This window comes from Treponema sp. B152 (assembly GCF_024181665.1).
GTDB classification, from domain to species: domain Bacteria; phylum Spirochaetota; class Spirochaetia; order Treponematales; family Treponemataceae; genus Treponema_B; species Treponema_B denticola.
The window spans coordinates 1-461373 of sequence record NZ_CP058668.1; the positions used below are offsets into that span (position 1 = coordinate 1).

Genomic DNA, 461373 nt, shown 5'->3' on the forward strand with positions numbered 1-461373 from the left:
ATGAGTGAATGGGATTATAAAATTTTTTGGGATGAAGCTGTTAATCAGTTTAAGGAAGAATTAGCCTTTTCTATATTTTCTATGTGGTTTTTACCGTCCAAATATGAAAAATCGACGGAAAATACCGTGTATCTTAGTGTTCCGTCGAAATTTTTTAGAGATCAGATGATTCATAATTATAAGAACGGTATCGAAAAAAAATTGTTTGAGCTGTCAGGAAAAAAAATATCTATAGATTTTATCATCAAACCGAATACTTCCGAAGACCTTTCTAAAGCAGAAAATGAGGGAGGAAACGATAAAAAAGAAGATGCCGCAAAGCCGACATCTGTGGAATCCAAGAAAAAATCCGTAAAAACCGAGGGAGGAAGGGGTCAACATCCCGATTTGAGACCTGAGTATAATTTTGAGGACTTTGTTGTAGGACCAAATAATAACTTTGGAGTAAATGCCGCTATAGCCGTTTCTACAAATCCGGGAAGCGCGTATAACCCGTTTTTGATTTACGGAGGGGTAGGCTTGGGGAAAACCCATCTTATGCAGGCTATAGGAAATAAAATATGGGATACGACAAAGCTTAAAGTTATTTATGTTACGGCAGAAAACTTTACAAACGAATTTGTAGAATGTGTCCAAAAAAAGATGATGCCTGCTTTTAAAAGTAAGTACCGAAAGGCTGATGTCCTTCTCATAGACGATATTCACTTTTTTCAAGGAAAGGTAGAAACTCAAGAAGAGCTTTTTCATACTTTTAATGAGCTCTACGAAAAAAATAAGCAGATTGTGTTTACATGCGACCGCCCGCCCGCTGAGCTTAAAAATCTTTCACAGCGTTTAAAATCCAGGTTTGAACGCGGCTTAAATGTAGACTTACAGACTCCGGCCTATGAAATACGATATGCAATTCTTTTAAAGAAAATGGAAAAACACAGCACGAAAATTCCGAATGAATTTATTGATATGGTTGCAAAAAATGTTTCTTCAAATGTGCGTGACTTGGAAGCGGCCTTAACAAAACTTATCGCCTATACGGAGCTTACAAAAAAAACAATGGACGAGGCTACGGCAAAAAATCTTTTAAGAGATATTTTCGGTTCAACCCGCCAACGGAATGTTACCATCGACCTCATTCAAAAAACCGTTGCCGATTATTTTAGTATTTCGATTTCGGATATTAAAAGTAAAAAAAGAACCAAGAGCTTTTCGTTCCCGCGCCAAATTGCCATGTTCCTTTGCAGGGAAATGACCGAGTGTTCTACCACCGAGTTGGGTAACGACTTCGGAGGCAGGGACCACACGACCATCTTGCATGGTTGTAACAAGATTGAAGAGCAAATTGCGGCCGACCCAAGTTTAGAAAAAATTATCCATGAACTTAGAAACACGATAAAGGAAAATACGAATAAATAGGTATCTATTGTTGGAATAATGAGCAAAGTTTACCGATAAAGATATCTAAATCACGTAAATTCGCACCTTTTAAAATAGTAGCATTGCCATCTTTACTATTTAGCTTATATCCGAAGTATTTACCTTTTGTAAAAAGCGAATTAATTAACATAGGTTCAATGGCTGTTAATTCATAAAAAAATATAACTTTTTCTTTTTTATATCTTTTTAGAACAATGGCATTTTCAAACAAATCGACTTGTGTCCATAAATCAAACTCCCAAGGCAGTATCAATTTATTTTTTGCCTTTGATATGAAAATATGCTTACCAAGGTCTGTTGCTTTCGACAGTTTTTTATCGGCAAAGGAAATTGCTTTCAACTTATAGTGAGAACCTGAAGGCGGATTAAACATCTTACTAATAAAAAAAACTCCGAATATTACAAGAATACCTAAGTAAATAAATTTATCTATACCCATATTTAATACTCCCCAGTATAATACCATTTTTAAGGTACTTTTTCTACTTTAAATTATCCGGTTTTTATTCCGAATTGGCAGCTTGGGCGTTTTTCTTTATCCAAGTCTTGAAAAAAAGGGCCTTTTGTGGTAGTCTTAAAGCCTTATGGCTGTCGATTTTGTTCATCTTCATGTTCATTCCGATTTTTCTCTTTTAGACGGAGCTGCTTCGGTCAAAGCTCTTGCGGCAAAGGCCGAAAAGCTGGGGCAGACAGCCCTTGCATTGACCGATCACGGCAATATGTTCGGGGCTATAAATTTTTATAATGCCTGTAAAGAAAAAAATATAAAACCCATAATCGGCTGTGAGTTTTATGTGGCTCCCGAAAGCCGGTTTGAAAAAAAAGAAACTCCGGGCGGGAAAAAATACTACCACCTTATCCTCTTGGCAAAGAATGAAACAGGATACCGCAATTTAATGGTGCTTTGCTCTAAGGGATATACTGAGGGTATGTATTATAAGCCGCGTATAGATGATGAGCTTTTGGCACAGTATGCGGAAGGGCTTATATGCTTGTCGGCCTGTCTTGCAGGAGAGCTTCCTGTTCTTTTATTAAACAGCGAAAAAGAAAAGGCCGAAGCCCATGTCCGAAAATACCGTGAAATTTTCGGTGCCGAAAATTATTTTATCGAGCTTCAAGACCATGGACTAAAAGAAGAAAAAAAGGCTTCCAAACTTTTAATCGAGATGGCCCGCAAGGTCGGCGTTCCTCTGGTTTTGACCAACGATATTCATTATGTAGAACAAAAAGATTATGTAGCTCAAGATATTTTAATGTGTATCGGAATGAAAAAACTTAGAACAGATACCAACCGAATGCAGTTTGAGGGAAACGAATTTTATTTTAAGTCGGGAGAAGAAATGGCTCAACTCTTCCCCGAATATCCCGAAGCAATTTTAAACACTGTCCGTATTGCTGAAATGTGCAATTTGGAAATACCTCAACCCGGTCCCATTCTTCCGATATACAAAATCCCTGAAGATTTTAGCTCAAAGGAAGACTATATCAGGCATCTGGCTGAGGAAGGCTTAAAAAAACGTTATCCCGTCATTACCGATGAAATAAAGAACAGACTTAACTATGAGCTCGATATTGTTATAAAGATGGACTTTGTCGGCTATTTTTTAATTGTTTGGGATTTTATAAACTGGGCAAAAAATAACGGAGTTCCCGTAGGCCCGGGGCGCGGTTCAGGAGCCGGTTCAATCCTTGCATACTCTTTGCGGATTACCGACATTGACCCTCTAAAGTACAACCTCCTATTTGAGCGTTTTTTAAATCCTGAACGGGTTTCGATGCCCGACTTCGACGTAGACTTTTGTTTCGAAAGGCGGCAGGAGGTAATAGAGTATGTGCGTCAAAAATACGGGGACGAAAATGTCGGTCAGATTATTACCTTTGGAACCTTAAAGCCTAAGGCTGTCGTAAAAGATGTGGGACGGGTTTTAAATATTCCGCTTGCCGACGTAAACGCCATTACAAAGCTCATACCACCAAAACCCTTAACGGACGGCATAAAAGAGGTTACCTTAAAATACGCTGTTGATGTAGTTCCCGAATTAAAAGAGATGGCTGAAGACCCTCAATACAAAGAGCTTTTTGAAATAAGCATAGCTCTTGAAGGCCGAAACCGTAATTCCAGTCTTCATGCTGCGGGCATCGTTATAGGTAAGACAGCCTTAACCGACTATGTTCCGCTTTACAAGGATTCAAAAACCGGAAAGGTCGCAACTCAATTTACAATGGACTTAATCGAAAACTGCGGTCTTGTAAAGATGGACTTTTTAGGCTTAAAAACCTTAACCCTTATAAAACATACCGAAGACCTAATCCATAAAAGAGGCGGGGAATGGAGAAAACTTTCTATAGGCGATATTGATTATTCGGATGCGGCTACCTTTAAGATGTTGAGTGAAGGATTGGCTGCTGCAGTCTTCCAGTTTGAAAGTCAGGGAATGCAAAATATTTTAAAGCGTGCAAAGCCGTCCAAAATGGAAGACCTGATTGCTCTAAATGCCTTGTATCGTCCGGGGCCTATGGATTATATCAACCAATTTATTGAGTCAAAATTTGATAATTCTAAAATCAAATATCCTGACCCTTGTCTTGAAGATATACTTTCCGAGACCTATGGAGTTATCGTTTATCAGGAACAGGTTATGCAGGTTGCCCAAAGAATAGCGGGCTACTCTTTAGGTCAAGCCGATATACTCCGCCGTGCCATGGGAAAGAAAAAAATCGAGGTTATGAAAACCGAAAAAGAAAAGTTTATTAAGGGCGCGCAAGAAAAGGGATTCAGCAGGGAAGACGCCGATAGAATCTTTGAGATTCTTATCCCCTTTGCAGGCTATGGATTTAACAAGAGTCACGCAGCAGCCTATTCGGTTTTAGCCTTTCAGACCGCCTACCTGAAAGCTCATTTTCCGGCAGAATTTATGGCGGCTAACCTTACCAACGAAATTACCTCTACCGACAAACTTCCAGAATATATTGCAGAAGCCGAAAAGATGGGTCTTAAAATTCTACCGCCCCATGTAAATTTATCCGATCCGTATTTTAGCGTTTCCTCCGATGGAAATATTATTTTCGGCCTTTTGGGAATTAAGGGGGTCGGAATGCAGGCGGCTCACGAACTTGTAGAAGAACGCGAAAAGAACGGCAGGTATAAGTCCTTTATCGACTTTTTGGAAAGGAATGATTTGCATACTCAAAACAAGCGGAACCTTGAAGTTATGATTAAAACCGGCTGTTTTGACGGCTTGGGACAGGAACGTTCTACCCTGATGGTAAACTTGGACGGGGCGGTTGCTTACGCTTCCCAAAAAAAAGAAAACGAAAGTACGGGGCAGGGGAGTCTTTTTGAAGGTTCCGGTATAAAAGAGTTTTCGGACTTTGTCTTTGAAAAAATCGAAGAGTTCCCCAAAAAAGAAAAACTGCGGCTCGAAAAAGAGCTGATGGGCTTTTATATTTCGGGACACCCTTTGGATGAGTACCGAAAGGTTATAGATAATTCCGCTACCTTGGATATTTCGCATCTTGCACGTGCTACCTCAAAAAAAAGATATGTTCTTGTCGGTATGCTTACAGGAGTAAGGCAGCATCAAACAAAAAAAGGTGCGATGATGGGTTTTGGAACCTTTGAAGACTTAAACGGAACATTAGATTTGGTTTTTTTCCCAAAGACTTGGGAAAAACATAGAGCTGTTCTTTTACCTGAAACCGTCTGCGGCTTTGCCGGCTCTATCGATAACAGTGACGGGGAGTCTCATTCCTTTTTGGTAGATGAAGTTTTGGAAATCGATAAATTACAGCAAAAAGCTTTAAGCGAGGTTCATATTGAGCTTGATGAAAATATAACATCGGCAAAAGAGTTGACCGGCTTAAAAGATTTTTTGTATGAACGGTCAGGGAACTGCGAGGTTTATATTCATGTAAAGGATGAGGATAAGGCTTATATAATTAAGGCTTCACCTCAAATTCGAATTCCTTCAACTCCGGAATTTATTGAAGAATTAAATATGCAGTTCGGGGTTGAACAAATTTGGCTTGAATAAAAAAAATGATTAAATTTAAAGTATAGGTAGAGAGGTTTATATGATATCATCACTTTTTAGCACATTGGGTTTTGCAGTAAAGATTTATTCTTATCTTTGTATTATTTATATTTTTCTTTCGTGGCTCGGTTCCAATTCACGAGGCGGGTTTCTTTATGAAATTTGTGAGCCTTACTTGAGTTGGTTTAGAAGGTTTAAATTTACTCAAATCGGAATGGTAGATTTTTCGCCTATTTTGGCTATCGGAATTTTGTCTATCTTTGCCGGTTTACTTTTTCAGATTGCAGAAACAAGAACGTTTTCGCTATTAAGACTTGCATTAACCATTGTGAGTATAGTTTGGTCGTTTTTTTCTTTTTTACTCAATTTCTTTATTATCATATTGATAATCAGGTTGGTTCTTGATTTTTCCGAAAACTACCGCCAAGGTAATTTTGCCGATATGCTCGACAGGTTTTTGTCTCCTGTTTTTGTTAGAGTGCATAAATTATCCGGCGGAAAATTTATGAGTTTGAGAAAACAGATAATCGTATGCTTAATAATCTTAATTCTTATACGCTTTTTATTGGGCGCTTTTATAGGATCCTTGAGTGTAATGTTTACATACTTTAGGTTTATATAGAGCTTATTGAGCTTCGGCCTCAAGTTTTTCCGCTAAGGAGAGGAGGTTTATGCCTGTATGTATTTGTTCTTTTGCGGCAGCGACTTCCTCGCGGAAATGACCATTATTAACGCCGGCTATGAGTGCCCAGTTTGTAATGGTTGCATATGTACTTGTTTTTCCGCCTCCAAGAATTCCCGTTAAAATCATTTCAACCGATTTTAGAGCTTCAATACTTGAAGTTATAAGCTGCTTTGCTTCAGCCTCTATCGTGTGCATCAAGCCCTCAATTTGATTTTTATTTTTTAGAGTTGCGGTCTTTTCTGCACGTATTTTTGCAAAGGTTGAACCGATGTCGCCTGTGGGTGATAAGCGGTTTTCAAACTTTTCAAATTCGCCCTTGCGGTGTTCGAGTACATTGTATGAGGTGGTATACTCGTTTAAATTTTCGTGCCGATAAAAATTGCCTTCTACCAGGATTGTTTTTAGGGTTCCCGATAATTTTTCACTGTAGAAGGAATAAAAAAATGTTTTTAGGAATAAAAAAGGTAGTTCCTTTTTGAACTTGCATTCAACCCATAAATTCCGCCATGGGCAAAACTTCATAGATTCCAAATCTCCTACCTTTAAGAGATTAATCATTTGAACCTTAATATTAAACCTTTTTTGTTCATATGACCAAGTTGACCATTTTTGGTTAAAGCGCTCATACCAAGCCTGCTTAAAGTAAATAAACCAATCTTCGCCGCCTGTCAGTTTATACGGCATCCAATTGATGTCTTTTTTGATGTAGCGGGTAATATCGAGCAGGGGGACTTGTTTTAAAAAGATTCTTATTGCACCGAGGGCTTCAATAGCATCTTTTATAAATTCATCTGCTTCTTTTACCATTCTGTTGTCATCATCTATTATTGTCTCTTGCGCATGCATTAAAAATAAGGCTTGCAGAAGATTATGAGGTATGTTTTTTTTGGAATAAAGTATTGATGAGAGGACTTCCATTTCGGGCTGTATTGTAAGGGCTTGGCAGGTAGCATTTGAATCCGAGATTACATTAAACCTTAGCAGGGTTCTATCCAATGCCAGAGAGCAAAAGGACTTCATCCACTCTATGGCTTGAGCGCATAGGTACATTTCACTTTTTTCGTCATCGGTTAAATTGGAAAAAACCGAATCGATTTTTCTTAAAAAACCAGTCCTTATGTTTGAAGAAACTTCCGAGCCTATCTTAATTGAAAAAGGATTTGTTTCTTTCATAAGCTTTTCATAGGTTGCGGGTGCAACAAAGGAGCTTACCAGCATATAGAAAGAGCCCTTTCCCGAATCATAAGCAGAAAGAAGAGATGTAAAAAATAATTGGGTTTTTCGTAGGTTTTTTAATTCCGTGTAAAATACGCCTGTATAGATATTCTGATTTATATTGATATAAGCTCCGGCCGATCTTTTAAGGTTTTTTGCCATTCTTTTTAAGAGTTCTTCATTATATATTACTTTTAAAGGGATTGAACGCAAGAATGACCGTATGGAAAGCCATAACCGGATCAAAAAAGGTTCACTTGATATGCCTGCCTGCTGGTGTTCTATGATTTTTTCTGAAAGGCTGTCTTTTTCTTCCGGTTGTGCCTCATTTCTGAATTCTTCTATACTGTTCTGAATGCTTTCCAGTAAGCTTTGTGTTTCTTCTTTGGATAGTGATTTTACTAATTGATCAAATGTTGATAGACTTCTTTCCATATCTCTATATATTATCGTAAATTTTGAAAAAGTCTATAGGGTGTCCGATTACTTATTGCGATATTTTTTTACAGACGGGAAAACCGGTCCCTACGGGAATCGAACCCGTCTTTTAAGATTGAGAATCTCATGTCCTAACCGATAGACGAAGGGACCAAAGATGATATAGAAAAATTCCCCAGGGAGGATTCGAACCCCCACAAGCAGAACCAGAATCTGCGGTGCTACCATTACACAACCAGGGAATAACAGGACAAGAATATATCATCAAATTAAAAAAATGTCAATAAGGTTTTTTGGGCTAAATTTTCTAAACCTTAAATTTTCGAACTTCACTTGCCAATACTTCTATACTTTGTTTATTTCTTTGGGTAATCTCATTTACTTCTTGTACTGCATTATTTATTTCTACGGCTCCGACAGCCATTTCATTCATGCTGTCCGTTATAACACGGGTAAGCCCGTCAAGTCTTTCAACTTCTTTTGTAACATTTTGACCGCCTTCAAGCATTTCTTCCGAGCCGGTTGTTACCTCTGTTGTAATCCTATTTATTTCTTGAATTGCGAGGAGGACTTCACGGCTTCCGTTCTCCTGTTCTTTCATCGCTTCCGTTAAGCGTGTGCTCATGTTTTTTACCTGAGTAGATATTTCGAATATCGTATTAAATTTCTCTTCGGCTGTTTTTGCAGAATCGGCGAGCATTTCAATTTCTCCGCTTAAAATTTTAAGTGTTGAAGTGATGTTCTTACCCTGCATACTGGATTCTTCTGCCAGCTTCCTTATTTCGTCTGCAACTACGGCAAATCCCTTTCCTGATTCTCCTGCATGAGCTGCCTCAATAGCGGCATTCATGGCTAAAAGATTTGTTTGGCTTGCAATATGCTGAATAACGCCTGAGGCTTCCATAAGACTTCCCGATTCTTCTGCAACTTTTTTTGTTATCGTATTCGCTCTTTGTATTGTTTCTCTTCCGTCTTCCGTTGCTGAAGCAAGGGTTTTTATGACATCATCGGTTTTTTCCAATGTTTGAGTTATGGATGCTATGTTGGCAACCATTTCTTCAATTGCCGAAGATGATTCTGCAACGCTTGCAGCCTGATTTTCGATGTTTGAATTCAGCTGTCTTATTGTACGTATGATTTCTTCAACCGTGGCTGTCGTTTCATTAACGCTTGCAGCCTGAGTAATTGTTTGCTGTTTTACGCTTGTAATGTTTGCACTTATTTGATGAATTGCACTCGCGGTTTCTCCCATGTTGCTTGCAAGTTCATCTCCTATGTTTTGCATGATGAGGGAGCTGTCGCCTACGGATTTTAATGATGTCCCTATTTTAGATATTGTTTGGTTAAAATATTCCGACAAGTCCGTTATTTCATCGTTTCCCGTAACAGGGAGCTTAACTGTAAGGTCTCCGTCTCCTTGAGCTATCTCTTTTAAAGCTTTAACAACCGCAGCTATAGGTCTTACCAAACCTACGGAGATAAAAAATATAATAGCAAGAGTAGCAAGTAATACGCATATTAGGAGTACATTCATCGTCCGTTTTAATGTTGTTACCTTTCCCATAAATTCTCCGATTGGGGCATTGGTTATAACTCCCCAGCCTGTTCCTTGCATCTTGGCATAACCTGCTACCATCATACCCTCAGTCCATCGGTATTTTGCAAAACCCGGCTCATCTTGATTAATGGATTTTTTTTCGATATCGGCTATATCTTGAAATAGTTTATTTTTTTCGGCTTCTTTAACCGAGTTCCATTCTTCGATAACATATTTTCTGTCATGTGATGCTATGATATTTCCTGTGGGGCCTACAATGTAGCAGTAACCTGTCTGTCCTATCTTAATGTCGTCAATAATATCCGAAAGCCAAAATCCGTCTACATCCGCCAATAAGATTGCTATTACCGATTTGTTTTTATCGAATATGGGAACGGCAAAGGTCATGGCTAAAGTTTTTGTTCCCCGTGAAATTTCAGGCTCCGAAATAAACTTTTTCCCCGTAATCGTATTTTGAAACCATTTACGGTCTAAAACTTTTGCACTTCCTCCAAAAGAGTCAAATACAATTCCGTCGACCGTACATAGTCCAAAAAGATTTATATATTTATTATCCGACATATCGGATGAAAGTATTTCCAGTTTTTGAGTATAAGACAGGGAGTCATCTTTTAACATAGGCATTTTTGCAAGACTTTCTAAGAACACAAAAAAACTATTAATCCGTTCGTCTATAAGAGCGGCTGTATCCTGAGCCTTTTCGGACAGCTGATCGGCGACTTTTTCCGTAACTGCTTTTTCTGCAATTATAATGGCTGTTGAAGATAAAATTGTACCTGCGGCAAGGATTAGAACACCGAAAATAATAACCATTTTGTTGCGTATTGAAAACCTTTTTTTGGTTTTTTTACTGCATTTCTATTCATACATTAACTCCTCCCTATAATATATGGAATTCGAATTATATAATAAAGTAAATATATTATCAATAATAGACTTTTGATTTTACATGATTTTTATAAGACTTAATTAAAATTGGTTTTAAACTCATATAGCATAAATATTTTTTTTGTGTTAAAATAATAATTTAGGAATTAGGGTATCAAACTATGCAAAATTTAAAAAAACTTTTATCGTATGCGAGAGGGCAAAGCCGGCTTTATCTGCTTGCCCTTATTTTTACGCTTTTTTCGCAAGTGATTGTTGCCATGCAGCCCCAGTTAATCCGAATCACAATAGACTCGGTAATAGGCGGAGCTGCCTTGCCGAAAGGTTTAATATCTCGGCTTGTTGCCTTGTTTAAAAATCACTTAACCGGAACAAGCGGTCTTATTGTGATGGCCTCATTGGTGGTTGCCTTTTCACTTGTAAGAGGTCTTCTTACATTCGGCAGAATAAACATAGCCAGTATTGCAACCGAGCGCTCAATAAAGACTCTTAGAAACAGGCTTTACAATCACATTCAACTTCTTCCTTATTCTTATCATTCAAAGGCAGAAACCGGAAACTTGATTCAGCGATGTACTTCTGATGTTGAAACCATCCGCTTGGCTCTGTATTCCCAGATAATGGATACTATAAGCGCCGTGTTTTTAATAATTTATACTATCTACCTGATGGCTCAATTAAACACAAGTCTGATGCTTATCTCCTTTTGCATTATGCCTTTAACATTCTTTTCATCAGCTATATTTTTTAAAAGAATTCAAAGTCAATTTAAAAAGGCAACAGAGTATGAAGCCTCAATGACTACTGCAATACAGGAAAATTTAACCGGCATAAGAGTCGTAAAGGCTTTTACCCGCCATCAATACGAAATAGAAAAATTTATTAAACGGAGCGAAAGATACCGCAATCAGAATTTAAAGATTAACAACAGCTTTGCCGCCTTTTGGGCATTTGCCGATTCTCTTTCGATTGCTCAAGTTTTTGGGATAATCCTTTACGGAAGCCTTCTGGCCTACCGCAATGAGATAACGGCAGGCGATTTGGTAGCCTTTATTTCTTATACGGAAATGTTAATCTGGCCTGTTCGCCGTTTAGGGCGAATAATAAGCAATATCGGTAAATCATTTGTTTCGGCAAACCGTATTGAGACTATTTTAAATGAAACACCTGAAGATATTTTTCCGACAAACGAAAAACCCGAAATTACCGGAAACATAGTTTTTGATTCCGTTTCGTTTTCTTATCCCGAAACGCAAAATCAAAAGATACTTGACAATGTTTCTTTTAGCATTAAAAGCGGACAGACCCTTGCAATCTTAGGGCCTACAGGTTCGGGAAAAAGCTCCCTTGTACATTTACTTGCCCGTCTTTATGAATATGATTCCGGTTCCATCAAAATAGACGGAAAAGAATTAAACACTATAGACAAGGGCTGGATAAGGTCGCAGGTGGGGCTTATTTTGCAGGAGCCCTTTTTATACGCCAGAACAATTATGGAAAACATTAAATTGGCTGTGCCCGATGTTTCGGATTCTTCGGCCCGTCACTTCTCAAAGGTTGCTTTCTTAGATGATGAAATAAGTAAGTTTGAAAAAGGCTATGAAACTTTGGTCGGCGAGCGCGGCGTATCTTTATCAGGGGGTCAAAAACAAAGGCTTGCAATTGCCCGAACCCTCATCAAAGATTCTCCCATTATTATTTTTGATGACTCCCTTTCGGCTGTAGACACCCAAACGGATATAAGCATCCGTTCCGCACTAAAAGAAGAAAAGGGAAACAAAACTATGATTATAATTTCGCATAGAATTTCAACTATTTGCGATGCGGATAATATAATCGTTTTAGAAAACGGAAAGATAAGCCAAGAGGGCACTCATGAGCAGTTGATAGCCCAAGAAGGTTTATACAAGAGAATTTACGATATTCAAAGTGCTGTACAAGCTGGAGTGTAATTTAAGGAAATAAAATTATGGAAGATTTTGATATAGATAAAGATAACGAGAAATTTAAAAGCGGAGTATGGAAAAAGGTTCTAAAAGAATTCGGTTATTTTAAGGAGCTTTTGGTTCCGGGCATTCTTTTGGGCGGTCTGACAGGAGCATTGGATGTTGTCCAGCCTAAGATGACCAAATATGTTCTAGACACCTTTGTAAAGGGGCGGGATTTAAGCAATTTTAATGCTTCAATCATTTTTACGGTAGTGTTCTTGCTGATTACTGCAGCCTCTACTTTTTTCTTTATAAAATTTGTAGGCCATTTGGAAATAAAAATGTGCCACCGCTTGAGAACAAAGTGTTTTACAAAATTGCAGTCACTTTCTCTTTCTTTTTACGATAAAAATGCCGTCGGCTGGCTTATGTCAAGAATGTCCTCCGATATAAATAAATTATCCGGTATTGTCGCATGGGGTGCAACCGACCTATTTTGGGGTTTTTGTATGATGATGGCTGTAATAATTGCTATGCTTGGAGACAGCCCTCGGCTTGCTCTCATAGGCTTACTGACCCTTCCCGTAATTGTGGTTTTCAGTATTTATCTGCGGGGTAAAATCTTAAAAGCACAAAGACGGGTGCGCAAAATAAATTCTCAATTGACAGCCTCCTACAATGAGGATATTCAGGGTGCTAAGACAACTAAGACCTTGGTTCGTGAAGAACTTAATGCAAAAGAATTCTTGTTCAAAACCGAGGAGATGAAAAAGGCATCTATCATTGGTATCTTAATTTCGTCTATTCTTATGCCGACCGTTCAATTAATCGGCGCTGTCGGCACCGCCCTCATGATTGTGTATGGAGGAATTTCGGTTGTTTCGGGGGCTATTACGATGGGCTTGCTGGTTGCCTTTTTTTCTTATGTTACTCAGTTTAATGCTCCTTTAGCTGAAGCCGCCGACCTTTTTGCCGAATTTATTTCGGCTCAGGCAGCCGCCGAGCGAATCTTCGGGCTTCTTGAAGAGGAGTCCGAAATTAAGGACAAGGATGAGGTTATAAAAAAATACGGTACAGCCATTTGTCCCACAGATGAAAAACGGCCGGCTATTAAGGGTAATGTAAAATTTGACGATGTTTCTTTTTGGTACAAGGAGGGAGAACCTGTATTAAGCGGTTTTAGCCTCGATGTTGAAGCGGGACAGACTATAGCCTTGGTCGGGGCTACGGGAGCCGGAAAATCTACCATTGTCAATCTTTTTTGCAGGTTTTATGAGCCCAAAAGCGGGCGCATCCTTGTAGACGGTATAGACTATACGGATATGCCCGAAAGCTGGATTCACGAAAATCTAGGCTATGTGCTTCAGTCCCCACACCTTTTTTCGGGAACGATTGCAGAAAATATCAGGTACGGAAAATTGGATGCAAGCGATGAAGAAATTATCGAAGCTGCAAAGTTGGTAGATGCCCATGATTTTATAGTTAAAATGGAAAAGGGTTATGATACGGAGGTCGGAGAAGGCGGAAGCCTTCTTTCTACAGGACAAAAGCAGCTTGTTTCTTTTGCCCGCACCTTGGTAAGAAACCCGCGCCTTTTTGTTTTGGATGAAGCGACTTCTTCGATAGATACCGAAACCGAACAAAAAATTCAAAGCGCCATTACGACCGTATTGTCGGGACGCACCTCCTTTGTTGTAGCCCATAGATTATCGACAATAAGAAATGCGGATAAGATAATTGTTGTTGAAGGCGGAAAAATGATTGAATGCGGTAATCATGATGAGCTGATGAAGCAAAAAGGCCATTATTATGAGCTTTATACCCATCAATTTATCAGTGAAGAGCAAAGGTCCTTAAACATAAATAGTTAAAATTATCCTCATTGCTGTTGTCTTTTTACAATTATAGGTGTATAATAGAAGGAGGAGGAATTGAAAATGCAAAAACTCTACTCGAAAATATTTATCGCAATTTTATGCACGGCTCTTGTTTTAGGCTGTAAATCGACTCCGAAGCAGGCTTCTGATACACCATCGGGGCCCGGACAGATATCCATTAATTCGGTTACATGGATGATAGAAAGATTGGATATTTCAATATGGAACGGAACGCTTAAAGGCAACGGCGAGATGTTTATAAGTTTTTTTATCAATTATGAAGGATCTTTTAATACAAATTATGTCCAGAAACTTTTAGTTGAATCCCCTGTCGATATGTGGATATTAAATTCTTCTCAGCTTGAAAAGATAACCGAAATTGATGACAAGGCTAAGATTGCATCCGTAAAACGCCTTCAATGCGGGGAAGGATCAGGTTCCGTTGCTCTCGGAAAGTGGAAATTCACTCTTACAGATAGGAACGGCAATAAGTATGAGCAGGTTCTGGATATTACCGGTTTTGAAAAGAAAGCTCAAGATAAAACAGGTGAAGCAAAGGCTGAAGAAGGAAACCTTACTTCTGCTGAAACGGCTCCGGCAAATATCAAAATGATAGTTCCTCAATCTTCGTCAAAGAATGAGATAGCCGCTCTTTCGGTTCCTGTAATCAAATCGGTTTCAAAGGATTCCGATTCGATAGAAATTTTCTTTTCGGTAAATGATGAACGCGTAAAAAACGGATATTTCTGGTTTGATGTGCCGGGAGAAAAATACTATAAAGATTCCGGTTCTATGATAGATGCATCGGGAAAGCCTGTAAACGGATGCAGAGCTTTTTCAAAGGATGGAAAGGAATGCCGCTATATTCTGCGCAAGGATGATTCCAATTCCGATTGGTTTAATAAGATAACCGCCTGTTTCTTTGTTGTATCCGATACAAATAGGGTTTCTTCTCCTTGGGAAGAGAGAAACAGAACCGTAAGTGCCAAGGCTGAAGTCAAATAGATTTACAGGTTTACGAGGAAAAGATGAAAAAGAGATTATGCAAATCATCAAGGGATAAAAAAATTTTAGGAGTTTGTGCAGGCCTTGCCGAGTATCTTGGTGTTGACCCTGTTTTGATAAGACTCCTGTGGATCATATTTGCCTTAGTTGTGGGTTCAGGAATCATTGCTTACATAATAGCGGCTATTATTATGCCCTATGATACGGAAGTTAAGGATGATGATGATGAGTCTTATGAATATGCCCCTCGTGATTGATTGAGTTTATAACTATTAAAGCAAAAAGCTGCCGATAAAGGCAGCTTTTTTATTTTAAATTACGCGAATCATAGCTTGGATAGGCTTCGTGCTCTCTATGTATTTCGGTATAAAGCAAGTCCTTAATATCTTGAAACTTTTCATCATCTATTTGAAAATATTTTAAATTTTCTTTTTTACCCTTTAAAAATGCATCAAACCATAATACTGAAAGACGGGAATAAAGTTTAAATGCTTTTTCATCATACCCTCCGGATAGGGGTGTTTTAAAAATATCCAAGGCTCCATTATGCTTTATATGTTTAAATGAGAGAAAACATGCAGGGGCATCTTTATTTAAGTTTTTAAAAAACTTGTAGGTTTTTTCAGGATAAGCAGATCTATCAATTTCGGAGGTTAAAAATAAAACGGCACTTTTAATTTTCGGGAATTCGTCGCCTAGTTCTTCATTGGAGCTTGCTATGGCTTCAACAAAAGATGAGGCTCCATTATAAGGATGGATTGCGCTTATAGCCTTAACTTCAGGCCTAAGACTCGCATAATAAAAAGATGCAGGCCCGCTCATCGAATGGGTTACAATACCTATATTATTTATATCGATTAAGCCGTATAAATCGTGAGAGGCATCTTCGTTTTTATTCTTTATCAAGTTGTGGACGGCAGTAAAGGTTGGAATCCAATCTTTTGGGATGGCTTTTTTCTTTGAAGTAAAAAGAGCTACGGCATATCCGTATGAGGCAAGATAGTGTCCGATAGGTAACAAACCGTATTTATAATTAGCCCATCCATGGCTTACTAAGATAAGAGGATATTTCCCCTTTTTTTTAGGTATATAGACTGTAACTTCGTCTCTTAAATTTTCTTCATCTGAAAGGCTCTTGTCCTCTTTGTTGTCCTCCAATGTTTTTTTATAAACACGGTTAAATCCTATCATATTTTTGTCATTGTAAGCTCTTATATCGTAGGGGCCTTCAAAGATTTTATGCTCGTCTTGTAAATGAGAGTTCATAATAAACTAAAAGAATTTTTTATGATCTTCTGCAGCTCTTACAAGGCCGTCCACCAGTCCCGGTTCCATGCTGGAGTGTCCTCCGAATAAGACAATGTTCAAATTCGATTTGGGTAATTTTTTATGCAGTTTATAAGCGGAGAAGGGCGGACAGTCCATATCGTACCTTCCTTGCACGATAGTACATGGGAGGTCTTTAATTTTATTGCAGTTGTTTAGGATATAATTATCATCCTTAAAAAAGCACTTGTGCAAAAAATAATGACATTCAGCCTTGGCCATAGCAAGGGCTTCTTCATCACTCATATCATAGACAGCCGGAAAGAGACGCACGAGGGCCGATTCCCAACGGCTCCACTTATGGGCAGCTTCAAGCGAAAGTTTTTTATCTTCTCCAAAAAGGCGTTTTGAATAAGCTCTTACCAAGGAGCTTCTTTCTTCCAGCGGAATAAAATTTTGGTAGGCTTCAAAATCTTCAGGGAAGAATTTGGAAGCTCCGCCTTCTTCGTAAATCCAGTCTATTTCTTCTTGCGTTCCTAAAAAGATTCCTCGTAGGATTATAGATACAACCTTATCGGGGTGAGCTATGGAATAGATTAGAGCTAGGGTACTTCCCCAGCTTCCGCCGAAGACCATCCATTTTTTAATACTTAGATGTTCCCGTAGTTTTTCTATATCTTCAATTAGATTTTCCGATTTGTTTTCTTTCATCTCGCAAGGAGGTAAACTTTTTCCTGCTCCCCTCTGATCGAATAAAACTATTCGGTAAAATTCGGGATCAAAATACTGGCTGGCAACCGGAATGCAGCCGCCTCCGGGGCCTCCGTGCAAAAATACTACGGGCTTTCCATTGGGGTTACCGTATTGGGCATAATAAATACTGTGAATATCCGAGACCTTTAAAAAGCCTTCATCAAAAAGCGGTGTTTTTTCATATAAAATTTTCATAGATTACCTCTTATATTAAAATCCATGATAGCTTTTTTGTTGCGGAATTTCAAGATACCATATGATTATAAGATTTTTTTTCTATAGATCTTTTCTGCCTTGAATAATTAGAAAGCGATAACGATTTTTTTTAATGCCCTTTTAAGATATGGCGAGATTCTTTCAAAGGAGCTTATAGAATACACCAAGGCCATTGTTCATAATCTTATATCCCGCTTCTTTATCGAAAACTGGGAACCGAAAGAATTTATAGAGCACTTTCAAAAACAAATAATGTGGATGAAGAACGGGCTTAAGAGCAGGGAATTAACTTCTTAGTCCTTATACAAATCCAATTCTATAAGCTCGTTGTTTTCCATGATAAAAGGTTTTGCCGTATCTTCGTCTTGGTAATGTTTATATTTTAAAAAGAGGTAATTATAGCAATCTTCTTTTTTGGCAAATTTTACGGCTTGAAAGGGTTCGGAAAAAGAAAGTTTTTCTACAAACAGGAATGTGTCCTTGTTTTGCAGCAATACGCCCGTGTGTCCTATAAAAAGAAAGTCTCCGTCCAAGTTATCATGCAGAACAACCGAAAGCATTTTTGCATTTTTATCGAAACCTATGTTTGCAAAATGTTCTTTCATCTTTTGGGCATGAATGAGAATATCCTTTGTATTTTCGGTTTTTACCCTCGAAAATAATTGTTTAAACCTTTCAGTATCATTATCATTAAATATTTTCCCTACGGAGATAGCTTCATTATCCATAAACAAAAGAGCATCATCGATAGGGGCTTTTTTAATTTCAATATTATCCTTTAAAAGCATAAAGACATTTATCCGGCAATTTGTTCCGATAAAATTGCCTTTTTTAGATTTCCATAATTCGTCTATTTTTTGCTCATCATACTCAGGAGGCTCTTTTTCAAAGCCCTTTGTCAAGCCGGTTTTTTCTATCGTTTCATTATAGTCGATAACTCCCCGTATAAAGGCTTCCGCATTTTTATTTTCCAAATGCGAATTCAAAACAGCTTGAACTTCTTTTATACTTTCATCGTCACTCATGTTCGAAAATAGGGGTTTTTCGTCTTGTACCTCATTTTGAGTTATAAGAGCTTCTTTTGTACCATTATTCTTTTGACATGATACAATGAGCATTACCATAAGCACTGTTAATATTTTTTTCATTATTGTCTCCTGTGTTTCTATAAAATTTCATGTTTATTTGCATTTAATTATTGCGCTAACCGTATTCTATCATAAATTATTATTTTAATAAACTTGGGGCGTCCTTTAAAAATTTAAAAGTTGTATAGACTTTTTTCCTAAACCCGCCTTAAAAATAAGCCGAAAATTTATTGAAGTAACATAGGATCAATGTATAGGAGGTTCATATGCAAGCACTTGATGTTCGTATGCAGGCTTTGCCGGTAAAAGAGCCGGAAAGAGAAGACTCTGGGGACATTAAAAGAGCTGATGCGGAACCTGTAAGAAACGGAGATTCATTCCTGGCAATGATCAAAAAGATGATTGCCGCCGCCAAGGATGGAAGCAAGGAGACTGATGAAGCCCGATTTGAAGATATTAGTCTTAGAGAAGACAAAATTAGGGATTCATCGCTTCAAAAGGAAGCAGGAAGGCAGAATACGGAACTATCATCTGAAGACCATAAGTCTAAGAAAATAGATGCTGAAAATCTGCTTAATTCCAAAGAAGCTTATTTAAAAGAGCCCAAGAATTTGCTAAAAAAGCCTAAGACCGAAACTCAAAAGCCGGACTCAGAACATTTGCAGGCTGAAAAGAGTCAAAAAAATGACCTTGAGCTAAATCTTAAAATTCTTAATGAGGATTTTAAGGAGGAAATTAAGGACTTTTTGCCGCAAGATGTAAAAGAAGAAGAAACTATTTATCTTCTTTCAGATGAAGCTTTAAAAAAATTAGATAAGGCAGACAAGAAAAAGACTCAGTCCCTTGACGAAGAAAAGGCGGTACAAGCCGGAAAGTTGGGGCTTTTATCCAAGACCGATAAAAAGGACTTATCAAAAAAACTTTCTTCGCAAACCGAGGCAGCACAGGAAAATTTAAACAAAAAGCCGGTTTCCAAGTCTAAACCTAAGATTTCCGTAGAAGATTTACGCTCAATGCCTTCTGCCCAAGCGGATGCTGCTATTCATACCACAGCTTCCGAATCTCGGGTTGAAACGGACAATTCCGTCGATATGGTAATCGATTTTAGCGGAAAGGCTCAAAATGCGTCACAGGGCGGAGAGCTGCAAAACACTCAAACCGGAAGCGAAACCCAAAAAACAAGTCAAACTTTTTCTGCTATGTTGGCTCAAGAAATAAGGGATGCTTCAGCAGACTTTGTACAAGCCGGAAAAATCGTTCTCCGCGACAATAATGCAGGAGAAATAAGGCTGCATCTAAGACCTGAAAATCTGGGAGCCGTAAAAATCAATTTGGAGCTGAGCGAGGGAAAACGGGTTACGGGAACAGTAACTGTTGCCTCTAAAGAAGCCTACGACGCCTTTGAAAAAAATTTGGATAATTTGGCCAAAGAATTTAAACAAAACGGTTTTGAATTTGCCGAATTTAATTTAAATTGGTCGGGCTTTTCGGGGCAAGAAGGCTTTGCCGAAAGTTTTGAATCTTTCTCAGATTTTGTTTATAAAAATCAAGAACAAGATTTAAGGCAGCTTGAAAAAACGGCCGATAATTTGAGTACCTACAGTTACGTTTATGGTCCGACTGTAGATATTTTAGCTTAAAGAGGTAGTTTATGCAGGTAAACAATGTTAATAACAGTATGATAACCACCGCTCTTGAACAGACGGAAATGATGAAGGATTTTAAATCCGAGATGAGTCCTGAAGAAAAGGCTCTTTTAGGCCTACAGGTCGACACCTTAAATAAGCAGAATTTTGCAGAAACAAGGGTTCCAAAACAACAGCTTGGAAAAGACGATTTTCTTCAGCTTTTAATTGCCCAGCTCACCCATCAAGATCCCACATCTCCGATGGAAGACACTCAATTTATAGGGCAAATGGCTCAATTTTCATCCCTTGAGCAGATGACCAATATGAACAAAAACTTTGCCGCCTTAAACGAGCTTATGACAGGCTCATCGGCCGTAAACGCCGTCGGCAAAAAAGTTGACTTAGACCTAGGGTCTTCACAGGTTTCCGGTTATATTTCAGCCGCAACACGCGGTATCAATCCGGAAGTTATGGTAAACGGAAACTGGTACAACTGGTCAGCCGTTAAAACGGTTTATGCAGATAACAATTAGGAGGCAATAATTATGATGAGATCATTATTTTCGGGTGTAACCGGAATGCAAAATCACCAAACAAGAATGGACGTTATCGGAAATAACGTAGCTAACGTAAATACAACAGGTTTTAAGAGGGGAAGAGTAAACTTTCAAGACTTAATTTCACAGCAATTAAGTGGTGCAGCCCGTCCTACCGAAGAACTCGGCGGTGTAAACCCCAAAGAAGTCGGCTTGGGTATGATGGTCGCAAGCATTGATACAATCTTTACTCAAGGAGCCTTGCAGACAACAGGAGTCAATACCGATCTTGCAATTCAGGGAAACGGCTTTTTTATTCTTAAAGACGGAGAAAAAACTTTTTACACAAGGGCCGGTGCCTTCGGTATCGATAAAGAAGGAACCTTGGTAAATCCCGCAAACGGAATGAGAGTCCAGGGCTGGATGGCTGAAGAAGCTGACGGATTCAGGATAATCAATACATCGGGCCAGACGGAAGATTTAAATATTCCTATAGGTCAAAAACTTGATGCAAAGGCAACTACAAGTGTAAACTATGCTTGTAACCTTGATAAGAGACTGCCTGAATTGCCCGAAGGAGCAAACCGGGCTCAAATTTTGGAATCTACTTGGTCTACCGAATTTAAGGTCTACGACAGTTTCGGTGAAGCCCACGAGCTTCAAATCGATTTTGCCAGAGTACCCGGGGAAGTAAATGCTTGGCGGGCAACCGTAAATGTTGACCCTACAAATGCAGACGCTACAGCTACCCGTGTAGGAATTGGAACAACCGACGGCGTTCAAAACAGCTTCATAGTCCGTTTTGACAATAACGGACATCTTGCTTCCGTTACCGACACTGCAGGAAACGTAACGTCTCCCGCAGGGCAAGTTTTGGTTCAAATTTCATACAATGTAGTAGGCGCAAACCCTGATGAAGCCGGAGCTCCCACAAGACATACATTTGACGTAAACTTAGGCGAAATCGGAACTTCCAAAAATACAATTACTCAGTTCTCCGATAAGAGCACTACTAAGGCCTATGAACAGGACGGATATACTCTAGGTTATCTTGAAAACTTTAGAATCGACCAAAGCGGAATTATCACCGGCGTTTATTCCAACGGTGTAAGGCAGGAAATAGGTCAGATAGCTATGGCCGGTTTTGCCAATCAGGGCGGTCTTGAAAAAGCGGGACAAAACACCTATGTTCAGTCCAATAACTCGGGTATTGCCAATGTTTCCACATCGGGAACCGTAGGTAAGGGCTACTTTATCGGCGGAACTCTCGAAATGAGTAACGTAGATTTAACCGACCAATTTGTAGACATGATCGTTACTCAAAAAGGCTTTCAGGCAGGTGCTAAAACAATACAAACTTCAGATACAATGCTTGAAACAGTCTTGAACTTGAAACGATAGTATGGTATAATATAGGGTATTATTTATGATACAGGTAACGCGGCTAAACGGAACAAAGTATTGGATTAATCCTCATCAAATTGAAACTATTGAGTGTAATCCGGATGTTACTTTGCAGATGCTTTCAGGAAAGTATTATGTAATTAAGGAAACACCTGAAGAAATTTTGGAAGCTATAGTCGCGTACCGCCGTAAAATCGGTATATTTAAAAATGAGTTGTAGTAGAAGCAAAAAGGGGTAGATATGGATATAGCGTCGTTTATAGGAATATTCGGAGGTATAGCAGTTGTTGCATTCGGTGCCATCCTCGGCGGTTCGGCCGGAGGTCTTATTCACCCGGCTTCAATGTTCATTACAATTGGCGGCTCCTACATGTGTCTTTTTTTAACCTATCCTTTATCCTATACGATAGGAATTTTCAAGGTTGTTGCAAGAGTTTTTAAGGTAACCGATTACGGTGAAAAGGCTCTGGTTCAACGTTTTGTTGCTCTATCCGAAAAAAGCCGCCGCGCAGGTCTTCTTGCATTGGAAGAAGAAATTGAAGACTTTGAAGATCCCTTTATGCGCTCAGGTCTAAGGAACGTAGTTGACGGTATAGATGGAGAGGCTATCCGCTCTCTTATGGAGAACGAGCTTAATCAAATGGAAGAGCGCCATAACACATGGATATCCTTAGTAAATGCTTGGGCAACCCTCGCCCCCGGTTTCGGTATGTTGGGAACGGTTATAGGTCTTATCGGTATGTTGTTAAACTTGGATGATAAAACTGCTCTCGGCCCTAACATGGCTACGGCTCTTGTTACAACCTTTTACGGTTCTCTTATGCAGAACTGGCTCTTGGTTCCTATAGCAACAAAGCTTATGTACCAAAACAATATGGAAGTTAAATCCAAAGAAATGATTATAGAAGGCGTACTTGGAATTCAAGCCGGAGATAACCCTCGAATTTTGGCTCAAAGGCTTATTACGTATTTGACGCCTTCCGATAGAAAAGCAATTGAGGCGGAAGTATTAAAGGATTAAAATGGCAAGGAAAAAGAAACACGGTCCAAGCGCCGCCGGAAGCGGATGGCTTACCACTTATGCAGATATGGTTACTCTCATGCTTTGCTTTTTCGTAATGCTTTTTGAGCCGTCTGAGGTCGATGTAACTCAGCTCATGGCTCTTTCCGCATCAATAAGCGGTGACCCGACCGGAGGCGGTCTTTCTGTTTCTGCAGGCAGACTTTCAGACCTTGGAAACACCATAAGCTCAATGCCTTCAATGGAAAAAGGGAAAATGCTTGCAAGTGCCTTAAAAAAGGCTGTTTCGCTTTTTGCTCCCGAAATCAAAACAAATAAAATTGCAGTTACAAGCGATGAGAGAGGAATAGTAATCAGCTTGGCATCGGATGTTTTCTTTTATCCCGGAAGTGCAGAGCTTAATATTGCCGAATCCAGAGATACGCTTTTAAATCTCGCTCAGTTTTTATCTTCTCAAGATTTGGCTTCCTATAGGTTTAGGGTTGAAGGGCATACCGATTCGGGCGTAACGGATCCGAATGTATGGAAAAGTAATTGGGAGCTTTCATCTGCAAGGGCAATAAATATTTTGCACAGCCTTACGGACTTCGGAGCTCAAGAATCCAGATTTTCCGTAGCAGGCTACGCAGACACTCGCCCTATCTTTTCAAATGATACGGCAGAAGGAAGAGCCTACAATAGGCGGGTTGATATAATTATTCTTGATGATGCACATTTTTAGTAAAAATAAAAATGTGCCGATTATAATAGTAAGGAGAAAATTATGGCTGATAATGACTTAATGGATGACGATGATATTCAGGAAAATATGGCTTCATCAGTAGATACCAAAAAAAGAGGTGCAGGTCTTATACCCATGCTGATAAAATGGGTTGCTATTGTATTGGTTGCTCTAATATTCATTGTTACCGTTGTAGTTATTACAATGAACATAAGAGATAAAAAAGGCTCATCTCATTCAATATCCCCCGTTTCTGAAGAGTACAGGGAAACAAGGGATGTTTTGCAGTGGTATCAGGCAATCGGTATTTTGAAGGTACATACGGCAGATAGAATTCCTGCAACCTTGATAGTAGATGTCGCCTTAGGCTATACTAACAACGATAAGTCGACACCTCAAGAGCTTTCTGCAAGAAAGGTCGAAATAATAGACTTTTTACGCTCTTATTTTAAAGGCAAGACTACTGCTGAATTAAGACAGGAAGAAAAAATAAAGATTGAAATAAAGCACGAAATAAACGATAATGTACTTACAAAAAATAAAATAAAGGATGTTCGATTCACGCAATACGATATTGTTGAACAATAAAGGATAGGAGAGCCATGACAGAAGTTCTTTCGCAGGATGAAATAGATCAGCTTCTCACCGCAATAAGCTCAGGAGATACGGATACAGAAGATTTTCGTGCCGTTAATGACACCCGTAAAATAAAAATTTACGACTTTAAACGTCCCGATAAATTTTCTAAGGAGCAGATGAGGACGGTACAGATGATGCATGAAACCTTTGCCCGTCTTACAACCACTTCTCTTTCCGCTCAGCTGCGAAGCATGGCTCATGTTCACGTAGCAACCGTAGAACAGCTTACGTATGAAGAATTTATAAGATCAATACCTACGCCGACAACCTTGGCGATTATAAACATGGATCCTTTAAGGGCAAGCGCTCTTTTGGAGATAGACCCCTCGGTTACCTTTTCGATTATAGACCGTTTGTTCGGCGGTAAGGGACAGGGTTCAAAAGTTCAGAGGGAATTGACCGAAATAGAAAGCTCCGTCATGGAAGGCGTTATAGTCCGTATCCTTGCAAATATGAGGGAAGCTTGGACTACCGTAGTAGATTTACGTCCCCGTTTGGGAAACATAGATACCAACCCTCAGTTTGTTCAGATTGTAACCCCCTCTGAAATGGTACTTTTGGTAACATTGGAAACTAAGGTTGGAGAAGAAGAAGGAATGATGAATATCTGTCTTCCTTACATTACCCTTGAACCGATTATATCAAAGTTATCGACACAGTTTTGGTTTTCGTCGGTCAGAAGGGCTTCGACGGGACAATATGCGGCAGCAATTAAGGATAAGCTTTCGACCGTTGAGGTTGATATGGTTGCCGAGGTAGGCTCCTTGGATGTTTCAATCAGGGATGTTCTTAACTTGAGAGCCGGAGATGTTGTACGCTTACCCAACGTAAGGGTAGGGGATCCTTTTAAGCTTACAGTAGGAAGCAGGCCTAAATTCTCCTGCCAACCCGGCGTGAAGGGTAAAAAATTAGCAGTTCAGATTTTGGAAAAAATAGAAGATATTAGCGGTGATGAATTCGAAGAATTAACATCGGAAGGAGATGAGTTGTATGAGTGATGGTTCAATTTCTCAAGATGAAATAGATGCTTTGTTATCGGGAGTAGGAGGAGGCGGAATTGCATCGGCTCCTGCTGCAGGTGCAGGCGATGATTTGGCCGGTTTTAAAAAAACAGCCTTACTTCAATTTACAAAAGAAAACATCCCCGGGCTGTCTTCGAACTTGGAGTCCATGACGGGTAAAAGTGTCAGCATTTCCGAGCCGGTTATCGAGTTTTCCGATAGAGAGACATTTTTAAGAAAAGTATCCGAAATGACTGTTGCCACCCTCATTGATTTTTCGGGATCTATGAGCGGTGATCATGCCTTTATGATGAGTCCTGAGCTTGCAAAGAAAATAGTCAGTTTGGTAAATCATGAAGAAAACGTAGAAATAGACGATATGGCCCTTTCGGTTATAAGTGAGACAATCGCTCAATATGTGGGTACGGAACTTAGTTACCTTGAGCGTGCCGGACTTACCGGTGTTGCATCTTCTCCGGCAGAATCTTCACATGTTCCTAAGGCTATGATGAGACTACCTCAGCGTAACTTTGTAAGCATAACTTATAATGTTAAGCTTGATGATTCTGCATATCAACTGTGGGAAATTCTTTCTGAAGATGTTGTCGATAAAATAGCTTCTACGATTGCAGGTCCTGATCCTTCAATGCAGGGTATGGCTGCAATGGGAGGTATGCAGAATATGGGTGCAATGCAAAACAATGGAATGATGGGCGGTATGCAGATGGGAGCTACGCAAACAGGCGGCCCCGCACAGCAAATGTTCGGTTCAGGTATGCCCCAAGGATCGCCTCAGCAAGGAGGAAATATGCAGGCTATGAATAATATGGGCATGATGCCCCAAATGGGAATGGGCGCCAGTGTTCAGCCTGTTCAATTTCCGCCCCTTCAGGGTTTTGTAAGTCAGGAGGAGCAGGGTAATATCGGTCTTATCATGGACGTTTACATGGAAATGACCGTAGAACTAGGACGAACAAAGCGCATGATTAAGGAAATTCTTGGAATGGGCGAGGGTCATATTATTGAGCTTGATAAGCTTGCCGGTGAACCTGTAGATGTTCTTGTAAACCACAAGCCTATAGCCAAGGGTGAAGTTGTAGTTATAGAAGAAAGTTTCGGTGTCCGTATAACCGAAATTTTATCTCCGGCTGAGCGTATTTCGGATATATAAACCTAAAAATCGGGTGGGGGTTTTAATGAGCTTGGGGAAAAAGCTGTTTTTTATTATTTTCTTTTTGTTTTCGGTGACCTTATTTGCAGAAAATGACGGAACTTCTTCGGATGGAGATTCCCTGTCTTCAGAGTCGGGTATTCTATTGGACGCAGGTAAAAAAGGAAATATTGAAAGAAATGAGGGGGATGCATTACCTGCCGGAAATGGAAGTGCTTTTGATTTGAATGTTGCAGAAAGGACTCAATCTCCTATTTCCAGACTTTTACAAGTTCTTGTATCTTTAATTATAGTATGTATTTTGGCCTATGTTGTGCTGAAATTTTTGAAAAAATCTTCACTATCTTTTTCTTCGGATAGTCCTTATCTAAAAAGTGTTGCCTCAATTAACATTGCTCAAGGAAAAAGTATTCATGTTATTACCTTGGGTGAAAAGGCGTACATTGTAGGCGTTACCGATTCTTCAATAAATATGATAGGGGAAGTTGAAGATAAAACCCTTGTCGATACCATGAATTTGGATGCCGAAAGACGCAGCTCCCCTCCCAAACAAGACTTTGCTTCTATGCTGTCATCGGTTTTTAAAGGCTCAAAAAACAATGACGTTGATGTAAATTTTTTTGAAGCACAACGTGAAAGGTTAAACAAGGCTGCTAAGGCTCAAGTACCGGAGGAAAGAGAATGAAAAGAAATCTTTTAATTCTGGTTTTTTTTGGTATGATTCTTTTTATTCCGGTTCAAGTTTTTTCTCAGTCGAGGTTTCCCGAAGGTACTACTGCCGGAAGGACGGATGCCGATCCTAACAGGCAGGCTGGGAGAATTCCTTTTATCGATTTTTCGATAAGAGAACCTTCGACAAATAAAGATGTTGCTTTTTCAGTTCAGCTTTTAATTTTTATCACGCTTATTTCGATAGCTCCAAGTCTTTTGTTATTGATGACGAGCTTTTTGCGTTTAAGTATTGTTCTGGATTTTGTTAAAAGGGCCTTATCTCTTCAACAAGTGCCGCCGACTCAGGTTTTAAACGGAATCGCTTTTTTTCTTACCCTGTTTATAATGTGGCCGACCTTTACCCAAATATACAATAACGCTTATAAACCTATGAGTGAAGGACAGATCGGGATAGAAGAAGCCTATAGGGAGGCTGAAAAACCCATGCGGTATTTTATGTACAAACAAATGCAAAAAAATCCGACCCATATCCGCACATTTATGGCTATGTCTAAACTCCCAAAGCCTGATACTCTTGCAGATGTGCCTACTCATATTTTAATAGCTGCCTTTATATTACATGAGCTTACAATAGCTTTTCAAATCGGAATATTTTTGTACCTGCCCTTTATTATAATAGATATGATTGTAGCCAGTATTCTTATGTCTATGGGTATGATAATGCTTCCGCCCGTCCAAATATCTATGCCGTTTAAATTGATTCTTTTTGTTATGGTTGACGGCTGGGGACTCCTCTTCGGTAAATTATTTGAATCGTTTTTATAAAAAGATCATTTCGTCCAAAACGAATGTCAGCGTTGAAGTGCGGGTGCTAGATGTTTCCATCTATTTTATTGGCTTTTAAAACTGCATGTATCATATCATCATTTTTATACTGCTCGCCTAATTCTTTTATATTCTCAATAAATTTCTTATTATCTTCAATATATTCATAAAAAGAATACACCTCAAGATTTTCTTTTGCATAACAATAAAACATGTCATTATATTTTTTACACAATTTGAAAAATAACTTATAGTTTTTTGTTTTAATTAAATAATATAATAAATGCATTACAGGGTGTATAATAGTATCCATTATCATATACCGCCATAATTCAAATGAAAAACCTGTTGGCAAATCTTTTCTCTGTAAATCCGCTTCTGTATACAATAGCACAATATTTTTATATTTATTCAGTTCAAAGATTAATTTCTTCTGTAATTCTGTAATATGCTTATTCTTATTTTTTATATAATTTTGTTTATTGAATATATCGATATTACTTATTTCTTGAAAATCTTGGTTATATACAATAGCGTTTAGTTTATTTTTTGAAAACATAATCCATTCCAAAAGATGCGCAATGACATCTTTATAATTCCAATCATCATAATTACTGACAAGTTGTTCACTTTTGTAACTACTTATAAAATCAGCAATATCTATTTCTATTTTATTGATTTCTGTTATTATTTCTTTAATTGTCATTTTTCTTTTTTTCTGTATCCATAATTTTTATCAGCTGGTTCTTAAATTCAGGAATAATGTTTTTTGCAACATCCCACACAATTTCATAATCAACGGAAAAATAACCATGAATGAGTTTATCTCTCATACCGGCAATATTTCTCCATGGAACTTCTTTATATTTAATTATTACATCACTTGAAATATTTTTAACGGCTTCTCCGATAATTTCAATACTTCGTGCAAAAGCTCGTTGCGTTTTTTCATCTTTTAAAAATACTTCTTTTGATATGGTCCTTGTTTCAGATTCCAAAAAAACAATTTCATCAAAAATATGCTTAAATAACTCTTCATTTGATCGATACATATTCAACCTCATTGAGTATTCTCTGACCAATATAAGGACTTAAACTTTCTATGGTTAATAAATCTATTTTTGTATTCAAATTATCTTCCAAGTAATAAACTAAATTTATAAAGTTATTATAATTTTTTTTATCAGTATGGAATTCTACTAATATATCAATATCGCTATTTTTATTTTGCTGATTATGTACATAAGAACCAAAAAGACCTATTTTTTTTACGCCATAGGACTGGAGAATGTTTTTATTATATTCTAAGAAATTAAAAATCTCTTTTTTTTCTTTAGGTTTCATACTTCTATTATACCTTTTTTTAATATTAAATCTAGATTTATACCTGAAAAATTCAGCTCGTGCAGTAGCACGAGTCCATCTAACCTACATTATATCTATCTAAATAATACACCGGCAAATTATTTTTTTCAAGGTATCTTAAAAAATACTATTGACTGCTGGAAGAATTATTTAAAATTTGTTATATTGTCAGCCGAGGTTTATATATGAAAGGTAGAAAATTATTTTGGTTGGCAGCACTGGTGCTGCTTTTTTTTGCCTGCAACAGCAATAAGAAAATTGGCGAGCCTAAAACTGTTACGGCTTCATTGGGTGCGGAACCGAGTATTTTGGATGCTGCAAAGGCTTCAGACAGGTACTCTTTTATAATATTGGACTATATAAATGAAAATTTAACCGATATTTTAACTGAAGATAATGGGGAGATAAAAATTCTTCCGGCCCTTGCCGAGTCTTGGACTCATAATGCCGATTATACGGAATGGACTTTTAAATTGCGTGAAGCCTATTGGTCTGACGGTGTAAAGATAAGGGCTGAGGACTTTGTTTACAGTATTCGCCGTATCATCAATGCCGAATCTGCCTCACCTATGGCAATGTATTATGACTATATCAAAAATGCTCAAGATATTTTAAAGGGTAAGCTGGACTACTCCGAAATAGGAATCAAGGCTCTTGATGAAAGAACTCTTCAAATAATAACCGAAAATCCTATAAAAAATCTTCATGAATTTGCCGCAAAAATTCCGCCGCAAAGGGAAGATATTATAAAAGAATTCGGTCTATCCTACGGCAGCGAGGCCGAAAAAATAATTTGCAGCGGAGCTTTTAAAGTAAAAACTTGGGTGCATAACAGCAAGATTGAGCTTGTTAAAAACGAAAAATTTTGGAATGCTGAAAATGTAAAAATAGATGCTCTTACATTTAAAATAATAAATGAAGAAAATGCCGCCCTCGGTGAGCTTTTAAACGGCAGCATCGATATTGCAAATGCTTATTCTATCAGCTGGATAAATAAGCTGAAAAAAGAAAACCGCTTTGCCGAAATAAACGGAGTTGACAGCCGCGTTCAATATATCTTTATGAATCAAAAAGACAAGTTGTTTTCAAACAAAAAAATTCGTCAAGCTATTTCGGCAAGCCTTGACCGCAAAGAAATTTGTACCGACCTGTTTGACGATATTTATAAACCGGCCTACGGTTTTGTTTCGATTGCTACCGAGCTTGAAGGTAAAAATTACCGCAACCTTGCGGGCGAGCCGATTCAAGAATTGATAAAAAAAGTTCCTGATCCTAAGGCTCATTTTATTGAGGGCTTAAAAGAATTGGGACTTGGAGATGACCCTTCAAAGATAACAATTTCGATAATGTTCCCGTCAAATGAAAGCTCGAAATTTGATGAATATTTACAAAACAGGCTTTCAAATGTTTTGGGAGTAAATGTAGAGCTTGATAAAATCGAGGGAACGGTCTTTAAAAAGCGGAATAAGAGCTTGGACTATCAAGTCGGTTTTAAATCATGGGGCGGCGGTATTGATACACCCGCCAGATATTTGGACCTTTTTTTACCCGGAAATAAAATTGTTCCGATAGGCTGGGAAAATAATGAGTACACCGATTTGGTTTTACGGGCAAAAAAAAGCTCCGATTTTAGCGAAAAGCTGGAACTTTTTAAAAAAGCGGAAATGATTTTATTGGCAGAAGAATGCGGTATTGCTCCTTACGCAAACCAAACCTATAATATCTTTATGCAAACAAAATTAAAAGGAGTTAAACAGTTTTATCCGGGAACCTATAATCTAAAATACGCCTTTATTGAGGATTGATGTATATTACTGCTAAAAATAAGGTTAAAAGCTTATTTTTAAAATTCGGCATTTTTTGGTGGACAAAAGCTATAAAATGCGTTAGCATAATAGTATATAATCAACACATGGAGGCTTATGTTGAAGACGAAGTATATTGATTTGCCTACAATGGCAAAGTATCTTAAATCTGTCGGTGCCGAAACGGTTATTAAACGGCTTGTTCCTTATTTGGAAGAAGATTATAAAAGATGGAATGACTTTGACAAGGTTCCAAGGATGGCTCACCACAGTCCCGTAGGGGTTATTGAGCTCATGCCGATAGGAGACTCCAAAACCTATTCGTTTAAGTACGTAAACGGTCATCCTGAAAACCCTAAGCACAATTTTTTAACCGTTATGGCTATAGGAGTTTTAGCTGAAGTTTGTACAGGATTTCCTCTTCTTTTGAGTGAATTGACTTTGACAACGGCGGTTAGAACTGCCGCAACCTCGGTAATGGCTGCAAAGTATCTTGCAAAACCTAACCCTAAAAAGATGGCCTTAATAGGGAACGGCTGTCAAAGCGAATTCCAAGCTCTTGGATTTCATCATATTTTGGGGGTTGAAGAAATTTATTGCTATGATGTTGATCCTGCTGCAACAGATAAACTCATGGATAATCTTAAAGATGTAAAGGGCTTAAAGCTTATCAAATGCAGCAGCACAAAAGAGGCTTGTAAGGGAGTCGATATTATTACGACAATTACGGCCGATAAGAAAAATGCCATTATCATTACCCCCGATATGGTTGAGCCCGGTATGCACATAAACGCTGTTGGCGGCGACTGTCCCGGAAAAACCGAGCTTGATTCAAAGGTTCTTTTTATGGGAGACGTTTATGTAGAATTTGAACCTCAGAGCCGAATCGAGGGCGAAATTCAGCATATGGACGATAACTTTAAAGTTACCGAAATTTGGAATGTAATCAAAACAGGTAAACCTATAAACCGCAAGCCGGATGAAATTACCATTTTTGATTCCGTAGGTTTTGCTCTTGAAGATTTTTCAATTCTTCGCTTGATGTACGATATAGCAAAGGATGAAAATGTCGGTATTCCTCAGGAACTTGTCCCCGTTCTGAAGAACCCGAAAAACTTGTACGGTATGTTAAGATAATCTTTACCACATTATAGTTTCTAACGAAAGGCTTAAAACTTTTATAAGTTTTAAGCCTTTTTCTTATTCGTGCGGAGGGTTTAATACCCCGACGCTTGCGTCGTAACGAAGGGTATTAAAGCCGACTGCAACCACCTTATGAGAACAACATACCCCGACACTTGCGTCGGGGTATGTTGTTTTAATTTAGCCTAAAAACATATTTTTTTATGCCGATATACTGGATATGGATATCATAACTTATTCGGATGCAGTGCATCATAACAATAGATCGTATCATAATAATAGATATAGAAAGCCGAATACCGTAAAAAAGAGCAGACTTAGCTCTAGGGATGAATCTTTGATTGTTTTCGGGCTCTTAGCTATGCTCACGGCAGGATTCCTATTTTTTTATTTCCCGATTTTAAAGCTTAATTGGGGGCTTTCATCAATAAGGTCTATATCATTTTGGGAAGAGCCTTCATCTATAAATGCAATGCGTCAATATACCATGCCTTCTTCTGAGATTGTAAAAGAATATGACCTTCCTCATTCGGAAACTGCAGAAGGTGCCCCTTTTTCTCCTGCTGATGTGCCCGATTTTATTACTGCCGTCGATTTTGAAGAATATATGGTTTCAAAAGGGGATACGGTAAGCGGTATTATTCAAAAATTCGGTCTTAAAAATTTAGGTACACTTCTTTCAGTAAACGGAATAAGCAGCGCAAAGAAGTTAAGGATAGGCCAAAAGCTGATTATTCCTTCGATTGACGGGCTTATTTATACGGCCGTAAAGGGCGATTCCTTGAGCTCTATTGCCGGTAAATTTAACCTGTCTATCAATGCAATCTTGGATGCAAATGACCTTGAGAATCAGACGGTAAGCATAGGACAAAAGCTTTTTATTCCGGGGGCAACGATGAGCTCCTTTGAGCTTAAAAAGGCCTTGGGCGAGCTTTTTATTTATCCTGTGATTGGAAGGCTTACTTCGCCGTTTGGTTACAGAAGAGATCCTTTTACCGGAAGGAAGAGTTTTCACACAGGTATCGATATTGCTTCTCCTATAGGAACTCCTATTAAGCTGACTCTCGACGGTACGGTTTCTTATACAGGCTATTCTGCCGTTTATGGTAATTATGTTATAGTTACTCATTCGGGCGGTTATCAGTCAATGTATGGGCATATGAATTCGATAAAGGTAAGGAGAGGCCAAATTCTAAATCAGGGCAGTATTATCGGAACTGTAGGAAATACGGGAAGATCTACGGGCCCCCATGTTCATTTTTCCGTATATAAAGACGGAAAACTCATTAATCCATTAACCGTATTAAAATAAGAATTACATAAAAAAAAGCAGGACGTGTCCTCACACGTCCTGCAAGATTGTATTTAGGATCAACCTAAATACCAACCGGCTAAGATACATGACTTAGAGCAAGAAGGTTGGTTAGCATTAAGACCATTTTGATAGGTCTGCTTCTTCAATGTCGAATACAAACTCTTCGCCGTCTCCAACCATCAAGCATGGGATGCCGATCTTTCCCTCCTTTTTGAGCTGATCAAATTCAGCTCTCTCGTCCCGATATTTTAACAAAAACTTTAGATAACCTAAATCTTCAGTAATGTCAAAATAGCGGAACTTTACTCCTTTTCTTTCTAAATATTCCTTTGCAGGCCCGCAATCGGGGCATAATTTACTACCGAATAAAAATAATTGTTTTTTCATAGTCTAGTACCCATCCGACATCTGGCGGTTTAAGTCTCTTTGACAAAGCTCTTGATATACCAAGGCCCTATCTTTTAGTTTTGCCTTAATTGGATCGGAAAAGGGCATGTACCTCCAAAATACTTCTCTAACTTCCTTGTCTAATTTTTGAATGCCTTCGCTTTCTTTTATCATCCAAGTTATATAATCCTGAATAAAATATTCTTTTATGTCACCTTTTAGTTTTTGGTTTTGGAACCATTGATAATAATTGCCGGTCAAGCCTTCTTCCATCCAATAGTAGGAAGCTTTTTCCTTTGCAACCTGCCAGCGTAAATCTGCAGTAGCCATTAAGAGGGAAACTTTAAGGCTTTTAGGATACATCGGGATTACTATTCTGCCTCTACTTGTAACCCTGTTATAGCGGTCAAAAGGTTCCCAGCAAAAGCCTATATCTCCATAAGTCGGAACCAATATGACAAAGGGAGGAATCCTGTTTAATTGATTTTTATATTGTCGGCAATAGGCTTGCACGTCTATATCTTCAAGCCATTTCATTTCTCTTAAAATGTTCTCGCGAGTTCCCAATTCTTTTGAAGAGCTTCTAAAATATTCACGGGATAGGATTGGAAAATGATTACCTTTGCGTCCGCAGGTCATTTTTGCCATCTGCTTAACAGTATCGAATTCTCCTTCGGCCCCGGACATATTGGTCGTGATTCCTCCGGAAGCATCAGCCTTCTCCCTCAAGCTGCGTACATCTGCATCGGCTTCTTTATAATCTGAAATACAGTTTTGTAATTCTTTGTCGAAATTGAGCAGTTTTTTCAGCCTTTCGTTTATTTGCATGATTTGCTGTTTTTGCGATTCCGAATAAGGCGATTTTACATTGGAAAAATTTGCCAGCATATCATGAGAGAACATGCTGTCAATTTGCTGTTTTATGGAGTCTTCATAACGGCTGATTTCTTCCGATTTTGCCCTCAGTAAATTATCGGCAGTTTGGAGTTTTCCCTTTGCCTTTTCTAAAAGCTGATTAAATCTTGAATTATCGTCTCTTTTTGAAATTTTAACTTCGTCCGTTGCCGAAGGGTTGATTTTTCCTATTCCGATTTCTCTGAACCACTCATCCAAATAATAGACTGCCTCACAATATTTATTTTCGTCTATTACTTTTGCAAACATATCTTTTTGTTCTGTGGTTAAAAGCGTAGGAAGAACAAGTCCGTATCTTACTGCATATTGTTTTTCTTTTGAAGATTTTCCTGAGGCTATTTTCATGACCATATCGGAAACAAGATTCCAATAGGCCGATTCGACTTGCTGTCTGAATACGGTTCGGTCTTTAGGGTCAGTAGTCGTTAAAAATTTGGTAAGGGAGGTATGAAGACGCTGGGCATTTTCGCCTTCGCCTTTTAGAACAGCCTTGTAAAACTCTGCAGTATCAAATAATGTATGGGGGGTATCGGAAAAAAACTTTTCAACTTTTTCAAAATGCGTTAAGGTAAGATCCGGTTCGCTCGGATCCCGCTTTGCTTCTCCTCTGGCTTCAGGAGCCATGGAAAACATCGTATCTCTGCTTAAACCGCCGGCTTTAATATCGGGGAATGGAGCTCTTTGACCGACATCAAAGTCAAAACCGGAAGAAACCGGAGGCGGCTGTACTGACGTATCACCTGAAGGCATTACTACATCTTTGAGAAGTTCATCAAGATCTATTTCAGTTGTCGAATCCACCGATTAAACCACCTTAATTAAACCAATAAGTCGGAAAACTAATAACTCTAAACATTGGAGATAAGGGGAATTGAACCCCTGACCTCTTGCATGCCATGCAAGCGCTCTACCAATTGAGCTATATCCCCATCAACATGTGCTGATTATATCAATAAAATGAATAGTCTGTCAAGGGTATTTTAAGAATATCTTGTTATTTATCAAAAATAATTATATCGGTTATTTTTTTCTTTAAACCTTCAAGACCCTGTCCCGTTGTAACCGAAATCTCGACGGCTTCGGGATAACGCTCTTTTAAGTTTAGTAATTGAGCCTCATCAAAAATGTCATCCATTTTGTTTATGGCAATTATAGAGGGCTTATCACTGCAAGAAAGCTCGTCTAAGACCTTTTTTGTTACTTCAAGACATTCAGGCATTGCAGGATGGGCTGCATCGCATACTATGATTAAAAAATCTGCAAGGGCGGCTTCTTCCAAGGTCGAGCGGAAGGCATCAATCAGCTGGTGAGGCAGATTACTTACAAAGCCTACGGTATCGGTCAATAAAATTTGAATATTTTTTTCGCCCGTTTGTAAAAAAACTTTTCTGGTTTCGGCATCAAGGGTGGCAAAAAGCTTGTCTTCGGTAAATACTTCCGCTCCCGAAAGTTTTTTTAAAAGGGAAGATTTTCCGGCATTTGTGTAGCCTACGATGGCTCCTATTTTTTTATCCCCGTTTAAGCGGGTTTTACGCTGTTCACTCCTTTGAAGTCTTACCCGCTCCACCTCTTTTTTAAGCTTGGCAATTTCGGTTTTTAAGCGCCTTCTGTCAAGCTCCAGCTTTTTTTCACCCGCACCTCTGGACGCTCCTCTTGTTCCTTTTGCCCCGCCTCTTTGTTGGGCTAGGCTCGTCCATCTTCGGGTAAGGCGGGGCATAGAGTATTCTAAACGGGCGAGTTCAGCCTGCAAGACTGCCTCCCTCGTTTGCGCCCTGTCCGCAAATATTTGGATAATAACCTCGGAGCGGTCTATAACGCAGGTGTTAAAGGCTGCTTCAAGGTTTCGCTGAATGCGGGGGCTTACCGCACTGTTAAAGACAACAAGATCGGCTCTTTCTTCTTCGATAGCTTGAGCAATTTTTTCAAGCTGCCCCGAACCTACAAGAGTTGCAGGGTTTTCTTTTGCTATTCTAAAACGGAGGGAGGATAGGGGCTTTAAAAAGATGGTTTCAACAAGACTTTTCAGCTCCTTTTCTTCTATTTCTTTTAGGGCTTCCGTATTTTTTTCCTGCAAGGAGGAGCGGCTTATATGAGAACTTGAGGCCGGCCCTGAAAATATATCGGTAAAAATAAGTAGAGCCTTTTTTGTTTCGTTATCGGTTATATACATGCGGTAAAGCTCCTTTGTTACTAAATTGGTTTTTCAAGTAAATCTAAAATTTGACGCGGTGTTACAACAAAGGTTTCCATAGGAAAGTGTTTTATATTACCGGTGATCAAATAAGTTTCAAAATTCTGCCTGGCACTCATCGTAACAGCATAAAAAACAATGTCTTTTGGGTCAGGCATAGGATCTAAAACATTTACCCCATCCATTTTTAAGCCTATTTTTTGTATTGCATTAACCGCAATATTGACAGCTTCCTTAGGAAAGCAAAATTTTGGACGGGACAACACAGCAAAATATTCGCTTATAATTTCTTCATTATAAATTGGGATGATTTTGCCTGCATACATATAGTTAATCACAAAACGAGGAATAGAATTTTCTTTTAAAAATGCAGAAACAAGAACATTTGTATCAATTACGGCGTACAGCGGCACTCTATTTTCCTTTTCGTGCTGCATCGATTTCATTATTAATTTCCTCAATGCTCATTTCGGAAACGCCATAAATTGCTGCACTTTTAGACATAGACTGCATTGCTGAAAGAATGTCCAGAGGAATTTCTTTTTTTATTAAAGTTTGTTTTGTATTTTCCAGTTTCATATTAAAAGGAATCCCATTTTCAGCAACACTACGCTTAAAAAATATACGTACGGCTGTGGATAAGTCTAATCCTAACTGCTCATAAACAGCAGTCACATCGTCTTTCAGTTTCTCATCAACCCTAATTTGAACTAATGTACTTGCCATACTTACCCCCTAATAATATTATAATATAAAATAATTTTTTTGCAAGTACAATGTAATGATAAAATACTAAAATTATCCGATAATACTTTCGATGTTTTATAATTTTTGGATCATTATCAGACAAGGATTCCATTCATCCCAGAGTGTGGGAAAAACTTCTAATTTTTTAAATCCTTGTTTTTTATAAAAGGCTATTGTTTGGTCATATTCTTTATAGTGTCCTTCATCTACCGTTTTTACCTGTATATAATCATATTTAGTTGAAGCAAATTTTTTCAGCTCATTAAATAATAATGTGCCGATTCCTTTATTGTGATATATTTTTTTTACTCCCATACAATGCACATCAGCACAATCTGAGCTTGATTCGGTTAATGTTATAAACCCGATAGTTTCATCATTTTCCTTTGCGGCCCATAAATCCAATTCTTTTGAATCATTGATATACTCTTTTGTGCTTTCAGGCAAGCCGAACCATTCAGGTAAATCCGTCAAAACATCTTCGACAATTTTTGCTTTTTCGTCTTTGTTTTCTATTTTTAGAATTTTTATCATAGCAACTCCTATTTTTTACCAGTATATTACCTTAAAGTGCAATTCAAGTCTAGTAAAGGATGGTGAAAAAGTAACAAATTTTTGAAACATCCCCGAAACTAAAAAACGCTGCGGCCATTCAGCGGCTGCCTTTTAACCATTATAAGGCACTATTAAAATAACTAAAATAGTGTTATAATTGTTCCTATAGTTTTGGGATATGAGAACATTAGGATATATTTATGACGGAATACAAGAACAATCATAATTTCAGATATGACAGCCTATTGCCTGAGCAAAAAGCGCGTGTTTATATAGATGCATATCTTGAAGATGCCGGCTGGACGGTAGTCAACCGGGATGAGTTTGTTCCCGAAGCGATAAATGCGCAAGCCGTCCGTGAAAATATCTTAAAAGGCAATAAAGAAGCTGATTACATTCTTTATCTTGACGGAAAAGCTATAGGGGTTCTTGAAGCAAAAAGAAAAGAAAATCATTTAGGCCTTGAAGTTGCAGAACAAGCGCAAAATTACGGAAATATTCTGCCCGATTGGATACGGGCATGGAAAACTCCGCTTCCGTTTATTTTTCTTTCAAACGGCGAGACCTTGCTCTTTAAGGATATGCACGACGAAAAACCGAGTTATAAAGTTCTCAAAAAAATGCTAACCCCGAAAGATATTGTTAATTTGGCCGGCGACGACATTGATTCGGAATATGCAAAACTTCCTTCTATCCCGGCTGTAGGGTCAAAAGGTTTAAGGGAATGTCAATTTGAAGCAATCACGAAGCTGGAACTTTCATTTAAGCAGGGATTCAAAAAGGCTCTTATCGTTTTAGCTACGGGTGCCGGAAAAACATTTACTGCTTGTACCGCAGCGTATCGGCTTTTGAATTATACATCCGCAAAGCGGGTTCTTTTCCTTGTCGACCGTAACAATCTTGGTAAGCAAGCCGAAGGCGAGTTCGGAACATATAAACTTACGGAAACAGGTAATCCTTTTTCCGATGAATACATTGTTCATCGTCTTAAAAGCGTTGAAAAAATAGGAAATGCAAGTGTCGTCATTTCAACTATCCAACGGCTTTTTGCAGTACTCACGGGGCAAGAAATAAACGATGCCGACGATGACGAAGAAACGGATAATGATGAAAACGCACCGGGGAAACGGATTCAGTTTACCGGAAACATACTCTTACCGCCGGATTTCTTTGACGTAATTATAATTGATGAATGTCATCGTTCGATTTACGGAGATTGGCGGCAGGTTCTTACTTATTTCAATAATGCAAAAATCATCGGACTGACGGCAACTCCGACACCTGAAGCTGAAGCGTTTTTTAATAAAAACCGGGTAGTAAATTACACTTTGGAAAAATCCATTGCCGACGGAGTTAATGTTCCTCCGCGTGTGTATAGAATTAAAACCGAAATTTCGGAAACCGGCGGCACCATTAAAGACGGTGAAAAAATCAAAAAAGTTTCCAACTGGAGCGGTAAAAGAAAAACGCAAAAGCAGCATGAAGATCGGCAATTCACCAAAACGGACATAGACAGAAGTGTCGTGATTCCGGCACAAATCGAAACGGTTGTTCAAGCATATAAAGATTCCATCTATGAGTCTCTGTACCCGGACAGAAAAAAAGATTGGACAATGATTCCAAAAACGCTTTTCTTTGCAAAAACAGAAAGCCATGCAGAAGACATATTAGAAGCAATCAAAAAGGTTTTCAAAAACGAATTTCCTAACAGAGAAATCCCCGAGCATTATGCTAAGTTGATTACGTGTAAATCCGGAAATTCAAATCAACTGATAAGCGATTTTAGGAATAATAAAGATTTTCGGATTGCAATTACCGTTACGCTTGTTGCAACAGGCACCGATATCAGGCCTTTGGAAATTCTTGTTTTTATGCGCGATATACATTCCGAAGTTCTCTACACTCAGATGAAAGGACGCGGATGCAGAACGCTCGCCGATGATAAACTAAGAAATGTAACCACAAATGCGGCCTCAAAAGACTTTTATTATCTTGTGGATGCCGTCGGCGTAACGGAACACGAAAAATCAATGCCGACTCCGGGCGGAAGCGGCGATATAAAAAAAGTCTTACCGCTCAAAGACCTTCTTGAACATCTTGCACACGGAGAATTATCCGATAATAATTTGGAACTTTTAGCAGACTATCTTTCAAACGTAAATAAAAAAGCCGAATCGGAAGATATTATCGAACTTAATGACTTACTCGGCGCTATTACCGTAAAACAATTGGCTGTAAATATTTTTGAATCAATCGCACCCGAGTCTTGCAGTTTACCCCCCTACAAAGATATTAACGAGCCGAACACAGAAAGAAAGATTTTGATTTCCCCGCTCATAAACAACGTAAAAGCCCGCAAAAAACTTTTGGAAATCAATGCCGGATTTATTAAAATTGCCCTTGAAAAACAGGATACGTTAATTTATGCAGGATTTTCAAAAGAACAGGCAAAAGAATATATTGCGACATTTGAAACCTATCTTGATGACAATAAAGATGAAATTGAAGCGTTACGGATTCTTTATAATCAGGAAAAAATCGCCATCACGTATACAATGCTTAAAGATTTGGAAAAGAAGCTGATTGCGTATAATAACCAGTTCAAGCCGGAATTCTTATGGACGTGCTATCAAACGCTGGACGGAGAAAGCGGAAAAGTAAAACCTCTAAACAGAGAAACGGAACTGGGCGTTTTTACCAATCTTATTCAACTGGTAAGATACGGATATAAGTTGGATGATGAGCTTGTGTCCCTTAAAAGGCGATTCGGCAGCTATTTCAACCTTTATTGCGGACAGGCTTGGCGTAAATTTACGCCGGAACAAATTGAAATCGTGCGGCAGATTGCAGAATATATCGTTCAAAACGGCTGTATCACGAACATTGAATTAAACAATGCAAAGCATGATTTGTTTGTAAAAGCCGTTCCAATCTTCGGAGCCGACAAACTAAATGCGGAAATGCAGACAATTTCAAAATACTTATTCTACGGAAAGGCAGCATAAAAATGGCAAAAAAAGAAGCAACACAAGCAAAACCGGAACAGGCTCTTACGAAAAAAGTTTGGAACATGGCGGATGTTCTTGCGGCAGCCGGTATCGGATTTACTGATTATATTATTCAGTTGACATATCTCTTATTTCTAAAAATGGATTTTGAAAAAGAATCATACGGTTTAGGCAGTGCACTTCCTGACGGAAGTAAGTGGAAAGATATCGTTCAACTGGATGGGCCAGATCAGCTTGCAAAATATGAAAAGATTCTGGAAGTTTTACAGGCAGCAGACGGACTTATCGGCGCAATTTTTACGGAAGCGCAAAATAAAATTGCAAAACCGGCACTTCTTAAAAAACTGATCGGAATGATTGATGAAGAAAACTGGTTCAGTATGGACGGAGACCTAAAAGGCGCAATTTACGAAAGTATTCTTGAAAAAAACGGACAGGATAAAAAGTCAGGAGCAGGGCAGTACTTTACGCCGCGCCCCTTGATTAATGCTATGGTTGATGTTGTTCAGCCGAAAATTACGGAGACCATTGCCGACCCGGCATGCGGAACCGGAGGATTCTTGCTTTCTGCGTATGACTATATGCGTAAACAAAGCGACGAACAGAGTAAAATGGAGTTCTTACAAACGAAGGCTCTTAGGGGAAATGACATTACGCCTCTTGTCGTAACGTTGGCTTCTATGAATCTTTATCTTCACGATATTGGAGTGGACACCACGCCGATTAAATGTGAAGATAGTTTGGAACACGAACCCGAACATCTTGTAGATGTAATTCTTGCAAATCCGCCTTTCGGTGCTCGGCCTGCAGGAAGCGTCGATATTTCGACCATGCGTTCCGATTTGATTGTAACGACAAGCAACAACCAGTTAAATTTTTTACAGCACATGATGGTCATGTTAAAGGATGGCGGAAGAGCCGGAATAGTTCTTCCCGATAATGTGCTTTTTGCAGATGGTGCTGGAGAGATTCTCCGCAAAAAACTTCTAAAAGATTTTAATCTTCATACGATTCTTCGTTTGCCGACCGGTATTTTCTATGCAAACGGCGTAAAAGCAAATGTACTGTTCTTTGAAAAAGGAAGCCCGACACAAGAGACATGGTATTACGATTACCGGACAGGGATTAAACACACACTTGCAACGAAACCGCTTAAACGTTCCGACCTTGAAGACTTTGTAAGCTGCTACTGTGCAGGACATCTCGAAGACAGAAAAGAAACGTGGTCGCCTGAAAATCCTAACGGCAGATGGCGCAAGTTTCCGGTTGAAGAAATCTTAAAAGATGAAAAGACCAGCCTCGACTTAAAATGGATAAAAGACGATACCGGTGCAGTAGATTGTTCCCTTGCCGAGCTTATGCAGACAATTCAAACCAAAAGCGCAAACATTGCTGCAGCTGTTGCCGAACTTTCCAAACTGATTGAAGGAATTGAAGAATGATAAATCGGAACGAAGAACAAAACTTTAATAAACTTTCAGAAGTTATAAACGAATACAACAAGCTGCAAATTTCTCAGCAGATTGATTATGATAAATTCTATTTATATTCGATTATCACACATTCAACGGCAATAGAAGGTTCTACCATAACGGAAATTGAAAATCAGTTGCTTTTTGACGAAGGGATAAGTGCGAATAAGCCGATTCACGAACAGCTTATGAATCTTGACCTAAAAGCTGCATACGAAAAAAGTTTTGAACTTGCAAAACAGCATACGCAAATCACACCGGAAATCCTTTGTGAACTTTCAGCTCTCGTAATGAAAAATACCGGCACTGTATACAATACAATCGGCGGAACATTTTCTTCTGCAAAAGGAGAACTCAGATTGGTAAATGTCAGTGCAGGACGAGGCGGAAAAAGCTATATGGCGTGGCAGAAGCTTCCGCAAAAATTGGAAGAATTTTGCGGTTGGCTCAATGCGGAACGAAAGACCATTGCAGAAAAAGATATAGAAGCTCAATACACTTTTAGTTTTCTCGCTCATTATAAACTGGTTCACATTCATCCTTGGGCAGATGGAAATGGAAGAATGAGCCGGCTCTTAATGAATTTTATCCAATATGAGGCTGGAATAATTCCTTCGATCATAAAAAAGGAAAATAGGGCAGAATATATTCACAGCCTCGCTTCTTCACAAGACAAAGATGATCCTGCGGAGTTCTTAGATTTTATGTTTTCGCGCCATATACGGAATTTGAGTGAGCAGATAGAAGAATATAAAACCTCGCTTGAAATGAACGGCAGCTGATAATGGCTGTTACAGGGAGATTATAACGTGAACACAAATGCATTACGTCAAAAAATATTAGACCTCGCCATTCACGGAAAGCTTGTAAAGCAAAACCCGGACGATGAGAGCGCAGCCATACTCCTTGAAAAGAGCCGTGCTGAAAAAGAGAAAAAAATAGCTTCCGGTGAACTGAAACGCGGTAAAAATGATTCGTATATTTTTTTCGGTGATGATAACAGGCACTATGAGAAGTTCGCAGACGGCAGAGTAAAGGATATCGAGGACGAAATCCCGTTTGCCGTGCCGGAGGGCTGGGCGTGGTGTAGGTTGGGGGTAGTGGCAGATATTGCGAGAGGCGGCTCACCGCGACCTATTGAAGACTTCATTACTGACAAAAAAAATGGTATAAATTGGATAAAGATAGGTGATACGGTTCCGGAAAGTAAATATATAATTTCTGCAAAAGAAAAAATCAAACCCGAAGGTAAAAAACATTCTCGTTTTGTTCATGCAGGGGACTTCCTACTAACAAATTCTATGAGTTTCGGTCGGCCTTATATTTTAAAAATAGATGGCTGCATACATGACGGCTGGCTTGTTTTTGCTGATATAATAAAGTATCTTCTAAAAGATTTCTTGTATTATGCTCTAAGTTCTAAGTACATTTACAACTCATTTTCTTTGGTTGCTGCAGGTTCAACTGTCAAAAATTTAAAGGCTGATACGGTAAAGCAAGTTTTATTTCCCCTTCCTCCACTCTTAGAGCAGAAGCGTATAATTACAAATATAGAAGCAATCTTTGCACAAATCGACCTGCTGGAACAAAATAAAGCCGACTTACAGACAGCCGTCAAACAGGCAAAGTCAAAAATCCTCGATCTTGCAATCCGCGGGAAACTTGTTCCGCAAGATCCTACCGACGAACCTGCAAGTGTTATGCTGGAAAAACTCCATGCTGAAAAAGAAGCTAAAATCGTTGCCGGAGAGATAAAACGCGGTAAGTATGATTCGTATATTTATAAAAATTCTACTGATAATTGTTATTATGAGAAGTTCTTTGAAAAAAAAGATCTTTGTATTGATAATGAGATTCCTTTTGAACTACCGGAAAACTGGCAGTGGACAAAATTAGGACGAATTTGCGATAAGCTTGTAGATGGAGATCATAATCCACCTAAAGGTATCGAAGAAAAAACAGAATATATAATGGTTTCTTCAAGAAATATTAATCATAACACAGTAGAAGACTTAGAAAATGTCAGATATTTAACGAAAGAGATGTTTGATGCAGAAAATTTGAGGACCAATGCTACAGCGGGTGATATACTTTTCACATCCGTAGGTTCATTAGGAAGAAGTTGCATTTATGACGGCCGAATGAATATCTGCTTTCAACGGAGTGTTTCCATTCTTAACACCAAGGTTTACAACAAGTATGTAAAATTCTTTTTTGATAGTAATTTTTATCAAAATTATGTAGCTGAACATGCTACCGGTACTGCTCAAATGGGATTTTATTTACAAGAAATGGCAGAATCTTTTATTGCTATTCCTCCAATTTCAGAGCAAAAAAGAATCGTTGCTAAAATTGAAGAAATATTTAATGCTTTAGACGATATTCAAAGAAATCTTGTCTAATTTTTTCATTAACTTATTGATAGTTCTACATATTTTGATCTGTTCATTTAACGGTGGAATTGGAATAAGAGTTTCTGCAATAAATTCTTTTCCAATCCTTTGTTGTCCTACAGCACCGGTGAAATTATTGATTCCTTCCTTTATGAAAGTATCTGTTTTTATAAACCAAAATACATATTCATTGAAAATATATTCATTGTTTGTTCGTAATATATGTAATTCTGTTGTTCCTGCCCCATATTTGTTCTTTAAGTTCTTAAAAATCACAGATTTTCTATTTTCAAAACAAGGTGTAATCTTTGCAATTCCAATATCATTATCCGCAAAATGACTAAATCCTGATTTTACAGTTTCCCATCTTTGCAATTCATAGGTAAAATTGTTATTAAACTCGGAATCAATTAAAGTCATTGGCACAAAAGAAATTTCTAAAGTATTATCCAATTTATTCTTAGGATTTATTTCACATATTGAAGAAATTTTTTGCCAGCACCAACCCTCCGGTAAATCAAACGGTATTTCGATCTGTTCTTCTGCCCCCTCGAACTTCTCATAATAACAAGAAATCACATTACAAGTATACTCTCTGGTAAGCGAGAGATCGCTAATCTTGTTTATTGGGAGGTCGTTATGGAAAACGGCACAAGTTTTGAAGAGTATTTGAAGAAAAGCAATCTTTCTCAGAATACTCTTACATCGTATTTATGGACAGTTAAATACTACACAGAACATTATGATTCTGTCAGTAAGGAAAATCTGCTTGCATACAAAGGCTATCTGATTGAGTTTTTTAAACCGAAAACGGTGAATTTAAGGATTCAGGGAATTAACAAGTATTTGCAGTTTATACATAAAGATCAGCTGCAGTTAAAATTTGTAAAAGTTCAGCAGAAGAACTTCCTTGAAAATGTTATCAGTAATGCTGACTATCAATTTTTGAAATCAAGCCTTAAAAGAGATGGAAATCGAGAATGGTATTTTGTCGTGTGGTTCCTCGCAGCGACAGGGGCGCGAGTCAGCGAGCTTATTCAGATAAAAGTTGAGCATGTTAAGTTGGGATATTTTGATCTATATTCAAAGGGCGGAAAACTCAGGCGGCTCTATATTCCAAAAATTTTGAAGGAAGAAGCCATGCAATGGCTGGAATCAATTGGACGTGAGTCCGGCTATCTATTCTTAAATCGCTTTGAAAAGCACATTACTACCCGCGGAATTGCGCAGCAACTAAAGAATTATGCCAGAAAGTACGGGATAAGTGAAAAGGTTGTGTATCCGCATTCATTCCGGCATCGTTATGCAAAGAATTTTCTTGAAAAGTTCAATGATATTTCCCTTCTTGCCGATTTAATGGGACATGAAAGTATTGAAACAACGCGCATTTATTTACGCCGCACCGCAAGCGAACAGCGGGAACTGGTTGATAGCATTGTAACGTGGTAAAAATTGAAACTGTCCAGAAACTTCAGTTTTTGGACGGTTTTCTTACTTTAAACGGCCCATCTTTTGAAAAACCATATCGGCAATTCCAAGTAATAATTCTTATAACAAACTCCTTACTGCAACTGAATTTGCCTCTGTTGCTAGCTTGGAAGCGAATGTTATTCATAGCTAATCTCTTTCAGTTTTTTAATAGTATCTTGATCTTTTCTCCATACATCCATTGAACCAAAACTATTTTGTTAGTGTAGTTGTGATAAAATCAAGCTGAGCAAACAGTTCTTCAATTTTGGCAACGATTCGTTTTTGTTCGGCGAGTGGGGGGAGAGGAATGAGAAAATCATTTATTTGAGCAAGAATAATACGTTTTAACGCAGAACCTTTTGCATCCTTTTTCATTTTGTTTTGTAATAAATCAGATATTAAAATATATGCTAGAAACCAAGATAAAATTTCATTTGAAGGTTTGATAAGAGCAACACTTGATAACATACTAAAAGGATAATTTAAAGTATTAACAGCAACTTCTCCAATAGTTCCGTCTTTAGTTAATAAGACATCATTCAATTCAGGTGAACATCTACTATAAATAGACTCATGTATTTCTTTAGAAATATACGTTGCATCATCTAAACAAATGTCTAGATTTTTTATATTCTTTGCTGTGATATAAAGAAAGTCCCCTGAAGCGCTATTCGATGGTGAATTATGCGTACCATCAGTAATTGGTTTTCTGCATACTTCGGGCAGTCTACACCACATCCATCCTTCCGGTATGGTAAACGGAATTTCATCAGAAATATTTTCCTCGCAGCCATCGGTATATTTTTGATAATAACAATTATGTCATATTCTTTTCGGTACAGGGCTCGTCTTACAAAACCATGCAAAGTGTGCCTGCCGTAATCAGCAGCGCACCGATTATAGATTTCACATTGATATTCTCGTGTAGAAAAATTACCGCTAATATCAATGTAATAACTACGCTTAATTTATCGATAGGAACGACTTTGGATGCTTCACCGGCTTGCAATGCCTTGTAATAACACAGCCAGGAAGCAGCTGTCGCCAGCCCCGAAAGAACCAAAAATACCCAGCTTTTCTTGCTGATATCCATTATTCCGTGTTGTGCATTGGTAATAAAAACCATGCCCCACGCCATTGCTAATACCACGGCCGTTCTTACCGCTGTTGCCAGATTTGAGTTTACTCCTTCAATCCCGACTTTTGCCAAAATAGAAGTAAGGGCCGCAAAAACAGCGGATAAAAATGCAAAAATCACCCACACCATTTTACTGCCTCCAATTCAAAAAGCTGCATAAATAGGATAATATTTTCATTGTCTTATGTCAACAAAAGCATTTTACACCTTTCCCATTTGTTCCGGTGCACTTTAGTTTCAACCGTTGCTTTGAAAGCTGTGTTACTTAACATCAAATGCGGCGAAAGGCTGGGGCTTCATTTGTACTGCTACAGTTTTAAATCGTCTATCGAATTAAGCCATTTTTCACACTCAGGGGTAACCGAAGCGATGCAGCCTTCTTCAAAGGGATTTTTTAGGTTTGCAAGTTTTAAAAGCTCCAAGAAGGGAAGGCTTCCGCCTGCCTTGCAAAGGCGTAAATAATCCTCCCAAGCCTTTTTGCGGTCGGCATTGGCTTTTACCCAGAACTGTAGGGCACAAACTTGAGCCAAGGTGTAATCTATGTAATAGAACGGGGAAGCAAAGATGTGCCCCTGCTTTACCCAAAAGCCGCCTCGGTTCAGGTAGCCGTTATCGGCATAGTCAATTGAAGGATTATATTTTAATTCAATTTTATGCCATTCGGCCTTTCTTTCGGCAGGGCTTGCTTCAGGGTTTTCATAGACCCAGTGCTGGAACTCATCGACTGTCGCTCCGTATGGGAGGAATTCAAAGGCTCCGGAAAGATGGGTAAACTTAAATTTTTCGGTTTGGTGTTTAAAGAACAGCTCCATCCATGGCCATGTAAAAAACTCCATACTCATCGAGTGAATTTCGCAAGCTTCAAGCGTCGGCCATCCGTATTCGAGAAGGCGTGCATTTCTACTCTGATAAGCTTGGAAGGCATGACCCGCTTCGTGGGTCATAACCTCGACATCGTGCTGGGTTTTGTTAAAGTTTGCAAAGATAAAGGGTACCTTGTACAAGGGGAAGCCCGTACAATACCCGCCGCCTGCCTTTCCCTTGGTTGAAAGTAAGTCCATCAGGCCGTAATCGGTCATCATCTTAAAGAATTCGCTTGTTTCGGGCGAGAGCTCATTGTACATCTTCTTTGCCTGTTCTACAATCCAATCAGGCTCGCCTTGTGGAACGGCATTTCCCGTAAGGTATTTAAGCCCGGTGTCATAATAATAAACCTTATCAAGCTTTAACCTCTTGCTTTGGCGTTTTTTTAAACTTTGAGCAATAGGAACAACAAGCTCGTAAATCTGCTTGCGGTATTTGGCGACCATTTCGGCATTGTACTCGGTTCTGCCAAGGCGGTCATAGGCAAGCTGAACAAAGTTTTTGTAGCCCAGTTTTTTTGCTATTTTTGTACGAACCTTTACAAGCTCATCATAGATAGAATCGAATTCGGCTTCATTTTCTTCAAAAAAGCTGTAGTAGGCCTTTGCTGCCGCCTTTCTTACCTCCCTATCCATGTCCTGCATAAAGGGACTTAATTGGGAAAGGGTTCGCTTTTCGCCTTGGAATTCGATCTGGGCAGAAGCTATGAGCTTACTGTATTTACTGGTCAGTTTGTTTTCGGCCATGAGATCGTCCATAATTTCGGGACTGAATACCTTTAAGGATAGATCGGTTAAATCAAAGATCTGATGACCGAATTCCTTTTCGAGCTCGGCTCTGAATTTGGACTTGACCATTTCTGCACCGAATTCGTTTGAAAGCTTACTAAAAAGAGGTCCTGCTTCATCATAAAAGTCATTCTCTTTATCGTAGAATTCATCCCTTGTGTCGATGGTATGCCTGACCGAGGCCAAAGAAGACATTGTGCTGTACTTACGGTTGATAGCCTGCACCATATCGATAGCTTCGATTTGTTCTTTTACCGAAGATGCTGCCTTAAATTTAGATAGGGCATCGGCAAAGCCCTTTTCAATAGCCTTCATATCCGGTCTCGTATAAGGCATTTCCTTAAACGGAACCAGAGGAAGTGTTTTTACTGTAGATGTGTTTGACATAAGTCCTCCCATGAAAAGTTTTACAGAACTAAGTATATAGAAGAATAAGCCTTATGTCAATTGAAAATAATTTTGAATTATAGCTTTATACTCCGCTATTGTTGAGGCTTGTACCAATTCTTGGCGGAGGCGAGAGCTGTCGGGTATGCCCTTGGTGTAGGCGGCAAAGCGTTTACGCATTTCGCGGCAGCCTTTTTCTTCTCCCTTTTCATCGCATAAAAAGACGAGCTCTTTAAAGCCGGTACGGATTTTTTGTTCCGTGCTTATTTCGCCGTATGTTCCATTGGTCAAGAGCTCCCTTGTTTGGGTAAAAATAAAGGGGTTTCCCATAGCACCGCGGGCAAACATTATGCCGGCACAGCCTGTTTCTTCAAGCATTTTTTTTGCATCCTCAGGTGAAAACAAATCTCCCGATCCGAAAATCGGAATTTGATAAGGCTTTGCAAATTGAACCAGCTCAGCAAGGATGTTCCAATCGGCCTTGCCCGAATACACCTGCGAGCGGGTACGGGGATGGAGGGTAAGCATTTTGACCCCGGCATCTATGGCGGCTGAGGCTGCTTCTTTCCAGTTAAGTTTGTCGGCGGTAAAGCCTGAGCGTATTTTAAGGGTTACGGGTATCTTATAAGGGGCCATAGCATCGTTTACGGCCTTTACAATCCTGTACAAAAGAGGAATGTCCGTCATCAGGGCTGATCCGGCCCCGTTTTTGGTAATCTTTGCCATGGGGCAGCCCGAATTTATGTCGATACATTCGGGAGAATATTTTTCGGCGATTATGACGGCTGTTTTTGCCATGTATTCGGGGTTTGAGCCGAAAATCTGTACGGCATAAGCTTTTTCGTTAGGTGCCCTTCCTATGAGGCTTTCGGTTTTATCGGAATCCCTCACAAGGGCTTCCGATGATACCATTTCGGTGTATGTAAAATCTGCTCCGCAGTCTACGCAGATGGAACGGAATGCCTTGTCGGAGTAGCCTGCAACAGGGGCTAAAAAGATGTTCCCCGATAAAAGAAGCCCGCCTATTGAGACGGGCTTGTAAAGCAATTCTTCCATGTCTTATTCAGGCAGCCGGAAGAGCTTACAGCTGTTTTTCCAAAGTTGATCGGCAAGTTCTTCAATATCCATCGAAAGCATCTCAGCCATAAACTTTACGGTTTCGATTGTGTTGGCCGGCATATTCCTTTGGCCTCGGTATACCGATGGGGGCATAAAGGGGCTTTCGGATTCTACAACGATGCGGTCAAGAGGGAGGACCAAGACAGTATCATGCAAATTTCTTGCATTGCGGTAAGTCAAATTTCCCGCAAAAGAGAAGTATAAAGGAAGGTTTAAAGCTTCTTTTGCATAAATATCGTCTTCGGAGTAACAGTGTAAAACGCCTCCTTCTTTGGGAATCCTTTCCTTTAAGATATCAAGAAGATCCTTTCCGGCTTCTCTATTGTGAATAATTACCGGAAAACCTGCCTTTGAGGCAATGTCAAGCTGGGCGATAAAAAGCTCAATCTGGGAGCGTTTATCCCCGTATTTTTTGCAGTAATCAAGGCCTATTTCTCCCACGGCCACTACATTGGGTAATTTTAAGCTTTCTTCTATTGTTTTTTGCCAGTCTTTTCCGGGAGATGTAACTTCAGAAGGAGATACACCTACGGCATGGTATACCGCCGGTGAAAACCTAAGAGTTTCATACACCTTGGAAAAGTCGTGGAGACTGTTACATATACTTACTATTCTCGTTACAGAGCCTTGTCGGGCTTCCTGTACAACGCGTAATTGCTCAATCGGATCGGAATAGATCAACCCGACATGAGCATGAGTATCAAAAATCTGCATATTATTCTTCCATGTAAAATTGATATAATAAATTTTTACCTATTAACTAAGGTAATATTACCGTCCTGTACAGGATAGCATAGAAAAGCTTAATCGTCAACTTAAATTTTAAAAATATCTTGCTTTTTTGATGATTTCGGTATATGATTATTGTATAAGTATATTTTTGGAGGTATATATGTATAATGAATGTTTAGATCCTTTGTGTATCGCAGCTCTTGCCTTGTTTTTAGTTATTTCGATTATTCATTTAATCAAGTGCTTTCAGCAAAGACAAAAATGGGCGGATATGACAAAATTTATGCTGATGCCGGCTCTTCTTTTATTCTTTTTGGCTTTCAGCTTTGTAAGTATTAAAACGTTTTCGGTATTAAATGTTTTAATAATAATTGCCTTGATTTTCAGCTTTTTGGGAGATGTTGCTCTTCTTTTTGATTGGGAAAAACAAAATTTCGCTCTTGGTATATTCTTTTTTGCAATTACGCAAATATCTTATATAGTTTTTGCAATACTCGGTGTTAAGGTCGATAATATTCCCCTTATCCCCGGAATTGTTACAGCTGTGATTTTTTTAATTTCGATTATCTATGCCGTAATGAGAACAAAAAAGTATTTAAAAGGGTTTAAACCTATTGTAATAGTTTACGCTCTTATAATATCATCGATGAGCTGGCTTTTTATAGTTTTTGCCTTTGCAACCCAGTCTTTAGCGCTTATATTGGCTGCTATAGGAAGTGTTTTCTTTGTCATATCGGATACCATGGTTGCAACCAAATACTTTTTGGGAGGCAAGGCCGGAATGCGCTTTCTTATTATGAAAACCTATATTCTTGCCCAACTTTTAATCGTATTAGGCGCAATAGGAATTATAGGAGCCTAAGAGCTTAAAACTTTTGGCTTGGAAAGCGGCAACGGTTAAGATTCTTATCCGCTGCCGCTTATTTTTTTGCAGTTACAACAGTAGGGTATTTTTTTGCAAATCGGTATTGCTATTTGTAAGAATATATGGCATAATTCTATTTTAGAAAAATGCGGAAAGACGCAAAAATCTAAAATGAGGTAAGATGCTTATGAAAATAGCTGAAAGACAAATTTATTTACAAAGATTAATCTCAAAAATGAATAACGGCATGATTAAAATTATTACAGGAGTGAGACGATCAGGTAAATCGTTTTTACTCTTTAATTTATTTTGTAAATATTTGCTAAAACAAGGAATTAAAAAACAAAACATAATAACACTTGCTCTGGATGACGCTGAAAATTCAGAATTTTTGAATCCTGAAAAACTGGCAAGTTTCTTGCAAAACAGAACGAATGATGAAGCTGAGCCGTACTTTATTTTACTGGATGAAGTTCAATTGCTTATTACTCGTGAAGAATTAAAAAACAAAGATTCTTTCGTTAAACTCTATGGAATATTAAACGGTTTATTGCGTAAAAACAATGTTGATGTTTATGTAACAGGGAGCAACTCCAAATTGCTTTCGAGTGATGTGCTGACTGAATTTAGGGGCAGAGGAGATGAGGTACATATAGCTCCGCTTTCTTTTTCAGAATATTATCCGGCTGTTCAAGGTGATATATATGCGGCATGGAATAATTATCTTATGTATGGCGGAATGCCGTATATTTTACGCCTTTCAAATGATGAAGAAAAAGTTCGTTATCTTACGCGTTTAAATCGTGAGATATATTTGAAGGACATCAGTGAGAGATATTCAATCTCCAATAGCTCCGGTATGGAAGAGTTGCAAAAAGTTATTTCCTCATCAATAGGCTCGCTTATAAATCCACAAAAAATAGCTAATACTTTTATTACAGGCGGACAAAAAGGAATTTCAGCACCCACAATAAAAGACTATCTTCAATATCTTCAGGAGGCTTTTTTAATCCAAAAAGCGGAAAGATATAATGTCAAAGGAAGAAAATATATAACGACGCCGGTAAAATACTATTATGCCGATACCGGACTTCGCAATGCAATTTTAGGATTCCGGCAATTTGAAGAAACACATCTCATGGAAAATGTCATATACAATGAGCTTATTTTCCGCGGTTTTTCCGTAGATGTCGGTGTTGTTGAAATAAATTGTAAAGAAAATAAGAGCAATGTACGCAAGCAACTTGAAGTAGATTTTGTTGCAAATCTTGGAAATAGAAGATATTACATTCAATCTGCGTTTGCAATTCCCGATTTGGAAAAAATGCAGCAGGAGCAATCTTCGTTGCTGCATGTACCTGATTCCTTTAAAAAAATAATAGTTGTCGGGATACAAAGCCCTATTTGGAGAAATGAACAAGGCATAACTATTATGAGCATTTATGACTTTTTACTCAATGAAAACAGCCTTGATGTTTGAAAGAGCTGCTTTATGAATAAGTTTTTGACTTCTTTCCCTATTTTTTAAATATGCACTTTTATTTTACCGAAAATATGCTATAATGCTTTTAGGTGGTATAAATGATTAGTGATGGACAGAAGATAAAGGCTTTAAGTAATACTCCTCTTTTTGCAGGATGGGATGAGGTTTACTTAAGAGACATAGCCGATATGGTAGGAATAGACAGCTATCAAAAAGGCGATATTATTTTTAAGCAGGATACACGTGGTGACCGATTTTACATTATTGTAGAAGGAAATGTTATAATTTTATCCCCTGAAGATAATTCCGTTCTAGCCGAATTTGTAAGTGGTGAAATGTTCGGTGAGACAGCTATGCTTACTCAGGAAGAACAAAAAGCCATAGCTTCTGCCAATGAAAATTCCATCATCCTCTCTTTCCCTAAAGACGGAATTCCCATGGAAGATGTTTTTAAGGATAATCCCGTAACTTATGCTCAACTGCTAAAATCGTTTTTGGTCATGGTTTCTCGTAGGACTCGAAAGGCTAACTCTTTAATAAAAGAAAACTCTCCCATTATGCAGGAACTGCAAAAGCAGGTTTATGGAGATAAGCTTACGGGACTTTTAAATAAGGCCTATCTTGAAGAAAATATTGCGGACTTTATGAAAGGCTCTTTTTCTCTTATTATGATGAAGCCCGATAATTTTAAGGCTATTAACGACACCTACGGTCACGAAAAGGGAGATGCCTGTCTTACCTTTATTGGCAATCACCTGAGCCATTTTTTAGATACGGATTCCGTTTTAATCCGTTATCAGGGAAACGAATTTGCCGTTTTAACACCTGATCAGGGTAGGGATGGGGCTGCAAGTTTAGCAGAAAAGATAAAGGCTGCGCTTGAAAACTTAGATATTTCTCCGGTAGTAAACAGTCCTTTTAAGTTGAGTATGAGTTTAGGCGTTTTATTATATCCCGATACGAAGATTGAAAAAACGGAATTTATAAAACAATGCTCCGAAATGCCCCTTATCGGACGAGCCCGCGGAGGCTCCCAAATTCTCTTTGAGGAGGATATAAATGAATAGCTCAAAACAAAGATGGCTTGAAATTTTGCAAAAAGCACGGCTTTTTGCTCATCTTTCGATAAAAGAAATAGAAGTCTTGGCTGAAGCTATGTTTTATTCCGAATTTGAAGCGGGCCAAGCCTTGGTTTATGAAGGTGAATCCGGCAATGAGCTTTTTATCATTGTAAAAGGTGCTATTTCCGTTTCGGTAAAATCCGAAGGGAAAGAAATTGAACTTGTCCGTCTTGGAGCGGGAGATTTTTTCGGTGAAATGGCTATGCTCGAACAAGAGCACCGTTCGGCAACCTGCAAGGCTGTAGAATCCACCTCCTGCCTTGTTTTAAAATCTCAAGATTTTTCTTCCCTTATTATAGACCAACCGAAAATCGCTTCAACGGTTTTGTACAATATGCTTAAAATCACCGGCGGACGTTTAAGTAAGACGGACGGCCTCTTATCGCAGATAATCCGATGGGGTGATGATGCAAAAAGAAGAGCCATTACCGACGAGTTTACGGGACTTTACAATAGAAGATATTTAGATGAATCATTTGAAAGCCTTCTTAAACGCTGTGTCCGTCAGCACATTGGTGTAAGTTTTGCTATGGTGGATATCGATCACTTTGGCCAGCTTAACAGAGACTATGGAGCCGTCTTTTGCGACAAGGTCCTGCTAGCCATTGTCGAAGTTTTTAAACGTAATTTTGATACTGACGATATTTTAATCCGGTACGGAGGGGATGAGTTTTCCTTTATTATCAGAGGAATGTTGGAAAGAGCCGAATATCAGTGCAAAAGAGTATGTACCGAAGTTAATGCTTTAACCTTTCAAGAGCATCCCGAGTTACGAGTATCATGCTCAATCGGCCTTGCCGTATATGACGAAAAGATGACTACACCAGAACTCTTAAAATTTTCCGATACAGCCCTTTATTCCGCTAAAGAGGGCGGCAGGAATAAGGTCTTTGTTTATAAAAAATAGGCACGGTTTAAGATTATTGTTAAAATAGCCGAATCTTCCCCTATTGTAATTTTCCTCAACAAGTGATAAAGTAAGCCAAGTAACATTTTTTTATATTCTTTTTGGAGGCAAAATGAATTATCTTGAATCGAATAACCTCGCAATCATTGCTTGTCCGGGAGGCGAAGAGTTTGCAAATTTAACGATTAAGAATCTGAAGCATATCTATGCCCGTAAGCTGTACCAGCAAAGCGAAAAGTTAGCAAAGAGGTACAACACCTCCTCTGAGGATATGATTCAAAAGTTTAACTTTTATAGCGATTTATTTGCCGGCAGAATGTCGGTAAACAAGGATACAAATAAAATCCACGTACCCAAATTCAAGGTAGATGCCCGTTTTACATATTTTATGAATGGGGAGTTTAAAACCGAGCTCCTCGAAACAGTCCGCGGAAAAGATGTCTATATTTTTCAGGATGTTGAAAACAAGCAGGAAATTACCATCAATGAGGGAAAAAACAAGGAGGTCTTTTCAGTAAACGATCACCTCATGTCCCTCATTGTAACCATAGATGCTGTCCGACATGCAGGAGCAGGGAGAATATCCTTAGTTCTTCCGGTTTATCCTTACAGCCGCCAGCATAAAAAGAAGGGAAGAGAGGGCTTGACTGCCAGTTTGCTTGGGCATATTTACGAAGACCTTGATGTAGAGCAGATTATAACCCTCGATATTCATTCCCGCGAAATTGAAAATTCCTTCCATTCTGCACGCTTACAAAACCTTCATGCAAGTTATCAGATTATTAGGGAGCTTACAAGAATACTCGATTTAAGTGCCGATTCGGAAGAACAATTTGTAGTTGTTTCTCCGGACTCCGGGGCTGTAGATCGAAATAAGTTCTATTCGTCGGGCTTACAAAAACCTCTCGCCATGATTTATAAAGAAAGAGATTATTCCGTTGTTACTCAAAATGCAAAGCAGTCGAATATCATAAGCATTAAGCTTTTGGGTGATGTAGAAGGAAAGAATGCCTTTATTGCAGACGATATGTTGGGAACGGGCGGTACTCTTTTAAAGGCTATGGAATTCTTGAAGAGCAAGGGAGCAAAAAAGGTTATAGCTGCCGTAAGTCTTCCCTTTTTTACCGGAGACGCCATTCAGCAATTTGATGAGGCTTATTCCAAGGGGCTTTTTTATAGGGTTATAGGTACGAATGCCGTTTATCATACCGAGCTAAAACAAAAAGAGTGGTATATTGAAACCGATGTATCGGGCCTCTTTGCTCAAGTTATCACGCGCCTTCACGAGAACCTCTCCCTTTCGAGCCTCCTCGACAACAGGGATATAATCGAAAAATTGCTAAAAAACGCTGCAATGCCTAAAAAATGATTTTTTGTGCAGCCGTCTTTGACATAGGTACGTCTTCCCTGAAGGGCGCTCTTATAGCCGAAGACGGAAAGGTTTATACGCAAGGCCGTTTATTTTTTCCTCAAAACCTTGAAGCCGAAACATGGCTTATTTCTTTTGAAAACCTTTTTAAACAGTTTTCCGACTTTGCAGAACAAAAAAGCATTAAGATTTGCGGCATTTGTATTTCGGGAAACGGCCCCAGCTTGGTTGCCGTATCCGAAGATTCTGCAGAAAGAGATTTTTTACTTTTGTGGAACAAGGCTTCTTCCAAAGCTTCGAATGAGAACTCTAACGAAAATTCGAATGAAAATTCCATGAAAAAAAGTCCTCTTTACGGTAAATCTATCTTTTTACCTCGTTTGGATTTTTTCCGAAATTCTTATCCCAAAATATTTCAATCTGCAAAATATATTTTATCGGGCCCAGAGTATTTAATTTATAAACTTACAAAAACGAAGGTAACGGTTTTGCCCGAAGAACGCTATGAGCCCGCTTATTGGACTGATGAAGAATTAAAAGCCTTATCCATACCGAAAAATAAACTTGCCCCATTTGTTCCGCTGGGAGAAGATTGCGGTCTTTACCGAAACATTCCCGTTTTTGCAGGCCCTCCCGATTTTATAGCTGCCCTCATCGGAACAAACACATTGAAGCCGGGAACTGCCTGCGATAGGGCCGGCTCAAGCGAAGGAATAAATATCTGTGTTAAAGCTCCTCCGGAAAGCTCCAAGTTGAAGGGGTTACGCCTTCTTCCGTCTCCGATTCCGAACCTTTGGAACATATCCTACCTAATAGAAAATTCGGGGAATGTTTTTTATGAGTATATAAAAAAGCATGGAGGCAATTTTATGGACTTTGATGCTTTTGTGCATAATATAAATACTAAAACCGCAAATAAACAAAATGAAGCGGAAGGAAGAGCTATAATGGAAGCCCTTGCTTTTAAGGTAAAAAAGGGTATGGATTTACTTGAAAAGGCCGCAGGCTTCCGTCCCATATATACAATCTCAGGAGGGCAGGCCAATAATAAACTTTGGCGGGACTTAAAAGCCGAAATCACCGGCAGAGAATTCAAGGTGTTGCAAATAGCCGATGCCGAGCTTTTGGGCAATGCCGCGATAACTTTTACTTCTCTTAAAACCTATAGCTCGATAAGCGAGGCGGCCTCTGTAATTGTTTGGTAATTGGGTTAGAATTTTCTCTTTCCTGCTAAAGTGTATACTTCATTTTCTGCTCTTGCTGAAATTACAATTATATACATTTCATTTTTAGTACGAAACAGTTTATAAACAACTCTAATTCCGATTTTTTTATATTTTATTTTTAATAAATTAGTCAAATTATTTTTATTCTTATTTCCTAAAGGTTTCCCATAACCGCCTTCATTTTTAGGAAGAGGATTTTCTGATACTTTAATAATTCCTCTAAGTACAATTTTTTTTACCGAGTCATCTAATTTTTTTAAATCTTTTTCTGCATCAGGATGATACTTTATTTTCCACACAGGCTACTCCAACTCGGCATCAATATCATCCAAATCTTCTTTTGTAAATTCTAATCTTTTCATAAGTTCTTGATGAGAAATAGTCTTCGTTTTTTTGGCAATTCTTTTTTCCGCTTCAGATAAAAGAACGGAGTCTTCATACTCCTCAACCATCTGCTGATAATCTTTAGGACTTATTAAAACACATTCGGGAATATTGTTTTTTACGACAATCCTAACCCCATTTTTTTTTACTTCAGAAAAAATCTTATTTGCTTCGCCCTTGTTAAATCTACTGATGGGAATAATTGAATCCAATAAATCAACAGTTCTTAATGTATTCATATAAAACCTCCGTAACCTTATTATACATGTAAATATAATTATTGTCAAATTTATTAGTAAATTTATTATGTTTTATATGAATGAATTTTCTTTGCACTATAGCCTTGTCATTTGAACTTTGCTTTCCCCTAACTTGAACTGTCCCCTCTAAAAGTGTATAATGGCAGGCTATGCAAGAATCTAAACCGCTTATAATTCAAGGAGACCGCTCCATTCTTTTGGATATTCACGACCCGGAAGCTAACGAGGCTCGTTTTGCCCTCATCCCTTTTGCGGAGCTTGAAAAGTCGCCTGAACATCTTCACACTTACAGGCTGACTCCCCTCTCGCTTTGGAATGCGGCAGGTGTGGGGCTTTCAGCCGATTCTATTATGAAAACTCTCACAGGCTTTTCCCGCTTTAAGGTTCCCGACTCTATCTTGGTTTGGATGAAAGAGACGATGGGCCGCTACGGTAAAATAAAGCTTCTTCCGCTTGAAAAGCCTCAAGAAGAAAAAAATGGAGCTGAGGAGAAGACCGATGTTGAAGGAAGCGGCGAAAATCAAGCTGACGGAATAAAGCACGAAACTCCCTATGCGGAATTTTTGCGCCTTAAGCCTGAAAATGCTCTTATCTTTAAGGAATTAAAAAGCAGCAAGATTCTTTTAAAATATTTAATAGAAGACCCCGATGAGGAAAACTCTTTTTTGATTTCCCTTTTAAATAGGGGAACTGTAAAGCAGGCTCTTTTAAAACAGGGCTGGCCCGTGCAGGATGAGGTTCCTCTCCGCGACGGAGAGCCCTTGGATATTTCCTTAAAAGAAAAAACTTTAAGCGGTACCGAATTTGAAATAAGGGATTATCAACGGGATGCGGCCTCTTCCTTTGTCGGCGATAAGTCGGCAGGAACCGGCTTCGGCACAATTGTTCTTCCCTGCGGATCGGGAAAAACCATAGTCGGAATGCTTACGATGAGTCTTCTTAAAACAAGCACTCTTATTCTAACCCCCAATGTAGCTGCCGTTTATCAGTGGCGGCGGGAGCTTTTGGATAAGACAAACATAAAAGATGAGGATATAGGCTTATATACGGGCGAGGTAAAGGAAATAAGGCCTGTTACGATAGCGACTTATCAGGTGCTTACTTGGAGGCCCAACACCGATGCGGCCTTCCCTCATTTTAAGATTTTTAGAGAGAGGGCTTGGGGGCTTATCATCTATGATGAGGTTCACCTATTACCGGCTCCGGTTTTTAGAATTACGGCAGAGCTTCAAGTTATAAGAAGACTCGGACTTACTGCGACCCTTGTGAGAGAAGACGGCTGTGAGGGTGATGTGTTCAGCCTTGTCGGGCCTAAGCGGTTTGATGTGCCGTGGAAGGACCTTGAGCAAAAGGGCTGGATAGCAAAAGCTTATTGTACCGAAATCAGGGTAAACATTGCTCCTTCAAAAGAGATAGAGTACGCAGTAGGTACCACTCGCGAAAAGCACCGCATTGCAAGCGAAAACCCTGCAAAGCTCGAAATAGTAAAAAAACTTTTGACCAAGCACAAGGAAAATCAAATTCTTATAATCGGGCAATACTTGTCCCAGCTCGAAACGATTGCAAAAGAAATAAATGCTCCTCTGATCACGGGAAAAAATACAAATGCCGAGCGGGAGCTTTTGTATGATTCATTTAGAAAGGGAGAGATAAATGTTTTGGTGGTTTCTAAGGTTGCGAATTTTGCGATTGATCTGCCTGATGCTTCCGTGGCTATTCAGGTTTCGGGCGTTTTCGGAAGCCGGCAAGAAGAGGCTCAGCGTTTGGGCCGAATCTTGAGGCCTAAAGAATGTGATTCCCATTTTTACAGCATTGTAACCCGCCAAACTATAGAAGAAGGCTTCGCCGAAAAGCGTCAAAAGTTTTTAGCCGAGCAGGGCTATGACTACTCGATTCTTACCGAAGCCGAATTGGATAAATAAATGAATATTGTTTTGTTTTCAGATGATGATTGTGCAGCTCCCGATTGTATAAACGATGGCTGTGTTTTTTACAAAAATGATGAACGCATAAACGGCGGCTTTGTCTTTTACAAAAACGATGAACGCTATCTTCACATAAAAAAGATTCTGAACTTAAAAGAAGGCGATGTTTTTAAGGCCGGAATCATAAACGGAAAAATAGGCGAAGCTCTTATCTCTCACCTTTCAGAAGAAAAAATAGTTTTTTCTTTTTGCCCGAATACACCGGATAAAGCTGAGACGAGGCCTCTGCCCCTTCCGCCCATAAAAATAATTCTGGGCTTTCCCCGCCCCATTCAGCTGAGGCGTATCCTGCGGGACGCTGCGAGTTTGGGCTTTGCCGAAATCGTACTATGCGGTACCGACTTGGGAGAGCGTTCCTATTTAAAATCGAACCTTTCAAGCCCCGAAGAAATAAAAAAATATCTTTTAGACGGTATCTCGCAAGCCGGCCAGACCCTGCTGCCAGCCTTTTCTTTTTGCAATTCGGTAAAAGAAGCCTTAAAAAATTTAAAGACCGCCTCGTTCAAGGGCAGCAAGGTGCTCCTCGACATAGGACATTTTCCCTCCCTTTCAACATTTAAGATGAAAAAAGGAGAAGAACTGACTATAGCAATAGGAAGCGAAAGGGGTTGGACTCAAAATGAAAGGGAAGCTTTTTTTTCCGAAGGCTTTATTTCTTATTCTATGGGTAAACGCATTTTACGAACCGAAACCGCCCTTACTTCTGCCCTGTCCGTTCTCCTTGCAAACAACGGTTTTTGGGAATAGATAAGCTGGGATAACCCATGGTAAGTCTATTTTCAAAAAGGGTTGTTTTTATAGAGCTTCTACTTCTTTAATGCTTAAACCTGTGACTTTTGCGATATTTTCTATAGGGAAATTCATTGCAAGCAGGTTTTTTGCCGTTTCGAGTTTGGTTTGGTATGCACCATCGGCAAAACCTTCTTGTCTGCCTTTTGTTTCTCCTTGCAATATTCCTCGTTGATATCCCTCACTTATACATGATGCCCTGTCATGTTCATATTTCATACGGGAGTCATAAAGCCATTTATCTCTAGGACTCATTTCCATTAATTCTATCGTTGTATTTGCCTTTCTCATCATCGGCGATTCTTGTTCTAACATTTCCCGCACCTCCGGATTATCAGTTTCAATAAATTTCAGCCAGTTTAATAAGCGTTTAGCTTTATTATCTTTAAATTGACATTCTTTTGAGAGCTTTGCCTTTTCAAGGTTCAATATATGAATCTCAAGTTTTGAAACTAAAGGCTCTTTTGTGTCTTGTTCAAGAACAAGGTACTTATTGTGCAAACGCTTATTTTTATTAAAGCCTTTTCCTATCAAATTTATTGTAATACACTTTGGCAGTTTTGTATAGTCTTGACCTTGTTTTATGTTTTCGTTGTACATCTTAGACCAATAATATAGGGTTCTTTCAGGAAAATCAAAATGCCAGTTGTTTTGAATTTCTATATCTATAAAAGTTCCATCTTTTAGCCTTAACTTGATGTCCAAAACACCGAGCTTTTCACTTAAAAGTTCCTTATGAAACTCCTTATCCAGAAGTTCCAAACCTGCGATGGTTTCAGGCGGAATGTCTAAGATACATTCCAATAAATCCTGTAGTACATCCTTGTTTTCCTCAACTCCAAATACTCTTTTAAAAGCGTAGTCATTGCGGAGGGTGATTTTAAATAGTTGCTTCATTTTTCAACTCCCATAATTTTTTAAAAGAGAAAAACTTTTCTCCTTTCATAATTATTATAGAGATTGTTTGCAATAGATAGTAAAATTTAGTAGATTCAAATTCACTTAAGGCCATCTTCCGCCCCTATATTTTTTCCTAAAAATATGATATACTCCTAAAATATCGTTCGGAGGGTATCATATGGAATTGAAAGAAAACAAGTTTGAACAAATAAAATATTTATTATCCGAAAAACGGTATATTGAAGTACAGCGGACATTGGCCGAGCTAAACGAAGTCGATATAGCCGAATTCCTTGAAACCGAATCCGCACAAAATGCCATTCTTATGTTCCGAATGCTGCCTAAAAGCATGGCGGCCGAAGTTTTTACTCTTTTACCCACAGAACAGCAAAGCCGTTTTATAGCCGCGGCTACCGATAAGGAGCTGGTTTCAATATTGGATGAAATCTTCTTGGACGATATGGTAGACATTGTTGAAGAAATGCCTGCAAATGTCGTTAAAAAAATCCTAAAAAATACCGGCAGTGAAGAGCGTATGCTCATCAATCAGTTCCTAAAGTATCCTAAAGACTCGGCCGGAAGCCTTATGACTATCGAGTACGTAGACTTAAAAAAAACTATGACCGTAAAGCAGGCCCTTGACTATATCCGCAAGATAGGTTTGGAAAGTGAAACCATTTACACGTGTTATGTTACCGATAAGAATAGAGTCCTTGAAGGTTTTATTTCTCTTAAAGAATTGGTGCTTGCTGATGAGGATAAAAAGATTGAACAGATTTTTAATAGAGAGTATATATGTGTAAACACCCATGATGATCAGGAAAAGGTTGCCTTCACTTTTAAGAAATACGGCTTTTTGGCTCTCCCCGTTGTCGATAACGAAAACCGCCTCATCGGTATTATTACCGTCGACGACATAATGGATGTTATGGAGCAGGAGGCTACCGAAGACTTTCAGAGGATGGCCGCTATGCAGCCTAACGAAGAAACCTACCTTGAAACGGGAATCTTTAAACTTGCAAAACACCGAATAGGCTGGCTTCTTTTACTAATGGTATCCGAAACATTTACCGGAACTATAATCGAACGCTACACCCATTTGCTTGCCTCAATGACTATTTTGACCGCCTTTATTCCTATGTTGATGGACACAGGCGGTAATTCCGGCAGTCAATCTTCAACCTTGATTATCCGAGGCTTGGCTACGGGAGAAATCGACTTAAAGGATTGGAAAAAGGTTTTTTTTAAGGAACTGGGCATTGCCGTGTTGGTGGGCTTTACCTTAGGCCTTTTCAGTTTTTTAAAATCGGTCTTCCTTGGGGGGAGAAATCCTATGATAGCCCTTACTGTGGGTGCAACCCTCGTTGCAACCGTAACTGTAGCAAAGATTACCGGCGGGCTTCTCCCCATTATGGCAAAAAAATTAAAACTCGACCCTGCGATTATGGCTGGCCCCCTGATTACAACTATTGTAGATACCGTAAGTTTGATTATCTATTTTAAGATAGCTTCAGTTTTGTGTGCAGGAATGTTTTAAGCCTATGAGTTTTTTAAGAAATCTGCGGTATAAAAAACTTTCTCAAAATGCAAGGGTCGAAGATTTGATAAAAGAAACCTTCCGCAAAACTATTCATCTTTGTGCAGCCCTTGTTCCTCTCTTTGCAAGATACTTTTTCTATCCCACAGTTATAGCCCTGTCCGCCATAACCTTTTTTTATGTTATCTTTGAAATTTTAAGATTAAAGGGCTACCGAATTTTTATGATTTCAAATATCACCGGCTTTGCTGCACGAGAGAGGGATAAGGGGAAATTTGTGCTGGGGCCTGTAACTCTTTCGATAGGCGTTATAAGCACCCTCCTTATCTTTCCGTTTAAGGAAGCAAGTATAGGGATTATGGCTTTGGCCCTCGGAGACGGGCTTGCAAGCCTTGTCGGAAAATTTTGGGGAAGACAGCATCTGAATATTTCCAAGGATAAAACCATAGCGGGAAGTATAGCCTGTTTTACGGCGGTTTTTATTTCTACCATTGCAATAAGCAGGAGTTTTATAAAAAGTTTTTTTATAGCAGCCATTGCCACGGGAACGGAAGCTCTTCCCTTAAAAGACTTTGACAATATACTGATACCGCTTGTCTGTGCAGGGGCTGCCTTAATATTGGCTGTTTAAGGTAGAGGCTATATAAATGTTAGCCTAAGGCTATTTTTAGGATTTCTTCAGGGCTTGAAATTATTGCGTCGGCTCCGGCTTGTTCCAATTCGGGGCGTTTTCTAAAACCCCATAAAACGCCGATTGTAAAAAGCCCTGCATTTTTTCCGGTTTGAACATCCGTTGCCGTGTCTCCTATATAAAGGCAATCTTTTTTTTCGAGCTTGAGCATTTTTAAAATCTCATAGACACCTGCAGGGTCAGGTTTTAGAGCGACAGAATCCCGGGCACCTAGGATACACGAAAAAGTGTTTTCGCCGAAGATTGTTTTAACAACTTTTTCTGTTGTGGAATGAGGTTTGTTTGAAAGCACATTGACCGAAATCCCGTTTTTTATTAAATCCGCTAAAAGCTTTTTAATTCCCGGATAGGCCTCGCATAGATAAACGGGATCGGCATCATAGGCGGCATTATATTCTGTAAGAATTTTTTCTTCCAAATCTTTATCGTTTTTTCCTGCACGTTCAAGAACTCTTTGCACAAGTTTTCTTGCGCCGTTGCCTGTTAAGATTTTAAATTCTTCCGCATCTACAGGCGGTATACCGTATTTTGCCGTTTCAGCATTTAAAAAATGAGCTATCGAATAAAGGGAGTTGGTTAAGGTCCCGTCCAAATCAAAAATACATGCTTTTTTCATAAGGCCTCTATTCTAACAAAAATCAAAAATCTATTCAAGCTAAAAGATGTTATGCATAAAAATTAATTTTATGATAAAAAGGAATTGACAAATTTCTACTGAATAATAGTTAATTACTCTAATATGGAAGTCATAACTAAATCGTTTCAGCTAAATAAAAATAAAATTTTCCCTAAAAGCTGGAAATTTTTGGAAAACCGGGCTATACTGTAAGTAATGATAGAGAAGTTCTGAAAAAGTCAATAATAGTGCAGACCCTAAAATAATGATTTAAAGGGCGCATTCCCTTTAAAATGAAAAAAACATTAAAACTTTGATAGGAGGATTACTATGAAAACACGTAATTCAAAGGCTAAGGCATTTGCCTTTTTGGGGGCTGCTTTTGTGCTGCTCATCGCACTTATATTTACCGGCTGCCCGAATGCGGCGGGCGGAAGCGGTTCGGGAGGAGGCGGCAGTTCACCTATCGACGGCGTATGGAAAGCTCTTTCCTCAACAGTAAACGGCGGAACACCGGTACCGTATCCGATATCCAATCCTAATCCGGGCGGCGGTACTGGACAGCTGTATTACTGTTTTTCGGAAGGTAAAGCATATCTCGCATTCAAAATAGAGGGAAATTCAAATCCCGGAGGAAACGGTCTTTTTAAAGGCGATCCGTGGGAAGAAGAATATACCTTTGAAAACAATACGCTTAAGTTAGTCGGAGAATCTCTGCCGTTTATCCTAACCGGAAACACGGCAACAATAACCATAATCGAAGGCAGTAATACCATTGTAACAATGCTTGAGCGGGTAAGCTTGCCCACCGTAGCCGAAATTAAAGCGGCAAAGAAACCGTAATAGGTTGGAAAACAGGAGTTATTTATGAAAACATGTAATTCAAAGACAAAGGCATCTGCGCTCGCAACAGCCGCACTTATCGCACTGACGCTCGGCGCAGCACTTATGTTTACCGGCTGTCCGAACAGTGCAGGCGGAGGCGGGGGCGGCTCTACCGTCAACATCACCGTAACAGGCGATGGGCACATAAACCTGCCGGCGGAGCCGGTTGCGGTACGGGCAGGTGCCAAGTGGTCGGAAGTTCAGTCAACGGTTAAAAGCAAGGTCAGCGCCAAGCCGAACTTTTTGATCGACTCGTGGCACTTGGGTGCCGACGAAAGCGCACCGGAACTGAAAGACACGGATACTTTTTACACGAACGCAACCGTGTTCGTCAAATCGCGGCCGGACTTACCCGATCTTTCAAGTATACAGGGCTCGGGCCCTCAGGTAAAAATCACCTTTGCCGTAACGCTTGAAGAAGGAGGTTCCATACTGGGGCCGAACCCGATCAGAGTGAACAAGGGAACCCGTTGGAATTCGGTTCTTAAAGCCTATGCCAAAGCTGCGCTCAAAGTGAAATACGGCTTTCAGTGTAACGGGTGGAAAAAGAACGGCAATACGGTGAACGATACCTTTACCTTCGACGACGACACAACCATCTTTGCCGATATGGAAGACATGCGCATTAACATCACCGTAAAGGGCGACGGCAACGTGAGCGTGCCGGTCAGTACGCCGCTTGTCGTTCTGAGCGGGAGAAAGTGGCAGGACATAAAAGAGCAGGCCGCAAACAGGGTACAGGTCAGCGATCCTAGTAACATTGCCGTAACCGCATGGCATCGGGGAGAAAGCGAAAGCGCTCCCGTGTTGACCGACGAATACGAGTTTAAAAAAGCCGACGGGCAAAACCGCACTGTCTTTGCCAAAACGGGCGACCGGCGCATCACGCTTACCGTTACGTACGGTTCAGGCTCGGGTACACCGGAGACCGCCGGCATTATCACCATATACGACGGCGATGAGTGGCACAACGTACAAAAGCAGGTTGAAAAACTGGTAACCGTTCCCGAAGACCATTCCATACACTGGTATTGGGATAATGCAGGCGGGGTGTTTATAGACTTTTTCTATACGTTTAAAGCGAGCGACGGGAATGCGCGCACGGTGTATGCCAGAATATCGCCGCCCATAGAGCTTACCGTTACATACGGCAGGGTTACGGGGGCAACGGTAACGCTCGGCACCGTAACCGCAAAGCACCGCGGGTTGTGGTACGGCGTACAAGACCGGCTTAAGTATAAGTATCCTCTTCTCAAAAATACGGAGGTGGAATGGCATTGGAATGATAAAAACGGAGAGCTTATAAGCGATTACTATATGTTCGACGCCGGCAACGTGCCGTCGGACACGGTGTATGCGTTTGTCAGACCTCGAATAATTACGTATTACGGCGGACTGAGGTATCTTGCACCGATAGGCTCTGGCGGTTCGTATGAAGATTACAATATGAAAAAGATAGAAGCGGTAACGGACGGCTATGTCGGAGGCGATGCCTACCACTACGTCTACAACGATCCGCATAAGGTCAGTTTAACCGCCTATCGGATAGGCACAACGGAAGTTACGCAAGAGTTGTATGAGCTGGTAATGGCACACAATCCGAGTTACTTTCAGGGCAGCTCACATCCGACTGCATCAGGCGAGAGCCAAGAAAAGCGCCCGGTAGAACAGGTAAGCTGGTTTGATGCGATAGCTTTTTGCAACGAGCTTACGCGCTGTTGTTACTCTTTGGGAGAAGCGCAATGCGTGTATACCTATAACGGGCATACCTACACGGTAGAAGATGCACAGGCACACAATGTGCCCGTCATGGATATGAGCAAAAAAGGCTTCCGCTTGCCGACCCAAGCCGAATGGGAGTGGGCTGCCCAAAGCGGCACTGCATGGCAGAAATGGGCGGGCACTGGCAACCGCGACAAACTTTCATACTACGCGTGGTACGATGCGAACGAATACGGCAGAACGCACCAAGCGGGACGTAAAAAGGCAAACCCGTTCGGTCTTTTTGACATGTCGGGCAACGTAAGCGAATGGTGCTGGGATTGGTGGATCCAGACTACGCCTGAGGGCGGTACCGATCCTGTCGGGCCGCCTTCGGGCACTAATCGCACCACCTGCGGCGGCGGTTATTCTTTCTTCGCCTCTGCGTGTTGTTGTGCGTCTCGCGGCCTTGAAGAGCCCGACAAGAACAAGGATACTACCGGCTTTCGCATAGTGTGCAGGTATGAGTTTTAAGCTTTCCGCCTAAAACATCGCACGCGTGGAACCACCGCACATCCTGTGCGGTTAAGCCAAAAGCGGGCAGGATGTCTGCCTTACGGCAAACATCGCGTGTCGGTATGGGAATTGCACCTCCGTGTGCAATTTTCATACCGAGTTTGTCTTCGCCAAACTCGCAAGACCTATGACGTTTTTTTTGCTGTCCGTGACAGGACTCCGCTAAGGATAGGTTTACCGTGGAGTAATGGATTATTGGATTCATTACTAATTAATAACCGCTACTTCCATAGACCCTGCTTTTTGTGTATGATAAGCCCATGGGTAAAAAATTTGAAAAAGAATTGCCGGTTTGCGGCTTTGAAAGCTGTCTTGCTTTGGCAAAACATCATCCCGAAAAAATCTCCCGTCTGTTTTTTTCGGAAAAAAGAGCAAAGCAGTTCGGCGAGGTTTGTAAGTATTTGGCTTCCAATAAAAGATTATATAGAATAGTTTCCGATGATGAATTGGAAAAGCTCTCGGAATCGGTGCATCATCAGGGTGTAACGGCGATGATCTTTGAGCCTGAAATTCCTGTTTTAGAGCATGAAGAAATAAACCTTTGGGCTCAAAATAAGGAACACGTTTTAATGCTCGATGAAATAGGAAATGCAAACAACTTGGGAGCAATAATAAGAAGTGCCGCTTTTTTCGGTATAGAAAATATAGTTTTAACAAAGGAAGATAAACAGGCCTCGATTACCACCTCGGCTTATAGGGTAGCGCAGGGCGGAATGGAATTTGTAAAAATCTTTAAGGTTTCATCGACGGCTTGGTTTTTGCGCCAGTGCCGAGGACGGCTTACCTGTATAGGCACGGACTTAAGAGCTCACCACGAAATAGCCGACCTTGGAAGATTGATTGAAAAAGATGAGGCTTGTGTGATTGTCTTAGGAAATGAAGAGAGGGGAATCAGCGAAGAAGCTAAAAAGCTTTGTGCCCACCTTGTAAAAATAAAGGGAAGCGGCAATGTGGAAAGCTTAAATGTCGCCCAAGCCGCAACCCTTTTTTGTCATAGTCTTAGTGCAACAAACCCTCGATCTTTTTAATTACGTATTCTTTTAAGGGGAGACCCGCAATCTTAATGTCTTTCGGGTCTTCATAATTCGGAATAAGCTTAAAAAAGTTAATATAAATTTTATTTCCTTTAATATAAAATTCTTCTGCATGGGCAGGAATGAAGATGAGCTCAATTTCATCGAATTTTGTTGAAGCCTTGTACTTTTCCGTAAGCTCTGCAAGGTTTAAGGTTTTAATCGGAGCCATCATATTATGCATGGTCTGTAAGTCTTCCAAAATCCACATATTGTTATTCCAAAAGCGGCTTTCGCTCAAGGTGCGGTTGTTCAGTTTTTCCCTATTGGAAATTGCAGACATAACCCTGCGGACAGAATCTTTCGAAAAGTCGTCATTGTAAACGACTTCCATCTGAGGCTTTTCTGCTATACTCATAAAGTAATCGTCTCCCATCTTATCCTTTGAGGCTACGCTTTCCCAAAAGAAAATCATCATTTCCAAAACGTCAAAATCAATCTTTATATTTTTCATAAAGAAACCTCCATATTTTTTAACCGCTTAGAGTTTACACCTATTACCGTTTTTTTTCAATGAGTAACAGTTAAAAGCTGGTACAAAAGTTATGACCTATAATTTTCCGACTTCTTCTTTAGAAAGCCCTGTTATTTTATAAATATCTTCAAGCGGATAATTCATGTTTTTCATGATTTTTGCTGTTTCAATGGCTTTTTGACGCGAGCCCTCTCTCCTGGCTGCACTGCGTTCATCTTCCACATACATCCGGTATTTTTCATCAGAGAGTTCTATTGCCATTCGCCTCTCTTCATCAGTTACCCTAAAGAGTGTTGCTTCTGCCATTTTTATACCCTCCTCTAATTTACACAATTCTTCCAACATTCCGCTTTTTTTGTCTTCTTCATAGTTGGTCAAAAATCTTATCCAAAAATCTTTTAAGCTATATTCTTCCAATCTCTTTTTCATAGTATAAACTATTAGCTCGTTTAATTCAACATAAAGATATTGAATTATTGAGCTCTCAGACATTCTTACAAGCTCTGCATTTTTAGGAACATCGCAGCCGAAAACGGAAAGACTTATGGCGTACAAAAAATCGTCCTCTTTGGGCTCCGTCTTTAAAAAGCGGGAAGCGAGGCGCATGAGGTACATTTGACTTCTGCGATGATAATTTGTTTTCCAAAACTGCTGCATCTCAAGGTCTATAATAAGGCCGTTGTCGGTTTTAATCAAAAAATCGAGGCGGTAAGTTTCTCCCGAAGGCCTGTCCCGAATAAGCTCGGTGTTTATGATTTCTGCCTTTTTGATTTTACCGTAAGAATCTTCCAAAAAAGCGTTTAGGAAACTTATAAGAGCCTTGTTGCCTTCTTCGCCTTTGGAAAACATCAACTTAAAAACCCAATCGGTTTTGGGGTTTAAAATAGTTTGTTCCTTTGACATAACTTTTCTCCTTAATAATAATTAATCAATGGTTAGGATAAAGCAAAAAATTCTTTTATGCCTTATCATTATTATTGTAGGATTTTATTTCATTTAAGAGTAAAATTTAAAAAAAATTATTTTTTAATTCCTGAAACCCACTTGGTGTTCAATATCAAGATAACTGCAACAAGGCCGGCAGTGATGTTTGAAAAAAGGTTTCCCCAATATATCGAATAGTAGGAGAGATATCTTTCGGTTGCAAGAATGAAAATATAGCGTAAAAGCCAGATACGCAAAACACCCAGCATTAACGGAATTTTCGTTTTGCCGAGACCTATAAAGGCTCCTTGAACTGTCATACAGACGCCGAAACCTATGACCGAGTAGGTATAAATATGCAGGGCTGCAACGGCAATGTCGCCGATTTCGGGTATTTCCGGCTTAAACATCGATACGAGATAGGCGGAAGAAGGCACGATAATGGCAATCAGCACCGCTCCGCTTATAGCACTTGTAATACAGCCTAAAAGACAGGCTCTTTTTGCTTTTTTAGGATTTCCGGAACCTATGTTCATGCTGACCATAGTTGTAACGGCAGCACTAAAACAGCCGGGGATATTAAAACAAATTGTCGAAATATTGCTTGCGATACTTTGTCCGTTTAAAATAACAGCTCCGTATGGCTCCATTTCGTTATTTATAAGAAAAAAGCCGAGAAAAACAAAGGCATAATTAAGCATTGCGGGGAAACCTACGTGTAATAGCTCTTTGAGAGTCGGATAAGAAAACTTAAATTTTTTTAAACTAAGTTTATCGGGGCTCTTTTTTAAAAAGAGATCATAGAACATCCACGCTGCTACTACGAGGTTGGCTAAAAGCGAAGCTAGTACGCAACCGTCTATTTTCATTCTCAAAAGATATAAAAATATAAAGTTTCCGATTATTTTGATTATAAGCATTATAATCATCCTAAAAAAAGGTGCCTCAGGTTTGCCGTTTGCATTTTTTATACCGTTGTATATGGATTCCATGAAGCTGAGAGGCATTACCAAGCAATAAAGAGAAATATACCTAAAAACCAAGGGGGCTATTTCGCTTTTGAGTGTATAGCTTATTATTGTTCCTATTATAAATAGGAGAGGAATTGAAACCAATCCCAACAAAAAAGCAAATACGAAAATCTGTGTTGCCGTTTTTCTACTCTCATCAATATCACCTCGTCCGTTAAGCTGTCCGATAATTGCCGTAGCTCCGACACTCAAGCCCTGTCCAAGGGCTAAGACAATGGATATAATAGGTTGAGAAAAGCTGACTGCACTGGCTGTTACATGGTCAGTAAGCCTGTTTATAAAAAGGCCGTCCGTAAAAGGCATCATAGCTTGCAGCATAGCCATCATTAGAGCCGGTAAAGAAAGAATGATTAGGGTTTTGAGAGGTGAAGCGGTTAAAATAAGCTCGCGCCTTTGTGCTGTGGTTTGTCCTAAAAATTTAAGCTTCATATTCTTTATATTCTACCCTATTATTTAAAAATAGGGAAGATGTATAATTATAAAAAAATATTAAAAATTACTTGATATTATTGACATTTTGTGTGTATATTGTATTGTAGATATATCCATTTTTATCATTTTTTTTAGTTTAATTTAGATATATTAAAGATTTAAGCTGTTTTAGCCGATAATCTATCGGTTAAATTACCGAATCGGTTTAGGAGTATTTGATGAAAAAAATAACAATTTATTTATTGATTATGTTTAGTGCCTTGAGTCTGTTATATGCAGGAGGGGCAAAAGATATAGATAGTGTACAGATGACCAATAAAGAAAGCTGGCAGCAATCTATAGATATATCCGGAAAGAAAAAAGGAAAATACAATGTATTGATAAAGGCTGTTGATATAGCCGGTAATGAGGGCTATGTAGGGCCTTTTAATATGTATATAGACCCTAATTCCGACTTACCGATAGTAAACATAAGTAATCCTAAAAGTGAAGCTGTAGTAGTCGGAAATATAAACGTAATAGGAACATGTGTAGATGATGATGCGGTAGACTATGTAGAGTTACGTATAGACGGCGGAGAAAATATCTACCGAGCCAAGGGTAAAGAATTTTGGTCATATTATATAAACACGGAAAATTTTGAAGAAGGAACGCACACGATAGAAGCTTGGGGTGTAGATATTAACGGCGTAAAGGGAAAGTCCGTAAAACACAGCTTTTACATAAACCGCTTATCGCCAATAACTTCAATAGAAAATAAGAGTGTAGGAGAGCTTGTTTCAGGTAAGATAACAATTGACGGAACAGTAGAAGACGGAAACGGTATAGAAAGGCTGCTGTATTCATTAAATAATGGAGAGAACTTTGAAGAAATAAAATTATCCTATAACAAAAAAACAAAGCAGTCAAAGTTTTCGTTAAAACTAAATACAAAAACAATAGAAGACGGGCCTAAGGTAATTTGGTTTAAAGCAATAGATAAGCAAGGAAAGATCGGCATTTACACATTTTTATTGTTTATAGATAATACGGCTCCTTTAGTAGAGTTTATCTATCCCGAGGGGGATAATCCGACGGAACCTGTATTTTCCGTAGCAGGAAAGGCTACGGATTTAGTTGGTTTATCAAGTTTATCTTGGAAGTGTAACAACGAAAGTGGCGAATTTGAACTTACCCCCGGAAATCATTATTGGATAAAAGAGTTTGATGTTGGTAAGACCGGCGCTAAGACTGCAGTTGTCGAAATAACAGCAAAAGATATAGCCGGAAACATAGTAAGGGAAAAGAAGACATTTTATATAGATCAAAATAAGGGAAAGCCTGTAATCGAAATGTTAAGCCCTGTGCTTGATGGAAAATTTTCAGAAGATGTCTATATCGCAGGAGCAATCTATGACTTATATGGTGCGAATGAGGTAAGGTACAGAATAGACAAGGGTGAAGAAAAGGCGATAGATGCTTTTGGTGCAGGCTTTTCTGTTATAGAACGAGGATTGAGCGAAGGAGCTCATACATTGACTATCTATGCAGTGAATAAAAAAGGTATTAAAGGAGAGCCTTTAACCGTAAAGTTTAATGTAGAAGGAAAGGCTCCTGTAATTTCTTTTGATAACGGAGAAACTATCATACCCGTATATACTGCACAAACAAAGAGCTCGACTTCAGTGAATGTAAAAGCGGCTTCCGGTTTAAAGTATTTAAGTGTAGGTTTTAATGGAGAAGAAGAGTCCGTTTTACCTGTAAAAACAGGTCAAACCGATTATGTGATAAAAACAAATATAAGCGGAAAATCGGCGCCCGGTATATATACTGTTTCTGTTACTGCTACAGATATGAACGATGAGGTCGGTAAGCAGACTTTAGTTATCCGGGTTGTATCGGGAGCAGGCGGTGAAGAAAGCTTTGTATGGTCTAAAGGTAATGTAAATGAGAATAATCAAATAGTCTTGTTAGACGATAAACCATTGACAGGTGTTTATCAGCCTAAGGATGGAATGGTAATAGAAAATGTAGAAGTAATAGGATCTAAGAACATTGAAGCTGAAAGGGAAGGAGAGTTAATAAGATTAAGAGTAAAAGAAGAAGGCTTATATAAGGGAATCGGCGTAAAGATAACGGACAATGAGGGCGGTGTTTTTACAAGTCCTTTAGTAGATATTCTTTTTGATAAGACCGCACCTAAAATCAGTCTTGACATGAATGAAGAAGCATCTTTTGTAACAACTTCTATAAACTTAAAAGGCAAGGCTGAGGACTTGGTTGGAATTACAAAAGTTGAATATAGCTTAGGAAGCGGATCCCCTTATGTGAAATTATCTAATTCATTTAACGAGAAGATAAATATAAGCGGACAGGCAGACGGCCCCATTGTTGTTACAGTAAAGGCAACCGATATAGCCGGAAGGGAAAGCTATGAAAGACGAGTTCTTTATAAGGACAGCGAAGCCCCTGAGGTTGTTATGGTGCTACCTGAGGGCGGAGGAAAAGTAAACGGTTCAATATATGCAGCTTTTAAGGTAAGCGATAGGTTTGCCGGAGTAAAGCCGGAGTATAAGGGAGCAAGTAAGGGTGCTGAATGGCAGAGTTTTGAATACGGTTCCTTACCTAATCTTATAATAGGCAGTGCAAAAGAGCCTTTGAGTAAAAACATGCAGTTTAGATTTACCGACCCTGCAGGGAATTCACGAAGCTTTAACAGTTATAATTTTGATATAGACAATACTGAAGATGCCCCAAGGGTAGATTTATATTTACCGAATGAGAATGAGATTATAACGAGTGACTTTGAAATATCCGGTATGGTCTATGATGACGATGAAGCGGCCAAGCTCTACTACAAAATAGATAAGGGATCTTATAAGTCGATGGATGTAAAAAACAGCTTTTCTATACCCATCTTGTTAAGCGAGCTTACTGATAATGAACATGAAATAACCATGTATGCCGAAGATATTTACGGAGTAACAAGCCAACCCGTAACTAGAAAGATAAGAGTGTCTTTAGGAGAACCTCAGGTTGGAGTGTCTTATCCTCTAATAACAGACACAGTGCAAGGGGTAAGTGTAATATCGGGTAGTGCCTTGGATAAAAATGGAATCAAAAAGGTTGAACTGTCGTTTGATAACGGGCTGACGTATAACCTTGCAGAAGGCGGGGAAAAATGGCAGTACCGTATAAATACCCATATAATAAATGACGGAACTCATATAGTTTTTGTAAAGGCTACGGATAATTATGAGCAAGTATGTTTATATTCTACATCAATTAACGTAGACAATACGCCTCCTTCATTAAAACTGGAATATCCGCTGGCGGGATCCAAATTGGATAACAACCTTTTTGTGTCGGGGCGTATATATGATAATATTTCTCTTGAAGGAGTAATGTTAAAAATAAAGAGCCTTGATGGAAAGGCTGTGCCCCAAAAATTATCCGAGATAAAACTTGAAACAGATATAATCCTTTCAAAAGATATAGATATAAGCTCATTGCCTGAAGGACGGTATAATCTTGAAATAAGCGGAGTAGATAAGGCAAATAATACTAATGAAGTCTCTGTCAATTTTGATGTTTATAGAAAGAAGGATAGAAACAGGTTAGAGTTGCTGTATCCTTTAAACGGCGAGACGGTAAGAGGAGAATTCAATATATATGGAAGGCTGATAGTAGATAATGCTGTAGAAGAAGCCGCTTTATATATAGACGGAAAAGAACTTGAAAGGGTCTCGGTATCTAAAACCGGCTATGTTTGTTTTAAGATAAACAGTGAAAAGCTTGTAAATGGAGAGCATAGTATTGAGTTAAGGGCAAATCGTGCAGGTGTCGGGTCTCTTAATTCTGAAGTACATAAGATAAATTATGAAATAGAAGGTCCTTGGATCACTATTGATAACTTTGCAATGGGCGACTTTGCGATAGAAAGACCTTACCTTAGAGGAAGAGCCGGTTATACGGTATCTGAAGAAGAAAAGGCTCTGGTATCTTCAAAGGACGCTACATCTGAGGATAAAAGAGCATTTAAGGTAAAGCGTGTTAAATATGTAGAAATCAGTTTTGACAACGGAAAAACCTTTTCCCCTGTTAAGTCGACTGCTAATTGGAAGTATAGACTTGAGACAGATGATATGGCTCAAGGAAATCACTTTTTATTGTTAAGAGCCGTTATGGAGAATAAAGAAACAGCGGTTTGCAGGACAATAATAAATATAGATAAGACAGCTCCAAAAGTAACATTGATATCGCCCGGAGAAGGGGGCAGGTACAACGGAACGATAGAGTTTAGCGGCTTATCTTCTGATGACGTAGAGCTGTCGAGTGTAGAAGCTCTTTTAAGGAAGGGAGATAAGGCGAGCTATGGATTACCTAAGTTTATACAAGGTTTGCATTTTGAAACGGCCTTTTGGGGTGCTTCTTTGTGGAATTTAGGTATAGGATTGAGCTTTTTTGATGATAATGTAAAGTTGCAGCTTCATTACGGGCAGTTTTTACAAAGTCAGTTTAAAGCATTATACGGTAATCAGCAAATTAGATACGGAGGGCATATAATATCATTAAAGCTTTTAGCTAACGTATATGAGTTGCCTTTCGGTTACTATTTTGGACCCGATTGGAAATGGTTATATTTGGATGTGGCCTTGGGTGCCCAGTTTTCGCTTTTTACAAACACCCAAAGCGGACGTCCTCAAATCTTGTCGGCTTTGCTTACACAAATTGAATTTCCTCGCGTGAAATTCCATAAGCAAAAATATTTTAGTTCTTTCTCGATATTTACGGAAGGACAGTTATGGTTTATACCTACCGATGTAGATTCAAAGAGTAAAAAATCTGCAATCAAATCGGTTATCCCGCATATATCAGTAGGTATAAGGGTCGATATATTTTAACAAAACTTTTTAGAGGTATTTATGAAGAAGAACAGAATTTTTTTAAGTTTTTTGATTTTAATTTTGTTTACGGTATTTTTAAGCGTTACCTGCAAACAAAACATAGGTTTAGGCGGAACTATCGATATTGAACGCCCGGAGGGAGAAATTACTTATCCTGATGCAGGAGAAACTCCTATTAGGGGTAGTTTTGTGATGAAAGGTTACGCTCGTGATGATGACGGAATAAAATCAATAACTATCTCATTCAAAAATATTGAGACCAAAGAAATTATTGGTCCTCATAGTGTTGGAGGTTTTACTGAAGGAGATGGAAGTGTTTCATGGTCAATCAATATTGATAACGAATCTAAAGGTGTTGAAGCTCCTCCTCACGAGTTGGTAAAAAAATACCCCATCCCCGATGGTGAGTATACCGCCATTCTTACTGTTACCGATAAAGGCGGCAGAACTTATGAAACAACTAAAAACTATAAAATAGACAATACACCTCCGATATTTATCGTACAAAGGCCGTCGACGGTTATAAACGAAAACGCAGAACCTTCGGCATCGGATCAGGCCGACGGTTATGGAGCTGTCTTTTCGGTTGTAGGACAGGCGGGCGAAAAAAATACAGTCGAAAAGCTGAATGTGCATGTTCCGGGAACGCCACCGATCGATATGACCAATATGTTCGTCAGTAACAGTATAAACGCGCAAGTCGCCGTATCGAAAGTTGTTTCAGGCAGTGAAACAGATCCTTTATATGGTTTGCAGGAGTTGGATAAAACGAAGCCTATCAAAGGGGCATTATATCTGTATGATAATGCCCGTGAATATAAGGGCGGCAACGCTTCGGGTGAAGGAAATAAAGCCGATTGGTACTATCAGTGGGATGATATTCACACTTACACTATAGCAAAAGACTACACCCCCGCAGTAATCAGCGATTATTTTGCCGGCAAAAGAGGTTCGGATGCCAACGAGCACGATAAAAAAATAAAGGCCTTGCGCAACGATCTAACCGCTTTGACTAAACTTAAAGAAAAAATGGTAAAAATGAGCGAAAAACGCAGCACCTTTAAATTGGATCCAAGCAAATCGCCTGGGTTTAAGGTTATCGGTGTAACGAATCTTCCTGATACTACTTCTACGCCCTTAAATATTTCTCAAGCGTCATCATTGCTGTTTAAACCCGGAAACGAAACGACATTTTTAGTGGAGCTTATCCGCAACAAAGACAACACTCCGGTGGTAGGAGGTTCCGATCTTGTAGCCTATAAAGCAAGCAATATCGAAATTGTTTTGCTCAAATGGGATGGTACCGGTGATGCAGCTAACTGTTTTAAAACTGATACGCATTTGATTGAAAAATCGCTTGTAAAATTTTCAACCTTGTCGAATACAAACAATATTACAGTAACAGGCGGAAATTTACGCGTAAAATGTAAATTCGATACAACATGGGGTGAAGGATACTATGCCGTAAAGGTAAGAGGTACGGATACTATTGATGAACCCTCGCATAAATTTCAGGAATATGATGATTCCAATACGGCAAGCGGCGGATTTTATATCATAAATTTCCTTACTACCGGCTCAGGTCCGAGAATACGGCCTATCCGACCTCAAGGTGTTAAAAATACAACTTTAGATATAGAGGCCGATGTTAGAGGGATAGATTCAACCGGAGTGGTGTATTACAGTATAGACACACCGGTATCTACCAGTCCTTATCCGACGACAGTGCTTACAAAGGTTAACCCTTCCGACCCGAACGATTTTCGATACAAAGCAGCGAATGTCAATATAAGTGGGCTTGATGACAAAATCCATACAATTTACTTTTTAGCTAAAGCAGGGCCCGGCTCGACCGATTCGGATACGACCGATTTTACTGTCGATAAGACGGCTCCTACAGTTACAATAAGATATCCTGCAGCCGATGATCCTCAGGCAGGAGATATTACAATTTCGGGGGCAATTTCTGATGATCCACCGTCAGGATTGACACCTGAGCCTCCGACTGCCGGCGTAAAGGCATCAAGTACCAAATACATACTGGGTAAAAAAACTTCCGTACCGACTGTAAGTACTCCCGATTATGATGCCGCAACCGCACCACATGGCTGGAAAGCAATGGACTCTTCGACAAAGGGGTCGTGGAATGTCCGCGTCAACTTGGATCAAGTTCCCCCAGCCGAATACGGGGCTGTCGTAGGCGCGTATAGGAAAATCCCTTTGTATATTTTTACGGAAGACGAAATAGGGAATAAGACCGTAAGAGAACTAGAGATTCTCTTTAACCCCGACGGAACAAAACCGGTTGTAAAAATACTTTCTCCACAACCAGATGTAACAGTAGGCGGAACCATACAAATTTTCGGCACGGCAAGCGCCGTTATTGGAGGACCGGGTGCCGTAGGCGAAGTATATATCCAGTTTTCGCACGACGGCAATTTTAATAGTGCAGCTGATGGAACATTCGGTGGGTTCACTCCGCCCGGCGGTACATTTATCCCTTCAAAAGACTGGTATAACGGCGGGAACGGACAGCTTGTCCCTGGTACGAGCCTTCCTGGGGGAGGGGCAGACTGGAGAGTGAGCATCAACTCTGACGGCTCCTTTAACCATGCAACCGCGCAAAATCAGCCTGTCTATTTCAGAGTCCGTGCAAAAAATAAAGATGGTATTACGATGGGGGAATGGACAGAGAAAAGAAAGATAATCGTCGATAAAGATGCTCCGTTAATTACCGATATAAAAATCGATAATGCATCGGGCGCTTCCTCACCGCAAGATTACGAACTGAATATGTGGCTTAAAAGCGGTAAAAAACTTACAGCGAAACTGACCGATCCGTCGGGGATACAGGACGTAAAGATTACCTTTAAAAACGGCACTGTTGAAACAAAGTATCAAAAAAAAGCTGTAGGTACTCCCGATTCGGGCTACACAGCCGTTCCCTCCGGTTGGCTTACGGATTATACTTCAGGCAGCATTTCGGGATATACATTAGATTTGCCGCTTGATATAAGCAGCATGTCCGGTGACAGCTTTTCCGTTACCATAGAGGTTAAGGAAAAAGCTTCTCAGCAATTATCTTCAAACAGTTCGTTCCTGTTCCGTTTCGACACGAAAAATCCGGTAGGAGACTACGGTGTCGACAAACACATGAATATCGGCAATTTTACGTCTTCTTCGATAATGGAGGCACAGCTTGCACAAAAAGTCCGCGACTTGGGAGGTACGGCTTCTTCAGGCGGCGGCTGTAAAATAGTTGCGGGAAATTCCGTGCTTACGGTAACGAAGGTAACGGGCAATACTGTCGAGTTTACCGCTTCGCCTACACTTACCGGCGGAAGTTACAGCTATATCTTATATAAACCGGAACTGCTTATATATGAAGGCAGTAGTGGTGACTGGATTATAAACGGTGTCGCGAATGACAGCGGTTCGGGTGTAAAAGAAGTGAAGGCAAAGGTAGTCGTAAACGGAACTTCTTCGCCCGAAATAACGATGACCGAAACCGATCCGCAAAACAGGATAACCAAGCAGCTTGGTGGAACGGTTACATGGCAAGGAAAAATCGATTTAGCTCCTACCCCTCCTGTCACTGATGGAAAGGGTAAACTGTACTACACTATAACCGATAACAGCGGTAATACATATAGCCATAGTGTAGACGTGCATGTAAAAAATAAGCCTATCATGGTAAGTGCGATAACACTTTCTACCGATATAGGCGGTACACCGAGCTCCTTCGCCGGAGGTTTGTCCGGAGCTTTAAATGCAAACCGCGATTTTATCGGAAAAGTTACAAGTACGGAATTTGCCTTTAAAAACAAAGATAACTCAAAGATAAAGGTTGAGTTTACCGGCGGTCAGGGTACCGTAAAATATCGGCTTAAAAAAGGCGACGATACGACTGAGCTGCAATCCCTTACTACCATTACAAGCGGCAGTGAAATTGATTTAAAAAATCATTTGACTGCAATCGGTAATTCAAATGGTACGCCTATCGAGATAATTCTTGAGTTGTGGGACGAGGCTCATGGGTTTGCAGTGGGAACAGACACCGCTTTTGCAAAAATAACGATTAAAACGCTGTTTGATGCGCTTGATACAAAATCACCTACGGTAGTTGTACAGCCTTTCCACTGGAATAAGGAGGACGATAACTCACTTTACCAAAACAGCCGTGCGAACGGACATGTGGAAATTGATACGTCTTCAGTTTCCGGCAAAGTAACCCTGCGCGGATTTGCGTATGATAATGTTAAAATAGATACGATAACGGCAGTGCTGCCGTTCAGTTCTGCATTGACGGTTACCGCAACGAGAAGCGGTCAAACGTGGAGTTCAGATAAAACAATGACTTCGAATGGGGTAGAATTAAAAGTTATCCATTTGGGTGCGGATTATTTGGGCTATTACGTTAAATGGGAACTCAGCTTTGACAGTTCAAAAATTCCGATGGGAGCAGATAAAGATATTAAAGTAACTGCGAACGATGGCGTAAGAAACTCCGTAGAAAGTGGTGCTCCTATTTCGATGACACTCGAAACGGTTACTCGAGGTGCTGAAAATTCCGCTTCACACAGCAGTTTCACTTCGGCAAATATCGGGCAATTTGTGTTATTCGAAACGGGGCAAAAACGGTATCTTACCCGTATCAGCAGCAAAAACGGCAATATAATAACATTGGACAATTCTATACCGACTGATATGAACCAAGCCGCTGTGTATGACTATTCGGCAAATAAAACAAAGACATCGGTAAAGAGTGTACCGTATATTACTTCGCTTGCTCGTGAGTCAAGGTATAATACCAATCGCTCTACGAGCGGTGCGTATAACCTATTAAGAGGTGATAAGTTTACCGTTACCGGATTTAATCTCGGTGGAACAGGCGCAACCGTAAAAGCCATAATTCCTGATGGAACCACAAATGGTTCAGCGATTACTATTTCCAGTGGCGCCTTTACACTTCCTGCAACGGCAAAATCGGGTAAGATTAAAATTACCGTAAAGCCTTCCGGCTCCGCTACTGAGGTAGAAGCTATTAACAATAATAGTAATAACAACAAGCCTTATAACCGGCAGGAGATTGCAAATCGTCCGGAAACCGCATATTGGACGGACGATCTGACAATTGATGTATGGAAAGACGATGAGGCGTTTGAAGGTAGCGATAATCCTAAGTATCCGAGTATGGCGATGGGGTCTAATGGCGATTTATATGCAGCGTTCAGCAATTATTCCGACGCCAGCGTATTCTATTCTAAAATAGGCACAGGCACATCGAGCCTTCAAAAGGCGTTTCATGCTTATGATCAACCGGAAGAGGCTGCAATAAGCGTAACCGGTACGGATACGGTAAATATTTTATATTCGGCTAACTACCATGGCGGATATCCTGCGAATTGGAAATCTTTATACTCGGGAGCTGGCGGTTTATATTGTTATGATAAAAATGCACATGGTTTTGACTATGATTGGGGTAGAATTACAGGAAAATTTTACAGATTTGAGCTTTTCTATCATAACAAGCAGCTGCAACAATTTAAAAATTTCCGTCTTGCGAGAAAGAGCAACAGAATACATATAGCATATTATGATACACTTGCAAATTCAATTAAATATTCTACGGTTGACGCTTCGTCTGCTGCTAATGGGGATTTACTGAATGATAGGCATGAAATTGCGTGGGTTGATTTGGATGGTGGTAATGATATTGATGTAGAAACAGATATTCAACTAAAAAGAGTCGGTACTGTTGCTAAACTTGTGAACAGTCAATTTGAAAGTCTTACCCGTACCGGCAGTACTGCCGAATACTGCGCTATTGCGTTGGACGGTTCAAACAAACCGGTCGTGGTCTATGCTGATGTCGACACAGGTACGCTACGGCTTGCACGGGCTTCTTCAGCAACTCCCACTGCTGCAAGTGATTGGAAAGTACAAAAGGTACTTCCTACAGGCGACGATAATGAAGGGCTTGCTGAGGATTATTTTGCTGCACAATTCGACTCAGAAGGTTATTTACATATTGTGTTCCGCAACACACGGGGACAGATTTGCTATGTAAAGTCAAAGGAAGCCAACCAAGGCGCTAATGCCTATACTTTCGGAAAAAGCATTGTCATTGCTGAAAACGGTTCATGGGTAGAACTTACAATGGATGGTAAAGTTCCATACATAGCATATTTGCGGAAAACAAATACATATGACGGCATTCAAATTGTGTATTATGACGCGAACTTAGTAAAAACATGGAATTCTGACGGTTCTGAGGGTCAAAAAGGCGCATGGAATATTATGACTGCCGCAATGCGGAACCGTGCCGGCGCTGCACGCGCTTGTATTGCCGTTGCTCCTGCGAGCGTAACAAACTGGAAAGCCGCTGTCGGTTATACACCAGGCGGCGTATACCGTGTTGTAAAATACATAGGTAACTAGTTGCTTTTGTAAGGTGAAATTTTTAATCCCCCTGTCGGATTATCTCGGCGGGGGGATTTTTTATGTGATGTGGAAAACCGAGGAGAACTCTAAGGCTGGTGAAAATTTTAAGTGGACTGCAACACACATTACTATGGGGAGAATATTATGATGAAAATATTCAAATTAAAAAAAGAAACCATATTCTGTGCAGAATATGAAGATCTTACCGAAAATAACGAAATAGAATTCAGCAATAATAAAATTGCTGTAATATATGGCCCAAATGGAACTGGAAAAACAAGTTTATCTTCAATTTTGGAGAAAACTGAAAATTCTGAGTTTGATATTGAATTTAACAACATAAGATATACAAACAATGGAGAACCTTTCGCTCATATAATTCATGACCAAAATGGGAGAAATATAATACAAGGTTCAACTGAAGATTTTATACTTGGGGATAACATAAAAAAAGAATATCAACTGAAAGAACACTTGGATACAGGATTTAGAAATTTATATGACACATTAATAGCTGTATTAAAAGATAGGTTTGGTATTACAACAAAAAACTCCGTGTTTTTATCATTGGTAGAAGATAATAAGTTAAAAGGTTATATTTCTGATTTAGCAAATAATAAGCAAAAAGGAAATAATATTGATAAAAAAGAGTTCTTAGATTATTTTACCGAAAAAAATATTCTTGATATATCATCGTATGATGATGAGAAATTTTGTTTTTTTGTTAATGATAAAAAAAATAAAACTTCATGTTTAAATGCTTTACTACAACTTCAAAAAAATGAATTCTGTAAAGAAGATCAATATATAAAAATTGAGCAAACGAATGACGCTATATCAATATTAAAAAAATATCAAGAGATACATAATTGTATTATATGCGATAATGATATAGATCAAGAAGCTTTATTAATAAAAAAATCAGATGAAAATAAAAATGCTTATAATAATTTATCAGATAAATCAAAAAAAATAATAGATGGAATTATTATGAAAATTCCTGTAAATGATAAATTTGATATAAAAAAATCTTTGGAAGAAGTTTTTGTGACTGGTAATTTGGATGGTTTAGATAACTTGTTAGCAGAAATTGAAAAGTATGAAGTTTTATACAAAAATCTTTTAACGAATGAATTTATAAATATTGTAAAAGACGCGAATCTATTAAATATTTATAATGAATACATGCAAATATTGTCCGAAAAACCTGAATTTGAAGATGAAGATGTTATTTTTATAGAAAACTTTTTAAATAGTTGCCTCGAAAAGAAGATAACATTGTCTCGTGATAAAAACAAAAATATTCGTTTATTATTAGATAATAAAGAATTCTTAAACCAGGAAAGAACAAGCTTAAAGCTTAGTAATGGTGAACAGAATTTTTTGTCATTATCATTTGAACTACTTAAAGCAAAAAAAATTGAGAAACAATTAGTTGTTTTAGATGACCCAATTTCAAGTTTTGATTCTATTTATAAAAATAAAATTGCATATGCTATAATCAAATTTTTAAGTAGTAAATATTCTTTAATTCTTACACATAATACTGACTTAATAAAATTGTTAGAACATCAATTAAATAATTCTTTCACATTATATTACATGAATAATACAGAAGGTGAAACAAACGGTTTTTTAAAAATAAATGATAATGAGAAACAAATATTATTATATATCCCATCGTTGATTAAACTTTTTTGCTCAGAGATTGCTCCTGAAATATTGGATGAAATGGCATTTCTTATATCAATAACGCCATTCCTTCGAGGTTATTGCTATTTAATCCAAAATAATGAAAAAAAAGATGCTTTGACAAAAATAATGCATGGATATGAGACAGCAAACATAAATTTATCTTCATTATATAATGAATTATTTCAAACAAATATTATAAAAAAAGAACACATTATATCGGCTAGTGATATTTTGGCTTATGATATTGATAATTTAAATATTATAAAAAAAGATAAATTCCCATTGCTGGCAAAAACACTGATACATAGTTTTACATATCTTTATCTGCGAATGACCGCTGAAAAAAAACTTGTTGATAAATACGGAATAGATACAACAAATAATTATATGCTAAATCAAATAATAAATAGAGCATTTCCAACTAACAATGAAGACCTGGAAAATACAAAAAATCGGATTTTTTTCTTATCAAAGAAAACCCTATTAAATGAATTTAATCATTTTGAAATGGATATGAATATTTTTCAACCAGCCATAGATATCACAAATAAAGCTCTTGAAAATGAAAAAGAGGAAATATTAAAAAAATTAGATTCTTTATAAAATTCGACTAGTAATGTTTTAAAGCTGATAAACGGGATAGGTCCATTTGCGGTTTGAAACAATATTAAATTAACCTATTTAAAGGCAGGTATACAAAACCAATCCGACATTTTTCGCGTTTCAAAAAATCCTTTGCACTCTTGGCGTGCCTTGCGGTTAATTTTCGAGGTATTTAACCGCGGAGAACGCTGAGGCCGCTAAGGAATTTTTGGGGAATCTTTGTATCTTATTTTTATAAGGTATCGATCTCTTCTTTGGAAAGTCCCGATACTGTGCAAATATCGCTAATCGGATAGTTCATACCTTTCATCAGTTTAGCCGTTTCAAGTTTAGTTTGATAAGAGCCGTCGGCAAAGCCTTCTTGCCTACCTTTTATTTCGCCCTGCAATATTCCCACCTCAATGCCCTGTCTGTACCCCTCATTTATACATGAAGCCCTGTCATGTTCATATTTCATACGCGATTCATATAGCCATTTATCTCTAGGACTCATTTCCATTATTGTAATAGTATCATTTGCCTTTTTCATCATCGTCGATTCTTGTGCTAACATTTTTCTCACCTCCGGATTATCAGTTTCGATAAATTTCAGCCAGTTTAATAAGCGTTTTGTTTTCTTATCTCTAAATTGGGAACCTTCTAACAGTCTCGCTTTTGCAAGGTTTAGTATATGAATCTCAAGTTTTGAAGCTAAAGGCTCTTTTGTATCTTGTTCAAGAACAAGATACTTATTGTGCAAACGCTTATTTTTATTAAAGCCTTTTCCTATCAAGTTTATTGTAATACACTTTGGCAGTTTTGTATAGTCTTGACCTTGTTTTATGTTTTCGTTGTACATTTTAGACCAATAATACAAAGTTCTTTCAGGGAAATCAAAATGCCAACTGTTTTGAATTTCAATGTCGACAAAGGTTCCATCTTTTAGTTTTAACTTGATGTCCAAAACACCGAGTTTTTCACTCAAAAGTTCTTTCTGAAACTCCTTATCGAGAAGTTCCAAGTCTGCGATGGTTTCAGGCGGAATGTCTAGTATACATTCCAGCAAGTCCTGTAAGACATCTTTGTTTTCTTCAACTCCGAATACTCTTTTAAAAGCATAGTCGTTGCGGAGGGTTATTTTGAATAGTTGCTTCATTTTTAACTCCATAAAAATTATTTGAAAAGAAGAAAAATTTTTCCCCTTTCATAATTATTATAGAAATTGTTTGTAATAGATAGTAAAATTTTAATAAAATAGGAATTTTCTCACCTTTTTTTCATATGATTTTGTAATAACTTACGCTTGCATTCCCTTAAAAGCTATTGTATAATAACTCTTATGTTAAACAAGCAAAGAAAGATGACTTGGCGGACTTACCTCGCCTATGGAGCTGCCGATTTATACGGCGGAGGCTGTTTTTTTATCGTTACTACATTTGCAATGTACTATTTGGTAAATGTAATAGGGCTTCATCCTGTTTTGGCCGGGCTTATACCTGCAATCGGAAAGTTTTGGGATGCCGTATCGGATCCTATGATGGGTTACATTGCCGATAATACTCCGCAAAACCGTTTCGGGAAAAGAAGAGTCTGGTTTTTGGTTTCAATTATTCCAATCGCTCTTTCCTTTATCATAATTTGGGTTCCGACCGGAATCGAAAGTCAGGCCGGAAAATTCATCTTTTATACGATAGCCTATATTATATTTTTTACCGTTTCGACCGTTTCCTACATACCCTATGCGGCCCTTTCAGCCGAGATAACTAAGGACTTTACCGAAAGAAATAAACTTAACGGTTCCCGCCTTATGTTTTCTTTTATAGCCACCCTTTTGGGAGGGCTTTTGGCTCAGCCTATTATCGATGCTTTTCATGGCAGCATGATGGGCTACTTTGTGATGAGTATAGTTTTTGCCCTTATCTTCGCCCTTCCATGGATTCCTCTTTATTTTGAAACATGGGAATTGCCTGAAGAAAAGAGTCAAAAAAAATCGGACGCTAAATTTATAAAAAACTTTTTATCCCTTTTTAAAAGTAGGTCTTGTAGAATTCATATTGCTATGTATGTCTGCTCCTACGGAGCTTTGGATATAGTGATGTCTTTGGTCTTGTTCTATATTGTGGATTATTTAAACCGAGGAAGTGTTTTTGTAATAGCCCAAGGTTCACTCTTACTAACCATGATGGCGACCCTTCCCATTCATAACCGCATAATAAACAAGAAAGGGCATAAACCCGTCTATGTTGCTGCCCTAATCATCTTTGCCGTTTCCATAGTCCTTATGTCTTTCCATACGCCTCAAACAAATCCGGCATTTTTGATATTGAACATGGTGCTTATGGGTGTCGGAATTTCGGCTAATAATTTAATCCCTCATCAACTTCTTCCTTTTTTGGCCGACATAGATAAACTTATGAGTGGAGAAAACCGTGCCGGAACCTATTCGGCTGCGATGACTCTTACCCGAAAGTTGTTTTTAGGTTTGGTGATAATGACCACAATAGGCTTTGTTTTAAGCGGTATAGGTTATAAAAACCCCGTACCTTCGGTGTTGACCCAAAAGCAGTTTAAAGAAGCTCAAAACTTGGCTGTAAAAAATAATGAAAACTTTGAAAATATAAATAAGTATTATTCTCTGCGGGAAGACGGGAATTTCCATCTAAAATACATGAGCCGAGATACAGACGAAATTATTACTTCCATGTATAAAAAAGCAAAAAAGAATCAACATGCTAATCCTCTTTTTTCATTCTTTGAAGGAAAAGATAACTTTGCTGAGATTCCTCAAGATGTTTTTGAAAATTTACTTTCTTCTTTCGATAAAAAAGATTTTAATGAAATTGATAAAAAATTCCTGGTGGAATCTTCTTATATAAAATCGGGAGAAGTTTATAAAAAAATCGAACCTCAAGATTTTTATACAAAAGATGACCTTTATGATTTGAAGGAGCTTTTGGATAAGATTGATTTTAAATATTCCGGTATAGGGCAGGTTCAAAAACCGCAGCAAAAGGAGAGTACTTTAAAGGGTGTAAAGATTTCCTTTATAATAATGCCCTTGTTTATGATTCTTTTCGGCATTTTTTTCGGCCTTAAATTTAATGTAAGTCCTGAAAATCATAAAATTATTCTTGATGAATTAAACAGGTTAGAAGCAGGCGGTAAAAAAGAAGATGCGGACGAAAAAACCAAGAAGATTTGCGAGCTTTTAATAGGAGAACCTTACGGCAGAACATAAGAGCCGCATGAAAAAACCTCCGAGTCCTAAGGATTCGGAGGTTTTTTTGTATTTTTATAAAAATTTTATTGACTTTTTACTAAATTTGATATATATTATAGATATACAACCTAGACTAGAATATGAAGGGGTAAAATTTTATAATTCTATATGTATACTAGACTTACAACAACAAAACTTAATAGAATTTTTTTATGTTTCAGTGAAGATATTACTGCTGCGGCTACTGCAAAAATTACCGGAATCAATCGGAACACCGTAAACAGATATTTTGGAATAATTCGGGAAAAAATACTTAAATATAGCATCTTTGAGCAGGCAAAAGAAATTTCGGCCAATGTCAGGCATATTTCCTATTTTAAAAAAGCTAAAATTAGAAGAAAAAAGATACAAGAGTTTATTGCCGCACGTCCTGTATTGGGGCTTTTAAAGAAAGGCAAAAAAATATTTGTCAGCTTGGTGCATGACGATTCCCATGAAAGCCTCCTTTCAATAATAAAGGGCGATTTGGAGAAACTTATTTCTCATCAAAACAAAATTGAACCTTTTAACACTTCGTTGCTAAAGGATTGCGATCAATACAGGGTTTTTTATAATGAAAGTGAAATCAAAAATGAGCACACTGCGGGAATTGAAAATTTTTTAACCTTTGCAAAAAAACGTTTGGCAAAATTTAACGGTTTTTCATCCGGATATTTTTTACTTCATCTAAAAGAATGTGAGTTTAGATATAATCATCGTGATGAAGATTTATGTGCTTTGATCAAAAAAATTTTTAAAAAATTTTAAATTGTTATAAATATTAAAAAGTACTTATCTAAGGAGATTGGAACTTTATGAATAAAACAAAATTGAGCTTTATTATTTTAACAATTGTTTTAGGTGTAACCGTATTTTTTGCTTTTATGCTTCCGAATATAATTATGGATAATGAATTGCGTCATTTTTTTCCTGAAGAGCATGATTCGTATAAACGCTTTAACCGATTAACTGAAGATTTCGGCGATCAATATATAATGGATGTTGTAATAGAAACAAAGGAAGAAACTATCCTTCATAAAGAAACTATTGGGATAATTGCACAAATTACCGAAGACTTGGAAAATCTTGACAATATTGTAAATGTAAAGTCGATAACAAATGTTGATTTTATTACCGATGATCAAGGAACTCTTTCGACAGGAGCTTTAATCCCCGAAGATTTTAACGGAACAAAGAGTGAAATAGATGATCTACAAAAAAGAATTTTAGAATGGCCTAAGGCATATATCGGTACCGTTCTGTCTTCAGATTTTAGAGGCGTACAAATAATTGCAACCTTAAACTCAGACTCAACTCCGCCTGAAGTAAGCCGTATTTACAATGATACCTTAAACATAATTGAAACAAATTTGAGTAAGGATAAAAGTTTAAACTATAAAATTGCAGGAGATCCGGTATTAGGTGAATATGGAAAAATATTTATGTATGCAGATTTAAAAAATCTAATTCCATTAATAACAGTTGTCGTTTTGCTTTGTCTTTTTTTCTCCTTTAAAAATATAGAAGGAACTATTCTCCCACTATTGACGGTTTTAATAAGTACGATTTGGACAGCCGGCATTATGTCAATCATAGAAGAACCTCTTACGATAGTTTCAAGTTGCCTTCCGGTTTTGCTTATCGCTGTAGGTTCCGCTTATGGGATACACATAATAAATTATTATTACCAAAATTTGGAAAAGGAACCTCTTATTACAAATATAAGCCGCCACCATGAACTTATAATGCAGACGCTTAAAAGTGCCCGTCCGCCTGTTTTACTTGCAGGCATCACAACAATTGCAGGATTTGTTTCTACAATAACAAGTCCTATAAAGCCCTTGAAATCTTTTGCGATCTTTAGTGCGGTAGGTATTGTCATCGCTCTTTCCTTAGCTTTTTTATTTATACCCTCTGTTTTAATGCTAAAATCGGTCAAACAAATACAAAAACAGCAAAAAAGAATGAGCCTCCTAAATGTTAAAAAAAATGCCCGCCTTGCAGCCCTTGGTGTAAATAAAAAAGGAGCTGTTCTCGACAGATTTTATTCCTATTTTAATAAAAGACAGGCTGTTTTTATTATAGGTCTTTTAGTCATAATAGGAATTTCAATTTGGGGAATTTTTAATCTTAATATTGAGTCGGCATTTTTGGAATATTTTCCTAAAAATTCAAAGATACGCAGTGATGTAGTTTCTATCGATAATAAATATGTCGGAACTACAGGCTTTAGCTTGGTTGTAACAGGATGTGAAAAAGGAGATATGTGCAATCCTGAAATTTTAAAGAGCATGGATGATCTTGAAAATTTTTTAAAATCAAATCATCCCGAAATAGGCAGCATTGTTTCTTTTACCGAATTTATAAAACGCATGAATCAGGTTATGAATGCTCATCCTATAGAATCTCAAAATATCGCTACGGAAAATTCAGAATCTGTTGAAAGTTTTTTCGATGATGAAGATACTCTTGAAAGCGGTCCATACTCTGAAACCGATGCAATTGCTTCCGGTACAGTTTCGGTATTAAAAGATAACTTAAATCGGGAAGAAACTATAGAGCTATTCGTTTCAGCTTACGCTAAAGCTTATGCTTCTTCTAATTCAAGAGAACTCGGTGTATCCGAATTTATTGAAGCCTTAAAGCGTGAGATTAACTATAGAGGAGCGGCTTATTATGAAATACCCGACGATATCGAAAAATATTCTGTTTCACAAAAAGAAGAATTAAAAAATATTATTTCGCAGTATTTACTTTTATATTCGGGGGCTCTTGATTCTCTTTTAGATGAAACTCTTGAACCTAAGAAAAGTAGAATGCAGATTATAATGCGGACTCATGATACGGGGAAAATTAAAAGCGTTATTCAGGATGCAGAATATTTTGCAAACTCACATTTTCCTCAAGGCTATACTTTAGAAGCTGCCGGTTTGGGAGAATTGGAAACAGCTATGACTTCTATGATAATTTCAAGTCAGGTATCAAGTTTGGTTTTGGCTGTTGTAATAGTATTTTGTATTTTATCTCTCTTTTACCGATCTTTTATTGCGGGTCTAATCGGGGCTATTCCTCTCGGTATTTCCATCTTACTTAATTTTGGCATTATGAGTTTAACGGGAATAAACCTTGATATGGTAACAAGTTTGGTTGCGGCTATTGCAATAGGAATCGGAATAGATTACACGGTTCACTTTATGAATAATTATCATAATGAAAGAATAATAAGTGAAGAGTTAACACAGGTTACATTAAAAACTCTCCGCCATTCAGGAAAAGGAATTGCAGTAAACGCTTTTTCGGTCGGATGCGGTTTTTTGGTAATGTGTTTTTCTAAATTCGTAGTCCTCAGGTTTGTAGGTTTTTTGGTAGCGGTAGTAATGTTTACAAGCTCCGTTGCTGCATTGACCATATTACCTGTCGTATTAAATATTTTTAAACCATCATTTATGGCTAAACCGCATAAAAATATTTTTGCGCAAAAGCCGAAAGGAGAAACAAATGAATAAGTCATTGTTAAAAAAAGCTGTTATACTGTTTGCATTAACGGTATTATGTATCGGATTTACGTTTGCTGAAGACGGCAAAAGTATTGTTCAAAAATCACTCGATGTAAAACGGCCTAAGTTTACTCACTCTGCCTTAAAGATGACTCTTGTCGATTCTAAAGGAAATACTGAAGAACGGATGATAGAACAATGGGCAAAAGATCCCGGAGATAAAACAGGAGCTGCCGTTATCGTTTTTAAAAAGCCTGCTTCAGTTAAAGATACAAGATTTTTGCAGATTGTAAACAAGGATAGGGCCAATGATAAGTGGATTTATCTTCCGGCTCTTAGAACTGTCCGCCGTATTGCGGGAGCCGAAGGTTCAAAACCATTTATGGGAACTGATGCCGATTATGATGATCTTGAAACAAGAAAGATAGATGATGATACTCATACTCTGCTCGGTGAAGAAACTGTCGATTCTTACAATTGCTGGAAAGTCGAATCGGCGGCAGTAGATCCGAAAAGCAGCCGCTATTCAAAAAAAATTACCTACATCGACAAAGCGACTTGTATTCCGGTAATGGCCGAAATGTATGACAAAAAAGGTGCGTTGCTCAAAGTATTGAAGGTAGAGAAACTTGAACAAAAGAACGGATATTGGATTCCTACAAAAGGAAATTTAACGAATGTTCAAACCAAACATTCTACCCATCTTGAAATCCTAAATATAGAAATAGATAAACCGATTAATGATAAAATGTTCACGCAGAATTTTTTAAATACGGGAAGATTATAGGCTGAGTTTTTATAGGAGGAGGGTGTATGAAAAAATACATATTTATTTGTATGATTTTTGCTTTTATAAATTCTGCCCAAGCTCAAGACTCATTTTTTGATGATTCCGATTTCAACGATGAGAGTGCAAACTCGGAAACCGGACAAAGTTTATCGTCGAATTTTGAATTTTCAGGCTTTGCCGCTCTTGGAATAAGATTCTATCCTCACCCTGATTTAAAGCGGGCGGAAGCTGTTCCTAATTTCGGCATAAATTTAAAACACTCTTCTTCAAAAACGGAGATTGACTCTCATTTTAAATTCAATATGAGGACTATTTTAGAATATCCTCTTGATTTTATTGATGAGTGTACAATGAGAGCCTATCTTGGAGATTTTGTACTATCAACAGGAAAGATGAAATTGGTTTGGGGAAGGGGTGATATGCTCCATGTTTTGGATGTATTTAATGCTAACGATTTTACGGATTTTACTATTCCTTCTTACATTGACCGAAGAATAGGAGAGCCGATGATTCATCTAGCCTACAACGCTCCTATAGCCTTGCGGCTCGAAGCTGCATGGACACCTCTTATGACCCCCGACCGGGTTTCCTTAAAAGGACCTTGGGTACCTTCTCAAATTGATGAGGCAAAACAAAAACTCTCCAATACCCTTTTTGACGGTACATTGCTAGATTTATTTCCATCACAAAAAATTGAAAATATAATGTATACAACCATAAAGGATACTTTAACTGCCATAACATCTCCTCCGGCTAATATAACGGTAAATTTTCCTGTATTGTCTGATGAGGAAATAGATCAAATTAGTTCACAATTTAATTCTCTTCAAAAACCTGTAATAAAAGCAATATTAAAATCTTTAAGCGGCAAGCCCATTACTATCGATATTTCAGGAACATTAACCGAAGATAAAATAAATGAAATTGCAGAAAAAGAATCAAAAAAATATGCAAAATTTATTATTGAGGAATTTAAAACTTCTCTGCAAAAAGCCGGCACAATAATCCAAAACTTTGATTTGAATCCTTTTATAAAAATCGGAATGAACTCTTTTCTTCCCGATATGAATCAGATAAAATACGGGCAGTACGGCTTACGGCTTTCAGGTTCTTTGGGGCCGACCGATATGGCTTGCCAATATTATTTTGGGCATTATAAAACTCCATCTATCGATGTTTCTGCAATGGTCGAAAAAGCTATGAGCGGCGGGAATATAAGAGATTGTGTTTATTACGATCCTATTCATATTTTTGGTATGGATTTCGGAGCTGCAATTTTTATGTTTAATTTTAGATCGGAAGCTGCATATTATATGAGCTACGATTTTAAGGGTAATAATCCTGCCGTTCATAATAACAGTATTCAGTGGGTTTTAGGTTTTGATGTAGATATTCCGCTCAATAACATAAACCTAAATATTCAAGATATAGGTTCTTATATTTTAGGTTTTAAAAATGTAAAAGAAAATAATAAAAACGGTTTTATAGACATGGATTGGAATAAAGCAGAAAAAGCTTCAAACAATAAGCTGGTTGTAAATATTTCGGACTCATGGCTCCACGAAAATTTAAGCGATTCTATAACAATAATTTGGGGAATAGAACACCATGATGCAGTTATTATGCCCAAAATAAAATATAGGATAAAAGATGAATTTTATGTGGAGGGAACGGGTGCTTATATTTATGCAAAAGATAAAAAAAGCGAATTTGCTTCATGGAAAAATAATCACTTTGTTCAATTAAGCTTTGAATATCATTTTTAATTAAACAAAAAATCTGGCAGAATAAACAAAACCCCTCCGATCCTTAAAGGATTTGAAGGGGTTTTGCAAAATTATTTTATCACAAGATTGCTTAATTTAGCCGAAAAACAGCGGGACTAAGAACGAGGCAAGCAGGATTATAAATGCTCCTCCCAAGCGGGACGATATTTGAGCAAAGGGCATGAGTTCCATGCGCTTTGAAGCCGTAAGAACGGCAACGTCTCCCGTTCCTCCCATATTTGCCATACAAAGACCTGCGGTGATAGCAGCTTCAATCGGATAAAAGCCTACAAGTTTTCCTATGAGTCCTGCACCGATTACAACCAAGAGTACAAGTACAACATAAGAAATGCTGAATGCTCCGATAATATCGCCGAGATTTGTATATGCAATACCTATACCTACCAAGAGGGCTGCTGTAAAGTTTTTTGCAACAAATTTATACCAAAGAGCGCAAGCATTTTCAAAGTTTTTGGGCAAGATATTTACAGCCTTTACAACAGCAACGCTTATAATCATCCAAGCATAGGTGTGAATATTTACACCGATAAGTTTAAATAGGTTAGAGACTATATTTCCCCATGTAAAGAAGGCTGTTGCAATAACGATAGCAACTCCAAACTCCAGCAAGGAAAAATGTCTTTGGAGTTCCTCATCATTAGGAACTTCAAAGGTTCCGCTTGCGAGAAGTTGTCCGTTTCCTGTCCAAGAAGGTTTAATCTTGCCGAGTTTATTAAGTACACCTCCGGCCACTATTGCAAGAGCATTGCCGAGGGCTACAGCCGGTACAAGCTTAGATAAGATTTGCTCTGTGGGAATTTTCAATGCGGATGAAAATACTTGGGAGATCGGAACAGCTCCGGCACCCATACCTCCGCCCATGATTGGAATACCGATATAAGCTATAGCTTCCGTTGCCTTCATTCCAAAAATAGGAGCTCCTAGTGCAACCAAAACCAATGCTGCTGCAACCGAACCTATAATACACGGGAAGTAGCGTATGGCAGCCTTAATTAAAAGCTTTCTGTCCATTCCCAGGATAGAACCTGTGATAAGGGCTGCGATGTAAAAGTCTAAAAAGCCTCCGCTTTTCATAAAGGTTGAAGTATTTTTTAAAATTCCTTCGGGTAAAATATTATAATAAGCAAGGGCACTGGATGCAAAGATAATTACGATCGGCCCTCCTCCAAAGAATGTTTTTACTATAGGAGTGTTATCTCCGATAATGTTTAGTACTTCACCAAGTACCATCATCAAGAGAAGGGCTCCTATCATTCCGCCGGGCAGCTTATTCCACCATATGGCAGCAATTACAACTGCCGAAATAATGCCGAAAAGTGTGAGCGGCATACCCAAAATCTCATACTTTTTCTTTTCGTTTACCATAAAATAAACTCCTTATTTTGACTCTGTTTCAGTGACAACTATATTGGTTAAATCGGTTAGCTTTAATAGTCGAATATTGTTTTTGCTGTCCTGAACCAATAATCCCTTATCGCCTATCGTTATAGGTGTATAGGGCAAAACTTCCACGGCAGATTTAGCTTGAAGTTCAAGTTTATCATTATAGCGCCCGATGAAGTATTTTCCGTTATTATCAATTACTGCATAATAATCGTTTCCGTTTTTGATCAAAACACTTTCACCTGCAATATTTTCTTGACTTTGTTTAACAATTTCAAGGGATTTTGCGTCGATAAGAACCAAAGCTATAACCGCATTACCGGACTTGGTGCCTGCGATGGCCATAAGGTTTTTTCCTACAATGTGCAGGTTTCTTCCTCTGATTGTATTGATTCCGGAAGTTCTAAGCTCTTCTTCCGTTTTAAGGTCTAAAAGAACAAGTTCCGAAAGCATTTTTGAATCGTCTACAACCTTCAAACCATAGCCGGGAATTGATGAGGCTATTGCTGCATCTCCCTCAGCCTTTTTCTCTGCCTTCTTTTCTTCTATGATTTTTTGTGTATCGGAAGCAATGTCTTTTCTGTCTGTTTGAGCTTCTTCAGTCTTTTTTTCAGCCATCTTTTCTTCTTCTTTTACTTCTTTTTTGGCTTCGTCCGCTTTTTTTTGTTTCTCATCGGCGGCGTCCTTAGCCTTTTTAGCTTCTTCGGTCTTCTTTTCGGTTTCTTTTTGAGACTTTTCAGCTTCTTTTTTCTTTTCTTCAGCTACTTTTTTATCTTCAGGTTTACCTGTTGTTGCTGCCTTTTCTTCAGCTTTTTTAGCCTCTTTTTGCTTTTGCTCTGTTTCTTTCTTTTGCTTTTCAGCGGCTTTTTGCTTTGTATCGGCTTCTTTCTTTTGTTTATCAGCTTCTTTTTGTTTTACATTAGCTTCTTTTTTTGCAACCTCTGCACGTTTGGCGGCTTCCTCGCTTTCTCTTTCTTTTAGGTCAACCATTTCCTTGCGTTTTTCAAGGTCTTTACCCTTATCTTCACGCATTTTTTCGACAACCTTTTTATCCGAGATTGAAGTTGTGTCTACAGAGCTTATAGTGCCGGCATATTTTTGATCTGTCAGCGGAATAACTATTTGGGTTTGTCCCGGCCATTCATCGTAACGCAAAGCTAAACCGGCTTTTTCTTTTGTCAAATTCTTTGTAACAACCTGCTTGTACTTTTGGTTAAAAAAGTCCATGTTTTTGCGATAAACGGCATTATAGATTGTAACAAAGTGTGCAAGAGTTGCCGCATCCCTATCGGAATATCCGTAAGCTGCCTTCAAATATCCTGCAATTATAAGCCTTACGTTATTAATATGATCAACACCGGCATTTTTTCCGATAATGAAAATATCCGCATCAAGGCCTTCTTTTACTGCAGGGTCGACACAGTGAATGACTGAATATCTATTCATATCGCCTGCACGGCCTGCTTTTACGGCTCCTGCAAGATTCGATCCTATTCCCCGAATTGTGTCGGCACTATCTACCGCATCATGAGGTCCCGTGTAGTTAATAAATTCTATAGTCTTATTTTTTACAGAATCAATTTCAGGCTTATCAACTTCAATTGCAAATCCTGAAAAAACTACCATAATCAAAAAAAACGAAAAAACTAATAGCCTTCTCATAAGTAAATCCTCCGTTCTTCCTATTTTACTATATTTTTGATTTTTTGTCTTGCATAATTTTGAATAATATTGGAATAAGGGCCCTTAATAATGTAAAAAAGATTTGAAATTGCAGCAGATGCTGTTTCATTTGAGCCGAATCGCATCAAGGCGGTCAAACAATCGCAGACTGCGGCCATAAGGTTAATATCTCCGTATTTTGCCTTTCCCATTACAAAGCGGATGCCTTCGATTGTCCGGTCATCGGGATCATAGGCAAGATGTTCCAAACCTCTTAAAATTCCGGCAAGTACATCAGGGTCGTCTATTTTGTAGATCCCTTCCAATAAAATATCCCTATATTCATAGGAACCGAGTCTTCCCAAAAGCTCTGCAGCCCTTGATCTATCAAAGGAATTAAAGTCTTGTGAAAAATACGAGGCCTTGCGCTTATTTTCCAAGATAGTTTTTAATTGGAAGGCATAGCGAGGCTCTTTTTCGCCTACGGTTCCGTTTTCTATTTCTTTTTGTATAACATCTAAAAGTTCTGCCGTAGTAGCATATTCAACAAAAAACGGAAAGTCATCCTTGCCTTTGTCATCTTTTTGTATTATGGAATAAAAATTTTCAGGAGCATTTCGTTTTGTCCCTTTTCGCAAAAGCTTTGTTTCCACCCTGTAGGCATTTAAAATTTCGTTTGTTATTCCGACCAAAAGTCCGTTTTCGGTTATTATAGGGAAGAAATTGGTTTCAGGTATCTTTTTTTCCCATTTGATGCGTCCTGCGTCTGTAATAAGGCAGCCGAATCCTTTTGCGGTAATGTTGAATTCGTTACCGATTGCGTAGCAATGCACTCCGCTCGAAAAATTACCCGAAGTTTTTTCTTCCCATATAAGTTCATTTGTTTTTAGATCCTTAAAAACAACTTTACCGCTTTCAAACATATAAAGAACTTTTCCGCCCTTATAAAAAACATTTTTACAGATTTCGGGTTCGGTAGTTTGCCAAAGAGCTTCCGAACCCCCGCCTGTTTTATAGTATGAAATTGAGCCGTCCGTACAAGCAAGTATATATCCTTCAGGAGCCTCTCCTATAGCCGAAACGGTCTTTTTGAGTCTGTACTGCTCTACAATCGAACCGAAGATAGAAACACGCAAGAAATCTCCCGATTTTAAAATCAAAACTATATCTTTGGAACCGGTTTCTGCAGGTTGAAATACGGGGGCGGAAACAAGGGGTAATTCCCACTTTAGTTTGCCTCCCGAGGTGAGGCAAATTATGTTATTATCTTGGATTATAAAAATGCGGCCGTCCCGTGCGGTGTGTACGGGAAAAATCGGTTTTTTCTTTAACGGATAAGTCCAAAGGGGCATTCCTTGAGAAGAAAAGGCTTCGATATTTCCCTTTGCGGTAACCATAAAAACTATTCCGGCTTGAGAAACCGATAAAAACTCGCTTGGGAATTCACCCGTATTTCTTCGCCATAAAAAGGTTCCTTGAGAGGTAATGCAGTTTAAGGCCTTATCGTCTCCTGCCGTATAAATATTTCCGTTCCAAAAAACGGGAACCGTTATATTCTTGCCGGCAAAAACCAATGTCCAATGAGCGTCAAGGGTTTGCGCCGTTGCTTTAAAAGAAAAAAAGGAAAAAATAATTAAAAGAAAACCTAAGCCTTTTTTTTTCATAATTTCGCCCGCATTCCGTTAAAATATAAAAGGAAATACCCTCTTAGGTTTTAAGGCTGCAAATTCTTCAGGAAATTCTTCCCTGTATCTTTTATTTATAGTATAGGCCCTTGGAACAAGGTTGGCACAGGTCCAAAATGCAAACAAAAGGCCTACAAAGCTCCATGATAGGAGGGCAAAGCCGAACCATTCCAATATTTCACCGAAATAATTGGCGCTGGATACATATTTGTACATCCGTTTATGCGGAAAATAGTGTGCCGTGTCTCCCGGCTTTCGTAAGGAACGTATATACTTGTCCGAGTCTATGTTTATGGCCATTCCGAGCAAAAAAACAAGAGCTCCGATTATAAATCGGGGGTCATAAAGCCACGAGATAGGGTACATGGTCTTGGGGGAAAGGTAAAAAAGCCATGCACCTATTAAAAAGGCATTTATCGTATTAAATGTAATTCCCATCAAAACGATGAGAATGGGCATCTTACTTTTTCCTTTGAGTAAAAAAGGAAATATAAAAACTCTCTGAGCATAATGCAGCACAAAAAAAAGGCCTATTATAATTCTCACAAAATTTTCAGGTTTAGCCCATACACACATTAGGACAATCATAGTGATAAGTGTAGGAACTTCCATTAAAAACCATGCAATTTTATTGTTAAAAGAAAAGCCCCATTTTTTATTTATCATCTTACCGTATCCGGCCGGAACAAAAAACAGTACTATAAAACAAATTAAGCCGACACCGAATAAAACAAGTTGAGCAATATTAAAAGTAAATATCAGTTGATCCATAGTTATTAAGTATAGAATATCTGTGTATCAGCGTCAAGAGAGGGAGTATTAAGGCCGGGACAAAGAGTCCGAACAAAATACCTGCCGCAATACCGATACCAAGTTTGGGCAAAAGCCCGATATTTTTTCCCCTTTGCACGTTCTAACAGGTTTAAAACGATTTGTCCATAAGCTTTAAAAAGGCTTCAAAATTTTTCATAGTAGACAAATGAGTTTTCACGCTCAATTGACTAAAATCGCTTTTTTATGTACAATAGTAAATTGAGGATATTATGAGTGAAAGACCCGTACAGAGTAAATTGAATAATGCATTAAACATCCTCAAGCAGGGAGATCTAAGAGGTTCCTATGCCGAGCTTGAAAGGTTATTGAGGGATGACTTGGAAAATGCAGAAATCGACTATACTCTAAAGGGCGTGCGGTTTTGGGAGGATAAGCTTGAAAAAGCAAAAAAAGCTTCGACTCCATTAGAAAGGGCAGAGATGATGATTTCTCAGTGGAAGCCTTTTTTAGCTTATATTCACCGTCAGGGAGAAGAAAAAGAATCTATCATATACTCCTTAAAATGTGCCGTTTTTACGATTGCTTTGGAATTTTACGCAGATCTATTTAATGAAGAATCAGAGCTGCCTGATGCAGAGCCTTACCGTAAAATAGGTCTTTGTTATAAGGTTCTCGGAAACTATGAAAGGGCTCTTGATTTTTTAAGGTATGCCGCCGAGATAGACAAGAATTCGGGATCGGTTTTAGCGGATTTGGCCGATTGTTATGCCCTATATGGGGAAATAAAATTTGCAAAAGCTTTTTTTCGGGAAGCCTTTTTTATAGACCCTGAAGGGATTGAGCTTCAATTTCTTGAGTCTGAAATTATTTGCAGGCTTATTAATAGAGTTTATAATCTTGGCTACAGGGTTGAAGATATTGCTGATTGGTTGCCTATTTACGGTGTTATCGACGGCGTTTTTAATGTAAAGCGTGAGCTCAGGGCCTTTGAAGTAGGGCAATTAAAGCAAAATATCTTTTTGATGGAAGGAGAGGTTCAAAATGCCTCTCAAGAACAAAAACATAAGCTTGTTCCGCGTTTAATAAACCATTATTTTTGGCTGATCGACCATTATGTGAGTGTAAATGAAAGCAAGTCAAAAATAGATGACCTGCTTTTGCGGATAAAAGTATTAGATCAAAATATATATAATTGCTATATGAGATAGCAGATTTTCGGAGGATTTATGGCTGATATACAGAAACAACTGATAGAGATGCTCAATGAAGAAAAATGGACCAGAGCAGCTATAGGCAACTACACAACAAAGAATTTTGAAGATCTATACAAATTAGTATCTACAGCAAAAAAAGAAAATGTTGTGGATGAAATCAAACAAATATGTGATGAACATTTAACACATACAAAAAACAGTATAATAGCTCTTTATATTTCAAGTATAATTTCTCTTTCAAATCAGCTTTTGGATGATTCAAATGTTGTAAGCCTAATCGGAATATTTACCGACAACCACAGAACACAAATAGTTGAATATCTTTGTAAAAAGGTTCTCGAATACGGAGAATCCAAATTTGCCCTCCGTACATTGGCTGAATGCTATAAGGCTGCAGGAAGTGAAGACCTTTATGATATTTGGGAACGCTTGGTTAAGGTTGATTATGATGAAGCCGAGGTTGCCAAACTTTTAGCCGAAAAATATGAAAAAGACGGAAACACGGAAAAATCTATAGAATATTATAAAAAAGCCTTGTACCGCTTTATCAACCGCAAGCAAATAAACGGTGTAAAAGAAATATGGTCAAAACTTGTCACCTTAATCCCCGATGAGATTGACTTCTTCTTCCGTATACAGGCTAAGATTACAGGTGTCATGGATAACAGCCGCAATTCCATATTGATGCAGGATGTTTACCAATATTACAGGGGAAATGAAAACTGGAATATTTGTATCGATATTTTAAAGCTTATTCTTTCTTATGATGAAAAAGATAACTGGGCAAGGGAAGAAATTATCGAATGCTTTAAAAATAAGTACAAAGATCACAGCCAGCTTGCAGAATGTATTAAGGTTTCGGACTTGAGTCAGCCTTGGCGCCCCGTATTTGATGCTATTGCCGACTTTGAAAAACATATTTCCTTTGATACGGGTTCCTTTGTCTTCCACCGCACATGGGGTGTAGGCCGCATTGCTTCAATTAAAGATGATGACCTGGTTATAGACTTTGCAAAAAAACGAGGTCACAGTATGAGTCTCAAAATGGGTATTACCGCCCTCCAAACCTTGGACAGGGAACATATCTGGGTATTAAAATCTACGGTCAGCAAGGAAATTCTTACAAAAAAAATAAAGAGTGATCCCGAATGGGCATTGAAGACTATAATAAAGAGTTTTGACAATAACTGCGACATGAAAAGGATTAAGCAGGAACTTGTTCCGTCACTTTTAACGGCAGGTGAATGGACCAGCTGGAATACGAAGGCTAGAAAGGTCTTAAAAGAGAATCCTATGTTCGGTATCAATCCTGATAATATAGACTTTTACAGCGTAAGAGAGCGTCCCATTGCTGCCGAAGAAAAGCTTTCAAACGAATTTAAGGCTCAAAAGAACTTTTTTGCCAGAATTGAACTTCTTAATGCCTATGATGCCTCGGAGGCTTGCGATGACGAATCCGATACCTTCCGCGAAATGCTTGATTATTTTGAAGGCTTCCTAAAAGCCTTCAGCCAGGTAAATGAGCTGGTTATTTGTGCCTATATTCTTGTTAAAGAATTTATTGCAGACAAGCAACAGATCTCGGCCGTAAAGCAATATAATTTTGCAGAGCTTTACAGCCGTATTGAAGATCCGATGGAGGTATATTCTCAAATAAAGGATAAGGTTTCGATAAAGGGTCAAACCCTTCGTCAGAAATTCTTAAAGTACATAAAAAATCTTATTCCCAATTGGGAAAAAGAATATATCAGACTCTTCCCCACGGTTTTATCTTCCGAAATCTTGGATGCTCTGATAGAAGCCGGCTCTACCGATGATGTAAAGAATTTGGTAAAGGATTGTTTTGAAAACTACCGCATATACAGAAGTGCCGTTATTTGGTTCTTTAAAAATATTCAGGAAGAAGAATGGTTTAAGGAACTCGGTATCAGCGTAGAGCAGCAGCTCATAGTGCTTATTCATATTCTTGATATTACATATCGGGAAATTGCATCGAGAAGAAATACAACCGAAAACCGAAAGATCAATCATCAAGTACATACAATCCTATTCGGAAAGGATGAACTTTTACAAAACTTTATAATGGAAAGCGATGTAGATACAATAACCAGGCTTTATACCCTTATCGATGATATAAAAGATCTTGATCCGGTAATTAAGATGAATATTAGAGCTAAAATTGTTGAAAAGCATAAGGACTTTAAATTCTTTGATATTGAAGAAAAGACTGTTACGGTTCACGGCTTGATCGTTACGGCAAAGATGCTCGATCTTAAAAACAAAGAGCTTATCGAAATCAGGGATGTTAAAATTCCGCAAAATGCAAAGGATATCGGTTTTGCTCTTTCGCTCGGAGACTTGCGGGAAAATGCCGAATATAAGGCTGCAAAAGAAGAACAAACCCGCTTAGGAAATGCCTTAACCCGATTACAGGATGAACTTGATAGAGCTCAGATTTTTGATCCTACAACTGCCACAGCAAAGAAGGTTTACTTCGGCAGTAAGGTAAAAATTCTAAACAATTTGACAAATCAAGAAGAAGAGTATACAATTTTAGGACCGTGGGAATCGGATCCCGCAAACGGAATAATTTCTTATATGTCTCCCTTAGGAAACGGATTGTTTAACCATAAAAAAGGAGAAGAGGTTGAATTTGAAGTAAATGACGAAAAAAGGAGCTATAAGATTATAGATATTTCTATCGCGGATTTGAAATAATTTGATTGAGACTTGCAGATCTTGATTTAGATATGCAAGTCTTCTAACTGCACCCCGAAAGGAGGAAAAAAAATGTTTAAAAGAGTTTCTTTGTGTTTGTTTTTGTTTGTTCTATTTATGCCTATTTTTGCTCAAAACAATGTTAAGACAAATGCTGAAATTGTCATCTTAATGGATACGTCAGGAACTATCCTTCCATACTATGAAGACATTAATAATCGTGTTTTGTCTGAAATTAACGATAAATTTGTAAGGAAGGGCGATACGGTTCATGTTTTATCCTTTAATGCAGATGCACGTTATGAAATGTCGCAAAAAATTAACAGCGAAAAGGATATGTCCAGGGTTGTTTCAAGGTTTTTGCTTCTATACCAGTTGGGAAAAAGCTCGGACTTTTTAACGGGACTTCAATATGCCCGCCAATACGGTTCGAATTTACCCGATACAAAAGAAAAAATACTGATTATAATTTCGGATGGAATTTTCAACCCGCCCGAATCAAGTCCTTATAAAAATTATACTGATGATCAGATAAAAAATGAAATAGGGCTTCTCGCAGGAAGTATCAGAAAAAAAGGCTGGAAGGTCTATTATGTTAAACTGCCTTATCCTGCCGATGCCGTGATACGAGGATTGGACGGCAAAGAATTTTATAATCCCGGTGGCGGATATGCCGGAACAGGCAGCGGTAGTTCGGGCTCTCAAGGGGCCGGCGGCTCAACCGGAGGAGGTTCAACTTCAGGAACTTCCGGCTCTACTTCGAGCGGAGGAGGTTATGCCGGCGGAGGTTCAACCTCAGGAACTTCCGGCTCTACTTCGAGCGGGGGCAGCTCAACCGGCGGAAGCACAACTTCAGGAACTTCCGGCTCTACTTCGAGCGGAGGCAGCTCAACCGGCGGAAGCTCAACCTCAGGAACTTCCGGTTCTACTTCAAGCGGCGGAGGCTATGCCGGTGGAAGCACAACCTCAGGAAATTCCGGTACCGATCAGGGCGGCTCAGGTAATACCGGAACAGGACAGGGCAGTCTGACCGATGTTTCAAAGGATTTTAAAGAGGCCTCGGGAGCCGCAGGCAGTGAGCTTCCTAAGGATGAGAATGGAAAATTTACAATTACGGACAATGCGGAAGACCTGCCTCTAATCAATTTCCCTGACGAAGGACTTGAAGCTCATGGTAATAAACTTGCTTTTTCTTTTGAGGTAACAAATAACTCCGATGAAGATGTAGAGCTTTATTTAACTCATATTGTTATTGATAACGGCGTTAATATCAGCAAAATACCTGTTGATTCACAAAATACAAAGATAAAGGCAAGCGAAAAGGATGTGCCGATCAGAGTTTCGGCCCTTCTTCCTGATGAATATAAAGAAGGTAATTATAATATTATCATGAGGCTTGAATTCGCAGAGGGAAAGAGGGTTTTACCTCAGGTTATGGAGACTTCCTTAGCCGTTTTCCCAACAAGCTTCCAACAACTTAAAAATTCTAATGCTCTTTGGTTTATCCTTCTTGGCCTGATCTTGCTTCTTCTCCTTATATTCTTGATTGTCTTCTTTACGAGGAGGAGAGGTTCAAGCTCGTCTTCCAATCAAGTCCGCTATGCGGCTGCAGGCAGTCAGATCAATTATCAGGAAGAGGATAAGAGGTATCCTCATAAACTCTCGGAGGAAGATGACCATGCAAGCCGTTTAAATGGCTTTAATTCTGCTTCATCTAATACGTCAATCTATTCTGAAACCAAAAACTTTGCGGGTGACGGAGGTTCTATTTATTCTGCAGATAATTTAGATCGGGTTGCCTCACAACGACAGGATGATGAAGTTTTACGCCGCCGTGTCTTAGCTGCTTCTTTTGCCGCAAAGGAGCCGAGAGGGACGTATATGTCTCCCGCCAACTTCTTTGAAACAATAGAAATAAAGCGTAATAAATCCGGCATGACAGAAATTTATGTTTTAAATCAAAATAGAAACATAGGAAGGCGTAATATTCATGTTATGAAACCCGGTACGAGCTTGACTTTGGGCGGAGGCAAAACCGATAACTTCCTAATATTCTTAGTTCCTTTCCCTGCACGTTTGGCTCAAGTTAGATATGACGGGCAAGATTATCATCTGGCTATTCTTAAGCCTAAGTACTTCCCATATGAGAAGTCGAATGTTGTAAATAACTGTATCAGTAAAACCGTTACCATTGTGTCGGATAAGGGATATCATGTTTACTTTACCTTTAGAGAGTATGAAAACCCGACTGAAAAATTGAACAGTATCTTGACGTCGATAAAATACGATAAGTAATGTTTTGATTATAAAAAAAGCCGCGATCTTATTTTAAGATTGCGGCTTTTTGTTTAATTACTTTCTATGATTCTTTTAAATTTTAGAAAGGTTTTTATTCGGTTTTTAAAAGTTCTGCTATTTCGCTTCTATTCCATCTTAGGGCAACTTGATAAGGTGTTTCTCCTGCCGTATTTTTTACATCAAGCTTTATACCGGGCAGAGCCAAGAGGTCCTTTAAGGTTTGTACATCTGCAAATTTGGCGGCGTAATGCAGCATTCCTTCTCCAAGTGTATCGGTCTGTTTTAATGAGAACTCGGCTGCTATAGGAGTGAAGTCAGGATGATGCGTAAAAATCTCCGTTATAGCGGAAACTCCCTTATTGTTGACTATAAAAGGATCCGCTCCTACTGCCAAGAGTGTCCGTGTTATTTCTTTTTGACTGTTTTGAATTGCAAGTAAAAGAGCTGTTTCACCGTTTTTATTTCGCTTATTTACGGGATATTTCTTTTTCATAATTCTTTGGAAATAATCAAGGCTTACTCTTTCCTTTACTGCTATGTGGAGAGGTGTGTCTCCATCAGTGTCAGCTAAAAGGCTGTCATTTCCGAGTACCAGATCTACAGTTCTTATATTTTTATTCAGGGCGAGGCTGAAGGGTGTTTTTCCGTAGGCGTCTTTGGCTAAAGGATTGCCTCCTGCATTACGCACAAGAATGATGCTTTCTTCCGAAATTTCTACAGCTTCATGCAGGGCTGTTCTTCCGTACATATCCTGCTGAACGGGAGAGGCTCCATTTTTTAATAAGAGGTCGATAGCTTGGGTTTGATTTGCAAGTACGGCTTCGGATAAGGGGGAGCGGCCTGTTTCATCGGCTGCATTTACGTCAACCTTGGCTTTTAAAAATATATTGATGAATTTTATTTCGCCTTGTTTAGCCGCTTCATGTAAAACCGTCTTTCCTGCAAGATTTTTTGCATTTATAAGCCTTACATATTCTTCCGTGTCCTTACTTAAAATAAAATCGGCGGCTTTATATGCAGACCATCTTACAGCTGCATGTAAAATCGTATTTCCTAAAAAGTCCCTTGCATCCAAATCGGCTTTTTTTGATACGCCTTCACCTAATAAGGCTTTTACGGCCTCAGGGCTGTCGGTTCTGACTGCGTTAAAAAGAGGTGTTTCATTATTTGCATTTCTTGCATTTATATCCGCTCCCTTATCGATTAAATAAGGTATCATCGGTAAAATCTGCCATTCTGCAGCAAGATGAAGGGGAGTGTTCCCCGCTCCGTCTCCGGCACTTATTGTGTGGGAGTTTATCATCCAATCTTCTCTGCCTTCGCGTAAGGTAAGGGCAAATTTTAAGGGACTGTCGCCGTTTAGATTGGCATAGAATATATCTGCATTGTTTGCTATCAATATTTCTCCTGCTTCGCGGTAGTTTTTTTCGGCAGCTATATGAAGGGGCGTGTTTCCCAATTTATTACGGGTATTTATTAAACTCTTTTTTTCTACCAGATAATAAATAATATCGGAGCTTGCCCTGTGGCTGACTGCCAAATGAAGAGGGGTAGACCCGTTGGAATCCCTTTCTGCGCTGTTTTTTTCGGTAACAACATGCTCTACCATGGGCAGGCCTGCGCTTATGGAACGGACAAAGGCGGATTCGCCCGACTTGTCTTCAGCATGGATATCGGCTCCGTGATTTATCAAAAAATCCACTTGCTGTGTTTGATTTCTGTCGATAGCCAAAATAAGAGGAGTTTGTCCCTTTTTATTTCTTTCATTTATGTCGGCCCCGGCTTTTAACAGCTGGTCAAGGATGTCGTCATTCATTCCGATGCGTGCAGCAACATGAAGAGGTGTTTCTCCGTAGTTATCTTTAAGATTAGGATTGGCTCCTGCAGTAATAAGCTCGTTAAATAATTTTGAGCGTGAGGCTTCCGGCATAACCAAATGGAGGGCTGTGTTTCCGGATGAGTTACGGCTGTTTGGATCGGCTCCGGCTTGTAATAGCAATATAGCGGCTTCAGTATTTCCGTTATAAACGGCTTCCTGCATCGCTGTTGAGCTTGAGATATCCTTTACATCTATCGGAACCTTGTTTTTAATTAAGAATTTTAAAAATCCGGTATAGCCCTTTCTTGCAAAAATATGAAGCAGGGTTTCTCCGTCTGCAAAACGCATTGAGTAGTTGCGGGCAAGGCTTGCCGTTTCAAATTCAGCAAAATCCTTTCCCATCGGCTGTATGCCTGCAAGTAAAAGAATGGATGCAATTTCGGCTGAATCTTCAGCATTATTGTGTTTGTAGGCTATGGCAAGCGGGCTTAAGTTTTCTTTATTGTACACGGTTTCAGGGGGGGCAATAGCCAGAATTTGCTTGGTAAACTGTTTATCCATCGCTTTTACTGCAAGATGCAGGACTGTGTCTTGATTTTCATCTTTTTGTTTTATGGTTTGAGCCGTCAAAATTAAATTGGGAACATTATTTTTACAGGCTGTATCGAAAGGCTTTTCGCCCTCATTATCTTTAGCAAATATATTTGCATTGTATTCAACCAGAACCTTAACGGCATCATAAGCCGAATTGTTTAGAGCTGCTGCAAGGGGTGTTGCTCCCGTGTTATTTTTTGCTTCTATATCGGCATCCATGTTTATCAAAAGGCGCACAATTATAGGATCGTTTTTAACGGCGGCAATATGTAAAAGACTATTTCCCTCTTCATCCTTCATGTTTATGGCAGAGCTGTTAAGTCTTTCTTGTAATTCCTCCGATTTTCCTGCCTTTATAAGATCAATTAAAGTTTCTTCTTTCGCAGGAGCGGTTTTACACGACATAAAGTTTGCCGCGATTAAAATTAAAATAAATGCGAGTCTAAATATTTTTTTTGTTGTGAGAATAATATTCTGCATAAGCGTATAGCCTCCCAGCTTTAATATCGGCTTTAGTTAAAAGCCTCTTTAGAAGGGAATTTTTTAGAAAGGCTCCTTTTAAAAGGGGCTTTTTTTGAGGCTATCGGTTGATTTTGTTGTCGACTGCAGCCTTGATAAAATCCCTAAACAGGGGATGGGGCTTGTTGGGCCTTGAGGCAAATTCCGGATGGAATTGTACGGCGACAAACCAAGGATGGCTTTTTAGCTCAACGATTTCCACTAGGTTGCGTTCAGGGTTTAGCCCCGAAAAAATCATATCCGAATTATCGAATTTTTCTCTGTAAAGGTTGTTGAACTCGTATCTGTGGCGGTGCCTTTCTTGGATTTCGTGGGATTTATAGGCCTTTTCTGCGAGAGAGCCTTCTGCTATCATACATCTGTATAGGCCTAGGCGGAGGGTGCCGCCGATTTTTACATCTTTTTGATCGGGCATTAGGTCTATGACGGGATTTTTAGCATTTTTATCGAATTCGGAAGAATTTGCTTCTTCGATGTGCAGGGCGTTTAAGGCATATTCGATGGCCGAAATCTGCATACCTAAGCAGATTCCGAAATACGGAATTTTATTTTCGCGGGCAAATTGGGCCGTTAAAAGCATTCCGTTGATGCCCCTGTCGCCGAAACCTCCCGGCACTATAATTCCGTCTGCATCCTTTAAAAAGGCAGCAGCATCTTCCTTAGTTTCTATTTTTTTGGAGTCAATCCAAAGAAGTTTGATTGAGGTTTTATGGTAAATACCGGCTGCCGTTAGGGCCTCTGCAACGCTGAGATAGGCATCGGGAAGCTCTACATATTTTCCTACAAGGGCGATGGTTATTTCTTTTTCGGGATTGTAGTAGGTTTGAACCATTTTTTTCCATTCTTCCAGATTAGGCTCTTTATTTTCAATATTGAAAAGCTTACATAAAACCTTTCCAAGGCCTGCTTCTTCCAGCATCAGCGGAACTTCGTAAATAGATTTTGCAGTTAAGTTTTCGATTATTGCATCTTGGGGAATGTTCGAAAAAAGGCTTAGCTTTTCTCGAGTCGATTTTGAAAGACGTTTTTCGCTTCGGCAAATTAGAATGTCCGGCTGGATACCGAAACTTAAAAGCTCTTTTACGCTGTGCTGCATCGGCTTTGTTTTGATTTCGCCGCATTCTTTTAGATAGGGTAAAAGGCCTAAGTGAACAAACATGCAGTTTTCTTTTCCGACAGTGTAGCGGATTTGGCGGATAGCTTCGATAAAGGGGAGGGCTTCTATATCTCCCACGGTGCCGCCTATTTCGGAAATAACAAAGTCAGCTTTTGTTTGTTCGGCCGTTCCTAGAATTCGGGACTGGATTTCGTCGGTAACATGAGGAACAACTTGAACTGTGCCGCCGTTATAGCCTCCGGCTCTTTCTCTGTCTAAAATGGCTAGATAGACTTTCCCGGCCGAGGTACTGTTAAATTTATGCAGGGGAACATCGGTAAATCTTTCGTAGTGGCCCAGATCGAGGTCGGTTTCGCCTCCGTCTTCTGTAACAAAGACTTCACCGTGCTGGTAGGGGTTCATAGTACCCGGATCTACGTTTAAATACGGATCGAATTTTTGATTGACTACGGAATATCCGCGGCTTTTTAAAAGCATTCCTATAGAAGCTGCCGTTAGACCCTTGCCTAAAGATGAAACAACTCCGCCCGTTATAAAGATAAACTTAGATTTCATAATTTTCCCCCGACCAAAAAAAAACGGCTGAGCCGCTTTTAGGCTTCCAACCGTGCTTTAGTATAACTTATTTTTGACTTATCCGCAAGTGGGCGGTTTGAATTTTGCTATCCATTATAAATAATTTCTATAATAATTATGAAAGGGGGGAAATTTTTCTTCTTTATAAAAAAATTATTAACGAGGCTTAATTATGGAAAAATTGTTTAAAATCACTCTCCGCAACGACTATGCTTTTAAACGAGTCTTCGGAGTAGAGGAAAACAAAGATGTTCTACAGGACTTGCTGGAATGTATACTGGACATTCCACCTGAAAACATTGCAGATTTGGAACTTCTGGATAAGGAGTTTCATAAGGAGCTTTTAAGTGAAAAGCTCGGTATCTTGGATATCAAGTTAAGGCTAAACGACGGAACTTTTGTCGATATTGAAATTCAAAACAGTTGGCATTTTGATTTTCCTGAAAGGACCTTATATTATTGGTCCAAGATGTATAATGAAAACATAAAACAAGGCCAAGACTATTGTAAAATCTTTAGCCGAATGCTATTATATAATGGTAATACGCTTTAATATATCAAAAGTTAAGAAGGGGTTTCCAAAGGGAGCACCCTTTGGCAGACGGAAAAGATAGGAGGGGTTATAGGGGAGGAAAGAAAACCTGTTCTGTCGGGTTGTCTTTCCTCCCCTAATTGATTGGGAGGTAAGAAAAATGTTAGAACAAGAATCTCCGACGATGAGAAAGGCAAATGAGACTATTACAATAATGGAAATGAATCCTAGAGATAAATGGCTATATGATTCCCGTATGAAATATGAACATGATAGGGCTTCATGTATAAGCGAGGGTTATCGAAAAGGTATTGAACAAGGATTCGCCTACGGTTCTTACCAAACTAAACTTGAAACGGCAAAGAATTTACTCCAGTTGGGACTGTCGATTGAGAATATAGCAGAAGCTACCGGTCTCAGCGAAGAAGAAGTAAAAAGCATTTGAAACCGGATCCATTTGTGGCGGTTTTGAATAGGCTTTTTTAAAAAGGCGGTATGGTTTGGAACACGGCGGGGTTTTGTCCTATAAAAAGAAGGACGAAGTTTTAATTGATTTTAGTAGTAATATAAATCCTCTAATGGCACCTAAGGGCTTAAAAAAGGCCTTAAGTGCATCTTTTAATAACCTTTTGGTTTATCCCGATATCCGTTACCGTTCGCTAAAAAAGGTAACGGCTCAATATTTAAAATGCGGACCTGAAAATATTGTTTTGGGGAATGGGGCTGTAGAAATAATCGATAATTTTTGTTCAATGTTTAAGAGGGTTGTTTTATGCACGCCCTGTTTTTCGGAATACGGATTAAGGGCTCTTGTTCATAATAAACCGGTTTTAGAGCTTCTTTATCTTCCCGATTTTTTGCACGATATTGCCGGCCTTGAAAAAAAACTGAGGGCGGGCGACCTTCTCATCTTGGGGAATCCGAATAATCCCACAGGCTTAAGAATAGAAAAAACTGCTCTTTTACAAATTTATTCTCTTGTACAAAAAACAGGGGTTTTTTTGCTTTTAGATGAGGCTTTTTACGAGTTTTGCCCGCCTGACTATGACAGCATAGCTCTGTTTAAAAAAGACGGCTATAAAAATATCTGTATAATAAGGGCTGCAACCAAATTTTTTGGTCTTCCGGGGATACGCTTAGGCTATGCCTGTACCTCAACCGATACGGCAGCCGCTCTTTCTAAAATCGAGATGGCTTGGCACATAAACGCCTTTGCAGAAGCTGCCGCTCCTGCAATCTTTTTTGATGAGGACTTTATAGCAAAAAGCAAGGCCTATATTCAAAAAGAAAGAGTTTTTTTGCTCGAAAATATTGAAAAATACGGAACAAGCGGCGAGATAAAATTACAAACTTATAAAAGTCAGTGCAATTTTATTCTTCTTAAAGTTTTAAATGCAAAAGATGAAGATGCTTTAAAGTTTTTTGAAAAAAAGGGAATCTTAATCAGAACCTGCAGCAGTTTTAAAACTCTCGGAGATAATCATATCAGAATTGCCGTACGTTCTCATAAAGATAATTGTAAATTTATTAACGCAATAAGCTCTAAAAGGTCAAAATAAACATCCCGTATCTGTATTGTAAAATTTATAAAAATGTTTTATAATGGCTTCGGGTGGTATAAAGTTTATTATGGAAACATTTGTCGAGGAAGCTTCAACATACGAAAAGTGTATTCAAAAAATTCAAGAAAAGTATGGGCCGAATATAATGATTACCCGCCGCGAGGTAAAAAGAAATGAAGGCTTCCTTAGTCTTTTTAATAAAGAAACGATAAGGTTGAGTTTTAATATTCAAAATGAAGCCTTCGTTCCCAAATTCTCAAACAATGAAGAAGAAGTTAAATCTAAGTCAGCTGTTGCTCCCATAAAACCTTATTCTCCGGCAAATCTTGCAGAAGAGCGTTTAAAAATAATGAAACTGGCTGCGGCTCAATCGGAAGAAATGGCCGAGAAGATGATGCCCTATATCGAAAAGCTTGAAAATCAAAGCTCTTCTCCAATAAAAACAGATATTGAATCTAAGGAATTTAAAAACCTTGCAGAAACCGTCGAGAGGCTGGTAGAAGAAATAAGGCTAAAGAACTCTCCTTCCCAGGAGCATGAAAATATTTCGAAAATTGCAGCTCTTTTGGAAGAAAATGATTTTACCGCTAAATATATCCGCTCCATAAAAGAAAAAATATCTAAAAACTTGAGTTTAGCCGAATTAAACGATTTTGAGCTTGTCCAAAAAAAAGTTCTTGACTGGATAGCTTCTTCCATACAGATAAAACTTGAAGAAACAAACAATGACGATTCCGCTAAAAAGCAAAAACTTATTGCCTTGGTCGGGCCTACAGGTATAGGAAAGACTACAACTCTTGCAAAACTTGCCGCCTACTATATTCTGGCTGTTTCTAAGCTTGAAAAGCGCTCTCTTGATGTGAGGGTAATAACTATCGATCAATACAGAATAGGTGCGGCCTTTCAAATAAAAAAATACTGCGAGCACATGGGCATTCCGCTTATCATAGCAACCGATCCATTAGATTTACACAAATATCTCGATCTATATAAGGATTCTGCCGATATTATATGTATAGATACGACAGGGCGAAGTCCGACCGATCCCGAAAAGATACTTGAGATGCAAAAGTATTTCGATGAGATAGAGCCGGGCCGGATTGAAACCCATCTTGTAGTAAGTGCCGTAACTAAGGCTGCCGACATAATCGAAATAATAAAACAATATTCCGTTTTTAATTTTTCGAGCCTTATAATTACAAAGCTTGATGAAACGGCTCATGTTGGCAGTATTATCAGTGTATTGGATGAATACAAGATTCCTGTCGCCTATATAACCGAAGGCCAAACAGTACCCAAGGATATAGTTAGGGCTTCCAAGCTTGTTTTGTTAAGAAAACTTACAGGGTTCTCTTTGGATTATATCAATGAAAATTTCAATGACGAAATTTCTATAGTATGGAGCTAAGATGACGGATCAGGCAGAAGATTTAAAAACATTAATGAAAAATAAAAACAGCAGTGATAAGGCTGTGCTTTCAGACCTTCCTCCTAAAAGGAAGTCAAGGATTATTGCCGTAACCAGCGGAAAGGGCGGAGTCGGAAAAACAAATATTTCAACAAATATGGCTATTGCTTATGCCAAGATGGGAAAAAACGTTATTGTAATCGATGCGGATCTTGGCCTTGCAAACGTAAATGTTATGATGAACATAATTCCGAAATTCAATCTTTATCATGTAATGAAAAAACAAAAGAAAATGTCGGATATCATAATCGATACGGAGTACGGAATAAAATTTGTTGCCGGAGCTTCAGGTTTTTCAAAGATTGCAAATATGGAAGAAGCCGAAAGGTCCGATTTTATTAAAGAATTATACACCCTTGCAGAGGCGGATATAATAATAATCGACACCAGTGCAGGTGTTTCCAAAAACGTCCTCAGCTTTGTTGCCGCCGCCGATGAGGTTGTTATTGTTACCACTTCGGAACCTACGGCTATAACCGATGCTTACGGAATTATAAAAATAATCGCAACCGAAGTTGAAAACTATGATTTAAACCTAAAAATGGTTGTAAACCGTGTAAATTCAGCCCTTGAAGGGAAAAAAATAGCCGAACGCATGATACAGATAGTAGCCCAGTTTTTAAACCTAAAAGTCGAGTACTTAGGCTTTATTTACAATGATCCTGCGGTTGAACAGGCTGTTTTAAAGCAAAAGCCCTTTTTTATATCTGCTCCAAAAAGTAAAGCGGCGAGTTGTTTGCGTCACATAGTTGCAAAACTTGAAAAAACGGATTATAATGAATATTCAGGCCTTTCCGGCTTTTTACAAAAACTGTTTGGAAGAAAGTGGGAATAGATTTAAGTTTTTTAATTTAAAATTAGGAGGTTACCGGAGTCGTGGCAAAATTTAGAATTCCCCTTATATGTACAATAGCTGCTTTGGCTCTGTCTTTCCTATTAGGACTGATAAGCGGGGTACGCTTTTCTACGATACTCTTGCGTTCACTTATCATCTCTTTGATAAGCGGAGGCTTTGTTTTAGGGGCTCAGATTCTTTTGGATCATTTTGTGCCGGATCTATTTCAGCCCGTTAATGCTGAGAAATCGGCAAAAACAGAAACCGGTAAAAATTTGAATATAAGTATCGATGAACCTGTAGAAATGCCGTTTATAGATGATGAAGAATACGATCCGGAATCGGATATGATAGAGGCTGAACCGGTAGATGAGGATTCGATATCGGATGATGCCACAGAGCTGAGTGACGCTGACTTGATCGATGAAGATTTTGAGAATATAAAGGATGACTCACAAGCTTCTGCATCAAAAAACGGTGTTTCAAGTGGAACCGAAAAAAAACAAGAAAAAAATACTGTAAAAGAATTGGAAGAACTTCCCGACTTGCAGGATTTTATACCTGAAGATGAACCTGAGCAAGATGATCAGATGGACTTTACTCAAAGAGGAACTTCCGCATTTGATGTATCAACGGATCTAGCGGGTTCAGGGATGGATACGAATACTATGGTAAATGCTATTCGTACTGTGCTTAAAAGGGATTCATAAATTAAAAAATAAAAGGTGTGGGTAATGGCAAATACGGATTATGAAAATATACCTGAAGAAGAACTTTGGGATAAATACAAAAAAACCTCAGATCCTAAAATCAGAGAATATTTTATTTTAAAGTATGCTCCATTGGTAAAATACGTCGCCGGAAAAGTCGGTATAGGAATGCCTACAAATGTAGAATTTGACGACTTAGTCGGTTACGGCGTTTTCGGCCTTTTGGATGCTATAGAAAAATATGATCTCGATAAAAACGTTAAATTTAATACCTACGCCGTTAATAGAATAAGGGGAGCTATCTTTGATGAGCTGAGATCTATAGACTGGGTTCCCCGCTCGGTACGTCAAAAAAGCCGCGAAATTGAAGAAACAATTGCCGACTTGGAAGCTCGTCTAGGCCGCTCTGCCTCAAACGAAGAGATAGCCTATGCAATGGGCTTGGATATTGAAGAGTATAACTCTCTACTGCTTAAAATATCTGCAACAAGCGTTATTTCTTTGACCGATTTAAGGTTTTCTAATGATGACTCGGAAGAGTTTTCGGTAGGAGACATAATTGAAGCTCCTTCTTCTTTGAACCCTGATGTGATTGTAGAGCGTGAAGACATAAAGAGGGTAATAGTTGAAGCTATTAAAGAATTACCTGATAGAGAGAAAAAAGTTTTAATTATGTACTATTATGAGGATATGACTCTTAGGGAAATAGGAGAAGTCCTTCATGTAACCGAGTCCAGAGTTTCTCAGATACACACAAGTGCAAATATAAAATTGAGAGCTAAGCTTTCTAATGTTACAAAGGGCATAAAATAGGGGGGATTATGGTTAGGCTTAATCAAATACAGGAAAAAATGTCTGAAATGCACGAACTGGATTCCGGACGTTTTTTTGTTGATATAAGCGGAGAAACCCTTGATGAGGCCCTTGCAAACGCAGCTATACAATTAGGGATGCCCGTTTCATCGATAGACTATGAGATTCTGCAAAAAGGTGCTTCAGGTTTTTTTGCTATAGTTCCAAAAGAATGGAAGATAAGAGCCTACGAAACCGTAAAAGTAAAGAAGCCGCAAAATATCGAAGACGAAAAGGTTGAGACCGAAGATATAATTGAAGATGGAACTGTTATTAATAAAGACGGAATGGGATATGTTTTCTGTGCAGCCGACGGTATTTACTTTAAGGTAACTGCTCCCTCAGGTACGGGCCATGCTTTCGATATAAAGGCTGCCAGAAACAAGTTTAGGGACAGGGCTCTCCCCATTCCGGAGGACGACATTCTTAATCCCATATTGGAGGAGAAAACCGGAGAGTATGTCAGGGTTGCTCCTTATAAACGAATCCCGGGCAATGATGCTGCAATGGTTGTCAACATAAGCGATGACGAAATGAAGGCTTATCTTTATGTTACACCCCCGACAACCGGAGGCGTCGATCTTTCCGCAGATACCATTATCGCATTCTTAAAGAATAACAGGATAATAGTCGGAATAAATGAAGAGAGGGTCAAACAATTCCAAGATTCTCCCGTTTATCGTGAAGATTATCTGGTAGCGGAAGGCATAGCTCCTCAAAACGGAGCCGATGCAAAGATTATTTATAATTTTGAGGTAGATAATACACGGGTCCGCTTGCAGGAAACCCGTTCCGGGCAAATCAATTTTAAGGAATTAAATCTTATTCAAAACGTTGTTGAAGGACAGCCTGTAGCTCAAAAGGTCCCGGCTCAAAGAGGAAAGGCGGGAAAAACCGTTACCGGAAAATACCTTGAGGCCCTTAACGGAAAAGATGTTGCAATGCCCGTGGGCAAAAATACAAAGATTGCTGCGGATGGTTTAACTATAGTTGCAGAAGTAAACGGACAGGTTCTTTTAGTCAAAAATAAGATTACCGTACAAGAAATCTATGTAGTTGAAGGCGATGTTTCAATCAGAACCGGAAATATTACATTCTTGGGTTCGGTCTTTGTAAACGGAAACGTAGATGACGGCTTTGTTATAAAGGCTTCGGGAAATATAGAAGTTAAGGGCTCGGTCGGCAGGGCGGAGCTTGATACCGAAGGCGACATAGTTGTAAGTCAGGGTATCATGGGCAAAGAAGGCGGCGTAATAAGAGCAGGCAAATCTATCTGGTCTAAATTTATTCAAAACACCGATGTTGTTGAAGCCGGAGACATGGTTATTGTTTCGGACGGTATTATAAAATCGAATGTAATGGCTAACCGTAAAATTATATGCCGCGGAAAGAAGGCCGATATAATAAGCGGCAATCTAAGCGCCTCCGAATCTATCTCGGCAAGGAATTTGGGAAGTGTTTCAGGCGGAAACGATCTTATGTTAAGTGTAGGCTTTGACCCGAAAAGCAAGGAGCGCTTAAACTTCTTGCTGCAAAAACAGGAAATGGATCAAAAAAGCTTGGAAGATTTAAAGCTTAATCTAATGAGTCTTGAAGAGCTTAAATCCAAGCGGGGAGAGCTTCCAAAAGATAAAGAAGAAAACTATAACAAGATGAACGAGTATAAATATACTCTTCAAACCGATATTCACGAAGTACAAAAAGAAATTACCCAAATAAAAGAGTATTTAAATACGTTGAAAAATCAAGGCAGGGTTTCCGCTTCCGGACATGTATATCCGGGAGTACGCATAGTTATACGGGATACCACCGAGGATGTAAGAATGGATTGTAAGGCTACTACATTCTATCTTGACAAGGGAATTGTGCGTTACGGAAAGTATCAAGAAGAGAACGAAGAGGATTTTAAGAAGGTTCCAAGTGGCTATTCAACCAATTGATCTGCAAACTCTATATGCTCAAATGGCTAAGGTCGGCAAACAGCAGGGGGCCGAACAGCAGCTTGCTTCTATGGTAAAGGATGCCCAGCAGCAGCAAAATAAAATCGATGCAGAAAAAAGATTGAGTACCGTTCAGCTTGTAGATTCCGACAGTAATAATAATCTTAGAATCAATAAGGATGGCAGGTCTCCCGATGAGGACGATAGGGGAGGAGAACATCCCAAAAAGCAGAACACGGCTCAAACCGAGCAGGAACCGGATAGCGAAGGATATATAAAAGATCCTTCATTGGGACAAAGAGTGGATATTTCAGGATGATGACAGTTATTGCGATTGTTTTATTGGTATTAAATATTTTTTTAATCTTCTTTTTTTATTTTAAGTTTAAAAATCAATTTTCGGATAGGGCTTCAATCAATAATATAAAAAATGAAACTCAAAAACTTGTTGCTCAAATTGCTTTTCAAACCGATCAGTCCGTTACAATAATGGAAGACAAGATTAAGGAAGTGAACAGCCTTGTCCTTGAGCTGGATAAGCGTATATTGCTTGCAGGAAAAGAAGAAGAAAAACGGAGCGCTGCCGAGAGGGTTTACGAAAGCCTTGCCGAGGCGGCTAAAGCTAATGCTTTTTCAGGACTTGATCCGGATGCTTTTGTAAAAACTAAAAAGCCCGTAATTTCAAACGAGAGTGTAAGAGAAACGGAGCGTTCAACAGAAGTGAATAAAAAAGAAAATCCTCCTATCGATAACGAACCTATTAAGATATATACAAAACAAATTCTGGCCCCTAAATCGGGAATTGTCCCCGACCAAACTGCTTCAATGAAGGAACAGATAATTGAAATGGCTAAAAAAGGCCTTTCAATAGAGCTGATAGCCGAAAAAGTCCCTCTTCCTACCGGCGAAATAGAGCTGATTATTTCGATGAATACTTAATTATCTAAAGATTTTTCCTTTATTTTATTGCGTCTTTTTTTGATGATAATTACCGCAACAGCTATAATTATAAGTATAAATATCCAAAGATAAAGGATGCCGATAATTATATCGCTAAAAAGACCTATTCCTTCCTTTACGGCATTGAGGGCCTTGGTAAAGAAGGAAGGCCTTGCTATACTGCTATTGATAATTTGGTACATTGAAATATTTAAGGTGCTGTAATTTACGGATTTTTGTAAATAACGTAAACGGCCTTCAATAGCTTCAATATCGGAGCGTAAATCTTGAATTTGGTTTTGCACTTCTAAAATGTCTTTTACCGTTTTTGCTTGGCTTAGAATTTTTAAATAAGTTTGTTCGGTTTCTTTTTTTACCTTTAACCGGGCAAGTCCGTCTACAAATTCTTCCGTAACATCTTCAACCGTAATGTTTTTATTATCAAGTTTTTTAATGCCTATAGTAAGCTCATTTAAAAGATTATCAAAATTTTCTTTTGGTATTCTAATACTGATTGTCTGCCTAATATTAGACTGAAAATGCTGTTCATCTTCTTGACTTATATAGGCTTGATATTTTGTTACAAGGTTTTCGATTGTTTCCCTTGTTTTTTTTATATCCTCGGTTTCAAATTCTATAAAACCTGTTTTTATAAGTTTTCTTTCGATATTGCCGTTATCTAAACTTTCAGTATTTACTGCATCGGATTCTTTTTTGTCCTCTTTAAAGGCCGAATCGGATGATGAGCTTTTGGATTCGGCCATGTAACTTTCGGCTCGGGCACTTTTGCCTGCTTCATAAGCTGCCTTTTTCCCTCCGCAAGAAAGAAAAAGATTTAGTACCAGACTTAAACATAAAAAAATAAAAGCCTTTTTTTTCATTCTATTTATCCCCCATCGGCAAAAGTTTAACATAATTTATTTTATTTTACAATGGGAGCCGTTAAGGCTTGTCAAATGTTGAGCTTCGCAAAGGATAATTAAGGAATGTCTTAATGATTGGGACTCATCAGAGGTTATAGGGAATGGTAACAACCAACGGTTTTGTATTCGAATTTTTTTTTTCAAATTTTACTATTTATTACAAACAATTTCTATAATAATTATGAAAGGGGAAAAATGTTTCTTCCTTAAAAAAATTATTAACGAGGCTTAATTATGAACAAACTATTTAAAATAACCCTCCGCAACGACTATGCCTTTAAGCGAGTCTTCGGAGTTGAAGAAAACAAAGATGTCTTACAGGACTTGCTGGAATGTATATTAGACATTCCGCCTGAAACCATCGCAGACTTGGAACTTCTCGATAAGGAGTTTCATAAAGAGCTTTTGAGTGAAAAACTCGGTGTTTTGGACATCAAGTTAAGACTAAAAGATGGGACCTTTGTAGACATTGAAATTCAAAACAGTTGGCATTTTGATTTTCCTGAAAGAACCCTGTATTATTGGTCTAAAATGTATAATGAAAACATAAAACAAGGTCAAGACTATACAAAACTGCCAAAGTGTATTACAATAAACTTGATAGGAAAAGGCTTTGATAAAAATAAGCGCTTGCACAACAAATATCTTGTTTTAGAACAAGACACAAAGGAGCCTTTAGTCTCAAAATTTGAGATTCATATACTAAACCTTGAAAAAGCGAGACTCTTAAAGAAATCTCAATACAAGGATAATAAAACAAAACGCTTATTAAATTGGCTGAAATTTATCGAAACTGATAATCCGGAGGTGAGGGAAATGTTAGAACAAGAATCGACGATGATGAAAAAAGCAAATGCCGCTATTTCTGTAATGGAAATGAGTCCTAGAGATAAATGGCTTTATGATTCCCGTATGAAATACGAGCATGATAGAGCTTCATGTATAAATGAGGGGTATAGACAGGGCATTGAGGTGGGAATATTGCAGGGCGAAATAAAAGGAAGAAAGCAAGGTTTTGCCGACGGTTCTTATCAAAAAGCTCTTGAAACGGCAAAGAATTTACTTGGCTTAGGGTTGTCGATTGAAAATATAGCAAAAGCTACCGGTCTTAGCCAAGAAGAAGTGGAAAACATTTGAAACCACCGCCTTTCTGATTCAGTACTGAAATGACTTTTGCAAATAGGCGGAGCAGATACCCGCATATTTGCAAAAGAACCTTGCGTTTTAAGCTTGTTAATGCTATACTTAACCTATGAGTACGGACTTTTTTTTTCAAGAAATGGAATTTCACATTAACGGAGATGTCCGCAAAAAGTGTAATTTAAGGTCGGTTCTTTTTTCTTCATGCGGAAATGTAATATTTGAAAATATTTCCGAAGTTCATAATTTTGTTTTTAATTTTAATTTCCTTGTAAAGGAAGGCCTTTTTGGAGAAGGTCAAGCTCATTTAAAAGCAGGCGAATTAAATGCGATGGGAATTTTAGATGAAGTTCTTCATTATGTCTTAAGGCTTTACCGTCAAGATATTGATGCCGATTTTTTTGTTAAAGGATATGAATTTATCGAAGAAGAATTTAAAAATAAAAGTCTTCACAGCCTTGATTTTTTATTAAAAGAGTTTTGTAAAGATTTTCCCCCAAAGGATGTTTACACGGATAAGCTCTCCTTAGATGAGTGGTTTGAATCAAATGACGGTTCATCAAATGTACCCAATAAATTGCTTGCCTTTGAAGAGTTTATTCTCCTATATCTTGCAAATAGAAATCCTGCAAATGCACAGTTTGAAGTTTTATTTAATAATTCAAATTTAAAAACAATAGATTCCTACGGCATTTTTTGGGACACGGTAAAAAGATGGTCAAAAAAAAATAGGCCCATAGGACGCCGATTAGGAAAAGAACAAAGCGGCCTTGATATTCTTTCTTTTTTGGAAGAACCTATGAACCGCTGTCCCGACAGTATTTTAGGCCAGCTTAATTATGTAAAAGAAAACTGGAGCCGGTTTACACAAAATATTTTACTCAAGGTTTTGGGTGCCGAGGACTTAATAAGGGAAGAAGACAAGGCCGGCTGGGCTCCGCCTCAAGGAGGAAGCTTTGATGTTCCGGTCTACACCTTTGAAAATCTGTTAAAAGAATACGAGGCTTTTACTCCCGATAAAAATTGGATGCCCAACTTGGTTTTAATAGCAAAAAGCACCTTGGTTTGGCTGGATCAGTTAAGTAAAAAATATTCCGCCCCGATTACGCGTCTCGATCAAATCCCCGATGAAGAGCTTAAATTTTTTGCAGATTCGGGAATTACCGGGCTTTGGTTAATCGGTGTTTGGCAGCGTTCCGAGGCGAGCCGCCGTATAAAAGAAATTTGCGGAAATCCTGATGCGGCCGCAAGTGCCTACAGTATCTATGACTATGACATTGCAGAAGAACTAGGCGGCTGGCCGGCTCTGACTAATTTACGAGAAAGAGCTTGGAAATTCGGAATCAGGATGGCCGCCGACATGGTTCCCAATCATACGGGCCTTGATTCCAAATGGATTATGGAAGAGCCGAATCTATTTTTGCAGACAAGGGATAAGCCCTTTCCTTCATATAGTTATGATGGTGAAAATCTTTCCCGGGATGAAAGAACAAGCGTTTATCTTGAAAACGGTTACTATTCAAAGACGGACTGTGCCGTAGTTTTTAAGCGTGTCGATAACTATTCCGGGGATGTACGCTATATTTATCATGGAAATGACGGCACCGGCCTCCCGTGGAACGATACGGCCCAAATAGATTTTTTAAACAGTGAAGCCCGCGAAAAGGTTATTCAAAAAATTCTCCATGTCGCAAGGAATTTTCCTATTATACGCTTTGATGCGGCCATGGTTCTCGCTAAAAAACATATTCGCCGCCTCTGGTATCCGGCTCCAGGTTCAGGCGGAGACATTGCAAGCCGCTCCCGCTATGCCCTCTCTATTGAAGAATTTGAAAGGAGAATCCCCAAAGAATTTTGGAGAGAGGTTGTAGACCGCTGTGCAAAAGAAGCCCCCGACACCCTCTTACTTGCCGAAGCTTTTTGGATGATGGAAGGCTATTTTGTCCGCACCCTCGGAATGCATCGAGTATATAATTCCGCCTTTATGAATATGCTCAAAAAAGAAGAAAACGCAAAATACAGGGAAACCATAAAAAATACCCTCGAATTCGATCCTGAGGTGTTAAGGCGTTATGTCAATTTTATGAATAACCCCGATGAAGAAACTGCTATAGCCCAATTCGGGGACGGAGATAAATACTTCGGTGTTTGCACGATGATGTCGGCTATGCCGGGGCTTCCCATGTTCGGACACGGTCAGCTAGAAGGCTTTACCGAAAAGTACGGCATGGAATATAGAAGAGCTTATAAGGATGAGGCTGTAAACTCCGGCCTGCTTGAAAGACATAAAAAGGAAATTTTTCCTCTTTTAAAAAAACGCTATATTTTTTCTGATGTTGAAAAATTTAGACTATTTGATTTTTGGAATGAAGGAAGCGTAAACGAAAATGTTTTTGTTTGGTCGAATTTTTTTAACGGAGAGCGCTCATTGATTTTTTACAATAATGCCTATGAAAGAGCATCGGGATGGATTAAACTTTCGGCGGCCTTTGCCGTAAAAGATTCGCAAAATGAAAAAGAATTAAGGCAGGAAAATCTTATGGACTCTCTTAATTTAAATTCGGGAGAGGACTATTTTACGGTGTTTTATGAGCAGCGTTCTTCCTTATTCTTTTTAAGAAAAAATTCCGAGCTTGCCGAAAAAGGCTTTTTTGCAGCTTTGGACGGTTATCAATGCCAAGTATTTTTAAACATCCGTGAGATTAAGGATAATGACGGCTATTATAGGGTCCTTTATCAAAAAGCGGAAGGACGGGGTTTTAAAGATATTGAATTTGAAATAAATAAATGTAAGTATGGCGGTCTTTACAATACTATTCAAGATTTATGCGCTAAAGACTTATTCCCTCAAATTTCGGATTATTGTGGTACCTATAAAAAAGAAGCAATTGAAGATGTATCAGAAAAAATTGAAGATATATCAAAAAAACTTTACCCGAGATTATTGAATTTTTTTGATGCTTTTGAAGAAGTGTTTTTTGAAACCTTTCATTACGATGAAGAAAAAGAAAGCTTAAACAGTCTTAAAGAAAAAAATAAGATCCGCGCTTTGTGTTTTAAAAATTCTATAGATTGCTTTTTATATCTTTGTTCGAATGAGCCTTCTTTGATCGATGAAAATGTTAAGGATGAAAGTCTTAAAACCCAAGACATTCTCTTTATAAATGCTCTTAAGACCTTGGTTTTTGACACAAGAGAGAATGTACTTTTGTATACGGCCGGTCTTTTATTGTCGGCTCTGTTTAAATTTTTCCCTAAAGAAAAGATTAAACTGTGCCGTTTTGATCTTGCTTTTGCCGAGCTGCTTTGTTCTTTCGGGCTTCCCGAAGTAAATTCAAAAAGTACCTTATTTTTGTTAAGCCGCTTATTTTGCTTACCTGAAACTGAGAAAAACTTTTTTGAAAATTCGGGTTCAAGCAAGGATTGCGTTAAGGACTTTATGGATTTTTGTGTACATGATGAAGTAATAAAAAACTATTTAGGTTTAAACGAGTGGGATGGGGAAGTTTGGTTTAATAAAGAATCTACTGAAAGGCTGATTTTGGTAAATATTTTGTTTAAACTTGTATGGGAAGAAAGGCCTGAAGATAGTCTATTCAAATGCAATATTTTATTTTTAAACTTTTATGCAGGTATCTATTCGGATATGACCAAGATGTTTTCGGCTGCCGAATATAAATTAAAAAATATTATTGATTTTTCAAGAGAAAAGGCCTAGTCTTTTTCGGCGTTTTCTTCTGCATATTTTTTAAATTCTTCCTCACTCATTTTATCCGAATAAATAGGGTAGAGGGCTTCTACCAGTTCTTCAAGTGTGGGAAATTTAGCTCCATCAAGTTTATATGACATAAAAACTACCTCTCCATATATTCTAGCATATTTTCAATTTCTTTTTTAGATGCCTGTATCTTTTTTATATTTTTTATAGGTTTGTCTAAACCGCTCATGTATTCCGGTTGATTAGGTTTTTCGCCGCAGGCCTCCTCGATTATATCGGCTTCAAAGGCCGGATGATCTTTTGAAATAAGAACAAGGGTTTCCGGGCCCTTATTTTTTAAAATTTTACTTTTGATGGCGGCTCCATAGGCTGCAGCCGTCGAAGTATCTATCATAATTCCATATCGTTGATAGGCCTTTCTTATGAGCTCCTTATAATCCTTCGGATCTACCTGCTTAGGAAAAATCAAGGCCTTCATAATTGCCGGGCTTATTTCAAAAATCTGTTCCAAGCGCTCAATATTTGAGGGACTTACAGGATCTGCTGCACTTCTTTGGCTCAAAGGAATTTCCATTGTTTTGCAAAAGCAGTCTCCGTCCTTGTTTATCGATAGTTCAGGCGTAGAATCGGTAATAAACCCGTTTAAGGAAAGACCGCTCTTCCATGCAAAAAGCCCCGCTGCAAGGTTTCCGTAATTACCGGAGTGGAGGGCGTAATAGATTTCGCCGAAAATGTGTTTTTTAAAGCGGGTAAAAGCATAAAAATAGAAAAATATTTGGGGTAAAAGTCTGCCTATGTTTACAGTATTTGCTAAAGTCAGACCGTATTTTTCTACAAGATTTCTGTCAAGATATACGGACCTTTTTAAGTTTTCGACATCCTTTACATCTCCCTCACATTCTACCGAGTAAATAGAGCCCCCGTTTTCTGCTAAATATTCTTCCGGTATACCGGAGGCATAACCTTTGGGGTGAATTAAAAGAGTCTTTACCCTTTTTTTGTTCCAAAAAGCGGCCGCCATACTTTGACCGTTTTTTTTGGTTCCTGTTCCTAAAACTATGGCTTTTTTATCGGTTATGGTTAAAATATGTTCAAGAACTGAAGCAAACCATAAAAAGCCGAAATCTCTGTGGCAGCCGGTCGGCCCGTGAAAAAGGTCCAGCAAAAAGAGTCTTTCATCCAATTGGCGCACCCTCGGACTGTAATTTCCAAAAGCTGAAACAGCAATACGTTCCGAAACGGCAGGGCTGAATTCCTCTCGCAGGATTGCAGAGGTTAAGGCTCCCGTAATAGATGTAAAACTTGAAGTTTCGTTAAGATGATAGGTCCAATCACTTAAGTCCAAGGCTTCTTTGGGTATATAAAGCCCCCCGTCTGCCGGCATACAGTTTGTTACTGCCTCATAAAAGGATACAATCTTATTATTGTTTCGTGTGCTTACTAAATCCATGTTTTCCTATTGTATCATATTTAAGATAAAATTCTATACTTTTTTATGAATTTTATCGGTTTATATGTCATTTTTGCTTGTCTTAAGCCCTCATCGCCTAAATCCTGCTCTCTGTTTATAAATTCTATGTATTCGGGCAGATAACCTGCAAAGGCATAATTAATGTACTGAAAACTTCCCTTATAAGATGCCAAGGCTTTTTCAAATAAAATAACGGCAGTTTTATTGTTTTGTGTTATTTCTGCAAGGGTCCAAGCCACAGGTTCATCCCAAACATAGAGGATTATGCCCATCATTGAGGTCCTGCTTAAGATTGAAAGGGCTTCCAAAGCTGCTTCATAGTCGGAATTTTCAGGATTTGAGTCCGGTTTTGTACTATTCCATTCTTCAAGAACCTTTTTAGCGTCTTCTACATTTTCAAGGGTGAGAGGTTCGATTTTTATTTTGTCATAAGATTTTTCGAATTTGTTTATATGGGTCTTTTTTTTATGAAAATCCTTACCCTTTAATTCGGCCAAATCTTTTCTTAAATAAACATAATCAAAATTATCCCTGTCCTCTTCAATTTTTAGTTCTTTTAAAAAAGGCAGATTGAATACATTTATGTTATTATCTAAAAAAGATTTTGAAAGAATCATCCATTTTTTATATTTTGCCAATAATTCCTTTGTTATTTCGACATCTACGGTACAGCATGGGGTTATAAAAAAGCTTTCGCCCTTATATTCCCCTATTATTATCAATAATTTTTCGGTTTTTGTTACCTGATATTTATAATTATGTCTAAAAAGGTATAAATTCAAAAAAGTAAGCTCCGAGATTCCGTCAGGAAGCCTTTTTAAGTAAAATTCCATTTCGGACTGCATGTCCAACGAAATGGGTGCAAATTCGGGATACTGTGGTATACTCATGCATATATCCTACTATTTTTAAGCAAAAACGGCAATAGATATAAAAAAAATACTTACATCCGGTTGAAAATATGTTAATAGTGGGCTATACTTATATAAAATATACGATTATGCTTTTAAATAAAATTTTATCTTGGAGGATAATTATGAAAAAAAATATTTTGGGTATTGCAATTTTTAGCTGTATGCTTTCCTTGTCAGCCTTTGATTTTATGAATATTTCCGGTGATGTCGGTATCGGTTATATGAATTATACCATAGTGAATAACTATGATACAGGTAAACTTGCTGATAACTTAAGTGCTGAACTGAAGGCTCTTATAGGACCTGGTAACTTAAAGTTAGGTAGTATAAAAGCAAAAGATTCCTATAACGCATTTATGGTTGGTCTTTCTTTTAAGATGAGCTATATTTATGCAAATATAAATGTAGGCTTTCCTCTTAAAGAAATATCTTCCGGTTTTGATCCCCTTGCCCAAAAACTAAAGGAGAAGGGAATTAGTGATAAAATAAACGGCTCTATTATTTTTGACAGCCAGATAGGTGTAGGTATTACTCTAATGAAAAGTTCTCCACTCAATATCTTTGTCGGAGGCGGATTAGGTATAAACTATATCCGAACTACACGTGATTTACCCGGTAATTTTATTAGCAGTCTTTCTGATGTTACTTCACTAAAGGAAATACGAAGTGTGGGTATGATAGGTCTTGGTGCGGACATAGGTATAAAATACTTTTTTATGCCTAAGATTGGAATCTGCTTAGACCTAAAGGATACGATATATTTTTTACCTCTTGCAAATCAGCGCTATTATAGCGGCAAGCTTAAAAATGGAATACCCTTTACGTATTCTATAAATTCAGAAACAACCACAAATTCAGGCGATATTAAAAAATTAATAAAGTCAACTTGGGCAAATAATTTTTCTGTAAGGCTTGGAGTAGCTTTTAAGCTTTAATAAAATTGTAACAAATTCCGGTTATCCGGAGTTTTGAATATGGTTCTGTTTTATAAACAGAAAAATGTGTTTTATAGGAGGTTTATTATGAAGCACAAGAAGATAGTTTTAGTTTTGATTATTTCGGTTGCATCTGCCGTTTTTGCATTTGCAGATTTTGCGATTTCGTTCGGCCCTGCCTATACGAATTATTTTGTTCACACAAAAAATGAGGGTAATTTTTCTACATTTAGTAATGATGTACAAAATGCATTAAAAAATGCTAAAGATGAAAAGAATAATGCCGCAGGAGTTGCTGTTGATCTTAGAGCAGGTTTTATTTATTTAATGGCTCAAATTGCCTTCCCCGGAAAAAACCATACCGATCTTATGAAGGGAGCAACAGCTGAAAAAGATAAGTTTGTAGTGAAGAATGCTTTTATTCTTGACTCTCAGCTTGGAGTCGGCATAACCTTGTTTAAAAAAACGCCTTTTAACCTCTTTTTGGGCGGCGGACTAGGGTTAAATGCTATGAAGGCTACTCAGACTGTTTCTATAGCTAGTCAGGATATTAGTTACGACAAATTGGATGTCATGTTCGGTGTAGGTGTAAATGTTTTAGCCAGTTTTTACTTTACAGATATGATAGGTATTTATGGCGGTATTGCAGATACGGTTTATTTTGCTCCTTTAAAAGTTAAAAAAACATTTAAAGTTGGAAATCAAGAATATACGGTTTCCAACACTAGCAACAACATAAAAGAGGTTATTGCTAACAGTGTAAACTTAAAGTTAGGCCTTTCTATCAGGTTATAGATTTTAATTGTTTTACACAAAAAGGCAGCCCTTTAAATGGGCTGCCTTTTTTATTGGGTAAATAAAGTTTTATTTTAAGGAGTTTAAAACGTTTGAGAGTCTTGTTTTGTCGTATAGGTCTAATGGCCTTCCTTCAGAAAACCTAACAGCTTCTTCAGTAAAGGTTCCGGCACTCATACATATTCCTGTTCCGCCCTTGACTTCTTTTAGCCGTGCATGCAGCTCTCTAAGAAGCAGCTCCCCTACCGTTCCTTGCGACCTAAAAAATCTAAAAATAACCGTATCCGAAAAACGGGATGTATCTATTTCGGCAACTATATCGGTATAGGCAGCCAATACGGAAATATCCACTATTTTTACCTTAGCTTTCGGATAGAAACGGGCGACAATTTTGCGGCACAGAGCTACGAATTCGCTTTGTCCCGACATTAGGTATATCTGTAAGTTCTTGTTTTTGTTTAACTCCTGATATCTCATTATTAAGGTTGCAGCATCTTTGTATCCGGGGCTTATGGATTGTATTTCTTTTAAAAGATGAAGTGCTTGACCTATTTCTTGAGTCTTTATATAGGCTTGAGCTAGTCTGTATTTTAGCTCGTTAGAAATATCCATCGGTATTCCCGTATGTTTTAAGCCTATTTGGAAGTCTTCGATAGCTCTTTCCAACTGATCGGCCTTCGCTCTTATCATACCTGTGTATAATGAAGCTTGAGGTCCGAAAACAGGATCTACTCTAAGATGGTTTAATATTTTTAAGCATCGGTCGGTTGCTTCCGTTTCATAAAAACATTCGCCCATTGCAAACAAAACTTCCTTATCATCGGGTTTAAAATCCAGGGCTTTTTTTAGAGCCGGGAGGGCCTCGGTGTATTTATGCAAATGCTGTAAAGTATATCCAAGATACTTTGTTGCCAAAAAGCTGTTTGGTTCAAGTATCAAGGTTCTTTTGAAAAACTTAACGGCTTTTTCATAGTCTTTTTCGAGGTAATAGATATAGCCTAAGTTATAGCTTACATCAAGATTTTTAGGATTGATTGTTTCTGCAAGAAGAAAGCCTTTTTTTGCCTCAGGGAGCCTATTTGTTTTTAGGGCACAGATACCGTATCTGATAGCAACATCCAGCTGCTTATTCATTTCGAGCGGCTTCATTCTATCCAGTAAGGCCGAGTATGCCGTATACGCCTTTTCCCAGTCTTGGTCTTGATAATAAATATCTCCCATTATAAATAAACCTTCAATATCATGAGGGTTTTGAGCTAAGCGGCGTGAGGCTTCTTTCATTAAAACGGCTCTGCCTTTAACTTTCTTTCTTCCTCCCGAAGAGGGTGATTTGCTTCGTGTAGCTACAAGGACAAGGATAACAACAGCAATAATAATAATAAAAAAGGAAATAATAATAGTCGATACCATTCTCCTATTATGCGTTTTATTTTAAGATATGTCAATGGAAGGTGAATTGAATTTGTAATAATACTATAAAAATACCCTAGTCAACAGCTCTTGTTTGTGATATAATAAGAAAATATCCTTTCCTTGGAGGAGGTATGAAAAAATTATTTTCTATGTTAATTTCGTTAATGTGTATGACTACAGTCTTTTCTGATCAGGCAAAGGATTTTAGTGAGGATGACCTTCCATTAAAAAGGGTAACTCTATATTCTTCAGGTGTTGCGCATTATGAGCATGAGGGCAGGGTAAGGGGCAACGGAAAAATAGAGATGTTGTTTTTACCTTCCCAGATAAGTGATGTTCTAAAATCTATTTTTGTAAAAGATCCTGCTGCAAAGAATTTGTCGATAAATTATCAATCGGAAGATACCCTTAAAAAAACTATGCAAAGTTTAAAGATAGATTTATCTGAAAATAACTCTATTTTTAAGATTCTTAACTCGCAGAAGGGTGCCGAGATCGAAGTTTACACGCCGAGTAAGATTACAGGTAAAATTTTAAGTGTGGATAAAATTGAAGATTCTAAACCGGATATGATTTTGTCGATTGCTGCGGCAGACGGCGTTAAGATAATATCCTTAAAAGATGTTCAATCCTTTAAATTTACGGATCCCCAAAGGAATGAGGACTTACAAAAGGCCTTAAGTCTTATTTTAGAGGCCTCTGCAAAAGAAAGAAAGCTTATTTCGATTGATATAGAAGCTGCCGGAGAACGTAATATAGGGCTGTCTTATGTTATGGAAGCTCCTATTTGGAAGCCTTCGTATAGGCTTGACATGGGCAATACAAGTGCAGCTTTTCAGGCTTGGGCTATAATCGATAACTCTACGGATCTCGATTGGAAGGATGTAAAACTTACCCTGACAAGCGGCCGTCCCATAGGCTTTAGACAAAATCTATATGAACCCTATTATACCGACCGAGAAACTATTCCGATTCTTGCAGGTCAGACGGCCGATATTGAAACCTTTGATTCCGCTTATGATGATGTGGCTTATGAAGAAGCTATGGCTGCACCGATGATGGAAAGAAAGGCTTATGCAAAGATGACGGCTCCTTCTATGGACGAAGCCAAGGAATCTTCTTATTTTGAAAATCAGACCATTGCGAAGAGTAGTGCGGGGGAAATGTTTGCCTTCAGCCCTGTAAAGCCTGTTAATTTACCGAGACAAAAGAGTACAATGATTCCGCTTAGCCTTGCATCGCTTCCTGCACAAAAATACTCGGTTTTTTCGAGTATACCCTATGGTTCCGATGTCCATCCTAAGTTATGTATCAGTATCGAAAATAATTCCGGTCTAAAGTTTCCTGCGGGACCCATTACGGTTTTTGAAAATGGCGAGTACTCGGGCGACGCTATTTTGGAGTTTTTACCGGAAAATGAAAAACGGCTCATAGCCTTCGGTGATGATATAGATGTGAAGGGTACAAAAACCGAGGACCTTGACAAGCATATTCATAGCCTTAAAATAGTAAAAGGAGTTTTAACAAAAAGATATAAGTCATCTAAAAACTCTGTCTATACTATCAAGAATTCTGCATCAAAAGAACGCTCCATTATAGTTGAACATTTTATAAGCTCAGGCTTTAGTCTTACCGATGAAAAAAAATTGTTGGAAAAAACGTCGAACAAGTACAGGTTTAATATAAAGGTTAAGGCTAACTCTCAAGAAAAACTTGATGTAGTTGAAGAAAGATTTTTTGAAGAAATTGTACAGGTTAATATGATGGATAATAATTCCATGATAGCTATTTATTCCAACGCTAAGATGCCTGAAAAGATAAAAAAAGCCTTCAAAGACGTTTTAAATGAAAAGGTAAAAGTTGATAAGGCTCAAATTGCCTTGGCTAATTTACAAAATGAGCAAAAAACTCTTAATGCAGAACAGGATAGAATCCGCAAAAATATTCAAGCTGTCGGATCTGAAACCCAACAGGGAAAGATGTTTTTAGATAAGCTTCTGGAGATAGAAAATTCTTTGGAGAACTTAAAGAAAAAAATCGGCCAAAGTGAAAAAGAGTATTCTGATCTGCGGTCTGCTTTTTTAGATTATGTTGAAAAAATTAATATAGAATAATTATTTTTTTCTAACCAAATAAGATTCTCAGCTGTTTGTGTAAAGGCTTGATAATTTAGCTTTATTGATGTATAATGTCGCCGTGTGATTTTAAGGAGTGTATGAAATTTGACAGCAATTCAGTTTATTTTATATATAATAGCTATACCTTGTGCGCTATCTGCTTTTTTTGTATATCTGGCTATTCTATTTTCAAAGAAACATAATCTATATGACAAAACAGGCGGGCGAAAGATACATTCCGGTAATATTCCGAGGATAGGAGGAGTAGGTTTCGGCTTTGCTTATATAATTTCAAGTCTCATCTTACATTTCCGCTTTCCTGAATTGAGACTATTGCACTTAAATTTCTTTTATATCGCCTTGGGCTGCTTGCTTATTTTTATAATGGGATTATGGGATGATATAAAAAATTGGAGAGCTATTTTTAAGCTATTGGTTCAATCTTGTGCCGCTATAATAGTCTTATACGGAGGATATACATTTAAAAAAATAAGTTTTGGGCCCATCGGTTTTTTCTGGTATATGGGGCCGGAAACATATGTAATAACTTTTTTGTGGATAATAGGAATAACCAATGCAATAAATCTTGTTGACGGAATTGACGGGCAAGCAGGATGCTTAGGCGTTTCCGTTCTCTTAACATATGCTGCAATTTATTATTCGATTGGGATAAGTCCTATAATCATATTCCGTGTGCTTATACTTGCATTCTCAGTCGTAGGCTTTTTATTTTTCAATTTATCACGGCCCAGTGCAAAGATTTTTATGGGAGACTGCGGCTCACAAATTTTGGGCTTTGTGTTGGCAATTTTACCTCTTATTCCGTCGCCCGAAGGATATGAGGCTGCAGGTATACAATTTGCATCCGTGATATTAATGCTGCCCATATTCGATACGGTTGCGGCGATATGGCGCAGAGTAAGGGAAAAACGTCCTATAGGTGAGGGAGATAAATTTCATCTTCATCATAAACTTATGCTTATAGGTTTTAGCCCTAGAGGGGCATTGAGTGTTTTTATGATATTGCAGCTCATAATAAACCTTTTTGCCGGAATGGCTATAATCTTGCAAGGAGTTCGTGCTCTGGTTGTTTTGATAGGGCTCATACTTGTAGGATTATTATTTTTTACGTTGATTCATTATGAAAAAGAAAAAATTATAAATAAAAAATAGAATGCGGAGTTGTTTCTTTAATTATGGAAAAAAAAATCGGCAGATTGGTTTTACTTTTTTGGCTGTTCCAGTGTTCAGCTGTTTTTGCAATTTATAAGATATTTAATACGGATACCGAGATTTTTAGTGCATTTTTAATACATATAACTCTCTGGCATTCGTTACTTTTGTTTTTTTTGATTCTATACAAAGGAGATTTTATAAATGTTGGGACTAATCTTATGCTTGAGAAAGTTAATCTTGCAAATGGGATTACCCTGCTGCGAATAAGCTCTGTCCCTTTAATAGCCTTTCTTTTAAAGCAGAATTCGATAGAACAGATAAAAATAATCTTGGCTGTTGTTTTAATCTTGGTTTTTTTGACGGACTTTTTTGACGGCTTTATAGCCCGTAAATTTAATCAAGAAACAAGGATCGGGCGTATGCTGGATTCCATGAGTGATTATTCCCTGCTTGCTCTTGTTTCAATTGTATACTATCAACTGGGGCTATTGCCTAATTGGTTTTTCTATTTGATTTTTATAAGATTAATGTTTCAAGCTTTGGGAATGCTTTTTTTTATGTTATTAAAATTTCCGGTCGAAATAAAATCTACAAGGGGCGGTAAAATAACGATAGCGGCGACTATGATTCTTTACAGCCTCAAGATGCTGCAATTTTTTGTTCCTTTCTTTTATAACTTTAAACAATTATTTTTAATAGGAGAATATTCCTGCGGCTTTATTATTTTTGTATTTTTGTTTGAAAAGATATTTATTTTCTATGAGCATTATAAAAAATACCGCAAAAGAGACATAGAAACTTAGATATCAATACTAAAAAAGACTAGAATATAATTTTATAAATTGTTATAATATCGAAGTTATAGTATACAAACACAGTTTTGATAGGAGTTATAAAATGAAAGAAGGTTTGAAGAAATACCTTGAGAGAGAAGGCTCAAATGCAAAGTTAGCTATGGTTGCATATTTGGCCAATTTGGATCAGGTTGCCTCCGTGTACCCTGAAGTTGCATCAAGCATTGTAAAAGAAATAGAAAATCAGCGAAGTCACTTAAAACTTATCGCAAGCGAAAACTATTCTTCATTGGCAGTTCAAGCTGCTATGGGGAACCTGCTTACCGATAAGTATGCAGAAGGTTTCCCCGAACACAGATATTACGGAGGATGCGAAAACGTCGATGCCGTTGAAATGGCTGCTTGCGAAGAAGCATGTAAAATATTTGGAGCCGAACATGCCTATGTTCAGCCTCACTCCGGAGCTGATGCAAATATCGTAGCTTATTGGGCTATCTTAAATGCCAAGGTTGAAGAGCCCTTCTTAAAGAAATTTGAGACGGTTGTAGACGGAAAGGTTAAAAAGATGAACCTTGAAGGTTTGAGCCATGAGGAGTGGGAAGAATTACGCCATGCTCTTGGAAATCAAAAACTTATGGGCTTGGATTACTATTCGGGCGGACACCTTACCCACGGCTATGTTCAAAACGTTTCTTCAAAAATGTTTAGAACATGCTCATATACGGTAAATAAAGAAACCGGTGAGCTTGATTATGCCGAAATCGAAAAAAGAGCAATGGAAGAAAAGCCCTTGATTCTTTTGGCCGGATACAGTGCCTATCCCCGAAAGATTAACTTTAAGAAATTTAGAGAAATTGCGGATAAATGCGGAGCCGTCTTAATGGTTGATATGGCCCACTTTGCCGGTCTTGTTGCAGGAAAGGTTTTTGAGGGCGAATACAACCCTGTTCTTTGGGCTGATGTTGTAACAACTACAACCCACAAAACTCTTCGAGGCCCCCGCGGTGCTATGATTCTTTGTAAAAAAGAATTTGCAGAATTCGTTGATAAGGGATGCCCCCTTGTAATCGGCGGACCTCTTCCTCATGTTATGGCTGCAAAGGCCGTTGCCTTCCGCGAAGCAAGCAGCAAGGAATATCAAGACTATGCCCACAAGGTAAGAGACAATGCTGTCGCCCTCGCTGAAGAATGTATGAAGCTCGGTATGAAGCTCCAGACAAACGGAACAGACAATCACTTAATGCTGATTAATGTAACAAAATACGGCTTAAACGGCCGCCAAGCAGAAACTGCAATGTCTGAGTGCGGTGTAACCCTTAACAGAAACAGCTTGCCCTTTGATCCGAACGGCCCCTGGTGGACAAGCGGTCTACGCGTAGGAACTCCTGCCGTAACAAGTCTTGGAATGGGAAAACCCGAAATGAAGCAGATTGCTTCAATTATAGACAGGGTATTAAAAGCTTCAAAGCCGGGTGTAACAAAGAGCGGAGCTCCCAGCAAGGCTAATGTAGTTGTAGACCCCGCCGTAAAAGCAGAGATACAAAAAGAAGTAGATGCTCTTTTACATAAATTTGTTCTTTATCCCGAATTGGATTTGGACTATTTAAAGAGCGTTTATTGCTAAAAATATCTTTTAATTGAGATAAGGGGCTCCGGAAGGTTTTTGCTTTATATCGGATGCCCCTTTTTTTATTTACTGAAATGATGGAGGATGGATAAACAGTTCGGCATAAATTCAGCTTCACTGTTTATCGTTAGTGTATGGGAGGAAAGTATGAAAATCGGACTTTGTGCATCGGAAAATAAAAACAATGATATTGATTTTAATATATCGCAAATTGAAGGCTTTATAGAAAAAACAAGGTCTGAAAAGCCCGATCTTCTTCTCTTTGGAGAAAGTTTTTTACAGGGCTTTTATTCTCTTTGTTTTGAATATAAAAAAGATATTTTGACGGCTCTTCAAATAAACTCGGAACCCATTGCAAAGATTCGTTCAATTGCCCAAAAAGAAAAAACAGCCATAGGTTTCGGCTTTATCGAAAACGACCATGGTGCTATTTTCAGCTCCTACATGATAGTAGGAAAAAACGGAGAAATGCTTTGCCTTTATAAAAGAGTTTCCCAAGGCTGGCGAATTGAAGGTACCTGTGCCGACTATCGGGAAGGAAAAGAGTTTTTTGAGTTTGATTTTGAGGGTAAGCGCCTTGCCGTTTTTATCTGCGGGGACTTATGGGAAGATAATCTTTTAGAGCCTATTATAAGCCTCAATCCCGATGCCTTTTTATGGCCGGTATTTTGCGGTTATACAAAGGAAGAATGGAAAAACGGTGAAGCCGCTGCCTACGCCGAAAGAACTGCAATCCTCGATAAACCGGTTTTATTTATAAACTCCCTTGTAAATGAAAATGCTAAGGCTATAGGAGGAGGCGCCTTTGTTTGGCATCAGGGTAAACTTATAAAAGAAATACCTATGGGCGAAACAGGCTTTTTGTTATACGAAATTTAACATGACATTGGAAAAATATAAGCCGCTCTTTAATTAGTAATTTGAGCGGCTCTTTAATTAATAATTTGAGCGGCTCTTTACTTAATAATTGGAGCGGCTTTCTACTTAATAATTTGAGCTGGAAGAATGGCTCATGTCTTTTAAGACGACATCGTGAGGGCCTCCTTCAATGATACTTGCCGAAGAAACTAATGTTATTTTTGCGTCACGCTGGAATTCCGGAATGCTTAAAACTCCGCAATTACACATTGTTGAGCGTATCTTATTTAAGGTTACCGCAACATTGTCGTGGAGTTTTCCTGCATAGGGAACGTAGGAGTCTACACCCTCTTCAAAAGAAAGCTTTTTCTCCCCGCCCGAATCGTATCGCTGCCAGTTCCTTGCCCTCGCAGAACCTTCGCCCCAGTATTCTTTCATATAGTTTCCGTTAATCAATACCTTGTTGGTAGGGCTTTCGTCAAAGCGTGCAAAGTAGCGTCCGAGCATACAGAAGTCGCTTCCCATAGCTAGGGCTAGGGTTATGTGGTAATCAAAAACGATTCCGCCGTCGGAGCAGATAGGAATATAAACACCTTTCTTTTTAAAATATTCATCCCGGGCCTTGGCAACCTCTATTAGGGCAGTGGCTTGACCTCTTCCTATCCCCTTTGTCTCACGGGTAATACAGATTGAACCGCCTCCTATTCCGACCTTTATAAAATCGGCTCCCGCATCCGCTAAAAAATTAAAGCCGTCGGCATCTACAACATTGCCGGCTCCTATGGGAATTGAATCCCCGTATTTTTCTTTTACAAATTTAATGGTTTGCTTTTGCCAATCGCTAAAGCCGTCTGATGAATCTATACAAAGTACATCGGCTCCCGCTTCCACAAGGGCGGGAACGCGTTCTTCATAGTCTCTTGTATTTATACCGGCTCCTACCATGTAGCGTTTTTTTTCATCAAGAAGTTCGAGCGGGTTTTCCGTATTGCTTTCATAATCTTTCCTAAAAACAAAGGCAACAAGACAGCCTTTTTTATCAAGAATCGGAAGCGAATTAAGCTTAAATTCCCAGATAATGTCTTGGGCCTTTTTTAAGCTGATTCCTTCTTCGGCAACATGGAGGCGTTCGATAGGCGTCATAAATTCTTTTACCTTTGTATTTAAATCGGTATGGCCTATGCGGTAATCCCTGCCTGTAACTACACCTAAGAGTTTCCCGTGTCCTGTCCCGTCATGGGTTACGGCAACGGTAGTGTGGTCGGTTCTATCCTTTAAGTCTAAAACATCGCTTAAATGATGCTCAGGTGTGAGGTTTGAATCGCTTTCGACAAAACCTGCCCTATAGTTTTTTACTTTTGTGACCATCTTAGCTTCACTTTCAACTGATTGCGAGCCGAAGATAAAGGAAAGGCCTCCTTCCCGTGCAAGCGCAACAGCCATATTATGATCTGAAACAGACTGCATAATCGAAGAAACAAGAGGAATATTTAAACTGATTTTAGGCTTTTTACCTTTTTTATATTTTGTTAAAGGCGTTTTAAGAGAAACCGCCTGAGGAATGTGCTCGACTCCCGAAAGACGCGGGACCAATAAATATTCGCTGAATGTATGCGAAGGTTCATCATAAAAAAAAGCCATAGATCACCTCAAAAATAAATTTCTTAATACTATAATTTTTTTGAAAAAAAATCAAGGACTTTGAATTTTTTAGGTTGTCGGAGGCGTTGTACAATTTAAAAAAAAATAGTATAATTCTTAACTATAATTTTTTATTTTGGAGTTTTTAATGTATAAACCTGTAGACCCTAAGGTTGATTTTGCAAAACAAGAAGAAGATGTCTTAAAATTTTGGGAAAAAAACGATGTATTTAAAAAGTCCGTTTCATCACGTGACGGACGGGATAATTATATTTTTTTTGACGGCCCGCCATTTGCCACAGGGCTGCCTCACTTCGGCCACTTTGTTCCCGGAACAATTAAGGATATTATTCCGCGATATAAAACAATGAAGGGCTTTAGGGTTGAACGCCGCTTCGGGTGGGACTGCCACGGTCTTCCCGTTGAAAATCTAATCGAAAAAGAACTTGGGCTTAATTCAAAAACCGATATAGAAAAATACGGTATAGATAAATTTAACGAAGCCTGCCGTGCAAGCGTTTTGCGTTATGTAAAAGAATGGAAACAAACGATTACACGCTTAGGCCGCTGGGTTGACTTTGAAAACGATTATAAGACCATGGAACCGGCCTTTATGGAATCCATTTGGTGGGTAATGAAAAGTCTTTGGGAAAAAGGTCTATTGTATGAGGGCTACTATATTCTCCCTTATTGTCCGAGGTGTTCTACGGTGCTTTCAAACCATGAGCTTAACTTGGGCGGCTATAAGGATGTCCACGACCCTGCAATAACAGTACGCTTTAAGACTCTTTCGCCTGTAAAAAACTCTCCTGCAGGCAAGGCCTTTGAGGGAAAAAACGATCTTCCTTCCGATACCTATCTTTTGGCATGGACAACCACTCCTTGGACCCTGCCGAGTAACCTCGGTCTTGCTGTGGGTGCGGATATCGACTATGCCTTAATAGAATATGACGGAGCTCACTATATAATGGCCGTGCCTCGGCTTGAAGCCTATTTTGCAAAGAGCGGAAAAGAAGAAGCAAAAGAGTATAAGCTGATTTGGACAAAGAAGGGAGCAGAACTTGAAGGTTTAAGGTATGAGCCCCTCTTTCCTTATTTTAAAAACCTCGCTGCCGATGAAAACGGAAAAAATGCTGAAGCGGGGCAGGGTGCCTTTAGGGTTTTGATAGGCGACTTTGTTACAACCGAGGACGGAACGGGAATTGTTCACACGGCTCCCGGCTTCGGTGAAGACGATAACAGGATATTTAAAGATACGGGAGTTCCGACCGTTTGTCCTGTCGATGCCGAATGTAAATTCACTCACGAAGTTTCCGACTACCAAGGCCTTTTTGTAAAAGATGCAGACAAGCAAATTATGGAAAGGTTAAAAACCGAAGGTAAGCTCTTTAAGAAGGCTCAGATTTTACACTCCTATCCGCATTGCTGGAGATGCTCAAGCCCATTGATATACAGGGCCGTTGCAAGCTGGTTTGTTTCGGTTACAAAGATAAAGGATAAGCTTCTTAATGCTAACTCAAAAATAAATTGGCAGCCCGATCATATAAAAACAGGCCGCTTCGGAAAGTGGCTTGAGGGTGCCCGAGACTGGGCTATCAGCCGAAACCGATATTGGGGAAACCCCATTCCTATTTGGAAATGCCCCGATTGCGGCGAAACAATTTGTGTGGGAAGTAGGGAGGAATTAAAAGAGCTTTCAGGCGTATTCCCTGAAGATATGCACAAGCACTTTGTCGATAAGATAAGTATTCCCTGTAAAAAATGCGGCGGAACGATGAAGCGTGTGCCTGAAGTTTTGGACTGCTGGTTTGAGTCGGGTTCGATGCCCTATGCTCAGCAGCACTATCCTTTTGAAAACAAAGAACACTTTGAAAAAAACTTTCCGGCCGATTTTATTTCAGAAGGCTTGGATCAGACCCGCGGATGGTTTTATACTTTAACGATTTTAGCGGCAGCTCTTTTTGATGAGCCGGCCTTTAAAAACTGTATCGTAAACGGCCTTGTGCTTGCCGAGGACGGTAAGAAGATGTCAAAGTCCTTACGCAACTACACCGATCCCAACGAGGTTATAAAACAATTCGGTGCTGATGCCCTCCGCCTCTTTTTGATGAACTCAAATGTTGTAAAGGCTGACGACTTAAAATATTCGGATGAAGGTGTGCGTGATGTTCTTAAAGGAATCTTAATTCCTTTTTGGAACAGCTACAGTTTCTATATAACCTATGCCAATATCGACGGAGTAAAGCCTCCTCATAATGCAAAGGTTGACGGAAAGGATGAGGGGGTAGAAAGCTTTTTAAGTAAGCTTAATAATCCCTTAGACTTGTGGATTTTATCGGTAACCGAAAAGCTTGTTGCCGATGTAACGGAAGCACTCGACAAATATGATCTATCACAAGCTATCCCGCCGATGGTTGAATATATTGACCTTTTAAACAACTGGTATATCCGCCGTTCCCGCCGCCGCTTTTGGAAAAGCGAAAATGACGGGGACAAGGCTCAAGCCTACGAGACCCTCTACCGTGCCTTAAAGAAATTTTCTCTTGTTGCAGCTCCGGTAGTGCCGTTTATTACGGAAAGCATTTGGCAGAATTTGCGGACCGAAAAAGATGCTCTTTCTATCCATCTTGCAGACTACCCCGAGTACAACGAAAAGATAAGAAACAGTGAACTTGAATTTAAGATGAAGACGGTTCAAAAAGCTGTTTCAATGGGAAGGTCCCTGCGTTATCAGTTTAACTTAAAGATAAGGCAGCCCTTAAAGGCCGTAGAGATAGTAACCCTCAATCCCGAAGAGAAAAGAGTTCTTTTGGAAATGGAAGAAAGTATAATCGAGGAGCTCAATGTTAAAGAGGTTATCTTCCACGAAAAAGAGGATGAGCTTGTAGAATATTCGGCCAAGGCCAATTTTAAAATTCTCGGAAAAGAATTAGGCCCCCTTATGAAAAAGGCTGCTGCCATAATTGAACAGATGAATTCAAGTGAAATCCAAAACATAATGGAGGGTGCTACTTTAAGTATCGACATCGAAGGAAAATCGGTAGAAATAACCGCCGATAAGATTGTGATAAATAGAATCGAAAAGGCTTCTTTAAAAATAGTAAATGAAGGAACCTTAACCGTAGGCCTTAATACCGAGCTGACAGAAGAACTTTTAATGGAAGGTTATATCAGGGACTTGGTAAGGGGTATTCAGACCTTGCGTAAGGAATGCGGGCTTGATGTTACCGATAGAATTAAACTTTATCTTTCAGCCTCTCAAAAAAATGCCGATAATAAAGAGTTGGAAAAAGCTTTTGAGCTTTTTAAGGACTATGTTTGTGATGAAACCTTGACTGTGCAATCTTCTTGGCTTAAAACCGGAGAATTGACAAAGCTCGGTTCCATTAAAACAAGCCTTGTTGAAGCCGGCGATTATGAATGGGAGATTGGAATTGAAAAGAATAATTAGAAATACCCTTGCTGCACTCATTGTTATTTTGGTTTTTGCTTCATGTAAAACCGCACCGCCTCTTCCGGGGATTGTAAGACCCTTCGGCATGATAGGCGATGATGCCGATATGTATATTTATATGCCTATCGAGAAAAATAAAAAAATAGCGGAGCCTATTTTGACTTCCGTCGGCGGAGAGTCCATGAAGCAGGCCTTGAGCCGGACTACAGCCGTATATTCAGGGGTTTTTGTAAAAGACAGGCTTACTGAAATTAGGATTTGCGCTACAGGAAAATATCCTTACGGAATGACGGACAGTATTTTTAAAAAGAAGAACGGATGGGCGCCTAAAAAAACAAAGGAGAAGTATAAGTATTATAAGTCGTCCTATGTTGATATTTCAATTCCGTCTCCTCAAATAGCCTGCCTTGTTATGGGCCCTGATAATAGACAAAATATGGAAGTTTTTTTAGGCAAATTGAGTAAGCCTGAAGAAGCCATGTTTTCTGAACGCTTTGGTACTCTTGTTAATTCAGGTTCGCAGGATATAGGGATATTTGTAACAAACGGAGACTTTTTTTTAGGACAGATAATAGGAGTTCAGCTTGGGCTTCCTGTCGGTGTAATAGAAATGTACTTAAAGAAGAATCCGGAAGTTGAAAATGAATATCTATACGATTTGAGTATCGAAACAAAAAATATAATGACGGCTTCTTTATTGAAATTGTTTTTTAAAAAGCAGCTTAAGGCTGATGTAAGACTTGAAGAAAATAAGCTGATTATAGAAAACAGATCCGTTACCGAATCTAGAATTATTGAAATAATAAAGTCTTTATATAATTACTAATTAGGAGTTTAAAGATGCCAACGTATGAGTATGTCTGCGATTCTTGCGGTCATGATTTTGAGGTTTTTCAGAGAATGAGCGATGAACCCGTATCCGTTTGCCCTGAGTGCGGTAAGCCTGTAAGAAGAGTTATTTCCGGCGGCTTGGGAATTAATTTTAGAGGATCGGGTTTTTATGTAAACGATTCTTCTTCCGCTCCAAAAGCTGCATCAGGCGGCTGTTCAGGTTGTTCTTCATCTTCATGCTCAACATGTAAGCACTAGGATTTTATGGACAAGGTACAAAAAGGGCATTCGCCTAAGTTTTTTTGTGAAAACTGCGGGCAAGAGGTAAAGCGGAACACAAAGGTATGTCCACACTGCGGACGTTTTTTTGCCTCGGTAAGATGCCCTTCTTGTAATTATATGGGGCATACGGATGAATTTATAAACGGATGTCCCTCTTGCGGTTTTGCCGTAAGCTCCGACTCTAACAAGAACACAAAAAAATATCATAGGAATAAACTAAAAGAATACCGCGCAAAATATAAATCCAATAGATATGATGATCCGCTTCCTTGGTGGATTTACAGTCTTGTTATAGGTTCTTTGGCTCTATTGATTATCTATATATTTTATTTTAAGACTTAAAAAACTACTCATCTGCAAGATGGGCCTTAATTGCTTGGATTCTGTCAAGCACTTCAAAAAAGGCTTTTGCTATTTCCGGATCAAATTTCTTTCCGCTCATTTTTTTTAATTCTTTAAGTATGTCTTCTTCGGTCCATGAGTCTTTATAGGAACGCTTTGAAGAAAGGGCGTCGTAGACGTCGGCTATTGCAACAATTCTTGCGCCGAGAGGAATTTCTTCTCCTTTAAGTCCTTGCGGACATCCTGTTTTTTTATCCGTTTTTAGGGCTTCTCCCGTTTCTATATCAATATGTCCCGGGTAGCCTGTCCCGTCCCAGTTTTCGTGATGCCGCAAAGCTATTTCCATTGAGAGTTTATCAAGAGGGGAATCATTTCCACTAAACAAACGGGCTCCCAGCCATGTATGGGTTTTCATAACCGAGAATTCTTCGTCGGTTAATTTTCCGGCCTTTTTTAAAATCAGATCCGAAATTGCAACTTTTCCAATATCATGAAGCATCGATGCAATTTTTAGAGAGTCACGGTATTTTGTTTGTTCGGCCATAGGAATGCCGTTATTAAATGCCCACCTATCATAAATTTCAACGGAATAATTTGCAACCCTGTTTACATGCATTCCTGTTTCTCTCGGATCGCGTAGTTCAGCCGTTTTGATCATACGCATAACCATCGCCCTTGTTACAAAAGCATGTTCAAGAGCAATTCCCGCATTTGAAGCAAAATGGCTTAGATAAATTTCATCATCATGGGAAAAGGTTTTCGGTTTGCCGTATTTATCAAGAGCATTTAAGACTTGAAGGACTCCCAAGAGCATTCCCGACATAGAAAGAATGGGAATGGTTAAATTGGAAACGGTCTTATAGCCTGTTTTTTCATCCGTAGCTTTACCGAACTTAAAAGGCTTATCGGCATCGATATTGTAAACATCCGGAATATTTATAAGTTTTTTTGTATTTGCGGCATATCCGGCTATTGTATAATTATCTATAGGAAAATCAAAAAAGATATAAGGAAGTTTTGTTCCTGCCGGACGTTTTTTTTGCAGGGTGTCGTTCTGGGCGTACCTTATGGCAAGCCTGTCCCCTTCAGCTATATATATTGAACCGGCGTCGGCATTTACAACACTCCGGGCTTCGGTAAGTATTTGCTCTAAAAGAACATCAACGTCTTGAACACTGTGTATCAAAGATTCCGTTTCAAGTATTTTGATTAGAATCTGTTCCTTTGACAGTTCTTTATATTTATTTTTTTCTGTCATACCTTATATTATATTGTATTATAAAGAAAAAGTCTATATTTTTTTTAGAAAAATAAAATTTACTATCTAACTTTGTATCAAGTTATAAAGATTTTCAATATTATATATAAAATGGATATTTTGAAAAAGGCCTAAACAGTTTTTATATACATAAGCATCTTTAAAACTTATGTTTGCGTAGGGTTTTTTAACTGTGAAAATGGGCGAAAGCTTAGTTGTTGCTTTTGATTTATGGTATTCGGCTGCATTTAAGAGTGTCCCTTTTTTTCCTAAAATACAGTCCTGCATAAATTCAAGCTGTTTATATCCGAAATTTTGCAGGGTGCTTGTGCTCTCAACGGAACCCTGAAAAATTCCGCACATTTTAAAACCGTCAAGATCTTCAAAAAGATAGGATAGACCTTCCCCTTCAGCTAGGATTTTTCCGCCGTCTTCAGCAAATTTTTTGATTGCCGTTTTTATTTTAATATTTTGAGAAAGAGCATCCTTGTATTTATTTATTTGGCCGCTTCCGAGATATATAAAGTCGCAGTCAGGCAGCTCCGTATCGTTAAGGGGAGAAAAATAATTTACCTCAGTGCTGTTTTCAAGTAAAAAGATATTTTCGGAATAATATAAATTAAAGGCCTCATCCATTGCGATTGCAGTGCGTGTATTCGTTTTTTTTATTTCAATCTTGGTGTCTGTTTTAAGAGGCTGAAATAAATTTAAAAGTTTTTGAATGTCTATATTTTCTTTTACGATTTTATATAGAACATCTAAAAATTTTTTTTCCTTTAACCGTTCATCTATGTCGAGGCCGAGGCCTGATTCTTCAATTTCGAATTCGGAAACTTTAGGAAAAAAGCCTAAGACTTGCAGTTTAAGATTATCCTCAATCATCTTTTTATAAAGAGGAAAAAGTTTGGGGTTGAGTTTATTAAGTATAATTCCCCTTATTCTGTTTTTTGAAAATTCGATCATTCCTTTAAGTTTTGGAATAAGCGTAAACATTTCGCCCTGCGGTGAGTAAACCAACACAATATCGCCTCCGATTTTTTCTGCCGTATCAAAGGAAGAATTTTCCGAGGTAGTCCCCATTCCGTCGAAGCAGCCCATCACTCCCTCAATAAGGGCATATTCCGAGTTTGAAATATTGAGAGAAAACTCCATTCCATTTTGACCCATCATAAAGGGGTCAAGGTTTCCGGCTCTTTTGCCTGAAATGATTTCCAGTATTTTGCGGTCAACCTGATCGGGGCCTGTCTTAAAAGCGGAAATATCAAAGCCTTCTTTTTTTAAAGAATAAAGGAGAGCTGCTGTAATTACCGTTTTCCCCGAATTGCTGTTCGGTGCAGAAATCATTATGCCTTTCATCTTCTAATTTCCTTTTTGTTTTCGGGCGATGATTAAGGATATATAATCTTCGTCTTCTAAAATTTTTTCTTTTTTATCTTTGGAGAGGATTGATTCATGTTCCATTGTTGCTCTTTTTATATAAACATAGTCAAAACCGTTTTTTTCAAATTCTTTTAATATAAGATTTTTTTGTTTAGATGTTTTTAAAAGAGCTATAGATGAAGATGAATTTAAAATTTCTTCATTTAAATGATCTGTGATTGTAAGCACCTCAGCTTTTTCGGCAAGAGGAATTTGTGCTCTTCCTGCAGCAGCCACTGCAGAAGGAATTCCTGAAATAATTTGCAAATTGATTTCCGGTATTTTAAAATAGGGCATCATGTAAATAAATGTGCTGTATATCATAGGATCGCCTATAGTTAAAATAACGGTATTCGAATCTTCTTTTGTTTTTTTAAGTATTTTTTCGGCTTGAATTTTATAGTCTTCTTCAGATACAAAGCCCATAGGAAAATCAAGAAACAAAACTTCTTTGTTCTTTATAAAATCTTTTACCGTATCTAAGGCCATATTTTTTCCTTTATTGTTGGGAGCAAAAATAAGGTCTGCATTTTCAAGAGTTTTTACTGCCTGTAGTGTAAGATACTCCGGAGAGCCCGGACCTGTTCCTACTGCGAAAATATTTTTCATTTTAACCTCTACGGCAATTGATTGTATTTTCTAAAGAATTATAAAGTATTTCGCGGATCATAGGATATTCGCCCAAGCCTTTTAGATTGGCATTAACCTCGTAGCCCTCATTTTTTAAAATGGTGAACCAGCTGTCTTCTTCATCTCCGGCCATATCGTTGTGGGCATGGTCGCCTGCAACCATCATAAAAGGATAAAGCTCAATTTTTTTTATTTTGCGTTCGGCAAGAATAGGTAAGATATCTTTTAGTTCTACGGAGCCTTCAACTGTTCCTATTAAGACATTTTCAAGGCCTTGAGAATTTAGTTTATTTTGCATGATCTCGTAGAATTTATCTGCCTCATGTGAAGAACCGTGTCCCATAAAAACTATTGCCGTATCATCTTCGGGCTTTTTTAATTCGAGAGCTTTTATAATTTCATCCAAGTCTGCATTTTCATGTAAGAGGGGTTGACCCAAAATCGTATTTTCAAATTGCAACTTTTCATATTCTTCTCCCGGAATTATGTGCGTGGGCTGTATATAAATTTCGGAGAAGCCTTTTTCTTGTAGTTCTTGGATAATCTCCTTGGGAGATGCAACATTGATGGAGTCTCTTTTTTTAAGAATGGCTCTAACCATGTTTGAAGTATAGGCTTTAAAAATTTCATAATCTTTAAACCTGCCGGCTGCTTCTTTTTCGATAGTATCAATAGTTTTTTCTCTTGTTTCGGCATAGCTTGTACCGAAACTTGCAATTACGATGGCCTTTTTCATTTTGTTTCCTTTAGCTGTTTTCAATCAACTATCTAACAAGTATAATGAGAATGGACTTAAAAATCAAGACCGATAAGAATTTTAACTCTTTAACCGGTCTTGATTTTTAATATAAATTTTTACGATTGAGGGAGTGTTCGAATGTTTATTTATTGTCTACATAATCAGGAAGCCTTTTTTCGATGCTTGTTACGGTTTTGTTTAAACGCATGAGAAGACAGCTTATAATCAGCAAGATTCCAGATATAATAAAGATGAGGCCTATACCTCTGCCCTTTTCATTCATAAGAGGTTCAAAAACATAATCGGCAAGGGGGCCTGCACATAGATATGCAATCGGTGTAATTGCCGCTAAAATGGCAGTCATAAGGGCTCCGACTCGTCCTAAAACATTTCTTTCTATCTTAATTTGAAAAATAGACATGAGGAGGGTGTTTACATATGGAACGGGAAACATAAAGATAAAAAAGCCGCCCGTAATGATAATCCGGTTGAGTGTTGTTCCTGAAATTATAGGCCCTATGCTGCACAAGGATAATATTAAAAGAATGCGTTTTATTTTATTTTTAGTATCGGGGATAAGGCTTGAACAAAGTCCTCCTAAAAGCATGGCAAGGCCTATGCCGGCTTGTACATTACCGTAAGCTTGAGAGTTGTAAACACTCATCATAAGCGGTCCTAACAAAATCATTGAAAGGTTTGCAATAAAATTTAAAAAAGCAAAAAAAACTATCAGCTGCATCAAGCCTTCTTTTTGTATAAGATATTTCCATGCGTATTTCAGATCTTTAAGAGCCGCTAAAACTAAAGAGTCCTTTGTTTTTTCAATTAATGGCTGAGGAATTTTTATAAAAGCAATGGAAGCTAAAGCAAAAAAAAATGAAACAAAGTCGATGATAAATAATCCTTTTAATTCTATCAGCGGATATAAAAAGCCTGCGATAACAGGAGCTAATAAATTTTGTATTGCAGATGAAAATTGTAAAAGTCCGTTAGCTCGTGTAAGCTTATCGATAGGTACAAGCATGGGGATAGATGCACCAAAGGCCGGATTTTGAAATGTACCCAATGTTCCTGAAATAAATACCAACGGGTAGACCATCCAGAGTTCAAGTTTGTTAAAGATGAGAAGAGTGACTATTAAAATTTTTAAAAAGGCATCGATACTGTCGGTAAGAAGAATAATAGCCTTACGTTTTTTTCTATCGGCAATTGAGCCTGCAAAAGGGGCAAACAATAAAGCCGGTAAGACTGTGCATACTGCACTCATTGCAAAAGATGCTGCACTCCCCGTTTTTTGAAAAATCCATATTCCGAGTCCGAAGGCGGAAAGAGCCGAACCTAACATCGAAATAAATTGTCCGAACCAAATAACCATAAATGTCTTCATTGTGTTTCTCCTAAAACCCTGTTCCTTCATATTTTTTTATACTTTTTATAAATAATAGATATCCGATTATAAATATAATTATGGAATATATCGGCAAAAGAATAAACTTAATACTAAATGAATATTTGTTTAAACTAAAAGCTGCAGGATAAAATGCTATCATTGAAACGGGAAATACATAGGTTAAAATAAACCGAATAAACGCACTATAAATAGATATGGGATATTGAGCAAAATCAAGCATATCCATTAAGGGTGAAAAAGCTTCTTCTATTTTAGGATATTTTATAGAAAAAGATGAAACTATCAAAAATATGCCGATAATACCGAGAGTTCCTGCACTTAAAAATAAGAATAAAGATAAGATAGTTATTATGCCTAAATTTAGGGTATAAGCCGAATATATAAAGATTAATAAACCGGTAATAATTCCAAAAACTTCGGATAGAGCAAAATTATCAAAGGTAATATATAAAAAAGGATTAACCGGAAGTTTTAATACCAAACTTAATTTACCTTGCAGTATATAAGTATTTGAATACCAAAGTGTCCAAGCAAAAAAGCAATAAAAAACACCGACTGACATTGTATATAAAGAATAAATCAGCAAACACTCTTCTCTATTAAAGCCTTTTATTTCAAGAGTTTTGTTAAAAACAAAAACAAGAACCAATATTCCCATTATGGAATTTAAGACTCTAACAATTAACCATAAAATAGAATCATTTTTAAAAGAAAGCTGTTCTTTTATTTTTAAAACCAAAAGTTTATAACAATAATTCATTTATCCGCCCATTATCTCTATTTTTTTTATTGCCCTTCTATGAAAAATATAGGTAAACACCAAAAGAAAAAATATCCAATATAATTGCCTTGATATTAAATTAAATGATTTTAAATTGCTGTTGTTTAAAACTTCAATAGGAATTTGATACAGTATTCTAAACGGTAAATAATTTAATATTTTTTGTAAAACTTCAGGAAAAAAATCAAAAGGAATCAATGCACCTGAAAAAAATAAAAATAAAATATTTTTAATTTGAATAAAGCCTTCATTATTATTGTAAAAAAATACACATAAACCGATAATATAAGCCGTAAACCAATTAAATAAATATGCACAAAAAATCGAAAAAATAAACAAACATAAATTTACAATACCGTGATAGATATTTATATCAAAAAATAAAATTAAAACTATAAGCAAGGGCAGGGATTTTAATATAAATCTTGTAAGAGCTGCCGCAAAATCTTGTAAAAAGATATTAAGGCCGAAATTAATCGGTCTTAATAAAAGAAAAGAAATAGAACCGGTTTGATAAATCGTTTGAAAATATCTATCCGTATTTACGCTGATAAAAGAACCGACTATAGTTATAATTGCAAAATAAGAAATATAGTCCACATTTCCTATTTGAGACCAAACCGAAGATTTTATTAAAAATAAAAACAACAAGGAAAATATAGAAAAAACAGTCGATATTTTAAAATATAAGTGCTGTTTAATATTTAAAGAAATAATTCCAAATAAATATTTCATTACGATTTTTTATCCTTATAAGTCTTGTAATAATTTAATAAAATTTTAGAGAAATCTTCATTTTCAATTTTTATATCATAAATATTTTCTTTATCATCTAAAGAATTAAAAATTTCTTCCATTGTAATCTGTTTGTCAACTTCAAACGAAATACTGTTCTTTTGGAGATCTTTATCTATAATGTTAAAATTGCTTTGTAGTTTTTCGGTTAAATCAATATGCTTTTTATACAAAAGTGTAACAATTTTAGACTTATTGTAAGATTCTATAAATTCATGTGTTCTTATATCTTCTTGTAATTTTCCGTTGTTTAAAACCAATAATCTTTCCGATAGATTGATTATATCATCGGAATTATGGGAAATTAAAATTAGAATAATATCATTAGATTGTTTATAAGTTTTTATCAGATTATAAAATTGTTCCTTTACTTCAAGATCCAAGCCTATTGTCGGCTCATCTAAAAGAAGGATTTGGGGATTATGAAACAAAACCAAAGCGATTTCGCACTTCATTTTTTGTCCTAAAGACATTTCTCTAATCGGCTTTTTTAAAAGATTTTCAAGTTTAAATAAATCAATAAGAGTGTTAAGTCTTTTAGTCGCTTCATTTTTTTCAATTTTATAGATAAGCCTAAAAAGCTCTAAGGATTCTCTAAAAATCATATTTTGATAGAGCTGGCTTCTTTGACCGAAGATTACGCCGATATTCCGTTTGTATTCTTTTTGATTTTCATAGATGTTTTTGTGATTGAATAAGATTTCTCCGCTCGTAGGCCGTAAAATACCGGAAATAATTTTTATTAAAGTCGATTTTCCCGAACCGTTTTTACCGACTATTGCAATATTTTCATTGTTTCCAATCTTAAAGGAAATATCCGTTAGAGCCTTAACTTCAGAATAATCGGGTTTAAACATATCTTTTACGATACCTAAAAAGCCGAATCTTCTTTCCTGTGTTTTATATGTTTTGTCAATATTTTTAAGTTCTATCATACTTTAGGGTAGATTATGACAAACATTATTAAAAATGTCAAGGTTCCCTCTTGACAAAGTGTGTTATTCTGTATATATTTAATATATACAGAATAACAGGGGGCGGAGTAAGAGTGAATATTTTTTTGAATAATTCTTCGGGGATTCCTCTTTATGAGCAGCTTTCAGAACAGATAAAAAATCAAATTTTATCGGGTGCTTTAAAAAAAGAGGAGCCGATGCCTTCGATGAGGGCCTTGGCGGCATCTTTGCGTGTGAGCGTCATCACTACAAAGCGGTCTTATGAAGACTTGGCTCGCGAAGGCTTTTTGTATTCGGTTCCTGCGAAGGGGTATTTTGTTGCTGATGTAAATTTTAAAAAGATTGAAAAATCAATAAGAAAAAGTATCGAAGAAAAATTAAAAGAAGTTTGCGGTCAAGCAAAAAAAATTAATCTAAATGCTGAGGAACTATATGAAATTCTTAAGCGTATTTATTAGGCTTATAGGGGGTGTTTATGATATCCGATGATGTATTAAAAATCGAAAAACTTAAATTTTCGATAGGACGCGGTAAAAAAGCTTTTTCGTTAAACGATATTTCTTTTTCGGTTCCGAGGGGCTGCGTTACGGGTTTGATAGGAGAAAACGGTGCAGGGAAAACTACTCTTATCCGCCTCCTTCTTGATATGTACTTGCCTGAAAGCGGAAAAATTTTTCTCTTTGGTGAAGAGCTTAAAAGAGAGAATATAGAAATAAAGGAAAAGATAGGCTTTGTTATAAACGATAATTTCTTTTCACCATTATATACGGCTAAAAAGGCAGGAAAATTTTTAGCGGGAATTTATAAAAATTGGAATCAGGAGCTTTATGAAAAATATCTAAACGATTTTAAAATTCCTCCTTCAAGATTTTTGACTGCCTTGTCTTCGGGAACTATGCAAAAACTTCAAATTGCTATAGCCCTCTCCCACGGGGCGGAGCTTTTGATTTTAGATGAGCCTCTTAATTTTTTAGATCCTGTTTCTAAAAAAGAATTTTTAGATCTTTTAAGAAACTTTATGCTCGATGAAAATCATTCGGTTTTAATTTCGAGTCATCAAACAAATGAGCTTGAAAAAATTTGCGATGAGATTATTTTTATAAGCGGGGGTAAAAAAGTTTTTGATTCTTCTTTAGAAAATATAAATAAAAATTACGGGCTTTTAAAAATAGACGAAAAAGCTTTTAAGTCATTGTATAGTAACGATTATATCGGTTATAGAAAAACCGACTATGCTTATGAGGTTTTGGTTTCGGATAAGGGAAATCAAAAATTTACCGGAATGGTTTGCGAAGATGCAAGTCTTGAAGATATTATGTATTTTTATACGAGGAGAAAAATCTAAAATGAAAAAAACAAAGGCTATAATATTTAATTCTATGCATAGTGTAAATTTTGTGTTAAGCGGAATTTTTTGTTTAATAGGTTTTATTGAAATGATTATCGGTATACTGATTCCAATACCGTTAGCAATGAAGATCTTGTTTTTTCAAGGTTTAATATTTTTTTGTTATGGTCTTATTATAAATCAGCTTAGTCTATATGATCAAATTTTAGTTTTTATCTTAACGCCGGTGAGGGGAAAAGAATTTTTTAAGGTTAAACTTATTTATTCGATTTTTACTTCCTTTTTTGCACTTATGTTTTTAGGTCTTATTTTATTTTTAATAAATATTTTTACCCCGATATGGGATCTTAAATTTATGATTTTTATAGGATCCGTTTTGTTTCCGTTTATAATTGCTTTTAGTATGATCTTATCGGCTTTGTCCATTAAAGGCGGCCTTCTTAGATTTATTATTATTATGACTGTAGGATACGGCTTATTTCCTGCAGTATCTATGATGATGATTTCAGATTTGCCTAAATTGGAATTGATAAAATCTTTTTTTGAAAGAGTATCGTATCCCTTGTTTATTCTTGTGGTTTATATTGTTTCTTTACTTATTATTTTAATTTCTTATTTTATAGGTATAAGGAATTTTAACAAATTCAGGTTTAAAAGTTTTATGATTATGAATCAACGGAATAGGCAGGGATAAGGAGAGGTATTTTTGAATAGAGGTAAGATAATCGGATCGGGTGCTTATATTGAATAAAAATTTATTTTATTGTATAATGCTTTTATGAAATACTTAGAAACTTATTCAAATGATCCTGAATATAATTTGGCTTTTGAGGAATATTGTTTTAGGCATCTGCCGCTTGAAAACGATGAATACTTTTTTTTATGGCAGAATGGGCCTGCCGTAATTATAGGTAAAAATCAAAATGCTTATCAGGAAGTAAACGATGACTATGTGAGAGGACATAATCTTAAGGTTGTCCGCCGCATAACCGGAGGCGGGGCCGTATATCATGACCTCGGCAATTTAAATTTTTCTTTTGTTGCAAAAACAAAGGAAAATCAAACGATTGATTTTAAACGCTATTATATTCCGATTATAAATGCCTTGGAAAAAATCGGCGTTAAGGCGGAGCTTTCCGGCAGAAACGATGTTACTATCGACGGACAAAAATGTATCGGTGCTTCACAGTCTGTTTGGCAGGGCAGGGTTTTGAGTAACGGCTGTATTCTTTTTGATGTCCGCTTGGAAGAACTTTCAAAAGCTCTTAATGTGCGTAAAGAAAAGCTTGAATCAAAGGGCGTAAAAAGCGTTCGAGCCAGGGTTACAAATATAAAGCCCCACTTAAAGCGGGATATTTCGGTTTTGGATTTTAAGGCCGAATTATTAAAAGCTATCTTTGAGCTTGAAGGCCAAGAACCTGTAGAATACAAACTTTCCGCCTCGGAGCTTGAGGGTGTAAAAAAAATATATGCCGAAAGGTTTTCCCTTAAAGAATGGAACTATGGAGCTTCTCCCAAGGCCGAATACTCTCACTATGAAAGGTTCCCCATAGGAAGCATTGAGGTGTTTTTTAACGTTAAAAATGCAAAGATTTCCGGCTTAAAAATTCACGGAGACTTTTTCGGTACAGAGGATGTTGCCGAAATTGAAAAACTCTTGGAAGGCTGCGAATACGAAAAAAATGCCGTAAGCACAAAACTTGCAGAAATCGATTTAAAAGCCTATTTCGGTGCAATCGAAAAAGACGAATTTATTGAAATGTTTTTTAGATAAACTATAACTCAATTATCTTATCGGCGATTTTTTTTGCAAAGGGTGCATCGTGGGTTACGCAGACTGCGGTGCGCTTTTCTTTTTTGACAATCGATAAAAAAAGATCGGCAACCTTGTACTTATTTTTTTCGTCGAGGGAATCGAATGCTTCATCGAGAAGAAGAAGCGGAGCGGGATAGCTTAGCGCTCTGGCAAGTCCGGCTCTCCTTTGCATTCCTCCTGAAAGCTCGTCGGGTAAAAAGTGTTCAAAGCCGGAAAGGCCTAAAGCTTCTAAATAAAAAAGAGCCTTTTTTTTATTTTCAAGTTTTGAAGAATTTTTTGAATCCAAAACATATTCTATATTTTCTACGGCAGTTAGATGAGGAATAAGGCGCATGTCTTGATAGGCCATTGCATAGCTTCCGCGAGCCGGCCGGTTTTCTATTCTTCCCGATTTTAATTCAAGATTCCCTGAAATAATTTTTAAGAGGGTGCTTTTTCCCGCCCCCGATTCGCCTAAAATACAGGTAATTTTTTGTGCAGGAATTTCAATATTGAGGTTTTGAAAAACCTTATGCTTTGAGTAATAAAAAGTTCCCTCATGTATTTTAATCGGCCTTTCCATTTTTAATCCTTACTGAGCGGCTTGCGACTATATCTATTCCTGTGTTCAGCACATTTTCAATTATCACATCGCCCATCTTTTTAGGAGCCTGAGTTTTGACGGTGTTTATTTCTTTCATTACATCGAAGATTAAGGCCTTAGGAATTGGGCTTGAGGTTTTTACGGGAAGAGAGGAAAGAACTCCGCCCTCGATTATTACGGTAGAGCTTATGTTTCTTCTAGGGTCCTTAATTTCCTGCATCGCGTAAAGTTCGCCGCCCTTGCATAAATTTCCTGTAACGGTAATTTCTCCCGAATCTTCTTTAAATACCGAAAGTTTACAACCCCGCGGACAGGACACACATGTAAATTTTTCTTTTATCAATTCTCTACTCATCTAAAATTACCTCCGCAGTTATGTCTTGGGTTAAGCCCTTTAAAGTAATAAAGTTTAAGGGTATGTTTATCATCTCGGACGGAACCATCTGACTTGTTTTCTTTTGTGCAAGAATTTGTTCACCCGATTTAATCATCAGGCGGGCATTTTTATAAACCGAGTCAACTCTCATAAAGAGGGAAGCTCCGTCGATGTTCCCCGTATTTATTCTATTCGGAACAATGTAGCGGATTCCTTTTTTAGCCGTTGTTTTAATAAAAGCGGAACCGGAGGAATTTGTGCCGAATTTATTTTCCGCGGCTTTACCATTTTTATTTTTTTGGACAAAGAGGGCTGCGTTTTTTCCGGCAGTTCTGCTTTCTTTTGTAACAAAGTCTACGATGTCATGAACATGGAGAACATTTCCGCAGGCAAAGATTCCGCTTGTTTCGGTTTCCATTCCATTATTGACAAAGGCTCCGTTCGTTATCGGGTTGAGAGCTATGCCTGCCTTTTGGGTAAGCTCGTTTTCGGGGATTAGACCTACGGAAAGAAGCACCGTATCGCAGGAAAATTCTTTTTCGGTTCCGGGGATTTCCTTAAAGGAAGAATCTATTTGGGCTATTGTAACTCCCGTAACCCTGTCCTTTCCGTGGACGCAGGATATGCTGTGGCTTAAAAAAAGAGGAATACCGTAGTCTTCAAGGCATTGGGCTATGTTCCGGTTTAGGCCGCTTGAGTAGGGCATGATTTCGACAACGGCCTTTACTTTGGCTCCTTCCAAGGTCATACGGCGGGCCATAATTAAACCGATGTCCCCTGAGCCGTAGATTACTACTTCTTTTCCGACAGAAAGGCCTTCGATGTTCATAAGGCGTTGAGCCATGCCTGCATTAAAAACTCCCGATGGGCGGTAACCTTTTAGTGCGATAGCTCCTGCCGTGCGTTCTCGGCAGCCCATAGCAAGCACTACGGCTCCTGCTTTTATTTTTTTAAATCCTTGTGCGCCGATGAGGGTAATTTCTCTTTCCTTTGTTAAGTCTATTACCATTGTATTGAGGAGGATATCTATGTCCTCTTTTTTTACCATGTTTATAAAGCGTTCTGCATATTCGGGACCGGTTAATTCTTCTTTAAATTCGTGAAGGCCGAAGCCTGCATGAATACATTGATTTAAGATTCCGCCGAGTTCAAAATCCCTTTCTATTATGAGAACGGAAGATGCTCCGTTTTTTTTGGCTTCGAGGGCTGCCGCCAAACCTGCCGGGCCTCCGCCTATAACGGCGACCTCGTATTCGTTCTTGCAATTGCTGCAATCTTTTTTATCGTTTATGTTTATCATTCCGCACCGCCCTTTAGTTTTCCGTAAACAATCGGAGAATTTCTTCTGTCCTTTTGAATTTTTTCGATAGGGATTTTTAATTCTCTTGAAAGGATTTGGAGGACATGGGGCTCACAAAAGCCTCCCTGACATCTTCCCGAACCGGGGCGTACCCGCCTTTTTATGCCGTCAACCGTGCGGGCTCCCGCAGGGCGGTGAATGGCCTCGATGATTTCTGCTTCGGTTACGGTTTCGCAGCGGCAGATAACATGGCCGTAGAGCGGATTTTCTTTTATAAGAGAATCCTGTTCTTCTGCACTAAGACCGGCAAAATGTCTGATTGCTCTTCGATTTTCGTTAAAATTTTTCTTTTTATTGAAGGGGATTTTTAAGTCATCGGCTTCTTTTTTTATGAGCTCTGCAACATATTCTCCGATGGCGGGAGCCGAGCTCAACCCAGGCGATTCGATTCCGCCTGCGTGTATAATTCCCTTGGAATTTTTTGAAGCATATATCATAAAGTCTCCCGTATCGGGCCTTGCCCTGACCCCTGCAAAAATACGGATGGTGTTTTTAAAATTGAGGGAGGGTACGGTTTTTAGAGCCTTTTCTTCTACCTGAGCCAAACCTTGGGCTGAAACGGAGGTGTCTTCGGCATCGTCTATATTTTCTGCTGAAGGACCGACTAAAAAATTCCCGTGATAGGAGGGGAGAACTAAGATGCCCTTTCCCATCTTTGAGGGTGCCTGAAAACAGATATGATTTACAAGATTGGTATAGCCTTTATCGAAGAGGCGGTATTCCCCGCGGCGGGGGAGAATTTTAAAATCTTCATCTCCTGCCATCTTTGCAATCTTATCGGAATAAAGCCCCGCAGCATTTATCACCAGCTTGGTACTAAAAACTCTTTGTTCCGTTTTGCTTGATTTGGTTTTGATTGTATAGGCTTCGTTTTCTTTTTCAATTGCGGTAACTTCGTTTTCGGGAAGAAAGTCAACTCCGTTTATTACGGCATTTTCCATAAAGGCTGCCGTCATATCGAAGGGACAGATTACCCCTGCTGTTCCGCAGTAGAGGGCTCCCAAGGCCTCTTTTGAAAGATTGGGTTCTTCCTTTAAAAGCTTTTCTCTGTTCCAGATTTCCAAGCCTTCAACTCCGTTTTTTATCCCTCTTTCGTAGAGATTTGAAAGTTCTTGTTGTTCTTCTTCGTTAAAGGCGATTACAAGAGAGCCTAATTGTTTAAAGCGCAGATCCAATTTTTCTTTTAAGCTGCGCACTAAAAAATTACCTCTTACATTTAGCTTTGCCTTTAAAGAGCCTTCCTTTGCGTCATAGCCCCCGTGAATAATTCCGCTATTGGCTTTGCTTGTACCGCAGCCGAATTCCAATTCTTTTTCGAGGACAGCGATTTTTAATTCGTACTTGGAAAGTTCCCGTGCAATGCAGGCTCCTACAACTCCTGCTCCGATTATTATTATGTCGTACATATCCTTTGATAATATCACTATTTTGAGGCTTAGTCTATATGAAAAAAAACGATTTTTATTCGGTATAGCATTGACTTTTTTTTTAGATTCTTATATAATCAAAACTCGTTTTACGGGCCATTAGCTCAGCTGGTAGAGCAACAGACTCTTAATCTGTGGGTCGCAGGTTCGAAGCCTGCATGGCTCAATTTTGTTTGGTTTACAAAAACCTCTAAAAACATAAGTTTTTAGAGGTTTTTTTCTTATTTTTTATCTACGATTTGCCAATAACCGTTTTTGTCGGCGCCGATGCGTTTGATTATATTTTGTTCTTGCAACTTTTTCATATTTTTAATTATATTAAGGCGTGCTATTCCTACAATTTCGGCAAGTTCTTCTTGAGTGATGTATGGATTATTCTTTATTGAATCTATAATTTTTTGTTGATTTACAGTAATCTTTTGAGTAATCTTTTGAGTAATCTTTAATTCGGTTGCGATTATTTCTTTTATCGTTTTTAAAATAATCGATAACATAAATTCAATAAATTCCGTGCTGTCTGCGTTGTTGTCACTAATTCCCAAAGCCTTGTAATATAGTTTTTGATTTTCTTTTATTAAAGTTTCGATAGGCAGCCATGCAAAAATCGGTTTCCATTCCGTTAAGATTACGGTTTGCCATAAGCGCCCCATCCTGCCGTTTCCGTCTTCAAACGGATGAATAAATTCAAACTCATAATGGAAAACGCAGCTTTTAATTAGGGGATGCGCATCAGAGCTTTTAAGCCAGTCAAATAAGTCATTCATTAAAAAGGGGACTCTATCGGCAGGAGGGGCTACATGTACTACTTCTTTTCCATCAAAAATACCGACTCCTCCTTTTCTGTATTTACCGCTGTGTTTAACGAGGTCGTTCATCATAAGCTGATGAGCTTTGAGTAAATCGTTTTGCTTATAAGGGTTCAGGTTTAAAAGTAATTCATAGGCTTGAACGGCATTTTTTACTTCCTGTATTTCATTCGGCGGTCCAAGCACCCTTTTCCCTTCGATGATTGCGGTAATTTGCTCGATAGTCAAAGAATTATTTTCAATAGCCAATGAAGAGTGGATTGTTTTAATTCGGTTTTTTTTCCTTAATTGGACTGTCCGCTCGGTATTTTCGAGGGCACTTATTTCTCCGATTTTTTCGGATATTTGAGAAATCAAATTTACAGCTTTTGACGTAATTTTAAATGGAGGTTCGTAACTCATACCCATATATTATAGAAGATTTTTAAGATATAGTTAAGGGGTTTTAAATTTTAGCGGTAATTCTCCGCCAAGGCTGTAAGATATTTTTCGGTGAGGGTAAAGGCTTCGCTATTAAGAGTTTCAATCTTGTCATCAGCGGTATGCATTAGCTGCCATGTAAATGGAATTATTTTTTCGAAGGGGGAGCCTTGAGGCGGTTTTTGATTTTTTATTACCATGTCCGTGAGCTCGCTCATGGCAGTTTTGTTTTGGCCGGTGAGTTTTTCTTTCGGGAGGCAGTGTAAAAGAGTTTCGGCTTCTTCTCTTGGAAGAAGGGTTATAACTTGAGCAAAAAGGCCTGCGGCAATAAAGCCTGCATTGTCGCTATAAGCCGTCAATATTGAAAGCCATTGATTGGGACAAGCCCTTTGAGCTAGAAGTCCGGCCCTCTTATGCAGCTCGTCGAGCCTCTTTGTCTTTGCTTTATCCCGTCCGAAAATTCCGGAACGTGAAAGGATTAGGGTATCGCCCCTTCCGCACATGTCGAATACAAATATATCGTCCCCATCCATTTTAAGCTTTTTTAATCCTGTTCCGAGAGTGTATGCTCCTTGTTCTTTAAGGCCTGCGGCTCCTGCTTCTTCCCCGTCCGTAAAGATGATTTTTATGTTGTGAGGTCTTGTGTAAGAGCATAGTTTTTTTGCAAAGTTCATGAGGATAAAACAAGAGGCTGAATTGTCGTTAGCTCCTTGGGTATCGGGAGCCCTGTCATAGTGGGCTGTAAGGGTTTTCATTTTAAAGTTCTTATCGTAAAATTGTGCAGGGTATTTTATGATGATGTGTTTTTTTTGTGCAAGGTTTACTATGCTGTGCGGAACATTGTGAGCACTTAACCACTGCGATATAAAATCACAGCGGTTAAGGTCTTTTTTTAAAAAGGCTTTAAACAAATCGGAATTAAGCAGTTTATCTTCATTTTCCTTAATCATCTTTGTTAAAGCCCCTTGGGTTTTATTTTTTTAATTCTTCAAGAGCTTTTTCGAGTTCGTCTACAATCTTTGCAAAGTTATCGCATGCTGCCTGTACCGGAGCCGGGCTTGCCATATCGACACCTGCAAGTTTTAAGGATTCAATCGGATAGCGTGATCCTCCCGATTTTAAGAACTTAAAGTAGTCTTCTCTTTCTTTGTCGCCGCCTGAGCAAACTCTTTCGGCAAGAGCCATCGAAGCTGAAATACCTGTTGAATATTTGTAAACATAGAAGGCTCTGTAAAAGTGCGGAATCCTCATTCCTTCCAAATCGCTTACATCTTCAAACACCATTTCGGGGCCGAAGTAGAGCTCCAAAAGTTTTCTGTATTCGCTTCTTAAATTTTCGACCGTAAGAGGAGTGCCGCTTTCGACGAGGGCGTGAGTAATTTTTTCGTACTCTGCAAACATGGTTTGTCTGTAGAGGGTTGCAAGAATATCGGAAGCTCTAACGCTCAAAAGATAGGCTCTCATTTTCGGGTCGGTACTTGTTTTAATCATGTGCCTGAATAAAAGCTCCTCGTTAAAGGTAGAGGCAACTTCGGCTTCAAAGATGGTGTAGTGGTAGCAGGGGTAGGGGTTGTTTCTTACCGAATACCATGAGTGCATGGAGTGTCCGCCCTCGTGTACAAGGGTGAATACGTCACGGATAACATCTTCTTTGTAGTTCATCAGGATATAGGGATCGCTGTCATATCCGCCTGCCGAAAAGGCTCCTGAGCGTTTTCCCTCATTTTCGTACTTATCTACCCAGCCGTTTAAAAGACCGTTTCGGATTGTTTTAACATATTCTTCTCCAAGAGGTTTTAGGGCCTCGGTGATGATGTCGACTGCTTCATTATATGGGGTAACTTTTTTTACCTCGTTGACTAAGGGCATGTAAACATCATAGTGGCGGAGTTCTTTTAGGCCTAAATGTTTTTTTAACATGCTGTAGAATTTATGCAAGGGTTTTAAATTCTTGTGAATGGTATCTACGAGGTTGTCATAAACGGCCGTAGGAACCTTGTCTACATAGAGGGATTTTTCTCTGGCAGAAGCATAGCCCCGTATTTTTGCAAGGGCAACATTTTGCTGAACCTGTCCCGTGTACAGGCTTGCAATTGTGTTTTTATGTGCACCGTATACGCCATAAAGCTGCTTATAGGCCTTTTCGCGCAAAGCTCTGTCGGGATTTTGCATAAACTTTGAATAAGAAGATTGAGTCAGTTTTATATCTCCTTCTTTTGTTGTGATTGTACCGAAATCAAAGTCTACGTTGGTTAGAACCGAAAAGGCTTGTCTAGGTGTGCCGTGGGGCTCGCTTAAAAGGCTTAAAATCTTTTCTTCCTTGTCGGAAAGGGTATGGGGTTTTAGGTACAAGGTCTTTTCCAAGGAAACCTTAAAATCGGCAAAGTCCTTTCCTGTGGGGCTTGAAGGGTCAATCCATGAGCGGATTTTTTCTTCAGGGATTTCCATGATGGCGGGCATGAGCCAGCTGGTGGCAGCCGAAAGCTCTGTAACGGTCATCATGTATTTACTTATCCGTTTGATGTTTTCGGGATCTCCCTCGTTTGAAGATTTTTGTAAAAAGGCATAGTTTCCAACCTTTTCCGCAATTCTATCAACCCCCGTTGAAGCCTTTAGGCAGGCAAGCAGGGTTGCCGCATCGATTGTTTCAGGCTTGGAAAAAGCTTCTTTATATTTTAAGATTTCTTTTCCGCCTGCCGGAATAGAAGCAAGGGCTGCTTCCCATTCTTCTTCATTCTTAAAAAGTAATTCGATATTCCATTTGTCGCTTTTGGCGATCTCGGAACGTTTAGGTGTAGTTGAGTTTTTCATAACATTACTATACAACAATGTTGATAAATAGGCAAGAGTCTTAAATCCCAGCTAGTTTCTGAATGGACATCTAGCGCCTATACATTGATTGTTCTTTGTGTAGTGAGTGCAATGTATTTCAGATTTTTCCATATTTATATTAAAAATTTCTTTAATAAAATCTATAGCCGTAAGCAGCGAGATATAGGAATCTCTTTTGCAACATCTTGGTCCTCCAATATTTCCTATTGCTTCAAGTGATTTGGAAGTCATTTTATTTGAGAGTCCCCACGGCTCATTTTCAAGCGGTGTAGATTTAGAAATAATGGAAACAAACATGCCTGTACTTATTCCTGCGCCGCAGGCTCCCCAAAATCCGCAAACTCCGCCCGGCACACTTTTCCCTCTTTTTTGCATCTCAATTAGATCTTGTTCTAAATCAATATCTCCGCCTGCATTTTTATAGGCTGTCAATAGTGCAGAACCTACCATCACATGATGTTCAGGCCCGTGCATATGACAAAATGGTGCAGCCATCAGCTTTTCAATAATTTCAATAGGATTCTTACTTTTTTCACTTAAACAAATGCCTATAATTGAATCCATTCCTTTTGTATGACATTCATTACATACATAATGACCTTTTTCACATCTGGTTTTACTTAATTCTTTTTTGCGGCAAAGTACACACTCCATCATCTCATCATATTCGAGATATTCCAGCGGTGCCTTACATACTATACATTCATCTTTCATATCTTCCCCTTAATCCATTTTATTATTTTAGTTGTTTTTTATAAATTGTCTAGTATCCGGAAAAATGGTGTCCGGAAAAATGGTAATTCAATCAATGCTGAGATTATTAAAGAGAAAATATATAGAACGATATGTGATTCTATGCTATAATTACAAACATGAAACAAAACAACATTCCGCAGCAGACACATTTTATAGGTGTCTTGTTGCCGGAGGATATAAGCCTCAGCCTTGAAGATTGCCGGCGATATATGAACAGGGCTTATGGATGTAAGTCAGGGCATGGTACCCCAATCCATGTTACTCTCATACCTCCGTTCAGATTGCATAAAGACTATTCAACCGATGATTTAATAAGAGCGATTGAAAAAGAAGTTTTGCCTAAGGGCCTAGGTTTTACCGCTCATATAGATAATTTTGATGCGTTTGGAGATAGAACTCTTTTTGCAAAAGTAGTTGCAGATGAAAATTGGACAAGGCTCCGTGATGAAACCGTAAAAGCAATTTTGAACGCCTGTCCGGGCTGTATCAAAAAAGACAGGAGACCTTTTCAGCCTCATGCCACTGTTTCAAATCGGGATATTCCACCGGGGGTAACGGCAAAAGCCCTTCAGGTTATGAATGAACTGAATATTGCGGAAGACTTTCCGGTTGATAATATCACAATTTTTGAACGGAAAGCCAACAGGTGGGAAGCGGCTGTTAGTATGGAATTGTCCATGCATGTCTAAATTCTTATAAACGATTCCTTTTTGTTAGTTTACTATGTATAAAGAAACCTGAAAATACTGGCGCAAGTATTTTTACGGATATTCTATGCGATATTCGCGCACAACTTTTTTGTACGCATACAGCATATATGCTCCGTAAATCATCGTTGCAAATGCGCCGCCGATTCCTGCCACGGCGTACACTTCAAGCCATGTCATTGTTGTCGTAAACGCTAAATACGAGGCCACCAGCGAAAAGACAATCGGAACAGGCGCGATAAAATAATCGATTTTTCTGTTCATGATTTTTGCGAGCGGAATAAAGTGCAGGCCGATAATAAGGGTTACGGCAGGGAAAATCAATTTTACAAGATGAACAGCCGAAAGTGTCGCGGCAAAAACTGTAACCGCCGAATAGGTAATCGCGCTTACGATACTCATTTTTTTGACAATCTTTTTTCCCGCTTCGGACTGCACCGTCTTGAAACGTTTTGCGTGTTTAATGTTTTTTATGCTCGCAAAAACGATGTACGCGCCGTATGCAACCGTAAGCGCGAATAAAACTATGCCGAGAGTGTCCCAAGCGAAACAGAACCAAATGGAATAGCACAAAGTGAAAACCGCCATTATGATTCCGTAGGGCGCAATGTTTTGCGCAATCTCGCCGAATTCCTGCTTTGTTTCGTTATCCATATTTTTCCTCCGAACCGCACTGTAGCACAATCACCGCATTTTTTCCAGTACGTTAAATCTTTTTTTATATAAAAATTTAACGAGCCGGCATGTTGTTTTTTTTACCTTTTCGATTTTTCATTTTGCCGTACCTATGTCTTTATACATATATACTATTCCAATGTTCCTGCCGAATTTCCGCCAACAGTTCTTCAATCTTCCGTATCCCACAGGATGATCGCTTTTACCACAGACTCTTCCGCGGTTATTATGCCGTCTTGTGCTTTTGTGTTTAAAAGCTGCATAACGGCTGTTTTTTCTTCATCGTTATATGCAGCACCATGCATATAGTCTTCGATAGAGTGGCTTGTGGTACGGACTTGCTTATCAACCAGAACTTCGGGGCAGTAGCCCATAAGCCAGAGTATATTCCACACGCCGTAAACATAGTTTTTATCATTATGAGGCAACCTGAACAGTTTCCGTCCGAGGAGCTGCTCTATCTCTTCTTCTATGGAATCCTTTTCATAGACAGTCCGTTCCAGTATGCAGTATTTTTTTGAAATCATACACATCCGTTTTATATTATCGATGGAAGCAATTGCAGGTGTCATACAGGCAAACACAAAATCGAATTGATTTTCGGTTGTGAATGTGTCCATCCAGTTTCCATGGATCAGTTTTGCTTGCGGGATATGCCGTAGTTTTTCTTGCGCATATGCAAGCATTTTTGAAGAAATATCGATACCGGTAAGATACGGAGTATATGCGGCAAACTCCGATAAATGCCGCCCCGTCCCGCAGCCGATATCTAAAACTTTGGAATTCTCTTTGAGCAGCTGCCGGTCTTTTATAAGATGAAATACAAAATCATTAGCAAATTGTTTTTGTTTTTTTTCGGTACGTTTATAAAAGCTTTCACTTTTATTATCCCACATGCGCTCGGCATGAGCATCGTCCCGGTCTTTTTGAATGTACCGTTCAAAATCATACATTGTTAGTTCCATAATTATATCTTCCTTTCATTAAATTTTTGTAAAAATACTTTAAAATTATGTTTGCGGATTTTTATATCTTCTTTCCATATCGTTACCAAGCCTTCTCTTTTCAAACAGCTGAGGCAGCGATACACCGAAACATGTCGATCGTAAAACCGGGAAAATCCTGCAGCTGTTCCGTGTCTATATCCCGTCGGTTACGCGGGTCTTCCGCAAGAATAACCAAGATAAATGCGGTTAAATGTTTGAACTTCGATTTTTGATTAATATTCACTGCATAACTCCTTATCAACTTTTACCGAACACTTTTCTTATGCTGCCTTCTTCTACGATGCAGCCTGCTTCCATGCGATACACATAGTCAGCAACTTTTTTTACAAGGTCGATGTCGTGTGTCACCAACAGCATCGAAAAACCGAGTTCGTATTGCAACTGTTTTAAAAGCCGCATGATATTCACCTTGGAAGAATCGTCAAGCATGGCGTTTATTTCATCCGCGAGCAGCAAAACCGGCTGCATCGACAGTGCCCGTGCAATCGCCGTTTTTTGTCGCTGCCCGCCGGATAGTTCCCGTGCCCTTTTGTTCAGCATTGCCTCATCGGCAGGGAGACCGCACAGCTTTGCATATTTCATCACGGTTTCTGTAAAGGCAGCGGCGCTTTTGTGATACCGGATGACGGACGGTTCGGCGATAATTTCCCGTACGGTGAGAGCCGTGTTCATTGACGAAAACGCATCCTGCTCTACAATTTGCAGAGCGTGTTCCCGTGCGAGTAAATCGTTCTTTTCTATTTCGGTATTCTCAAACACGATGGAACCCGTATCTTTGTTCAAAAGCCCTGCGATAATATGCAGCACGGTAGTTTTCCCCGAGCCGGACTTCCCCAGCAGGGCAACGATTTCTCCGTGCCGTACTCGCAGCGAGCAGTCTTTGACGGCCTCTGTTTTTTCTTTTCCCGTATCGAATGTCTTTGAAAGATTCCGGACTCTTAAAATGGTCTGTATGCCGTTTTTTGCACAGGCGCATCCTTCGCTGCATTCCGGCGGCAAATACGGCGTATAGGATAAACACTCGCTGCTTTTTTGTGTACACCGCTCGTAAAACGGGCAGCTCCGGCGTTCCTCTGCTTCTTTAATACCCCACAAATCCTTCCATGGATTAAGATAGGTACTTGATTGCAGCAGCGCAGATGTGTACGGGTGTTTTGCCTCTTCCAAGATGTTTTGCGTTTTACCTTTTTCTATGACATACCCGTGCAGCAGTACCATCAGATTATCGGTGAGGGTTTCAATCACTTCAAGATCATGGGAGACAATCAGCATTGTCGTGCCGTATTCGCTGTGAATGTTTCGTAAAAGCTGCAATATCTGCTGCTTTGATGCAGGATCCAGCGCGGTTGTCGGCTCGTCGATTAACAAAAGCGGCGGATGCAGGCAAATTGCCATTGCGATAAATACCCGCTGCCGCATACCGCCCGAAAGTTCATGCGGATATCGGTTTTTTACACTCGGTTCCAGTCCGACGGAACGGAGTACCGCTGCGAGTTTTTGTTCCGATAGCTTGGTATCGGTTATTTCTTTGCGCAGAACTTCGGTAATTTGTTCGCCGACTGTCAGTGCAGGGTTGAGTCGTTCGTCCTGATTTTGAAATACCAGTCCGATCTCTTTAAAACGGATATTTTTCCATTCGGTTTTTCCGGCGTTCTGTATCTCACGGCCGTTGTAGACAATCTTCCCCGTTACCTCAGCTGTACCGGCATTGAAAGTCCCGCCGCCGGATTTTTCTTGCAGCAATCCCATAATTGCCGAAAGCAGCGTGCTTTTCCCGCCGCCGGATTCCCCGATAATGCCGCAGAGTTCGCCCCGCTTGAGCGAAAAACCGACATTCCGTATTCCGGCTTCCGCTCTGCCTGTGTCACCGGCACTGCTGCGGTATGTTACCGTGAGGTTTTCTACCCTTAGTATTTCTTCCGGCATCATGAGCGGGTACGCCCTCCAATGCTCAGCTCCATCCGTCTGCCGATTGCAGCAACGGAAAGCACGGTACAAACCATGACGGCGGTCGGAAACACGAGCCACCACTTCCAAAAATCAGTAAGATAAATATTCGGAAAATCCATTGCGCGGGTAATAGTCATACCCCAGCTTTTCGACAGCGGATCGCCGAGTCCCAAATACGCTAAAGAGGCTTCCGCCAAAATCGCTTTATTCATAATCTTAATCACACTCACCAGCATAATAGAAAAAAGTGGCTTCCAAAAATGCCACGCAAAGATATGCCAAAAATGCGCACCGTATACTTTTGAAAGCCGGATATACGGCGCTGTTTTCATTTTCAGTACTTCGCTTCTGACAATCTTGGCAGGCATTACCCATGACACAAGAGAAATAGCAAAGATAATATTCACCAATTCCGGTCCTAAAAAAACACCCAGCACTACCATGAGCAGCAGATCGGGAATGCCGATAAAAAAATCGATAATGCTGATGATCAGCGCATCGACGGCACCGCCTGCATAACCTGCAAGCATTCCGATAATACTGCCGCCGATTGCCGCAACTAATGCGCTTCCAACCGATAAAAGTAGGCTGCTTTTTGCTCCATAGCAAACCGAGGCAAAAAGGTCGATGCCTAAGTCGTCAGTGCCGAACCAGTGTTCCGGCGACGGCGGACAGAGCGCTTGCCCGCTCGGTATGGTGCCCGATTTTAAAAACGGAAAATACGGTAAGCAGGCTGCACACACAACTGCCAACAGAAATAAGCACGGTACATACGGCAGCACATTTCGAGGATTTTTCACTCTGCGCTCCTTCCCGTTCGCCGGTATATCGCTTCTCCCAATGCGCTGATGCACAAGATAAACACGGTAACAATAAAAAAAATACCTTGCAGCAAAAGATAATCCCGATAAAAGACGGCATCTCTAATCAGCCTGCCGATGCCCGGATATTTAAAAATATTTTCCACAATGAGTGCTCCGTTAAACAGCGTTTGCAGGCTGAGTAAAAAACGGGTAATAATCGGATTTGACGCATTCGGCAGGCAGTGTTTTACCGTAATGGTAAACGCCCCTAAGGATTTTGCCTGCGCGGTTTCTACATATTTTTTTTGCAGCTGCCGCAGCATTGCGCTCCGTGTTACAAAATAAAAATCCGGCGTTTTAAGTAACGATAAGGTCAGCGCAGGCAGTACTGCATGTTTTATAATATCGGCAATAACAGGCAGCGTAAAGCTAAGCGGTAAAAACGGCGTTATACCGCCCGATGTCGGCAAAACCCTCCAGCGAATAATAAAAAGCATCAAAATAGCGTTCGCCGTTAAGAATGAAGGAATCTCCGAAAGCCCTGTCATTGCGTGATACAAAAAACCGTCAAGCCGTTTACCTATAAACCATGCACTGAGGCTTCCCAAACACAGGCCCAGAACTAAACTGAACAGCAGCGAAACACATACAATTCCCGCCGTCCATATCAACCGCTTAAAGACAAGACGGACTACGGTATCCTTAAAATAAATACTGTAGCCTAAATTGCCGGAAGCAATACCTGCCAAGTAATGCAGATATTGCTTCCACAACGGTTTATCCAAACCGTAATACGCTTTGTATTTAGTGATTTCTTCCTCGCTGTAGCTTGCAACCTCCGTTCCGTCTGAAGAGATAAACACAAATGGGTCCGCACGCATCAAGCGGGGAAGAAAAAAATGAGCCGTAATTAACGCAAAGAATAAAACGGCATATTTTATCCTCATGGACGAATGATATACGAAAGCTTGGGATGATCCAATTTAGCGTGATCGTACCTCACCGTCCATCGGTCGTATTTTGCCGGACGGTACACCGTATTATCGATTTTGCCGTAGAGCAGCAACATGGGAATTTCATCCGCTAAAATTTCCTGAATGGAATATATCAGCTGCTTCCGCGTTTCCGCATTCCGTTCTATAGATTGCCGGTATAAAAGATCGTCCAACTGTGCGTTTGCATATCCTGCAAGGTGCGGCTTCTTCGTTTTGGAGGAATAAATTTCCCGCAGCATATCCGCATCACCGCCCATACCGCCCGATTCCACAATCGCAGTCTGGTAGGTTTTATCCCGGATCATACCGTCTCGGGCTTTGGAATCGACACTCACAACATCCAGCGTAATCCCGATATCCGCCAATCTGATTTTAATCAACTCCGCCATCTTTACCTCTTTGGGTGAACTGCCGACCGTCAGCTGCGCGGTAATTGTTCTGCCCTTCATCAGCTCTTTTGCCTTTTCAGGATTAAACTCGTACTTGGGAAGATTGGGGTTATACATCGGATGCGCAGGGTGCAGATAGCCTTGGCTGCCTTCCAACCCCGAACCGCGTTCGAGCTTTTCGATTAGCTCATTCCGGTCTATGGCATATGCGATTGCCTGACGAACCTCTTTATCGCGGAACGCAGGAATCTTATCAAAATTAAAATAGAAACGGAAATCGTGTAAGCCGAAATTCTTAACCACTTTGAATTCGCTGTTGTTTTCGTAATTTTTTACAAGGTCGGCAGGCAGGTTGGTAATATCGATTTCTTCGTTGTTAAATGCCAAGATGTTATCGCTAACGGGAATCCATTCGATTGCGGCAACGGCGGGTTTTAATCCCCAAAATTCGTCAAACCGCACCATTTTATAGGCACCCTGTTCGCTCTGATAGGAAACCAATTTATACGGACCGGATCCGACCACATCGCCTTCACCGGAAAATTTTGCAGGATCCTCGATATTTTCCCAGACATGCTTGGGAATGATGCGCATACTGCCGATTTTTTCCAACGCGGTCGGCGTATATTCCGGAATGTGAATCGTAACCGTATTGCCGTTGACTGTAACGGAATCCATCAGATACTTACCGTGCAGAATCAAGCCTCCTCGCATCGGCGGGTGCGTTTCAAAATACTTAACCGTGAACGCAACGTCCTCCGCCGTCAGCGGTTTTCCGTCATGCCACGTTGCATTATCGACAATCGTGAACGTATAGGTTTGTCCGTCTTCGCTCACAGACCATTCCTTTGCAAGCCACGGGATAAGGCCTTTTTCATCCTTTTCCAAAAGCGAATCGTAAATCAATTCCATTTTGAAAAAGCCCGGCCCGCGGTTCTGATGCCTAAACGGGTTCGGATAGCCGAAATCTCCGCCTGCTTCTCTCAGCACAATATCGGCATCTTTTTTGGCAGCAGGACTCTGCATATCCGCAGTTTTCTCCTTGCTGCACGAAACCGTCAGCACTACACATAAAGCGCACAGTCCCAGTGCACGTATTGTTTTGTTTAGCATAAAGCCTCCGAATATTAAATAAGTTAATAATAGCTAACTTCTTGCTGCATGTTAGTACATTATACACTAGATTGTCAAGTAGTTTTGAGAACCGGTTTTTTGTGAATTTGTACGCGTGCTATTGGGTTTTGTAAGGCCGAGTTTGTTTGTAACTTTTCCCTCACCGTCTTGACAACAAAACGGATTAGTTGTATATTTACATATGTTAGCTAACACTGTATACAAAAAGAGGAGATTTATGCCGAGAGACAAAACCGCCAATCATATAAAAATTATAGCCGCAGCAAAAGCCGAATTTATGGAGATGGGCTTTGATAAGTCTTCCATGCGAAGTATCAGCAAGCGCTGCGGTATGACGGCTGCGGGAATATATCGGCATTGTGTAGATAAAGAAGATCTCTTCGATCAAATTGTCGCTCCTGCGGTAGACCGCATAAATGCTTGGCTGGATGCACATGTTGCGCGATATGTGGGTGCGGTGAATCACAAGGAACACATTCAGTGGCGGGATTCTGAAATAGACATGATGCGTGAGATAATCTATCCAAATATGGATGAATATCATCTATTGCTGGCAAAATCACAGGGCAGCAAATACGAGAATTTCCTTCACGATCTTACGGAACAGCAACAAGAGCAGCTTTTAAAATATCTGCCGATGCTGAAAGCGCAAGGATACGCCGTGAAAGACATCGATTCAAAGGAGCTGCATCTTCTGCTTTCAGCATATACGACCGCTCTCTTTGAGCCGGTTATACATAATTACAGTTTGGAAGAAGCATTGCATTGCCTGAAAGCGGTGGAGGCATTCTTTGTTCCGGGCTGGAAGCAGTTGTTTGGGTTTTAATAACTTGCATAATTGAATAGCGTTAAAAGTCTCACCGCCTGTCTTTTTATTTATAAAAATGGGCGATGGGGTTAAGTGAATGTTAGCTAACGCTAACTATTATTTGTTAGCTAACAAAAGGAGATTTACTTATGGAGAAAAAAAGGAAGAGTCCTTCTCCTATCGCGTGGGCGTTAGGACAAACAGGGGAACACAAAGGACAATATGTTTTGAGTGTTATTCTCGCAGTCATCGGCGTGGCCTTTTCCATCGCACCGTATTTTGTTGTTGCCGGCATAGTACACGGTTTGATGGGCGGAAACAAAGACCTATCATATTATATGATACGTTGTCTGATTATCGCAGCGTTTTGGTTTTGCCGTGTATTGTTTCATGCGCTCAGTACATCTACAAGTCATAGAGCAACATTTGCAGTGCTCGGGGAAATCCGAAAACGCTGCACGGAAAAACTGACAAGAATGCCGCTGGGTGCGGTGTTGGAGCAAAGTTCCGGGGCGCTCAAAAATATACTCATCGAACGTATCGACAGCATTGAAACAACACTGGCGCATATCGTTCCGGAGTTCACCGCAAATTTACTGATCCCCATTATTATTTTGATCTACATTTTTACCATTGACTGGCGTATGGGGCTGGCTTCTCTTGCAACGATACCGGTGGGCTTTTTCTGTTATGGTCTTATGATGAAGGGCAGTCCTCAATTTTATCAACGCACGGTTACAGCCACAAAAGCGCTCAATGATACGGCGGTTGAATATATCGGCGGCATTCAAGTCATCAAGGTTTTCGGGAATACAAAAAGTTCCTACGACCGCTTTGTGCATGACGCCTATGAAGCCGCTCACAGCTATATCGATTGGATGCGCTCCTGTATTCTCACCTTTACATTCGCCACGGTAATCATGCCCGCTACAATGGTTTCCGTGCTCCCCATCGGCGGCCTTTTGGTAAAGGGTGGATCTCTTCCGCCGCAGAATCTGGTAACAATTATTATTCTCTCTGTCGGCATCATCACACCGCTTATAACCTTGATGAGTTATTCCGACGACTTTCGAACGATGGGAACCATCTTCGGTGAAGTTCAAAGTATTTTGTATGCTCCCGAAATGGAGCGCCCGTTAGACGGAGCTGTTCCAAAAGAAAACACGCTGAAGCTACAGGATGTTCGTTTTTCGTATAAGGAAAAGGAAGTGCTTCACGGCATTTCTATGGAAATCCCGGAGGGCAGCTTTATTGCGCTGGTCGGTCCTTCCGGCAGCGGAAAGAGTACCATTGCGCGCCTCATCGCTTCGCTCTGGGATGTGAGCAGCGGCTCAATTTTGCTGGGAGATACGGACATTCGCGAAATTCCGCAAGAAGCCTATTCGGATAAGATTGCCTTTGTCTCGCAGGATAATTATCTATTCAACATGACGGTCAGGGAAAATATCCGCATTGGGCGAGCGGATGCAACTGATGCGGAAGTGGAGGAAGCAGCAAAACACAGCGGTTGCCATGAATTTATTTTGGAGCTGGAACACGGTTACGATACCGTGGTAGGCACTTCCGGCGGGCATCTTTCCGGCGGCGAGCGGCAGCGTATTTCCATTGCCAGAGCAATGCTGAAAGAGGCGCCCATTATCATTTTGGATGAGGCAACCGCATACACCGACCCTGAAAACGAGGCGGTTATTCAGCGCTCTATCTCTAAGCTGACGGAGGGTAAGACGCTCATCGTGATTGCGCACCGGCTTTCTACGATTACCGCTGCCGATTGTATTTATGTCATTAAAGACGGCACCGTTGAAGACAGCGGAACCCATGATGAACTTTTGTCTCGTCACGGGTTATATGAAACGATGTGGAATGCACATATTGAGGTGAAAGATCATGCTTAAAGTTATTAGAAAGTTTTTTGCGTTCTGCGGTGAAGAAAACCGCCGGAAATTTATCACTTCCATTCGGCTCAATGTTATTCAGGCTCTGTTTGAGGCGCTAAAGATTCCGGCGATTGCGGTGATGATTCGGGCGCTGATGAACGGAATGGTAGACACAAAAGATATCCTGCTCTCGTTAGGGATTATGCTGATCAGCATTGCCGGATCGGGATTGCTAAAATCAAAGGCCGTTATGTTACAGACCGAAGGGGGCTATGACACTTGTGCGAAAAAACGGGTAGAGATTGCAGAGCATCTGCGGTATCTTCCGATGGGATACTTTAATGCCAACAGCCTCGGGCAGATTACATCTATCACAACTAATATAATGGAAAGCCTTGAAAATATTGCTACCCGTGTGGTAATGCTTGTCTGCGACGGCTTGCTTACAACCTTGCTTATTGTCGTCATGCTGTTTTTCTTCGACTGGAGAATCGCCTGTGTGCTGCTCTGCGGTTTTTCGCTGTTTCTTTTTGCAAACAGCCGCCTCAGGATTGCTTCCGAGAAGGTGTCGGGAAAAAAGATACGCGCAGATGAAAGGCTCGTAGAAAAGGTTCTGGAATACTTGCAGGGTATGACCGAGGTTAAGGCTTACCGATTGACGGGAGTTAAGAGCAGGGAATTAAATGAGGCAATCTCGGAAAACAGTAAGATCAATATCGACATGGAAATGACACTGGTGCCCCGCATAGCATTGCAGAGTTTTATCGCCAAGCTTACCGGTGTGGCAATGGTAGCTTTTTCATGCGTATTCTATTGTGCCGGAAGCATGGACGCGCTGAATGCTGTTGTCATGGTAATCTCCGCATTTATCATCTATACCAGTTTGGAAACGGCAGGACAATACTCGTCACTACTGCGCGTGGTCGATATGAGCGTTGACCGGGCGCAGGAAATTCTGAACACGCCGCAGATGGATATATCCGGAGAAACGATTGAACCGGCAGTGCGTGATATTGTTGCGCAGGATATCGCGTTTTCTTATGAGAAGCGAAAGATCATCGACGGCATTTCATTGAATATTCCTGAAAAGACTACGACGGCGATTGTCGGTCCTTCCGGCGGAGGGAAAACCACCTTGGTAAATCTGCTTGCACGGTTTTGGGATGTAGACGGGGGAAGCGTTATGCTTGGCGGCCGGAATGTGAAGGATTACGATATGGATTCCTTGATGGCGAATTTCAGTTTTGTGTTCCAATCGGTTTATTTATTCCACGACACCATCGCCAACAATATCCGCTTTGGTCAGCCCGGTGCTCCGATGGAGGATGTGATCGCTGCGGCAAAAAAGGCCTGCTGCCATGACTTTATCTCAAGCCTTCCCCAAGGATACGATACGGTAGTCGGTGAAGGCGGCGCAAGTCTTTCCGGCGGAGAAAAGCAGCGCATCTCTATTGCCCGCGCCATGATGAAAAACGCACCGGTCATCTTTTTGGATGAGGCAACTGCCAACGTCGATCCCGAAAATGAAAACGAGCTGATGCGCGCCATCCACGCGCTTACCGCCGAAAAGACCGTCATCATGATTGCTCATCGGCTGAAAACCGTAGAGAGAGCCGATCAGATCATCGTCGTAGACCGCGGCAAGATTGTGCAGCAGGGCACGCATGCCGAACTGATGAATCAGGACGGCATATACCGAAACTTTATCGGCGAACGGCGCGAAGCTGCAAGCTGGAAGGTACATAAATAATTATATGGAGGAATTTTAAATGAAAAGCGAAAGCAAACTGAAAGGTCGGGATTTGATTAACATCGGAATCTACAGCGCAATTTACTTTGTCATTTTATTTGCGGTTGCAATGTTGGGCATGATACCGATATTCTTACCGCTTCTGTCGGTATTTGTACCGATTATAGGCGGTATTCCTTTTATGCTTTTTTTAACGAAGGTGAAAAAGCCCGGAATGATTTTTATCATGGCTATGATTATGGGAATCTTAATGCTGCTTACCGGTATGGGACCGTGGCCGCTCCTTACCTGCGCAATCGCAGGAGGACTTGCGGAACTGTGTTTTAAGAGCGGAGAATACAAGAACGCCAAAAAAGCGGTTCTCTCTTATGGACTGTTCAGTGTGTGGATTTTCGGAAATTACTTACCGCTGTTTACGGACTACGAGGGATACTTTGCACAGAGAGCGGATTATGGTCAGGCATATATTGATGCGGTTTCAAAACTTATGCCCCTCTGGATGGCACCGGTACTACTGGCTGTTTGTTTAGTCTGCGGAATTCTCGGAGGTCTTCTTGGCAAGGCTCTTTTGAAAAAGCATTTTGAGAAAGCGGGTCTTGTGTGATAGCATACTCATCCGCACTATCGCAAGAAAAAAGGCGCGGCTTTCTTGATCCTCGCACAAAGCTTGCGCTCGTGCTTGTTTTAGCGGTATTTGTTATGGGCGGACTTGGCGGCTCTCAAATGAAATCGATTAAGATAATCTTGTCGGTTCTTCCGTTTTTATTGCTGCTCATAGAGCGGCAGTGGAAACGGTTTGGACGCGGGGTTATTATGCTTGCGGTCGGTTATGGGCTGCTGATCGCTATGCCGCATTTGCCGGGACTGCTGAATTTCATTGCTTTAATGTGCGGAGGAATTTTAACGCGCTTTGCAGTTACGGTAGTTATGGGCGGATATTTGATTGGAACAACATCCGTTAGTGAATTTATCTCCGCTATGGAGCGGCTTCATATTCCTCAAGCAATCACCATTCCCATGTCGGTGATGTTCAGGATGTTTCCGACCATTGGAGCGGAATGGAAATCCATCAGACGAGCGATGGGTATGCGAGGAATCCGGTTAGGCGGTGTAAGACCCGGAGAGGTTGTGGAGTACCAACTGGTTCCTATGATAACTTCAACCGTCCGTATCGGAGAAGACCTGTCTGCCGCTGCGTTGACACGCGGATTGGGCTCTCCGATAAAGCGTACTAACATCTGCCGTATCGGATTTCGAGTGCAGGATTTGATATTGCTGATTATCTGCCTCGCCGTTGTTGTCATGTGGATTTTGGAGCTTTGCAGAGTAGCGTTATGGTAGAACTTAAAAATGTCAGTTTTCGTTACGGCTCCGAAAATGCGGAGTGTATGTATGCGAGTAGTTTGAAAAATATCGATCTGACGGTAAAAACGGGAGAATGCGTCCTTTTGACGGGCCCGTCAGGGTGCGGCAAGACAACGATATTGCGGCTTATAAACGGTCTGATTCCGCACTTCTATCCCGGAGCGCTCAGCGGTGATATTCTCATTGACGGCGGCAGTGTTAAGGAGCGTGAGCTCTATGATACCGCACTCATCATAGGCACCGTTTTCCAAAATCCCAGAACCCAGTTTTACAATGTCGATACCACCGGAGAACTTGCATTCGGATGCGAAAACAGAGGGCTGCCTGAACAGGAAATCTATACCAGAATCGACCGTACCGTTGCTCATTTCCGTATGGCTTCTTTGATGGATCGCAATATCTTCCGCCTGTCTGACGGCGAAAAACAAAAAATAGCCTGCGCTTCCGTAAATGTATCCGAACCGAAAATCATACTGCTCGATGAGCCGTCTGCAAATCTTGACTATACGGCAACGCTGATGCTTCGAGAGCTTATCCTGCGCTGGAAGGCAGAGGGAAAGACTATTATCGCGGCGGAGCATCGCATTGCATACCTGTGGGACATCATTGACCGCGCTGTAATTCTGCGTGACGGAGAGATTGTCGGAGAATTTACCGGAAACGGGAAAGAGGAGCTCACACAAAATCAGCTTACACAAATGGGGCTTCGTACAACAGTGACGGAATCGCCTGCGGAAATGCAAATGGATTCTTTTCGAGAAGGAGACAGACCAATCACACTGCGAAATTTCCACTTTGCCTATCACGGCGAAAAAAAGAACATTGTGGATATTCCAATACTGCAAATCGCTGCAGGGCAAATTACGGCAATCGTGGGAGCAAACGGCGCAGGCAAGACCAGCTTCCTCAATTGTTTTTGCGGACTAGAAAAACGGTGTAAAGGGACTTTGGAGTATGAGGGAAAACTTTACGACAGCAAATCTCGAAAGAAGCTTTGTTTTATGGTTATGCAGGATACCGGCAATCAGCTTTTTACAGAAAGTGTACTGGATGAGGTTCTTATCAGCCTTAAAAAAGGAACAGCAAACGAGAAAGAAACGGCAATGGAAATCATAAGAAATCTTGATTTGGCGGACTTTGCCGATCGTCATCCGCAGAGCCTTTCCGGCGGACAAAAACAGCGGCTCGCCATTGCCTGCGCCCTTGCATCCGGGCGGGAGTTACTGCTTCTTGACGAACCGACCAGCGGCCTTGATTATGCGCACATGAAAGAAACCGCCGCGTTGCTGGAAAAACTTCGATCGATGGGCACAACAATTCTTGTTGTAACCCACGACAGCGAACTTATCCGCGCCTGCTGCACGAGGCGTATAACCGTATAGCGGGAGACGGCTATTTTGGGCTGTCCCTGTGAATAATGTTGTTGCTGAAGCAAAACGGAAACAGTGTTATTGTTTTCATAGAAGCATTGTTTTTTATTCGTAAAACAATATAAAAGTTTTGGAGCAGTCTAAAACCCAGATGGAAAATGGGCAGCATTCAATCCGTGAACTCATCGAGGCGTAACAGGTGTATAAAGATTTTTCAAACGAATCTTTTAAACCAAGTATCCAAAAAATTCATTTGTTCTTCAGTATGAAACCAATGCTCGCCCTCATCAAAAACCGTTAAGTCCGCATGTATTTTATTCGCAAAATTCGTCATTGTTTCTAAAGAAGTCATATCGTCTTTTTTACCGTAAAGAATACCGGTAGGAATGTTCCATGCTATAGGATTTTTTCTGACAAAAGAAAGATATTCCCACGATAAGGGTTCGCCGAACTGAATGTTGATGACTTTTTTTAGTTTAAGTTCTTCTTCGGATATCTTTGCCCGTTTCATCATGTGTAAAATGATATTTTCCATATCGACAATGGGGGAAACAAACAGTGCTTTTTTGATCGGTTTTTCCGATAAGGACAACATAGAAAAGTAAGCCCCTATACTGTTTGCAATTAATAAGATTTCATTATAATTTGGAATAAGGGAATCAAAATAGTTTTGAAATTCTTCACCTGCCTGCCAAGGTAACTCCGATTTATAATCAAACCCTAAAACATCATAAGCGTCATTAAAAAACTTTTTATAGTAAAGCGCTTCGTCGGCAGAACCGCCCTTCCCGTGTATATATACAACCGCATTTTTCATATAAAACCCCCTCTATATTATAAACGAAATTATACATTACATCCGATAATTTTTTGCGGATTATAGCAGCATAATCGGTTATCTCCGTCTTTCCTAAAAATCCCCAGTGTTTCGATGTGGTGGGTTTGAGGATAAAAATCGAATAGAAAATGTTTTTCTAATTTGTAGCCGGATACAAGAAGGCTTGCCGTGTCGCGGGCGAAGGTTACGGGGTCGCAGGAGATGTAAAAAACCTGACTGGTTCCGCTTGAGCAAAGCCAAGACAGGGTTTCTTTATCTATGCCGCTCCTCGGCGGGTCTACAAATACCGTATCGAATTTCAATTTTGATTCTCTTGTTTTTGCCCAATTTTTTCCGTCCAAGGCATGATAAAAAATTTTAGGAAATCCGCTTTCTTTTTTTTCTCTGACAATTCCGCTTGATGAGCTGTTTATCAAAAAATTTTCTTGGGCATAGGCGAGGGCGTGTTTATTATGTTCTACAAGGTGAATCTCTTTTGCCTGATCATAAGCAAAGAGAGAAAATGTTCCCACACCTGAATAAAAATCCAAAACAGAACTTGAAATTTCTGCGTATTCAAAAATCATGTTTATCAGTTTTTCGGTCATTTCCAAATTAGATTGAAAAAAGCCCAAGGGATTAAATTTAATCCTTTTTCCTGCAAGCCTTACCTCACAGTCTTTTGCATTATCTTGAGTAAAAATTTTTTCTCCGTCCGAAAAAATATGGATTCTCGAATTCGGAGTATGTTCTTTTAAATTCGATTTTAAAAGATTTCTTATTGCGGGTACTGCAATAGGGCAATCCTTTATCTTTACCGAACCGTAACTTTTATTTTCTTTTAAAGAAAGAGAGCCGTCCTCGTCAATGTAAAACTGAAAGCGGGCTCTATAATCCCAGTCCGGGCCGCTTACAAAAACACTTTTTTCAAAAAGATTCTTTTCAAGAGCCGGTTTATCAAAAACAGCTTTTTCCTTATTTAAACTCAAAGCTCTATCGAGGGCTTCAAGGGCCATGCTTTTTCTTAAAAAATGCTGGTATTCGTCATCGGCTGTTTGGAGGTTGCAGCCCCCGCAAGCATAAAAGTAAGGGCACCTAGGTTCTACCCTGTGGGGCGAGGCTTCTAAAATTTTTTCGATTTTTCCCTCGGTATAATTTTTATGTTCTTTTACGATGGAAATTTCCAAAACCTCATCGGGAAGAGAATAGGGAATAAAAACGGTTTTGCCGTCTTTTAAGGAAGCGATGCATGAAGCCCCGAAAACCATCTTTTTTGTTTTTACGATTTCTTTTTGCATAATTTTTATCTTCTAATCAGCCTGACTATCTTGCAAAGGCGGAAGGTCGGGATGGAGGGCTCGTAAATTTTCGTAAAACCTGTCTTCAATCTTTATACCGTTTTTTGAAGTTGTTCCGAGTTTTCTGTCCTTTCGGATTGAGCCGTGAAAATCGCTTCCGGCAGTTATGGGCATATCAAGGGATGCCGCCAGTTTTTCAAGCCTTTTACAATCATTGTATTTTGTTGAAGAATTCCAAGCTTCAAGTCCCACAAGGCCCTGCCTTTTAAAATCGGCTATAACATCGGGAAGGGAAGACCAAGATAAATAAAGGGACATAGGATGAGCCAAAACGGGAATCCCTCCTGCGGATTTTACGGCAGAAATTGCAGCAGCAAGGTCTGCATTTTCTTTTTCTTCAAAAAAAGGTCTTCCCTTTGCAAAATACTTATCGAAGGCGTCCTGATTTTTTTTGACCATTTTATGAGCCGCCATGTAGGCTGCAAAATGGGGCCGGCCCAGGCCCTTATCGCCGCCCGCAAAATCTCTCACCTTTTCATATGAGATATCAAAGCCGGCTTTTTTTAATTTTTCGGCCATTCTTTGATTTCTATTTATCCTTTCATCCTGCAGGTCCTGTAAGAGCGAGTTAAGCTCACGGGAATCTTTACGCAAATCAAGGCCCAATAAATGGAGTTCTCCGGGGCTCCATTTAACGCTTATTTCGACACCGCGTATAAAAATTATACCCTGCCTTTTAGCTTCTGCAGCAGCTTCGTCGAGTCCGCTTAAAATATCGTGATCGGTTAAGGCAAAGGCTGAAATACCCGCCTTTTTAACGGCTGCGGCAAGTTCCGCAGGGGTAAAGGTGCCGTCCGATGCCGTTGAATGAGTGTGTAAGTCCACCATAGAAAAAGATTATATCAAAAAAAACAAAGAAGGGCTAGGTTTTTCTTAAAAAATATGCTAGAATAATAGAACGCAAGTTTTGTATTGGGAGGCCGTAATGCCTAAGGCTATTAATTACAAGGCAAATTCAGTAGTTTATTTCTCGGGAGACTTTGATGAACGTGTCTTTCTTTTGAACACGGGCAGCATAGCTCTTACATCTATAGACATTGAAACCGGAGAACAGGTTACCGACTATATAAAGACCGGAGAATTTTTTGGAGTAAAGTCCGCATTGGGCAATTATCCAAGAGAAGAAAGCGCCATGGTTTTAACCGACTCCATAGTTTATTCTTTTACAAGCAAGGAATTTGAAGCCTTTGCACAGACGAATACCCGCATTATTTTACAGATGATAAAGGTTTTCTCCCGCCAGCTTAGGACTATTCATAAGCAGTTAGCCTCTCTTTTAGACAGCGAAGAAGAAAAAAACCCTGAAGAAGGGCTTTTTAATGTTATGAATGCCTTTTATTCTTCCCAACATTATAAGGCGGCAGGACAGGTTGGGACAAGGTATAAGGCTATTTATCCTAACGGAAAGTATATTTCACAAGTAGATCAAATTGTTAGAAGTACGGCGGAAGTTGCAGGCCGTTCTTTCGGAAATGCAGAAGGACACAATAATGATGCCGTTCTTGCTCATCACGAAAAACCGGCTGCGGTTACTGACGGTACTGTTCATCTTGCGTATAATAAGGCTGAAGATCTTTTTGAAAAGGGAGAATTTGAAGCTGCCTATGATCAATATCATGCCGTAATCGAAGCAGGTGCGGGAGATGAGATTACCGATAATGCCTATATCGGGGCGGGAAAGAGTTTGCACTCTCAAAAAGAATATGTACGCTGTTTACAGCTTTTAACGGGCTTTATTTCCCAGCATCCCAAGTCTTCAAAGATAGGAGATGCCCTTATGTATCTGGGTATGTGTTATATGGATATGGAAAGACCGGATAAGGCGATTGCCTTTTTTGATAAGGCTGCCATCTTGTCAGGCGCCGATATAATCGGAAAAATTCGGGAACTTCAAAAAGAATGCAGCACTCGGCTGCAAGGAGCATAAACTATGTCGGATCTTTTTTCTTCATTTTCAAGATTTGCAAAAAGCTTTCCTAAAGGCTCTCTTATATTTGCAGAATTTGAACCCGGTTCATCATTCTATTTGATACAGTCGGGCCGTGTTCAGCTTATAAAAATTATCAACGGATTTGAAAAAAACCTTGACATTTTACAGCCCGGTGAAATCTTCGGTGAGATGGCCATTTTGGATAACTCTCCCCGTTCAGCCTCGGCCATAGCCTATGACGATGTGATGGCCCTCGAATTCAATAAGGAAAACTTTGAAATTTTGATGAAGGGAAATCCGGCTATTGCTATGAGGCTTTTAAAGACCTTTGTAAGGCGAATCTATGCCCAAAGACGCAGGTTTATGATTTTAACCATCGAAGACAGGCCTGCAAGAATTGCAGACGTTTTCTTAATGCTGGATGAAACCCAGCCCAATCTTGACCGCAGTACGGAGATGCGTTCCTTTGATACGACAATTGAAGAGGTTGCCCGTTGGGCCGGTCTTTCAAAAGAAGAAACCGAAGACAATATGCGGAAATTTATAGATCAGGGCAGAATTTCCGTCTATGACGATAGAATTATAGTACAAAACATGACAGACTTAACCCGTTATGTTAATACTCGCCGCTCAAAAGAGCAAAATCTATATGTATTATAAGGCAGGATCCTTGTGAACAATAAAAAAGATTATTATCTTCCTTTTTTGCTTACTGCAATAGTTATTGTTGTAGACCAAGTTACTAAAATTTTGGTTGTACAATATATGTCCGTGAATGAGGTAATTCCGGTGATAGGAGACCTTGTAAATTTGAGGTTTGTATACAATACCGGCGCGGCCTTTAGTCTTGGAGCCGGTTTTGGAGAAATTGCAAGAAAGATATTGTTGGTTTTTTTACCGTTTTTACTCTTGATAGCTCTTACTGTTGCATATCTAAAGTCTGCTGAATTGACAAGGGCTCAAAGATGGTTTATATGCGGAATACTGGGCGGAGGCTTTGGAAACCTTATAGACCGTTTTTTTAGATCTGAAGGTGTTGTGGATTTTATCGATGTAAAATTTTTCGGCATTTTGGGAATGGAGCGCTGGCCGACCTTTAACGCTGCCGATTCCTTTATCGTTTGCTGCGGAATAGGGCTTGGTGTAAATTTAATTTTACAGGGTATCAAACAAAAAAAGCTTCAAGATAGCTAAACCGGAGCCATTATGTTTAAAAAATCTATCTTTCTCTTATTTTTAGCCTTTTACATCCTTTTAGCTTTTTCGTGCCGGCCGGCAATAAAAGAATATTCTAAAACATGGTTGTCTATTGGAACTGTTTGCAGGGTGCGTATCCTGACCTTTGAGCCCCAAAAAAAGGCGGAAGAAGTTTTGGAAAAGGTATATGCCGAACTGATAAAACTTGATTCAATTTTTAATGCAAACACCGATAAGATTTCCGCAGAAAATAATAATCTAAAAGGTCTGACTACTGCAAACGAGTCGGAACTTGAGCGCTTAAACAAAGAGGCCGGCCTTTCTCCTTTGGAAGTTTCCCCCGAATTGTACGAGCTTTTGCAAATTTCCCTTATGATGGCGGAGCTTACAGATAGCGCCTTTAATCCGGCTATCGGCCCCTTGGTAAAACTTTGGAATATAGGCTTTGAAAATGAATCCGTTCCTTCACCTGAGGACATTAAAGAGGTTCTGCCGCTTTTAGACTATAAAAACATAATCCTAAGTGAGGGAAATAAGGCCTTTTTACAAAAAGAAGGTATGAGGTTGGACCTTGGCGGGATTGCAAAAGGTTATGCAGCCGATAAGATTGCAAAAATACTTTTAGAGCATGGCATAAAAGATTTTCTAATAGACCTTGGCGGAAATATCCTGGTTTCCGGTAAAAATCCGTCGGGAAAAACTTGGAAGACTGCTTTACGGAATCCGGTAATAGGAAAACAAAACCCTGTTGTAAGTATGAATCTTCAAGATGCTTCACTTGTAACATCTGGCAACTATGAAAGATTTATAGAAAAAGACGGGATAATTTATCATCATATCTTCGATTCAAAGACGGGTTATCCTGTACAAAACCGCTTAAATGCTTCTTCTATTGTAAGTGAAAGCTCTACCCTTGCCGATGCTCTTTCTACATCAAGCTATGTTTTAGGGGAAGAAAAAACAAGGGCTCTTTTACAAAAGTTAGTAACGGTGGATTTTCCCCTTATAGGTAAGCCTAAAATGCCTGCCTGCATTTTATTCTATAAGGATAATTCTATTTCTGTTTTTGGGAATGATGAGATTTCTGTTGAAATTATCGATCAGAATTTTTTTATAAAAAAGTAGATTAAATTTCGCTCAAAAAAAGAAAAGAACCCCCGAAAGGAGGATACGGGGGTTCTTTTGAAGTAGTATGTGTATCTTTTCTGTGTGTAGTCATAATTTATCAAATTAAATAAAAATTGTCAAGTGTTTTTAAGAAAAATATGTATTTTTATTCATTTTATTGCATTTTTATGCGGTTTAATCTAAAATATCTATTTATTATTAAAATCTGCTCTATATTCTATATATTTTATTTTCTTTTTTTCGATAGCATCTTTTAAAGCTCGTTCAACAGGACTCAAAGCTGATGAGCCTGTTTTTATTTCTATAAAGCTTATATCGGTAATAGTTCCTTGGGAAGCACCGTTAAAGGCAATGTAGTCTACAGGCTGACCTATAAAGCGTATTTCTGTGGGATTTGCAGGAAAATCGGGGAAAAAAGGAGCCAGCTGCTCTGAAAGTTGCCCATTTAATACGGCTCTGGATCGTTTTACGGCATCTTTTCTTGCTTCATTTACCCTTTTTAGATTTAAACTCCTTTCCTTGTATTTTCCAATGACCAAACCGAGTAAAAAGAATATTAGAATTATAGATATCCCTAAAGCAATTTTAATCAATCATTTCCTCCAAATATTTGGGTTCCTGCGGCTCTTCTATATTTTCTTCTTTTTCAAATTTATCCTCCTCCGTTGCGCTGATATCGTAAAAAGATAGTATATTATGAGAAAAGGATGAAGTAAATTTTATCAATTCTGCCATTTTAAAAATATCGGCAAGCCGTTGAGATATTTGTTTCTCCGGTTCAATTTGAGGTGTTTGATATAGACCTTGTGTATCCTGTGCTATAAATTCATTAAATTCCGCCTTTAGAACAAAATTTCTAATATATAGGAGTTCGGGACGGTATTCAAAGTGCATATTATCCCAGAGCGTCCACTTACCGCCCCAGATAAAACCTTCGCTTTCAAAGGCTTCTATTACGGCCTTAGGAGGAATCCATCTTCTGTAAGGCATTATTTTCATCCAATAATCATTACGGGCAGCTTCCCAAAACCAATAGATTTTTTTAGTCTTGTAGTTTGCCGGTAGAAGATCGATAGCCGATCCCCAGCTGTGGTTGCTCAGTTTACCGGAATCTGCTATAACTCTCCAATTAAAACTCCAACACTGGTTTAGTTCTTTTAAAAATTTTTTAACTTCTGTGTTTGTTTTTTGGGCTGCGTATATTTTTGTTTGAACACGCCTTAAAGGCTCTACAACGCGCTGATGAACCCATACATCATACCCCAAGAAACGGGAGCGGCGTATTTGTTTTATAATCTCGTTGCGGTTTTTTCCGTTGAATAAAAGCATAAAAAAAGTGTAATTTGGGGGAGGGGCTGCTTTTCTATTCTTTATTAGACTCTCCGGTTTTAATGCCGATATAAGTTCTTCAGAAAAGTCTTTAGGGTTCTGTACCTCATCGGAATAAAAGTAAGAAATTATGGGAGCCCATTTTTGCCGATTTTGAATATCTTTTTTTGGTAAAAGTCTTCCATCTGCCCAATACAAATTTTGATTTCTTATCGTTATAAACCAATCGTTTAATTCCGAATCAAAGGAAATATTCTTTACAAGATCAGGATAGGCCGTCTGAATGGCTTTTAAACTAAGCCATGGATTATCAAGATTAACATTAAAGGCAGCAAGTTTGTCTCTGTTTTCGCATGGGACAATGCTTAAATTGCCTATAAAAAATAAAATAAAAAGAAGTTGTTTAAAATTGTTTAAAACTGTTTGCATTTTGGTGCTATCTAAGTACTGAGTCAACAAGAGCCTTAAAATCTTTATTTTCAGGTTTTATCGGTTCCGTTTTACGGATAATAAATACTCCGTCCTCGTTTACTATTGTTTGCTCTTCGTTTATATCAAGCAAAGGCACAGGCTCACTTTCTCCTACTACATCCAGAGTACCCAAGATTGGGCTTTCGTCATACTTTCCCCACATTGAACGTATAGGGCTATAATCTTCGGTAATGTATTCAACCTTTTTAGCTTCTGCCTTTTCCAATTCCGAAATAGGAACATCAAGTTCGGAAAAATCCAAACCTGAGATAGTATATCCTAAATCATTTAAACGGAGCATTGGATCATCTATATCTTCTATTTCGCCAAGTTCTTCTACAGCATCGGCTTCTTCTGCTTCACCGAGTTCCTCAACAGCATCGGCATCTTCTGCTTCGCTGAGTTCTTCGACTACCTCAGCTTCTTCTGCTTCATCGAGTTCCTCAACAGCATCGGCTTCTTCTGCTTCATCGAGTTCTTCGACGGCTTCAGCTTCTTCTACTTCGCTGAGTTCTTCGACAGGCTCAGCTTCTTCTACTTTGCTGAGTTCTTCGACGGTTTCAGCTTCCTCTATTTCGCCGAGTTCTTCGACAGGCTCAGCTTCGTCTACTTCACCGAGATCTTCTACGGCTTCAGCTTCTTCTGCTTCACCGAGTTCTTCTACAGTCTCAGCGTCTTCGACTTCATCGAGATCTTCTACGGCTTCAGCTTCTTCTATTTCGCCGAGTTCTTCGACGGCATCAGCTTCTTCTACTTCATCGAGTTCTTCTACGGCCTCAGCTTCTTCTATTTCGCCGAGCTCTTCGACAGGCTCAGCTTCTTCTGCTTCATCGGGTTCTTCGACAACTTTATCGACTTCCTTGACCTCAGAGGCCGGTTTTGGCTTATCGGAAACATCCTTTTGAGCTTTGACCGCCTCCATCAAAAGATTTATAAGCTCTTCAGCTTTTATATTTTTTAGATCTTGGGTAAGAGATTTGTTTCTTGAGGTTTTGTTTATAATATCAAATATTTCCTGCCAACTATTTTGTAAGAGATCATCTATTTCTTTTCCCTTAGTTTCAAGAATTTTTTTCCCTAATCCTTTTTTTATTTCTGCATTTACTTCATGCCGATGATACTCAAGTTCTTTTTGCAGCTCTGCCCAATTTTCGTTTTGAGATGTTTTTAAATAGTTTTTTAGAATTGACCAATGCAGCGCCTGAATTTTATTTTGAGCAATAAATAAGCGGTTTCTTTTTATATTTAATAATAAAAAGGACATTAAAAATATTGTCACAAAAACCGTAAATACCAAAAAATACTTAACGGTCATGGGGAACATAAAAACATCTTTTTCGGTTATCCGGCCTACATAACCAAAATCGGATTTTTTTGTAATAAGAACCCAGCGATCCTCGCCTTCAAGGCCTATTATGCGTACATTTTGAGGTAACCTTTCCCAGTCATTGAGAACGGCTTCCTTTAATTCCGGAGAAACAACATTATGGTTTCCTGTCAAAAGCCCGATTATGGTATGGGATTCGTCGGCGAGGAGGGCTAAGCCGTCGCTGATTGAAAGGTTGTTTTCTGAAACCAAATGATATAAAAAGCTGTTCCCTGAGATATAAAAAACGGCCGTTCCTCTATATACATCATAGGTATCGTAAAAAGGCAAACAATATAGAATCACATCAAAAGCTGTTGAAGCCGTAATTTTTACTTCCGACTTGTCTGCAGATGCTATATGTTGGTATGGAATTAAATTGCCTGCATCGTTGTACCTTTTATATGAAAGCATTGAGTTTGTCTTGCTTAGAATGTCTTCCGGAAAGGTACTAAAGTGAATTTTTTGATATTGTGAATCGATTATCCGCAATCCTGCAAATCCGGGGACTGTCGATATTATTTTTGAAATGATATTATTTCGTGCTTCTATGTCGGATTGGTCTTGATCCTGCTTTACTGCTGACATTAATGCTTCTTCACGAAGGAAATTTTTAAATAACTCGGTGTTTTCTTCATTCCAAGCTATAAAAGTTTTTTCAATCTCTTTTAGGTTTTCATTGATATGCCGTAATATGGAAGGTTTATATATTTTCGTTTCCGTAAAAGATTCATAATCTGAGGCCGTTAAATATAAAAGACCCGAAAATACGGCTAGAGAGATAACTAAACTTATAAAAACTTTTAAACTTGTGCGCAACTTAAATCTCCAATACCTATTTTATCATATTTATAAAGGATTAGTAAACCCTCTACAATATGCTAAATTCTAAGGCGGAATTAATTATACCTCATTACAGTATCGGCGTATTTTTACAAGTCTTTATACATTATGGAGGTTTTTATCGACAAGTTTTAAACGGCTAGGGCTTCGAGATCAAAACCGTTTCGGGCTGCAATCCTTGCTTTTACAATTGAGCCGGGAGCTATCGGGTTTCCATCAATGTCTTTTTTGTTTAAATTAAAGTTTAAAACAACGGCTCCGTCAACTTCCGGTGCTTGAAACCAAGCCCGTCCTAGGGCTAAAAATGCTTTATCTTCTGCCTGAATAAGCTCTTCTACTAAGACCTCTATTTCTTTTCCTATAAAGGAATCCAGTTTTTTTTCCGTTATGGAGGTTTGAGTATTTTGTATTTCGGCAAGACGGGCTTCTGCAGTTTTTTTGGGAACCCTGCCCTTAAAAGAATATGAAGGAGTATCCTCCTCCCTCGAATATGTAAAGCCGCCCGACCAAAGAGGCCTTAATTCCTTTAAAAACTTGATGGTCTCATTGAAATCTTCGTCAGTTTCGCCCGGAAAGCCTACCAAAAAGGTTGTCCGTATTTGCGGCTCTCCGTAAGGACTTTTTGCTTTTTCAAAAGCCTCCCGTATATTCTTTATGATATCGAGGTAAACCTCGGCAGCTCCATTTCGGTTCATAGCCCTTATTATTTTTTGTGCACCCGATTGAAATGGAATATCGAAATAGGGCAGGAATCTTTTATCTGCCGTCATTATAGGAAGAATATCAAGGGGAAAGTGATCGGGATGAATGTAAAGTAATCTGATTTTAAAATTACCCTTTATTTCCGAAATGCTCTTTAGAAGAAGGGCTAAACCCGAGCAGTTTTCTCTATACAGTTCATTTTCATTTAAATCATTTTTTCCGGTTTGATAGGCGGCTAAGTCCTGACCTATCAGGTTAAATTCATAAAAGCCTTTTTTTAAAAAGGTTTTTATCTCATCGCAGATGTCTTTAATGGGTCGGCTTCTTAAACGTCCCCTGATAATGGGTATGGCACAAAAACTGCAAAAGTTATCACAGCCTTCTGTTATTTTGATATAGGTAGACCGCGGAAAGTTAAGTATTTTAGGCCTTTCTCCTCCGCAGATGCCTATTTGCGGTGGGATAAGTATCTTATCAATGAATTTTTCCTCCGAAGTTTTCTTAGGAAACATGGAGTCTATTAATTGAGGCAGTAGGGAAAGGTTTCCGTTTCCAAAAATACCGTCTGCTTCAGGTAAATCGTTTTTGAGGATATCGGCATAACGTTCGGCCAAACATCCGGCCAAGAGAATCTTAGTCCTAGGGTGGGCCGCCTTAGCCTGTAAAACGGCATTTATCGATTCTTCTTTTGCAGAATTAATAAAGCCGCATGAATTGACTATTATCAAATCCGCTTCATCGGGATCGGAAGTGTTTTTCCATGATAAATTTTCCATTATCCCGATTATAAGTTCGGCATCAACCTGATTTTTTGCACAACCGTGCAAATCAATAAAAAATTTCTTTTGAAGCATTTGTTTTAATCGACATCTACAACTATGAATTTAAAGCGCTTGGTTTCATCATCCCGTATCCATTTGAGGTCTTTTACGATAACTTCTCCCGGCCGGCTGACTTCCAAATCAACGGTTTTGCCTCCTGCAACTACTTGAAGTTTTACGGCATTCCCGTTGGATGCCCAAATTCTTAAACCGTTATTGGCTTGAACGGTGAGCTGTTCGGCCTTTTGATAGTACCTTTCTTCCCGATTAGTCCTGTCTGCCTCATATCTGAATAAGCAGTAGCCCCTAAATGTGGCATTTAAGGTTACGGGGTAGGCTGAACCGCTTTCAAACAACACCTTGTAAGTTGCAGCGGCCTGAGAATCGTCTTCGGAAACGACTAAGTCTGTTTCTGTAGAAGGTTTTCCCTCTGAAATACTATTTCCGGTCAAGATAGATACCAGAGCTCCGGATTCCGGGTTATTTTTATCTATGTCTTCTAGAGTAATTTCAACATCAGGTGTTAAATCGTTGTTGAGATCTATTTTAACGGTTTGTCCTAAGCTTATTATTTGATTTCCTGTTTCTGTCTTTAAATTTAATTTAGGACTTACTTTTTCTACTTCAATCTTGTATTCTTTATCTTCTACAGTTAATTTTAAGACATCGCCTTCAAATATTCTTTGTTCATATTTTTGTTGATTTATTTCGTGCGTTTTTGCTTCCCTTTTTTCCCGAACTTCGGTTCCTACATTTGCCTGACTGCGTTTTTGCTGTATGGCCGGTATCCAGCTTTTAAATGCAAAAAATACTACTGTAATTATTACGGCAATAGCCGCCAATACACCAAAGCCTATGATAAGGGGTTTAGACAAAGCAAATCCTCTTTTTTCTAATAGAGCATCCGGCGGTAGGGAAGTTTCTTGTATTTTAATCTGTTTATAAAGATTGGTTATTTCTTCGGGGTCAAGGTCTAAATATTCGCAATAATTTCTCAAAAAACCCACGATATACGGTTCTGCAGGGAAAACGCTGTAATCATCGCTTTCCAATGCTTCCAAATACCTTTTGGCTATATTTGTTTCTCTTGCAACCTGATCAAGCTCAAGATCTTTTTCTATTCTTGTTTCGGTGAGTAATTTTCCGATTTCGTTCATTATTTATCTCCCATACCAAATTAATCGACAAAAAGAAAATCATTAAAGGACTTTGCCGTAGAAGGAGCATCAAAAACAAAGTTTTTGCTGCCTACTCCTGCGTTTATCCTGTAATTATAAAAATCGAATGTAATTTTACCGCCTGAAACAGGAATTGCCTCAATTCGGCGTATTAGTTTACCGTCAGGATAAATCATAACCCGCAGGGTTTTAAAGGTCTCGGTTGCAGATTTTCTATTCATCAATAAGATTATGACGTTTTCAGAGGAGCCCTCTTCCAAGGGCTGCGGAGCCGATGTTGCATCGTATTGAATTGTGTAACCTCTTTTAATAAGGGAAAGACCCTGAGGAGTCGCCAGCGAAGAACCTCCGGCATTGCTCTGTTCAACATCCTGAGTCAAAATGGTTCTGTATTGAGGCAGGTAAATTGAAAGAGTATTTCCATTAAAAACAATACATTGTTCTGCGGGTGATTTAAAGTCTAAGCGAAGTTTGTCCGGTCTCTTAAACATGGCTGTAGCCTGCTGTGTTGACGAACCGACGGTTATATTCATGTCGACAATATAGTCTTGTATTTGAGCGTATCTATCCGATACTGAAGAAAAAAAGTCCCCTGCAGTAGTAATATTTTGAGAAAAACAAAAAGAACTTATCAAAACAAATAAAATAGTAGTTATATTTTTTTTCATGAGGTCTATAGTAAAGCAAAAAAAAGCTATAAAGTCAAGTAGAGGTCTTTTAGGATTTCGATAAAAGGCTCTAGGCAGCTTTAACTGCCAGGAGTCTTTTGGTATCAGCCGTTTTATTTTTTATATTTTTGCTCGACCAGTTTTTTTACAAACTCGTCTTTAGCAACATATGGAATAGTGATGTGGCCTTTTGAATAGTTTTTGTTGTATTCGATACTGGTGGTAATGGAGTTTTCGTTGCGGGCCCAGTTTCGGCGGGCTACGCCTCCCATTACGTCCCACATAATGGCCGATTTTATGATTTCATCAACACGCTCGCTTCCGTCAAGCACGAGGCCGAAACCTCCATTGATGGATTTTCCGATACCTACACCGCCGCCGTTGTGGAGGGCTACAAGGCTCATTCCTCTGGCTGCGTTTCCGGCATAGCACTGTACGGCCATGTCTGCCATTACATTGCTTCCGTCTTTGATATTGGAAGTTTCGCGGAAAGGCGAATCGGTACCGCTTACATCATGGTGGTCGCGTCCCATCATAACGGGGCCGATTTCGCCCTTGCGTACCATTTCGTTAAACTTTAAGGCAATGTCTCGTCTTCCTTCAGCATCCTGATAAAGAATTCGGGCCTGAGTTCCTACAACTAATCTATTTTTCTTGGCATCGCGTACCCAGTAGTAGTTGTCCCTGTCCTGTCCTCGGCGGTCGGGATTGATGCAGCTCATTGCGGCGGCATCCGTCTTGTCCAAGTCTTCAGGTTTTCCTGACAAGCATACCCAGCGGAAGGGGCCGTAACCGTAGTCAAAGAGTTCGGGGCCCATAAGGTCTTCTACATAAGAGGGGAAGATAAAGCCGTCTTTTTCGTCGATTCCGTTTTTGGAAACATCTTTTGCGCCTGCATCAAATACGGCCTTGAGGAAGGAATTTCCGTAGTCGAAAAAGTATGTTCCTCTTGAAGAAAGAATTTTGATAAGCTCAAAGTGGTGCTTTAATGTAGAATCTACTCTCTTGCAGAATTCTTCACGGTTTTCATATAGGAGCTTAGTTCTTTCTTCGAAGGTCATCTTTTCGGGGCAATAGCCGCCCTCATAGGGTGCGTGGCAGGATGTTTGATCCGAAAGTAGGTCGATGTGAACGTTTTTGTCTACACAATATTGAAGAAGGTCTACAATGTTGCCGTGATAAGCAATTGAGATAGGCTCTTTCTTTTTTAGGTACTCATCTACCTTTTTAAAGATTTCATCCAAGTTGTCGGACATTTCGTGAACCCAGCCTTGTTCAAGACGGGTATTGATTCTCGATTTATCGACTTCGGCAAAAACACCGACGGCATTTGCAATTTCGCAGGCCTTGGGCTGGGCTCCGGACATTCCGCCCAAGCCTGAAGAAATAAAAAGTTTTCCCTTTAAGTCGCCGTCGCTTGCAACTCCGAGTTCCTTGCGGCCGGCAGTGAGGATTGTATTGAATGTTCCGTGAACGATACCCTGAGGGCCGATATACATCCAGCCGCCCGCCGTCATCTGGCCGTAGTTGGCAACGCCCATTTCTTCTGCAACTTCCCAGTCCTTGTAATTGTCAAACATACCTATCATAAGGCCGTTTGTAATTATAACTCTCGGAGCTTCAGGCTTTGAAGGGAAGAGGCCGAGAGGATGACCTGATTCCATAACGAGGGTTTGATCTTCGGTTAATTCTTCCAAATATTTTTTGATGAGTCGGTACTGGAGCCAGTCATGGCAGACAGAGCCTGTTTCGCCGTAGGTAACGAGCTCATAGGGGTAGAGGGCAACATCGAAGTCAAGGTTGTTGTCTATCATAACCTGCATAGCCTTTGCTGCAAGGCACTTACCCTTGTACTCATCTATGGGTTTTCCGTAAATATTTCCGTGGGGCCTGTAGCGGTAAGCATAAATTCGGCCGTAGGTAAAAAGTTCATCCAAAAACTCCGGAGCGAGCTTTTCGTGAAGTTCTTCCGGTACATAGCGGAGGGCATTTTTTAAGGCCGTCTCTGTTTGAGCCTTTGTCAAGTTAAAGCCTCGGCTTGGAGCCCGTCTGATTCCCTTTTCAAAAACAGGGTCGGGAGGAAGTGTTGCATCAAGTTTTATTGTCATCGCTTTTCCGATTTCTTTGTTTGTAATCATACTCATCATCTCCTTTTTAATAAATATTATATTGGATAGAATTATATCACAATAGTATTAAATTTTAAAGAGCTTAAAATTTATCTCTATAATTCAAACTGAAGAAGCTGGCAGTTCTTGATTTCTATCTTTTCCAATTCTTCTTGTGAATAAGATCTAAAATATGTGCAAATCATAGTGCTTATCATTCCGTGACAAACAAAAAGCACATTTTCATTTTTATGTTTTGTTTTGACCTCTTCAATTATACCGTAGGCACGATGTGCAGTCTGTACCAAGGATTCTCCTTGCGGAAATCGGAAAAAAGGATTGTCGGTTATTTTTAAAAATTCAGGCTTTCTCCAATCCTCTCCTTCAAAGGTTCCGAAATTTATTTCTTTTAATCGGTCATCTATTTTTGCTTTTATACCCAAAGTTTTTTCAATATAAGCTGCTGTTGCTATGGCTCTTTTAAGCGGAGACACATAGATAAAGCTGATCTTATTTTTATACTGTTCAGCAGCAAGGCGTTCGGCCAGTTCTTTTGCTTGGTTTTTTCCTTTTTCGGTAAGCAAGGCTTCGGAAACACCGCAAGCCAACATCTTAGAATTCCAGTCGGTTTCACCGTGGCGTACAACAAAAAGTTTCATACAAAAATTATATGGTTTTTAAGCTTAAAGGGCAAGTAGGAACCGTTTAATTTTAAAGGAATCTCCAAGCACATGCTGCGGCCGATACGAACCTTGTCCCTGTTTACAAGCTCCCTGGCTCATGTTAAAATAACAACTATGAAGAGGTACTATAAAAGAATCATATTTATACTTTGTTTTACTGTAATGTATTTGGGCTGTTCCGATACTGATGCAGCTCTTGAAGGCTTAAAACCGGACCAAAATAAAAAACATATTATAAGTTTAGCCGAATTATATTCATATATCAAAGAATATTCTCCTTTTTTAAATGATGCTATTTTAAATAATCTTAATGAAAAATATTTTGAGCTAGCAAATAAGGTTATGTATGAAAGCGATAAATATAAAATTTGCACTTATTTTGAAGAGCTGTTAGCAGTAATAAATGACGGACATGCTGCCGTGTTCTATGAACAAGGCTCAAACTCTCCTTTTTATTTTTTACCTATCGGATTGGGCTATGCTGACGGTAAATACTATCTTTTATATAAAGAGGACAATATAAAAATACCTCTAGGTTCAGAGCTTATAAAAATTAATGATGAAGATGTAAAAAAATATTTATTAAATAATATTGCAAAATATATTCCTGTAAAAACGCCTCATGCCTTTGAAAATTCAATGATAAAACGTCTTTTATATTCTTCACAAAATAAAAAAATAAAATTTACATTTAAGGTTGATAAAAATGAAGTTAATTTGGAATTGAAATATTCAATTCCGAGTGAAAAAATCGGCAATATAAAATTCAATAAAATCCCTGATTATTATGATAAACTGAATAGGATATATTCAAGCCGTAATTTTTCGATTTATAGTATTAAAGAAAAATATGCTTTGATACAAATACATAATTTTGGGGATTATCATATGATAGATGAATTTATCGAAAAAATTATTCCTTTGTTAGAAAATTCAGATCATCTTATTTTGGACATTCGAAAAAATACCGGCGGTAATTCAAGTATAGGATTTGCAATTTTAAAAATACTTACAGGAAAAACAGATATTGAAATATCTTCCGTCAATATTAAAGATTTTCAACGCCGATTAAGTCCCGTTCTGATTACTTTAACTGCAATAAAAGATAAAAATTTAAAGGTTATAAACCATGATACGCTTACAAAACTAAATTCTTTTATTAACGACGGTAAATTAATGAAAGCTCATCAATTGTTAATGCCGGCAGAAGAAGATAAAATATTACAACAAATAGACAACTTTCTTATGCAAAGTAATGAAATGGAAGAATTAGAAAAAAAACTTATCTCTGCTGCAAATAAGTGTAAAATCGAGAATAAAGATATAACCGTTTTTACATCTTACAAAAGCGGTTCCGCTTGCGATAATTTTGCATGTTTTTGTAAAGAATTAAACATAAGGCTAATCGGAACAAATACTAAAGGAGCTACAGGAAACATCGGAATATTTAAGCTTACAAATAATTTTTCAATTGTACTATCATTACACAAAACTATGTACAATAATATAGAAATTAACAATAAGGGCGTATCGCCTGATATTTTTATTATGGATACGATTGAAGATATTAAAGATCAAAACGATCCCTGCTTAAATTTCGTTCTGAAAGGACGTTTTTGATATTACTACAGTTATATTTTTCTTATTTCCCTGAGAGCCTGTTTTTCCATGAGGCGATGAGCTGGAGTGCCTTTATTGGGGCGGTTTCGTCGGGATCGGTTGAAAGAATTTCGTTTAAGATAAGCTCTTCTTCAGGGAAGAGTGATAGGCCTTTCTCAGCCGGATTTGAAGAAGCTTTTTCTTCGGAGGTTATGGCTGTGCAGCCGGAATTACCTGTTTCTTGGCCGGTTCGTTCTTTTTGAAATTGGCTTCGCATGTATAAGAGATTTTCTGCTCTTGTTAGAACACTTTGCGGGATACCGGCAAGGCCTGCAACGTGGATGCCGTAAGAGTTTCCGGCGGCTCCGGGGACGACCTTTTTTAAAAAGACTATCTTTCCTTCCGCTTCAAGTACGTCCAATTTTAGATTTATGATTTTTTCGTGCTCCAAGCGGGTAAGTTCGTGGTAGTGGGTTGCAAAGAGGGTTTTTGCCTTTATGGTATTAAGAAGGTGTTCGCTTACAGCCTGTGCAATGGCAAGACCGTCCTCCATAGAAGTTCCACGGCCGACCTCGTCCATAATAACAAGGCTGTTTCGGGTCGCCGAATTAAGGATATAGGCCGTTTCTATCATCTCGACTAAAAAGGTCGATTCCCCTCGGGCAAGATTGTCCGTAGCTCCCACCCTGCAAAAAATCTTATCTACCGGGCTTAAAACGGCCTTTTCGGCCGGAACAAAGGAGCCTATCTGTGCCAATAGGCAGATTAAGGCTGTCTGCCGCAAAAAGGTGCTTTTTCCCGCCATATTGGGTCCCGTAATGACGGCAAAAGACGGAATAGTTTCATCTTCAGAATTGGTATTTTCGCCGGATAAGAGTTTAATGGAATTGGGTACAAAGTCTCCGGCCCTAAGATGGTTTTCAACTACGGGATGCCTTCCGCCGGTTATGTTTAAGATGCCTGAATCGCCGCAAAGTTCGGGCCTTGTCCAAGCGTGTAAAACTGCGGCCTGTGCAAAGGATTGGTTTACATCCAGCTCGGCAACTTCTTCTGCAAGTTTTTGTAAAAAGCAGTGATTAGAGCCTATTTCGGTACAAACCTCATCAAAAACTTCTTTTTCGGCTTCAATCAGCCTTTCTTCCGAGTTATTTATATTATCTTCAATTTGTTTTAAGGATTCGGTGGTAAAACGGTCTGCATTTGACAGGGAGCGTTGGCGGATAAAATAATCGGGAACAGCCGAGATATTTCCTAAAGACACTTCCAAAAAATAGCCCATCATTCTGTTATATTTTATCTTTAGGTTATTGATGCCCGTTTTTTTCCGTTCATCGTCCAAATACTTTTCAAGAATCTCGTGGGCATTTTCTTTTATGTTTTTTATCGTGTCTACCTTTTTTGAAAAGCCTTTTTTTATAAGTTTTCCGTCATTTAAGGCTATGGTGCAGTCATCATCTATCGAATTTTCCAAAAGGTCTCGGATTTCGGTCAGCAATTTTTTTTCTTCATCGTTAAGCTGCAAAAAATTGAGCTTTTTTTCTTCTATGAGGCTGCCCATTCTTATTACGGAGTTAAGACTTTGTTTTAAGGCAAGAAGATCCTTGCCGTGAGTCTTTTGCATTGCAATGCGGCCTGAAAGCCGTTCAATATCGAGTATGGAAGAAAGAGTCTCCCGTATAATGGCCGATGCTTTTCCGTCCTTAAAAAGACTGTTTACCTTGTCAAGCCTCTTATCTATTTCCTTCTTTGAGCGGAGCGGATAGCTTATCCTTCTCCTCAAAAGGCGGGTGCCCATGGCCGTTTTTGTATAATTTACGGATTCAAAAAGGCTGTACGAGGGGCTGTTATCCCTCAAGTTTGTCAAAAGCTCCAAATTTTTTCTTGTGGAATCGTCCAAGGAAACGAAGTCGCTTTCGGCATAGATTTTAATGCCGGAAATGTGGGAAATATCCCTGCCCGAAATCTCTTCCAAGTATTGAAGCAAGAGGCCGGCGGGCGGAACTTCGGGCGAATCGGTATTGAGTAAAAAGCCCTTTAAGTTTTCCGTCCCGAAGGTTGAGCAAAGTCTTTTTTCGGCTTGATCCGGGTTAAAGCTCCAGTCGGGATAAAAGTTTTGCATCATCGAAGGAAACTCCGAAAGGATTTGCTTTAAGGCAGGAAATTCGCTTTGAATCGACTGCTGAATTAAAATTTCCTTGGGGTTAATTCTTCCTATTTCTTTTAAAAACTGTTCTTTAAAGTCTGTTTTGGGGAAAGAGGTAGCAAAAAAATTGCCTGTGGTAACATCGATATAGGCAAGGCCTGCATAGTAATCGAATCCGCTGTTTCCTTCAGTTTTTTTATTTGAGCAATAGACTGCGGCAAGGTAGTTATTGCTTCCCTGTTCTAAAAAGTCGTCTTCGGCAACGGTACCGGGAGTAATAACTTCAACTACCTTGCGCTCGGTCAGGCCTCCTGCTACGGGTTCCGTAACTTGCTCGCATATCGCAATTTTTTTTCCTGCACGCAGGAGGCGGACTATGTATATTTTTGCGGCATGATATGGAATACCGCACATAGGTACATCGTTTCTTTTTGTGAGGGTCAGGTTTAAGATTCGGCTTACTTCGACAGCCTCATCAAAAAACATCTCGTAAAAATCGCCGAGTCTAAAAAAAAGTATCTCGTCTTTATATTTTGCCTTAATGCTGAGGTATTGCCTCATCATGGGCGTTTGAGGTTTATTCACTTCGTTTTCTTAATTCTTGAATAACCTTGTCCGTAATATCTACGGTAGGGCTGTACCATATGATACCTGCGTTATGCTCATAGCTTAAAACCATTGTGTAGCCTTCAGATTCTGCAACGCGGCGGACGGATTCGTATAGGTTGCTGTAAAAAACATCATCATTGATAAGATTTTTTCTGAGCATATTAAGTTCGTCATTGGAAGCCTTTACATATTCCATCAATAAGGTTATCTTGCTTTTTATTTTTTCTTCATATTTTTTTACTTCAGCTTCCTGTCCGTCGGCTTCGGCACTAACTTTTTTTTGCCTAAGCTGTATAATCTCGGATTCAAGGATCTTCTTTTGATTTTCAAACTTTTCCTTCTTTTCCTGATAGTCCCTCGCCGCCTTTGCATCACGCCTAAAGGTGTCAAAGATAAGTCCCGTATCTATAACTGCAAAGCGGGTAATCTGCTGTGCATAGATTCCAAGAGACATCAATAACATAACAATAATAATCAGGGTTCCTTTTTTATTCATACTAACCTCCTATAAATTGGGTATATTGAATGAAAGAACGAATCTCCAGTCGGCACCTTTTCCGTTGCCCCATACCGGTTTTCCGTTTACAGATTTAAAGGTATTTGCAAGCATCAGACGCAGAGGAAATTGGGGTATTGAAAAGCGCAATCCCGGGCCGAAACTGAAATAATAATCGTTTATGCTTAAGGATTTTAAATCCTGCAAGTCCTGTTTGACAGCTATAGCGTCAAAGAAAAAGTCGAAAGATAAAATTCCGTGAGCTAGGGGCCATCTAAATTCTATCCAGTTATTTTGCATAACCGTTCCTGCACCTTGCGTGCCCATTCCAATCCAGCCTCGCCCTTTAAAGGCCCCGTCAATATAAAGCTTCCTGTCAAAACTGATCGGCTGTTTAGCAAGAGGAATTTGGAAGGAAAATCCCGAGTAAAAACCTAGAACAAATTTTAGATTCCAGATGTCGCTTACGGGGTAGTCTAAGAGTGTAATATAAAACTCACCCTTTGTATCCGACTGAAAAAAGTACTCATCTTCAATTTTTGGAAAAAGACCATAAAAACCTATTTCCTGACTTAAAAACCATCCCTTAGAAGGATCATATGTAAGGTCTCTGTCATCTACAGACAGCTTTATCTTTAAGGAGTTGCTTAAGCCCCATTTTGCTTGTTGCTTTCTGATTTTTTCTTCGGCAGGTCTATACAGCATACTGTCATAAAAATTCTTTACAAGACCGAAATTTAGTTCTCCTCTTAGAGTGATAATTGCAAATTTAGGAAACCACCTGTATCCCGAGTTCATACCTAAACCGAATTCGAGACGTTCATATTTCATTTTAAATGCATCGGATAAAGATGGGTTTTTATTAAATTCTTCCATAGTTGTATGAGGGTCAGGAACATTGTTAAAAGGATAAAGTATATCCTGATAAGTATATAGATTTTTATGAGATACCGAAAAATTAAAACCTACCGAAAGAGGCTTACCTAAAAACCAGTTTTCAGTGAGCCCTAAGATTAAGCTCTGTGTATCGCTTGCGGCATTGACACTAGCCGATAGTTCTCTTCCTGTTCCAAATAAATTTTTTTCTTCCCACTGTGCAAATACAGACATAGGAAAGGTATCAGGATCCGGCGAACCTGAAAAAGTAACACCGAATTGAATCCCCGCCGTCGATTGTTCCTCAACATTGATGACAATATCCACAAGATCAGGTTCCGAACCCTGTAAAACATCGGGTAAAACGGCCGAAAAATATCTTAGGTTCGCTAAGTTTCTAAAACTATTTATCAGTTTTGTTTTAGAGAATACATCCCCTTCCTTTAATAGTATTTCTCTTAAAATAACATTGTCTTTGGTTTTTGTATTCCCTTTTATTATTATATTTTCTATATGGCTTCGTTCGCGTTCCACGATTATAATTGTATAGGAAACTTCTTTAGTTGAAGTATTACGGTTTTCTTTTTTATCGATATAATTTCCGGTATAACCGTTTTCAAAATATAGGTTGGCTACATCTCCAAACCCTGTTTCAAATTTCCTTAAATTAAATACATCACCCTTTTTAAGCTTGAATTTTTCGCTTAATTCCTTGGTTGAAAAAATATAGTTTCCTTCAAAGTCTACTCCTGCATAGGTAAACTGTTCTCCTTCCATGATTACATAGGTAAGGGTAATTTGATCTTTTTGCGGATCGGATTCGGTATCTATGTCCTTTTTTATGGTTTCAACATGGGCATCTATATATCCGTGCTCTCCATACAATAGCTTAATTGCATTTTTATCGGCTTGCAGGGCATCTTCTCTAAAAAAACCTTTTTGCAGTAACCATGCTTCTTTAGATACGAGTACTTTTTTTAAAGCCTTTTCGGGGAATTTTGAATTTCCTTCAAAAAGTATCTTAGTTATAACGGATGTTTTGCCTTCTTTTATAAAGAATTCGACATTTACACTGTTTTTTTCTTTGTTTTCAGAAGTTTTACTTGATATTTCCGCCTTTGTAAATCCTTTTTCGATATAAAAGTCTTTTAAGGCTCTTTCGGCATTCTTTATATTAACTTCATTAAAAATGTCGCCTTTTTTTACCTTGATTGCTGAAAGTAAATCTGCTTTTCGGATATTGTTATTGCCTGTAAATACAATATTATTTACGGCGGGTTTTTCTTTGACTATAAATTCCAACAATACGTATTGATATTTTTCGTCTGCCGGTATTGCCTTAGGAACGATATCTGTAAAATAATCCAATGCATAGATTTTTTGTAATATTTCCCAATATAGCTCATCGGAAAAAGGCTTTTTTTTGTATGATTTGAAGATTTCATCTAATTCTGAGCTGGCGATATTTTGTAAACCTTTGAACTGAATCTCTAAAACAGGTTTTCCATTATACCATCCTTCAGGCTCTTGAGCAAAGCAATTTAAAGCAAATAAGATTAGCATAAAACCTATAATTTTTTTCTTCAACATTTTTATCCCCTTAATCAATAAGAAAATTTCCATGATAGTGTCAATCCTGTATCTGATACAAACAGAGAATCGAGGTTGCTCGGAGCTATGTGCCATCTAAGCTGGAAAAACGGAGTATTCATTTCAAAACCTATTTCCGGTTGAAACAGTAAATTCTCATAAACCGATTTTCTAACAACATCTGTTTTTGCAGAAAGCGGATCGTAATAGCTAAGATGCAGCATTGCATCTGCGTATATGGCAGAACCGAAATACTTACCAATGTAAACACTTGTATTATCAAAATAGTTACCGATTGTCAATGGCTTATCCTTTGAAGATCTAAATAAATTTTCCAAAATAACATTTTGTATAAGTAGACTTCTTAAGGAAAATACATCTACATGTAGAAAGTCTCTGACTTCTTGTTCAACTTTCTTCATGATACCTATATTTGTTAAAATATCCGAGGTATTGCGGAGCGTTTCTTTTAAAATGTTGCCGTTTTTCAAATCTCCTAAGGCAACCTGCCCCATCAAGTTCATTGTATCGGAATCCGACATAGCCATTGGGGGGGAGGTTGTGATTACCGGTCTAAACCGTTCAAGGTCAAGATGCTGATCTTTTGCCGTCAAATTTATTGTAAGGGGCTGGCCGTCGGCCATTTTATCCTTTATTTCTGCTCTTACCGATATTATGGGTTCAATTTGCTGAAAAGGCGAGTTAAGAATTTTTAATTCTCCTTCTTTTATATAGAAGTTTCTTTTTATATAGAATATTTCGCCTGTACGAATTTTTGCAGATCCCGACATTTCAAATTTTCCCGTACTTGTATCAAGGTTTAGGTTAAAAGGCTCATTTTCGGTATAAGCTAGGGCTCTTAAAAAAGGTAATTCCGTTGATGGATACCTAAATTCGGATTTTTTCCCCAAATTTAAATTTAAATTCATGTAAAAAGCGGGGTGGATGCTGCCGGCTGATGTTCGTTCGCTTTGTTTTTGCAGATCTGCAAACGGAACCGAAAAATAGCCCTTATCGAAATATGCATCGCCTTCAAGGGTAATAAGTTCAGGGTTTATTTCAAGTTTTATTTTGCCTTCAGCTCTTCCGTCCGCATGAAAGGCTATATTTTTTGTTTTTATCAAGGCCTGTGTATTTTCAAGAACTCCGCAGTTTACAGTGGTATAATATGGAATCCATCCTATAAATTCCGATGAAGCCTCACCCCATAGGCTTCCGATTTTTCCATGTAGAATAGTATATGGTACGGATATAAGGGTTCCGTCAAATTGTATGGGAATGTCGACAGGGCCATAGGTATCGGGAGAATAGCCCGGCGATGTGCAGAAAAGCTCTTCTCCTTTAAGGATTCCGTAAAACAGAGGATCTTTTTGAGTGCCGCTTATTTGGAGATCGCCTTGAACATTGCCGCCTGAAAATTTGATAATATTATTATTGGGTATAAGGTTTATTACCTTTGCAAGATCGATACCTATATTTGATACGGAAAGATTTATATTATCCTGTGACAGGTTACCATCAATGTTTAAATGGAACGGCAAAGATTCGTCTATATGGAGGGACACGAGCCCGTCATCTGTTTTAAAACCGTATATTTCGTCATTGTTACCGGCATACAGGGCTATAATACTCGGTTCTTTTACCAATGAAGCCTTGATGCTTCCTTCTCCTTTTTGACCGGCGAGGATCCAATCGGATATTTTCATGTCAATATTAAAATGAGAAGTCAAACCGATAGTGTTTTCGATTATGTTTTGGCTTTCCGTATTTTTTTTATCTGCCGTAGAGGTAAAATTAAAAGAAAAAGAAGCTTTAGTATCCGGATTTTCTTGATTGTCTTGTTTTTTTGTTTCTGCTTCATATAAAAATGTAAGAGCTCCCTTTTGCTCTGAAGGATTTATAAAAGCTTCAATGTTATCAATCTTATGAATTCCCCACTTAAAGGATGATTCGTAAAGATTCATCTTATCGTTATCGATAAAGGCAGATGCCTTTCCCTCAAGATTTTGACCGTTTAGATTAAACGATATATTTTTTACGTCGGCTTTTACCGAAAGAGAATCCTTATTCCCCAAAAATATAAATTCTGCACCTATTTTATTTTCAGGTTTTTGTTTTTTTAAAAAACGGTTAAGAGATATATCATCTATCTTACATGTTCCGTCAAAGTAAATTTTATCCGAAATGGTAAATAATGAGTTTAATATGAAGTTTTCGGTTTTATTTTTATCCGAAAGATAAAGATTGGATGCGTATTGATTAATATTTTCGTCTGAAGAAGGGATTAAATTAAAAGCTGCAGTTCCTTCAAGCTGCTTATTTTTTATTCCGGCTTTTACATTATGAAAAAAAACTTCTGTAGGTTTTGCATAGCCTTCCGCATAAAATTCAAGGCTTTCATCGGTTTTTGTAATATCGGTTTCAAGATATTCCAATTTCGCATAATTGCAGGTAAGTTCCCAATTTTTATTATTGTCATATTCAAAAGAAGTATCAGCAGAAAAAAGAGAACCTATAAACGGAACGGGAAGTTCTTTTACCTGCATAGTTCCTTTTAACTTTTTTTCGGTATTCTTTAAAATATTTATGTTTAGATCATAATCTCCGTAAATACTTATCATTTCATCAGTCAAAAGACCTGAAACCTTATAGCTTATATCGTTTAAGGTTAAAAGTGAATCAAAAATCATGCTGTCCTTTTCAAAGGCCGAATTTATGTTTCCCCGTAGATTCATATTATTAAAGAGAACATCGATATCGCTTATATTAAGAGAAGATTCGTTCCCTTGCAGAGAAAACAAGCTATAAAATCCGTTTTTAGATTTTGATGCAAGAACAGCCTGTATTATATTATACGAAAAGTGTTCAAAGTCGCTTGATATATAAAATTCGCTTGTCATTTGAACGGGAGCGATTGAAGTCTCCAATAATTTTTGCATGGGAACGGTTAAATCGGTAACGGAAACCGCTCCATTGTAAATATTTTCAATACTTATGCTGTCTATGGTTCCATGAAGCTCTAAATAACCCTGATTTTTGTTGGACGATCCGTTTTTTGCCGGATGAGTCCATGTTCCGTCAATGTTGAAACCTCCGCTGGGATCTTTTCCGGAAAGATATATATCCGTTTTTCCCGTTTTTTTCTCAAATAAGCCCTGTATGTTTTCTAACGAGGCCTTTCCGATATCGGCACGGGGAATTTTTAAAAATATTTTATTTTTATTTGAAGAGACGTTTAGGTTCATAGCCATATTTTCGCCCGATGGTAATTTAAATTTTGAAATATTTAAATAAAAATTAGGTAAAATTTCTTTTATTTTGTAAGAGCCTTGGGCAGATAAATTTATATCGGAGTTAGTTAATTTTAAGTTTTTAAGGTTTATAAGGTCGTTGTTTCCATCGGCTTTAAAGCTGAGTATGGATTTTTCGATTTTGTTGCCGGCTATTTGAAATTTCGGCAGTTTAATCGAAAAAGCCGTATCCCACAGGAGTTTTTCAGGCCTGGCAAAGGTTAAATTAAACTGTCCTGTAAAAGCGGTATCCTTTAATTCTTTAAGAATATCCGTTCCTTCGGAAGATGAGACGGCTAACAGAGGTTTTAAGTCATTACACTCAAGATTTATGCTGCCTGCATTTTCCGCCAGATTCCAAGATATTTTTACATCAATGGGCTGAATATCTTGCATGGTTGTAATGGATGCCGTCTTGTCTAGGTATGATGCAAATAGAGAAAATTTATCGATATAAATATTTCCCAGTCTTATATCCGAAAAGTTTAGTATCGACGAGGCCGACATATTGCCGGGATAAAACGAACCGTTTATATTTATGAGTGTGCTTAAGTCCGGAAAATTTGTTTGCATAAAATTACTATATCTAAGACTTGAATTTATATAAACGTCAATTTTACCGGAATCCAACGTAAGTTTTCCGCTTGAGGTATAAAAATCTATATTTGAATTTTTATTGCTGTAGTTTAAAGCAATATTTTTTAACTCGAGTTTTATGGGTTTTGTATTTTTAATTTTTTGTGAACCCGCTTCAATAATTGTCGATATATCTAACGAAGATTCGGTACTCTCATCTTTCTTTCGATCTTTTACCGTTTTATCTACGGCATTTTCTTCAATGTTTAATTTCGCTAAAATATTTTTATTTTTTTCAATGTTAAAGTCTATAATTCCGTCATAAACGCCTAAGGAGGCAATTACGGATGTAAAATCTTTTTTTATTAGAGAGATAAGTCTGTAGTCTATATAAAGTAACGAAAAATGAGCTATTTTTTCGTTTGTTGCAGCGTTGTAAATAGTAACATCCCGTATTTTTATTCTATCAAAAAAGGAAGGTGATATGGATTCATAGGTGATTTTTATTTCAAATTCGTCTTCCACAGTTTTGATAAGTTTGTCCCTTACATATACCAGCTGCTTTTCCAGTGCTTTGGCTGCCGGATAAAAAACTATCAATGAGCTTACAACTATTGCGAGAAAAACGATAATTTCTATTATGCGCCTTTTTTTTATATTTTCCACCAGCCTACTATTATATCAAAAAAAAAAATGTTATGATAGGCCTCATGATATTACCCAACTTTGTTGTATTTGAAGGTATAGACGGCTCAGGGACTACGAGCCAGATAAGGCTTTTAAAGGAAAGGTTTGAGTCTGAAGATAAGAGCTCCCTTGTTTCGTTTACACAAGAGCCCACATCGGGCCCCATAGGAACTTTAATCCGTTCGGCTCTTCAAGGTTCGTTTAAGCTTGCCCCTGAAACGATGACCCGTTTATTTGCAGCTGACCGCTGCGAGCATATTTACGGCTTACAAGGTATTCTTAAAGAGGTAAATGATGGAAGGGCCGTTTTTTCGGATAGGTATGTTTTTTCGAGCCTTGCCTATCAAACTGCTGCAGGAGCTGCCGATCTTGCAAAACTTCAAAACGATGGTTTTCCCCTGCCTGAATTTCTATTCTTTTTTGATCTGCCCGTAGATATTTCCATGAATCGGGTAATGGGGCGCAGTAATGTTCTCGAAATATACGAAGAAAAAACTTTTCAATACAAGGTTCAGGACGAGTATAAGAAAATTATAGATGAGTACAGGCTAAAAGAACCCAATATGAACATAGTCATAATTAACGCTGTTGAACAAATTGAAGAAATTCACGAGAAATTATGGAGTATCCTAAAAGATTTGCCGAAAATATAATCGATGAAAAGGCGATTCTTCTTTTTTGTAATTTTATGTTTTTTTATTTTCTCCGGTCAGGTTTTTCCTTATTTTGTAGAATATAAGGAGCAATATTATAAGCTCTACCATATTCATTACGAGCAAGAGCCCGATGATATCGTCGAAAATATTTATTGGCTTGAAAGGGCTATAAATGCCGATTTTTGTAATCCCCTCCATGCTCTGGGAAAGATTACTACCAAAAAAGAATGGGAAAAATATCGGTACATGTTTATGATGCACCTCAACCTTAAAATGGTCGAGCAGCATTTAAGATTGGGAAGTAAATACGATAAACAGGCTGCATACTTTTATAATTATCCTTGGAAAGAACAAAATATAGAAAGCCTGTCTAAGGCCGAAGAATTCTATGAAGCAGCCCTTGTTTATTGGCATGAAGCGAAGTTATGGGCGGAAAAAGCCAATATGAGAGAATTCCAATTTTTATTTTTAGATAGCCTTCCTTTTTGGGAAAATGAAAGAGCCCGCATTGCTTCCGGAGACTTAAACTATGAGAGGACTATAAAAAGGGAGCTTCTCCGTCTTCAAAAGGTCAGAGAGGACTTTATGAATATGGACGATAGTACTTACTGATTTTTACTATTTACCTATTTACATATATTCATTTGTTTGCTAATATGGTATATATGGATAGGTGTTTTAAATTAAGTCCTTCGCTTTTAAGTGCGGATTTTTCAAAATTAGGTGAAGAATTGGCCTTTATAGAGAAGCACGGCGGCGATTGGGTTCACATAGATGTTATGGACGGGCAGTTTGTGCCTAATTTAACCTTTGGAGCTCCGGTAGTAAAATCTATACGCCCTTGTTCCAAGCTTATTTTTGATGTGCATCTAATGGTTAATAATCCCGAAAATTTAGTCTCGGCCTTTGCAGATGCAGGTGCGGATTATTTTACCTTTCATGCTGAAGCATCTATTCATGCAGACAGACTTATTGCCGATATCCGTTCTCACGGGATGAAGGCCGGAGTAAGCATCGTACCAAGCACTCCTGTAGTAATACTTGAAGAAATAGCTCCCCTGGCCGATCTTATCTTGGTTATGAGTGTTAATCCCGGATTCGGAGGACAAAAGCTTATACCTTATTGTTTAGAAAAAGTTAAGCGGCTAAGGTCATTGCGCGAAGAAAAAAACTATAATTATTTAATTTCTGTCGATGGCGGGATCGATTCAAAAAATGTGGGGTCGGTTATTGATGCCGGTGCCGACGTAATTGTGTCCGGTTCAGCTTTCTTTTCGGGAGATTTAAGAATATGAAAAAAATTTTAATTTTATTTTTTTTACTTTTTACTGTAAATGCCTTTACACAAAATTACGCCGATTATATGTCATCCGGCTTAGATGCCTATGCCCGGTCTGACTGGTCGTCTGCTCTCTTTTCTTTTCAAAAGGCAATGGAAGTTTCAAAAAATTCTTTGGATGAGCCTCTATATTGGCTCATAATGGCAAATGCCTCTGCCCGTAATTATACGGTTGCCCTAAACGATATTGAGACTTTTTTAAAACGATTCCCAAACAGTTCTAAAGCCGCAGAGGTGATTTATCAACAGGGAAGAATATGCTGCCTGTCTGCAAAGCATGATCAGTCCATAAATATTTTATACGGCTTTTTAAGAAAATATCCGAACCACAGACAAACCGCCTCGGCTTATTACTGGATAGGAGAAAATCTCTACATGGTAGGACGCCTAAAAGATGCAAGAACTATTTTTTCGCGTGTTATAATAGATTATCCATCTTCAGCCAAGGTTGAACCATCCCGATATAAGATAGCCCTTATAGATCAAGCTTCTACACAGGATGAGCTTTTAAAACTTTTAAAAATAAGTCATGAGGAACTTTTAAAGCTTTCCGAAGAATCGGAAAAAAATAAAAAAATTTATGAACAAACGATTGCTGCATATCAGAGGCAGTCTTCCGATGCCGGCGGAGATATGAGAATTGCCGAGCTTTCAGAGCAGCTAAAAATGGAAAGGAAGCATAATGAAGAACTGCATGACCAACTTGTAATGCTTGAGTTAAAAAATCAAGAGCTTTTGGCAACCTTAGCAAAAATGGATGCTAAATACACTTCAGAGATGGCTGCGGATGGGGAAACTCCTGCTGCAGATTACTCCGATCCAAAAGCCAAACGAGCTGCAATTGAGGCTTTAATAAAAAAAGCTAAAATTTTGCAGAGTATGTATAACCAACTTCTGGAGGGAAACGGTCAATGAAAGTAAAAAGATATTTTACGATTTTATTATTAGGTTTGACAACATTTTTTTTACATGCTAAATCACTGCCTGATTACGAACTTTTGAAAGATAATCTTAAGTTGGTGGTTTTTAGAAAGACGGGAAATTTTTGTCTTTATAATCTTTCTATCAGAGGAAAGGGAAAATATACTCCTCTTTATGATGATAGGTCCCTAGGCCGTACCAATAAATTCTATGTTTATAAGGATAATAAGGTCTATGAATTAAAAAAGAGAGTAGGGAAGCCCGTTACCATTGAAGCTGACGGAGATTCAATAAAAATCGTATATGATTTTGATGATTCTTTTTATGTTACTCAAAAATTATCGTTTACAGAACAAACTTACGGTACCGGCGGCCCTCTTTTAAAGATTGAAACTATAGTTGAAAATACAAGCGGCAGTACGGCAGAATTTGCATTAAAGGCTCTTTTTGACACTAAGCTCGGAGAAGACCGAAAAATTCCCCTTTATACCGATTTAAGAACGGGAATTTTTAGAGAAACGGTTTTAGAACCTAAATTTGAAAAAGATTCTGCCATTATTTCTGCAAATTCCGATTTAGCCTGTTTATTTTTACTCAATCATTCCGAAGCCAAAATACCGGCTCAAATTTATGTTGCCAACTGGGAAAGACTTCAAAGTATTAAGTGGCTGCCTAAAGCCGTTCAGGGAAGATTATTTAGTACCCAATATTCGCATAATGATTCAGCCTTGCTTTTTGTTTGGCCTAACGAGGTATTGGAGAACAGTGACAGCTTAAAGGTAACAATGTTTATAGGCTGTTATGACTTTTTAAGAAAGAAAAACACTTCTGTAAAAGAGGATGTATCCGATAAGACTAATACCCCTGTTCCTCAGGATAAAGCCGAACCCCCTAAAAATGAAAAAGATTACCAATATATACAAGCCTTATTGGATAAAATTCTTGAAGTTGAATCAAATCCCGATATGGCTTCCGATGAATATATTGAAGATTTAATAAAACAGACAGATAATGCAATACAAAATATACAGGAATAAAAAATGGCTATTTCCGTTGTAGATCAAGGTAAAAAATTATTATCTAAAAAGAAATACAATGATGTTATCTCTTTATTGGAGCCTCATGTTGTTGAATACAGGGACTCTTTTGCCTTTCATTTTTATTTAGGTTTGGCGTCTTTTCATGTAGGTGATATCCAGGGTGCTATGGATTATTTTTTAAGAGCCAGACAAATAAAACCGACGGATTCCGACTTGCTGTCAACTTATGCTGCTATGGCCTTGAGACGCTCGCTTACAACAGAGGCCGTAGAATACTATTTACAAGCTCTTGAACACAACCCTAATTGTAAACTTGCAAAAAAAGGTTTGGACATTATTCGCAAAAATAATTCGCCCGAAAAATTAGGCAATTTTGTTCAGTCAGGTAAAATAAAGACTCTTTTCCCCAGACCGGGGCATGAAGAAAAAAAAGGGAGAAGTATTGCCGTTGCTCTTGTTTTAGGTATTTCGATAATTTCTTTTGTTTTTATTGTGCCGTACATAACTAAAACAAGGAATTTTTCAGACAGCGGAAGGGCTAATTTAGAAGAATTTAAATTGGACAGTAATGAAAGAAAGTATGCTGTCGACATGGAAGGCTCATATATTTATGTATTGACTCAAAGCCAAATATTAAAAGCGTATTCGGATGCTCAAACCTATTTTAATGCTCATAGGGATAATGCTGCTCAAGTTGAGATAAACAGACTTCTTTCATCTAATGCTTCTTTTTCGATAAAACAAAAATCCAGGCTTTTGATGGATTATTTTGAAGAGCCCGGCTTTGATAATATACAGGATATTTATTCTTATGCTCAGGTAAAACAGGAGCCCCTTCTTTATCTTGATTGCTGGGTAGTATGGAAGGGAATGCCTGCCAATATACAAACCGGTACATATAGTACAGCCTTTAACCTTTTGGTCGGTTACGATACAAAGCAAATCCTTGAAGGTGTTGTTCCTGTTTTTTGTGATTTTGTGTCAAAAATAGATCCGGATAGACCGGTAAATGTATTGGGGCAAATAATTATAAAAGACGGTACGGTTTGTCTAAAAGGAAAGGGAATTCACCAAACCCAAAAGCCGGCTGAAAACGACTAGAATTTTATATGGCGGTTTTCTATTTTTTCTCCGTCGCCGGCAAGATTACAGGCTCTGTCCAGACAGTTGTATAATTCTCTTATGTTTCCGGGCCAGTTGTGAAAATTAAGTTTTGCTTGTGCCCTGTCGCTTATAGTTTTTTCTGCCTTGGTAAGATAGGCTTGAGCGATGTATTTTATGTCTTCTTTTCTGTTCCGCAGAGGCGGTATTTCATGGTGCAGAACATGAAGTCTATAGTAGAGGTCTTGGCGGAATTTTTTTTCGTCAATCATTTTTTGTAAATCTTCGTTTGCCGCTGCTATTAAACGGAATTCAACCTGCTTTGATTTTGTCGAGCCGACGGGTCTTATAAGACCTGATTCCAAGACATGCAGAAGTTTTGCCTGGATATCCGGTGAAAGGGTTTCCATTTCGTCCAAAAAGATTGTGCCGCCGGAGGCTTCAAAAAAAGCTCCTTCTTTTTTAACTGCGCCGGTAAAGCTTCCTTCTTCAGTGCCGAACAAAAAAGATTCTGCCAATGATTCCGGTATGCAGCTGACGTTTATCGGCAGGAATTTTTTGTTTTTGACCTGAGATAGCCTATGTATTAAATTTGCCGTCACCCCTTTTCCTACTCCTGTTTCTCCGGATAGGAGCACCGGCAGGTTTGAGTTGGCTGCCCTGTAGATAAATTCCCTAAGCTCGCAGATTTCCTTACTGATGCCGATTATTTCTTTTTTTATTATTTGTATATTTTCGTCTTCTTTTGTGTAGGCCGGTGTTTTTTCTTTGCACAGTTCTTCCGGAAAGAAATTTTCTATTTTGTCGTATATCCCCTTAAAATCTTTTGGAATTTCAAAAACTTCCGATACATGGGAATTTAATAGATTGTATTGTAAATCATTTTGTTTACAATGTATTATAATAAATATATGAATATGTGGAAATTCGTTTTTGATTAATTCAAGGGTATCGGGTAGAAAAAGGCCGCCTGATTCTGCATCGATAATTACAAAATCAAAATGTTTCTCTTTTAAAATATCTACTATTTTGCTGCTGTCAAAGGTTAAAGATACATTCCACAAACTCCCGACTTCTTTAACAAAATGCTTAGCATCTTCTTTTGAATATGCCGAGTAAACGCAATCTTTCATACCGCATTTTAGCAAATTTATTTTTTTCTTACAAGTCTGTTAAAAAAAAGCCCCTCTTTTTAAGAGGGGCTTTTCTGAAGTCTGTCTGAAAAACTTATACTTCGTTTTCAGTTTGACTATGGTTATTTTCTTCTTCTGCGTAATTTTCTATATGTTCAAAGGTTTCGGAATCTTCAAAATTGTCATCCTCCGGTCTCCTTGAATGACTAACCGTTAAATTCTTGCCTCGGTAATAGCTGTTGTTGAGTTTTTCGATAATAGTTTCAGCTTCATCCTGCATAACTTGAACAAAGCAGTAATTATCCAAAATTCTTATGTCGCCGATATGTTCACGTGAAATACCGGCTCCTTGAATCAACAATGTTATAATATCTTTTGGGAAAATTCCTCTTTTTCGGCCTACACCGATAAAAAGACTTGTTGACTCTTCTTCTGCCAATATGACTTTAGGCCTTGACGGTCTTGCAGAGTTTTGTTTAAAGGTACCTTTTCCTAAGCCGTTTCTATTGTCTTTTTTATAAATGCGGCTGCCTCCGATTCCCGCTTGCTTAATAAGGTAGGCGGCAACATAAGACCGCATCGTGAGCGGGACTGCTTTTTTAAAGATTCGGCGATATAAGTTTAATTCTTCAGGACTTTCCTGTGTTTTGATCGCCTCGATAAGATCTTTTAAGGAAGAAATTAATTGTTCTTCATCTTCAATTCTAATTTTGTTTGACACGATATATCTCCTAAAGGGCTATATTGCCATATAATCGCTTTTTAGGCAAGCCCTTTTAATGAGTTTTTTATAAAATCGACAGATTCCTACAGGGGGTTATTTTTCCAATTTATAGTTGTATTTGCTTACGCCGTCGGCATCAAATATTTTTTTAAATCCGTGCTTTACTAAAATTTCGGCTGCGGCTCTGCTTCTTCTGCCGCTGCGGCATATAACAATTACATTCTTTTCTTTCCAATCGGAAATTTCCGAAATTCGGCTTTCTATTTCTTGTACGCTTATATTTATTGAGTAAGGCACATGGCCTGCCTTATATTCATAGTCTTCACGGACATCGATTATAAGATACTTTCCCCGTTCCGTTTCATCGTTCAAAATTGCTTCCAGCCGGGAACCGTCCATTCTGATAATATTTTCTGTAGATTTTGCATTACATGAAACCGAAAAAATCACCATAAGTAAAAAGCTTAAAAATATACATGTTTTTTTCATCATCATACTCCTTGATTTGTACAAATCTACATAAATTCATATAATATGTCAAGATTTATTATTTTTTTATCATAAAAATACTCATAAAAATTTGCCTGCTTTTCTAAAATTCAAAAAAGGTATATACTAAAACGGTATAAAAACCGTAAATGACGGTAAAAATCAAAGAGGTGCGTTATGGATTTATCTTATAAGCAGAAATCTGCTTGGGAAAATTTGACTAAGGCTGAACTTTCCGAGTTAGGGAAGCTTTCAGATAGTTATTTGGATTTTTTAGACAATGGAAAAACCGAAAGAGAATGTACTGTAGAGATTATAAAACAGGCTAAAAAGCATGGGTTTAAGTCTCTTGAAGAAGTCGTAAAAAGCGGTTCGGCAAAAAAAGGAACAAAGGTTTATCTAAACAATAAAGAAAAATCCGTTGTTTTGATGGTTTTGGGTGATGATATTACTCAGGGTATGAATATTATCGGAGCTCACATAGACAGCCCCCGTCTCGACTTAAAGCAAATGCCTCTTTTTGAAGAGTCAAATATGGCTTTTTTAAAGACTCACTATTACGGCGGTGTAAAAAAGTATCAGTGGACTACGATTCCTCTGGCTATTCATGGGGTTATCTTTACAAAAGAAGGGAAAAAAGTTGATATTTGCATAGGTGAAGACGAAAAAGATCCTGTTCTTTTTATTAACGACCTTTTGATACACCTTTCAAAAAAGCAGCTTCAGGAAACAATGTCTGAAGGAATAACCGGCGAGCAGCTTAATATTCTTGTAGGAAATCAAAAACCTTCTTCGAAAGAAAAAAAAGACGATAAAAAAGAAGAGTCAAAAAATCCGGTAAAGGACAATATCTTAAAAATCCTTAACGAAAAATACGGTATTATTGAGGAAGATTTTAGGGTTGCAGAGCTGGAAGTCGTTCCGGCAGGAAAGGCTCGAAATGTAGGCTTTGACAGCTCCCTCATTGCCGGTCACGGCCATGATGACAGGGTTTGTGCTTATACAAGCTTAAAAGCTATTTTGGAAGTAGAAGCTCCAAAAAGGACTGCTGTTGCTCTTTTTGCCGATAAGGAAGAAATCGGTTCCGTAGGAAATACCGGTATGCAGGCTCTCTATTTTGAAAATATGGTTGCAGAAATAGCTGCCTTAAACAAAAACTATAGGGATATTGATGTTAGAAGGGCATTTGCCAATTCATATATGCTTTCGGCCGATGTTTCTGCAGGTTTTGACCCTGCCTTCCCCTCCGTTTTTGAAAAGATGAATTCGGCCTATGTAGGCAACGGTATCTGTATCAATAAGTATACGGGTTCGGGCGGCAAGGGCGGCTCAAACGATGCCAATGCAGAATTCTTACAAAGAGTAAGAAAAATCTTTGATGATAACAAGGTTGTCTGGCAGACAGCTGAGCTCGGAAAAATAGATGCCGGCGGAGGCGGAACAATTGCCTATATTATCGCAAAATACGGTGCCGAAGTTGTAGACTGCGGTGTTCCTGTTCTTTCGATGCATGCTCCATTTGAAATTTTGAGTAAGGCCGACCTTTATATGGCCTATAAAGCTTATAGAGCTTTTTATAAATAATAATACACATTTAACGATAGTATGTAACCTATGATTACCAGCTTTGTTGGATATGTGTAGTTTGATTCCGTAATCCTCCTTCGTACGGAATCGGGCTTGCCCGCGTAAGCGGGCTTTTTTTATAAACAGCCTTTTACGGTTTATAAACTCAATATTCGCTTTAAAAAAGCCTTAAAAAAAGGGCTTTACAAAGTTTTACTTTTATGATAGAATAAGCCTTCAATGAGCCGGCGTGGTGAAATGGTATACACGATAGACTCAAAATCTATTGGGGGTGACTCCGTAAGGGTTCAAGTCCCTTCGCCGGTATTTTTTAACCGTCCATTTATATGGACGGTTTTTTATTGCCTTTTGAGAATTATGCCTATAGGTAAATGATCGGAATAGCCCTTTCCTGAATAAACGGAATATTTATCGGGTTTTCCGGAAGTATCGGTCAGCGGTTTTAAGTTAATTACGCAAAAGAAGCTTAGATCGAAGTTCTTTCCATCGCTTAAATTATCCGAATAGAAAAAATGATCGATTCCTTCCCAGCTTTCCTTGTAAAAATAGCTTCCTGCGGGTTGACTTCCTTCTTGGGCTGCTGCCCGATAGGCTTCAATATTCCAGCAGTTGTCAAATTCGGACAAAAGAGAAAATTCCTCCAGAGCCTGATTAAAGTCGCCGCATATGATAAAGGGCGTTTGAGGCTCTGATGCTTTTAATTCTTTTAGCCTTTTATAGGCCTGTTCTTCCTGCTGCCTCCGAATGGAGTCTGTATCGGAGTTTCCTACCTTGGACTTCCAATGAACATTTAACAGCACCAGTTCGTTATCCCCCGTAGAGTTGCCTATCCGAATTCTGGTTTCAATCAGGGGCCGCAATGACCTTTTGCCTGAATATATATTAAAAACCTTTGTTTCGGTTATAGGAAATTTTGAAAGCAGGGCAGTGCTGAAGGCCCCTCCGTTTTGGGGAGGAATAAAGACTGCGTATTTGTATGAGTTATTCATCGGGAGGATTTTACAAAAATCATCTATAACGGCACGGCTTTCTATTTCCTGTAAAACAAGAATATCCGGTATGGCCTTTTCCCCTAAACCAAGGGCAAGACATGAAAGATTAACAGCCTCTTTTAGCCGGAAAAGCCTTTCGGCATACTTTTCCTTAGACCATTTTGTCTTTGAACCCTTGAATTCTTTGAATTCCCGGCCGTCCTCTACGGCATCAAAAAAGGTCTGTGCATTATAGCTTACAATCGAAATCTCATCTTTTCCGATGTTTTGTAAGCGGAATACATTTGTACATCCCGTGCAGGCGCACAAAATGAAACAAAAACATATAAAAATAGATAAAGTCAAAATTTTTCTTAAATTTTTCATAACTATCACCTCTACTATCATTGTATGTTTTTTTGTAAAAGAATATCAAAATATTAAAAGAAAATATATTTTTTTTCAAGTAAGATCTAATAGAAAATTGAACGGATTGCCTAGTTTAATTTTGAATGAATTTATGCTATACTTCCGAATATGGAATATCAAGTAACAGCGACACGGAGGAGGCCTCAGCGTTTTGAAGATTTGCTGGGTCAGGAATTCGTAGCCGCAACATTGCAAAAATCAATTGAAGCAGGTAAGATAGCCCATGCCTATCTTTTTTCGGGGCCGAGGGGATGCGGAAAGACAAGCTCGGCCAGAATTTTAGCCAAGGTGCTTAACTGTGCCGAGGGGCCTAGGCCTACTCCTTGCGGCCATTGCACTGCCTGTGAAGAAATTACGGCCGGTTCGTGTTTGGATGTAATCGAAATTGACGGCGCTTCAAATACGAGCGTAAATGATGTAAGACAGATAAAAGATGAGATTTTATTTCCTCCGAATTCGAACAGGTATAAAATTTATATAATTGACGAAGTTCACATGCTTTCGACAAGTGCCTTTAATGCCCTATTAAAGACGATAGAGGAACCGCCCCCTTATGTTGTGTTTATTTTTGCGACTACTGAAATTCATAAGGTTCCGGCGACAATTAAAAGCCGCTGCCAGCAGTTTAATTTTAAGCTCGTATCGATAGAGATACTAAAGCAGGCCTTGGCAGATGCCGCAGCAGAGCTGGGTATAAAGGCAGATGATGAGGCTCTTTATTGGATTGCCCGTGAGGCAACCGGAAGTGTAAGAGATGCTTATACTCTTTTTGACCAAGTCGCAGCTTTTTCGGACGGGCATATAACCTTTGAAAAGATACACGAAAAGCTCGGCCTTACAGGCGTCGATTCAATCAATAAGCTTGTGTCGGCCTGTGTTGCAAAAAACGGTCAAGAAGCCCTGTCTATCTTGGACGGAATTTTGCAGGGAGGAATCTCGGTCGAGCAGGTAGTTTCGGATTGTGCGGATTATTTTAGAAGCCTTTTACTTGTAAAGCACGGTATTACAAAGGAAGCTCTTATCGGGCAAAGAGCCGACCGCTTTCCGCAGGATATCCTGCAAGGCTGGGAGGCTGTGCAAATAGAAAGAGCCCTAAGTATAATGCTCCAACTTTTTAAGGACCTAAGGTTTTCTATTGATCAAAGATATGAATTGGAGCTTGCCGTTTCGCGTCTTTCTTGGCTTGGCGATTATGTCTCACCTGCCGATTTAAAAACCGCCTTTGACGCAGCTAAGAGCCTTATTTCAAGCCGAAGGACTGATGTTGAAACAGCAAGACCTCTTCCGCATCGCGAGGAAAGTCGGCCTAAGGAGTCTCCGCGCCCTTTTGACAATGCGGGCAGTTTGACCGAACAATTTAAGGCCGTTTTAAGACGGGACAATAAATTGGACGTGTTTACCGAAAAAAAAAATGAAGAGAAACAGCCGGTTTCAAATAATGTGCCTTCAGATAATGTATCTTTTGAAAAAAAAGATGAGGCACAAGAAACCGTACTTCAGACTGTCCGCAGTGTAGAGAACGCTTTTAATAATGTAGAGGAGTTAAAAGAACCTTTAATTGAAGCTCTTTTAGAAAAGAGCGGGATATTGTCTTCTGCTGTAGGTCAAAGTAAGGATTGGATTTTAAAAGAAGACAGTCTTACACTTTTTGCCCGCAGCTCGTTTGACTATACGCTGATTCAAAAACAAAAGGATACGGTTATCGACTCTATTTCTGAAATTACAGGAAAAAAAATTAAATTAATTTTAAAAGAATATATTCCGCCTCAACCGGAAAATAAAGTTGAGGAGACGGTTAAGGAAACGGAAAAAATCCGTACCATAACTGATGTGTTTATGGGAAAAATAGTTGAATGTAAGAATTTGATATCAGAAAGTGAAGAGGGAGAAGAAAATGAAGTTCAAAATGCGCAAAATCCTGCTGCAATACAGGAACAAAATTCTTAGAGATTTAAAAAACAAAGAAAAAAAGCCGATAAAATTTTTTGCGGCTTTATGCCTTTTTTTATCGATAGGCTTATCATGTTTTTCTGAAGAAATAAAACGAGGTATTTTAGACCTACGAAATACCGATTTTAGGTCTTCACCGATTTTAACATTAAACGGTGAAACGGGCTTTTACAATAATAAGCTCGTTTTTTCAAAAGAGGATATTGAAAAAGCCGAAGTATTTATTCAATGTCCTATGGACTGGAACAAAGCTGTTCTTTCAGACGGAACAAAGCTTTCAAATTTAGGAAGCGGAACCTATACATTTAAAATTTTATTGCCGCAAAAAGCTCCTAAGCTTACCTTAAAAACTGCATCCCCCGTTTCGGCCTGGGCCTTTTTTGTTGACGGAGAGGAAGTTATGAGGGCTGGTAATCCTGCTTCTTCAAAAGAAAATTCAAAAACCGGTATGGATGATATTATCTATGAGATTCCTCATGGCCGTACCGAAATTTATATTGCAATTCAAGTTTCAAACTTTGCCCATTCACGCGGAGGAATTTATCATCCGATCAGTATAGGCACTAAAGAGGCTATGGAGAAATCGATTTTAGATAAACGTTTTGTAGACATCTTTGTTTTTGGTTTCTGTATTGCAATAATCTTTTATCACTTGGCTCTTTTTATCTTTCACCCTAAAAATAAAAGCCTTTTATTTTTTATATTTTTTACTTTAGTTGTTGTACTTAGAAATCTTGTGCTAGGATATGCATTCAAGTATATCTTCCCTTCAGCCTCGTGGGAGCTCATCACAAAGTTGGATTATTTTACTTTTGCCTCTGTAGGATTTTTTATATTCACATATTTTAGATCTCTTTATAAAGATGATACGAACGGTATTATCTATAAAATCATATCGATAGAAGCTCTTGCCTATTTTCTGTTTATCTTAGTTACACCTGCATACATTTACGGAAAATTGATTACATATCACCAAATAGTCATTCTTGCAGAGGTTTTTTATGCTTTTTATTTTGTGATAAAACTTTTAATCAGGAAGAGGGTAGGGAGTATTCCGATTTTTGTCGGTGTTCTGTTTTTAGTCATTTCATCGATAAACGATGTTCTTTACAGTATGATGCTTTCTAATGTAGGAAACCTTTTGCCTTTCGGATTTTCGGGATTCTTGTTCGCCCAAGCTTTTTGTCTTGCTTGGAGAAATTATCTTGAAACTAAAAAAGCTGAAGAACTCAGCTCTATGCTCATTGCCTCGAATAAGCAAAAAGGTTTGTTATTTGATGAAATAAAAAATACAAGCGGTGAACTAAAACAACATGAAGTTACTCTAGCGGAAAATATGGACATAGCTGAAGATGCAATGAAAAAACTTTCCGGATATGCCGAGTCTGTAAGACAAGAAATTACGGTACAAGATGGAGAATTAAGAGGAACTCAAACCGCTACAGACAGCCTTAATTTATTTTTGGAGAATATTTCGCAAGGAATTGAAAATCAATCAAGGGCTGTAGAAAATACTGTTTTACAAATAAAAGGGCTTAATAATTTAACGAATGATTTATCCGATAAATTTAAGACAATAAATGAAGGTTTTGCTTTGCTTTCAGATGCCAGCAAAACAGGCAAGGATAATTTGGCAAAAGTTACTGCAATTATAGGAAATATCTACCAAAGCTCCGAGGTACTTCTTGAAGCTAATCAGCTTATTACAGCCTTGGCAGAACAAACCAACCTTTTAGCAATGAATGCAGCTATAGAAGCGGCTCATGCGGGCGATGCGGGTAAGGGGTTTGCCGTTGTTGCCGATGAGATAAGAAAACTTGCAGAAGGCTCCGCATCGGAGGCGGATTCTACCGGCAAGATATTAAGCCGAATAAATAATACCATTCGGCAGTCGGCAGAGGCTTCCGGAGTACTTCAAAAAAGCTTTGACGATATAAATCAAAAAGTTTTTGATTTTCAAAATATTCTGGCTAATATTTCAGGTTTTATTTCCGATGTAAGCTCTCAAACGGAGAAAATGGATTCGATTATGAACACTCTTTTAGAAGAGTTTACTAATGTACAAAAAGAGAAGGATAATATCAGTCGAACGCGTTCGGATATTTCAAACAGTTTTAAGAATCTTCTAGATGCAACGGAGCAAGTTAATTCTGAAATTTCAGAGATGCTGAACAGTATTAATACCTTGGATCAGGCTATTGTAAAAACCAGAGAGGTAGAATCTCAAACAGGTTCTTCAATATCCAAGTTAAATGTTCTAATTAGAGAATAAGTCAAAAGAACAAAAGCCCCAAGAAAATTCTTGGGGCTTTAATTTTACGGTTTGACATCCTTTAAAGGTTTTTATCCATTGTAAATGAAAGTTTTGAATACTTAAACGATTCCAACATCAAATCGGAAAGATATTCTTTTGTTCTTTTTAATACATGCTCTGCTGTTTTGCGGTTTTCTTCAGTTAAAAATTCGCTTAAAGATTTTGCAGGTATTTTAGCCGCTGCGTCGGTAATCTCTTTTACTCTGGATCTTCCGTAACTTTGCATTTCGATAAGATAGGCATTATTATCATCCTTAAATGCGGAGTAATGGGCTTCGACAAAATGGCCGATTAGCTTAAATAACCAGTAAGCATTATCGGTAGAAACCATACGGGTCATTCTTTTATAGGCCGTCGGAGTATCCAAAACATTTGTAAAAAACGGAATATACGGAACAAATGCTGTTGTCCCGAGTGCCAGCCACTGTATTCCTTCAAGCCCTTTTGGAGATTTGGGTCTTAATTGTAAAATATGGGATTCGGCTGTACGTGAAAGCGAAATACCTCTAAAGCGTGTTTTATTAAATTCACTATTGCCTATGCCGATAGGATCAAATTCCGTTTCATTATAGTGAGAGCTTAGTATGTATTCGACATCTTCAACCGAGATAAGGCGGGTTGCTTTTTGGATAAAAGGAATATTGTTGGATACCGGAGATTGCACTATTTCGGGATTAAGATATTTTTGAGCAAACCAAGCTCTGGGAGTGTTGTAAACCCTGTCTTTTTCGCTTGATGTTCCAAAGATATGTCTAAAGTTAAAACCATCCCTGTCAGGATTCAGCTTATGCTCATTTACAAATTCCTTGATACCCTTTGACCACATATAATAATCAGGCTTTTTAAAATCGATTTTTTCGATTGAAACCTGATTTGGAGCTACGGCATAGCAGTCATCGGGAATTCTTACGGCAACCCAATGATGTCCGCAGGGAATTTCCATATACCAAATCTCATCGAGGTCGGCAAACAAAATACCGTTACCCTCTGCAGAACCGTATTTTTCGATGAGTTTTCCCAAATAGCTTACGCCTTCCCTTGCAGAGTTTATAAATGGGAGAACGATGTCGTTGATTGCATCTTCTGCAATTCCGTTTTTTACCAACGGGTCATATGCAAGTACCTTAGCGTTTCCGTAGACGCTTTCGGTAGAGCTCAAGGCTACGTTTTTTTCGTTGATTCCCGCTTCGCCGTAAACGCCTTGGTTTTCCTTATCATTCGGATAGGCTTGCGGAACGGAGGTGTAGCGGTATGCTTTTGCAGGGAGGGGAATTTCCACGCCTGTGTTTTTAGATTTATAAATGCGGTTTGCTTCGTTTACCGCCTTTTCTAAAACAAATATTTTGGGGCTTATTGCCAAGTGAAAATCCTCATTTCTTGCAATGAGAATTGAGCCGTCGATGCTGGCTTTTTTGCCTACCAGCACTGTTGTACAGTCGGTATGTGCCGAAAAAGATTTTACATTATTCATATTTTTCCTCATATGTTAAATTATATTTACAAATAAAACTATACTCTAAAAACGATATTTTTGCAATATTTTTCGTAAAAACTATTGACATTTTTTTTTATTTTTGATAGAATGGCTAAACCTTATGGGGGCGTAGCGAAGCTGGTTTATCGCGCTGGCCTGTCACGCCGGAGATCGCGGGTTCGAGCCCCGTCGCTCCCGAAAAAGCTCACCGCCTTTAGTGGTGAGCTTTTTGTTTTTATGGCTACCTATTTACGGGCAGTAGCGCAGGGGTAGCGCGCTTGGTTCGGGACCAAGAAGTCGGGGGTTCAAATCCCCCCTGCCCGACTTAAAAGAAAGGTGCTATTAGACCTGCGAATATATTTGCCAAGTTAAGATCTTCAATTCCAAATTCTTTTTTTCTGATTTCAACTACAAGATAAATTACGGCTTTTATTTTTCCCTTTAGGATGACCGGGACAAGAATAGTTGAATTCCAGTTGGGAATTCCGGTTATAGCGCTTTTTCCCGAAATGTTTTCCCAGTCTATTTTGCATAGTTCTTTTTTTTCGGACATGACCTCGGCTACAAAATTTTTATTTACAGGAAATTCCGGTTTTGGAGTAGGCTCATATTTAAATATATTTTTGGATATTTTTCCTTCAATTGGATAGACGAAAATTCCTGAGTCTGCACCGGTAGCATCGATTATTTTTTCTAGGCAGATCTCAAGCTTTTTTACTTTTGATATGGAACGCCGTATGAGTGAAGCCGTGTCGATAAAGCTTAGAATGTTTTTTGTGTCGTTTAGAGAGTTTCCGGTTAATATTCCGGCTAGTCTATCGACCTTTTTTTTACCGGGCTCAAGGTTTTCTGTCCATACAGCTGTTTGATTTCTGCCTCTATTTTTTGCAGCATATAATGCCTGGTCTACTTTTGACAATAGGTCTTTTTCCGTACTGCCGTGTTTTGGGAAGACAGCTATACCTATACTGATGGTTATCTTAGTAGCCGGGTCATCAAAATGCAATGCTTCTACCTGCTTTCTGATCTTTTCTGCGATTATAAGTGCTTGTTTTTTTTCGGTATCGGGTAAAAGAACTATAAATTCTTCTCCGCCCACACGTCCTAATATCTGTCCTTTTTTTAATATATTCAATACGGTACCAGCTACAGCTCTTAAGACCGTATCGCCTATCTGGTGCCCGAAAGTATCGTTTATTTTTTTAAATTTATCCAGATCATACATCAGTATAGCAAAAATACTATTCTTTATTTTGGAAGCCGTTAAAAGATCACTCAATGCATCTTCAGTGTATTTTTTTGTGAGTGCCGATGTCAGTTTATCTGTAGCTGCTTCCTGTTGTACCTTATAACTTTCTATTAAAAATGAAAATATATTTTCAATGTTTAGGCAGAAACGTATTCCAAAATTACCGAAGTTATTTATCTCTTTGTTTGATACAAAAACTAAATAACCGGTTACCGTATTTCCTGTTTGTTTATTATAATGACAATTTATTGGGATAACAAGATGTGATGAAATTTCGTCATCTGTTTTGACATTTGCCGTTTTATATGTAGATAATTCTATCAATTGTGCAATTTCTTCGATAGCTTTATTTTTACCGAAATTAAATAAAGATTTTATTTTACCGTCATTTGTAGTTATAAATACATCAGCCGAATTTGCAAGAAGATTTAAAGCTGTAAAATTTAAAAGAATTTTTATATTTTGTAAAAAATCATCTGTAAATTTTTCTATTATATTATCAATCGATTTATTTTTAAATACTCCGGATTGTTTTGTTTGTGCTATAATATTTAATATAAAAGCCGGATTATTTTTTAGTTTTTCAATGTTATTTTTTGATAAAAGTCTTTTTGTTTGTTCATAGGATAATGCATCAATAAGGTTTTTATAATCGGGTTTCATATCTTTATTGATATAATCACATATTATTAATGATGGTAATCCGTAGTGATGTGCATTAAAATAAATCTTTCTGAATTTTAGGGGCAGTTTTTTTATGAAAATATCTATTAGTTTTTGAGCTTCAACAAAATTAATCATTGCTACGTTAATATTATTATTAAGATAGATTAATCCGAGTTTTATGTTTATATCTATACTTAGGTCCAAGGTATACTTGTTTTCAATTAAAGATAATGCTTCTATGAGCTTTTTTTCTGCATTTTGAGGGTCTATATAGGCCTCTAAAAATAAAAGAGATGCTTTTATTAACGGATAATCACTGTTACACTTTATATCGAGTACCATTTTGATTATTTTTCTAAAATCAATGTCATACCTGAAAATGATAATTTTTCGTAAATAATAAATCAGCTCATAAAAAATGATATATATGTTATTCAAAAATTTTGGATTGGAAATTATTTTACTGAGGTCATCCTCCAGTTTTTTTGTTGAATTTTCTTTACCTTGTGCAATTTTATTCAGGTTAATACATAATGATGGAAAGATGGATTCAACATCTTCGATTTCATCTTGACTGTCGGTATTTTTATCTTGAATTTTATTTGCGCCTTCAAAATTTCCCATTGCATAATAAAAAATAGCTTTTGTTTGATTAAAAATATTTATTTCGTAAGAATCCTTTACTATATTTTTATTTTTTAATATTTTTTCTATTTTAATTTCAATTTCTGCCATTTTATCGTACATGCACATAGACAATAAAATGTGATACATAAAGCTATAAGCAAAAAATATTTTGTCATTATAAGAATTTTGTATTATTTTTTTTATTGCTTGATTACAAATACTATAGGCTGTTTCATAATCATAAAAATGTGAATAGGTAATACCTAGATTAAGTAAAGCTAGTGTTTGTGAAAGCGGATTCCCCGATATATTATTATTTTTTAAAATTTTTGTATAATATGATATTGCTGCATCAAAGTCCCTGTATATTTGTTCTCGGATAATAGCTAAATTATTGAAGATTATGTCCTCAATATTGGTATCGCCTACTTCTTTTACAGTTTTAAGAGTTGCTAAATAAGTTTTTTCCGCTTCTTTATATTGATTCAAATAAAACTGATTATTTGCCAGAGCCAATAGCACTTTTGTTTTTATTAATTTAAATTCTTTTAAATTACCGCATTTTAATATCGTTTTTTTTGCTTCCTCTATGGCTTTGGTATAGTTTTTTTTGTATTGTAAAAATGCGATCCGCGCTCTATCAAAAAATAATTGCGTATAAGTATTATTTGCTTCAGCGGTAGATTTTTCGGCTAAGGCTAACGATTTGACAATTTTTTCGGGATTAGATTTTAATTGAATTTCTTGAATTGTTTTTATTATGTAGAGTTTGGCTACAGATATTTTGTTTGTATTCGGTTTTGTTATTACTTTTTCTGCTAGCTCTATTTTTTTTTGACATTTTATTAAATTATCATTTTCCAGATATGACTCGGCAAGAATGATAAGTATATCCAATTTTTTATCGTTGTTATCATTTGAGATAAACGTGTATATTTTTTCAAAAATATCTATATAGGCTATGTGACTACATTCTTTCTTTATTTTATCTTTGTATTTTATACAATAATTTACCGCGTCTTCAAATAATTCGGCCTTTTCTGCATGCCATATAAATTCATAAATATTGAATACCCTTAGCTTTTGCATCTTTTGTACGATTTTTTTATGTATTTCTATTCGGCGTGGATAATCGAGTTCATCATATAAAGTTTTTTGTAAAATTTTATTTACAATCATATACTCGTCGGTATACGTTTTTGAAGTTTTTTTTATTATGTTTTGAGCTAAAAACTTGGGTATCGATTTTTGAACGGTTTTCTCGGTTACATTTAAAATTTCCGGCAAAGTTTTTATTTTAAAACTGAATTTAAAGATACATAAGTCTTTTAAAAAAAGTAATTCATTTTTATCGAGGCTTTTTACTTGCCGCCTTATGACTTGCTGTATGTTTGCAGATATAGGTATAGGAATGGAAGGACTAGATAAATTTACAGAGAGCTTACATAGTTCGGTTCGCGTATCCTTTTTTAATTCACCGGATATCGTAAGCTCTTTTAAAGTTTCATTAATAAACAAAGGATTGCCTAATGTATTTAAATATATTTTTTTTAATAATAGTTCAGGGACGTTTTTTAGATTTAGTATGTTTCGTATTAGACTTTCGGTTTCTGCTTCAGATAAGTTTTGAAGGTTTATTTTTTTTATAGGTGATTGATTCGATAGTGTTTTAATAAAACTTTTTGCATGATAATTATTATTAATTAAGCTTTCATTTAGTGACTGTATCAGCACTACGTTTCTTTTATCTGAATTTTCTATTGCTATGTACAATATTGTTTTTGCTATAAATTCGTTTATTAAGTGAATATCATCAATAATAAAAACTATTGATTGAGATGATGCATTTTCTATTATTAATTTCGTTATTATATTTATAAGTTTATATTTAAGTGCATTTATTTTTGTTATATCTTCGTTTACTTCTATTTCGAATTTTAAAGTATCAAAAATTGTATTTAATTCTTTTTCATAATTTTTTTGAATCAATGAGTTCTTTAAAAATAGGCTTTTCATAAGATAAAGAATAAATTTGACATCATCCATATCACCGAGGTTAGGAATATAATAAATATCGTTTTTTTCAAGCAACATTAAAAAATATAATTCATATAAGAAAGATGTCTTTCCTACTCCGAATGCACCTGTTATCAATACATTCTTATTTTTGAGCTTGGACGGGCTTATTTGTTTAAATATGGATAAGATTTCTTTTTTTTCTTTTTCACGGTTGATAGAAAATTGGCAACTTTTTCCGATACATATTGGAGTTGAAATATTATAACTTGTATTGATGTTGTAATTAATATCCGATATAATTTCATAAAAGGGATAAGCCTGTTTTTTTGCTTTTCGTGTATTAATTTCGTCATATATCTTAAAAAAACATGAATAAAGATGTTTTTCATTTTTATTATTTAATTGATGATTTTTTACCTGCTGCAGCTCCTGAAAATATTTTTCATGATTCTTTATTATGTTCTTTTTTAAAAGTAGTGATAGAATGATTGTTTTTAAAATATCATAATTATAAGTAAATGTACGAATCTCTGAATTCGGTAAAAAAGTTATTTGATCCGAATATTGTTTTTTTTCGGTAACAATATCTTTTGCCTTTAAAATAACTCTGTCTTTATCTTTTATTACATAAATATTACTTAAATCAAAGTTGTTATATACTATTCCATATGTTATTAAATAGTTTAATTCTTTGAGTATTGCTGCAAATAGCTCAAAAATATCTTGTATTGCAGCATCAAGTAGAAAATCCAATATGGGTTCTTTTTTTTCTATATATTCAATTGTATATAGGTATATTTCTTCATTTACTACTTTGCCATCTATACTTATTAATCGTGTAAAATCATAATTTTTTATATGAGCTGTTTCTTTTAGTTGCTTTATAAGGATAAATTTTTTTCTGATAAATTGCATAAAATCTTCATCTAAATCTGAAGCATATATCAGTCTTAATTCAAGTTGTTCTCTGTTATCGGAGCCTAAATCATGGACAACAAAACCTGTATTATTTTTCAATTCTAGCGGGAGCTCTCTAATAATTCTATATCGATTATTTAATATTTCCATTTAGGTCATCCCTTATATATTTGCAGATATTATATCCGCTAAAAATTTTAAAAAATTAAATTTGCTTAAATTAAATTTAGCGTGTTTTTCAGGAGCTGCCAAGTAAATTACTCCTATGATTTTTTCGCTTTTTATCATGGGAACCGCCATTACGGAATTCCATTCCGGCATATTGGTTATGCTGTTTCTTTTTACGATTGAGTCCCAATCTACTTGGAAAATACCTGAGCCTTCTTCAGCGATTGTATAAACCAGTTGCTCATTAATCGGATAAGTTTCAAATCCTATTTTGGTATTAATCTTAAAGGAAAATATATTCGATTTTTTCCGTATAGATCTAAGAATAATTGCACCGCTCTCAGCTTCAAAGAATTTGACTATTTCTACCAGCAAGGTTTTTATCAACTCATTTTTAGGTATATTAAGCTTTAATATATCACCCAGTTCTATTGTAGTAGTTACGTTTTCAATAAAAGAAGCTTCATCTGCTATAACAACACCTGTCTGATTTATGTTACTTTCTCTCTTATTAATTATAGAGGGATTCCATACGGTGGTTTTGTTCCTGCCTGTATTCTTGGAATGATATAAAGCTTGATCCGCACTCGTAAGCAGCTCTGAGGCTGATCCTCCATGCTCAGGGAATACGGCAACTCCTAGGCTTATTGTAATGGTTTTTTCAAACTCGGTAAAAATCAATCTTTCTATTTTTTTTCTAAAATGCTCGGCTGCTTTAAAGGCCTTTTGTGAGTCGCTTTCGGGTATGATAACAGTGAATTCTTCACCGCCGTACCTCCCCAATATCTGGCCTTGATTTAAGGATTCTAAAATCGTTTGTGTTACTTTTTTAAGGACTATATCGCCTACAATATGTCCATAGGTATCATTTATATTTTTAAATTTATCCAAGTCATATAAAATAAGAGAAAATTTTGAATTAGAATTATATACATTTTTGATAATATTTTTAAAAAAAATATCGAAGTGCTTTCTTGTATAGGCACCGGTTAGTGCATCATAAGCGGATGATTGTTGAAAGTTTTTGTCTTCGATAATCATTGTAAAAAGATTAGAATGTTTTTTACAAAAAATTCTTCCCTCATATGAAAAATTATTTATGAGTTTTTCGGATATAAAGATCATAAAACCTAAGACTTTATAACCATTAGCACCGGAATTCCGTTTATTAATCGGGATTATCATGCAAGGCTTATGTAAAATCTTTTCTATTTTTGTTATATTTTGATGCCCGAATTTCACTATAGCATCAAATATCTTCTTTAAATCATGACTATCAGTTTTATGATGTAAAACAAAACGTGGTTCATCGGATTTACTTATATCTAGAAATTCATAAGATGAGGCGATTACATTTAAAGCTAAAAATTCCATTACGCCGGCTATATTTTGTTTATAATTGTCAGTAAAATTATTAATAATTTCAACTGATGTGGTATGCTCATAGCCTTTATTTTTGAGATAGGTATCTACCAATTCTTTTTTAAATTTTTTATCTTTTTTTATTATATCTATATGTTTTAGTTTTAATATTTCATCCAATTCGGCCTTTTCGATGTTTCTGTTATACTTTTTTCCTTTTGTTATAGTTTTTCCGTTTATAAAATCGGAAACTATATCGAAGGGGCGGCTTAAGTTCCAATTATTAAATAGGTTTACTTTATATTTTTCGGGTGTGTTTTTTATTATAGCTGCTATTTTATCTTGAGCTTCCAAATAATATACAATGGCTAAATTTTGGATTCTGGCTGTATAATAATAATCGGCTAATGCCATATTAATAAATAAAGCTGTATCTATAATATTTTTAGGACTCATAAGACGAAGATTTGCCTGTAAATTTTTTTCTAATTCAGCCTTATTAAAATAAGTTTTTAAATAATTCATACCCGAAATTTGAAAATCATATAATTCCGGTGAATCGAATTTAATTACCTGTATTATTAAGGGTGTAAAATCAATATCGGGACGCTTTATAAGCATTGTAATAACGGTGTCAAATAAATTTTTAGTCAACTTTTTTTTAATTGATTCTTTATTTTGTTTGGGATTTATATATGAATTAAAGAGTTTTACCAACTTATTAATATCGTTTTTGTCTTTTTTAATGATTCTTAGGGCTTCAAGTATAAAATATATCATAAATATTTTTCTGTCGGGTTGGTATTTTTTTATTTTTATACTTTTTTTTAAATATGCTATTGCTTTACTATAGTATCCGAATTCCTGATACATTCTTGCAATCAAGACATAAAATATAAAGTTATTTTCATACACATATTTTATTTTATTTTCATGCATCAGTTTTACATATCTTTTTCTATATTTACAAAACTCTTTATATCTATATAAGTTCTGTGTAATTTCCATAAGTGTTATTATACATGTAAATTTGAATATTTGCACATTATATGTAAATATTTTAGTCTCTGCTTCTTTTGCATATTCATAGGCTTCATAATTACTTTGAATTTGGGTAAGCATTCTTGCATAGTTAATTGTTGAAATAACTCCAATCGATAAAAAGCCTTGTTTTTTTGCCAAGTTTATAACATTTTTTGTGTATGACATGCCTTTTTCGATATTCGGATGTATTTCCCAATATATTAAAGCAATATTATACATTGCAAGAATTTCAGTTCCAATGTTGCAGGATAGGGATGCAAGTTTTTTTGATTTCTGAAAATATTTTAAGGCCGTTTTTTTATCCAAATCTTTGTAATAAAGATAGCCTAAAAATATATAAGCGTCGGCCCTATAAGCCATATATTCCGGATTATTTTTTGTGATTTCCAGTATTTTATGTATGGATTCGTTAAAATCCGTATTCTGCTGTTTTGTATTATAGTACAAGCATTTTGCATGTTCTAGCCTGATATTTATGATATCGCTGGATGATTTTTCATAAAGGTCAGTTAATTTTTTTATATATATAAGAATTTCGCTATCATTTAAATAAAAGTATTCATATCTTACCATTAGATTATAATAATAAGATAAGAGTTCCACATTCTTTATTCTCGGTAAATATTCATCAAGGCTTAACTTTATTTTAATTTCTTTATCTTTTAAGCCCATCTGATTATACAGTTCAAACATTTTTAAATATATTTTAAATCTACTTATAATATTTTGATCGGTCATAAGAGGGGGAATTTTTTCATATATTTTTAATACAACATCTATATTTTTTGTTTTTATATTTTGCTTTATTACATCGAGGTAACAATTCAAAGCCGCCTTTTTATTGCCGGATTTGTTCAAGTGCCAAACAAGTTCACTCATATCGGTACTTGATTCTTTTTTTAAAATGGCGGCTATTCTTTTATGTTGCAGCATTTTATGTTTAGGTTCCAAAAGGTCATATAAAATATCACGCATGACCTTATTTGTAATCGTGTACTCCTGTATGTCTCCCGATTGGATAACGGTAATCAAATCTTTTTTTATAAGTGTTTTTATAATTTCATCTATTTGTTTTGGAAGCAGGGGTGAAAGTTTGTACAGATAGTCTATCTTGAATACATCTTGAAATAAGGAGGTTTCAAGGTATAATTTTTTTTCGGATGATGAAAGATTATCTAATTGATTTGTTAATGTTTCTTGGATTGATTTTGGGGTCCTTTTTTGAAATTCATCAGTGTATACTTTTTCAGAGAAAAGCCATGCACCTGTACTAGCATTTTTGTATATCGTCCCCTCATTTACAAATTCTTTTATCATTTCCATTATAAAGGACTGGCTTCCTGCGGTATATTTATATAAAATATGACCAAAGTTTACCGGAGGATATTTTAAAACTAAAACATTTTTTAGAATTTCTGTAGTTTCTTTCTCAGAAAAATAATTCATCTCAAAAATTTGAGATTTTTCGTGCCTATTTAATATGTCTAAAAAGTTTTTAAACTTCTGTGAAAAAGGAACAACGGTTTCATCATATGATAAAATTATGCCGAGACGTTCGGTTCCGGTAACTTCGCTTACTAAATATAGAATCATATCAAGCATAAAATCGTCTGCAAATTCCAAATCATCTAAGATAATAAAAGCCGGAAGCTGCCCAATGGTTTTAAAAAATAACCTTTTAGCTTCATTGAAAACTTTAAATTTTATATTCTCATATTCTTTCTGTCCATTATTAATGGGGCGCTGATTTCTGATTTGTTTTATATTTTTTATAAGTTTTTCTCTTTCTGCTGTGTCATGAAGGAAATAGAAATCCAAAAAAATCTTCTCTAAAAAATCTTCCCAAAAATAATCCGGGCTGGAATTTTTAAGCTTATAATTCGAGTATATATTTGTTTCTTCTAAGGCTAATATGTATTCAGCTTCTTTTAAAAACCTTGTTTTTCCTGTTCCCTGATTGCCTTTGACAAGAAAAATTGTTTTTTTTGCTTTTCCTGAACTTATTTCTTTTCTTGATTGGGATACCATGTTTATTTCATTTTGCTTTCCTACCAATTTAGGCCTGAAGGTTATGCTGTTAAGTGGAGGAATGACATCTACAGGATAATTCCGGCCGAGCTCTTTATTTATATCCTGAATTATGGTGTGTATTTTAATTTTTTCATTTTTGTTTTTATACTGAATTTGTTTTTTTGCTATTTCATATAATATATTAAAAATATCGGCATCATTTTTATTTAAATTTTTATAAGCTAATTTTAATTTTGTAATAGCCGATGATAAACTTGTGTGAATTTCTTGTCCCGTAAGAAGCGTAATTATAAAAAGAATTACAGTCTCGATATTTTCACTGGTTCCCGTATAGTCTTCAGCTTCCTTAACTCGTAGTGAGGAATTGTTCTCAAGTTTTGCCGATATAATATCCTTTATTCTTACTTGAAACCCATCTTTTTTTTTGACTATCATTACATTATCATGTGTAAATATATCGTACTCGAACCCTCTATTACTAACATAAACAAGACTTTGGCAAACGGATACTATTATCTTAAGAATATCCTCCATTGAACACTCTTTTACGAATTCCAAAACAGGCGTTGTGTTTTCAATATGCTCGCTAGTAAAAATATATAAAATTTCATCAGGACTTGAAGGAGGCAAAGAAGGGTAAGTCAGAAATAACCTGGCAAAACCGTAATTTTTAAGATGAAAATAATTGTCAATACTGTTTATGGTGATAAAGTTATCTTTAAAAAAAGCAAGTTCTTCTTTTGATAGGTCTAAAGAAGATACAACTTTTAAGTTAATCTTAGTATTCTTTGACCATAAATCTACAGCCGAAAATTCCTGTACATGAGATATTGTATTGTTTATTTTACCGGTAATTTTATACCTGCTATTTATAATTTCCATAGAAAATACCTAATATGATATTTGGAAGTAAAATAAGGCCGCACAATAGTGGAAGACTACCATATTATACCAAAAAAGTCTAGCCCTTTTAATATTCATAAACTTGTGTTACAATAAACCTATGCTGATTTCCGAAATACAGGGTCCTCTTACAAATATTGCCGGAGTAGGTGCTGCCGCAGTCTCACAGCTAAAAAGGCTTGGCGTAGAAAATGCCGGAGATCTTTTAAGGCTTTTCCCGCGGGATTGGGAAGACCGCTCGAAGATAAACGTTCTTTTGGATTGGAACAAGCTTCAAAAAATTCACGTAGAAATTACAGTTGCAGGCCATGAATGGTTCGGCTTCGGAAAGATGAAAACCTTAAAGCTGATAGTTGCCGACAAAAACGGAATGACGGCCTCCCTTATATGCTTTAACCGCCCTTTTTTAGAAAAAAGCTTCCCTGTCGGGGCTCGCGCCTTTGTATATGGCTCTTTTTACCGCAAATACGGGGAGATTCAGTCCTCCGCATTCGATCTTGAAAAACCCGAAAACATGCAGTCAAAGATTCTTCCCGTTTATCCCCTAACTTCAGGACTTGGACAGGCAAAACTGCGGAAAATAATTGCTTCCGCCCTAAAAATGTACGGACAAGGCATTGATTCCGAGCTTCCCGAGTCTATTTTACAAAAATACGGCCTTCCGCCTAAGCAGGAAGTGCTTTTTATGCTCCATACTCCAAAATCTATGGCTGAGGTAGAAAAAGGCCGCTATGCCCTCATCTTTGAAGAGTTTTTTTTGTTTCAATATGCCATAGGGATGCGCTCTATTGAAAGGCGAGGAAGGCTTCCCAATCTTGAAGATGAAAGAAATATAGATAAAACCGTCAAAAAAGAACCTGTTTTAAGGCCTCTTCAAAGTTCTCTTTTGGAAAGGCTCAACTTTAAGCTTACTCAAGACCAGCTTTCGGTTTGTGCCGAAATAAACGAAGACTTGGACGGCCCTAATCCCATGGCCCGCCTTATGCAGGGAGATGTCGGTTCGGGGAAGACCCTTGTTGCCTTTTTAGCCTGCTTAAAGGTAATAGAACAGGGGGGGCAAACGGCATTTTTAGCTCCTACGGAGCTTTTAGCCCGCCAACATGCCGAAAATGCTGCCCGTCTCTTGGAGCCCCTCGGTATCCGCCTTGCCTTTTTAACCGGAAATACCAAGGCCAAAGGAAGGAGCAGGCTTTTACAGGAATTGCAAAAGGGAAATATCGATTTGATAATCGGCACCCATTCTCTTTTTTCTCAAGGGGTGCAGTATAAAAATTTGAGGCTTGCCGTAATCGATGAGCAGCATCGTTTCGGCGTTCTCCAGCGCTCGGCCATAATACAAAAGGGAGCTGAGAGCAATGAAGAAAAGCGGAGTCCCCATCTTCTTATGATGAGTGCGACCCCCATTCCCCGCACCCTAGCTCTTTCTATCTTCGGAGATTTGGATATTTCGACCATTAAAACCATGCCGCCCGGAAGAAAGCCGATTATTACCTATGTTGCGGGGGAGGATAAGGCCGAAAGGGTTTATAACTTTATAGGACAAGAGATTCTACAGGGCAGACAGGCTTATTTTGTATACCCTTTAATAGAAGAAAATGAAGACCTTTCCTTAAAATCGGCCGAAAGGATGTTTGAGGAATTAAAGACGGGCTTTCCCAATCATAGTTTGGCTTTGATTCACTCCAAGGTTGCGGAAGAAGAACAAAAAAGAACTATGGAAGAATTTAGGTCTGGGAAACTTAATATACTCGTTGCGACCTCTGTGGTAGAAGTCGGTGTGGACGTTCCCAATGCAACCTGTATGGTAATAGAACATGCCGACAGGTTCGGTCTTTCAGCCCTTCATCAGCTTCGCGGAAGGGTCGGGCGTGGAGACCTGCAAGCCTATTGTTTTTTAATTTACGGAAAAAAAATTACCGAGGACGGAAGGGCTCGGCTAACCGTAATGAAGGAAACAAATGACGGCTTTATAATTGCCGAAGAAGATTTAAGGCTCCGCGGCCCGGGAGATATAGGAGGGGTTGAGCAGTCGGGCTATCACCTAGGCTTTACAATTGCCGATCCTGCCCGCGATTTTAAAATCTTGCAGGAAGCCCGCTCCGCTGCCTTTGAACTCCTCGAGCAAACTAAATTTTAGAAAGCTTCTGGCAACTGTTAGAAATACCGGTCTAACATAGATAGGTTTAACATCGCCTGTTGTTAATATATAAAATATATACTTATGGACTTACACGTATTTATATGCTATAATTATACGTGTGAGGTGATATATGTTGGCAAAGCTTACATTGACTATAGAGCAGTCTGTAATAGAGCAGGCAAAGGAATATGCTCAAAAAAAGAATAGAAGTGTTTCTCGAATTGTAGAAGAGTATCTGAAAAATATCGTAACCAATCATGACATAGGTACTTCTTTTTCTAAAATGAAATCACCTATAACCGATAGCATTTCGGGAATGTTTCATGATAATGGAAAATCTTATAAAGATATGCTCAGTGAAGCATTGCAGGATAAATATTTATGATAAAAAAGGTCTTTATTGATACAGATATTATCCTTGATGTTGCATTAGCTCGGGAACCGTTTTTTACTGCCAGTAAAATCATATTAGCAATGGCAGAAAATAATATTATCATAGGAAATATTTCATCGAATTGTGTTGCCAATATTTATTATATATTGAGAAAATCCGGCGGTGATAATAAGGCGAGAAAATTTATACTAAATATAGTTAAGTATATAACCGTAATAGAAATCAATCACCGGAATGTATTAGACTCACTAAGATCAAAATTTTCTGATTTTGAAGATGCATTACAACACTCTTCGGCTGTAGAGAACCAATGCGAATATATAATAACCAGAAATATTGAAGACTACAAAAATGCAAAAATAAAAGTCCTGTTGCCGGAAGAATTTATCGGAATGTTCTAATACGGATAAAAAAATTCTTTTGCAAAACGTTTTTTATATTTTAGAAAGCTGGTTTATAAGGCCCGCCATATCCTTAGGGTAATCCGCACTTATTTCGATTTTTTCCTTGCTTATAGGATGAAAGAATTTTAAGGAATGAGCGTGGAGGGCAAGACGCGAGATTATAGGACGCTCCTCATATTTGTTGCCTCTCCAATTTTTTTTTAAGGCCGATATGTAGACAGGCTCTCCGTTTCCGTAAAGATTATCGCAGAGGATGGGAAGCCCAAGGTGTTTTAGGTGAGCCCTTATTTGATGAGTTCTGCCCGTTATGGGACGGGCTTCCAAAAGGCAAAAGCGGCCGAATTTTTTAAGAAGGCTGAATTCGGTTAAAGACTCTTTTCCTTTTTTTTCGTCTATGACGGTGCGGTGCAGCTTGTCCCCGTCTATTCTAAGTTTTGCCTCGGTCTTAAAATTTTCTTCTTGAGGAATGCCGGCCGATACCGCATGATAGATTTTTTCGATTTTGCGGTTTTGAAAATCATCGTTTAAAATTTTATGGGCTTCCGCATTTAGGGCATAGATTATGAGGCCTGAAGTTTCCTTATCGAGCCTGTGGACAGGATAAATTTTCCTCTCGCCCTTATCCTTGTAAAGTTCTTCAAGTATCTTATCAAGGCGGGGAGCTTCGCTGTCCCAGCGGTCGGCGCCTACAAGGAGGTCTGCACTTTTATTTACAATGAGAATATCCTTATCTTCATATAGAATTTCGTAAAGCTTTTTTTTCATTATGATTCCAAGTTTGTGATTTTTAGCCTTGATTACCGGTTAGAAAGCTGTCGGTACCTTTCCGTAAAATAAGCTCAAGGCTCCATCGGTCGAAATAAAAACGTCTTCTTTTGTATCGCTGTTTGTATAATCGTCTGCCTCAAAAATAATCAAGTCCAATTTATCAAGATTAAAATCTTTTTTTTCGTTGACTGTTTCGGCAGTAAGCAAGGTTTTGGTATTGTACAAAAAAATCCAGCCGATTTCTCCTTTCGATACCGAAAACTTTAAAACCGAATTTTTGTTTAGGGCAAAGTTTTTTACTTCCGTTTCTACACCGTCTTTTACCATTAGGTTAAAATCCCTTACCCTCCCCATGCTGACCGTTTTTGCTCCGCCGTCAAAGGCATAGACTTCATAGGGCTTAAGTTTGGTAAAGTTTTTTTCGTCATGGCTTATTTTTAAGTCCCCGTTTAAGGGAGAAATAAAACGGAAAAACCCCGGAAGAGGGGTAAAATCGGATTTATCCAAATCGACGGTAGCTGAACTTAATCGGAATAAAAAATCTCTTTTTCTATAATCGGCTTCACGCGGATAAATAAAAAGCTCCGTTGTAGTGCCTCCGCTCCAGTTTGAAGTTTTAAAATCTTTTTCTCTGTAATGTGTAATTTTCATAAGTTAAATCCTTTTTGCGATTAACGATAAAATATTATCCCGTCCCGTTTTTTTTGCAGCAGAGCTTATTATAATGAGATCTTCGTCAAAGTTAAAAAAAGAGGCCCAAGCATTTTTTGCCTTTATCTGATCATTTTTGCCTATCTTATCGGCCTTGGTTCCGACTATTACAACCTCAATATTTAAGCCGTGAAAAAAGCCGATACTTTCTTTTTCGGTTTCGGTAGGTTCCCTCCTTATGTCCATTAAAAAAAAGATGGTTTTTAAGAGGGGGCGGTTTGTACAATATTCGTAGAGCATCTTGTCGATTTGCAAGGTCATGCCGCCTGAAAGTTTTGCATAGCCGTAGCCCGGAAGGTCTGTAAGCACAAACATGTCTTTTGGAGGCGCCCCTGAAAACTTTTTTGTCTTAGGGTTAAAATTTAAAGAAGCCGGACGATTTACCAAGAAGAAATTTACTTCCCGCGTCATTCCGGGGCGGGAACCTGTCTTAACCAAATTTTTTCTGTTAACAAGCATGTTTATGAGGCTCGACTTTCCCGCATTGGAGCGTCCGAAAAAAGCGAATTCCGAAACGCCGATTTCAGGAAACTGTTCCGCCTTGACGGCACCCTTTATAAATTCAGCATTTATAATTTTCATAAAAGGAATTCCGAAAAGGCTTTGAGAGCAGGAGGCATATCGTTTGAAAGCACCTTCTTTGCAAGGGTTTTTCCGAGCTGAACACCCTCTTGGTCAAAGCTGTTTAAGTTCCAGATAAAACCTTGGAACATCACCTTGTTTTCGTAATGGGCAAGGAGGGCACCGAGGTTTTCAGGGTTTAGTTCTTCCCCATAGATTAAACTTGCGGGGCGGTTGCCTGCAAAGTCCTTGTTTTTGTTTGTATCGGTTTTTCCTGCTGCAAAGGCCATAATTTGGGCTGCCAAATTTGCATTCAGTTTTTGCATATTGGTTGAGCCCTCGCTTTCGATATCAAGACCGATTTGGCTTTTTTTAAAGCCTATAAACTGCAAGGGGATTATATCGCTTCCCTGATGAAGGAGCTGATAAAAAGAATGTTGTCCGTTTGTGCCCGGCTCTCCGAAAATTACGGGACCCGTTTTATAGGAAACTTTTTCGCCGAATCGGTTTACCGTTTTTCCGTTCGATTCCATGTCCAGCTGCTGGAGGTGGGCAGGGAAGCGGGAAAGGGCCTGACTGTATGGAAGAATGGCCGTTGCCGAGCAGCCTAAAATGTTTCTTTCATAAACACCGAGGAGGGCATCCAAGAGGCTTGCATTTTCTTTTATGTTTTTATTTAGTGAAAGCTTATCTCCTTCGGCTGCTCCTTTTAAAAAGGCCTCTACCGTTTCCATGCCGAAGGCAAGGGCGAGTACTGCCGCTCCGCAAACAGAAGTTGAAGAATATCTTCCGCCTATAAAATCGTCCATATAAAAGGAAGTAAGATAGTCGGGGTTATTTGCTAGGGGGCTTGTTTCGCTTGTAACGGCAAGCATTTGTTTTTTGCAGTCAAGGCCGTTTTTTTCGAGAACGGATTTTACAAATCTTTCGTTTGCCAGAGTTTCTTGAGTTGTGCCGCTTTTTGAAACGAGGATAAAAAGGGTGCTTGCAAGATTTATGGAGTTTAAAACTTCGGCCGCATCGTCGGGGTCTACATTGGAAATAAAATGAGCCCTCATCTTTGTATTTGCCCGATTTTTTAAGGCTATGTACATAGCTCTAGGGCCTAAGTCCGAGCCGCCTATTCCGATCTGAACCACATCGGTAAAGACTTTTCCTTGAGAGGTTTTAATCTTGCCGGAATGAACTGCCTCGGAAAATTCTTTTATTTTTTTTAGCTCGTTGAGGTAAAAGCTCCTCATGTTTACGCCCTTATAAACTACATCATTTTTTAATTGGCCGCGGGTGAGCTGATGGAGTACCATACGGTTTTCGCCGGTATTTATAAAATCCCCGTTTAATAAGAGCTCATATTTTTCGATCAGCTTTTGCTCATCGGCGAGGGACTGCAAAGCCTTAAGAATTTCATCGTTTACAGGCTTGGCCGCATAATTGTATTTGAGGTTTCCGCCCATTTTAACCGAATAATTTTTTACTCTTTTAACCGAATTTTCAGTATTGAAAATATCTGCGAGTTTTAAATTTTCAGCTTGTTCTTTATGAGCTTTTTGTAATTGTGTAAAAGATGTACACTTATCTAAATTTTTCCATTCCATAAATTCTATTCTAACCCTTTTTGAGAAAAAAAACAACTCATAGATTAAAGTGCAAAGTTCAAGCTTACTTTTGCCTATTGACAAAAACGGATTAAAGCTACATCATATAAGGTATGAAGCTATCTAATATTTTTACATCATCGCGGCTGGTGCTGGCACCCATCATCTATGTTTTGTATTTTCTGCCGGATTGGATTCCTTTTATAAGCCCTAAAATTACCATTCTTATTATAATTCCGATTTTTATCTTTATGGAATTTACCGATTTTTTGGACGGCTATTATGCAAGGCTGCATAATCAGGTGGATGATTTCGGAAAAATATTTGATCCCTTTGCGGATGTAGTTGCAAATGTAACGGTGCTATTTTGTTTTTTGATGGACGGCTTTTTGTTTGCTCCCTTCTTTTTGATTATAGTTTACCGCGAGTTCGGTATTATGTTTTTGAGAATGAAGGCCCGCGGCGAAGGTATAACTATAGGAGCCAAGATGGGCGGAAAGACAAAGACCGTTCTTTACATTATAGCGGCAAGCGTTTCGATGTTTTTAAAACTTGAAAAGATTTACGCATTTTTACCGCCGGCCATTAGCCGATACATTCTTTATTTTAACTGGCTTCTTTATTTTGCGGCGGTCATCTTGTCGCTTGCTTCATTTACCGATTATATTACTTCATATTTAAATAAAAGGAGAACTGCTGATGAATAATCAGGACGAATTCAAATTTGAAATTACAAAAAGCTACGGAATTATCTCCGCGGGAAAGGGCGGTTGGAACACCGAACTCAACGAGGTCTCATGGAACGGCCGAGATCCTAAATTCGATATAAGGCCTTGGTCTCCCGATCACCAAAAAATGGGAAAGGGGATTACCCTTATGAGGGATGAGCTTATAGCTTTAAAGAAGCTTTTGGACGAGGCCGGAATCTAGCAGCGAGCTCAAATTACATCATTTTTTGGCAGGCTTCAACTGCAAGGCGATCGCAGGCTTCGTTTAAAGGATTTCCTGCGTGGCCTTTTACCCAAATCCATTTAGGCTTAATCGAGGCTGAAAGGGAATCCAGCTCTTGCCAAAGGTCTTGGTTTTTTACGGGCTGTTTGGAGGCCGTCTTCCAATTATTTTTTTTCCAGTTAAAGATCCACGAGCTTATGCCCTGCTGCACATATTGAGAATCGGTGTGTACTGAAACGCTTTCATAGGCCAAGGCTTTGCCGGACTTGTCTGCCAAGGATGCTGCTCCCTCTTTTATCTTTTTTAAGGCCCTTATAACAGCCATGAGTTCCATGCGGTTATTGGTAGTAGATTTTTCGCCCCCGTTTTCTCTGCATATTTCTTCTTTTAAATCTTTGTTTACTATTATATATGCCCAGCCTCCGGGGCCGGGGTTTTTGGAGCAGGCTCCGTCCGTGTATATTTCAATATTCATTTTTGCTTCCTCACTTTGTATTTTTCATAGATTCTTAGTATTTCTTTTTGAGTTTCTTCCCAGCCGAGGCAGGGATCGGTTATGGATTTACCGTATTCGCTGCGTTCCTTTGCTTTTTCGATCGAGGTGCTTCCCTCTTGGATAAAGCTTTCAATCATACAGCCCCTTATATAGTCAAGAGGTTCATTTTTATCGAAGCGGAGCTTTAAGCTTTCTTCAAAGATGTTTATCTGTTTTTTCGGGTCCTTTCCCGAATTTCCGTGGGAGCAGTCTATTACTATGCTCGGTTTCAGCATTTTTTCTTTCATAAGAGAGGCCGCTTTTTCAACTTCTTCTCTATTATAATTGGGCTTTGAAACCCCTCCCCTTAAAACCAAATGAGTGTCGGGATTTCCGGTTGTGTGGATTATTGCGGAAAGTCCGTTTCTGGCAATGCCTACAAAGGCATGGGGCAGGCGGGAAACAATTACTCCGTTTATAGCGGCTGTTATGTCTCCATAGGTTGTATTTTTAAAGCCGACCGGCATTGAAAGCCCTGAGGCTATTTCTCTGTGGATTTGACTTTCGGCCGAGCGTGCTCCTATCGAAGCCCAACTTACAAGGTCGGCAATGTATTGGGGAATCATAGGGTCTACCGTTTCAGAGGCGGCAGGAATGCCTATTTCGGCAAGCTTAATCAGAAATTTTCTTGTCTTTTGAATGCCTCCTTCAATATTGATAAAGCCGTCAAGTTCAGGTTCTACGATAAGGCCTCTCCAGCCTAAAACGGTTCTGGGTTTTTCAAAGTAGGTACGCATTATAATATAGAAAGAATCGGAGCATTTCTTTTTTAGCTCTAATAGGCGCATAGCATAATCCTCTGCCGCCTCCGTGTCATGAATCGAGCAGGGGCCGACTATGAGTAAAAAACGCTTATCTTTTCCGTTTATTATATTGCTGATAGTTTTTCGGGCTTCGGCTATAAAAGAATAAAGAGAATCCGATGCGGGTATTTTTTCTACCATTTCGGCAGGAGAACTTATGCAATGAATTCTCTCGATTCGGAGGTCTACAAGGTTTTTTATCATCTTTAAAAACTCATCTTTTTTACTTCTCTTTGAGAGTATGCTTCTTCTAAAAGGCCGTCTATTTCCATTCTTTCGAAAATTTCGGCAGCGTCTTTGAGGTTTGAGTGTAAAATAGGGTGTTTGGGTGAAAACATTACACAGCAATCTTCGTACGGCAAGATTGAAGTTTCGTAGGTGCCTATTTCCTTGGCTTCTATAGTAATTTCTTCCTTATCGAGGCCGATGAGGGGCCTAAAAACGGGAAATTCCGCATAAGAGTTTGTTACGGTTAAGTTTTCTACCGTTTGGCTTGCAACCTGAGCAAGGCTTTCTCCCGTGATAAGGCATTTGGAATTGATACCCCTTGCCGTCATATTTGCTATTTTCATCATGCAGATTCTCATCATTAAAGTTAGATAGGCCTCGGGGCTTTTTTCTCTGATTTGCTGCTGCACCTTTGTAAAGGGAATTATATTGAGGTATCCGCCGAGGCCGTAGCCCGCTAAAATTTCAGCCAGTTTTTCAACCTTCGCCTGGGCTTCGGGCGAGGTATAAGGATGAGAGTGAAAATAGATATAGTCCAGCTTCATCCCGCGGGTAAGCATTTTAAAGCCTGCAACGGGGGAGTCTATTCCTCCCGATAGGAGCAAAAGTCCCCTTCCCGAACAACCGCAGGGAAGCCCACGCCGTCCCTTGTGCTCAAGGCCGTAGATAAAAGCTTTTTCTCTTACTTCGATAGAAATTACGATGTCGGGATTATGGACGTTTACTTTTAAAATCCCTTCGGTATGGATTACCCCTCCTACTTCCCGTGAAATTTCATAGGAGGTCAGGGGGAAGTTTTTTTCTCCTCGGCGGGATTCTATTTTAAAGGACTTAGCCCCCGCATCCCGGGCCCTTATAGCCTCAGCTCTGGCAGTCTCGGTAATGGCTTCAATAGTTTTTTCGGCAGGAAGGGCTTCTGCCCAGCCTGTAATGCCTATGAGTTTATTTAGGGCTTCTTCGGCTTTTTCTTTAAATTCGGGCTTGACGCTTACATACATTCTTCCGGCCCTTACGCGTATATTGGGCTTAGCCTCCGGTAAATAGCTGCGTAAATTCTGCGAAAGCCGCATTTCAAAGTCTTTTAAATTACCTTTTTTTAGGCTAATTTCGCCTATTTTTGCAAGATAGAAAAGTTCTTCCATAAGTTCATATTCTAGCCAAAAAATGCAAAAAAGTCCATCAGTGAAAATCTATAATAATTTATCCTCTTATTGACATTTTTATAAAAAATTCGTACTCTCTACCCGAGAGGTGTTTATGAAACCGATTAAGAAACTTTTTTTTCTGGTTATGTTTGTGTTTGTAAGTTTTTCGGCCTTTGCTTTTGATGAAGGCTTTACTCTGGGACTTAGATCTAATTTTTCAGGTTCCTACACTGACCCCCATATAAATGAGGCTGATAAGGAATATCTGGGCGCCGCTTTTATGCGCGGTATGGCCGGTTTTATTATGAACGGAGAAGCCGAACTTACCTATATTTTTGATTCGAAACGATATTTTAACTATACAAATAATAATATCTTCGGAGGACTCGGACTCGCCTTTAACCTGGGTGTAGGACAGGGTTTTTCAGGTCAGATTTCGGGGCAGTATAATTCAAGTTTAGGTAAGGATATAGAAGTTTATTGCCGCGTCTATATGACGCCTGTTGTAACTTTTGGGACAACAGTTAAGGCCCTGCTTTTTAAAAACAGGCTTGCTGTCGGATTGGGCCTTGGCGGTAAGATGCTGGCCGACCCGCAGCCTACATATGAGCTGTATACCAATTTGACAGATGAAGAAGCGGAAATGCTGAAAAATAGTGGTGCCGGCCCAGACTTTTTTCCTGAAACGGGAACGCTATACATACCGGGATCTATGACACGAAAAATGAATCCTCTAGGATTTACCCTGAAAGCTGTAATTGACTACAATATACCGCTGATTGAAAAAATGAATGTTACCATGGGTTCCTACGCCTCTTATACCATTTATAAACCCGGATATGTTTCTTTACCGAAAAAAATTGCAAAAGCAGCCATTGAGAACGGCAAACTAAAAGGCATAGATGTCAATTTTGAACGGGATTCCATAAAATCTTTTTTTATGAATAGTCTTGATTTCGGTATAAGTTTAGGACTCTTATTTAGAATTTAAGGAGTAGTTTATGAAAAAGGAAAAATTATTTGTTTTAAGTTTGCTTATTTTTACGGCAGCTTACGTATGTTTTTCATGTCAACCGGCCTTGGGTGCTTCATGGTATAAACGTTCCGTTAAAGATGCCGGAGATAAAAAAAGTTGACCGTACAATCGATAACGGTATGCGGAGTAACGCTGTATCCTGAAGCCAATGGAGAAGATTTTATTGGAAAAGTAAATGCAAAAGATGCGATACTTTATCCCGATGATTTAAGTGCCGTCGTAAAGGACAATACCGGTGCTGCCGTTGAAGTTTCGGTAACGATAAAAGGACCAGGCGGACAGGCCAATTTAAAAGAAGGGGAACCTGTTACAGTGCCAATCATGCTGAAGACCCTAGACGGTTCAAATCTTGAAATACAAAAATACCTCTTTTTAGAACAAGACAGTTCTATGGGCGGCAGCGGAGCTGATTATAACCCCAAAGATCCTCAGGGCAATAAAAAGTTTATTGTAAAAATCAAAACGGAACATATTGAAGCCGATCCGTGGGACTATTATAAGGAAGGCGAACCTGATAGCAGTGATGACGGTAATTTTAATTCGGCCAAATTCGACGAATGGATTCTCAATATGCCCAGTATGGAAGGTATTATTGCTTCATATAAATTCAGAGAAGGAAGCTGGACCGGCACCCCTGAAATGGTCGACAACGTTCCGTCCGGAATAGGTTCTGGTGTTAAAGCGATTTCAGATGTAAAAGTATACCGTTATAAAAACAGAACCGACCGATGGGCCGCAATAGGGTATACGCCGGCTCCCGATCCAAAAGATGAACGCTTTTATTTTTTTAAATTTACGGCACATTCTCTCGGAGGCGCAGTCGGCGGGAAGCACGGCAGCTCCATGTTCTGTGTAGACCGGTATTCCAAATTTTTATTTTATTACAGCGAACCGACTAAAATAAAGAGTGTTTTCGGGAATGCCGTTCCTGAGGATTGGACGGATTATGCGGCTCCTACAGAAGGACAACATACTCAATTTTCCGAACCCTTTTATATGACAGATCCGGTAGGCTTTGTAAAAGAAGACGGTTCCGTTGTTCTGTACCAATGGATAAAGGATAACATAAATAATGCCGACTACCACCCAAAACAGAATCCTGCTTATACACAGCCTGCCGGAAGAAAAGCCAACAAAGTGGGTTTTTCTCCATATAGAGAAAAGCTCAAAATAACAAAAAAGACCATAGCTAAAGATAAAAATCCGAAATATACGGCCGTTAAACCGGTTATTTTGGAACAGCCCAAAGACGGTTATGCAAAACTGAATAGCCCCGAACTCGTTTTTGAGGTAAAAACGGAACCTGTACCGGACGGCGAAACGCTTTCGTATCAATGGTATAAGGCCGAAAGCAAAACTGAAGCGGGAACCGCAATTCCGGATGCAACGGAATCATCATACAAAATAACCGATACCTCAACCGAAACAAAATGCTATTTTTATTGCATCGTCAAAAATACGAATACGGACAACAATAAATCGGAACAAACTGAAAGCGAACGGGCAAAATGCCACATAACTGACGGACAAATTCAGTCCGATGCTTTAAACCCTGAAATAACGGAACAGCCTAAAGGCAAAACCCTTCGTCTTAACAGTACGGAACAGCTTACCCTAAGAGTAAAAGCCAAATCCAAAGATGACGGAACCTTATCGTACCAATGGTATAAGGCCGCCTCGTCTGAGACAGAAGGAACGGCTGTAACGGATGCCGATAAAGCCGAGTACACCTTTACACCCGATACCTCCGCTGCCGGCATAACATACTATTATTGTCTGGTTACGAATACGAACAATACGGTACAAGGTGAACAGTCTGCAAGCAAAAAAAGTGCTTATGCTGCAATCGAGATCGAAGAGTCTTACAAGGTTGAATTTTCTGTTTTGGGAGAAGAAGGAGGCACTCTTGCTGCTCTGCACAACGGTAAGCCCATCAAATCCGGAGCGTATATAAAAAAGGGCGAACAAGTCAAATTTATTGCAACACCGGAGCCTAATTCTAGGTATAAGGTTAAAAAATGGTTTGGCGTACCGGAAGATGCATTTAAGGATCAAGATAAAACGTTTGCGGTTATGACTGTAGAATCTGCAAACCTAAATGTTTCCGTATCTTTTATTACAATGTTCCTTAAAATAACCCCCAAAATTCACAATGAAAGTTTACAGTCTTGGTCTACGGCAGACGGTGATCACTTCAATCATAAATATATTGATGGGGTTCATCTTTCTCATAAGAATACGGTTCAGGTAACCGGTGGAAGCAATGTTACAGAATCGTGGGATTATATGTTTTCCATTGAAAACAATAGTGGGAAATGGATAAAGGTTAAGTCGGGAGATTTTATCAACGTAGGAACCGATAAATCCGCAAATGCCGCTTGGTTGACAACCGAGTTTTCTTCGTTTTCTGATTTAAAGATATCTTTCTCCAATTACCTGATTAAAGCAAATCGACACGATTATTGGTGGGCGGAATGGACGACATGGGGAGGTGGGAATGTATATCCTCTTCAAGCCATCGACGACAACAGTATTTTTCCTTTGGTATACAATGAAACTACGGGAATGTGGACGGTAGATAAGGCCAATGTTAATATAAAACGCTCAGACGATATTCCGTTGCCAGCCGAATTTGCAGGTACAAAGCCGAATCCCAACCGAAGAATTTCCTATAAAAGAGTAACCATCACCTACGATGAGAACTTTACCCTTGCCGACGGTGAAGAAAAAGATTTCGTTATTACATATGAGGTGGACAACCACGATGAGACACGCTCAAAGGGAAAAATAAAAGTAATTTATACAATCAGTTGGAAGTAAATTTTAAAAGCCGAAGTCTCCCCGTGAGCCTCCGGCTTTTTTCAAGTTTAGGAATCTTATGAAAAAATTAAGTTTAAAGCTTTTAGGTTTGTTTTTGTTTCTCTTTTGTTTTATGAATCCTCTAATAGCCGGGGACTTAGAGGACCATATTATAAAAGCTAATCCTGAAAATCCCGACTGCATTTACGAAAAGGCAAGGCTGGGTGATTGCCTTATTCACATGGCAAAAATTACTTCGCCCTCAAAGGGGTCGGCACCGGCAGTTGAAATTCTTTTTACCTCCGATTTTAAATGGGAGCTATGTCCTCCGCATGAAGGCTGGGGGAAAGAAGGAAAAACTTATCAATACAGAGAAACCGAGGTGCCGGGGTCTTCCGTATTTTTAGGCATAACAAATAAGATAAGCGATGTAGTTTATTACAAGGTAGAGGGAGTTCATCCCTTTGATTTACCTTTTTATGATGACCCGGCTGAAGCTAAAATCCTTGAACGTTTTATCTTTTTTAAATTTACCGCTTATGCGGCTAAAGGCGGTATTTTTGAAAATGCTCTCAATAATTTAATGTGCGCACTTGATACCCATACTAAGCTTCTTTACACCTATGGAATGCCGAGCGAATACAAAAAAATAATTGGAAACAATTATATTCCGCAAAAATGGCTTCCTTATGAAATACATCCTAATACGGCGGAAGCAAAATTAAAGTTTTATGAATATGATCCAATCGGTTTTGTTTCCCTTGAAAAAACTTACGATTTTTTGGGAGTAAAGACCAATGTTCACTTATATGATTGGTGGAATGAATCTGTAGGTGCCGGATCTTCGATGAAGACCGTAAAAGAAAAACGCTTTATGCCTCGTCTTTCCGGCGAAGCTCTTGCGGACTGGACTATCCGCGATGCCTCTAAGCCTGTCCGTTCCCCGTATAGAAAATTTTAAATAAGGTTAGTAAGCTGTTTTTATAGATTTATTCTTTTAGCACATAATCGATTTCTTGTTCAATCTGTAAAAGTATGTGCTTGGATACTTTTCCAACTTTTTCTTCAAGGCGGGATTTATCTACCACTATAATTTGATGAACAAGTGCAACAGAATTTTTTGGAAGTTTTGATTCATTTTTGGGAATGAAAACATTCCCTTTTAATTCGGCATTGACAGTATTAGATGTAAGAGGAACAACTATTTTTGTATTTAACCTATTTAAATTCTTTTTATCGGACTGTATTATTATTACCGGTCGCCTCATCCCTGGTTCACTCCCGGCCGGAATGCCGAAATCAAGCATATAAACATCACCACGAGTCATTCTTTATACTCTCCCAAACGGTTTCCAGACTTGATTCTCTAATTTTTTTTAAGGCTTCTCCTTCTGCCAAGATAGAAGTTTGTTTATTAACATTATTTGCAATAAAGGTAAGAAGACGAATCTGTTCTGCTAAAGAAAAAGAAAGAACTTGATTTTCAACTTGTGTAAGTGCATCAGACATAATATACCTCCATAACTATAAATTATATACTAAATTACCTTTTTCTGCAACTTATTGCTTGCCTGTTATTTATTTTCTACTTTTATTATGCAGATAGTTTATTCTGTTTTAAAAATAAATTTATCCCTATCGTTATTATTAAGACAATGACAGACACGAGGGCTGTAAAGCCGCCGGGGGCGACATTTAGGTGATAGGATAAGACCAAGCCGAGCATTATGTCTGCTACGCTTATCAAAATAGAAAAAATTAATGTCTTTTTAAAGCTTATTTTTAATTGAAGGGCTGTTGCGACGGGGAGGGCTATCATCGAGCTTAAAACCAACATTCCCACTATTTTTAATGAAACGGCTATCGTTGCCGCTGTTAGGCCTGAAAACAAGTAATTGATAAGCCTAACCTTAACTCCTATTATTTTTGCAATATCTTCATCGAGGGCTATGTAGACCATCTTGTGATACATGAGGCCGAGAGTAACCAATGACAAGATGCTTAAAGCAATCACGGTAATTAAATCCGAAGAAGAAACGGTTAAGACGCTTCCGAATAAATAGGTTTCGGCATTTGCTCTAACGGTTCCTGAGCTTATGAGTGTAATGGCGATTCCTACACTCAAGGACAAAACTATTGAAAGGATTAAATCTTGGTATTCTTTAAAAGCATTCCGTAGGGCTTCTATCAGGGCTCCTGCTGCTGTCGTAAAAATAAAGGCTCCAAGAATGGGGTTTATTCCTGAAGCGAGGGCAAGGGTAACGCCTGCAAGGGAGCTGTGGGAAAGGGTGTCCCCTATGAGGGAGTATCTTCTGAGTACTAAAAATAAGCCGATTGAAGGACAAAGGATTCCTATAAAAAAAGAAACGATAAAGGCATTTTGCATAAAGCCATATTGAAGCATTTTATTTTTCCCCCTTTGGTTTAAATTGAACAAAGTTCGGATTAAAAAATTCCGAAGTATATTGTTGAGGATTACACAAATGGCCTTCTCCGTTTTTTATGTGAAATATTTTTGTAGAATTAAAAATAGCGGCATCCAAATTATGGTCAACCGAAATTACGGTCAGTCCCTTTTTAACGTTTAAATCTTTTACAAAAGAATAGATTTCTTTTTGCCCCTGAACATCTATTCCGGTAGAAGGTTCATCTAAGATTAAAAGGTCGGGATCCCCGATAAGGGCACGAGCTATGTAGAGTTTTTGAAGCTGGCCTCCGGAAAGTTCTCCAACAAGGCTGTTTTTGTATTCGGTTAAATTCACTCTTTCCAGGGCTTTTAGAGCACAATCGCTTTCCCTTATCTTTAATATTTTTCTATAGGAATTTAAAAGTTCAAAAAGCGTAATCGGGAAATCGTTTAGGTTTTCTTTTTTTTGCGGAAGATAGCCGATTTTTTTTGCATTGATAATAATTTCACCTTTTTGTATTTTTAGCAATTTTAAAATCAGCTTTAGGAGAGTGCTTTTTCCGCAGCCGTTTTCTCCCACAATCGAAATATAATCGCCTTGGTTTACTTCCAAATTTATATTTTTTAAAACTTCTTTTTTTGAATTCGGATATTTAAACTTGAGAGAATTTATTTTTACCATAGGAATCGCATTTTACTTCTTTTTTTTAAAGATTGCAAGTCCGTGAGAATTAATTATAACAGCTTAAAAGTTAGCCTATTGCTATTTTTATTTGTTTCCTATAAAATACAAATATATTTTCTTAGAGGTTAGTTATGATTCATAAACGCCTGACAAGGTCGGTGCCTAAAAGTAAAAAATGGATATTGCTTTCGGCTCTTTCTTCATGGATTTCTTTGTTGTGTAATACGGCTATTACCTTTGTAACTGTGCGCTTTATTTTCGGTCTATATAATTCTTCGCTTGATAAAAAAACGGTTTTTGTGTTGTTATCCGCAGCTTCGGCGGCCTTGATAATAAGAGTTATTGCCGTCCGTAAACGCTCTTACTTTTCGTATAGGGCAGGAACCGAGGTTAAAAGAACATTGCGCTCGATGCTCTACGATAAATTTATTTCGTTAAAGCTTAATTATTCTCAGTATATAAGTATGGCCGAGGTTACTCAAATAGGCACTGACGGAATCGAGCAGCTCGATTCTTATTTCGGAGCCTATCTGCCTCAGTTTTTTTTCAGTATGGCGGCTCCGGTAACTCTTTTTATAATTCTTGCACCGATAAACTTTTTTGCCGCCCTTGTGCTTTTTCTCTGCGTGCCCTTAATTCCCCTTTCGATTGCGGCTATTCAAACAGTCGCAAAGCGTATTTTAAAAAGATACCTTGATGTTTATACCGGGCTCGGAGATTCTTTTTTGGATAACCTCCGCGGCCTTATCACATTAAAAGCCTATTCCGACGATGAAGCTCAGCATAGGGAACTAAATGCCGAGGCGGAAAATTTTAGACGGGTAACGATGAGGGTTTTAACCATGCAGCTTAATTCCATCTTTGTGATGGATACCGTTGCATACGGAGGGACTGCTCTCGGAACAATCGTCAGCCTTTATCAGTTAAGAGCCGGAACTCTTTCGATAGAAGGCGCTCTTCTTTTTATTTTGCTATGTGCCGAATTCTTTTTACCTCTGCGGGCACTGGGCTCGTTCTTTCATATAGCGATGAACGGCATAACCGCAGCGAACCGCCTCTTTGAATTGATGGATGTAAAAAGCGATTCGGCTTCAATTTTAAGCGAAGCCGAACTTGAAGAAACAGCAAAAAAAATTAAAAGAGCTCAGCCCGGCAGTCAGCCTGATTCTCTACAGGGCAATTTGCCTTCGCTCGAAGTAAAAAATTTAAACTTTAATTATAATGAATCAAAGCAGGCTCTAAAAAATATCTCTCTTGAATTTTTAAAACCGGGCTTTTACGGCATCGCAGGAGAAAGCGGTTCGGGCAAATCCACTGCGGCCGCCTTACTTATGGGCTTACAAAAAAACTATTCCGGCGAAATCCTCTTATCGGGCATAGAAGCAAAAAAACTTCCCGACGAATTTAGAGCTAGGTATATGAATCTTGTCTCTACCGAAAGCTTTTTGTTCGGAGCTTCGGTGAGGGAAAACCTTTTAATAGCGAAGCCTTCTGCAAGCGATGAAGAATTGATGAGCGTATTAAAAGAAGTTCTCTTAGACGAGTTTATTTTAAACAGAAACTCTTCGGGAGACGGTAATTCGGGTTTGGATTTTTATATTGAATCGGGCGGAAAGAATTTATCGGGCGGACAGGTTCAGCGTTTTGCTCTTGCGCGGGCACTTCTCCATGATACAGACATTTATATTTTTGATGAGGCTGTAAGCAATATCGATGTCGAAAGTGAAGAGCTTATTTTAAGCACTCTTTATGAATTAAGCAAAACCAAAATAATTATCTTTATTTCACACAGGCTTGCGAATATTGAAAATGCAGATCACATCTATGTATTTGAAAAGGGTGAAATAAAAGAAGAAGGAACTCATTCAAGCCTCATTGAAAAAAACGGCATCTATGCAAGGATGTATTTGCAGCAAAAAGATCTTGAAAAAATACGGATGGGTGTAAAATGAAAAAAAGCCAACTTATAAAAAAATTGATAGTATTTGTAAAACCTCTTAGCGGAGTTATGACTATAACTGTCATCTTAAGGGTTTTGGGCTTTATCATTGCAGCGGCCATCCCTGTTTTGGGCGGAGTCGGCATTGTTTCTCTTTTAGGCCTAAAGATTTTTAATGTTTCTGTTTCCTTGGATTTTGTAATCATAGGCCTTATCATCTGTGCCGTAAGCCGAGGTATCTTTAGATACGGCGAACAGCTTTCGGGGCATTACATAGCCTTCACCCTCTTGGCCTTGATACGGGATAAAATTTTTACGGCTATGAGAAGACTGGCCTTTGTTAAATTACAAAAAAAGGATTCAGGCAGCCTTCTGTCTATTATAACTGCCGACATAGAATTACTTGAAGTTTTTTATGCCCACACTATAGCCCCGGCAGCTTCTGCCGTACTCTACTTTATTTTTGCCTTAATTATCTTTGCTAAAATACACATTGTCTTGAGCCTTACGGTTGCCCTCATCTATATAGTCATCGGCTTCTTCCTTCCTCTCCTCTTCGCTAAGATGGATGACGGGGCCGGTGTAGAATACCGAAAAAAAATGAGCTCCCTTAATTCTTTCTTTTTGGATTCCCTCCTCGGAATAAAAGAGATTATCTTTTTTGATAAGATAAGGGAGAGGAAAGAGAATATTGAAAAAAGAGGCGAGGCCATAAGCGGAACCTTTAAGCTCTTAAAAAACTTTGAGGGTAAAACCTTTGCAATTACGGAAGCGGCTCTTACTCTTTGCAATTTTTTAATGCTGGGCATTTCTGCCTTCCTCTTGGTAAGCGGAAAAATTGACTTTGCCGCTTTTTTAATTTCCAATCTAATGCTTCTTTCAGGCTACGGCCCGATAATTGCGGTTTCAGGTTTGGCAGTAAACTTGCAGCAAACATTTGCTTCAGCGGAAAGAGTTTTTTCCCTGCTTGAAGAGAAACCGGAACTCGATGAAGTTGCAGACGGCGAAAACCTAAGCTTTGAAAAAGTCGAAGCCGATAACATCAACTTTAGATATGACGATATGGAAGTTTTACAGGATGTAAGTATCTCCGTTAAAAAAGATGAGATAGTCGGCCTTTGCGGCAAAAGCGGAAGCGGTAAGAGTACATTGCTCCGCCTAATCATGCGTTTTTTCGATCCACTGTCGGGTGAGGTAAAGATGAACGGCATCGATATTAAAAAGATAAACACGGCAAGTTTACGGGAGGCTGTTTCTTATATTACCCAGCAGACCTATATTTTCAAAAAATCTATTTATGAAAATATTCTTCTTGCAAACAGGAATGCTTCAAAAGAGGATGTTATCGAAGCTGCCAAAAAAGCCGCAATCCACGATTTTATTATGAGCTTACCTGAAGGCTATGATACGAAGATGACAGAGCTTGGAGGAAATCTTTCGAGCGGCGAAAAACAGCGTCTCGGTCTTGCCCGAGCCTTTTTGCACAAGGCTCCTCTTTTGTTACTCGACGAGCCGACCGGAAACTTGGACAGCTTAAACGAAGCCCTCATTTTAAATTCGATATACCAAGAAAAAAAAGACAAGGGCGTTTTAATTGTAAGCCACCGCAAATCCACAGTGAACGCCGCCGATAAAATCGTTTACATCGAAAAAGGAAGGGTTAGGTAGAAAAAAATCCTCCATTGGAGGAGCGGAGTCTTCCGATGGGGGCTAACTAAAAAATCGGCTTGAGGCTAGACTTAATCCCTTTCTACCATCATATAAAGCAGGGCATTTATGATAGAGGCGGCGACATTGCTTCCACCCTTGGTGCCTACGGTAGAGATTTGGGGAAAGGGGCTTGAACGCAGGGCTTCTTTCGATTCGGCGGCTCCTACAAAGCCGACGGGAACGCCGATTATAAATTCGGGGGAAACTTTTTTTTCTTCGCAGAGCTCCAAGAGCCTAAAAAGAGCTGTCGGGGCATTGCCTATGACAAAGGCTCTGGCTCCTTCTTGGATTGCAAGGTCTATGGCTGCCGAAGAGCGTGTAATTCCGTTTTCTTTAGACATCTTAAAAACCTTCTCGTCATCAATCAAGCATAAAAGTTTATTTTCGGTTTTTGAGAGGGCGGGCTTATTGATACCTGTCAGCACCATCTTGGTATCCGTAAAAATAGTTATGCCCTTTTGAAGAGCCCTTTTAGCCGATTCTATAAAGTTATTTTGAAAAACGATTATCTTTCGGTACTCGACATCGCCCGTAGTGTGAATCATCCGCTTGGCTATAATTTTTTCTTCTTCCGTAAAAGAAACATCCTTCATGCTTTCTTCAATTATATCCATGCTTTTATTTTCTATTTCCATAGGTTTTTTAATGTACATCGATTTTTTCCTTTAAGATGCTTTTGGGATATTTATAAACTGAACCGCAGTTATGGCAATAAAGCTCTATTTCCTCAGGGCCGTTTTCGTACATGTCTGCAATTTCTTTTTCAGGTAGGGTAAAAAGTTTATTGCGGAAATTTTCCTCCGAGCAGGGACAATAAAAGTCTATCTTTCTTTCGATTAAAACTTGAGGATTACAGTCACGGAAAAGGCCGAAGATGACATCTTCCCTGTCTCCGCCTTCAGCAAACCATTGGCCTATCGAGGGGCAGGCTGCAAAGGCTCTTTCCGCCTTTTCTATCAAGCCTTCTTCGGCTCCGGGCATTAGCTGAATATACATTCCGCCCGCCCCGATGATTCTTCCTTCCTTGTCGAATTGGATGCCTGTATTAAAACCCGTTACCGTCTGCTCGGATTGTAAAAAATATTCGGATAGGTCAAGGGCTATGTTTTTGTGTTTTATCTCGACGATTCCGGTTAGGGGTTCTCTGGCACCTTCAGGGAAGCGGATAACCGAGATTTTCCCTTCTCCGAAAAGAGGTTTTAGGTCCCACGTTTCTAAGGGCCTATCCGGTCTTATGGGGTCTTCAAAGAGATAGCCCCTTACAAAGCCTTCGCTGAAGGCTTCGACACTAAAGCCTACAAGGGGGCCTTGAGTGTCGCATCTAAATATGATTCGATCTCTTCCCTTCATTGTTGGAATTAAGAGTGCCCCGCAAAGTGAGGCGTGGCCGAGGGCCAGGCTTTCTAAAATGCCTAAATTGTGCTGCACCCTCATCTTATTTACAAAACGGGTTCCGTGAAAAAAAGCTCCGCGGATTTGGCCTTCGCCGAGCATAAAGACCGTCATTCCGTCTTCGTGCATGGTTTTAAATTTTTCTATTAAGACGGGATCGGTTATCGGTTTATCTATCATAGGCGGATTATACCAGAGTTTGGGCTTTTGTACAAGGATTGACACCTTCCCTTTTTTTGTATAAAATATCCTGCTTTTGTATATTTTAAATGTTTTTAAGGAAGAAATTATGTCAAACGAAAAGAAATTATTACATTGGGCGGATCAGACTGCCGAAAAAATCATAAGAGAGAGGGGTGACCTCGATGTTTATACCTGCGCGTCCGGTATTACGCCTTCGGGAACCGTTCACGTAGGAAATTTCCGCGAAATTATTTCCGTCGATTTGGTTGTGAGGGCTTTGCGCTCCCGCGGAAAAAATGTGCGCTTTATTTATTCTTGGGACGACTATGACGTATTCCGCAAGGTTCCCGCAAATATGCCCAAGCCCGAAGTTTTGGAAAAATACCTCCGCTATCCGATTACGATGGTTCCCGATACATTTGAACGGGATGAAAATTATGCCCGCCACCACGAGCATGATGTAGAAGCCGTATTGCCCCGTGTAGGTATTCACCCCGAATATCTTTATCAGGCCGAACGCTATCAAAAGGGAATGTATGCCGAAGGAATGAAAAAAGCCTTGGATAACAGAGAAGAGCTTAAAGACATTTTAAATACTTACCGGGATGAGTCTCATAAAATTACCGAAGAATACTGGCCCGTTTCCGTGTTTTGTACAGCCTGTAATAAGGACACGACAAAGATAGAATCATGGGACAATGACTGGACGCTTAAATATTCTTGCGAATGCGGACATTGCGAAGCCTTGGATCTGCGTAAGGCAAAATCGGTAAAGCTGGGCTGGAGGGTTGACTGGCCCATGCGCTGGGCTTTTGAAAAAACCGTTTTTGAGCCGGCCGGAAAGGATCATCATTCACAAGGCGGGTCCTTTGATACGGCAAGCTTGGTTTCCGACCGTATTTATAACTGGCCTGCTCCCGTAAGTTTCCGCTATGATTTTATCGGTTTAAAGGGTGTGCCCGGAAAGATGGCCTCTTCTAAGGGAAAGGTTGTAAGCCTTGCCGAGGTACTCGAAGTTTATCAGCCCGAAGTTGCCCGCTATCTTTTTGCGGGTACAAGGCCCAACACCGAATTCGTTATCAGCTTTGATCTTGATGTAATTAAGATTTACGAAGATTATGACAAAACAGAGCGCATTGCATGGAAGGCTGAAAAGGCTAAAAACGATGAGACATTTGAAAAAGAATATAGAATCTATGAGCTTTCTCAAATAGACGGAATGCCTGAGTGTATTTCCTATCAAATTCCTTTTAGGCATTTATGCAATCTTTTACAAATAAATTCGGGCGATATTGAAGCCGTAATAAAGGGCCTTCCCGACGTAAAGCCTGCACAAATCGATAGACTGAGAACCCGTGCCGAATGTGCCTGGAATTGGATCACGGACGGGGGTGCTCCCGAAGAGTTTAAGTTTGCTTTAAGAACTGACGGCTCAAAGGCTGAACTTTCTGAGCCGGAAACAAAGGCGATTAAAACGATAAGGGATTCCCTTTTACCCAAAATGGACGAGATGGACGAAAAGACATTTTCGACAGCCCTTTACGATGCGGCAAAAGAATGCGGCTTGGAGCCCAAGCAAATGTTTGTCGCCGTTTATCAAGCCCTTGTTTCAAAAGATCAGGGCCCTCGTCTGGCCGGCTTTATGAAAACCATCGGCAAAGAAAGACTGGAGAAAATATTTAAAGATTATTAAAAGGATAACATTATGTTCAAATTTTTAAAGACAGGGTACATGGTTTTATACCTTGCCTTGCAGCCCCTTTCCACTGCGTTGGAAGTAGGAGTTTCGTATGTAATGATGCTGGCAATCGACTATGCAACAAACGGAACTATCGAAAAGCTGCACTTGTACCTCATCGGTACCATAGCCTATCTTGTCATCTCCTTTTTGGTCGATATTGTGACTAAGAGGGTGCGCGAAAAAGCAAGTGCACAGGCTCTTTTTTCGTTGAGGGAAGCCTTGATGAAAAAAATACTAGCCATGAGTACTAGCGAATATGCCTCGCGCAATTCGGGAAGCTATGTTGCCTATCTTACAAAGAATGTTGAAAAACTGGAGGAGTCTTATTTTTGGACAATCTTCCGAATTTATCCTTCAGTTTTACAGCTGATAGTTTCGCTTATTTGGCTTTCGATTATGGATTGGAGACTTTCTCTCTTTGTTCTTTTTACCGGTCTTATCCAGCTCATTGTTCCCAAATTTACGGTGAAGCCTGTAGCCAAAGCCGAAAAGGACTATATTGAAAAAAGCGAAAATTACACTATCAGCCTAAAAGAAATATTTTCCGCCTTTGATCTGATTAAGTCCTATAACCTTCAGGAAAAAATCGAGATTCTTCACCGCAATGCGAACACCGGTTATAAAAAAGCTTCTTTTAAGGACAGGTATATGAGCGGCTTTATGGGGAGTCTCGGCGACTTCTTTTCGAGCATAACCTACATAGGCGTTTTCTTTTTAGGTGCAGTTTTGGTTCTTTTAGGCTTTTTTAAAATCTCGGTAATCATAGCTGCAAGTCAGCTTGTAATCTTCATCGTTTATCCTTTGAGTAACCTGACTCAATATATAACATCTATTTTGGCTGCAAAGGCGGTAATAAAAGATTTGGATGAAATTTTAAACTTGCAAGAAAAAGACAATTCCTTAAAAGACTTGGAAGCAAAAACTTCTTTTGAAGATTCGATAAGTTTTGAAAATATGAGCTTTAGCTATCCCCAAGATGGCGAAGATGAAGAGAATGAAGAAGAAAATCAGGGTGCTTTTCCTGCCTTAAAAAATATAAATCTCACGATAAAAAAAGGCGAAAAGGTTTTAATCGTAGGGGAAAGCGGTTCGGGAAAATCCACCCTTTTAAGTCTTTTATACAAAAAATTTACGGGCTATGAGGGGCTTATAAAAATAGACGGAACGGATATCCGCAAGATTCCCGATGATTCTTATTTTAAGCTTGTGTCAGTAGTGCATCAGTCTCCCTTTATCTTTGATGATACAATCAAAAACAATATTGCTCTTTATAATGAGGATATAAGCGATGAGAGGATAAAAGAAGCCTGTAAAAAGGCCGGCTTACAAAGGTTTATCGAAGGTCTTCCTCTCGGCCTTGAAACAAGGATAGGTGAGGGATCCTCTAAAATTTCAGGCGGAGAGAAACAGCGCATAGCCATTGCGAGGGCCTTGGTAAAGTATTCCCCCATTCTTTTGATGGATGAAGCAACCTCTGCCTTAGATAAAGAAACAAGTGCCGAAATAGAAAATACCGTGTTATCCCAAAGAGAACTAACCTGTATAATAATTTCGCACCATGTAAGCGAAGACTTGCGGGTTCGGGCAGATAAAATTATTACCGTAAAAGACGGATCGGCCGATATTTAAAGGCGCAACAGCCGGTCTTTGCAAAACTTAAAAATTTCCTAAAAAAAAGGCTTTTATTTTTTTGCAAATTGTGCTAACATTCTTTCTATGGCTAATGATAACTTGTACACACGCAAGATAGAACCTGCACCCGATAAGCCTGTACAAAACGGAAAATCGAATTTCGGAACTTTTTCAGGCTGCTTTAAAAAATTCGATATAAGAGGGCTTTATCGGGTATTCGGTAATATTCCGCTTCCCAGAATAATTACCAATGGGCGGATTTCGGGGACGATGAGGTTTTTGTTTTGCGATGATGAGATAATAGGCGAAATAGCATTTTTTTCGTGCTATATTTTTTCCTTTATGGAAACAACCTTTTGGGTTCGTAAGACTCAGCAAAAATATGCCTATCGGCAATATCTTCCCGGCGGCTTTATTCATATTCCGAAGCACATAAAATACAGCGTTACAGCCTGCCGTAAATCATATAGATATGCCCGTATTTTCTCCCGTCTGTCGCACGGAAAACTCCATGCCGACTTTGACTTTTCGGCCCGTGATTCCCGTCCCTCATGCGAAGGCCGTTTGGATCTGGATATTCGGGATAAAGAAGCCTTGGATTTTTCATGCGTAATTCCCAACTATGTAAGCCGGCGATGTATGGCCATGTACATGCAGACAGGGACGGTAAAGGGTTGGGTAAGCTTGGGTTACAACGAAGATATTCAGCTAAAAAAAGAAACGGCCGTGGGCGTTTTTGATGTGCGGAAGTCCTATACCGGTTTTAGGTCAAAGCGCACCCTTGTAAACGGACTAGGCAAACTGGGAGATAAGTCTTTAGTTTTTTATCTTGCAAATTCGATAGCTGCTGACAGCAATAAGTATAATGATAATATGATGCTCTATGACGGAAAGCGTACCCCTCTTCCTCCGGTAAAAATAACCCGTCCCTTCGGTATCATGGGAAAATGGATAATACAGGACACCGAAAGCATGGTAGACCTTGTGTTTCTTCCTGTTTCAAAAAATTACAAAAGAGTAAATGCCGCAGTTTTTAGGACGGAGTACAGTACTGTTTACGGTCATTTTGAAGGTACCCTGCTGACAGCCGACGGAGAAGAATTAAAGCTAAAATCTTTTCCCGGTATAGCTAAAAAATACAATATCAGAATATGATTATTAAAATAGAAGGGGTCGAAATCGAATGGGCCGAATCAAAGGGGCGGAAACTCAGGCTTACCATCTCGCCTAAGACGGCTCTGCCCTGTATACATGTTCCAAAAAACTATTCTCAAAGCAAGGCCTTGGACTTTGTAAAAGAAAATATTGCGTGGATAAAAAAACATCAGGCACGAATAGAGGAAAAGATTTTTAAGAAGAATATAAAAGCCTCATTAAAGGACGGCTCCACGGTAAGTTTATGGGGAGCTGATTATAAAATTAAAATACTGCGTGCCAAAAAAAATGCAAGCGTCGCAGTCGATGATGATTTTATCTATTTAAAAGAGCCTTTCGGAGCGGATCCAAAAAAACGGCCTTCAATTTTGAACCGCCTTTATAAAAAAGAATTGGAGCTTTATGTGGAAGAAATCTTGCCCTTTTGGGAAGATAAAATAAAAGAATCCGCCTCCGAGATAAAATACAGAGATATGAAAAGCAAGTGGGGTTCATGTAATTCTTATACGGGCATAATTACCTTAAACACAAAACTTGCTGCCCTTCCTTGCGAATGTGCCGAAATGGTGTTGGTACACGAGTTTGTTCATTTTAAGGAGAGGCTCCACAATGACCGCTTTAAGCGATACATGACCAAATATCTTCCCGACTGGAAAGAAAGAGTTAAGCTCTTGAATTCTGAAGACTATTAGGCGAATCGATAAGGGGCAATGTGTAATGAGTAATTAAGTTATCAGCTATAGATTACCGATTATTCATTACACATTATTAATTAATTTAAACTTTAAATTTTCCGACTTCTTTAGAAAGATTTTCAATGCTCTCTTTATTCTTTTGACTTATTGTGTGTACTTCCTGTACGGCATTGCTAATCTGTACGGCACCAGAGGCCATCTCGTTCATACTGTCAGTGATGACGCGGGTAAGCTCATCGAGTTTTTGCATCTCCTGAGCAACATTCTCACCGCCGCGAAGCATTTCGGCTGAGCCGTCATTTACTTGGTTGGTTACCATGTTTATGTCGCGGATAGCAGTAAGTACTTCTTTGCTGCCGTTTTCTTGTTCGTGCATAGCGTTCATTAGATTTTGGCTCATCGTTTTGACATGCTCTGAAAGGGCGAAAATGGCATTGAACTTTTCTTCTGCCGTTTTTGCAGAGTATGAAAGAGTTTCAATTTCTCCTGAAAGCACTTTAAGCGTTTCGGTAATGGTTTTACCTTGACTGGAAGACTCTTCAGCGAGCTTACGAATTTCGTCGGCAACGACGGCAAAGCCCTTGCCGGCTTCGCCTGCGTGGGCGGCTTCGATTGCAGCATTCATCGCCAAAAGGTTGGTCTGGCTTGCAATGTGTTGTATAACACTTGAGGCTTCCAATAGACCTCCTGACTCTTCGGCAATACGCTGGGTAACAGTGTTTGCTCCCGTAACTGTTTCCTTGCCGTCGGCTGTGGCGGAAGCAAGGGTTTTTATAACGTCATCGGTTTTACCGAGAGTCTGTGTGATAGAAGCTATGTTTCCCACCATTTGCTCGATAGCCGAAGAAGATTCAGCTACGCTTGCCGCTTGATTTTCAATACTGTTGTTAAGCTGTCTAATAGTGCGGATAATTTCTTCGACTGTAGCTGCCGTTTCGGTAACGCTTGCGGCTTGGGTAAGAGCTTGCTGTTTTACGCCGTCGATATTCGCACTTATTTGGTGTACAGCACTTGCCGTTTCAGTCATATTGCTTGCAAGTTCGTTACCGATATTTGTCATGTCTATAGTATTTTTGCCGACGGTTTTAATCGACGAGCCGATTTTTTCTATTGTTTCATTGAAGTATTCAGATAAATCGGTAACTTCATCGTTGCCGTGTACGGGCAGGCGGACGGTTAAATCCCCTTCACCTTGGGCTATATCTTTAAGGGCCTCAACGACAACCTTTATAGGTTTTATCATTACACGGGCAACAAAAAAGACAACAATTAGAGCGGCTGCTAAAGTTATCGCTCTAATAACCAGCATTTTAATCCGCAGTTCATTGACGGTTCCCATAAATTCGTTTACGGGGGCATTAATTATGATTGTCCAGTCAGTTGTTTTCATTGTGGCATACGAGGCAATAAAATTTTCTCCTTTGTATTCGTAATATCCTACAGAAGGTTCGTCAATCTCTACTGCCATTTTTTCAAAAGCGGCACACGACGCAAGAGATGGATCCGTTTTAGCTTCCTCGCAGGCATTTGAACGAGTCTTAACTAGGCCGAAATCTTTGTCCGCAATGGTAGTTCCTGAGTTATCGAGAATATAACATTCACCTGTTTTGCCGACTACAATATCCTTAATTTGATCGCTAAGCCATAAGCCGTCAACATCAGCACCCAATACTCCGATAATATTTCTATTGTCATCATATACCGGTAAAGCAAATGTTATGAATATGTTATTTTCCACATCGCTATAGGGTTCCGTCGTATTTTTTTTCCCGCTGATACCTGCCTGAAACCATTCTATATCATTAAATTCTATTTCAGATCCGTCTAAGTTATATAAAATTCCTTCTTTATCGGTAATATATAGTTCACTGATAATGGGATTGAATTTTGCTTCTTCGGCAAGTATGGCCATTTTTTCTATAAACTTAATAGTATTATCGCGTAATACCGGCATCCGTGCAATACCTTCTAAAAATTGAAACATTGTATTCACACGCCCGTCAAGAATCTCCGCCGTATCTGTTGCTTTGTCAATCAGATGCGTTTCGACTTTTTCCGTTACAGCTTTTCGGGCAGTACGCAATGCTATAAGGGTAAGAATAGTCCCGACTACAAAAATCAATGCACCGAACACAATCATCAATTTGTTCCGCAATAAAAAACGATGTTTCTCTTTCATTTTAATCTCCTCTTTTAGGTTTTACTCTATTTTTTATTGGATTGACGAGTCCCAATCCGTAGGACATCCGCTGAAAAATGTATATCCTTGTACATTTTTTAGCTAATAGTTTTAGACTTGCGTCTAAAACTATTAGAAGTTTGGAACCACCGGCATCCGTGCCTGTTAATGAAATACCTCCTTGTATATTTATTAATTGCAAGTTTGTTGTTTTAATTTGTTGTACAAACTTGTTATTGTTTAAAAGCTCCGACTCTCTGTCGGAAATTATTTTTGAGAATAGTTTTTTTGTTTGCTCTTTGAAATAGTTTTTTTTGAAAATAGGTAATCGGCAGCACAGATATCCGTTTGTTTGCAAAAAATTCGGGGGGGGGGGAGTATAACCATTTTTTTTATTTTGTCTAGTAGTTTTCGAGAAAAAGTTTAATTTTTTTTCTAACAAAATACCGTGTTGCAGCATGGGCGGTATTATAGGCTAAAGGGATGGAACTGTCAACTATGTGTATTGTTTGTCTGTGTTTTTGTGCTGTTGATTTTTTTAAGAAAATGGTGTAGTATAACCACTGTTTGTAAATTCGTATCTGCTCTGTATAAAAAATTCTATGATATTTGGAGAATGTATATTATGAATAAAATATTACCCGCCAAACATATTTCTACAAAGTTTGTTATAGGTGTATTGTTGGATATTTTTTGGGTTTCTGCCGGAAGTATAATAGCTGCCGTAGCTTTACAGTTTTTTCTTATCCCCGGAACAATTGCACCGGGCGGTGTCAGCGGTTTGTCGGTTGCAATCGAAAAACTGACCGGTATAAGAGTTTACATATCGAATTTAATTATAAATGTTCCTTTATTTATTTTTGGAGCAAAACTTTTGGGTAAAAAATCCGCTGTTTTTACCCTTCTTTCTATTTTGGTGCTTTCGGGAGTTTTGGCTGTTTTACCCCAAGATTTTGTATTTACCAATGATCTTTTTTTACAGGCAACCTTCGGAGGAATTCTATTAGGAGTAGGTTTGGGAATTGTGTTTAAACGAGGCGCTACTACAGGAGGCACCGACCTTGCCGGAGCCATTGTAAACAAGCATTTTCCGGGTTTAAGTATAGCAAAGGGAATGGCTATAGCCGATTTTGTAATAGTAGCCTTTGCAGGTGTTGTAGATAATAATCCTAACACCTCACTTTATTCTTTAATAGCTCTTTTCTTTTGTACAAAGATAGCGGATATGATTCTTGACGGTTTAAGTTACTTTAAAGGCTTTTTCATTGTCAGCTCTAAGCCGGCCGAAATAGGAGATGCTCTTATGAGCAAGCTGGAAAGAGGCGTTACCCTCCTTAAGGGAGAGGGCATGTATTCAAAGCAGGATCGTCCTGTGCTGCTCTGTGTCGTAAGCCGGGCTCAATTTGTCAGGGCAAAGGAAATTATTACCGAAATAGACGAAAAGGCTTTTATCATGGTCTGCGATATGCAGGAAGTTTACGGTCTCGGCTTTAAGCAAAAAATAAAGTAAACTCCTCCTTGCGGGTTTGATAAGTCATTGACGGCAGATAGTTAATTATGGTATAGTTAAGTATGGATTCAGGAATTTTTATTACGGATAACCGATTGAAGTTTTCACAAGACCTTGCGAATAAGCTTAGGGATAAGGGCTTAAAGGTTTGTTTGAGTTCGGAGTATAAGGAAGATAATAAAGAAAGCGGTGTCACTACCGAAATAGAATGGAACCGCTCCTCTCTTTTTTCTCTTCAAGCTATTCCGCTTAAATTAAAAAACATAAATATTGCAGCAGATACGTCGATTTTGATTTTTGATGCTCCTGCTTATTCCAAAATATATCCGGGGACGGATGCCCTATCTATAGACAAGACTATAAGCGATCTTGTTTCTGCGAATGCCGCTCTTTCCCTTGTTTTAAAAAACTACTATATTAAAAAGGGGCAAGGCCGTCTAATCTTTGTTCACCGTGATGCGGATATTCCTTGCGGTAATCCTAATATTTCGGCTGCCTCTGCCGCCTTTGCCCGTATTGCAGAAGAAACGGTTGATGCCGTAAGAAAGACAGAGCTTCCCGGTGTGCAAACTCTTTTGGTAAAATTAGAAGGTTTTGAAGATGAGGTCTTTGCCGATTGGTTATGCAATCAGATAGCATCACCGGTTTTGTCCCGAAGTCCCGGACGATGGGTAAAAGCAGGGCAGCGCAGCTTTTTCGGAAAGTAAGTAATAAAATTGGAATACACCTGCAAATGTCTTGCCCTGTAGAAAATATGCAGATTACTGTGTCGCATTGCTAAAAATGTGAGAGAGGGGCATGTATTAAAAATTTTAGAACACTGAAAAACAAAAAACAAACTTGCGTCTGACAAGTGCATCTCTTTTCCCCTACAAAAACGCCGGGAATAAACAGCCGGAAACAAACTTATTGATTTTATCGGTACTTTGTCTTATACTGTAAGTATAGTTGTTGACCCTTGCGGCTTAAAACGGCGCCGCTCGCTTTCAACTTTATGTACCGGCACGGAAAGCCGGCAGTTATACCTTTTACGATACGAGGAGGAAACTTATGAAAAAAAATGTTATTTTACTGTTTGCGGCAGCATTGCTTACCGCTGTGCTGATATTGCAAACTTCCTGTAATCTTACCGCTCCTGAATACGGCATAGTAACACTCGACTTCGAAAATGGTGCGGCGCGGTCTATCGGGGCGAACGGGCTTCCTAACCTGTCGGACAGCACAATGCAAATCGACATTACAGGCAATTCTATCGTGCCCATTACAAAACAGCTTGAAAAAGACGAACCGAAAGTTTTTTCGCAATTTCTGCCGGTAGGCGAAACGATACACATAAAGGTCTCTATTATAACCCCGTCGGCAACGTGGACGGGCTTTACCGACCTAACCGTAGAAAGCGGCGATAACGAGGCTGCCGTTAAACTGAACAAGGTAATAGCGTCCATGCGGCCGATACCGTTTTCGGTGAACGGCAGCAGTGCACCATATACATTTAAACTTAATATGGGCGGGACTCCGCTTGAGATAGCACAGTCCGGCTCTGGCCGCGACTACCTTTTTTTTACGCGGGACGGTAAGGGTCGGCTGTATGTAGCATATTCTGATCCCCCGGTCGTAATACGGCGGTATACCAGCGAAGGCGATCATGAAAAAAAACTATCTTTGCCCGGCAGCGTAACCTCGGTAGACAGTTTTACAACCGACTTAAAAACGGGAAGGGTATATATGTCGAGTGGCTCAACTCTTTATGAAATAGACAATAACGGCAACCTTATGCCCGTTATTGGCTCTGCGAGTACGATTAAAGCCAGTGCCGCCTATAACGGGTATTTATTTGTGTATAGCAGTTTGCCGGCAGGAGGGCAACTACAAATGTATCGGCTGACCGGTACACCACCCGCTCTGGTAGGTACGCTGCCTCAAGATCCTTTAAAAGATATTATACCCATAACAGATGATCCAGCCATTTCCCATGAAAGCGGCGAATGCCAAGATATGTTTGCGTATGGGAATAAAGTGTATCTGGTGTTTACGATCAGCGCTCCGTATGATTATGATGGCAGCAAAGCTTTTTACGGCGGGGTTCTTGAGTGCACCTACACCGAAGACGGCCATATCACCGAGTCGGGCAGGTATGGCTTTGGCGGTATGGAAAGCTATAAAAGATATCCCGGTCCCTATGAAACCCGTATATATCGTTTCAATGGTGATGCGCCTTACGAGCGTTTTTACGGTGCACGGCGCATTATCGGCTTTGAAGACGGCGTCTTGTATATCGCCGACGACGGTGCAATATTCAGCTCGATAGAGGGGGTACAGGGTTATAATGTATACCCAAACATAAACCGCATTGCAAAACTCGACACACGTTCGGGAACTTTAACATTCGAAAACACCGATGCCAAATGGTATAGGGAGTGGCGATAACCTGATCTATGCCGGACGTAGGCTATAACCTACGCCGGCCAAAGTACATAACCTGCGGCAGACGTAGAGCATAATTCGACAGTGCGTCAAAACAGTATTCGAGACTATCTCGAAGCTCGATTAAAAAATATACCTCCTTGTATATTTTTTAATCACGAGTTTTAGGCCTTTACCCGCCATGGACGGTTGTGATATAAGTGGTAGAGTTTTACTTACAGAACCACCACACTTCCTGTGAAGAATGGGTAATTGCTAAGTTTAGATGCCGAACAACTTACAGTTATATAAATGGGGCTTTTAACCAGGTTAGTTCGTGTTTGTTTGCCGTAAGATGAACAATCTTTGAGTCCGGAATTGCCGCGAATCTTTTAACGGTTTCGTTATCGGGTTCTCCCTGCATCTTTATTGTGCATATAAATTTTTCGCAAAGGCCCGAGTCAATCCATTTTATAATCCAATCATAAAGCCTCGGAGGATAACAGATTACATCGGAGCAAAGCCAATCTATTTTTCCTATGTCTTCCGGCTTTAAAGTAAAAGCATCATGTTTTATAAATTCTATATTTTTCTTTGCCATTAAATCGGGCCTCAAGGGACTTCTATCGATTGCGATAATCTTGCAGCCTAAGCTGTCCAGCACCCAGCTCCAGCCTCCGGGGCAGGCTCCGGCATCGAGGCAGACGGAATCGGCTGCGGGCAGGGGATTCTTTTTTTCGGAAGAAATTGCCGGCTGGGTTTCGGCCTTTTCAAAAAAATGTTTTTTTTCTTGATATTTTTTTAAGTAGAAATTTAAAAGGGTTAAAGCTTCCCACATTTTTAAGTAGGCTCGGCTCGGAGGATTTATCTTATCTTCTTTAAAGAAAATTTCTCCACGAGGGAAGGGGCTTGAAGTTTTTGCCGAAGCGAAAATTTGATTTTCGTTTAAAAGAGTCCAGATTCCCATTTCGGCTGACGGAACATCGTAGGGAAAGTTTCTTTCTTTTTTGCTGATAAAGGGAAGTTTTTTTTCGATGAGTTCTGCCCGTCTAAAGCAGTTAAACGGAACAAATGCCCAGTTTCTTTGAATTGAGCGCAAGATATCGGCAGCCTCGCTTATGCTCGAAAATTCTGCCATAAACGGTTCTTCCATACAAAGGCGGCTCCAAAAAACATCTTTCGGAAAATTTTCTCTGTATACTATGTTACCGTAGACAGAGGCATCCTTGGGGAGATTTTTAATTTCCATAGGAGCTACTCCATGTGGAATTCCTAATTCATCGAGAAGATGGTTTTCAAATTGAGGAACGGTAAGCCACGCTCTGCCTTTTAATAATTTTATACGGGAGTCATCTTTATGCAGCATAATATTAGTATTCTCTTAAAGGCATATTTTCTTTTTTTTGCTTTAGCTTGTCAATCGGGTTCGTTTGTGCTATTATTAAATTGCATAATATCGTTTTTTACGGAGGAGTTTTTAAAATGTTTCAATTAAAAAAGAAAGGTATAAATCTTATTTTTATACCGGTATTGTTTGTTTGTGTTATATCATTTTTTTCTTGCAGTGCAAAAGATAAAGCTGCTGAGCCTAATGAATCGGTAGTCAATGGTGTTGATGAAAATGTAAATATGGAAATGGAGGAATCATTGCTTGCAGAAAAGTGTCTTGAAAAGGTAAAATATGACAGCAGTTTGCAGTTAGAATTTGCAAAAAAACAGAGTGCACCTTCTGCCCACCAAAAGTATTTAAAAGATAAGCTTGTTTTTAAAAATTTCCCCTTTAATAAGGTGCAAGAAGGAGCGACAGCTGTCGTCGGAAGCGATCTTTGTTTATTCTATCCTAATGCAGAATTAAAATCTCAAGAAGACTTAGAGAAGCTGCCTGCGGGAATCTCTGTTCCGTTCGGCACGGTTTTAAGTATTGAAGAAGAACCGGTAAGGCTTCCGTTCGATGCCGATGATGAGTTCGATTTCGGTGTTTTTAAGTTTCAAGAAAATCAAAATTATTTTTACCGTACAACATGGAACGGAGAAAAAGGACTTGTCTTTGGAGCCGATCTTACAGGTATGAATAATGATTTGAAAATAAATCAAGTTATTTCTATGCGTTATTTGACCAACGGTGCTCCTAAAGAATTTTATACGGTATTTGGTTATGAATTTTTAAGCAAGGCTCATCAAGCTGTTTTGGAAAGAGATAGGTTAATTTTTGAAAAAGTTAAACCCGATGAATATGATCTGCATATGATGTCCGCTGACGATATGATTGCCTTATACAGAAATCATTATGGTTATCATTACGAATCATATGAAGATAGTTATGATTCAAGCTTTCTTGGAAATGACGGCACTACACTTTTTATTACCACCGATTTGATGGCCCATGCAAAGCATCTTTTTTTTGATAGAACATTGCAAAATATTGAAGAGAATTTTTTTATGCCTAGACTTCTTGAACTTGTAACAGCCTTTGACGATAGTTTAAATAATGTAAACGGAAAAGGCTTTCCTACGGCAAGACCTGAAACCTTAGAAAAGGCTAAACTATATTTTCAAACTGCCCGTGCCCTCTTGGAACTTGCTCCTAAATCTGTAATTCAAAAAGATAAATACGGCTCTGATGAAACTGTTTATAAAGAGCCCAATAAAGATGAAGTCCTTTCAAAATATCCCAAAACGGTAAGTGAAGAAATAGATCTGATTGATAAGGCTCAAGGCCCTGCGCCCTCTCCTCTTTTTACTTTTGAGGATGGTGCTTTTACAAAAGAAGATTATTCCCAATATAAACCGAGAGGACACTACACAAAAAACGGTATTTTGTCTTCCTATTTTAGAGCAATGATGTGGTTCGGACATGCTCATTTTTTAATTGCCGACAAGGGGCCTGAAGTTTTGGAACAGGACGGTAAAGCTGCTTCCGATGCTTATGCTCTAACTTTGAACATGGAACCCATAGCTCTTTTGATTACCGAGCTTGTAAAAAATGATGAAGAGCTTTATAAAAAGTGGTCAGCTCTTTTTGATCCTATAACCGATTTAATAGGCCTATCCGATGACCTATCTTTTAAAGAGGTCTTGCCTCTCTGGAAAAGCTATGATGTAAAGGATTTTGAAAAATGGGCAAGCGATAAAAACAACCTGTTTGCATTTATGAAATCGGCTCATGAAAAGTTAAGACCTCCGGCCATAGCCGGGGCTTCCGTTTTTTATACAGCTTCCGAAGGTGCCGATGAAGAAAGAAAGCCTCCCATGGGCTGGAGGCTTTTCGGTCAGAGGTTTACTCTCGATTCTTATATTCACAGCTTGGTAAGTTCCCCCAGACTGTATGGCCGTTCACATGTTAAAGGACTGGATATTATGAAGGCGCTGGGTTCAAAGTCTGCCGATTTATTGCTTCAAAAAGATTACTCCGATTTCCCTGACTTAAAAACAATCCTCGATAAAATCGAAAAAGAAACCCTATCTTCTCCCGATAAAATATTGGGAAAAACTTATTACGGTAAAACCTTAAACGAGGTAGGCCTGCAAGCCCGTTTTGAGCAAGGCTCAGGCTTTTATTTTACCGAAAGCCCTGCATGGAGTGTAAAGTCCTTATTGTCGGCTCACGGAACATGGGCAGAGTTAAGGCATGATACTATTCTATATACAAAACAGGCTTTTGCAGAGCTTGGAGGCGGTCCCGGTCCCGAGCTTACCTATAGGGTAAAGAAGATTCCCAATCCGGTTCACTATATAGAGCCTAACTTGGCATTTTGGAAAAACGCTGCTTCTTCTGTGGATGTTCTTATAAATGCATTAAAGCCTTATAAGCTCATAGATGAAAATAATTTACAAAAGCTTGAAATGTTAAAAGACGCTGCCTTACATGCTGCCGATATCGTTAAGCTTGAAATTGCGGATAAGCCCGTTTCTGAAAAAGACCTAAAATGGATATCCTTGATGCCCGGCTTCCTGGCCCGTATTCTCATGCCTTCCATAAATGCAGTTGTTGAGCCTGAACAATTGCGCATGGCCTTGGTTGCCGATGTGTTTACAAATGGAGAAGAAGGCTTTGTCCTTGAAACGGCTGTCGGTATTCCCTATAGAATCTATGTTCCCTTAAACGATGCTCAAGGCGGAAAAAGAATAGCTGTCGGTTATTGTTTTAATTACTATGAATTTGAACAAGACATATCCAACCGTCTTACAAATGAAGAATGGAAAGAAAGGGTTTATTCTAATGAGGACATGGAGGACTTAAAGCCTTTCTGGGCTCAGAATATTTCTTTTTAAAAAAAGCATTTTTGACGGACTCGAATTTTAGATAAGATGAAAGTTATAAAATTTATAATCACCGTTTTTTTTATTTGTTTTTGTTTGACGGCTTGTACCGGCAAAAAAGACGAGATGGAAGAGACTGAAAAAATTTTCAGAACATGGAGCTCTGATGGGGAAAAGCCTCCTAAGACGAGGTTTATCCCCAAGGAAGCTTCTTTGCCGGACGGAGCAAAGCCTTGGGGCGGAACGGTGAGCCATCATCTTCTAACCGATGCTTTAATAAATGATTGGTTTACCGAGCTTGCCGAAGCAAGAAAGATAAAAACTTTTTATATCTTAAGCCCTTCTCATTGGGGACTATCTCTATATGATTTTTCTTTAACAAAGGGATCATGGCAAACTAAGGATGGTCTTGTTCATTCCGAAAAGGATAAGGCGGAAAACTTATCACGTCTTTTTGATGTGCCCTTTGATGATAAGGTTTTTGTTTATGAGCACGGTGTTTCAACCTTGATTCCATACATAAAAAAATACTTCCCCGATGCAAAGGTTGTTGCCCTTGCTTATTACGGAGAGCCTCCCGTAAATATGAATCTTGCAACTAAACTTTATGAGACGGTAACAAAAGTTTTTTCTATCAAAGATAAGGATTCTTTCCTTTTAATTTCTTCCGATTTTTCACATAAATCCGATATGGAAAAAACTGCCGAAAAGGATGCAAAGTCCCGCTATTTTTTGACAAGTTTAAAACCTTCTGCATGGACGCTCGGTATCTGCGATAACAGGCCTGCAATGTATTTGCTTTCAAAATTATTTACAGAAAAAACTCAATGTACAATTCAAAGAAATACTAATGCCTATAAGCTAAGCGATGCGACTGACCCTGAAGACATAACAAGTTATTTCTTTACATACTTTTGGGAAAAAGAAGATTAGTTTTTTAAATTGTTTTTTATAGTTTCTAAATCTATTTTAAAAAGAAGCCTATCAGCTTTGTGTCTTTTGCAAAATTGAAGGTGTAGCATAGAGTTTTATTTTCGTATCCTACCTTAACGATAACAACTCCTATAACTTCTCCTGAGTTTTTATCTTTTGTTTCTAAAAAATAAGCTTCTTTTGTATACAGGTATTTTCCTGCCGGCTCAAAAAATATTTTAGTATTTACGTTTATAAATTCTTCATCCAAGTTTTTTTTAAATTCTTCGGTGCTTAAGTTTCTTATGCCTTCCCAGTCCTTATCGTTTATCATAAAAATAATTTCTTCAGCCTTTTCTTTTAAAAAAGGAATGTGAAATGTTTCCGATGCCTCCTTAGGCTTACAGCTCCATAAAAAAGAAAATAAAACAAAAAGAAAAAATATTTTTAAGGGTTTCAAAAGCTCTTATTCCTTCGAATCTAAAATATCGGCTGCGACTGCATTAAAAAAGTCTTCGGCTTTTTTATTATTTTGACGCCTTATTATATCCTGAACTTCGGCAATTTCTTCAAGCTGCTTTTGAAGAAACTTCGTCTTATCGTTGTCTATAACTATTGTTTTCCCGTCAAGCAATACCATCTTAACTTCGGTAAAGGTGCCGAAGCGTGCCGGCCTTTTGAAGGTTTCAATTTCGATGCTGTGTATTGCCGAAAAATTTATAATTTTTGTTTTTGGAAAAAAGAATATCCCTGCTTTTTGAATAGCCTGTTCTTTTGTGATATTAAAGTACCACGAATTTTCGAAAAGGCCCGCAACTAAAAATAGGGTTCCAAAAATAAGGGCAATTATGGAATACTCTCCTTCTTTCATGGAAGATATATTCAAATAAAAAATTGCACCTCCGATTACAATGGCCGATATACGGAGCCATAATTTCAAGGTAAAAAATTTCACTATCCTGTCTTTTTCTTGTTTCATAAGCTTAACCTATTATTTCTATTTCGGCTGCTTTTCCGTTCCTATCAGCCGAGTCTTCGCCCTTGGGATTTGGCATCTTAAACACCCTGAACTTTACCGGTGTTCCCTCTTTTATAAGTTTGTCCCTGCATTTTTTATCGATGTTTGTGAACGAAAAGAAAAAGTCTCCGTTTTCGTTTTCGATAATTCCGTATCGGTTCATAAGCCGTTTTATTTTTCCCTTTATTTTTGGCGTTTCATTTTTGCGGCCTATTGCCTTTATCCAATAGTTGGGAGGTATCCTGTCGTCGGATCTTAGTTCAAAATCATTCGATAGGGCATCGATTATTTCTCTCAATGTGTTGTGGCTGTAAGAGCGGGGATCGAATTCCGGCATAAAGTTACGGATAGAATTTCCTAGGTCGGAAAGACTTACCCAGCCTTCTTCTGTCATGCGTGAATTTCTATAAGCATGGCAGATAAGGTCTTCGAGGGATTTAAACTTTTTGCCGCTTTTTGCGTCTTCTTCGTATTCTTCCGTTTCATCAAAGTTTTCAAGATATTTAAATTCGTTGCAGGCGTTTACCCAAAGAGGTTTTGCATTGGACTTTCCGACGCCCAAAACATAGAGCCCATACTCCCGTAATTTTAGGGCAAGGCTGTAATAATCGGAATCGGTAGAAACTATGCAGACGGCATTTATTCCTTGATTGGTGTTTGCAAGTTCTATGGCATCCATTATGATTGTGTTGTCGGTTGCATTAGGGCCGTTTCTAAATTGCTGGACGGGCCGGATAGGTACTTTTTCAAGCCAAGGTTTCCAGCCGTTCATATTGGGAGTAGTCCAGTCTCCGTAAAGTCTTTTTATCAGTACCTCTCCTTCCTTTGAAACTTCGGAAATTATCGAGTCGAGATAGGAAGGAGCTATGTTGTCTCCGTCAATTAAAATAGCATATTTTTTTTCCATTTTGTTATTACCTTATTCTATTATTTCTACCTTTAGAAGGTTTGTAGATCCGGCCTTGCCTATAGGAATACCTGCCGTAAGGATTGCTATGTCTCCTTTTTTTACATGGCCTGTGTCCTTTGCAATTTGCGAACACACATCGAACATGTTGTCGGTCGATTTTATAGGATCGGCTAAAACAGGATATACGTCCCAGTCGAGGGCCATCTTTCTCATAACCTGAGGCGATTCCGTTATTGCGATAATCGGTACCTTTGGTTTAAATTTTGAAAGAGCTCTGGGCGTTATTCCGGAAGCGGATGCCGTTATGATTGCATTTGCATCGAGGGCCAGGGCAGTGGAGCAGGTGGCTCTTGCAATTGCATTTGTGATTGTTGTCTCATGAAGAGAAGCATTTTCAGCAAATAGTTTTTCATAATCTAATGTTTCTTCTATAGAGTTTGCAATTGAGGTCATCATGGCCACGGTTTCGACAGGGTATTCACCTGCTGCGGTTTCTCCCGAAAGCATTACAGCTGATGTTCCGTCGAGAATAGCGTTTGCAACGTCTGTAACTTCGGCTCTGGTGGGACGCAGGTTGTGGGTCATAGATTCGAGCATCTGAGTTGCGGTGATAACCGGCTTTCCTGCAAGGTTTGCTTTTTTTATCAGCTGCTTTTGAAGATGAGGGATTTTTTCGGGTTCTATTTCTACACCCATATCTCCCCGGGCTACCATTATTCCGTCGGCTTCCGCTAAAATTTCATCTATGTTGTCCAAGCCTTCTTGATTTTCTATTTTTGCTATAACGGCGATTGTACTTTTGTGTTTTTCCAAAAGTTTTCTTATTTGGATAATATCGTCGGCTCTTTGTGTAAAGGATGCGGCAATAAAATCTACATCGTTTTCAATTCCAAATTCGATATCGGAGATATCCTTTTCACTCATGTAAGGAAGGTTTACCCTTAAGCCGGGAATGTTTACACCTTTTCGGCTGCTTAAGGTTCCGGAATTTACTGCAACACATTCTATGTCCGTATCGTTTAAAATATCGATAACCTGTAACTCCAATAATCCGTCATTTATAAGGATTCTGCTTTTAGGTTTAATTTCGGCGGCAATATTCTTATATGAGATGCTGCATATTTGATTTGTTCCGATTACATCTCTGGTTGTAATTATAAATTCCTGACCTTGTACAATTTCTACAGGTTTTTCAAAAAGGCCCAAACGGATTTCGGGTCCCTTAGTATCCAGTAAAAGTGCAACAGGCATTTTTAACTCTTCTCTTATTTTTTTTATTCGGTCTATTTTAACCTTGTGTTCTTCATGGCTTCCATGCGAAAAATTAAGGCGGCAGACATTTAAACCGGCTTTAAACATTTCTGCCAAGACCCTTTCCGAGTCGGAAGCAGGCCCTATTGTGCATACTATTTTTGTTTTTTTCATGGGATTCCTCCAAAACTTCTGATATTATGATACTATAAATCACAAAAAAATTCAAATGCCCAAGATAAAACAAATTGTTTTTAAGCGGAGGAGTTAAGCAGAATGGAACTCGGTATTTATAAATTCTTCATGCAGATATCCGATAAAAAACAGGTTCCACATTCCGGTTTTCTGGCCTTGCAGATATAGCGTCCGTGGAGGAGAATCCAGTGGTGGGCATTTAGTAAATATTTTTTTGGAGTAACTTTAAGTAAATCTTCTTCAACTTGAATCGGAGTCTTGCCCGATGAAAGACCGATACGCGGGGCGGTGCGCAGGATATGGGTATCAACTGCGATTGCAGGTTTTCCGAAGCCCATGTTTAAAACCACGTTTGCGGTTTTGCGGCCGACCCCGGGAAGTTTTATAAGTTCTTCCATGCTGTCGGGAACCATTCCTGAATACTCGTTTTGGATTATTCGGCTTAATTCAAAAATACGTTTAGCCTTTGTCGGATATAAATTTATTGTTTTGATGTATTCGCGGATTCCTTCTTCACCCAGTTCTATCATTTTTTGAGGCGTATCGGCAGCCTTAAAAAAAGGTCCCGTTGCTTTATTTACACCGACATCAGTCGCTTGTGCAGATAGTACCACCGCTACCAAAAGGGTGAAAATATTTGCAGAATGTAATTCTCCTTTCGGGTTAGGATTATTTTTTTTAAAGCGGCGGTATACTTCTTCGATTTTATCTTTATCCAATAAATTCATTTTTTTCCCTTAACGATTTTAGTTTAGGTGAACCCGACAGCTTGCATCCCATGATAAAAAGAATCGGAACCAAAATTAAAAATATCGGTATTACTGTGATAAAGGCAATAAACAAATCGTATTTGTCGCCGACTATGCCCATGATAAAACTTGCGGTGCTGTAACCTGGAACTCCGAAGCAGGATAAAAAAATCATAAGGGCTGTTGCATCTACCGGAAGAATGGCTGCAGCAAATGATTGAATTGTCGGCCAAAGGCAGGCAAGGCAAAGTCCCATACAAAATAAAAAGGCTGCCAAACCGAAAAGCGAGTTTACAAAAATAAATAAGAGGCTGACTATAAATGAAGCAATCGAAGAAACTATTATCGCTTTTTGAATAGAAACTTTTTTTAAAACCTTGCTGTTTAGGGATCTTCCGATAAACATTCCGAGGGCAAAGCTCGCCGTTACAATTCCTGCATAAAAGGCAGAGGCTTTTAAATAAAGCTGAATTAATGTAGCCGACCAAAAGGCAAAAGCTCCTTCGGCTCCTCCTGCAAAAAAAAGGGATAGGCCGAAAAGCCAAAAGGAGGGTAGGGAAAATATCTCTTTAAAGGCAGCCTTGCTTCCGTCCGAGGGCGGAAGTTTTATTTTTTTTGATGAAGGATAGGAAAAGCAAATTAAAAGTGCAAAAATAGATAGGCCTATGTAAATGTATCTCCAGTTTATTCCTATCGAAAGAAGATAGCCGAAGCCTATCAGACCGGAACAAGTTCCCAAGGGCCAAAAGGCATGCATCATATTCATCTTTGCTCCGGTATCGTTCGGATATAAATCGTTTACTATGGGAGTCAGCAGGGCTTCCATATTTGCAACACCCAAGCCCATACAAAGAGCACTTAAAAGAGCCGTAAAAAAGTTTATGCTTTTTGAAAAGAAAAAAAGCCCTGCGGTTAATATCAAGAGAGCTGTGCGCAAAACTTTTATCTTGCCGAATTTGGCAGCAAAGATGGGGCTTATAAAAAGAATTATCATCTGCTCGATAGCACAAAGCATTCCGAATAATCCCGCTTCCGTAAGCGAAAAGTTTAAGTCTCTTTTAATATTTACGAGGCATATTGAGATTGCAATAGAAGAAAGAGAATAAACCAAGAAACTAAGGCCTGAAACATTAAAGGTTCTTTTTCGTAGATCTTTCATAAGGAATTATCGATATGATATTGTTTTTTATAAGAATAGTCAAGGCGGAGTGTTTTGTTTAAAATTCATCACAGGATGTTTTGTAGCTATATTTCCTGTTGAAATGGGTTTATAAGGGAGATTTCTTGATATTTTTGCCCTGAATTTAAATCTTCGGATATAATCAATTTACAATTAGCTTTTTCTGCTGCGGCAATAATTAGTGAATCCCAAAAGGATATCTGTGATTCTATACTTATGTTTATAGCATTTTCTGTCAATTGTAAATCACTTGTTATAATTTCCATATTTTTAAAATTGTGAACTATGGTTTTTATAAGAGTTTTGTCTATGTTTAATTTTTTAGTGGCGGCAACATAGAATTCATTTATTACTTGTGTGGATATTACCGGCTTGTTTTCATAAATTACCTTTCTTAATATATTGCGTGCTTTATTCATTTTATCATTGTCTCGATTGTCAAGTGCATAAACAAGTATATTTGTATCAATAAATATTTTATTCACGATATAACTCATCCCTTGTCCATTGTTTTTTTTCCGAAGAAATATAAACCTTATCCATTAAGGAAAATGTATCATCAAGCCATTCGTTTTTTTGAGGGTGAATTGTTTGTTCAAGTAATTTGCGAATCAGGCTGTTGAAAGAAATATTTTGATGTTTAGCATATTCTTGTCCGGCTGTTATTATATCTTCATCAAGGCTTAATGTTATTTTTTTCATTGTAACCCTCCTGTAATTATTATATATAATTTCCTCAAAAAAAACAATATTTTATTGACAAAAAAATTCCAATTGAGATTGCTGTTTATCTTCAAAGCTGTTTAAATATGCAAATATCTTATCGGGATTATGCTCGATGCCGTTTTCTTTGCAGAGTTTAAAAAACATATTCATAAGGCTTGCATTATGCGGGCTCATTACCGAGTAACTGTCCCCATATAGTCTTATGTATTTTTGCTTTAGTCCCGGAAAATGTTGATCAAGTTTTTTATAAAAGAATTCCCTGCTTCCCTTTCTGAGAGTAAGTCCCATTCCGAATGAAATTATACCGAACACTTTAGCTTCGATACAATACCTCAGAATGCCCTCTATATTTTCCGGAGTGTCGTTTATAAAGGGAAGAATGGGAGTAAGCCAAACCACTGTAGGAATTCCTTCTTCATTTAATTTTCTTAGGACTTTAACTCTTTCGCTTGTTACGGCAACATTCGGCTCTATTATTTTACACAAGGCATCATCATAGGTTGTCAGCGTCATTTGAATAACGCATTTTGTTTTTTTATTTACTGCCTTTAAAAGATCCAAGTCCCTCAGTATAAGGGAAGATTTTGTTATCAGGGTAAATCCGAAACCGTATCGATAAATTGTTTCGATAATCTTTCTTGTAAAGCCTAGTTCTTTTTCAAGAGGAAGATAGGGGTCTGTCATTGAACCCATCCCGATCATGCACTTTTTTCTTTTTTTAATTAAGGCTTCTTCCAAAAGTTCTACTGCGTTTTCTTTGACTTCGATATCTTCAAAGCTGTGAGTCATTTGATAACATTCACTTCTTGAATCGCAATAAATGCAGCCATGAGAACAGCCCCGATAAATATTCATTCCGTTTTTAGGAGATAAAATTCCTTTTGCTTTTACAAAGTGCATGAGATATTATAACATAAAATCTTGACAAGGTCTTGCTGGCAGTAGACTTAAAAATAAAAAATATTTATAATCTATCGAAAGAATTCCTGTTCTTCTTTTAAGAACGGAATTTTATTGAGAGGTAATTATGAACTCTAAATTTTTTACGATTTTAGGATGGGTTGCAACCGCAACCGCTATGGCAATGTATGTTTCGTATATTCCGCAAATAAGTAATAATTTAAACGGAATGAAAGGAAATTGGCTTCAGCCCCTGGTTGCTGCAATAAACTGTACTCTTTGGGTAACATACGGGCTTATGAAAAAACCTAAACGCGACTGGCCCATTGCCTTTGCAAATTCACCCGGCATAATTTTCGGTTTGGTTGCCTTTATTACCGCACTTTAATACAGCTTATCCGCATTCTTGTGATTTTCATTAAAAAATGATAGAATAAGCCTTAGAGGTAACTTATGGAAAATAAACGGATATTAAATAAAATACATATTACGAATAAAGATTTGGATTTGATTAAGAATGCTGTTGCAGAGGCGGAAAAAACTACAAATGGTGAAATTGCTTTGGCGGTTATTCCTCAAAGTGATTCTTATTCGTTTGTAGAATTGTTTGCTGCCGTCTGCTTAGCCTTTATTTCTTTTTTTGTTATGCTTTATTTCGGAAACGGTATTTGGAAATTACTCGAAACAAAACTTTGGTATCCTTCACCTAAGACTCTTACGGCCGTAATCGGAGCAGGTGTTTTCGTTGTAATGCTCCTTTTCTTTTTGCTGATAAATATTCCTGCTCTCGATAGATTAATAATTCCAAAAAAAATAAAGGAAGCAAGGGTATATGCAAGAGCTTTAAAACATTTTGTAGAATGCGGAATTTATAAGACTGCCGAAAGAACCGGTATTTTGATCTTTGTTTCTATTCTTGAAAGAAAAGTTTTTATTATTGCAGATTCCGGTATTGCTGAAAAAGTTGAGCAAGGTACATGGAACGGAATTTGCGGCATAATAACTTCCGGCTTAAAGTCGAAGAATACCGCAAATAGTTTTTGCAAGGCGGTGGAAGAATGCGGAAAAATCCTTGCAGAACATTTTCCTAAAACAAAGGGAAACCCGAACGAATACCCCGATGGGCTTGTTATTTTGGATAGGTAAATGACAAAAAAAATCAAACTTTTTTCTATCTTGCTTTTTACTGCGGCCGTTAATATTTTCCCGCTTGATGTTCCTAAGCTTAGAGGGCCTGTAAACGACTTAGCCGGTATTCTATCGGATGATAAAAAGACTGAAATAGAGAATTTTCTTTTTGAAATTGAAAAAAAATCGGATGTGCAAATAGCCGTATTAACTATCCCTTCTCTCGAGGGAGAGAATTGCGAAGAATATTCATTGCGTGTTGCAGAAACATGGCAGCTTGGCTCCAAAGAAAAAGATTCGGGTGTTTTGCTCCTTGTTGCCGTAAACGACAAAAAAATGCGTATTGAAGTAGGGTACGGCCTTGAGGCAAATCTTACCGATGCCGTTGCAGGCCGTATTATACGGAATGTAATAGCACCCGAATTTAAAACAGGGAATTTCGGTAGCGGGATATTCCTAGGGGTAAAAGCTATTGCAGGATATGCTTTACAGGATGAAGGTATGCTGTCCAAAATCAATTCCTCTGATGATGATTCTGACGGCCTTGCTATTATCATCGGACTTACGGCTTTATTTATACTATGGTTTATTTTTTGCAGACTTATTCCGTGCTTTTTCTGGATTTTGTACCGCCTGATAACTTTGAAGGGATTTACCGGTGAGGAATTGGTAAGTAATTTATTTACTTCAAGAAGTGTGTTTAAATTTTCAGGCTCTTCGGGAGGAGGAGGCGGTTATTCCGGAGGAGGGGGCAGCTTTGGAGGCGGCGGAGCTTCGGGAAGCTGGTAACGTCATCTGAAGGAAAAATTCCGCTTTAGATTGCTTTTTAGACTAAAAATTCCTAAAAAATATGTTTTTTTGACTATTTGGTATTGACATTTATTTATACCTATGATATTATAGCCCCCGTTGCAAATGCAAAATGGGCTATTAGCTCAGTAGGTAGAGCAACGCCCTTTTAAGGCGTGGGTCTCAGGTTCGAATCCTGAATAGCTCAAAACGGAATCGGTTTATATCGGTTCCGTTTTTTTTTGCCCAATACCGATGTATTGACAAAGAGGCTGTATAAGTGGTACTATTCTGCTTTAAGTCTAAATTTACATTTTTAGAGGTTTATATGGCTAGTTCAAAAAAGATTGCTGCTTCCATAGGGGGCATTATAGTTTTTGTTTTGGGAGTAATTGCCTTCGTTGCGGCTCCTATGATTACGGATCGGGCTTCTCAAGGTTTTAAAGTCGTCGGTAAATGGGGTAACGTAAGAATAGATAATAGTTCATCATCTCCTTTTATTGACCAATATCAATTTTTGGCTAATTATGTTGAACGCCAAAAAATGGAGCCTGAAGATTCCCAAATGAGAGAATATTTTTGGCAGCAAATTTCTTATTTGGCTTTTAGAGCTGCTGTTGTGCAGGTAGCTATGGAGGATGAGGTAGTAAACGCAGGATATAGAGTTCCTCAGTTCCGAGTTAATAAGGATTTAATAAACTATTATTTGGATGAAAACGGAGTTTATTCCGAAAGTAAATATCAGAATACTCCCGAAACCACGCGGGTTACATATAGAAAAGAAATTGAAAAATACATTAAGGACAATCGTTATATTGAAGACTTGTTTGGAAACGGAAGCGGGTATGGGCTTAAAACCTCTTCCAAGGAAACTGATTTTATTGTCGATATGGCAAAAAAAGAAAGAAGTTTTAAATATGTTGTTTTTGATTTGAGCCTTTATCCTTCTTCCGAAATTGTAAAATACGGAAAAGAACACAGCGATCTTTTTACAAGTTATGATTTATCCTTATTAAGCTATCCTACCGAAGAAGAAGCAAAGAAGATGCTGGCCTCACTTAAAAGCGGAGAGGTAAGTTTTGAGGATGCGGTTATTCTAAATGCAACAAAGACCTTGACGGATGATAGCGGAAAAATTACTTCAAATTATCGAACGGATATAAATAGATATTTCCCCGATAACGAACACCTTAAAGCTGTTTTGGCTTTAAAGCCTTCCGAATTGAGTCCGGTTGTTTCAATGCAAAACGGAATGTTCGGAATTGTAAGATGCAATGCAGAACCTTCTCTTCCCGATTTTGAAAGCGAGGCTCTTATTTCAAATATTCGAAATTATATGAACCGAAATGAAAAGGGTATGCTTGAAGATTATGTTCTTCAAACTGCAAATAAATTTGCAGAAGCTGCAAGGACTGCAGGATTTGAAAAGGCTGCTGAAGATTTTAAAGAAACAACCTTAACAGTTGAGACTTCAAACTTTTTCGGCATAAACTATGGGAATGCAAGTTCTCTTCCGGCTCTTCCGTCTCAGGGTATTTTTGCAGCACTTGAGAAAAATGAATCTTTCTTTAAAAAAGCCTTTGCTCTAAAGAGCGGAGAAATTTCCGAGCCCATCCTTGCCGGTTCCGAAGTTGCAGTACTAACTCTTGAAGAAGAAAAAGAAGTTGATGAGTACACTCTTGACCGCACTAAAAAAGATTATCAAAATCAAGCAGGTGCTTGGTTCCCCTATTACCATATAGCGGCTATTATGCGTATGCAGGGTATGAATTATCCTCTTCCGATTGCTCATAAGACATTTATGGATTATATTTTTACAAATTCCAAATTCCAAGATAATTTTGGGAATCTATTTAAATAAGAATGACTGCAAATAATGAAAAACCTGAGCTCATTCCGATTGACTCAGGTTTTTCGGTTTTATACAAGGGCAAGTACTTATATTCAAAACGCTCACCGCAAAAAAATATTCTACAATTAATTTCTTCTATTGTAATTCAAAATGAAACATTGGTTCTTTGTGTATCTCCGGTTTTGGGATACGGATTAAAAGAGCTTTTAGAAAAACTCCCGACGGATTCTTTTGCCATCGGTTTGGAAGCTGATGAAGAGTTACTAAATCTTTCGAAAAACAAAATCGATAAAAATATTTTAGAGAACTCTAAATTTTTATATACGGGAACGGATTCGGTAAATATCTTATTAAACCGGCTTGATGATTTTATTAAAGGAGAAAAAATCAGACGCGTTATAAGAATAGATTTTTCGGGAGGGGCGGCTTTAAATCAATCCTTTTATTCTCAAGCCTTTGATTTTATCTCTCAATATATTTCGCAAATATGGATTAACCGATTAACGCTAATTCAATTCGGCAGAAATTATGCCCGTAATTTTTTTAAAAACTATTATTCGATTTTACGCTCTATTGTAAAGAACCCCGATAAAAGTTCGGCTTTAAATATAAATTCTTGTTTCGGCTCTTTAATTGAAAAATCGGTTAATAGACCTATTATTGTAATAGGAGCCGGGCCATCTCTTGATTCTTCCATTGAATTTATAAAAGAAAATAGGGATAGGCTTTTTGTTCTTGCTGTCGATGCTGCTTTTTCCGGCCTTTATCCCGAAATAAGACCTGACGCTGTTGTTTTGCTTGAGTCGCAATATTGGATTCAAAAAGCCTTTATCGGTATTACGGATTTAGATATTCCCATTATCACCGATTTGACATCGAATCCTTCTTTGCTCGTAAAGCTAAATGGAAATAAGGCTTTTTTCTTTACCGATTATTCCGCCCAAGATTCCGCGGCAAGTTCTTTTTTTTCCGTTTTAAAAGAAAAGAATATTTTACCTTTAAGATTTGAAGCTATGGGCTCGGTGGGGCTTGCTGCCTTAGCTCTTGCCGAAAGATTGGCTTTTGACGGCCTTCCTATTTTTCATACAGGTTTGGATTTTTCGTGGGGGCAGGGCTTCAGTCATTCAAAATTAAGCTATCAAGTTAAAAATATATTTTCGGATATTTCCAAAATAAAAAGTCTTTACACGGGAGAATCTTTGTTTCCGGATAAGCTTAGTTTTGAAAAGGGCAAAGACGACAGTCTTGTTTTTACTTCTCCTAATTTAAAAAATTACGGAGAGCTTTATAAAAAACTTTTTGCTTCTAAAGAAAACTTTTTTGATATAGGGCAATCAGGTTTGGAACTAAATTCAAAAAAAATAAGCTTTGATGCGGCAAAAAAAATCATCGACGATTTTTATTCGTGTGGAGGGGTTATTGATTTAAATTATGAAGCTTCTTGTTCTATAAATAAAAATAATGATAAAAAAAATTTTATAAGCTATGATTATGCAGATAAAGAAAAAGTTATAAAAGATTTTTTAATTTCCGAAAAGGAAAAACTTCTTAGGCTCAAAAGTATTTTTACCGGAAAAATAGTTTCTTCTGATGGAGAAATTAAAACTCTTCTTTTGTCTATGCCTTATCTATATCTTCATTTCCCGGATTATAATTCCTTATCCGAAACTATCTTGGATAAACATTTTTTATCCCGTGTAAGAATTGAGATAGAATATTTTTTAAAAATACATCTGACAAATGAAAATTTTATCAATTAAGAAAATACTACAGTTTTAGTAAAATTCATATCGTATAAATTTTTTGTAATGCGGCTATTCATTTCATATGCCCATTGAATTTTTTCTTTTGCTTCATTTATCCAGTTATTGTTTTTTCCTATTTTGATGGAGTCCGTTAAGTACTTAATAGCCTGATAAAGAGCTTGAGATATTTCAACTACTATTTCATCACCGAAGCCTTCCGACAGAGGATGTGCGCAAAGATAATCCCGTGACCAAAAAATTTTATCTAATCCCATTTTATATAAAAAAAGAGACTTGTCCGAAATGTGTTCGGCTTTTTTATCTCTGTTAATAAACCTATATTTTCCATTTACTTTCATTTTTTCATATTCATCACTTATTATTTTAGATTCTGCCTTGGAGTTTGTTTTTATATTTGAATACACATGGTTTAAAATCATCATGTATTTATCATATTGGGTTTTATTGTTTGTATACATATCGGGATGATATTTTTTTACAAGAGTATAATATTCTTTTTTTATTTCTTCTTTTGAAATACTTTGTGCTATTATAATAAAATTTTTTATATCATTATTAAAACTATCTTGTGCTATCATAAGAATAATTATAATAGAGGATATGTAAATAGTCAACTGGAAATTTAAGAACTTTTGTCCTCTTGATAGTATTTTGCTTGTGCATTCCAAAGTTCATAGTACTTGCCGTTTATATCGGAAACGAGCTCGTTATGATTTCCGTATTGAACAAGACTGCCTTCATCCATAACGGCAATTTTATCGCAGAATTTACAAGATGAAAGCCGGTGCGAAATATAGATTGCAGTATTTTTTGAAGTTATATTATCAAAATGAGAATAAATCTCTGCTTCCGAAATAGGGTCGAGGGCTGCCGTCGGTTCATCCAAAATAAAGATTTTGCCTCCATGATAAATTGCGCGTGCCATTGCAATTTTTTGAGCTTCTCCGCCGGAGGCTTCAATTCCGCCTATGTCAAAGTTTTGATATAGATAGGCTTCGGCTCCATGCTTTTTATAAAAAGCTTCCATGCCCGTTTTTGAAAGAGCATCGGCAACCTTTTTTTCGTCATAAGAACTTGATGCGGAAACATTCTCTCCTAATTTAAGCGACAGTAATTTAAAGTCTTGAAATACAACCGAGAATGTATCTATGTACTCATCATAATCATATTCTTTTATGTTTATTCCGTTTAAAAGTATTTCACCCTCTGTCGGCTCGTAGAGCCTTACAAGCAATTTGATAAGAGTGGTTTTTCCCGATCCGTTTTTACCTACCATTGCAAGTTTTTGGCTTGAATCTATTTTTAGGTTTATATTTTTAAGGGCATATTTATCCCGATCGGGATATTTAAAACTTATATTTTTTAATTCAAACACAATGGGTTCGTCTTTTTTTATGGAAAGTTTTCCTGAGTATTTTTTTTCGTCTATGTCGAGGAAGTTTAATAATTTTTTACGGGATTTATCTGAAGCAACAAGAGTAGTTAATCCGTCCATAGCTTCAGATACTTGAGCCGAAAAAACATTTATAGCTCCTATGAAAAAAAAGACTTCACTCAAGGCAATGGAACCGTAAACGGCTTTTAAACCTACAAATAAAAAAACTAAAAGCAAAAGAGAGCCTTCGAGGAGTTTAGCTGACCCTATAGTACGGGAAAAAAACTTTGCCATAAAATCATGAGTGCTTTTTTGCATTGCAAGATAGGTGCCTGTGTATTTTTCAGCTAAGGCCTTATCATATAATCTAATGTCTTTTCCCGTCCTATAATCATAAATTAAATTCATATAAGATTTTATATAACGGGCACTTTTTTTGACTTCTCCCGAAATATGGTCTCCGAATTTTTTATAAATATATTTTGCCAAATAAAAAGAAATTATATTAAAGGCTATCAAAAGAATTAAAAAGGCTGAATTTATAAATGCTCCTGAAAGCCCCATAAATCCTTGGGAATTAAAAAGACCTATAAAAAAATATAGGGCGATACCTGCTCCTATAAATCCCCCTACAGAGGTTCCGGTTTTTCTCATAAAATCGCCGTGAGAAAAAACTATAAAACGTTCAAATTGTTTGATTGAATTTAAATCGTTTTGAAATTCGTTTTGTTCGGTAAGTTCAAAATTTAATCTTAATATTTTAAGAGCTTTTTCCATAGTATGCTTTTTAGAAAAACATTTTAAATGGTACATAAAGCGTTTTTCCAATATTCCTGAAATTATCGATAAAAGCATAAATGCCGTTAAAAGAATAAGGGTCGATCTTAAAACTTCACTCAACAAACTTTGCGATGTTACCGCTTCAATGATGATCTTGGATAAATAGAGGAGGCATAAAGGCCGTATGGCCTCTATTATATTAAAAAAGATGCTGCTCCACATTGACCCTTTCTCTATTTTTTCAAAATAAAAAAACATTCTAAAAAATCTTTTAAGCCTCTTCATTTTCATCTCCTTTATTTTCTTTATAATACTTACTTTGAACATCATACATTTTTCTATATGTTTTATTTTGATTCATAAGCTCATTATGAGTGCCTTCTTCTATTATTTTTCCGTGTTCCAGTAAAATAATCCTGTCACAAAATTTTGTAGATGCGAGTCTGTGCGAAATAAAAATAGAAGTTTTTTCTTTACTCATTGCATCATACTCTTCATATATTTTACTTTCCGCAATCGGGTCAAGGGCTGCCGTCGGTTCATCCAGAATATTTATTTTTGCATTTTTATAAAGAGCTCTGGCGAGCAGCATCCTTTGATTTTGTCCTCCCGATAAATCGATTGCTTCATCATTGCTTTCTTTTACTAAAATAGTTTGGCTGCCATTCGGGAGATTTGAAACCATTTCATTTAAACCGCTCGAATTAATTGCATCTTTTAATTTTTCTTCATTTATATTTTCCGTTCCGGCAATATTGGCTGCAAAAGTTTCCGGAAAAATATTTATATCTTGAAATACCGGAGAAAACAAATTATAGTATTCCGTCTTTTTAAAGTCCGTGCTGTTTTTTCCGTCAATTAAAACGGAGCCCTCGGTGGGGTCTAAAAGTCCCATTAAAAGGTGCATAAGAGTCGTTTTTCCCGCTCCGTTGATACCTACAAGAGCTAACTTTTCTCCTGCATCAATTTTTAAATTAAAGTCTTTAAAAATCCATGCTGCGTTTTCCGAATATCTAAAGGAAAGATTTTTAAATTCGATTGAAGGTTTTTCGCCCGTATCATTTACGGTAAGCTCTCCGCCTGTTTTTTCATCGGGAGTGTTCAAAAAGATTCTTATTTGACTTAATTCACTGTTAAATATAATGAGGTTACTTATCTGAAGAACAATAGCGTCCATCCATTTTGAGAATTCCATGACTAAGCCGATAAGAAAAACAAATTGAGAAACGGCGATGGTTCCGGCGTTTAATTGATAAATTAAGTAAATGTAAGCAAAAACATCTCTTATAAAAATCATTAAGGCATTTAGAATTTTTCCTCCTGCTTGTACATTCGATTCTGCCCTCAAAAATTTTTTTACTCGTCCGTGATAGTGTTCAAAGTTTTCGATCAGCCAATCTTTCATCTTATAAAGGCGGATGTCTTTTGCAAAGCGTCTGTCTTCCGCAGTTGTAAGGATGTAGCCTTCTTTTTTTTCATCATCACCGCGTTCTTCCATGTTTTTTTGTGTGTATTTTCCCGTATAGATTCCGTACAGTAAATTTACAGTTCCTGAAGCCAAGACGATAAATAGAAGAATTAAGTCGATGCTTATAATACCCGAACTGAAGAAAAAAGCTCCTGCAATTGCGGTTAAAAGAAAGGATAAATTGAGCCCGAAAAAATGAAAGGGGCCGCCCGAGCTTCCCGTCATGACTATGTTTTTTACCTTGGTTATTTTTGTTTGCACCTCAGGAGAAATAAGGGTTTGATAGTTAAGCTCAAACATTTTTTTATTTACAGGTACCGAATAAATATGGAATAGAGGGCGGGAGCCTAGAGCCATCAACTTTGTTTCAAGTACCTGTATGATAATTTTACAGGCCGTTATCAAAATCCCTGCCGTCAATATGGAAAGTAAAATCGGCTTAGCTTCCGTTCCGGTTTCAATACCCAATATAATGGTTTTCGGGATAAGAATTGTTTGATAAATCATAAAAATACGGATAGGTACCGAAATAAGCATAAAGAAAATACCTGCCGGGAAGGTTTTTAACCAAACTCCTAAATAATAGAAGATATTGTTAAAAAGGTTTAATTTTGTATCGCTTTTTTCCATAATTCCCTCTCTAAAGTTAAGGTTTATTTTAGACAATGCAAGCGGCATTGTCTAAAAACACTGCGAGTTTGCCTTGCGGGCAAACTTCGCTTTATTGTATGCTGTTTCTCACTTTGTTGCGAAACGGCGGAAAATAAGCAATGCTCAGAAACTGATGTTTCTTCCGCTTGCTTATTTTAATAGGAAGATTTAAATATGTAAGTTTATTCTAACATATGATTAAAAATCGGTCAAGGGTAAAATTTGAAATTTGAAAAAAATCTGATTTTTTTTTGTATGAATTACTGTAGTAGTATTGATAAGTGCGGCTATTTCGGTTAAAATAAAAATAGCTTTTATGGGAGTTTAAAATGAAACAAAATCAATGTAAATTAATTAAGATGTTAAGTGCTTTCTTAATATTTTTTTGTTTTTTCGGCGGCATATTTGCACAGAATGAAGCTGAATGTGAAAAAGCCGTCCAAGCGCTTGCAGAAGCTTGTAACGAAAAATCCGTAACAAATGTGCTGCCTTATTTGGCAGAAGATTTTTCAATTGCAGGACAGAGCGGTAATAGGGCAAAAGCAATTTTGCAGCAATTATTGGCCGGAGTGGGGACGGTAATTTCCTATGAAAAAACAGAAAGCCTTATGGAAGACGGAAAACTTATTTTAAAATACTCAATTGAATATTCTCAAGTAGGAAAAAAAGAGTCCGTATTTATTTTCAATAAGGATAATTTAATTGTCGAAGCTGAACTTATGAAAATAAAAGTAAAAACTTTGTCTTCGGAAGAGCGAACTATAGAGTACAATACAAATAAAATCACTTCCATTCCTTTTATATTTGCAGGAAATCTGCCGTTGGTAGACGTATTGCTTGAAGGTAAAAGCAGATTGTTTTTATTAGACAGCGGTGCTCCTTTTTCCATTTTAAATTCAAAGTACATTGAAGGATTAAACACGGACACAAAAAAACTTGGTAGTTTTCAGGATGTCAGCGGTAATGTTTCAAGTCCGAATATGGATATAACAAACGTAAAAGAATTGGAATTCGCCGGTAGTAAAATAAAAAATCAAAAAATAGTAGTTCTTGATATGACTCGTCTTGAACAGAGTTTAAAAACGGACGGCATATACGGATTAATAGGCTATGATATGTTAAAAGAATATGATGTCTTTTTAGATTATCAAAAAAAGCGGTTGACACTTATAAGACCGGATTCGTATGATAGTTTTATAAAAGCTAATACATTAAAAGTAGATTCAAAAATTCCGTGTAAAATGGCAGGTCATATTCCGGCTATTGAAGTATCGATTGGAAACAAAATCTATAAATTGGGGCTCGATACCGGAGCTGAATTCAATTTACTCGACAGCTTTTATTTTAATGAATTAGAACCGTCCTTAACAAACAAAGAAAAAACCGAACTGAGCGGGGCAGGCGGAATTAAACAGGAAATATATCAAGCGGAATTAAAAACAATGAAGATAGGCGGTAAAACATATAAAAATGTAAAAACAGTATTTTCCGATATTTCTCATTTACGAAAAAAGCCCGATAGTTATGACGGACTTTTAGGCTATCCGTTTTTCTCCGCCCAACCGACTCTTATAAGCTATAGACGGGGAGAAATTATTTTGTTTAAATAAACAAAACTTTGTTTAGACAAAACTTTGTTTAGATTGCCAATTTCTTTTTTTTCTGCTATACTATTCTTATGAGTACAATTAGAAAAATGCCCATAGGCGTTCAAAGTTTTGAAGATTTACGTTCAAAAGGTTTTATCTATATTGATAAAACGGAATTCATATGGCAATTGGTTGACAGCAGTAAGGTTCACTTTTTAAGCCGTCCGCGCCGCTTTGGGAAAAGCCTTTTGCTTTCCACTCTAAAAGCCTACTTCCTTGGTCAAAAAGAACTCTTCAAAGGTTTAGCGATTGAGAAATTTGAAGAAGCCGAAAAAGGAAAACGTGAAATCTGGCAAGAGTATCCGGTCTTCTATTTGGATTTTAATGCCGAAAGTTATATGGATATAAAGAGCCTTGAAACCGTTTTAAATACTCATCTTTCTTTATGGGAAAAAGAATATGGAACGGAAGCTGCAGAGACCACTTTTGCGAGCCGCTTTGCAGGTCTTATCCGCCGCTCTTATGAAAAAACCGGTAAGCAGGCTGTTATTCTTATCGATGAGTACGATAAGCCTCTACTTCAAACTATGTGGAAGGATGAAGCCTTAAATGAAACCTACCGCACAATTCTTAAAGGTTTTTTTGGAGTTATAAAAAGTGCAGACCAATACCTCCGCTTTGCCTTTTTAACCGGAGTTACGAAGTTCAGCAAGGTAAGCATATTCAGCGATTTAAACAACTTACGGGATTTAAGCCTATTGTCGGATTACTCAGGAATCTGCGGTATCTCGCAAGAAGAACTTGAAGCCGATTTTAACCCTGAGATTGAAGCCCTCGCAGAAAATAATAGCTTGACTTATGAAGATGCTCTTGCAAAATTAAAACAAAGATATGACGGCTACCTTTTTGCAAGAAAGGGAAAGGCAATGTATAATCCTTTCAGCCTTTTAAATGTTTTTGCTTCCCGAGAATTTTCAAGCTATTGGTTTGCAACCGGCACACCGACATTCTTGGTCGAATACTTAAAAAAGGCTTATTACAATATTCCCGACCTTGACGGAAATGTAAAGATGAATGAGACAGGTTTAGAATCCTACCGAGCAGATGCAATAAATCCCTTGCCCATTCTTTTTCAATCGGGGTATCTGACAATTAAAGATTATAATGATTTTTCAAGATTGTACCGCTTGGGCTTTCCGAATGACGAAGTGCGTTACGGATTTTTGGATAATTTGCTTCCGGCTTACACTTCAATAAGAACCGATAAAACTGGACTTTCGATTTGGGAATTTTACGAGCAAATTGAAGCCGGAGATGTAGACGGCTTTATGCAAAAGATGAAGGGAATAATTTCAGGAATACCCTACGACAATTTAACCGAAAAAGATTTAGCCTTACGTGAACAAAATTATCAGACAGCGGTTTATCTTGTGTTTGCCCTTATGAATCAGTTTGTGCATACTGAAGTTCATTGTGCAACCGGACGGGCTGACTGCATTGTAGAATTTCAAGATAAGGTTTATATCTTTGAATTTAAGCTTACCTCAAATGAAACGGCGGAAAATGCCTTAAAACAAATCAAAGAAAAAGGCTATGCCGACAAGTATTCAGGCAGCGGTAAAAAAATTATAGCAATCGGTTCAAGTTTTGACGAAGAAAAAAGGACTATCAAAGATTGGAAAACCTCGGCTATAGTTTAAATGAAGTAATGCCTTAATATCCAATTTTTAGTTCAACGTTTTACGCCTACTTGAAGTCTTTTTAAATTGAATGTATAGTAATTATTAATATATTGAGTATGTTTTCCAATAAATTTTTATTTTGAGAGAGAGTATGAGCCAAACTTGTAATCATGAATGTGAAAGTTGTAATTTAGCCTGTAATGAACGAACTGCTGCACCGAACAGTTTTATAGAGAGCCCGAATAAACTCAGCAGCATTAAAAAAGTTATCGCAATTATAAGCGGTAAGGGCGGAGTAGGAAAATCTCTTATTACTTCTTTATCTGCGGTACAATCCCAGAAAAAAGGGTATCAATGTGCTATCCTTGATGCCGATATTACAGGGCCGTCTATTCCCAAAGCTTTCGGAATATCCGAAACTGTTGTAGGAAATGATTCTGGTATTTTTCCTGCAAAGACTAAAACCGGAATTGATATTATGTCGGTTAATTTGCTTCTTGAAAACGAAACCGATCCTGTCATATGGAGGGGGCCTGTAATTGCCGGTACCGTAAAACAATTTTGGACGGATGTTATTTGGAAAGATATTGATTTTATGTTTATCGATATGCCTCCCGGAACCGGTGATGTGCCTCTTACCGTTTTCCAATCCATACCGGTAGACGGTATTATTGTGGCGACTTCTCCTCAGGAACTTGTTTCAATGATAGTTGCCAAGGCTGTCAATATGGCAAAAAAAATGAACATACCAATAATCGGTTTGGTTGAAAACTTTTCGTACTTTACTTGTCCCGATAACGGAAAAGATTATCATATTTTCGGAGAAAGCGGCATTGATGAAATAGCTTTAGAGTACGGTATTCCGGTTCTTGCAAAACTTCCTATTGATCCTGAAATTGCGAAGGCTTGCGATAAAGGCAAAATAGAAAACATTGATGCACCATGGTTCAATCCTATTGTTGAATGTATTGCAAAACTTTAATTTAAAAAACAGGAAAGCATATGGCAAAAAAGAAAACAGGAGACCTTGCACACCGCTGCAGCAAATGCGGTTACACTCAAGCCCGATGGCTCGGCCGATGTCCCGAATGCGGCGAATGGAATACTTTTGAAGAGGTTACAATCAATCAAGATTATTCCGCAGCCGAAAGGAGCATTGCAGAAAAATTTGTAAAAGAAGCTCATTCCGTTCCTCTTGATGCTATTGAAGCAAATGATGCCGTCCGCCTTTCTACGGGGATTGCGGAATTTGACAGGGTGCTGGGCGGAGGTGCCGTAAAGCGTTCGGCAATTTTGATCGGAGGAGAGCCGGGCATAGGAAAATCGACACTGCTCTTACAAGCCGCTTCGGCCTCTTCTTCCGGTTCCGTAAAAAAAGTTCTGTATGTTTCGGGAGAAGAATCGGGCGGGCAAATCCGTTCCCGAGCCGACAGGCTGAATCTTCCTTTAAAAAATATTGAGCTTTTATGTACTTGCAGGTTGGAAGATGTAGAGAGAGTTTTAAACAAGGTAAATCCAGTTTTTGTCATAATTGATTCCATTCAAACTATGTATTCCGCAGATGCCGGTGCCGTTCCGGGAACTATAAATCAGTTAAAGCTATGTGCTCACGAGCTTGTATCTTGGGTTAAAGAGAGGGATAGCGTTTTGTTTTTAACTGCCCATGTAACAAAGGACGGAAACATAGCGGGCCCTAAGGTCCTCGAACACCTTGTGGACACGGTCATTTCCTTTGAGAGAACAGAAGACGATGTGCGTTTTTTGCGTGCCCTAAAAAACCGGTTCGGCTCGGTTGACGAGCTTGGAATTTTCTCGATGGATGAAAGCGGGTTAAAAGCCATAGATGACCCGTCTTCATTATTTATTACCAATCGGACAGGGCCTCTGCCTGCGGGTTCCGCTGCCGTTCCCGTCTGTGAGGGGAGCCGTGTTTTTATGGTAGAAATACAGGCCCTTACGGTTCCTGCCAAGGGTGCGGTTACAAGAGTTTTTTCGGACAAGATAGATTCCGCCCGCGTCAGCCGCATCGCCGCCGTTTTGGAAAAAAGAATAGGCTTACAATTTTCGGATCAAGATATTTATGTAAATGTTGCAGGAGGCATAAGGCTTAAAGAACCCGCCGCCGACCTCGCCATAGCACTTGCTCTTTATTCCGCCCGTGCAAATATTCCTGCACAAAAAGAAGGAGCCTACATTGGCGAGTTAAGCCTCGCAGGAGAAATCCGAAGCGTCAAAAAATTAAAGCAAAGAATCAAAACCGCCCAAAGCATGGGCTTTACAAAAGTCGTGTCGCCTCCTCCTTCCGATTCCGAAGCCGGAGACATAAACATCTCACAGCTTTTTAAGGCAGAAGATTTAAGCTCGGCAATTAAAAAGGTGTTTGGGTAAATTTATGCGTGAACAAAATTTATCTTAATCTTGTTTCTTTAGATTTTGTTGATTGGTTCATGATTTGGTATTGTAATTGGGTTGATCCATAATTATATATGCTTGTATATTTGATGTCAATATAAAATTTTACATTGACAGAGGAAATGCAATGGCATGTCGAATCGAAAAAGTTGACATTGCCAATATATTTATTTATAATATACAAAAAGGAGTTACTACTATGGCACAGACAAACATAAATATCCGTATAGATGAGGACTTAAAAAACCAGTTTGAAGCTTTTTGTTCCGATATTGGAATGACAATGACAACAGCATTTTGTGTGTTTGCAAAAGCGGCGGTTAGGAAACAAAAAATACCGTTTGAAATATCAACAGATCCATTCTACAGTGAAAGTAACATGGCTCACTTACGCCGCGGAATTGAAGCTCTGAACGCCGGAAAATGGGTAGAACATGAGCTTATCGAGGCGGGCGAATGAAAAAAATATCTATAGATGAATTTATTTACCGAATTAAAAGGCTGTCCCATTTGGGGACAGCCGACAGTTCATTCGGCCCTTGTGTTATCGGTTATTTTAAATTGGTTTTGAACCATTCAAACGGTTGATATTTGTGTAGAAACGTGTTACACTGTATAGTAATGATAGATAAATGTATCGATAGCAGTTACAATCATTCTCACCAAAAAAGTGCAAAAAGTTTTGCAAAACTACTTGACATAAGACCGCACGTCGGTCAGAATTCACAGCTTCACAGCTTCACAGCTTCACAGCTTCACAGCTTCACAGCTTCACAGCTTCACAGCTTCACAGCTTCACAGCTTCACAGCTTCACAGCTTCACAGCTTCACAGCTTCACAGCTTCACAGCTTCACAGCTTCACAGCTTCACAGCTGAGGGTAAGCTGTGCCCAAATAAAATTACATACGCAACAGTACAAATCTTCTCAGCCAATAATACGCACGGAACGGGATTACCGTTTTTGTGCGTTTTTTATAGCATGTCTTACTGGATTGGGACTAATTCAATCCAAAAAACAGAATACCCCGAAGCCTTGAATTCGACGGGTTCTTAGGGCAGAGCCCTAAGCAGCGCGGGAGAGAGAGGGGTGGAGAGAGAACCCTGCTCTGACTTGAAAAGCCCGTAAGGGAACGAGGTGCTCTCTCCCCCTAAAGTAAGGAGGTTGTTTATGAAAATAAACGAGAAGAAGGCAAAAGCCTTCACAGTCAAGGGAGCCGCGGTGCTCATTATAGCCGCAACTTTGGCAGCCGTGCTGCTTTTTACCGGCTGCAAACAATCAACGGACAACTCCGGCGGAGAAACGCCTGCACCCCCTGAAATCGGATACGAGTTTGTAGCAATTCCCGAGGCAACCATTGTAGGCGTTGACCCTGACTACACCTTACCCGGAACTGAAGCTTATTGGAAAGGTGTATTTGTTAAAAACCGCACGGTAAAATTAAGCGCCTACAAGCTCGGCAAGACAGAGGTAACGTACAAACTTTGGAAAGAAGTATACGACTGGGCTATAGAACCTGAAAATGGGTATACATTTGCCAATCAGGGAAAAAAAGGCAGTCATAACAGCGGAGACGCAGAGAAGCAGCCTGTAACTGAAGTAAGCTGGCGGGACTGCATAGTATGGTGCAATGCGTATACGGAAAAAGAAAAAGGAATAGATGCATGCGTATACCGCAAAAGCAAAACAGATCCTGCGGTATTAAAAGACGCAACGGATGGGGCTGCTTGCAATGCCGCCTATGCCGATATGAGTAAAAAAGGCTTTAGACTTCCTACGGAAGCCGAGTGGGAATATGCTGCCCGCTGGCAGGGAAGTGTAGAAACAAATGCAGCACAATACGGCGATGTATGGCTGACCAAACTAAACAGTGCAAGCGGAGCGAAAAAGCCCATAGGCTTTTCAGGTCTTGCTTTACCCGCAGGAGAAACTTGGGAAACTTTACGGGATGAACTTACAAGAGTTGCCGTGTATTATAAATGGTGGAACGGAACCGATTGGGCAGATCAAACCCCTGCTACAACTAAGACGGCTGCGGTAAAAAGTAAAGATCCGAATGCTCTTGGCTTATATGACATGTCAGGAAATGTCTGGGAATGGTGTTTTGATTGGCATAATGATAACCCTGCATTAAGCGATGATGCTTATGAGCAAGGCGGTATTGTTACCGATCCTCAAGGTGCCGCGTCGGGTACTAAACGTGTTGAACGCGGCAGCAGTTGGCTCCTCAACGCGTACGTCTGCACTGTAGGCCCGCGGCACTACTTCAGTCCTGACGGCAGGAGCAACGGTCTTGGCTTCCGTCTGGCTTGGCGCCCTTGAGTTTACACATTTTGCCGGAGAGGTACTCAAAATCGGACATCCGTGTCCGATTTTGAGTTTCGAGTTTTGCCTCACGGCAAAACATCGCAAGAATAGAACCACCGCCGTCCATGGCGGTAAAGCGGTGAAACCGAACAGGCAAAATGTGTTGTTGGTTGCAGTACATTTTTCATTTAGAGTTTTGCTTGACAGCAAAACTCTAAAAGTCGGAAACACCGACATCCTATATAGCTGATTGCATACTAAACCGTCCTTTCCTTCCCATATACCATTTCCCCAAAATAATGTATAATGGGTCTAGCCTAAAAATCTAATTCGATTTTTAGGCTAGACCGTCGAGTTTTTCATAAGTCTTAAAGACTTATGAAAAACATCGCAAACAGATTTGGGAGGGTTTAATACTTATGAAATTATTGATTATTTCGGATGGGCATGGGGATCTTGAAAAACTAAAAAGGATAAAACCTGTTGCCGATGGGGTTGATGTCCTTATTTTCGGAGGGGACTTTGCTGCTTTTAAAAAGATTGAAACGGGGGCTCCTTTTTTAAACGAGCTTTTAAAGATTCATAAAAATATTTTTGCCGTGTTGGGGAATTGCGATGCTCCTGAGTTTGAAAAAAAATTAAAAGATGCCGGTGTTTCGATTACGGGCGAGGTAAAAAATTTTGAAGGGCTTATCTTTGCAGGTTCAGGGGGCGGAAGCAAATTTACAGGTACTACGCCCTACGAAAGAACCGATGAAGAGCTTGTAAAAGATTTAACCGATGCCTTTGAAAAAGCAAATATTACCGAAGCCGGTAACTTGGTTTTGGTTTGTCATAATCCTCCGCATGGGGCTAAGGTCGATAAGGTGGCTCCCATGGTACATGTGGGATCAAAGGGTATCACTGCCTTTATCGAAAAGCATAAGCCGCTTTTGGTTGTGTCGGGGCATATTCACGAGTCCTTTGCGGTAGATAAAATCGGCGAAACCGTTTTGGTAAATCCCGGTGCCCTGATGGAAGGCCGCTACGCTCTTGCCGAGCTTACAAAAAACGAAAAGGGCTTTGAAGTTTCGGTAGAATTAAAAACCTTGGATTAAGGCTTTTCGATTATAAGAAGGTGCCTCTCTTTTTTTAAAAAGGGAACATCAAGTTTTTCTATTTTATAGTTTAGGCCTTCTTTTTTGATAAGCTCCGTCTCTTCGTTTATTTTTTCTTTTGCGGCCTTGTATAAAAATAATTTACCCTTAGGTCTTGCAAGATTTAAAAGAGTTTGTAGAATGTGCTTATCCAAGGTGCGGAAGGCTCTGTAGGTTACAATGTCAAATTTATTTTGAGGGGCTTTTTCGGCTTCGCTTTCGATAATCTCGGTGTTATTTAATTGGAGAACAGCCTTGATGTTTTCTAAAAATGTGCATCGCTTTTGCATTCTTTCGATTAAAGAAAGTTTTACATCTAAATTGCCTAAAGAAATAAAGAGAGCTGCAAGGGGGATTCCGGGAAAGCCTGCTCCGGTTCCGGCATCGGCAATGTAAAAGGGCTCTTTTTTGATGAGGGTTTCATTATCATTTTTGCTTTCGGTATTTTTGATTTCATTATAAAAAAAACGCCAAGCCGAAAGGGAATCTAAAACATGGGAGACGATTAATTCTTCATCGTCCTTGACCTTTACCAAATTAAATGAGGCGTTAAACATTTTAAGTTCCCGCATATAAATGTTTAAAAGTTTAGAGAGCTTATTATGAGCCTTTTCGTTTATGCCTAATTCTTTTAAGCCCTTTAGTAGAATACCATTTGATAAAAGGTCCTTTGATAAAAGTTTATCGGTGTCCATTTCTTAAAGTCCATTTCCTACATCATCTTGTTTATTATGTTTAATTTTTTTTCGGAATAAGGATGATAGCGGAGCTTGATGTCGATGAGGTTTGATTTTTTTAGGATGCTTTTTGCATTACTGAAAACTTTAAAGCTTTCGTCTCCGTGGTATTTTCCTATGCCGCTAAAGCCGACTCCTCCGAAGGGAAGGTAATCGCTTGCCAAGTGGACTATCGTATCGTTGATACAGCCGCCCCCGAAAGAAACTTCATTTAAGAATTTCTTTTCTATATTTGAGTCGGTTGTAAAAAGATAAGAGGCTAGGGGCTTTTCGCGGGATTTAATCAGTTTAATTGCTTCCTCTATTGTCTTAAAACTTATTACGGGAAGAATTGGCCCGAAAATTTCCTCCTGCATTATTTTGGAATCAAAGGTAATATTATCCAGAACTGTGGGCTCAATAAATTTTCTGCCTTTTTCTCCTTTGCCGCCCGTGATTATTTTTTCTCCTTCAATTAAACCCATGAGGCGGTCAAAATGTTTTTCGTTTACGATGTGGGGAAGGTGCATGTCCAAATAGGTTTCCGTGGGGAAAAATTCTTTTAAAGCTTCTTTTAATTCTTCGATAAATTTTTCTTTTACCTCATCTTGAATTAAAATATAATCGGGAGCTACGCAGGTTTGTCCGGCGTTAAGGTATTTTCCGAAAGCTATTCGGCGGGCTGCAACTTTTAAGTTTGCAGATTTTTCAACTACGCAGGGAGATTTTCCGCCGAGCTCCAAGGTTACGGGGGTTACATATTTGGCAGCTGCTTCCATTACGAGCTTGCCGACAGTTGTTCCGCCCGTAAAAAAGATGTAGTCAAAGCGCTGCTCCAAAAGTTTTGAGTTTTCTTCCCGGCCTCCGGTAATTACCGATATATATTCCGGCGGAAAGTTTTCGGAGATTATTTTTTTTATAACCTCCGATGTTGCAGGCGAATAATTTGAGGGTTTTACAACGGCACAATTTCCTGCAGCAATGGCGCCTACCAAGGGAGCGAGGGTTAAATTTAAAGGATAGTTCCACGGCGACATGATGAGCACGGTGCCGAAGGGCTCATACATTATTTTGCTTGAGCTTTTAAAATGGGCAATCGAGGTCGGAACCCTTTTAGGTTTAATCCATTTTTTTAGGTGCTTGATTGCAAATTTAAGTTCTCCGCGTACGATAGCAAATTCCGAAAAGAAGCCTTCCATTTCGGTTTTGTGTAAGTCGGAATAAAGAGCATTTAAAAGTTCTTTTTTGTTTTGGTTTAAGACTTCCTGTAATTTTAATAATTGAGAAATCCTAAACTCATAGCTTTTTGTTTTATTTGTTTCAAAAAAAATCCTGCAATTTTTTACGATTGTTTCTATATCTTGATTCATTATGTGCTCCGGCAATGTTTCGTCGAAGTATTATACATATAAACCGAATAAAATTCAAGGCTAAAATTTTAAACTATTTTTCCGTTTTCGATTTTTATAACCCTGTCCGTCTCTTTTATTGTAGAAAGACGATGGGCAATCGTTATTATGGTTTTATTTTTGCGGATATTATTTAGGGCTTGCCGGAAGAGTGCTTCGCTTTCACTATCCAAATTGGAAACGGCTTCATCCATCAGCAATATGGGAGAATTTTTTAAGACGGCACGTGCTATAGCAATTCTTTGTTTTTCTCCGCCTGAGAGCTGAACACCCCGCTCACCGACATTGGTATCGTAGCCTTGTTCCAGCCTTTTAATAAAGCCGTCAGCCATCGCAACCTTAGCAGCTTGTTTAATTTCTTCATCGCTTGCATCGGGACAGGCAAGAGAAATGTTTTCTTTTATGGTTTTGTTAAAAAGATAAACATCCTGCGGTACATAGGCGATTATATCCCTCAGGGAATTTTGGTGTATGTCTTTTATGTTTTTTCCGTCAATATAAATTGCTCCGCTGTCAGGTTCGTAAAAGCGCATAAGCAAATTCGCTATTGTAGATTTTCCCGCTCCCGATTCACCCGTAAGGGCAATGCTTTCACCGGCCTTAACCGTAAAATTAACTCCGTGTAAAACTTCGGTACCTTTTTCGTAAGAAAATTTTACGTCTTTAAATTCTATGTTTCCCTTAACCGAAGATTTGTTTTGCGGAATATATGGAACCCTGTCTTTAACGGCCGGTTCTTCTTCTAATATATCCAAAATTCTTTTTGCCGCTCCATTTGAAATATTCATAGCTCCTGCCGTAACCGAAACGCTCATTATAGGCACAAAGGCAAAAAGAGAAAATATTATAACAACCGAAACCATTTCAGGTTTTAACGAGCCTGCAATTACTTCCGAATGAGCAAGTAATATTGTTGAAATTAAAACGGCGGAGGTAATTAAGTTTATTACTAAACTGTGTAAGCCCTTAAATCTCCCGTCCCGTATTTCTTTTTTATTTAAGCGTAAGGTGTCGGCGGCAACCTTTTCAATGTATTTTTTTTCTTTGCCGAAAATTAAAATCTCACGTAAACCTTGAACCGTATCTACAGCTTCGGCATTTACCTCAGCCAAACCGTCGCGTATCTCTTCTCCGATTTTTTTTGTAATAGGATTAAAAAAATACGGAACGGCTGCAACAAGAATACAGGCGGCAAAAACGGCTGCACTTATTTTAAATGAAAGAAAACTTAATGCAGTAAGATAAAGAACAGTGCAGACAAATGCAATTATGTAAGAGCCTGCGGTATGAGCATAAAAAACTTCAGTGGCTTCAACATCTTCGACAAACACAGAGGTAATACTTCCGCTTCTTTTTTTGCCTGTGGATTGCGGTGCCGTTTTGGAAATCGAATCATATAAAAGGTTTCTTATTTTTTCGATTACACCGTATGAGACCAAATGACATTCGTACATTTCCAAAAAAGCAAAAAGTCCTTTGCCGATAATAAAAATAATCAGCGGTATAAAAAGATAAAGTATTTTTCCTGTGCTCATTTTAAACAGAGCCGCTGAAGCTATATATGCGCCCGTTAAAACGGTGAGTAAAGCAAAAACACTGTTAAATATTCCGTAAATAATCGAAATGATAAATTCTTTTTTATAAAAGCTTATGTATTTAGACATTTTAATAAGCGGTTTATATTTTTCTTTAAACATATTAGTTTTCTCCTTGTTGTGCTTCTACAAGCTTTTTGTAGTATCCGTCTTTTAAAATAAGTTCTTTGTGAGAGCCTTCTTCTACGATTTCTCCTCTGAGCAAAACCAGAATTCTATCACTGTTTTCAATTGTATTTAAGCGATGCGCAATCGTAATGCTTGTTCTGTTTCTTAACAAGTGATTAAGACTTTGTTTAATTTCATTTTCATTTTCGGTATCCACGCTGGAAGTAGCTTCATCAAGAACTACAATCGGGGAGTTTTTTAAAACGGCTCTCGCAATTGCAATTCTCTGTCTTTGCCCTCCCGAAAAGTTAAGACCTCTTTCTCCGACTTTTGTATTGTAACCTTCCGGTAAACTTTGAATAAAGGAATGAATGTTTGCAGCCTTACATGCATCTATAAGCTTCTCCTCATCTGCATCTTCATTTGCATGTAAAAGATTTTCTTTTATTGTTCCGTTAAACAAATAAGTTTCTTGCGAAACTACCGTAATTAAACTGCGCAAAGATTTTAATGTTAAGTCTTTTATATCGGTACCGTTGATATAAATGCTTCCGCTTGTAGGCTCATAAAACCTTAACAATAAATTTACAATGGTAGTTTTTCCGCTTCCCGATTCTCCTGCAACTGCAAGTTTTTCATTTTTTGCAACAGTGAAATTTAAATTCTTAAAAACCGTATTCTTTTTTTCGCTGTAAGCGAATTCAATATTTTTATATTTTATTTCAAAACCATCGGCCGATTTTATGTCAATGGTTTTAGTCCCCTCATCTTTTATTTTTTCTTCTTCATCAAGTAAGGCAAAAATTCCGCCCATAGAGGTTATGCCCATAAAACCTTGATGAAAGTATGCCGCCAATTCGTTTGCTGGTCTAAAAACTTCGTTGGTCATAAAAAGCAAAATAAGTAATGAGGATGCGGGAATTATATGCACAGAAGTTAATAGTGCTGCTACGGCAAGGGTAAAACTTGTACCGATACCGGAAGCAAAATTGGAAATACCTATTTCGGCTAGGTTTACTTTTAAGTTGTGCATAGTTTCAGAAAAAAGTGTTCTCATTTTTTCTTTTAATAATTTTCCGAGCCTTTCTTGTGCATTATACGTCTTTGCCGTTGTAATTCCTTGAATGCCGTCTAAAATTTCTGCAGTTAAATTTCTATAAGCCGTCCAATGTGCATTGGAAGATTCCGATAGTATCTTCCCGAAAGCAACGGGAGAAATCAATACGGCGATTAAGGCTGCAGTCGATATTATGCCTAAAACATAATGCAGCGAAAAAACATAAATGAGCATTGCACCGCATGCAATTACACATACAAGTATTTGCGGAATGTATAGCGTTAAATAGCCTTCTAAATAATCTACTCCGCTTACCATTGTTGAGCCTAATTTACCTGTTCTTTCATCATCTAAAAATGCAGGTCCCAGTTTTAACAGTTTATCGTAAATGCGGCGCCTTAAAATGTTTTTTACCTTGCCGATAATTTTTTTGCCGTAAACTGAATTGTAATATATTAAAATAAGGCGGGATGCTATGATTGCCGATATGTATAAGATACTTTGTATTACCACGGATAATTCTTCTTTGGAATAAAGTTGTCCCACTATTTTCCCCAACAAGACAGCTTGAGCTACATAAGTTCCCGATACGGCAACACCCAATAGGGCTTTAAACAAAATGCTGCATTTAATACCTTTTGTCAATTCGATAACTCTTCTGTTAAGCATCATAATTGTTTATCTCCACTTTCGTTTTATAAAGTTAGTATTAGCTAACTATACTGAATTATGATAAATTTTTCTACTCTATTTTAATTGAAAATAATCCAAAATGATATTTTTATTTAGTTATTGTAGGTTTTTCTCCATTTCTGTATTGGATTGGGCTGATGCCGTAAACGGATTTAAATGCATCAGAAAATTTACTTGCATTTAAGTATCCGCAATTTATAGCTATATCGGTAATTTTTCTATCGGTAGAGGAAATATAAAATGCTGCAATTTTTAATCGATATTTTTTTAAATATGAGTAAGGGTTTTCTCCGTAAATTTGCTTAAATAATTTTTGAAAAATAGTGTAGCTTAAATCTTCATTTTTAACCATCTTTTTAAAAGATATATTTTTATCTATATTATTAACGGCATATTCATGAATTTTTTTTACCTTATTGATGTGATAACCCGAATAAAATTCTTCTTTTCGGTATTCTTCCGTATTGATTACACTTAAAAGATATAGAATTTCGAATAATTTAATTTGAAAGTACTCTATATGTTTCAAGCTTTGTTTTTCATACAGTGTATTCATTATATAAGAGATCTCGGAATTAATTTTTATTTTATACCATCCGTCCTGCAAATCTAAATTTTTGCATATTTTTTCAACATCTATATTAAATAATTGTGCAGTATTTTTGAAATTCGAATTTATTTTATCAAGAAAGAATAGTATACTTATACCCTTATAAAACTTCAACGGAAAAAAGCTTTTTGATAATGCAACTTTTTCATAATTTATAGCTGTTTCTTTTTCTCCTAAATACGAAAAAGTTTGATTTTCAAATTTACCTTCCAGAAGCCCTTGAAAGCAGTAATCGATTCTAAAAACATTCCTAGGTTCTCCTTTTAAGCTATATGATTTCTCGGTATAAGTGTCGTATATTTCCAGATGTATCCCCTCATATAACTTTATTATAATGGTATCGTCTTTTGTTTTTTCTTTCATATAAAATAAGTTTAATATTTTCTATTCAGCTTGTCTAGTCTTTTTTGTAAGTTTAGCTTAACTTCAAATTTACAAAAAAACCTGCTAATGCTGTGTAAACATTAACAGGTTTTATCTAAAGTAGATTTTAATAGTATAAATTTTGATTAGAATTTAACCGATAGAGCAAATTTTATATTGTGGACAACGAGCTGGTTTACAGTATTCCAAAAATTGGTACCGGCACCTTCGCTTAGGTTTGTACTAAAGGTATCCATCAAATTATTGATGATATTCCAGTTTGCATCAAAGATTACATTCTCGGTTATAAGCCAAGTAAATCCCGAATCTGCACTGAACTTTCCGTCATTAGTATTGAATGTAAGAATGTTTCCTTTAGCGGTGTTTGTAACATTACCTGATGCATCGCGCGTTTCTGTCTTTTCAAAGGCCCAGTTAACTGATGGAACATTAAATCCTAAGCCGAAGTTAAGCTTAAACTTCGATACGGGGGCATAGACAAAAGCCGCCTTTAATTCAGGCTGTAGGCTTAATGTTGTTTTATATGTTCTGGCTGCATTATATGCTTTCGTATCGCCTCCGCTTGAGACAACTGTGCGAGTATAATTATAATCGTTCTCAAAGTCAAATCCTATTCCTAAACCGGCCTCGGCTTTAAAGGCAAATTTACCTTCCGGTTCATAGGCAATCCGGTACTTAGGGGTAAGTCGAAGTATATCCTTTAGTTCACCATATTTATAGTCTGTGGTTGTTACGCCTCCTACTACATTTACCTCTCTTTTTGTAGGCCATATACCCCATTTGGTGTCCAAATCGGCCAGAACTGTCTGGGTTATGCCGTCTTTTGATGAAAAATCATGGGAAAATCCGGCATTTATAACAAGGTTGTATTTACTTTTATCTTCGAATTTTGTAAGCTTACTATCCACCTTGGTCGTCTTCTTACCGACATCAGATTCAAGTCCCAACTTTGCAGAAATCTTAAAGAGCTTATTATTTGAGTTTAAATTTATACCTGCAATTAAATTAAAATCCAGGTTAAAGAGATTATCGGTTTGCTTTGTCTTTGTGGCCTCTGTCCATTCAGTCTTCTTGTTTTGGTCAGGCTTATAAGACACATCCGTCATAATACCGATGTTCCCGAATCCGAAAAGCAGTTTGCCGTTAGATTTAGAGGCTGTGCCTGCAGGTATATAAGTCGTAATATTGCCGTTCGCTTCTTTCTTTTTTTCCCAGCCGTTTAATTGACCCTCAAAGTAGGTACCTAAATAGAATGGTTTAAACTGGTGGGCAAGACCTAGGTTTATTGAGCCTTTACCGGTCTTTCCGTAGCCTAAAAATCCGAAGATATTTTTAGGCTGTACATTTTGCCATTCATTTACATTCATAAAATCGTCAACATCAGTACCGAAAAGGTTTTGAGTACTATATGATGTCATCGATATTTGGGCAAAAACCAATGATGCAGTCATTAAAAGAACTGCAAAAATAAATAATTTCTTTTGTATTTTCATGATATCTCCTTTTTAAAATCTACTATAGCCGATTATCCTGTAAAACTCCGAATTTGTCAATATGAGTCCGCCGCTTTTTAGGTAAATTTACGATAATTTAAGAAATTTGCTTCCAATGCCACAAAGGTTTTGAAAGTTTCGATGAAAAGGTTTGTACCCGGTTAAAATCGGGAAGCCAGTCATCGGAGGCGACAAGCTCTTGGTAAAAGCCCTCATCTATTTTTAAGCTTGAAAGGAGGTCTTTTAAGGTTTCGTCTTCCTTTAGGTTTAGCATCCGGTTTTCAAAAAGAGAATAGTTTTTTATGCCGGACGTTCTTTTAACCGGTGTGTACTGGGTCATCACCGAAATAAGAGCCCTGCCTCTTAAGTTTTTTGCAAACCATCTTAGAACAGCCTTCGAGTCCGCAATGCGGGAGGGGAGGGCAAGGTGGCGGACTATGACGCCTGAGTAAAGTTTTCCTAAAGGATATTTTTTTTTATTCTCCATACAGATTTTTAAGGGAGAAAGGCCGGCCATTTTTAGGATTGCCCTTGTTGCCGTTTCGGGATAATCGGGTGCGTAAAAAACTTGAGAAGAAATTTGCGGGTTTAAGGTTTTTAAGTCGGGAAGCCAGCCGTCAACACAGTCCGAAAGGAGGCTTATAGCTTCTTCGGTTTCATAGGCAGAAGAATTCCAGACAACAGGAATTTTTAAGCCTCGGCCTTTTGCTTCTTTTAGGACGAGGGCTATTGCAGGGATTGCATGGCTGCCTGTAACGATGTTTATGTTTTCGGCCCCTTCTTTTTCGAGTACAAAACACAAGTTTACGAATTCTTCAAGGCTTACAGCCCTTCCCATGCCTTCTTGGGATATCTGATAGTTTTGGCAAAAGGAACAGCGAAGGTTGCAGCCCGTAACAAAGATTGTGCCCGAGCCTCCGGCTCCCGTGATTGGAGGCTCTTCCCCGAAGTGGAGGCCTGCCCATGCAAGGCGTAAATCTCTTGTTTCGCGGCAAAAGCCTTTTTCGCCCTTGTTGCGGTTTACCTTGCAATTTTTCGGGCATAGAGTGCATGAGTCGTATTCTTTAAAACTAAAATCTTCAAAAGAAAGCATTTATTAGCCGTCCATTGGGCTGTTTTTTTACGGATTTTCTTATATTTTTTTGCGCTCGACAATTACCGTCATTATCGAATTTAAAAGGTCCATGTCCAAACTTTCAGCCTCGGAAGAAATAATTAGATTTATCTGCTCCCAGTCTTGTTGCGGAAAGTCCATGTCTTTTTCAAAATTGCCTGCAATAAGAGAAAATATTTGATAGAACCATTCGACCGCATCTTCTTTTTTTTGTCTGCCCTCCGAATAGGCCGAAAGCCAATAGTCGGCAAAATCGTTTGCCAAAACTTGGGCCTGCTTATCGTAAAGCGAAACCGCTTTGCAAAAGATTTCCGTCAGGCGGGCGTCAAAGGCTGCTGTGTCTCCGTCCTTATTTAGCTTTTCTGCAAGTTGGTTTGCATGCGACTTTTCTACAAGCCGGCTTGCATCCGAATAAAATTTTTCCATCGTATCCATAATATTTTCCTTAATTTGCCGGCAGCATTATTAATGCCTGCCTTTTTTGCTGAAGCCTTCAACTCGGGCGGAGGCTTCGACTGTAAAGGGCGTTCTGTCTCCGCGTTTTAGGTAATGATAACCGAGGCCTGCAATCATCGCCGCATTATCCGTACAGAATTTAAGCGAGGGGAAGATGCACTTTAATTCTTTGTGCTCTGCAAGTTTTTCCCTCAACAAAGAATTGGCCGCAACTCCTCCGCCTGCTACTATCGTTTTTAAGCCCGTATCTATCGAAGCATCCAAAAGGGGCCTAAGCAAAATTTTTACCGCCCTTATCTGGAATGCGGCTGCAATGTTCTCGGGTGTTTTTTCAAAGTCCTTATTCCAAAACTGGTCTATCTGATTTATGACGGCGGTTTTTAATCCCGAATAGGAAACATCGTACTTATGCCCTTCTTTGTGGATTATAGGCATGGGGAAGTTGGCCGCCTTGGGATTTCCGTTTTTGGCGAGTTTGTCGATTACGGCTCCTCCCGGATATCCCAGATTATAAAACTTGGCAACCTTGTCAAAGGCTTCCCCCGGAGCATCGTCGATTGTGGTACCTAGGACTTCGATGTCATCAAAGTTATTTACCTTGCAGATAATCGAGTGCCCGCCTGAAACTAAAAGCCCCAAATATGGGTAGGGGATATCATTTTCCAGATGGCTTGCATATAGATGTCCCAGCATGTGATTTACGGCAATAAAGGGTTTATTTGAAGACCATGCAAGGGTTTTTGCAAAGGTAAGCCCTACTAAAAGGGAACCCATGAGTCCCGGCCTTCCTGTGGCGGCTATGCCGTCTATTTCTTCGAGGCTCAGATCGGCTTCGGCTAAAGCTTGTTTAACAACGGGCAAAATCCATTCGGTATGTTTTCGGCTTGCTATTTCGGGAACGACGCCGTTATACATTTTGTGGAACGGAATTTGTGTTGCAACAATATTGCTTAAAATTTTATTTCCGTCCTCGACGACTGCCGCCGCAGTTTCATCGCAAGAACTTTCTATTCCTAATATCTTCATTTTATTTCCCTTTTGATTTTGAAATTGTAGAAAATGTATATCCTTCTTGAGTTAAATCGGAGTACATTTCTTTTAGAAGAATTGCAAGATCTACGGTAAACACGTGGCCTATCATAATTGCTTCTCCTCTTTGTGAGGCAATTTCCAAGCCTTCTATAATTTGTTTTTTCATATAGGCCTTATCTTTTTTATTATCAAGAAAGACAGCTCTTTCCCAAATATTCATATTCAGTTTTTTTGCAACTTGAGGAACAACGCTTTTTGAACTGGTGCGGGAATCCAAAAAGTATATGTTTTTTTCCTTGCACAATTCAAGCACTGCCTCCATAGCTTTTTCATCCGATGTAATAAGAGAGCCCTCGTGGTTATTCATTCCGGCTATGGGCCCGATTTCTTCCACATTTGAAGCTACGATTTTTTTTATCTCTTCACGGTCCATGCCGGGTTTAACGGCTCCATCTCCCGGATTAATATTGGGGTTTAATGCCTGCATCGGCTGATGAAGGATGAGTTCCTTCCCGGCCGCCCTTATTCTTCTTGCCGTTTCTCTTGAGTTAGGCAGCTTAGGCAAAACGGCTATGGTACAGGGAAAGGGTAAATCCAAAAAATACTGCAACTGTTCAAGGTTGTGTCCCGCATCGTCAAACACAAAAATAAGTTTTCCCTTTGAGGGAAGCTCAGGCAGGTCCTGAATAGGGTAGGCCGAAACGTCAGGCTCTTGTTCTTGAGGTTTAGGCTTATCCGTGATTATGGGATTTTCAGGCTTTTTTGCCTTGTTTTCTCTGCCCGCCTTTTCGCTTTCTTTAGGCTGATTTTTTGCTTCCGGCTTTTCGATTTCTTTAGGTTTATCGTGTAAAGTCTTTTTTGCAGCTTCTTTAGGCAGATTTTTTGAGGCCTGCGTTTCAGCTTCCTTAGTTTTTTCGGTACGCTTATCTTTAGCCTTGCTTTCTATAGGCGGCTTTTCGGTAGTTTTAGGCTTTTCTTCTTCTATTTTTTCTTGTTCCTTGGCAATTTGCGTTTTATTCGTTGTTTCATCTTTATTTTTTACCGAAGGAATTATAAACAAAAATACTGCGAGCATTATTACACAGACTGCCAAAAAACCGGCTATAGCTCCGGTATAGTTAATTTTTGACCTTTTTCTTCTCTTTCTTCCGGTTTTTTTTACCGGTTTAGTTGTTTTTCCTGTTTTGGTGCTCTTTTTTGCCATAGACGTAAAAGATAAGCATTAAGGGGGCTTTTGTCAATCGGGGAGAATTTGACTTAGCTCTCTTACTTTTTATAATGTTTTTTTACCATTTCAAAAAGCTGTTTTTTGTTAAAGGGCTTTTTTATTATATCGTTTAATCCCATAGATTTACATAGGTTCCTTTCATTATCTTGAGATCCTGCAGTACATGCGATGATGGGTCTTGAATATCCCTTTCCCCTCAAAATTTGTGTAGCCTCATATCCGTTTATACCGGGCATCTGTATGTCCATAAATATAATATCAAAGTGTTCGCTTGATGCCGTATCGATAGCTTCTTCTCCGTCATTTGCCGTGCTTACAATACAGTGAGCTTTTTCCAAGATAATTTTTAATAATTTTTGGTTTACGGGATGATCGTCTACAACTAAAACCTTACAGCCGAAAAAGTTATCTTCATTGAAATTATGTACATTTCCATTTTGTTGACCTTGGCCTCCTGCTTCAACCGGCTCCAATTCCGGAATGTCATCTTTTTCTAAGGCTATTGCTAATTTACGATAGAGTTCGTTTAGCAGATGAAAGACTATTCTTGATTTTAAGGGCTTATAAAGATAGCCGTCGAACCACTCTAAAAGTTTCATCTTGGCATCCCTTCCGAGGCTGCCTTCAGGAATCATCAAAAATAGTTTTGAGGCTGAAAGACTATCGTCATTGTGAATTTCGGCTCCAAGGCGCCATCCGTCCATCTTAGGCATAACCATATCTATGAATACCACATTGAAGGGGTTTTTATGTTCGGCGGCTGTTTTCATAACTCCTATTGCCTGCTCTCCGGAGCTGACCAAGGCTATATCTTCAAAGCCGAATTTTAAAAGCATTCTCTTTAAAATAGTTCTGGTTTGCATATTATCATCGACGATTAAAAATCTGGTATTCTTATCCAATAAGATGCTTTCATGGGGCGCTTTTTTCTTTGAAGGGACTAAAGGAATCTTAAACCAAAAAACCGATCCTCTGGGAATATTGTCTTTTATTCCTATTTGACCCTTCATCATAGTTATAATATTTTTAGAAATTGCAAGCCCTAAGCCTGTTCCCCCGTATTTTCTGTTTATTGCAGCATTCCCCTGATAAAAGGAATTGAATATTTTTGATTTTTGTTCGTTGTTGACTCCTATTCCCGTATCTGCAACTTCAAAAAGAATAAAGAAATGTTTAGCCGCATAGGGATCATCAGAGTTATTTTCAAAAACCAGTTTGACCGAAACCGAGACATAGTCTGTTTCGGTAAACTTAACTGCATTTTTTACAAAGTTTAAAAGAACCTGCTGCAGCCTTGCCGGATCTCCGTATATAAAGTCGGGAATTTTGTCGCTTATATCTACAACAATTTCCAATCCTTTTTTATGAGCTTCCATCGAAATTAAATCCACGGTCTGTTCAACTGAATCGGTCAAGTTAAAAACCGTCCTTTCCATTGTCATATTTCCGCTTTCAAGTTTTGAAAAATCCAAAACGTCGTTTACAAGTGTGAGTAAAACTTCAGCACTAAAATTTACCTGACGGGTATATTCGCTCTGCTCTTCATCAAGGTTTGTTTCGTTTATGAGCTCCATCATGCCTATTATTGTTTGGATAGGCGTTCTTATTTCATGGCTTACATTTGCCAAAAAAAGGCTTCGCATACTGTTTGCTTTTTCGGCATCTTGTCTTGCGATTATCAAAAACCGTTCTTTTAATTTTTGTTTGGTAATGTCATCAATGGTTACAAAGAAATTATTGTCATCTTGTTGAGTAAAGCTGAACTTTAAAGCAGTCTTATCCGAAAGGCTTGAGGGTTTGTCAAATTTAGCTTCAAAAGCCGCTGTTTTTGGATTGCTTTTTATAAATGCGGACAGCCTAATATAGTCCTCTTCCAACAGCACTGTTTTTAAATAATCCTGTAATCGTATTTTTGTGTTTTTAATCAGGTAGTCGGGTAAAAGTCTTTCCGCTTCAGGACTCCAAAAAAGCGGGACATAATCGGGAGAAAAAATTATATACGCTATGTTTGACTCGGTTAAATACTTTCCAAGTTTAAAATTTAAAATACTTTTATTAAAGAGATGCACCCAAAACTTCCTCCATTTTGCGCAAAACCGTTTCTTTTTTTATTGGTTTTAATATGTATCTTTTAGCACCCTTTTCCAGAGCTTTGATAACGGAATCCCTTTGAGTGACGGAAGATAGAATAACAAATGGAGTTGTGATTCCCTTCTTTTTTGCTCCGTTTAAAACATCTATGCCGCTCATACCCGGCATAATCATATCAAGGAACACAACATCATAAACATCATTTTCTACTTTGTTTAAAAAATCTTCTCCGTTTTCAAATAGAGTTACTTCGGCATTTAATCCCGAAAAAATAGCAGTCATCATTTTGCGGACAACCAAATCATCATCTATTACAGCTATAGATAGTTTTTCGGCCGTGTCCAGTTTAAACCGGGTTTCAAGGTTGCTTGCGTTTTCATTTTGCTCATTGTCGGGATTCAGCATTGTTTGAGTTACTGCTATCTTATCTTCAGTTGTTTGTAAAAGAGCCGAAAGAGCTTGCCCAAGGCTTCCTACAACTTCAATCATCTTATAGTCGGGGTTTTGCGAAAAGAAGTCTGTTACAAATTGATTGAGGGTAAGGAGTTTTACATTTTTAGGAGACACTACTTTTACGGCTAGGATATTATCTATCAAATATTCCAAGTTAGCCGTATCGGCATAGGTTAAATTTAAATCGGTCAATATAATTAAAATTTTAGCCTCAGCGAGTTTGTAGGATTCAATTAATTCTATTATTCTAAATTGAAGAAGCTCAAGTTTATCTCTGTTTAAACCTTGTGCCAATTCTATAAATATGACATCTTCATTTACCCGCGTTTCCAAGATGCAGGGTGTGGGATCCATGGGAAATGTTGTTCCTAAAATTATTCCTATTGAGAATAAAAGTTCGTCAACTTTTACGGGCTTTGAAATTACCTTTTTTACTCCGTATGAGGCTAATAAAGCTATGTCAACTTTGGCTATTTTTCTTCCCAATACTATCGACGGTATTCCTGCAAGAGTCGGCGTTTTTTGTTTTTCGGCAAAAAAATTAAATAGGGCGTCTCTGCTAAAACTATAATCTATTATTATGAGCATGACAGGCTGCTGCTTCATAATATTCATGGCTTCTATAACTGTTTCGGCATAAATAACATAAATGCCGACTTCTTGTAATTTTTTTGTAATATAATATCGTAAAGTGGGGGCTATCCCTATCAATAAAACTTGTTTCATGTTATGATTATATCATATTAGAATAATCTTATCTAGTTGTTCACAACTTGGTTGTCTTGTAAAATTGGAGGAATTAATGAAAAAAGCTTTTTTATTTTTAGCAAACGGATTTGAAGATGTTGAAGCCCTTACGCCCATAGATTATTTGAGAAGAGCCGGTATAGATTTAATTACTGTCGGCGTCGGAGGGAAGACTATAGTTTCTTCTCACAAGGTTCCTATAACCTGTGATATTGTGTTGGAAGAAGCCTTGCAAACGGATGGCGATTTAATTGCCGTCATCCTTCCCGGCGGCCTTCCTAACAGCAGCACTCTTGCCGGCTCAGAGGCTGTCAGAGAATTTGCAAAAAAGACCCTTGCAGGTGGAGGAATTGTCGCTGCAATCTGCGCGGCTCCTGCCCTTGCCCTGGGCTCTTGGGGTCTTTTAGAAGGAAAAAACTATACCTGCTACCCCGGTATGGGACAGGATTTGAGTACAAAACCCAAGGCCGGAGAGCGTGTCATCAGGGATGGAAATATAATAACGGCCTGTGCAGCAGGAGCTGCGGAAGAATTTGCCTTTGCAATTGTAGAAGCTATTTGCGGAAAAACCGCTCTAAATAAACTTAAAACTGAGGTGGTGGCACGATAATGGAAAAACTTGCAGATTGGTTTGAAAACGAAACTTTTTGGGCTGAATATGCCCCGATTATGTTTGATACGCAGAGGTGGGCTGAGGCTCCTACCGTTGCGGAATCCATTTTGAGGATAATAGGCGTTCCTGTGGATAATGCAGGGATTTCAATCTTGGATGCGGGCTGCGGTCCGGGAAGGATTGCCATCGAGCTTGCAATAAGAAAGGCTAAGGTTACAGGTATCGACTTAATCCGCCCCTTTTTAAATGCTGCTATGGATTCGGCTCAAGACGAGGGCGTCGACATAGAGCTTATTCAGGGAGACTTGCGTAAATTTGTACGCCCTGAAGGTTTTGATGCGGCTATCAGCATGTATACGAGCTTCGGGTATTGCAGCACAATCGAAGAAGACATGCAAATCTTAAAGAACATAGCCCAATCCATAAAGCCCAACGGCTGGTTCATTCTTGAAATGACGGGAAGAGAGATAGCCGTGCGCGATTTTACCGAGGGCGAATGGTTTGAGAGAGCCGGGTTTACGGTCTTAACCGAATACTCCGTCGAAGGTGCTTGGGAAGGTTTACGCTCCCGCTGGATTCTTTATGATGAGCAGGGCAGGAAGGCCGATCACTCCTATGTTCAGCGGCTTTATTCCGCAGTGGAGTTAAAAAGGCTTATGTTGGCAGCCGGCTTTTCTTCGGTAGAAATATACGGCGATTTTGATTTTTCGCCCTATAACGAAAAGGCGAGAACGATGGTTCTCATAGCAAGAAAGTAGTCTTATTTTTTTTATAAAATACTTGTAAATTACCTCAATTGTTGATATATTGTATTTTGTAAATTTTGGTTGACTCATAGTAAGGAGTTTTGATATGGAAAATAACGGTATTGACGGTGTTGTTTTATATGAAGATGCAGATCATAAATTTATATGGCTGGGTTCGGAAAGTAAACAGAGAAAGGGTGCTGTACAGACAATGCAGTATCTTATTGTAGACAGGGGCCGGGGAGTTCTTCTTGATCCGGGCGGAGTTCATCTTTTTTCCAGAGTTGTTACGGCTATAAGCCGATTTATTTCCGTGGATAAAATCGATACTATTTTTTTCTCACATCAAGACCCCGATGTTTCTTCAGGTATAGCTTTGTGGCTGGGTATTACAAAGGCTAAAATATATATTTCTTCGCTTTGGGTTCGATTTATGCCTCACTTCGGCATAGTAGATATTTCGAGAATGGTTCCGATACCGGATAAAGGGATGAGTATATCGCTTCCTTCAGGTTCAAATATGAAGTGTATCCCTTCACATTTTATGCATTCTCCCGGGCAGTTCGGTTTATACGATGAGCGCTCCCGTATTCTTTTTAGTGGGGATATAGGGGCCGCAGTTTTTGATGATGACAATGAAACTACTTTTGTAGAAGATTTTGAAAAGCACCTTCCTTTGATTGAGGGCTTCCATGTCAGGTATATGGCTTCCAATAAGATTGTCAGTAAATGGGTAGAATATGTACGCCGTTTAAATCCCCTGATGATAGCTCCGCAGCATGGCGCAATATATAAGGATGAGCAGGTAAATAATTTTTTAAATTGGCTTTCCGGTTTAAAATGCGGTACTGATTATATCGAAAACCTATTCTAATTTAGGAGCTATGATAAACAGTTCGGCAGGAATTCAGCCTCACTGTTTATCGTCCGAGTTTGCCTCATCGGCAAACATCGCATATTGTATGCAGTTTTGCAGAGGCAAAACTGCTTGAAAAAACTTTTTTTCGGAAACTGATGTTTCCTGTAAAAAGTTTTTATAGGAGATTCTATGGCTGACGAACAGAACATTGTCGATAATTTTGGTGATCTAATCGATAAGATCGTTGTACAATATAATAAAGGCATTATTCTTGATTTTGTAACCTCTCATTCGTTTAAAATTATTGAAGAGTCCATGGATAATTTGCAGGAGAAGTTTGAAACTATCCTTTCCGTCTTTGAAGAAATACAAAAGGAAAGCAGTTCTTCTGCATCTAATGCCAATTATGTCGATGAAATGCTTTCTAATGTTTTAAAAAGAAGAACCATAATTCAAGAAGAGATTCATGAGCGGGTTGACGAAATTGAAGCCACTGCGGAAAATGCGGAAAATGCGGCTTCAGCTTTTGAGGTGTTAAAGGACAGGACTGCGGAAGTTGAAGATATGTTGTCGGGTATTAAGGATGTTTCCGTAAAGACCGGTATTCTTGCAATCAATGCTTCGATTGAAGCCGCCCGTGCCGGAAGTGTCGGAAACGGTTTTAGAATTATCGCCAATGAGGTTCGCTCTCTTGCAACCCAGACCGGAGATTTTGCAAAAAAAATCGAATCAAAACTGGAAGAATTAAATAAATCGGTTGATGAAATAAACAATAGTATGACCGGTTTTATAGAACTTTTTTCAAAATTCAGAAAATCATTTAACGGTGTATTGGCTAATTTGGATGAAAACTCGGCAACCCTTAAAGATGCAGGTTTTTCGTTGGCCGAAATAACCGCTTCCATAAAAGAACAGGATATTACCATAAGGGAAGGCTTTTTGTCGTTAAAAAAGATCGATAACTTTTTACATGATACCTCGACAATTCTTGATGCAGTCCAAACAAGCCATGAACATCTAGGAACCTTGCTGCAGCAAAGCTAAAACGGTTTTGCGGTTAAAATAAAAAAAATTACGAAAAAGTTGTGTTTTACGGTAAAACGTGTCATATTGTAATTAAATATAAACATCTTCTAAAAATGGAGGTCAATATGACAAAATATGATTTATACAACAAAACAAGAGTTGCGGCGCTCATCGCGGCCGCAGTTTTGGCGCTTATAGCGCTTTTCGGCATGACCGCCTGCCCCAATGCAGCGGGCGGCGGAGGCGGAGGCTCGACCGTGAATATCACCGTAAAAGGGGATGCGAACGTTGAGCTGCCTGCAGAACCGGTTGCGGTACGGGCAGGCGCCAAGTGGGCGGAAGCACAGACAACCGTTCAAGGCAAAGTCGGCTTTAAAACGGGGTATGTATTGAACTCGTGGCATTTGGGAGAAGATGAAAGCGCACCGGAACTTACCGACGAAGACGCTTTTTATACAGACACCACCGTGTATGTTAAATCTCGCCCCGATTTGCCGCCGCTTCCCAAGCCGGAAAATCCCGGCGATCCGTCGGTAAAAATCACGTTCGAAGTTGCTCCCGAAGCGGGCAAAATATTGGGCGACAATCCCGTTATCGTACGGCCGAATACGACGTGGGCGGATCTTAAAAACTATGCCAAAGCCGCGTTCAAGGCAAACTACGGCTTCAGTGAAGAGAGTGTCCAATGGAAACAGGGCAGCGCTCCCCTAAGCGACGGTACATCGTTTACCGCGAACGCAACGATCACCGCATATCCGGAAGACCTGCGCATTTTCGTAACATTTACCGGTGGCACCTACGTTACGATTGCAGAGCCTGCAACCATTACCGTTATCGACGGGACAAAGTGGAAGGACATCAAAACCAAGGCGGCCGCCAAGGTAAAGGTGAACAACTCCAACTACGCCATAACCGCATGGAATCTCAACAACGAAGGCGGCACAGTGTTGAATGACGATTACGAGTTTAAAAAAACCGACGGGCCATTCCGCACCATCTATGCCAAAACGGGCGACCGGCGCATCACACTTACCGTCAAGTACGAAAGACTCTATGGCCCTCAGGTAAATGCCGGCACCATAACCGTATTCGACGGTGACACCTGGGGCAGCGTAAAAGCGCGGGTTGCGAGAGAGATTACTATTCCGGACCACTTTATTTTATCGGAATGGCACTGGCATGGTTTAGCCAGTGGTTTTATAAGCGACGATTATACGTTTAAGGTAAGCAAGTCGGTACCTGGCCCGGCCGTTGCATTTATCAGGCCGGACATAAAACTGACGATTAGCCAAAATGCATATCTGACGTATCACGCTCCGGTAAACGGCTCCGTTACTGAACTCAAGTATTACTTAGAGGTTGTTAATCGAGTATACGGCGATAAGATCGGCAGCGATGATCGGGATGACAACAAGGAGCGTGATGTCAAGCTGCACCATTTTCAGATGGGTGGAACCGAAATACCGCAGGCACTGTACGAACTGGTAATGGGGGAAAATCCGAGCAAATTTAAGGGCAGTGCATATCCTCCGGCTGAAGGCGAAACGCAAGAGCTGCGTCCGGTAGAACAAGTAGGATGGCGTTATGCGGTACTTTTTTGCAACGAGCTTACGCGCTGCACGGAAGGCTTGGGAGAAAAAGAATGTGTGTATACCTATGACGGGCATACCTACAACTTCAGGGATGCATATCATGATAAGAATCCCGAAATGGATATGAATAAAAGAGGCTTCCGATTGCCTACCTCTGCCGAATGGGAGTGGGCTGCCCAAAGCAAATTCGAAGGGCATCGGCATGTGTATTCGGGTACGGACAGCGAAGACGATCTTAAAGCGTATTATGCATGGTACGATGTCAATAGCGGCGGCAAAACGCATGAAGTAGGGAAGAAGGGCGGAAACCACTATCTCTTATACGACATGAGCGGCAATGTAGAAGAATGGTGCTGGGATTGGTATAGCAACAGTACACCCGCAAGCGGACAAACCGACCCGACCGGACCGGCGGAGCAGGTGGGATACTACGGCCGCGTCGTTCGCGGCGGCCACTATGCTGACGATGAGTCTGCCTGCAAGTGTGCATATATAAGGAATAGGACAACATCTTTTGCTGACGACCAGGAGAAACGTGGCTTCCGCATCGCAGTCCGGTTGTGGTAATTGTATGAAATTCTGTCATAGGCAGAATTGATACAAACTTTAAGATGAACAATGTACATCCGGAGTACATTGTTCATCGGCCTCTTGAAAAATTGAGTTTCCTGTGTTATTATTCTTATATTATGAAAAAAAGAACTTCATTTTTAATTTGGCTTTTTGTTTTGATTGCCTTGGGAGGCACGGCCTTTTTTTTCGGGTGGATGCAGTTTTCAGTTCCTGCCGGGTCTTACGGTGTGATGCTTTCAAAGTCGGGAGGCTATCATGACAGGCTCATTATTCCGGGCGAATTTATGTGGCGATGGGAAAGACTTGTTCCGACTAATTCAAAAATTCTTACCTTTAATTTAAAAGCCCAAGACATTGAGTATAAAAATGAAGGAGCCCTTCCTTCCGCCGATAAATTCGGTTTGGTGATGGAACAAAAAAACGATTTTCGCTGGAAGTTTGCTCTAAAGATTTCGGCTTCAGTAAAACCTGAAAGTTTAATAAGACTTGTTAAAAACGCTTCGATAAAAACCCAAAGTGATTTGGACGATTTTATTAAAACAAGAGTTGAAGAAGCCGCTCAAAAATCCGCAAACGAATTTATCGAGTATTTTTTATCCAATCCTGAAGAATATGAAAAGCTGAAATTTCAATATGCGGCCTTTAACGATAAAATCACTTCGGATCTAAAAGGCAAGGAGAATACCGAAATTGAAATTGTTTCGGTTGAGCTTTCTTCCGGTTTTGTAATTCCCGATTTAAAACTGTATACAACAATAAGGGATGTTTATTCGGAATATGAAAAAGCAAGGAGCAAGGTCTTTACCGACCTTATGATTGAAGAAGGAAAATCCGCTGCCGGTTCAAAATTCCGAATGAATGATCTAAAAGAATGGGGCGAGCTTTTAAAGCAATATCCCCAGCTCATCGATTTTTTGGCCGTAGCTAGAAGCGATGCGAGCGAAACCCTCAAGGCTTTGCGTGAGCTTAAAGCTAAAATGAGCGGCGCCCAGGTCAGCGGTACTCAAGGCGGCGGGCAATAGTTTTTACCGATGAAAGCCGAAGAAAAAAAAACATTATACACATTTTTCCGCACAGCCTCGGAATATCTATCGGGTTTTAAAACCGATGAAGAATATCCCGATTTTGCCGATACCGTTCTCCCCGAAACAGTTTTATCCGAGACGGCTATCCCCGATACCTCTCTACCGGAAACGGAAGGAACGGACGGCTTAACAATTCCTTTAAGCGATACGGATTCGGAAAGCGGTTTTGAAAGTCTTGAAAAGGTCTATGCTCAAATTGCGTCTTGTAAGGCCTGCCGTCTATGCGAGAGGCGGCATAACACGGTTGCAGGCGAGGGGCCTTGCGAGTTTTCTAATTTTGATAATAAGATAGAAGTAATGGTCATAGGAGAGGGGCCGGGAGCCGATGAGGATGCCCAAGGCCGCCCCTTTGTCGGTAAGGCCGGACAGCTTTTGGATAAGATGCTTGCCGCTATCGAATTATACCGCACCCATAATTGTTATATCACAAATGTTGTAAAGTGCAGACCGCCCAATAACCGCGACCCTCTGCCTGATGAAACGGCTGCGTGCAGAAATTATTTAAATGCCCAAATTGCCTTGATAAGGCCTAAGGCGATTCTTGTGGTCGGCAGGGTAGCTCTTCAAAACCTCTTGGAAACTCAAGAAGGAATAGGCAAGATGCACGGCAAGTTTTTTGAATACCAAAACATTCCGCTGATGGCGACCTACCACCCAAGTGCCCTTTTGAGAGATGTCAACTTAAAACGCCCTGCATGGGAAGACTTAAAACTCTTCCGTTCCCGCCTCAATGAATTGTCTCAACAAGTTGAGTGAGAAAAACTAGGCGGGCACCTATGGCAAAATGGCTTACTCTAGCATTTAATCTTCCCCTCTACCAAAGCTTTACCTACAAAAACATAGAAGAATCAGGCGGGAGCCTTGTCGGGAAAAGGGCTTCGGTTCAACTCGGCTCAAGAAATTTGATAGGCTTTATAATAGAAGAATCCGATGTGTTTCCTAAAGACAGCCCTGTGGGAGAAGATAAAATAAAGCCGATTAAACGAGTGGTCGACAAGGAAACAATTTTCGGGCAGGCACAGATAGAACTTGCCTCTTGGATTTCGCACTTTTATATTTGCAGCTTCGGAGAAGCCCTCTCAGCAATTCTTCCTTCGGGAAAAAGAGAAGTTTCTTTTGAAAACTTAAAATGGGGAGCCGAATTTGAAGACAAGAATTTTTCCCTTTCCGATGAACAAAAAGATGCCGTCGAAAAAATCGTAAACTCAAACAAAAAAGAATTCTTTTATTTATACGGCTTAACCGGTTCAGGGAAGACGGAAGTTTTTTTGAAAGCCGCCGAAAAGATAATCGCAGAAGGCAAGGCCGTCATCTACCTTGTTCCCGAAATAGGGCTTACCCATCAGGTTATAAGTGCGGCCGTAAAACGCTTCGGCTCTCAGGCTGCCGTTTTGCACTCGGGCCTTACGGGAAGCGAAAGGCTCAACCAATGGATGAGGATAAGGCGGGGAGAAGCCCTTATGATTGTCGGGGCGAGGAGTGCCGTCTTTGCTCCTGCTAAAAACATAGGCCTTATCATAATCGATGAAGAGCATGATGCTTCTTATAAGTCGGGTTCCGTGCCCCGCTACCATGCACGCCAAACTGCGATGTACTTGGCTGTCAAGCATAATTGCCCCGTGGTAATGGGCTCTGCAACTCCATCGCTTGAAGCGTGGAATATGATTCAAAACAAAAAAATCAAGCTCCTTTCCCTTTCAAAAAGACTTGCAGGCGGAAGCCTTCCTCAAATCGAAATAGAAAATATTTCCGGCTTAAAGGGAGCTTTGAGCGATAGGCTTATAAGCGAAATACGCAAAACCAAAAATGAAGGAAAACAAACAATTCTTTTTTTGAACAGGCGGGGCTTTTCCCATATTTTTAGATGCCGTTCCTGCGGCTATGAGATGCTTTGCAAAAACTGTTCCGTGCCGATGACCTTTCATAAAAGTGAAAATGTAATGAAATGCCACTATTGCGGAATGCAGGCAAGGCCGCCTTCTCTTTGCCCCGAATGTGATTCCCTTGATATAGGCTATGCCGGTGTCGGTACGGAATTTATCGAAGAAGAAGTTTCCCGCTCCTTCCCCGATTGCACGGTTGCGAGGATTGACACCGACACCGTTTCCAAAAAGAACAGTCTTGAAAACCGCTTAAAAGATTTTAAGGAGGGGAAAATAGATATCCTCCTCGGAACGCAGATGATAGCAAAGGGCTTGAATTTTCCGAAAGTAAGGCTTGTCGGAATTATCCTTGCGGACACGGGCCTTCAAATGCCCGACTTTAGAGCCGCCGAAAGGAGTTTCGCACTTATCACTCAGGCAGCAGGAAGGGCAGGGCGGTTCAGCGAGGACGGGCTTGTCATTATTCAAACCCTAAAGCCTAACCATCCTTCGATTGTCTGTGCAAAAAATCACGAGTACGAAAAGTTTTATGAATATGAACTCGGGCAAAGAAAGCTCTTGGATTTTCCGCCCTTTAAACGTCTGATTCGTTTGGTCTTTAGAAGCAAGGACTTAAAAAAAGCCGAGCTGGCCGCAGAAGGTGCCGTAAACATTCTAAAATATATTCTGTCTTCACAAAACAAAGACGAAGCCGAAATAATGGGACCCTCTGAATGTGTTCTATCGATGATAGCCGGAAATCATCGCCAACAGATTTTGCTCCGCTCTTCAAATTTCCCCCTAATCCAAACCGCCGCCTCCCGCTTTGTAAAAGAATATAAACCGATGACGGGCATCTACATCGAGGTCGACACCGATCCGGTCAATCTTATGTGAAGCGAAGGAATTTCGGATATGCACTGTATGAGCGATGACTACCTTGTAGAAGAACTCTTGAGCGAAAAATAGCTTTGTTTTTTGGCTGCCGGTGGTTTCACGCTAGCGACGTTTTGCCGTGAGGCAAAACTTGAAGCTTAAAAAATGTACCTCTCTGTACATTTTTTAAGCGGTATACATTTTTCTTAAAAACTGTTATACTCATTCCTCAATACAAGGAATTTTTATGAAAGAACGATTGGATAATTTAAGAAAGAGGCTTGTCGAAGTCGAAAAAGAAGTTGAAAACCCTAACCTTATCAAAGATGTTGCAAAATATAAAGAAACCATGAGGGAACACTCCTATCTTTCAAAATTGATGGAAGAATACGATAACTATCTTTCTATCGAAAAACAGATAGAAGATTCCAAGCTTCTCATTCAAGAAGAAAGCGATGCCGAACTTAAAGAGATGGCGAGGGAAGAGCTGCATTCTCTTGAAGCCGCCTTTGAAAAAAGCGAGGCAGATCTCAAGATGCTTTTAATTCCGCCCGATCCTCTGGAAGAAAAAAATATTATTATGGAAATACGCGGCGGTACAGGAGGCGATGAAGCTGCCCTCTTTGCGGCCGACCTTTTTAGAATGTACACCCACTATGCCGAAATGAAAAACTGGAAGTACGAGGTTTTGTCCCTAAACGAAACCGAGCTCGGCGGTTACAAGGAAATTACTTTTTCCATCTCGGGAAAGTATGTTTACGGAAGTCTCCGCTATGAGTCGGGCGTTCACCGCGTTCAGCGTGTTCCTGAAACGGAGGGCTCAGGCCGCATTCACACAAGTGCCGTAACCGTTGCGGTTTTGCCCGAAGCCGAAGAAACCGAAATCGAAATCAATCAAGAAGATTTGCGTATTGATGTTATGCGTGCAGGCGGCCCTGGCGGTCAGTGCGTTAATACCACAGACTCGGCAGTCCGCATTACCCACATACCCACAGGTCTTGTCGTTATCTGTCAGGACGAAAAAAGCCAGATTAAAAATAAGGCAAAGGCTATACGTGTTTTGCGAAGCCGCCTTTATGATTTGGAAGAAAGTAAAAAGCAGGCAGAACGGGCTCAAAACAGAAAAAGTCAGGTCGGCTCCGGCGACCGCTCCGAACGTATCCGCACCTATAACTTTCCGCAAAACCGCGTAACCGATCACCGCATTAACTTAACCCTTTATAAATTGGATTCGGTTATGCAGGGTTCTCTCGACGAGTTAATCGATGCCCTCTGTATCGCCGCCCGCGAAGAAATGATGAAGGCCGCAGATCATCACTTGGAGCATAAATAAAGCTCAATGCTTTTTTTTACCGTAAAGGATGCCCGTCTTTTTGCTGCTCATTCCTTTCTTTCTTCGCACCTTTTAACAAGGAACGGATACGGAAGGAATGAGGCTCTCTTTGATGTCGATATTTTGATAGCCCATATCTTAAAAAAAGAGCGCTCATGGTTATTGTCTCATTCCGATTTTGATTTTTTACCATACAAGAATGAGTTTGAAGTTTTTGTAAAGAAGAGAAGTTCAGGCCTCCCCATTGCCTATTTAACCGGAACAAAAGATTTTTTCGGGAGAACTTTTTATGTAAATGAAAATGTGCTTATCCCCAAGCCCGACACCGAAACCTTGGTAGAGCATGCCTTAAATTTTGCAAAGGAAAAATTAAAAAAAAATGAGTCTCTCTTTGTTTTGGATATTTGCACGGGTTCAGGCTGTATCGGCCTATCCATTGCGGCCGAGCTTTATGAAAGTGCTTTTATGCAGAATACTTTTAATAAACCGCAGAGGGCGCAAAGAACGCAAAGTTATTTTGATAGAAGTTTTTTTTTGATTCTTGCGGATATTTCGGAGGAAGCTTTAAAAGTTTGTAAAAAGAATATGGATTATCTTTTGCCTCAATCTCTTTATAAGAGGGCCATTGCAGTGAGAGCCGATCTGCATCTACCTTTTCCCTGCGTGCCGGAGTCGAAACGAAGCTACGATTTGATAACTGCAAATCCGCCATACGTTCCGTCAAGGCTTACGGAAAGCCTTTTAGAAGATGGCCGCTCTGAACCTCGTCTTGCTCTTGACGGTGGTATTGAAGGGTTAGACTTAATTCCTCCCTTGGCAGAAAACTCTTATTTAAGCTTAAACCCCGGCGGAAAACTTTTTGTTGAAGTAGGCGAATACCATGCAGCCCAAGCCGCCGAGATTTTTAGAAGTGCAGGTTTTTCTCAAGTTCAAATTCATAAAGACCTTGCAGGCAGCGACCGAGTCATAGAGTGCACAAAGTTCAGCTTTTAAAGAAATTGTTTTTCTGGCATGAGCAGATTTTTTAAACTGTTTTTACATATCTCATTTCGGGAGCCTTTAAAGCTTCATGGACTTGTGTTTTGCCATCCGGCTTAAAGCCGTGATGCTCATAAAAACTTCTTGCGATCCGGTTTTCTTGAAAGACCCAGATGCATAATTCATGTATGCCGGCTTCTTTTGCTTCTTTTTGAAAATGAGTAATTAATTTTGAACCTACTCCCGACCTTTCAAAAGCCTTTTCTACATAAATAGCCATAAGTTCAAAGCTATCCGGTTTATCGCTGTCCCGGCACATTCCCGTACGCATCATTCCTTTTATTATATCGTCTTTGTCATCTTCATAAACATATAATTTTGATGTGCTGTTTTGAGTATTAATTTTTTCCTTTAACCGCTCGATAGATTTTTCAACCGACAACTCACAAAACAAAAAATTATCGTCGACGATACCCCTATAAGTATTTCTCCAACCGTAAACATTTATTTCTGCAACTCTTGATAAGTCCTTTAATTCTGCAAGTCTGACCATTGTTTTTCTCCTTGGTTAATTAAGATTTTGTTTTAAGTATTTATCGATTATTTCATCGATAAATTCTAGATAGTTGTTGTTTACCGATGAAATATCTCCAATATCCGTTTTTCTATATTTTTCGAATTCATAAAAAGAATTTTGAATTTGCTCATCGTTCTCCTCTTTTAAAATTACCGGTATTATTTTTTCATTTCGGCAATGATACAAAGCGTAGTCCGATAAGATTTTTGATAATTCTATATCGGTTTTGTTTTTAATTTCTGTGTAAAAGGAATAATATTTATTTAAATTTTTAGAAACAAAATGATCCGTAAATATATGAAAGTCTACACCCTTTAAAAATGAGGACGGTGCATAACTATGTTTTTTAATAAAGTTTTTAAGTAACTTTGAGTTATATCCGCTTCCTTTTTGAATAAAATGACTTTTATAGTATTCTTCTTTTTTGCTTAAGTCATATAGATCGGGATATATTGCACCATAATAAAAATATTCTTTCCCCTTAATGTCGTTTATTTTTTCGAGATATTTTTTTGAAATAAGTATGTGCGAAATTTTATCCGGCATTGTTTTAGACCTCTTTTATAACCTAATATTAACCGATTTGGCGCATAAAAACAAGGCAGGAGAATACGATAACCCATGTTGTCAATAATATTATTCAAGTATTGATATTTTAACTTTTTTGTTATATCATAATTATGTAAGTTTAAATTTAAAGGAGTAAATTATGGGTCTTATATCAGCAGCAGTTGGAGCAGTGGGCGGCGGTTTGGCCGATCAATGGCTCGAAGTTATTGAGGCAGGCGATATGGGTGAGGGCGTTGTCCTTGCAAAAGGAGTCGCCGTCCGCACAGATAAACGTAACACAAACAAAAAAGGTTCAAGCGATGTCGTTTCAAACGGTTCTATTATTCATGTAAATCAAAACCAGTTTATGATGTTGGTGGATGGGGGAAAGATAGTCGATTATACGGCGGAGCCCGGATATTTTAAGGTTGAAAATTCGGCATCACCCTCCCTATTCGGCGGTCAATTCGGAGATGCCCTAAAAGAAACCTTTAGCCGTTTTAAATTCGGCGGTACCACCCCGATGAAGCAGGAAGTATTTTATGTTAATTTACAGGAGATTAAAGGCATTAAGTTCGGTACTCCCAATCCATTGCAATACTTTGACAACTTCTATAATGCGGAATTGTTTTTGCGTACCTTCGGAAATTATTCGATTAAAATAACCGATCCGATAAAGTTTTTTAAAGAAGCTTGTCCTCGTGATGCCGAAAATGTTCACATTGATGAAATAAACGAACAATACTTGAGCGAATTCTTAGAAGCCTTACAGGCTGCCATCAGCCAAATGTCCATGGAAGGTGAGCGTATTTCCTTTATTCCTTCAAAGGGAACAGTGTTGAGCAAACACATGTCCGAGATTCTGGATGATTCATGGAAGGAATTACGCGGAATGGAGGTGCTTTCAGTCGGTATTGCAAGTATTTCCTACGATGATGAATCTAAAGAACTTATCAATATGCGCAATAAGGGAGCTATGCTCGGCGATCCCGGTGTACGTGAAGGCTATGTGCAAGGCTCGATTGCCCGCGGTATGGAAGCGGCAGGTTCAAATCAGGCAGGAGCCGGAATGGCCTTTATGGGCATGGGTATGGGCATGAATGCGGCAGGCGGTTTTATGGGACAGGCAAGTCAAACCAATATGCAGCAGATGCAAATGAATCAAGCCGCTCAGAGAGCCGCTCAAGGAGCAGGGCAACAACAAGGTGCCGGAGCTAAGGCTGCCGGAGAATGGTTTTGCACCGAGTGCGGACACAAGAATACCGGAAAGTTTTGTGCCGAATGCGGAACTCCTAAACCTCAAGGAAGCGGCTGCCCTTCATGCGGTGCGGAAGTAAAGCCGGGAGCAAAATTCTGTCCCGAATGCGGAACAAAATTATAACCGATAAATGTGGGGAAAGATATGAGTGTTGAAAATTATAAATGTCCGGGCTGCGGTGCACCTATAAGTTTTAAACCGGCGGCCGGAGGTTTTAAGTGCGATTATTGTTTTTCAAGTTATACGGAAGAAGAAATTACCCGCTACATGGAAGGTCTAAAAGCAAAAAAAGGTGGGTCTGAAGGTTCCTCTTCTTCCGAAAGTAAAAGCGGAAATAACGGATCCGTAAAACAATATCACTGCAATAACTGCGGAGCGGAAGTCGTGGTAGGAGAAACTTCAAGTGCGGCATTTTGTTATTATTGTCATAGCCCCGTAGTCTTATCCGAAAGACTCAGAGGGGAATTTAAGCCCGATAAGATTATTCCCTTTAAGCTTGATAAAAAAGATGCCTTAAAATGTTTTGCTTCTTGGGTGAAAGGAAAAAAATATGTACCTACAGATTTTACAAATACGGGTACGCAAGAAAAAATGACCGGAGTTTATCTTCCACACTGGCAGGCCGATGTTGTTGCAGACCTTGATTATCATGCAGTAGGTTTAAAGGTTTCATCGTGGAAAAGCGGGAACACTGAATATACAAAAACGGATAGGTATAAGATTGAGCGCACGGGGAAAATTGAGTTGGATAAATTTCAAGAGTTGGCTTTTACAAAGATAGATAAAAATCTTATAAACGGAATAAGCCCATATGATTTAGAGAACCAAAAAGATTTTTCTCAAGGCTATCTTGCAGGCTTTTTTTCGGAGCAATACGATATTAAAAAAGAAGATGTGGAGCCTATAATAAAAAGCAGAGCAGAGGATTATGCTAAAGACCTTATTAAAGACTCTACCGATTACGGCGGAGGTTTTGAAGATGAAGAGGATAATACTTCCTACACCGTAAAAAATTATAATTACGTTTTGCTTCCATCATGGATACTTACCTATCTTTATAAGGGAAAAACCTATGTCTTTGCCGTAAATGGGCAAACCGGAAAATCTTCAGGAGAGCTTCCGTTAAACAAGTCTAAACTTGCCCTTGTTTCAGGTTTGATATCGGGAATTCTTGCAGCTCTCTTACTTTTGGGCGGGAGGTTTATATGGTAGTAAAAAAAGTTATTTGCTCATTGATAATTTTTTTCTGTATAGGTTTAAGTTCGTATGCAGAAATTGAAAAAAAACTTTTGATAGATGAAGCCGGGGTTTTAAGCCAAGAGAGTTTTTCAAAGATAGAAGAAAGCTTATATAAGATTTCGAAAAAGAGTAAGTCTGAAACCGTAATTGTAATTGTTCCATCCACAGGAGAAAAAAGTCCTCAAGACTATGCCGATGATTATTTTGACTATAACGGTTACGGTCAAGGAACCGAAAGTGAAGGAAGCCTTTTACTCATTGTAACCGGGGATGGCACTCAAGGCAGCCGATATGCGCATATTTCAACTCATGGAAAAAAAACGATAAGCACTCTTACCGACAATAGCATTGAAAAACTTTTAGACTCTTTAATATACGGAGGATTAAAAGAAAATAATTATGCCAAGGGAATAGAATCTTATCTTAAGGCCCTTGCTCGGAAGTTTTACAACAGTCTTTCGCTTATGGAAATCTTAATCAGTTTAGGTATTGCAGTTATCAGCTTTGCTTTTAAATTTTTAGGCACACAAAGAAAATATAAAAACAAGGAAGCCTTTGCCTTTGCTCCCTTCTATGATATTAAAAAGAACAGTCTTGTTTCTTTTGAAACCGTTGATGATGTGTTTCTTTCTACCAATACGGTATCCCACGTCATTAAATCAAATAGCGGAGGAGACTCGGGAGGTAGTTCTACACATACATCATCAAGCGGAAGAACTCACGGCGGCGGAGGAAGAAGTTTTTAAGTTTTACTTAGAATTATAAAAAAATGCTCTTTTAATAAACGCTTTCAGCTGCAATCTCCGCCGTCCATGGCGGTAAGCTGAAACGCTTATTTATTTTGATAAAAATTAGTTTTGATATATTTTAACTTAAGGTTAAACCTTTTTAGTCTATATATAAACTTTTTTGGGTTTTTCTTTGCTGCATTTAAAAATAATTCTGCTCGTTTCTCGATTAAAATCTGTTCAGGAGTTTTATCCTTATACAAATTTTCATCCACACCGGACCTCTGGTTAAATTGAAATTTATTATACATGCTTGACCTACAATCTTTTGTATTATGTACACTAATAAGCTTGGAGATTTTGCATCATTTTTTTGTTAGAAAGGCTTTGCGGTACACATTTAAATACGCTCACTGTTAATTATGAATATCGGCATAACTAAAAATTTTTTTAGTGTTTTTTGAGAATATTTGAAAAAAGTTGCTTACTTGCAGAATTAAGTCTTATATGTTAAAATAAGTATCATTACTTAAGTATAATTTTTGAAACTAAAATCAAGGGAGGAAAAAATGATAGGTATAAGCGATACGGCAACATTAACATTGCGTAAAATATTGGGTAATGGTGTAACATATGCAGTTCCTAAGTTTCAAAGGGATTATTCTTGGGAGAGTGAAAATTGGGATGATTTTTGGCAAGATATTGAAAATTTATATAAAAATATTGAAACAGCTCATTATATGGGGTATCTTGTTTTTCAAACATTCGACAATAAGGCTTATTCAATAATAGACGGCCAGCAACGGATAACCACTATTTCGATTCTAATTATGACAGCTCTGAAACGCTTAAAATATTTGGAAGAAAAAAATATAGAACCTGAAAATAATAAAAAGAGAAGGGAGCAGCTTCAAAATACGTATATAGGCTATCTTGATACTGTAACCTTGATAGCTTCAAATAAATTAACTCTTAATCACAATAATAATGACTTCTATAAAAGATATATGATTCCTTTGGAAGAATTTCCTAAACGCGGTTTAAATTCATCCGAAAAATTGATGAAATCTTGTTTTGATTGGTATTATCAAAAAATGATGAACTTTGATGACGGAGTTGAAATTGCTAGATTTATAGATACTGTAGCCGATAAACTTTTTTTTACGGTAATTACTGTGAATGATGAACTAAATGCTTATAAGGTTTTTGAAACTCTTAATGCCAGGGGTGTTCAGCTATCCTCTGCCGATTTACTTAAAAATTATTTATTTTCTGTTGTTGATTCTAATACTGATAATAAAAAAGATGAAGAATTAAATGAACTTGAAAGTTTGTGGATCAATATTGTATCTAAGTTAGGAGTTGAAAAAATACAAGATTTTTTAAGATATTACTGGAACAGTAAAAATAAAACAGTCAGAAAAAATGAACTTTTTAAGGAAATGAAAAATAATATAAAACAAAAAAAGAAGTTTTTTCTTTTTTGAGAGATGTTCTTAAAAAAGCGGATATCTATGTTGCGCTTTTGAATCCTCATGACGAATTTTGGCTTGTACTTCAGGATAAAAATAGAATCATAAAAGCCCTTACAGAGTTAGTGCTTTTTGGTGCCAAGCAGCCTCTGTCCCTTTTAATTTCAGGATACGATAATTTATCTATAAAAGAATTTATAAAACTTGTTGAATGTATAGCAGTTATTTATTTCCGATATAATATTATAGGCGGTTTAAACCCAAATGATGAAGAAAATGTTTTTAATAATCTTGCTGTAAAAATAAATAATTCTAAAAAATTCGATAGACAAGTTCTCAAAGAAATCTATCATCCTGATGAGCTTTTCAAGCCTGACTTTTCTAATATCGAACTGAAAAATACGTCAAGGAACCGAAAAATAATTAAGTATATTTTAACCAGTATAGAGAATTTTGAAACCAATACTAAATATGATATTACGGATGAACAGAATACTATCGAACATATTTTACCTGAAAATCCTGATGAGTCATGGGGACTAGAAGATGGTTTGGCTGAAAGATATATATACCGATTGGGAAATCTCTCTCTTTTAGAAAAAAATAAAAATAAGGATATCCAAAATCTTCCTTATTGTAAAAAGAGAGAAGTTTTTGCTTCATCTTCTTTTAAAACGACAAAAGATATCGCGAGTATTTATTCTGCTTGGACAATCGATAGCATCGTTAAACGGCAAGAATTTATGGCTAAAAAAGCTGTAAATATATGGAAGATAGATTTTTAAGTTAAAAGCCTCCCCTTGCCTTTTTACCGATAATTTATTATCCTTTTAATATGCACTTTCTCATTTCATTGCGAAAGTGCGTAAAAAAACAATGCTCGGGATTTGAAAATCCCTGCGCTTATTTTTTTGGAGGTTGATATGGCACAGTACAAGTTTGAAACTGAAGTGAACCAGCTTTTGTCGCTCATTATTCATTCGCTTTATTCAAACAAGGAAATCTTTTTAAGGGAGCTTGTCTCCAATGCTTCGGATGCATTAGATAAGTTAAAGTATTTAACCCTTTCCGATGAGGCTTATAAGCAGATTAAATTCGAGCCCAGAATCGACATCTGTTTTGACGATACGGCCAATACGCTTACCGTGCGGGATACCGGCTTGGGTATGAACGAGGAAGATCTAAAAAATAATTTGGGAACGATAGCAAGGTCCGGAACAAAGGCTTTTTTAGATCAGCTTGCAGCCGCCGATAAAAAAGATTCAAACCTTATCGGTCAGTTTGGTGTAGGTTTTTATTCGGCCTTTATGGCAGCCTCTACCATCGATGTTATTTCCAAAAAAGCCGGAGAGAATGATGTTTGGAAGTGGACTTCGGACGGAAAGGGTGCCTACGACTTGGAAAAGGTTGACGATACGGCCTTCCCCATAATAGATGATGTAACCGAAGGAGTAAACGGAACCTGTGTTATTCTTCACTTAAATAATGAGGACTCGGAGTATGCTACCCGTTGGCGTATCGAAGAAATAATTAAAACCTATTCCGACCACATCGCCTTCCCAATCTATCTTCATTTTACCGAAAAGCAATATGACGATAAGGGAAAAGTAAAATCGGAAGCCTTTAAAACCGAACAGATAAACGATGCCGGAGCTATTTGGCAAAAGCCTAAATCGGAATTAAAAGAAGAAGATTATTTTAACTTTTATAAATCCCTTTCGCATGATTCCCAAGAGCCCCTACTTTATGTGCATACAAAGGCGGAAGGAACTCAAGAATACACAACCCTCTTTTATGTTCCGTCAAAAGCACCCTTCGATATGTTCCATGCGGATTATAAACCGGGAGTTAAGCTCTTTGTAAAGAGGGTCTTTATTACCGATGACGAAAAAGAACTTCTGCCCACATACCTCCGCTTTGTACGCGGCGTTATAGACAGTGAAGATTTGCCACTAAACGTAAGCCGCGAAATCTTGCAGCAAAATAGAATTCTTTCAAACATTAAAAACGCTTCGGTTAAAAAACTTTTAGGAGAGTTTAAAAAGCTCGCCGAAAACGACAAAGAAAAATACAATAAATTCATCGCCGAATTTAACCGCCCATTAAAAGAAGGCTTGTACAGCGACTATGAACACAGGGAAGAGCTCGCCGACTTGGTTCGCTTTAAGACAACTTCGCCCGAAGTAAAAGAAGATGAGTGGACCAGTTTTGCCGATTATGTTTCGAGAATGAAAACTGACCAAAAGGCTATCTACTACATCACGGGTGAAGACGAAAAAACCTTGCGTCAATCTCCTCATCTTGAAGTATACAAACAAAAAGGCTTTGAAGTTTTAATTATGCCCGATGAGATTGACGATATAATTATTCCTTCATTGGGAAAATACAAAGACTGGGAATTAAAGGCTGCAAACAGAGCCGGCTCCGATAAAGAACTTAATACCGAAGAAGAAACTAAAGCAGCCGAAAAAAAAGAGAAGGACTTTAAGCCCGTACTCGAAAAGATTAAAGAGGTTCTCGGCGATAAGGTAAAAGAGGTACGCTTTTCAAAACGCCTTTCCGATTCTCCTTCATGTATAGTTGTGGACGAAACCGATCCCAGCTTGCAGATGGAAAGAATGATGAGGGCTATGGGGCAGTTTAATACAAGTGCCGTAAAACCGATTTTGGAAGTAAACGCCGATCATCCCTTGGTTCAAAAATTAAAGGATTCGAAGGATAAAGAATTTGTAGAAGATATGTCCAACCTCCTTTTGGAACAAGCCCTCTTGGTTGAAAGCGGAGAGCTAAAGGCTCCGGTCGATTTTGTAAAAAGGCTTAACAGGCTGATGACAAACTTAAAATAGATTTTATTGACAAAGTAGTAGACGGCTCGGCATGGATTCTGCCGAGCTGTTTATCTTCATGTTATAGGAGGAGATATGTATTTAGATAAAGCAGCGGCGATGGAACTTGTAGACGGGGACATGGAAATCTATATGAGTTTACTTGAAACCTTTATCGAAGCCTATGAAAAAGATGATGCTGAAATAGATCGATTGAATGTTCTCTTAGGTGCAAGTGCCGAAGCTGTTTTAAGTGATGATGTTTTGCGTGAAAGTGTACGGAAAACGGCTCACAAGATAAAGGGCAGTTCCTATACGGTCGGTGCAAATATCTTGGGCGACTCTGCAAAAAATATCGAAAAGTTTTTGGTTGAACCTTCAAATATTAAAAGCCCTGCAAACATTGAATTGCTTGACGGCTTTCTTGCAAAGTTTAAAGAAAATTACGCTGACACATTAAAAGAGATAAAAACGGTTATTGCGTAAAGATTTTTTAAGTAATTCTTCAATTATTATTATTGGTCGTCTTCACCGCTTCCAAAACTTCTTCTGCTTGTTTTAAAGAAATCTTTGCGGTTTCGGAAAGAGCTTGGGCTGTTGCCGTTTTTAGATTTTCCGTGCTGCCGAAGGCTTTTAACAAAACATGGGCTCTTTTTTTGCCGATGTGAGGAAGGTTTTCAAATTCGGTTTTAAGTTTGTTTGCTCTGCGGAGCTTATTGTTCCTTGTGTTTGAAAAGCGGTGTGCCTCATCTCGGATTCTTTGGAGAAGGCGGAGGGCATCGCTTCTTCTCGGCAAGATGACAGGTTCAGAGTTATGCGGAAAATAAACCTCTTCATTTTTTTCGGCAAGGCCGATAACCGGAATGCCGAGATCGAGGGCGTTTACAATTTTGCTTGCAGCATTCACCTGCCCAATGCCTCCGTCTATAAGAATTAAGTCGGGGAGATCTGCACCCTCGTTGAGAAGGCGGGTATAGCGGCGGGCTATTACTTCCCTCATCGAAGCATAGTCATCGATTACGCCGTCTGTATTTTTTAACCTGAATATCCTGTAATTCTTTTTGTCGGGATTCCCTTCTTTAAAAGAAATCAGGGCAGCGACCGTAAATGTGCCGCCGAGGTGAGCAATGTCGAAGCCTTCGATACGCTGCGGAAGGCAGGGCAGGTTAAGCCTTTTTTGCAAGTCTTCAACAGCGGCAAAATCTCCCTGTTCTCTTAGGCGGCGCATAGCGTCTTCTTTTGCATTAAAACGAGCCATCTTCAATGCCGCCTTGTGGTGTTTAATTTCAGCCGGAGAAAGATTCAGCTTCTCTTCTTGGGCAGCCGAAGGTGCGGGCTCTTGAACGGTGTAGCCGATTGTTTTGGAAGCCGCTTCTTCGATTTCTGTAAGACTGTCTGTCGTTGATGTTTCTTCTGCTGCAAGACTTTCTTTTTCTAATGGAATAATGCTTATCCTTGTCTTTGCGTGAAGCTCCTCGTTAAGCCATTTTTCGATGAGGGCGTTTCCTTCGGCAGCTTGCGGAATAAATATTTTAGGCGGGACCTCGTTTGCCGAAGTGTAATAAGCCGATATAAATTCGGATAGAATTTCTCCTTCTTCTTTTAAGCTGTGCGAGCGGTAAAGGTCACGGCCGACAAGCCGTCCGTTTCTCATCTTTAAAACGGCGATGCTGACCATGGCTCCTTCAAAGGCCCATGCAATATAATCGCGGCTTTCGGGGTCCATGTCCTGAACTATGTTTTGTCCGCGGAGAGCATAGACTGCCTGTATTCCGTCGCGGAGGCGGGCAGCCTTTTCAAACTCTTTTTTTTCTGCCGCCTCTTTCATCTTTTCTTTTAAGGTGCCGGAAACATCTTCCATTTCGCCTTCTAAAAGTAGGGTAATTTCTTCTATATCCTTACCGTATTCTTCTGCACTTATCTTGCCGCAGCATGGAGCCTTACATCTTCCGATGTGGAAATAAAGGCAGGGAGTTTCCCGCTTTTTTAATCGCTTACATTGACGCAGGGTATAATTATGTTTTATAAGAGTTAAAAACATATCGACGGCCGAAACATTGGAAAATGGCCCGAAATATTTTGAGCCGTCATTTTTAATGTTCCGAGTGCGGTAAACTTTCGGAAATTCTTCATTGGTTAATTTTAAGACAGGATAGGTTTTTCCGTCTTTTAGATTTATATTGTATCTCGGCTTATGTTTTTTGATTAGAGTATTTTCCAAGAGGAGGGCTTCATATTCATTTTCGGTTTGAATGTACTCGATTGACTCGGCACGGGAAACCAGAATTCGGGTTTTAATATCCCTGTTCGATGTAAAATAAGAGCTGAGGCGGTTCTTTAAAGATTTAGCCTTCCCGACATAGATGACCGTTCCGGCCTTATCTTTCCAAAGATAAACCCCGCTAGTTTTCGGAGCCGAGAGAGCAACCTCATGCAGTTTTTCACGCGTAGTAATTTCCGCCATCTTTTACAAACACTTGTTTAAAGCCTCGATTACATATTCATCATATTTTTCTTCGATACTTGCAGGATGAATATAAAAAGAGTCTTCTTCTATAAAGCCTATTATCGGAATCAGCATTTCGCGTAAATTTGTTTTTAGTTTTTCGCAAGGCTTTTTTGTATTTAGTTTTACGGCCCAAGAGCTGAAGCCCGTGTCGGGGGTGCTGCCTCCTCCGAGGGAAAAGTTTTTTTGTGCCAATTCGCCGGCACCGCTTTTTAGACTTGCAATTATTTTTTCGGCACGCTTTTTTATTTTCTTTTGGTCTAAAAGGAGAGCTCTTTGAGCTGCCGATTCTCCTCCGTTTAAATAGAGGATGAGACATTCCTGCATAAGGCTTGCTACTGCCCTGCCTACCCGGTAGGTGCGCATGAGCTGATTTTTAGCTACGGTTTGTATGAGTTCTTTTTTGCCTACAATCCAGCCTGCCTGCGGCCCGCCCAAAATCTTATCTCCCGAAAAGCAAACCAAATCCGCTCCTTCTTTTATTATGGAAGAAACCGTGGGCTCTTCGGGAACGTTTAAGGATAGGTTTCCCGAGCCCTGATCCACTGCGAGGATTATGTTTTGCGGAAGGATAGCTTTGATTTCTGAAATTGAAGGCTGCTCCGTAAAGCCCCTTATCTTATAGTTTGAGGTATGAACCCAAAGCACCATTGCCGTGGTTTCGTTTATTGCTTTTTGAATGTCTTTAAGGCTTGTGATATTTGTTGTGCCGACCTCGATGAGCTTACAGCCTGCCATCTCCAAAATTTCGGGGATACGGAAGCCTCCGCCTATTTGAACCTGCTGGCCGCGGGAAACTATAACTTCCTTTCCGCCTGCGAGGGCTTTTAACATTAAAAAAACAGCCGCCGCATTATTGTTCAATATGAGGGCATCCTCGGCTCCGGTCAAGAGGCTCATACAGTCATTTAAAAACTCGAACCTCTTTCCGCGGTTTCCGTCCCGCAAATCCATTTCGATAGAAGAATAGCCCGAAGCGGTTTCCCTTGCCCTGTCCCAAATATTTTCAGGCAGGGGAGAGCGACCGAGGTTTGTATGGAGGATTATTCCCGTTGCATTTATTACGGTCGTAATTTTTGTGCGGATTATGGGCCTGCATAGTTTGTTTATCTCTTCGGCACAGGCCTTAAGTGAAGGAACATCCCCTCCGGCCCTTGCCTTTTTGCGTATGTCTTCCAAATACTCCGAGGCCTTTTTTACGACAAAGGGCCTTCCGATAAGAGCCGCCGTATTTTTTAATATATCTTCATTTAAAAGTTTTTCAACTTGCGGAATCCTTGCAAGCGGATTTGTATTTTCTTTTGCCATGGGTGAAGTATAGAATAGAAAGCCTCTCTTGTCAAGGAAGTTTTCGCTGTGCTTGAAACAATTAAAAAAATTCTATATAATCGGCGGATTAAGGAGAGAATTCTATGCCGAAAAAGATTGTTATTGCCTTAGGCGGCAATGCGTTGGGAAATAATTTGGAAGAACAAAGAAAGGCCGTTAAAATTACGGCAAAGGCCATTGCCGATTTAGCCGAAGAAGGTCATCAGGTAATCGTTTCTCACGGAAACGGGCCTCAGGTTGGTATGATTCATTTGGCAATGTCCGAATATCATAAAATCGATCCTAAAACTTCGGAACCCGAACTTGCCGTTTCCGTTGCTATGAGTCAAGGCTATATCGGAAACGATTTGGAAGCCGCTTTAAGGGAAGAACTTTTAAACCGCGGTATCAATAAGCCCGTTGCTACCTTGATAACTCAGGTGCTTGTAGATCCTTCGGATCCTGCCTTTTCAAAACCTACAAAACCCATAGGCAGTTTTATGACCAAGGAAGAAGCCGATGTTTTAACCGCTAGGGGTGAAAATGTTGTAGAAGATGCAGGCCGAGGTTACAGACGAGTTGTGGCTTCTCCAAAGCCGGTAGATATTGCAGAAATCGAAAGTATCAGGGCTCTTTGCGATGCGGGGCAAATAGTTATAACCTGCGGAGGCGGCGGTATTCCTGTCGTAAAAAAAGGAAACGCTCTTTGCGGCGTTCCGGCCGTTATCGATAAGGACTTTGCAAGTGCAAAGCTGGCTCAGCTTTTAAATGCAGACTGTCTTATCATCTTGACCGCTGTAGAAAAAGTCGCTATCAACTTTAACAAGCCCGACCAAAAATGGCTTTCAGAAATTTCGGTTGCAGAAGCAAAAAAATATATTGAAGAAGGACACTTTGCTCCCGGTTCTATGCTTCCGAAAGTGCAGGCTGCCATCCAGTTTGCCGAATCCAACAAAAAAGGCTATGCCCTTATTACCCTTTTGGAAAAAGCAAAGGATGCTATCGACGGTAAATCGGGAACAATAATCAAATAGTGGTTACAAATTTAAAACATAAATATTTCGGGTCTTTTTCTTTTTATAAAAATGCCGTAAAATTAGCTGTACCTGTAATGGTACAGCTTTTTATTCAATCTCTTGTTTCTCTTATAGACAACTTTATGGTTGCCGATCTAGGCGACCTAAAAATGAGCGGGGTAAATGTTGCCAATCAAATTATCTTTGTATACATAACCGGCCTCAATATTCTTTGCAGTGCTGGCGGAATGTTTATGTCGCAGTATAACGGCACAAAGGATGAAGAAGGAATGCAGCAGGCCTACCGCTTTAAGCAGATATCCGGCATCATATTCGCACTTGTTCTTCTTGTTGTCTGTCTTACAATCCCCGACCTTGTTTTAGGCCTCTTGGTGAATGGTAATACTGCAAAAAAAGAAATAGTAGAGCAGGCCGTAATTTACAGCAATGTTATTCTATTATCGTTTATTCCCACAGCCTTTTCGATAGGGATAGCTTCCTCTTTCCGTGAAACGGGAAATGTAAAGGTTCCCATGTATATATCCCTTGTTTCAACCCTTATAAATACTATCGGAAACTACATGCTCATATACGGAAATCTGGGAGCCCCAAGGCTTGAGGTAGCAGGAGCTGCCTATGCTACGGTAATTGCCCGCTGTGCCGAGCTTATAATTTTTGTTCTTTATGCAAAAAAAGTTAAGCCTCTTTTCTATGTAAAAATAAAAGAAATGCTTAAAATAAAGCTTCACCTTTTTTATGAGATTTTAAAAAAGTCTGCCCTCATCTTTGTTGCCGATATGTCTTGGGTTTTGAGCGAGATAGTGGCAACGGCTGTTTATAACAGCAGGGGAGGCACTGAAGTTGTAGCCGGTATGTCTGCGGGCTGGACAATTGCCAACCTATTCTTTTTGGTTTTTCCGGCAATAGGTACTTCTGTGGGCGTTATAATAGGCGGTACGCTCGGAAGGAATAAGCTTGAGGAGGCAAGGGAACAGGCCCGTTGGATTAAAAGAGGTGCTTTTGTACTCGGTCTCGGAACATCCCTTTTAGAGCTTTTTTCGATTATGCTGGTTCCGATTGTGTTCCGTAGTTTAAGTCCTGCTTCTCATGAGGTTACAAGGCTTCTTATAATCTTTATCGCTCTTTATATGCCTGTATGGACCTTTCAAAACACCCAATATGCGATAGCCCGATCCGGAGGGGATGCGGTCATGGGAGTCTGGGTAGATACTACGGTAAATATGTTCTTATTTATGCCCTGCATGCTTTTGTTATATTATTTTACGGATTGGTCTTCACCCATTATGTATGCAATTGCTAAACTTACCAGCATAATGAAAGCTGTCCTTGCCGAAGTCCAGCTAAAAAAAGAACGCTGGGTCAAAAACTTGACTAGGATTGAAAAATAAAATCTCTATTTATAGAAGGAGGATAGTAGTTATATGGAAATATTGATTAGGCCGACCGAAAAAAAGGACCTTCCATTGGTTAAAGCCTTATGGGCTGATGGTGATGTTATGAAATTTGTAGGATTTCCGGACGGTTTGGTTCAAACCGATGAAGAAATGGCCCGTTGGTATGATTGGGTGCTAAAGAACAGTCCTCTATCTATGCATTATTCGATTTTTGAGGGGGAAGTTTATTGCGGAGAAACTTGGTATTCCATCGATACGGTTCATGATAATCTTACAAGTCTTGATATTAAGCTGTTTGCCAAGGCTCGGGGGAGAGGGATTGCCTCTAAGGCCTTGAGTTTTGCTATAGAACAGGCAAGACTTAAAGGTGCGAAAAAGGTTTGGGTTAATCCTGTTCCTCAAAATGAAAAAGCAATAAAACTTTATAAAAGATTAGGTTTTTCCGCCTCTAAGGTACCTGAGCATATTTTAAAAAAAGAGGGAGAGGACGGTTATATTTATATGGAAAAAGAGCTTTGATAAAAAAAAGAGCTTGGGTTCAAGTTTGAAACCGCAAGCTCTTTTCCATTAATAGCTCTTTGAATCGCGTGAGCGTCTTGTTTTTTTCATAAGTTTTCGGCGGAGGGCCTTATTCTTTCTGTTTAAAACAGTGGAAGGCTTTTCGTAGAATTCCTTCTTTTTCCATTCGCGGATAATACCTTCTTTTTCGACTTGACGCTTAAATCTTTTTAGAGCTTTTTCAAGATGCTCTGAATCGTCAATTGTTACATATGCCATTTCTTTTTTCACCCCCTCCGGCTTTAGGATTAAAAGCCAATTATATAGAAAATATAAGAATATGTCAATAGGACGATTTTTTGTTTGTATAAATTCCGGCTTGTCTTTTTTTTCGTTTTTCTGTATAATGCGGACTTATCATATAATACACCTTTTCAAAAAGGAAAGCTCGTTCCCGGACTTTTTGAGGCATTTTGCATTTGCCGTTTTACTGACGATGCAAAGGAATTTATTTTGACTAATACCAAGATTAATGTTTTATCGCGTTTAGCCCTTTTGATTGTTGCAATAGTATGGGGTAGTTCTCTTGTTGTTGTAAGCGAAACTACGGATTTTTTTAAACCTAATTTTTTATTGGGCTTAAGATTTTCTATTGCCTGTTTTTTGCTTTGTCTTGTGTTTTATAAAAAATTAAAACTCATAGACAAAGATTATCTTATAAACGGAGGAATTGTAGGTTTTTTTCTGTTTATTGCTTATTCCAGTCAAACCTTCGGCGTTACGACTGCCGGCGGACTCCCCGGACGAAGCGCCTTTTTATCTGCTTCTTATTGCGTAATCGTACCCTTTTTGGGTTGGCTTGTAAACAGGATTCGTCCCGATAGGTACAACGCCTCTGCTGCCGTTTTGTGTATTTTGGGAATAGGTCTTGTATCTTTTAAAGACTTGGTTCTTTCATCCTCTGTAGGAATAACTTTGGGAGACTTTTATGCTCTTTTAAGCGGTCTTCTTTTTGCAAGCCACATTGTAAGTATTACACGATTAAGCAAAAGAAAGGATCCCATTCTTATGACTATTATCCAATTCGGAGTGGCTGCAATTCTTTCATGGCTTGTAACTCTTATTTTTGAAGATAATAGTGCAATAGTTTGGTCTTATTCGTCCATAGGTTCCGTGCTCTATCTTGCTGCAATTTGTACGGGCCTCGCCCTTCTTTTACAAAATATAGGACAAAAGCACACCGATGCTTCAAGTGCCGCCATTATCTTGGGTCTTGAATCTATTTTCGGAATTATCTTTTCGGTTATATTTAAGGGTGAAAGTCTTGATGTTTATTCGGTTTTCGGTTTTATCTTAATCTTTATAGCCATAATAATTTCGGAAACAAAGCTTTCATTTTTAAAAAAGACCGAAATTAAAGTCGAAATTGTTTCATAGCTTGAAAAAGCTTTAAACTTTATAGTATAATATTCTTCTAAAATATTGTTAAAATGATGAGGTTAATATGAAAAACGATATAAGTTATTTTACATCAGAGTCGGTAAGCGAGGGACATCCCGATAAGCTATGTGATCAAATTTCGGATGCAGTTTTAGATGCATGTTTAAAAGATGACCCTGAAAGCCATGTAGCCTGTGAAACCTTTGCTTCTACCGCCTTGGTTCTTGTCGGCGGAGAGATAACAACTAACACCTATGTAGATATTCAAGAGATTGCACGGACTATAGCTGAAGAAATCGGCTATACAAATACCGATTTCGGGTTGGACTGCCATTCTATGGCGGTTATGAATATGATTCACTCACAGTCCCCCGATATTTCGCAAGGGGTAGACGGTACGGGACTTGATGAATATAAGGGCCAGCAGGGGGCAGGAGATCAGGGTATGATGTTCGGTTTTGCCTGCAAGGAAACTCCTGAACTGATGCCTGCTCCCATTATGTTTTCTCATTCTGTATTGAGGTATGCTGCAAAACTCAGAAAAGAAAAGATTATCCCTTGGCTTCGCCCCGATTCAAAGACACAGATTACCGTAAAATATGAAGGTTTTAAACCTATTAAGATAGACACGGTTGTTCTTTCTCATCAGCATTATCCCGATGTTCAATATGACGAGTTAAAAGATACTCTAATCAATCGGGTTATTAAGCCTGTTTTGGGACCGACCGGACTTTTGGCCGATGATACCAAGTATTTTATCAATCCTACAGGCCGCTTTGTTATAGGAGGCCCTTTTGGAGACACAGGTCTTACCGGAAGAAAAATAATAGTAGACACCTACGGCGGAATGGGAAGACATGGAGGAGGAGCTTTTTCGGGTAAGGACCCGTCAAAGGTTGACCGCTCTGCTGCCTACATGGCCCGATACATTGCAAAAAACGTAGTAGCTGCAGATCTTGCACGCCGCTGCGAAGTTCAGTTAGCCTATGCAATCGGAGTTCCATTCCCTGTCGCCGTAAGAGTTGATACCTTCGGAACGGGTGAAGTTCCTGAAGAAAAAATAGAAAAGGCAATAAAAGAGGTTTTTGATATGTCTCCTGCAGGCATTATAAAGACTCTGGATTTAAAGCGCCCCATCTATAAAGAAACGGCAGCCTACGGACATTTCGGCCGCCCCGAATTCTCATGGGAAAAAACCGACAAGACGGAAGCTCTAAAGAAAGCGATTAAATAAGCTTGTCTGCTTTTTGCTTCTACACTTAAGTTTTAAGGGAATTATTTAAATGAAAGAGATCGACGATTTTTTTAAGAGAAATAATTTTGATTATAAAATTGATATCGAATATGCAGCTTCAATCCTTTTGGAAGATATGAAAAAAGGATTGGAAAGCGAAGCTGAGTCTGTTTCTTCTATGGATATGATTCCCTTATGGAAAAATCTTCCCACCGATATCCCTAAGGATAAAAAGGTAATAATCATCGATGCCGGAGGTACTAATTTTAGGGCAGGCATTGTCTATTTTGACAAAAAAGGAGTGCCTGAAATTCTTTCTTTTTTTAAGCATCCGATGCCTGCTCTTGACAGGGAAATGACTAATGAAGAGTTCTTTGACAGCATTGCCGAATACTTAGAACCTTTAAAAGATGAGTCTGATATGATTTCCTTTTGCTTTTCCTATGCCATAAAGATTTTTCCTGACGGCGGCGGGCAGGCTATTAAGCTTTCAAAAGAAATAAAACTGCCCTATATCGGCGATTGCAAAATAAATGAAGGGCTTTTTCAAGCCTTATCTCGTAAGGGTTGGAAAAAAATAAAAAAAATTATAATGGTGAACGATACCGCTGCAGTTCTCCAGTCAGGAATTTTTTCTGAAACCGATGATCAGAGCTTTGACTCTCACATAGGCTTTGTTCTAGGGACGGGGCTAAATTCTGCATATATCGAATACGGAAAAATTGGAAAACTCAAAAGTACCGAATTTTACGATAAACCTCAGATAATCGTATGCGAGTCGGGAAAAAGCAATAAGATTCCTCAAAGCAAATTCGATAAAGTCTTATCCGAAAATTCCAATTTAAAAAACGAGTATTTTTTAGAAAGAATGTGTTCAGGACGCTATCTTGGAGAGCTTTGTTCCATCGCTTTAAGGGCGGGTGCTGCCGAGGGAATTTTTTCGCCGCGGGTCAACAAGATGCTTTTAAATTCTTGTGATTTTTCAAGTGAAGAGATTTCTTTGTTTTTAAAGGAACAAAATCACGATAAAAATATTTTTTCCGGTATAATCGAAGCTCATTCGGTTTCGGAAGACTATGTTAAAATCTATTCCATCTGTAAATGTTTTTTTGAGAGAGCCGGAAGGCTTTCAGCTGCCGTAATTGCTGCCGCCTGTATAAAAACCGGTAAAGGTAAATCGCCGGATAAGCCTATCTGTATAAGTGCCGACGGCTCGATGTTTTTAAAAGGTTTTTTGATTAAAGAAAGAATCTTTAAGAGTTTACACACCTGTTTAACCGAAAAAAGAGGAATTTACTTTGTTCTTAAAACAAATGATGAGGCCGTAACCTTGGGTACGGCTCTTGCAGCCTTTTTAAATTAAATAATAAATCTTAATTTTTTTTAATATGTTGACATTTTATTTTCTTTTTGCTAAAATTATACCTGATAAATCGTTATGGTTTATATTTTAGTTATGGGAGATCGAAATGCGTAAATGAGTTTATATCTTCGAAGTAATTTTACTTCCGGCTTATAATACGGAAACAAAAACGAAGGACCTTTTGCGAATTTTGCTTTTTCCGCCTCCTTCTTTTTGATTCCTTCAAAATTGTCTTTATAGCCTTTTTGTAAATTTATTTTGAAAAACTCGTTATCTCCCAATCTTTTTTAAATGGAGGAGAGTTTATGAAAAAACATCTCATGGTTATTGTTACAGGTGCCGTGATCGGTATTGCGGCCCTCGTATTGGTTAGGTTCGGAAATCCGGGAAACATGGGTTTTTGTATTGCATGTTTTTTGCGGGACATTGCCGGCGCCTTAAAACTGCATAATGCAGGAGTTGTTCAGTATATGAGACCTGAGGTAATCGGTCTTATAATCGGGGCCTTTGTACTGGCCTTTGTAAAAAAAGAATTTAAGCCGAGAGGCGGTTCTGCTGCCTTTACACGATTTACTCTAGGTTTCTTTGTTATGATAGGAGCCTTGGTTTTCTTAGGTTGTCCTTTGAGAATGTTTTTACGCTTGGGAGCAGGTGATTTAAATGCTGTTTTCGGTTTAGTAGGCTTTATTGCCGGAATTGTAATCGGTATCTTCTTCTTAAATAAAAACTTTTCTCTTAGCAGGGCTCATAATCAGTCAAAGCAGGAAGGTGTAATTCCTATAATATTTGTGCTCGTCTTTTTTGTTCTTTTGGTTGCCTTCCCCTCAGCGCTTGCTTTTAGCGAAAAAGGTCCCGGTGCTATGAAGGCTCCGATTTTCTTGGCACTGGCTATAGGTCTTGTTGTAGGCGGTCTTGCTCAAAGAAGCCGAATGTGTACTGTGGGCGGAATTCGAGATGCAATCATGCTTAAAGATTTTCACCTATTGTGGGGAAGCCTTACTATTTTGGTAACTGTTGTAGTAGGTTCGTTAATTTTAGGTAAGTTCAATTTAGGTTTTGCCGGCCAGCCCGTAGCCCACACAGACGGCTTATGGAATGCCCTTGGAATGGTTTTAGTCGGCTGGGCAAGCGTTCTTTTGGGCGGCTGTCCTTTAAGACAGCTCATATTGACGGGTGAAGGAAACAGCGATTCAGCAATTACCGTTGTAGGGCTTATCGCCGGTGCTGCCTTTGCCCATAACTTCGGCCTGGCTTCTTCCGGTAAGGGACCGACAAGTGCCGGAATGATTGCTGTTGTTGTAGGTTTGATTCTTACAGCTTTTGTAAGTATCTATTATTCTTTGAAAAATAAATAAGTTTTTATTAGGAGAAGATTATGTCTGATATTATTGTAGATGCTAGAGGGCTTGCTTGCCCTGAGCCTGTGGTTTTAACCAAGAAAGCTATTGCTGTAAATTCTGCCTTCGTTGTGTTGGTAGATAACGAAACATCAAAAGAAAATATAAAACGCTTTTGCGATAATGCAAAGGCTAAAACAAAGATTGAACCTAGCGATGACGGCTGGAAAATTGCCGTAGCAAAATAATGAAAGAGTATTTAATTACCTTTCATACACATTATGATTCTCTTGTCTGCATGAGAGCCGTGAACAAAACGGATAATGCTAAGACAGGAGAGTTGACTGCAAAATTGGTTCCGGTGCCGCGCTCTGTAAGTTCAAGCTGCGGCACTGCATTAAAATTGATTTTTAAAGAAGGCCTTGCTTTTGATAAAGATTATTTTAGTCAATTTGATTACGATGCTTTTTATTATTTAAGTGAAGACGGTAAGTACGTTGAAGTGTAAATTAAATTTAAGGAAAGCCTATAAAAACTGATGTTTTTATAGGCTTCCGATAGTGCGATTAAAGGCGGCAGTGTTACGGAAGCCTTCCGATTTGGATGGATTCCATCAATACTGCCGCCGCTTTTTATTAGTTAATTATTTTGTTTTTAACGCATCCAGTTTTTGTTTTAATTCTGCAAGAGCCTTTTCTATTTCTTCATAGGTTTCTAAAGTTTCCAGATGAGCTTTCCCTTCTTTAACGATTTTTTCCAATTTTTTTTGTTCTCCCTTTTTATAATTGTCGGGATTTTTGTAGTTTACAAGCTCCTTAATTGAAGCATCAAGCACCAAAGCCTGTAAAACCGCATTTTTTACTGCAAGGGAAGCTGCTGTGGCTCCTCCTACGGCATCAACTCCCGGAGCGCCGGGGAAACCGACATCCATTTTTTTGACATCTTCCAGGGTAAGGTTTTTATACTTTTCAAAACCTTTTCCTGACAAATATTTTTTCCAGTAAGCTTTGTTGCTTGCTGCAGCTCCTATAACATCTGCTGCGATAGATGCCTCCGTGTTTTTCTCGTCATCACTTACTTTGATGATTTTACCTTGGTCATCAACGGTTACATCGATACATACTGAATATCCATATTCATAATTAGTACCGGCAGGGGTCGAGCCAGCTACCTTTGCAGTCCCGTAAAGCATCTCCGGTTCGCAAGCAAAAGCAAATACTAAAATAGCTGTTACAAAGAATCCTATAGCTTTTATCTTTTTACTCATTTTTATCATATTCCTCCGTAAACAAGATTTTGTTAGCAATAGTATACTCTTATATAATTAAATGTTCAATAGCTCTTTTTTTTATCTTGACCATAAGTTAAAATTATGAGATACTATGGCCATCTTTAAAAATCTTGTCGGATTTTTAAAGATGGCCGACGAGTTTAAAATTAAGTCCTTATATTTTGATGACTTAATTTTAAACATCGCAAATAAGGTTAAGGAGACCCTCTAAAAACCGATGTTTTTAGAGGCTTCTTAATTATTCAGGAGGCTGATATGAGCTGTTCACTTATTAATGAAGATTTCGATTTATTAAAAGCTGCAAAAAATCCGGGCTGAGGTGCAAAGCTGAGTGCGGGTGCACTCGATAAACTTTTAAAAAATTTTTCCGTAAGGAATGACGATAATTTACTCGTAGGTTTTAATACTTCAGATGATGCTGCCGTCTATAAGATAAACGATGAAACGGCTCTTATATCTACTATAGATTTTTTTCCGCCGGTTTCAGGTGATCCCTACATATTCGGGCAAGTTGCCGCCGCAAATTCTTTAAGCGATATTTATGCGATGGGCGGGGAGCCTAAGCTCGCCCTAAATCTTTTTTGTATCACCAAAGATATGCCTGAAGATATGATAAAAGAAATTTTACGCGGAGGTTTTGATAAGGTTTATGAGGCCGGTGCTATAGTCTGCGGAGGCCATACTATCTATGATGACTCGCCCAAGTACGGTTTGGCTGTAAACGGCTTCGTTCATCCTAAAAAGATTTTGGAAAATTCGACAGCAAAGGAAGGCGATGTTTTAATTTTGACTAAGCCGATCGGCACGGGCATTTTACTTACGGCTTCAAAGGCCGACATGTCGCCGCCGGAAGAACTTGACCGCTGTTATAAGATTATGGCTTTTTTAAATGCGAAGGCCCGCAACATCATGGTAAAATATAAAATAAATGCCTGTACCGACATTACAGGTTTCGGTCTTCTCGGTCATCTTTATGAGATGGGGAAGGGAAGCTGTATGAGCATTGAAGTCGATTATAAATCCGTTCCGATTTATAAATCCGTAATTGAAAGTGCCGAAATGGGTATGATGCCTGCCGGTGTTTACTCCAATAGAAATTTTGTGGGAGATAATATTGTATTTGAAAATGTTCCCCTTGCCTACCAAGACCTGATGTTCGATCCTCAAACTTCGGGAGGGCTTTTGATTTCGGTAGACAAGGAAGACGCTGCCGCTCTTTACGGAGAACTGTCTCAAGCTTTGGAAAATACGCCTTGCGGAAAACCTGCCATTATAGGTCTGGTTACCAAGCGTGAAGAAAAAATTCTTAGGGTGAGTTAGGCCTTTGTGCAAAGCTCTTTTACTGCCCTTATTGCAGTTTCAATTTCTTCTTCGATTGTGAAGGGGCCTGTCGAAAATCTTACCGTGCCGTGCGGAAAGGTGCCGATGGACTTATGAGCCGAAGGCGAACAATGGAGGCCGCAGCGGGTAAGGATGCCGTATTTTTCTTCGAGAGCGGCACCGGCTTCCGCATTGTCCATAAATTCGGAAAAGTCTATCGAAACAATTCCGACCCTGTTTTCGGCTGACTCTCCTCCCGCAATTTTTATCGGAAGACCTTTTATTCCGTCTAAAAATAGTTTAAGCAGTTTTTGTTCTTTTGTGTGAATGTTTTCAATCCCGAAAGAATCCAGCCATTTTAGGCTGTGGTGAAGGCCTGCAATTCCGATTATGTTTTGAGTTCCGGCCTCGAATTTATCTGGCATAAAGGAGGGCGTTTCTTCCGAATCGGATGCACTTCCTGTTCCGCCTGTGATGAGGGGCTCAACTTCTTTTGCAAAATCCTTATCGAATAAGATGCCGCCTGTTCCTTGGGGGCCGAGTAGCCCCTTATGCCCCGTAAAGCAAAAGGCTGCCGGTTTTAATTGTGCAAGGTCGACGGGAATGTGCCCTGCAGTTTGAGCTCCGTCTATTACCAAAGGAATATTGTGCTTTTTTAAGATTGAGGCAATTTCTTCTATAGGCTGAATAAAGCCCGTTACATTTGAAGCATGTGAAAAAACGGCAAGACGGGTTTCAGGCCTTATCATAGATTCGATTGAGGAAGTATCTACAAAGGCTCCTCCGTTTTTTAAGAGTGCAGGAACGCGGTCAATTTTTACGCCTAATTTTTCCATTTGAACCAGAGGACGCATTACGGCATTATGCTCAAAGGTGCTTGTTAAAACCCTGTCGCCCGATTTGAGAAAACCTTTGATAATATAGTTTAGACTTGCCGTAACTCCCGATGTAAAAATAACATGGGTTGCCGGCTGAAAATTAAAGAGCTTACACAAGAGTTCTCTTGTTTCGATGACGGCAAGACCTGCTTCTTCGGTTTCGGTATAGGTGCTGCGGTTAATATTTCCTGTTCCCATATTTAATGCCATCGCAAGAGCTTGGTCGAGGCCGGGTGTCTTAGGAAAGGCACCGGCCGCATTGTCTAAAAAGATACGCTTTTTCATAAGATTTATTATTCTCCGTTAAAATTTATTATACTTCGGATAGTTTTTTAAGTCAATGTTTTAAGTCAATTGAAAACTGAGATGAATAGTGGTATAATTAAAGACAATTAAGCCTTTTACGGAGTTACTTATGAATATTTTAGAAGAACATAAAATCGGTCTTACACAGTTGGCTGACCTTTTTGAACTGAATAAAAGGCAGTACAATACATCTGCTTATGATGAAGCAAATACCCGTACCGATTTTATTCGTACGGAGGGTTTAATACCCCGACGCCTACGTCGTAACGAAGGGTATTGAACCCGACTGCAACTACCTGAACATATTTTTCTTCGGTAGTGGAATTCTTTGTACCTTCCGAACTTGAAAAGGATAAACAATACGCCATCCGTATTTTCAAAAAATATAAAAAAAATTGTCAATAGGGTTGACAAAAAATGGGGGGGGTATAATGAAAAAAGGATAAAAATTAATAACTAAGTATGGAGGGTTATTATGTACAAAAAACCAATAGAAATCTTTATGATGCTATTTGGAATGTTGGTTGTATTGGCTTCATGTAATGAAGATGGCAATACAAATACAAGTAAGTAGGTTAAAAATGCAAAACCATGGACGGCAGATTACTTTCAGTATGAATTAACTGGAGATGGTACCGGTGTGGTTATAACAGGATTTAGACAAGAAGCATACGAAGAAAAGGCAAATAGCCAAGGCAAAATGCTCTATATGCCGAAATCCAATGTTTTATATTTTCCTGCAGAAATTGAAAATCTACCGGTCAAAGGAATTTGTTTCACTCAGAAGAGAATGTCAAGACTGGCTAATGAAAATGGTGATGGTGATGAGATTCCATGGGATTTAGTCATAATACCTGATACAGTAGAATTTGTTACAAGTACTTGCGGCATAGACGTAGTAAGAATTTATGCAAAAAAAATAGTACCGGGGAAAAAAGCTGTTTACGGATATGGTAATGAAAAAGGGCTCTCTTCTAAGAAGCCTTATCCAAATAATCCTGACTATGAATTTTTCTTTCTTGAAGAATTTGTAGTACCTGATACCGTGAAACAAAAACTCGGAGCATATCACAAATTTAATGGAACTACAGTTATTATTCCTGACAGAATTGAAGAGTTGAAAGACTTTAGCTCAGATACTTTAAAGAGTATAACCTTTCCAAAAAATTTAAAAAAGATAAACGGAAATTATGGTGAAGGTTTCTCCTACTGCCGTAATTTAACTGAAATTATAATTCCTGACGAAATTAAACAAATTGAATTTGATTGGTGTAGTTTCAAAGGTACTCATTTAACCTTAAAAACACAAGCTAAATTAAAAGAATTGGGATATACAGGAAGTTTTTAATTACAAGAGCAATCTTGTGAAATTATCAGTTTTGCGGATTGCTCTTATAATAAATTCTGTTTTTAACTTGAAAAATCAGTCTAAATATAGTATCACACAATCCGGAAAGAGGAGGAGGATAATTATGGATGTATATTTGATTATTGGTGAATATGCCACCGGTAAATCGTCATTAATGCGCTGCTTAACTGGAAGTAAGCAGATGGAAGTAAAGGAGCTTAAGATGCTTAAGCAAAATGTCATTAATGCCTATGTGTTTGTACGATCTGCACAGGAAAAAGGTATGCAGCCGCAAGATGTTATTAATGAGGTTATACAGAATCCTCAAAAGCCGAATGCGGTAGTAGCAACTTTGCGCAGGAAGGCTGTAAATAAGTGTCCTGATGCAATTAGCTATATTACCGCATTTCAAAATGCCGGTTGGAATGTGCAAGAGACCGTGCTGTTAGATTTTCAGGCAAATAGTCCGGCATATATAAATCCTTATATGTTATCTAATGTAAATCAACAGCCAATAAACGTTCCTGCGCAACAAATACGTACGCATTTTGCATTTGTGTAGTAAAGGACTATGTTCAAATTCATTATACTCAGATATAAGTCTTGAAAGAGGATGAATTTGAGCTTGATACTCTTGGAGATAGAAAAACGGCACTCTTTGTTATTATCTCGGATACCGATGAAGCTCATTGCAACGATCTGTTCCAGAGAAATTTCAACAAGTATCATACTTCAGGCACAATCTCAGCTAAAGGCGTAAGACCTTTTCTATCAGACAAATTCTATATTACAAAACATAAGAATTATAAGCTCCTTGAAGACTATGATAAGAGGAATGTATTTGATATTGAGGAATATATTAAACGAAAAGGTAAAGCTAAGATGAATGGCAATACAGTGATTACAAGATTGTAATATTTTCTGTTATAGCTATACAGGAGAGGGTCTATTTGGTATAATAAAGTTTGATAAATCAGGATTTGTAGGAGAAACGCAAGATATGCAACTGTGATATAATGTTCGGTGTGCAAAAGTGTGAATTTTATTAAAAAAAGGAGAGTATTCATGGGATTTACAATAGTACTTTTGAGTTTTGGATTTCTTGCATTACTGCTTTTTTTATTGACAATCTATATCTATTTGAGAATTGTGATAGCTATAGGAACAGACACAGATTTGCCAAGATGGATTTATTTGATTGGATCAAGCCTTAAAGGAAGATTCAGTAGCAGGCAATTTGATTATGTTACTGATTCGACAGCATTGAAAGAGGCTACCTTATTCATTTTGAATTTTGTTTTGGCAAATATTGTTGTTTTCGGCGCAATATATTACAGAACACATCACTTTTCAAAAGCGCTTTATATGTGTTTGAAGGCTGAGTTTTCTATTGTTATTGTAGTACTAATACTAAGTCATGTTATAAAACTGATTATTGTATTGTCTCATCGCTCGAATAAACCGATGTATTTTTATGCTTCATCAAATGCTATAGTTGCGAGTATGTTTTTTGCATGTTTTGCCTTCATGTTATTCTTCTCTTTGACCGGTTTTCCGTCAGATCCAATCGAAGTTCAAGTAGATAAAACGAATGTCATTGTTGGGGAAACAAAGGCATCTGAGCTTTTGTCCGAAGGGTTCACATTTTATGAAAAAACTGCTGATAGCGAGATTGTCAATGAACGAAATGATCATTTTTATTACGGCAAGCTTTTAGAAATTTTTCGTGATGGTAAGTCTTATGGTTTTGTGAGTGTTACGCCTACAGGGAAGGATTCAGATAGCTTAAAGAATTGCGTTATCACATACTATGAGATTGACGCTGATAGTAAGCAATTATCCGAGGTTACCTTTAATCATACTGACTTATCTCAACTTACAATCCAAGATTTTAAAACAAGGGATATAAAGGATATTTTTTCGTTAAATCCCGTAGATTCTGAAGAAATAAAAAATGATACTCTCTTCATTCTTAAGATGCAAACTACGGATTATGTGCTATGGAAAAGATATAGAATCGAGGCTAATTTTAATGAGGATGGAACTGCATATCGTTACGGTGCAAGAGCACAACATGTACAATGGGAGTAAATTTTTATAACACAAAAGGGGAGTAAACTTTTCAAGTATACTCCCCTAATTTATCTTTTGTTATTTCAAATTGTCATTTGCTTGTTTTTGAACGATAGCCTCTATAAGAGGATGTTCATTTATGATGTATAGCAGAAATATGATTTCGCACTTGAAATGTATTTCATTCTATTCTTTCCATCATCACATTGTAGTAGATGTACAATGAAACCGCCAAGCCCGCAAGGAACGCCAAGGATAAATAAAAGAATATGTCATCAAAACATCATTACCCCCTCTGCGCTCTTAGCGCCCCCTGCGGTTAAATAAAAAAAATTAAAAAAATTCCCAAAAAGGTTGAAATCTTTGTAAAAACGTACTACACTATACTGTAATGATAGACAAACGATTCGATAGAAATTACAATCATTCTCACGAAAAAAATGCGAAAAGAGAAGTAAAGCACTTGACACGCAATAAAGAATCGGGCAAAATTCACAGCTTCACAGCTTCACAGCTTCACAGCTTCACAGCTTCACAGCTTCACAGCTTCACAGCTTCACAGCTTCACAGCTTCACAGCTTCACAGCTTCACAGCTGAGGGCTTACTATGCCCAAATAAAATTACACTCAAACACAGACAAATTTACTCACATAAAAAACCGCAAGGAACGCAAAGGATTATAAAAGAATGTCTTACAAAGCCTCTCTTAAACCTCTTTGCGCCCTTGGCGTGCCCCGCGGTTAAATTAAAAAATATAAGGAGTTATTCTATGAAACACAAAAAAAGAGGAGCGGCGCTCGTTACAGCCGCACTTATCGCACTTACGCTCGGTGCAGCACTGGTCTTTACCGCCTGCCCGAACAGCGCAGGCGGAAGCGGTTCGGGAAGCGGAGGCGGTTCCGGCGGAGGAGGAACACCCACGCCGTCTGCCGATAAAATCTACACGGTCGATGGCGTACGCTTTAAAATGAAAAGCATAAACGTCGTAAACAGCAAAAACATAGGGCACCCCGATGTGAGCGGTAATACACCGCACGCGGTAAGCCTTTCCGCCTACTTTATAGGAGAAACCGAAGTAACGCAGGAGCTGTGGGAAAAGGTGATGGGCACTAATCCGAGTCATTTTCAGGGAGCAGGAATGCTGCCTGAAAGCGGCGAAACGCAGAAGAAGCGCCCTGTAGAACAGGTAAACTGGTATCATGCAATAGCATTTTGCAATAAGTTAAGCATTGCCTGTAATCTTGAGCCGTGCTATACGGTAACGGCCGGCGGAAATCAGATAGATTTTTCGACGCTTGAATACAGCGCTATCCCTACAACGAATAATACGGACTGGAATAATGCCGCATGGGACACAGGCAAAAACGGCTTCCGCTTGCCGACGGAGGCTGAATGGGAATGGGCTGCAATGGGCGGAACTGAAGACAAATGGGCAGGAACGGATACCGAAAGCGAGCTGATAAACTATGCGTGGTATGGTGTGCACAGCGGAAGTAAAACGCATGAAGTAAAGAAAAAGCAGCCGAACGGCTATGGGCTCTACGATATGAGCGGGAATGTATTTGAATGGTGCTGGGACCGGTTCGGCCCATTGCCGAATCCGTTGCCGGCAGACTATAGCGGACATGCTTCAGGTTCCGGCCAAGTCGTACGCGGCGGAGGCTGGTACAGCAGCTCGAGCTTAGTCGCTCGTGCATTTCGGAACAACAGTGCCTCTATTGCCAGCGGCAATCATACTGGCTTGCGGCTCGTCTTGTCGAACAAGGCCGGCGGAACGCCCACACTCACGGTCCGCTTCGGCGTAAACGGCACCGGCGGCACGATTAAAGCGGAAGTTGACGGCAGCGAAATCACCTCTCCTGCACAAGTGGAAAAAAATAAAACGATTGTTTTTACCGCAAGGCCCGAGAATGCAGGCTATGTAGTTGAAAAATGGACAAACGGCGTCAGGCCAATCCCAGGAGAGACGGCTACAGTTTACACCCATACCGTAACGGCGGATGCAAACATCGCCGTGCACTTTAAAACGGTTACCGCCCCCGCAGACGTATACGTCTGCGTAACAAGCAACTACAAAGCCTACGTGTACAAAAACGGCAGCCCCACAGCGCTGAGCGCAGAGAATCCTGCCAATTATCTGGATTGCTATACCGTGAAAGCGTTGGGTACACAGGTGTACATTGCAGGCTTTGAAGGGGACGGCGCTACTAAGCCGCGTGTATGGAAAGCGGACGGCAGCCGGCACTGGAGTGGTACGAACGGGAGGTCTTTTGCGTATGACATGGTCTTGCATAACGGAAAAACCCTTGTTGCAGGCAAAACGTACGACGGCACCGATAGCGGGGCGAGCATTACCGATATCAGCGACCCCGCACATCCTGCCGTAACCTATTTGTATAAAATAACTCCCCCGGTAACCGCTGCGGAAGCCCAAGCCTTGTGCTCAGAGAGCGGCAAGGTGTACGCTGCAGGCTATAAAGAGAACGGTTCCACTAAAAAAGCTTTTTTGTGGACGCTTTCTGACGGCGGTACGGTAAGCGAGGTCGAATTGGGCATTATGCAGGTAAGCGCTCACGACACCGGTCTCTCGATTGCCGGTGTATGCACTCAAGGCGGCTCGGTGTATGTTGCAGGCAAAAAACTGTGGAAGGTAGACGGCACAACCGTAACCGAAATAAATGTTCCGGACGCCACCATCATCACGGCTGTTTGTGCGCACGGCACCGCCGTCTATGCTGCAGGAAAAAAAATGAACGCTTATCCCGCCGTATGGAAAATCGAAGGGGCAAGCGCTTCGCTGTATACAACATTTTCGGTAAACAGCAGCAATATATATGCGCTGTGCGCGTTCGGCAGCACGCTTTTTGCCGCAGGTCAAACATATGACGGCAGCATCTTTAAGTCCGCGTGGTGGAGCATTGCGGACGATCTTACCGTTACCGAACACAAGCTCGGCACCGACAGCGGCATAGCGCACGGCATTTGCGTTACGCCGCGGCAATAATGGGTAATTGCCGGCTTAATTACATATAGAAATTCCCCATTAAAATGACTGGTCGCCCCCAAGTTGGATAAAACTCCGGCTTCGGGGGCGTTTTTTTTGATAACCTTGTGCCTAAATTTACCGAAGAATTGTCCATATAATCAAGCGAGGTCTGCTTTGCGGTACCACCCTACAAAATCAGCATTGCATCTCCATACGAAAAGAATTTATATTTTTCTTCGACGGCATGGCTTTTATTGTCATTATATTTATAAGCTCTTGGAACAACGGGCAGCAATTATTGATAAGCAGATAGATAAGGCGGTATATTATATAATGCATAATAATAATAATAATAATAATTTTATGTAAAGCTATGTCAATGTATTCTTTTTTCTATAAAAATATTTCGTTTTATTTTTAGACAATTAATTGCTTCCACTAATTTTTGCTTATCGTTTTTATCTGTTATCCTCTTAGACAATCCATGCATACAAAGTAATAGATAATCCAACCTCCGTATATCAAAATTGAAATGTAATTTTTTATAAAATGCTTGTATAATATCGTCGGTCTCATACTCTTTTTGTATTTGTATACTATAGTTATCATCTCTAATAAATACCTTAGCAATACTTTCATTATCGGGATTTAATAATGCTACATATTTTTTATTAATTTTAAAATCATGTTTATTTCTATTACAGCTAAAACAAGAATATACTAAGTTATCTATCTGTCCAGCATCATCTTCAGAAGCAAAGTATTTTTTAGATATATAGTGATCGATTTCAAACATCGGCATAATTGCAAGAGAAACACCGCAATAAGCACATTTTCTATTATAAATATTGGCAAAATTTTCTCTGTGATTTCCTTTCTTTTTCGAAATTATAGGATAAAAATTCTTACACTTGGGATATTGAGATTCTATTTTCTTTTGTAAATCTTTCTTTTTCGATGTAATACTGTCTAATTTAGGACAATACTGACTATTTCTATAGTCATTACTCATAATATTTCGCCTCTAATTCTTTAAATGCAGTAATTAATTTTGTTATATCTTCAGACTTTAATAAATCATATTCATAACTCCCTTCTAATGTCATTATAATGTTTTCAAGAAAATGTTTGTCGATATTTTTATTATTTTCGATTTTATGTACTAGGTTTTTATACTCTAGCACTGATTTTATTGCATTTTTTATAACTGGTAACCACTTTTCATTAAAAAAATGCGTGCGATCTGACGTTTTATCCGAACGATATTTAGGTAAAACTTGGTACTCCTTCGGAGGTTCATTTTGAGTTACAACTATAACTTCTTTATACGGAAGCACTTTTTTCAAAATTAATTTAAATTCCTCACCGGTAAGTTTTGCCTCTTTAACTGTTGCATTCTCAAAAAGTTTAGAATCAATAATAATTAAATCGGCCTTTTTTACTTCATCATAATAAATCAAAGATTCGTATGTTTCTTCAGAAGTAAACTCATGTTCGCTATAAATTTTCTCAATATTGCCAATATCTAAGGATTCTCGTAAATATTGTGAAGTATAAGAATCAATATCGTTATCAATATACAAAATGGTGATAGTATCCATCTTATAAATCTCCTTTAATACAAAAAGTTATTTGAAAGCCTTTTTCACCTGCTATATCAGTTATTTTTCCATTGCACATTTCAATAGTATTATTTACAATCCACATTCCTAAACCATGACCATTTTTTCTGGTTGTTTCGTGAACCTCCAATATTTTAAATGTATCATGAAGATATTTTTTATGTAAACCTCTACCATTATCTTTGTAGGTAAATATAAGGTAATCATTTTCCACAATAGCTGATATTTTTATGTTTAGTGAAGATAGATTATCATTTTGTTGAATGCTATTTAATATTAAATTATCAAAAATGACATCAATAACGTCTTCAGATAAAGTATATGTATCTGTTTTATCTATTTGAATTTCAGTATTTATCCAACTATAGTCTTTTTTCCATTTTGCTGATAACTTATTAAGTAATTCATAGATATTGTATTTTTCTGCAAAAAATTTTTTCTTTTCAATTTCATTTAACATTGTATTCATAAATATAATTATTTTTCGATTTATTTCTTTATTTCGTAGTAATAATGCAGGTACATTTTGATACCCATATTGAGTATGATCTTCATCATTTAGCATATCCCAAATTTTATATTCTAATAGCGCTTCTCTAATAAATTCATAATTACTTTCAATAGCATTTTTATCATTTCTCATTTCATGTGCCAGTGAAGCGGCTTTTAATCCTACTGTTGCAAGCACATTTAAAATACGTACATCGTATTTATAGCGCTTTTCAGTTTCTTCGGTTCCTTTTAGTGTTTTTTGTAGTGATTGCAGTTCTGTTAGAAATTCTTTTTGTTTTTCTTCATCAAGGTTATTTAGATTTATTTTGCCTGAAACAATTTTTTCAAAAAGACTTTCACTTTCTTTCTGAGGTTTATTTTTCTCATTGATTTTTCTAATGATTGATTGTCGATATGATTCAAATTCCTCTAAACCTTTTTGCAGAATAGCGATAAAAAGCTCATAGTATTTATTTTCTTCCAATCCTTGACGGTTAGACAAATCACGTAAATTTTTATTATTTTGTTTATCAATAACTACTTTGCCTGAAATTTGATTCTCTCTAACTCTCCAACTTCCAGTTGGATGCGTTGCTGCTGCAGGCGATTTTCGTGAACGCTTGCCAAGTTCCAGCCAATCACGTTTACCTTCATAGGATGCCAGACTAAAAGAATTGCGATATAAAATGATTCCTGTTTTATATTTTTCCTGTAATTCCGATCTTTTATATAAAAATCGCTCAACTTCATCTTTTGTTGATCTATCAATACCAAAATATAATTCCGCTGAAAAACTGCCCAACTCTGTTAACAAATTCTGTAAATTTTCACCATCAACATCTAAATCAGAATGTTCAAATATATCATATATATTTATAGTTTTTGTCGAGGTATTGATATCTATACCGCCAGTATAGAATTTTGCAATATCTTTAAATTCATCACTGATAATTGAACATTTAAGTTTGTGGTTTTTATTAAAATATGCTAAATTAATACGTGACGCATAGTTTTTCCCTATTTTAGCATTAGAAAAGATAGGTTTAATCTCTATATCGCTATCATTATATTTTATAAATATTTTCATCGCTGTATCATTGTATGTTTTGTCAAGATAGGCTCTTAAGTTTTCTATGGAAGATTTTGTCCACTTGTCCCTTAATTTTTCAATTATTATTTTGGTTCCTGTTTTCTTTAAAATTGTAGTGGTTTCCAAGGTGCTTTTATGCCAATCAGTTTTCCAAAGTATTGCTTCTGAGTTATTTTTTTTAGAAAATATTGAAATATTATTTCCTAATCTTGCTAACGCAAACCTACCTATACCTTTTTCTCCGGCAAGAATTCTTGAAGTATTATTGTTATCATCAGGTAGTCTGTACCCTTTGTTGCTTTTGCCAACGTGCATCCAGTGCAATTTAATATCACTACTGTTCATACCTATCCCAATATCAGATATAGTAATAGCATTATTGGTAAAGACAATATTCAATAATGATGAGTTTGCATCAAAGGAATTTTTTACTAGCTCTAAAATAGCGGATTCTTTATTAATAAAATTTTGAGTACCCAATAATTCAGCCAATGTGTGATCTTCTATGCTGTATTTCAGTTCTTCCATAAAAACTCCTAAAAATAATAATTCATTATGTCTTTTACTGTAATTCTAACGGAAGTTCCGTTAATATTTATGCCAACATTATATGCATAATCTATAAATTGTTGTGATGTTAATATATTTATAGCATCTTTTAATGAATACTCACAAGTTTTTTGTTTTACAAATATTCCTGCATAAGGAATACAATCTTGTGCTAACTCATATATTTTTATCTTTTGTGTGACTATTGTTGATAAAAGTAGTTTTTTCGTGTTTAAAGTACATAAGGCTTGAGATCTTCCATATTCAAACCATTTAGCATGAGAATCTATCTTCCGTTTTTCTAATTGTTTTCTTTGCTTTGTTAGAAAAGCAGTTGCGTGAGGAAATTGTTGTTCAAATTCATCCAAATCATATTTTACTAATTTTCCATCTATGTATTTATAGGGAAATATAATTAATTCTTTTTTCCTATAGGACAAAATTCTCGGAGATGCAGCTTCTTTGAGAATAGATTTTTCAATTTTATGATTACTACATAAATAATAATTCTCATCATAATCCTCCCAGTGTTTAATTACATAAGCTTTATTTAGTAAAGTTGCGACGGGATGTGCAACATCAAAAAAATTACCAAATCTTTTTAATCCATCCATCGGAATTTTTTTAAAAAACCATTTGTGCTCCAGACTGTCTTTATGTATTGTTAGACATTTTTTATTAACTATATCATTATAGTGTATTACTGGAGTTATTAATGAATTATCTATAACAATAATAGCGGAAGCAACTAAAGCATTATTAAAGAGCTTTTCTGTAGTATAGTCGTCTATTTGAATAAGATTTTTTTTCATTAACGTTCTCAAAGCATATCCGGAAACAACTTTAAAGATACTACTAGGTATTAAATAGGACATTTTACCATTATTTTTTAAACTATTGATGCTTTTTTCAATAAATGCATAGCAATAATCGTATTTGCCCTTTTTACATGTCAAAAAATTTTCCTTTAAAAAAAATCTTTCTTTGATAGGCAATTCTTTATAAGTTATATATGGGGGATTACTTATTATATAATCAAATTTGATATCAATTTCAGCTTTCAAATAGTCTTCATTATATATATGCCACTCAATTTCCCCTATATCATTATCTTTTAAGACTTGATTTACGTTTTTTATACATTTTTTATAATATTTCTTATCAATTTCATATGCATATATATCGTTAAATAATCCTTTTTGAATTGTATTTTTTGATAATTTGTTTTTTAAGCAATCATTAATATACCTTTGGATAATAGTAACTAATATCTTCCCATCTCCACACGCATTTTCAAGAATTTTTTTATTGTAAAGGTGTTCATTATATTTTACACAATCCAGCAATTTTTCTACATAGTTTTTGGGTGTAAAAATTTGGCATTTTTTATTCATCTGTTTATTAATGTTTGTTAACTCCATTATATCAAAAAATATACAATAAACTTAGCCAATAAATCTATATTTATTATAACATGATTTTATCATATTTTATAAAAACTGACTAGAACCCTAAAATTAAATGGATTCAATATTTTGAATAATTAATTATGTAGCCTTTGAGATAAATTCTATGGCACTATTTATCCCTACAAAATCAGCATTGCATCTCCATACGAAAAGAATTTATATTTTTCTTCGACGGCATGGCGGTAGGCTTTAAAAATGTTTTCTTTTCCCGCGAGTGCGGAGACCAGCATTACGAGGCTCGACTCCGGGGTGTGAAAATTGGTAAAGAGCTTATCTATCAGTTTAAATTTATATGAGGGGTAAATAAAAATATCCGTAGACTGATTGCCCCGTTTTAATTCTTTTCTTTTTTCGTCCCATGCGGATTCGAGGGTGCGCACGGTGGTCGTTCCTACAGCTATAATAGGTCTTCCTTCCTTCTTGGCTTTTTCAACAGCCTGAGCCGTTTTTTCCGAAATAAAAAAATGCTCGGTGTGCATCTTATGGTCTTCTATTTTTTCCGCCCGTACGGGAAGAAAGGTACCGAGTCCCACATGGAGGGTTACATATTCAATATCGATTCCCTTATCCCTTATTTTTGAAAGCACCTCTTGTGTAAAGTGGAGGCCTGCAGTGGGAGCCGCAATCGAACCGTAGATTTCTGCATAGACGGTTTGATAGCGGTCTGCATCTTCTTGAGTATCTTTTCGGTGAATGTAGGGAGGCAGGGGCATGTGCCCGTATTTATCGAGCCACTCATCATCGATGACTCTATTGAATTTCATACAGCGGAATTCGCTTTCGAGAGGTATCTCGGACTCGATTATTTCAGCCTCAGTTCCGTCTTCAAATAAAAAGGTTTTCCCGGGTTTTTGGCGTTTTGCTTTTTTTGCCATGACCTGCCAAAGGGAACCGTCAGAATCCTTCATAGGATTAATCATTAAAAATTCGCATATTGCATTTGTCTTGCTTTTTGCATAAATTCGGGCATGACGCACCTTCGAGTTATTAAAAACCATCAGGGCATTTTTGGGAAGGATTTCAGGCAGCTCCGTAAAAAGCCGGTCTTCAAGTTTTCCGCTTTGTTTGTCTAAAATTAAAAGCCTGTCGCCTCCTCTTTTTTCGGAGGGAGATTGAGCTATCAGCTCTTCCGGTAAGTCAAAGTTAAATTCTTTTGTAAGCATAGTTTTCCATCAAAATAAGTGTTGTTAATTTGTTTGTTCACCAAACAAGGATAAAATTTTTTTATCCCCGAAGAGTTTTGCATAGCCAAGGGCAGACATACCTAGGCCGTCCTTGATATTATAATCGGCCCCGTGCTTTACAAGCATTTCCACAATATCGGCTTCACGGCGGCCTACTGAAAGGATCAAGGCTGTTTGTCCGTCCTTGCTTTGAATATTGGTATCGGCTTTTTTTTCGAGTAGGGCTTGTACCGCTTCAAGGTATCCGACCTGAGCCGCATCCATCAAGGCCGAATAGTTTCTGTCTTCGGCACAAAGGTTTATTGCCGCCCCTCTTTCAAGCAGGAGTTCAAGTGTTTCCAAACATTTGTTTCTTACTGCAAGGGATAAAACCGGTGTTCCGAGGGAATCTTTTTGTGAAGGGTCAAAGCCTGCATCTATAAAAAGTTCTACGATTTCTTTTTCGTTATTTTTAACTGCACGCACATAATTCGGAATAAAAAGAGAATAGCCGTTTTCTAAAAGTTTTGCACGGGCCAGCTCTTTAAGCTGATTTTCCGTAAAGCGTTTTTTTTCTGCCTCAAAATAGGACTCAAAGGACTTAATTGTCAGCATAACAAAAGAACGCAAAAAGTTCTTCGGCAGTTCGAGTTTTTCGCTTTCTTCAAGTACAAGAACCGGAAGATTTAAACCTGTGGCATAGCCCGAAAAAAACATAAAGCCCAAATAGGCAGCAGGATTTTTACTGTAAATAAAGAGAACATGAGTAATGTTTTTCATAATATGGCGCGGCGTGTGTAAATTTTCATCTTTCCATATCTCATCTTCATTGTATAAAGTTACATCACATTCGTGGGATATGATTATATTTTTAATAGCCATCGCTGCGTCTTTTTTCTTTTCATCATAGAAAATAGCGACATTCATAAGGTTTATTATATCTTCTTATAAAAAAAAAGTAAATAGAAGAGATTTTATGCTGGTATAATTTTAAAAACTATATTATAATAATTCTATGAGAAAAAAAGAGCTTTGTTCGAAAGATACTAATCTAAGGGCTGCATATATAAGTCCGCATCCTCCGATAATAATTCCCGAAATAGGCAGGGGAGAGGAGAAAAAAATAGCTTCAACATCTAAAGCTCTTAAAACCATATCGAAAGAAGTAAAGCAAATAGAACCTGAAACTATTATAATCATAACTCCACATGCAAAAATGCACCGAGGGGCAGTTACAATAAATACGGCTCCGGTTATCGAAGGAACTATGGCTCAATTTGGTTGTCCCGATTTGCGTTTTTCGGCAAAAAACGATGAGCGGATTGTAAAAGAAATAATCAAAAAATGCAAAAAGACAGGCTTCCCTTATGCGGCTGTAGATATGAATCTAGATCACGGCTCCTTTGTTCCGCTTTATTTTATAAGTTCCGAGTTTTCAAATTTTTCTCTTGTGCATATAAATTACGGAATTATGTTGAGTGCGATGCTTGAAGAATTCGGGTCAATTATTTCCGGTATTATTGAAGAAAAAAAATGCAAATCGGTTTTTATTGCGAGCGGAGATCTTTCACATCGGCTTCTTTCTACAGGCCCTTACGGTTTTGCTCCTGAAGGACCCAAATTCGATAAGGAATTTGTAAGAATTATAGAAAAGGGAAGCCTTTCAGAGTTTGCCGATATTCCTCCTTTGCTTACCGAAAGGGCGGGGGAGTGCGGGCTTAATTCTTTTTTAATTTTGTCGGGACTTTTGTCCTGTTATAAACATTCTCAAGAGCTGCTTTCCTACGAGGGCCCATTCGGAGTCGGATACGGTGTTGCTCGATTTAAGGTTGAATCTATAAGGCAGACGGAAGATGAGGACTTAGATGTTGTTTTTAAAGAAAAAAAGAAATTTATATTGCCCGATTCTCAAACAAAAGACCCTTATATAAATCTTGCACGAAGGAGTATTATCTACTATTTAAAGCATAATAAGTTTTTAAAACCTAAGAATACCGAGGGAATTCAACCGGGAAAGGCCGGCGTTTTTGTATGCTTAAAGAAAAAAGGGGAGCTTAGAGGATGTATAGGTACAATACTTCCTACCAAAAGCCGCATAAGTGAAGAAATAATTAAAAATGCAGTATCTGCAGCCTTGAATGACCCACGGTTTCCGCCCGTCGATTTATCCGAAATGGACGAAATTGTCTGTTCTGTCGATATTCTTGCAGAACCGGAAGAAATAAAATCGATTTCGGATTTGGATGTAAAACGTTTCGGTGTGATAGTCTCATCGGGTTCGAGGACCGGACTTCTTTTACCCAACCTTGAAGGTATCGATTCCGTCGGTATGCAGGTCGCCATAGCTCTTCAAAAAGGCGGAATAAGCCCCGAAGAACCTTACCGCATGTACCGTTTTGAAGTTATAAGGCATGAGTAAAAAAAACGAGGTTAAAAAAATTAAAAACCGGAAATTTAAATTATTGATATTTTTTTTCTGTACTCTGTTCTTTGTTTTTTCTTGTAAGAGCCGCCAAATTGCAGAACCATTGGAACCTCCTAAGCCTGAGGTTTTAATCGAAAAAGAACCGGAAGATCCTTTTTTGGGCCTTTATGTTATGGACCTTCCTGCATCCCGAAGCGGAATTACAAGCTACTCGGTAGAATTTAACTCCGATCAAACTGCAAGGGTTTTAGTTTTTAAAGAAGGAAGAACGGAACCTGAAATCTCGCATGGTAATTGGCTTATAGCGAAGGATGGAATTATTATTTTGTATTTTAGACAAAACATTCCTAGCGAATTTTTTATAAAAAATGATGACGGTTCTCTTTCTTTTTTAAACGCTCAAAGAAAACCTTATTCGGGCGAATTGGCTGAGCTTCTAATTTTGCGCAAAATCGAAAAGAAATAAATTGTGATGACTGGTTATCGTGATAACTGGTTATAAGGAAATATTTTGATGATTATATTTTTAATCGGAATGAGCCGAGCCGGAAAAACCGAAACGGGCAGGGCTCTTTCAAAAAAACTTAAAGCTTCTTTTATAGATACGGATTCCTATATGGAAGAAGTTTACGGGAAAACGATAAGAGAACTTTATAAGGCTCATGGAGAAAAAGAATTCCGTATAAAAGAATTTGAATGCTTTAGTAAAATAATCGAAAAAATAATCGAAAAATTTTCACCCTGTCCAAATGAAACAAACGCCGTTCATTGTGGGTGCGAGAACGCCGTTCACTGTGATGAGGTAAACGCCGTTGTCAGCACCGGAGGAGGCTATGCGGAAAACGAAGCCCTTATCAAAAAACTAAAAGATTTTCCCCGAATAATTTTAATCGATACCGCTCCAGCCGAGATTTTTTATAGAATAAAAACGGCTGCACATAAAGAAGGTTTTTACCCTGCCTTTTTAGGAGAAAATATTAAAAATGAAAAAGATGCGGAAGACCGTTTTTTTTCGATATATGAAAGGCGTATGAAAATCTACAAGGCTTTGGCTTCCTTTTCCATAAACCCGAAAGGCATCTCCCCCGACGAAACGGCAGATAAAATTATTTCATCTTTGTAAATAAAATTTAAGGCTTGATAAAATCTTGTTCTTATGTTATCATTATCTTATGAAAAGCATAGATAAGGAGTTGAACTCCATTACTGAATTATTCCCGTCCGATTTTACGGATGATGAAAAGGCTCTCGCGAAAACGCATTTTTTAAAAAAACTGTCAGTTTTAACACACAGTTTTTACGGCGGAAAGCTCCAGACTGTCCCCAAATGCGGTTTGTACGGTTTTAATTGGTTTAACGTTTGGTATACGCCCGGCGTTTCTGCTATTTCTACCTCAATTCGCGATGATAATGAAACATCCTTTGCTCTTTCCAACAAAGGGAACTTGGTTGCTGTTGTAAGCGACTCTACACGGGTTTTAGGCGACGGTGACTGCACCCCTCCCGGAGGATTGGGAGTTATGGAAGGCAAATGTATGCTTATGAAGTATTTAGGCGGCGTTGACTCATATCCTCTGTGTATCGATTCTATTGTAAGGGTTGACGAAGAAGGAAAACGGGGCGTAAAAGCCGGAAAGCATGACCCCGACAAGATCATCGATTTTGTCAGAATGCTTGAGCCTTCGGTAGGAGCCGTAAACCTCGAAGATATTCAACAGCCCGACTGCTTTAAGGTTTTGGATACCTTGAGAGAGGTCTGCGAAATTCCCGTCTGGCATGATGATGCTCAAGGCACCGCCTGTATAACCCTTGCAGGTCTTTTAAACGCTATAAAACTTGCCGGTAAAAAGATGGAAGACTGCAAGATTGTTCTTTTGGGAGCAGGTGCTTCAAACACGACAATAGCCCGTCTTATCTTGGCTGACGGCGGAAAACCTGAAAATATGATTATCTGCGATTCAAGAGGAGCATTACATTCAGGCCGAAAAGACATAGAAGAAGATAAACGCTATTACCGAAAGTGGGAGCTCTGTTTACAGACCAATCCCAAAAAGATTGAAACCTTTGATGAAGCAATGAAGGGTGCCGACGTTTTAATCGCTCTTTCTACTCCCGGACCCAACACTGTAACAAAGGAACAGGTTGCCTCGATGAATAAAAAGGCTATAGTCTTTACCTGTGCAAACCCCATCCCCGAAATCTGGCCCCATGAAGCTAAGGCCGCAGGTGCCTTTATCGTCGGAACAGGACGAGGAGACTTCCCGAATCAGATTAACAACTCTGTTTGTTTCCCCGGAATCCTAAAGGGTGCTCTTTTGGTAAGAGCCAAAAAGATTTCCGACGGAATGGCTATCCGCTGTTCTCACTCGATTGCAGACTATTCCGAGAAGAAAGGTATCAATCCCGACAATATTGTAGTTACAATGCAGGATGAAGATGTCTTTGCTGTTGAAGCTGCCGATGTTGCAATGCAGGCAATTAAGGAAGGCTTGGCCCGCGTAACCATGACATGGGACGAAGCCTACAAAAAAGCAAAAAAAGATATCGAAGAAAGCCGCTCCTTGACCAAAATGCTAATGGAAAAGAACTTCATCAAAGAACCACCGCAGGAGTTCTATGAAAAAGCCTTAGAATACGCCATTGAGCAAATTAAAAAGAACAGAAAGTAAATAGGCATTTCTAAAAAGCCTGTTGGATTTTTAGAAGTTTCTGTACAAGACCGGCCGGCTCTTAAAAAGAATCGGTCGGTTTTTTGTTTACCAATCTTTCCACGAGATGTAAGCACCATGCTCATCGCTTGCCGGAAGGGAAAGGTTTCCTGCATAAACTACATTTGAGTTTTTTATTTCGGTACCGCTTATGGAGCAAAATTTTTTTATGGAAGAAAAGAATTTTTCGTTCATCGTAGCTGAGGACTTTATTTCGTATATTTTAAGAAGCGGCTTTCCTTTTGAGAGTGTTTCTATTATCAAGTCGATTTCAAGGCCGTTGGAATTACGCCAATAAAAAGCTTCGGCATCTCTTCCCATAAAAAATTCATTTTTATAATAAGTGCTTATTATGAGGTTTTCAAAAATTCCTCCCCTTAAATAATGGGTGCCGACCTGTTCAGGATTTTCTATCCCCAATAAAGAACAAACCAAGCCCGTATCATAAAAGTAAAGCTTAGGAGATTTTATAAGTCTTTTTCCGTAATTTTTTGAGTAGGGCTTTAAGAAAAAAATAAGTCCGCTTGTTTCAAGCACGGAAAGCCAAGAACGAGCTGTTATGACCGAGAGTCCCGCTTCATTTGAAAGCTCCGTAAGATTCAGTATTTGTCCGGTTCTCCCTGCACACAAGCGGATAAATTTATGAAAAGAAGATAAATCGTTTATATTTTTTAAATCCCGTACATCCCGCTCAATGTAGGTTTTTATATAAGAGCGGTAAAAATCTTGGGGCAGAGGTTTTTGGTCATAAATACGCGGATAAAAACCGGTAAATAAACATTCGTCGATATTTTCGATTAAAAGATTGCTCTCTTTTAACTCCCGTATCGAAAAGGTTGAAAGGTTTAAAACGGCACACCTTCCTGCCAAAGTTTGGGATATTGACTGCATAAGTAAAAAATTTTGCGAACCTGAGAGGATATAAATACCTGTTTTGCCGATAGAATCCGTATGGGTTTGAATATACGAAAATAAATCGGGAACACGCTGCACCTCATCGAAAATAGCTTTTTCTGGGTAAAGGCTCAAAAAATATCGAGGGTCTTTTTGGGCTAACTGCCTCATATCCAAATCCTCAAGAGAAACATATTTCCAGTCGGGAAAGAGATATTTTAAAAGAGTCGATTTTCCGCATTGACGGCAGCCCGTTAATGCAACTATCGGAAAAGAAGAGACTAATTGCTTTAATTTTTTTATAATATGCCTTTTAACAAGCTTTTTTTTCATAAAACACCTATTTTTAAGCCTTTTTTTCAATTTATTCGTGCGGAGGGTTTAATACCCCGACGCTTGCGTCGTAACGAAGGGTATTAAAGCCGACTGCAACCACCTTATGAGAACATACAGTGCGAAACATTGAGCACTGTACCCCGATGCTTGCGTCGGGGTTGTTGATTCTATAAAAACCATGTAAATCGTATAGTTAATTATATGATTTACATGGTTTTTTGTCAAGAGCTTTAAGGCAATCATCGCAAACTAAAATCAAGTAAAACCTCAAAAAACTGAAGTTTTTGGATGTCCCAATTATTAAAAAATCTTTGCGCAGCTCAAGCATTGGCTTGAGCTCTTTGAGTTCCTTGCGGTTAAAAAAAGCTTGTCCGGTTTAAAATTCTAAAGTGTTGACAAAAGATCGGGGGTATACTATAGTCAAACTTAAGAGGAGAATCTTTAAATGCAAAGTTTAAAAAAAATAATTTCTATGTATAAGTTAAAAAAGCATATTTATTCTTGTGCTCTTATATCGTTTATTTTTTCACTTGTGTCGCTGATCTCTCTTATTTATCCGAAACTCTACGGGACCTTCGTTTCTAATCTTGAAAATAATATTAACCCTTCAAGAGTGCTTTTTATATACATAGGTGTAATTTGTTTTTCACTTATTTTTGAATATCTTGTCGGCTGGGTTTTCGGTAAGGTGCATATGCGTTTTGATTCTGCATTGCGTTACGGCCTTTATTCTTCGCTTTCACAGCATTCCGAAAAAACGATTAAAACTCATGGGCAAGGTTACTACGAAAATATTATGGATGCTTCGGTCGGCTCAATTCTTTCTCTCTTTGTGCCTTCCGTAATGAATAAGCTGATGGGAATTGTGCGCTACATTTTTATTCTTGTAATCCTTTTTACATATTCTTATATCTTCGGCCTTTTAGGCCTTGCGGCTCTGGTGCTTTATACATGTGCCTATTTTATTAACCGTAAATTTTATTCGCCTATGTTTTTAAAAACAATGAAGGCTTATGCAGGTCTTCATTCCAAAATGATAGAAGCGCTTTCAATGACAACTCTTTTTCGGGGCTTTCCCTTATTTAAACTTGAAAAAAATGAAAGAATAAAAAACACAATAAAAGATGTAAATAACAGTGTACGCAAAACCGATTTGTTTTCGGATACCGTCTACCGCCTTGTTCCTGTTTATGTATTGCCGTTATTGTCTGTAGCCCTTATGGCTGTTTCGGCAAAGATGTATTTTGACGGTACTTTACCTTTAAGCGTTTTAATAACCATAATTGCATATTTTTCACAGTTAACCTCGGTTTTAGGAGACCTTGATTCGGTAAGTCAGGCTTATTTTGGAGCTTGCGAAAGTGCCGATGAAATTTTAAGCCTAATGGAAGAAGAGGATATAAAAGAAAAACTTAATATAGAAGATGAATCTCAAAACTTTTTCTTTGATATTTCCGGTTTAAGTTTACAGATAGATAAGGAGAGGAGTCTTTTTATAGAGCGCTTAAGTTTCGGCTTAAACAAAAAATATGCCTTACTCGGTGTTTCAGGTTCCGGTAAGTCGAGCCTTTTAAATATTCTTTTAGGACGGGACAAGCTGACCGGAAATGTTTTTGTGTTTAACAAAAATACGAATCCATATGATTATGAATTGTCCGATAAAATTCTTTATATCTCACAAGATTCCTATATCCTAAATGCGGATTTAATTCAAAACATCGAGCTGGGCTGCCATAACGCAAACCTTGCCGAAAAAATAATTGAAACCTTACAGCTTGGTTCTTTACGAGGAAGAGATTTAGGTATAGACGGAAAACACATTTCAGGCGGAGAAAAAAGACTTATAAATATTGCCCGTATATTTTTCCATGCAGAAAGATATGATTACCTAATCTTTGACGAAATTTTTACCTCGATAGATGTGCTCACCAAAAGAAGAATATTTCCGCTTTTAAAAGATTTAATCAAAAACAAAAGCTGCATAATAGTTTCACATGATATAGAAGAAATAGAATTCTTTTGTGATCATGTAGTTTCAATTGAAGCCGACGGCAAAATATTTTCGGGCACCTATGAGGAAGCAAAGATAAATAAAAGCTTTTTAAGCAAGATATTAGCTGAAAATTAAAAGACTGTCCACCTCTCCTTGACATTCCGTCCCATCTATAATATCCTGTAAGCCTCAATTAAAATCAGCTTTAAAGGAGCTTTATCATGGAAAAAAATAAACTTGTCGAGCTTAAAACTTCAATTTCAAATGCAGCCGAAAAGGTAATGGACGAGATTATCACTATCTGCAATATACCCAGTCCCACGGGGTACACCTGCGAGGCCGCCGATTATGTTCTAAAAAGGCTTTCAGGTTTAGGCTTTAAGCCTTGGCTTACGAACAAGGGTGCTGTTGTCTGTGAGCTTGATAAAAATGCCGAACCTAATACCGGTAAAAAAGGAGATAAGGCTCTTTTGCTTTCAGCCCATATTGACACCCTCGGCCTCTTTGTTAGGCACATTAAATCTTCAGGCCGGCTGCGTACATCCCTTGACGGGGGCTTTCCGTACAATTATGTAGAGCAGTCCAACGTAACGGTTATCACAAGAGAGGGAAAAAAATATGAGGGCACTATGAGGCTCACGGAACCCGCCGTTCACGCCTCGCGCGAAATAAACGAGCTGAAAAGAGATGATTCAAACATGGAGCTCGTGCTCGATGAGATTGTAAAATCCCGTGAAGATGTAGAAAAGCTCGGCATCATGGCAGGTGATGTTGTGGCCATCGAATCCCTTGCCCGAAAGGCCGGGAACGGCTTTTTAAAGAGCCGGCACTTGGACGACAAGGCGAGCTGCGGAATGTTCATCTATCTTGCAGAACAGGTTGCAAAGGGAGAATTGAAATTAAAACGCAAGACCTACATTATGTTTACCAATTATGAAGAAATAGGCCATGGAGCTTCTGCAGGACATCCCGAAGGCATAAGCGATATGCTTGCAGTTGATATGGGCGTTGTGGGAAGCGACCTTGATACCGATGAATATGCAGTTTCAATCTGTGCAAAGGATTCTTCCGGGCCCTACAACTATGAGTTTACAAGCGAGCTTATCAAAATAGCCAAGGAGATGGAACTGAACTTTGCAGTCGATGTTTATCCATTTTACGGCTCGGATGCTTCCGCTGCCCTAAGTGCAGGCTATGACTACCGCCATGCCCTTATCGGAACTGGAGTTGCCGCCTCTCACGGTTATGAGAGAATTCATAAACAGGGGCTTGAAAACACTCTTCTTTTATTGACAGCTTATATTTCGGAATAGCTCGATATTAAAATGAAAGAAAAAAAAAGATACAAAAAAACGGATATAGAATTCTCTCAGCCTAAAAAAACTCCATTGATTGTCAGGTTTGTGCTTTGGATAAAGCATATTCCTGCAAGCGATATTTTTAGAATACTGGCAGGTTTTGCATTTATTTTTCTTGTATTGGTTGTAATTATCTTTGTTTCGGAAGCAAACAGTAATTCAAGGATTAACAATTTTTTCGATGCCTTTTGGTATTCTCTTGTAACTATCACAACCGTCGGTTACGGAGACATTACTCCCTCAACCATCTTGGGCCGCTTGGCCGGTATCATTCTTCTTCTTTTTGGAGTTGTAGCTTTTGCAGGAGTGAGCGGAAAAGTTGCATCGTTCTTTTTTGATAGACAGGTAAAAAAAGATAGGGGGCTTATTAGATTGGAAAAGATAAAAAATCATTTTTTGATATGCGGCTGGAAGCCTAATTTTGACAGGATTCTTTTAGGGATTATTTCTTCAAACCCCGATATTCCCATAGACCATATTGTGCTTATAAATAATGCAAGCCCCGAAAATATGGATATAATCAAAACCGACAGACGCTTTAAGGGGCTTATCTATCTATTCGGGGATTATACCGATGAGGCGACCTTGCTCCGTGCAAATGTAAGATATGCAGAGCGGGCTCTCATTCTTTCAGACTATTCGCAAAATGCTTCCCCCATGGAAATAGATTCGCGCACGGTACTTGCAGTTCTCACAATAGGAAGCCTTAACTCCCATATATATACGGCCGCCGAGCTCATCGACTCAAAATTCCGGCAGCACCTTTCCCTTGCTCACTGTGATGAAATTATTTTAAGTACCGATTATGAAAGGAGTATTTTAGTTTCGGCTTCAAGCGGTACGGGGCTTAGCCATGTTTTAAGAGAGCTGATCACGGAAAAGTCAGGCGAGGGGCTTATCATAAACGATATTCCTTTTGAGTTTATAGGCAAAACCTACCGCGAATACCGCCGCAGTCTTTCTGGCGGCCGCGTTTTAATAGGCCTTTTGGAAAATACGGGGAACTTTTACAGCCGCAGAAAAGAAGCTCTGCACGAGGCTCAAAAAAATCCCAATATTCAGCAGATAGTAAATAACCTAAAAAAGATAAAACGGCTTAAAAGCAACGAGCCTATTTTGACTCCGCCCGATGAGTATATAATAAAGCCTAATTCCAGAGGTATCTTTGTTTCGGGAAGAAAACGTACCGACTTTACCCTTGACGGAACGGCTCTTGACGACTCCCAAATTTTAAATGAAGGAGGATCTGATGACAGATAAAGAAATCATGGAAAAAAAAGATGAAATCTTATCTCTTATATCAAGATTGGAAATATTTTCAGACCTTGCAGGATTGGATTCGTCTAAAGGTTCGGATATTTCAGATAATCAAAATAAGATATTTTTAGAAAAGATTTTTTCTTTTTTAAGTGTAAAAAATTTTACTGGCGGCGAAATTATACTCGATAAAAACGACACGGGAAAAAGCCTTTTTATCTTAGTTAAGGGCGAGGTACAAATGCTCCGCACAACCCTTGAAGGTTCTCCCTTCGCCTTAAGCAATCTAAAGGCTGAAGAAAATGTCTGCTTTGGAAAGGCCGCCTTACTCGGCGAAGATTTTCACGGTTCTTCTGTAAAAGCCTTAAACGAGTGCACTGTCTTGGAGCTAAGGTCTCAAGATTTTTTAAGCCTATGCAATGAAATGCCGTCCCAAGGGGCCAAGGTTATTTACCGTATTGCCCGCCGCCTTGCAAAGGCCCTCCAAGAAGCGACCAAGGATTCCCTCACTCTCTATCAAGCCTTGCTCGATGAGGTAGGAATGCCGTAAATTAGAGAGCCTCGATTTCCGTTTCGGGAAGGCCTGTTATTTCTTTAATCAAAGCTATATCAAAGTTTTTTTGCTTCATAAGTTTGGCCGTTTCTTTCTTAGTTTTATAAGCTCCTCTATCCATGGCATCCATTTCAAAAGTAGACATTAATCTATATTCTTGTCTTGCCTGTTCATTTTGTTTTACTGTTTGTATCATTTCTTCTATCCTCCTTGTAAATTCACTCTTCGCCTTACCTGTTTTAAGGTACTCCAAAAATTCTTTTAATTCTTTGTCTTCGGTGTCTTTAAAGGCCTCTGCGTTTATTATAACCTCTAAAAGGGGAAGGGACAACCCCCCGTTCAGGGCGGTGGTTTTTCCCTTCCCCTTTGACCCCATCCCTTTTCCTCGCGCTGCCAAAGGACTTGCAGCCCTTTGGAATCCCGCATTGTTAAATCTTCAAATCTTTTTACCATTTTTTTCTCCTAATTTTTTCACATTTCCCCTCCCATTATATTTATAGGGATTATTTGAAAAAAAGCGTAAATTTAGAAAAAATTCTTTGCGGCCTTTGCGCCCCCTGCGGTTAAATTCATCTCCTAAAAAAAATCCTCCCTTTTCAAAGCCCTAAAAAAGGTGTATAATTAAAGATATGGCTAATGATATGCAAAATAAGGAACGGGAGCTTTTTGCTGCCGTCGATTACATTTTAAACAGGGCCGGGGAGAGGGAAATAGAAGTTATTGCAGCTGCCTTGGAGCGGAAAAAAAATGAGGCTTCGGCGGCAAGTCCCCTCGCAGCTATAAATCCTGAAAATATGGCAAAACAAATGTCCGAATCCATCAACAAGTCGATTCAGGCAAGCCTTGAGGGGGTTCGCCATACCTTCCGCGATTTTGCAGCCGATATGCTTTTAAAAGAAGCTCCCGAGCTTTCCGAAGATCAGATGAAGGCTCTTATCGATTCGTGGATTCCCGAACAAGGCTCCTATGACGGTAAAATAAAAAGCCTTGCAAAAAACGGAAAGGTTGACGGTGTTCCTGCCGATGTATTATATGGAATGATTTTGCAATTTGTTTCTTACAGCATAGGCGAAATGAGTGCAAAAGAAAACGATGGGCTAAAAACGGCAATGGGAAACTGGACGGAAAAATATTGGAGCCGTTTCCCGATGAGAGTCAAAGAGGAGATAAAAAGTTTTATCAACGGGGAAATCACATCGGGCGAATTCAGGAAGAATATAACTGCTTTGATTTCTTAAATAGGGAAGTATGATAAACAGTTCAGCACAAATGGTGCCTCACTGTTTATCCGGCGAGTTTGCCTTATCGGCAAACGTCGTATTGTTGTATGCAGTTTGTAAACAAACTGCTTGAAAAAACTTTTTTCGCAAATCGATATTTGCTGCAAAAAGTTTTTATGGGAGTGCTTAAAATGAATAAAACAATGGCCTGTGAAGACTGCGAAGCAATAGATGAAGCTTTCGGTAAAATGGGCGAAATGCAAAAAAAAATCGCAATAAAAAAAATAACCGAGATGGAAGAATCTTTGGAAAAACTTGAAGATGAATTGACCGATATTATTAACACCCATTCAAATATATTGACTGAAAATTGATGGAGTTTTTATGAAAAAAAAATTAAAATTTGCCTTGCCGGTTTGCTTTATTTTTTTTATTTTGCTAAACCTCCATTCCGAGCTCTCTTTTGAATCTGCCGATATAAATACTGAAGGCGATATTTTATTCGATATCAAGGCAGATGCTTATGAGGGTTATGCATATAAAACCCTTTTTAAATATTCGAATGAAAACAATAAAATAGAGCAGCTTACATTTTTCCCCGAAAAATTACAGCTTTTAGGAAACAATAAATTTTTACAGGTTTCAAACCGTTTCGGTATCATAAGGCTCGACCTCAAGTCAGGAGCTGTCGATTCCCATTCCGATTTTGAACCTCTTTCGGCATCCAATTCTTCAAAGATAGGCGCTCTTAACAATATAAAAGCAAGCCCTGACGGAAGATGGCTTACATTGGTCGAGCCCTCCACCCTTGTTTTCGGCCGACTCGTACTGATGGACACCGATACCGGCAGAAGATATATATTGAGTAACAAAAATGTTCGAAATGATCTTCCTGTATCTTGGTCGCCTGATTCAAAGATTATTTTATATGAAGATGATGGAGTAATTTATTTTGCCAGGCCTGAGTGGTTTTCGGAATCCGCTTTTACGGATAAGAATTTTAGAAAACTTTCTCAAGGTAAAATAAAGAATTTAAAATGGATTTCATCTTCGGAATTTGTTTTTTTATCGGGGAACGCTCTTTACAGGGTTCCTTCCACCGAGCTTTTTACAAAGGCTTTTTATGCGCCCTTATTTTCTGCCGGAAAACTTGCCGCAAAAATCCCTTCTGATTTTTCTCCGGCCTTTGATTCTATTTTTATAGCACCTGACGGCAAGACCGCAATTTTTGTTAAAGGCAAAAGAAATGTTTACCGAATTAAACTGGATGGAGACGATTATGTCAATGTTTACTCCTCTGATTCTATTCCTTATTTATTGCTTCCGGGAAATACGGCTGAAGTCTCTGTCCATTGGAAAGATAATTCTCCCATTGTTTTTGCCGAGAGTCTTGCAGACGGCTCAAAAATTTTAAGGGCATGGCAAATTCTTCCTTCTTCTTCAAGTTTTGAAAAAATTCCCATCATCGAAAAAAGCTCGTTTCTTGCAGCCTCCTCTAATTTTGAAATTGCCGCTTTTAAGGAAGGGGATGATGTAGTTTTCTATGATACTTCGCTCACGGAAGGAAACGGTGCGGCTTCATGGAAAAAGCTCAATGTTTTTTCGGATGAAAAAATTTTCTCGGCTGTTTGGAAAAATAATTTTACCTTTTTTTTAGGCGGTGAAAATTATATTTACGAGTATAATCTTAACGATAGTTCTTCCGATGCAGGCAAGAAAAAGATTTCCGTTTCGTCAATGCAGGATTATAGCTGGGCGGACTCAGGCAAGGAAATTTTAATAAGTTTGAAAAGCGTCCGGAATAATGAGACGGATGGCGCTCCTCAGGACTCCGATAATGCAGATGTCTTGCAATATGTTTCAAATTTAAAATGGACTCATTCTTCAAAAAAAATCATGCAAAAGAAAAACGCTAATCTTTCGGATAGAATTTACATAGATTCAAATTCGGGCTATTTTGCTAATATGATTTATATTCGCCGTCTTAAAGATTTTATAACCCGTCCGCTTTTGGAAGACGGAAACTTTTTAAAGGAAAAAACTCAAAAAAAGATTTCTTATGAAAGTGCCAATTCTTCTTCCGTTTTTTCGCATGGAAGCCGGAGCGGGAAAAAACGGGTTGCCTTAGTCTTTGATGCCATGGACGATATGGACGGAATTGCGAGTATTCTTTATACCTTAAAAAAGAATAATATAAGTTCAACTTTTTTTATAAACGGTGAAGCGATGAGGCAAAACCCCAATGCCGTAAAAGAGATTGTAAAAAGCGGACACCAATGCGGCTCCCTTTTCTTCACTACATGGAATTTGAATGATACGGCTTATAGGATAGACGATAATTTTATAAAGCAGGGGCTGGCCCGTAATGAGGATAATTTTTATTCTCTTACAGGTTCCGAGCTTTCCCTTATCTGGCATACTCCTCATTATATTTCTTCCTCCCTTATTGTAAATGCAGGAAAAAATGCCGGCTATGTTTTTATTTCGCCTGATGTGAGGGTAGCCGATTGGCTTAGCCCCGATGAAAAATTTGCCGTTCCTTCTCTTTATAAGACTTCTTCAGAATTAATTGAAGATATAGCCGATTCGGTTCAGCCGGGTTCTATAATTCCCATACGCATCGGTAGAAGTCTTTCAACTAGGAGCGATTATCTTTATTATAATTTACAGCTATTGATAGATGTTTTAACCGAAATGGGGTATGAGATTACCGATGTTAAAACCTTGATGGGACTTAAGTAAAAGCTATTGATAAAATCTCTTAATAAAAAAGCCTCCAAAGTTTAAAAGATTTTGGAGGCTTTTTTAATAGTCTAATCCCTATTTAAAGTGTTTATAGCTTATTGAAGGATCGTAGAGACCTGATCTTTTTTCACCTTTAATGGACGGAATCGTTAAAATAATATCCGGTTCTACCCAGTTGGGATTTGTCGGATCAGGGAGTTTATCCTTATTGGCTTCATACAGCTTACGCCACATAAATGGATTTCCATATACTTCTTTTTTGGCTGCAATATTCCACAAACAGTCCCTTTCCCCTCTCCATGTCCTGATTCTATATTGAGAAGGAAGCTCTGCAAGGCCTGTGTCATCCTTTCCCTTAACTACTGAAAGAGCATCCATTACTCTTTGGGCGCATACGACTGCTACATCATAGTTTTCGTTATCGAAGGCTATGCTTCCTGCGTTTAAGGCTTCTTCCGCAGTTTTATAAGCATCTGGATATTTTTCTTCAGCTCCGTTTGCCTTTGCCCAAGTGAATCTGGTACGTGCCTTGTTCATTTCCTGTTCAGCCTCGGTTTTAGCCAGCATTCTTTGAATGAACTCGGAGGATTGCTGTGCATAGCTTTCTGCAAGTTTGGAGTATTCTATGGCAGCGTCGTAATCTCCTTCATCATAGGCCTTTGTTGCAAGTTCCATATAAGCCCTGCTTTTTCTTTGATATTCATTGTCATCATAGGAGAGGGCAAAAAGAGGTATTAAAACCAGTAAAAATATTAAAATTGTGATAAGTTTTTTCATTATTTGCCTCCTTCTGTTGTTGTTTGATTATTTTCGGTATTTGCAGGTGCATCGCCCTTGGTGTTGATGTTTTCAACAGGCGCTCCGGTCTGAGGTGTTGACAGGTTTTGTAAATCAAGGTCTCCTTCGGTAAAGCCTTCTCCGCCTTCGGTCAAAGGAGCTTCTTTGTCGGCCTCTAAGGCCAGATCCGAGCTTTCCTGCTGCCGTTTTGCAGCCTCAGCCATAGCTCTCTCGGCCTCTGCCCGTTTTAAAGAAACCTCTACGTATAGTTTTGCAAAAAGTTTTGCAGCTTCATCATACGACATGTAGGCTTCCTTATAATCAGCCTTATCGGCAGCCGATTTTCCGCGGTTATATGTTTTGACGGCATTGTTGTATTCTTCCTTTCTGCTTCTTGCAACCTTGATCGAATCACAGTAATATTTACTCTCTTTTGCAGAATCTTTTGCTGTTTTGGCAAATTCAAAGTATCCCTTATTTACAACTTTTTTATAAAGCTTCAAAGCGTCTTCCGAAGATTCTTTTGCCATCTTATGATCTAAGGGGTAATGATCTACGGTATTGATTGAAAACCTTTCGGCATCTGCATAGTCTGACGGGGAATATGCTGCAAAACCGTTAGCTTCTATTTCGGTTCTTAAAGCTGCTGAACTCATCAAATTTGAAAGGGTTTCATATTTGATGACGGCTTCGTCGTATTTTGCTATAGCTTCTTTTAAATTCCCTGTTTCGGCAGCTGTGTCGGCCGTTTGTTTAACGTCATCCGCAGCATTAAAAAAATCGGGATATGCTTCGTCTGCACCCAGCTCTACAGCTTTTTTTCTCGCCTTGTTAACCTTTCCGTTTTCACCTTGAAAAAGTTTGAGATTGGCAAGAAGAGGGTCAGTCTTGGGTACTTCCGGCTTAACGTCTTCCTGTTTAGGATCTTCTTTTTCTACGTCCGGAGCCTTTACTTCTTCTACTTTCGGCTCAGGCGGAATATCTTGTGTTTTTTGCTTTGATGCACATGATGCAAACAAAAGCGGCACAAGGATAGACATCAAAATCAGTAATTTATAATTTTTCTTCATTAAATACCTCCCATTTGATATTAACTAATAATACTCTTTTTTTACTCTTTTTTCAAGCTGTAATTTTTTTTTCTCACATATTTAAAAAATTACTATTAATTACAAAAAAAAACTATAAGAATTATAGAGAGGTATATATGAAAAATATAATTTTACAAAAAACCCGTGAAGATTGCGGAGCTGCATGTATTGCAAATATATGCAGGCATTATGGGAAGCCGATCGATATAGATAAGATAAGAAGGCTGTTTCAAGGCGGTAAAAGGGGAGCTTCAGGTTTGGGCATAATTCATGCTGCCGAGACCTTAGGGTTTTCATGCCGAGGGGCTCTTTCTGAATCAAAAGAAATCCCAAAAAATATTCCTATGCCCTTTATTGCTCATGCTGTAAGGGGGAGCGATAACCATTATCTTGTCGTTTATAAATCGGATTCAAACTATGTTTATTTGGCGGATCCCTCCGAAGGATATAAAAAAATAAACACAGAGGTTTTTCAAAAAAATTGGACAGGGGCCTTTTTTATACTTTTGCCCCAGCCGGATTTTTCCGAAAAAAGTGCTTCATCAAAGGGCTTAACCAGATTTTTGCCTATTTTAAGGTCTCACAAAAAGATATGCGCGGAAATTTTAATTGCGAGCGTTATCCTGTCTTTTTTGGGCATTATTAGTGCGTTTTATTTTAGGTTTTTGATTGATGAGGTGCTAAGCTCCAATTTAAGAGAGACTCTTACCGGTTTTTCGGTAGGTTTTTTGGGCGTAATTATTTTTAGAAGCCTTTTGGGTTTGGCCAGGAATCAGCTGCTGATGAGTATGAGTTATAAGATTGATACGGTTTTGGTCTATCGATATTTTGAGCATGTCCTTCATTTGCCGATGCGCTTTTTTACCGGAAAAAAGACCGGAGAGCTTGTTGCAAGGATGAACGATACTGTTACGATAAGGCAGGTTATTTCCGCTACGGCCCTGACCGTTGTTTTAGATTCATTGATGCTTATTTTCGGAGCAATATTTTTAATCTCCCTCGGCTCCAATCTGCTTGTTGCAGCCCTTGTGCCTGTGGTGGTAAGTTCGGTTTTGGTATGGCTGTATGCAAGGCCTTATCAAAAAATGATAAGGGCCAGGGCCTCCGCCGAGGCCGAAAAACACTCCTGTATTGTTGAAAGCCTGAACGGAATAGCTACGATCAAGGCCTTGGGTGCCGAATCTAAGGCCCTTGAAAGAGCCGAGTTTAAAATCGTAAATGCTATCCGAAAGGGTATCAAACTTGCATCTTTTTCCAATTATCAAAGCAGCCTCCAAAATTTTATCGGAAGATGCGGAACCCTGGCTATTTATTGGCTCGGAAGTTTAAATATACTGAACGGTTCAATGTCTTTAGGCCAATTAATTTCCTTTGTCATTCTTTCAGGTTATTTTTTGGATCCTCTTGCAAGGCTTTTAACTCTTCAGCCCCAGCTTCAAGAGGCCTATGTTGCAGCAGAAAGGCTTGCCGAAATCTTTGATGAAGAAACCGAAGAAAATTTGGATAAGGGAAAAATCGAATCGAATGGCCTTGCAGGCAAAATCGATATAAAAAATTTATCTTTCGGCTACGATTCCCATTCAAAAAATTTGAAGAACATAAATTTAAGTATAAATCCTGGTGAAAGGGTTGCTTTTGTCGGTGCTTCAGGTTCTGGCAAGACCACCCTTGCAAAGCTTTTGATGAAATTTTACTCTGCACAGGAAGGGGATATTTTTGTAGACGATATAAACCTAAAAGACTTAAAAAACGATTCTTACCGTAAGCAAATAGGCTATGTTCCTCAGGACATTCTCTTGTTTTCGGGAACGATAGCGGAAAACATAAATTGGAGTTCGGGAAACGGTGATTACAGGCGGATGATGGCAGCTGCCGAAGTTTCAGGCGCTGCTTCTTTTATCGAATCCATGCCCGATAGGTACAATACCCTTGTCGGGGAGCAAGGCACCACCCTTTCCGGAGGAGAAAGGCAGCGTATAGCTATTGCACGTATCCTTTTACACAATCCATCCATGCTGATTTTGGATGAGGCTACTTCAGCTCTGGATGGAATTTCGGAAGCGGAAGTTTTGAATACTCTCAAAGAAATCGGTGCAGGCCGGACTTCGATAATCATAGCTCACAGGTTAAGCTCAATCAAGGACTGCGATAAAATCTTCGTGTTCGATAAGGGCGAAATAGCCGAGGCGGGAACACACGCAGATTTGCTCGAAAAATACGGGGTTTATTCAAGATTATGGGAAACACAAAATATGGAGGAGGTTGTAGCATGAAATCCATCTTATATGTTGAAGATTTAACTTATACCGGCGAAGTGCTTCAAGAGCAAAAAACCGGGATTTTCAGTTCCGTAATTTCAATTATATGCCTTCTGGCTCTTTGCACAACGGCTTGGCTTATTCTAGGAAAAAAAGAAGAAGTTGTAAGGGCTTCAGGAATGGTGCGTCCCATAGAAAATGTTTCCTTTGTAAAAAGTTTTACGGCAGGGAAGATACAAAATATTCACTTTACCTCTGGCCAATATGTCGAAAAAGGGGCTATTCTTTTAAGCATTGATGATACGGTTGCCCAAAAGGAAAGGCAAAACCTTGAGGATCTGATGCTTAAAATCGAAGAAAAAATTAAGGATACAGAAGCCTGTATTGTGAGTGCTGAAAAAGACTTAATGCTCGTTCCCTTTGAAAGAAAAATAGCTTACAAACGGATGGAAAATTATTTTTCGGTAAAAACCAATCTGGAAAAAGCTTTAGAGCTAAACTCCAGAATTTTTGAAGAGGAAAAAGCTCTTCCCGATTTTAGTTTAGCAAACCAAAAAATTGAGCTTCTCAATTTAAATGTTGAAAAAAGCAAAAGAGACTTGGAGCAGTATAAAAATTCTTTTTTCCATTCCCTTCTCAGCGAAAAAGAGAGCTTAGAGTTTCAAAAAGAAAATTTAAGCAATTCCATTTTTAAAATGGAAGAAAGTTTAAAACTTTTTACAGTCTATGCTCCTATTTCGGGAGAAGTGCAGGAAATTTCATCTCTTAACTGCGGGGATAATGTTTTTAGCGGCCAAGAAATATTAAAGATTGTGCCTTCCTCAAGTGAAAACATTAGGGTTGTGCTAAGGCTTCCTTCTTCGAAGGCGGGGCTTGTAAGAGAAGACATGAAGGTTCGTTTAAAATTTCCTGCCTTTCCTCATCATGAATTCGGCAGCCTTGACGGGCAAGTAGAAACCATCCTCCCCGATGTTTTCTTGGGAGCAAAAAGTTCCGAGTATGCCGTCTTTGTAAAATTGGATGGGAATACCTTGCCGGATAAAAAGGGTATGGCTCATTTTTTAAAAGTCGGATTGGATGCCGAGGCATCGATAATCACCGAAACTGGTTCTATCCTGTCATTTATACTAAAAAGATTGGAGGTAAAATGAAAAAATTTGTATTAAATATAATTTTTGGTCTTATTTTATTTTCAGCCAATGCTGAAATAAAAATGGAAGTCGGTATAAAAGAATTTTTTGATAAGATAAATCCTCTGATTGAAAAAAATCAACAATATAAAAAAATGGAATTAAGCTTTAAATTTAATGAAAGGCTCCTGTTTTCGGAATTTGCAGGGTGGATGCCTTTTCCGTATCTTGATGTAAATACTTCTGTTTCAGGCACAGAACTGGATAAGCACTATAAGGCTTTTGATATTGCTGCATCCTTAGGGATCAGTCAAAGGCTTCCTTTGGGCATGAGCCTTAATCTTACAGGTAAGCAATCATGCGGAATTTTTTTTGACAATAACCCGGACTATTCCTATAAATTTAGCTCTTCTGCCGGGCTGAATGTCCCGCTTTGGTTTATGGCTCCTTCTGCCTTGCCTGATTTTGTAAAACAGGATTTCGGCCTATATCAAAAGAAAAGGCTGCTTTCCATGCTTGAAAGGGATAAAAATAAAAAGGCCCTGATTATTAAAATGATTTCGGCCATAGGCTCGGAAAAAATCTTAAAGAAAAAGCTGGAGCTTTTAAAAAATGTACAAAACTGGAATATCGAAGAAAAACAAAAAAACGAAATTTTATTTTCGCAAGGAAAGCTTTCTGTTCTTGATTTTTCCGAAAAGAACAAAAAGATTCGGCAGGAGGAAATTTTACTGTTTCAAGCGGAACAAAGCTATGAAGCTCTTATAGGTGAAATAGAATCTATGGGCTTGAGTTTTAGTGATTTGAGCGAGGATATTGATTCTTGGCTTAATTTTTTTGAAAATTTTGCTTTTTATCTTCAAAGAGAAGCATCGGCCGGGGATGAGCTGAGCCTTGTACAGCATGAGGTTTCTTGGATGCAGTCGGTTAAAAATTTTAATAATAGTATTCCAAAGTTTTTTTTATCGCTCGGTGCTGATGTGCTTCCGTCGAAAGACCGTTATCCGTCTTTTCCGGCAGCCTTTATGGGCTATTGGAAGGATACTCCTAGGCTTAAATGGTCGGTATCTATGAATTTAAGGATAAATCTTTCTCCATTACATGATGATTTTAGGCTGAATAAAAATTTTAAAATTTTAAAAGAAATTAACTCTTTGAACGAGGCTTTTTTAAGACGCAGCCTTGAAGAAGAAAAAAAGAAAGGATTAAAAAATATCGAAAAAGCCCTGTTTAAATCCGAAATGTCAAAATCCTCCCTTGAAATTCAAAAAAAGTACTTTACTCTTGCCGAAGAACTCTATAAGCAGGGCAAGAGCAGTATTCACGAATTATATGCTGCTCAAAACCTTTTAGAAGAAGTTAAAATTAATTATTATGCTGAAAGATTTTCTTATATTTTGAGTGTTTTGCAGACTTATAACTTTTAAAAGTACCGGATTTTTTAAGTTTATTCGTGCGGAGGGTTTTATACCCTGTTGCTACGCAACGTACGCTCTGCGTTGGGGTTGTTGATTCTTTAAAATCAGGCATTCTTTCTTTGTTTAGGAATGTCTGATTTTATTTCTAATTTCGCTAAAATTCCATGTCAAGCTATTGACAAAAAATACTCGATTTGATAAAATGCTTGAACCTATTTTGTTGGCATTTTGCTCCTGTAGCTCAGTCGGCAGAGCACAACCATGGTAAGGTTGGGGTCAGCAGTTCAATTCTGCTCGGGAGCTTTTCGGAAACGATGACCTAGAATTTTGCGGAGGGTAAAGTAATGGCTAAAAAAACGGCTGTAGAGCTCATAGCTCTTCAATGCAGCGAATGTAAAAGAAGAAATTATACTACATCTAAGAACAGAAAAAACATTCAGGGTAAGCTTGAATTGATGAAGTATTGCTCTTTTGATCGCAAGCATACATTGCATAAGGAAACAAAGATAAAGTAGTCGAATAAGTCCGTGCCGTCAGGCAGCGGGCTTAGATTCAATTAGGTCAGTAGCTCCAATGGTAGAGCGTCGGTCTCCAAAACCGAATGTTGAGGGTTCGAGTCCTTCCTGGCCTGTAATTTTAAAAAACGAGGTTTTTATGGCTAAAATTGGAACTTTTTGGAAAGAATGTATAGGCGAGCTTAGAAAAGTTGTCTGGCCTACAGCTTCTGAAGTTGGGTCTTCAGTAAAAGTAGTGTTGATTTCTACCCTTATTGTAGCTGTTTTTCTCGGCGGTCTTGATGCTTTCTTTATAGCTTGTGTGGGTTGGATATTTTAAGTAATGGCTAAGGCTTGGTACATTCTTCATACCTATTCGGGTTATGAGAATAAAATTGAAAGAACAATACGTACTCTGATAGAAAAAGGGATTATCTCTGCTGATTTTGTTACAGATATAAAAATACCTGAAGAACTTGTAATTGAAAATAAGGGCGGAAAAAAACGCAATGTTAAACGCAAGTTTCTTCCCGGTTATATGCTGGTCGAAATGAATCTTCCCGATCTTGGTTGGAAAAGTGTTTGCTCCGAAATCCGCAAAATTCAGGGCGTTACGGGTTTCTTGGGAACGGCAGGTAATGAAAAGCCTCAGCCTATTTCTCCCGATGAAGCAAAGGAAATCCTGCAAAAAACAGGCGAAATTAAGGGCGACAAGAATATCCGAGTTATTCAAAATTTCAGTGAAGGACAGCATGTTAAAATCATCGAAGGTGCTTTTGCCTCGTTTACCGGCGTCATCGATGAAGTTATGGCAGATAAAAATAAGTTAAGAGTTATGGTTGCGATCTTCGGCCGTACTACACCGGTTGAAGTCGAAATGTCTCAAGCCGAAATCATTTAAATTTTAAACAAGGTGCGGTGCTCGGCATCAGCACTTTAGTTGTATATTACGGGAGGAGGGAATACCTCCGTTTGTACCGGAAGGAGAGAAGATGGCAAAGAAAAAGGTTGTGACACAGATTAAACTTCAGTGTCCCGCAGGAAAAGCAACTCCTGCGCCGCCTATAGGCCCGGCTCTAGGTCCGCACGGTGTAAGTGCGCCCCAGTTTGTACAGCAGTTCAATGACCGTACAAAGTCCATGGAGCCCGGTTTGGTTATCCCCGTTGTTATTACGGTATATGCCGATAAGAGTTTTACTTTTATCCTCAAAACACCGCCCGCATCGGTTTTAATCAAAAAAGCCTGTAAGATTGAAAAAGGTTCTGCCACATCGGTTACTGCAAAAGTCGGAAAACTTTCAAAGGCCGCATTGGAAGAAATCGCAAAAACAAAGATGCCCGATATCAATGCAAACGACATTGAAGCTGCAAAGAAAATCATTGCAGGAACTGCACGAAGTATGGGTGTAGAGGTGGAGCGCTAGTATGAAACACGGAAAAAATTACAAAAATGCACTTGCAAAGTATGATTCTGCAGCATCCTACGAGCTTCCCAAGGCTGTTGATATTGTCAAGGAGCTTAAATACGCCAAATTCGATGAAACAGTTGAAGTTCATGTAAGTTTGACCCTTGGTAAGGGACAGAGCGTTAGAGATACCCTTGTTCTCCCCCATCAGTTTAGGGGCGAAAAAAAGGTTTTGGTTTTTTGTACGGACGACAGAGTAAAAGAAGCTCTTGACGCAGGAGCTGCCTATGCCGGTTCTACGGAGTACATCGAAAAAGTAAAGGGCGGCTGGCTCGATTTTGATATCGCAGTTGCTACCCCCGATATGATGAAGGATGTAGGACGCTTGGGTATGGTACTCGGCCGCAGAGGCTTAATGCCTAACCCCAAGACGGGAACGGTTACCACGGATATTGCAAGCGCTATAAACCAGCTTAAAAAAGGCCGTGTAGAATTCCGCGCCGATAAGGGCGGAGTTGTTCATCTCCCTGTTGGAAAGGTTTCTATGGACTCTTCCAAGATTGTGGAAAACGTACAGGCTCTTATCAACGAAACGATGAGAAAAAAGCCTGCCGATGCAAAGGGTGACTATATCAGATCCGTATCGATTAGTTCGACAATGGGCCCCGGCGTTTGGGTTGATTATAAGGTAGGAGAGTAAAAATGGCATTAAGAACAAAAAATCCGAATCGCCAAAAAACCGAAGCGATTGAAAGCATCAAAAACGATGTAAAAGCCTCCTCCGCTTTTATTTTTACCGAGTACAGAGGCTTAAAGGTTGAGCAAATCACTGAGCTCCGCAAGAAGCTCAGAGAAAATGCTTGCACATACAAGGTTGTACGCAATAATTTTGCACGCATTGCTTTTGAAGATGCCGATATTAAGGATGTAGATTCCTGGTTAACCGGACCTACAGCCTTGGCTATGATTGCAGAAGATGCAAACCTTGCCGCTAAGACCTTGTTTGAATATGCAAAAGATGCTCCGGCTCTTGTAATTAAGGGTGCGGTAGTTGACGGTGAAATTTATGATGCCAAGCAAATCGAGGCATTTTCAAAACTTCCCGGAAAAAAAGATCTTATTGCAATGTTTATGTCTACAGTCAATGCTACAACTTCCAAGTTTGTACGCACCTTACAGGCGATTGTGGATAAGGGCGGTGCCCAAGGTGCAGCTCCCGCAGAAGCAAAAGCTGAAGCTCCTGCTTCAGAGGAAAAAGCGGCTGATACGCCGGCCGAACAGCCTGCAGAGTCTGCTCCCGAGGCTTAAAACAAGCTTTCGGATATTTCCGAAAGAAGTTAAGCAGTCAGGCTTCAAAAGCTGACCCCCTGTCTGCTTAAGGTGCTTAAAAAGCACAAAAATTTAATTTTTAAGGAGAAGATAATATGGCAGCATTAACAAATGAACAAATTATTGAAGCAATCGGCGAAAAAACGATTCTCGAACTTTCCGAGCTTATCAAGGCTATGGAAGAAAAATTCGGTGTAACAGCCGCTGCTCCCGTTGCAGTAGTTGCAGGCGGAGCTGCAGGAGGCGGAGCCTCTGAAGAAGAGAAAACAGAATTCACTGTTACTCTTAAAGGACTTTCCGATCCCGGTAAAAAGATCGGTGTTATTAAAGAAGTTCGAAACGTTATTCCCGGCCTCGGCTTGAAGGAAGCTAAAGAGCTTGTTGAAGGAGCTCCGAAAGTCCTTAAAGAAGATGTTTCTAAAGAAGAAGCAGCCAAGATTAAGGAAGCTATTACAGCCGCCGGCGGTGAAGTTGAAATTGCTTAATAAGCAAAATACCGGCTTTATGCCGGACCTTGTTGTGCTTCTTCCAAAAAGAAGCACAACAGCATAGACAATGAATTTTCTCTAAGACTTCCTGTATGAATTCTCAGGAAGTCTTTTTGTGATTAAATATAGACTTGGGGGGTAATGGATGTTTGCAAGAGGTCAAAAAATAGATCGAAGGTATTACGGTAAGGATGTTCCGAATTTTATGGAGCTTCCTAATCTCATCGATATTCAGATTCAATCTTACAATAAATTTTTAAACAAAGAAAAAAAGACAGATGAGACCGAGATTGAGGGCTTAGAATCGGTATTCCATACAACTTTTCCTATTGAAAGTACAAATGAAGACATGGCTTTGCAATATCTATCCTATTCTCTCGATTATGATAGTATTAAATTTTCTGAAATTGAATGCAAACAAAAGGGACTTACTTATTCCGTCCCTTTAAAAGCCGAAATAGACTTATTTTTTAAAGAAACTAAGGAAATTCGCCGCAAAAACATCTATATGGGCGATATTCCTCTGATGACGGAAAGAGGAACCTTTATTATAAACGGAGCGGAAAGGGTTGTCGTTTCTCAGATTCACCGTTCGCCTGGTGTTATCTTTTCGCATGAAAAGGGTGTTTACTCAAGCCGCATTATTCCATACCGAGGAACATGGCTTGAATTCGAAATAGATCAGAAAAAAGAGCTTATCTACGCAAAGCTTGACAGTAAAAAGCGAATTTTAGGTACGATATTTTTACGTGCTCTCGGATATGACACAAGAGAAAAAATTATCGACCTTTTCTATAAAACAAAGACAGCAAAAATATCTCCGGACAGGACCGAGTACGAAGAATTAATCGGTCAGGTACTGGCCAGAGATGTCTATGTAAAGGGTGAAGACGGCGAAAAACGTAAAATGCATCAAGCCGGTGAAAAAATTCATCCCCACAACATCGACGATTTAATTCAAAATGACGTTAAAAAGATAACGATAATCGACTTTAAGGGAAAAGACTCTTTGGATTCTCAGATTATCATCAACTGTTTTGAAAGAGAAGAAATCAAGTACACTCCCGATCCGGCCGTAAACGATGAGCCCACCGTTGAAGATGCCCTAAACGCAGTCTACAGCGTTATCCGGCCGGGAGATCCTATTACCTACGAAAATGCAAAAGAAGACCTGCACAATATGTTTTTCACTGCAAGAAGGTACGATATAGGTAAGGTCGGCCGATATAAATTAAACAAAAAATTCGACTATTCTGATGACGTTAAAGGTACAACCTTAATCGAAGAAGATATATTTAAGACCATGAAATTTTTGATCAAGGTTTACATAGGTGAAGAAAGCATTGACGATATCGACCACCTAGGCAACAGACGAATTAGGTCAGTCGGCGAAATTATGACCGATGTTCTCAAAAAAGCCTTCTCAAGAATGGAACGTATTGCCCGCGACAGGATGAGTTCCAAGGAAATGGATACCATCAAACCTCAGGACTTAATTTCCATTAAGCCCATTGTTGCGGCTATCAAAGAATTCTTCGGAGCAAGCCAGTTGTCCCAGTTCATGGATCAGGTAAACCCCTTGGCCGAACTTACTCATAAGCGCCGTCTTAATGCCTTAGGCCCCGGCGGTCTTTCGCGCGACAGGGCAGGCTTTGAGGTACGAGAAGTTCACTATACCCACTACGGAAGAATGTGCCCGATAGAAACCCCTGAAGGTCCGAACATCGGTCTTATCGTTTCCATGGCAAACTATGCCCGTGTAAACGAATACGGCTTTTTGGAGGCACCCTATGTAAAGGTTGTAAATGGGGTTGCTACCCGCGAAATCGAGTACTTGTCTGCAATGGATGAAGACAAATACTTTATCGGACAGGTTTCTTCCGCTATCGGAAAGGACGGAAAGATCAATACGGATCAGGTTTCGTGCCGAAAACTTGGAGACTATACTTCAATAAGTCCGAAAGATATTCAGTACATGGATGTTTCGCCTAAACAGATTATATCCGTTTCGGCTTCTCTAATTCCCTTCCTTGAACATGACGACGCTAACCGTGCCCTCATGGGTTCCAACATGCAGCGTCAGGCTGTTCCTTTAGTTTTCCCCGAACCTCCGCGAGTCGGAACCGGTATGGAAAAAAAGTGCGCCTATGATTCGGGCGTTTTGGTTAAGGCAAAAAGATCGGGAAAGGTTGAGTTTGTTTCTTCCGATACGATTATCATAGCCCCCGAAAAGGGAAAAAATAAAGAAGACAAGGACGAATACACTCTCTTAAAATATCAAAGGACGAACCAAGAAACCTGTTACCATCAGCGCCCCATCGTCAATGTAGGCGATACGGTCAAGGCAGGCCAGCCCATAGCTGACGGTCCTGCAACCTATAACGGAGAATTGGCCCTAGGCCGAAATATCCTCGTAGGATTCGTTCCTTGGAACGGTTATAACTATGAAGACGCTATCTTAATTTCACGCAGAGTTGTAAAAGAAGATATGTTCACTTCTATTCATATAAAAGAGCTTTCAACCGATGTTCGGGAAACAAAGCTGGGTGCCGAAAAGATGACCTGCGATATTCCGAACAAGTCCGAAAAGAGCTTGGACGACCTCGACAGCGAAGGTATTATCCGCATAGGCTCTAAGGTAAAGCCCGGAGATATCCTTGTCGGAAAGGTTACTCCTAAAAGCGAAAGCGATACAACTCCCGAATTTAAGCTCCTTAATTCTATTTTCGGTGAAAAGGCTAAGGAAGTGCGGGATACATCTCTGCGTGTTCCACACGGAACCGAGGGCACGGTTATAGATGTTCAGCGCTTAAAAAGGGATCAGGGAGATGACTTGAGCCCCGGTGTAGATGAAGTTGTAAAGGTCTTAATCGCTACAAAACGAAAACTCCGCGAGGGGGACAAGATGGCAGGCCGCCACGGAAACAAGGGTCTTGTAGCCAGAATCCTCCCCGAAGAAGATATGCCCTACATGGAAGACGGAACACCTCTTGATATTTGTCTAAACCCGCTCGGTGTTCCTTCACGAATGAATATCGGCCAGATTTTGGAATCGGAGCTGGGCCTTGCAGGATTAAAATTGAATGAGTGGTACGAGTCTCCGGTTTTTGAGTCTCCCAGTATGGAACAGATTGAAGCGAAGCTTAAAGAAGCAGGTTATCCTACCAGCTCTAAGGTAAAACTCCGAGACGGCTTAACCGGCCGCCTCTTTGAAAACGAGGTATTTGTCGGGGTTATCTACTTCTTAAAGCTGGCTCACTTGGTAGACGACAAGATGCACGCCCGATCAACAGGCCCCTATTCTCTTGTTACCCAGCAGCCCTTGGGCGGTAAGGCTCAATTCGGCGGTCAGCGTTTGGGAGAAATGGAAGTTTGGGCCCTTGAAGCTTACGGTGCAGCCAACACCTTGCAGGAGCTTATTACAATCAAGTCCGACGATATGCACGGACGATCTAAAATATATGAATCCATCGTTAAGGGCGAGCCTTCAAGCTCTGCCGGTATCCCCGAATCCTTTAACGTATTGGTACAGGAATTAAGAGGTTTAGCTCTAGACTTTACAATCTATGATGCAAAGGGTCAGCAGATTCCTTTAACCGAAAGGGATGAAGAGCTAATTAAACGCGAAAAAACAAGTACTAACTTTTAACGGAAGTAAGGAGAGGGAAAGATTATGAGAGATATACAGGATTTTGACAGCTTGATGATAAGGCTTGCTTCACCCGACACTATAAGGGCTTGGTCCTATGGGGAAGTCAAAAAGCCTGAAACAATCAATTACCGAACCTTGCGTCCGGAGAGGGACGGTTTGTTTTGCGAAAGAATATTCGGAACCACAAAGGAATGGGAGTGTTTTTGCGGAAAGTTTAAATCAATCCGTTATAAGGGCGTTATCTGCGACCGCTGCGGTGTTGAGGTTACTCACTTTAAGGTCCGCCGTGAACGCATGGGACATATAGAACTTGCAGCCCCCGTTTCTCATATTTGGTATTACCGCTCGGTACCTAGCCGAATGGGACTTTTACTCAACCTACAGGTTGCAGCTCTGAGGTCTGTTTTGTACTATGAAAAATACATCGTTATAGATGCAAACGATACCGACTTGGAGCCCATGCAGCTTTTAACCGAAGATGAATACAGGGATGCTCACGAACGCTATGGAGCTGCCTTTACCGCAGGAATGGGAGCAGGGGCTATTAAAACCCTTCTTCAAAATATAAACTTGGATGAGCTTGCAGCCCAGCTTCGTGCTAAAATGATTGAAAAAGGTGCAAAAAGCGATCAACGCCTTTTGCGCAGAATCGAAATAGTCGAAAATTTTAGAGCATCGGGCAACAAACCCGAGTGGATGATTCTTGATGTTATTCCGGTTATTCCTCCGGATTTACGCCCAATGGTTCAGCTTGACGGAGGCCGCTTTGCAACCTCCGACCTCAACGACTTGTATCGAAGGGTTATTCACAGAAACAGCCGTTTGAGTAAGCTCATGGAATTAAAGGCTCCCGATATTATTATCAGAAACGAAAAGAGAATGCTCCAAGGAGCGGTCGATGCCTTGTTTGATAACTCAAAACGGAAAAAGGCTATTAAGGGAGCTTCAAACAGACCTCTAAAATCGATTTCCGATCTTTTAAAGGGAAAGCAGGGAAGATTCCGCCAAAACCTATTAGGTAAGCGAGTCGACTATTCAGGCCGATCCGTTATCGTTGTAGGCCCCGAGCTCAAGCTTTGGCAATGCGGTCTGCCCACTAAGATGGCCTTGGAGCTGTTTAAGCCTTTTATAATGAAAAAACTTGTTCAAAAGGAAGTTGTTTCCAATATTAAAAAGGCAAAACTCCTTGTAGAACAGGAAGCTGCCGAAGTTTTTGCAGTCCTTGACGAGGTTGTAAGCGAGCATCCGGTTCTTTTAAACCGTGCTCCGACCCTCCACAGACTTGGTATTCAAGCCTTTGAACCCGTTTTGGTAGAAGGAAAGGCTATCCGCCTCCATCCTCTTGTATGTAAGGCCTTTAACGCCGACTTTGACGGCGACCAGATGGCTATTCACGTTCCGCTCACTCAGGCGGCTCAAATGGAATGCTGGACTTTGATGCTTTCAGCCCGAAACCTTCTAGACCCTGCAAACGGAAAAACAATAGTTTTCCCGACACAGGACATGGTTCTAGGTCTTTACTATCTTACAAAGGAAAGAGCTCTGCCTGAGGGTAAAAAAGAGCGCCTTTATTCTTCCGTTCCGGAAGTTTTGATGGCCGCAGAATGTCATGCCATAGGCTGGCAGGAACCCGTTTTAATCGACTATGAAACGGAACCCGGTAAGATTGAAACCGTAAGAACTACACCGGGAAGGATTCTATTTAATGAGGAAATGCCCGAAGGCGTTCCCTTTACAAATTATGCTTTGAACGATAAAAAAATACGAAAACTGATAGAGAATGTCTTTAAGGATAAGGGGCCGTGGCTGGCTGTTCAGCTTTTGGACAAGCTCAAGGCTGTCGGCTATAAGTACGCTACATATTTCGGTGCAACTTTGAGTATGGAGGACATGATTATTCCTCCTGAAAAGGCCGGAATGCTCGAAAAAGCCAACAAAGAGGTTTTGGAAATCTATAACCAGTATAAGGGCGGCCACATTACCCAAGAAGAACGCTATAACCGTGTTGTTGACGTTTGGCAAAAGACAAACTCCAATCTTAAAGAAATTCTTATGAAACGTCTGCAAGAAGACAAGGGCGGATTTAACACGATTCACATGATGGAAACTTCGGGTGCTCGAGGTTCTAAGGATCAGATAAATCAGCTTGCGGGAATGCGAGGTCTTATGTCCAAGCCTACGGGAGACATCATCGAACTTCCGATTAGATCGAACTTTAAAGAAGGCTTAAACGTTATGGAATTCTTTATTTCGACTAACGGTGCCCGAAAAGGTTTGACCGATACGGCTCTTAAAACCTCTGACGCAGGTTACCTGACCCGCCGTCTTGTTGATATTGCCCAAAACGTAGTTGTAAACGAAGAAGACTGCGGTACCATCAACGGTATAGAATATGCCGCAATTAAACGCGGAGACGAAATTCGTGAGTCCTTGAGCGAACGTATTGCCGGAAAATACACTCTGGAAAGGGTTATTCACCCAATTACGGGAGAGCTTCTCATAGATGTAAACGAATATATTACCGATGAAACAGCTAAGAAGATAGAAGAAGCCGGTGTTGAAACCGTTAAGCTCCGCACCGTTTTAACCTGCGAATCCAAGCACGGTGTTTGCGTAAAATGTTACGGACGAGATCTTGCACGAAACCGAATTGTCCGAATAGGGGAGGCTGTAGGTATTATCGCAGCCCAGTCCATCGGTCAGCCCGGTACTCAGCTTACGATGCGTACCTTCCACGAGGGCGGTACGGCTTCTAAAAATGTTGAAGAGAACAGAATCGTATTTAATGACTATTCTATCATCGTTCGCGGTATAAAGGGTTCTTATGTAACCCTTAAAAACGGACACTTCCTCTTTACAAGAAAAGGCGAGTTTACATTCAGCAGGGTATTGAACGAATATGCTCTTAAAAAAGGTGAAACAGCCCTTGTAAGTACTGGTACAAGGGTGGTAAAGGGAAATCCTCTTTATACATTAAAGAATGGAAAGGAAGTGCTTTCAGAAAATATAGCTATTGCCGAAGTCAGAGATAATATTATCTATTTGACAGGTCAAGAGCAGACAATAGAGATAAGAAACGGTTCAGAGGTTGTAGTAAAAGAAAATGATGTTATAAAGGCCGGAGAAACGGTCGGTACCTTCGACCCCTTTGCCGATCCCATTTTGGCTGAATATGACGGCTTTGTCCGATTTGAAGATATTTTGCCCGGTACAACCTTAAAAGAAGAAGCCGATGAAGAAACGGGTGTTGTCGAAAAGCGAATAAGCGATGCTCACTTCGATAAGATGCAGCCCCGCATCTTTATCTCAGATGAATCGGGTAACACCGTAGGTGAGGACTCTTACTTCCTCCCCGGAGGTGCACAGCTCTTGGTTGAAGAAGGTCAGGAGATTAAGGCCGGTGCAATCCTTGCAAAGATAGCAAAAGAGTCGGTAAAGACTAAGGATATTACCGGAGGTCTTCCGCGAGTTTCGGAGCTTCTTGAAGCCCGCAGACCAAAGTCGCCTGCCGTTCTTGCCGCTATTGCCGGTGTTGTTACCATAAAGAAAGGCTTACTTAAGGGCAAGAGAACTATTATGGTTCGAGACGAATACGGCCATGATGTAAAGCACTTGGTTCCTATCGGAAAGAGAATGCTTGTCCGTGACGGAGATACGGTAAAAGCCGGTGAGCCCTTGTGTGACGGCAGCTTTGATCCGCACGATATTTTAAATATCCTCGGTGAAAATGCCCTTCAAAACTATTTGATGAAGGAAATCAAGGAAGTTTATGATGCTCAGGGTGTTACCATCAACGATAAACACGTAGGTATAATAGTACGTCAGATGCTCCGAAAGGTAAAGATTGTTTCGGTTGGAGATACCAAGTTTATCTTTGACCAGCAGATAGATAAATACCGCTTCCATGAGGAAAATAAGAGGGTTAAGGAAGAAGGCGGTCAGCCTGCCGTTGCCCGTCCTATGTTCCAAGGAATTACAAAGGCAGCCTTAAACATCGACTCCTTTATTTCGGCCGCTTCTTTTCAAGAAACCACGAAGGTTCTTACAAATGCCGCTATTGCAGGTTCTTCGGATGAGCTTCGCGGCCTAAAAGAGAACGTAATTATCGGTCATCTTATTCCTGCAGGAACAGGTATGAAGCAGTACCGAGATATTAAACTTTTCGATAAAAATAAGAGCGACTTGGATATTCAGATGAACGAAATCCTTGAACGCCGAAGGCTTGAAGCTGAAGCTGCACAAGCTCTCGAAGAAAAAGAACTTATCGAAGAAGAAAGCTTTTTGGATGATCTCTAAAATATAGGGGGAGAGGGAAACTTGTTCAGACGCAAGTTTCCCTCTCCCCCTAAAACCCCCTCTCCCTTCAACGACTGCTTAGGGGCGCAGCCCCTAAGAACCCGCATTTTTACAAAGGTTTTGGTTTACTCTTTGGTTGAGATGGAAACAAAAGGATTAAGGTAAATTCAAAGGTTGGGATGTAATTTTTTCAGCATTGACATATTTGAGGCTTTAAAGTATTATTATAAAAGAAACTTATCCTAAGGAGTTTTTATGAATAAAGTCAAAGTAATCGGTGTTGTAAAAGCTGCCGTGATAACGGCTCTTTTGGTTATTTGTATAAGCTGCCAATCTTTTTCCTGTTCTGGTGAAGTGATCAAAGGAAACGGAACGATAGAAACCAAGACATTCCCTCAAAACAATTTTAATGCTATTTCTATTGCTGGCGGATGGACTGCCGATATACGGTATAGCGAAACCTTTTCCATTCAAATTGAAACTGATGAAAATATTTTCCCCTATTTGGATATATCTCGTACATGTAATACTCTTAATATCGGTTTTAAGTCGGGATACAGCATATCACCGACTCAGTGCAAAGTTTCTATCACAATGCCTGCTTTAATAAGGTTGCAGACAGCCGGTTCTCTTACAGCTGTCATTTCATTATTTAATATTCCTCAAGAAACGATGTCGATAGATATCTCAGGCAGCGGTAATATTACCGCACACGAGATTACGGTAAACACTCTAAAGGTGGACGTATCCGGCTCAGGCGATTTTTCTGCAACGGGAAAAGCCGAAAATATGATAGCGGATATCTCCGGTTCAGGGGATATAAAAACAACGGATTTTGAAACCGAAAAGGCGGATATTTCAATTTCAGGCTCCGGCTCTGCAAAAGTATGGGTTACACGGCATTTAAAAGCCGATATAGGTGCCTCCGGTTCCATCCGTTATAAGGGTAATCCTGTTATTGAGACTAAAAGTTCAGGCAGCGGCCGCATATCTTCTCTTTAAAAAGTTATGAAGGCTTATTTTTGACAATGCAGATGGCATTGTCAAAAAACGCTGTCGAGTTTGCCTTTCGACAAACATCGCTTTATTGTATGCCGTTTCTCACTGACGTTACGAAACGGCGAATTGAACAGCTTCCAAAATTGATATTTTGTTCAGCTGTTCAATTTTAAGGAAGGATTTTATATAGGATGAAAAAAGAAAACCAAGAACATCTCCCTGTTATGGGGGTAGGGCCGGTGTGTATTGCAATTATGATTGCGTTCACCGCTGCAGGGATTGCGCTTGTCAAATTCAATATGCTTACAAGCGGCTATATTGGCGGCGGGGTCATTACGGTTCTTTTTGTAATTGCCGGAATCTTGTGTATTGCAGGCGGTATTATCTTGTGGTACGCTGCGGTATTCAGTGCCAAGATCGACATCACGATAAAATCGAACCGGCTTGAAACCGGCGGCGTGTATGCCATCGTGCGTAATCCCATTTATTCCGCTTTTTTGTTTATCTGTATCGGTGCTCTGCTATTCTGCCGGAATTGGTATGTATTGATTTTGCCGCCGCTCTTTTGGGTATACCTTACCGTGTTTATGAAGCTCACGGAAGAAAGATGGCTTTCAGAACGCTTCGGCGAGGAATATAAAGCTTATAGTAAACGGGTCAACCGCTTTATTCCGTGGAGAAAAATACATAACTAATTGCTGATGAGTAATTTGTAATTCTATTGGGAGGTTTATTTATGAGAAGAGTAGACAGGGCAGTAACGGATAATCGGCAAATACAATCAATTATCGAAAAAGCAAAGGTTGTACATATCGGCATGATCGATAATGACCGGCCGTATGTAGTGCCGATGCAGTACGGTTTTATATTTAACGAAGACAAATTGACTTTATATGTGCACTGCGCAAAAAAAGGGCGGAAGCTGGATATTATCAACAAGAATCCGCATGTTTTTATCGAGCTTGAAACGGAAGCTGTGATTATTTCCGGAGGAGAAGTTCCGTGTGAGTACGGATCGGAATATGCAAGCGTTATGGGAGACGGTACAGCTGTTTTTGTTGAAGATGTAAAAGAAAAGATTTTAGGTTTGCAGCTGTTGATGAAAACACAGACAGGCAGAGATTTTGAAATAACCGAACAGATGACAAAACAGGTTACTGTTTTACGTATCGATGTTCCATGTGTAACAGCAAAAAGCAGAGCTAAGGTTTAATAGGAGGATACTATGTGTAAAGAATGCTATGTAAACGAAAACAGAATTACCCCATTACTGAATCCCATAGATTGTTTGGAAAATCATACACAATATATCTGCGGAACATGCGGCCGATGTATTTGTATTGAACATGATCCGCAACGGGGTTTGCAAAGATGGAATTTCCCGTTTAAATCATTGGAAATTGCAAAACTCTATTTGCGTACTGCGGATTATACCGAAAAAAAGGCCTGCGGTATCTACGAAATAGAAAACAGCAAGGGCAAAAAATCATATAAAATTTTTCCGTCCTATGACGATCTGCTTTTATTTTTGAAAAAGAATAAAGACAAACAATGCAAACAAACCGCACCTCTTTTTACTGTTGGGAAATATAAAGAATATCCGCATACACAGATACGTATGTTGACTCCTGCCGAAGTAAAAAAATACATGAGTGAGCGTAAAAACTGAGGAAATTGGAATAAGGGAGAAATAATATATGAAGAGAATCAATAAGCCGCTATTTGCTGTACTTTTGATTTATATACTTTGCTTTATACTTAGATTTATAGAGTATTTTATTATTCGTACAGACCAGACTTTTTGGGGTGAAGCATTTTTACACAAACTTTTGGGTATAGTTATTTTATTCATAGTAGCTAAACTATATAACTTTAAGGCACAAGATATCGGTTTTAATAAAGAGAGAGCTGTAAAATACACACTTATGGGATTGCTGTTTGGAATTTGTATATATATATTGGCTTATAGCATAGAGATTGCTATAGCTGTTTCGGATAAAAACTTCCGGTCATTACAGTTATATGTCAGTACTTATTCTGTAGATAAAAATATAGGAAATCAAACTTCAATATTATTTTTTGTAATTTGTATTATCGGGAATATCATTAATGTGGTTATGGAAGAAGGCATATTCAGAGGTCTTTTTCCAAAAATGCTTGAGAAAAAGTATGCATTTTTTGTATCCGCACTTATTACTTCCGGTTTGTTTGGATTATGGCATTTTATCGGACCTCTTAGAAATTATTTTGACGGTAGAAACAGTATCGAAGGTATGTATGCAAATATTATTATGTTAGTTACCGCTTCCGGATTTATCGGATTAAAATTTGCTTTATTAACAAAATTGACCGGCTCTATTTATATGTCAATGGGAGATCACTTTGTGAATAATGCAATCATCAATATTCTTCATGTTATTTCCTTTACAGGAGGCGATGAATTGATGTTTGTAAGAATTGCAATTGCCCAATCTGTATCGTTTATAATTATTCTGCTTGTCTATCTGCATAAAAAGAAATTTCAGCGTAACAAGTAGAAAATATACTGCTAGATATCTTGCGGAGAACGTAGAAGAAAATGAATAATGAAAAAGAGTTATATGAATCTATAGAAAATAATGAATGGAAATCTATGAAAAAATTTTCTGATCTTAGCGGGAAAACTGGTAGAAGGATAAACGGTTAATCAACTATAAAATAACCGGCAAGGAGTCTTTAATGCACATAATCTACGAAACTAATGGCTTAGGTTTTCTTGGTTGGATAAAAGATTTACCCGGGGCTTATATTAGGGGGAAGACTCTGGAAGAGGCTAGAGGGAAAGTCAATAAAGAAATAACTTTATACAATGAATGGCTTAATTTTGAAGAAGCTATCGATATGCAAATAAATGAAGAAATAAAAAAATCCGATTTACACATTGAAGATGCCGATTCCGATATTATATTTGATTCGGAGCTAATCGATTTTGATAAGCAAGACGATTTTCTTTTTTGGTGCAATAAAGTTTTACTTTCCGGAACAAAAACTGAAGAAATATATAAAAGAATGAAGAATAAATCGCTAATTGACATTACGATGAAGCGGAAAACTTTTTACGGTGATGTATATTGTACAATTAATGATCAATATCGTCACATTGTTAATGTTCAAAACTACTATTTAAATCAAATCGGTACTGAAATGAATATAGGCGATGATCTCCGGCTCAATCGTATGGAATTTATAGAAAAACTAAAGGAAAAATATCTAAAAGAGGGCAATAAGCTGTATCGTAATGAGAGTGAGGATTGGACGGTTAAAAAAGTAATTCGTAGAACTATTTGGCATGACCGCATTCATATCAGAGCTATAGAAAGAATGGAAAAACGCTTAAGCGGATGACTTGAGGTAGTAGCTCCATTATTACCTCGAATATCATAAAATATAAGGAGGTAAAAATCATGGATTTAAGTTTTAGGTTATCAAAAGATGCAGAGCATATCGCATTAATGAGTAAAGATGTGCAAGAGCTTCATTATAGATTGTATCCTGAATATTTTAAATCTTTTTCATATGATGAAATATTAAACTTTTTTAAAAAGCAATTACAAGAAGAAAATTGGTTTTGCTATATTGTCTCTTGTGATGGAAAAGATGCCGGTTATGCTTTATTTTATATTCGGGATTATCAAGAAAACCCTTTTAGAAAAGCCTATAGGGGGATACATATAGATCAAATCGGCATAGCGCCTGAATATAGGCGAAAGGGAATCGGCAAGGCCTTTATAAAAGAAATTGAAAAAATTGCCGTTAAAGAAAAAGCCTCACAAATCGAGTTGACTCATTGGGAGCTGAACGAAGATGCAAAGTGTTTCTATGAGAGTCTTGGTTTTGATACATATATCAGATTTGTTGTTAAAAAAATATAAAGCCCTCCAATTAATAAAGCCTTGATTTTATCTGAAAAAAGACATACAATAAATATAGAGTAGTATGGATACATAAGAAGGAGGTAGAAGCTTGGTTATTTCAAAAGAAGAAGTTAAGGATTCCGTAATAAGACGTTTAAAGAGAAATTTCAGTAAAAGTCTTGATAAGGCTACCCGCAGAGAGATTTATGATGCCGTAGCCAGTACGGTTATGGAGCTGATTCAATCTAACTGGATTAAAACTATGAATGCTCAAGAGAAAACCGGCGTTAGAAGGATGTATTATCTTTCAGCCGAATTTTTGATGGGGCGTGCCTTAATCAATAATATAAACAATATGGGTATTCGAAAAACCATTGAAGAAATTGCAGATGAAATATCCGAACCTCTTTCGATTATCGAAGATGAAGAGCCGGATGCCGGTTTGGGAAACGGAGGCTTGGGAAGACTCGCTGCATGTTTTTTGGACTCTCTTGCAACCATGAACTATCCGGGGCACGGCTACGGCATCCGCTATAAGTATGGAATGTTTGAACAAAGAATCGAAAACGGCTATCAAGTCGAATATCCCGACCGCTGGCTTTTTGCCCGCGACCCTTGGGAAGTACGCCGTTCCGATTTGAGCGTTAAGGTCTACTTTGGCGGTATTCCTTCTTCCCGAACATCCGAAAGCGGGAAACTCTATTATGATCTAAACGGAGCGGAAGAAATTATTGCCACCCCTTATGATATGCCGATTGTCGGTTACGGTACGGACACGGTAAACACCCTCCGCCTTTGGGAAGCTTCTTCCGATGACGGCTTTGATCTTCCGCTTTTTAACAGCATGGAATATAACAGGGCCTTCCAAAAACAGATAGATGCCGAAAGCATTTCCTGTATTCTATATCCGAATGATTCCGGCCCGCCCGGGATGAACTTACGCTTAAAGCAGCAATACTTTTTTACTTCTGCAAGTTTACAGGATATTATACGCTCCTTTATACATAGAGAAGGTACGGATTTTACCAAGCTGCCCGACTATGTTGTAATCCAGCTAAACGATACCCATCCTGTTGTGGGAATCCCTGAGCTTATGCGTATTTTGATGGACGATTATCATCTTGAATGGGATACCGCTTGGGATATTACAAAGAAGGTTTTTGCTTACACAAACCACACGATTTTAGCGGAGGCCTTGGAAAAATGGCCGATAGATGTTTTTCAAAAACTTCTGCCTAGGATTTATCAAATCGTTGAAGAAATAAACAGGCGCTTTTTGGCAAAGCTTTACGAAAAATATCCGGGGGATTGGAAAAAGCACAATAATATGGCGATTATGGCTGACGGAAAGATTCACATGGCCCGCCTTGCCATAGCCGGAGCCTTTTCGGTAAACGGAGTTGCCGCTCTTCATACCGAAATTCTAAAGCACAAAGAGCTTGCCGATTTTTATGACCTCTATCCGAATAAGTTTAACAATAAGACAAATGGAGTAACTCAGCGGCGTTGGCTTTTAACGGCCAATCCTCTTCTTTCCGAGTTTATCACAAAATACATAGGCGACGGCTGGATAACTAATTTGAATGAATTAAAAAAGCTTGAAGCCTTTATAGATAATGAAGAATTTTTAGAAGGTTTTATCGAGGTTAAACATAAAAACAAAATCAGGCTTGCCGAATACCTTGAAAAAAATCAAGGCATATTTATCAATCCCGATTCTATCTATGATGTTCAAATCAAACGACTCCACGAATATAAAAGGCAGTTACTGAACATTCTCCATATAATGACTCTTTATAATAGAATCATAAACGACCCGTCCTATGACCCTGTTCCGCAAACCTTTATCTTCGGAGCAAAGGCTGCGGCCGCCTATAGGCGTGCAAAGGAAATAATAAAGCTCATAAATACGGTCGCCGATAGAATAAATAACGACCACAGGGTTGCCGGAAAATTAAGAGTTGTCTTTGTTGAAAACTACCGCGTATCTGCTGCAGAAAAAATCTTCCCTGCTGCCGATATTTCCGAGCAAATTTCTACTGCCGGAAAAGAAGCCTCCGGTACGGGCAATATGAAATTTATGATTAACGGAGCCGTAACCATCGGTACCCTTGATGGGGCTAATATTGAAATTATCGAAGAAGCCGGAGCAGAGAATGAATTTATCTTCGGGCTTAAGGCTGAAGAAATTTTAAAGATGGACAAGGAAAACACTTATAATCCGAGGGAGTACCTTGCAGCAAATCCTGAGCTGGAAAAGGCTGTCAATCAGCTTATTGACGGGACCTATACCTTGCCGGGAGAACAAACCTTTAGAGGGCTTTACGATTCTTTGATTTACGGTGTTGAAGGTCAGAGGCCCGATACTTATTATGTTCTTGCCGATTTTAAGAGCTATCAAAAAGCTCACGAGCAAATTATAAGCGAATATTATCACCGCCATGCTTGGGCAAAAAAATGTATTTTAAATATAGCCCGCTCCGGAAAATTCGGTTCGGACAGGACTATTCAAAACTATGTTGATGAAATTTGGAGACTGGAAAGAATAAATGTCAATCAATAAAACAAGAAAGTATGATTTTGAAAATACCCTTCCGCGAAAAAACATAGGTTCTGCTAAGTGGGAGCTTATGTACCAATGGAAACATGATGTTTCGGACGGCATAATTCCGCTTTCGGTGGCCGATATGGAGTTTAAAAATCCGCCCGAAATAACTGAAGGCTTAAAAAGCTATCTCGATAGACTGATTTTAGGTTATTCTATGAGATATCCCGATTATGATAATGCCGTAATCAATTGGCTTAAACGTAAACATGATTACAGTGTAAGCCCCGAAATGATTATGCAGACTCCCGGTATCGTAAATGCTTTTTTTGCCGCAGTAAATGCCTTTACCGAAAAAGGGGACGGTGTAATAGTTATGCGGCCGGTATATTATCCTTTTTCGATGGCAATTGAAATGAATGAACGTGAACTCGTAAATTGTTCTCTTCTATGTGATAAGGACAATTATTATACAATAGATTATGAGAAATTTGAACGTTTGGCAAAGCAGCCTAAAAATAAACTTTTGATCTTTTGTTCGCCTCATAATCCTGTGGGCCGTGTATGGAAAAAAGAAGAATTAAAAAAACTTGCCGAAATAGCCTTGGAAAATAATGTTATAGTTTTTTCCGATGAGATTTGGAATGATCTTGTAATGCCCGGCTATAAACACACCCTTATGGCAAGTATTTCAAAAGAAATAGCGGCAAATACCATAACTGCGACTGCTCCTTCAAAAACCTTTAATGTTGCAGGACTTGCTACATCAAATATAATTGTCGAAAATGAGACTCTTAGAAAAAAATACGACGAAATGCTTCAGAGGATGAGATCTTCAAGCGTAAATGCTCTCGGCTTTAAAGCCTGCGAAATAGCTTATACCCAATGTGATAAATGGCTTGAGGAACTTCTTCAAGTTCTTGATAATAATCAAAAACTGGTTAAAAACTATTTTGATTCCAATTTTCCCATGCTTAAAAGCAGGTTCATTGAAGGTACATATCTTCAATGGATTGATTTTAGAGCCCTAGGAATGGATAACAAAACTTTGGAAAATTTTATGCATAATGAAGCTCAATTTTTTACGGATGAAGGTTATGTTTTCGGTTCTGAAGGAGACGGCTTTGAAAGAATCAATGTCGGCTGTCCTACTAAAATTTTACAGCAGCATTTGGAAATGCTCGGTAATGCATTAAAGAAAAAATTGTTATCGTTATAATATCGTATTATTTATAAGGAGTATATATGTCTGAAAAAAAATTATCTTATTCCATGATTTTTTTGGCTATTGCCGTGATGTCTACTGTTTTAGGGCTTGTATGTATTTTTAACCCTGACAGTATAACAAGAATTATTGTGACTATTGTAGGTATTTCGTTAATCGTTTACGGACTTGTCGAAATTTATCAGTTTCTTTCGATTAAGATGAATACCTTTTTGGTTTTGGGTATCATTCTTATAGGACTGGGGCTTTTGTGTCTGGTAAATCCAAGTGCCGTTCTCGGTCTTATCGGGCTCGTCCTCGGGCTGTTTTTGATTTGTTTGGGAGCTGTTGAGGTCAAAAAGTCATTCGATCTAAAAAGATACGGTGTGAAGCTGTGGTGGCTTTGGCTGATTTTTGCCGGAATTGTATGCCTAATAGGGCTTTCGGGGCTTTTTAATCCTGCAAGCATTTCAGGCCTCTTTGCAAGTCTGATAGGTTTAGGCTTTTTGATAAACGGGATAAGCAGTATTTGGCTCTTCTTTGTATTGAAGAAAAGGAGCTGATTTTTATATTATCAATCTATTGACATAAAATCCGTTTTTTTTTATACTTATTCGGTTGATATAACTATAATCTATAATATTTTACTAGGAGGCAAGTATGGCTGGTGCAAGTAAAAACTCACGAACTGCTGCTGCTACTCAAAAATTTAATTGTCCCTGCGGCGGAGACATCGTATTAAAAACAATGGTCGATAACGGTAAGATTAAAAATATTGCAGAATGTTCAAAATGTAAAAGAGTTGAACGACGACCTAAAGACTTTCATTAATCGATCAGGTTTAAAAGTTCTTAAAATGCCGAAGAAGGGAGGCTCTTTCTGAAAGATGAAAGGTCTCCCTTTGTTGTTTTTTGATTAGATTTAGGAGAATTTGAGAAAATGAGCAAGGATGATATTTTTAAATCGAGTTTAGGGGAAGAATGCGGAATTGCCGCTGTCTGGGATTCAAACTCCTATAAGACGGAAAATCCTGAAAGGCAGCCTTTCAGGCCGGATGACGCTGCCCGCTCGGTTTTTTATGCTCTTTTTTCTCTTCAGCATAGGGGACAAGAAGCTGCCGGAATGGCTGTTTCAAACGGAAAGCACATCCGAGTCTTCAAAAAGCCGGGCCTTGTTTCCAACATTTTTACCGAACACGATATATCGAATCTCCAAGGTTATGCTGCCATCGGCCACACCCGCTACTCGACTACAGGTTCTTCTTCTTTTGGAAATATCCAGCCCTTTTATATAGAAACAATGCACGGGCCTATAGCCCTTGCTCATAACGGAAACCTTGTAAACGCCCCGCATTTAAGGCAAAAACTTTTGGAAAGAGGGGTGGGGCTTTCTTCTACCTCCGATACCGAAGTTATGATTATGATGCTTGCCGCTGCCAAGGGCGATTCTTGGGCGGAGCGTATAGCTTCATGTATGAGAGAATGGGAAGGAGCTTTTTCGATTGCCGTTTTAACGGTTGAAGGAATTTACATAGCCAGAGACCCTTGGGGATTCAGGCCTCTTTGTGTCGGAAGTTTTCAGGATGGTGTATCGGTTGCGGCAAGCGAATCTTGTGCTCTTTTAACGCTGGGCTGTAGGGATGTTACTGAGGTAAAAGCCGGTGAGATTCTAAAGCTTGTCGATAACGGAGCCGAGCTTTGTATGCGCATACCGCCTAAGGAGCCTCTTTCTCCATGTATTTTTGAGTATGTCTATTTTGCCCGCCCCGACTCGGTTTGGAACAATGCTTCGGTTCACGTATCCCGTGTAAATTTCGGAAAGGAGCTTGCAAAAAGCTCCCCCGTTGAGGCCGATATAGTTATAGCCATTCCCGACTCGTCCCGTTCGGCAGCCATAGGCTACTCCCAAGAATCGGGTATTCCCTATGATGAGGGCTTTTCAAAAAACCGCTACATAGGGCGCACCTTTATTCAACCTACCCAAAAATTGCGTGACCAAGGCGTTGCGATGAAGTTCAATGTTCTTTCCGAAGCTGTCGAAGGAAAACGCATCGTAGTGGTCGATGACAGTATTGTCCGCGGAAGCACCATGGGGCCCTTAATCAAAATGCTTAGGGGAGCGGGTGCAAAAGAAGTTCACATCAGAATATCTTCTCCTCCGGTACGATACTCCTGCTTTATGGGTGTAGATATGGGAGACCCTGAAAACCTCATCGCCCACAAAAAATCGGTTGAAGAAATCAGGGAACACATCGGTGCAGACTCCTTAGTCTATCTATCCCAAGAAAGTATGCTCAAAGCTATGAAAGATGCCGGAGCAAATACCCGCTTTTGCTGTGCCTGCTTTGACGGTAAATACCCCGTCGATGTCAGCGGCGCCGCCGATAAGAACAGCTTTGAGTAAAAAGCATTTTTAGGTTCTATTGTAACTCCATAATAAGGTTAAAGATTCCTGCTGTATGTTTTTCTTTTTTTCAATTGCAAAATTTGCCTCTTTTTGATATAATATCCCTAGTAATTATTTAGGGGGAAATATGATTTATACATCGGAAAGTCTGCTTGAAGCTGCAAAAAACGCCGTTCCTAAGGCGGAGCTTGTAACTTTACGCATTCACCGCACAAGAGATACCTTCTTTGCGGCTCAGGATGGAGCTTTTGAATCTTCCGGTTATTCGGTTGATCAGGGTTTTATGGTTGAGGTCTTGTATAAGGGGCATATTGCTTATGGGGCAAGTCAAAATATGACGCCTCAAGGGGCTGCCGAAGCTGCCTGCCAAGCCTTTAATGCCGCTAAAACCGCTTCAGCCTTTAAAATTGCCGATTTTGACAAAAATGTCAGGCCGTATACGGAATTAAAATACGAGACTCTCAGGGGCAAAAAGACCCGCCCTTCCAAAACGGAAATTTTCGATTATCTTTTTGAAATATGCAATATTTTAAAAGTTTCTGATGAGGTTATTGACACTCATTCCTATGTAAGTTTAGGCGAAGAGGTGATAGAGCTTTTAAGTTCAGGAGGTGCAAAAATCTTACAAGATTTTTACACAATAGGTTCAAGTTTCGGTGCCGCTGCCCGCCGAGGGGACATAATTCAAAGGCGAACTTATAACGGCGCAGGTGCCCGTACCTTTCAGGGAGGCTATGAGTTTTTAAACTTTGCCAAATCCAAGGTAGAAGCCAAAAGAGTAGGGAATGAAGTAATAGAGCTCTTGGGAGCCGAGTCCTGTCCTTCCGACAGGCGTACCCTTGTTCTTATGCCCGACCAAATGCTTTTACAAATTCACGAAAGCGTCGGCCACCCCTTGGAAATTGACCGCATTTTAGGCGATGAAAGAAACTTTGCTGGCGGCAGTTTTATAAAGCCTGAAGATATAGGAAGCTTCCAATACGGCTCAAAGCTTATGAATATCTGCTACGATCCTACAATTCCATATCAGCTTGCCACCTTTGCTGCCGACCAGACGGGAGTTCAGGCAAAGAAAACCTTTATAATCAAGGATGGAATTTTAGTCTGCGGATTGGGAAGCCTCGAAAGTGCAGGCCGCCTCTATGCAGGCAAAACCGTTCCGCCTGACAAGATGGTCGCAAATCAAAGGGCAACCTCGTGGAACCGGCCGCCGATAGACAGAATGGCAAACCTAAACCTTGAACCTGGAACCAGCAGCTTTGATCAAATAATTTCTTCAATCGAAAAAGGAATTATTATGACATCTAACCGCTCATGGTCGATAGACGATTACCGCAATAAATTTCAATTCGGATGCGAATACGGCCAATTAATTGAAAACGGAAAAATTACGAAAACCGTACGCGACCCGAACTACCGAGGCGTATCTCAAAACTTTTGGCGAAACCTCTGTGCCGTAGGCGACAAATCCACTTTCCATGTTTACGGAACGCCTAACTGCGGTAAGGGAGAACCGAATCAGGTTATCAGTGTAGGACACGCAAGTCCTGTATGCGCATTTTCTGATGTAGAAGTTTTTGGAGGCGGAAAATGAAAATGAGTTTTAAAGAATATTTTGAATCGATTGCCGATTTTATGCTTTCGGAACTGCTTGAGGGAGAAAAAATTTCGATTTCTTTTTCGGGCGAAAAGAGCTATTTTATGCGTTTTAGCAAGGCTAAGGTACGCCAAAACGGAATGGTTGATCAAGGCTATTTTTCTTGCACTTTTTGGAAAAAGAACCGCACCCATGATTTTCGTTTCGGTATTCAGATGAGTATGGAAAAGGATAAGAGGATGGCTGCAGCGGCTCTTCAAGAAGCTAGAGACTCTATAATGCTCTTGCCCGAAGACAAGTACCAGTCAATACCGGAAGCCTCTCAAACCTCTTCGGCAATATACACGGGAAAACTTTTACCCGAAGATAAGATACCCGAAACTATTTTGTCTCCCGTTAAAGGCCTTGACTTTGCAGGGCTTTATTCTCAGGGCGTTATTTGTAAGGGGGTTATAACTTCCGCAGGGGCAAGTCATTGGTTTCAAACCGAAACCTTTGTTTTGGATTATTCGGTTTGGCTCGAAAACGGGCGCGGTATAAAATCTCTTTATTCGGGAACGGAATGGAGTGATGCTCAATATAAGCTAAAGATAGAGCAAGCTCGAAAGGGCTTGGAGGTTTTACACACGCCTCAAAAAAAATTAGCCCCCGGAAAATACAAGGCATTTATAAGTGCCGATGCCCTCCTTGACGTAACCGACTTTTTTTCATGGAACGGTTTTAGCGAAAGGAGTATGCAGCAAGGCTCCAGTGCCTATCTTGCCTTAAAAGAGGGAAGGGAGCATTTTTCCGATAAGTTTAATTTGACTCAGGACTTTTCGCTTGGGCTTGAGCCTGCCTTTAACTCAAACGGAGAGCTGGCCCCCGAAAAATTAAGCATAATCGAAAAGGGTAAGCTTAAAAATACCTTGGTCAGTTTAAGAACCGAAACTCAGTACGGGGTAAAATCCAATGGTGCTCCTTTAAGCGAAAGTATGCGTTCAATAGTTATCGGAACGGGAAACTTAAACGAAGCTGATGCCGTAAAAGAGCTGGGTACGGGTATTTATATTTCAAACTTTAACTACCTGAACTGGAGCGATACCTCCTCGGCCCGCGTAACGGGAATGACCCGTTTTGCCTGCCTTTGGGTAGAAGACGGAAAAATCGTTGCCCCCATTGCCGATATGCGTTGGGACGAATCCTTGTACAATATGTTCGGGGAAAACCTTTTGGCCGTAACAAAGGAAAGCCGCATCTTTGCAAACACCGGCACCTACGGCAGCAGAAGCACCGGAGGAGCTTCGCTTCCCGGCATCTTGGTAAAGGATTTTAACTGCACGCTCTAAGGTAAAAATTAGATGTTATTAAAGCAAAGGCAGCAGCAGATTTTATCTCAAAAAATGGTGATGAACCAGCAAATGTTGAATGCTGTTGCCCTGCTTAATTTATCGAGCGAAGAACTTCAGGAAGAGGTAATAAAAGAAGTAAAGCGGAATCCGGCCCTTGTTTTTAAAACCTCTTCCCGAGTGAGTGCCGCCTCCGCTGAGGAAGGGGATAAGCATCAAAGTTTTTTGGAGAGCATCGAAGATGATTCCCGCAAAACCCTTCAAGCTCATCTGATTGAACAAGCAGGAGAATCGATTGCGGACGAGTATGTTTTAGATGCGGCAATGCTCATAATTCAAAATTTGGATCAAAACGGTTTTTATTGGGTTCCTCTTGAAGAACTCTTTGCAGACCTGCTTGCCGAAAAAAAAATAAACCATGCGGAAATAAAAAAAGCCCTTAATATTGTCAGGCGGTTTGAACCGATAGGCTGTGCCTGTTCCGGTTTTAAAGAATCTCTTATTGTGCAGGCGGGAATTCTTTGCGAGTCGCCCAAAACGCATGAAATCCTTGATATTTATAAAACCATACATTCTCTTTGCGTAAAGATAATAAAAGAACACTATGAAGTTCTTGTCTTTGTTTCAGATTTAAAACTTTTTATAAAAAAACTTGCTCAAAAAAAAATCGATATGGATTTTGAAACGGCGGAAGAACTTGCAGAATTGATAAAAGCCTTAAACCCTAAGCCGGGGCTTGCCTATTCACGCAAAGGAGACGGCGAAAAATTTATTACGCCGATTGCCGAGATAAAACGGGAAGGGAACGAGCTTAAGATTATAATAAATGATGAGGAAGTTCCTGCCTTGGAGATTTCGCCCGAATATGAAAGAATAAAAAATTCCGGTTCAAAAGAAGAAAAAAAAGAGGCTTCGGAGTTTTTAAACAAGGCAGCTCTTTTTATGAATGTGCTTGCCTACCGCAATCAGACGATATTAAAAGTTTTAACTGCCCTTGTAAATTTTCAAGAGGCCTTTTTTTTAGGCCGCCCCTGCAAACCGTCCTCTGAAGGAGAGAGTGAAAAAATGCAGGCAGGCTATTTAAAGCCCTTAAAACAAATCGATATTGCAGAAATTGTGGGCTTAAGCCCTTCTACCGTTTCGAGAGTTTCAAACCAAAAGTATATAAGATGCGAGTGGGGACTCTTTGAAATTAAAGACCTGTTTTCGCCGGAAGTAAGCGGCGGATTATCAAAAGACTTTGTAGAAAAAGCCATACAAGAAATCATCGAATCGGATACCGAAAAAAAAACCGATGCCCGTATTTCTCAAATCTTAAAAGAACGCGGAATCGATATCGCCGTAAGAACGGTAAATAAGTACCGCAAAGAAATAGGCCTTCCTTCTTCTTATCATCGCAATTGACATTTTTGCCGAATTGCCGTATAAAAAAGGTATGGAAATTACGGAGATTTATACCGGCCCGCTTTTTGTAAAGACTTGGGCTCTTCCCTTGGATAAAAAAACGGTTCTCCTCGTTGATCCGGGCGGCACGGATGAGGAATTGATGGAATACCTAAAAAACAAAAATGCCGAAAGACTCGAGATTATGCTTACCCACGGACATTTTGACCATGTGGGCGGCGTGCCCGAACTTATGCTAAAATATCCCGATTCTTCTTTGTGGATTCATCATGCAGATGCGGGCTATCTGGGTAAAAACGGAAAAGAAAAGCATATTGCATGTTTTAGCCAAATCCGTGCAGAAAGATATATAAAAGCTTTGAAATACGATTTTCCGGAGCCTACTGCCTTGTTAAAAGACGGAGATATTGTAAACGGTTTTAAGGTTTTATATACTCCCGGGCATACCGAAGGCTCGGTTTGCTTTTGGAATGAGGAAGCAAAAGTCCTCTTTTCGGGAGATACTCTTTTTTACCGCTCCCATGGAAGAACAGACCTTTTGGGCGGAGACGATCAAAAGATGAAGGCTTCACTAAAATCTCTTTTAAATTTGCCTGATGACACTGCCGTTTATCCCGGGCACGGTTCCAATACTTCGATAGGAGCTGAAAGAGGCTGGATAGAAAAAATTTAGAGAATCTTAAATATTCCCCGGATAAACATATTTTAAATTTCTTTGGGCTGTCTTACATAGGTGCCTGATTGTTTCAGGCCTTGTGGGGGCCTTATCCCTCATCTTGTAGGCAGGGTAGAAGGCCGAGATATGAAGGGGTATATCCGGTCTTATTTTTGCAAGCATTTGGGAGAGGGCTTCCATTTCATCTTCTCCGCTGTTATATCCTTCAATAACCAAGCAGGTAACTTCAACATGAATTTCTGAGGCGGCTTTTTTTATAGTGTTTATTACGGGTTCTATTTTTCCCTTACAGACATTGGTATAAAACTGAGGGGAAAATGACTTTAGATCGATATTCATTGCGTCAACCATCGGAAGAATTTTATGTAAGGGTTCTTCTTCGATAAAGCCGTTTGTTACAAGCGCTGTTTTTAAATCTTTTTCTTTTGCAAGCGGGAGGACATCCTTTATATACTCATACCAAACCGTGGGCTCGTTATAAGTAAAAGCTATGCCGATAGAGGGCGTTTTTAAAACAGCCCCAATCAGCTCCTCGGGGCTGACCTCATCCCGATAATTGTTGGTTTTCTCCTCTATTTTTTTTGGAACGGAATGAACGAGGGAATGGTTTTGACAAAAGAGGCAGTCAAAGTTACAGCCGAAGGTTCCTACCGAGAAGATATAAGTAGAAGGATAAAAATGATATAGGGGCTTTTTTTCGATGGGGTCGAGGGCTGCTCCCAATACCTTGCCGTAGTTTAAGCTGTAAAGTTTTCCGCCTATGTTTTTGCGGCTAAGGCATCGGGAGCTTTGCCCCTCTTTTATAAGACATCTGTGAGGGCATAAAAGGCAGCGTATTTTATCGTCTTCATTTTCTAAAAAAGAAGATTCTTTTTTCCAAAATTCCGCTTCTTTCATAGCCCTCCTAAAGTTCTTTTAAAAAACTATTTTTTTAAAAGTCAAGGTTTACTTCTTTTTTGCAGTTCCCTTGGAAGGTTTGGCTGCCGGTTTCTTTGCTGCTGCCTTGGGAGCCTTTTCTGCCGGCTTCACTGTTTTAGTAGGCTTCGCAGACTTTGCCGGTTTTTTAGCGGCAGGAGCCTTAGCTGTGCTTACCTTTACTGCGGCAGGTTTTGCATTCGGAAGCTCGATTCCGAGTTTTTCGCTCAATTTTTCGAGCATATCCTTTGTCATGCTTTCAAGGGTGTACTTGGGCTTCCAACCCCATTCCTTTTTGGCACAAGAATCATCGAGGGAGTTAGGCCAAGAATCTGCTATAGCCTGACGTACTGGATCGACATCATAGCTCATCTTAAATTTGGGTATATGCTTTTTGATTTCTGCAGCTATCGTTTCGGGAGCAAAGCTCATAGCCGTGATATTAAAGGCGTTTCTGTGTTTTAATTTTGCAGGATCTGCCTCAAGAAGTTTAAAGATAGCGTTTAATGCATCGGGCATGTACATCATGTCCATAAGGGTTCCTTTTTTGATAAAGGAAGTATAGGCTCCTTTTTTTAAGGCTTCATAGTAGATATGAACGGCATAGTCGGTTGTTCCGCCGCCGGGGAGAGCCTCATAGGAGATAAGGCCGGGGAAGCGTACACCTCTTGTGTCTACGCCGAATTTTTGGTGATAGTAATCGCACAAAAGTTCTCCGGCAACCTTTGTAACACCGTACATTGAGGTAGGCCTCTGGATTGTGTCCTGCGGAGTCTTATCGGCAGGAGTCGAGGGGCCGAAGGCTGCGATTGAGCTGGGCACAAAAAGAGAATATTTTTGTTCTCGTGCAAGTTCCAACATATTATGTAAACCTGTAAGGTTAATCTGATAGGCTAATTGAGGATTTTTTTCGGCAACGGCTGAAAGAAGGGCTGCAAGGTGGATTATCGTGTTGACCTTATATTTTTTGCAAACCTCAAGAGTTTTTTTGCCGTCAAGGACATCGAGCTTTTCAAAGGGGCCGCTTCCGATAACCTTGGGTACATCTTTTTTTTCGATATCGGAAGCTATAACATTGTCGTTTCCGTACTCTTTTCTTAAAAACATAACCAATTCACTTCCGATCTGTCCGAGTGAACCGGTAACCAAAATTTTTCTTTTAGTCATACTATCTCCTTTTTTTTGCAGTATGTATTCCTGCCAAAAAATCTGTCTTTAATTTTACCATATTTTTATTTTATGTGCTAGATGTTAAAAAGCCTGCTTTTAAGAAAAAGTCAATACTACGATATTTTAAAATATTAGAATATTCAGCACTCTTGACTTTTATCCCTTTTATTGATATAATCCACAATCTTTAATGTGTATTGTCCTTAACAGGATTGTATTGAAATCTTTGAGCGGGGTTTCCCGCTCTATAATATAAGGAGTCTAGTTTATGAAACGGACATATCAACCAAGTAAAACAAAACGGGTTCGACGCTTCGGATTCCGTGCACTTATGAAAACAAAGGGCGGAAGGGCTGTTTTAAGCCGCCGCAGAGCAAAGGGCAGACGCAAGCTTTCAGCTTCCGACGAAAAAAAACCGTTCTAAGTTTCTCTTGAGTGAGTAATTTTACATTTTCCGGTGAAGAACGGTTAAGGGATCGGTCATGTATTAAGGCCGTATTTCAAAAAGGTCTTAAACTTAGCTTAAACGGAGTTAGTTTGTTAATCCTGCCTAATGGATTGGAGTACAATCGATTCTTATGTACTTTTCGACGAGGTTTCGGTTCCGCAGTGATGCGGAACAGGTCTCGGAGAATATCAAAAGAAGCCTATAGACATATAAAACATAGGTTAAAAACGGGAAACGACATTATCCTGCTGGTTTTTTCAGAAAAGGATTCTTATTCTCTTCGTTTAGAACAACTTACCGCCCTCTTTTTAAAAGCGAAAATGTATAATGATGAGGCTTTATGAGAAAACTTTTAGTAAGTTTTTTGTGTGCTTGTATAATCTTTTATCAAAAGGCTATTTCTCCTCATTTCCCGCCTAGCTGCAGGTATGAACCTACTTGCTCGCAGTATGCTATCGAAAGCATAAAAAAATACGGCCCATTTAAAGGTACCGGTATGGCTTTACTTAGGATTTTGAGGTGTAATCCTTTTTGTAAGGGAGGATACGATCCTGTTCCTTAAAATGATTAACCTATAAGAGTTATGATAAACAGCTCGGTAGAAATACTGCCTCACTGTTTATCTTCGAGTTTTGTGCAAAGCACAAAACATCGCATTATTGTATGTAGTTTTGCAAAAGCAAAACTACTTGAAAAAACTTTTTTCGCAAATTGATATTTGCTGCAAAAAGTTTTTATTGGAGTTATAATTGAAAAAAAATACTGTTTTGGCCGTTGTGCTATCAATGCTTGTTTTCGGAGGGTGGCTGTATATCCAGCAAAAATACTTCCCTACCGAATATAATGTTCCCCAAAAACCTGTTGCTCAGGCTCAGGGGCAAAATCCGACTTCATCTGAAAATGCCGTTCAAACTTCTTCAAATCAAATTTCTAATTTGATGATTGAGGCTGTTGCAGATTCGGACTATCCTTCAAGAGAACAAACCTACGTTATTGAGACCGATATTATTCGTGCTGTTTTTACAAACAAGGGCGGAGATATTATTTCTTATAAATTAAAGGAACATGCTTCAGCAGGAAGCGATGAGCGTGTTGAAATGATAGAAAATGTTACCGAAAGGAACAGGGCTCTTTCTTTGGCTTTAGGCGGTTATGATGCTCAAGCTGTCGATTTACTTTTTAATGTAAAAGAAGAAAGTCTTTCCGACGGGCGAAAGCAGATAGGCTTTTATCGGGACATAAAGCTAAAAAATACGGACGGTTCGGAAACCGTTTTTACTCTTGCAAAACGCTATACCTTTATCCCCGGCGATTATATGTTTACCCTTGAGGTTACTATTGACGGAAAAGAGGGAATGAGGGGACTTTCTTTCGGGGATAGTGCTTATACTTTACGAAGTGCTCCTCAGATCGGCCCTGAATGGGATAAGGTAAACGATAAATACGAATACAGAGCCCTTTCTTATTTTGCAAATGAAAAGAAAAAGGAAGATCGAAGTATTACAGACGGAAAAACAAAGGCTGTAAACGATTTAGCTTCATGGGTAAGCGTTTCAGGCAAGTACTTTTCCTTTATCATTATACCCAAAGATCCCATTCAAAAGATGTTTTTTTCAGGGATAAAGGAAGAAGGAGCAAAACTTCACAATTCCCAATTTTTTATTTCACGCCAACCGATTGTGGGAAATGCAGCCTATGACCAATACAGGGTCTACATAGGACCGAGTTCCGAAAAGATATTAAACTCTTATAATTCTGCAGCAGCCAATAATTACGGTTACGAAAATTTAAGAATAGACAGCCTTGCTGCATCAAGCGGCTTTTTAGCTCCCTTGGAAAGAGTTTTAAAATTCGTGATGGAAATTTTTTATAAAATTATTCCTAACTGGGGTGTAGCCCTTCTATTACTTACTCTTTTAATGCGCATCATCTTTTTCCCGCTTACCAAAAAAAGCTCGGAAGCTACAAAGCGTATGCAGGAGCTTCAGCCTCAGATTAATGAGCTGCAGCAAAAGTACAAAAATAATCCTCAAAAGCTCAACGCAGAGATGGTCAAGTTCTATAAAGAAGCAGGTTATAACCCTGCATCAGGATGTCTGCCTCTTCTTATTCAGCTTCCGTTCTTGTTTGCGATGTTCGGATTATTCAATAATTATTTCGAATTTAGAGGGGCAAGTTTTATTCCCGGCTGGATTCCTGACCTGTCGGTGGGTGACAGTATTTTGAAATTCGGTTTTACTATTCCGTTTTTAAATTGGACGGATTTAAGATTGCTTCCCATCATTTATACCGCTTCTCAGCTTTTGCATGGTAAGTTGACGCAAACTCCGGGGCAGTCTCAGCAAAATCCTTCTATGAAGATAATGATTTATTTTATGCCTTTGTTCTTCTTCTTTCTTTTTTATAATGCTCCTTCGGGGCTCTTATTGTTCTGGACCTTTTCCAATATTTTGATGCTTTTACAGCAGCTTATAATCAATAAGTCCATGAAGAAATAAAGGATAATTATTTTAGTACTAGGAGATGAGATAAACAGTTCGGCAGGAATTCTGCCTCGCTGTTTATCTTCGAGTTTGCCTTTCAGGCAAACATCGTATTATTATATGTGCTTTTTCACTTCGTTGCAAAAGCACGGAAAAAACTTTTTTCATGATTTGATAATCCTTGCAAAAAGTTTTTATGGGAGAATAGATATGATATATGAATTTGAAGGAAAGACGGAGAGGGAGGCTATCGATATTGCGGTAGCTAAGCTCGGTCTTGAAAAAGATCAGTTTGATGTTGAAATTTTAGAAATTCAAAAAAATTCTTTGTTTAAAAAAGGTCATGCAAAGATAAGGGTGCATGTTGATGAGTCTTTAAGGACCAACATGAGAAATAATTCCGAACAGGCTGAAGAAGAGCAAACCCTTAAAGAAGATAAGGATTTAAGAACCTCTGAAGATGTTTCGGAAGGAGCGGAAAAGACAAGGCTCTTTATTCAGACCCTCGTTGAAAAAATAGGTTATGACTGCTCCGTTTCATTAATCGCTTGCGATAAAAAACATTTTTCTTATAGAATTAACTCTAAAGATGCTGCCATGCTTATAGGTAAGAAGGGTAAAAATCTTGACTCTATACAGCTTTTGGCAAATGTATATGCCGGTACCATAGGCCATGCCTATGCCAGGGTGTCGGTAGATTGTGAAAGCTATAGAATAAGAAGAGAGGAGCTGCTTATCCGAATGGCTTATGATGTAGCCGATAAGGTCCGCATGACAAAGAAATCTCAGCTTTTAGAGCCTCTTAATCCCTATGAGCGCAGAATTATACACACAACCTTAAATGCCGTAAACGATATTGAAACCAAAAGTGAGGGAGATGGTTTATATAAGCAGGTTCGTGTGTTCTATAAAGGTATATAAGTATAGCAGGCGGACTCAATCCTCGCAGAGGAAAGCCATGAATTTTAGGGGGTGTGATAAACAGTTCGGCAGAAATTCAGCCTCACTGTTTATCTGCCGAGTTTGCCTTTCGGCAAACGTCGCATTATTGTATGCAGTTTGTAAACAAACTGCGTGAAAAAACTTTTTTCGCAAATTGCTATTTGCTACAAAAAGTTTTTATGGGAGTTTTTTATGAAAAAAATTAAAACGCTATTCATATTTTTTGCAGTCTGCCTGTTCCCGATTTTTTCAGATAACGGCGTAGATGCACGCAATATTGAGCAGAGGCTCTCAGACATTCTTGATCCAAAGGTAGCAGCCGAGCTTGTTCAAAAAAAAGAAATACTTAAGTTAAAATACGGGGCTTCAAACATGAACCCCGAAATGCTGCCCGTTTCAGCTCTTTCGAAAAAAATGACTTCTTTATTGTCGAAAAAAAAGCCTGTTTTTTTAGGTGAGTTTATATCTTTGTACAAAAAAGAAGGCCCCAATAATCCTGATGTGTCTAAAATATTGCGTCATATTTCCGGTCTTGAAGGTATTGAATACTTTTCAAACACTTATCAGGAAATGAGGACTCTTTATCTGACATCACATGCAGTAAAAGAAGTAAAAACTTCAGACGGCCTTGTTTATGAGCGTATAGATGATCCTTTAAATGAGGACTTTGACGGCTCGGAAATTCTTGCCCGGCACATCGATGCAACCTTCGGAGATTTTATTTATAAATACCGATATCTAAAAGAAGGCAGTGATATTGGTATGATATGTGTAAATACACAGAAGATTACACATCCGGATATGAGTCTTATTTCTCTCCAGCCTGATGCGATGGCTTTATCTTTAGCTGTATATGATTTTGATGATTATATTTTAATCCATTGTTTAAGTACCGCAAAATTTCCTACAATACCTTTTATAGGCGGCAGAGTAAAAAGAGCTTTTTCTTCACGGTTGACGGCCGTGTATAATTGGTTTATGGATGAATATAAATGTGCCGAAAAAGGTATCGAATATAGTGCTAAAAAAAGGAATAATTCTGATAATTAAGGAAAGATAAAATGAAAAAATTATGGATTATGATTATTGCAATTGCATTTATGATTTTAGTTGCGGGAACTGCTGCTGCCATTATAATAACAAATTCCGGTTCGGAAAAAGGAGATAAAAATATGAATAATTTAAAGAATATAGAAGCTTTAAAAGAAGATGGGCTCTATGCTGCTATCGATACCGATAAAGGGTTGATTGTCCTAAAGCTTTTTTACAAAGAGACCCCTTTAACGGTATGTAATTTTGTAGGATTGGCTGAAGGAACTCTTGATGCCGCTAAGGGGAAACCATTTTATGACGGACTCACCTTTCACAGGGTAATAGCCGACTTTATGATTCAGGGCGGAGATCCTACCGGTACAGGTTCAGGCGGCCCAGGTTATAGATTTCCTGATGAGATTGTAGAGGATTTAAAGCATAATGGCCCAGGTGTTTTGTCAATGGCTAATGCAGGTCCCGGAACTAACGGTTCACAGTTTTTTATTACTCATGTTGAAACTCCTTGGCTTGACGGTAAGCACACGGTTTTCGGACGAGTTGTTGAAGGTCAAAATGTTGTAGATTCAATTCAACAAGGCAACAAAATTAAAACCGTTAAAATTATAAGAACAGGAAATGAGGCAAAGGCTTTTAAAACCGACCAAGAGGCCTTTTATAAATACCTTGCCGAAACTAAGGAAAGCGAAAAACGCAGAGCTGAAGCTTTTGCAAAAAAAATGGAAGATTTGATTAAAACGAAATATTCTCCTGCAAAACTTGATGATGACGGTGTATATTCCTTTGTTGTAAAACAAGGTAAGGGAGATACGCCTAAGCAAGGGCAAACCCTAACTATGAAATATAAGGGTTCCCTTTTGGAAAACGGAAAGGTCTTTGATGATTCCGATATGCATAAGCCTTTAGAATTTCCTGTGGGACTTGGCCGTGTTATTCCGGGCTTTGATTCCCAATCGGCAAAAATGACTTTGGGTGAAAAACGAATTATCATTATTCCTCCTCATCTTGCTTACGGTGAAGCAGGTGCAGGCGGAGTTATTCCCCCGAATGCTTACTTAGTTTTTGAACTTGAATTGTTAAATATAAAATAACATAAAAAAATAAGGAGTTGTTTATGAAAGTAAATTTTGTTAGAAAATTTGTTTTACTGTTGTGTGTTTCGTTCTTTGCTTTTGCTTCTTGTACAAAGGAAGACGTAACTTCAAAATCCGAATCTGAAAACCCTGAGTCCATGGATTCAATGGGAAAAGATTCTCCTAAAGAATCAATGGCTGAAGTAAATGAAGACGGAGTTATCTATGTGCACCGTGCAGGACTTTATACCGAAACGAATGACGGCAAAATGAAATGGACGGCAGAAGCTTCATTGGGCGATGTTGCTATTTATCTTGGCGAGAAAAAGGAAGCTCAGAGAACTGACGGCCAAAAGCGGGAATTCTTCCATATTTCTTTAAAAGATAAGGAATATTGGATTCAAGACTATTGTTATGAGCCTAATACGATTGCAGGATTTATTTCTGCTGCAGATACGGTTTTATACAAATCGGATTCTTTAACGGCTGTTACGGATGAAATCATACCTCAGTATTTTATTGTTGCCGTTTATAAAGACAGTTTAAACAGCTCTAACCAGAAATTTGTAAAGATTGCAGCTTATTGTCCTGAACTGGTAACTTCGTGGATTGTAAAAGAAAAGTATGCCAAACGAGATACTGTCGAATTTCAAAAAGAAAATGTAGCAGCAATGGTTCTTGCACAAATTGCAATGGAAACTCAAAGTGAAACAAGCAGGGCCGAGCTGTTTCAAAACGCTATTGAAATGGATTCGAGATATAGTGATGATATAGCAATTTTACAAAATCTTGCTCAAGTCCTGGATGCAGAGGCTGCTTTTTTAAAGAAGCTTGTAACCGAAAAAATTGACAAGAAATTCACTGCAAAAGAAGATATAGATCTTTTGAGTATTCCGTCTTCAGAAGGTGAACCAAGAGTATTGGCATCCGTAAAAGCCGATACCCTTCTTTATGCTTCAAAAAAGGTTGTCTTTGTTAATATTGTCGGTGGTAATGACGATAGTTCTCCTCAGACCGAATGGTACTATGTACAAAATAAACAAAAAAAAGGCTGGGTTCAAGCTTCATATCTTGAAGAAAAATAAGTTTTTTGTTTAGCGAAAACCGTCTTGGCTTTAAAGGCCGGACGGTTTTATTTTAGATTAGTTCTATATTAGACTTAAGATCTATAGTCAAAATGAATTTTAATTTTTTAAGCTTTTCCGATTTTGTTTTTTCACATATTAATTTTTTTATTTTATTGTCTGCAATCATTCTTGATTTTATTTTAGGGGATCCTTATTCTTTTCCTCATCCCGTAAAATTTATCGGGAGCCTTATAAAAAAAGAAGAAGCCCTTGCTCGGTCTTGTTTTAGTTCTCCGAGAGGTTTAAAGTTTGCAGGTTTTTTGATTGTCATTTTCAATGTTAGTTTCAGCTTTTGTCTTATCTTTTTCTTTTTAAAATTATTATATCCTTACAAGATTTTATACTTTATTTTTTCAGTATGGATCAGTTATACATGTCTTGCAGCCCGCTGCCTTCAAAAAGAATCTATAAAAGTTTTTACGGCCTTGCAGATGAGTCTTGAAGAGGGAAGAAAGCAGATTGCAAATATTGTAGGCAGGGATACCGAGCCTTTGGATGAAAAGGGAGTGAGCCGTGCTTGTGTTGAAACTATAGCCGAGAATACAAGCGACGGGGTTATAGCGCCATTGTTTTTTATGATGTTATTGGGGCCTGCTGGCGGTATAGCTTATAAGGCTGTAAATACCATGGATTCTATGCTCGGCTATAAAAATGAAAAATATGCCGACTTGGGATTTTTTCCGGCAAAGGTTGACGATATTGTAAACTATATTCCGGCCCGCCTTTCGGCCTTGCTTATTCTTGCAGGTTCTTTTTTTTGTAAACTGCGAAGGCCCTCACAAAACGGTTCACAAAAAAGAATTTCAAACAAAATAATGACGGAACTAGCTGCAATAAAAAGAGGTTTTAAGATTTGGCGGCGGGATTGCAGAAAACATTCAAGTCCCAATTCCGCTCATCCTGAAAGCGCTGCTGCCGGTCTTTTAGGTTTAAAACTGGGAGGCCCGAACTATTACGATGGAGAGCTTGTCGAAAAGCCCTTTATAGGGGACGAGGTTTTTGAAATTGAAGATGAAGATATAAAAAGATGCATACAGTTGATGTATGCATCCGAGATTTTTATGTTTGGGCTTTATGCTTTTTTTATTTTTCGGGAATATCTTTTCGGTTTTTAGCTATTTTTGAAATAAGACCGTATTCTACGGATTCTTCAGCATTGAGCCAGCAATCCCTGTCCGTATCCTTTGCAACCTTTTTTTCATCTGTGCCTGTTTCTTCTGCAATGAGTTTATTTATTTTTACCCTCATCTTTTCAAGCTCTTTGGCGTGTATTTCTATTTCGGTTGCAACTCCCTTTATACCGGACAATGGCTGATGTATAAGGTAGTGGCTGTTAGGCATACCGAAACGGCGTTCCTTGCTTGCAGCAAGGAGTATGATGGATGCTGCGCTGGCAACAAGGCCCATACCTATTGTGTAGACGGGTGCCTTGATAAATCTTATCATATCGAAGATTGCAAAACCGGCATCGGCATCTCCCCCGGGGGAATCTATATAAATATAAATAGGCTTTGTTGCCGACAAGGACTCCATGAGTAAAAGTTGGCGTACTATTTTTTCGGAAAGCTCTTTGTTGATTTCTCCGGCCAAAATAATCTGGCGTGTATTAAGAAATTTTTGCATCAAAGCATCGTCATCATTTGTTTTATTTTTTTTCTCTTCGTTAGTTTCATTTATAAAGTTCATGTAAGCTCCTAAAATTTTTTCGTTCACAAAACTAATATACAAAAAATTTAAACTATTGTACAGGGGGTAATTTTTTAAACCCTATTGTACAAGATATTCCAAAGTTTCAATTTTTCGGTCATCTCGCAGTTTTCATAAGACCCGGTTACTCTCCATTGCCAGTTTTTTCCGACTGTTGAAGGTGCATTCATTCTTGCTTCAGAATTTAAAAACAAAAGGTCCTGCATCTGTACGGCTGCAAAATCCGCCACGGAAGAAAACGCTTTTCGGATTATTTCGGAGGCTAATTCTTTTTTAAATTCATAAGTGTTTAAAATGGAGCAAATTCTTTTATCTTCTTTTTTTCCGTAAAGATAGGTATAAATAAATTTCAGCATCTCATCGGAAGAACCTTCAAGCCAACCCATGATTGTGTCGTTATCGTGGGAACCGGTATATACGGCACAGTTTTTTTTGTGGTTATGAGGCAGATAAGGATTAGTCAGATTTTCCGATTTTAATTCGTTTAAGTCAAAGGCAAATTGCAATATCTTCATCGTCGGGAAATTAAAATCATCTCGTAGGCGGGCAACTTCAGGGGTTATAACTCCCAAGTCTTCAGTTAGTATAGGAAGCTCGCCCCTGTATTTTTCATCCAATGAAATCAGATCCTTTTGTATTTCTTCAAAAAAATGATGGTCAGGGCCTTTCACCCATTTTCCTTCTTGAGCAGTTTTTGCACCTTGGGGGATAGCCCAAAAGGCTTCAAAGCCTCTAAAATGGTCGAGGCGTATTATGTCGAATAGTTTTAGGGTATGTCTTATGCGGGCCTTCCACCATAGGTAGCTGTCCTTTTTCATCTTAGCCCAGTCATAAAGAGGGTTGCCCCAAAGCTGTCCCGTAGGGCTAAAAAAGTCGGGAGGTACACCGGCGACGGCTTTAGGTGTAGCTTCTTTGTCCAGTAAAAATAAGCTTTGATTTTGCCAAACATCGGCTGAATCCATTGCCGCAAATATCGGAATATCTCCTATAAGTTGTATACCGTTTTTTTCAGCGTATTCTTTTAATTTTTTCCATTGCGAAAAAAAGAAAAACTGTATAATCTTTTGGGTTTCATATTCTTCGGAGTGTTTGCCTAGAAATTCTTTTATCTTATCTTTTTTATTTAAGGCAAGCTCCTTGGGCCAAACTTCATTCCAGATTCCTTGCACTAAATTTTCTTTATCTAGTCTTTCTTCATAGTCTTCTTTAATTGTCATAAAGGCTGCATATCCGTCCAGCCAAAAACTTTCTTCTTGGTAGAAATTTTCAAGTTCTTCTTTTGAAGATGAGTCTCTTTCCATTTTGTGCAATAAAGATGCTGCCGCTTTTTTTAACATTTTTGTTTTATGGTAATGGATTAAACCGAAATCCGCTCTTTTAGGATCAGTATTTTCTTGTACGATTTTTTTGTATTCGGTAAAATCTTTTTTTTCTAAAAAGCCTTTTTCATAAAGATCTTGAAGACTTATAAGATAAGGGTTTCCTGCAAAGGCCGAAAAAGAAGCGTAGGGTGAGTCTCCATAACCGGTGGGGCCAATCGGAAGCATCTGCCAAACTCCCGTTCTTGTTTTTTTTAACCAATCGATAAAGGCAAAAGCCTCTTTACCGATTGTCCCTATGCCTTCATCATTAGGTAACGAGGTGGGATGTAAAATAATACCTGAACTTCTTTTCATTTATTTTTCTCCATTGTTGGTTTATAATTTATCAGTTTATAATTTTCTGCTATGTAAAATATAATTCCCGCAATTCCCGGAAATATAAATAGGGTGGGGAATGAAATAAGTAATTTTAAGGTACTGAAGAATAAAATTTTATATGTAAAAAAAGAATTTTCAAAAAAAAGATAAAAGGATTTTTTTAAGTTGCAGATTATTCCTTTCTTCTTTTTTTGAAGACCGATTATTGCAGGATACCAAAAAAGAGAAAGCTCAAAAATAAAAAAAATAAAAAGAATGAATACTGAAAAAAAATATCCCGTAATGGTTTTTAGTTTTAAAAAATATCTTAATAAAAAAATCAATGCCGATATAATCGATAATTTTATTACAGATATAATTAAAGCTTCTATAAAATTTTCTTTTACACCGGCTATAAGGCTTTTTATATTTGCCTTATCCTCTTTATAATAAAAAGAATATAAGGCAAAACTTATTATTTGAAAGATTATATAAAAACTTATATTAAAACCAATAGCCATGAAATAATTTTTGGGTAAAATTACCGGCATAAAAATAAATAGAATGAGTAGAAAAATAAAAATTATGTTTAAAAAAAATATTTCTTTTTTCTTTTTTATCATCATTCTAGTTAAGATTGACGGCAGGTTTTGAGTTTTCTGTCTGTCTTAAATCTATCTATTGCAAGCTCTATTAAGTGCATTATAAGCTCGTTATATGGAAGACCCGAAGCTCCGCACATTTTAGGGAACATCGAAATCGCGGTAAAGCCCGGAATAGTGTTTACCTCGTTTAAGTATATCTTGCCGGTTCTTTTGTCGATAAAAAAATCCACGCGGGAAAGGCCTGATAGATCCAAGGCTTCATAGGCCTTGATAGCGGTTTCTCTGATTGTCTTTCTTTGAGTTTCATTTAAATCGGCCGGAATCTTTAATTCGGCTCCGTTCGGATCCGTGTATTTTGCTTCGTAGTCATAAAATTTATGGGTGGGAATTATTTCTCCCGGAATGTAGGCAACAGTTTTTGTGTTTCCCGTAACCGAACATTCTACTTCTCTGGCCTCAATACATGCTTCGATTAAAATTTTATTATCCCATAAAAAAGATTCTTCTGCCTGCTCTAAAAGTTCGTTTCTGTTTTTTACCATTCCGGCGCCTACCGAGCTTCCGGCCCTGCACGGTTTTATAAAGAGAGGATATTCCAAGTCCTTTTCGGCCCTTGCTAAGAGTGCTTTTTTCTTTTCAGGGTCATCCCAGTCCTGCCTTTTGATTGCTATATAGGGTACAATTGGAAGGCCCGAATAATCCCAAATCATCTTGGTTTTTTCCTTATCCATGGATATGCTTGTGGACATTACATCGCCTCCTACATAGGGGAGGTCTGCCATTTCAAAGAGACCTTGAATTGTGCCGTCTTCTCCGAATCTTCCGTGTAAAACGGCAAAGACTGCATCAGTCGGTAAAAACTCGTCTCCTGCCTTTAAACCTTTTTTTGTGCCGCCTCCGGGAATTACGGTTACTCTCTTTTCCTCATCTTTTTTTATTTTTAAAACGGCCTTTTCGTTTTTTATAATTCTCTCTCTTTCTTCATCTCCATGTAAATACCATGCTCCGTTTTTGGAAATACCGATTAGGTGAAGTTTGTGTTTTTTATCTATTGTCCTTATAATCGATGATGCCGACTGTAGGGAAACCTCATGTTCGCTTGACTTTCCGCCGTAAATGATTGCTATATTCATATCTACTCCTGATAGTCTTTATAAACTAACCTTAAAATTCATTCTATCATTATTTTATAAAATTTTCAATCAGATGTGATTGTTAAAAGCCATTAAAAACTTCAATGCCTTTATGAGTAATTTCATTTTTATCATCCGATAAAAAAACTTCTAAGATGCTGATTGTAGAATTTTTAGGGGCAAATTTATTTCTTAAAGAAAAATTATCCAAGGCCCATGCAAGAGCCATTGTTATTGTGCCGTAGTGTGTTATGATTATGCTATTCTCGTCTTTTAAGGCTGTTTCTTCTAAAAAGTCGGAAGTTCTCTTAAAATGTTCAAAGGAGGTTTCGCCTTCAGGCGGGGCTGAGCTGTCATTGTTTTCGATCCAGTTTTTTGCTTCAATAGGATATTTTGTTTGAGCTTCTTCAAAGGTTAAGCCCTTAAAAATACCGAAGTTATATTCTTGGAGCCTCTTATCGGTTTGAATGTTTTTTAAGCCTAAGTACTCGGCTGTTTGTAAGGCTCTTTTGAAGGGGCTTGAATAAACTTTAAAAGAAGAAAAATCCTTTAGTTTCGGTTTTAAACCGTCAAGCATGGGATAGGCTTCTTCTGCCAAGGGACTGTCATCAAAACTAAAAATTCTTTTTTTGTTTGTTACAGTGATTCCGTGTCTTATTAAAACTATTTTCATATTTTATCCTTGGATTTTTATAAATGGACGTTTATAAAAAAACTTGTGCTTAAAACTGCCAGTTCCGTTAATTCTACAATGAGGCCGTTGACATCTCCTGTGGTGCCGCCTATTTTTTTATATGAAATTCTTATTATGATAAATGTTAGAATAAATGCGGTTAAAGGAAGGAGTAAATATTTTAAGCGTTCTGCTAAAATAAAAGTTCCTTGTATTTTTGAAAAAACAGCTATCTCAGGCGTAAAAAGGGAAAGAAAACATACGAGGATCAGCCAAAAGAAAAAACTAAACTTTGATGCCGACTTATGGAAGAGTAGGCCAAGGCCCGTATCCTTTGCCGGTTTTGAAAAAACTACAACTGCCAAACCTGAAAGCCTCGAAATTATTCCGGCTAGTATGAGCAGGCCTGCATCAGGTATTATGGTAGAATAGTTTATGTATCTGAGAAGCAAAAAAACATTAAGCCCTATTGTTCCGTATGTTCCTATTCTCGGATCCTGCATAATTTCCAATATTTTTTCTTTTTTTCTTGCAGAAAAAAAACCGTCTATAGTGTCTCCGACTCCATCAAGGTGAATGCTGCCTGTTAAAAATAAATAGAGGAGCAAACTTATAAATCCGGATATTTCAATATATTTTTGCGGAAGAAAATAGATGGGGATAAGAACAAGCCCTGCAATAAGTCCTCCTATAAGAGGTAAAAAATAAAAAGCTCTTTTAATGTTTTTTTCGTTAAAGTCTATGTTTATGTTGATGGGGATGCGGGTAAAAAACTGCAAGGCTAAAATAAAACCTTTCATATTGATGCTCCGTCTTTGATTTTTATAGGTAGGCCGCAAACGCAGAGAACAACCTCATCTGCAAGCTCGGCGATTTTTGCATTTACTATTCCTTGAATATCCGAAAAAGCTCTTGATACGGGATGCATCGGTACAATAGAAGACCCAACCTCGTTGGTTACAAGAATTAAAGAGCCGTTTATTTTTTTTATTTCTAAAATAAGATTTTTGATTTGAGTTAATGAAACATCGATTGTTTTTTGAATATCTTCTTCACAGGGCTTTTCTTTTTCTCCTGTTATTTGAAAAAGAATTCGAGAAATTAAATTTGTTACGCAGTCAAGTAAATAGTGTTTTTCTCCGTTGACGGCCTTTTCTAAGTTTAAAAAGCCTTCATAGGTACGCCACTTTGGGTTGCGTCTTTTAATATGCTTTTTTACTCTTTCCTGCATTTCATCATCATAAATTTCGGCGGTCGCTATATAGACAACATCATCTATTCCGTCTAAAAGTTTTTCGGCATAGGCCGATTTTCCGCTCCTCGATCCGCCGGTTATAAGTGTTATCATAAGATAATTATATCAAAAAAAAGGAAAATGGTAAGAGGGTAAAGAAACTGAGTGAGGGATTTTAAAGAGCCTTATTTTGAAAAAATGCCAAACGCATAAAAAAGCCTTTTACGGCAGGAAGACTTTCATAATAAACCGTTCCGTCCGTTTCCTTTACTCTTTCTTCGATAGCTTTTAAGCCGATTCCTTTTTTGATGTCGGTACAGCCGTCTCCATTGTCTTTCATAGTAACTATGAGAGAGGTTTCGGTATAAGAAAAGTGAATCGTAATTTTTGAAGCATTGCTGTACTTTGCAGAATTGGATAGAAATTCCTGAACAGTCTTATATACTGCATGGCTTTGTTTTTCGTTTAAACTCCAAATATCCTTTGAAAAAGTAAACTGTACATTGATATTTGTCATTTTTTTAAATTCCCCTATCAGATTGTGGACTAGGATTATTATTTCATACTTATTATAATCTACCGGTTTTAATTCTCTCAAAGCAAACCTTACTTCTTCTAAATTCTTTTTAGCAAAGGCATTTAAATCTAAGATTTTTTGAGGTAAATCATTGTTGTTGTTCTTTGCAGCAGCATAGAGTGCATTTAGCTGAATAATCATTGTAGAAAGTCCGTGTCCTACGCTGTCATGTATTTCTCTGGAGATGCGGTTTCTTTCTTTTAAGGTCATAAGGTCTTCTATCGACTCATTGTATATTTCCAAATCATGAATGGAATTTAAAAGCTCTTCTCTTTGAATATTTAATTCTTCTATTTTGTTTTGGGAAGAAATAATTTTATTTTGATTTAGTTTAAAATATTCTAAAACTCCTCCGCTTAAAATAAAAAGAGCCGTATAGTTTATGATTATTCCCATATCAAAATTTTTTAGTGAAAATATACAGACTGCAAGTCCTATTATTCCCAATATGTAGGTATACGGCTTTGAATTATAATAAAAACCGTCTATCAAGGGAATTAAAAATAAGAGGAAGGGAATTGTAAGGCCTGTAATATGTAGAAAAAAACAAAGAGCCCAATCGGCTAAACAAAGAATAAAAAAAAGAGTTTTACTATTTATATAAAATAGCCTAAGATTAAACAGTATAATAAAACAAAGATATAATAAAAACTGAATTCCTGTAATCTTACTTCCGTTTACGCTTATTTGAATGAGACTTGATGCTATTAAAAAATAATGAATAAAAATAAAAAACTTATTTTTCATAAAGCCGATTATATTATAATAATTAAGTTTTTGCAAGGTTTTTACCCCAAAAAAAAGGAGGCAGAAGCTGCCTCCTTTAAATTGATTTTAATTTATTTCGTTGTTAAACTCTTTTATTTTCCAGCTTCCGGCCGTAAAAATAGCGGCAGTCATCGCCCAGACTATCAATATGTTTGGAAAAAGTTTTTCTTTATCCAGCATTTCCAACAGCCAATATAGGGGTGAAAACATAGAAATGTTTTTAAACACAGGCGGAATTGAAACAAAGGGCATTACAGAAATAATAGCAAGGAAAAATAAAACTATTGTAAGAAGGCTTGTTATATTCGAAGCAAGAGCCAGTTGAGATTCTTTTTTAAAAATTCTCGCTATTAAAATAGCTATGGATAGAGCAAAAAAACTTGTTGAAACCACAGCTAAGAATATCAATGGAAGTCCCGTAATTTCTAATTTAAATATTATTGTTGCAGAAATAAAGACTATCATATTTACTACCACTTGAATAAAGACAAAGGCTAATAAAAAGCTTCCCACTATTTTAAATTCGGAGTTTGGGCTTATTATTGCACGTGCCAACATCTTTGTTTCCCTAAATTTTATTAAGTCGGTTACAATCGCTGTTGAGCCGAAAATAATCATATACAGTACAACTAAGGTCATTATCTTTAAGCCTAAACTTATAATATTTTTATTGTTCGGTGTTTTAAATACAATATTTATATTGTTGTTTAAAAGGTTTTCTCCATTTTCGGCTAGGCTTGAACTTTTAATAAAATTATCCATAAGATAAGCATTGATACTTAAATTGAGTGCTTGAATTCTATTATCAAGAATAATGCTTTCTTCCGTTTTTAAAATTTCAAGTTCCGGTTTTTCATTTTTTGAAATTTTTTCGGAAAAATCTTTGGGTATAATTATAAGACCGGGTATTTTTCCGGTTGCAAGTTTTTCCTTAACCTTTGCTAATTCCTCTTCTCTATTTTCAGGATGAACTGTAGATTCGGAACCGGCAAAAAAGTTTTTCCATAAATCTCCCGTATCATCGACAAAATAGTTTACCTCACCCATTTGAACGGTATAATCGGTCTTTTTAGTTTCCAAATCATCGGTATCTTTCGGATCAAGAACAAATCTTATTACAAAAATAAGAATTATCATCGCAAAAGGGAAAATAATCAACATACTGGCATTTGTTATATTTTTTAATATTCTTTTTAGCTGTGCTAAACATAAACCTACGAATTCCTTCATATCATACTCCTTAAATTTTTGTTTTTTTAAAACTTGCCATCAGTAAACCCAGAGTATAAAATACTGCACCAAAAGTGAGCATTATGAGCAAACTGCCTATCATTCCTCCAAAAGAATTTTCTACAACAATATTCCTAAGAGGGTTTGTTATAATTTGTGAAACGTTACATTTTAAAAATAGTTTTGCAATTTTGTTTTCATTTGGAATTGAAAAGAGAACCGTTCCCAAAACTCCGAATACAAAAAATATGATTATAACTATTGTATATACAAGTTCTTGTTTGTTAATACTTACTAATGAACATGCAATGCATCCGGTTACAAGGGAAAAACTTGCAGCGTATATAAGAAGAAGAATGGGGTTACCCATAAAAGAAACTCTTAACAATCTAAAGATCAAAAGATAAATTGTTATAGCAACAAATACTTTTAAGGCCAGACTTATTATTTGGGCATTAAAGATATAAGCAGCCTTTTTAGGCATCGAGTTAATACGCAGGGTAAGACCAGCAGCTTTTTTCTTATATGTGGGATTAAGAATTTCCATAACAAACATAAAAAATAAAAAGATGCTTATGGATATTGCATAGGCTTCATAACTTGACATACTATGCAGGGCGGGATGCATAAAAGTTTTTCCTATAGGTTTTGAGCTTTCTTTTTGAATATTAAGATACTTATCCATAAGTTCTTTAGATTGTCCGGAAGCTGTAATCGCCTTAGCCATTTTATAATTCCCGTTAATGGAACTGCTTATGTTTTTAATTATGTTCGATAAAAAAGTAATTGATGCAGAAGACTTCTCTTTACCGATAATTAAAATATCAAACTCTTTGTTTTCTTCAACTGCGGTTTGGTAACCTTTAGGAATTTTGATTTTATATTTGGCATTTGTTTCATCTTCAATTTGTATAAAATCTTTTAAAGAGCTTGAATTTAAAGTACTGATTAGTTGTTCCGATAAGAAAGTCTTATCTTCATCATCTAAAAAAACAGAAATGGTCTTTTCATTAGTTTCAGCTTTAAATTTATCTTTTTGTAAAAAACCGTTATAGCCTACAAAAAAAATCGGAAGACAGAGGTAGACTAAAATAAAGGTAATAAAGTTATCTTTTATCGCTATAAGCGTAATTTTTAAAAATGCTTTCATTTATAATTCTCCTACTCACGTAATTTTTTTCCTGTAAGCTGTAAAAATACCTCGCCTAAATTCAGCTCATTTATTTGTATGGCCTTGATTACGGCTCCTGATGTTTGCAAAATTTTAATAAGCTCATCAAGATTGACCTTGCTTCGTTCATAAAGGATATTCAAGGTATTTGCTTCTTTCTCTACATTTAAGGCCCCATCCAAAAGACGGATTTTTTCTATTAGGTCTTCATTTATGTTGTCCGCTTTTATTTCGATGGTTACTGTTCCGTTGGCCTTTTCTTTTACGGAATTAAGGGAGCCGTAGGCAATCTCTCTTCCTTCATCGATTACAAAGATATTTTTGCAAAGTTCTTCGACCTCTTCCATATAGTGGGAGGTATAAAGAATTGTAGTTTTATCTTGTGAATTTACTTTGCGCAGATATTCAAAGATATTGTTCCTTGACTGAGGGTCAATGCCTACCGTGGGCTCATCTAAAATTAAAAGACGGGGTTTATGCATAATGGCTGCAGCAAGGTTCAGTCTTCTTTTCATTCCGCCTGAAAATTTTTTCACTTTTTCTTTTTTCTTTTCGGTTAAGCCGACCACTTCCAAGGCCTCATTTACAGCCTCTTTTAATTTTTTTCCTGAAAGGCCGTATAGGCTTGCAAAAAAATTGAGGTTGTCGATTGCCGATATATCCTCCGATAAGGCAAGTTCTTGAGGTACAAGACCTATCAGCCTTTTTGCTTCTATAGGTTTTTTTTTGATACTGTGCCCGCCTATAAGTACCTCTCCGTTTAACGGATCCAAAATTCCGGTTATTATATTTATCAGGGTGGATTTTCCGGCTCCGTTAGGTCCGATTAAACCGAAGATATCGCCTTCTTCAATATCAAAAGAAACGTCGGAAAGAACCTGTTTTTTTCCGTATTTTTTTGATACATCCTTAACTTCCAATATTTTCATAAAACACCTCCAAAAAGTTTTTTTGATTGATATGCCTCAATTTTAATCGATTTTGCTTAAAATAAAAGTGCCGAAAGTCATTTTTTATAGGGAAAATAGTAATGATTCTCCAAAAAACTGAAAGTTTTTAAAAGGTCCTTGTAATAATTTTTCTGCCATAGGCTCTTGTATAAAGGGCTTTTTTTTGCGAAAATGAACATGATGAATTTTTATGATGAAATAAGAAACCGATACGGGAATGTAAAAAGAGCACGAGGCTTTTATCTTTATACCGAAAAAAATATAAGACTTTTGGATATGTATCTTGACGGAGGAATGTCAATTTTGGGCAGAAGGGAAAATCAGGCTCCATTGGTTTTTAAACAAAGTATAGATAAGGGCTTAAATGCCTTCCTGCCTTCTTCAGGCGATTACCGGCTTAAAAAAGCCTTAAATTCCCTTTTTCCGGAACATCCTCATTTTTACCTTCTTTCGGAATGGAGCAAGGTTTCTTCGTTTTTAGAAACGGAAGATAATAAAACCGATCTTGACTCTTGTATTATGGAAAATACTTGGAAGCCTTTTTTGCCCTCATCTGAAAATTTAAAGAAAAAAAAAGTCTTTTTTGTAAATCCCCCGTTTTGCACTTCAATAAAAATTGCGGTTTCTAAAGATGATCTTCCTATTTTATCATGTGCAGTTTCTGCTGCCGAAAAAGAAGTTTTAGCTAAGGCTTTTTTTGACCTGATAAGAATCATTAACCTGTGGGAACTCGAGAATAGGCTTTCTGATGAAGAATTGATAAATTCGGCCCGAGGGAAAAATAAAAAACAGCAGCTTGCAAAAAACATAAAATCTTATAAAAGGGTTGCGGAGCTATGCTCCCATTTTTGGAATATGGAAGGTCCCTATCTTTTCCCAAAATTAAGTAAAGAAAAATATGAGTGCTTTTTTAAGGCTGCCTTAGACTCTCATATTCTTTTGTCTCCTGATTTTACTATTCCTTCGATATTGCCGAAAATAAGGGTATACACCGAGCTTGAGAATTTTCTTAAAACTCAAACACAAAACGTAAGGATTAAATAATGAATGATTTAGTTAAATTTTTATCGGAAGGTTATCCTATTTTATTATTTACAAAATTGTTTTTAGGAGCGGTTGCCGTTTTTTTCGCAATTATGGTATGGAGCAAAACCAAGAGGCTTTCTATGATTCTTTTTGTGCTTGGTATGTTTTTGATGTATATTTCGATTTTAACCGATACGCTTACATATTTCGGTTTTATAAATACCAAATTTTTTACTATCGGAAGTCTTCCTTTGCTTTCCATAATTTTTGAAAATGCGCCAATAGTTTTCTTTATTGCGAGCTTTTGTGTGTTTTTACGCGAGAGGATTTTTTAATTCCGATTTGGTTTTTGAAAGTTTAGCTTTTACAAGCTCTTACAATGTAGATGGGATTTTCTCCCTTAAAAAGACCGGCCCTTCCCATTGATGCTGTTTGAATAAGATCGGCCTCAATTTCGGTATATCCGTGTTTTTCGAGAAGTTCTAAAAATTCGTTTAAATTTTTTATAAGAATAAAATTAGCGCAAATTATCCCGCCTTTTTTTAAATGGCTTTCCAGATAATCAAAAATATTTTTTAATTCGCCGCCGCTTCCGCCTATAAAACACTTATCGAACTGTAAGTCCTTATATTCGCTGGAAAAAAGAGCTTCGGGTGCTTTCCCTAAAATAAGATTTATTTTAACTCCGAATTTTTTTGCGTTTTCTTTTATGAGTGCATAAGCCGTTTTATCGAATTCAACTGTTAAAACATCTGCTCCCTGCAAGGCTGCCTCAACCGAAACGGAACCCGTGCCTCCGCCTATATCCAAAAGCTTATCTCCTTTTTCTATTTGAAGATGAGCGATAGATAGGCTTCGTATGTTGAATTTGGTCATCGGCACTTCGCCTCTGATAAATTCGGAATCTTTAATATTTTTCATTTTGAACCAATACCGTATTTAAAAAAGATTTTACTATAATTTTATCGCCTATGGTATATTCTTCAATCGATTCATCCGGATATGAAAGATTATAGCCTACAAAAAGTCTTCCTTTAAAGCCTTCTTCTTTTAGTCTTGCCGAAATTATGTCGGGATTGTTTGTCTTATCGGTAAGAATAAAAAAGCTATCCTTGCTGTGCATTTCCGTAAAGTCTGTTTCTCTTCCGTGAAAGGAATAAAAGGGCAGGGTCTGCCACTGTTTTTGAATTTTGGCCATAAAATATTGCATTGAAGATATGCCGGTTATTACTTTTTCTATTTTTATGTTTTTATTTTTGATGAATTCGGTAATTCCGAAAAAACAGGGGTCGCCTGAGGCAAGGACTAAAACTTTTTTTGTCTCTATAGGTAGATCAAGAATTTCTGAAATTCCCTTTAGAGTTTTTACGTCATTCCTTATCGGCCTGACATCGGAAGCTATACGCTCAAAGCCTGCAACTATGTCGGCATCTTTGATTGCGCATACAGCCTCTTGGGTTAAAAGTTCTATATTTCCGGGTCCTGCCCCGACGACCGTTAAAGGCATAATTTACTTTGAGGCTACGGCTTTTAGGGCTTTATCAAAAAGTTTTTCAAAACCTTCCTTATTTAAACTTCCAAGGTGAAGTGTACCGGGGATAACTTGTCCTTTTTTGTCTACCATAAAGCTTGTAGGAAAACATGCAAGCTGCTCGTACATGGGCAGAAAGCTGTCAACCGTTACAAGTGCCTTAAATGTGCATCCGGCATCCTTCCATATGTCTTTTGCCAAGGCCAGAGTTTCGGCATCATCTTGAGGAAGGTCAGCCGTAACGGCAATAACGTTTACTTTTTTATCGGCATAAGCTTTGTAAGCAGCTTCCAAATGAGGTAATTCGGTTTTGCAAGGACCGCAAAATGTTCCCCAAATATTTACCAATGTAACATCATAGTTTTCAAAAATGTCGCTGGTAACCGTATTTCCGTCAAGATCCTTTGTTGAAAATGTAAGACGGTTTTGGCCATCGCTTAAAATTTTTGCTTCCGATTCTGCTGCAATTTCTTTTGCAGTTAAAGGCTTTTCTGCCTCTTTATCGCCCTGTGCTTCGGTTTTTGTGCATGAAGCAAATAAAATACCCGCAAAGATTGCGGTTAGTACATAAAAATGTAACTTCTTCATTTGTAAACTCCTATAGTTTAAAATAATTCTAAAATTTCCCAGTCAATATACCTAGTCCTTACAGAATAATCAAGGGTTTTGAGAAAATTTATTGTTATTTTTGTATGTTTAAGTCCATATTTGTGCTTTTTTCCGTAAAAAGAAAGCTGTGCTCGATAGCTTTTACGGGACAAGCCTTGATGCATTCTCCGCATCTTATACATTCAGGGCTGTTGGGGGTTTTATATGTCGGAATGTCCAGCTTACAGGTTCTTTCGCATTTTCTGCATTTTATGCACTTGCCGTTTATTTTTAAACGGTAGAGGCTTATAGGATTGAACATGCCTAAAAAGGCTCCGAGGGGGCATAAATAGCGGCAAAAGGGCCTGTAAAAAATCATTGAAAGCATTGTGATGATTGCTAAAACCGTAAATTTTAGTCCGAATAAGGCTCCTAAGGAGGCCGTGAGAACTCTGTTCATCGAGATAAGCGGAATTGCTCCGAATAGAATGCCTGACGGGCAGATATATTTACAAAAGTAAGGGTCGCTTATTCCGTATTTGTCCTGCAAGGCAAAGGGGAGAACAAATACAAAAAAGACAAGGATAAAGTATTTTAGATACTTTAAAACCTTGTTTACTTTTTGCGGAACCTTAATTTTTTTTAAGGGAATCTTATCCAATAGGTCTTGGAAAAGTCCGAAAGGGCAAATATAGCCGCAAAAAAGTCTTCCTGCGGCTATTGCAAATAGCGACAATAGGCCTACCACATAAAAAGCAAAGTTAAATTTGCTGCTTCCAATGGTTGCCTGTATCGAGCCGATAGGGCACCCGAACAAAGCTCCCGGGCATGAATAACAGTTTAAAACAGGCATACAGACTTTTTTCATAGGGCCCTTATAGATTTGACCCTTTAAAAAGCCTATAAGGTTTCCGTCTATTGCCAACATTCCTAATGCTTGAATTGCATGGCGTTTTTTATTCAGTGTTTTCTGTTTATTTTGTTTAGCCAATTCCTATACACTCCATACATATATTTACAGCCTTTTTGAGGACTACAGCAACTTCACCGCGGTATATTCCTATAAGGGTAAAGCTTAATGCTAAAATAATAACAAGTATTGCCGCTATTTTCTTTTTCATTTATTTTCCTACAGCTTTTAAAGCTTTTTTCATAGCTTCGGTAAATTCTGCAAGATCGCGGCTTCCAATGATGATATCATTAACGGAAGACGCTATAATATTTCCTTTTTTGTCTACAAATATAGTTGTAGGCCAAGCCGCAAGATTATCCAATATAGGCTTTAATGTGTCATTGTATTGAACCACAGTGTACTTGCAGCCGGCTTTGGAAATTAATTCTTTGGCTGTTGGAAGAGCATCTTGTTCATCAGGGCTTACATCACCGGTAATACCGATTATGTTACAACCCTTGTCCTTAAAGACTTCATATAGTTTTGCGATTTCAGGTAACTCGGCTCTGCATGGAGGACACCATGTTGCCCAGATATTTATCATTGTAACATCGTATTTTGCGAGGATATCACTTGTTATTTTGTTGCCTTCAAGGTCAACAGTGTTAAAGGTTAAGCCTTTTACATTTTTTATCATTGCCGCTTCAGCAGAAATAGGGTCGGTACACTGAATTGTCGGAATGATGGGCTTGACTTGCGAAATCATATCTTTATAAATTTCAGCAGCCTTTTCACTTAAGCCTTCGGCATTAAAATCGGCGATAGCTAAAACTTGTGTGAATTCTTTTGTCTTTCTGATGACTTCGTTGTTAGGAAGCCCCGTCAGCTCGGCAAGTGTTTTTTTACCTATTAGAGGGGTGCGCAAAACAACGAGTTTATAAATAGGTTTAAGATAGGGATTCACTTCTTTGTTTATCTTTTCAATTTTTTGGTCTCGGCTTAACTGTTTGTTGCTTACAATTGCATCATATTTTTCATTTAACTCATCGGAAGCAAATTCATACAAATAAACTTTGTATACGACTTCATCGGTTTTCTTGTCTTCTTCCCCGACACTGCTGTCTGCATTAACATTGTCTCTGTAGGTATCAAAGAATGCGGGACGGTGCAGCTTAAATCCGATAGGTTTAAAATAGCGCCATCCGGCTTCTTTTTCTTTCTTTGTCAGTTCCTTAATTCCGGTCTCTTTGGAACCGCCTGCGAAAGCTGCCGATGCAACAAGCGAAAATACAACGGCTGCTATAAAGATTTTGTAAAATTTCTTCATGCAAATCCTCCTAATAATTGAAATGCTCTTTTAAGTATATAGGTTTAGTTATAATTCGTCAAGTGAAATGTTTTTTTGTATTTTTTTGCAAGAAAAAAACTTATTTGCTCACGCTTACCCATGTTACGGCTTTTGATGCTTTTTCAAGTTCTTGAACATTCATGCGGACAGCCGTATTTTCGGTTCCCGCTGCAGGATAGACCCAATCCAAGGGCCTTATGGATTCGTCTATATAAACAGGAACTTGAGTCTTTAAACCGAAGGGGCAGACTCCGCCTGCAGGATGGCCTATAAAATTGAAAAGCTGTTCTTCATTCATCATTTTTGTTTTGCAATGAAAGGTCTTTCTGAATTTTGCATTGTCTATGCGGGCCGAGCCTGCAAGAAGGATGAGTATAGGATCTTCTTTTACCATAAAAGCTAGGGTTTTTACGATGAATTCGGGTTTACAGCCTACCGCCTCTGCTGCAAGTTCTACGGTCGCACTTGAGGTATCGAATTCTATAATCCTCTCTTCCAATGAAAATAAGCTTAAATGATCGCGTGCTTCTTTTAATCCCATAAATTTTATCTTTTAAATCCCCCTATATCGGAGCTCAGGTGTTTTAAGGCTCTTGCTTTATCATTCTTTTTTATGGCATAAATTATGTTTTCATGATGTGAGCTGAAAGTTTTTTTTGTAATTTCTTCCCATTTTTCCCAATAATTTTGAATAAAAAAACGGGTCATTTTTTTCATTGTATGCTCTAAACTGAGTAAAGCATGAGAATTATTATGCAATTTGAATAAACCTATATGAAATACGGAATTGTTTTGCCATTCACTTACCGCATTTGTATTGCTAAATTCTCTTGTATGCTCCAGTAGTTTATTTAGTATGGCATGATCGCTATTAGCGACTTCTTTCCAGTTTTTCTCCAAGAAACCGCATTCCAGTACTAATCGGTAATTCAACATTTCTACTAAATCTTCTTGTTTGAGCGTTATTAGTTCATATCCATAGCGGGGAATACTCTTAAAAACGTTTTCATTGCAAAGTTCTATTAAAGCATCTCTTATTGGAGCTCGGCTTATTTTTAAATATTTCTCAAGGTCCGAGAGATTTATTATGTCTCCGGGTTTGATTGTGTTGTCAGTTACGAGGTCGTATATTTTTATATAAGCATCCTGCTTTAAGGATTTTTTTTTCGTTATCAATTTATCGGTTGTCATAGTAAATTTTATTATACAAGCTTCTTTCCTTAAAGTTTTATAAATTTAAAATATGTATACGGTAGTATAACATAATTTATGGCATTAGTACAATTGTTTTCATTATATTATTTTAGCTTATAAATTGTAAGAGGTATAATCAAAAAAAATAAATAAAATTAAAAAAAGCATTTTTTTGTATTTTTTTGTTGACAACCGGAAAATTCTGATTTACAATATAAATATATCAGTGATATATCAGTAATTACAAATTACTTAAATGGAGGTACTGATGTTATTGCAGCAATTAATTAATGGTCTGGTCATAGGAAGTACATATGCATTGGTTACAATAGGTTTTAATATGGTGTACGGTGTGTTGGAGCTGACTAATTTTGCCCATAGTTCTTTTTATATGCTGGCTGCGTATATAGGTCAATTCATTTTGTTAAAATTCTTTATGACTATATCGGTCCCTATTGCTCTGATTATAACATTTTTAACTTCCATAATTATAACAGCCTTTTTGGGTGCTCTTATGGATAAAATTGCTTTGGAGCCTATAAGAATAAAAAAAGGTGCTCCTATTTCATCTTTAATAAGTACTGTCGGTGTTCAGACTATAATCAACAACTCCGTTCTTTTAATTTTCGGCACAGTTCCATTATACTTTCCTGATTTATTAAAGCTGGGTAAATTTACTATTTATGGCGGAACTGTGGTTCAATGGATTCAGGTTCTCATATTGATTATGACTTTAATTATAATGCTTGTATTAACTTTTATTGTTACACGTACACGCTTAGGAAAGTCAATGCGGGCAATTTCTCAAAATCAAGTTGCTGCAAGACTTATGGGAATAAATATAAATAGAGTTATAACCCTTACATTCTTTATAGGAACTACAGTTGCCGGTATTTCAGGTTTAATGGTTGCAATGTATTATCAAAGAGTAGATACCTTAATGGGGGCATCTGTAGGATTAAAGTCATTTGCTGCAGCAGTTCTTGGCGGAATGGGCTCTCTCCCCGGAGCGGCTATAGGAGGATTATTGATAGGCTTACTTGAAACTCTTTTTGCCGCTTATATAAGTTCAGGATATAGGGATATTGTTGCATTTGTGATATTGATATTGGTTCTTCTTATTCGGCCCTCAGGCTTAATGGGTAAAAAAAGTGTAGATAAGGTATAGGAGGACTGTATGAGAAAAAAGTCGATTATCTTAGATAAAATGATTAAAAAAATCGCTAAAAATCAGATATTTGTTTTAATTATACTTGCTGTTCTGGCAATATCTTTCCCGATTTTTGTTGACAATAATTACTATCTTGGCATAGCAATAATGTTCTTTATATATTCAATATTGACCTTATCTCTTAATTTAGTTACGGGTTATGTAGGATTTACGCTTTTGGGACAAGCGGCTTTCTTCGGTTTGGGGGCTTATGTTGCTGCAATACTTGGAACTCGTTTTCAAGTTGATTTTATTATCGGATGTATAGCTGCTTCTTTATTTGCTGGTATTTTTGGGGCAATGCTGGCTCTCCCGACTTTACGCATACGCGGCCGATATTTTGCAATTGTAACTCTAGGTTTTTCTGAAATCATGCGAATGATAGAGCTTAACTGGATGGAGATGACGCGAGGCCCTCAGGGAATTTCAAGGATACCGGGTATAGTAATTTTTGGGAAAGAGTTTGACTCATACAGATTTAAGTACTATGTTGGGCTGGTTCTTTTAATATTTGCCTTATATATAATTAATTCAATTTTAAATTCAAAACATGGGCGTGCCGTACGCGCAATAAAAGATGACGATTTAGCTGCCGGAGCCATTGGAGTAAATGTTTATAAATATACCGTTATTATATTTTCTATTTCAGCGGGTATTGCAGGAATGGCCGGAGCCTATTACGCTCATTATATGAGTTTTATTGATCCTAATGCTTTTAATTTTGAACAATCAATTTTAATTTTATCGATGGCCATATTTGGCGGATTGGGAAGTTTGCCCGGAAGTATTTTAGGCGCCTTGGCATTGACTATTTTACCTGAAGCCCTCAGATTTTTATCCGATTATCGGCAAATTATATATGGTCTTATATTGGTTTTGATAGTTATATTTAAACCCTCAGGTGTTATGGGTAAGATAAATTTTGAACGGATACGATCTATAGCAAATATGGAAAAGGAGGACTTAAATGTCGAATCCAATTCTTAAAATAACGGATGTAACCAAGCGTTTTGGCGGTATTATGGCTGTTGATAATATAAACATGTCCGTATATCTTGGAAAGATTCAAGGAATTATAGGCCCTAATGGAGCCGGAAAAACCACTCTTTTCAATTTAATATCAGGTATATATAAACCTACATTGGGGTCTATTCATTTTTGTGGTGAAGATATAACGAATTTGAAACCTCATAGAATAAACGAGAAAGGGATTGTGCGTACATTCCAAAATATACGCTTATTTAAGAATATGACAATATTGGATAATGTAATGGTAGGTTGTCATAACGAAGAAAATGAAAATATATTATCTGCTTTATTTAAAACTAAAAGACATAAAGTTGAAGAACAAAAAAATAAAAATAAAGCTCTGAGCCTTTTAGATAGAGTAGGCTTGATTCATCTTAGGTATGAAATGCCTGATTCTTTGCCTTATGGTCTACGGCGTAAATTAGAGATTGCACGAGCTCTGGCATCAAATCCTAAACTACTTATGCTTGATGAACCTGCTGCAGGTATGAATGAACAAGAAACAATAGAGTTGACCGAATTTATACAAAGTTTAAAATCAAAAGATATGGCTATAATGCTGATTGAACATGATATGAAATTAGTTATGAGCCTCAGTGACAGTGTTTATGTTATAAACCATGGACTAAAAATAGCGGAAGATTCTCCTGAAGAAATAGTTAAGGATAAAGCCGTTATTAATGCATACCTTGGAGAGGAGGATGTTTAGTGCTTTTAGAAGTTAAAGATTTACATGTCAGTTACGGAGAAATAAAGGCAATCCGTGGAATTAATTTTAATATTAATCAAGGTGAAATTGTAACTATCATAGGCTCAAATGGGGCCGGTAAAAGTACAACTTTAAACAGTTTAGCAGGATTGATAAAACCGGCATCCGGTACGGTTTTATTCAATGGTGAGGATGTTACAAAATTAGAGTCTTATGAACTTGTAAAAAAAGGAATTTCTTTGTCACCAGAGGGGAGACAAATATTTCCTAGAATGTCGGTAATAGAAAATCTTGAGTTAGGAGGTTACTTTAGAACTAGGACTGAATTAGAGAAAGGGAAAAACAATGTTTTTGAACTGTTTCCTATTTTAAAGGAACGCAGTTGGCAGTCTGGCGGAACTTTGTCCGGAGGTGAACAGCAAATGCTTGCAATTGGGAGAGCTTTGATGGCATCGCCTAAGATATTGATTCTTGATGAACCTTCATTGGGACTTGCACCTATAATAGTTAAAGAAATATTTAAAATGATTAGGAGAATTCGGGATGAAGGGATTACGGTTTTATTAGTTGAGCAAAATGCAAAAATGGCTTTATCGATTTCCGATAGGGGCTATGTACTTGAAACCGGAAAAATAAGATTGGAGGGTAAGAGTGAAGAATTATTAAACAACGAAGAAGTGCACAAATTATATTTAGGAGGCATATAGTGGTCATAACAAATGTAAAGCAAAAAAGCAGTCCGGCTTTGGATGGACAACGTAATATATGTCAGAGACGAGCTGCTACTATCAGTAATATGATAAAGTGTGCAGCTGAACGCGGGCTTGATAAACAATTTGCAAGAGATGCAATCTATAAGTACGGGCAAGACATTGCAGCAAATATGAAAAAGTCTTTAAAAAAAGATTTTACTATTGATGAATTTCTTGAAGTGTTTGCCTCACAGCCTCACTTTGATATTTATGAAATGGAAGTCGTAAAAAAAACCGAAGATATGTTCTTGATTCATTTTCACTATTGTCCTTATGTTGAAGAGTGGACAAAACAAGGTTACTGTGATGATGAACTTGCTGAGTTATGCGACATAACAATGGAAGGTGACAAGGCTATAGGCGATTGTTTTCCTAATTTGAGATTTACACTTGGAAAAACAATAGCACAAGGTCACTGCGTATGTGAATTATTATTTGAAAAGATAAAGGAGACGGAAAAATGAAAAAAATAAGGATATATATTTTAAGTTTATTAAGTGTTATATTGATATTAAATTCTTGTACAGGAAAAGACGAAGCAAAAACGACTGAAGACAAGGCAACTAAACCTATTTATTTTGCTTGGTACGGTCCGTTAACCGGAGATGCAAAGCAATACGGTGATACGGAAAAGATTGCTGTGGAGCTTGCTTTAAAGGATATCAATGATGCAGGGAATGGAGTTCTCGGCGGAAGAAAAATAATTGTAGACTTTTATGATGATAAAAATGATGCAAAAGAAGCGGTTAATATTGCGAATAAGATTGTTGCAGAAAAAAAATATCTTGCCGTAGTAGGAGGTTTCGGTTCTACACCATCAATGGCTGCCGCTCCCATATACGAGAAAGCAAAAATTATCAATTATTCGCCCACTTCATCACATGCGGATTTTTCATCATTGGGTAAATTTATGTTTAGAAATACGCCTACGCAACAAATTGAGACCACACAGTATGCAGATTATGTTTATACAAAGCTTGGAATTAAAAGTGTAGCCATTCTTAATGTAAATGACGACTGGGGAAATAATATTGCAAAAATATTTACCAACGAATTTGTAAAACTTGGCGGAAAAATAACCGATCTTCAAACTTATATACCGAACCAGACATCCGATTTTACTCCGATGATATCTAAAGCAAAAACAACAAACCCTGAAGCTTTTTTTCCCGTTGCCTATTATCAAGATTCTGCAAATATAGTAAGGCAGGCAAAAAATTTGGACTTTAATGTTCAAATGATTCTTTCAAGTTCTACACTAAAACAAGAATTGATAGATTTAGCTGGAGATATAGTTGAAGGAGCTTTTATAATGAATGCATATTCTCCCGATATAAATACGCCTGAATTTATCCGTGTAATTGGAGAATATACAAAGAGGACAGGAAAACAGGGAGATGCTTTTGTAATGCAAACTTATGATGTCGTTAAGCAGCTAGCAACAGCAGTAGATATGGCCGGCAGTGACGACCCTGTTGTTGTAAGAGAAACTTTAGCTAATATGAAGGGATATAATGCCTTATCCGGACCTTATAACATGAATGAATTAGGCGATGCTGTAAGATCTCTTGTTCCTATGTTTATTAAAAACGGTAAATTTACTAGGATCGATGATTAAGGAGCTACTATGAAAAAAATATTAAATAGACCTGAAGAATTTGTAGATGAAATGGTGGAAGGAATTTTATACGCCTATCCAGATAAAATAATGCCGTTAAATGGGGATAAGCGGGTTATTCTTAATAAAACAAAAAAAGACAATAAGGTCGGTATTGTTACTGCGGGCGGCAGCGGTCATCTACCTGTGTTTCTCGGTTATGTAGGTGATGGAATGCTTGACGGATGTGCCGTAGGTAATGTTTTTGCTTCTCCGTCTGCCAATAAAATGTATGAGATGATTAAAGCCTGTAATTTCGGAAAGGGTGTATTGTGTCTGTATGGAAATTACGGAGGAGATAAACTCAATTTTGAAATGGCAATGTCTATGGCTGAAATGGACAGTATACAGGTCAAAGAAATAAGAGTGATGGATGATATTGCTTCATCACCGATTGAGACAAAGGATAAGCGGCGAGGAGTTGCAGGAATGGTTTTTGCCTACAAAGTTGCAGGCGCTGCAGCTCAAAAAGGTTATGATCTTGAAAAACTTGTTTCGGTTACGGAAAAGGCTCTTGATAACATACGCACGATGGGTATAGCTTTATCACCATGTATAGTTCCTGAAGTCGGCAAACCAACTTTTTCAATCAAGGATGATGAAATGGAAATAGGAATGGGTATTCACGGAGAGGTAGGTATAGAGGTTTCAAAACTGAAAACTTCAGCCGAGGTTGCAAAAATGATTTTTGATAAAATTGCAACCGAAATTTCTTTTTCGAAAAACGATGAAGTTGCCGTAATGATTAACGGTCTTGGCGCCACTCCTATGGAAGAGTTATTTATTGTCTATCGGGATTTATTTAATATTTTAAATGGTCTGGGTGTAAAAGTAATAAGCCCTCATGTAGGGGAATTTGCAACATCAATGGAGATGGCAGGGCTTTCTATCACAATTATGAAATTGGATGATGAATTAAAAACCTTGCTTCTCCATGATGCAAATACGCCCTTCTATACAAATGCGAATAAAAAATAGGATATCGCTATGATTACAAAGGATATAATTTTAGATGTATTAATTGAAATAGCAAAGACTATGGATGATGAAAAAGGCTATCTTATCGAGCTTGACCAACAAAACGGTGACGGAGACTTAGGTATTTCTATGAGTGCAGGATTCAATGCTGCTGTTAATGCATTTAAAGATGACAGTGGAAAAGACATCGGTCTTGGTATTCTCAAAGCTGCGATGGCTTTTAATGAAAAAGCTCCTTCAAGTTTAGGTACCATATTATCATTCGGATTAATGGCTATGGGAAAAGCTTTTAAAGGAAAACAAGACTTAACTGGGGAAGACATTGCATCCGGCTTTTCAAAATTTAATGAAGAGATTATGAAAAAGGGAGGTGCAAAGCCGGGGGAAAAAACCATTGTTGATACACTTGTTCCTGTTGAAAAATTCGTTAGGGAAAATTTGGGTAAAATTCCTGATAGAGAACTTATAAAAGAATCTGAAAAAATCGCAAAAGAAGGTTCTGATTCAACACGGAATATGAAATCTGTTCATGGTAGAGCCGCTTACTATGCAGAAAAAAGTATCGGCATTCTTGATGGAGGTTCCTATGCAGGATACCTAGTATTTAAGGCTTTAAATAATTACCTAAAAAATAAGTAGTTTAGAGGTGTGAAGTATGAAAGAAAAAAGAAAATTGATTTTGGATGCTTTTAACAATAAGCATGTCCGAAGAGTCCCTGTAGGTTTTTGGTGGCATTTTGCAGATGAGTACAGACAATTCCGAGGTTTACTGGATGACGGAATTATTCAGGCAACAATTGACGGCACAAAAAAAATGTATGACGATTTAAAACCTGATATGGTAAAAATAATGTCTGACGGTTTTTTCGGCCATCCGTCAATTATGAAAAATGACATTAATAACATTGACGATATTAAAAAAATACGGTCGATAGGAAATTCGTCGCCATGGTATGATAAGCAAATAGATATGGTCAATAGTATTTTAGATTACTTTGACGGAGAGGTTGCTGCATTTTATAATATTTTTGCTCCGCTCAACTATATGAGGTTGTATACGGAGTGTTATAAAAAACAGCCTGATTTGTTTGTTAAACTTTTTTTTGAAGACCCGAATGCTATGTTGGAGGCTTCTTTAGAAATTGCTAATGACTTGCTTGTACTTGCGGATAAACTCAAAAGCAAAACAAAACTTGACGGAATATATTACAGTGTTCAAAGTGTTCAGTCACAAGATGCCGATTTAAATTTCCATCAAAAATATGTTTTGCCTTCGGATAAAAAAGTTCTTGATAAAATAAATTCTCTTTGGGACGATAATATTCTTCATATCTGCGGGTATGCCGATTATACTAATGATTTATCCTTTTATAAAGATTATAAAACTAAAGTATATAACTGGGCTGTAAATACTGAAAAAGTTTCTTTAGCAGAAGGGAAAAAATTCTTCGGCAATGCTTGTGTCCTTGGCGGGTTTGATAATAATAGGGGAACTCTTATTGATGTAGGTCCCGATACTGCAATTGAGAACTATGTTAATAGTTTGATAAAAGAAGCGGGAACTACGGGTGTTATTATAGGTGCAGATTGTACCATTGCTCCTGAGATCGGATACAAAAGACTTGAACAAGTAAGGAACTACGCTGAAAAGTATAGTAAATAAATCTCCTTCTATTTTAATTTTAATTGAACAGCGAGTAGTATTGCTGCCCGCTGTTCCCATTTACTTCCTCCTTAAAAGATATACGAAAAAAGGGCCGCCGACCAGGGCCATCAGGGTGCCGACGGGTAATTCTATGGGGGCTGCTATTGTGCGTGCAAAGGTGTCGGCTATCAGTAAAAATATCCCTCCGTTTAATATCGAAAGGGGTAAAAGATATTTGTAGTTGGGGCCCGTGATAAGTCTTACGATGTGGGGAATTACAAGGCCTACAAAACTTATGACTCCGACGAGGGATGTGGAAATAGCTGCCAAAAAGGAGGCCGTGAGCGAAATTAGAATTCGGCTTCTTGTAATGTTTAAGCCTAAACTGCCGGCCTTTTCGTCTCCGAATAAAAGGAGATTGCTCGGACGGATGGCTGCAAGGGCGGCTGCAAGGCCTATGAGGGAGTAGGGCAAGATAAGCTTAACATCGTACATGCTGCGTCCTGAAAGGTTTCCGCTTAGCCAAAGCATGATGTTTTGAATCTTGTCGTTGTTTAAGATTGTGATAAGATAGCTTACTCCTGCAAAAAAAGCGTTTACTGCAACACCGGCCAAAATAAGGCGGACGGTTTTTACTCCGCCCTTCCAAGCTAAAAGGTAAACCAAGACTGCCGCCCCCATCGCCCCTATAAATGCGAAAAGGGGGGCTGCCGTAACAAATTGCGGAAAGATCAAGAGGGCCAGTAAGAGCCCCAGCTTTGCTCCGCTCGAAATACCTATTATTCCGGGGTCTGCCAGCGGGTTTTGAATAACCGCTTGGAGCAGGGCTCCTGAAGCTGTAAGGTTTGCTCCGACTATGAGAGCTAAAATAATTCTGGGCATCCTTATGTCCCAAATAATTATAGAAAAATCGGAATTTTCATGATAGAATATAATTTTTATAATCTCACTGAGGGGGATTTTTGTGCTTCCGAAATAGATTGCAGCCAAAACGGATAAGGCCAGAAGAATGCAAGAAATAAAGAGAAAGATGAGCATTTTTCTTCGGCGTTCTTCCAGCATTTTTTTTACCCTTTAGTCTTCTGTTTCTCCGTAGATTATTTCTTTTAAATTCTCGACAGCCTGCATTATTTTAATATTCCGTGAAACGGTGTATAAATTACTGTCAAGGTCGTAGATTTTATCTTCTTTTACGGCCTTTACCTTCTGCCAAATTTCATTCTTTGCGAACTCGGCCCTGAGGCTCTCGGCCGTATCTTCGGAATTTGTGTGGGTAAGGCGTATGATGACATCGGGTTGATGTTTTACGATTTCTTCTATGTTTATGGGAACATAGGATTTGTCGAAGTCTCCGATATCGTTTGCTATATTGTGAATTTTTAAAACTTCCATCAAGCTTCCTGTGTAACAGTTTTTTGTTCCCATCATCAATTTTTTTGGAGAACCTAGAAGCATCAATACCTTGGGGCTTTTTTTGCCGTAAATGGAGCGGCGTACTTCAAGGGTTTTAGCTTCAATGGTTTGAATGACATGTTCCGCCTCTTTTTGTTTTGAAGTTATTTCCCCCAGATGTCTGATAGTATTTAAACATGCCTCATATGAATTTAAATCGACATATTCCGTTTTTATGTTTTGGTTTTGAAATATCTTATCCAACGTGGGTTTTGAGCCTAGTGAAGCCAAATAGATATCCGCATTCAGCCGTTTTACCGTTTCGATATCCGGCTGCATGGGCATTCCGATTTTTTCGGTTTTTGCATAAAGCTCAGGCATAGAGTGACGGCTTGAAGGCACGCCTGCAACATTTTTATAGCCGAGGTCATCTAAAATTTCGACTATGGACATAGTGCCTGCAATAACACGCGGCCCTGCCTCTGCCGTTGTCCGGTCAGGCAAGTCTTTTTTATCTTGTTTAAAAAGATCATTAATTTTTGAACAGCTTGCGGCGAATAAAGTTAAGGAAACAACTAATACGAAGTATATAAGAGTTTTTTTTGTTTTCATAGCAGAGTATTCTAATGTTATACCTATTTCTTTTTAATATGCAGTTCAGGTAGGTTAAGCTCGGTATCGCGGACTAAGGCTGCCCTGTTTTCGTTTTGAATTTCTTGGTAGATTTCTTCACGGAAAACCTTGACCGAAGGCGGTGCATCTACACCTATTTTTACCTGATCTCCCCGAATATCGATTATGGTAATCTCTATATCATCTCCGATAAGTATTTTTTGGTTTGTTTTACGGGATAGTATGAGCATCAGTTCCTCCCCGCAGCATTCAGCTCTGCAAGAATGTCGTGTTTGGTATTCCATTTTCCGTCATTTAAGACAGCCTGAAAAGCCTTTTTATTCTTTTTGTTTATGATAAGGGGTCCCTGCAAATTTGCCGTAATCGGGCTTCCCGCAGGCGGAATGGTAACAAGGGCAAAAACCAAAAGGTCTTTAGGAGATTCTGCCTCTATCGGTTTTAATAATTCGTCGTCTATATCAAGCTCATAATCGGGCCTGAACAAAAAGGGATCTATAACGATAAAGGCTAAATTTTGATCGTCTAGGGATTGAACCCAAAAGAAGGGCTCCTTTCTCGAATCCAACAAGGCGTATTTATGAAATTCTTCAAATCCGTAAAATCCGTCAACCAATTCTATTATCTGTTCATCCTGAATCTCAACAAGCCCCATAGCTTTTGTCTTAATTTCCATCGTAAATTCCATCCTATTCTATTTTAAGTAGTTTAAAAGCGAATCCCTGTAAAGTCTTCCCAATACGCTTAAAGAAGCTTGATGCGTATGTTCAAACATCTTTAGGTCGGTTATCGCTTTTGTAATGTCCAAGTCGGCTTCGCGCGACTCTGCTGCCGTTACATTTAAGGTTTGCGTATCAATGCGTGCCAAGATAACTTCGGCTCTTGAATACTTGGAACCTGTTTCGGCCATTCTTGTAGTAAGATTATGTATGCCCTCATCGAGGCTTCCCAAAACCTTTCCGCCCAAGGCTTCTTGATCTCCCGAAAGGAAGGCATCGCGGACGGCAATGGCTGCATCAAAAAGAGAGCCTCCCGAAACGCGTACCGAATTTGCCAAATTGTATGGCGGTCTTTGTTCGGCCTTTATCAAACCCAATTCGGATAAAACGGTGCTTCCTTCCGCATCTCTCAGCCAAAGCTGGCGGGCATCGGTAGTTGTAAGATTTAAGCCGCTTGTTATCGGGTCAAGGCTTGCTTTTACTGCGGCTCCCGAATCGTTTATCTTTGACATAATTGCATAAACATTGTCGCCTGCAATTAAGGGAATCTCAACCCCGTCAACCTCGATGCTTGTGTCTTCTTTTATGACAAAGTTTCGGGCATCGGTTTCCGAGATAAGAATTTGCCGCTCGGCCCAAAATACCCTGTTTCCGGCCTGATCGGCCCTCATAAAAGAAAGCTCATCGGTTTCAACTTCCTTTGAATCGACCGTGCCGTTGTATCTTACCTGAGTTATAAGGGCGGAACCTGCTCCGTCCACATCTCCCATCACAATTTCAAAGGGCTCGGTAAAACTTTTTGTTCCCGAAAAAACTCTGACACCGTCCGAGTTTACGGCATTTCCGTTTTGAACAAGTTCTTTTAAAAGTTCATCGGCCTCGGCTGCCATATCTTTTAAGTCGTCCGGTGTATAGGTTCCGTTTGCTCCCTGTACTGAAAGCTCTCTTAAACGCTGAACAACTTGGAGCGAATTATTCATATAGGTTTCGGCCGACATATATTGATCTCTCAAGGTTTTTGTGTTCTTTTCAAACCTTTCGAGGCGGGCAAGGTAGGATTTATATCTTACCGAGTGTCCTGCGGAAACGGGGTCATCTCTAAGCTGGTTTATCCTTCGTTGGGACTGAATCTGATTATTTAGATTATGAAGTCTCGATTCCTGATTCCTCATCGAAAAATTGCTGTCCGTGTGCTGAATATTTGTACTAATTCTTTTCATCATATTTTACTCCAAAACTTAAAAGCTAGACACCCATTCTGTTTATAACTGTGTCTATCATTTCGTTGATTACCGAAACAAATCTTGCAGAAGCGTTGTACCCGTGCTGAAATTTGATAATATCCGATAGTTCTTCGTCTATGTTTACGCCCGATACGGAATCTCTCATATCGTGTAATTCCTTTACAATGGCTATCTGTGTGTTTAAGGTCATTTCTGCCTGCTCGCCTTTTAGACCGATTTCGGTTACAGTATCGGCAAAAAAGTCGTCAAAGGTGGCTGAGCGGCCGACCATTATGGGAGTATTTCTGATTGCGGCTATTGCAAGAGCGGCTCTGTTGTCTCCCGGATAGGCGACACCTTCGGGACCCTTATAACCCGAAGCTATATTTTGTATGTCGCTTTTGATTACGGGATTTATTTCCATCCAGCCTGAAGGATGGGCTATAGGAGAAACCGCATATTGGGCTCCTGCCAATACATCAACCGCATTTGCTCTTCCCCAATCATAGGCGCCTTCCGGCCCGGCCTGAGAAAGCACACCGGAATAGCCTGCTAAAAATCTTCCCGAATCCTCGATATGGCGGATAACAAAGTCAGGATTTTCTTTATCAAGGCTTGTCATGCCTTTTAAAACAAGTTTATTGTTTTGGTCAAGGTAAGCAGCAACTTCGGAGCCTGATCTGTTAATTCTTTCTACAAGATCTGAAACCATATCCGTTGAATAATAGGGTACCTGCACAAGACCGTCCCCCGAAGAAAGGGTTAAAGTTCCTTCAAGTCCTATTTGTTCACGCGGATCAAGGGTGTTGGTGCCTGTAATTCTGAAAATATAGGAAGAATCGTATTCTCCATCTCCGTTTCTGTCAAAATTACCGAGAGTATTGTTTATAAAATATTGTTCCTTAAAAAAATCGATTCCTGTTTTTCCGTTGGGACTCATAGCATTTCTGTGTACATCGTTTACCAAATCGACAAAGTTCATTGTCATTGTATCCAGTTTTCTGATTTCGTCCCGAATATCCTTATCCCTAAGCTCAATCAAAGCGGCTAGTTTACCCGATTCAAAATGAGCTAAATTACCGGAATCTTCCCAGATAACGTCCGCATATTTATCGTTTTCCGTTGAGGCCTTAAAATCGAATGTTCGGTGTGTTCTTCCCTGTACTATTTCCAAACCGGCCGTATGAATGACATAAGTTTCGTCTTCATCTCTTTTATCTACGGAAATATCTATGAGGGAGGAAAGTTTTTCGGTTAAAAGGTCTCTTTTATCCATCAAGTCATTGGGATTGTCCCCCATAGCCTTAACTTTCACTATTTCTTCGTTTAGTTTGGCTATCCGGCCTGTTAAGTCGTTAACCTGCTTTACGGTTGCTTCTATGTCGCCGTGTACCATGTCCCTTATGCCCTGTAAACCGCGGAATTGATGATGAATGGCATCCGTTAAGGTTTCGGTTCGGGTGCGGACAACCTGACGGGCAGCATCCGACTCAGGGTAGAGCGACAACTCCTGCCAAGCCTCCCAAAATTGGTCCATTCGGGTTCGGACGGAAATGTCTTCGGGTTCATTGTGAACCTGTTCCAAAAGGGCAATATAAGAATTTCTTGTTTCCCAATAACCAAGGTCATCGGTAGCCCCTATAATTCTTTGATCCAAAAGTTCATCCCTTAATCGGGTAATCGAAGCTATGGTAACACCCTGTCCTATTTGCCCGGGAGTTTCAGCCCTTGTTAAATCGGGTCTGTAAATAGGCTCAAAAGCCTCGAGGTTTACCCTCTGCCTAGTATATCCCTTCGTCGAAGAATTCGAAATATTGTGACCTGCCGTTTGAATCGACTGCTGGTGAGCAAACAAACTCCGTTTTCCTAATTCTATTGCATCAAATGTCGCCATTTATATCCCCCTATAAGACCTCATTTAAAACGAGGCTTGTTATTTCCGTATTAACCCGTTTTCCTGCCGCCGTATAACACTTTCCGTTTCTTTCTTCCGAAATAATATCGACCACGCCCTTAACCAAGGCTTGAGCGTGTGAAACATAATTTGAGAAGACGTCATTTTCAATCTTTGAATAAAAAACTTTTTCTTTTAGTTTTTCATATAAAGAATCGATCTTTTTTCTCTCCGATGAAGTAAATTGTTTTGTATGCATGTAAAAGTCGAATTCTTGATAATCATCCTCATCAGGCTGCAAAAGTCCGTATAACCTTTTATCCAAATCCGAAAATTTTACGGAAGCCTCATTTAAGGAACTCAAATTTCGTTCACTTTCCTGCCAATCTCTATCTAAAACGCCTTGGTACATAGCCTTTTGCAAATTATAGATATTATCAATTAAATCGATTTGTTCATGTAAAATGCTTTTTATGTCTGCTGCAACCGAATGTTTTTCCATAGCAATCTACTCCTCAGAACCAGTATCGGCATATAAAGAAAAAGCATTAGATATTTTTTAATTTATGAAAGGGGTAAATTTTTAGTTGACGTAAGCCGAAAATAAATGTATTATAGATGGTATGAAAAAGAATTTTTATTTTTTAGGCTTATGCCTTGTTGTAATTTTAATAGGTTCGTGTGCATCCGCACCTGAAACAAAGCCTGTTTCTGCGGCTGAAACCCAGGTAGAAGAAAAGTCTCAGCAGGTTCAGGAGCCCGCAGTTGTTGAAAAACCTGTAGAAGAGGCAAAACCTAAGGCTGAAGCACCCAAAACGGCAGATGAAGAGGTTGTAGCCCAATTTGAAGGCGTTTCAATTACGAAAAAGGACAAAGAAATAGCTAAGTCCGAAATTGAAGAGGTTGTAAAAAAATTAAACGAGATAACGGCAAAAAAGGACTATGGACGTTGGAGATACTGGCTTTCAAAAGATTATATAAAAGAATTTTCAAAGCCTGAAGTGTTAAAAAAAACCAGTGATGGTCTTCCCTCAAACTTAAAGGGAAAGCAGTTAAAAAGCATCGAAGATTATTTTTACTATGTTTTTGTACCATCAAGACAAAACGGAAGGGTAGATGATATTGTTTATCTGACTCCTACAAAGGTTAGGGTTCTGAAAATCACGGCTACGCAAAGTTTAATATTTTATAATCTTGAAAAAATAGATGACAGATGGCTTTTAGTACCTTAATAAGCCCTAAAAATAGACTTAAAAGTAGAAAAAGCCGATTTTACTACTTGACTTTACAATGAAAATGATTGAAAATAGAGATATACGTACCAAACTAAGGGGGTAATTGGAAATGCGACGAAAGTCTTTAGTTTTTATAATGATGATATTGTTTTTGGGATCAGCCATGGTCTTTGCACAGGACCAGAGCTCCGATTCTATGATGACTGTCGAAGAGGCCTATCTTAATTCGATGGAAGGCGTAATTCTTAGAGAGATGGTTCTTTCAGAAGGAAGAGATGCTAAATTTGTAGCCTTACAAGTAATTGAAGAAGCTATTGAAGGCGGAAGGGTGACTCCCGAATTACAGGAAGCTCTTGATTCTCTAGCGACTGTAGGTCTTACCACGCTTGTACGTGAAAACGGAAGGCTTGCAAACAACTATCCGGATGTTAGAAGAGAAGCTTGCCGCCTTTTAGGAAAAGTTAAAAACGAACAGGCAAAGAAGTCTCTTTTGACGGTTATGTACACCGATAATGAGCCGGTAGTAATTATGGAAGCCGTTAAATCCTTAGGTGAGTTAGGATTTAACAATAACGACGAAGTTGTAGACATGATAAACTTTATCAACAAAAAATTCGACATCGTCAATCCTACAAGCTCCTTGGCTCTTGAAGTTCTTAATGCTTATGAAAAATTAGCTCCCACCGTAAAAAATAAGAGAGGGATGACTGAAAGTATTATGAGAATTGCCAATAACTTTAACTACATAACTCCTGTTAGAAACAGAGCTCTGGAAGTTTTAAAATCAATAATGGCCGGACAAAATAAGAACTAAAATTTAACTAAAAATAATGAAAGAGCTGATTTTAGCTTCTGCATCACCCAGACGAAAAGAGATACTCGATTCGCTGGGTGTTTTATTTTCCGTTAAAATTTCAAATTTTGATGAATCTTCAATAACCGAAAAGGATCCCGTAAAAAGGTGTATTTTAACTGCGCGGGGTAAGGCTGAAAGCCTTTTTAAGGCCTTACCGCAAAATGAAGCTTCTCAAAAGCTTATCTTGGCGGCAGATACCCTTGTTTTTGCCGAAAATACTGCCTTTCCAAACGAGAAAATAATCTTCGGCAAGCCTAAAAACGAAAAAGAAGCCGAGATGATGCTCAAAAGTCATTCCGGCTCGCTTCATTTTGTGGTGAGTGCAATCTGTCTGCTTGATTGTAAAACAGGTCAAATAAACGAAAAACACAGTGTTTCTAAAGTTTTCTTTAAAAAGCTTTCCGATAAAGAAATTTCCGCCTATCTAAAAACCGATGAATGGAAGGATGCTGCAGGGGCTTATAAAATTCAAGGTAAGGCTTCCTTTTTTATCGAAAAAATCGAAGGCTCATATACCGGCATAGTCGGTCTTCCGGTCAGGGAATTGTATGAAATCTTAAATAAAACCGAATTTAGGATTCTTTAAACGAAAACCGCCGAATTTCAAGTTTTTAGATAAAACTCTTTTAGGTAAATCTTGTCAAGCACTATACAAAATCTTCAAAAAACTATATAATAGCCCCATGCCGTTTTTTACGGTAAATATCCGGGAGGATGTACAGCTCTAAGATCAGCCCCTAGTCGGCTTGATGGGCTGTAGTCTGTTCCGAGAAATAGAGAAGGCAGGAGCTTTTTAGCTCCAAAGGAGAAACACATGGCAGTAGTAACCATGAAAAACTTACTTGAATCAGGCGTACATTTCGGCCATCAAGTAAAACGCTGGGATCCGAGAATGAAAAAATACATTTTTTCGGAAAGAAACGGAATTCATATCATCGATTTGCAAAAAACAATCGTTGCAATCCGTGAGGCCTATGAAGCTGTCCGCAAAACAACTTCTGAAGGAAAGTCGGTCTTGTTCGTAGGAACAAAAAAACAGGCCCAGCAGACAATTCAAAAAGAAGCTGAAAGATGCGGAATGTTCTATGTTAACAACCGCTGGCTCGGCGGAATGCTCACAAACTTTTCAACAATCAAAAAGAGCTTGGCCCGTCTTAAGAAAATCGAAAAAATGGAAGTTGACGGGACATTCGATAACCTTACAAAAAAAGAAATCGCTTCCCTACAAAAAGAAAAATCAAAGCTCGAAAAAAACTTAGGCGGTATTAAGGAGATGAAGGACCTTCCCGGAATCCTCTTTATAATCGATACCCGAAAAGAAGAAATTGCTATCAGAGAAGCCCGCTCCTTAGGTATTCCCATCATCGCTGTTGTAGACACCAACTGCAACCCCGAGGGCATCGACTATCCGATTCCCGGAAACGATGATGCCATCAGAGCTATTTCGCTTTTTACGGGTGTAATCGCCAATGCCGTTATCGAAGCAGATAACGAGCACGGTCTTAAAATCATCGAAAACCTTCAAGAAGATGAAGAGTCCGGTGATTCAGGTGTTGATCCCTATCAGGATAGAGAAGAGGAAATTACCGATTATTCAAACTACACTCCCAAAGATGAAGCTTCCGGAGATGATGAGGATGAAGAAGATAATTCTCTCGTAAATGATGAGGATTTATACGACGACAAATAAGGAGATTCGATAAACATTCCGGCTTGAAATACAAGCCTCCATGTTTATCTTCGAGTTTTTATAGGAGAAATTTATGGATATTAAAGCATCTGATGTAAAAGAATTACGCGATAAAACCGGTGCAGGTATGATGGAGTGCAAAAAAGCCTTGCAGCACTGCAACGGAGACGCTAAAGAGGCTGAAAAATACTTAAAAGAAAAAGGTTTGGCCGCTGTAGAAAAGCGTGCTGACAGAGTAACCAGCGAAGGTATCATCGTTATCAAAAGCGATCACAAAAAAGCCGTTATGCTCGAAATGACTTGCGAGACGGACTTTGTTGCAAAAAATGCGGACTTTATCGCTGTAGGAGAAGACATTGCAAAAACCGCCTTTGATAAGGACATTTCTGAAGTTACACCCGAGCTCAATGATAAGCTCTTGGATTTAGCTACCCGTGTACGAGAGAACATGAACCTTACACGCTTAATCAACGTAAAGGCCGGTGCAGACGAGTACCTTTCACGCTATATTCACTCCGACAAAAAAACCGGTGTTATTATAGTTTTAAAGTCGGATAAGCCTGAAATCTTTGAAAAGACTGAGGTGCAGGAATTTGCTTATGACTGCTGTTTACATGCAGCCGCCTTTATGCCCCTCTATGTTAAAAAAGAAGATGTAGATGCAGCCTATATCAAAGAGCAAGAAGAAATCTTTAAAGGTCAGGTTGCCGAGTTGAATAAGCCGGATAACGTAAAAGAAGGAATTGTTAAGGGAAAAATTTCAAAACACTTATCCGAAATATGCTTCCTTGAACAAGCCTTTGTCAAAGATGACAAACTTTCCGTTTCAAAGAAAATGGCCGAGGTCGGCAAAGAAGCCGGCGGCTCTTTGAGCTTGTCGAAATTGGTTATTTTTCAATTAGGACTTGGAATGTAAATTAAAACCTTTTAATGCTGCGGGGTTTATCCTTGCAGCATTAATTCTTATGTGTTAAAATAAAATATAATCGGAGGCAAATTATGATAGAGGAAGTTAAAAAAAATTGTGAAGAAAAAATGAAAAAAACGGTTGTCGCATTAAAAGAAGAATTCAATATGTTGAGAACCGGACGAGCATCTTCTGCTCTTTTTGATAAGATAAGAGTAAATTGCTATGGCGAGTCCACTCCTCTTAACCAACTTGCAAATATTTCTATCCCCGAAGCAAGGCTTGTAGTGATTCAGCCCTGGGATAAGGGCTTATTGGTCGAAATCGAAAAGGCTGTTCTGCAGGCTGACCTTTCGGTTAATCCTACAAATGACGGAAAGGTTATCCGTATTGCAATTCCGCCGTTGACCGAAGATCGCAGAAAGGACCTTGCAAAAAAGGCAAAGACCATTGCCGAAAATTCAAGAGTTTCAGTGCGTAATATCAGACGTGACGGAATTGATGAAGCAAAAAAATTACAAAAAGACGGAAAGATAAGCGAAGATCAGTTAAAGACGGCTGAGGATGCTTTCCAAAAATCCACCGATGCTTACATTGCCGAAATAAACAAGGTACTTGAAGCAAAAGAAAAGGAAATAATGGAAAACTAAATGTCCGATGAGCTAAAACATATCGCCATTGTCATGGACGGCAATGGCAGATGGGCAAAAAAGAGAGGCCTTCCCCGTTCTATGGGACATAAGGAAGGGCTTAATACGGTCAAAAGGATAACAAAGGCCGTGTCCGATTTAGGAATTCCTTATATAACGCTTTATATATTTTCTACCGAAAACTGGAAAAGGACCGAAGCGGAGGTGGGCTTTTTAATGGGGCTTATCAAACAGCATTTAAAAGCCGAGCTTAAATTTTATGCCGATAAT

403 protein-coding genes, 10 tRNA genes and 3 pseudogenes (1 of these 416 only partly in view) are annotated in these 461373 nt (G+C 38.6%); 239 read left to right on the forward strand and 177 right to left on the reverse strand.

What is annotated here, in order from left to right; genetic code table 11:
• Positions 1-1410 (forward strand): chromosomal replication initiator protein DnaA, encoded by a 1410-nt coding sequence (gene dnaA / locus HYB91_RS00005; protein WP_002676268.1) that lies wholly within the window; start codon positions 1-3, stop codon positions 1408-1410.
• Positions 1411-1414: 4 nt separating this feature from the next.
• On the opposite strand, the gene HYB91_RS00010 is transcribed toward dnaA, so the two are convergent.
• Positions 1415-1870 carry a hypothetical protein gene (locus tag HYB91_RS00010; protein WP_002676266.1) on the reverse strand — a complete coding sequence of 152 codons (456 nt, stop codon included), beginning with the start codon at positions 1868-1870 and terminating at the stop codon, positions 1415-1417.
• 145 nt (positions 1871-2015) lie between these two features.
• Here HYB91_RS00010 and dnaE point away from each other — a divergent pair, with 145 nt between their 5' ends.
• Together dnaE and HYB91_RS00020 are read left to right on the forward strand one after the other, a co-directional pair.
• Entirely contained in the window at positions 2016-5465 is a 3450-nt protein-coding gene (gene dnaE / locus HYB91_RS00015; protein WP_253719555.1) for a DNA polymerase III subunit alpha, read from the forward strand.
• Between the two features lie 40 nt (positions 5466-5505).
• Positions 5506-6087, forward strand: coding sequence for a YggT family protein (locus HYB91_RS00020; RefSeq protein WP_002666956.1), 582 nt, complete (start codon positions 5506-5508; stop codon positions 6085-6087).
• Between the two features lie 3 nt (positions 6088-6090).
• On the opposite strand, the gene HYB91_RS00025 is transcribed toward HYB91_RS00020, so the two are convergent.
• The 4 genes from HYB91_RS00025 to HYB91_RS00040 all read right to left on the reverse strand — a co-directional run bounded on the left by HYB91_RS00025 (position 6091) and on the right by HYB91_RS00040 (position 10174).
• Positions 6091-7800: a DUF5312 domain-containing protein gene (locus HYB91_RS00025; RefSeq protein ID WP_253719556.1), complete on the reverse strand. Its 1710-nt coding sequence runs from the start codon at positions 7798-7800 to the stop codon at positions 6091-6093.
• Between the two features lie 84 nt (positions 7801-7884).
• Positions 7885-7956: transfer RNA gene (locus tag HYB91_RS00030), tRNA-Glu, on the reverse strand.
• A gap of 18 nt (positions 7957-7974) precedes the next feature.
• Positions 7975-8045: transfer RNA gene (locus HYB91_RS00035), tRNA-Gln, on the reverse strand.
• 65 nt (positions 8046-8110) lie between these two features.
• Complete coding sequence (locus HYB91_RS00040; RefSeq protein ID WP_253719557.1) at positions 8111-10174, reverse strand: methyl-accepting chemotaxis protein; 2064 nt, start codon at positions 10172-10174, stop codon at positions 8111-8113.
• Positions 10175-10410: 236 nt separating this feature from the next.
• Between HYB91_RS00040 and HYB91_RS00045 the strand changes: the two genes are divergently transcribed.
• From HYB91_RS00045 to HYB91_RS00060, 4 genes are all read left to right on the forward strand, one after another.
• The gene (locus tag HYB91_RS00045; protein ID WP_002676263.1) at positions 10411-12201 is read left to right on the forward strand and encodes an ABC transporter ATP-binding protein; all 1791 of its coding nucleotides are present in this window, start codon (positions 10411-10413) and stop codon (positions 12199-12201) included.
• Positions 12202-12218: 17 nt separating this feature from the next.
• Positions 12219-14048, forward strand: coding sequence for an ABC transporter ATP-binding protein (locus HYB91_RS00050; protein ID WP_002676262.1), 1830 nt, complete (start codon positions 12219-12221; stop codon positions 14046-14048).
• A 66-nt stretch (positions 14049-14114) separates the two neighbouring features.
• Positions 14115-15059: a hypothetical protein gene (locus HYB91_RS00055; RefSeq protein ID WP_002676261.1), complete on the forward strand. Its 945-nt coding sequence runs from the start codon at positions 14115-14117 to the stop codon at positions 15057-15059.
• A 23-nt stretch (positions 15060-15082) separates the two neighbouring features.
• Positions 15083-15316 (forward strand): PspC domain-containing protein, encoded by a 234-nt coding sequence (locus HYB91_RS00060; protein WP_002673411.1) that lies wholly within the window; start codon positions 15083-15085, stop codon positions 15314-15316.
• 49 nt (positions 15317-15365) lie between these two features.
• Here the strand turns inward: HYB91_RS00060 and HYB91_RS00065 are convergent, their stop codons facing one another.
• Both HYB91_RS00065 and pip read right to left on the reverse strand, forming a co-directional pair.
• Positions 15366-16325, reverse strand: a complete 960-nt coding sequence (locus HYB91_RS00065; RefSeq protein WP_002676260.1) for a dienelactone hydrolase family protein — start codon at positions 16323-16325, stop codon at positions 15366-15368.
• Between the two features lie 6 nt (positions 16326-16331).
• Positions 16332-17273: a prolyl aminopeptidase gene (pip, locus tag HYB91_RS00070; protein WP_002666970.1), complete on the reverse strand. Its 942-nt coding sequence runs from the start codon at positions 17271-17273 to the stop codon at positions 16332-16334.
• A 174-nt stretch (positions 17274-17447) separates the two neighbouring features.
• Between pip and HYB91_RS12975 the strand changes: the two genes are divergently transcribed.
• Positions 17448-17591 carry a hypothetical protein gene (locus tag HYB91_RS12975; RefSeq protein ID WP_353743517.1) on the forward strand — a complete coding sequence of 48 codons (144 nt, stop codon included), beginning with the start codon at positions 17448-17450 and terminating at the stop codon, positions 17589-17591.
• Here the strand turns inward: HYB91_RS12975 and HYB91_RS00075 are convergent.
• Positions 17588-18442 carry a DUF4300 family protein gene (locus tag HYB91_RS00075; RefSeq protein ID WP_002676256.1) on the reverse strand — a complete coding sequence of 285 codons (855 nt, stop codon included), beginning with the start codon at positions 18440-18442 and terminating at the stop codon, positions 17588-17590. The two genes, HYB91_RS12975 and HYB91_RS00075, sit on opposite strands and share 4 nt — an antisense overlap.
• Positions 18443-18648: 206 nt before the next feature.
• On the opposite strand from HYB91_RS00075, the gene HYB91_RS00080 reads away from it, so the two are divergent.
• The 11 genes from HYB91_RS00080 to fliP are packed head-to-tail and all read left to right on the forward strand — an operon-like array spanning position 18649 to position 28000.
• Positions 18649-20022, forward strand: coding sequence for a flagellar hook-length control protein FliK (locus tag HYB91_RS00080; protein WP_002676254.1), 1374 nt, complete (start codon positions 18649-18651; stop codon positions 20020-20022).
• An 11-nt stretch (positions 20023-20033) separates the two neighbouring features.
• On the forward strand, positions 20034-20543 hold the full coding sequence (flgD, locus tag HYB91_RS00085) for a flagellar hook assembly protein FlgD (RefSeq protein WP_002676253.1): 510 nt from the start codon (positions 20034-20036) through the stop codon (positions 20541-20543).
• 12 nt (positions 20544-20555) lie between these two features.
• Positions 20556-21947, forward strand: a complete 1392-nt coding sequence (flgE, locus tag HYB91_RS00090) for a flagellar hook protein FlgE (protein WP_002676252.1) — start codon at positions 20556-20558, stop codon at positions 21945-21947.
• Between the two features lie 25 nt (positions 21948-21972).
• Entirely contained in the window at positions 21973-22170 is a 198-nt protein-coding gene (locus HYB91_RS00095; protein WP_002666985.1) for a flagellar FlbD family protein, read from the forward strand.
• 21 nt (positions 22171-22191) lie between these two features.
• Entirely contained in the window at positions 22192-22971 is a 780-nt protein-coding gene (locus HYB91_RS00100) for a motility protein A (RefSeq protein ID WP_002666986.1), read from the forward strand.
• Position 22972: 1 nt separating this feature from the next.
• A complete protein-coding gene (gene motB, locus HYB91_RS00105) occupies positions 22973-23692 on the forward strand; it encodes a flagellar motor protein MotB (RefSeq protein WP_002666988.1) in 720 nt (239 codons plus the stop codon).
• Between the two features lie 42 nt (positions 23693-23734).
• Positions 23735-24280, forward strand: coding sequence for a flagellar basal body-associated FliL family protein (locus tag HYB91_RS00110; RefSeq protein ID WP_002666989.1), 546 nt, complete (start codon positions 23735-23737; stop codon positions 24278-24280).
• Positions 24281-24294: 14 nt separating this feature from the next.
• On the forward strand, positions 24295-25329 hold the full coding sequence (fliM, locus tag HYB91_RS00115; protein WP_002666990.1) for a flagellar motor switch protein FliM: 1035 nt from the start codon (positions 24295-24297) through the stop codon (positions 25327-25329).
• Entirely contained in the window at positions 25322-26503 is a 1182-nt protein-coding gene (fliN, locus tag HYB91_RS00120) for a flagellar motor switch protein FliN (RefSeq protein WP_002676248.1), read from the forward strand. The genes fliM and fliN overlap by 8 nt, the downstream gene beginning before the upstream one ends.
• A 25-nt stretch (positions 26504-26528) precedes the next feature.
• The gene (fliO, locus tag HYB91_RS00125) at positions 26529-27188 is read left to right on the forward strand and encodes a flagellar biosynthetic protein FliO (RefSeq protein ID WP_002676247.1); all 660 of its coding nucleotides are present in this window, start codon (positions 26529-26531) and stop codon (positions 27186-27188) included.
• Positions 27185-28000 (forward strand): flagellar type III secretion system pore protein FliP, encoded by an 816-nt coding sequence (fliP, locus tag HYB91_RS00130; protein WP_002673427.1) that lies wholly within the window; start codon positions 27185-27187, stop codon positions 27998-28000. Before fliO ends, fliP begins: the two co-directional genes overlap by 4 nt.
• Before the next feature lie 46 nt (positions 28001-28046).
• Here the strand turns inward: fliP and HYB91_RS00135 are convergent, their stop codons facing one another.
• Genes HYB91_RS00135 through HYB91_RS00145 form a run of 3 tightly spaced genes read right to left on the reverse strand, consistent with a single transcriptional unit; the run spans position 28047 to position 29344 of the window.
• Positions 28047-28706: a hypothetical protein gene (locus HYB91_RS00135; RefSeq protein WP_002666996.1), complete on the reverse strand. Its 660-nt coding sequence runs from the start codon at positions 28704-28706 to the stop codon at positions 28047-28049.
• Positions 28696-29052: a HepT-like ribonuclease domain-containing protein gene (locus tag HYB91_RS00140; RefSeq protein WP_002673431.1), complete on the reverse strand. Its 357-nt coding sequence runs from the start codon at positions 29050-29052 to the stop codon at positions 28696-28698. Before HYB91_RS00140 ends, HYB91_RS00135 begins: the two co-directional genes overlap by 11 nt.
• On the reverse strand, positions 29036-29344 hold the full coding sequence (locus HYB91_RS00145; protein WP_002667001.1) for a nucleotidyltransferase family protein: 309 nt from the start codon (positions 29342-29344) through the stop codon (positions 29036-29038). Before HYB91_RS00145 ends, HYB91_RS00140 begins: the two co-directional genes overlap by 17 nt.
• A gap of 206 nt (positions 29345-29550) precedes the next feature.
• Between HYB91_RS00145 and HYB91_RS00150 the strand changes: the two genes are divergently transcribed.
• The 3 genes from HYB91_RS00150 to HYB91_RS00160 all read left to right on the forward strand — a co-directional run bounded on the left by HYB91_RS00150 (position 29551) and on the right by HYB91_RS00160 (position 33625).
• Positions 29551-31170 (forward strand): peptide ABC transporter substrate-binding protein, encoded by a 1620-nt coding sequence (locus HYB91_RS00150; protein ID WP_002676246.1) that lies wholly within the window; start codon positions 29551-29553, stop codon positions 31168-31170.
• A 117-nt stretch (positions 31171-31287) separates the two neighbouring features.
• Positions 31288-32307, forward strand: coding sequence for an ornithine cyclodeaminase (locus tag HYB91_RS00155; RefSeq protein ID WP_002667007.1), 1020 nt, complete (start codon positions 31288-31290; stop codon positions 32305-32307).
• 226 nt (positions 32308-32533) lie between these two features.
• Positions 32534-33625, forward strand: coding sequence for a peptidoglycan DD-metalloendopeptidase family protein (locus HYB91_RS00160; protein WP_002676244.1), 1092 nt, complete (start codon positions 32534-32536; stop codon positions 33623-33625).
• A gap of 117 nt (positions 33626-33742) precedes the next feature.
• Here the strand turns inward: HYB91_RS00160 and HYB91_RS00165 are convergent, their stop codons facing one another.
• The 7 genes from HYB91_RS00165 to HYB91_RS00195 form a co-directional block, all read right to left on the reverse strand.
• A complete protein-coding gene (locus HYB91_RS00165; RefSeq protein WP_002667009.1) occupies positions 33743-34015 on the reverse strand; it encodes a glutaredoxin domain-containing protein in 273 nt (90 codons plus the stop codon).
• 3 nt (positions 34016-34018) lie between these two features.
• A complete protein-coding gene (locus HYB91_RS00170) occupies positions 34019-35731 on the reverse strand; it encodes a hypothetical protein (protein ID WP_002667010.1) in 1713 nt (570 codons plus the stop codon).
• 55 nt (positions 35732-35786) lie between these two features.
• A tRNA-Ala gene (locus HYB91_RS00175) sits at positions 35787-35859 on the reverse strand.
• 65 nt (positions 35860-35924) lie between these two features.
• Complete coding sequence (gene hflX / locus HYB91_RS00180) at positions 35925-37100, reverse strand: GTPase HflX (RefSeq protein WP_002676243.1); 1176 nt, start codon at positions 37098-37100, stop codon at positions 35925-35927.
• Between the two features lie 20 nt (positions 37101-37120).
• Positions 37121-37567, reverse strand: coding sequence for a putative toxin-antitoxin system toxin component, PIN family (locus tag HYB91_RS00185; protein ID WP_002673437.1), 447 nt, complete (start codon positions 37565-37567; stop codon positions 37121-37123).
• Complete coding sequence (locus HYB91_RS00190) at positions 37536-37847, reverse strand: type II toxin-antitoxin system RelB/DinJ family antitoxin (RefSeq protein ID WP_002676237.1); 312 nt, start codon at positions 37845-37847, stop codon at positions 37536-37538. Before HYB91_RS00190 ends, HYB91_RS00185 begins: the two co-directional genes overlap by 32 nt.
• A 96-nt stretch (positions 37848-37943) precedes the next feature.
• Positions 37944-38402 (reverse strand): GNAT family N-acetyltransferase, encoded by a 459-nt coding sequence (locus HYB91_RS00195; RefSeq protein WP_002676235.1) that lies wholly within the window; start codon positions 38400-38402, stop codon positions 37944-37946.
• A gap of 221 nt (positions 38403-38623) precedes the next feature.
• Here HYB91_RS00195 and HYB91_RS00200 point away from each other — a divergent pair, with 221 nt between their 5' ends.
• From HYB91_RS00200 to HYB91_RS00215, 4 genes are read left to right on the forward strand one after another with little or no spacing between them, the layout of a single operon-like run.
• On the forward strand, positions 38624-41428 hold the full coding sequence (locus tag HYB91_RS00200; protein WP_002676234.1) for a type I restriction endonuclease subunit R: 2805 nt from the start codon (positions 38624-38626) through the stop codon (positions 41426-41428).
• 2 nt (positions 41429-41430) lie between these two features.
• On the forward strand, positions 41431-42873 hold the full coding sequence (locus HYB91_RS00205) for a type I restriction-modification system subunit M (RefSeq protein ID WP_002676233.1): 1443 nt from the start codon (positions 41431-41433) through the stop codon (positions 42871-42873).
• A complete protein-coding gene (locus HYB91_RS00210; protein WP_002676232.1) occupies positions 42870-43685 on the forward strand; it encodes a Fic family protein in 816 nt (271 codons plus the stop codon). The genes HYB91_RS00205 and HYB91_RS00210 overlap by 4 nt, the downstream gene beginning before the upstream one ends.
• 27 nt (positions 43686-43712) lie before the next feature.
• Positions 43713-45305 (forward strand): restriction endonuclease subunit S, encoded by a 1593-nt coding sequence (locus HYB91_RS00215; protein ID WP_253719558.1) that lies wholly within the window; start codon positions 43713-43715, stop codon positions 45303-45305.
• Here HYB91_RS00215 and HYB91_RS00220 read toward each other — a convergent pair.
• Positions 45276-45875 (reverse strand): restriction endonuclease subunit S, encoded by a 600-nt coding sequence (locus HYB91_RS00220; RefSeq protein ID WP_044956526.1) that lies wholly within the window; start codon positions 45873-45875, stop codon positions 45276-45278. The genes HYB91_RS00215 and HYB91_RS00220 overlap by 30 nt on opposite strands.
• A gap of 60 nt (positions 45876-45935) precedes the next feature.
• Here HYB91_RS00220 and HYB91_RS00225 point away from each other — a divergent pair, with 60 nt between their 5' ends.
• Positions 45936-46745 carry a tyrosine-type recombinase/integrase gene (locus HYB91_RS00225; RefSeq protein WP_002673445.1) on the forward strand — a complete coding sequence of 270 codons (810 nt, stop codon included), beginning with the start codon at positions 45936-45938 and terminating at the stop codon, positions 46743-46745.
• A gap of 231 nt (positions 46746-46976) precedes the next feature.
• Here HYB91_RS00225 and HYB91_RS00230 read toward each other — a convergent pair whose 3' ends face one another.
• The 5 genes from HYB91_RS00230 to HYB91_RS00250 all read right to left on the reverse strand — a co-directional run bounded on the left by HYB91_RS00230 (position 46977) and on the right by HYB91_RS00250 (position 51776).
• Positions 46977-47504, reverse strand: a complete 528-nt coding sequence (locus tag HYB91_RS00230; RefSeq protein ID WP_002676230.1) for a restriction endonuclease subunit S — start codon at positions 47502-47504, stop codon at positions 46977-46979.
• A 112-nt stretch (positions 47505-47616) separates the two neighbouring features.
• Positions 47617-48033 (reverse strand): EamA family transporter, encoded by a 417-nt coding sequence (locus tag HYB91_RS00235; protein ID WP_002676228.1) that lies wholly within the window; start codon positions 48031-48033, stop codon positions 47617-47619.
• A gap of 179 nt (positions 48034-48212) precedes the next feature.
• A complete protein-coding gene (locus HYB91_RS00240; protein WP_002676227.1) occupies positions 48213-49943 on the reverse strand; it encodes a M3 family oligoendopeptidase in 1731 nt (576 codons plus the stop codon).
• 51 nt (positions 49944-49994) lie between these two features.
• The gene (gene dusB / locus HYB91_RS00245) at positions 49995-50999 is read right to left on the reverse strand and encodes a tRNA dihydrouridine synthase DusB (RefSeq protein ID WP_002676226.1); all 1005 of its coding nucleotides are present in this window, start codon (positions 50997-50999) and stop codon (positions 49995-49997) included.
• A gap of 3 nt (positions 51000-51002) precedes the next feature.
• Positions 51003-51776, reverse strand: a complete 774-nt coding sequence (locus HYB91_RS00250) for a TatD family hydrolase (protein ID WP_002676225.1) — start codon at positions 51774-51776, stop codon at positions 51003-51005.
• Between the two features lie 178 nt (positions 51777-51954).
• Between HYB91_RS00250 and HYB91_RS00255 the strand changes: the two genes are divergently transcribed.
• The 6 genes from HYB91_RS00255 (at position 51955) to HYB91_RS00280 (ending at position 58744) form a co-directional block, all read left to right on the forward strand.
• On the forward strand, positions 51955-52656 hold the full coding sequence (locus tag HYB91_RS00255) for a lysoplasmalogenase (RefSeq protein ID WP_002667037.1): 702 nt from the start codon (positions 51955-51957) through the stop codon (positions 52654-52656).
• Positions 52657-52846: 190 nt separating this feature from the next.
• Positions 52847-54139 carry an ATP-binding protein gene (locus tag HYB91_RS00260; protein ID WP_002676224.1) on the forward strand — a complete coding sequence of 431 codons (1293 nt, stop codon included), beginning with the start codon at positions 52847-52849 and terminating at the stop codon, positions 54137-54139.
• Positions 54140-54240: 101 nt separating this feature from the next.
• Positions 54241-55209: a GGDEF domain-containing protein gene (locus HYB91_RS00265; protein ID WP_002676223.1), complete on the forward strand. Its 969-nt coding sequence runs from the start codon at positions 54241-54243 to the stop codon at positions 55207-55209.
• Positions 55202-56170, forward strand: a complete 969-nt coding sequence (locus HYB91_RS00270) for a GGDEF domain-containing protein (protein WP_002676221.1) — start codon at positions 55202-55204, stop codon at positions 56168-56170. Before HYB91_RS00265 ends, HYB91_RS00270 begins: the two co-directional genes overlap by 8 nt.
• Before the next feature lie 112 nt (positions 56171-56282).
• Positions 56283-57539 (forward strand): ribose-phosphate pyrophosphokinase, encoded by a 1257-nt coding sequence (locus HYB91_RS00275; RefSeq protein ID WP_002676220.1) that lies wholly within the window; start codon positions 56283-56285, stop codon positions 57537-57539.
• The gene (locus HYB91_RS00280; RefSeq protein ID WP_002676219.1) at positions 57536-58744 is read left to right on the forward strand and encodes an FGGY-family carbohydrate kinase; all 1209 of its coding nucleotides are present in this window, start codon (positions 57536-57538) and stop codon (positions 58742-58744) included. The genes HYB91_RS00275 and HYB91_RS00280 overlap by 4 nt, the downstream gene beginning before the upstream one ends.
• Before the next feature lie 5 nt (positions 58745-58749).
• On the opposite strand, the gene HYB91_RS00285 is transcribed toward HYB91_RS00280, so the two are convergent.
• Both HYB91_RS00285 and HYB91_RS00290 read right to left on the reverse strand, forming a co-directional pair.
• A complete protein-coding gene (locus HYB91_RS00285) occupies positions 58750-59064 on the reverse strand; it encodes a type II toxin-antitoxin system RelE family toxin (protein ID WP_002676215.1) in 315 nt (104 codons plus the stop codon).
• Between the two features lie 3 nt (positions 59065-59067).
• Positions 59068-59388, reverse strand: a complete 321-nt coding sequence (locus HYB91_RS00290) for a type II toxin-antitoxin system Phd/YefM family antitoxin (RefSeq protein WP_002676214.1) — start codon at positions 59386-59388, stop codon at positions 59068-59070.
• A gap of 170 nt (positions 59389-59558) precedes the next feature.
• Here HYB91_RS00290 and HYB91_RS00295 point away from each other — a divergent pair, with 170 nt between their 5' ends.
• Positions 59559-61331 carry a DNA repair helicase XPB gene (locus HYB91_RS00295; protein WP_002676204.1) on the forward strand — a complete coding sequence of 591 codons (1773 nt, stop codon included), beginning with the start codon at positions 59559-59561 and terminating at the stop codon, positions 61329-61331.
• Positions 61332-62141: a 16S rRNA (uracil(1498)-N(3))-methyltransferase gene (locus HYB91_RS00300; protein ID WP_002676201.1), complete on the forward strand. Its 810-nt coding sequence runs from the start codon at positions 61332-61334 to the stop codon at positions 62139-62141.
• Positions 62142-62189: 48 nt separating this feature from the next.
• Here HYB91_RS00300 and HYB91_RS00305 read toward each other — a convergent pair whose 3' ends face one another.
• Positions 62190-63080, reverse strand: a complete 891-nt coding sequence (locus HYB91_RS00305) for an Rpn family recombination-promoting nuclease/putative transposase (RefSeq protein ID WP_002694651.1) — start codon at positions 63078-63080, stop codon at positions 62190-62192.
• Positions 63081-63261: 181 nt separating this feature from the next.
• Between HYB91_RS00305 and mgtE the strand changes: the two genes are divergently transcribed.
• Both mgtE and HYB91_RS00315 read left to right on the forward strand, forming a co-directional pair.
• The gene (gene mgtE, locus HYB91_RS00310) at positions 63262-64620 is read left to right on the forward strand and encodes a magnesium transporter (RefSeq protein ID WP_002676195.1); all 1359 of its coding nucleotides are present in this window, start codon (positions 63262-63264) and stop codon (positions 64618-64620) included.
• Positions 64621-64624: 4 nt separating this feature from the next.
• Positions 64625-65251 carry a diacylglycerol/polyprenol kinase family protein gene (locus tag HYB91_RS00315; RefSeq protein ID WP_002676194.1) on the forward strand — a complete coding sequence of 209 codons (627 nt, stop codon included), beginning with the start codon at positions 64625-64627 and terminating at the stop codon, positions 65249-65251.
• 19 nt (positions 65252-65270) lie between these two features.
• Here HYB91_RS00315 and HYB91_RS00320 read toward each other — a convergent pair whose 3' ends face one another.
• Positions 65271-65927, reverse strand: coding sequence for an HAD family hydrolase (locus HYB91_RS00320; RefSeq protein WP_002676193.1), 657 nt, complete (start codon positions 65925-65927; stop codon positions 65271-65273).
• A 330-nt stretch (positions 65928-66257) separates the two neighbouring features.
• Between HYB91_RS00320 and HYB91_RS00325 the strand changes: the two genes are divergently transcribed.
• Positions 66258-66770 (forward strand): hypothetical protein, encoded by a 513-nt coding sequence (locus tag HYB91_RS00325; protein WP_002676191.1) that lies wholly within the window; start codon positions 66258-66260, stop codon positions 66768-66770.
• Between the two features lie 24 nt (positions 66771-66794).
• Positions 66795-69047, forward strand: coding sequence for a formylglycine-generating enzyme family protein (locus HYB91_RS00330; protein WP_002676189.1), 2253 nt, complete (start codon positions 66795-66797; stop codon positions 69045-69047).
• Here HYB91_RS00330 and HYB91_RS00335 read toward each other — a convergent pair.
• On the reverse strand, positions 69010-69294 hold the full coding sequence (locus HYB91_RS00335; RefSeq protein ID WP_155116601.1) for a hypothetical protein: 285 nt from the start codon (positions 69292-69294) through the stop codon (positions 69010-69012). The genes HYB91_RS00330 and HYB91_RS00335 overlap by 38 nt on opposite strands.
• Positions 69295-69349: 55 nt before the next feature.
• Between HYB91_RS00335 and HYB91_RS00340 the strand changes: the two genes are divergently transcribed.
• Positions 69350-70117 (forward strand): TrmH family RNA methyltransferase, encoded by a 768-nt coding sequence (locus HYB91_RS00340; RefSeq protein WP_002676188.1) that lies wholly within the window; start codon positions 69350-69352, stop codon positions 70115-70117.
• Here HYB91_RS00340 and HYB91_RS00345 read toward each other — a convergent pair.
• From HYB91_RS00345 to HYB91_RS00355, 3 genes are all read right to left on the reverse strand, one after another.
• Positions 70089-70616, reverse strand: a complete 528-nt coding sequence (locus HYB91_RS00345; protein WP_002676187.1) for a TDE2712 family protein — start codon at positions 70614-70616, stop codon at positions 70089-70091. The genes HYB91_RS00340 and HYB91_RS00345 overlap by 29 nt on opposite strands.
• A gap of 96 nt (positions 70617-70712) precedes the next feature.
• Positions 70713-71540 (reverse strand): PD-(D/E)XK nuclease family transposase, encoded by an 828-nt coding sequence (locus tag HYB91_RS00350; RefSeq protein WP_002694650.1) that lies wholly within the window; start codon positions 71538-71540, stop codon positions 70713-70715.
• 116 nt (positions 71541-71656) lie between these two features.
• On the reverse strand, positions 71657-73021 hold the full coding sequence (locus tag HYB91_RS00355; RefSeq protein WP_002673471.1) for an MATE family efflux transporter: 1365 nt from the start codon (positions 73019-73021) through the stop codon (positions 71657-71659).
• Between the two features lie 221 nt (positions 73022-73242).
• Between HYB91_RS00355 and HYB91_RS00360 the strand changes: the two genes are divergently transcribed.
• The 3 genes from HYB91_RS00360 (at position 73243) to HYB91_RS00370 (ending at position 86652) form a co-directional block, all read left to right on the forward strand.
• Positions 73243-77907: an Ig-like domain-containing protein gene (locus HYB91_RS00360; RefSeq protein ID WP_002676183.1), complete on the forward strand. Its 4665-nt coding sequence runs from the start codon at positions 73243-73245 to the stop codon at positions 77905-77907.
• 21 nt (positions 77908-77928) lie between these two features.
• On the forward strand, positions 77929-84351 hold the full coding sequence (locus tag HYB91_RS00365; RefSeq protein ID WP_002676182.1) for a hypothetical protein: 6423 nt from the start codon (positions 77929-77931) through the stop codon (positions 84349-84351).
• Between the two features lie 147 nt (positions 84352-84498).
• Positions 84499-86652: a P-loop NTPase family protein gene (locus HYB91_RS00370; RefSeq protein ID WP_002676180.1), complete on the forward strand. Its 2154-nt coding sequence runs from the start codon at positions 84499-84501 to the stop codon at positions 86650-86652.
• A 232-nt stretch (positions 86653-86884) separates the two neighbouring features.
• On the opposite strand, the gene HYB91_RS00375 is transcribed toward HYB91_RS00370, so the two are convergent.
• Positions 86885-87787, reverse strand: coding sequence for an Rpn family recombination-promoting nuclease/putative transposase (locus HYB91_RS00375; protein ID WP_002694649.1), 903 nt, complete (start codon positions 87785-87787; stop codon positions 86885-86887).
• 183 nt (positions 87788-87970) lie between these two features.
• On the opposite strand from HYB91_RS00375, the gene HYB91_RS00380 reads away from it, so the two are divergent.
• The 5 genes from HYB91_RS00380 to HYB91_RS00400 all read left to right on the forward strand — a co-directional run bounded on the left by HYB91_RS00380 (position 87971) and on the right by HYB91_RS00400 (position 95943).
• Complete coding sequence (locus HYB91_RS00380; RefSeq protein WP_002676170.1) at positions 87971-89869, forward strand: MFS transporter; 1899 nt, start codon at positions 87971-87973, stop codon at positions 89867-89869.
• Between the two features lie 150 nt (positions 89870-90019).
• Positions 90020-90658 (forward strand): transposase, encoded by a 639-nt coding sequence (locus HYB91_RS00385; RefSeq protein WP_002676169.1) that lies wholly within the window; start codon positions 90020-90022, stop codon positions 90656-90658.
• A gap of 47 nt (positions 90659-90705) precedes the next feature.
• Positions 90706-93396, forward strand: a complete 2691-nt coding sequence (locus HYB91_RS00390; protein ID WP_002676168.1) for an efflux RND transporter permease subunit — start codon at positions 90706-90708, stop codon at positions 93394-93396.
• On the forward strand, positions 93389-94174 hold the full coding sequence (locus HYB91_RS00395) for an outer membrane lipoprotein-sorting protein (protein ID WP_002676167.1): 786 nt from the start codon (positions 93389-93391) through the stop codon (positions 94172-94174). Before HYB91_RS00390 ends, HYB91_RS00395 begins: the two co-directional genes overlap by 8 nt.
• A gap of 26 nt (positions 94175-94200) precedes the next feature.
• Positions 94201-95943, forward strand: coding sequence for a hypothetical protein (locus HYB91_RS00400; RefSeq protein WP_002676166.1), 1743 nt, complete (start codon positions 94201-94203; stop codon positions 95941-95943).
• A 96-nt stretch (positions 95944-96039) separates the two neighbouring features.
• Here HYB91_RS00400 and HYB91_RS00405 read toward each other — a convergent pair whose 3' ends face one another.
• Genes HYB91_RS00405 through HYB91_RS00420 form a run of 4 tightly spaced genes read right to left on the reverse strand, consistent with a single transcriptional unit; the run spans position 96040 to position 101465 of the window.
• Positions 96040-97329, reverse strand: coding sequence for a 2-hydroxycarboxylate transporter family protein (locus tag HYB91_RS00405; RefSeq protein WP_253719559.1), 1290 nt, complete (start codon positions 97327-97329; stop codon positions 96040-96042).
• 12 nt (positions 97330-97341) lie between these two features.
• Entirely contained in the window at positions 97342-99009 is a 1668-nt protein-coding gene (locus HYB91_RS00410) for a P83/100 family protein (protein WP_002676160.1), read from the reverse strand.
• Positions 99010-99029: 20 nt separating this feature from the next.
• Positions 99030-100673, reverse strand: a complete 1644-nt coding sequence (locus HYB91_RS00415; protein ID WP_002676159.1) for an outer membrane protein assembly factor BamB family protein — start codon at positions 100671-100673, stop codon at positions 99030-99032.
• A gap of 18 nt (positions 100674-100691) precedes the next feature.
• Complete coding sequence (locus HYB91_RS00420; RefSeq protein WP_002676158.1) at positions 100692-101465, reverse strand: phosphatidylethanolamine N-methyltransferase family domain-containing protein; 774 nt, start codon at positions 101463-101465, stop codon at positions 100692-100694.
• Between the two features lie 272 nt (positions 101466-101737).
• Here HYB91_RS00420 and HYB91_RS00425 point away from each other — a divergent pair, with 272 nt between their 5' ends.
• The 3 genes from HYB91_RS00425 (at position 101738) to HYB91_RS00435 (ending at position 107695) form a co-directional block, all read left to right on the forward strand.
• Positions 101738-102676 carry a tetratricopeptide repeat protein gene (locus HYB91_RS00425; protein WP_002667094.1) on the forward strand — a complete coding sequence of 313 codons (939 nt, stop codon included), beginning with the start codon at positions 101738-101740 and terminating at the stop codon, positions 102674-102676.
• An 18-nt stretch (positions 102677-102694) separates the two neighbouring features.
• Entirely contained in the window at positions 102695-105400 is a 2706-nt protein-coding gene (gene greA / locus HYB91_RS00430; protein ID WP_002673498.1) for a transcription elongation factor GreA, read from the forward strand.
• Positions 105401-105472: 72 nt separating this feature from the next.
• A complete protein-coding gene (locus tag HYB91_RS00435) occupies positions 105473-107695 on the forward strand; it encodes a vWA domain-containing protein (RefSeq protein WP_002694647.1) in 2223 nt (740 codons plus the stop codon).
• 94 nt (positions 107696-107789) lie between these two features.
• Here HYB91_RS00435 and HYB91_RS00440 read toward each other — a convergent pair whose 3' ends face one another.
• Positions 107790-110591, reverse strand: coding sequence for an ankyrin repeat domain-containing protein (locus tag HYB91_RS00440; protein WP_253719560.1), 2802 nt, complete (start codon positions 110589-110591; stop codon positions 107790-107792).
• Between the two features lie 100 nt (positions 110592-110691).
• A complete protein-coding gene (locus HYB91_RS00445) occupies positions 110692-112302 on the reverse strand; it encodes a CTP synthase (protein ID WP_002676149.1) in 1611 nt (536 codons plus the stop codon).
• A gap of 193 nt (positions 112303-112495) precedes the next feature.
• On the opposite strand from HYB91_RS00445, the pseudogene HYB91_RS12980 reads away from it, so the two are divergent.
• From HYB91_RS12980 to HYB91_RS00495, 9 genes and pseudogenes are all read left to right on the forward strand, one after another.
• A pseudogene (locus HYB91_RS12980) lies at positions 112496-113300 on the forward strand (Rpn family recombination-promoting nuclease/putative transposase).
• Between the two features lie 55 nt (positions 113301-113355).
• Entirely contained in the window at positions 113356-114414 is a 1059-nt protein-coding gene (locus HYB91_RS00460) for a pyridoxal phosphate-dependent aminotransferase (RefSeq protein ID WP_253719561.1), read from the forward strand.
• 43 nt (positions 114415-114457) lie between these two features.
• Positions 114458-115825 carry a flagellar biosynthesis GTPase FlhF gene (gene flhF, locus HYB91_RS00465; RefSeq protein ID WP_371922068.1) on the forward strand — a complete coding sequence of 456 codons (1368 nt, stop codon included), beginning with the start codon at positions 114458-114460 and terminating at the stop codon, positions 115823-115825.
• A 1-nt stretch (position 115826) separates the two neighbouring features.
• Positions 115827-116720 carry a MinD/ParA family protein gene (locus HYB91_RS00470; RefSeq protein ID WP_002667109.1) on the forward strand — a complete coding sequence of 298 codons (894 nt, stop codon included), beginning with the start codon at positions 115827-115829 and terminating at the stop codon, positions 116718-116720.
• A gap of 41 nt (positions 116721-116761) precedes the next feature.
• Positions 116762-117430, forward strand: a complete 669-nt coding sequence (locus HYB91_RS00475) for a hypothetical protein (protein WP_002673509.1) — start codon at positions 116762-116764, stop codon at positions 117428-117430.
• A 24-nt stretch (positions 117431-117454) separates the two neighbouring features.
• Entirely contained in the window at positions 117455-118243 is a 789-nt protein-coding gene (whiG, locus tag HYB91_RS00480) for an RNA polymerase sigma factor WhiG (RefSeq protein WP_002667112.1), read from the forward strand.
• Between the two features lie 8 nt (positions 118244-118251).
• Complete coding sequence (locus HYB91_RS00485) at positions 118252-120222, forward strand: FapA family protein (RefSeq protein ID WP_002667114.1); 1971 nt, start codon at positions 118252-118254, stop codon at positions 120220-120222.
• Entirely contained in the window at positions 120203-120541 is a 339-nt protein-coding gene (locus tag HYB91_RS00490) for a hypothetical protein (RefSeq protein ID WP_002673511.1), read from the forward strand. Before HYB91_RS00485 ends, HYB91_RS00490 begins: the two co-directional genes overlap by 20 nt.
• Positions 120538-121161, forward strand: coding sequence for a hypothetical protein (locus HYB91_RS00495; RefSeq protein ID WP_010689388.1), 624 nt, complete (start codon positions 120538-120540; stop codon positions 121159-121161). Before HYB91_RS00490 ends, HYB91_RS00495 begins: the two co-directional genes overlap by 4 nt.
• Here HYB91_RS00495 and HYB91_RS00500 read toward each other — a convergent pair.
• Positions 121158-122042 carry a DUF4349 domain-containing protein gene (locus HYB91_RS00500; protein WP_002687966.1) on the reverse strand — a complete coding sequence of 295 codons (885 nt, stop codon included), beginning with the start codon at positions 122040-122042 and terminating at the stop codon, positions 121158-121160. The genes HYB91_RS00495 and HYB91_RS00500 overlap by 4 nt on opposite strands.
• Positions 122043-122318: 276 nt before the next feature.
• On the opposite strand from HYB91_RS00500, the gene HYB91_RS00505 reads away from it, so the two are divergent.
• Positions 122319-123221 (forward strand): Rpn family recombination-promoting nuclease/putative transposase, encoded by a 903-nt coding sequence (locus HYB91_RS00505; RefSeq protein WP_253719563.1) that lies wholly within the window; start codon positions 122319-122321, stop codon positions 123219-123221.
• 115 nt (positions 123222-123336) lie between these two features.
• Positions 123337-126942, forward strand: coding sequence for an alpha-amylase family glycosyl hydrolase (locus tag HYB91_RS00510; protein WP_253719564.1), 3606 nt, complete (start codon positions 123337-123339; stop codon positions 126940-126942).
• Here the strand turns inward: HYB91_RS00510 and HYB91_RS12940 are convergent.
• Genes HYB91_RS12940 through HYB91_RS00520 form a run of 3 tightly spaced genes read right to left on the reverse strand, consistent with a single transcriptional unit; the run spans position 126939 to position 129303 of the window.
• Positions 126939-127073: a hypothetical protein gene (locus tag HYB91_RS12940; RefSeq protein ID WP_002673521.1), complete on the reverse strand. Its 135-nt coding sequence runs from the start codon at positions 127071-127073 to the stop codon at positions 126939-126941. The genes HYB91_RS00510 and HYB91_RS12940 overlap by 4 nt on opposite strands.
• Before the next feature lie 5 nt (positions 127074-127078).
• The gene (locus HYB91_RS00515) at positions 127079-128392 is read right to left on the reverse strand and encodes a PALP domain-containing protein (protein WP_002676135.1); all 1314 of its coding nucleotides are present in this window, start codon (positions 128390-128392) and stop codon (positions 127079-127081) included.
• Between the two features lie 20 nt (positions 128393-128412).
• Positions 128413-129303 (reverse strand): DUF2156 domain-containing protein, encoded by an 891-nt coding sequence (locus HYB91_RS00520; protein WP_002676133.1) that lies wholly within the window; start codon positions 129301-129303, stop codon positions 128413-128415.
• Between the two features lie 146 nt (positions 129304-129449).
• Between HYB91_RS00520 and HYB91_RS00525 the strand changes: the two genes are divergently transcribed.
• Both HYB91_RS00525 and HYB91_RS00530 read left to right on the forward strand, forming a co-directional pair.
• Positions 129450-130262, forward strand: a complete 813-nt coding sequence (locus HYB91_RS00525; protein WP_002676132.1) for a DUF2715 domain-containing protein — start codon at positions 129450-129452, stop codon at positions 130260-130262.
• An 87-nt stretch (positions 130263-130349) separates the two neighbouring features.
• Entirely contained in the window at positions 130350-131057 is a 708-nt protein-coding gene (locus HYB91_RS00530; RefSeq protein WP_002673526.1) for a DUF2715 domain-containing protein, read from the forward strand.
• A 69-nt stretch (positions 131058-131126) separates the two neighbouring features.
• Here the strand turns inward: HYB91_RS00530 and HYB91_RS00535 are convergent, their stop codons facing one another.
• The gene (locus tag HYB91_RS00535; RefSeq protein ID WP_002667136.1) at positions 131127-132467 is read right to left on the reverse strand and encodes a tetratricopeptide repeat protein; all 1341 of its coding nucleotides are present in this window, start codon (positions 132465-132467) and stop codon (positions 131127-131129) included.
• A gap of 134 nt (positions 132468-132601) precedes the next feature.
• Between HYB91_RS00535 and HYB91_RS00540 the strand changes: the two genes are divergently transcribed.
• The 5 genes from HYB91_RS00540 (at position 132602) to HYB91_RS00560 (ending at position 139063) form a co-directional block, all read left to right on the forward strand.
• Positions 132602-134584, forward strand: a complete 1983-nt coding sequence (locus tag HYB91_RS00540; protein ID WP_002676130.1) for a DUF4139 domain-containing protein — start codon at positions 132602-132604, stop codon at positions 134582-134584.
• 108 nt (positions 134585-134692) lie between these two features.
• Positions 134693-135760 carry an MraY family glycosyltransferase gene (locus HYB91_RS00545; protein WP_002676128.1) on the forward strand — a complete coding sequence of 356 codons (1068 nt, stop codon included), beginning with the start codon at positions 134693-134695 and terminating at the stop codon, positions 135758-135760.
• Between the two features lie 23 nt (positions 135761-135783).
• The gene (locus tag HYB91_RS00550; protein ID WP_002676127.1) at positions 135784-136566 is read left to right on the forward strand and encodes a CDP-alcohol phosphatidyltransferase family protein; all 783 of its coding nucleotides are present in this window, start codon (positions 135784-135786) and stop codon (positions 136564-136566) included.
• Between the two features lie 94 nt (positions 136567-136660).
• The gene (locus HYB91_RS00555) at positions 136661-138181 is read left to right on the forward strand and encodes a glycine hydroxymethyltransferase (protein ID WP_002673531.1); all 1521 of its coding nucleotides are present in this window, start codon (positions 136661-136663) and stop codon (positions 138179-138181) included.
• A 150-nt stretch (positions 138182-138331) separates the two neighbouring features.
• Entirely contained in the window at positions 138332-139063 is a 732-nt protein-coding gene (locus tag HYB91_RS00560; protein WP_002676126.1) for a carbon-nitrogen hydrolase family protein, read from the forward strand.
• 105 nt (positions 139064-139168) lie between these two features.
• Here HYB91_RS00560 and HYB91_RS00565 read toward each other — a convergent pair whose 3' ends face one another.
• Complete coding sequence (locus HYB91_RS00565) at positions 139169-140683, reverse strand: IMP dehydrogenase (RefSeq protein ID WP_002676125.1); 1515 nt, start codon at positions 140681-140683, stop codon at positions 139169-139171.
• Between the two features lie 148 nt (positions 140684-140831).
• Between HYB91_RS00565 and ileS the strand changes: the two genes are divergently transcribed.
• The 4 genes from ileS to HYB91_RS00585 are packed head-to-tail and all read left to right on the forward strand — an operon-like array spanning position 140832 to position 145592.
• Positions 140832-144134, forward strand: a complete 3303-nt coding sequence (gene ileS, locus HYB91_RS00570; RefSeq protein WP_253719565.1) for an isoleucine--tRNA ligase — start codon at positions 140832-140834, stop codon at positions 144132-144134.
• Positions 144118-144963: a hypothetical protein gene (locus HYB91_RS00575; RefSeq protein ID WP_252508168.1), complete on the forward strand. Its 846-nt coding sequence runs from the start codon at positions 144118-144120 to the stop codon at positions 144961-144963. The genes ileS and HYB91_RS00575 overlap by 17 nt, the downstream gene beginning before the upstream one ends.
• Positions 144964-144977: 14 nt before the next feature.
• Positions 144978-145226, forward strand: a complete 249-nt coding sequence (locus tag HYB91_RS00580) for an FmdB family zinc ribbon protein (protein WP_002667146.1) — start codon at positions 144978-144980, stop codon at positions 145224-145226.
• Positions 145227-145232: 6 nt separating this feature from the next.
• Positions 145233-145592, forward strand: a complete 360-nt coding sequence (locus HYB91_RS00585; RefSeq protein WP_002667147.1) for a zinc ribbon domain-containing protein — start codon at positions 145233-145235, stop codon at positions 145590-145592.
• 4 nt (positions 145593-145596) lie between these two features.
• Here HYB91_RS00585 and HYB91_RS00590 read toward each other — a convergent pair whose 3' ends face one another.
• The 8 genes from HYB91_RS00590 to HYB91_RS00625 all read right to left on the reverse strand — a co-directional run bounded on the left by HYB91_RS00590 (position 145597) and on the right by HYB91_RS00625 (position 153560).
• Positions 145597-146850 (reverse strand): HD domain-containing phosphohydrolase, encoded by a 1254-nt coding sequence (locus tag HYB91_RS00590; RefSeq protein ID WP_002673537.1) that lies wholly within the window; start codon positions 146848-146850, stop codon positions 145597-145599.
• 66 nt (positions 146851-146916) lie between these two features.
• Entirely contained in the window at positions 146917-148206 is a 1290-nt protein-coding gene (locus HYB91_RS00595; protein ID WP_002676122.1) for a cobyrinic acid a,c-diamide synthase CobB, read from the reverse strand.
• Positions 148207-148209: 3 nt separating this feature from the next.
• Positions 148210-148878 (reverse strand): precorrin-2 C(20)-methyltransferase, encoded by a 669-nt coding sequence (locus HYB91_RS00600; RefSeq protein WP_002676121.1) that lies wholly within the window; start codon positions 148876-148878, stop codon positions 148210-148212.
• 1 nt (position 148879) lies between these two features.
• Positions 148880-149635: a sirohydrochlorin cobaltochelatase gene (locus tag HYB91_RS00605; RefSeq protein WP_002676120.1), complete on the reverse strand. Its 756-nt coding sequence runs from the start codon at positions 149633-149635 to the stop codon at positions 148880-148882.
• A 145-nt stretch (positions 149636-149780) separates the two neighbouring features.
• Entirely contained in the window at positions 149781-151025 is a 1245-nt protein-coding gene (locus tag HYB91_RS00610) for an MFS transporter (protein WP_002676119.1), read from the reverse strand.
• 10 nt (positions 151026-151035) lie between these two features.
• Positions 151036-151809 carry an ABC-2 family transporter protein gene (locus tag HYB91_RS00615; RefSeq protein ID WP_002676118.1) on the reverse strand — a complete coding sequence of 258 codons (774 nt, stop codon included), beginning with the start codon at positions 151807-151809 and terminating at the stop codon, positions 151036-151038.
• Positions 151810-152565, reverse strand: a complete 756-nt coding sequence (locus HYB91_RS00620) for an ABC transporter permease (RefSeq protein ID WP_002676116.1) — start codon at positions 152563-152565, stop codon at positions 151810-151812.
• Complete coding sequence (locus tag HYB91_RS00625; RefSeq protein ID WP_002676114.1) at positions 152565-153560, reverse strand: ABC transporter ATP-binding protein; 996 nt, start codon at positions 153558-153560, stop codon at positions 152565-152567. The genes HYB91_RS00620 and HYB91_RS00625 overlap by 1 nt, the downstream gene beginning before the upstream one ends.
• A gap of 113 nt (positions 153561-153673) precedes the next feature.
• On the opposite strand from HYB91_RS00625, the gene HYB91_RS00630 reads away from it, so the two are divergent.
• The 4 genes from HYB91_RS00630 to HYB91_RS00645 all read left to right on the forward strand — a co-directional run bounded on the left by HYB91_RS00630 (position 153674) and on the right by HYB91_RS00645 (position 156703).
• On the forward strand, positions 153674-154039 hold the full coding sequence (locus HYB91_RS00630) for a GntR family transcriptional regulator (protein ID WP_002676113.1): 366 nt from the start codon (positions 153674-153676) through the stop codon (positions 154037-154039).
• Between the two features lie 17 nt (positions 154040-154056).
• Positions 154057-154926 (forward strand): ABC transporter ATP-binding protein, encoded by an 870-nt coding sequence (locus HYB91_RS00635; RefSeq protein WP_002676112.1) that lies wholly within the window; start codon positions 154057-154059, stop codon positions 154924-154926.
• Position 154927: 1 nt separating this feature from the next.
• Entirely contained in the window at positions 154928-155623 is a 696-nt protein-coding gene (locus HYB91_RS00640; protein WP_002676111.1) for a hypothetical protein, read from the forward strand.
• Positions 155624-155707: 84 nt separating this feature from the next.
• Positions 155708-156703, forward strand: coding sequence for a lipoate--protein ligase (locus HYB91_RS00645; protein WP_002676110.1), 996 nt, complete (start codon positions 155708-155710; stop codon positions 156701-156703).
• Between the two features lies 1 nt (position 156704).
• On the opposite strand, the gene HYB91_RS00650 is transcribed toward HYB91_RS00645, so the two are convergent.
• From HYB91_RS00650 to HYB91_RS00665, 4 genes are read right to left on the reverse strand one after another with little or no spacing between them, the layout of a single operon-like run.
• Complete coding sequence (locus HYB91_RS00650) at positions 156705-157307, reverse strand: ATP-binding cassette domain-containing protein (RefSeq protein ID WP_253719566.1); 603 nt, start codon at positions 157305-157307, stop codon at positions 156705-156707.
• On the reverse strand, positions 157291-157683 hold the full coding sequence (locus HYB91_RS00655; protein WP_002676108.1) for a DUF1667 domain-containing protein: 393 nt from the start codon (positions 157681-157683) through the stop codon (positions 157291-157293). Before HYB91_RS00655 ends, HYB91_RS00650 begins: the two co-directional genes overlap by 17 nt.
• Complete coding sequence (locus tag HYB91_RS00660) at positions 157676-159004, reverse strand: NAD(P)/FAD-dependent oxidoreductase (RefSeq protein WP_002676107.1); 1329 nt, start codon at positions 159002-159004, stop codon at positions 157676-157678. Before HYB91_RS00660 ends, HYB91_RS00655 begins: the two co-directional genes overlap by 8 nt.
• The gene (locus tag HYB91_RS00665) at positions 159001-160470 is read right to left on the reverse strand and encodes an NAD(P)/FAD-dependent oxidoreductase (protein ID WP_002676106.1); all 1470 of its coding nucleotides are present in this window, start codon (positions 160468-160470) and stop codon (positions 159001-159003) included. Before HYB91_RS00665 ends, HYB91_RS00660 begins: the two co-directional genes overlap by 4 nt.
• Positions 160471-160584: 114 nt before the next feature.
• Here HYB91_RS00665 and HYB91_RS00670 point away from each other — a divergent pair.
• A tRNA-Lys gene (locus HYB91_RS00670) sits at positions 160585-160657 on the forward strand.
• Positions 160658-160712: 55 nt separating this feature from the next.
• On the opposite strand, the gene HYB91_RS00675 is transcribed toward HYB91_RS00670, so the two are convergent.
• From HYB91_RS00675 to HYB91_RS00690, 4 genes are read right to left on the reverse strand one after another with little or no spacing between them, the layout of a single operon-like run.
• Positions 160713-161705, reverse strand: coding sequence for a Fic family protein (locus tag HYB91_RS00675; RefSeq protein ID WP_002676105.1), 993 nt, complete (start codon positions 161703-161705; stop codon positions 160713-160715).
• A gap of 44 nt (positions 161706-161749) precedes the next feature.
• Positions 161750-162667, reverse strand: a complete 918-nt coding sequence (locus tag HYB91_RS00680) for a M28 family peptidase (RefSeq protein ID WP_002676104.1) — start codon at positions 162665-162667, stop codon at positions 161750-161752.
• A gap of 22 nt (positions 162668-162689) precedes the next feature.
• Positions 162690-164528, reverse strand: coding sequence for an oligoendopeptidase F (gene pepF, locus HYB91_RS00685; protein WP_002676103.1), 1839 nt, complete (start codon positions 164526-164528; stop codon positions 162690-162692).
• A gap of 51 nt (positions 164529-164579) precedes the next feature.
• Positions 164580-165263 (reverse strand): DUF5714 domain-containing protein, encoded by a 684-nt coding sequence (locus HYB91_RS00690; protein WP_002673563.1) that lies wholly within the window; start codon positions 165261-165263, stop codon positions 164580-164582.
• A 158-nt stretch (positions 165264-165421) separates the two neighbouring features.
• On the opposite strand from HYB91_RS00690, the gene HYB91_RS00695 reads away from it, so the two are divergent.
• The gene (locus tag HYB91_RS00695) at positions 165422-165994 is read left to right on the forward strand and encodes a 2'-5' RNA ligase family protein (protein ID WP_002676102.1); all 573 of its coding nucleotides are present in this window, start codon (positions 165422-165424) and stop codon (positions 165992-165994) included.
• Between the two features lie 72 nt (positions 165995-166066).
• Here the strand turns inward: HYB91_RS00695 and HYB91_RS00700 are convergent, their stop codons facing one another.
• From HYB91_RS00700 to HYB91_RS00725, 7 genes and pseudogenes are all read right to left on the reverse strand, one after another.
• Positions 166067-166666 (reverse strand): hypothetical protein, encoded by a 600-nt coding sequence (locus tag HYB91_RS00700; RefSeq protein WP_002676101.1) that lies wholly within the window; start codon positions 166664-166666, stop codon positions 166067-166069.
• A 117-nt stretch (positions 166667-166783) separates the two neighbouring features.
• Positions 166784-166876 (reverse strand): annotated as a pseudogene (locus HYB91_RS12985) (GNAT family N-acetyltransferase); the annotation flags it as partial.
• Positions 166858-167652, reverse strand: coding sequence for a class I SAM-dependent methyltransferase (locus HYB91_RS00705; protein WP_002676100.1), 795 nt, complete (start codon positions 167650-167652; stop codon positions 166858-166860). The gene HYB91_RS00705 and the pseudogene HYB91_RS12985, both read right to left, overlap by 19 nt.
• Before the next feature lie 279 nt (positions 167653-167931).
• Complete coding sequence (locus HYB91_RS00710; RefSeq protein WP_002676099.1) at positions 167932-169623, reverse strand: ABC transporter ATP-binding protein; 1692 nt, start codon at positions 169621-169623, stop codon at positions 167932-167934.
• Positions 169620-170387, reverse strand: a complete 768-nt coding sequence (locus tag HYB91_RS00715) for an ABC transporter permease (RefSeq protein ID WP_252508209.1) — start codon at positions 170385-170387, stop codon at positions 169620-169622. Before HYB91_RS00715 ends, HYB91_RS00710 begins: the two co-directional genes overlap by 4 nt.
• Before the next feature lie 53 nt (positions 170388-170440).
• Entirely contained in the window at positions 170441-171394 is a 954-nt protein-coding gene (locus HYB91_RS00720) for an ABC transporter permease (protein ID WP_002676097.1), read from the reverse strand.
• Positions 171391-172944, reverse strand: coding sequence for an ABC transporter substrate-binding protein (locus HYB91_RS00725; protein WP_002676095.1), 1554 nt, complete (start codon positions 172942-172944; stop codon positions 171391-171393). Before HYB91_RS00725 ends, HYB91_RS00720 begins: the two co-directional genes overlap by 4 nt.
• 238 nt (positions 172945-173182) lie before the next feature.
• Between HYB91_RS00725 and HYB91_RS00730 the strand changes: the two genes are divergently transcribed.
• From HYB91_RS00730 to HYB91_RS00755, 6 genes are all read left to right on the forward strand, one after another.
• Positions 173183-173791 (forward strand): TetR/AcrR family transcriptional regulator, encoded by a 609-nt coding sequence (locus HYB91_RS00730; RefSeq protein WP_002676093.1) that lies wholly within the window; start codon positions 173183-173185, stop codon positions 173789-173791.
• 131 nt (positions 173792-173922) lie between these two features.
• Positions 173923-175668: an ABC transporter ATP-binding protein gene (locus HYB91_RS00735; protein ID WP_002676092.1), complete on the forward strand. Its 1746-nt coding sequence runs from the start codon at positions 173923-173925 to the stop codon at positions 175666-175668.
• A complete protein-coding gene (locus HYB91_RS00740) occupies positions 175661-177400 on the forward strand; it encodes an ABC transporter ATP-binding protein (protein ID WP_002676091.1) in 1740 nt (579 codons plus the stop codon). Before HYB91_RS00735 ends, HYB91_RS00740 begins: the two co-directional genes overlap by 8 nt.
• Before the next feature lie 19 nt (positions 177401-177419).
• Positions 177420-178004 carry an MptD family putative ECF transporter S component gene (locus HYB91_RS00745; protein ID WP_002676090.1) on the forward strand — a complete coding sequence of 195 codons (585 nt, stop codon included), beginning with the start codon at positions 177420-177422 and terminating at the stop codon, positions 178002-178004.
• A complete protein-coding gene (locus HYB91_RS00750) occupies positions 178001-178741 on the forward strand; it encodes an energy-coupling factor transporter transmembrane component T (protein ID WP_002676089.1) in 741 nt (246 codons plus the stop codon). Before HYB91_RS00745 ends, HYB91_RS00750 begins: the two co-directional genes overlap by 4 nt.
• Positions 178735-180147, forward strand: coding sequence for an ABC transporter ATP-binding protein (locus HYB91_RS00755; RefSeq protein ID WP_002676088.1), 1413 nt, complete (start codon positions 178735-178737; stop codon positions 180145-180147). The genes HYB91_RS00750 and HYB91_RS00755 overlap by 7 nt, the downstream gene beginning before the upstream one ends.
• Positions 180148-180349: 202 nt before the next feature.
• On the opposite strand, the gene HYB91_RS00760 is transcribed toward HYB91_RS00755, so the two are convergent.
• The 3 genes from HYB91_RS00760 to HYB91_RS00770 are packed head-to-tail and all read right to left on the reverse strand — an operon-like array spanning position 180350 to position 183138.
• Positions 180350-180952: an alpha/beta hydrolase gene (locus HYB91_RS00760; RefSeq protein WP_002676087.1), complete on the reverse strand. Its 603-nt coding sequence runs from the start codon at positions 180950-180952 to the stop codon at positions 180350-180352.
• Between the two features lie 29 nt (positions 180953-180981).
• On the reverse strand, positions 180982-182250 hold the full coding sequence (locus tag HYB91_RS00765; RefSeq protein ID WP_002676086.1) for a class I SAM-dependent RNA methyltransferase: 1269 nt from the start codon (positions 182248-182250) through the stop codon (positions 180982-180984).
• A 12-nt stretch (positions 182251-182262) separates the two neighbouring features.
• The gene (locus tag HYB91_RS00770) at positions 182263-183138 is read right to left on the reverse strand and encodes a PHP domain-containing protein (protein WP_002676085.1); all 876 of its coding nucleotides are present in this window, start codon (positions 183136-183138) and stop codon (positions 182263-182265) included.
• 97 nt (positions 183139-183235) lie between these two features.
• On the opposite strand from HYB91_RS00770, the gene HYB91_RS00775 reads away from it, so the two are divergent.
• From HYB91_RS00775 to HYB91_RS00790, 4 genes are read left to right on the forward strand one after another with little or no spacing between them, the layout of a single operon-like run.
• Positions 183236-184237: a cyclic nucleotide-binding domain-containing protein gene (locus HYB91_RS00775; protein WP_002676084.1), complete on the forward strand. Its 1002-nt coding sequence runs from the start codon at positions 183236-183238 to the stop codon at positions 184235-184237.
• Positions 184238-184240: 3 nt separating this feature from the next.
• A complete protein-coding gene (locus HYB91_RS00780; protein ID WP_002667217.1) occupies positions 184241-184900 on the forward strand; it encodes a Crp/Fnr family transcriptional regulator in 660 nt (219 codons plus the stop codon).
• Between the two features lie 12 nt (positions 184901-184912).
• Complete coding sequence (lspA, locus tag HYB91_RS00785; RefSeq protein ID WP_002676082.1) at positions 184913-185434, forward strand: signal peptidase II; 522 nt, start codon at positions 184913-184915, stop codon at positions 185432-185434.
• Between the two features lie 12 nt (positions 185435-185446).
• Positions 185447-186562, forward strand: coding sequence for an FAD:protein FMN transferase (locus tag HYB91_RS00790; protein WP_002676080.1), 1116 nt, complete (start codon positions 185447-185449; stop codon positions 186560-186562).
• Between the two features lie 191 nt (positions 186563-186753).
• Here the strand turns inward: HYB91_RS00790 and HYB91_RS00795 are convergent, their stop codons facing one another.
• From HYB91_RS00795 to HYB91_RS00830, 8 genes are all read right to left on the reverse strand, one after another.
• Positions 186754-187158, reverse strand: a complete 405-nt coding sequence (locus HYB91_RS00795; RefSeq protein WP_002676079.1) for a Holliday junction resolvase-like protein — start codon at positions 187156-187158, stop codon at positions 186754-186756.
• Positions 187151-188350 carry a M15 family metallopeptidase gene (locus HYB91_RS00800; RefSeq protein ID WP_002676078.1) on the reverse strand — a complete coding sequence of 400 codons (1200 nt, stop codon included), beginning with the start codon at positions 188348-188350 and terminating at the stop codon, positions 187151-187153. Before HYB91_RS00800 ends, HYB91_RS00795 begins: the two co-directional genes overlap by 8 nt.
• Positions 188331-190550, reverse strand: a complete 2220-nt coding sequence (locus HYB91_RS00805; protein WP_253719567.1) for a hypothetical protein — start codon at positions 190548-190550, stop codon at positions 188331-188333. Before HYB91_RS00805 ends, HYB91_RS00800 begins: the two co-directional genes overlap by 20 nt.
• Before the next feature lie 155 nt (positions 190551-190705).
• A complete protein-coding gene (gene rimO, locus HYB91_RS00810; RefSeq protein ID WP_253719661.1) occupies positions 190706-192109 on the reverse strand; it encodes a 30S ribosomal protein S12 methylthiotransferase RimO in 1404 nt (467 codons plus the stop codon).
• Positions 192110-192135: 26 nt separating this feature from the next.
• The gene (locus tag HYB91_RS00815) at positions 192136-193254 is read right to left on the reverse strand and encodes a helix-turn-helix domain-containing protein (RefSeq protein WP_253719568.1); all 1119 of its coding nucleotides are present in this window, start codon (positions 193252-193254) and stop codon (positions 192136-192138) included.
• 20 nt (positions 193255-193274) lie between these two features.
• Entirely contained in the window at positions 193275-193943 is a 669-nt protein-coding gene (locus HYB91_RS00820) for a LolA family protein (protein WP_002673641.1), read from the reverse strand.
• A 113-nt stretch (positions 193944-194056) separates the two neighbouring features.
• A complete protein-coding gene (locus HYB91_RS00825) occupies positions 194057-196081 on the reverse strand; it encodes a urocanate hydratase (RefSeq protein ID WP_002673643.1) in 2025 nt (674 codons plus the stop codon).
• Between the two features lie 86 nt (positions 196082-196167).
• Entirely contained in the window at positions 196168-196710 is a 543-nt protein-coding gene (locus HYB91_RS00830) for a histidine phosphatase family protein (RefSeq protein WP_253719569.1), read from the reverse strand.
• Positions 196711-196896: 186 nt separating this feature from the next.
• On the opposite strand from HYB91_RS00830, the gene HYB91_RS00835 reads away from it, so the two are divergent.
• Positions 196897-198354 (forward strand): S41 family peptidase, encoded by a 1458-nt coding sequence (locus HYB91_RS00835; RefSeq protein WP_371922101.1) that lies wholly within the window; start codon positions 196897-196899, stop codon positions 198352-198354.
• 22 nt (positions 198355-198376) lie between these two features.
• Here HYB91_RS00835 and mutS read toward each other — a convergent pair whose 3' ends face one another.
• Genes mutS through HYB91_RS00855 form a run of 4 tightly spaced genes read right to left on the reverse strand, consistent with a single transcriptional unit; the run spans position 198377 to position 208579 of the window.
• On the reverse strand, positions 198377-201040 hold the full coding sequence (gene mutS / locus HYB91_RS00840; protein WP_253719662.1) for a DNA mismatch repair protein MutS: 2664 nt from the start codon (positions 201038-201040) through the stop codon (positions 198377-198379).
• 13 nt (positions 201041-201053) lie between these two features.
• On the reverse strand, positions 201054-201581 hold the full coding sequence (locus HYB91_RS00845; RefSeq protein ID WP_002667237.1) for an OmpH/Skp family outer membrane protein: 528 nt from the start codon (positions 201579-201581) through the stop codon (positions 201054-201056).
• 9 nt (positions 201582-201590) lie between these two features.
• Complete coding sequence (gene bamA, locus HYB91_RS00850) at positions 201591-204080, reverse strand: outer membrane protein assembly factor BamA (RefSeq protein ID WP_010698107.1); 2490 nt, start codon at positions 204078-204080, stop codon at positions 201591-201593.
• Positions 204062-208579: a translocation/assembly module TamB domain-containing protein gene (locus HYB91_RS00855; protein WP_253719571.1), complete on the reverse strand. Its 4518-nt coding sequence runs from the start codon at positions 208577-208579 to the stop codon at positions 204062-204064. Before HYB91_RS00855 ends, bamA begins: the two co-directional genes overlap by 19 nt.
• Before the next feature lie 32 nt (positions 208580-208611).
• Here HYB91_RS00855 and tmk point away from each other — a divergent pair, with 32 nt between their 5' ends.
• The 6 genes from tmk to HYB91_RS00885 are packed head-to-tail and all read left to right on the forward strand — an operon-like array spanning position 208612 to position 213657.
• Positions 208612-209253 (forward strand): dTMP kinase, encoded by a 642-nt coding sequence (tmk, locus tag HYB91_RS00860; RefSeq protein ID WP_002676060.1) that lies wholly within the window; start codon positions 208612-208614, stop codon positions 209251-209253.
• A gap of 3 nt (positions 209254-209256) precedes the next feature.
• Positions 209257-209868 (forward strand): hypothetical protein, encoded by a 612-nt coding sequence (locus tag HYB91_RS00865; RefSeq protein ID WP_002667242.1) that lies wholly within the window; start codon positions 209257-209259, stop codon positions 209866-209868.
• A gap of 53 nt (positions 209869-209921) precedes the next feature.
• Positions 209922-210551, forward strand: a complete 630-nt coding sequence (gene rpe / locus HYB91_RS00870; RefSeq protein WP_044909980.1) for a ribulose-phosphate 3-epimerase — start codon at positions 209922-209924, stop codon at positions 210549-210551.
• Positions 210548-211510 carry a tetratricopeptide repeat protein gene (locus HYB91_RS00875; RefSeq protein ID WP_002667244.1) on the forward strand — a complete coding sequence of 321 codons (963 nt, stop codon included), beginning with the start codon at positions 210548-210550 and terminating at the stop codon, positions 211508-211510. Before rpe ends, HYB91_RS00875 begins: the two co-directional genes overlap by 4 nt.
• Complete coding sequence (locus HYB91_RS00880) at positions 211507-212553, forward strand: hypothetical protein (RefSeq protein WP_002676056.1); 1047 nt, start codon at positions 211507-211509, stop codon at positions 212551-212553. Before HYB91_RS00875 ends, HYB91_RS00880 begins: the two co-directional genes overlap by 4 nt.
• A gap of 3 nt (positions 212554-212556) precedes the next feature.
• Positions 212557-213657, forward strand: coding sequence for a tetratricopeptide repeat protein (locus HYB91_RS00885; protein ID WP_002667248.1), 1101 nt, complete (start codon positions 212557-212559; stop codon positions 213655-213657).
• On the opposite strand, the gene HYB91_RS00890 is transcribed toward HYB91_RS00885, so the two are convergent.
• The 3 genes from HYB91_RS00890 to HYB91_RS00900 form a co-directional block, all read right to left on the reverse strand.
• Positions 213654-214790 (reverse strand): sigma 54-interacting transcriptional regulator, encoded by a 1137-nt coding sequence (locus HYB91_RS00890; protein ID WP_002667249.1) that lies wholly within the window; start codon positions 214788-214790, stop codon positions 213654-213656. The two genes, HYB91_RS00885 and HYB91_RS00890, sit on opposite strands and share 4 nt — an antisense overlap.
• A 94-nt stretch (positions 214791-214884) precedes the next feature.
• The gene (locus tag HYB91_RS00895) at positions 214885-215511 is read right to left on the reverse strand and encodes a DbpA RNA binding domain-containing protein (RefSeq protein WP_002676055.1); all 627 of its coding nucleotides are present in this window, start codon (positions 215509-215511) and stop codon (positions 214885-214887) included.
• A gap of 96 nt (positions 215512-215607) precedes the next feature.
• On the reverse strand, positions 215608-216003 hold the full coding sequence (locus tag HYB91_RS00900; RefSeq protein WP_002676054.1) for a rhodanese-like domain-containing protein: 396 nt from the start codon (positions 216001-216003) through the stop codon (positions 215608-215610).
• 177 nt (positions 216004-216180) lie between these two features.
• Here HYB91_RS00900 and HYB91_RS00905 point away from each other — a divergent pair, with 177 nt between their 5' ends.
• Both HYB91_RS00905 and HYB91_RS00910 read left to right on the forward strand, forming a co-directional pair.
• Complete coding sequence (locus HYB91_RS00905; RefSeq protein ID WP_002676053.1) at positions 216181-217587, forward strand: aminopeptidase; 1407 nt, start codon at positions 216181-216183, stop codon at positions 217585-217587.
• Positions 217588-217813: 226 nt separating this feature from the next.
• Positions 217814-217896: transfer RNA gene (locus tag HYB91_RS00910), tRNA-Leu, on the forward strand.
• A gap of 32 nt (positions 217897-217928) precedes the next feature.
• On the opposite strand, the gene HYB91_RS00915 is transcribed toward HYB91_RS00910, so the two are convergent.
• Positions 217929-218948 carry an endonuclease/exonuclease/phosphatase family protein gene (locus HYB91_RS00915; RefSeq protein WP_002676052.1) on the reverse strand — a complete coding sequence of 340 codons (1020 nt, stop codon included), beginning with the start codon at positions 218946-218948 and terminating at the stop codon, positions 217929-217931.
• Positions 218949-219098: 150 nt separating this feature from the next.
• Here HYB91_RS00915 and dnaX point away from each other — a divergent pair, with 150 nt between their 5' ends.
• Complete coding sequence (dnaX, locus tag HYB91_RS00920) at positions 219099-220937, forward strand: DNA polymerase III subunit gamma/tau (protein ID WP_002676049.1); 1839 nt, start codon at positions 219099-219101, stop codon at positions 220935-220937.
• Positions 220885-223212: a methyl-accepting chemotaxis protein gene (locus HYB91_RS00925; protein WP_002676047.1), complete on the forward strand. Its 2328-nt coding sequence runs from the start codon at positions 220885-220887 to the stop codon at positions 223210-223212. Before dnaX ends, HYB91_RS00925 begins: the two co-directional genes overlap by 53 nt.
• Positions 223213-223273: 61 nt before the next feature.
• On the opposite strand, the gene HYB91_RS00930 is transcribed toward HYB91_RS00925, so the two are convergent.
• Positions 223274-224725 (reverse strand): C69 family dipeptidase, encoded by a 1452-nt coding sequence (locus HYB91_RS00930; protein ID WP_002676046.1) that lies wholly within the window; start codon positions 224723-224725, stop codon positions 223274-223276.
• A 126-nt stretch (positions 224726-224851) separates the two neighbouring features.
• Between HYB91_RS00930 and HYB91_RS00935 the strand changes: the two genes are divergently transcribed.
• Positions 224852-224926 (forward strand) — tRNA-Asp (locus HYB91_RS00935).
• Between the two features lie 54 nt (positions 224927-224980).
• Positions 224981-225052 (forward strand) — tRNA-Pro (locus HYB91_RS00940).
• A gap of 1 nt (position 225053) precedes the next feature.
• On the opposite strand, the gene HYB91_RS00945 is transcribed toward HYB91_RS00940, so the two are convergent.
• Both HYB91_RS00945 and HYB91_RS00950 read right to left on the reverse strand, forming a co-directional pair.
• The gene (locus HYB91_RS00945) at positions 225054-230357 is read right to left on the reverse strand and encodes a diguanylate cyclase (protein WP_002676045.1); all 5304 of its coding nucleotides are present in this window, start codon (positions 230355-230357) and stop codon (positions 225054-225056) included.
• Positions 230358-230369: 12 nt separating this feature from the next.
• Positions 230370-235694, reverse strand: a complete 5325-nt coding sequence (locus tag HYB91_RS00950; RefSeq protein WP_002676044.1) for a diguanylate cyclase — start codon at positions 235692-235694, stop codon at positions 230370-230372.
• A gap of 121 nt (positions 235695-235815) precedes the next feature.
• Between HYB91_RS00950 and recG the strand changes: the two genes are divergently transcribed.
• The 3 genes from recG to HYB91_RS00965 all read left to right on the forward strand — a co-directional run bounded on the left by recG (position 235816) and on the right by HYB91_RS00965 (position 238650).
• Entirely contained in the window at positions 235816-237852 is a 2037-nt protein-coding gene (recG, locus tag HYB91_RS00955; protein ID WP_002676043.1) for an ATP-dependent DNA helicase RecG, read from the forward strand.
• Between the two features lie 133 nt (positions 237853-237985).
• Positions 237986-238240: a DUF6364 family protein gene (locus HYB91_RS00960; protein ID WP_002676042.1), complete on the forward strand. Its 255-nt coding sequence runs from the start codon at positions 237986-237988 to the stop codon at positions 238238-238240.
• Positions 238237-238650, forward strand: a complete 414-nt coding sequence (locus HYB91_RS00965; protein WP_002676041.1) for a PIN domain-containing protein — start codon at positions 238237-238239, stop codon at positions 238648-238650. Before HYB91_RS00960 ends, HYB91_RS00965 begins: the two co-directional genes overlap by 4 nt.
• Positions 238651-238683: 33 nt before the next feature.
• On the opposite strand, the gene HYB91_RS00970 is transcribed toward HYB91_RS00965, so the two are convergent.
• The 4 genes from HYB91_RS00970 to HYB91_RS00985 are packed head-to-tail and all read right to left on the reverse strand — an operon-like array spanning position 238684 to position 242288.
• Positions 238684-239418 (reverse strand): RluA family pseudouridine synthase, encoded by a 735-nt coding sequence (locus tag HYB91_RS00970; protein WP_002676040.1) that lies wholly within the window; start codon positions 239416-239418, stop codon positions 238684-238686.
• A gap of 39 nt (positions 239419-239457) precedes the next feature.
• A complete protein-coding gene (locus HYB91_RS00975) occupies positions 239458-240072 on the reverse strand; it encodes a HutD family protein (protein ID WP_002676039.1) in 615 nt (204 codons plus the stop codon).
• A 3-nt stretch (positions 240073-240075) separates the two neighbouring features.
• Positions 240076-240714 (reverse strand): ribosome biogenesis GTP-binding protein YihA/YsxC, encoded by a 639-nt coding sequence (gene yihA, locus HYB91_RS00980; RefSeq protein WP_002676038.1) that lies wholly within the window; start codon positions 240712-240714, stop codon positions 240076-240078.
• Positions 240711-242288, reverse strand: coding sequence for a glucose-6-phosphate isomerase (locus tag HYB91_RS00985; protein WP_002676036.1), 1578 nt, complete (start codon positions 242286-242288; stop codon positions 240711-240713). Before HYB91_RS00985 ends, yihA begins: the two co-directional genes overlap by 4 nt.
• Positions 242289-242401: 113 nt before the next feature.
• Here HYB91_RS00985 and pgsA point away from each other — a divergent pair, with 113 nt between their 5' ends.
• Together pgsA and HYB91_RS00995 are read left to right on the forward strand one after the other, a co-directional pair.
• Entirely contained in the window at positions 242402-242995 is a 594-nt protein-coding gene (pgsA, locus tag HYB91_RS00990; protein ID WP_002673701.1) for a CDP-diacylglycerol--glycerol-3-phosphate 3-phosphatidyltransferase, read from the forward strand.
• Positions 242988-243218, forward strand: coding sequence for a YdbC family protein (locus HYB91_RS00995; protein ID WP_002676032.1), 231 nt, complete (start codon positions 242988-242990; stop codon positions 243216-243218). Before pgsA ends, HYB91_RS00995 begins: the two co-directional genes overlap by 8 nt.
• Before the next feature lie 13 nt (positions 243219-243231).
• Here the strand turns inward: HYB91_RS00995 and rnhA are convergent, their stop codons facing one another.
• Genes rnhA through thiI form a run of 3 tightly spaced genes read right to left on the reverse strand, consistent with a single transcriptional unit; the run spans position 243232 to position 245947 of the window.
• Positions 243232-243714 carry a ribonuclease HI gene (rnhA, locus tag HYB91_RS01000; protein WP_002676028.1) on the reverse strand — a complete coding sequence of 161 codons (483 nt, stop codon included), beginning with the start codon at positions 243712-243714 and terminating at the stop codon, positions 243232-243234.
• Entirely contained in the window at positions 243711-244781 is a 1071-nt protein-coding gene (locus tag HYB91_RS01005) for a 3-deoxy-7-phosphoheptulonate synthase (protein ID WP_002676026.1), read from the reverse strand. The genes rnhA and HYB91_RS01005 overlap by 4 nt, the downstream gene beginning before the upstream one ends.
• Positions 244782-244783: 2 nt before the next feature.
• Positions 244784-245947: a tRNA uracil 4-sulfurtransferase ThiI gene (thiI, locus tag HYB91_RS01010; RefSeq protein WP_002676025.1), complete on the reverse strand. Its 1164-nt coding sequence runs from the start codon at positions 245945-245947 to the stop codon at positions 244784-244786.
• Between the two features lie 115 nt (positions 245948-246062).
• On the opposite strand from thiI, the gene HYB91_RS01015 reads away from it, so the two are divergent.
• The 4 genes from HYB91_RS01015 to HYB91_RS01025 are packed head-to-tail and all read left to right on the forward strand — an operon-like array spanning position 246063 to position 250746.
• Positions 246063-246941, forward strand: a complete 879-nt coding sequence (locus HYB91_RS01015; RefSeq protein WP_002676023.1) for a hypothetical protein — start codon at positions 246063-246065, stop codon at positions 246939-246941.
• Between the two features lie 10 nt (positions 246942-246951).
• Complete coding sequence (locus tag HYB91_RS12945; protein WP_256489032.1) at positions 246952-247086, forward strand: hypothetical protein; 135 nt, start codon at positions 246952-246954, stop codon at positions 247084-247086.
• Positions 247083-249806 carry a tectonic family protein gene (locus HYB91_RS01020; protein ID WP_253719572.1) on the forward strand — a complete coding sequence of 908 codons (2724 nt, stop codon included), beginning with the start codon at positions 247083-247085 and terminating at the stop codon, positions 249804-249806. Before HYB91_RS12945 ends, HYB91_RS01020 begins: the two co-directional genes overlap by 4 nt.
• 58 nt (positions 249807-249864) lie before the next feature.
• The gene (locus HYB91_RS01025; protein ID WP_002676018.1) at positions 249865-250746 is read left to right on the forward strand and encodes a hypothetical protein; all 882 of its coding nucleotides are present in this window, start codon (positions 249865-249867) and stop codon (positions 250744-250746) included.
• A gap of 28 nt (positions 250747-250774) precedes the next feature.
• On the opposite strand, the gene HYB91_RS01030 is transcribed toward HYB91_RS01025, so the two are convergent.
• From HYB91_RS01030 to HYB91_RS01045, 4 genes are all read right to left on the reverse strand, one after another.
• Positions 250775-251113 (reverse strand): type II toxin-antitoxin system PemK/MazF family toxin, encoded by a 339-nt coding sequence (locus HYB91_RS01030; RefSeq protein ID WP_002676017.1) that lies wholly within the window; start codon positions 251111-251113, stop codon positions 250775-250777.
• A complete protein-coding gene (locus HYB91_RS01035) occupies positions 251100-251294 on the reverse strand; it encodes a hypothetical protein (protein ID WP_002673727.1) in 195 nt (64 codons plus the stop codon). Before HYB91_RS01035 ends, HYB91_RS01030 begins: the two co-directional genes overlap by 14 nt.
• An 85-nt stretch (positions 251295-251379) precedes the next feature.
• Complete coding sequence (locus HYB91_RS01040; protein WP_002676016.1) at positions 251380-252189, reverse strand: metal ABC transporter permease; 810 nt, start codon at positions 252187-252189, stop codon at positions 251380-251382.
• A gap of 1 nt (position 252190) precedes the next feature.
• Positions 252191-252874, reverse strand: coding sequence for a metal ABC transporter ATP-binding protein (locus HYB91_RS01045; protein WP_002676015.1), 684 nt, complete (start codon positions 252872-252874; stop codon positions 252191-252193).
• Positions 252875-253008: 134 nt separating this feature from the next.
• Between HYB91_RS01045 and HYB91_RS01050 the strand changes: the two genes are divergently transcribed.
• The gene (locus tag HYB91_RS01050) at positions 253009-254829 is read left to right on the forward strand and encodes an ABC transporter ATP-binding protein/permease (RefSeq protein WP_002676014.1); all 1821 of its coding nucleotides are present in this window, start codon (positions 253009-253011) and stop codon (positions 254827-254829) included.
• Positions 254826-256484 (forward strand): ABC transporter ATP-binding protein, encoded by a 1659-nt coding sequence (locus tag HYB91_RS01055; protein ID WP_002676013.1) that lies wholly within the window; start codon positions 254826-254828, stop codon positions 256482-256484. The genes HYB91_RS01050 and HYB91_RS01055 overlap by 4 nt, the downstream gene beginning before the upstream one ends.
• Before the next feature lie 71 nt (positions 256485-256555).
• Here the strand turns inward: HYB91_RS01055 and HYB91_RS01060 are convergent, their stop codons facing one another.
• Together HYB91_RS01060 and HYB91_RS01065 are read right to left on the reverse strand one after the other, a co-directional pair.
• Positions 256556-257179, reverse strand: a complete 624-nt coding sequence (locus HYB91_RS01060) for a precorrin-8X methylmutase (protein WP_002676012.1) — start codon at positions 257177-257179, stop codon at positions 256556-256558.
• The gene (locus HYB91_RS01065; protein WP_002676011.1) at positions 257169-258098 is read right to left on the reverse strand and encodes an Hsp33 family molecular chaperone HslO; all 930 of its coding nucleotides are present in this window, start codon (positions 258096-258098) and stop codon (positions 257169-257171) included. The genes HYB91_RS01060 and HYB91_RS01065 overlap by 11 nt, the downstream gene beginning before the upstream one ends.
• A 109-nt stretch (positions 258099-258207) precedes the next feature.
• Here HYB91_RS01065 and lysS point away from each other — a divergent pair, with 109 nt between their 5' ends.
• The 4 genes from lysS (at position 258208) to HYB91_RS01085 (ending at position 263321) form a co-directional block, all read left to right on the forward strand.
• Positions 258208-259794 (forward strand): lysine--tRNA ligase, encoded by a 1587-nt coding sequence (gene lysS, locus HYB91_RS01070; RefSeq protein ID WP_002676009.1) that lies wholly within the window; start codon positions 258208-258210, stop codon positions 259792-259794.
• A gap of 12 nt (positions 259795-259806) precedes the next feature.
• Positions 259807-261471, forward strand: coding sequence for an ABC transporter ATP-binding protein (locus tag HYB91_RS01075; protein ID WP_002676008.1), 1665 nt, complete (start codon positions 259807-259809; stop codon positions 261469-261471).
• Positions 261472-261558: 87 nt separating this feature from the next.
• Positions 261559-262629, forward strand: coding sequence for a DUF2804 domain-containing protein (locus HYB91_RS01080; RefSeq protein ID WP_002676006.1), 1071 nt, complete (start codon positions 261559-261561; stop codon positions 262627-262629).
• Positions 262626-263321 carry a YgjP family zinc-dependent metalloprotease gene (locus tag HYB91_RS01085; protein WP_002676005.1) on the forward strand — a complete coding sequence of 232 codons (696 nt, stop codon included), beginning with the start codon at positions 262626-262628 and terminating at the stop codon, positions 263319-263321. The genes HYB91_RS01080 and HYB91_RS01085 overlap by 4 nt, the downstream gene beginning before the upstream one ends.
• An 85-nt stretch (positions 263322-263406) precedes the next feature.
• On the opposite strand, the gene HYB91_RS01090 is transcribed toward HYB91_RS01085, so the two are convergent.
• Together HYB91_RS01090 and HYB91_RS01095 are read right to left on the reverse strand one after the other, a co-directional pair.
• The gene (locus HYB91_RS01090) at positions 263407-265503 is read right to left on the reverse strand and encodes a methyl-accepting chemotaxis protein (protein ID WP_002676000.1); all 2097 of its coding nucleotides are present in this window, start codon (positions 265501-265503) and stop codon (positions 263407-263409) included.
• 1 nt (position 265504) lies between these two features.
• Entirely contained in the window at positions 265505-265963 is a 459-nt protein-coding gene (locus HYB91_RS01095) for a hypothetical protein (protein WP_080619606.1), read from the reverse strand.
• A gap of 165 nt (positions 265964-266128) precedes the next feature.
• On the opposite strand from HYB91_RS01095, the gene HYB91_RS01100 reads away from it, so the two are divergent.
• From HYB91_RS01100 to HYB91_RS01110, 3 genes are all read left to right on the forward strand, one after another.
• Positions 266129-267013 carry a YitT family protein gene (locus tag HYB91_RS01100; RefSeq protein WP_002673760.1) on the forward strand — a complete coding sequence of 295 codons (885 nt, stop codon included), beginning with the start codon at positions 266129-266131 and terminating at the stop codon, positions 267011-267013.
• A gap of 62 nt (positions 267014-267075) precedes the next feature.
• Positions 267076-267720, forward strand: a complete 645-nt coding sequence (locus tag HYB91_RS01105; protein WP_002675998.1) for a hypothetical protein — start codon at positions 267076-267078, stop codon at positions 267718-267720.
• 343 nt (positions 267721-268063) lie between these two features.
• On the forward strand, positions 268064-269440 hold the full coding sequence (locus tag HYB91_RS01110; RefSeq protein ID WP_002675997.1) for a hypothetical protein: 1377 nt from the start codon (positions 268064-268066) through the stop codon (positions 269438-269440).
• Between the two features lie 280 nt (positions 269441-269720).
• On the opposite strand, the gene HYB91_RS01115 is transcribed toward HYB91_RS01110, so the two are convergent.
• Positions 269721-270782: an SAM-dependent methyltransferase gene (locus HYB91_RS01115; RefSeq protein ID WP_002675995.1), complete on the reverse strand. Its 1062-nt coding sequence runs from the start codon at positions 270780-270782 to the stop codon at positions 269721-269723.
• A gap of 116 nt (positions 270783-270898) precedes the next feature.
• On the opposite strand from HYB91_RS01115, the gene HYB91_RS01120 reads away from it, so the two are divergent.
• Together HYB91_RS01120 and amrB are read left to right on the forward strand one after the other, a co-directional pair.
• On the forward strand, positions 270899-273688 hold the full coding sequence (locus tag HYB91_RS01120; protein WP_002675994.1) for a DUF3160 domain-containing protein: 2790 nt from the start codon (positions 270899-270901) through the stop codon (positions 273686-273688).
• Positions 273689-273724: 36 nt separating this feature from the next.
• Positions 273725-274609, forward strand: a complete 885-nt coding sequence (gene amrB / locus HYB91_RS01125) for an AmmeMemoRadiSam system protein B (protein WP_002675993.1) — start codon at positions 273725-273727, stop codon at positions 274607-274609.
• A 31-nt stretch (positions 274610-274640) separates the two neighbouring features.
• Here amrB and HYB91_RS01130 read toward each other — a convergent pair whose 3' ends face one another.
• From HYB91_RS01130 to HYB91_RS01170, 9 genes are all read right to left on the reverse strand, one after another.
• Positions 274641-275048: a DUF3887 domain-containing protein gene (locus HYB91_RS01130; RefSeq protein ID WP_002675992.1), complete on the reverse strand. Its 408-nt coding sequence runs from the start codon at positions 275046-275048 to the stop codon at positions 274641-274643.
• Between the two features lie 6 nt (positions 275049-275054).
• Entirely contained in the window at positions 275055-275567 is a 513-nt protein-coding gene (locus HYB91_RS01135; protein ID WP_002675990.1) for a hypothetical protein, read from the reverse strand.
• A gap of 4 nt (positions 275568-275571) precedes the next feature.
• Positions 275572-276513 carry an NYN domain-containing protein gene (locus HYB91_RS01140; RefSeq protein ID WP_253719573.1) on the reverse strand — a complete coding sequence of 314 codons (942 nt, stop codon included), beginning with the start codon at positions 276511-276513 and terminating at the stop codon, positions 275572-275574.
• 12 nt (positions 276514-276525) lie between these two features.
• Positions 276526-277941: a pyruvate kinase gene (gene pyk / locus HYB91_RS01145; RefSeq protein ID WP_002675986.1), complete on the reverse strand. Its 1416-nt coding sequence runs from the start codon at positions 277939-277941 to the stop codon at positions 276526-276528.
• A 116-nt stretch (positions 277942-278057) separates the two neighbouring features.
• The gene (gene nth, locus HYB91_RS01150; protein WP_002675985.1) at positions 278058-278690 is read right to left on the reverse strand and encodes an endonuclease III; all 633 of its coding nucleotides are present in this window, start codon (positions 278688-278690) and stop codon (positions 278058-278060) included.
• Complete coding sequence (locus tag HYB91_RS01155; protein ID WP_002675984.1) at positions 278674-279870, reverse strand: MFS transporter; 1197 nt, start codon at positions 279868-279870, stop codon at positions 278674-278676. Before HYB91_RS01155 ends, nth begins: the two co-directional genes overlap by 17 nt.
• A gap of 86 nt (positions 279871-279956) precedes the next feature.
• A complete protein-coding gene (locus HYB91_RS01160) occupies positions 279957-280376 on the reverse strand; it encodes a PIN domain-containing protein (protein WP_252508164.1) in 420 nt (139 codons plus the stop codon).
• Positions 280369-280593 (reverse strand): DUF6364 family protein, encoded by a 225-nt coding sequence (locus HYB91_RS01165; RefSeq protein ID WP_002673786.1) that lies wholly within the window; start codon positions 280591-280593, stop codon positions 280369-280371. Before HYB91_RS01165 ends, HYB91_RS01160 begins: the two co-directional genes overlap by 8 nt.
• A 51-nt stretch (positions 280594-280644) precedes the next feature.
• The gene (locus HYB91_RS01170; RefSeq protein WP_002675983.1) at positions 280645-281517 is read right to left on the reverse strand and encodes an SPL family radical SAM protein; all 873 of its coding nucleotides are present in this window, start codon (positions 281515-281517) and stop codon (positions 280645-280647) included.
• Between the two features lie 127 nt (positions 281518-281644).
• Here HYB91_RS01170 and HYB91_RS01175 point away from each other — a divergent pair, with 127 nt between their 5' ends.
• From HYB91_RS01175 to HYB91_RS01200, 6 genes are all read left to right on the forward strand, one after another.
• A complete protein-coding gene (locus tag HYB91_RS01175) occupies positions 281645-281905 on the forward strand; it encodes a SemiSWEET family transporter (RefSeq protein ID WP_002667363.1) in 261 nt (86 codons plus the stop codon).
• Between the two features lie 65 nt (positions 281906-281970).
• Positions 281971-282663, forward strand: a complete 693-nt coding sequence (locus HYB91_RS01180; RefSeq protein ID WP_002675982.1) for a TPM domain-containing protein — start codon at positions 281971-281973, stop codon at positions 282661-282663.
• Entirely contained in the window at positions 282664-283434 is a 771-nt protein-coding gene (locus HYB91_RS01185; RefSeq protein WP_002675981.1) for a TPM domain-containing protein, read from the forward strand. It abuts the gene before it with no gap.
• 135 nt (positions 283435-283569) lie between these two features.
• A tRNA-Lys gene (locus HYB91_RS01190) sits at positions 283570-283642 on the forward strand.
• Positions 283643-283762: 120 nt separating this feature from the next.
• Complete coding sequence (locus HYB91_RS01195; protein ID WP_002675980.1) at positions 283763-285295, forward strand: hypothetical protein; 1533 nt, start codon at positions 283763-283765, stop codon at positions 285293-285295.
• 2 nt (positions 285296-285297) lie between these two features.
• Positions 285298-287046 carry a 6-hydroxymethylpterin diphosphokinase MptE-like protein gene (locus HYB91_RS01200; RefSeq protein WP_002675979.1) on the forward strand — a complete coding sequence of 583 codons (1749 nt, stop codon included), beginning with the start codon at positions 285298-285300 and terminating at the stop codon, positions 287044-287046.
• Here HYB91_RS01200 and HYB91_RS01205 read toward each other — a convergent pair.
• Genes HYB91_RS01205 through HYB91_RS01215 form a run of 3 tightly spaced genes read right to left on the reverse strand, consistent with a single transcriptional unit; the run spans position 287043 to position 291305 of the window.
• Positions 287043-287630 carry a J domain-containing protein gene (locus tag HYB91_RS01205; protein WP_002675978.1) on the reverse strand — a complete coding sequence of 196 codons (588 nt, stop codon included), beginning with the start codon at positions 287628-287630 and terminating at the stop codon, positions 287043-287045. The genes HYB91_RS01200 and HYB91_RS01205 overlap by 4 nt on opposite strands.
• 44 nt (positions 287631-287674) lie before the next feature.
• Positions 287675-289492, reverse strand: a complete 1818-nt coding sequence (locus HYB91_RS01210) for an ABC transporter ATP-binding protein (protein ID WP_002675977.1) — start codon at positions 289490-289492, stop codon at positions 287675-287677.
• Complete coding sequence (locus HYB91_RS01215) at positions 289479-291305, reverse strand: ABC transporter ATP-binding protein (RefSeq protein WP_002675975.1); 1827 nt, start codon at positions 291303-291305, stop codon at positions 289479-289481. Before HYB91_RS01215 ends, HYB91_RS01210 begins: the two co-directional genes overlap by 14 nt.
• Before the next feature lie 350 nt (positions 291306-291655).
• Between HYB91_RS01215 and HYB91_RS01220 the strand changes: the two genes are divergently transcribed.
• From HYB91_RS01220 to HYB91_RS01255, 9 genes are all read left to right on the forward strand, one after another.
• Entirely contained in the window at positions 291656-292936 is a 1281-nt protein-coding gene (locus HYB91_RS01220; RefSeq protein WP_002675974.1) for an aspartyl protease family protein, read from the forward strand.
• Between the two features lie 68 nt (positions 292937-293004).
• Positions 293005-294615, forward strand: coding sequence for an ATP-binding protein (locus HYB91_RS01225; RefSeq protein WP_002675973.1), 1611 nt, complete (start codon positions 293005-293007; stop codon positions 294613-294615).
• Between the two features lie 133 nt (positions 294616-294748).
• The gene (locus HYB91_RS01230) at positions 294749-295579 is read left to right on the forward strand and encodes an Mrp/NBP35 family ATP-binding protein (RefSeq protein WP_002673799.1); all 831 of its coding nucleotides are present in this window, start codon (positions 294749-294751) and stop codon (positions 295577-295579) included.
• Between the two features lie 20 nt (positions 295580-295599).
• Entirely contained in the window at positions 295600-296985 is a 1386-nt protein-coding gene (radA, locus tag HYB91_RS01235) for a DNA repair protein RadA (protein WP_002675972.1), read from the forward strand.
• A gap of 223 nt (positions 296986-297208) precedes the next feature.
• Positions 297209-297469 carry a type II toxin-antitoxin system RelB/DinJ family antitoxin gene (locus tag HYB91_RS01240; protein WP_044901942.1) on the forward strand — a complete coding sequence of 87 codons (261 nt, stop codon included), beginning with the start codon at positions 297209-297211 and terminating at the stop codon, positions 297467-297469.
• On the forward strand, positions 297466-297597 hold the full coding sequence (locus HYB91_RS12950; protein WP_256488885.1) for a hypothetical protein: 132 nt from the start codon (positions 297466-297468) through the stop codon (positions 297595-297597). The genes HYB91_RS01240 and HYB91_RS12950 overlap by 4 nt, the downstream gene beginning before the upstream one ends.
• Positions 297598-297630: 33 nt before the next feature.
• On the forward strand, positions 297631-298047 hold the full coding sequence (locus HYB91_RS01245) for a hypothetical protein (RefSeq protein ID WP_253719574.1): 417 nt from the start codon (positions 297631-297633) through the stop codon (positions 298045-298047).
• A 131-nt stretch (positions 298048-298178) separates the two neighbouring features.
• A complete protein-coding gene (locus HYB91_RS01250) occupies positions 298179-299330 on the forward strand; it encodes a formylglycine-generating enzyme family protein (RefSeq protein ID WP_002675970.1) in 1152 nt (383 codons plus the stop codon).
• Positions 299331-299734: 404 nt separating this feature from the next.
• On the forward strand, positions 299735-300412 hold the full coding sequence (locus HYB91_RS01255) for a metallophosphoesterase family protein (RefSeq protein ID WP_002675968.1): 678 nt from the start codon (positions 299735-299737) through the stop codon (positions 300410-300412).
• Here HYB91_RS01255 and rsmG read toward each other — a convergent pair.
• The 12 genes from rsmG to HYB91_RS01315 form a co-directional block, all read right to left on the reverse strand.
• Entirely contained in the window at positions 300409-301146 is a 738-nt protein-coding gene (gene rsmG / locus HYB91_RS01260; protein WP_002675967.1) for a 16S rRNA (guanine(527)-N(7))-methyltransferase RsmG, read from the reverse strand. The two genes, HYB91_RS01255 and rsmG, sit on opposite strands and share 4 nt — an antisense overlap.
• A gap of 17 nt (positions 301147-301163) precedes the next feature.
• On the reverse strand, positions 301164-302537 hold the full coding sequence (locus tag HYB91_RS01265; RefSeq protein WP_002675966.1) for an aldehyde dehydrogenase: 1374 nt from the start codon (positions 302535-302537) through the stop codon (positions 301164-301166).
• A gap of 68 nt (positions 302538-302605) precedes the next feature.
• Positions 302606-304273, reverse strand: coding sequence for a thiol reductant ABC exporter subunit CydC (gene cydC / locus HYB91_RS01270; RefSeq protein ID WP_002675965.1), 1668 nt, complete (start codon positions 304271-304273; stop codon positions 302606-302608).
• A gap of 1 nt (position 304274) precedes the next feature.
• Positions 304275-306008: an ABC transporter ATP-binding protein gene (locus tag HYB91_RS01275; protein WP_002675963.1), complete on the reverse strand. Its 1734-nt coding sequence runs from the start codon at positions 306006-306008 to the stop codon at positions 304275-304277.
• Positions 306009-306117: 109 nt separating this feature from the next.
• Positions 306118-307002: a helix-turn-helix transcriptional regulator gene (locus HYB91_RS01280; protein WP_002675962.1), complete on the reverse strand. Its 885-nt coding sequence runs from the start codon at positions 307000-307002 to the stop codon at positions 306118-306120.
• Positions 307003-307148: 146 nt separating this feature from the next.
• Complete coding sequence (locus HYB91_RS01285; RefSeq protein ID WP_002675961.1) at positions 307149-308516, reverse strand: TDE2508 family outer membrane beta-barrel protein; 1368 nt, start codon at positions 308514-308516, stop codon at positions 307149-307151.
• A gap of 97 nt (positions 308517-308613) precedes the next feature.
• Positions 308614-309609: a radical SAM protein gene (locus HYB91_RS01290; RefSeq protein ID WP_002675960.1), complete on the reverse strand. Its 996-nt coding sequence runs from the start codon at positions 309607-309609 to the stop codon at positions 308614-308616.
• Between the two features lie 39 nt (positions 309610-309648).
• Positions 309649-310065 (reverse strand): hypothetical protein, encoded by a 417-nt coding sequence (locus HYB91_RS01295; protein WP_002675959.1) that lies wholly within the window; start codon positions 310063-310065, stop codon positions 309649-309651.
• Positions 310066-310095: 30 nt separating this feature from the next.
• The gene (gene tsaD / locus HYB91_RS01300; RefSeq protein ID WP_002675958.1) at positions 310096-311112 is read right to left on the reverse strand and encodes a tRNA (adenosine(37)-N6)-threonylcarbamoyltransferase complex transferase subunit TsaD; all 1017 of its coding nucleotides are present in this window, start codon (positions 311110-311112) and stop codon (positions 310096-310098) included.
• A 1-nt stretch (position 311113) separates the two neighbouring features.
• Positions 311114-312322 carry a divergent polysaccharide deacetylase family protein gene (locus HYB91_RS01305; RefSeq protein WP_002675957.1) on the reverse strand — a complete coding sequence of 403 codons (1209 nt, stop codon included), beginning with the start codon at positions 312320-312322 and terminating at the stop codon, positions 311114-311116.
• A 62-nt stretch (positions 312323-312384) separates the two neighbouring features.
• Positions 312385-314415, reverse strand: coding sequence for a response regulator (locus tag HYB91_RS01310; protein ID WP_253719575.1), 2031 nt, complete (start codon positions 314413-314415; stop codon positions 312385-312387).
• Positions 314402-315616 carry a response regulator gene (locus HYB91_RS01315; protein WP_002667421.1) on the reverse strand — a complete coding sequence of 405 codons (1215 nt, stop codon included), beginning with the start codon at positions 315614-315616 and terminating at the stop codon, positions 314402-314404. Before HYB91_RS01315 ends, HYB91_RS01310 begins: the two co-directional genes overlap by 14 nt.
• 76 nt (positions 315617-315692) lie before the next feature.
• On the opposite strand from HYB91_RS01315, the gene HYB91_RS01320 reads away from it, so the two are divergent.
• The 10 genes from HYB91_RS01320 to prmC all read left to right on the forward strand — a co-directional run bounded on the left by HYB91_RS01320 (position 315693) and on the right by prmC (position 327195).
• Entirely contained in the window at positions 315693-316247 is a 555-nt protein-coding gene (locus HYB91_RS01320) for a DJ-1 family glyoxalase III (RefSeq protein ID WP_002675955.1), read from the forward strand.
• Positions 316247-317008, forward strand: a complete 762-nt coding sequence (locus HYB91_RS01325) for a class I SAM-dependent methyltransferase (RefSeq protein WP_002673831.1) — start codon at positions 316247-316249, stop codon at positions 317006-317008. Before HYB91_RS01320 ends, HYB91_RS01325 begins: the two co-directional genes overlap by 1 nt.
• A gap of 94 nt (positions 317009-317102) precedes the next feature.
• A complete protein-coding gene (locus HYB91_RS01330) occupies positions 317103-317870 on the forward strand; it encodes an oxygen-binding di-iron domain-containing protein (RefSeq protein ID WP_002667427.1) in 768 nt (255 codons plus the stop codon).
• Positions 317871-318044: 174 nt separating this feature from the next.
• Positions 318045-318899, forward strand: a complete 855-nt coding sequence (locus HYB91_RS01335) for a methyl-accepting chemotaxis protein (RefSeq protein ID WP_002675954.1) — start codon at positions 318045-318047, stop codon at positions 318897-318899.
• A gap of 107 nt (positions 318900-319006) precedes the next feature.
• Entirely contained in the window at positions 319007-321040 is a 2034-nt protein-coding gene (locus HYB91_RS01340; RefSeq protein WP_002675953.1) for a formylglycine-generating enzyme family protein, read from the forward strand.
• A 122-nt stretch (positions 321041-321162) separates the two neighbouring features.
• A complete protein-coding gene (locus HYB91_RS01345; RefSeq protein WP_044909971.1) occupies positions 321163-322068 on the forward strand; it encodes an SPFH domain-containing protein in 906 nt (301 codons plus the stop codon).
• A 9-nt stretch (positions 322069-322077) separates the two neighbouring features.
• A complete protein-coding gene (locus tag HYB91_RS01350; RefSeq protein ID WP_002675950.1) occupies positions 322078-322887 on the forward strand; it encodes a uracil-DNA glycosylase in 810 nt (269 codons plus the stop codon).
• Between the two features lie 20 nt (positions 322888-322907).
• On the forward strand, positions 322908-324890 hold the full coding sequence (gene priA / locus HYB91_RS01355; RefSeq protein WP_002675949.1) for a replication restart helicase PriA: 1983 nt from the start codon (positions 322908-322910) through the stop codon (positions 324888-324890).
• A 226-nt stretch (positions 324891-325116) separates the two neighbouring features.
• The gene (gene prfA, locus HYB91_RS01360; RefSeq protein ID WP_002675948.1) at positions 325117-326202 is read left to right on the forward strand and encodes a peptide chain release factor 1; all 1086 of its coding nucleotides are present in this window, start codon (positions 325117-325119) and stop codon (positions 326200-326202) included.
• 6 nt (positions 326203-326208) lie between these two features.
• A complete protein-coding gene (prmC, locus tag HYB91_RS01365) occupies positions 326209-327195 on the forward strand; it encodes a peptide chain release factor N(5)-glutamine methyltransferase (protein WP_253719576.1) in 987 nt (328 codons plus the stop codon).
• Positions 327196-327226: 31 nt separating this feature from the next.
• Here prmC and HYB91_RS01370 read toward each other — a convergent pair whose 3' ends face one another.
• The gene (locus HYB91_RS01370) at positions 327227-327733 is read right to left on the reverse strand and encodes a GNAT family N-acetyltransferase (protein WP_253719577.1); all 507 of its coding nucleotides are present in this window, start codon (positions 327731-327733) and stop codon (positions 327227-327229) included.
• A gap of 15 nt (positions 327734-327748) precedes the next feature.
• On the reverse strand, positions 327749-328303 hold the full coding sequence (locus HYB91_RS01375; RefSeq protein ID WP_002688255.1) for a zinc dependent phospholipase C family protein: 555 nt from the start codon (positions 328301-328303) through the stop codon (positions 327749-327751).
• A 163-nt stretch (positions 328304-328466) separates the two neighbouring features.
• On the opposite strand from HYB91_RS01375, the gene HYB91_RS01380 reads away from it, so the two are divergent.
• The 3 genes from HYB91_RS01380 to HYB91_RS01390 are packed head-to-tail and all read left to right on the forward strand — an operon-like array spanning position 328467 to position 331549.
• Positions 328467-329687 carry an SPFH domain-containing protein gene (locus HYB91_RS01380; RefSeq protein ID WP_253719578.1) on the forward strand — a complete coding sequence of 407 codons (1221 nt, stop codon included), beginning with the start codon at positions 328467-328469 and terminating at the stop codon, positions 329685-329687.
• Between the two features lie 21 nt (positions 329688-329708).
• Positions 329709-330776, forward strand: coding sequence for a TFIIB-type zinc ribbon-containing protein (locus HYB91_RS01385; RefSeq protein ID WP_253719579.1), 1068 nt, complete (start codon positions 329709-329711; stop codon positions 330774-330776).
• Positions 330770-331549: a TPM domain-containing protein gene (locus HYB91_RS01390; protein ID WP_253719580.1), complete on the forward strand. Its 780-nt coding sequence runs from the start codon at positions 330770-330772 to the stop codon at positions 331547-331549. The genes HYB91_RS01385 and HYB91_RS01390 overlap by 7 nt, the downstream gene beginning before the upstream one ends.
• 86 nt (positions 331550-331635) lie before the next feature.
• On the opposite strand, the gene HYB91_RS01395 is transcribed toward HYB91_RS01390, so the two are convergent.
• On the reverse strand, positions 331636-331842 hold the full coding sequence (locus HYB91_RS01395; RefSeq protein ID WP_002680449.1) for a hypothetical protein: 207 nt from the start codon (positions 331840-331842) through the stop codon (positions 331636-331638).
• Positions 331843-332100: 258 nt separating this feature from the next.
• Between HYB91_RS01395 and HYB91_RS01400 the strand changes: the two genes are divergently transcribed.
• From HYB91_RS01400 to HYB91_RS01415, 4 genes are all read left to right on the forward strand, one after another.
• A complete protein-coding gene (locus tag HYB91_RS01400; protein WP_253719581.1) occupies positions 332101-333018 on the forward strand; it encodes a DUF262 domain-containing protein in 918 nt (305 codons plus the stop codon).
• On the forward strand, positions 333015-333788 hold the full coding sequence (locus HYB91_RS01405; protein ID WP_253719582.1) for an HNH endonuclease family protein: 774 nt from the start codon (positions 333015-333017) through the stop codon (positions 333786-333788). Before HYB91_RS01400 ends, HYB91_RS01405 begins: the two co-directional genes overlap by 4 nt.
• A 138-nt stretch (positions 333789-333926) precedes the next feature.
• Positions 333927-335849: a molecular chaperone HtpG gene (gene htpG / locus HYB91_RS01410; RefSeq protein WP_253719583.1), complete on the forward strand. Its 1923-nt coding sequence runs from the start codon at positions 333927-333929 to the stop codon at positions 335847-335849.
• A gap of 75 nt (positions 335850-335924) precedes the next feature.
• The gene (locus HYB91_RS01415; RefSeq protein WP_002667464.1) at positions 335925-336314 is read left to right on the forward strand and encodes an Hpt domain-containing protein; all 390 of its coding nucleotides are present in this window, start codon (positions 335925-335927) and stop codon (positions 336312-336314) included.
• A 19-nt stretch (positions 336315-336333) separates the two neighbouring features.
• Here HYB91_RS01415 and uvrC read toward each other — a convergent pair whose 3' ends face one another.
• A complete protein-coding gene (gene uvrC, locus HYB91_RS01420) occupies positions 336334-338292 on the reverse strand; it encodes an excinuclease ABC subunit UvrC (RefSeq protein ID WP_253719584.1) in 1959 nt (652 codons plus the stop codon).
• 3 nt (positions 338293-338295) lie between these two features.
• Positions 338296-339642: an L-seryl-tRNA(Sec) selenium transferase gene (gene selA / locus HYB91_RS01425; RefSeq protein WP_253719585.1), complete on the reverse strand. Its 1347-nt coding sequence runs from the start codon at positions 339640-339642 to the stop codon at positions 338296-338298.
• Between the two features lie 104 nt (positions 339643-339746).
• Between selA and arcC the strand changes: the two genes are divergently transcribed.
• Genes arcC through HYB91_RS01440 form a run of 3 tightly spaced genes read left to right on the forward strand, consistent with a single transcriptional unit; the run spans position 339747 to position 342592 of the window.
• On the forward strand, positions 339747-340676 hold the full coding sequence (gene arcC / locus HYB91_RS01430; protein WP_253719586.1) for a carbamate kinase: 930 nt from the start codon (positions 339747-339749) through the stop codon (positions 340674-340676).
• The gene (locus tag HYB91_RS01435) at positions 340676-342067 is read left to right on the forward strand and encodes an MATE family efflux transporter (RefSeq protein WP_002675932.1); all 1392 of its coding nucleotides are present in this window, start codon (positions 340676-340678) and stop codon (positions 342065-342067) included. Before arcC ends, HYB91_RS01435 begins: the two co-directional genes overlap by 1 nt.
• Positions 342068-342100: 33 nt before the next feature.
• Positions 342101-342592, forward strand: coding sequence for a GNAT family N-acetyltransferase (locus tag HYB91_RS01440; protein ID WP_002675931.1), 492 nt, complete (start codon positions 342101-342103; stop codon positions 342590-342592).
• A 48-nt stretch (positions 342593-342640) separates the two neighbouring features.
• Here the strand turns inward: HYB91_RS01440 and rpsU are convergent, their stop codons facing one another.
• Entirely contained in the window at positions 342641-342850 is a 210-nt protein-coding gene (rpsU, locus tag HYB91_RS01445; RefSeq protein WP_002673965.1) for a 30S ribosomal protein S21, read from the reverse strand.
• An 84-nt stretch (positions 342851-342934) separates the two neighbouring features.
• Between rpsU and HYB91_RS01450 the strand changes: the two genes are divergently transcribed.
• The 6 genes from HYB91_RS01450 (at position 342935) to HYB91_RS01475 (ending at position 348453) form a co-directional block, all read left to right on the forward strand.
• Complete coding sequence (locus HYB91_RS01450; protein ID WP_002675929.1) at positions 342935-344008, forward strand: DMT family transporter; 1074 nt, start codon at positions 342935-342937, stop codon at positions 344006-344008.
• Positions 344009-344075: 67 nt separating this feature from the next.
• Positions 344076-345245 (forward strand): methionine adenosyltransferase, encoded by a 1170-nt coding sequence (gene metK / locus HYB91_RS01455; protein WP_002675928.1) that lies wholly within the window; start codon positions 344076-344078, stop codon positions 345243-345245.
• Between the two features lie 49 nt (positions 345246-345294).
• Positions 345295-346608: a hexokinase family protein gene (locus HYB91_RS01460; RefSeq protein WP_002675927.1), complete on the forward strand. Its 1314-nt coding sequence runs from the start codon at positions 345295-345297 to the stop codon at positions 346606-346608.
• Positions 346609-346913: 305 nt separating this feature from the next.
• Positions 346914-347963 (forward strand): YedE family putative selenium transporter, encoded by a 1050-nt coding sequence (yedE, locus tag HYB91_RS01465; RefSeq protein WP_002667491.1) that lies wholly within the window; start codon positions 346914-346916, stop codon positions 347961-347963.
• Between the two features lie 20 nt (positions 347964-347983).
• The gene (locus HYB91_RS01470; RefSeq protein ID WP_002675926.1) at positions 347984-348193 is read left to right on the forward strand and encodes a sulfurtransferase TusA family protein; all 210 of its coding nucleotides are present in this window, start codon (positions 347984-347986) and stop codon (positions 348191-348193) included.
• A complete protein-coding gene (locus HYB91_RS01475) occupies positions 348193-348453 on the forward strand; it encodes a putative Se/S carrier protein (protein WP_002675925.1) in 261 nt (86 codons plus the stop codon). The genes HYB91_RS01470 and HYB91_RS01475 overlap by 1 nt, the downstream gene beginning before the upstream one ends.
• Positions 348454-348588: 135 nt before the next feature.
• On the opposite strand, the gene HYB91_RS01480 is transcribed toward HYB91_RS01475, so the two are convergent.
• Positions 348589-349212 (reverse strand): FMN-binding protein, encoded by a 624-nt coding sequence (locus tag HYB91_RS01480; RefSeq protein WP_002675924.1) that lies wholly within the window; start codon positions 349210-349212, stop codon positions 348589-348591.
• 279 nt (positions 349213-349491) lie between these two features.
• On the opposite strand from HYB91_RS01480, the gene selD reads away from it, so the two are divergent.
• Complete coding sequence (gene selD / locus HYB91_RS01485; RefSeq protein WP_080612161.1) at positions 349492-350556, forward strand: selenide, water dikinase SelD; 1065 nt, start codon at positions 349492-349494, stop codon at positions 350554-350556.
• Here the strand turns inward: selD and HYB91_RS01490 are convergent.
• Positions 350553-351719: an aminotransferase class V-fold PLP-dependent enzyme gene (locus HYB91_RS01490; protein ID WP_002675921.1), complete on the reverse strand. Its 1167-nt coding sequence runs from the start codon at positions 351717-351719 to the stop codon at positions 350553-350555. The two genes, selD and HYB91_RS01490, sit on opposite strands and share 4 nt — an antisense overlap.
• Positions 351720-351849: 130 nt before the next feature.
• On the opposite strand from HYB91_RS01490, the gene HYB91_RS01495 reads away from it, so the two are divergent.
• From HYB91_RS01495 to HYB91_RS01525, 7 genes and pseudogenes are all read left to right on the forward strand, one after another.
• The gene (locus tag HYB91_RS01495; protein ID WP_002675920.1) at positions 351850-352020 is read left to right on the forward strand and encodes a hypothetical protein; all 171 of its coding nucleotides are present in this window, start codon (positions 351850-351852) and stop codon (positions 352018-352020) included.
• Between the two features lie 360 nt (positions 352021-352380).
• Positions 352381-353088 carry a leucine-rich repeat protein gene (locus tag HYB91_RS01500; RefSeq protein WP_002675917.1) on the forward strand — a complete coding sequence of 236 codons (708 nt, stop codon included), beginning with the start codon at positions 352381-352383 and terminating at the stop codon, positions 353086-353088.
• A gap of 124 nt (positions 353089-353212) precedes the next feature.
• Positions 353213-353650, forward strand: coding sequence for a hypothetical protein (locus tag HYB91_RS01505; protein WP_002675916.1), 438 nt, complete (start codon positions 353213-353215; stop codon positions 353648-353650).
• 38 nt (positions 353651-353688) lie between these two features.
• Positions 353689-354003, forward strand: a pseudogene (locus tag HYB91_RS01510) (hypothetical protein); the annotation flags it as partial.
• 150 nt (positions 354004-354153) lie between these two features.
• A complete protein-coding gene (locus HYB91_RS01515; protein WP_002673991.1) occupies positions 354154-355179 on the forward strand; it encodes a hypothetical protein in 1026 nt (341 codons plus the stop codon).
• Between the two features lie 373 nt (positions 355180-355552).
• A complete protein-coding gene (locus HYB91_RS01520; protein ID WP_253719587.1) occupies positions 355553-355759 on the forward strand; it encodes a hypothetical protein in 207 nt (68 codons plus the stop codon).
• A gap of 172 nt (positions 355760-355931) precedes the next feature.
• Positions 355932-358166, forward strand: a complete 2235-nt coding sequence (locus HYB91_RS01525; RefSeq protein WP_002675914.1) for a formylglycine-generating enzyme family protein — start codon at positions 355932-355934, stop codon at positions 358164-358166.
• A 169-nt stretch (positions 358167-358335) separates the two neighbouring features.
• On the opposite strand, the gene HYB91_RS12990 is transcribed toward HYB91_RS01525, so the two are convergent.
• From HYB91_RS12990 to HYB91_RS01555, 7 genes are all read right to left on the reverse strand, one after another.
• The gene (locus HYB91_RS12990) at positions 358336-358443 is read right to left on the reverse strand and encodes an S-adenosylmethionine:tRNA ribosyltransferase-isomerase (RefSeq protein WP_155116596.1); all 108 of its coding nucleotides are present in this window, start codon (positions 358441-358443) and stop codon (positions 358336-358338) included.
• 81 nt (positions 358444-358524) lie between these two features.
• On the reverse strand, positions 358525-359160 hold the full coding sequence (locus tag HYB91_RS01530; RefSeq protein ID WP_002675913.1) for an HNH endonuclease: 636 nt from the start codon (positions 359158-359160) through the stop codon (positions 358525-358527).
• Positions 359153-359749 carry a hypothetical protein gene (locus HYB91_RS01535; RefSeq protein WP_002675912.1) on the reverse strand — a complete coding sequence of 199 codons (597 nt, stop codon included), beginning with the start codon at positions 359747-359749 and terminating at the stop codon, positions 359153-359155. The genes HYB91_RS01530 and HYB91_RS01535 overlap by 8 nt, the downstream gene beginning before the upstream one ends.
• Position 359750: 1 nt before the next feature.
• Complete coding sequence (locus tag HYB91_RS01540) at positions 359751-361880, reverse strand: ATP-binding protein (protein WP_002675910.1); 2130 nt, start codon at positions 361878-361880, stop codon at positions 359751-359753.
• Between the two features lie 8 nt (positions 361881-361888).
• A complete protein-coding gene (locus tag HYB91_RS01545) occupies positions 361889-363322 on the reverse strand; it encodes an Eco57I restriction-modification methylase domain-containing protein (RefSeq protein ID WP_002675909.1) in 1434 nt (477 codons plus the stop codon).
• 167 nt (positions 363323-363489) lie between these two features.
• A complete protein-coding gene (gene queA / locus HYB91_RS01550; protein ID WP_002675907.1) occupies positions 363490-364533 on the reverse strand; it encodes a tRNA preQ1(34) S-adenosylmethionine ribosyltransferase-isomerase QueA in 1044 nt (347 codons plus the stop codon).
• 24 nt (positions 364534-364557) lie between these two features.
• Complete coding sequence (locus tag HYB91_RS01555) at positions 364558-365460, reverse strand: ankyrin repeat domain-containing protein (protein WP_002667525.1); 903 nt, start codon at positions 365458-365460, stop codon at positions 364558-364560.
• Positions 365461-365548: 88 nt separating this feature from the next.
• Here HYB91_RS01555 and amrA point away from each other — a divergent pair, with 88 nt between their 5' ends.
• Genes amrA through HYB91_RS01575 form a run of 4 tightly spaced genes read left to right on the forward strand, consistent with a single transcriptional unit; the run spans position 365549 to position 369627 of the window.
• The gene (gene amrA, locus HYB91_RS01560; RefSeq protein ID WP_002675906.1) at positions 365549-366952 is read left to right on the forward strand and encodes an AmmeMemoRadiSam system protein A; all 1404 of its coding nucleotides are present in this window, start codon (positions 365549-365551) and stop codon (positions 366950-366952) included.
• On the forward strand, positions 366945-367424 hold the full coding sequence (locus tag HYB91_RS01565; protein WP_002675904.1) for a hypothetical protein: 480 nt from the start codon (positions 366945-366947) through the stop codon (positions 367422-367424). Before amrA ends, HYB91_RS01565 begins: the two co-directional genes overlap by 8 nt.
• Before the next feature lie 48 nt (positions 367425-367472).
• Positions 367473-368081 carry a shikimate kinase gene (locus HYB91_RS01570; protein ID WP_002675903.1) on the forward strand — a complete coding sequence of 203 codons (609 nt, stop codon included), beginning with the start codon at positions 367473-367475 and terminating at the stop codon, positions 368079-368081.
• 49 nt (positions 368082-368130) lie between these two features.
• The gene (locus HYB91_RS01575) at positions 368131-369627 is read left to right on the forward strand and encodes an NAD(P)-dependent malic enzyme (RefSeq protein ID WP_002675901.1); all 1497 of its coding nucleotides are present in this window, start codon (positions 368131-368133) and stop codon (positions 369625-369627) included.
• A gap of 87 nt (positions 369628-369714) precedes the next feature.
• On the opposite strand, the gene HYB91_RS01580 is transcribed toward HYB91_RS01575, so the two are convergent.
• Positions 369715-370893: an ATP-binding protein gene (locus tag HYB91_RS01580; RefSeq protein ID WP_002675900.1), complete on the reverse strand. Its 1179-nt coding sequence runs from the start codon at positions 370891-370893 to the stop codon at positions 369715-369717.
• A 448-nt stretch (positions 370894-371341) separates the two neighbouring features.
• On the opposite strand from HYB91_RS01580, the gene HYB91_RS01585 reads away from it, so the two are divergent.
• The 4 genes from HYB91_RS01585 (at position 371342) to HYB91_RS01600 (ending at position 376054) form a co-directional block, all read left to right on the forward strand.
• A complete protein-coding gene (locus tag HYB91_RS01585; RefSeq protein ID WP_002675899.1) occupies positions 371342-373024 on the forward strand; it encodes an ATP-binding cassette domain-containing protein in 1683 nt (560 codons plus the stop codon).
• A gap of 86 nt (positions 373025-373110) precedes the next feature.
• Positions 373111-374202: a M42 family metallopeptidase gene (locus tag HYB91_RS01590; RefSeq protein WP_002675898.1), complete on the forward strand. Its 1092-nt coding sequence runs from the start codon at positions 373111-373113 to the stop codon at positions 374200-374202.
• Between the two features lie 12 nt (positions 374203-374214).
• Positions 374215-375507 carry a potassium channel family protein gene (locus HYB91_RS01595; protein ID WP_002675897.1) on the forward strand — a complete coding sequence of 431 codons (1293 nt, stop codon included), beginning with the start codon at positions 374215-374217 and terminating at the stop codon, positions 375505-375507.
• Entirely contained in the window at positions 375497-376054 is a 558-nt protein-coding gene (locus HYB91_RS01600) for a cyclic nucleotide-binding domain-containing protein (protein WP_002675896.1), read from the forward strand. Before HYB91_RS01595 ends, HYB91_RS01600 begins: the two co-directional genes overlap by 11 nt.
• 1 nt (position 376055) lies before the next feature.
• On the opposite strand, the gene HYB91_RS01605 is transcribed toward HYB91_RS01600, so the two are convergent.
• Positions 376056-376433 (reverse strand): hypothetical protein, encoded by a 378-nt coding sequence (locus HYB91_RS01605; protein WP_002675895.1) that lies wholly within the window; start codon positions 376431-376433, stop codon positions 376056-376058.
• 253 nt (positions 376434-376686) lie between these two features.
• Here HYB91_RS01605 and HYB91_RS01610 point away from each other — a divergent pair, with 253 nt between their 5' ends.
• From HYB91_RS01610 to HYB91_RS01620, 3 genes are all read left to right on the forward strand, one after another.
• Positions 376687-377295 carry a hypothetical protein gene (locus tag HYB91_RS01610; RefSeq protein WP_002675894.1) on the forward strand — a complete coding sequence of 203 codons (609 nt, stop codon included), beginning with the start codon at positions 376687-376689 and terminating at the stop codon, positions 377293-377295.
• Between the two features lie 173 nt (positions 377296-377468).
• Complete coding sequence (locus tag HYB91_RS01615; protein WP_002674026.1) at positions 377469-377651, forward strand: hypothetical protein; 183 nt, start codon at positions 377469-377471, stop codon at positions 377649-377651.
• Positions 377652-377661: 10 nt separating this feature from the next.
• Positions 377662-380019, forward strand: coding sequence for a polysaccharide deacetylase family protein (locus HYB91_RS01620; RefSeq protein WP_002675893.1), 2358 nt, complete (start codon positions 377662-377664; stop codon positions 380017-380019).
• A gap of 78 nt (positions 380020-380097) precedes the next feature.
• Here HYB91_RS01620 and HYB91_RS01625 read toward each other — a convergent pair whose 3' ends face one another.
• Together HYB91_RS01625 and HYB91_RS01630 are read right to left on the reverse strand one after the other, a co-directional pair.
• On the reverse strand, positions 380098-380799 hold the full coding sequence (locus HYB91_RS01625; protein WP_002674029.1) for a DUF4398 domain-containing protein: 702 nt from the start codon (positions 380797-380799) through the stop codon (positions 380098-380100).
• Positions 380799-381869, reverse strand: a complete 1071-nt coding sequence (locus HYB91_RS01630) for a hypothetical protein (RefSeq protein WP_002675892.1) — start codon at positions 381867-381869, stop codon at positions 380799-380801. Before HYB91_RS01630 ends, HYB91_RS01625 begins: the two co-directional genes overlap by 1 nt.
• 137 nt (positions 381870-382006) lie before the next feature.
• On the opposite strand from HYB91_RS01630, the gene HYB91_RS01635 reads away from it, so the two are divergent.
• The 30 genes from HYB91_RS01635 to HYB91_RS01780 all read left to right on the forward strand — a co-directional run bounded on the left by HYB91_RS01635 (position 382007) and on the right by HYB91_RS01780 (position 414410).
• Positions 382007-384163, forward strand: a complete 2157-nt coding sequence (locus tag HYB91_RS01635; RefSeq protein ID WP_002675891.1) for a peptidase domain-containing ABC transporter — start codon at positions 382007-382009, stop codon at positions 384161-384163.
• The gene (locus HYB91_RS01640; protein WP_002675890.1) at positions 384160-385299 is read left to right on the forward strand and encodes an HlyD family secretion protein; all 1140 of its coding nucleotides are present in this window, start codon (positions 384160-384162) and stop codon (positions 385297-385299) included. Before HYB91_RS01635 ends, HYB91_RS01640 begins: the two co-directional genes overlap by 4 nt.
• Complete coding sequence (locus tag HYB91_RS01645; protein WP_002675889.1) at positions 385296-386705, forward strand: TolC family protein; 1410 nt, start codon at positions 385296-385298, stop codon at positions 386703-386705. The genes HYB91_RS01640 and HYB91_RS01645 overlap by 4 nt, the downstream gene beginning before the upstream one ends.
• Positions 386706-386926: 221 nt before the next feature.
• Positions 386927-386999: transfer RNA gene (locus tag HYB91_RS01650), tRNA-Thr, on the forward strand.
• Positions 387000-387040: 41 nt separating this feature from the next.
• Positions 387041-387211, forward strand: a complete 171-nt coding sequence (gene rpmG / locus HYB91_RS01655; RefSeq protein ID WP_002667594.1) for a 50S ribosomal protein L33 — start codon at positions 387041-387043, stop codon at positions 387209-387211.
• Between the two features lie 43 nt (positions 387212-387254).
• Positions 387255-387327: transfer RNA gene (locus HYB91_RS01660), tRNA-Trp, on the forward strand.
• A 23-nt stretch (positions 387328-387350) separates the two neighbouring features.
• Positions 387351-387530: a preprotein translocase subunit SecE gene (gene secE / locus HYB91_RS01665; protein ID WP_002667596.1), complete on the forward strand. Its 180-nt coding sequence runs from the start codon at positions 387351-387353 to the stop codon at positions 387528-387530.
• Between the two features lie 3 nt (positions 387531-387533).
• Positions 387534-388091 carry a transcription termination/antitermination protein NusG gene (nusG, locus tag HYB91_RS01670; RefSeq protein ID WP_002667597.1) on the forward strand — a complete coding sequence of 186 codons (558 nt, stop codon included), beginning with the start codon at positions 387534-387536 and terminating at the stop codon, positions 388089-388091.
• Between the two features lie 91 nt (positions 388092-388182).
• Positions 388183-388614 carry a 50S ribosomal protein L11 gene (gene rplK, locus HYB91_RS01675; RefSeq protein WP_002667599.1) on the forward strand — a complete coding sequence of 144 codons (432 nt, stop codon included), beginning with the start codon at positions 388183-388185 and terminating at the stop codon, positions 388612-388614.
• A 1-nt stretch (position 388615) separates the two neighbouring features.
• Positions 388616-389296 carry a 50S ribosomal protein L1 gene (gene rplA, locus HYB91_RS01680; protein ID WP_002675888.1) on the forward strand — a complete coding sequence of 227 codons (681 nt, stop codon included), beginning with the start codon at positions 388616-388618 and terminating at the stop codon, positions 389294-389296.
• A gap of 2 nt (positions 389297-389298) precedes the next feature.
• Positions 389299-389904, forward strand: coding sequence for a 50S ribosomal protein L10 (rplJ, locus tag HYB91_RS01685; RefSeq protein ID WP_002675887.1), 606 nt, complete (start codon positions 389299-389301; stop codon positions 389902-389904).
• A 116-nt stretch (positions 389905-390020) separates the two neighbouring features.
• Entirely contained in the window at positions 390021-390410 is a 390-nt protein-coding gene (rplL, locus tag HYB91_RS01690; protein ID WP_002675886.1) for a 50S ribosomal protein L7/L12, read from the forward strand.
• 148 nt (positions 390411-390558) lie between these two features.
• Complete coding sequence (gene rpoB / locus HYB91_RS01695; RefSeq protein WP_002667607.1) at positions 390559-394062, forward strand: DNA-directed RNA polymerase subunit beta; 3504 nt, start codon at positions 390559-390561, stop codon at positions 394060-394062.
• Between the two features lie 24 nt (positions 394063-394086).
• The gene (gene rpoC, locus HYB91_RS01700) at positions 394087-398361 is read left to right on the forward strand and encodes a DNA-directed RNA polymerase subunit beta' (protein WP_253719588.1); all 4275 of its coding nucleotides are present in this window, start codon (positions 394087-394089) and stop codon (positions 398359-398361) included.
• A 255-nt stretch (positions 398362-398616) separates the two neighbouring features.
• Positions 398617-399363, forward strand: a complete 747-nt coding sequence (locus HYB91_RS01705) for a head GIN domain-containing protein (RefSeq protein ID WP_002675884.1) — start codon at positions 398617-398619, stop codon at positions 399361-399363.
• A gap of 188 nt (positions 399364-399551) precedes the next feature.
• Positions 399552-400055, forward strand: coding sequence for a methyltransferase family protein (locus tag HYB91_RS01710; RefSeq protein ID WP_002675883.1), 504 nt, complete (start codon positions 399552-399554; stop codon positions 400053-400055).
• Between the two features lie 41 nt (positions 400056-400096).
• The gene (locus tag HYB91_RS01715; RefSeq protein WP_002675882.1) at positions 400097-400573 is read left to right on the forward strand and encodes a pyridoxamine 5'-phosphate oxidase family protein; all 477 of its coding nucleotides are present in this window, start codon (positions 400097-400099) and stop codon (positions 400571-400573) included.
• A 12-nt stretch (positions 400574-400585) separates the two neighbouring features.
• Positions 400586-401029 carry a hypothetical protein gene (locus HYB91_RS01720; protein WP_002675881.1) on the forward strand — a complete coding sequence of 148 codons (444 nt, stop codon included), beginning with the start codon at positions 400586-400588 and terminating at the stop codon, positions 401027-401029.
• A 28-nt stretch (positions 401030-401057) separates the two neighbouring features.
• Entirely contained in the window at positions 401058-401897 is an 840-nt protein-coding gene (locus HYB91_RS01725) for a CPBP family intramembrane glutamic endopeptidase (RefSeq protein ID WP_002667627.1), read from the forward strand.
• A 181-nt stretch (positions 401898-402078) separates the two neighbouring features.
• Positions 402079-402744: a type II toxin-antitoxin system HicB family antitoxin gene (locus HYB91_RS01730; protein WP_002675880.1), complete on the forward strand. Its 666-nt coding sequence runs from the start codon at positions 402079-402081 to the stop codon at positions 402742-402744.
• Positions 402745-402803: 59 nt separating this feature from the next.
• Positions 402804-403271 carry a GNAT family N-acetyltransferase gene (locus HYB91_RS01735; protein WP_002675879.1) on the forward strand — a complete coding sequence of 156 codons (468 nt, stop codon included), beginning with the start codon at positions 402804-402806 and terminating at the stop codon, positions 403269-403271.
• A 91-nt stretch (positions 403272-403362) separates the two neighbouring features.
• Complete coding sequence (locus HYB91_RS01740; protein ID WP_002675878.1) at positions 403363-405816, forward strand: glycogen/starch/alpha-glucan phosphorylase; 2454 nt, start codon at positions 403363-403365, stop codon at positions 405814-405816.
• Positions 405803-407017 (forward strand): MalY/PatB family protein, encoded by a 1215-nt coding sequence (locus HYB91_RS01745; protein WP_002675877.1) that lies wholly within the window; start codon positions 405803-405805, stop codon positions 407015-407017. Before HYB91_RS01740 ends, HYB91_RS01745 begins: the two co-directional genes overlap by 14 nt.
• A 26-nt stretch (positions 407018-407043) precedes the next feature.
• Positions 407044-407565, forward strand: coding sequence for a DUF308 domain-containing protein (locus tag HYB91_RS01750; protein WP_002675876.1), 522 nt, complete (start codon positions 407044-407046; stop codon positions 407563-407565).
• Between the two features lie 97 nt (positions 407566-407662).
• Complete coding sequence (locus HYB91_RS01755) at positions 407663-407833, forward strand: hypothetical protein (RefSeq protein ID WP_002667639.1); 171 nt, start codon at positions 407663-407665, stop codon at positions 407831-407833.
• Positions 407834-407941: 108 nt separating this feature from the next.
• Complete coding sequence (gene purF, locus HYB91_RS01760) at positions 407942-409405, forward strand: amidophosphoribosyltransferase (protein WP_002675875.1); 1464 nt, start codon at positions 407942-407944, stop codon at positions 409403-409405.
• 130 nt (positions 409406-409535) lie between these two features.
• Positions 409536-411002, forward strand: coding sequence for a TldD/PmbA family protein (locus HYB91_RS01765; RefSeq protein ID WP_002675874.1), 1467 nt, complete (start codon positions 409536-409538; stop codon positions 411000-411002).
• On the forward strand, positions 410999-412333 hold the full coding sequence (locus HYB91_RS01770) for a TldD/PmbA family protein (protein ID WP_002675873.1): 1335 nt from the start codon (positions 410999-411001) through the stop codon (positions 412331-412333). Before HYB91_RS01765 ends, HYB91_RS01770 begins: the two co-directional genes overlap by 4 nt.
• Positions 412334-412345: 12 nt before the next feature.
• Positions 412346-413737: an RNA polymerase factor sigma-54 gene (gene rpoN / locus HYB91_RS01775; RefSeq protein ID WP_002675872.1), complete on the forward strand. Its 1392-nt coding sequence runs from the start codon at positions 412346-412348 to the stop codon at positions 413735-413737.
• 31 nt (positions 413738-413768) lie between these two features.
• A complete protein-coding gene (locus HYB91_RS01780; RefSeq protein WP_002674140.1) occupies positions 413769-414410 on the forward strand; it encodes an MBL fold metallo-hydrolase in 642 nt (213 codons plus the stop codon).
• A gap of 6 nt (positions 414411-414416) precedes the next feature.
• On the opposite strand, the gene amrS is transcribed toward HYB91_RS01780, so the two are convergent.
• The gene (gene amrS, locus HYB91_RS01785; protein ID WP_002675871.1) at positions 414417-415310 is read right to left on the reverse strand and encodes an AmmeMemoRadiSam system radical SAM enzyme; all 894 of its coding nucleotides are present in this window, start codon (positions 415308-415310) and stop codon (positions 414417-414419) included.
• A 48-nt stretch (positions 415311-415358) separates the two neighbouring features.
• Positions 415359-416495, reverse strand: a complete 1137-nt coding sequence (locus tag HYB91_RS01790; RefSeq protein ID WP_002675870.1) for an L-threonine 3-dehydrogenase — start codon at positions 416493-416495, stop codon at positions 415359-415361.
• A 271-nt stretch (positions 416496-416766) separates the two neighbouring features.
• On the opposite strand from HYB91_RS01790, the gene rpmH reads away from it, so the two are divergent.
• The 9 genes from rpmH (at position 416767) to cbiB (ending at position 424736) form a co-directional block, all read left to right on the forward strand.
• On the forward strand, positions 416767-416922 hold the full coding sequence (gene rpmH, locus HYB91_RS01795; protein ID WP_002667651.1) for a 50S ribosomal protein L34: 156 nt from the start codon (positions 416767-416769) through the stop codon (positions 416920-416922).
• Positions 416923-416933: 11 nt separating this feature from the next.
• A complete protein-coding gene (gene rnpA / locus HYB91_RS01800; protein ID WP_010957225.1) occupies positions 416934-417290 on the forward strand; it encodes a ribonuclease P protein component in 357 nt (118 codons plus the stop codon).
• Positions 417287-417508, forward strand: coding sequence for a membrane protein insertion efficiency factor YidD (gene yidD / locus HYB91_RS01805; RefSeq protein ID WP_044909961.1), 222 nt, complete (start codon positions 417287-417289; stop codon positions 417506-417508). The genes rnpA and yidD overlap by 4 nt, the downstream gene beginning before the upstream one ends.
• Before the next feature lie 187 nt (positions 417509-417695).
• A complete protein-coding gene (gene yidC, locus HYB91_RS01810; RefSeq protein ID WP_002675869.1) occupies positions 417696-419444 on the forward strand; it encodes a membrane protein insertase YidC in 1749 nt (582 codons plus the stop codon).
• A gap of 195 nt (positions 419445-419639) precedes the next feature.
• A complete protein-coding gene (gene jag, locus HYB91_RS01815) occupies positions 419640-420350 on the forward strand; it encodes an RNA-binding cell elongation regulator Jag/EloR (RefSeq protein ID WP_002675868.1) in 711 nt (236 codons plus the stop codon).
• Positions 420351-420563: 213 nt separating this feature from the next.
• The gene (locus tag HYB91_RS01820; RefSeq protein ID WP_002675866.1) at positions 420564-421421 is read left to right on the forward strand and encodes a DUF6675 family protein; all 858 of its coding nucleotides are present in this window, start codon (positions 420564-420566) and stop codon (positions 421419-421421) included.
• 11 nt (positions 421422-421432) lie between these two features.
• On the forward strand, positions 421433-422512 hold the full coding sequence (locus tag HYB91_RS01825) for a peptidylprolyl isomerase (RefSeq protein ID WP_002675864.1): 1080 nt from the start codon (positions 421433-421435) through the stop codon (positions 422510-422512).
• 23 nt (positions 422513-422535) lie between these two features.
• On the forward strand, positions 422536-423579 hold the full coding sequence (locus HYB91_RS01830; protein ID WP_002675862.1) for an SH3 domain-containing protein: 1044 nt from the start codon (positions 422536-422538) through the stop codon (positions 423577-423579).
• Between the two features lie 92 nt (positions 423580-423671).
• The gene (cbiB, locus tag HYB91_RS01835) at positions 423672-424736 is read left to right on the forward strand and encodes an adenosylcobinamide-phosphate synthase CbiB (RefSeq protein ID WP_002675861.1); all 1065 of its coding nucleotides are present in this window, start codon (positions 423672-423674) and stop codon (positions 424734-424736) included.
• Here the strand turns inward: cbiB and HYB91_RS01840 are convergent.
• From HYB91_RS01840 to HYB91_RS01890, 11 genes are all read right to left on the reverse strand, one after another.
• On the reverse strand, positions 424705-425307 hold the full coding sequence (locus HYB91_RS01840) for an ATP-dependent Clp protease proteolytic subunit (RefSeq protein WP_002675859.1): 603 nt from the start codon (positions 425305-425307) through the stop codon (positions 424705-424707). The two genes, cbiB and HYB91_RS01840, sit on opposite strands and share 32 nt — an antisense overlap.
• A gap of 74 nt (positions 425308-425381) precedes the next feature.
• The gene (malQ, locus tag HYB91_RS01845; protein WP_002675858.1) at positions 425382-427004 is read right to left on the reverse strand and encodes a 4-alpha-glucanotransferase; all 1623 of its coding nucleotides are present in this window, start codon (positions 427002-427004) and stop codon (positions 425382-425384) included.
• Positions 427001-427633, reverse strand: a complete 633-nt coding sequence (locus tag HYB91_RS01850) for a hypothetical protein (RefSeq protein WP_002675857.1) — start codon at positions 427631-427633, stop codon at positions 427001-427003. The genes malQ and HYB91_RS01850 overlap by 4 nt, the downstream gene beginning before the upstream one ends.
• Before the next feature lie 5 nt (positions 427634-427638).
• Positions 427639-428745, reverse strand: coding sequence for a D-alanine--D-alanine ligase family protein (locus tag HYB91_RS01855; RefSeq protein ID WP_002675856.1), 1107 nt, complete (start codon positions 428743-428745; stop codon positions 427639-427641).
• Positions 428746-428827: 82 nt separating this feature from the next.
• Complete coding sequence (locus HYB91_RS01860; protein WP_002675855.1) at positions 428828-429418, reverse strand: histidine phosphatase family protein; 591 nt, start codon at positions 429416-429418, stop codon at positions 428828-428830.
• A gap of 17 nt (positions 429419-429435) precedes the next feature.
• On the reverse strand, positions 429436-430218 hold the full coding sequence (gene cobS / locus HYB91_RS01865; RefSeq protein ID WP_002675854.1) for an adenosylcobinamide-GDP ribazoletransferase: 783 nt from the start codon (positions 430216-430218) through the stop codon (positions 429436-429438).
• Positions 430215-430766, reverse strand: a complete 552-nt coding sequence (gene cobU / locus HYB91_RS01870; RefSeq protein ID WP_002675853.1) for a bifunctional adenosylcobinamide kinase/adenosylcobinamide-phosphate guanylyltransferase — start codon at positions 430764-430766, stop codon at positions 430215-430217. The genes cobS and cobU overlap by 4 nt, the downstream gene beginning before the upstream one ends.
• Before the next feature lie 61 nt (positions 430767-430827).
• Entirely contained in the window at positions 430828-431976 is a 1149-nt protein-coding gene (locus tag HYB91_RS01875) for a sensor histidine kinase (protein WP_002675852.1), read from the reverse strand.
• Positions 431977-432063: 87 nt separating this feature from the next.
• Positions 432064-433227 carry an ABC transporter permease gene (locus tag HYB91_RS01880; protein ID WP_002675850.1) on the reverse strand — a complete coding sequence of 388 codons (1164 nt, stop codon included), beginning with the start codon at positions 433225-433227 and terminating at the stop codon, positions 432064-432066.
• Between the two features lie 10 nt (positions 433228-433237).
• A complete protein-coding gene (locus tag HYB91_RS01885) occupies positions 433238-434377 on the reverse strand; it encodes an ABC transporter permease (RefSeq protein WP_002674186.1) in 1140 nt (379 codons plus the stop codon).
• An 11-nt stretch (positions 434378-434388) separates the two neighbouring features.
• Positions 434389-435327 (reverse strand): ABC transporter ATP-binding protein, encoded by a 939-nt coding sequence (locus tag HYB91_RS01890; protein WP_002675849.1) that lies wholly within the window; start codon positions 435325-435327, stop codon positions 434389-434391.
• 192 nt (positions 435328-435519) lie between these two features.
• Here HYB91_RS01890 and HYB91_RS01895 point away from each other — a divergent pair, with 192 nt between their 5' ends.
• Both HYB91_RS01895 and HYB91_RS01900 read left to right on the forward strand, forming a co-directional pair.
• On the forward strand, positions 435520-436392 hold the full coding sequence (locus HYB91_RS01895; protein ID WP_002675848.1) for a hypothetical protein: 873 nt from the start codon (positions 435520-435522) through the stop codon (positions 436390-436392).
• Complete coding sequence (locus tag HYB91_RS01900; protein WP_002675847.1) at positions 436392-436709, forward strand: hypothetical protein; 318 nt, start codon at positions 436392-436394, stop codon at positions 436707-436709. Before HYB91_RS01895 ends, HYB91_RS01900 begins: the two co-directional genes overlap by 1 nt.
• Before the next feature lie 22 nt (positions 436710-436731).
• Here HYB91_RS01900 and cbiT read toward each other — a convergent pair whose 3' ends face one another.
• The 8 genes from cbiT to HYB91_RS01940 all read right to left on the reverse strand — a co-directional run bounded on the left by cbiT (position 436732) and on the right by HYB91_RS01940 (position 441924).
• Complete coding sequence (gene cbiT / locus HYB91_RS01905) at positions 436732-437295, reverse strand: precorrin-6Y C5,15-methyltransferase (decarboxylating) subunit CbiT (RefSeq protein WP_002675846.1); 564 nt, start codon at positions 437293-437295, stop codon at positions 436732-436734.
• Positions 437282-437881: a precorrin-6y C5,15-methyltransferase (decarboxylating) subunit CbiE gene (gene cbiE / locus HYB91_RS01910; RefSeq protein ID WP_002675845.1), complete on the reverse strand. Its 600-nt coding sequence runs from the start codon at positions 437879-437881 to the stop codon at positions 437282-437284. Before cbiE ends, cbiT begins: the two co-directional genes overlap by 14 nt.
• 3 nt (positions 437882-437884) lie before the next feature.
• Positions 437885-438493: a TlpA disulfide reductase family protein gene (locus HYB91_RS01915; RefSeq protein WP_002667698.1), complete on the reverse strand. Its 609-nt coding sequence runs from the start codon at positions 438491-438493 to the stop codon at positions 437885-437887.
• A gap of 94 nt (positions 438494-438587) precedes the next feature.
• Entirely contained in the window at positions 438588-439484 is an 897-nt protein-coding gene (locus tag HYB91_RS01920; protein ID WP_002675839.1) for a 4Fe-4S binding protein, read from the reverse strand.
• Entirely contained in the window at positions 439477-439614 is a 138-nt protein-coding gene (locus HYB91_RS01925) for a CD1871A family CXXC motif-containing protein (RefSeq protein ID WP_002674194.1), read from the reverse strand. The genes HYB91_RS01920 and HYB91_RS01925 overlap by 8 nt, the downstream gene beginning before the upstream one ends.
• Positions 439615-440712 (reverse strand): TlpA disulfide reductase family protein, encoded by a 1098-nt coding sequence (locus HYB91_RS01930; RefSeq protein WP_002675837.1) that lies wholly within the window; start codon positions 440710-440712, stop codon positions 439615-439617.
• Positions 440713-440812: 100 nt separating this feature from the next.
• Entirely contained in the window at positions 440813-441274 is a 462-nt protein-coding gene (locus HYB91_RS01935) for a YbaK/EbsC family protein (RefSeq protein ID WP_002675833.1), read from the reverse strand.
• A gap of 5 nt (positions 441275-441279) precedes the next feature.
• The gene (locus tag HYB91_RS01940) at positions 441280-441924 is read right to left on the reverse strand and encodes a GntR family transcriptional regulator (RefSeq protein WP_002674201.1); all 645 of its coding nucleotides are present in this window, start codon (positions 441922-441924) and stop codon (positions 441280-441282) included.
• Positions 441925-442195: 271 nt separating this feature from the next.
• On the opposite strand from HYB91_RS01940, the gene HYB91_RS01945 reads away from it, so the two are divergent.
• The 9 genes from HYB91_RS01945 to HYB91_RS01985 are packed head-to-tail and all read left to right on the forward strand — an operon-like array spanning position 442196 to position 449925.
• Positions 442196-443095 (forward strand): branched-chain amino acid ABC transporter permease, encoded by a 900-nt coding sequence (locus HYB91_RS01945; protein WP_002674202.1) that lies wholly within the window; start codon positions 442196-442198, stop codon positions 443093-443095.
• 9 nt (positions 443096-443104) lie between these two features.
• Positions 443105-444124: a branched-chain amino acid ABC transporter permease gene (locus HYB91_RS01950; protein ID WP_002674209.1), complete on the forward strand. Its 1020-nt coding sequence runs from the start codon at positions 443105-443107 to the stop codon at positions 444122-444124.
• Positions 444105-444875, forward strand: a complete 771-nt coding sequence (locus HYB91_RS01955) for an ABC transporter ATP-binding protein (RefSeq protein WP_002675831.1) — start codon at positions 444105-444107, stop codon at positions 444873-444875. Before HYB91_RS01950 ends, HYB91_RS01955 begins: the two co-directional genes overlap by 20 nt.
• The gene (locus tag HYB91_RS01960) at positions 444875-445582 is read left to right on the forward strand and encodes an ABC transporter ATP-binding protein (RefSeq protein WP_002675829.1); all 708 of its coding nucleotides are present in this window, start codon (positions 444875-444877) and stop codon (positions 445580-445582) included. The genes HYB91_RS01955 and HYB91_RS01960 overlap by 1 nt, the downstream gene beginning before the upstream one ends.
• A complete protein-coding gene (locus HYB91_RS01965; protein WP_002675827.1) occupies positions 445582-446091 on the forward strand; it encodes an L-2-amino-thiazoline-4-carboxylic acid hydrolase in 510 nt (169 codons plus the stop codon). The genes HYB91_RS01960 and HYB91_RS01965 overlap by 1 nt, the downstream gene beginning before the upstream one ends.
• Positions 446088-447245 carry an ABC transporter substrate-binding protein gene (locus tag HYB91_RS01970; RefSeq protein WP_002674234.1) on the forward strand — a complete coding sequence of 386 codons (1158 nt, stop codon included), beginning with the start codon at positions 446088-446090 and terminating at the stop codon, positions 447243-447245. Before HYB91_RS01965 ends, HYB91_RS01970 begins: the two co-directional genes overlap by 4 nt.
• 9 nt (positions 447246-447254) lie before the next feature.
• Positions 447255-448262 (forward strand): dihydroxyacetone kinase subunit DhaK, encoded by a 1008-nt coding sequence (locus tag HYB91_RS01975; RefSeq protein WP_002674237.1) that lies wholly within the window; start codon positions 447255-447257, stop codon positions 448260-448262.
• Between the two features lie 9 nt (positions 448263-448271).
• Complete coding sequence (locus HYB91_RS01980) at positions 448272-448901, forward strand: dihydroxyacetone kinase subunit L (RefSeq protein WP_002675825.1); 630 nt, start codon at positions 448272-448274, stop codon at positions 448899-448901.
• Positions 448902-448917: 16 nt separating this feature from the next.
• Positions 448918-449925: a uroporphyrinogen decarboxylase family protein gene (locus HYB91_RS01985; RefSeq protein WP_002675823.1), complete on the forward strand. Its 1008-nt coding sequence runs from the start codon at positions 448918-448920 to the stop codon at positions 449923-449925.
• Between the two features lie 60 nt (positions 449926-449985).
• Here HYB91_RS01985 and HYB91_RS01990 read toward each other — a convergent pair whose 3' ends face one another.
• Genes HYB91_RS01990 through HYB91_RS02020 form a run of 7 tightly spaced genes read right to left on the reverse strand, consistent with a single transcriptional unit; the run spans position 449986 to position 456267 of the window.
• Complete coding sequence (locus HYB91_RS01990; RefSeq protein WP_002675821.1) at positions 449986-450969, reverse strand: FecCD family ABC transporter permease; 984 nt, start codon at positions 450967-450969, stop codon at positions 449986-449988.
• A gap of 12 nt (positions 450970-450981) precedes the next feature.
• Positions 450982-451911, reverse strand: a complete 930-nt coding sequence (locus HYB91_RS01995) for an ABC transporter substrate-binding protein (protein ID WP_002675819.1) — start codon at positions 451909-451911, stop codon at positions 450982-450984.
• Positions 451912-451934: 23 nt separating this feature from the next.
• Positions 451935-452162 carry a carbon storage regulator CsrA gene (gene csrA / locus HYB91_RS02000; RefSeq protein ID WP_002667708.1) on the reverse strand — a complete coding sequence of 76 codons (228 nt, stop codon included), beginning with the start codon at positions 452160-452162 and terminating at the stop codon, positions 451935-451937.
• Positions 452162-452605 (reverse strand): flagellar assembly protein FliW, encoded by a 444-nt coding sequence (gene fliW / locus HYB91_RS02005; RefSeq protein WP_002675818.1) that lies wholly within the window; start codon positions 452603-452605, stop codon positions 452162-452164. Before fliW ends, csrA begins: the two co-directional genes overlap by 1 nt.
• Positions 452606-452623: 18 nt before the next feature.
• A complete protein-coding gene (locus HYB91_RS02010) occupies positions 452624-453871 on the reverse strand; it encodes a flagellar hook-associated protein 3 (protein ID WP_002675816.1) in 1248 nt (415 codons plus the stop codon).
• A 22-nt stretch (positions 453872-453893) separates the two neighbouring features.
• The gene (gene flgK / locus HYB91_RS02015; RefSeq protein ID WP_253719589.1) at positions 453894-455765 is read right to left on the reverse strand and encodes a flagellar hook-associated protein FlgK; all 1872 of its coding nucleotides are present in this window, start codon (positions 455763-455765) and stop codon (positions 453894-453896) included.
• Between the two features lie 10 nt (positions 455766-455775).
• Entirely contained in the window at positions 455776-456267 is a 492-nt protein-coding gene (locus tag HYB91_RS02020) for a hypothetical protein (RefSeq protein ID WP_002675810.1), read from the reverse strand.
• A gap of 121 nt (positions 456268-456388) precedes the next feature.
• On the opposite strand from HYB91_RS02020, the gene HYB91_RS02025 reads away from it, so the two are divergent.
• The 7 genes from HYB91_RS02025 to uppS form a co-directional block, all read left to right on the forward strand.
• Complete coding sequence (locus HYB91_RS02025; RefSeq protein ID WP_002675808.1) at positions 456389-456997, forward strand: hypothetical protein; 609 nt, start codon at positions 456389-456391, stop codon at positions 456995-456997.
• 112 nt (positions 456998-457109) lie between these two features.
• A complete protein-coding gene (locus tag HYB91_RS02030) occupies positions 457110-457814 on the forward strand; it encodes a HEAT repeat domain-containing protein (protein ID WP_002675807.1) in 705 nt (234 codons plus the stop codon).
• 16 nt (positions 457815-457830) lie between these two features.
• The gene (locus HYB91_RS02035) at positions 457831-458442 is read left to right on the forward strand and encodes a Maf family protein (protein ID WP_010697920.1); all 612 of its coding nucleotides are present in this window, start codon (positions 457831-457833) and stop codon (positions 458440-458442) included.
• A gap of 228 nt (positions 458443-458670) precedes the next feature.
• The gene (gene rpsB / locus HYB91_RS02040) at positions 458671-459546 is read left to right on the forward strand and encodes a 30S ribosomal protein S2 (protein ID WP_002675804.1); all 876 of its coding nucleotides are present in this window, start codon (positions 458671-458673) and stop codon (positions 459544-459546) included.
• A 73-nt stretch (positions 459547-459619) separates the two neighbouring features.
• Entirely contained in the window at positions 459620-460462 is an 843-nt protein-coding gene (tsf, locus tag HYB91_RS02045; protein ID WP_002674264.1) for a translation elongation factor Ts, read from the forward strand.
• Between the two features lie 83 nt (positions 460463-460545).
• Positions 460546-461103: a ribosome recycling factor gene (gene frr / locus HYB91_RS02050; protein ID WP_002675802.1), complete on the forward strand. Its 558-nt coding sequence runs from the start codon at positions 460546-460548 to the stop codon at positions 461101-461103.
• Positions 461104-461373 carry the beginning of a polyprenyl diphosphate synthase gene (gene uppS / locus HYB91_RS02055; protein ID WP_002667740.1) on the forward strand. 414 nt of this gene lie beyond the right edge of the window, so the window shows 270 of its 684 coding nt (coding positions 1-270); the start codon lies at positions 461104-461106; its stop codon lies beyond the right edge, outside the window. It begins immediately after the preceding gene.

What these genes read in the sequence shown, in the direction of transcription:
- dnaA (WP_002676268.1), top strand. Translation starts at nt 1, where the DNA reads ATGAGTGAATGGGATTATAAAATTTTTTGGGATGAAGCTGTTAATCAG.
- HYB91_RS00010 (WP_002676266.1), bottom strand. Translation starts at nt 1,870, where the DNA reads ATGGGTATAGATAAATTTATTTACTTAGGTATTCTTGTAATATTCGGA.
- dnaE (WP_253719555.1), top strand. Translation starts at nt 2,016, where the DNA reads ATGGCTGTCGATTTTGTTCATCTTCATGTTCATTCCGATTTTTCTCTT.
- HYB91_RS00020 (WP_002666956.1), top strand. Translation starts at nt 5,506, where the DNA reads ATGATATCATCACTTTTTAGCACATTGGGTTTTGCAGTAAAGATTTAT.
- HYB91_RS00025 (WP_253719556.1), bottom strand. Translation starts at nt 7,800, where the DNA reads ATGGAAAGAAGTCTATCAACATTTGATCAATTAGTAAAATCACTATCC.
- HYB91_RS00040 (WP_253719557.1), bottom strand. Translation starts at nt 10,174, where the DNA reads ATGGTTATTATTTTCGGTGTTCTAATCCTTGCCGCAGGTACAATTTTA.
- HYB91_RS00045 (WP_002676263.1), top strand. Translation starts at nt 10,411, where the DNA reads ATGCAAAATTTAAAAAAACTTTTATCGTATGCGAGAGGGCAAAGCCGG.
- HYB91_RS00050 (WP_002676262.1), top strand. Translation starts at nt 12,219, where the DNA reads ATGGAAGATTTTGATATAGATAAAGATAACGAGAAATTTAAAAGCGGA.
- HYB91_RS00055 (WP_002676261.1), top strand. Translation starts at nt 14,115, where the DNA reads ATGCAAAAACTCTACTCGAAAATATTTATCGCAATTTTATGCACGGCT.
- HYB91_RS00060 (WP_002673411.1), top strand. Translation starts at nt 15,083, where the DNA reads ATGAAAAAGAGATTATGCAAATCATCAAGGGATAAAAAAATTTTAGGA.
- HYB91_RS00065 (WP_002676260.1), bottom strand. Translation starts at nt 16,325, where the DNA reads ATGAACTCTCATTTACAAGACGAGCATAAAATCTTTGAAGGCCCCTAC.
- pip (WP_002666970.1), bottom strand. Translation starts at nt 17,273, where the DNA reads ATGAAAATTTTATATGAAAAAACACCGCTTTTTGATGAAGGCTTTTTA.
- HYB91_RS00075 (WP_002676256.1), bottom strand. Translation starts at nt 18,442, where the DNA reads ATGAAAAAAATATTAACAGTGCTTATGGTAATGCTCATTGTATCATGT.
- HYB91_RS00080 (WP_002676254.1), top strand. Translation starts at nt 18,649, where the DNA reads ATGCAAGCACTTGATGTTCGTATGCAGGCTTTGCCGGTAAAAGAGCCG.
- flgD (WP_002676253.1), top strand. Translation starts at nt 20,034, where the DNA reads ATGCAGGTAAACAATGTTAATAACAGTATGATAACCACCGCTCTTGAA.
- flgE (WP_002676252.1), top strand. Translation starts at nt 20,556, where the DNA reads ATGATGAGATCATTATTTTCGGGTGTAACCGGAATGCAAAATCACCAA.
- HYB91_RS00095 (WP_002666985.1), top strand. Translation starts at nt 21,973, where the DNA reads ATGATACAGGTAACGCGGCTAAACGGAACAAAGTATTGGATTAATCCT.
- HYB91_RS00100 (WP_002666986.1), top strand. Translation starts at nt 22,192, where the DNA reads ATGGATATAGCGTCGTTTATAGGAATATTCGGAGGTATAGCAGTTGTT.
- motB (WP_002666988.1), top strand. Translation starts at nt 22,973, where the DNA reads ATGGCAAGGAAAAAGAAACACGGTCCAAGCGCCGCCGGAAGCGGATGG.
- HYB91_RS00110 (WP_002666989.1), top strand. Translation starts at nt 23,735, where the DNA reads ATGGCTGATAATGACTTAATGGATGACGATGATATTCAGGAAAATATG.
- fliM (WP_002666990.1), top strand. Translation starts at nt 24,295, where the DNA reads ATGACAGAAGTTCTTTCGCAGGATGAAATAGATCAGCTTCTCACCGCA.
- fliN (WP_002676248.1), top strand. Translation starts at nt 25,322, where the DNA reads ATGAGTGATGGTTCAATTTCTCAAGATGAAATAGATGCTTTGTTATCG.
- fliO (WP_002676247.1), top strand. Translation starts at nt 26,529, where the DNA reads ATGAGCTTGGGGAAAAAGCTGTTTTTTATTATTTTCTTTTTGTTTTCG.
- fliP (WP_002673427.1), top strand. Translation starts at nt 27,185, where the DNA reads ATGAAAAGAAATCTTTTAATTCTGGTTTTTTTTGGTATGATTCTTTTT.
- HYB91_RS00135 (WP_002666996.1), bottom strand. Translation starts at nt 28,706, where the DNA reads ATGACAATTAAAGAAATAATAACAGAAATCAATAAAATAGAAATAGAT.
- HYB91_RS00140 (WP_002673431.1), bottom strand. Translation starts at nt 29,052, where the DNA reads ATGTATCGATCAAATGAAGAGTTATTTAAGCATATTTTTGATGAAATT.
- HYB91_RS00145 (WP_002667001.1), bottom strand. Translation starts at nt 29,344, where the DNA reads ATGAAACCTAAAGAAAAAAAAGAGATTTTTAATTTCTTAGAATATAAT.
- HYB91_RS00150 (WP_002676246.1), top strand. Translation starts at nt 29,551, where the DNA reads ATGAAAGGTAGAAAATTATTTTGGTTGGCAGCACTGGTGCTGCTTTTT.
- HYB91_RS00155 (WP_002667007.1), top strand. Translation starts at nt 31,288, where the DNA reads ATGTTGAAGACGAAGTATATTGATTTGCCTACAATGGCAAAGTATCTT.
- HYB91_RS00160 (WP_002676244.1), top strand. Translation starts at nt 32,534, where the DNA reads ATGGATATCATAACTTATTCGGATGCAGTGCATCATAACAATAGATCG.
- HYB91_RS00165 (WP_002667009.1), bottom strand. Translation starts at nt 34,015, where the DNA reads ATGAAAAAACAATTATTTTTATTCGGTAGTAAATTATGCCCCGATTGC.
- hflX (WP_002676243.1), bottom strand. Translation starts at nt 37,100, where the DNA reads ATGTATATAACCGATAACGAAACAAAAAAGGCTCTACTTATTTTTACC.
- HYB91_RS00185 (WP_002673437.1), bottom strand. Translation starts at nt 37,567, where the DNA reads ATGAAATCGATGCAGCACGAAAAGGAAAATAGAGTGCCGCTGTACGCC.
- HYB91_RS00190 (WP_002676237.1), bottom strand. Translation starts at nt 37,847, where the DNA reads ATGGCAAGTACATTAGTTCAAATTAGGGTTGATGAGAAACTGAAAGAC.
- HYB91_RS00195 (WP_002676235.1), bottom strand. Translation starts at nt 38,402, where the DNA reads ATGATAAAAATTCTAAAAATAGAAAACAAAGACGAAAAAGCAAAAATT.
- HYB91_RS00200 (WP_002676234.1), top strand. Translation starts at nt 38,624, where the DNA reads ATGACGGAATACAAGAACAATCATAATTTCAGATATGACAGCCTATTG.
- HYB91_RS00205 (WP_002676233.1), top strand. Translation starts at nt 41,431, where the DNA reads ATGGCAAAAAAAGAAGCAACACAAGCAAAACCGGAACAGGCTCTTACG.
- HYB91_RS00210 (WP_002676232.1), top strand. Translation starts at nt 42,870, where the DNA reads ATGATAAATCGGAACGAAGAACAAAACTTTAATAAACTTTCAGAAGTT.
- HYB91_RS00225 (WP_002673445.1), top strand. Translation starts at nt 45,936, where the DNA reads ATGGAAAACGGCACAAGTTTTGAAGAGTATTTGAAGAAAAGCAATCTT.
- HYB91_RS00230 (WP_002676230.1), bottom strand. Translation starts at nt 47,504, where the DNA reads ATGTGGTGTAGACTGCCCGAAGTATGCAGAAAACCAATTACTGATGGT.
- HYB91_RS00235 (WP_002676228.1), bottom strand. Translation starts at nt 48,033, where the DNA reads ATGGTGTGGGTGATTTTTGCATTTTTATCCGCTGTTTTTGCGGCCCTT.
- HYB91_RS00240 (WP_002676227.1), bottom strand. Translation starts at nt 49,943, where the DNA reads ATGTCAAACACATCTACAGTAAAAACACTTCCTCTGGTTCCGTTTAAG.
- dusB (WP_002676226.1), bottom strand. Translation starts at nt 50,999, where the DNA reads ATGGAAGAATTGCTTTACAAGCCCGTCTCAATAGGCGGGCTTCTTTTA.
- HYB91_RS00250 (WP_002676225.1), bottom strand. Translation starts at nt 51,776, where the DNA reads ATGCAGATTTTTGATACTCATGCTCATGTCGGGTTGATCTATTCCGAT.
- HYB91_RS00255 (WP_002667037.1), top strand. Translation starts at nt 51,955, where the DNA reads ATGTATAATGAATGTTTAGATCCTTTGTGTATCGCAGCTCTTGCCTTG.
- HYB91_RS00260 (WP_002676224.1), top strand. Translation starts at nt 52,847, where the DNA reads ATGAAAATAGCTGAAAGACAAATTTATTTACAAAGATTAATCTCAAAA.
- HYB91_RS00265 (WP_002676223.1), top strand. Translation starts at nt 54,241, where the DNA reads ATGATTAGTGATGGACAGAAGATAAAGGCTTTAAGTAATACTCCTCTT.
- HYB91_RS00270 (WP_002676221.1), top strand. Translation starts at nt 55,202, where the DNA reads ATGAATAGCTCAAAACAAAGATGGCTTGAAATTTTGCAAAAAGCACGG.
- HYB91_RS00275 (WP_002676220.1), top strand. Translation starts at nt 56,283, where the DNA reads ATGAATTATCTTGAATCGAATAACCTCGCAATCATTGCTTGTCCGGGA.
- HYB91_RS00280 (WP_002676219.1), top strand. Translation starts at nt 57,536, where the DNA reads ATGATTTTTTGTGCAGCCGTCTTTGACATAGGTACGTCTTCCCTGAAG.
- HYB91_RS00290 (WP_002676214.1), bottom strand. Translation starts at nt 59,388, where the DNA reads ATGAATACATTAAGAACTGTTGATTTATTGGATTCAATTATTCCCATC.
- HYB91_RS00295 (WP_002676204.1), top strand. Translation starts at nt 59,559, where the DNA reads ATGCAAGAATCTAAACCGCTTATAATTCAAGGAGACCGCTCCATTCTT.
- HYB91_RS00300 (WP_002676201.1), top strand. Translation starts at nt 61,332, where the DNA reads ATGAATATTGTTTTGTTTTCAGATGATGATTGTGCAGCTCCCGATTGT.
- HYB91_RS00305 (WP_002694651.1), bottom strand. Translation starts at nt 63,080, where the DNA reads ATGAAGCAACTATTTAAAATCACCCTCCGCAATGACTACGCTTTTAAA.
- mgtE (WP_002676195.1), top strand. Translation starts at nt 63,262, where the DNA reads ATGGAATTGAAAGAAAACAAGTTTGAACAAATAAAATATTTATTATCC.
- HYB91_RS00315 (WP_002676194.1), top strand. Translation starts at nt 64,625, where the DNA reads ATGAGTTTTTTAAGAAATCTGCGGTATAAAAAACTTTCTCAAAATGCA.
- HYB91_RS00320 (WP_002676193.1), bottom strand. Translation starts at nt 65,927, where the DNA reads ATGAAAAAAGCATGTATTTTTGATTTGGACGGGACCTTAACCAACTCC.
- HYB91_RS00325 (WP_002676191.1), top strand. Translation starts at nt 66,258, where the DNA reads ATGAAAACACGTAATTCAAAGGCTAAGGCATTTGCCTTTTTGGGGGCT.
- HYB91_RS00330 (WP_002676189.1), top strand. Translation starts at nt 66,795, where the DNA reads ATGAAAACATGTAATTCAAAGACAAAGGCATCTGCGCTCGCAACAGCC.
- HYB91_RS00335 (WP_155116601.1), bottom strand. Translation starts at nt 69,294, where the DNA reads ATGAATCCAATAATCCATTACTCCACGGTAAACCTATCCTTAGCGGAG.
- HYB91_RS00340 (WP_002676188.1), top strand. Translation starts at nt 69,350, where the DNA reads ATGGGTAAAAAATTTGAAAAAGAATTGCCGGTTTGCGGCTTTGAAAGC.
- HYB91_RS00345 (WP_002676187.1), bottom strand. Translation starts at nt 70,616, where the DNA reads ATGAAAAATATAAAGATTGATTTTGACGTTTTGGAAATGATGATTTTC.
- HYB91_RS00350 (WP_002694650.1), bottom strand. Translation starts at nt 71,540, where the DNA reads ATGTCAAAGGAACAAACTATTTTAAACCCCAAAACCGATTGGGTTTTT.
- HYB91_RS00355 (WP_002673471.1), bottom strand. Translation starts at nt 73,021, where the DNA reads ATGAAGCTTAAATTTTTAGGACAAACCACAGCACAAAGGCGCGAGCTT.
- HYB91_RS00360 (WP_002676183.1), top strand. Translation starts at nt 73,243, where the DNA reads ATGAAAAAAATAACAATTTATTTATTGATTATGTTTAGTGCCTTGAGT.
- HYB91_RS00365 (WP_002676182.1), top strand. Translation starts at nt 77,929, where the DNA reads ATGAAGAAGAACAGAATTTTTTTAAGTTTTTTGATTTTAATTTTGTTT.
- HYB91_RS00370 (WP_002676180.1), top strand. Translation starts at nt 84,499, where the DNA reads ATGATGAAAATATTCAAATTAAAAAAAGAAACCATATTCTGTGCAGAA.
- HYB91_RS00375 (WP_002694649.1), bottom strand. Translation starts at nt 87,787, where the DNA reads ATGAAGCAACTATTCAAAATAACCCTCCGCAACGACTATGCTTTTAAA.
- HYB91_RS00380 (WP_002676170.1), top strand. Translation starts at nt 87,971, where the DNA reads ATGTTAAACAAGCAAAGAAAGATGACTTGGCGGACTTACCTCGCCTAT.
- HYB91_RS00385 (WP_002676169.1), top strand. Translation starts at nt 90,020, where the DNA reads ATGTATACTAGACTTACAACAACAAAACTTAATAGAATTTTTTTATGT.
- HYB91_RS00390 (WP_002676168.1), top strand. Translation starts at nt 90,706, where the DNA reads ATGAATAAAACAAAATTGAGCTTTATTATTTTAACAATTGTTTTAGGT.
- HYB91_RS00395 (WP_002676167.1), top strand. Translation starts at nt 93,389, where the DNA reads ATGAATAAGTCATTGTTAAAAAAAGCTGTTATACTGTTTGCATTAACG.
- HYB91_RS00400 (WP_002676166.1), top strand. Translation starts at nt 94,201, where the DNA reads ATGAAAAAATACATATTTATTTGTATGATTTTTGCTTTTATAAATTCT.
- HYB91_RS00405 (WP_253719559.1), bottom strand. Translation starts at nt 97,329, where the DNA reads ATGGTAAACGAAAAGAAAAAGTATGAGATTTTGGGTATGCCGCTCACA.
- HYB91_RS00410 (WP_002676160.1), bottom strand. Translation starts at nt 99,009, where the DNA reads ATGAGAAGGCTATTAGTTTTTTCGTTTTTTTTGATTATGGTAGTTTTT.
- HYB91_RS00415 (WP_002676159.1), bottom strand. Translation starts at nt 100,673, where the DNA reads ATGAAAAAAAAAGGCTTAGGTTTTCTTTTAATTATTTTTTCCTTTTTT.
- HYB91_RS00420 (WP_002676158.1), bottom strand. Translation starts at nt 101,465, where the DNA reads ATGGATCAACTGATATTTACTTTTAATATTGCTCAACTTGTTTTATTC.
- HYB91_RS00425 (WP_002667094.1), top strand. Translation starts at nt 101,738, where the DNA reads ATGAGTGAAAGACCCGTACAGAGTAAATTGAATAATGCATTAAACATC.
- greA (WP_002673498.1), top strand. Translation starts at nt 102,695, where the DNA reads ATGGCTGATATACAGAAACAACTGATAGAGATGCTCAATGAAGAAAAA.
- HYB91_RS00435 (WP_002694647.1), top strand. Translation starts at nt 105,473, where the DNA reads ATGTTTAAAAGAGTTTCTTTGTGTTTGTTTTTGTTTGTTCTATTTATG.
- HYB91_RS00440 (WP_253719560.1), bottom strand. Translation starts at nt 110,591, where the DNA reads ATGCAGAATATTATTCTCACAACAAAAAAAATATTTAGACTCGCATTT.
- HYB91_RS00445 (WP_002676149.1), bottom strand. Translation starts at nt 112,302, where the DNA reads ATGAAATCTAAGTTTATCTTTATAACGGGCGGAGTTGTTTCATCTTTA.
- flhF (WP_371922068.1), top strand. Translation starts at nt 114,458, where the DNA reads ATGGCTTCGGGTGGTATAAAGTTTATTATGGAAACATTTGTCGAGGAA.
- HYB91_RS00470 (WP_002667109.1), top strand. Translation starts at nt 115,827, where the DNA reads ATGACGGATCAGGCAGAAGATTTAAAAACATTAATGAAAAATAAAAAC.
- whiG (WP_002667112.1), top strand. Translation starts at nt 117,455, where the DNA reads ATGGCAAATACGGATTATGAAAATATACCTGAAGAAGAACTTTGGGAT.
- HYB91_RS00485 (WP_002667114.1), top strand. Translation starts at nt 118,252, where the DNA reads ATGGTTAGGCTTAATCAAATACAGGAAAAAATGTCTGAAATGCACGAA.
- HYB91_RS00495 (WP_010689388.1), top strand. Translation starts at nt 120,538, where the DNA reads ATGATGACAGTTATTGCGATTGTTTTATTGGTATTAAATATTTTTTTA.
- HYB91_RS00500 (WP_002687966.1), bottom strand. Translation starts at nt 122,042, where the DNA reads ATGAAAAAAAAGGCTTTTATTTTTTTATGTTTAAGTCTGGTACTAAAT.
- HYB91_RS00505 (WP_253719563.1), top strand. Translation starts at nt 122,319, where the DNA reads ATGAACAAACTATTTAAAATAACCCTCCGCAACGACTATGCCTTTAAG.
- HYB91_RS00510 (WP_253719564.1), top strand. Translation starts at nt 123,337, where the DNA reads ATGAGTACGGACTTTTTTTTTCAAGAAATGGAATTTCACATTAACGGA.
- HYB91_RS12940 (WP_002673521.1), bottom strand. Translation starts at nt 127,073, where the DNA reads ATGTCATATAAACTTGATGGAGCTAAATTTCCCACACTTGAAGAACTG.
- HYB91_RS00515 (WP_002676135.1), bottom strand. Translation starts at nt 128,392, where the DNA reads ATGGATTTAGTAAGCACACGAAACAATAATAAGATTGTATCCTTTTAT.
- HYB91_RS00520 (WP_002676133.1), bottom strand. Translation starts at nt 129,303, where the DNA reads ATGAGTATACCACAGTATCCCGAATTTGCACCCATTTCGTTGGACATG.
- HYB91_RS00525 (WP_002676132.1), top strand. Translation starts at nt 129,450, where the DNA reads ATGAAAAAAAATATTTTGGGTATTGCAATTTTTAGCTGTATGCTTTCC.
- HYB91_RS00530 (WP_002673526.1), top strand. Translation starts at nt 130,350, where the DNA reads ATGAAGCACAAGAAGATAGTTTTAGTTTTGATTATTTCGGTTGCATCT.
- HYB91_RS00535 (WP_002667136.1), bottom strand. Translation starts at nt 132,467, where the DNA reads ATGGTATCGACTATTATTATTTCCTTTTTTATTATTATTATTGCTGTT.
- HYB91_RS00540 (WP_002676130.1), top strand. Translation starts at nt 132,602, where the DNA reads ATGAAAAAATTATTTTCTATGTTAATTTCGTTAATGTGTATGACTACA.
- HYB91_RS00550 (WP_002676127.1), top strand. Translation starts at nt 135,784, where the DNA reads ATGGAAAAAAAAATCGGCAGATTGGTTTTACTTTTTTGGCTGTTCCAG.
- HYB91_RS00555 (WP_002673531.1), top strand. Translation starts at nt 136,661, where the DNA reads ATGAAAGAAGGTTTGAAGAAATACCTTGAGAGAGAAGGCTCAAATGCA.
- HYB91_RS00560 (WP_002676126.1), top strand. Translation starts at nt 138,332, where the DNA reads ATGAAAATCGGACTTTGTGCATCGGAAAATAAAAACAATGATATTGAT.
- HYB91_RS00565 (WP_002676125.1), bottom strand. Translation starts at nt 140,683, where the DNA reads ATGGCTTTTTTTTATGATGAACCTTCGCATACATTCAGCGAATATTTA.
- ileS (WP_253719565.1), top strand. Translation starts at nt 140,832, where the DNA reads ATGTATAAACCTGTAGACCCTAAGGTTGATTTTGCAAAACAAGAAGAA.
- HYB91_RS00580 (WP_002667146.1), top strand. Translation starts at nt 144,978, where the DNA reads ATGCCAACGTATGAGTATGTCTGCGATTCTTGCGGTCATGATTTTGAG.
- HYB91_RS00585 (WP_002667147.1), top strand. Translation starts at nt 145,233, where the DNA reads ATGGACAAGGTACAAAAAGGGCATTCGCCTAAGTTTTTTTGTGAAAAC.
- HYB91_RS00590 (WP_002673537.1), bottom strand. Translation starts at nt 146,850, where the DNA reads ATGACAGAAAAAAATAAATATAAAGAACTGTCAAAGGAACAGATTCTA.
- HYB91_RS00595 (WP_002676122.1), bottom strand. Translation starts at nt 148,206, where the DNA reads ATGAAAGGCATAATGATTTCTGCACCGAACAGCAATTCGGGGAAAACG.
- HYB91_RS00600 (WP_002676121.1), bottom strand. Translation starts at nt 148,878, where the DNA reads ATGAAAAATATTTTCGCAGTAGGAACAGGTCCGGGCTCTCCGGAGTAT.
- HYB91_RS00605 (WP_002676120.1), bottom strand. Translation starts at nt 149,635, where the DNA reads ATGAAAAAGGCCATCGTAATTGCAAGTTTCGGTACAAGCTATGCCGAA.
- HYB91_RS00610 (WP_002676119.1), bottom strand. Translation starts at nt 151,025, where the DNA reads ATGAAGACATTTATGGTTATTTGGTTCGGACAATTTATTTCGATGTTA.
- HYB91_RS00615 (WP_002676118.1), bottom strand. Translation starts at nt 151,809, where the DNA reads ATGAATTATTGTTATAAACTTTTGGTTTTAAAAATAAAAGAACAGCTT.
- HYB91_RS00620 (WP_002676116.1), bottom strand. Translation starts at nt 152,565, where the DNA reads ATGAAATATTTATTTGGAATTATTTCTTTAAATATTAAACAGCACTTA.
- HYB91_RS00625 (WP_002676114.1), bottom strand. Translation starts at nt 153,560, where the DNA reads ATGATAGAACTTAAAAATATTGACAAAACATATAAAACACAGGAAAGA.
- HYB91_RS00635 (WP_002676112.1), top strand. Translation starts at nt 154,057, where the DNA reads ATGATATCCGATGATGTATTAAAAATCGAAAAACTTAAATTTTCGATA.
- HYB91_RS00640 (WP_002676111.1), top strand. Translation starts at nt 154,928, where the DNA reads ATGAAAAAAACAAAGGCTATAATATTTAATTCTATGCATAGTGTAAAT.
- HYB91_RS00645 (WP_002676110.1), top strand. Translation starts at nt 155,708, where the DNA reads ATGAAATACTTAGAAACTTATTCAAATGATCCTGAATATAATTTGGCT.
- HYB91_RS00650 (WP_253719566.1), bottom strand. Translation starts at nt 157,307, where the DNA reads ATGGAAAGGCCGATTAAAATACATGAGGGAACTTTTTATTACTCAAAG.
- HYB91_RS00655 (WP_002676108.1), bottom strand. Translation starts at nt 157,683, where the DNA reads ATGAGTAGAGAATTGATAAAAGAAAAATTTACATGTGTGTCCTGTCCG.
- HYB91_RS00660 (WP_002676107.1), bottom strand. Translation starts at nt 159,004, where the DNA reads ATGATAAACATAAACGATAAAAAAGATTGCAGCAATTGCAAGAACGAA.
- HYB91_RS00665 (WP_002676106.1), bottom strand. Translation starts at nt 160,470, where the DNA reads ATGTACGACATAATAATAATCGGAGCAGGAGTTGTAGGAGCCTGCATT.
- HYB91_RS00675 (WP_002676105.1), bottom strand. Translation starts at nt 161,705, where the DNA reads ATGGGTATGAGTTACGAACCTCCATTTAAAATTACGTCAAAAGCTGTA.
- HYB91_RS00680 (WP_002676104.1), bottom strand. Translation starts at nt 162,667, where the DNA reads ATGATTAAGGAAAATGAAGATAAACTGCTTAATTCCGATTTGTTTAAA.
- pepF (WP_002676103.1), bottom strand. Translation starts at nt 164,528, where the DNA reads ATGAAAAACTCAACTACACCTAAACGTTCCGAGATCGCCAAAAGCGAC.
- HYB91_RS00690 (WP_002673563.1), bottom strand. Translation starts at nt 165,263, where the DNA reads ATGAAAGATGAATGTATAGTATGTAAGGCACCGCTGGAATATCTCGAA.
- HYB91_RS00695 (WP_002676102.1), top strand. Translation starts at nt 165,422, where the DNA reads ATGAAACAAAACAACATTCCGCAGCAGACACATTTTATAGGTGTCTTG.
- HYB91_RS00700 (WP_002676101.1), bottom strand. Translation starts at nt 166,666, where the DNA reads ATGGATAACGAAACAAAGCAGGAATTCGGCGAGATTGCGCAAAACATT.
- HYB91_RS00705 (WP_002676100.1), bottom strand. Translation starts at nt 167,652, where the DNA reads ATGGAACTAACAATGTATGATTTTGAACGGTACATTCAAAAAGACCGG.
- HYB91_RS00710 (WP_002676099.1), bottom strand. Translation starts at nt 169,623, where the DNA reads ATGATGCCGGAAGAAATACTAAGGGTAGAAAACCTCACGGTAACATAC.
- HYB91_RS00720 (WP_002676097.1), bottom strand. Translation starts at nt 171,394, where the DNA reads ATGAGGATAAAATATGCCGTTTTATTCTTTGCGTTAATTACGGCTCAT.
- HYB91_RS00725 (WP_002676095.1), bottom strand. Translation starts at nt 172,944, where the DNA reads ATGCTAAACAAAACAATACGTGCACTGGGACTGTGCGCTTTATGTGTA.
- HYB91_RS00730 (WP_002676093.1), top strand. Translation starts at nt 173,183, where the DNA reads ATGCCGAGAGACAAAACCGCCAATCATATAAAAATTATAGCCGCAGCA.
- HYB91_RS00735 (WP_002676092.1), top strand. Translation starts at nt 173,923, where the DNA reads ATGGAGAAAAAAAGGAAGAGTCCTTCTCCTATCGCGTGGGCGTTAGGA.
- HYB91_RS00740 (WP_002676091.1), top strand. Translation starts at nt 175,661, where the DNA reads ATGCTTAAAGTTATTAGAAAGTTTTTTGCGTTCTGCGGTGAAGAAAAC.
- HYB91_RS00745 (WP_002676090.1), top strand. Translation starts at nt 177,420, where the DNA reads ATGAAAAGCGAAAGCAAACTGAAAGGTCGGGATTTGATTAACATCGGA.
- HYB91_RS00755 (WP_002676088.1), top strand. Translation starts at nt 178,735, where the DNA reads ATGGTAGAACTTAAAAATGTCAGTTTTCGTTACGGCTCCGAAAATGCG.
- HYB91_RS00760 (WP_002676087.1), bottom strand. Translation starts at nt 180,952, where the DNA reads ATGAAAAATGCGGTTGTATATATACACGGGAAGGGCGGTTCTGCCGAC.
- HYB91_RS00765 (WP_002676086.1), bottom strand. Translation starts at nt 182,250, where the DNA reads ATGCAAAAAGAAATCGTAAAAACAAAAAAGATGGTTTTCGGGGCTTCA.
- HYB91_RS00770 (WP_002676085.1), bottom strand. Translation starts at nt 183,138, where the DNA reads ATGGTGGACTTACACACTCATTCAACGGCATCGGACGGCACCTTTACC.
- HYB91_RS00775 (WP_002676084.1), top strand. Translation starts at nt 183,236, where the DNA reads ATGCCTAAGGCTATTAATTACAAGGCAAATTCAGTAGTTTATTTCTCG.
- HYB91_RS00780 (WP_002667217.1), top strand. Translation starts at nt 184,241, where the DNA reads ATGTCGGATCTTTTTTCTTCATTTTCAAGATTTGCAAAAAGCTTTCCT.
- HYB91_RS00790 (WP_002676080.1), top strand. Translation starts at nt 185,447, where the DNA reads ATGTTTAAAAAATCTATCTTTCTCTTATTTTTAGCCTTTTACATCCTT.
- HYB91_RS00815 (WP_253719568.1), bottom strand. Translation starts at nt 193,254, where the DNA reads ATGAACGAAATCGGAAAATTACTCACCGAAACAAGAATAGAAAAAGAT.
- HYB91_RS00820 (WP_002673641.1), bottom strand. Translation starts at nt 193,943, where the DNA reads ATGAAAAAAAATATAACTACTATTTTATTTGTTTTGATAAGTTCTTTT.
- HYB91_RS00825 (WP_002673643.1), bottom strand. Translation starts at nt 196,081, where the DNA reads ATGATTACAAACAAAGAAATCGGAAAAGCGATGACAATAAAACTTGAT.
- HYB91_RS00830 (WP_253719569.1), bottom strand. Translation starts at nt 196,710, where the DNA reads ATGAAACTTTTTGTTGTACGCCACGGTGAAACCGACTGGAATTCTAAG.
- HYB91_RS00835 (WP_371922101.1), top strand. Translation starts at nt 196,897, where the DNA reads ATGTATTTGGGCTGTTCCGATACTGATGCAGCTCTTGAAGGCTTAAAA.
- mutS (WP_253719662.1), bottom strand. Translation starts at nt 201,040, where the DNA reads ATGATGAGGCAATACCTCAGCATTAAGGCAAAATATAAAGACGAGATA.
- HYB91_RS00845 (WP_002667237.1), bottom strand. Translation starts at nt 201,581, where the DNA reads ATGAATAAAAAAGGAACCCTGATTATTATTGTTATGTTATTGATGTCT.
- bamA (WP_010698107.1), bottom strand. Translation starts at nt 204,080, where the DNA reads ATGGAAATTTTCTTATTGATTAAGGGGATAAAAATGTTGAAGAAAAAA.
- tmk (WP_002676060.1), top strand. Translation starts at nt 208,612, where the DNA reads ATGATAGGCCTCATGATATTACCCAACTTTGTTGTATTTGAAGGTATA.
- HYB91_RS00865 (WP_002667242.1), top strand. Translation starts at nt 209,257, where the DNA reads ATGAAAAGGCGATTCTTCTTTTTTGTAATTTTATGTTTTTTTATTTTC.
- rpe (WP_044909980.1), top strand. Translation starts at nt 209,922, where the DNA reads ATGGATAGGTGTTTTAAATTAAGTCCTTCGCTTTTAAGTGCGGATTTT.
- HYB91_RS00875 (WP_002667244.1), top strand. Translation starts at nt 210,548, where the DNA reads ATGAAAAAAATTTTAATTTTATTTTTTTTACTTTTTACTGTAAATGCC.
- HYB91_RS00880 (WP_002676056.1), top strand. Translation starts at nt 211,507, where the DNA reads ATGAAAGTAAAAAGATATTTTACGATTTTATTATTAGGTTTGACAACA.
- HYB91_RS00885 (WP_002667248.1), top strand. Translation starts at nt 212,557, where the DNA reads ATGGCTATTTCCGTTGTAGATCAAGGTAAAAAATTATTATCTAAAAAG.
- HYB91_RS00890 (WP_002667249.1), bottom strand. Translation starts at nt 214,790, where the DNA reads ATGAAAGATTGCGTTTACTCGGCATATTCAAAAGAAGATGCTAAGCAT.
- HYB91_RS00900 (WP_002676054.1), bottom strand. Translation starts at nt 216,003, where the DNA reads ATGAAAAAAACATGTATATTTTTAAGCTTTTTACTTATGGTGATTTTT.
- HYB91_RS00905 (WP_002676053.1), top strand. Translation starts at nt 216,181, where the DNA reads ATGGATTTATCTTATAAGCAGAAATCTGCTTGGGAAAATTTGACTAAG.
- HYB91_RS00915 (WP_002676052.1), bottom strand. Translation starts at nt 218,948, where the DNA reads ATGAAAAATTTAAGAAAAATTTTGACTTTATCTATTTTTATATGTTTT.
- dnaX (WP_002676049.1), top strand. Translation starts at nt 219,099, where the DNA reads ATGGAATATCAAGTAACAGCGACACGGAGGAGGCCTCAGCGTTTTGAA.
- HYB91_RS00925 (WP_002676047.1), top strand. Translation starts at nt 220,885, where the DNA reads ATGAAGTTCAAAATGCGCAAAATCCTGCTGCAATACAGGAACAAAATT.
- HYB91_RS00930 (WP_002676046.1), bottom strand. Translation starts at nt 224,725, where the DNA reads ATGAATAATGTAAAATCTTTTTCGGCACATACCGACTGTACAACAGTG.
- HYB91_RS00945 (WP_002676045.1), bottom strand. Translation starts at nt 230,357, where the DNA reads ATGGAAATATTAAATAATCGATATAGAATTATTAGAGAGCTCCCGCTA.
- HYB91_RS00950 (WP_002676044.1), bottom strand. Translation starts at nt 235,694, where the DNA reads ATGGAAATTATAAATAGCAGGTATAAAATTACCGGTAAAATAAACAAT.
- recG (WP_002676043.1), top strand. Translation starts at nt 235,816, where the DNA reads ATGCTGATTTCCGAAATACAGGGTCCTCTTACAAATATTGCCGGAGTA.
- HYB91_RS00960 (WP_002676042.1), top strand. Translation starts at nt 237,986, where the DNA reads ATGTTGGCAAAGCTTACATTGACTATAGAGCAGTCTGTAATAGAGCAG.
- HYB91_RS00965 (WP_002676041.1), top strand. Translation starts at nt 238,237, where the DNA reads ATGATAAAAAAGGTCTTTATTGATACAGATATTATCCTTGATGTTGCA.
- HYB91_RS00970 (WP_002676040.1), bottom strand. Translation starts at nt 239,418, where the DNA reads ATGAAAAAAAAGCTTTACGAAATTCTATATGAAGATAAGGATATTCTC.
- HYB91_RS00975 (WP_002676039.1), bottom strand. Translation starts at nt 240,072, where the DNA reads ATGAAAATTACACATTACAGAGAAAAAGATTTTAAAACTTCAAACTGG.
- yihA (WP_002676038.1), bottom strand. Translation starts at nt 240,714, where the DNA reads ATGAAAATTATAAATGCTGAATTTATAAAGGGTGCCGTCAAGGCGGAA.
- HYB91_RS00985 (WP_002676036.1), bottom strand. Translation starts at nt 242,288, where the DNA reads ATGGAATGGAAAAATTTAGATAAGTGTACATCTTTTACACAATTACAA.
- pgsA (WP_002673701.1), top strand. Translation starts at nt 242,402, where the DNA reads ATGAAGCTATCTAATATTTTTACATCATCGCGGCTGGTGCTGGCACCC.
- HYB91_RS00995 (WP_002676032.1), top strand. Translation starts at nt 242,988, where the DNA reads ATGAATAATCAGGACGAATTCAAATTTGAAATTACAAAAAGCTACGGA.
- rnhA (WP_002676028.1), bottom strand. Translation starts at nt 243,714, where the DNA reads ATGAATATTGAAATATACACGGACGGAGCCTGCTCCAAAAACCCCGGC.
- HYB91_RS01005 (WP_002676026.1), bottom strand. Translation starts at nt 244,781, where the DNA reads ATGATAAAAAACCTTGTAGACCTCCGAATCGAGAGAATTCATTGCATA.
- thiI (WP_002676025.1), bottom strand. Translation starts at nt 245,947, where the DNA reads ATGGAAGAACTTTTCTATCTTGCAAAAATAGGCGAAATTAGCCTAAAA.
- HYB91_RS01015 (WP_002676023.1), top strand. Translation starts at nt 246,063, where the DNA reads ATGAAACCGATTAAGAAACTTTTTTTTCTGGTTATGTTTGTGTTTGTA.
- HYB91_RS12945 (WP_256489032.1), top strand. Translation starts at nt 246,952, where the DNA reads ATGAAAAAGGAAAAATTATTTGTTTTAAGTTTGCTTATTTTTACGGCA.
- HYB91_RS01025 (WP_002676018.1), top strand. Translation starts at nt 249,865, where the DNA reads ATGAAAAAATTAAGTTTAAAGCTTTTAGGTTTGTTTTTGTTTCTCTTT.
- HYB91_RS01030 (WP_002676017.1), bottom strand. Translation starts at nt 251,113, where the DNA reads ATGACTCGTGGTGATGTTTATATGCTTGATTTCGGCATTCCGGCCGGG.
- HYB91_RS01035 (WP_002673727.1), bottom strand. Translation starts at nt 251,294, where the DNA reads ATGTCTGATGCACTTACACAAGTTGAAAATCAAGTTCTTTCTTTTTCT.
- HYB91_RS01040 (WP_002676016.1), bottom strand. Translation starts at nt 252,189, where the DNA reads ATGCTTCAATATGGCTTTATGCAAAATGCCTTTATCGTTTCTTTTTTT.
- HYB91_RS01045 (WP_002676015.1), bottom strand. Translation starts at nt 252,874, where the DNA reads ATGGTAAAAATAAATTCTCTCAAGTTTAAATATCCGAATTCAAAAAAA.
- HYB91_RS01050 (WP_002676014.1), top strand. Translation starts at nt 253,009, where the DNA reads ATGATTCATAAACGCCTGACAAGGTCGGTGCCTAAAAGTAAAAAATGG.
- HYB91_RS01055 (WP_002676013.1), top strand. Translation starts at nt 254,826, where the DNA reads ATGAAAAAAAGCCAACTTATAAAAAAATTGATAGTATTTGTAAAACCT.
- HYB91_RS01060 (WP_002676012.1), bottom strand. Translation starts at nt 257,179, where the DNA reads ATGTACATTAAAAAACCTATGGAAATAGAAAATAAAAGCATGGATATA.
- HYB91_RS01065 (WP_002676011.1), bottom strand. Translation starts at nt 258,098, where the DNA reads ATGATAGATAAACCGATAACCGATCCCGTCTTAATAGAAAAATTTAAA.
- lysS (WP_002676009.1), top strand. Translation starts at nt 258,208, where the DNA reads ATGTCAAACGAAAAGAAATTATTACATTGGGCGGATCAGACTGCCGAA.
- HYB91_RS01075 (WP_002676008.1), top strand. Translation starts at nt 259,807, where the DNA reads ATGTTCAAATTTTTAAAGACAGGGTACATGGTTTTATACCTTGCCTTG.
- HYB91_RS01080 (WP_002676006.1), top strand. Translation starts at nt 261,559, where the DNA reads ATGGCTAATGATAACTTGTACACACGCAAGATAGAACCTGCACCCGAT.
- HYB91_RS01085 (WP_002676005.1), top strand. Translation starts at nt 262,626, where the DNA reads ATGATTATTAAAATAGAAGGGGTCGAAATCGAATGGGCCGAATCAAAG.
- HYB91_RS01090 (WP_002676000.1), bottom strand. Translation starts at nt 265,503, where the DNA reads ATGAAAGAGAAACATCGTTTTTTATTGCGGAACAAATTGATGATTGTG.
- HYB91_RS01095 (WP_080619606.1), bottom strand. Translation starts at nt 265,963, where the DNA reads ATGCTGCAACACGGTATTTTGTTAGAAAAAAAATTAAACTTTTTCTCG.
- HYB91_RS01100 (WP_002673760.1), top strand. Translation starts at nt 266,129, where the DNA reads ATGAATAAAATATTACCCGCCAAACATATTTCTACAAAGTTTGTTATA.
- HYB91_RS01105 (WP_002675998.1), top strand. Translation starts at nt 267,076, where the DNA reads ATGGATTCAGGAATTTTTATTACGGATAACCGATTGAAGTTTTCACAA.
- HYB91_RS01110 (WP_002675997.1), top strand. Translation starts at nt 268,064, where the DNA reads ATGAAAAAAAATGTTATTTTACTGTTTGCGGCAGCATTGCTTACCGCT.
- HYB91_RS01115 (WP_002675995.1), bottom strand. Translation starts at nt 270,782, where the DNA reads ATGCTGCATAAAGATGACTCCCGTATAAAATTATTAAAAGGCAGAGCG.
- HYB91_RS01120 (WP_002675994.1), top strand. Translation starts at nt 270,899, where the DNA reads ATGTTTCAATTAAAAAAGAAAGGTATAAATCTTATTTTTATACCGGTA.
- amrB (WP_002675993.1), top strand. Translation starts at nt 273,725, where the DNA reads ATGAAAGTTATAAAATTTATAATCACCGTTTTTTTTATTTGTTTTTGT.
- HYB91_RS01135 (WP_002675990.1), bottom strand. Translation starts at nt 275,567, where the DNA reads ATGAAACAAGAAAAAGACAGGATAGTGAAATTTTTTACCTTGAAATTA.
- HYB91_RS01140 (WP_253719573.1), bottom strand. Translation starts at nt 276,513, where the DNA reads ATGGAAAAAAAATATGCTATTTTAATTGACGGAGACAACATAGCTCCT.
- pyk (WP_002675986.1), bottom strand. Translation starts at nt 277,941, where the DNA reads ATGAAAAAAACAAAAATAGTATGCACAATAGGGCCTGCTTCCGACTCG.
- nth (WP_002675985.1), bottom strand. Translation starts at nt 278,690, where the DNA reads ATGAATTTATTGGATAAAGATAAAATCGAAGAAGTATACCGCCGCTTT.
- HYB91_RS01155 (WP_002675984.1), bottom strand. Translation starts at nt 279,870, where the DNA reads ATGAAAGATCTACGAAAAAGAACCTTTAATGTTTCAGGCCTTAGTTTC.
- HYB91_RS01165 (WP_002673786.1), bottom strand. Translation starts at nt 280,593, where the DNA reads ATGAAAAAAATAACATTAAGCCTTGATGAAGATATAATAACAGCCGGA.
- HYB91_RS01170 (WP_002675983.1), bottom strand. Translation starts at nt 281,517, where the DNA reads ATGCACTTTGTAAAAGCAAAAGGAATTTTATCTCCTAAAAACGGAATG.
- HYB91_RS01175 (WP_002667363.1), top strand. Translation starts at nt 281,645, where the DNA reads ATGAACTCTAAATTTTTTACGATTTTAGGATGGGTTGCAACCGCAACC.
- HYB91_RS01180 (WP_002675982.1), top strand. Translation starts at nt 281,971, where the DNA reads ATGGAAAATAAACGGATATTAAATAAAATACATATTACGAATAAAGAT.
- HYB91_RS01185 (WP_002675981.1), top strand. Translation starts at nt 282,664, where the DNA reads ATGACAAAAAAAATCAAACTTTTTTCTATCTTGCTTTTTACTGCGGCC.
- HYB91_RS01195 (WP_002675980.1), top strand. Translation starts at nt 283,763, where the DNA reads ATGGCTAGTTCAAAAAAGATTGCTGCTTCCATAGGGGGCATTATAGTT.
- HYB91_RS01200 (WP_002675979.1), top strand. Translation starts at nt 285,298, where the DNA reads ATGACTGCAAATAATGAAAAACCTGAGCTCATTCCGATTGACTCAGGT.
- HYB91_RS01205 (WP_002675978.1), bottom strand. Translation starts at nt 287,630, where the DNA reads ATGATAGCACAAGATAGTTTTAATAATGATATAAAAAATTTTATTATA.
- HYB91_RS01210 (WP_002675977.1), bottom strand. Translation starts at nt 289,492, where the DNA reads ATGAAGAGGCTTAAAAGATTTTTTAGAATGTTTTTTTATTTTGAAAAA.
- HYB91_RS01215 (WP_002675975.1), bottom strand. Translation starts at nt 291,305, where the DNA reads ATGGAAAAAAGCGATACAAAATTAAACCTTTTTAACAATATCTTCTAT.
- HYB91_RS01220 (WP_002675974.1), top strand. Translation starts at nt 291,656, where the DNA reads ATGAAACAAAATCAATGTAAATTAATTAAGATGTTAAGTGCTTTCTTA.
- HYB91_RS01225 (WP_002675973.1), top strand. Translation starts at nt 293,005, where the DNA reads ATGAGTACAATTAGAAAAATGCCCATAGGCGTTCAAAGTTTTGAAGAT.
- HYB91_RS01230 (WP_002673799.1), top strand. Translation starts at nt 294,749, where the DNA reads ATGAGCCAAACTTGTAATCATGAATGTGAAAGTTGTAATTTAGCCTGT.
- radA (WP_002675972.1), top strand. Translation starts at nt 295,600, where the DNA reads ATGGCAAAAAAGAAAACAGGAGACCTTGCACACCGCTGCAGCAAATGC.
- HYB91_RS01240 (WP_044901942.1), top strand. Translation starts at nt 297,209, where the DNA reads ATGGCACAGACAAACATAAATATCCGTATAGATGAGGACTTAAAAAAC.
- HYB91_RS12950 (WP_256488885.1), top strand. Translation starts at nt 297,466, where the DNA reads ATGAAAAAAATATCTATAGATGAATTTATTTACCGAATTAAAAGGCTG.
- HYB91_RS01245 (WP_253719574.1), top strand. Translation starts at nt 297,631, where the DNA reads ATGATAGATAAATGTATCGATAGCAGTTACAATCATTCTCACCAAAAA.
- HYB91_RS01250 (WP_002675970.1), top strand. Translation starts at nt 298,179, where the DNA reads ATGAAAATAAACGAGAAGAAGGCAAAAGCCTTCACAGTCAAGGGAGCC.
- HYB91_RS01255 (WP_002675968.1), top strand. Translation starts at nt 299,735, where the DNA reads ATGAAATTATTGATTATTTCGGATGGGCATGGGGATCTTGAAAAACTA.
- rsmG (WP_002675967.1), bottom strand. Translation starts at nt 301,146, where the DNA reads ATGGACACCGATAAACTTTTATCAAAGGACCTTTTATCAAATGGTATT.
- HYB91_RS01265 (WP_002675966.1), bottom strand. Translation starts at nt 302,537, where the DNA reads ATGAATCAAGATATAGAAACAATCGTAAAAAATTGCAGGATTTTTTTT.
- cydC (WP_002675965.1), bottom strand. Translation starts at nt 304,273, where the DNA reads ATGTTTAAAGAAAAATATAAACCGCTTATTAAAATGTCTAAATACATA.
- HYB91_RS01275 (WP_002675963.1), bottom strand. Translation starts at nt 306,008, where the DNA reads ATGATGCTTAACAGAAGAGTTATCGAATTGACAAAAGGTATTAAATGC.
- HYB91_RS01280 (WP_002675962.1), bottom strand. Translation starts at nt 307,002, where the DNA reads ATGAAAGAAAAAACAAAAGACGATACCATTATAATAAAGTTATATGAG.
- HYB91_RS01285 (WP_002675961.1), bottom strand. Translation starts at nt 308,516, where the DNA reads ATGAAAATACAAAAGAAATTATTTATTTTTGCAGTTCTTTTAATGACT.
- HYB91_RS01290 (WP_002675960.1), bottom strand. Translation starts at nt 309,609, where the DNA reads ATGCTTTCTTTTGAAGATTTTAGTTTTAAAGAATACGACTCATGCACT.
- HYB91_RS01295 (WP_002675959.1), bottom strand. Translation starts at nt 310,065, where the DNA reads ATGGATACGATGGAAAAATTTTATTCGGATGCAAGCCGGCTTGTAGAA.
- tsaD (WP_002675958.1), bottom strand. Translation starts at nt 311,112, where the DNA reads ATGAAGATATTAGGAATAGAAAGTTCTTGCGATGAAACTGCGGCGGCA.
- HYB91_RS01305 (WP_002675957.1), bottom strand. Translation starts at nt 312,322, where the DNA reads ATGGCAAAAAAGAGCACCAAAACAGGAAAAACAACTAAACCGGTAAAA.
- HYB91_RS01315 (WP_002667421.1), bottom strand. Translation starts at nt 315,616, where the DNA reads ATGAAACAAGTTTTATTGATAGGGATAGCCCCCACTTTACGATATTAT.
- HYB91_RS01320 (WP_002675955.1), top strand. Translation starts at nt 315,693, where the DNA reads ATGAAAAAAGCTTTTTTATTTTTAGCAAACGGATTTGAAGATGTTGAA.
- HYB91_RS01325 (WP_002673831.1), top strand. Translation starts at nt 316,247, where the DNA reads ATGGAAAAACTTGCAGATTGGTTTGAAAACGAAACTTTTTGGGCTGAA.
- HYB91_RS01330 (WP_002667427.1), top strand. Translation starts at nt 317,103, where the DNA reads ATGGAAAATAACGGTATTGACGGTGTTGTTTTATATGAAGATGCAGAT.
- HYB91_RS01335 (WP_002675954.1), top strand. Translation starts at nt 318,045, where the DNA reads ATGGCTGACGAACAGAACATTGTCGATAATTTTGGTGATCTAATCGAT.
- HYB91_RS01340 (WP_002675953.1), top strand. Translation starts at nt 319,007, where the DNA reads ATGACAAAATATGATTTATACAACAAAACAAGAGTTGCGGCGCTCATC.
- HYB91_RS01345 (WP_044909971.1), top strand. Translation starts at nt 321,163, where the DNA reads ATGAAAAAAAGAACTTCATTTTTAATTTGGCTTTTTGTTTTGATTGCC.
- HYB91_RS01350 (WP_002675950.1), top strand. Translation starts at nt 322,078, where the DNA reads ATGAAAGCCGAAGAAAAAAAAACATTATACACATTTTTCCGCACAGCC.
- priA (WP_002675949.1), top strand. Translation starts at nt 322,908, where the DNA reads ATGGCAAAATGGCTTACTCTAGCATTTAATCTTCCCCTCTACCAAAGC.
- prfA (WP_002675948.1), top strand. Translation starts at nt 325,117, where the DNA reads ATGAAAGAACGATTGGATAATTTAAGAAAGAGGCTTGTCGAAGTCGAA.
- prmC (WP_253719576.1), top strand. Translation starts at nt 326,209, where the DNA reads ATGCTTTTTTTTACCGTAAAGGATGCCCGTCTTTTTGCTGCTCATTCC.
- HYB91_RS01370 (WP_253719577.1), bottom strand. Translation starts at nt 327,733, where the DNA reads ATGGTCAGACTTGCAGAATTAAAGGACTTATCAAGAGTTGCAGAAATA.
- HYB91_RS01375 (WP_002688255.1), bottom strand. Translation starts at nt 328,303, where the DNA reads ATGCCGGATAAAATTTCGCACATACTTATTTCAAAAAAATATCTCGAA.
- HYB91_RS01380 (WP_253719578.1), top strand. Translation starts at nt 328,467, where the DNA reads ATGGGTCTTATATCAGCAGCAGTTGGAGCAGTGGGCGGCGGTTTGGCC.
- HYB91_RS01385 (WP_253719579.1), top strand. Translation starts at nt 329,709, where the DNA reads ATGAGTGTTGAAAATTATAAATGTCCGGGCTGCGGTGCACCTATAAGT.
- HYB91_RS01390 (WP_253719580.1), top strand. Translation starts at nt 330,770, where the DNA reads ATGGTAGTAAAAAAAGTTATTTGCTCATTGATAATTTTTTTCTGTATA.
- HYB91_RS01395 (WP_002680449.1), bottom strand. Translation starts at nt 331,842, where the DNA reads ATGTATAATAAATTTCAATTTAACCAGAGGTCCGGTGTGGATGAAAAT.
- HYB91_RS01400 (WP_253719581.1), top strand. Translation starts at nt 332,101, where the DNA reads ATGATAGGTATAAGCGATACGGCAACATTAACATTGCGTAAAATATTG.
- htpG (WP_253719583.1), top strand. Translation starts at nt 333,927, where the DNA reads ATGGCACAGTACAAGTTTGAAACTGAAGTGAACCAGCTTTTGTCGCTC.
- HYB91_RS01415 (WP_002667464.1), top strand. Translation starts at nt 335,925, where the DNA reads ATGTATTTAGATAAAGCAGCGGCGATGGAACTTGTAGACGGGGACATG.
- uvrC (WP_253719584.1), bottom strand. Translation starts at nt 338,292, where the DNA reads ATGGCGGAAATTACTACGCGTGAAAAACTGCATGAGGTTGCTCTCTCG.
- selA (WP_253719585.1), bottom strand. Translation starts at nt 339,642, where the DNA reads ATGGCAAAAGAAAATACAAATCCGCTTGCAAGGATTCCGCAAGTTGAA.
- arcC (WP_253719586.1), top strand. Translation starts at nt 339,747, where the DNA reads ATGCCGAAAAAGATTGTTATTGCCTTAGGCGGCAATGCGTTGGGAAAT.
- HYB91_RS01440 (WP_002675931.1), top strand. Translation starts at nt 342,101, where the DNA reads ATGGAAATATTGATTAGGCCGACCGAAAAAAAGGACCTTCCATTGGTT.
- rpsU (WP_002673965.1), bottom strand. Translation starts at nt 342,850, where the DNA reads ATGGCATATGTAACAATTGACGATTCAGAGCATCTTGAAAAAGCTCTA.
- metK (WP_002675928.1), top strand. Translation starts at nt 344,076, where the DNA reads ATGAAAAACGATATAAGTTATTTTACATCAGAGTCGGTAAGCGAGGGA.
- HYB91_RS01460 (WP_002675927.1), top strand. Translation starts at nt 345,295, where the DNA reads ATGAAAGAGATCGACGATTTTTTTAAGAGAAATAATTTTGATTATAAA.
- yedE (WP_002667491.1), top strand. Translation starts at nt 346,914, where the DNA reads ATGAAAAAACATCTCATGGTTATTGTTACAGGTGCCGTGATCGGTATT.
- HYB91_RS01470 (WP_002675926.1), top strand. Translation starts at nt 347,984, where the DNA reads ATGTCTGATATTATTGTAGATGCTAGAGGGCTTGCTTGCCCTGAGCCT.
- HYB91_RS01475 (WP_002675925.1), top strand. Translation starts at nt 348,193, where the DNA reads ATGAAAGAGTATTTAATTACCTTTCATACACATTATGATTCTCTTGTC.
- HYB91_RS01480 (WP_002675924.1), bottom strand. Translation starts at nt 349,212, where the DNA reads ATGAGTAAAAAGATAAAAGCTATAGGATTCTTTGTAACAGCTATTTTA.
- HYB91_RS01490 (WP_002675921.1), bottom strand. Translation starts at nt 351,719, where the DNA reads ATGAAAAAGCGTATCTTTTTAGACAATGCGGCCGGTGCCTTTCCTAAG.
- HYB91_RS01495 (WP_002675920.1), top strand. Translation starts at nt 351,850, where the DNA reads ATGAATATTTTAGAAGAACATAAAATCGGTCTTACACAGTTGGCTGAC.
- HYB91_RS01505 (WP_002675916.1), top strand. Translation starts at nt 353,213, where the DNA reads ATGGATGTATATTTGATTATTGGTGAATATGCCACCGGTAAATCGTCA.
- HYB91_RS01515 (WP_002673991.1), top strand. Translation starts at nt 354,154, where the DNA reads ATGGGATTTACAATAGTACTTTTGAGTTTTGGATTTCTTGCATTACTG.
- HYB91_RS01520 (WP_253719587.1), top strand. Translation starts at nt 355,553, where the DNA reads ATGATAGACAAACGATTCGATAGAAATTACAATCATTCTCACGAAAAA.
- HYB91_RS01525 (WP_002675914.1), top strand. Translation starts at nt 355,932, where the DNA reads ATGAAACACAAAAAAAGAGGAGCGGCGCTCGTTACAGCCGCACTTATC.
- HYB91_RS01530 (WP_002675913.1), bottom strand. Translation starts at nt 359,160, where the DNA reads ATGAGTAATGACTATAGAAATAGTCAGTATTGTCCTAAATTAGACAGT.
- HYB91_RS01535 (WP_002675912.1), bottom strand. Translation starts at nt 359,749, where the DNA reads ATGGATACTATCACCATTTTGTATATTGATAACGATATTGATTCTTAT.
- HYB91_RS01540 (WP_002675910.1), bottom strand. Translation starts at nt 361,880, where the DNA reads ATGGAAGAACTGAAATACAGCATAGAAGATCACACATTGGCTGAATTA.
- HYB91_RS01545 (WP_002675909.1), bottom strand. Translation starts at nt 363,322, where the DNA reads ATGGAGTTAACAAACATTAATAAACAGATGAATAAAAAATGCCAAATT.
- queA (WP_002675907.1), bottom strand. Translation starts at nt 364,533, where the DNA reads ATGCTTACAAAAGAATTTAACTTTGACTTACCGGAAGAGCTGATAGCT.
- HYB91_RS01555 (WP_002667525.1), bottom strand. Translation starts at nt 365,460, where the DNA reads ATGAATGTCGCTATTTTCTATGATGAAAAGAAAAAAGACGCAGCGATG.
- amrA (WP_002675906.1), top strand. Translation starts at nt 365,549, where the DNA reads ATGAGAAAAAAAGAGCTTTGTTCGAAAGATACTAATCTAAGGGCTGCA.
- HYB91_RS01565 (WP_002675904.1), top strand. Translation starts at nt 366,945, where the DNA reads ATGAGTAAAAAAAACGAGGTTAAAAAAATTAAAAACCGGAAATTTAAA.
- HYB91_RS01570 (WP_002675903.1), top strand. Translation starts at nt 367,473, where the DNA reads ATGATTATATTTTTAATCGGAATGAGCCGAGCCGGAAAAACCGAAACG.
- HYB91_RS01575 (WP_002675901.1), top strand. Translation starts at nt 368,131, where the DNA reads ATGAAAAGCATAGATAAGGAGTTGAACTCCATTACTGAATTATTCCCG.
- HYB91_RS01580 (WP_002675900.1), bottom strand. Translation starts at nt 370,893, where the DNA reads ATGAAAAAAAAGCTTGTTAAAAGGCATATTATAAAAAAATTAAAGCAA.
- HYB91_RS01585 (WP_002675899.1), top strand. Translation starts at nt 371,342, where the DNA reads ATGCAAAGTTTAAAAAAAATAATTTCTATGTATAAGTTAAAAAAGCAT.
- HYB91_RS01590 (WP_002675898.1), top strand. Translation starts at nt 373,111, where the DNA reads ATGGAAAAAAATAAACTTGTCGAGCTTAAAACTTCAATTTCAAATGCA.
- HYB91_RS01595 (WP_002675897.1), top strand. Translation starts at nt 374,215, where the DNA reads ATGAAAGAAAAAAAAAGATACAAAAAAACGGATATAGAATTCTCTCAG.
- HYB91_RS01600 (WP_002675896.1), top strand. Translation starts at nt 375,497, where the DNA reads ATGACAGATAAAGAAATCATGGAAAAAAAAGATGAAATCTTATCTCTT.
- HYB91_RS01605 (WP_002675895.1), bottom strand. Translation starts at nt 376,433, where the DNA reads ATGGGGTCAAAGGGGAAGGGAAAAACCACCGCCCTGAACGGGGGGTTG.
- HYB91_RS01610 (WP_002675894.1), top strand. Translation starts at nt 376,687, where the DNA reads ATGGCTAATGATATGCAAAATAAGGAACGGGAGCTTTTTGCTGCCGTC.
- HYB91_RS01615 (WP_002674026.1), top strand. Translation starts at nt 377,469, where the DNA reads ATGAATAAAACAATGGCCTGTGAAGACTGCGAAGCAATAGATGAAGCT.
- HYB91_RS01620 (WP_002675893.1), top strand. Translation starts at nt 377,662, where the DNA reads ATGAAAAAAAAATTAAAATTTGCCTTGCCGGTTTGCTTTATTTTTTTT.
- HYB91_RS01625 (WP_002674029.1), bottom strand. Translation starts at nt 380,799, where the DNA reads ATGAAAAAACTTATCACAATTTTAATATTTTTACTGGTTTTAATACCT.
- HYB91_RS01630 (WP_002675892.1), bottom strand. Translation starts at nt 381,869, where the DNA reads ATGAAGAAAAATTATAAATTACTGATTTTGATGTCTATCCTTGTGCCG.
- HYB91_RS01635 (WP_002675891.1), top strand. Translation starts at nt 382,007, where the DNA reads ATGAAAAATATAATTTTACAAAAAACCCGTGAAGATTGCGGAGCTGCA.
- HYB91_RS01640 (WP_002675890.1), top strand. Translation starts at nt 384,160, where the DNA reads ATGAAATCCATCTTATATGTTGAAGATTTAACTTATACCGGCGAAGTG.
- HYB91_RS01645 (WP_002675889.1), top strand. Translation starts at nt 385,296, where the DNA reads ATGAAAAAATTTGTATTAAATATAATTTTTGGTCTTATTTTATTTTCA.
- rpmG (WP_002667594.1), top strand. Translation starts at nt 387,041, where the DNA reads ATGGCTAAAAAAACGGCTGTAGAGCTCATAGCTCTTCAATGCAGCGAA.
- secE (WP_002667596.1), top strand. Translation starts at nt 387,351, where the DNA reads ATGGCTAAAATTGGAACTTTTTGGAAAGAATGTATAGGCGAGCTTAGA.
- nusG (WP_002667597.1), top strand. Translation starts at nt 387,534, where the DNA reads ATGGCTAAGGCTTGGTACATTCTTCATACCTATTCGGGTTATGAGAAT.
- rplK (WP_002667599.1), top strand. Translation starts at nt 388,183, where the DNA reads ATGGCAAAGAAAAAGGTTGTGACACAGATTAAACTTCAGTGTCCCGCA.
- rplA (WP_002675888.1), top strand. Translation starts at nt 388,616, where the DNA reads ATGAAACACGGAAAAAATTACAAAAATGCACTTGCAAAGTATGATTCT.
- rplJ (WP_002675887.1), top strand. Translation starts at nt 389,299, where the DNA reads ATGGCATTAAGAACAAAAAATCCGAATCGCCAAAAAACCGAAGCGATT.
- rplL (WP_002675886.1), top strand. Translation starts at nt 390,021, where the DNA reads ATGGCAGCATTAACAAATGAACAAATTATTGAAGCAATCGGCGAAAAA.
- rpoB (WP_002667607.1), top strand. Translation starts at nt 390,559, where the DNA reads ATGTTTGCAAGAGGTCAAAAAATAGATCGAAGGTATTACGGTAAGGAT.
- rpoC (WP_253719588.1), top strand. Translation starts at nt 394,087, where the DNA reads ATGAGAGATATACAGGATTTTGACAGCTTGATGATAAGGCTTGCTTCA.
- HYB91_RS01705 (WP_002675884.1), top strand. Translation starts at nt 398,617, where the DNA reads ATGAATAAAGTCAAAGTAATCGGTGTTGTAAAAGCTGCCGTGATAACG.
- HYB91_RS01710 (WP_002675883.1), top strand. Translation starts at nt 399,552, where the DNA reads ATGAAAAAAGAAAACCAAGAACATCTCCCTGTTATGGGGGTAGGGCCG.
- HYB91_RS01715 (WP_002675882.1), top strand. Translation starts at nt 400,097, where the DNA reads ATGAGAAGAGTAGACAGGGCAGTAACGGATAATCGGCAAATACAATCA.
- HYB91_RS01720 (WP_002675881.1), top strand. Translation starts at nt 400,586, where the DNA reads ATGTGTAAAGAATGCTATGTAAACGAAAACAGAATTACCCCATTACTG.
- HYB91_RS01725 (WP_002667627.1), top strand. Translation starts at nt 401,058, where the DNA reads ATGAAGAGAATCAATAAGCCGCTATTTGCTGTACTTTTGATTTATATA.
- HYB91_RS01730 (WP_002675880.1), top strand. Translation starts at nt 402,079, where the DNA reads ATGCACATAATCTACGAAACTAATGGCTTAGGTTTTCTTGGTTGGATA.
- HYB91_RS01735 (WP_002675879.1), top strand. Translation starts at nt 402,804, where the DNA reads ATGGATTTAAGTTTTAGGTTATCAAAAGATGCAGAGCATATCGCATTA.
- HYB91_RS01745 (WP_002675877.1), top strand. Translation starts at nt 405,803, where the DNA reads ATGTCAATCAATAAAACAAGAAAGTATGATTTTGAAAATACCCTTCCG.
- HYB91_RS01750 (WP_002675876.1), top strand. Translation starts at nt 407,044, where the DNA reads ATGTCTGAAAAAAAATTATCTTATTCCATGATTTTTTTGGCTATTGCC.
- HYB91_RS01755 (WP_002667639.1), top strand. Translation starts at nt 407,663, where the DNA reads ATGGCTGGTGCAAGTAAAAACTCACGAACTGCTGCTGCTACTCAAAAA.
- purF (WP_002675875.1), top strand. Translation starts at nt 407,942, where the DNA reads ATGAGCAAGGATGATATTTTTAAATCGAGTTTAGGGGAAGAATGCGGA.
- HYB91_RS01765 (WP_002675874.1), top strand. Translation starts at nt 409,536, where the DNA reads ATGATTTATACATCGGAAAGTCTGCTTGAAGCTGCAAAAAACGCCGTT.
- HYB91_RS01770 (WP_002675873.1), top strand. Translation starts at nt 410,999, where the DNA reads ATGAAAATGAGTTTTAAAGAATATTTTGAATCGATTGCCGATTTTATG.
- rpoN (WP_002675872.1), top strand. Translation starts at nt 412,346, where the DNA reads ATGTTATTAAAGCAAAGGCAGCAGCAGATTTTATCTCAAAAAATGGTG.
- HYB91_RS01780 (WP_002674140.1), top strand. Translation starts at nt 413,769, where the DNA reads ATGGAAATTACGGAGATTTATACCGGCCCGCTTTTTGTAAAGACTTGG.
- amrS (WP_002675871.1), bottom strand. Translation starts at nt 415,310, where the DNA reads ATGAAAGAAGCGGAATTTTGGAAAAAAGAATCTTCTTTTTTAGAAAAT.
- HYB91_RS01790 (WP_002675870.1), bottom strand. Translation starts at nt 416,495, where the DNA reads ATGACTAAAAGAAAAATTTTGGTTACCGGTTCACTCGGACAGATCGGA.
- rpmH (WP_002667651.1), top strand. Translation starts at nt 416,767, where the DNA reads ATGAAACGGACATATCAACCAAGTAAAACAAAACGGGTTCGACGCTTC.
- yidD (WP_044909961.1), top strand. Translation starts at nt 417,287, where the DNA reads ATGAGAAAACTTTTAGTAAGTTTTTTGTGTGCTTGTATAATCTTTTAT.
- jag (WP_002675868.1), top strand. Translation starts at nt 419,640, where the DNA reads ATGATATATGAATTTGAAGGAAAGACGGAGAGGGAGGCTATCGATATT.
- HYB91_RS01820 (WP_002675866.1), top strand. Translation starts at nt 420,564, where the DNA reads ATGAAAAAAATTAAAACGCTATTCATATTTTTTGCAGTCTGCCTGTTC.
- HYB91_RS01825 (WP_002675864.1), top strand. Translation starts at nt 421,433, where the DNA reads ATGAAAAAATTATGGATTATGATTATTGCAATTGCATTTATGATTTTA.
- HYB91_RS01830 (WP_002675862.1), top strand. Translation starts at nt 422,536, where the DNA reads ATGAAAGTAAATTTTGTTAGAAAATTTGTTTTACTGTTGTGTGTTTCG.
- cbiB (WP_002675861.1), top strand. Translation starts at nt 423,672, where the DNA reads ATGAATTTTAATTTTTTAAGCTTTTCCGATTTTGTTTTTTCACATATT.
- HYB91_RS01840 (WP_002675859.1), bottom strand. Translation starts at nt 425,307, where the DNA reads ATGAACTTTATAAATGAAACTAACGAAGAGAAAAAAAATAAAACAAAT.
- malQ (WP_002675858.1), bottom strand. Translation starts at nt 427,004, where the DNA reads ATGAAAAGAAGTTCAGGTATTATTTTACATCCCACCTCGTTACCTAAT.
- HYB91_RS01850 (WP_002675857.1), bottom strand. Translation starts at nt 427,633, where the DNA reads ATGATGATAAAAAAGAAAAAAGAAATATTTTTTTTAAACATAATTTTT.
- HYB91_RS01855 (WP_002675856.1), bottom strand. Translation starts at nt 428,745, where the DNA reads ATGAATATAGCAATCATTTACGGCGGAAAGTCAAGCGAACATGAGGTT.
- HYB91_RS01860 (WP_002675855.1), bottom strand. Translation starts at nt 429,418, where the DNA reads ATGAAAATAGTTTTAATAAGACACGGAATCACTGTAACAAACAAAAAA.
- cobS (WP_002675854.1), bottom strand. Translation starts at nt 430,218, where the DNA reads ATGAAAGGTTTTATTTTAGCCTTGCAGTTTTTTACCCGCATCCCCATC.
- cobU (WP_002675853.1), bottom strand. Translation starts at nt 430,766, where the DNA reads ATGATAACACTTATAACCGGCGGATCGAGGAGCGGAAAATCGGCCTAT.
- HYB91_RS01875 (WP_002675852.1), bottom strand. Translation starts at nt 431,976, where the DNA reads ATGAAAAATAAGTTTTTTATTTTTATTCATTATTTTTTAATAGCATCA.
- HYB91_RS01880 (WP_002675850.1), bottom strand. Translation starts at nt 433,227, where the DNA reads ATGAAGGAATTCGTAGGTTTATGTTTAGCACAGCTAAAAAGAATATTA.
- HYB91_RS01885 (WP_002674186.1), bottom strand. Translation starts at nt 434,377, where the DNA reads ATGAAAGCATTTTTAAAAATTACGCTTATAGCGATAAAAGATAACTTT.
- HYB91_RS01890 (WP_002675849.1), bottom strand. Translation starts at nt 435,327, where the DNA reads ATGAAAATATTGGAAGTTAAGGATGTATCAAAAAAATACGGAAAAAAA.
- HYB91_RS01895 (WP_002675848.1), top strand. Translation starts at nt 435,520, where the DNA reads ATGAACATGATGAATTTTTATGATGAAATAAGAAACCGATACGGGAAT.
- HYB91_RS01900 (WP_002675847.1), top strand. Translation starts at nt 436,392, where the DNA reads ATGAATGATTTAGTTAAATTTTTATCGGAAGGTTATCCTATTTTATTA.
- cbiT (WP_002675846.1), bottom strand. Translation starts at nt 437,295, where the DNA reads ATGAAAAATATTAAAGATTCCGAATTTATCAGAGGCGAAGTGCCGATG.
- cbiE (WP_002675845.1), bottom strand. Translation starts at nt 437,881, where the DNA reads ATGCCTTTAACGGTCGTCGGGGCAGGACCCGGAAATATAGAACTTTTA.
- HYB91_RS01915 (WP_002667698.1), bottom strand. Translation starts at nt 438,493, where the DNA reads ATGAAGAAGTTACATTTTTATGTACTAACCGCAATCTTTGCGGGTATT.
- HYB91_RS01925 (WP_002674194.1), bottom strand. Translation starts at nt 439,614, where the DNA reads ATGAAAAAGAAAATAGCGGCAATACTTGTTATTATTTTAGCATTAAGC.
- HYB91_RS01930 (WP_002675837.1), bottom strand. Translation starts at nt 440,712, where the DNA reads ATGAAGAAATTTTACAAAATCTTTATAGCAGCCGTTGTATTTTCGCTT.
- HYB91_RS01935 (WP_002675833.1), bottom strand. Translation starts at nt 441,274, where the DNA reads ATGGGATTAAAAGAAGCACGCGATCATTTAAGCTTATTTTCATTGGAA.
- HYB91_RS01940 (WP_002674201.1), bottom strand. Translation starts at nt 441,924, where the DNA reads ATGACAACCGATAAATTGATAACGAAAAAAAAATCCTTAAAGCAGGAT.
- HYB91_RS01945 (WP_002674202.1), top strand. Translation starts at nt 442,196, where the DNA reads ATGTTATTGCAGCAATTAATTAATGGTCTGGTCATAGGAAGTACATAT.
- HYB91_RS01950 (WP_002674209.1), top strand. Translation starts at nt 443,105, where the DNA reads ATGAGAAAAAAGTCGATTATCTTAGATAAAATGATTAAAAAAATCGCT.
- HYB91_RS01955 (WP_002675831.1), top strand. Translation starts at nt 444,105, where the DNA reads ATGTCGAATCCAATTCTTAAAATAACGGATGTAACCAAGCGTTTTGGC.
- HYB91_RS01970 (WP_002674234.1), top strand. Translation starts at nt 446,088, where the DNA reads ATGAAAAAAATAAGGATATATATTTTAAGTTTATTAAGTGTTATATTG.
- HYB91_RS01975 (WP_002674237.1), top strand. Translation starts at nt 447,255, where the DNA reads ATGAAAAAAATATTAAATAGACCTGAAGAATTTGTAGATGAAATGGTG.
- HYB91_RS01980 (WP_002675825.1), top strand. Translation starts at nt 448,272, where the DNA reads ATGATTACAAAGGATATAATTTTAGATGTATTAATTGAAATAGCAAAG.
- HYB91_RS01985 (WP_002675823.1), top strand. Translation starts at nt 448,918, where the DNA reads ATGAAAGAAAAAAGAAAATTGATTTTGGATGCTTTTAACAATAAGCAT.
- HYB91_RS01990 (WP_002675821.1), bottom strand. Translation starts at nt 450,969, where the DNA reads ATGCTGGAAGAACGCCGAAGAAAAATGCTCATCTTTCTCTTTATTTCT.
- HYB91_RS01995 (WP_002675819.1), bottom strand. Translation starts at nt 451,911, where the DNA reads ATGAAAACAAAAAAAACTCTTATATACTTCGTATTAGTTGTTTCCTTA.
- csrA (WP_002667708.1), bottom strand. Translation starts at nt 452,162, where the DNA reads ATGCTCATACTATCCCGTAAAACAAACCAAAAAATACTTATCGGAGAT.
- fliW (WP_002675818.1), bottom strand. Translation starts at nt 452,605, where the DNA reads ATGGAAATTAAGACAAAAGCTATGGGGCTTGTTGAGATTCAGGATGAA.
- HYB91_RS02010 (WP_002675816.1), bottom strand. Translation starts at nt 453,871, where the DNA reads ATGATGAAAAGAATTAGTACAAATATTCAGCACACGGACAGCAATTTT.
- flgK (WP_253719589.1), bottom strand. Translation starts at nt 455,765, where the DNA reads ATGGCGACATTTGATGCAATAGAATTAGGAAAACGGAGTTTGTTTGCT.
- HYB91_RS02020 (WP_002675810.1), bottom strand. Translation starts at nt 456,267, where the DNA reads ATGGAAAAACATTCGGTTGCAGCAGACATAAAAAGCATTTTACATGAA.
- HYB91_RS02025 (WP_002675808.1), top strand. Translation starts at nt 456,389, where the DNA reads ATGAAAAAGAATTTTTATTTTTTAGGCTTATGCCTTGTTGTAATTTTA.
- HYB91_RS02030 (WP_002675807.1), top strand. Translation starts at nt 457,110, where the DNA reads ATGCGACGAAAGTCTTTAGTTTTTATAATGATGATATTGTTTTTGGGA.
- HYB91_RS02035 (WP_010697920.1), top strand. Translation starts at nt 457,831, where the DNA reads ATGAAAGAGCTGATTTTAGCTTCTGCATCACCCAGACGAAAAGAGATA.
- rpsB (WP_002675804.1), top strand. Translation starts at nt 458,671, where the DNA reads ATGGCAGTAGTAACCATGAAAAACTTACTTGAATCAGGCGTACATTTC.
- tsf (WP_002674264.1), top strand. Translation starts at nt 459,620, where the DNA reads ATGGATATTAAAGCATCTGATGTAAAAGAATTACGCGATAAAACCGGT.
- frr (WP_002675802.1), top strand. Translation starts at nt 460,546, where the DNA reads ATGATAGAGGAAGTTAAAAAAAATTGTGAAGAAAAAATGAAAAAAACG.